Raw genomic sequence first — 455,481 nt, 5'->3', positions numbered from 1 at the left:
CGCTCCAGCCGTGAGAGCCAAAGGCGCTGGCGCGTTTGTTACGGAAGCGCAGGCCGGTCATCTCTTCTACCAGACCGGCAATTTTCGGCATCATCACGTTGTTCATGGTGGAGGTACCCACCAGCACGCCTTTAGAGCGGAAAACGTTGGTGAGGATTTCGTTTTTATCGCTGCGCGCCACGTTGAAGATTTTCACCGCCACGTTAGGATCAACTTCGTTGATGCCCTGGGCAATGGCGTCCGCCATCATGCGGGTGTTGTTGGACATGGTGTCGTAGAAAATCGTAATGCGGTCTTCCTGATAATCCGCCGCCCATTTCAGGTACAGCTCCACTATCTGGGTTGGGTTTTCACGCCACACCACGCCGTGGGAGGTGGCAATCATATCCACCGGCAGGTTAAAGCCGAGGATCTCGGTGATTTTAGGCGTCACCAGACGGCTGAACGGGGTCAGGATGTTGGCGTAGTAGCGCTGGCACTGTTCGAACAGTTCGGTCTGATCCACTTCGTCGTTGAACAGGCGCTCGTCGCAGTAGTGCTGGCCGAAGGCGTCGTTGCTGAACAGCACCGCGTCGCCGGTCATATAGGTCATCATGCTGTCCGGCCAGTGCAGCATCGGGGTTTCCACGAAGATCAGCTGTTTGCCGTTGCCGATATCCAGGGTGTCACCGGTTTTCACGGTGTGGAAATTCCACTCCGGATGGTGGTGGTGACCGTTGATCGAGTCGATGGCGTTGGTGGTGCAGTAGATCGGCGTGTTCGGAATGTAAGACATCAGCTCGGTCAGCGCGCCGGCGTGGTCCTCTTCCGCATGGTTGATGATGATGTAGTCGATGGCGTCGAGATCGATTTCGCTGCGCAGGTTCTGCACGAACTCGCGGCTGAATTTGTGATCGACGGTATCGATCAGCACGTTTTTACCTTCCCGGATGAGATAGCTGTTGTAGCTGCTGCCGCGCAGCGTTTTGTACTCCGTCCCGTGGAAGTCGCGTACTTCCCAGTCACGTTGACCAACCCAATGAATGTTATTTTTAACCAGAATAGACATAGCAACCTCAGCGTAATATCGCGTTTTTCAAATAAGATGGTTTGCTTATATCAAGTTGCGTGCCAACTTTTATTTTATTGATTTTACTGGATTATTATTTTTATGACTCTTAATGGGTAGTCATTATGACTATTCATATTGCAGTCAATATGACAACATGCATTGTCAAAATGACAGCGAGGCAGACATGAGCTTTTCCGTAGACGTGCTGGCGAAGATCGCCATTGAACTGCAAACCGGCATCGGCCATCAGGACCGCTTTCAGCGGCTGATCTCCACGCTGCGCCACGTGCTGGCGTGCGATGCCTCGGCACTGCTCCGCTACGAGGGGCGGCAGTTTATTCCGCTGGCTATCGACGGGCTGTCCAGGGACGTTCTCGGGCGGCGTTTTGCCCTTGAAGGTCATCCGCGGCTGGAGACCATCGCCCGGGCCGGGGACGTGGTGCGTTTCCCGGCGGACAGCGATTTGCCCGACCCGTACGACGGGCTTATTCCGGGCCAGGAGAGCCTGAAGGTGCATGCCTGCATCGGCCTGCCGCTGTTTGCCGGGCAAAACCTGATTGGGGCACTGACGCTCGACGGCATGTCGCCGGACCAGTTCGACACCTTCAGCGACGAAGAGCTGCGCCTGATTGCCGCGCTGGCCGCCGGGGCGCTGAACAACGCCCTGCTGATTGAACAGCTGGAGAGCCAGAACATTCTTCCCGGCAGCCCGGCGGCGTTTGAGCAGGTGGCGCACACGGAGATGATTGGCCTTTCGCCGGGCATGGCGCAGCTCAAAAAGGAGATTGAGATTGTCGCCGCCTCCGATTTGAACGTGCTGATCTTCGGTGAAACCGGCACCGGTAAAGAGCTGGTGGCGAAGTCCATTCACGAAGCCTCGCCGCGCGCGGTTAACCCGCTGGTGTACCTCAACTGCGCCGCGCTGCCGGAGAGCGTGGCGGAAAGCGAGCTGTTTGGTCACGTCAAAGGGGCGTTTACCGGGGCCATCAGCAACCGCAGCGGCAAGTTTGAAATGGCCGATAACGGTACGCTGTTTCTGGATGAGATTGGTGAGCTTTCCCTGTCGTTACAGGCCAAGCTCCTGCGCGTGTTGCAGTACGGCGATATCCAGCGCGTGGGGGATGACCGCAGCCACAGAGTGGACGTGCGCGTGCTGGCGGCGACGAACCGCGACCTGCGTGAAGAGGTACTTGCCGGGAACTTCCGCGCTGACCTGTTCCACCGCCTGAGCGTGTTCCCGCTTACCGTGCCGCCGTTGCGCGAACGCGGGGACGACGTGCTGCTGCTGGCGGGCTTTTTCTGCGAGCAGTGCCGTCTCAGGATGGGGCTTTCCCGCGTGGTGTTAAGCCCGGGGGCGAGAGCGCATCTGCTGAGCTACGGCTGGCCGGGCAACGTGCGCGAGCTGGAGCATGCGATTCACCGCGCGGTGGTGCTGGCGCGGGCGACGCGTTCGGGTGATGAGGTGGTGATCCACGCGCGTCATTTTGCGTTGCATGATGATGCCGTACAGACGGTGGTCCAGCGTGAGCCAGAGAGTGCGAATGAGAACCTGCGCGAGGCGACGGAAGCGTTCCAGCGCCAGATGATTACCCGCGCGCTGGAGCAGAACAACCGCAGCTGGGCGGCGTGCGCGCGGGCGCTGGAGATGGACGTCGCCAACCTGCACCGGCTGGCGAAGCGTCTGGGACTTAAATAATCCCGGCCTGGTAGAAATCCTGCAGGTTAATGGCGCCGCACAGCCTGCCGGCGTCATCCACCACCGGCGCGGCGGTGATTTTACGCTTCATCAGACTCTCTTTGGCCTCAATGGCGCGGCTCTCGGCGTTCAGCGTTAGCCCGCCCTGGGTCATCGCTTCCGAAACCCGCGCTTCCAGCCTGCCGCCGCCCACCAGCCAGCGGCGCAGGTCGCCGTCGGTAAAGACGCCCTTCACGAAGCCGTCGCTGTCGCAAACCGCCACCAGGCCCAGGCCGGTGCGGCTGAGCTCCAGCATCGCGTCCATGACGCTGGTGTCGAGTTTAACCTGCGGAATGGCATCGTCGGTGCGCATCAGGTGATGCACTTTATTGAGCAGCCTCGCGCCGAGTGCCCCCGCCGGATGCGAACGGGCAAAATCTTCTTCGTTAAAGCCGCGCGCCTGCATCACCGCCATCGCCAGCGCGTCGCCCATCATCAGGGTGTTAACGGTGCTGGAGGTCGGGGCGAGGTGCATCGGGCAGGCTTCGCGCTCAACGGAAATGTCCAGCGTCGCTTTGGCGGCCAGCGCCAGCGGCGAGCGGGACTTCCCGGTCATCGCCAGCAGAGCGACCGACTTTTCCTGCAGGCGCGGAATAATGAGATCCAGCTCTTTCGCCGAGCCGGAGTAGGAGATAAACAGCATCACGTCGCGGCTTTCAATCATCCCCAGATCGCCGTGCAGCGCTTCTGCCGGATGCACGAAGAAAGCAGGCGTTCCGGTGCTGGCTAGCGTCGCGGCGATCTTTTTGCCGATATGGCCGGATTTCCCGATCCCGGAGACAATCACCTTTCCTTCGCAGTGAATAATGGTGTTGGCCGCGCGAACAAACTCCTCGCCCAGGCGCTCCGGCAGGCGGCTGGCTTCCTGCAGCTCCAGCATCAGGGTCTGGCGGCCCGCGTTTAACAGAAAATCACTCATCTTTCTCTCCGGTTACGATCACGTCGATGCCTTTCTCTTCCAGCGCTTTTTTGAACGCCGGGTCGATACCCGCGTCGGTAATCAGCTTGTCGACGCTCTCCAGGCTACAGACAATGTTGGGGCTTTTGCGGCCAAACTTCGACGAGTCCGCCATCAGAATCACTTCCCGCGCGGCGTTGCACATCGCTTTGCTGACGCTGAACACCTCGTTGAAGGTGGTAACGCCCGCGTTCAGGTCGATGCCGTCGGTGCCCATAAACAGTTTATCGAAGCTGAAGTGGTCGAAGGCGTTCTCCGCCAGCTGGCCGTGAAACGATGCGGATTTTTTACGGAAGGTACCGCCGGGCATCAGGATGGTCTGTTCGCTGTCAAACTCCGACAGGGCGTTGACGATGTGCAGGCTGTTGGTCATCACCGTGATGTTATTAAAGCGGCTGAGCAGGGGGATCATCTGCAGGACGGTGCTGCCGGCGTCAAGGATAATGGAGTCGCCATCGTGGATAAATTTCACCGCCGCTTCGGCGATCAGCGCCTTCTGGTGGGTGTTGATCAGCGTTTTGTGATCGATAGGCGGGTCCGCTTCGTCCTTATTGAGCACCACGCCGCCGTAGGTTCGAATGACGGCGCCAGAGTTTTCGAGCAATACCAGATCCTTGCGTATTGTTGTGCCGGTGGTGTCAAAGTAGTGGGCCAGATCGTCTACCGAGCATTTTCCCTGCTTTTGCAGATGCTCAAGAATGGCCGCCTGCCGCTGACGAGGTTTCATAGGCGCTTCGTTCCTTAGGTTGCGAAATGATAATTTCGCAAGTCTATAGCTTTCACAACGAAATTATCCATGTTTCAGATTAAGCGCTAATGATAGTGCATTCTGACAGAGTGGATCATGGGGAAAGATCACATCAGGCCGCAATTCCTGCAGCGAAATGCCGTTAATCGCCTGGATTTTCACCGGTCGCGCGAAGACCGTCATGCCGCGCATGATGAGCGAATCGCAGACGTTATTATTTTCATCCAGCGCCACGGCGACGACGACCCGCGGTTTGAAGCGTCCGCCGGAACGCCCGACGCCCACGCGGCCTTTCTGACACAGGGCGTCGAACGCGCGGTTAAACTGGTGGATCTGCCAGCCGCCAAACGCCATCTGGCAGATCCAGGCGAGGGCGGCAACGGTGATGAGTGCGGTGACCATATCGGCTCCTTAACTACCGGGTGGCGGCTGCGCCTTACCCGGCCTACGGGGATTGTAGCCCCGGTAAGCGCAGCGCCACCGGGGAATGAACTCAGAACATTACCTGCCCGCCGGTGACGTTAATCGACTGCCCGGTGCAGTAAGACGCTTTCGGGCTGGCGTAAAACAGCAGCATGTTCAGCACGTCCTGATAGTCGCACCCGCGCTTGAGCGGCACTTTATCGATGTAGTACTGCTCCACCTCTTCCGCTTTGATGCCAAGCTTGGTGGCGTACTGCGGCAGCAGGGACTGGAACATCGGCGATTTCAGCAGGTTGCCCAGCATCAGCGAGTGAACGGTAATCCCGTATTCGGCCAGATCCAGCGCCAGAGACTGCGTCAGCCCCACGCCGCCAAACTTCGCCGCGCTGTAGCCGGAGTTGTGCTTGCTGCCCACTTTCCCTGATTTTGAGTTGATCTGAATGATGCGCCCCTGAATGCCGTCGCGGATCATCAGACGGGAAAACTCGCGGGCGCAGAGGAAATAGCCCACCAGGTTCACCTGCAGCGAGCGGTCAAAATCCCCCAGCGCGAAATCGCTGATAAAGGCCGCTTTCGCAATCCCCGCGCTGTAGACCAGCAGATCGGTACGCCCAAAAATCTCGTCCACGCCGCGGGCCAGCGCCATCACGCTCTGCTCGCTGGTGGCGTCGGCACCAAAGCCATACGCCATCCCTTCGCCAAACTCGGTGTTGATGGTATCCGCCACGCGGGCGGCTTTTTCACTCTGAATGTCCACTACCGCCACGCGGTAACCTTCTGCGGCAAGCCCACGGCAGAGGAACTCGCCTAAGGTTTGTCCCCCACCAATGACAACGGCAACCTGACTCATGTGTATCTCCTTAATTACGCAACAAATTTTAACGTGCAGCCTGGGGTGACAGCCTGCGGAACCGGGCCCGCCACGTGAACCGTACCGGGATACTCCGCCTGCGGCTGGCCGTCGAAACGCAGGGTGATGTGGCCCAGCTCGCGCAGGTTTTGCTCGGCCACGTCGCCGACGGCGGTCACCGCATAGCGCGCCTCGCCCAGTTCAAGCTGGCTTCCTGCCTTCAGCTCACCGTTAAGCTCGCCGTGGCAGTGAATAAAACAAAACTCTTCGATATCCGCCGGGGCGCCTTCCCGGAAAGTGATCAGCATCTGGTCGCTCAGCGCGTCGGCGGCGCTCTGGCCGATGCGGGTAATGGTGGTCTGGTAAATCACGGTCATGGCAGGAACCTCTTATTGATAAATAAAGCCGGAGACAAACCAGGCAATCAGCACCGTCGGTGCGCCTGTCAGGAAGCGGCTGACGAGGACGGACGGTACGCCCACGCGCACGGTGTCCTGCCGCGCTTCGGCCAGCGACAAACCAACCGGGATGAAGTCGCACGCCGCCTGCGCGTTAATGGCAAACAGGGCGGGCAGGGCGAGGTGCGGGGGAATGTTGCCCAGGCCGATCTGCACGCCAATCAGCACGCCGATGACCTGGGCAATCACCGCGCCCGGGCCGAGGAACGGCGACAGCAGCGGGAAGGAGCAGATCAGCGCCAGCGTCACCAGGCCGAGCGGGTGGCTGGCGAGCGGGGCGAGGCCGTGGGCAATCCAGTCACCCAGGCCGGACGCCATGATGATGCCGATGAGTGCCGAGACGAACGCCATAAACGGCAGGATGGTTTTCAGCACCGTGTCGATGGTGTCGCGCCCGGACTGGAACAGCACCGCCACGGCGGACCCCATGCCCATCCCGACCTTCGCCAGCAGGCCGTCGCTCTGCTCGGTGATCTTCTTGCTGGTGTCGTACTCGCGCGGTGCCGCTTTTTGCGGCGCGGCAGTGCCATTCACCAGAGTGATGTTGTCCTCCTTCACGCCCGAGACATAAATGTCTTCAAGGATGTACTGCGCCAGCGGGCCTGATTTTCCGGTGGAATGAATATTCACCGTCGGAATGCGACGCTTCGGATAGATGCCGCAGCGCAGCGTGCCGCCGCAGTCGATGACCGCCACGCCGATTTCTGCTTCCGGCGGCTCGCCCTCTTTGAAGCCGTCGACCGCTTCCCAGCCAGTCAGTTCGCGCAGCTTATCGACGATCGCCGGGCGCGTGCCCGCGGTGATGTAGACGATCTTTTTGCCTTCTGTGGCGTCGAACTCCAGCGGGCCGCCCCAGCCGCCCGTGCCTTTCTCAATGCGGATCCGGTTCATGCTGTGGCTCCTGAAAGATGGACTTTTTGTTCAAGCTGAATGCCCATTTTCTTCTCGAAAATGGCGGTGGTGAGGTCCGTCACCCAGCCGCGGAAGAAGTTGGTCACCAGACCAACCAGCAGATAGCTCACCGCCAGCGGGCCGAGCGGCAGGCTAAGGGTGGTGAGGCCGCTGGCGATCCCGAGATAGACAAACAGCTCGCCGGGGTTGATGTGCGGGAACAGGCCGTTCATGGAATGGCAGCTGTAGGAGGCGGCGGCGTAATAGCTCGGCTTGTACTTTTCCGGCATGAAGCGACCGAGGCTTAAGGTCATCGGGTTGCAGAACACGAAGGTGCCGATGAAGGGTAAAACCAGGTAGCGGGACAGCGGGTTCCCGGCGCAGCGCTGGGCGAAGCGTTCAATGCGCTGCTGGCCGATAAAGTTAATCAGCGCGTTCATGATCACCAGCAGGCTGATCAGCAGGGGCAGGATCCCGGTCACCATGCCGGTGAACACTTCTCCGCCTTTCTGAAACAGCCCGATGAACCACTCGGCGCCATGGGTGATGGTTTCTATCATTCTTCTCTCCTGTGGGGCTTTTTTGTTTTTGTCTGACTGCGGTTAATAATAATCACTTTGAAAGGTTTTAAAGTGTTAGTTAGATCTCACAATGAAAGAAAAATGGATTATTTTGAAAGTTAATTGATGGAGTGAATGGTTTTCGGTGGAAAAAAGGGCGGATTTGCGTTGGGGAGGTGCGTACCGCTTCCTTGAGGTGTTGCGGATGCTTTACCATACTGGGTTCTTATCGAACCCGTTAAATGGATGTCTCATGTTCAAGCGTCGTTATGCAGCGCTGTTGCCTGCGCTTATTCTGCTGTCTGCCTGTAGCAGCAAACCTAAGACCGAAGCCGTTCAGCAAACGGCGGGCGCGCCTTCCGGGGGATTCCTGCTGGAGCCGCAGCACAATATGATGCAGATGGGCGGCGACTTCGCGAATAACCCGGCGGCCGAGCAGTTCATCGATAAAATGGTGAGCAAACACGGCTTCGACAGACAGCAGCTGCACGAAATTTTGTCGCAGGCCAAGCGTCTGGACTACGTGCTGCGCCTGATGGACAGGCAGGCGCCGACGGCTCAGGTGCCGAGCGGGCCGAACGGAGCGTGGCTGCGCTATCGCAAACAGTTTATTACCCCGGACAACGTGCAAAACGGCGTGGCGTTCTGGAATCAGTATGAAGATGCGCTCAACCGCGCGTGGCAGGTGTACGGCGTACCGCCGGAAATCATCGTCGGGATTATCGGCGTGGAAACCCGCTGGGGCCGCGTGATGGGGAAAACCCGCATCCTTGACGCGCTGGCGACGCTCTCCTTTAACTACCCGCGCCGCGCGGAGTATTTCTCTTCCGAGCTGGAAACCTTCCTGCTGATGGCGCGCAACGAACAGGACGACCCGCTCGATCTTAAAGGGTCGTTTGCCGGCGCGATGGGCTACGGCCAGTTTATGCCGTCCTCCTATAAGCAGTATGCCGTCGACTTTAACGGGGATGGTCATATCAACCTGTGGGATCCGGTGGATGCCATCGGCAGCGTGGCGAACTACTTCAAAGCGCACGGCTGGACGCCGGGCGGTCAGGTTGCCGTTCAGGCAAATGGCGAGGCGTTTGGTCTGGAAAACGGCTTCAAAACCAAATACAGCGTTGCACAGCTGACGGCGGCGGGCTTAACGCCAACGCAGCCGCTGGGCAATGTTGACCAGGTGAGCCTGCTGCGCCTGGACGTGGGAACCGGCTATCAGTACTGGTACGGCATGCCGAACTTCTATGCGATTACCCGCTATAACCACAGCACCCACTACGCGATGGCGGTGTGGCAGCTGGGGCTGGCGGTATCGCAGGCCCGCGTGCCGGCAGCGTCGCCGTTTAGTCAGTAAGTCGCTCAGACGGGTAGGCCGGGTAAGGCAACGCCGCCACCCGGCATGGCTGCGCGCACGGTGCGGCCTGATGCCCTCACCCTTACCCTCTCCCACGGGAGAGGGAAGTTTTGCAGAAACATTTCGCCACACTCCCTTTTCAAACGCGCCATTTACATCTCAATCGCCTTTCATTATTGTTATGTTATAACATTAAATGTGGTGTCGAGATGTCAACGTCCCTTTTTTCTCTCTCTGCGCTGGTTCGGCTTTTGCTGGCGCTGGTACTTGTTGTTTTCATCGGGCTGGCCGTGCGCTGGGCGGTGGCATTGCCATGATTGTGATGAATGCGCTTACGGCGGGCTATGACCGCCAGCCGGTTACGCGTCCTCTTTCGGGCGTGATCGAACGGGGAAGCATGACCGCCATTATCGGCGCTAACGGCTGCGGGAAATCCACGCTGCTGAAAACGCTGGCGGGGTTTATTCCTCCCGTGAGCGGCGGCTTCCGCTGGCAGGGAAAGCGCCCGGTGATTGGCTGGCTGGCACAGCGTCACGCGCTGGAGGCGCAGTTTCCGCTGACCGTACAGGACGTCGTCAGCATGGGCTGCTGGCCGGGCATTTCGCTTTTTTCCGGGTTTCGCCGCGAAACGCGGTTGCGCATCAGGAGCGCGCTGGAGCGCGTCGGGCTGGAGTCCATGGCGTTATCCACCATCGATGAACTCTCCGGCGGCCAGTTTCAGCGCATGGTGTTTGCCCGCGTACTGGTGCAGCAGGCGCCGCTGGTGATGTTGGATGAACCTTTTACCGGCGTCGATGAAGCCACCTGCAACGTGCTGATGGACCTGATGCTGGAGATGTATATGCAGGGGCAAACGCTGCTTGCGGTACTGCACGACAGCGAGCGCGTGTCGCGCCACTTCCCGCAGACGCTACGGCTGGACGCCGACGTTCCCCAGTGGAAAACCGAGCGGGTGAGGGTGGCATGATCTGGCATCTCTTTTTCCAGCCGTTTATTGAGTACGGCTTTATGCGCCGCGCGCTGGTGGTTTGCCTGGCGCTTTCCGTCAGCACCACCGCGCTCGGCGTGTTTCTGCAGCTGCGTCGCATGAGCCTGATGGGCGACGCGCTTTCTCACGCCATTTTGCCGGGTGTCGCCGTGGGATACCTGCTCAGCGGCATGTCGCTGCTGGCAATGAGTATTGGCGGTTTTATCGCGGGAATTACCGTGGCGCTGATGGCCGGTCTGGTTAGTCGACGCACGCCGCTTAAAGAGGATGCCAGCTTTGCCGGGTTTTATCTTGGTTCACTGGCGCTGGGCGTTACGCTGGTGTCGCTACGCGGGTCGAATGTCGATCTGCTGCATCTGCTGTTTGGATCTATCCTCGCCGTGGACAACGACGCCGCGCTGTTCGTCACGGGCGTTTGCATGTTCACCCTTATCACGCTGGCGATTTTCTATCGCGGGCTGGTCACGGAAGCGTTTGATACCGCCTGGCTACAGGTGAACGCCCGCTGGCTGCCTGGCCTGCTGCACGGGCTGTTCCTGGCGCTACTGGTCCTTAACCTGGTGGCCGGTTTTCAGGTCCTCGGTACGCTGATGGCCGTCGGGCTGATGATGCTGCCGGCCGTGGCGGCCCGCTGCTGGGTGCGCACGCTGCCGGGGTTGCTCCTGATGGCGGGCATCAGCGGTATTTTCTGCGCGTGGCTGGGGCTGAGCCTCTCCTGGGCGATGAGTTTGCCTGCCGGGCCATCCATCGTGCTTACCGCCAGCGCGCTGTTCTTTATTTCCATTTTACTGGGAACGCGAAGCAGGCTCGCAGGCAGCCTGCGCGCGCTTTTTTAACGCAAGGGGAAACGATGAAACGTACAGGATTAGTCATGGCGCTCGCGCTGGGGATGATGTCACACGGCGTGATGGCCAAAACGCTGAATGTGGTCACCAGCTTTTCGATACTGGGGGATATCACGCAGGAGGTGGGCGGCGATCGCGTGAACGTGACGACGCTGGTGGGGCCGGACGGCGATCCGCATACCTTCGAGCCGTCACCGAAAGACAGCGCGGCGCTGAGCAAGGCTGATGTGGTGGTGGTGAACGGTCTGGGTCTGGAGGGCTGGCTCGATCGGCTGGTGAAGGCCTCCGGATTTAAAGGACAGCTAGTGGTGGCGTCGACCGGGGTGAAAACGCACACCCTGGAGGAAGAGGGCAAAACCGTGACCGATCCACACGCGTGGAACAGCGCGGCGAACGGGGCGCTGTATGCGCAAAATATTCTGAACGGGCTGGTGAAAGCCGATCCGCAAGATAAAGCGGCGCTCGAAGCTACCGGTAAGCCGTATATCGCGCAGCTGACGCAGCTGGATGGCTGGGCCAAAACGCGCTTTAGCCAGATCCCGCAGGCGAAGCGTAACGTGCTGACCAGCCATGACGCATTCGGCTATTTCAGCCGTGCCTACGGCGTAAGGTTTATGGCGCCGCAGGGCCTGTCGTCTGAGAGTGAGGCCAGCGCGGCGCAGGTTGCTGAGATCATCAATCAGATTAAAGCCGACGGCGTGAAAACCTGGTTTATGGAAAATCAGCTCGATCCGCGGCTGGTGAAACAAATTGCGTCGGCGACGGGCGCGCAGCCGGGGGGCGAACTTTATCCGGAAGCGCTGTCGGCAAAAGGCGGGGTGGCAGATACCTACGTTAAGGCGTTTCGCCACAACGTGAATACCCTCGCTGACAGCATGAAGTAGCATTCTTCCAGGCCGGTGTGCCCGCATCGGCTTTTTTCTGAAGCGCCCTCGTAAAACCTGAAGCGTATCCCCATATCTGATGAGAAAGTGCTATCTTGTGCAGCACGTTTTTCTGATGCCTGGAGCGAGAATGACTGACCATGAATTGATGCAGCTGAGCGAGATAGTTGGGCTGGCGCTTAAGCAACGTGGTGCGACGATAACCACCGCAGAGTCCTGTACCGGCGGCTGGGTGGCGAAAGCGATTACCGATATTGCCGGCAGTTCCGCCTGGTTTGAACGTGGCTTTGTGACCTACAGTAACGAAGCTAAAGCACAGATGATTGGCGTTCGGGAATCCACGCTTGAACAGCATGGCGCGGTCAGCGAACCGGTGGTGATCGAGATGGCCATTGGTGCGCTCAAAGAGGCACGGGCAGATTACGCGATTTCCATTAGCGGCATTGCAGGCCCGGACGGCGGCAGCGACGTGAAGCCTGTCGGCACCGTCTGGTTTGGGTTTGCCACCTCCAGAGGAGAGGGGATCACCCGCCGGGAGTGCTTTAGCGGCGATCGCGAAAGCGTGCGTCGTCAGGCCACCGTTTATGCGTTAAAAACGCTCTGGCAACAATTTCTACAAAACACTTGATACTGTATGACCATACAGTATAATTGCACCAACAGAACAGAAATCCACGGTGAAGCACAGTCGCTTCTCCCGGCATGACAGGAGTAATAATGGCTATCGACGAAAACAAACAGAAAGCGTTGGCGGCAGCACTGGGCCAGATCGAAAAGCAATTCGGTAAAGGCTCCATCATGCGCCTGGGTGAAGACCGTTCCATGGATGTGGAAACTATCTCCACCGGTTCGCTTTCTCTGGATATCGCGCTGGGCGCTGGCGGTCTGCCTATGGGCCGTATCGTAGAAATCTACGGGCCAGAGTCCTCCGGTAAAACGACGCTGACCCTGCAGGTTGTTGCTGCGGCACAGCGCGAAGGTAAAACCTGTGCGTTTATCGATGCCGAGCACGCGCTGGACCCTGTCTATGCCCGTAAACTGGGTGTTGATATCGACAACCTGCTGTGTTCCCAGCCGGACACCGGCGAGCAGGCGCTGGAAATTTGTGATGCGCTGGCGCGTTCAGGTGCCGTTGACGTTATCGTTGTCGACTCCGTTGCTGCGCTGACGCCAAAAGCGGAAATCGAAGGCGAAATCGGTGACTCTCACATGGGCCTCGCGGCACGTATGATGAGCCAGGCGATGCGTAAGCTGGCCGGTAACCTGAAGCAGTCCAACACGCTGCTGATCTTCATCAACCAGATCCGTATGAAAATTGGTGTGATGTTCGGTAACCCTGAAACCACCACCGGTGGTAACGCGCTGAAATTCTACGCGTCTGTCCGTCTGGATATCCGCCGTATCGGTGCGGTGAAAGAGGGCGAGAACGTCGTCGGCAGCGAAACCCGCGTGAAGGTTGTGAAGAACAAAATCGCTGCACCGTTCAAACAGGCTGAATTCCAGATCCTCTACGGCGAAGGGATTAACTTCTTCGGTGAGCTGGTTGACCTTGGCGTGAAAGAGAAGCTGATCGAAAAAGCGGGCGCCTGGTACAGCTACAACGGTGACAAAATTGGACAGGGTAAAGCGAATGCTATCTCCTGGCTGAAAGAGAACCCGGCTGCAGCGAAAGAGATTGAGAAGAAGGTGCGTGAGCTTCTGCTGAACAACCAGGACTCTAAACCTGATTTCGTGGTTGATGCCGCGGATGCTGAAGAAACTAACGAAGACTTTTAATTCTCTCGTTTAATGATGAAGGGCTGCTGATGCGGCCCTTTTTGCATTTCTGAACCAGCAGGTTGTTTATGAGTGAACCTACATCACGTCGACCGGCGTACTCACGCTTACTGGACCGTGCGGTACGCATTCTTGCCGTCCGCGACCACAGTGAACAGGAGTTGCGGCGAAAACTGTCGGCTCCGGTGATGAGTAAAAACGGGCCGGAAGAGATTGATGCCACAGCGGAAGATTATGACCGCGTGATTGCCTGGTGCTATGAGCATCACTATCTCGATGACTCGCGTTTCGCCTCGCGGTTTCTCGCCAGCCGCGGTCGCAAGGGATATGGCCCCGCGCGCATTCGGCAGGAGCTGAACCAGAAAGGGGTGGCCCGGGAGTCGATTGAAAAAGCGATGCGCGAGTGCGAGATTGACTGGTGCGAACTGGCAAAAGAGCAGGCCATTCGTAAGTACGGTGAACCGCTGCCGCGTGATTTTTCAGAAAAAGTTAAAATCCAGCGCTTTTTGCTCTACCGCGGCTTTCTGATGGAAGATATTCAGGATATCTGGCGTAATTTTGCCGATTGAACGCATGCGGGATTTTACTTCCCACCAAAGAAAACTTATCTTATTCCCACTTTTTCCAGTAGCTGGTCTGTCCAACGGTTTACCTAAACAGGCTGGCTACGACATTTCGTTAGCTTGATTTCAGGATAATTATGAGCAAGAGCACCGCTGAGATCCGTCAGGCGTTTCTCGATTTTTTCCATAGTAAGGGACACCAGGTTGTTGCCAGCAGCTCCCTGGTACCGAACAACGATCCGACTCTGCTGTTTACCAACGCCGGGATGAACCAGTTCAAGGACGTGTTCCTTGGTCTCGACAAGCGTAATTATTCCCGCGCCACAACCTCACAGCGTTGCGTGCGTGCGGGCGGTAAACACAACGACCTGGAAAACGTCGGTTACACCGCGCGTCACCACACGTTCTTCGAAATGCTGGGTAACTTCAGCTTCGGCGACTACTTCAAACACGATGCCATTCAATATGCGTGGGAACTGCTGACCGGTGAAAACTGGTTCAACCTGCCGAAAGAGCGTCTGTGGGTTACCGTCTATGAAACCGATGACGAAGCCTACGAAATCTGGGAAAAAGAAGTCGGGATCCCGCGCGAGCGTATTATTCGCATCGGTGATAACAAAGGCGCGCCATACGCGTCTGACAACTTCTGGCAGATGGGTGATACCGGTCCTTGCGGTCCGTGCACCGAGATCTTCTACGACCACGGCGACCACATCTGGGGCGGCCCTCCTGGCAGCCCGGAAGAAGACGGCGATCGCTACATTGAGATCTGGAACATCGTCTTCATGCAGTTCAACCGTCAGGCCGACGGTACGATGGAGCCGCTGCCGAAACCTTCCGTTGATACCGGTATGGGTCTGGAGCGTATTGCCGCGGTTCTGCAGCACGTTAACTCCAACTACGAGATTGACCTGTTCAGCACCCTGATCAAAGCCGTTGCGGAAGTGACCGGCGCGACCGATCTGAACAACAAATCTCTTCGCGTTATCGCGGACCATATTCGTTCCTGTGCGTTCCTGATTGCCGACGGCGTTATCCCGTCGAATGAGAACCGTGGCTACGTGCTGCGTCGCATCATTCGTCGTGCTATCCGTCACGGCAACATGCTGGGCGCGAAGGACACCTTCTTCTATAAACTCGTTGGGCCATTGGTTGGCGTAATGGGTGCCGCCGGTGATGAGCTGAAACGCCAGCAGGCACAGGTAGAGCAGGTTCTGAAAACCGAAGAAGAGCAGTTTGCTCGTACGCTGGAGCGCGGTCTGGCGCTGCTGGACGAAGAGCTGGCGAAGCTTAAAGGCGACACGCTGGATGGCGAAACTGCTTTCCGCCTGTACGACACCTACGGTTTCCCGGTTGACCTGACGGCGGACGTTTGCCGCGAGCGCAACATTAAAGTTGACGAAGCGGGCTTCGAAGCCGCGATGGAAGAGCAGCGTCGTCGCGCGCGCGAGTCCAGCGGTTTCGGTGCAGACTACAACGCGATGATCCGCGTTGATGGCGCGTCTGAATTCAAAGGTTATGAAGCGCTGGAGCTGACCGGCAAAGTGACTGCCCTGTTTGTAGACGGTAAAGCCGTTGACAGCATCAGCGCGGGTCAGGATGCGGTCGTCATTCTGGACAAAACGCCGTTCTATGCAGAATCCGGCGGCCAGGTAGGCGATAAGGGTGAACTGAAAGGCAATGGCTTTAGCTTCAGCGTCAGCGACACCCAGAAATACGGTCAGGCGATCGGTCATCAGGGCAAACTGATTTCCGGTTCTCTGAAAGTGGGCGAGGGCGTTCAGGCGAACGTGGATGAAGCTCGCCGCGCGCGCATTCGTCTGAACCACTCTGCAACCCACCTGATGCACGCTGCCCTGCGCGACGTGCTGGGTACCCACGTTGCACAGAAAGGTTCTCTGGTTAACGACAAAGTGCTGCGTTTCGACTTCTCGCATTTTGAAGCGATGAAACCGTCTGAAATCCGCGCGGTGGAAGATCTGGTGAACGCGCAGATCCGTCGTAACCTGCCAATCGAAACCCATATCATGGATCTCGAAGCGGCGAAGAAAAAAGGCGCAATGGCGCTGTTTGGTGAGAAATATGACGACCGCGTTCGCGTGTTGAGCATGGGCGACTTCTCTACCGAGCTGTGTGGCGGTACTCACGCCTCCCGCACCGGTGACATCGGCCTGTTCCGCATTGTTTCCGAGTCAGGTACGGCGGCCGGTGTGCGTCGTATCGAAGCGGTGACCGGTGAAGGCGCTATTGCCAGCCTGCATGCGCAGAGCGATCAGCTGCACGACATCGCGCAACTGCTGAAAGGCGATAGCCAGAACCTGGGCGAGAAAGTGCGCGTGGCGCTGGATCGCACGCGTCAGCTGGAAAAAGAGCTGCAGCAGCTGAAAGAGCAGGCTGCGGCGCAGGAGAGTGCAAACCTCTCCAGCAAGGCTGTAGACATTAAGGGCGTCAAACTGCTGGTCAGCGATCTGGCGGGCGTTGAGCCTAAGATGCTGCGTACTATGGTCGACGATCTCAAGAACCAGCTTGGTTCTACCGTTATCGTGTTGGCGACAGTGGCAGAAGGTAAGGTTTCTCTGATTGCGGGCGTCTCTAAGGATGTGACCGACCGCGTAAAAGCAGGGGAACTGATTGGTATGGTCGCTCAGCAGGTGGGCGGCAAGGGTGGCGGTCGTCCGGACATGGCGCAAGCCGGTGGTACGGATGCGGCGGCACTCCCTGCAGCATTGGCCAGCGTTGAAAGCTGGGTAAGCGCGAAACTGTAATAACTACAAAGCACAAGCAGACGCCATAGCGGTAACGTTATGGCGTCTTGTTCACTGTGCTATCGATAACGATAAAGTCAGGTTGAGTTTGTGTATATCGGCTAAACTTACGTTTAACAGAATGTGATGCCGTGACTGCTTACACTTTACGTGTTTGTCATCGCTTACTTTTTGGCGTTATATGATGGATAATGCCGGGATACAAGAGACCCGACTCTTTTAATCTTTCAAGGAGCAAAGAATGCTGATTCTGACTCGTCGAGTTGGTGAGACCCTCATGATTGGGGATGAGGTCACCGTGACAGTTTTAGGGGTAAAGGGTAACCAGGTACGTATTGGTGTTAACGCTCCTAAAGAAGTATCTGTCCACCGTGAAGAGATCTACCAGCGTATCCAGGCTGAAAAATCCCAGCAGTCCAGTTACTGATATTGTCGCGTCTCGCTGTCGGGCGAGACGCAACCTCTCCCGTCATTTTCCCTGCTTAAAGTTACCGTTTAATTTCAATCGCTCTCTTTTTAACCACTCCTTTGCCCTTTACTCGTCTCAACACCGCCATTTCTGCCCAGGTTTTCTGTGAAGATGACTGCAAAATCCGCTTATAAAACACCCTCTTTGCGGCTTTTACATGCGAATTGCGTGTGATTTGTGCAAACGATAAAAGCTTTTGGAAAATTGTTTGACTTATAAGTCCCAGAAAGTAATATATGCGCCACGCAGCGACGAGAAGCTCTTAACGAGTTACTCGAAGCACTCGAAAGAGGCGTTGTGTGGTGAGGTGGCCGAGAGGCTGAAGGCGCTCCCCTGCTAAGGGAGTATGCGGTCAAAAGCTGCATCCGGGGTTCGAATCCCCGCCTCACCGCCATTTTGCATCCGTAGCTCAGCTGGATAGAGTACTCGGCTACGAACCGAGCGGTCGGAGGTTCGAATCCTCCCGGATGCACCATCTATTACTTCATATTGCTTTAGAAGTGATATGAATATCGAGTAGTACAGTAGTAAATCCCGATGCATCCGTAGCTCAGCTGGATAGAGTACTCGGCTACGAACCGAGCGGTCGGAGGTTCGAATCCTCCCGGATGCACCATTTACTATTTCTGAAAGCAGTTCCCTGATGCATCCGTAGCTCAGCTGGATAGAGTACTCGGCTACGAACCGAGCGGTCGGAGGTTCGAATCCTCCCGGATGCACCATCTTTTACTTTGTGTTGCTTTTGTGTGATACCGAGTATTAGCAGTTACAGTAGTAAATCCCGATGCATCCGTAGCTCAGCTGGATAGAGTACTCGGCTACGAACCGAGCGGTCGGAGGTTCGAATCCTCCCGGATGCACCATCTCTTCTTGTCATTCCCTTCAATGTTTAGTTCTTAATCACTCTCGTTGTTATCACTTCGCAATCAGCGACAAAAACCCCCTTTTGCGATAAAGTAATGCTTTGTTAATCGTTTAGCGAGAGCACGATGTACGCACAGTATGACGGTTTGATCTTCGATATGGATGGCACCATCCTGGATACCGAACCCACGCATCGTCAAGCCTGGACTGACGTCCTGGGCCGCTACGGTATGCGTTTCGACCTTCAGGCGATGATTGCCCTTAACGGATCCCCAACCTGGCGTATTGCGCAGGCCGTGATTGAAATGAATCAGGCCGATCTCGACCCGCACCAGCTCGCGCGTGAAAAAACCGATGCGGTAAAAGCCATGCTTTTAGATACCGTGCGCCCGCTTCCGCTGATTGATGTCGTGAAAGAGTGGCACGGACGTCGCCCGATGTCGGTGGGAACGGGCAGCGAAAGCGCGATTGCAGAAGCTTTGCTCAACCATCTTGGCCTGCGCCACTATTTTTCTGCCGTGGTTGCCGCCGATCATGTTAAAAATCACAAGCCCGCACCGGACACCTTCCTGCTCTGCGCAGAGTTAATGGGCGTCCCGGCGGCAAAATGCGTTGTGTTTGAAGATGCCGATTTTGGTATTCAGGCCGCGCGTGATGCCGGCATGGCCGCGGTGGATGTGCGCTTACTGTGAGTGACGCGCTGTCACTTGCTTCATTATTCGCCAGCAGTTTTTTAAGCGCCACGCTGTTACCGGGAAATTCGGAAGTGGTGCTGGTGGCGATGCTGTTGTCCGGCGTGAGTCAGCCCTGGTTGCTGGTATTAATAGCAACAATGGGTAATAGCCTTGGAGGGCTGACTAACGTTATTCTTGGGCGTTTCTTTCCGCTGCGTGAGAAATCGCGCTGGCAGGAAAAGGCAGTCGGCTGGCTAAAACGCTATGGCGCTGCCACGCTGTTATTAAGCTGGATGCCTGTAATAGGCGATTTACTGTGTCTGCTGGCGGGATGGATGCGCATCTCCTGGGGACCGGTGCTCTTTTTTTTGTGCCTTGGCAAGGCGTTGCGCTATGTTCTCGTGGCATGGGCAACGCTGCAGGGTATGACGTGGTGGCACTAATTGGTGGAATGAATACGCGACCTTCAATCGTCAACCATTACAATTATGCTGAGTAACATTACTTTGACAGGCGGGAGGTCAATTTGATCCCGGACGTATCTCAGGCGCTGGCCTGGCTGGAAAACCACCCTCAGGCATTGAAGGGTATTCAGCGTGGTCTTGAGCGTGAAACGCTGCGCGTTAACGCGGACGGTAGCTTAGCGATAACGGGTCACCCGAAGGCGTTAGGCTCGGCGCTGACACATAAATGGATCACAACCGATTTCGCTGAAGCGCTGCTGGAGTTCATTACCCCGGTAGAGGGTGATATTGATCATATGCTGACGATCATGCGCGATATCCATCGCTACACCGCGCGTAATCTGGGCGACGAACGTATGTGGCCCCTCAGCATGCCGTGCTATATCGAGCAGGGCCAGGAAATTGAGCTGGCGCAGTACGGCACGTCAAATATTGGTCGGCTGAAAACGCTCTATCGTGAGGGGCTGAAAAACCGCTACGGTGCGTTGATGCAGACCATCTCTGGCGTGCATTACAATTTCTCGTTGCCGATGGCCTTCTGGCAGGCGAAATGCGGTGAAACCGATAAAGACGCCATCTCTGAAGGCTACTTCCGCCTGATCCGCAACTATTACCGTTTTGGCTGGGTGATCCCGTATCTGTTCGGCGCGTCGCCGGCCATTTGCTCATCATTCCTGCAGGGGAAACCGACCACGCTGCCGTTCGAGAAGACCGAGTGTGGGATGTACTATCTCCCGTACGCCACCTCTCTGCGCCTGAGCGATTTGGGTTATACCAATAAATCGCAAAGCAATCTCGGAATTACGTTTAACGAACTGCACGAATATGTGGCAGGATTGAAGCGGGCGATCAAAACTCCGTCGGAAGAGTACGAAAAAATTGGCCTCGAAAAAGACGGCAAGCGCCTGCAGATCAACAGCAACGTCCTGCAGATTGAAAACGAGCTGTATGCGCCAATTCGTCCGAAGCGCGTGACGCGCAGCGGTGAAACTCCGTCGGACGCGCTGCAGCGCGGCGGGATTGAATACATTGAAGTGCGCTCGCTGGATATCAACCCGTTCTCACCGATCGGCGTTGATGAACAGCAGATTCGCTTCCTGGATCTGTTTATGGTCTGGTGCGTGCTGGCGGATGCGCCTGAAATGAGTTCAGACGAGCTGCTCTGCACCCGTACAAACTGGAACCGCGTGATTCTGGAAGGGCGTAAACCGGGTCTGACGCTGGGTATCGGCTGCGAAACCGCACAGTTCCCGCTGACGAAAGTCGGTAAAGATCTGTTCCGTGACCTGAAGCGTGTTGCCCGGACGATGGACAGCATCGACGGCGGCGACGCGTATCAACAGATTTGCGACCAGCTGGTGGAATACTTTGATAACCCCGAACTGACGTTCTCAGCACGCATTTTGCGTTCTATGATCGATCAGGGCATTGGCGGTACCGGGCGATCGCTTGCGGCGGAATACCGTGAGATGCTGATGCATGAGCCATTAGAAGTCTTGAGTGAAGCGGATTTTGTAGCGGAACGCGATGCGTCCGTTGTGCGTCAGAAAGAGGTTGAAGCGGCGGATACCGAGTCGTTTGAGGCGTTTCTGGCGAGGCAGGCTTAAGCAGAAAAGAAAAAGGCCACATCGCTGTGGCCAAAATATACATCTCTGAATTCAGGGATGATGATAACAAATGCGCGTCTTTCATATACTGAGACGCGCATTCTGTAGAAGAGTTCAGTTTATTTTAAAAAAAATCACTACCGGAGGTGACGTATGCCGTTATTAGATAGCTTTACTGTCGACCATACCCGTATGGAAGCACCTGCAGTCCGCGTGGCGAAGACCATGCACACTCCGCACGGCGACACGATCACCGTATTCGATCTTCGCTTCTGCGTGCCAAACAAAGAAGTCATGCCAGAGAAAGGCATTCATACGCTGGAGCACCTGTTCGCTGGCTTCATGCGTGACCACCTGAACGGCAACGGCGTTGAGATCATCGATATCTCTCCGATGGGCTGCCGTACCGGTTTCTACATGAGCCTGATTGGCGTGCCTGATGAGAAGCGCGTCGCGGATGCGTGGAAAGCGGCGATGCAGGACGTGCTGAAGGTGAAAGAGCAGAACCAGATCCCTGAGCTGAACGTTTACCAGTGCGGGACTTACCAGATGCACTCTCTGGAAGAAGCGCAGGAAATCGCGCGCCATATCATCGAGCGTGATGTTCGCGTGAACAGCAACGAAGAGCTGGCCCTGCCAAAAGAAAAACTGCAGGAACTGCACATCTAGTGCACCTTTTCCCTCTCCCTCAGGGAGAGGGTAGGGTGAGGGTGGTTTAACCCCATGACCACAACCGCAACCTTCTCCTTTACCCATCGTCCCCTCGTTCCGTTTGCCCATGACTACGTTCATGGTGACAGCGAACCGTGGCATGAACATGACTGCGCGCAGCTGCTGCACACCCTGAGCGGCGTGGTACGGGTGGATACCGCGTCGGGCTGCTGGGTGGTTCCTCCCGGCCGCGGCGTCTGGCTGCCGGCGGGTACCTTCCACTCGCTGCGTATCACCGGCAACGTGGCGGCGCGAACGCTGTTTATCGATCCGCTGGCGCGGGCCGATCTCCCTGCTACCTGCCAGATCGTGCAGATCTCCCCGCTGCTGCGCGAGCTGATCCTTGCCGCCCTTGCTTTGCCTGAATCGTACTCACCCGGCAGCCGGGATGAACGTGTCTATGAGCTGATCCTCGATGAAATTCGCATGATGCCGGTACTGCCGTTTCATCTGCCGGAGCCAGAAAGTGAGGCATTACGTCATCTGTGTCTGCAAATCGGGCAAAACGCAGGAGAAAGCTGGAGCAGCGCGCAGGCCGCGAGCATGGTAGGGATGAGCGAGCGTACCCTGAACCGCCATTTTCAGCAGCAGACGGGATTAAGCTACGGTGAGTGGTTGAGAAGGGCGCGCCTGCTGGAGGCGCTACAGCGGCTGGCGCAGGGCCAGCCGGTGCTGCGCGTGGCGCTGGAACTGGGTTACGGTAGCCACAGCGCCTTTACGGCCATGTTTCGCCGGGTGATGGGCATTTCACCCAGCGAATACTTCAAAGACAGCTAACCGCATTAAAAAGCGCCTGAAGCGAGGCGCGCGAGACGTCGCCGTCAATGCCCACGCCCCAGCGGCTGCTGCCGTCCTGGAACAGGCAGCGAATGTATGCCACCGAGCGGCTGTCGCTGCGCTCGCCTAACGTATGCTCGTGATAGTCCTTAATCACAAACGGCGCGTTAACCCAGCGGCTCAGGCCGTGAGCGGCGGCGGACAGCAGGCCGTTGCCCTGACCTTCCAGCTGGCGCGTTCCCCCTTGCGTGGTGACGCTTGCCGTCAAACGCAGCTGGCCGTCCTGCTGGCCATCGCTGCGATAGGATTGCAGCGCAAACGGCGGCGTTGCCACCAGGCCGTAGCGGGTGCGGAACAGCTGCCACAGCGCGTTTTGCGTCATCTCTTTTCCGTGGCGGTCCGTTTCCTGCTGCACGTGCTGGCTAAAATCCTGCTGCAGGCCGCGCGGTAGCTTCAGACCGTGATTTTGCTCAATAAGCCACGCGCTGCCGCTTTTCCCTGACTGGCTGTTCACCCGGATCACCGCTTCGTAGGTGCAGCCGATATCCTGCGGGTCCACGGGCAGGTAAGGCATCTCCCAGCGATCGCCGGGCCTGCGGGCATCAAAGCCTTTTTTGATCGCGTCCTGGTGCGAGCCGGAGAAGGCGGTATAGGCCAGCCGACCGGCCCACGGATGGCGCGGGTGCACCGGCAGCTGGTTGCAGGTTTCCACCACTTCCACCACCCGGTTCATATCGCTAAAGTCCAGATTCGGGCTAACGCCCTGGCTATAGAGATTCATCGCCAGCGTCACCAGGCAGACGTTGCCCGTGCGCTCCCCGTTACCGAACAGACAGCCCTCCACGCGGTCAGCGCCCGCCATCACGGCAAGCTCGGCGCTGGCGACGCCGGTACCGCGGTCGTTATGCGGATGCACGCTGATGCAGACGTCGCGGCGGCGGCTGAAGTGGCGGCAGAAATATTCGATCTGATCGGCATACACGTTCGGCGTGCTGACTTCGACGGTCGCGGGTAAGTTGATCACCATCGGGCGCTCGTCGCACGGCTGCCAGATTTCCGCCACGGCTTCACAAATCTCCAGCGCAAACTCCGGCTCGGTAAAGCAAAAGGTCTCTGGAGAGTATTCATACTGCCAGCGGGTGTCGGGGTTTTCCTCGCACAGCCTGCGAATAAGCCGCGTGGCGCGGGTCGCCAGCTCAACGATTTGCGCTTTCTCCATGCCGAACACCAGGCGACGGAACAGCGGGGCGGTGGCGTTATACAGATGGACGGTCGCCTGCTTCGCGCCGCGTAACGATTCAAAGGTCCGGACGATCAGATCATCCCGCGCCTGGGTTAATACCTGAATCGTGACGTCATGCGGGATGCGGTTCTCTTCAATCAGCTGGCGAACAAAGTTGAAATCCGTCTGCGAGGCGGAGGGAAAGGCGACCTCGATCTCTTTAAACCCGCAGCTCAGCAGCAAGTCCCAGAACTGCAGCTTGCGCGCGCTGTCCATCGGCTCGGCAAGGGCCTGGTTGCCGTCGCGTAAGTCGGTGGAGAGCCAGCGCGGCGCGCGGATGATGCGTTGCTCCGGCCAGCGACGGTCGGGCAGGGAAAGGGTGGGATAGGGCTGGTACTTGTCGGCGGGTGTGTTCAGCATGATGCGCTCCTGTTGTCTTATCACTATCGTGAAGGGATTTCAGGCGCGCTGCTTTATCGGAACTGACAATCGCTGTCGCGTTCTGGACATCGGTGGCGATTGTTGCCCGGTGGCGGCTACGCCTTACCGGGCCTACGGGCATGTGCCCTTTTGTAGGCCGGGTAAGGGGTAGCCGCCACCCGGCTCCTGCGCACAGGACTAGTGCGCGCCACCGCCGCCGCTACCGGCGCCAAACGGGGGTTTAGCAAACCACACCAGGCCCAGCAGGACGATAAAGATCCCTGCCGATATCCAGAAAATCTCGTTGGCCGAGATAATCAGGCCCTGGTTGGTGATCTGCTGGGCGATCCAGCCGGACGCCTGCTGCTCCGTCATCCCCATTCCCTCCAGCTGGCTATACATCTGCTGCGCGTTGGGGTTGAACGGGTTCACCGCTTCGGTGAGTTGAGCATGGTGCATCGATTCCCGGTTGGTCCACAGCGTCGTGGTGATCGACGTCCCGATGGAGCCCGCCAGCGTTCGGGTAAAGTTCGACAGGCTCGATGCCGCCGCCATGCGCTCAGGCGGTAAGCCGGAAAGCGTGATGGTGGTTAATGGCATAAAGAAGCACGCCACGGCAAAGCCCTGAATAAACTGCGGCCACGCGGAGGCGCCAAAGTCCATTCCCGGTTCGAACGTGTACGCGCGCCAGTAGAAGCACACGGCGTACATGATGAAGCTGAACGTCACCAGCCGGCGCATGTCGAGCTTGTGGGCGAAGCGGCCAATAATCGGCGACAGCAGAACCGGAATCAATCCAACTGGCGCCGAGGCTAAACCTGCCCAGGTTGCGGTATAGCCGTATACCTCCTGCAACAGCTGCGGCAGCAGAACGATCGCGCCGAAGTAGAGCATGTAGGCGAGGCTAATACACAGACAGCCGATGGTGAAGTTTCGCGACTTAAACAGCGACAGGTCGACTATCGGGTTGTCGTCCGTCAGCTCCCAGACAATCAGGAAACTAATGGCGACGACGGCGACCACCGTCAGAACGATGATTTCCGAAGAGGCAAACCAGTCGAGCTCTTTACCCCGGTCGAGCATGATCTGCAGGCTACCAATGCCGACAACCAGCAGCGCCAGCCCGATACCGTCAATGCGCCGCTGTTCGGTACGCGTTTCGCGCCCGCGCAGTGACTGCAGCGTCATTAGTACTACCAGCGCACCGATGGGCACGTTGATGAAGAAGATCCAGCCCCAGTGGTAGTTATCGCTGATGTACCCGCCCAGAATCGGCCCGCAGATTGGCGCAACAATCACGGTCATCGACCACAGCGCCAGCGCGATAGAGCGTTTTGCCGGCGGGTAGTTGTTCAGCAGCAAGCTCTGCGACAGCGGAATCAACGGTCCGGCAACAATCCCCTGAATGACGCGGAAGAATATCAGCATCGTCAGGCTGCTGGACATGCCGCACGCCCAGGAGGCTAGAACGAACAATACCGTCGACCAGAGGAACAGCTTCACTTCACCGACGCGCTTCGCCAGCCAGCCGGTAATCGGAATGGAGATGGCGTTTGCCACCCCAAACGAGGTAATGACCCAGGTCCCCTGGCTCAGCGACGAGCCAAGGTTACCGGCGATGGTCGGGATCGCCACGTTTGCGATGGTGGAGTCCAGCACCTGCATGAATGTCGCCAGCGACAGCGCAATGGTCATAATGACCAGCTGCGCGCCTTCCAGCGGTTTTTGCGGCTTTTGCTGTTGCATAACGCTCACCTTCGGATTAACCGGCGTTTGCCTTCACGATGTCATCGATCAGCTTGTTGACCGGATCGAGGCTAATTTCACGGGCGTTACTTTCATAAGCCGGGCTGCTACGCACCTGGCTTGCCAGGATCTGGCCGTCGCGGTTGGCGGTGTCGACCGTCACCAGCGTAGAGAGGCCGATACGCAGCGGGTGATCCGCCAGCTGTTTGGCATCCAGTTCGATACGTACGGGCAGGCGCTGAACCACTTTGATCCAGTTACCGGTGGCGTTCTGCGCCGGCAGCAGGGAGAAGGCGCTGCCGGTTCCCATATCCAGACCGACCACTTTCCCGGTGTACTTAACGTCATCGCCGTAGATGTCGCTGACGACCGTCGCGGTCTGGCCGATACGCATGTGGGCAAGCTGCGTCTCTTTGAAGTTGGCATCTACCCACAGATTGTCCGCCGGCACGACCGCCATCAGCGGCGTGGTTGGGCTAATCTGTGCCCCAGGCTGGACGGAACGGCGCGAGACGTAGCCGGTCATCGGGCTGACGATTTTAGTACGCTGCAGGGCAAGCCATGCGTTGCGGACTTCGGTCGCCGCCTGCTGTACGGCTGGCTGGTTTTCCAGGCTGGTGCCCAGCACCATCGCCTGGTTGGCGTTGTACTGTTGAATAGCCACGTCCAGCTGCGCCTGCGCGCTGGCCACGGCGTCGCGCGCGTGCTGCAGCTCTTCACGGCCGATCAGGTTGGCGGTGCCGAGCGGCACGCGGCGGTTCAGGTCGCTCTGCGCCTGGGCGAGTGCAGTTTTCTGCACGTCGATGTTGGCCTGCAGCTGTTTACTGTTGATCATCAGCTGGCGGGTTTGACGGACGCTGGAGGCCAGCGCTGTCTGTGCTTTCTCAAACGCCTGCTGGGCGTCGGTTGGATCGAGGGTCACCAACACATCGCCTTTTTGCACAAAGTCGGTATTGTCAGCCCAGACTTTCGTCACGCTGCCCGACACCTGCGCCATAATTTGTACCTGGTTCCCTGCCACGTAAGCGTCATCAGTCTCTTCAGCATGACGCAAGACTAAAAACCAATAGATCCCATATGCCACGGCAATAATGATAAAGAGCAAGGTCAACAGAATAAGGGCGCTCTTACGTTTGCCCTTCTTGTTGGCCGGTTGCTGCGGGGTAGTGCTCTCCGCATTTGCGCTCATTGTTGTTCTCCACGATCTTCTTATTTTCACATCGGCTGAGCCGACCTGTTGTCAGAAAGGCCAGCAGTGTGACGTGCTGGCCTGTCGGTTTTCTTATAAATCTGGAATGGTGAGCGTGTCGTCGCGTTAGCGCAGCGCCTCAAGAACGGCGCCATCTTCATCCATCTGGTCCAGACGGGTGAGCAGCTTGCGAGTGATGTGCTCAAGCTGGTCGCGCTCGGCGGTGCTGAGGGCAGACCAGAGTTTGTGCAGGCAATTGTGCTGAGGTGGCAGCACCTCGCGCAGGAACTGGTGACCTTTATCGGTCAGTTGCAGATGCAGGCAGCGGCGATCGTTGTCGCTTTCGCGGCGCTCAATCCAGCCACGCTTTTCAAGCTCATCGGCAATACGGGTCGCGTTGGTACGGGAGGAGCCCAGCGCGCAGCTCAGCTCGGAAGGCTGAATGCTGTGGTTTTCCTGAGACTCCAGCGTAATCAACGCCATAAACAACGTCTCGTTAATCCCTTGAGCTTTCAGCATTTTATTACGGTTTTCCAGAAGCTTACCCTGCATGTGCATGCACAGGCGAGTCAGCAGGATTTCCTGGTACGGGAAGTCCTCATGGCGACTGGCGCGGAATTTAAGCATTTGTTCAATGGGCGTAAACGAACTATCCATTTGGGCATAACCTCATTAATTACAGCCGATATAGTAACGATAGTGACAAATAATGTAAATGAATTATTTGTGCGGTTATATCCGCCAAATTAATGTCACCATCAGAAAGCGCCGGGTAAGTCCGTGACCCGGTGAGCACAGAGAGTGTAGGGGGTGAACCCGCTGAAGAGAGGATGTGAGGACGGGGGTCTGAACTATTCATGCCGATTGTAAATATGTCACCCACATTAAAATTTCTGGGATAAATGATTACGTTTACATTAACAGACTGAAGGGCCTCTTTACACCCTAAGAGGCCCAACGCAATGTAAAACTTAGTGAATTGCATCCTGACGATGATAGCCGCGCCACCATACAAGCAGGTTGAGCGCGGCGACGATAGCCCCGATCCCGCACACGCCGGACCAGCCGGCATGCTGCCACGCCGAGGCGGAGATGAGCGAGCCCGCTGCGCCGCCGATAAAGTAGCTGGTCATGTATCCGGCCGTAAGGCGGTTACGCGCCTCTGGCTTCACGCGATAAATCACGGTCTGGTTGGTGATGTGAACGCCCTGCACGGTGAGATCGAGCACCAGAATACCGACGATCAACGCCAGCACCGAGACATGCCCGTACCAGATCGCCGCCCAGGAGAGCAGGAGTAAAACCAGCCCTGCGGAGGTGGTCAGGTGGGATTTGCCCTTGTCGGCCAGCCCGCCAGCGGGACGCGCACCCAGCGCGCCTGCGGCACCGGCCAGGCCGAACAGGCCAATCACCCCTTCGGAATAATTGAACGGCGGGGCGGCAAGCAGAAACGCCATCGACGTCCACAGAATGCTGAAGTTAGCGAAGGTGAAACAGCCCAGCAGGGCGCGGGTGCGCAGGAGTTTATCCTGCGTGAACAGGCTGAACACGGAGGCCAGCAGCTGCGGATAGTTCAGGTGGTTCTCCTGCTTCACCTTCGGCAGGCCGCGCCACAGTGCCAGGGCCATGATGACCATCAATACGCTCGCCACCCAGTAAACGGTGCGCCAGCCGCCAAGGCTTGCCAGCAGCCCGGCAACGGTACGCGCCAGCAAAATCCCCAGCAGCAGGCCGCTCATGATGGTACCCACCACCTTGCCGCGCTTTTCCGGGGAGGCGAGGGTCGCGGCGAGCGGCACCAGGATTTGCGCCACGACGGAGAACAGCCCCGTGAGCGCGGTACCGACGATCATCATCGTCAGCGACTGGCTGCTGGCGGTGATCAGCATTCCGCCGGCGGCCAGCAGGGTCATGGAGACGATCAGCATCCGGCGTTCAAACATATCGCCAAGCGGCACCAGGAACAGCAGCCCGGCGGCATAGCCAAGCTGCGCGGCCGTAACAATGAAGCCTGCGGAGCTGGCAGAGAGGTTGAACGCGCGGGCGATGGTGTCGAGAAGGGGTTGTGCGTAATAGTTGCTGGCGACCGCCAGACCCGTTGCCACGGACATTAAAAGGATGAGTGCGGGGCTAAGCCCCTGAGTTGTTTTGGTCATGGGTTTCAGGAATCATTAGTTGAGTGATTATTTTTCCGGAAACCATCATACCGAATGATTGTGAAGGGCGGGGAAGTGTTATGTGTGAGTTTGTGCGGTTAATCCCCTCACCCCAGCCCTCTCGGGGGTCAACGTTCCCTCTCCCTTTGGGGAGAGGGTTAGGGTGAGGGGTAAGGGTTGTGTTTTTTACTTCTGTGCCTCAAGCGCCTCTTTCACCCAGCCGTCAAACTGCTGCTGGTGGGCTTTGATCCAGCCATCCACGTGGCCTTTAATATCGGCCTCAGACGATTTGCCCGCATGCATCATCGCGTTCTGGGCGTTGATGTCAGCCAGCGGCAGCTTCATCACCGAGAACAGCTTTGCCGCCGCCGGGTTTTTCTCGGCCCAGGCTTTGTTGGCGACGATGTGCATCGTGTTCACCGGGAAGCCGTAGTTCATGCCGTTCGGCAGCTTGGTGTCGATATCTTTCTGCTCGCCCGGCAGGGAGGAGAACGGCACCTGCAGCCACACCACGTCTTTACCCGGCTTCAGCACGTCGCTTACCCAGTACGGCGTCCAGGTGTAATAGATTACCGGTTTGCCCTCTTTGAAGCGGGCAATGGTGTCGGCCATCATCGCCGAATAGTTGCCGTGGCTCACGTCGACCGTTTTTGCCAGATCGAACGCTTTGTTCTGGTGGTTAATCACCGCTTCACAGCCCCAGCCCGGCGAGCAGCCCATCATGTCGGCTTTGCCGTCACCGTTGGTATCGAACAGTTTGGCGATCTTCGGATCTTTCAGCTGCGCAATATTGGTGATGTGGTACTGGTCGGCGGTTTTCTTGTCGATCAGATACCCCTGCGCCGCGCCGGTCACGAAGGTGCCTTCCCGGTAGAATTTCTTGTCGCCACCGGCGGCGGCATACATGTCGTCGTGCAGCGGCTGCCAGTTCACCGCGGTAAAGGTGGCGTCACCGGAGGCAATCGAGGTGTAGCCCACGTTGTAATCCACCTCGCTCGGGGTGTTAACCGTGTAGCCGAGCTTCTCCAGCGCCCGGCTGACCAGCAGGGTCTGGAAGCTCTCTTCCGAAATGGTGCTCTGCACCGGCTGTACGGTAACGCCTTTGCCCGGCAGGTCCGCCGCAAACGTGCTGGTGGAGACAAGGGTGGCAAACGCTGTGGCAAAAAGTACGCTCTGTCGCATCGTTGTTCCTTATTTAATGAATGGGCGGGTGAGTAACCCGACGGGGCCGGTAGTAAACCAGCGACGGTTGCCGCGACTGCGTGAATCACGACCGACGGCCTGAGTCAGGCGGTCAAGAATAATGGCGAGGATCACGATGCCCACGCCCCCGACGGTGGCAAGCCCCATGTCGAGACGGCCAATGCCGCGCAGCACCATCTGCCCCAGACCGCCTACGGCGATCATCGAGGCAATGACGACCATCGACAGCGCCAGCATCAGCGTCTGGTTAACGCCTGCCATAATGGTCGGCATCGCCAGCGGGAGCTGAACCTTAAACAGCAGCTGGCGCGGGCTGGCGCCGAACGAGCGTGACGCTTCGATCAGATCCGCGGGCACCTGGTTAATCCCCAGAATGGTCAGACGGATAATCGGCGGCAGGGCGAAGATAATGGTCACCACCACCCCCGGCACGTTGCCGATGCCGAACAGCATCACGATAGGCACCAGATAGACGAACGCCGGCGTGGTCTGCATCGCATCCAGCAGCGGACGAATAATCTTCGCCGCCCGCGGGCTACGCGCCAACCAGATCCCCATAGGCAGGCCGATCGCCACGCAGAAGAGCAGGGCGGTCAGCACCAGCGCCAGGGTGATCATCGCCTGCGACCAGGCACCAATCGCACCAATGGCAATCAGCGAGACCAGCGTGGCGATCCCCATCCCCGCGCTGCCAAACTGCCAGGCGATCAGGGAAAACAGCACGATGGCCACCGGGGCCGGCATGCCCAGCATCAGCTGCTGGAAGCCGTTGAGGATGTAATCCACCGGCACGCGGATCCCCTGGAAGACCGGACGAAAGTGCGTAACCACCCAGTCGATCCCTTCCGTGACCCAGCTGTCCAGCGGGATCAGCGTCTTGTGGAACGGATCCATAATATTGAAGTGTTCTGGCGCAGGCGCGGGTGCGCTGTTCAGCCAGTCTGCCGCCCCGCCGCCGTCGGCAGGGGCCGGCGTGGAACCCCACGCATCGGCAGATTGCGCAGCGCTGTCCGCTGCTTCAGGTGTACCCCACGGGTTAGATTGATCGGTCATTGTTTGCCCCCTCGCGATCTAAAGCCTGCAGCAACATCCGTTTTGAGATGATGCCGACGTACTGTTGTTCCTCGCCCACGACCGGCACGGCGCACGGCGCCTGACCCACGTGAGAGAGCAACTCGCTGAGCGGCGTTTCGGCGTCCACGGCAAGCGGAGCGTCTATTAACGCCGCATCGATTCCCTGGTTTTCGCCAAGGGCGGTTTTCAGAGAGTCGATGGAGACAACGCCAACAAATTTATTGCCGCGTTCAACCAGATAACCGTATTCACGGTCTTCGTCCTGCAGCAGCTTCAGCGCGGAGCGCGGGCCGAAACCTGGCGTTTTTCGAATAATGCCGTTTGGCGCTCGGCGGGCAATATCCCTGGCGCTAAAGACCTGGCTAATATCCACGCCGCGGAAGAAGGTGCGCACATAATCATTGGCCGGATTATTGAGAATTTCATCCGGCGTGCCGACCTGCACCACTTCACCATTTTGCATAATGGCAATACGGTCGCCAATACGCATGGCTTCATCCAGATCGTGGGAAATAAATACAATGGTTCGCTGATGTTTCGCCTGTAATTTTACCAGCTCATCCTGCATCTCGGTGCGAATTAATGGATCGAGAGCCGAGAAGGCTTCATCCATTAATAATATGTCCGGATTAATGGCTAATGCGCGGGCTAATCCTACGCGCTGGCGCATGCCGCCGGAAAGTTCATCCGGGTACGCATGCGCATAATTCTCCAGCCCAACCTGACGCAGCGCATCAAGGGCTTTTTCCTGACGTTCCTGAGCGGGCGTGCCAGCTAATTCCATGCCAAAGGCGGTATTATCCAGTACCGTCATGTGCGGCATTAGCGCGAATGACTGGAACACCATCGCAATCTTCTTTCTGCGCACCTCGCGAAGCTCGGCGTCGGATATTCTGGCGATATCCACGCCGTCAATCAGCACCTGCCCGCGGGTGGGTTCAATCAGGCGATTGAGAAGGCGAACCATAGTGGATTTACCCGAGCCGGATAATCCCATGATGACAAAAATCTCGCCTTCTTCAATGGCCAGACTGGCGTCTTTAACGCCAAGCGATAGCCCGGTTTTTTCCAGAATTTGCTCTTTCGTAAGGCCTTTCTCAATATATTTGAATGCGCGCTGCGGATGCTCGCCAAATACTTTATAAAGATTTTTCACTTCTAATTTAATTGCCATGCAATAGAGAGTGTCCTGTTATTTGTTTATGTCGATATGATTACCATGGTAAATTGTTAACGGGCATAACCCTAACATACTCAGAATCTGAGACAACCCTGTGTTTGCTTATGGTATGAATTTTCAGGTAAGCGAAACGGCTGAATTTCCCATGAGTAAAGGGCTGAGCGTGGTTTGAATTTTTCTCAATTTTTTGCTGCTGCATCGGGGAATTTCGCCTGAATCGGATGATTCAGGCGAATATGACGCGGAAATGACAGTGTAGTTGCTTTGTAAATATTAGAGAGAAAATTGTTGGGTTTATATTAAATTAACGAACGTTAGCGTTCATCAAAAATCCCAGTCTTCATCCTCGGTTTCCACCGCTTTACCCATCACATACGATGAACCTGACCCGGAGAAGAAATCGTGGTTTTCGTCGGCGTTGGGCGACAGCGCGGACAGAATCGCCGGGTTCACCTCCGCCATCTCCGGCGGGAACAGCGCGTCGTAGCCGAGATTCATCAGCGCCTTGTTGGCGTTGTAGCAAAGGAAGGCTTTCACGTCCTCCTCCCAGCCGGTGCTGGCGTACAGTTCCTTGGTATAGCTCAGCTCGTTGTCGTAGAGATCCATCAGTAAATCGAGCGCAAATCCTTTGAGCTCCTCACGCTTCGCCTCGCTGATTTTCTCCAGCCCTTTCTGATACTTATAGCCGATGTAATACCCGTGTACCGCTTCATCCCGAATGATAAGGCGGATCAAATCGGCGGTGTTCGTAAGCTTGCCCCGGCTCGACCAGTACATGGGCAGCCAGAAGCCTGAATAGAAGAGGAAGGATTCCAGAAACACGCTGGCGATCTTCTTCTTCAGCGGCTCGTCGGCCCGGTAATATTCCAGCACCAGATCCGCCTTTCGCTGTAATGACTCGCTCTCTTCACTCCACGCGTAGGCGGCGTCCACGTCTTTGGTCTGGCAGAGCGTCGAAAAAATCGAGCTGTAGGAGCGGGCGTGCACCGCCTCCATAAAGCTGATGTTGGACATTACCGCCTCTTCGTGCGGCGTCAGCGCGTCACGCATGAGCGCGGGCGCCCCCACGGTATTTTGAACGGTGTCCAGCAGCGTCAGCCCGGTAAAGACGCGGATCGTCAGCTGCTGCTCGGCATGGCTGAGCGTTTGCCAGGCCGGGATATCGTTAGAGAGCGGGACCTTTTCCGGCAGCCAGAAGTTGCTGGTCAGCCGGTTCCACACTTCCAGATCTTTTTCGTCCTGGATCTTGTTCCAGTTAACGGCGCTCACGCGTGACAGTTTCATCCTTTCTCCTTACAGCGCGCAGGACACGCAGCCTTCAATTTCGGTGCCTTCCAGCGCAAGCTGGCGCAGGCGAATGTAGTAGAGCGTTTTAATGCCTTTCTTCCAGGCGTAGATCTGCGCCCTGTTGATATCCCGCGTGGTGGCGGTATCCGGGAAGAAGAGCGTCAGCGACAGCCCCTGATCCACATGTTTTGTCGCCTCGGCGTAGGTATCGATAATTTTTTCCGGGCCAATCTCATACGCGTCCTGATACAGCGCCAGGTTCTCGTTGGTCATAAACGGCGCAGGGTAGTAAACGCGTCCGGTTTTGCCTTCCTTGCGAATTTCAATTTTTGACACTATCGGGTGAATGCTCGACGTGGCGTGGTTGATGTAGGAGATGGACCCGGTCGGCGGCACGGCCTGCAGGTTCTGGTTATAGATGCCGTAGCGCATCACGTCATCACGCAGCTGCTGCCACATCTCCCGGGTGGGCAGAACGATCCCGGCGCGGGCAAACAGCTCACGCACTCGCGCCGTTTTCGGCTGCCAGTCGCCTTCAAGATATTGGCTGAAATACTCTCCGCTGGCGTAGCGGGAGTGCTCAAAGCCCGCGAAACGCTGGCTGCGCTCGCGCGCCAGCATCATCGAGGTGTGCAGCGCGTGCCAGGTTATGGTGTAAAAATAGAGGTTGGTGAAATCCAGCCCTTCCGGGCTGCCGTAGGCAATGCCTTCCCGCGCCAGATAGCCGTGCAGGTTCATCTGTCCAAGGCCGATGGCGTGCGACGCGGCGTTACCCGCCTCAATGGACGGCACGCTGCGGATGTGGCTCATGTCCGACACCGCCGTCAGGCCGCGAATGGCCGTCTCTACCGTGCGGCCAAAGTCGGGGGAATCCATGGTATGGGCGATATTCAGCGACCCGAGGTTGCAGGAGATATCCTTGCCGATATCCGCGTAGTCCAGGTTCTCGTCGTAGGTTGACGCGCTGTTGACCTGCAGAATCTCCGAGCACAGGTTGCTCATGTTGATGCGCCCGGCAATCGGGTTGGCGCGGTTCACCGTGTCCTCGTACATGATGTACGGATAGCCGGACTCAAACTGAATTTCGGCAAGCGTCTGGAAGAAATCGCGCGCGTTGATGGTCTTTTTGCGAATCCGATCGTCGGCCACCAGTTCGTCGTAGAGCTCGCTGATGGCCACGTCACCAAAGGCCTTGCCGTAAATTCGCTCGATGTCATACGGCGAGAAGAGCGCCATCTCGGCATTCTCTTTAGCAAGCTTAAAGGTGATATCCGGGATCACCACCCCCAGCGACAGGGTTTTGATACGGATTTTTTCATCGGCGTTTTCGCGTTTGGTATCCAGAAACCGCAGAATATCAGGATGGTGCGCATGCAGGTAAACCGCGCCCGCGCCCTGACGCGCGCCAAGCTGGTTGGCATAGGAGAACGCATCTTCCAGCATCTTCATCACCGGGATCACGCCGGAGGACTGGTTCTCGATGCGCTTGATCGGCGCGCCCGCTTCACGCAGGTTAGAGAGCAAGAACGCCACGCCGCCGCCGCGTTTCGAAAGCTGCAGCGCAGAGTTCACCGCGCGGCCAATCGACTCCATATTGTCTTCAATGCGCAGCAGGAAGCAGGAGACCAGCTCGCCGCGTTGGGCCTTGCCGCAGTTGAGGAAGGTTGGCGTGGCGGGCTGGAAGCGCCCGGAGAGGATCTCATCGGTGAGCTGTTCCGCCAGCGCTTCATCGCCCTGGGCCAGCGCCAGCGCCACCATCACGGTACGATCCTCAAAGCTTTCTAAGTAGCGTTTGCCGTCGAAGGTCTTCAGGGTGTAGCTGGTGTAGTACTTCCACGCGCCGAGGAAGGTCTGGAAACGAAAACCGCTGGCGTGGGCGCGTTCAAACAGTCTTACCACGAAGGGGCGATCGTAGCGGGCCAGAACGCGCTCCTCGTAGTAGCCCTCGTTAACCAGATAGTCGAGACGCTCATTCTGGCTCGCGAAGGTCACGCTGTTGGGCCGCACGTGGGCGGCGAAAAAGGCGTCCACCGCCTCACTGTCTTTATCAAACTGAATGCGCCCCTGACTGTCGTAGAGGTTAAGCATCGCGTTTAACGCGTGGTAATCCGGCGTCGCCTGAATTACCCGTTCTGCGGTTGTCGTTGCCAAAATTCGTTCACTCCTTTACGCACGTTTTCGACGTCCTGCTGCGTCCCCATCAGCTCAAAGCGATAGAGATACGGCACGCCGCATTTTTGAGAGATGACATCTCCGGCCCGGCCAAAGGCGTCGCCGAAATTGCGATTCCCCGCCGCGATCACGCCGCGAATCAGCTCGCGGTTATGGGGATCGTTCAGAAAGCGGATCACCTGGCGGGGGACAGCGCCCGCCGTACCGCCGCCGCCATAGCTCGGCACCACCAGAATGTACGGCTCCTCTACCCGGATGCGCTCCCGCTCGTTAAGCGGAATGCGCACCGCAGGCAGCCCGACGCGCTCAATAAAGCGGAGCGTGTTTTCCGAGCTGCTGGAGAAGTAGACCAGCGCACTCATGCACGCGTGGCCTGAGCGCTCAGGCGGTTGATCATGTCCGGGCGAAAGCCAGACCAGCTGGTCTCCCCGGCGACAACCACCGGAAGCTGACGGAACCCCTGCGCGCGCAGGGTATCGGCGGCCTCGGGCTGCTGGTCGATATTCACCATCTCAAAAGCCACCCCGCGGCTTTCCATCGCGCGTTTTGTGGCGTGGCACTGAACACAATCGTTACGAGTGTAAATAATAATGCTCATGATTCGTATTTCCATTTAAAATGAGAGAGCGGCGCGAATCATCGCGTCAGGTTGTGTGTGTCTTGCTAAAGGGAATACTAGATGTAGTTGTCTTAAGTTTCAACCATACAAGATATGGGAAATTTAGATTGATGTCGCACAAGTGATTAGCTCAGCGGGGCAGGGCAGGCTGTACGGGTTTTTCAGGCCATCAGGCAAAGAAAAGCCCCGGCAGCCGCTGGCTGTCGGGGCAGAGAAACGCGTCAGGTATCGTTATTTACGCAGGCTGAGCAGGGCGCCAACGAAGATACCGACCGCCGCGACCGTGCCCAGCGTACAGAGCGGTTTTTCGCGCACGAAGGTTGTGGCGCAGCTGACCGCATCGCAGGCCGCCTGCGTCGTACGCGTACGTCCATTCAGACGCGCGCGGGTTTCACGGAGCAGAGACTGAGCCTTACGCTTTGCGGCATCCGCTTCGTCCTTCGCGTCACTTCCCCAGGACTTCAGCACCTCTTCCAGCGTGTCCGCTAATTGGCTGACATCATTACGAATATCCTGAGCGTCGTCATTAATATCGTTTCGGTTCGGTCTGTTAAACATACGATCCTCCGTAAATTTGTGTTCCCGTTCAGTTTAGTTCAGAAATTTAATATCTGAAGCGCATCACGCGTTATCCGGCAGTTTATGGACTATTCTGAAAGCCCTGCTAATGCTGAATACTGTAAGGTTGCCGGGCAGGAAAAGATAACGAGGAAAAGATATGTATTTACGACCTGATGAGGTGGCGCGCGTTCTTGAAAAAGAGGGATTCACCATGGATGAGGTGACATCAAAAGCGTATGGATATCGCCGCGGCGAGAATTATGTTTACGTTAATCGTGAAGCCAGAATGGGACGTACCGCTCTCATTATTCACCCGACGCTGAAAGATAGAAGTCTGTCATTCGCTGAGCCTGCCTCGGATATTAAAACCTGCGATCATTATCAGCAATTTCCGCTCTATTTAGGCGGAGAGACGCATGAGCATTATGGTATTCCGCATGGCTTCAGCTCGCGCATGGCGCTGGAGCGGTTTTTGAAGGGACTGTTTGGCGACGTACAGTAAATTTGCGACTGGCGTTCGCCAGTCGCTTCACATCACGCTTTTGCCTGGCTGTACTGGCTGACCTTAAACAGGCGGCGACAGTAGTCGAGAAAATAGCCGTAAACCGCACCCATCAGCATTGAAATCACAATATTTGAACTGACCGCCGCGGCAATCTGGTGCCAGTCCGCGCCCACCGTCAGCAGAATGGCCACGTAAACCGGAGACTGGAACGTCACATACGCCAGCACGTCCGCCAGGTTTTTCACCCAGCCGGCGGGGCTGATACGCCGCGCGAAGCGCATGACCGCATCGCGGTATAAACCATAAGGCCAGGCAATAATAATATTGACCGGGATCGCCACCAGTCGAGAAGAAAGTGACTGCTCGAAGGTCATTCCGGAGAGGAAAATTTCAATCAGCATGTTCACGACGGAACAGTAGACAACCATCGCGAAAGTATCCGCTACCGCATGGCGCAGGCGAGATTGCGGTGAGAACATGTCTGAACTCCTTGAGAAGAACACAAAAGAAACGATTTTCCCGAAGCGGTTAGTGCTTTAGGTTGGTTTGCTTGACGTGTATAGCGTATATCTCTATGTTTGAACTAACAACTAGTGATTAATTTTTATTTAATCGCGTTTTGTCGACAAAATTCTCTAAATTTGGTTGTTTTTTGTTCGGTTCGTTATAATCTGTCTCGATCAATGATTTTCATATAAAAATCAATCGATTGTTGTTGGTTGTGCTGCGGTGGGACTTGGTTCACTTGCGGGTAGCGCAGAATGCTGAAATTTGGATTAAAGTTAACCCTTTATATTGTTGTGAGTATTGAATTCGGGCGTATGCCGCAGGCGTCATAAGATAATATTACCGGCGATATTTAATCTTATTAACAGTAGGGGCGTACGGCAACGCGGGTAGATATTTAAACAGAAATGAATTATTCTGTCGGCGATTTATCTATTTACCCTAAAGAAAAGGTTTTCAAATAATATGTCTTTGACGTTACAGAATCTTAATAATATCCGAACTCTGCGGGCCATGGCGCGCGAATTATCCCTGGACGTTCTTGAGGAAATGCTGGAAAAGGTCAGGGTCGTTGCCGAAGAGAAACGTAGTGAACTGGCGGAATTAGAGCAGCAGCGCGCTGAACAGCAGGAGAAAATTAACGCCCTGCTGGAGCTGATGAAAGCTGACGGTATTTCACCGAATGACCTGCTGGGCACTGAGCTGGCGCAGGCGGGCAAGCCAGCGAAAAAACGCAAGCCGCGTGAAGCCAAATATCGCTTTATTGACCAGAACGGTGAAGAGAAAACGTGGACCGGCCAGGGCCGCACGCCGAAGCCTATTGCCAGCGCGCTGGCAAACGGTAAATCACTGGATGATTTTCTGATCTAATGCGTGAACCGGGCGGAATATTCCGCCCGGCTGTCTGTTCAGCAGACGCCAAAATCACCGTCTTCGGTATACGGTGCCAGATCGGCAGCTTTCAGAGTATATTTCTCGCCTTGCTCATTGCTGGCCTGTACCGCCACAATGCTCTCACCATTCACTTCGAGCACCTTCAGCTTTGGGCCGCCTTTGCGCGGTTGTACATAATCACCGACAGAAAACATATTACCTCCTCTTCGTTTTAGCGATCTTCACCTTAGCCCACGTACGACGGCGGGTACAGCGTAATTCACCGTTTACTGCTTATGAGGTACGCCGGTTCCAGGGCATCACCTTGAGCAGCCGCGCCATGCCGCAAAAACCCGTCACACCCGCGAGCAGCAGCCCGGCCCCCACGAAACCGCTGAGCAGGAAAAAGCCGCTGGAGACGCTATAGCCCAGCACCACGCCGCAGAGAATGAGCAGCCCGGCGGCAATTTGTACCTGACGCATCAGCGGCAGCGGCTGGGATTTATCTTCGACGGTCTGTAGCCCGGCCTGCTTCCAGCCCTGAATGCCGCCTTCAACCACAAAAGCCTGAGCGGGCGCGGCAGCCTGTGCAAGGCGATCGGCATTCCCCGAGGTCCGGGCGCCGGACTGGCAGTGAAAAATTACCGTTTCACCTGCGTGCGTTTTAAGCCCCCCGGGCAGAGTATCCAGCGGCACGGACTGCGCGACGGGAATATGCTCGCGGGCGTACTCGTCGGCATCGCGGATATCAATCAGTCTGGCGCCTTCAGCGACGCGGGCGCTGGCCTGGCGCGGGGAGAGAAGAGGAAGTGACATGGCGGCTCCTTACGGGCAATAAAGGGTTTTCAGGGTACTGATAAGCTGATGCACCGCATCGTTTTTAATGAAATAAAGGATGCGCTGCGCGTCGCGGGTGCTGTCGATAAGGCCTTCCTCACGCATGCGCGCCAGGTGCTGCGACGTAGCGGACGCGCTAAGCCCCGTCGCACGCGCCAGTTCCCCCGCGCTGGTGCCGGGGGCACCGCACAGCGTGCAGAGGATCAGCAGCCGACGCGGGTTGCTCATTGCTTTTAAGAGTGTGGCGGCCTGCTCGGCGCTGGTCTGGAGTTGTTCAAGTTCAGTCATGGTAGTTTAGTGTTTTCTTAATTAAGCAAATGCTAAACTAACCTAACGCTTTAAACCAGCGTCAAAAGCGTAAAAGAGGGTAAACGCGAGGTTAGGGACTGGTACAGACGGGTAAACGGGCTATGCTTAGAGAGTTCTCCTGATTATTTTCAATGGATTAGCTTGCACGGAGTTTTTATATGGGATTTTGGCGCATTGTTTTTACGATCCTCATACCGCCGCTGGGCGTGCTGTTGGGCAAAGGGCTTGGCTGGGCGTTTATTATCAACATTCTTCTGACGCTGCTGGGCTACTTCCCCGGCCTCATTCACGCGTTTTGGGTACAGAGCAAAAGCTAAGCGCGCCACAGTAAATCGCTATAGATATCGGTCAGCACGCCCGCTGGGCCAAACTGCTGTTTGATCCACCGCGTGACCTGACCGGTCGCGGCATGCTGCGTGGCGAGCAGCATGCGCGAGTCCTGACGCGGGTTATTAATCCGCCGCGTCACCAGCAGCCCGTCTTCCACCGCCTCGCGCGTCATATATTCCGGTAAAAAACCTATCCCTTCCCCCAGAATCTGGCATTGGCATTTGGTGTTAAAGTCCGGCACCAGAATGGCCTCCTGCCCGTGCAGCAGCCAGCCGACCTTCTTATTAATCGTGTGTGCGGTATCTTCAACCATGATGTTGGGGTACAGGCGCAGCTGGCTCTCCGCTATCGGTTCCGGGACGAAGGCCAGCGGGTGTTCAGGCGAAATGGCGAACACCCAGCGGATGGCGCCGATCTCGGTGTAATCAATCCCGCCGCCGTCGAGCAGCGTGTCCGGTGCGCCAATCGCGATATTGGCCTGGTTGTTAATGATGGAGTCCCAGACGCCGTTATACACCTCGGTAGTAACGGTGATCTGGCAGGTAGGAAACTGCTTTTTCAGCACCTGCAGCAGCCGCGCGGTATGGCGCGGGGTGTATAAAAGCTGATTGATACAGATGCGCACCCTCGCCTCAATGCCCTGAGAAATGGTATCTATGCCGCGCTTGATGGCATGGAAATCATTCAGCAGGTCGGTCGCTTTGCGGTAAAAGTAAAACCCGGACTCGGTCAGCTCAATGCTGCGCGTGTTGCGGACAAACAGCACCACGTCCAGCCCGGTTTCCATCCGCTTGATGGTGTAACTGATGGCCGAGGTAGTGACCCCAAGCTCGGTCGCCGCCTTGCTGAAGCTGCCGAAGCGTGCGGCGGTGGTAAAGGCCAGCAGGTTCTCTTCGGTAAAGATGGAATTCATATCGCTGCTCCCGTAAGCCATCAGTTTTGAACATATTTTAACAGCACCGTTACAATGCGCTTGATGTCGATCACAGTTCTGATGTTTAACGCCAGGCCGCGCGACATAAGGCTTTGTCAGGCATAAGCAGAATGCAGCCTTGCGCGTTTAAAAGCCCTAAAACATAAGAAAAAGGTTGCACGGCCGCACGTTTTAGCTGAACTGTTGAATTTAACTCAACAATGAATTGACTGTCGATGAATCATTTTTAAGCGGATTCTTTTATGACCAGGCTGTTGCTATTCTCAGGTCAATAGAAATAAAAAACATCGGAGTCTGAATATGTCTGCAACTGAACTCGTTACTGAATTTCTGCTGGCGGCAGAAGAGGGCAATAGCGATGCGCTAAAAGCCTGTCTGGAGAAAGGCGTGGATATTAACGCCACCAACCGCCAGAAAAGAACGGCGGTTATTATTTCCAGCCTGAAAAAGCATTATTCCTGCGTGGCGCTGTTAATTGCCGCCGGTGCGGATATTGATAAACAGGACCAGACCTGCTTTAACCCCTTCCTGATTAGCTGCCTGACCAACGATATTACCCTGCTGCGCCTCGTGCTTCCGGCAAACCCGGATCTTGACCGCCTGACGCGCTTCGGCGGCGTGGGCATTACGCCTGCCAGTGAAAAAGGACACGTGGAGATCGTGCGCGAGCTACTTGAAAAAACCGACATTAACGTTAACCACACCAACTTTGTCGGCTGGACGCCGCTGCTGGAAGCCATCGTGTTAAACGACGGCGGTGCAAAACAGCAGGAGATTGTGAAGCTGCTGCTGGAGCACGGCGCGAACCCGCACATGACCGATAAATACGGCAAAACCCCGCTCGAACTGGCGCGGGAAAAAGGCTTCGATGCGATAGCCGACCTGCTGCTGGCGGCGGGCGCGTAAAGCAATCGGCCAGCCGGGTCCGGCTGGCCGTTAATTCAAAAAGCATTTTTACCGACGTGCATTTTGCACGACGGCGGTCCCCTTTTATCCGCATCCTGGAGAAAATAATGCCAACGAAAATCGTGATTAAAAAGAACACCTATTTTGACTCCGTCTCATTAATGTCCGTTTCCACCAAAGCCAATAAATTACCGGGCGTCGAGCAGGCCTTTGTGGCGATGGCGACGGAAATGAATAAAGGCGTCTTAAAAAACCTCGGGCTATTAACGCCGGAATTAAGCGAGGCTAAAAACGGCGATCTGATGATCGTGATTAAAGGCGACGCGGCCAATGATGAAACCCTGGCCGCTATTGAGGCGCTGTTCACCCGTAAAGAGAGCGCGGGCTCCCATGAAGCGCGCTACGCCACGATTGCCAGCGCCAAAAATCATCGCCCTGACGCAAACCTCGCGGTCATTTCGGTGAACGGTACCTTCGCCGCGCGCGAAGCGCGTCAGGCGCTGGAAAACGACCTTAACGTGATGCTCTTCTCCGACAACGTGTCGCTCGACGACGAGCTGGCGCTGAAGCAGCTGGCGCACCAGAAAGGGCTGCTGATGATGGGGCCGGACTGCGGCACCGCCATCATCAACGGCGCGGGGCTGTGCTTCGCCAACGCGGTGCGCCGCGGGCCGATTGGCATCGTCGGCGCATCGGGCACCGGCAGCCAGGAGCTGAGCGTGCGCATCCATGAGTTCGGCGGCGGCGTGTCGCAGCTGATTGGCACCGGCGGGCGCGATCTCAGCGAGAAAATTGGCGGCCTGATGATGCTCGACGCCATCGACATGCTCGAAGCCGACGAGGAGACCCAGGTCATTGCACTTATCTCCAAGCCGCCTGCGCCCGCCGTTGCTGAAAAAGTGCTGGCGCGCGCGCGCGCCTGCCGCAAGCCGGTGGTTGTCTGCTTCCTCGGCCGCAGCGAACCGCCAGCGGATGAAGACGGCCTGCAGTTCGCGCGCGGCACCAAAGAGGCTGCGCTGAAGGCCGTCCTGCTCACCGGCATCAAAAAAGAGTCCCTGGACCTGCACCCGCTCAACTGGCCATTGATTGAAGAGGTGCGAGCCCGCCTGACCCCGCAGCAGAAGTACATTCGCGGCCTGTTCTGCGGCGGCACGCTGTGCGACGAGGCGATGTTCGCGGCGCTGGAAAAATACGACGACGTCTGGAGCAACATTCAGCCCGATCCGGCGAAGCGCCTGAACGACATCAGCGTCAGTAAAGCCCATACCTTCCTCGACTTTGGCGACGATGACTTCACCAACGGCAAGCCGCACCCGATGATCGACCCGACCAACCGCATCAGCCGCCTGCTGCAGGAGGCCCGCGACCCGGAGGTCGGGGTGATTGTGCTGGACTTCGTGCTGGGCTTTGGCGCGCACGAGGACCCAGTAGGGGTGATGCTCGACGCCATCAAAGAGGCGCAGGCGATTGCGAAAGCCGATAACCGTCCGCTGGAGATCCTCGGCTACGTGCTCGGCACCGACCAGGATCCACAGCCGCTGGCGCAGCAGTGTCAGCTGCTCACCGACGCCGGCGTGATTTGGGCCAGCAGCAGCACCAACACCGGATTACTGGCCCGTGAATTTGTCTGCAAAGGGGAGAAAGCATAATGACGACCTTATTTAACCAGCCGCTGAACGTGATTAACGTGGGAATTGCGATGTTCAGCGACGATCTCAAAAAGCAGCACGTTCCCGCCACCCAGCTCGACTGGACGCCGCCGGGGCAGGGCAATATGCAGGTCGTTGGGGCGCTCGACCAGCTGGCCGAAAAACCGCTGGCGGAGAAGATCGCCGCCGCTAACCAAATCGCCCTTGAGCGCATTATTCAGTCCCATCCGGTGCTGGTGGGCTATGACCAGGCCATCAACGTTGTGCCGGGGATGACCCGCACCACCATTCTGCACGCCGGTCCGCCCGTCTCCTGGGAAAACATGTGCGGAGCAATGAAGGGTGCGGTCACCGGGGCGCTGGTGTTTGAAGGGCTGGCGACGGATCTGGAGGACGCGGCCAGGCTGGCGGCTTCAGGCGACATCACCTTCTCGCCGTGCCACGAGCATGACTGCGTGGGCTCGATGGCGGGCGTCACCTCCGCGTCGATGTTTATGCACATCGTTGAAAACAAAACCTACGGCAACCGCGCATTCACCAACCTCAGCGAGCAGATGGCGAAGATCCTGCGCATGGGCGCCAACGACCAGAGCGTTATCGACCGCCTGAACTGGATGCGCGACGTGCTCGGCCCGATGCTGCGCGACGCCATGAAGATTATCGGCGAAATCGACCTGCGCCTGATGCTGGCCCAGGCGCTGCACATGGGCGACGAGTGCCACAACCGCAACAACGCGGGCACCACGCTGCTTATTCAGGCGCTGACGCCGGGGCTGATCCAGGCGGGCTATCCGGTGGAACAGCAGCGCGAGGTATTTGAGTTTGTCGCCAGCAGCGACTATTTTTCCGGCCCGACGTGGATGGCGATGTGTAAGGCCGCGCTGGACGCCGCCCACGGCATTGAGTACAGCACCGTCGTCACCACCATGGCACGCAACGGCTACGAGTTTGGCCTGCGCGTCTCCGGCCTGCCGGGGCAGTGGTTCACCGGCCCGGCGCAGCAGGTGATTGGCCCGATGTTCGCGGGTTATAAGCCGGAAGATTCCGGGCTGGACATCGGCGACAGCGCGATTACCGAAACCTACGGCATCGGCGGCTTTGCGATGGCGACGGCCCCGGCAATCGTTGCGCTGGTGGGCGGGACGGTGGATGAAGCCATCGACTTCTCCCGCCAGATGCGCGAAATCACCCTCGGCGAAAACCCGAACGTCACCATTCCGCTGCTCTCGTTTATGGGCATCCCAACCGCCATCGACATCACCAAAGTCGCTGGCACCGGCATTCTGCCGGTCATCAATACCGCCATTGCCCATAAAGATGCGGGCATCGGCATGATTGGGGCGGGCATCGTTCACCCGCCGTTTAGCTGTTTTGAAAAGGCGCTGTTGACCTTCCGCGATCGCTACTTTTTATAAGGCAAGCATCCATGAAAAACATGAAACTGGAGTGGAAAAGAGGTGACTGGGCGGCCTATTTCGGGTTGATGACCAACAACCTGACCAATTTGCTGACCATGATGGGGTTGCTCATTTTTGTCGTCGGCATCCCGAAGGAGATTGTTTATGGACGCATCGCGCCGGCCTTCGGGCTGGCGGTGCTGGCCGCGAGTATTTGCTACGCGTGGTTCGGCATGCAGATGGCGCGCCAGACCGGGCGCACGGACGTCACCGCGCTGCCGTCCGGCCCCAGCGCGCCGTCAATTTTTACCGTAACCTTCCTGGTGCTGATGCCGGTGTATCAGCAAACGGGCGATGCGGAGTTCGCCATTCAGATTGGCCTGGTGTGGTGCTTTGTTGAGGCGATGATCCTGGCGGGCGGTTCGTTTTTAGGGGAAACCATCCGCAAGATGATCCCGCGCACCGTGCTGCTGTCGTGCCTGTCCGGCCTGGGCCTGCTGCTGCTGGCGATGAACCCGATGCTGCAGGCGTTCGAAGCGCCGACCGTGTCGTTCATCGTCCTGCTGCTGATCTTCATTAACTGGTTCGGTAAAAAGCCGATTTTCGCCAGAATTCCCACCGGTCTGCTGCTGCTGGTTGCGGGCACGGCCCTGGCGTGGATCTCCGGCCTGCAAAGCCCGGAAGCCATCAAAGCCTCGATGTCGTCGTTCGGCTTTAATCCGCCGCAGCTGCACGTGGACGGTTTCCTGCAGGGGCTGCCGCACGCGCTGCCGTATCTTGCCTCGGCGGTTCCGCTGGGCCTGGCAAACTACATCTTTGACCTGGAGAACATCGAAAGCGCCCACGCGGCGGGAGACGCCTACCCGACGCGCAAGGTGATGCTGGCGAACGGTCTGGCCTCCATGCTCGGCTGCCTGATGGGCAACCCGTTCCCGGTGACGGTCTACGTCGGCCACCCGGGCTGGAAAGCGATGGGCGCGAGCATCGGCTATACGCTGGCCTCCGGGGTGACCATGTTCATCGTGCCGCTGTTCGGGCTGGGGGCGTTTATGCTCGCCATCATTCCGATGACCGCCATCGTGCCGATTCTGGTGTTTATCGGCGTCGTCACCGCCAACCAGGTGGTGAGGGAAACGCCCAAAGTGGAGGTGCCCGTTATCTTCATCTGCCTGTTCCCGTGGATCGCCAACTGGGCGCTGACCATGATGAACAGCGTGATGGGCGCCGCAGGCACCAGCGCGGCGAAAATCGGCACCGACGTGCTGCACAGCAAGGGCATCTACTACGAAGGGCTGATGCATCTCGGTAACGGCGCGCCGCTCGCCAGCATGCTGTGGGGCTGTATTGCCATTTTTGCCATCATCAACAAGCCGCTGCGGGGCGCGATTGCCGCCGCCGTTGGGGCACTGCTGGCGCTGTTTGGCGTGATCCACGCCCCGGTGGTGGGCTTTGCCGAAGGCAGCTCGCTGATGTTCGTCACCGCGTATCTGATGATGGGCGGCATGTTTGTGGTGAAGCATGTTCTCGACAGCCGGGAAGTGGCGAGCGCTGCGTCACCGGTTTCTGAATCCTGATAATGCCTGATGCCCTCACCCTAACCCTCTCCCACAGGGAGAGGGAACGTGAATCCCCCCTCTCCCTGTGGGAGAGGGCCGGGGTGAGGGCACCAGAACGCACCTTCTAAAGGAAACAAAATGAAAGAGCTTATGGTCGTCGCCATTGGCGGCAACAGCATTATCAAAGACAACGCCAGCCAGTCGGTAGAGCATCAGGCGCAGGCGGTGAAAGCGGTGGCAGAGTCGGTGCTGGAGATGCTGGCATCTGACTATGACATTGTGCTCACGCACGGCAACGGTCCCCAGGTGGGGCTGGATCTGCGCCGCGCCGAAATCGCCCACGAGCGGGAAGGACTGCCGCTGACCCCGCTGGCAAACTGCGTGGCGGATACGCAGGGCGGGATCGGCTACCTGATCCAGCAGGCGCTGAACAACCGCCTTGCCGCGCGCGGGGAGCAAAAAGCGGTCACGGTCGTTACGCAGGTTGAGGTGGATAAAAACGATCCCGGCTTTACGCACCCGACGAAACCGATCGGCGCGTTCTTTACGCAGGCGCAGTGGGATGAACTACAAATCGCCCATCCGGACTGGTATTTCGTAGAAGACTCCGGTCGGGGCTATCGTCGCGTGGTAGCCTCACCCCAGCCGCTGCGGATTGTTGAATCGGAGGCCATCAAAACCCTGACGCAAAAAGGTTTTGTGGTGATCGGCGCGGGCGGCGGGGGGATCCCCGTTGTTCGCAGTGAGCAGGGGGATTATCAGAGCGTCGACGCGGTGATTGATAAAGATCTCTCCACCGCGCTGCTGGCGCGCGAGATCCGCGCCGACGTGCTGGTCATCACCACCGGGGTGGAGAAGGTGTGCGTCAACTTCGGCAAGCCGAACCAGCAGGCGCTGGATACCGTCAGCGTGGCGCAGATGACGCGCTACATGGAAGAGGGCCATTTCCCGGCGGGCAGCATGCTGCCCAAAATCGTCGCCTCGCTGGAGTTTTTACACCACGGCGGCAAGCGCGTGATTATCACCTCGCCGGACTGCCTGCCCGCGGCGCTGCGCGGGGAAACCGGTACCCATATTGTTAATGAAGGAAGATAAGATGAGTGAAAACAAAAGCCGCCGCGAATTCATCAGCCAGAGCGGCAAAATGGTCACCGCCTGCGCGCTGTTTGGCGCGACCGGATCCGTCGCGTATGCTGCTGACTCAGCAAAGCCAACCTGCGAGACCGGCAAACCGATGAACATCACCGCTAAGCATTACTATCTGGACAACGTGCTGCTCGAAGCCGGGTTTAACGTTGAGGACAGCGTGGCGACAAGCACCCGCACCGAGCTGAAAACGCTGGAAATCAAAGACGGGAAGATCGTCGCCCTGCGCGACAATAAAAGCCACGCGGACGCCATGCTGCCGCACTATGACGCGGGCGGCAAGCTGATGCTCCCGGCGATGCGCGATATGCACATCCACCTGGATAAAACCTTTTACGGCGGTCCGTGGCGCTCCCTGAACCGTCCGGCGGGCACCACCATTCAGGACATGATCCGCCTCGAGCAAAAGATGCTGCCGGAGCTGCAGCCGTATACTCAGGAGCGAGCGGAAAAGCTGATCGACCTGATCCAGTCGAAAGGCTCCACCATCGCCCGCAGCCACTGCAATATCGAGCCGACCTCCGGCCTGAAGAATCTTGAAAATCTGCAGGCGGTTTTATCGCGCCGCAAGCCGGGCTTTGACTGTGAAATCGTCGCTTTCCCGCAGCACGGGCTGCTGCTGTCAAACTCAGAAAAACTGATGCGCGAGGCGATGCAGGCCGGGGCGCACTACGTGGGCGGGCTGGACCCGACTAACGTTGACGGTGCGATGGAGAAATCCCTCGATCTGATGTTCCAGATAGCGCTGGACTACGGCAAAGGGGTGGACATTCACCTGCACGAAACCAGCCCGGCGGGCGTGGCGGCGGTGAATTACATGGTGGAAACCGTGGAGAAAACGCCGGCGCTGAAGGGCAAGCTGACCATCAGCCACGCCTTTGCGCTGGCAACGCTTAACGAGCAGCAGGTGGATGAGATAGCCACCCGCATGGCGGCGCAGCAGGTGACCATCGCCTCTACCGTGCCGATTGGCACGCTGCATATGCCGCTGAAGCAGCTGCGCGATAAGGGCGTGTTTGTGATGACCGGCACCGACAGCGTGATCGACCACTGGTCGCCGTACGGCCTGGGGGACATGCTGGAAAAAGCCAATCTTTATGCCCAGCTCTACATCCGCCCGAACGAGCAGACCCTTTCCCGCGCATTAGGTATCGCCACCGGCGACGTGCTGCCGCTGAACGACAAGGGCGAGCGCGTGTGGCCGAAAGCGCAGGACGACGCCAGCTTTGTGCTGGTGGACGCCTCCTGTTCCGGCGAAGCCGTGGCGCGCATCTCCCCGCGTACCGCGACGTTCCATAAAGGGAACCTCGTCTGGGGCTCGGTGGGCTAATGTGGTGCCGGGTGGCGCTGCGCTTACCCGGCCTACGGTTCGGAGATTTTGTAGGTCGGGTAAGGCGAAGCCGCCACCCGACAATGCAGTATACTGCTATGCACATTCTTAAAGAGGGATCTGCCATGGCACAAAACATCTACGACAACCCGGCGTTTTTCGAAGGCTACGCCCAGCTTCCGCGCTCGGTACAGGGGCTGGACGGCGCGCCGGAGTGGCCCGCGCTGAAAAGCATGCTGCCCGATCTCAACGGTAAATCGGTTGTGGATCTCGGTTGCGGCTACGGCTGGTTCTGCCGCGCCGCGCGTGAACTGGGCGCGTCTGAGGTGACCGGCGTGGATATCTCGGAAAAGATGCTCGCTCGCGCCGCTGAGCTGACGCATGATGCCCGGATCCACTACCAGCGTAGCGATCTCGAATCGCTGACGCTCAGCGAGAACAGCCTCGATCTGGTCTATAGCTCGCTGGCGCTGCACTACCTGCCGGCGCTGGATGCCCTGTTTGCGAAGGTTCAGCGCGCGCTCAAGCCCGGCGGCAGCCTGGTCTTTTCGATGGAGCACCCCATTTACACCAGCGCCACGCGTCAGGGCTGGCTGACCGACGATAACGGTGAGCGGTTCTGGGGCGTGAATCACTATCAGGATGAAGGCAAGCGCGTCAGCAACTGGCTGGCAGACGGGGTGATCAAGTATCATCGCACGCTGGGCACCACGCTTAACGCGCTCATCAGGGCCGGGTTAACCATAAGTGAAGTCAACGAGTGGGGACCAACGCAGGCGCAGATTGACGCCTGGCCCGCGCTGGCCGAAGAGGCGGAACGCCCGATGCTGGCGTTGATCGCCGCCCGTAAGGCCTAATACCCGACCTTATACACCCGCCCGCTCTGCACGCCCTCCACGCTGCGGCGATAGGCGTTCGCCACGGTTGCCGCAGGAACGCTTTCAAAGCCCGGGAAGAAGCCGTCGTAGGTTTCGACGGATTCGGTGAGCACCGTCGGGCTAATCAGGTTGATGCGGATCCCGCGCGGCAGTTCACAGGCTGCGGCGCGAACAAACCCTTCCAGCGCGGCATTCACCGTGGTGGCATTCACGCCCTGGGCAATCGGCTCGTGCGCCACGATGCCGCTAATCAGGGTGATTGAGCCACCTTCGTTCAGATAATGCTGGCCGGTCAGCGCCAGGCGCACCTGCCCGAGCAGCTTATCCTGCAGGCCCTGATTGAAGTCGCTGTCCTTCATGGTCGCAAGCGGGCCAAAGTAGAGGCCGCCGCTGGCGGAGACAATCGCATCCACCGGGCCGATGTTCTCAAACAGCGCCTGCACGCTTGCCTGCGACGTAATATCGACCTGATAGTCCCCCTGCGTGCGGCCGACGCGGATAACCTCGTGACGACGGCTTAATTCTTCTGTTACGGCACGACCGACCGTACCGCTGGCACCAATAATGACGATTTTCATAGCCGACTCCTTATGTTGTGAGTCTTCATTCTTTAGTAAATTAAAATGCAGATAAACTGGGCTAAAGTTAGAAGATTACTAACCAGGGGTTTGGAATATGGATAAGCTTCGCAGCATGGAGACCTTTATTGCCGTGGTGGAAAGCGGTAGCTTCACCGGCGCGGCGACGCGGCTGGAGATGTCGGCGGTGATGGTGGGGAAGTACGTTGCGCTGCTGGAGTCTCAGCTCGGCACCCGCCTGCTGGAGCGCAACACGCGTCGCCAGAGCCTGACCGACGCCGGGCGGGTCTATTACGACGAGGCGAAGCGGGTGCTGGAGCAGGTGGCGATTGCCGAAAGCGCGGTTGAACGCCTGCGCGCCGCACCGTCCGGCACCCTGCGGGTGACGGCACCCACCTCGTTTGGCGGCAGTGCCATCGCGCCGCTCACCGCCACTTTTTTACAACGCTACCCGGACGTGCGCGTTGAGCTGGATCTGACCAACCGGATGGTGGATCTGGTGGAGGAGGGTATCGATCTGGCCATTCGTATTGGCGACATTCACAACGACGATCTGGTGGCGAAATACCTCTGTCCTTACCGGATGGTGATCTGCGCCGCGCCGGACTACCTGGCGCGCTACGGTACGCCGCAAACCCCTGCCGATCTGGTGGATCATCTCTGCCTGTCCCACAGCGTGTGGACCGCACGCAACGAGTGGCGGCTGCCGGGCGTCGAAGGCGAGGTGCGCTGGAAGCGGGATGCGGTCCTAAGATGCAACGATGGCTACGGGCTGCGGATGGCCGCAAGAGCCGGGGCGGGGCTGCTGCTGCAGCCGGAAGTGCTGGTGGCGGAAGATCTGGAAAGCGGCAGGCTGGTGCGGGTGCTGGAGGAGTACATTCCGGCGCCAAGACCCGTGCACCTGCTGTGGCGTCAGGATTTACGACCGCTCCCTAAGCTTACGGAATTTATCGCCCATCTTCTGCTAAGATTGGGCACAATATAAAAAAAGAAGGTAAGCAAAGAATGTCTGTGAATAAACTCGCCAGCAGCGCGCAGGGCCTGCAATCATCTGCCATCCGTGAATTATTAAAACATAGCAAAATGGCCGGCGTCATTTCGCTGGGCGGGGGCATTCCTAACCCGGCCTTGTTCGATCGCGAAGGCCTGAAAATTGCCGCTGATGCCGTATTATCACAGCATTTTGGAGAGGCCTTTCAGTACGGTCTGACCGAAGGCGTGCCGGGGCTGCGTGAAGAGATTCAGCGCATCTGTGAAGGGCGCGGGATCCGCTGCAAGGCGGATGACGTGGTCGTGACCTCCGGTTCGCAGCAATCGCTCGACGTGCTGGCGCGCGCATTGATTAACCCGGGCGATACCGTTGTCGTTGAGCGTCCAACCTATCTTGCCGCGCTGCAGGTGTTTGGCCTGGCGCAGGCGAATTTTGAATCCGTTGGCACCGATGGCGACGGAATGAACGTCGACGAGCTCGAAACGCTGGTGGCCAAAAAAGCCATTAAAGCGGTGTATATCGTTCCAACCTTTGGTAACCCTGGCGGCGTGACGCTTTCTGAGGCGCGTCGTAAACAGCTGGTGGAACTCTCGAAGCGCCATGACTTCGTGATCGTCGAAGACGATCCGTACAGCGAAATTAACTATACCGATGAAGTCTTCCGCCCGTTAATTGCCCATGCCAAAGATATCGGCAACGAAGAGAACGTGGTGTATACCTCAACCTTCTCTAAAATTCTTGCGCCGGGTACGCGCGTGGGCTGGGTGCTGGTGCCGGAGTGGCTGAAGCGCGCGGTGGTGAACCTTAAGCAAACCACCGATCTGCACACCAGCACGCTGTCGCAGCTGATGACGTACGAATACCTCAAGACCGGCCGGCTGGCCGATCAGATCAAAACGATCCGCGCAGCCTATCGTCAGAAGTACCAGACGTTCGCCACGGAGCTGGAGGCCGAGCTGGGCGATGTAATGTCGTTCCACAAGCCGAAGGGCGGCATGTTCCTGTGGGCGAAGATGAAAAATGGTTGTAATACCACGCGCTGGCTGGAAAAGACGTTAAGTAACGGCGTAGTATTTGTGCCGGGCGAATTTTTCTACTGCAACGAGCCAGACCATTCGACGCTGCGCATGTCGTTTGTCACGCCAACGGATGAAGAGCTCAAAGAAGCGGTTCGTCGCCTGAAAAAATCGCTGTAAAAGACCTGCGCATAATGGCGTTCCGGCCGTTATGCGCAATACGCGTTCAGGGCGGTACGGGCCGCAATCGTTCATGGTGATCTCCATGTTTGAATTTCTGTTCGGTGTCGTTACGCACACGCCCGCCTGGGTGTGGGTGCTGTTTATCTTCCTTATCTCCCGCGGCATTAAAGCCCGCAGGCCCGCCACCGTTACGCTGGAGCGGCTTGCCATTATTCCGGGCATCTTTCTTCTCTGGGATATCTACGATCTGGTGGTCTATCGCACGCTGACTCCCGGTACTCTCGCATTGTGGACGGCGGGGATCCTTGCCGGCGCAGCGCTGGGGTATTTCCTGATCAAGCAGGCGGTTATCACCCGCGCGGAGGCGCCGCGCAGCCTTTACCGCCAGGCCGACTACACCGCGCTGCCGTTTATGATGCTGGCATTCGGGGTGAAGTATGTGCTGGGCGTGATGAGCGCGGTCTCTCCCCAGACGATGCAGCAGCCCGCCATGAGCGCGCTGGCGATCGTCTCCGGCGGCGTATTTGCCGGCGTCTTTATCGGGAAATTTGCGCGCTATGTTGGGGTGTATAACGCCCGAGCTCAGGCCTGAATTTACAGTAGCCCTTTTTGCGTGAAGGTAATGCGCGTCGCTTCGTTGAGATCCAGCGCTTTTAACGATTCCGGATTAACCCAGGCGATCTCCTGAAACTCTTCATTAAACGTGACTTCCCGGTTGGCGCTGATGCAGTCGAAGATCAGATAGATCATGTAAATCTCCTCTGTGGTGCCATCGGCGTAGGTTTTGACCCTGATGTCATCGCGAAAAGCCCATGGCGTGACCGAGGCGATCTCCAGCGCTTCGCCAAGCTCTTCGCGGATCTCACGGCGCAGCGCCTGTTCCATGGTTTCGCCCGGCTCCATTCCACCACCGGAGAGAGCCCACTGACCGGGGAACACGCCGCGATCGTCGGCCATTTTGCACAGCAGGTAGGCACCGTCGTTCTGGATGATGGGGCAGACAATGGTTCGTTGGCGCATGATTTCTTCCTGAAAAATGAATTTGGGCTACTTTAGCAGATTGGGGGTGAGGGTTATGTTAGAGGTGTTCGATTCTCGCTCCCTGGTTTTCTGCGTTTTGTTGCAGATTCAGCCAGAATTCAATGCTGGTATCGAATGCGTTTGCCAGTCTTATGGCCAAATCAACGGTGAGTTTGATTTTATTGTTTAACAGCGCGCTGGCAGTGGTGTGATCGGTGTTTATTCTCTCTGCCAGTTCTGAGATGCCGAGACTGAGTGGCTTAAGATAATCGTGCAGCAACACTTCGCCTGGTGTGGTTGGGATGCGTATTTTTTCCTTGTTATTCATAAGTAACGTCCTGTTTATAAATATAAAATAGGTGCGGTATGATGCCCTCACCCAACCCTCTCCCTGTAGGAGGGGGCTGAGGGATCCCCACAAAATAATGTCTGCACTGACGACCCCCTCTCCCTTTAGGGAGAGGGCTGGGGTGAGGGGGAACATACGGCTGTGGAGGTTATTCCGTTCACTTTATGTTCCTTGCTACTCTGTAACGGCATGACCTGTGAACGTGCCAGGGTGGCTCAATCGCCACCACCCTAGCGACCCGGGCTCCCGGCGGTAAATCGCCGCTTCGCGGTACCCTCAGCTTATTCCTTCAGGCTATCGGGTCGGGCATGAGCCTGCATCCCTGCAGGCCACGCCCTCTCGGCGCATCCCTGCGCCTCGCCCCGGCCTTACGGAAACGCCTCGGCGATTTACAGCCGGACCAGGGCATCGCTGTAAGCCATTAATTTTCCTGAAGCAACACTCATCGCTTCCGGTTAAAAAAAATTACTGGGATTCCTCACGAGAGAGGGAGAAAACCATGTCAACCCAGCAACGCGACGCCAGCCTCCGTTCTCAGCCAGCGTGGGGCGGTTAGCTGGTCGGCAAAATAGCCCGTCAGTTCACAGAGTAAATCCCTCATCACGCGGGAGGATTCGGGTGAAAGTACGCCTGCTATCAGCAGTTGTGTAACTTCCTCGCAGTAGCGACAGAGCTGATCGGATTCGGTGTTGAATATAGGCTCACGTTCGGGAAACACGTCGACGGTAAGACGTTCCTGTTAGTGCTCAGGGATTGGCTCCAGCAGCATCGGGCGGAGCAGGGCGAGAGTGGAGGCAAGACGACCGCAGAGCGCTATTTTTCTTGCAGGCTCGGTCTCTTCCACCAGAGCTTCGCAATAGCGTTGGCAGTTGTCGGCAAGTTCGGTGAAGTCGGTGTTGTGGTCGAAAGGGGTTGTGAAAAGTGCGTTACTGGTGGTCATCATTTTTCTTCAATCAGGTAGTTAACCCGACCGCGGAAATGCCAATTTCCGGGTGGCAGGTCTGAACGGAGTTGGCATTACCGGCTTGGAGTGTACCGGCGCGTCTTGCGACGCCCCCGTCCAGCCCACCATTGGAATGTAGCCAGACGTGCAGCGTAACAAGGACTTACGCCGTCTCCAATCATAACCGGGATGCCAATCCCGACGCCAGATTTTGCTGGCGTGGGAAGAACATATATCCGAAAAGTCGTTAGCAAAAGTGGAGATAAAGGGATTAGTTAGATTCTGCGAAGCTGCTTCAGAAAAAATGTAGAATGAGGAATGCGTTCAAGCCAAAAATGTTTCACCTGATGAGCCAACATTTGCCGCCGCAAATAATACTGACGATTTATAAAATTAGGAATTTATTAAGGTCTATTTAATCAACATTGCGGCCAAAGTGGCGTATGGTGTTTATGATTAAAAGAAGGATTATGAAGGTGTGTATGGATACCGTCGAGGAACTTGGTGGGACATATTTCTATAAAGGAATTCGCAATATATCGGCTGGTGAGCTGTTTTTCTGGGTTTTGTTAGATAAGATTGAAGAGCAGTTTGGTGGCATAGAGGATGCACTAACGATGAGTTGTATCATTTTAGGACTGCCAATATTAAAGACCAGAAATAAGCCCTACGGAACGACAGCAGGGACATCTATAGCATCAAAATATTTACGTCACTATCTTAATGTAGAGTTACCGGTAAGATTACCGACGTTAACTGAAGCAAGTATTACTACTTTAAAACCTAAGTATGTGACCAATTTGGGAGCCTTTATCGGGAGGGGACTGCCAGTGATTGGCTGGACATTAGTAGCCAGCGATTTGGCTCAAATATGCTATAAAACACTTAAAATGTATAATACGATTGCTCACAAAAAAGACCGTATATGGTAACTGAACAAGAAATTTTGACTTTTTTTCAGAATGAATTGCCCGTAATGGGTACATTTACCGGCAAGCTCATGCCCTTACAGTTGGATGATATATTACAAGAATATGCAGAGGATGATGATTTAGTCGTCTGTATGGATAAATACAGCGTGCGATTCAATGTCGATATAACGCTGATGAATTACAATGCCTATTACCCATGGTTTCACACATGGTTTTTTCGAAAATGGTTTACTGATAAACCCGTGGAACAAATTTCTAAGCCTTTAACGGTAAGGATGTTCGCCGAATCTGCGAAAGCGGGGAGGTGGCTATATGATTAATAAGGAGAGTAATGATGGCCGTACCCGTTCATTTATGGCTAAAAGATGATGCAGGAAATCTGATTAGGGGATCATCTGATGTGGCTTATCGAGAAGGAAGTATTGAATTACGAGGTTTGACACATAATTTGAGTATCCCGGTTGATGGGACAACAGGAAGACTTACTGGAACACGTCAGCACGCTCCCTTCCTGTTTGAAAAAGAAATTGATAGTGCATCCCCCTATCTTTATCGGGCTGTTGCAACAGGGCAAACTCTCAAATCTGCAGAGGTAAAGTGGTATCACATTAATGATGCTGGTCAGGAAGTTGAATACTTCAATATTTTACTGGAAGGCGTAAAAGTTGTTTCTATTACGCCAATTATGCACGATACGCGTAACTGTCCGGGAACAGGGCATATGGAAAGTATCCAACTGCGCTACGAGAAAATCACATGGCGTTATGTTGATGGAAATATTCAATACTCAGATGCCTGGAATGAGCGATCAACGGTTTGAAGTGCAGCAAATTGCCTCCGCTCTATAAATGGAGAGGAGGCATTCCCTGTTCTTCCTGCAAAGATCAACGCTCCCTCAGCGCCTCCTTCGCCCGGTTAAACGGCTTAATCATATAATCCAGCACCGTTTTTTCTCCGGTCTTAATGTCCACCGTCGCAATCATCCCGGGCACAATTGAGAAGTGCCTGCCGGCCTTATTCACCAGGTAGTCCTGGCTGGTGCGGATAAACACCCGATAATAGAACACCTCCGGCTTGGCTTCGTCCTGGATGGTGTCCGGGGATATCGTCTCCACCACCCCGTGCAGCCCGCCGTAAATGGCGTAATCGTAGGCGGTGATTTTGACCAGCGCCTCCTGGTTCGGGTGGATAAAGGCGATGTCGCGCGGCGACAGGCGGGTTTCAATCAGCAGGTGATCGTCCACCGGCACAATCTCCATTAGCTCGCCGTTGGGCGGGATCACGCCGCCGATGGTGGTGACCTTGATGTTTTTCACGATCCCGCGCACCGGGGATTTCACCGTCAGACGGGTGACGGAGTCCTGGCGGCCTTTGAGGATGGCGGAGACCATGTCGACTTCCGCGTTGGCCTTGGAGAGCGCCTCGCGCGCCTGAACGTAATACTGCGAGCGCACGTCGGTGAGCTTCAGCTCCAGGTCGCTTTTCTGCCGCTGCAGGCGCAGGACCTCCACGTGGCTGGCGGCCCCGGTTTTGACCAGCCGCTGGGTGATGGCCAGCTCCTTATTGGCGAGATCGAGCGCGGCGCGCAGCTCTCGCTGAGTATCCTCCAGCTGCGCGCGTCGCGAGTTGTAGAGCCGCGTTTCGTCGGCAATCAGATCCGGCCATTTTGCCAGCGAAGGGGGAAACTTCAGCGGCAGATCGTTCACCTCGGCGTACAGGCGAGCGCTGGAGGCCAGTGAAGCGCGGTAGCGCGCCGCGCTTTCGCCGACGTTCGACTCGGAACGCGTCGGATCGAGCCGCGCCAGGACCTGCCCGGCCTGCACCTGATCGCCCTCGTGGACGTTCAGCTCGGTGAGGATCCCGCCGTCCAGCGACTGTAACACCTGCTCGCGCGAGCTGGGGATCACCTTCCCGGAGCCGGTTGATACCTCATCCAGCACGCCAACCCACGCCCAGACGCCCAGCACCACGAACATCAGCAGCGAGAAGATCACGATCCGCCGCGCGCCGGTGTAGCCGCTTTCGGAGTCGAGGGCGTTATCCAGATCGTCCATTGCGGCAACGTCACGCTGACTGATTTTCATTTTTCCACTCCCGTCCGGTTGCTGCCTGCTGCTGCTGTTGCTGCATACGGCTGTTGTTCAGCGCCTGCGCTTTTGGCGCGTCCATTACCAGCATGCCTTCCTTGAGCACCACGACCCGCTCCACCAGCTCCAGCACCGGTACGCGGTGCGTGGCGACGATCAGGGTGCGATGGCCGAGCCAGTCGCCCAGCCGCTGGATGAACTCCCGCTCGGTGTGCTCGTCCAGCGAGGCGGTGGGTTCATCCATCAGCACGATATTCGGATCGCGCAGGAGCATGCGCGCCAGCAGAATCGACTGCCGCTGCCCGCCGGAGAGCCCCACGCCGTTTTCCATGATCGGGTAGTCCAGCCCCTTGGGTAGCTTCTGCACGAAGCCCGCCGCGCCGGTCATCTCCAGCGCCTCGAAAATCTCTTCGTCGGTGGCGCGCGGCATGCCGAGGGTGATGTTTTCGCGCAGGGTGCCGTAAAACAGCCGCGCGTTCTGGGTCATAAAGCCGACGTTGCGCCGGACGTCGGCGACGTCGAGATGCGGCAGGCTGAAGCCGTCGAGCCGCAGCTCGCCGGCCGCCAGATCCATCCCGCCCGCCATGGCCTGCAGCAGGGTCGATTTCCCGGCGCCGTTGCGCCCGAGGATCGCCACTTTTTCGCCGGGTTTGATCTCCAGACGGTTAATGCGCAGCGCCATGCGCGGATCCTCCGGGTGATAGCGGAACTGCGCCTGTTCAAAGAGATAGTGCCCGCGCAGCACGTCCTGGCGAATTGGCGTCTCCTCGCGCTGGTTCTCGGTGGGCAACTGCATGATGCTGTCCAGACCCTCTTTTGCCGCTTTGACCTGCTGCCAGCGGGCCAGTACGCCGCAGAGCGTCGCCATCGGGGCGATCATGCGGGAGGCCAGCATCGACGCGGCGACCACCGAACCGGTGGTCAGGGTGCCGTCAATCACCATCGGCGCGCCGACCACGATCACGGCGGCGTAAACCAGGCTCTGGATGGTCATTCCCCAGCTGATCAGGTTCTGCGTCAGCTCGCGGGTGCGCAGGCCGGATTCCGCGGTAATCTGGATATAGCTGTTCCACTGCTGCAAAAAGCGGTTTTCCGCCTGCATCAGCTTGATGTCCTCCAGCCCCTGAACGCTCTCCACCAGCACCGCGTTGCGCAGGGTTGATTCATGGGCTGACTGCTTCGCCAGCTCCGCCAGCTTTTTCTGCAGCAGCAGGCCTGGCAGAACCATGATCACCGCCGCGACCGGCGCGATCCACGCCAGCTGCGGAGCGATGATCGCCAGCACCACCACGAACAGTAAAAAGAAGGGCAGGTCGACAATTGTTGAGATGGTGGACGAGGTCACCATCTCGCGGATCTGCTCCAGCTCGCGCAGCTGGGAGATGAAGCTGCCGGTGGAGCGGGGAATAGCGCTGTTGCGCAGCCGCAGCGCGTGGCCGAATACGCGATCCGAAACGCGCATGTCCGAGCGCTTGCCTAGCAGATCCATAATGTGCCCGCGCGCCACGCGCAGCACGAAGCCAAACAGGGTAGCAATCAGCACGCCGATGGTCAGGACGTAAAGCGTCGGGTAGGACTGGGCGGGGATCACCCGGTCGTACACCTGCATGGAGAAGACGATCCCGGAGAGCGACAGCACGTTGATAAACAGCGCGGCGAGCATCACCCAGCTGTATGGGCGCAGGTCGCGCATCACCAGCCGGTAGAGCCAGTCCGGGCGGTATTTAGAGATGTAGGCGTCCACGCGGCTGTCCTTCAGCGCGGCGAGTGGACGCAGGGCAATGACGTGGCGGATGGCGGGCAGCATCGCCGTCATCGACAGGCGGTTGGTGTAGGTCTGGTCGTCAAAGAAGCTGACCTCGAGGGTATCGTCGCCGTCGAAATGTTCGATCACGCCGATCCTCCCGTCGTCCATCGCCACCACCACCGGCAGACGCCAGCTGTTGATCGCCTCCTGGCCGGCAGTAAGCAGCTGAAACGACAACCCCGCCTCGCGTGCCAGCTGGGTGAGGGCGGGTACCATCGGTTTGCCCTTCAGCCACGGCGCGCCCGCCAGCAGCGCGCCGGGAGAACAAGAGACGCGGTAGCGCGTGGCGACAAAGCCAAAGGCCTGCGCCCACTGGACCAGGGCCTCATCCGTCATGTTTTCACCTTGCGGGATATCACGCTGCTTCATGGCTGGATCTCCACGGTCTGGATGGTGCGGTTATCAAGGTCGAACGCGTGACGCAGTTGCCCGGTGTTATAAAGGCAGTTGAGCTGCAGCTGATGCAGTTGACCGAGAGTCTGCTGCTGGGTGAAGCGCGCCTGGTAGACCTCCTGCTCGGCGTTGAGCACGTCGAGCAGCGGGCGCGAGCCGAGATCGAGATACTGCTGCTGGTACAGCTCGCGGGTGCGGGCGCTGAGCGCCTCCTGGCGGCCCTGAATTTGCAGCGTACTTTGCAGGCTCATCACCTGGCTGCGGGCTTCCAGAAGTTTCTGGCGGACGTCAAGACGCGTGCGCTGAATGGTGGATTGCGCCGCTTCCACCGCGTGTCCGGCGGCGTTACGCCGGGCGGTGAGGCCGCCGCCCTGATAGAGCGGCATCTGCACTTTTACCCATGCGGAATACTGGGTGCGATCCCGCGTGTCGCTGCCCGCATAGCGATCGTTCATGTAGTGGCGCACCTCCGGCTCCAGCGAGACGGTTGGCGTCATCTGCGCGTCGGCGTAGTCGAGGTTAGCCTGGGCGACGTTGGCCTGCGCCCAGGCGGCGAGTACCGCGGGAACCAGACGGTCATCCGGCTCGGCGATGTCGCAGCTCCGGCCCAGCTTCTGCGGGAAATCATTGCTGATCGCGTTCAAGCTATTCCAGCCGAGAAAGCTCATCAGCGTGGCGCGGGCGCTGTCCAGGCTGGCCTGGTACTGCATCAGTTGGGCGCGCGCGCCTTCGATACGGGCATCGGTCTGCACCACGTCAGAGAGCGAGGTGGCCCCTTCGTCATTACGCTGGCGGGTCAGCGTGCCGATGGAGGAGAGGGCCTCAAGCTGCTCTTTGGCGGTATCGACCATCTGCTGCCACGTTTGCACCTGCACCATGGCGATGGCGGTATCGTGGGCGATGGTGTCAATGCTCACCAGCACGTTGGCCTGCTGCTGGGCCACGCCGGCGCTCTCGGCGCGCACCTGGCTTGCCACCTTGCCGAAGTCGTAGAGCATTTGCGAGAGAGAAAGCACCAGCGACGGCGTAAAGCCGTTCTGGTCGCCGTCGTGGGAGTAACCGTTGTCCACGCCGGCATTAATCTGCGGATAGTATTTTGATTTAGCGACGTCAACCTCTTCGCTCTGCTGGTACAGTTTTCCCACCGCTTCGCTGATGGCCGGGTGCCAGGTGACGGCGCGGTTGACGGCGTCGCCAAGCTGTAACGAGCCGGGAGCGGCTTTGCCGGCCACCGGGGCCACGCGGCCGTTGAGCGAGGGGAGTTCCTGCGTTTCGCGAAGCTGTCCGGTATTGATCGTTGCCGCCGGGTTCGCGCAGAGAGCGGGCACAGATATCAGGCAGCACGAGAGCCACCAGTAAGGCATCTTCATTCCCATGTCATGTCCCTAATAAAATAAGTACAGCTTTATTGTTATGCCCGGGCGCCGTGCGCCCGGGTCATCTGTTGCAGGTGCTATCAGGTAATGATGTGTTGCTGGTTTACAAGCTCGTCGTAGGTGGTTTGAACCCCATCAAGCGTAACGAGTGCAGTATTAGTGTAGGTGGCTCCTGCACCGTCACGGTCGATGGAGATCACAGTATTGCCATTACTATTAGTGACATGGAGATAATTTCCGAGCGTCGAGGCGCTACCGTTCCAGCCCACCAGCAGATCGCCGATGTCGATCTTGTCCCCCTGCGCCAGCGAGAAGCCGGTCCAGTGATCGCCCGTCGCGCTGCTGACGTTACCCCCCGTGGCGTTGCCTGCGGTGCTGTTCAGCACCTGGTAAATCAGCGTATCGCCGTAGGCCGTGCCGGTAATGGCGTCGTTATGCTCCGAGCTGATGAACTGCGGCGCCATATTGATGGTCAGCGTGGCGCTGTCCGTTTTCCCATTGGCATCGGTCAGGGTGTAGTTGAAGGTCTCCTTCGAGGTGATGGTTGAGAGCGACACCCCGGTATTGAGGGTGTAGGTGTAGTGGCCGTCCGCGCCAATCGCCAGCGTGCCGTAATGGCCGGTAACGTTCACCGTTGCGCTGCCGTTATACGGATCCAGCGTGGTGGTCACGCCGTTGTAGCCGGTAACGCTCAGACGGGTATCCACCGAGTGCAGCTGATCCATTGCCCCGGCGGAATCCGTGCCGTCGAAGATATTGCCGTTAACGAAGTGCCCGCTGGTGGCGTCGAACTGGCTGAGCGAGTAGGTGGTGCCGTTTACGCTTGGGGTAATGGTGATGTTACCCACGCTCAGCCCCGGTACGCTGCCGGTATAGCTCAGCGTATAGGTCCCGGCGTTGAGGTCCAGACCGGTCAGCGGAACGTCGATGCTGCCGCCGAGCAGCGAGCCGCCGCTGAAGGAGCCGGTACGGATCGCGCCGTTGGCATCGCTGATCGTCCAGTTCACCGTCAGCCCGCCCAGCGCCAGCAGCGAGGCAACGTTAAAGTGCAGCGACGCGTTATGCAGGGCGGTGTTCGGATCCACCACAAAGGTTCCGCTTCCGCTGCCCTGGGTTGATGAAAGCAGCGCGGTCGTCCAGCTGGCGCTGCCGACGGTGGTATCGGAGTAGGTTGACGTGTGGTGTACCGAGGTGACATTCATCACGGCACTGACATCGTTAACCGCATCCATCGCCCGCGCGGTTGGGGTGATGTTGAGCGTCGCCGTGTCTTTCGACCCGTCTGGCGCGGTAATGGTGTAGACAAACGTATCCGGGGTGCTGATATGGTCCGCGCCCACGCCGCTCTTCAGGGTATAGGTATACTGTCCGGACGAATCGATGGACAGCGTGCCGTATTCACCCTGAATGGTGGTAGTTCCATTGCTGTTGACCGTCACGCCGTTCACGTCCGAGACCACCGTACCCGCCGGAACAGGGTCATTTGTCAGCACGTCGCCCGTGGTTGTCTCGCTGATGCTCGCCACGCTGTAGACGTGATCCTGCAGAACGCTCAGCGTGTAGGCCGTCAGAGCGGTGATCCCCGCCGCGGTGTTCAGCAGGAACAGGTACTCCCCGGCAGGCAGGTTCAGCGTCAGCTGAGGCGAGGTGCCCCCCAGCAGCGGGGCGCGCAGCCAGCCCGACTCGACGCGAACCTGCTCGAAGGTCTGGGTCGCGTTGTTGAACTTATAGACGTACAGATCGAACACCGACGCCAGCGCCACGCCGCCAACGGAGGCCTGGATGGTCATGGTGCGCGTCGTACCTTCCTCCACGTTATAGATAATGGGGTTGGTCATGTCGTCCAGCAGGTTCAGCCCCAGCGTGTTGCCGAGATTAATGCCCACCAGAGTAAAGCCGCCCTGAGACGAGGTGCCGTTATTAATCTCGCTGACGGTGGTGTCAAAGGTCAGCGAGGCCGTGTCGTCAACGGCGACAATGCCGTTCGTTACGCTGCCCGCACCGAGCGACAGCACGAGGTTCGCCGACGCGCTCACGCCGTTATGGGTGATGGTGTAGGTGAAGCTCTCCGTGCGGCCAATCACCGCGGCGCTGGTGTCGGTGAGGTTGTAGGTGTAGCTGCCGTCGCGGTTAATGGTCAGCGTACCGTACTGCCCCTGTACGACCGTGCCGTCGGCGTTGACGCTGGTGGTTACCCCCAGCGCGTTGGTGACGGCGGAAACGGTGGTCCCGGCCGGCGCGTTGTCGCTGCCCGCGGTCGGGTCGGTATCGAGGATCACGTTGCCGTTCAGGCTGGTGTCGCCCGTGACGGTGCCCGCGCTTGTCTCTTTCACTGCCACGTCGAGGCTGGTGTAGGAGCCGGTGGCCAGCAGGTTGGTGTTATAGCTGAGCACGCGATAGTCGCCGTTCGCCAGCCCGGTCAGGTTGAGCGATACGCCGGTGGCCCCCAGCGTCAGCAGGTCGGCAAACTGCGGTTGTCCGGTATCGATAACCGTGGTCCAGGTGCCGTTGACGCTGTCGAAACGCTGCACCACCAGCTCAAGGGTGTTGAGCAGGGAGAGCACGGCGCCGGTGGCGTTGGCATTCACCACGATATCGGCACTGCCGCCGCTGCCAACCGTGAAGTCCACCTGCGCGGTGTCATTCCCCAGCAGCGTCAGAACATTGCCCACCGCCCCCACCAGCAGGAAGCCATAATCGCTGTACTGGCTGTTGGTGACGGTGGCGGTGGTGCTGAGATCCAACTCTTCAACGTTATTGCTGGCGGAGAGCGGCACCACCGGCGCGAGGACTGAACCAGGCAGAGAGGTATTGCCCGCGGCGTCGGTGGCGGTGATCTGCAGCGTCTGGCCTTCCGTCTGCTTGTTGAGGAAGGTGTAGCTGTAGGTCCCGTTGCTTCCTGCGGTGGTCGTCACCGTGGTGCCGTCGGCAAGACGGATGGAGACGGTGCTGCCGGCCTCCGCATTCCCGGTCAACACGCTGCCGTCGGCGTTAATGGTGCCGGTCGGTGCCGTTGGCGCGGTGAGATCGACGATCACGGTGGTCGCGCCGGAAACCGGGCTGGTACCCGAACCGTTGCTCGCGGTGGCGGTAAAGGCGTGAGCGCCTTCGCCTAACGCCGGGGTGGTGAAGCTCCAGTTGCCTGAACCGTCCGCGACCACGGTGCCCATCGACACGCCGTTGTTATACAGCGTGACGGTGGAACCCGCCAGGGCGGTCCCGCTCAGGGTTGGGGTGGTATCGTCGGTGGTTTTGCCGTTGGTCAGATTGCCGGTCACGGTGCCCACGTTATCGTTGATGGTGGCGATAACCGGCGCGTTCGGGATCGGCGTGACGGGCGCAATCACCGAGGCGCTGACGCCGGCGTTACCGGCCTTGTCGGTGGCGTAAACCAGCAGGGAGCCACCGTCGGTCTGCGCCGGGGTGATGGTCGCGTTAAAGTTCCCGCTTCCGTCCGCCGTTGCGGTACCGAGCACCGTTCCGGTACTGGTGGTGATGGTGACGGTACTGCCCGCTTCGGCGGTACCGGTGACGTGCGTCCCGTTGGTGATCACCGCCAGGCTGCCCGGTGCGCCAGGCGCGGTCAGATCCACGGTAATGGTGGTTGGGGCCGACGCCACGCTGGTGTTGCCCGCCGCATCCGTGGCGGTGGCGGTGAAGGTATGCGAGCCTTCCGCCAGCGCGGTGGTGGTTTGCGGCAGCGTCCAGTTGCCGTTGGCATCGGCGGTGACCGTGCCAACCAGGGTGCCACCGTCGTAGATGCGCACGGTGGCGTTGGCTTCGGCGGTACCGTTCAGCGTTGGGCGCGCGTCGTTGGTCGGGTTGCCGCCGGTTATCGGTCCGGTGATGCTGCCCACATCATCCACTACCGAGCTGATGGCCGGAGCCGCTGGTGCGGTAGCATCCACGTTAATCACATACCCGGTGGTAGGCGCGCTGGCGTTGCCGGCCGCATCCGTCGCGGTGAAGGTCAGACTGTGCTGCCCGTTAGCGAGCGGCGTGGTTGGCGTAAAGCTCCACGCTCCGCCGGTGGCGGTCACGCTGCCGATCTGCACGCCGTTATCGAAGATTTTCACCGTCGCGCCCGCTTCCGCCGAACCGGTGAGGGTAGGCTGCGCGTCGTTGGTTAACCCGCCGTTGGCAATCGGCGTGGCGGCATTACCGACGTCATCCACAATGCTGCTCAGTACCGGCTGCGCAGGCGGTGTGGTGTCGATAGTCAGGCTGAAGGTTGCTGACGGATCGCTGGCGTTGCCAGCCGCATCCGTCGCATAGGCCGTGAAGCTGTGCGTGCCCGTCGCCAGCGTGGTGTTAAGCAGAATGCTCCAGCTTCCGCTGGCATCCGCGGTGCCTGTTCCCACAAGCGTTGTGCCTTCAAAGATATTGACGGTGGCAAACGGCTCGCTGGTCCCGACGAGACGTGGAATTGTGTCGTCGGTGGTCTGCCCGGAGCTGAACGCTCCGGTAATGGTGCCCACATCGTCAATCGCCTGGCTGATAACCGGCGCGTTGGGAGGAGTGGTATCCACCACCAGCGTAAAGCCAGGCGAGGCCGGGCTCACGTTGCCGGCCGCATCGGTGGCCGTGGCGGTCCAGGTGTGGCTGCCGTTCGCCAGCGGCGTGGACGGCGTAAAGCTCCATGCGCCGCTGCCGTTCGCCGTGGCGGTGCCGACCTGCTGACCATTCTCGTAAATCGTAATGGTGGCATTGGCCGCCGCCGTGCCCGTCAGCGTTGGCGTGGTGTCGTCGGTACTCTGTCCGGAGGCGAGCGGGGCCTGAACGCTGCCGGCATTGTCCGCCGCGGTCGAGATAACCGGCGCTGACGGCGCAATAGTGTCCACCGTCAGGTTAAACGGTGCCGTGGTGGCGCCCGTGTTGCCTGCCGCGTCGGTGGCGTTGAAGGTGATGGCGTGAGGTCCCTCTGCGAGCGCGGTGTCCGGGGTAAAGGTCCAGTTCCCCTGAGCGTTGACCACCGCGGTGCCAATCTCGCTGCCATCAACAATGATATGCACCGTGGCGCCGATTTCGCCCGTGCCGTTGAAGGTTGGACGCGCGTCGTTGGTGCTGTTGCCCGTGCTGAGCGTACCGGTCACCGGGCCGACATCGTCAATTACGCTAACGATCCCCGGCGCGGAAGGGCCCGTGGTATCGACCGTGAAGACGAAGACCGGCGAGTTGGCGGAGACGTTACCGGCGGCATCGCTGGCGTTAATGCGAATGTTATAGCTGCCATCCCCCAGCGCTGGGTTAGGGATAAAGCTCCAGTTGCCGTTAACGTCTACCGGGGCGGTGCCAATTTCCACGCCGTTGTTCAGGATGTGGATGGTACTGCCCGCGGTACCTCTCCCGGTGAGGGTTGGCGTGTCGTCATTGGTGACCTGGCCTGTCGTGAGATTTCCGACAATCCCGCCCGCCGCGTTGTCGCTGACGGTATCCAGCACGGGGACCGCGGGGGCCGTGAGGTCGACCACCACGCCCCAGGTGTTGGAGACCTGGCTGACGTTACCCTGCGGATCGGTGGCGATGACGGTAAAGCTGTGCAGCCCTTCACCGAGGGCGGTGTCAGGGGTAAACGTCCATGCGCCGGTGCCATCCGCGGTGACCACGGCAATCTGCGTGCCGCCGTCGAAGATCGTCACGACGCTGTTCGCATCTGCCGTACCGGTAATCGTTGGCGTCGCGTCGTTAGTCGGATCGCCGCTGACCACGGTGGTGGCCGCGTTGCCGACGTTATCGGTGACGTTGGTAATCGCCGGTGTGGTGGAGATCGTATCCACCACGACGGTAAAGCCCGCCGAAGGTCCGCTCTGGTTTCCGGCCGGATCGGTTTCGCGGATGGTCAGAACGTTATTACCCTCCGTCAGCACGGGCGTCGTGTAACTCCAGGTGCCCGTGCTGCCGACCTGCGTGGTCCCCAGCAGCACGCCGTTGCTGTAGACGGTGATGGTATCGCCCACCGCGCCGGTGCCGGTCAGGGTTGGCTGGTTGTCGTTGGTGGCCTGGCCGTTGGTCAATGGGCCGGTGCCTGGACCGACGTCATCAACCACCGCGCCAATGGTTGGGGTACCGGGGGCGGTGAGGTCGATAGTCACCGTGGCGGCCGGAGAGAGGCCGCTGGTGATTAAGTTGACCGTGGTAGTCGCTTCAAAGTAGTGGTTTCCTGGGCTCAGCGGTACGAGCAGCTGATAGCTCCATGTGCCACCTGACCCTACCGGGATAACCGCCAGCGGGATCAGGCTGCCGTCCTGGTAGAGCGTGACGGTACTGCCCGCGGGGGCCGTTCCGCTGATGACCGGGGCGGTATCGTCCGAGGTTTTACCCAGCACGTTGCCCGTTACGGCTCCGACATCGTCAGTGATGGCGGTGATGATCGGAACCTCTGGCAGATTGGATACCGTACCGCTGACGGTAAAGTCGGCCTCCGGGCTTGTACGCCCTGAGGCATCGGTTGCGGTCACGGTCAGGACAGCGCCATCCTGCTGAGCCGGACTCAGCGCAATGGAGAAGTTGCCGCCGGTAGCCACCCCCGTACCGAGAACGTTGCCATTACTGTCGGTTACGGTGACGGTTGCGCCCGCTTCGGCAGTGCCGGTCAACGGTGTACCTTGAATGGCTATACCGGAAACGACAGGTGCATCCGGATCGTCGGTATTCACCGTCACGCTAAGCGGAGCAGAACTGAGGGAGGTATTACCCGCCGTATCAAACGCAGAGACGGTAAAGGTATGGGAGGTATCCGACAGCGTACTGCCTGCGGTCCAGCTCCATGTACCGTTCGGCTGCACCGTCACCGTTACGGGTGACGGGACGCCGTCCACGGAAACGATCACCGTACTGCCCGGTTCGCCAGTGCCGGTGAGGGTTGGCGTACCGTCGCGGGTGTAAAGGATGCTATTCGTGACCTGGCTGTCAGAGACCGCGTTAATCTGCGGTATTTCAGGTGCAACGCTATCGAGCGTGACGGTAAAGACCTGGCTGGTATCGCTGACGTTACCCGCGGCGTCTACTCCCGCAACGGTGATATTCAGCTGGCCGTCACTCTGGGACGGCAGATCAAGAGACCACGTACCGTTCGCCACAGCGACGCGCCCAACCTCGACGCCGTTGTTATAGACGATTACCGTCTCGCCGTTGACGCCGGTTCCGCCGACGGTCGGCGTGGTATCCGTGATAATACCGCCATTCGGCTCGCCGCCGACGGCACTAATGACGGGGATATCCGGTGCCTCGGTATCCACAGTAATGGTAATTCCAGCCGAAGGATCAGAAACGTTGCCCGCCTCATCTGTCGCAGTGGCGGTAAATTCGTGGCTTCCCTCATCAATGCTGCTGTCAGGACGCCAGCTCCAGTTGCCGTTGCTGTCTACGGTGACGCGACCCACTTCGGTGGCAGGCTGATTGTTCACGCTGTCATAAATAATGATCACGTCGTTCGCCGTACCGGTGCCGCTGAGTACTGGGCGCGGATCGTTAGTGGTTCCGCCATCGGCAACCGGACCGGTTATCTGGCTCACGCTGTCGGTCACGGTTGGGGCCGCAGGCGTGGCCGGTGGGTCGGTATCAATGGTGATGGTCACCGGCTGGGACGGGGCGCTTTCATTGCCCGCGCCATCCTTGTTGGTGACGGTGAGGGTGATGTCATAGGTGCCATTGTCCAGCGGCGTCGTTGGCGTCCAGCTCCAGTTGCCGTCGCTGCCTACCGGGACCTCGTCAACTTTAACGCCGCCGATATAAATCGTGACGGTATCGCCCGCCTCCCCGGTGCCGCTCAGCGTTGGGGTGGTATCGCGGGTAACTTCTCCCGGGTTCAGCGCGACCTCGGTTGTACCGCCATCCGGATTGACGGTGACGGCCGGAGTGTCCGGCGTGGCAGGCGCGACGGTATCCACCACCAGGTTAAACGGATCGGAGACGGTGGTGTTCCCGGCGGCATCTGTGGCATGAACGGTGATCGAATGCGGGCCGTTGGTGAGCGGGGTGGTTGGCGTAAAGCTCCAGCCTCCGCTGCCGTCGAGGGTTGCGGTGCCGAGCAGAGTATTGCCGTCATAGAGGGTGATGATGGTGTCCGCCGGCGCGCTGCCTTGCAGCAGGGGCTGGGTGTCGTCCGTGGTATCGCCACTGTTGAGCGGGCCCTGCACGTCGCCAGCGTCATCGGTCACGGTGGCGATGGTCGCGGCAGGCGGCGGCGTGATATCAACCGTAAAGGTAAAGCCGCCTGAAGGGGAACTGCTGTTACCTGCTGCATCGGTCGCGACGACGGTCACGGTATGTTGCCCATTGCCAATCGGCGTGGTGGGGGTGAAGGTCCACGCGCCGTTGCTGTCTGCCACCGCCGTACCAATGCCGGTACCGTCCAGACGAATGGTGACCGTCGCGCCCGGCTCTGCGGTGCCGTTAAGCGTCGGGGTCGGGTCGTTGGTGGTTTCACCGATGTCGAGCGCGCCGGTGCGGCCTTCAACATTATCCACCACCTGCGTAATGACCGGCGTGCCGGGGGCGACGCTGTCGACCGTAATGCTCCAGGTGTTAGAGGTTGCACTGGCGTTACCTGCGGCGTCGATGGCTTTCGCGCTCAGCACATGTCCGCCTTCATGCAGATTCACGCTCGGGGTAAAGCTCCACTGACCGGAAGAGGGGATAACCAGCGTGCCGATTTGATCGCTGCCGCTGTAGATATAGAGCGTTGTGCCTGCTTCACCGGTACCGCTGATGGTCGGCGTTGCATCGTTGGTGAGCCCGCCCTGTCCGACAGGACCCGTGGTGGCCGGGAAGTCATCGACCACCGAGAGAATCACCGGCGTTTGCGCCGGGGTAATGTCCGGCGCGAGCGCCGGCGTGGTTGGCCCGGTATTCCCTGCGGGGTCGGTCGCATCTGCCGTCAGGGCTTCGCCGTTGGCTTTTGGCGGATTCAGCGTCACGCTAAAGTTACCCTGGTCATCGGTGACTGCCTGACCTACGGTGACGCCGCCTTCGCGAATGGTTACGGTGCTTCCCGCTTCTGCGGTGCCGGTGACGGTGGTGCCATCCCCGGAAACGACCACGTTGTCCGGCGCAAGCGGCGCAGTGCTGTCCGGTGACGTGGCCGTCCCCGGCAGGCTGACATTACCGGAGCCATCGGTGGCGATGACGGTCAGCACTTCGCCGTTGGTCTGGGCGGGGCTGATCGGCGTACTGAAGGTGCCGTCGCCGTTGGCTGTGGTTTCACCGATAACCGAGCCATCGGCTCCTTTAATGGTGACCGTGCTGCCCGGTTCCGCCGTGCCGCTGATGCTTTGTCCATCATCAGCGACCTGAAGGTTGCCGGGCGCCTGAGGTGGCGTGGTGTCTGCGGCGGTGACGGTTGCCGCCGGGCTCTGGTTGCCTGCGGCGTCAGAGGCCACGACCGAAATGAGCTGACCGTTGGTTTGCGCAGGGGAGAGCGTGGCGACAAAATTACCATTGCCGTCGGTTGTCGTGCGGCCAACGATCTCCCCGTTATTGTTGGTAATCACGATGCTGCTGTTAGGCTCGGCGGTACCGGTAATCTGCGTGCCTGCCGGGTTAAGGGTAATGACGGGGGCGTCCGGCGGTGTGGTATCCACGATGAAGACGATCGGCTGCGACATGGCGCTCTGGTTTCCGGCGCCATCGGTGCTCTGGACGGTAATGGAGTGAGAACCTTCCGCAAGTGGGCTGGTTGGCGTAATGGTCCAGGTGCCGTCTGGCTTAACGATCGCCTCGCCTACGAGCTTGCCGTTATCATAAATGGAAATAGTGCTTCCGGGTTCTCCCCGGCCCGTCAGGCGCGGCTGAGTGGAGTCAGTCACCTGCCCCACGGCGAGGGCGCCTTTCAGCGAGCCGGTATCATCGTTAATTACGATGGCGCTGGGTGTGACCGGAGGAGTGAGATCCACGTTAAGGGTGAATGCGGGCGATGGGGGGCTGGTATTACCCGCCACATCCGTTGCCGTGACGGTGATCGAGTGGTTACCTTCACTGAGATTTACCGACGGGGTGAAGGTCCAGGTGCCGTTGCTGCCGGCCACTGCGGTGCCAATAGCGACAGAACCGTCATAAATGGTAATGGTGGATCCCGCCTCTGCGGTGCCGCTGATTTGTGGCCGCTGATCGTTGGTGTTGCCGCCGTTACTGATTGTTCCGGTCACCGGGCCGACATCGTCCGTTGCGCTGGTAATGACGGGAGCGCCTGGCGCGGCTGTATCGACAATAAAGTTAAAGGCACCCGACGCCGGGCTGGTATTGCCAGCCGCATCGGTGGCGGTTGTGGTAATCGTGTGGCTGCCGTTAGCGAGATCGGTAGTCGGGGTAAAGCTCCAGCTACCTTTCGCATCCACCTGCGCGGTGCCAATCTTTTGGCCGTTATCGTAAAGGGTGATGGTGCTGCCGGGTTCGCCGATACCGCTTAAGGTCGGGCGGGCGTCATCAGTACGCTGGCCGTTCTCCAGCGGGCCAGCTTTGTCGCCGACATCGTCATTGACTATCAGGATATCCGGAGCATCCGGCGCGGTGGTGTCCGGGGCGGTCACCGTCGTCCCCGGGCTGGTATTCCCCGATGGATCGGTAGCGGTGGCGGTAATCTGCTCGCCGTTGGTCAGCGGCGTTCCCAGATCGATGGTGAATTTACCGTCGCTGCCGGTTTTACCCGTGCCAATTACATTACCGTCGGCATCTTTCAGCGTGATGGTACTGCCCGGTTCCGCGGTACCGGAGACAGTTTTACCATCCGCAGAGAACTGAAGACCGGTTGGGGCATTCGGCGGTGTCGTATCCGGATCGGAAGGGTTTGTCGGCGTGCCGGGGTTCGTGCCGTTGCCATTATCGTCATCACCACCGCCGCCGCCACCGCCACCACTTGCCGCCGCCGCGATGCCGCCCGCGGCGACAATGCCGCCCAGTGCCCATGGCCAGATGGCGGCGCCACCGGCATCACTCCCGGACGAGGCAAGCAGCACGTCCGTGGAGGCGATAGATTCATACGTGGCGGCCCCGGTAGGATCTTCAATCCACCATAATGCGCCTTCGCTGTCCTGCAGAACCAGCTGGCTCGCCCCCTGAGCATCAGTGACGTAGAAGTTTTTAAGGGTAATCACCTCGCCGGAGTGGAGTGTGATCACCAGATCGTTACCGCTGCGGGCGAAATCGGCGACACTGGCCCGCTCGATATGAAGTTCAACGATAGAGGAATGGCTCAGCGTAACCTGGGTGCCTTCCGTGGTCGTTTCCACGCCAGTAAGTTTCGATATAACAGAGATTTGGCTCATTTAAATATTACTCCAGCAGAAGTGTCGTGAACGGCGAGCAAGACGAGCCATCTCTGCTGAAGGTAAAGGGCGCCCCCGGCGCAGTTGCTGTTATAACGCAGCACTGACCGTTAATTTTAGCGCGCACGATGCCCGCCAGGATTTAGAGTGGCAACATCAGAGCGAATCTAATTACGTATCAAAGAGAACAGTTTTTATTCGTGTTTTTTGCCTTATAAAACCCTGTAATTAATAGAGGAATTGTTTTTGAAGATATAAAAATGATATAGACAGAAAACGCTGGTTGTGCAACTTAAGCTTTCGTAAATAGAGAGGTAAACAATGGAGTGGGCATTAATGCATTGATGGTGTTTATAATTTTATTTTTTATATCATTGTTTTGTAATGCTTTTATTTTATGTTCTGGTGCTGGTAATTAATGCTGCTGTTGTGGTGTGATAATTGGTAGGGACCTCCTGGAATATAAATTAAAAGGCTATTGTTTATGCCTGCTTAATACGCATTTAAGTTAGGGTAACGTTTTTGATGTAAGATATATTATGTCACTTGTTAAATGAAAATATATTCTTATGCAGGATTGAAACTCTGCTAATGTGCGGAAAAATAACAACGCCGGATGGCAAGGATAAAATAACCTGTTTTATTTTCAATGCGATTACGACATAAGCATGTTTTTGGCCCCGCAAAAAATTCACCGAAGAACGAATAAAAATCATCAGTCGGGCGTTTACTGACGTCACTTCCTTTTACCCTGGAGCTTTATATGAACACGACCTCGCTTCGTTTGATCCCGGTGCTGATTTTTTCCCTGCTGTCTCCGCTGGCGCTGGCCATGGGCGATAATAGTACCGAGAGCAAAACGCCCGACTGTCCTTCCGGACAGGTGTATGACAGCGCAACCCAGAAATGCGTGCCGGACAAGAGCAGCAGCCTCAGCGACCAGGACAAAACCAACTATGCGTACCATCTCGCGAAGAAAGGAGAGTACCAGGCGGCGCTGAACCTGCTTGATTCGCTGAAAAATGGCAATACGGCTGAAGCGTGGAACTATCGCGGGTTCGCCACGCGCAAGCTTGGCCGCACGGACGAAGGCATTGGTTACTACCAGCGCGCGCTGGCTATCGCCCCGGATTATGCCAAAGCCCGGGAATATCTCGGTGAAGCGTGGATGGTGAAAGGACGGCCCGATCTCGCGAAAGAACAGCTGAAGGTGATTGCCGGTATTTGTGGCCAGTCCTGCGAGGAGTACCGTGACCTTCAGGCCGCCATCAACGGACATCCGGAATCCTGATTTTCTCGTGGAGGGAAAACACATCGCTACCCGTGAGGTTCGCCAACAGTTAGCCGAACACCTGCCGCGTCTCTGGCGCTATGGGCTGGTGCTGTCGCGAAACAGGGATATCGCCGAAGAGCTGGTTCAGTCCACCTGCGTGCGTGCGCTTGAAAGAAGCGGCCAGTATACGGCGGGCACGCGCATCGACAGGTGGCTGTTCGCGATCCTGCACTCCATCTGGATCTCTGAGCTTCGGGCACGGCACGTGCGTCAGGGGCAGGGGTTTGTGGCGAGCGGCGAGCTTCTGGCACCGGACACCCATGAACAGGATGAAACGCGTTTGCATTATCTGAAGGTGATGCAGCGCGTCGGCGCGCTTCCTGAAGCCCAGCGCAACGCGGTATTTTTGGTTTACGTCGAAGGCTTTACCTACCAGGAGGCGGCGGAGACCCTGGCGGTGCCCATTGGTACCGTGATGAGCCGACTGGCGACGGCGCGGGCAACGCTTGCCAGGTCCGTCGACGCACTGCCTCCGGTAAAGGAGAAACGCTCTTGAATTCGCACCGTTTTACACCGCCCTATAACGACGATGCTATCGTGGCATGGATAGATGGCGAGATGTGCCGCGCCGACGCGCAGCAGTTTGAAGAACAGTTGAAACGTGACGAACGCCTCGCCGGAAGAACCGACGAGCTGATGAAAAGCAGCCTGGATTACGCAGGGGCGTTTGCCTCCCTGCTGGATGACGCTCCCCTCGGGGCGATGCAGGCGCGTCTGGCGGCGCTTCCCGATCCGCAGGCCTCCGCGCCGGCTGGCGTGAGCAGGCGGTCGCTGATTGCGGCCTCGGTCAGCTTTTTGCTGGTCGGTTCCGGGCTGGGGTATCTGCTGCGGCCCGCCTCCGCACCTGACGATGAGAACGCCCATATTCGCGACCTTGAAGCGCAATACATGTCCCTTTACAGCGTCGAGACGCTGCTGGATATGGACAGCGCGGCGCCTGTCCTGCAGCGCGGGCTGGAACGGGCAGCGCAGGACATCGGCGTGAAGTTGAACATGTCGCAGCTGGTCCTGCAGGGGGCAGAGCTAAAAATGGTGCGCATGCTGCGCTATGAAACCACCTCGATCGCGCAAATCGCGTGGATCGGCGCCGACTACGGCCCGATGGCGCTCTGTATCTCTCCCGTTGATGAGAAGACGACGGCCTCTCTGCGCCAGGAGCAGCGGCACGGCATGAACCTGGCGTGGTGGCAGGATGCGGGCTATCAGTTTGTGCTGATTGGCCGCAACCCGCAGCCCCACCTGCGGGGAAACGCGGAGCAGCTGCAGCGCCTGATATCAGGATGAGGGTACGCCGTGAGCCTGAATCGCAATGGCGATGGCAATACGATCGTCAACAACCAGCGCAAACTTATCCATCCCGTAGGCCGCGCGTGATATCGCCGTGTTGGCATCAAGCGTGAGGGCCTGCGCCTGCGGGTCTTTCACGACGGCCTCCAGGATCACCGGGCGGGAAATGTTGCGCACGGTCAGCGTGCCGAACACCCTGAACCGCCCGGCGCCCACGTCGACCACGCGCGAGCTGATGAACTCGATAGTCGGGTAGCGCTCAGATTCAAAAAACATGTCGCTTTTCAGCTGCCAGGTGAGCAGCTTGTTTGAGGCCACCAGGGTTGCCACGGGGATGGTGACGTGGATGTGGTCGTCAACGTCGTTATCCGGATTGAGCGTTACGGCCCCCGTCACGCCGCTGAACGTCGCCCAGGAAAGGATGCCGCCGAAGGCATGCCACGATAGCCGAATGGCGGTGTTATCGGTGTCGATAAGGTAGCTTTTCGGGGCGGCCAGCGCCCACGGACAAACTAAAATCAGCAATATCACCAGGCGTCGTAGCATCTCAGGATCTCTTTAGGGGGGCAGGGAGTAAACGCGTCACCCCCGGGATCTATTCGGCTTTTCTGCGTCAGGATTCGACATCTTTTCAATCGCGATGGCGGAGCCGCATCGGGTGAGCCTGGTGAGAAGTGTAGACGGCATAAAGCAAAGCGGTGGGGAATAAAAAAGGCCGCGTGGGCGGCCTTTCGAAGGGATTACTCAGTGACTTTCTTTTCCAGCTCGCTGGCACCTTCTTTGGTTTTGTTCCAGCCCTTCTCAGCACCTTCTTTGGTGGCATCCCACCCTTTCTCGGTGCCTTGCTTGGTTTTATGCCAGGCTTTCTGGGAATCTTCGCTGACCTTGCTGCCAAAGCTTTCGCTTTTACCTTCCGCAGCGTGCTTCTGTTTCAGCTTCAGCTCTTCACCTTTGTTCTGCTCTTCATGCAGTTTTTGCTTCGCCTCGTTGGCGTTTGCGTTCGCCGCAGCGACGGTATCGTCAGTTGCATGTGTGGTCGCAGCAAATACTGGGGAAGCCAGCAGAACGGCAGATAATGCGATAATTGTTTTTTTCATAATGTCCTCATTTAACGTTATCGGTTATGAGCGTGATTCAGCATGGCACAGACGAAGCGGGGTGGCTTTAGGAAAAAACTGTAATGAGATCAATGTGCCCTGATGAGGAGAATTTCGCCTGAGGATTATCCAAAGGATAAAAAGCCTGTTTCGGCGAGGGCGGCAAGGGTCAGGAGAATGAAGATTATGACGGTTATGGGTTTGTACATATTGGGGTTCCTTCCGGGTTGGGCGGCTAATCCGTAGCGCTGGGTGGTGTGGATTATCTTCCACAGGAGAGAGGGAAGGGTGTTGATGTTTGTCAAAGGGATGGGGGGTAACAATATAAACTACTGGTCAATTGGCCGGTTTTTTTTTGCAAAGATCACGGTATACTGGCTTTGATTAGAGGGAGGAAGAATGGTATGGCGATAACGGAAGAAACGTTGCTTAGATCGGGTTTCACCAAAGAAGAGCTGCAAAAGCTTAAACGCTATGTTGATACACAAAGTACTACTTTGGATATTTTGCTTCCTGCACTTTCAAACCGTTTTAAAGGTACTTTCATTCTTTCAATCGTACTCACTGTTCTGTTCATCCTGGCGGTGTGCTTCGCTTCCCGCGAAAATATCATCTCATCAGGTGTTGCTGTATTATTTATCTTTGGCATCTTCTGTTGGATGACTCCCCTGAAATTAACGTATAAAGCCTGGCGTTTTACGAGGGATTATTATCAATAGACAGTAAGTCAAAAACAATTTTTGCGTTTATGCCGTATCCAATAATTTTCATAGTCAATTTTGGCCGACTCATTGAGTCCATTTTTCTGTAAAAATCTGACCGCATGAAATAAAATAGACGCCAGGAACCAGGTTTTCGAAGTAAACCGAATACGCTGTATGCATTTGCGGCAAGACTTACCGTTTTATATGCAGCCAGGCCAGTCTCACCGCGAAATCCCATAAACTCAGCAACCGACATCGCTGTGTCAGCAACAAATCCTTGCGAACCAGGTTTGTTCAGTAATTGATTATTAACTTCTCTGGATACGGTATTAGCCGCATCAATCACGAGTGTGGCACCTAACAATACACCGACAGGTGTCATTGAGCTTGCAAGGATCAATCCACCTGCGGCTTGTAACCCAGCAAAAACAACCTGTACAGCTGAGATAACATAGCCAACAACTTTATTGTTTTCCTTGATGAACTCTACCCTGGCATAAAGCTGAGCGGCTTTCGTTCTGAGCAGACGATCTTGTTCCAGAAGATTTTCGTTCTCTGCCCGAAGATTTTTTATATAGGAAATCCCTTCTTCGTCGGATTTCGCTTTGCGCGCAAGAGAAAATTGCTCAGTGACAAAAGACTTAATGTCTTCCATAAACTGAATTCTGGTGAGTCCGTCTTTGAGATGGTTAGCCGCTACTATATTTGCAGTATTGATGAGTTTACGAGCTTCCAGATTAATCATGGTCGCTGACCATGCGTTAGTCCGTTGTCCTGTAAGAAGTGAAATATCCATTTTACCCTCATGAACCAGTTATGACAGCACAGGCCAAAAGCATATAACAATGTTTACTTGTTTGCATATGTTCTTGCAATACGAGGGCAACGCAGAGGGTGTGTCATAATCTCATAAAGACTGCTTTGTTGCCTTTACTGGTAAGACTATGTCAGTCAGATATCGGAATAATCGACGATGGCCAGAAATTTCTCCGAATTTACAGGCCAATATAACGCATCGGTAGAATCCTCTTAGGACATTATTGTTCCTGCAAAAATATCTGGCCTGCCTGTACACAGCGCGGTATTCTGTAATGCTTTGTCTTTTTTGTGAACAGGAAAAAGTATGCTAAGTACGTTACCCGATTTACACAGAAGTTTTGCAGAGCAACTCAAGCTTAAGTTTCAGTCTGACTCGCGGATTCACTCTCTTCTCGCTGGCGGCTCGCTTGTTCATGGCGGCTTCGATAAATACTCCGACCTCGATTTTGTCGTTGTGGTCGATCCTCTCTACTATGACGACATCATGGCGCAGCGTATTGTGCTCGCCGGAACGCTGGGCCATCTGCTCCATGCTTTCACCGGAGAACATGTCGGAGAACCGCGTCTGCTTATCTGCCTGTATGGCCCCGAACTCCTTCACGTCGATCTGAAATTTGTCACCCTGGACATGCTCACTCAACGCGTTGAGGAGCCAGCAGTGCTGTTTACCCGTGATAGCCTGGCTCTGGAGTGCCAACTGGCAAAATTTAAGGCTCAGTGGCCTGACATGACGCCGGAGTGGTTTGAGTCGCGAGCATGGATTTGGCTTCATTATGCGGTGGTGAAGCTGGGAAGGGGAGAACTCTTCGAAGCGATTGGCATGCTGTCATTCTTCCGGGAGCAAGTGCTGGGACCTATGCTATTCCGTCGCGCAAATCTTCCGCAACGTGGGGTTCGCCGCATTGAATTCCATGGCATTGATCCTGATGGCCTGCTGACTTCCACGCTGGCAACGCACGATAGTGACTCCGTTAGCATGGCCATCAGAAAGGCCGTTGACGCTTATATCAATCTGCGGGCTGATGCGCTGCCGGAAAATATCGCAGACGATGCGGCACGCTGGGCGATTCTTGCCATGCTGAAAGCCAGAACGTGACACCTGAAAGGTATTGGTCCGGTTCGCCCCGAGTTCAGACGACGTTTGCTGAAAAATGGTCGTCTGAATTTCGGTTGTGACGGTTTTACGAAATGCTTAGATTCATTTTCAATCTATCGAGAGGATATGGATATGAACTTTGCAGACCTCCACAACCAGCATGAACCCCTTCTTATCGCCAACGTCTGGGATGCCGCCAGTGCTGTCGCAGCGCAAGAGGCAGGTTATCAGGCACTGGGAACGTCCAGCGCAGCAGTTGCGTCCACACTGGGATATGAAGACGGGCAGGGAATGCCGTTTGATGAGCTATTTTATATGGTCACCCGCATCCGGGCTGTCAGCAACCTGCCATTGAGCGTTGACATGGAAGCTGGGTATGGTGATGCAGCCGAAGCGATAACAGCCAATCTCAGGCGCCTTGCTCAGACAGGCGTAGCAGGCGTTAACCTTGAAGACAGCAGAGTCATAAACGGGGTGCGTCAGCTTGACGATGCCTCTGATTTTTCCTGTACCCTGAGAACAGCATGCGATGCGCTGAGAAGCGAAAATTACAGCCTGTTTCTGAACATCCGGACTGATACTTACCTGCTCGGGTATGAAGACGCGTTGCAGGAGACAATATTACGGGGACAGCGCTATAAAGCTGCTGGTGCTGACGGCCTTTTTGTTCCCTGTCTGACGTCAGAGAACGACATCAGCCTCATTGCAGAGGCAACGGGTCTGCCCCTTAATGTCATGTGTATGCCCGATCTTCCGTCGTTCGACAGGCTGAAACGGGCCGGGGTAAGCCGCATTTCAATGGGCAATTTTGTTCATTCAGCTATTCAGTCAACGCTGAATGATGTCATGCATGCGATCCGATCTCGTCAGACGTTTGAAGGACTTTTTGGTGATGAAAATAACCGATAAGAATTTGTGTGATATCTGGTATCAGGCATTACTTGAACGTGCTTCAGAATATACTGGCGTGTTTTTTGTTGGCGTCAAAACCACTGGCGTATTCTGTATTTCAGTATGCCGGGCACGAAAACCCAAACGTGAAAATGTCGAATTTTATAAAGATGCCAAATCTGCCCTTGCGGCCGGCTTTCGTCCCTGTAAGGTCTGCAGGCCCGCTGAAAATGCGCACAGCGCACCATTATTTGTTGAACAGGCGCTTGCGCTTGTCAGGCTCGATATTAAATCCCGCGTAACGGACGCGGAGCTTCGTCAGCACGGGATCGGTCCGGAGCGGATAAGACGCTGGTTCCTGCAACATCACGGCATCACTTTTCAGGCTTTCCAGAGAATGCAGCGGGTGAACGTTGCCCTGCAGGAGCTGAAAAGCGGACGAGCGGCGACTGACGTTGCGCTGGACAATGGCTATGAATCCCTGAGCGGGTTTGGTTATACCTACAAGCGGCTCACTGGCGCAGCGCCGACTCAGACAACCCAGGTGATTGTTATTCACCGGTTTACCACCACGCTTGGGCCTATGTTTGTCTGCGCAACAGAGCGGGGAGTCTGCCTGCTGGAGTTTACCGATCGCCGGATGTTAGAAACAGAATTTCGCGATATTCAGCGTTTATTTAACGCCAGAATTGTCACCGGAGAAAACAGCCATACCCGGCAGACGGTAAAAGAAATCAGCGAGTATTTTGCCGGAACCCGCCGACAGTTTGATCTCTCTGTAGATGCTCCAGGCAGTGATTTTCAACAATCCGTCTGGCACGAGCTGCGCGCCGTTCCCTATGGACAGACTTTACACTATCAGGCCATTTCGCTACGGCTTAATAAGCCAAATGCTGTGCGCGCCGTCGCTGCGGCTAATGGTGCAAACCGGATTGCGATTGTGATCCCCTGTCACAGGATAATTGGAAAAGATGGCGCGATGACGGGTTACGGAGGGGGGATTTCTCGAAAAGAATGGCTCATTGAGCATGAGAGAAATAATGTTTAATGGCGTGATGCTCACGTGTAGCGGGAAAATTTTACGGACTCAGTGGGACATGTTGAGGATACAAAAAGCCCGTGGGGCTTGCGCCGTGCTGGCTTTCAGGACTTCATCAGTCGCGGAGTCTGCATACTTCTCAGGAGCATTTATCCATCTCAGCGGAAAGCCTTTTCATTATGTTAAATAATGACTTCAGCTTACATTTTCCGACGCCGGTACGGCAGATATCGTTATGTACTTTTTCAGACCAGACTCCCGTTTAACACCTTTGGGATCGGAAAAAAAAGGAAGCCGCAGGCGAGGTGAATCTGATACTTTCAGTGTCCAGATATAATCCCCAAAAAACCTGAAGTCCACGCTATCGTCAGTGACCTGGAGATCCGCAAAACTCCCTGTCGAGTACTCATTTCCTAAACGAACAATTTCTTTAAGCCCGTCATGAACGTCAATAAGGGCAATCGTCAGAGATTCCTCGAAAATAATGTCATCCGTCAGAAACAGGAGGAAACGCTGCTCATTAACCTGAACCGCTGCTTCAAGCACTTGCCCCGGTACAATAATGTCGGTGCTTTTACCATTGAGCACAACGTCAGATTGAGCCTGGGATACATCGATAGCGTCACGAGTATTAACCAATTCTATTGAATTAACCTGCTGCATAATCAATTCCACAAACGTCCCATTTCCCACGCGGCAAGAGCGCCGCCGACGAAGCCACCGATAGTTGTGCCAACCGCGCCAGCAGTACCGCTTGCCCCGACTTCCTCCATTGAATGATAAGGCCGTCTGGCAATTTCTGGTATCCATTGATGCTTAAAGACGTGCAAAGTTGTTCATACTAGGGAACCTGGTTTGCATCCTTCCCCAACATTTCTTGTAGCGGCATCGTCTAAACCCAAAATTAGGATAACGTTAAGGCGTATGTTCTGGACGATACCAAAGGCTGGTATTAGGATTTAGTTCGTCAGCTTAAACAGGGAAAGGCGATGGATACGACCGAACAGTTAAACGGAACATACTTCTTTGATGGAATGAGCGTCGATAAAGAGGAGCTACTTTACTGGCTTATTCTGGATGAATTTAAAAAGCAGTTTAGTGATGTGATTGATTTGATAGCAATTGCCTCCATGTTAGTCAGCTTGCCGGTAATCCCTGTCAGCGGGAAACTGGGGGCTGGTGCTGCAACCAGGGGGACAAGCCCGCTTTCTCTTGGGCTTCGTACCCTTATTCGACAGCGTTTTAAGCAGGGCCGTAGAACCATTACCTGGGCAAAACTTTTGCGTGGCGAATGGGCATACACAACCAGTATAGGAGCATACATCGGGAGATGGCTCCCTTGGGTTGGTGCCGTACTGACGGCCTATAACCTTGCCATGATCACCCATAACGTTATCCACCGTTATCAGCTTATCGTTGGGCCAGGAGAAAGATAATGGCAGACAAAGCAGCACTCGTCAGGGAACTCATTAAAAAACACTTCTGGGAAATGTCTGACGATACTTCTGTAAGTACAGGTAAACAAAGTGTACTCCCGGAAGATATGACGGATTTTCTTGAGGAGTATTCAGAAAGTCTGGATGTAGATATGTCTGATTTTGTGTTTAGTCGATATTTTCCAAATGAGGGGATTCGCTTCCTGCCAAATGCGATATTGCCCCGCTATCTTAGAACCGATCATCATGCGCCCGAGCCGTTGACAGTAAGTATGCTTATTGAATCGGCAAATGCTGGTCGTTGGATTTTTTAACGGTAAGACAGGTAAGAGCGTGCCATTATCAGCCCTTTCGGGGGATAATAATTCTGCCATGTTATTGCTTGCGAGTGATGGCTACAGCGGCCGGAGCATGTACACGCTGCGCGAGATTTTCGGCGTGAAAAATGGAACATAATCCAGGCTGTAAGGGGGGATATCCGCTCGCATAAAGAGGTACAGCGCATTAGCATTCGCGACCGTTTAAATGATTTTATGCTGGCGCAAGGCGCTGAGCTGGCTGCCGCCCTTGTCCCGGAGCTGATGAATTATTCCGGGCAGCATTCCGCCATTCAGCGCTGCGCCATGCAGCATTCGATCGACTATCTGCGTGAGGCGCTACAGGTCTGGCTGGCCGCCGGTGGAAAAATTTATTATTCGGGGCCGGATAATGTCATTTTAACAGCCATCGGATTCAGTCCTGACGCGGCTTCGCGCGATGATAGTCGTGAAAAATTCACGCCTGCACTGAACCTGAATTACACCCGCCGCCGTGCAGAACTGGTCGCGCAGTAGTCCTTTCAAAAATTGCCGCAAATCACGCTATTTTTCCATAAAAAAGCCATGCATAAGGTGCATGGCTTTACATTCGTTTTACTGATACTGATACCCCCGCCAGCCCAGCACTGGCGAGCCCTGAAGTCGATCATGCACCGGCATTAAAAGCGCCCTCTTAAGCGGTCAGGCGTGGCGGGGAGAGCATTACGCGAAAACGGCGATAGGTTACATTCTTTGAGTAGGGTAAGCATTCCTTATGTTTTGGCTAAAATAAGAACCAATAGAACCAGCATTTGTTAATTCTATGTAAACATGTTCTGGTACATCATAGTATTGATAAACACCACCATGATGAAATTCAATCTCAAGTGTTTGAGATGGTTCGTCATATCCAACTGATGCTAAATTAGATGAATTAACAGCTGTTCTTTCCATTTATTAATCCTCTTTAATTGGCTTATTTAAACGCCATGCTTTGATAACTTTGGTGTAATTCTTATTGAGAACTCTAGGTTTTGACCATGATTTGCTGACGTCAGGATCTTGACTGTCAGGATAAAGCCCGTCTGGTGGTAACTTAAATTTACATCGTGAAGGCAGTTTTGCCGCCTCTCCAATAATTATTGCTTCGCCTGTCCTCAAAATGGGTAATGTGTCAATTAGAGAACTTAGACCATCAGACATTGCTGCTTTTACTTTAGACCGATCACTTGTATTGGTTAATCTTAAAGCAAACAATGTTCCACATTGAGACAAAATGGTATCGTCAACTTCGGATGGTCGCTGGCTAATAATCATTAGGCCAACTCCAAACTTTCTTCCTTCCTTAGCGACACGTTGCACAATATTTTTTGTTAGACCATCATCATTGTTAGAAAGGTATCTATGAGCCTCCTCTAGCACGAAAAGTACTGGGTTATGCTTCAATCCAGCATCTAAATTCCGACCCCAAATAGACGCTTCAAATACAATACTCATTATAGATCCTAAAAGCATGTCTAATTGACTCGAAGGCATGCCAGATAAATCTAAAATTGATATTGGCTTTTCATGGTTTAACCACTCACTTAGAAGATGATCAAGATCATTATCAATCTTTCCATTTTCGTCAGGAGTATATCCTTCAGGCGAAAGGAAAAAGGAATATTGACTGTCAAGCAATCTGGCTTTCATAAGATTTAATTGCTTAGTTAGAACATGACTTCCTTTTTTAAAGGGAGGGTTGCTTGCCGTTCCCGGTGGGATAAACTTTGGCGGTTCCAGAGTAGATGCGTCACCTTGAATATTGTCTTTAAAAGCAGGATGCACAAACTCCTTTTCCAAATAAGTTACAGTATCTTCGAAGGTAAATTTAAACCATAAATTTTTAAGGTTATAAGGAAGTGGGGTGAAAGAAGTAACCTTACTTTCGTTAATATATTCTATATTATTGGATTTGATTGATTCTTTTTTGTTTTCTGTGATGAATTCAATCATTGAGTTTTTACTAGCATCATTTATATTACCGCATAAAAAATCAATAAGTTTTTCTGTTGGTAGTGCCCAAAAAGGAATCTTTAACTTACATTCTTCGCCTATTGGGTCGACAGAAAATACTTTTGATATATCTTTTAGTGCTGCGGAATATTCTCCATGCATATCAACTAGTAGTATTCTTGCCGAGTTATTGTCTATACCATCTAACTGACAAATTGAGCGCAATAGACCAGATACACTGGTTGATTTTCCAGAGCCCGTTGAGCCAACTACAGCTGAGTGTCTTGTAACAAGTTTATCTATATCTAAATTAACATCTATACTTTCTGAACTGGCTAATTTTCCAACTGTAACCAAATTGCCACTTTTTGAACCATAAATTATTTTTAAATCTGAGTCCAGCACCATGTGGACATCATCACCGACCGACGGATACTGGCTAATACCTCTGTCAAAAAAACCACAAGAACTTTCCCCTATTAACTCGACAACAATAGTTCTGCTATCGGAGGAGACTATTTCGTCATTATCGATGATCGCATTTTCATTGCTGGATCCAACCACGCCATATAAGTCATTATAACCTTGAGGAATCCTAACAAAACTTCCAACTTGGCCTACCTTATGCGTCCTTCCTTCAAGTACTAATAACCCAGAATTTACTTTTTTTGAAAGCCTAATCGTGACTGATGAACTAGAGATTGAGATTATGACGCCAATTGACGTGGATGCCATAGCCATTTTAGTCATCATTTTTATCCTCAGACTTACTTTCAAACAGTATTGGTGAAGAAGAAACTTCTCCTCCGGCAATTGCTAAGAATCTAGCAAGCCCTTTAAAATCCCCTAATATAAATTCGTTGTTATCATTCAAATATTCTTTTCTAACATAGTTCCAATTTTTACTAGGTAGTTCCCCAGTTTTCCAGGGGGCACTTATTGTATTAATCACTGCGCCATCCCTACAATAGACACTAAGATTTGGCGTTCGTTTTGCTAAGTCTATAGCATAAGATTCTTCTTCAATATTTTTATATTGGAAAGCTATAACCGCGCTAGTAGGGTTTGCTGAAAGACACTCGCTTATTTTTGAAGATATATGAGCATCAGCAAATGAGAAGCCTGTTGTAATTAATAAAGTATCAGGTTCCATAATGAAATTTTTAAGCCTTTCAAACAAGGCTGAAAATGGAGCTGCTTGGGTTTGAGAATATTTTATATGAGAAGGGTACACCATATTAGAAACTTCACATTCCGGAACCCTAGTAACTTGTCCATTAGGCCGCATTGTCCAACCTATCGAACCATGTAGTTTCCACAGCCTTACCCATCTTGGTGGCAGGTCATTTGTTGAAATGCTAGCGGGATCAAAAAAGGAGAATCTGGAACCAGTGAATCCATCAAAGAAAGGCGTTTGAGAACGTTCTAAAGCGTCTTCACAAAGTAAATCATAATTAGTGGTAAATATTTCAACCCCATAGCTTCTATTAATGCCATTTATCCAGGATATCAATTCGCTATAAGGATTTTGAGTATCAGGAAGAGGTTTGCTTACTACTTCTTTAATTTTTGAGCAAATATCCAAATCTAGTTTTTTATATGTTTCAGCATCGCCTCCATGAACACTATGTTGCCCGATTATATCAGCAAGAGTCCTTACATCGGATAATATTTTTTCTAGGTTGTTTTGACCCTTAGGTCCCTCCAGGATTTCAAATATCTCTAACAATTCCTTTGTAAGAGAATCCTTAACATGCTTTGTTAAACCTTCAATGTTAGGTATTAAAGGTTCATATTTTTCGTCTTTTCCAATATTAATACTTACCGGTGCTCCTGCCCCGATAAGAATACCTATTTTTTTTCTTCCATTAGTTACTAGTTGTCGAAAATCAAACATGTATGTATCGGGATTATGAACAGAAGCACTCATTTTAATTCCATTAAATTGATTACTAGAAGGTGGAGACGTAGCTCCCCCACCACCTCATCAGTTCTACTCGCTGTTCAAGATAAGTAGAACGATTGTATGCTCTTCTGACTTCATTCTTGTCTGCGTGTGCTAAGGCAGCTTCAATGACATCGGGATTCAAATCCGCTTCATTCATTGCTGTGCTAGCTATAGAACAAAGACCATGAGCAACTAACTTACCACCATATCCAATTCGCTTTAAAGCTGCATTTGCTGTTTGGCTATTCATTGTTGCTTTGGATCATTTTTGCTAGGGAATAAATGTTCACGGTGAGAACTTATAGATTTGATCACTTCCAGAATCTCTAATGTCTGTGGAGATAGTGGCACGATGTGCTCACGCTTAACCTTCATGCGCTCGGCTGGAATTGTCCAGAGCTTTGAATCGACATCGATCTCTGCCCACCGAGCGTCTGAGGTATCAGAAGGGTGTACTGGAGTCGGGAGTTGCCACTCAATTAGACAGCGAGTCGGTACGGTCGAGTTTGACATCACCAAAGAACGCATCAGCTTCGGCAATTCTTCTGGCCGGAGCGTCGGCATGTTTTGCTTTTTAGGTTTCTCAAACGCCATTCCGACACCAGATGCCGCGTTTGCATCAATCAAGCCAGTGATGACGGCCTAGATCATGATTTCGTTAATACGCTGAATTAGTCGACGTATAGTCTCAAGCGCTCCACGAGCTTTGATTGGTTGAAGGGCTTCAACCATATTCGGGCTTTGATTTGCTGAACTGGAATCTCACCGGTGGCAGGGAATACATCTTTCTCCAGTGAACGCCAAATGTCTTTTGCGTAATCAGGGGTAACGCTTTTGCTTTTGAGCTGGAACCAGTTAGCGGTGACTGTCGAAAGAATACTGTCCTGAGCGATTTGTTGCTCTTCCTCTGCGGTTTCAGCTTGGATTTGCGGGTCGATTCCGTTGGCTAATAAGGCAAGGTAATCCGCTCTTAACCCTCGTGCGTCAGCAAGTGACAGGGCGGGGAAAGCACCTGGCCCCATCATTGTCCGCTGCTTTGTTGCCGGAAGTTGATAACGAAAACGCCAGAGTTTTCCTCGCTGGTTTTCACTATCAGGAAAAGCCCATCGCCATCATGTAGCGTCAAATAATTCTCTCACGCCTTAGCGCGCAGGACTTCTGTGTTGGTTAGGGGCGTGTTGTCGGTGCCACTGTGGCCGCTCCTTCATGAATTGGTATACGCTTTTAAGTATACAACCTGCCGTATACCTACACCTATACCACTAACCACCGGAGTTAGTCGGATGTTCTCGGACTACGACAGACACAAAAAAGCCCGCAAGGCTTGCGCCGTGCGGGCTTTCAGGACTTCATCAGTCGACTCTGGTGATCGCCGATGGAGAATTTTGGTGGGCTGGCGGAGTCTGAATTGGTTGTGTAATTCATTGAATTAATTTGAATAACTGCTAGTTCAACTTTTCTTAGGGGCCTATTTGGGTGCCTAAAAGTTTTTTCTCCTTTTGATGAGAAAGAAGACGAGATAGGGACTGTGGGTGGTGATATCTAGTTGAGTCGTCACACTGAAAAACAGATTTGACCTGGTAACCATTTCTTGCGCAGCAAACGCGCCGCGCATATACGGTTTGGGCTTACCTTTTATCAAACGCTTAGACTACTATTCGCCTGCGAAATTTTTTGTATAAAAGCCATCATCACCAATGCAGCATCGAAAAATGCTAATTAAAAATGCTCACGCCTGCATCCCCTTACCCCGTGCCAGGTTAATTCTTTCAACGCATTCCTTAAACGCTTTAAGTTGCTCCGTAGAGAGTTCAGATTCATCAATTTTGACCAGAAGAGCGTTGAGAGAGCGTTCAATATCATTTTTAATTAACCGTAAGCAGATAACCTTAACCCAACGTGGAGAGAGCTTACTGAGGCCAATTGCTCTTGTGATTTGTAATTTCATGCGATGCCTCTCAACCGCCAGTGTGCCGGTTTTCAACCTCGGTTATAACACGCAATGGACAGGACTTCTGTTATTCCTTCGCCTAAAATTTAGCATGAAGCGCTTAGCTTGGGTGCAACCAGGATTTCATTAAACATCAAAATTAGTTTTGCATCATGACGCGCAAGCGCCACGTCATAACCAGAGTTACTAGTTCACCTCAAGGTAGTTTTTCATATTCTGACACAGGATGGGATATCTCCTTTGTGCCATAGTGGATGTTATTAATCTCATGCAGTATGGATTCACGAAAAATATACGTTAAATTTTGTCCTGATTGACACGGGATGAAAGCTCCTGATAGCTCTCTTTTCTCTCGCTGTAACGATCTGCAAGATAACCAGTTTGTCCCTTAAGCAGCACCGTGATTTTAAACAGCTCCTCGGCTACATCGACGATACGGTCATACCATGACGAAGGTTTCATTCGGCCGTTTTCGTCGAACTCTTGCCATGCCTTAGCAATGGAGGACTGGTTGGGGATAGTGAACATCCGCATCCATCGGCCCAGAATGCGCATTTGGTTCACCGCATTAAAGGACTGCGAACCACCGCAGACCTGCATCACTGCAAGTGTCTTGCCCTGCGAAGGACGAACCGCTCCTTCACTTAAGGGTATCCAGTCTATTTGCGCCTTCATCACCGCGCTCATCGTCCCATGCCGCTCAGGGGAACTCCACACCATCCCGTCACACCATCTGACCAGGCCGCGTAGTTCGGTGACCTTAGGGTGCGTGTCTGGCGCATCATCAGGCAGGGGTAAACCAGAGGGGTTAAAGAATTCCACCTCCGCGCCCATTGCAGTCAGAAGACGACCGGCTTCCTCCGCGGCAAAGCGGCTGTAGGAGCGCTCTCTTACTGAGCCATACAGGATAAGAATCCGTGGTGGCGCTTGCAGGTTCAGGCGTTCAGCGATGTGTTGATCAAAGAATTCAATATTAAGGGCAGGAAATTGTTCCATTTTTCTCCTCCGGAGAGAGTAGATGATTTCAAATTTAACACATATGATTTATCATATATATATTCTAAAGGGAACGGAGTGAAAAATGCTACAACCTGTTCAGCTTTTCAAAATCCTGTCGGATGAAACTCGGCTCGCCATCGTCATGATTCTCCGGGAGTCAGGAGAACTGTGCGTTTGTGATATCTGCGCAGCCATTTCCGAATCACAACCCAAAGTCTCGCGACATATGGCTATCCTTCGTGAGGCCGGGCTGGTTCTGGACCATCGTGAAGGCAAATGGATCCACTATCGTCTGTCACCCCACATACCGGCATGGGCAGCTGAGACAATCACGACGTCCTGGCAGTGTATGCGGGAGGATTTGTGTAAATGGCTGGATAAATCAGCCTGCACCTCCTGCTGAGAAAAGAAAACAAATTCACATAATCATATATAACGGAGTCTGAGATGCTTTTGGCGGGGAGTATATTTTTACTGACGTTGATACTGGTGATCTGGCAACCCGGAGGCCTGAGTATTGGCTGGAGTGCGAGTATCGGGGCTGTGCTGGCGCTGGTAACTGGAGTCATCCATATCGCTGATATTCCCGTTGTCTGGAATATCGTCTGGAACGCGACAGCGGCATTTATTGCGGTCATCATCATCAGCCTGCTGCTCGATGAGTCCGGCTTCTTTGAATGGGCCGCACTGCACGTCTCCCGCTGGGGTAACGGACGTGGCCGCCTTTTGTTTAGCTGGATAGTCTTGCTTGGGGCTGCTGTTGCTACACTGTTTGCCAATGACGGAGCCGCACTGATCCTGACGCCGATCGTAATTGCGATGCTGCTCGCACTGGGATTCAGTCAGGGCACGACACTGGCCTTTGTCATGGCCGCAGGATTCATTGCAGATACGGCCAGCCTGCCGCTCATTGTTTCTAACCTGGTGAATATCGTCTCGGCGGACTTTTTCGGTCTGGGCTTTACGCAGTATGCCTCCGTGATGATCCCCGTAGATGTGGCCGCGATTACGGCCACGCTGGTCATGCTGCATCTCTTCTTCCGCAGGGATATTCCGGTGACGTATGACGTTTCGCTGCTGAAGACGCCTGCCAGTGTGATAAAGGATCCGGCAACGTTCAGGGCGGGCTGGATTGTCCTGTTTTTGCTGCTTGTCGGTTTCTTTGTTCTGGAACCTCTTGGGATCCCGATAAGTGCGATAGCCGCTACTGGCGCAGCAGTACTGTTCATAGTGGCGAAAAGAGGTCACGCCATCAACACAGGAAAAGTCCTGCGCGATGCACCATGGCAGATAGTTATTTTTTCACTGGGCATGTACCTGGTGGTCTATGGCCTGCGCAATGCAGGGCTCACGGAGTCTCTGTCTGACGTGCTAAACCTGCTGGCAGAAAAGGGGTTATGGGCAGCAACGTTCGGCACCGGCTTCCTGACCGCGTTCCTGTCGTCGGTAATGAATAACATGCCGACGGTGCTGATTGGTGCGCTGTCGATTGACGGAAGTACGGCGACAGGCGTCGTCAAAGAGGCAATGATTTATGCCAACGTGATTGGCTGCGATTTAGGCCCGAAAATCACTCCGATTGGCAGTCTGGCAACCCTGCTGTGGCTACATGTGCTCGCACAGAAAAACATGACCATCACCTGGGGATATTACTTCCGCACCGGCATAATCATGACCCTGCCCGTGCTTTTCGTCACTCTGGCTGTGCTGGCGTGGCGGCTCTCTGTCACCTTGTAGCGAGATATTGATATGAGCAATATTACCATCTATCACAACCCGGCCTGTGGCACCTCACGTAACACGCTGGAGATGATCCGCAACAGCGGCAACGAACCGACAATAATTTATTATCTCGATACTCCCCCGACCCGTGATGAGCTTATTAAACTTATTTCAGATATGGGGATTACAGTGCGCGCCTTGCTGCGTAAAAACGCTGAACCTTATGAACGCCTGGGTCTTGATGAAGAGAAATTTAGTGATGAGCAGTTGATTGATTTCATGCTTCAAGATCCAATCCTGATTAATCGGCCGGTAGTCGTTACGCCGCTCGGTACTCGTCTTTGCCGCCCTTCGGAAATAGTGCTGGATATTCTTCCGGAAGGTCAGAAAGGAGCGTTTACCAAAGAGGATGGCGAGAAGGTCATTGACGAAACGGGAAAGCGGGTTAGGTAATCTGTCCACTTCAAGATATCGGACGCCTGTTTAATCTACGAGGGCGTCCGCTTGCCGTTCACTAAAGACCTCCAGCCTACTAACCCCGTCTGCATTATGCTATGAGAGGAAAAACTGTGGTGTTGGCTGCATTACAACTGCGTAATGTCACCATTAATACCTTCTTTACCCAGTTTATAGCGCAACATAATCTCTTCATGAAACACCTTGTTGAAGCCGGTTACGAACCAGATGCTTCTCGACGATCCTCTAAGGATGGTTGTGGGCTATCCGTAAAAAGAGCCGGGTATGCCCGGCTCTTTTTTAGCTGATTTCGAAATCTTTTAATTCTCCACCTTCAGCAATCAGATTTGAGATCCGCTTCGGCATTCGCCCCTGACCTGACCATGTTTTTGACTCTCCAGTTTCGTCAGTATATCGATACTTCGCGGGGCGGGGGGAGCGCGTCCTTTTAGCCTTACCCGGAGAGCCAATAGCAGCTAAAAGTTCGGAGGGGTCGATACCCTCATCAAGCATCATCTGACGAAGTGTTTCCAGTTTATCGCGGCGCTGACTTTCATTTGCAAGACGTAATGTCTCTTCTTCTCGTCGTTCTATAAGAATAATTTTAAACTTTTCCAGAACATCTTCCAGTACATCTAATGACATTTCACGAGTCTGAGAACGTAAGGTACGGATATTGTTTAACTGTGTAAGAGCATCTGACATAAAGAGACCTTTTAAAGTTTTTTCGTTGTTCAGCAAATACCAATGTCGACGGTTGCTCATCAACCCGATTTTTCTTACTGAGCATTTTTATCCGATTGGTACATATTGTTATTAACGAGGTTTAGACTACTTATATAAATCTCTTATCGCAAGACAAAATTAAGAAGAATGTGCAAGAACTAAATTACAACTCCTACGAAATGTCCATGCATTTTTGAAGGTACTTAAAACTATGATGCCAGGAGTCATCCGGAGAGCCTTTTTATACCCTCATAACTTATTGCTTCAGTCACACCTGATGAGATTTAAAATGAGGAGAGACAGCGCCGCCACTTAGCAAGGTTTTCACAAATGGCAAGATGGCACGCAGGGGGGAGACACCTGCATTTTGTCAGAGGGTAGCGAATTACTCTCTCTTTATAGAGACGTTTCTAAAAAAGTGTAATGTAAAAAAAAGCCTGCTGTTAGCAGGCCATAAATGCTTTTAACTCATTTTTTGTTCGATTCTGATAAATAGGGTAAGCATGCAATTAAACGTGGAGCAGAGAGCATGACAAAAATTCTATAAATATTTCCTGGCCGCATCAAGTATCTCCTGTGACGTTAACTCCCTGTCAGTAGCCACGTAAAGAATACCATGATCGCCAGTTAAGGAAGGAAAACCTGCAGACATAATCCGAAGATGTGTTTCTTCACCGTTTGGATATTCCTGCCTGATAGAGGATATACCTTCCAGAACGGTCATGACTTTACAGGATTCAGCATTAAAGAAAACAAGGACTTTAATCATATTCTATTACCCTGTTCTCTCGTGGATATTAACTGGCAGATGCCATTAAGGTCAAAGCCATTACGCACTTCTTATTTAACATGTGGTTAGCTTGTGCTTTTAGACTTTTTATGCAGTAGTACTGCACTTCATCACATCGCTTAGCATACTCATAATTTTGAAAAATATGCTGATCAGATATTAAGAATAAACGACTTTCATCTGATTTAAGTTATGGATCTGTCTACTCAGGAATAATCCTTCATCGTTATCGCAGACCCACAATGATTTATTTATCGCAAAGTGTTACATTTGCAGCAACAGGACCCTTGTCTCCGCGGTGAATGGCGAATTCAACTTTCTGACCTTCAAATAAAGTTTTAAAGTTGTCGCCATTAAGTGCAGACAAATGGACAAAGATATCTTTGCTGCCATCAAGAGGAGAGATGAAGCCAAAACCTTTGACTTCGTTAAACCATTTAACCAGGCCCATAATTCTCGAGGTCATACTGACTCCGTTATACATGATTGTATTGATAGTAAACGTATAAGATTAAACGTATGGACTCAAAAGAGGGGATATCAACGATAGCGCCTGGTAATGAGAACTGCCCGGAAAATTTCTAACTTTCATTAGTACATCGAACTGATGGGATTCATTAAGACACAGGGAATCGATATAAGCAAATTATCTTTTAGCCGTCCAGAGGTCCTGTAGGGAAAATAAAAGTGGCTGAATGCCATTTTCAATGTATAGTCTTTAAGTGTTTTCAATAAGGAATTGACTTGTCCCATAAAATGACAGGAATTGTCAAAAGCTTTGATATTCTTAGTGGTAAAGGCCTCATCATCCCATCTGATGGACGAAAAGACGTTCTGCTTCACATTTCAGCCGTTAACTCTCGCTAATCAGAATTACTCATCCCTGGAAGCCGCATAGAGTCTTGCCGGATAAACGGTCTCAGGGGGCCTGTGGCTGCGAACATTTATCTTTCCTGATTTTCAGTATGTCAAAATAGATAGATTAAAACTTAACCACATGTGGTACGGTGAAGCTCATTCATTGAAAGGTTAATGGTTATGTCTGTTATCAATTACGCAATGAAATTCTTCAGCAGTGCGTCTACTGCCACTGCTGCCTGTCCTGTTTGTGGCTTAAAATCAGTACAACCGTTGTCAAAAATCCGGCTCAACCAAACCATGCTTTGCCCCGGATGTAAGGCTCTGTTTATCTCCCGACGCTAGCTCGACCAAAATCGCAGAACAGAGCTCATGTCCTATACTTATGTTAGATTCCGGCAGCTGTTAAATCCCTGATGCCTGACGCCCATCCTGAGAGAACGTTTCTGAACTGATTTCGCAACTGCTCCTGCGCGCTAACGTCGCATCAGAGCAATGCTATGAAAATGAACCCAAGAGCGTGGTTTAACCGCTCCCGTATTCTGATGAATGCTGCCGAAAACATAACATTTTCGGCGAACGATCCTGCCGGTGAAAGCTCGCCGCGGTCAGAACTCTTTTCGACCGTCCAGATGGAACGCTACGGCCAGAAGCTGGCGCGGACTCATAAAGTATCACCGGATAGGCATCCTTATTATCTTCTGAAACGGCTTGGCGACAATGAAGCCGTCATTACCCAAAACTGCTATGAGCTTAACGCGGGTAAAAAGACCAGTATCATGCCTGCCGCTGAATGGCTGCTGGACAATTATTATCTGATTGAGGAACAAATCCGCACTGTCCGCCAGCATCTGCCGAAAAGCTTTGGCAAAGGTCTTCCGTCGCTGGTATCGCCGTTGAATTGCCCACGAATTTATCATATTGCATCAGAGGCCATTGCTCACGGCGATGGCCGCTGGGATGCCGCAAGCCTGACCAGCTATCTCACTGCCTATCAACAGGTGACGCCGCTGACGCTGGGTGAAGTCTGGGCGTTACCGGGAATGCTGCGCCTTGCGCTGATTGAAAATCTTCGTCGTATCAGTATGGAAGTGATAAAAGCGCAGCAGGACAGAAACATTGCTGATACGTGGATAACAAGGATTGTCGAATGCGCAGAGAGTGCGCCTGGTGATTTAATCATGGTGGTTGCCGATATGGCGCGCTCCCGACCTCCGTTAACCAGTGCGTTTGTCGCAGAGCTGGTACGGCGCCTGCAGGGGCATGGCAACGCGCTGTCGTTACCTCTGACCTGGGTTGATCAGTGCCTTCGGGAACAGGGGATCACCACTGACGTTCTCATACATAGTTTCAATCAGCAGCTTGCCGCCAGCCAGCTGTCCGTCAGTAACAGCATCGCGGGCCTGCGTTTATTGAGTGAAACGGACTGGGCTGATTTCGCCGAAACGATAAGCGTTGTCGAACAGGCATTACGCAATGATCCTGCCGGCATCTATCCCCGGATGCACTTCAATACCCGGGATCATTACCGGCACATAGTTGAGGTTCTGGCCAGGGACAGCGGTCTCAGCGAGCCTGAGGTTGCTGAGAAGGTGCTGGCGCTTTCAGAGGAAAAAGCGCCCGATACACCGGAACATCATGTTGGTTATTATCTTGCGGGCGAAGGTCGACAGGCGCTGGATATTCATCTCCTGGCAGACGCCTCAAGGCTCATACGCTTGCGGCACAGTTTCAACAGAATAACCCTGCTGTCATGGCTTGGAAGCCTGGCGTTGCTGACAACCGCAGCGACCGCAGCAATATTGCACGAAACCGCCATGCAGGGCGCAGACTGGCTATTGATCGCGGTGATATTACCTCTGATTATCGCATTAACTCAGTTAATGAGCGATTTACTCAGTGATGCAACCACCCGTTTTCGCGTTCCTCGACCCTTGCCGGGGATGGATTTTTCAGCCGGTATTCCCGCTGACAGTGCCACCATGTTAGTTATTCCCTGCATGTTGACCAGCCACGAAAGTTTCAGCCAGCTCCTCACCAGTCTTGAAGTCTGCTGGTTGGGGAATGAAAACGAAAATCTCAGATTCGCGCTGCTCACTGATTTTGCTGATTCTGAAAATGAACCCTCGCCGGAAAGTCACGCACTGCTCAGACAGGCTATCGCCGATACGCAGGCGCTTAATCGCCGCTACCCCTCCGGCAGACCACGTTTTTATCTGTTACATCGCCAGCCTGAATGGAACCCCTCGGAAGGCGCGTGGATGGGCTATGAACGCAAGCGGGGAAAACTGGCGTTACTGAACAGCTGGTTGCGCCATCCCGGAACGCAATTCGTCAGCGTTGCAGAGATGCCTGCCCACCTTTTACCGGGTCACATAAAATACGTCATTACCCTGGACAGCGATACGGTGCTCCCGCGCGATACGGCACACAAACTCGTCGCGACGATGGCGCATCCGCTGAATACGCCTGAGTATGATCCGGTACGCCAGAGGGTTGTCAAAGGATTCGGTATTTTACAGCCCGGTCTTGCGGAGGAGATACCACGCAACGGTCAGGGGCGTTACGCAGCCCTGCGCAGCAGCGTACCGGGCAATAACCCTTATTCGATGATGTCTTCGGATATTTATCAGGATCTCTTTGGGGAAGGCTCGTTTGTGGGCAAAGGGATTTACGATGTTGATATTTTTATGCAGGCCACTACGAACATCTGCCCGGAAAATCTGGTACTCAGCCACGATCTGCTTGAAGGATGCTATGCACGTTCGGGTCTGCTGAGCGAGGTGTTACTGTACGAACAGTACCCTAATAATTATCTGTCGGATGTTGCACGACGTTCACGCTGGATCCGGGGTGACTGGCAACTGCTTAACTGGCTAAAACCACGCGTCAGAAAAGCCGATGGAACCCGGGTCAGGAATCCGCTGACCGCGCTTTCTTACTGGAAATTACTCGATAATCTACGTCGCAGTCTGGTCGCCCCCTCCTTACTGATATTGCTGTTCTTCACTCTGCTTTGGGTACCCAATCCGGTTTACTGGCTGGGCATACTGTTGCTGATATGGTTGTTGCCAGCCATCCTCTGCATTAGCCACGACCTTCTGCATAAACCTCTGCGTCGCCGCGTGAAGTCGCATCTGTTACTGGTGGGGGCGGGCGCGCTAAAGCGTCTGTCAGGTATCAGCCTTAATTTTGCGATACTGCCGCACGAAGCCGGATATTCGCTGAAAGCGATCGCCGTGACGCTATGGCGACTGGGGATAAGCAGGCGTCACCTCAGCCAGTGGGTCAGCCACAGCCAGGACAGCAGTCAGGCCAGACCCACTGTTGCACGTTTTTATCAGGCGATGTGGCTGAACGCTGCCGGTGGCGTGGCGCTGACAATACTGACCGGACAATTTGCCCCACAGCTGCTGGGGATTGCGTTACCGATCGGTTTGGTATGGTGTGTGGCACCGCTGCTGATGAGCTGGCTGAGTCGCCAGCCCGTGCGAAAGGTTTTTTCGCCTAATCAGGAACAAAAACAGCTGTTACGCCAGACAAGCCGTGAAATCTGGGCTTTTTTTGAAACATTTGCCACAGCAAAAGAGAACTGGCTTCCGCCTGATAATTATCAGGAAATACCACAACCGACGGTGGCACACCGAACTTCTCCTACCAATATTGGTCTTTCACTTATGGCTAACCTGACGGCATGGGACTTTGGCTACCTGCCTGGCGGAGAGGTGCTCCGGCGCGTGTCGCTCACGCTCGACACGATGGATAAAATGGAGCACTACCGGGGCCATCTCTACAACTGGTATGACACCCGTACGCTGGTCCCCCTCAGTCCACGCTATATCTCCAGCGTCGACAGCGGCAATATGGCCGGGCATTTATTGACCCTGCGTGCAGGCCTGTCCGCCATGCGTCATCAGCCTGTTTTAAGCAACCAACAGATACTGGCAGGACTGAACGATACGCTGGATATTCTGGAAAAACAGTGGGGTAAGAACCCACCTGACAGCCTGAGACTGCTGCGCAAGCATTGCCTGAACGCGGTGTCGCTCTCTCCGCAGGCGCTTTTCAGCGAACTGAAAAGCATGCGCACCCAGTGCAACCATCTGACCAGCGCATGTCATCAGGGATCTCCTCTTCAGATGCGCTGGGCTGGACATCTGGAGCATCAACTGGTTCAGCTTTGCCATGAGTGGTCTCTGTTGCTTGGCTGGTTGCCTGCATCCTGGAATGAACAGACGCTGCCGACGCTGAGCGAGCTTGCCCGTCCGACATTAACCGGTACAGGAACGCCTCCGGCGTCAGTGGCGGAGCAGGCCCGAATGCGACTCAATATTATCACCGAGCTGGAACAGCGGCTGGATGAGCATGCCCGGATGGATTTCGCCTTTCTGTACAGTGAAGCAACCAGTCTGCTCAGCGTCGGTTATAACTGTGACACCAATATGCCTGACAAGAGCCACTACGATCTCCTGCCGTCTGAAATCCGCCTGACCAGTTTTCTTGCCATTGCGACTAATCAGCTGCCTCTTAAAAGCTGGTACGCGCTGGGTCGATTGTTTACCACGATTGATAATGAAACTGCCCTGATGTCATGGAGCGGATCCATGTTTGAATATCTGATGCCGAATCTGGTGATGCCCACCTGGCCCGGCAGCCTGCTCGATGAAATGAGTCAGTCGGCGGTTATGCGCCAGATTCACTGGGGGAAAGAACGCGGGGTACCATGGGGTGTTTCAGAGTCTGGCTATCATGCTTTTGATGTTCAGCATAATTATCAGTATCAGGCATTTGGCGTACCGGGGCTCGGTCTACGCAGGGGACTTGCCGATGACATGGTTGTCGCTCCTTACGCCACGCTGCTGGCGCTGATGGTTTCCCCGCAGAAAGCTTGTGAGAACCTGTTCAGGCTGCAAAAAAATGGTGCATGCGGAGAATACGGTTTTTATGAAGCGCTGGACTATACCCCCTCACGTCTTGCAACCGGTCAGCTCTATGCGGTGGTACAGTCCTGGATGGCGCATCATCAGGGTATGGCATTTCAGGCGCTGGCTCATGTGCTGCTTGATGCCCCCATGACTGAACGCTTTATGTCCAGTACGGTATTCCGGTCAGCGAGTCTGCTGTTACAGGAGCGCGTGCCGGATGCGGTCGATCTGTACAGTCCGCGCCGTCATTTTGAATCTCATGAGGGCATGGTCAAACCCGTTCGCTATGAACCCCGTATTTTCTATAGCATGGATACCCCCGCCCCGGATATTCAACTCCTGTCCAACGGCCATTATCATCTGATGTTGACCGCGGGCGGCGGCGGTTACAGTCGCTGGAATGATATTGCACTAACGCGCTGGCGCAGTGATACCACCCGTGATAACTGGGGAGCATTCTGCTACATCCGCGATACCCAGACGGGAGATGTGTGGAGCAATACCTGGCAACCAACAGGCTACACCAGCGGACAAGACGAGGAAGTGTTGTTCACCGATGCGGGGGCAGAATTCAGACGCAGCTTAGGGGGACTCAGCGTCAAAACTCAGGTGGTGATCTCTCCGGAGGATGATGTTGAATTGCGACGGCTCACACTGATTCATCGTGGTCGCAAGCCTCGCTCTCTGGAGCTGACAACCTATGCTGAAGTGGTACTGGCACCTGATGCCAGCGATCTGGCACACCCGGCATTCAGCAATTTGTTTATTCAGACTGAGCTGGCTCCTGAGCGTGACGCTATTCTTTGCCACCGGCGCCCGCGCTCACCGGATGAACCGGGCCCTTGCCTGTTTCACATGATGGTGGTGCACGGCGATAACCGACATAACGTGTCGTTTGAAACGGACAGGGCAAGGTTTATTGGACGTGGCAGAAACCCTGCGAATGCACAGGCAATAGAGACGGGAGGGATGCTAGGCAACACGTCGGGCTCGGTGCTGGATCCGATACTGGCAATTCGCAACGCCATTATTCTGCAGCCGGGGCAGCCGGTTACGATTGATATCATTTATGGCATCAGTGAGACCCGTCAGCAGAGCCTGGCGTTGCTGGAGAAATATCGCGATTACCCTATCGCCGATCGCGTCTTTGAACTGGCCTGGTCTCACAGTCTGGTGGTATTGCGCCAGATGAACGCCAGTGAAGATGATGCCACGTTGTTCAATAGTCTCGCCAGCGCTGTGCTTTACCCTGTCCAGGAGCTGCGCGCCGAAGGCCAGGCGATCGGCCGCAATCGGCGTGGCCAGTCCGGACTGTGGGGCTGGGCAATTTCAGGGGATCTGCCGATAGTGCTGCTGAGTATAACCAGCGAGGAAAGTATCACCTCAGTGACCACACTGATTCAGGCACACCGTTACTGGAGACAGAAAGGGCTGGATGTTGATTTAGTTATCCTGAATAACAGCCCCGGCGGCTACCAGCAGGGATTACAAAATCAGATTATGGAGTTAATTTATGCCGGGTCTGAAGCCAGTCTGCTGGATAAAAAAGGCGGGCTTTTTGTCCGCAACGGTGAGCATCTCTCCGCTGAGGATAAGTTGCTTTTGATGAGCGTGGCCTGTCTTTATCTTGATGACCGCGCAGGGGGGATTAATGAGCAGCTTAACCAGCGTATTCATACCCTGAAATCGCCGGCAAGGGCATTCATTCCGCGTGCTGTGCGCGAGCGTAATCAACATACGGACTGGAGCCCTGATACCAGTCAGTTATGCCATTTCAATGGGTACGGTGGATTTTCTCAGGATGGGCGGGAGTATCAGATCGTCCTTCGGGAAAATGCGCTTACACCGGCTCCCTGGTCGAACATACTGGCAAATTCTCGTTTTGGCAGTGTGATCTCAGAGGCAGGGCAGGCCTATACCTGGTATAAGAATGCCCATGAATACCGGTTGACGCCGTGGGAGAACGATCCGGTGAGCGATCGCAGCGGCGAGGCATTTTACCTGCGCGATGAAGAGAGCGGGGAGTGCTGGTCGCCGACGGCTTTACCTGTTCGCGGACACGGTGATTACCTGACCCGCCATGGTTTTGGCTACAGCGTTTTTGCCCATCGTGAGAGTGGTATAGACAGCGAGTTGACGGTCCTGGTTGCTGAAGAAGATCCGGTTAAACTGGTGCTCCTGACGCTCAGTAACTCTTCGGGACGGACACGTCAACTTTCCGTCACAGGCTATGTAGAGTGGACGCTCGGAGAAACACTAACGCGCTCAGCCCCTCACATTGTGACACATGTGGCCAGAACGCCCGGCGGCTGCGGGATACTTGCGAATAACTTTTATGGTGATAATGGTGGCGGCCGAACTGCATTTTTTGCCGTCAGCGGTAATGACTGTTCTCTGACAGGGGACCGCCGGGAGTTTATTGGCCGTAATGGTTCCCTTCACGCCCCTTCGGCTATGAAACTGCAAAAGCTTTCTGGTAAGACGGGGGCCGGTCTGGATCCCTGCGGAGCGGTGCAATCGGCGGTTACATTAATTGACGGGGACCAGAGGACGTTTATTTTTATCCTCGGCGCAGAGGAGAATGATGTTTGTGCTCAGGAGACGCTGGCCCGCTACATGAACGAGGATACGGTCCGCCAGGAGCTGAACCGGATTCATAATCACTGGCACAATGTTCTCGATAAAATCGTAGTTAACACCCCCGACACGTCCGTAAATTTACTGGTTAATGGCTGGCTGTTGTATCAGACGGTCGCCTGCCGTCTTATGGCCCGGAGTGGCTACTATCAGTCTGGCGGTGCATTTGGTTTTCGCGATCAGCTGCAGGATACGCTGGCTCTGAGCCACGCTGCTCCGGACCGGATGCGTGAACAGATAATACTCTGTGCATCACGGCAGTTTATCGAGGGGGATGTGCAGCACTGGTGGCACCCGCCACACGGCAACGGTGTGCGTACCCGCTGTTCCGATGACTATCTTTGGCTGCCGCTTGCTGTTTGCCACTATGTTGAAACGACGGGGGATATGGATGCACTGGAAATACGCATTCCTTATCTGGAGGGACGCTCGCTTCAGCCTGGTGAAGAGTCTGTCTATGACACGCCGGTCATCAGCGGCACCGAAGAGACACTCTGGTTACACTGCGTCAAAGCTATTCACTATGGACTTCGCTTCGGGGAGCATGGCCTGCCGCTGATGGGGGCTGGTGACTGGAATGACGGGATGAACCGGGTGGGTATCGAAGGCAAAGGTGAAAGCGTCTGGCTGGGCTTCTTCCTGTACGACATTTTGCAGCGGTTTGCAGCGCTGGCGGAGCGCAGGCTGGATGAAAGCGTCGCCGCGATGTGCCGTTCACAGGCTCTGCGCCTGCAAAGTAATCTCGAAGCCCACGCCTGGGATGGGGAATGGTACCGGCGCGGGTATTTTGACGATGGTACTCCCCTGGGATCGAAAACCTCACAGGACTGCCGGATTGATGCGATTGCGCAGAGCTGGTCTGTATTGTCCGGCGCCGCGAGCCCGGGACGGTGCGCAAAGGCCATGCAGGCGCTGGATAAGCACCTTGTGGATAACGAAGGAGGGCTGATCAAACTGTTAACGCCTCCTTTCGACGGACACGGTCCAAATCCGGGCTACATACAGGGGTACCTGCCCGGCGTGCGGGAAAACGGAGGGCAGTATACGCATGGCGCCATCTGGGCAGTGATGGCCTTTGCCCGAATGGGGAATGCCGGACGAGCCTGGCAACTCTGGTCAATGCTCAACCCTATAAATCATACCCTGAATGCGGACTCTGTCGGGATTTATAAAGCTGAGCCTTATGTCATGAGTGCTGATGTCTACAGCGTCGCTCCCCATACCGGACGTGCAGGGTGGAGCTGGTATACCGGTTCCGCAGGCTGGGCCTGGCGTTTACTTACCGAGGAATTACTGGGGATAAAACGTTCCGGCACTGACTTTAGTGTTCATGCCAGGTTACCGGATGAGTGGTCGTCTTTTTCTATGGCATATCAATATGGTGAAAGCCATTATCAGATTAGTGTTTCACGCGGCGATGCAGAATATTGCGTGACGCTGGATGGTGTTCTCCTCCCTGATGACAGAATACCGCTGAAGGATGATGGACAAAACCATACGGTTGAGATCATTCAGAACTGACACTGATCCCGGAGGTGCATTAACGTCTGCCGTTAATGCGCTGATTATCCCTGAGAACATCAATCGCAGTCTGCATGGCGATTTTGTCATCCCGCCTTTTTTGTTTGTCCTGCATGACCTGAAGGTATTCCAGCAAGGTGCGGGTATTAATCGGTCGGCCCTGTTTACCCACAGCCAGCACGGCTTCGCCAAGAATAATTTTCACAGGCGGTAGTTGTGCCGGATACCAGTCAAGGGTGTCTTCTGATTTCATCTTAAATTTCTCACGGAAGGGTAGTGTATCATAAATAAGACGTTCAATTTTCAATATCTGATATCCTGATTCAGACACAACTTAACATAACTTATGCCAGTTATTTTTATATTAAAGCGTATAATAATTACTGTATTCCTCAGAGAATTATTTATGTCTTATACAAATGGGCTCAGGTATTTTAAAGAAAGACCGGTTCATGTTGCCTGCCCGGTATGTGCACACAGAGCCGATCAGAAAGCAGGTAAACTAAGAAAAGATGCGGTTCTTGAGTGCCCTGCCTGCGGACTGTTGTTCAGACCTTCAGAATGCTGGTGTATCGGCGGCTGATCACTTAACGTCAGTGATGTCGGAAAATGACAACATTCCTCCTGTACTGCTGTTGTCGAGGGTATGATAATGAAATCTAAAAAATCTGTTTTTATTGAAGGGCATATCATGTCGAACAGCTGTCACGGACAGCCTGGCCAACCTTTCTGTATTCACCGGGTCAGGTTTAGTAATGGTAAATATGCGATTATTCGGGTGGCATCCGGGATATGTTTCAAACCAGGCGAAATTATTCAACGAAACGATTGTGAGTGGTTTTATAAACTTACCAAAATTCGGCTTCTTTCTTTTGAGTACCTTGATGATGATGAATCAAGAAGACAATTCCTTGAGTATCAATGATAAAACCATGGATTTATAACAGAATAAATTTGCTGGCTTACAATTCACCCTTGGCTCTTTAAATTATTCACCAGTCATTGAAAAATATTTTTTCCTGAATTTAGATGAATTTAAATTATCTAAAACAAAATGTATCGCTAAAGACGAATTGCCTCATTGTTTTCCTTTTGCGTTATAACCTTCATTAGCATTAAGGAAATTTATGGCACAGACTTTTACTCATAATTTACTTCATCCTCGCCACTGGCTTACCTGGTCTGGTTTGGGTCTGCTGTGGCTTCTCGTTCAACTTCCTTACCCGGTTTTACATATTCTGGGCTCTGGCCTTGGAAAAATATCCAGACCCTTTCTGAAACGCCGGGAACGGATTGCGATTAGAAATATCGAACTGTGCTTTCCCGAGATGACACCGTTTGCCCGGAGCCAGATGGTCAATAAAAACTTTGTTTCTCTCGGGCTGGGACTGATGGAAACAGGAATGGCCTGGTTCTGGAGCGATGCGAGAGTCAAAAAATGGTTTGATGTCGAAGGGCTTGAAAACCTGACCGGTGCGACAAGAGGAGTAATGGTTGTCGGGATTCATTTTATGTCCCTTGAGTTGTGTGGAAGAGTAATGGGGTTATGCCATCCTATGATGGCAACGTATCGCCCACACAATGATCCATTAATGGAATGGGTACAGACAAAAGGGCGTATGCGTTCAAATAAAGCTATGATTAATCGACGTAATTTATCTGGTTTTGTTCATGCGCTAAAAGCTGGTGAAGCCGTTTGGTTTGCACCAGACCAGGATTATGGGTCTAAAGGAAGCGTTTTTGCACCTTTTTTCTCGGTAAAAAAAGCAGCAACGACGAACGGAACGTATGCCCTTTCAAAACTCGCTGGTGCACCCTTGATCACACTTAGCATGATTCGACGTAGCGATAAAAAAGGTTATCACATGTATATCAGCAATCCGTTATCAGGCTATCCAGGGGAAGACAAGGTCGCCGCAGCGGCTTATATGAACAAGATCATCGAGCGTGAAATTCTCCGTGCCCCTGAGCAATACCTGTGGATGCATCGCAGGTTCAAAACGCGTCCTGAAGGCGAAGTCTCTTTATACAAATGAACAACTCTACTTGTCACGAGCCAGAATCCATCTTTCTTGCCACTGCGTATTTGTAAAAAATGGGACAGGGGATTATTCGATCGGCTTCATGTTAACGATGGCGTAACTGACAACCAAGGTTAATCAATTGAACCTGTTCGGATTTGAAGGTCCGCTTCTCGCTTATAGCTGCCATTCAAAGCGATAATAATTTTTGTATATTTTCTCTTCCACATGATGTCAGTTATCGGGAATGGTTTGACTATCCAGCAGGCATAGCATCCTTTACAGCTCGACAAACCGAACGCTCCGATAGGGTATGCAGGCACACGGATGGCGTGTAAAGCAGAGTGAAAAAGATGATCGATTAAACCGATCGATTTTATAAAATTGATCTGCAAAATGAATTATCCGGCACGCTAGTGCCTGTGCTAAATTCCCAGCAATTCATTTAACGTATTGTTTATTAGTTTATTTCCTGTCTTCTGGTGGGCGCCCTTCTTTTGTCCTGCGGGCACGGCATGGGAATGCGACAGCAGGTGATGGAATGAAAAGATGTGCCCGATGTAACAAGAAAAGAAGCATTCTGGACCGTATTTTCGGGCTGGATAAAGAATTTTGCGATGGCTGTCTGATGGTGGTTAACCTGGAAATCAGAGAAAAACGAGTGGTGTCCACACCAGCACGAAAATCACCGGGACGCTCTTCCTGACAATGTTTCGTACCCGGCAGGTTATTGCCTCTGATGGGGTAACAACTCTGAAGCTTCCCTCTGTTTACATTCCCTTTGATCAATGAAAATCAACATCGATATCAGCGTCATCATTCCTGCCTTCAATGCAGTTGACAGCATCGGGGCTCTGGTCCATACACTGCTTGGCGAAACAACGCTCAGTACTGAAATCATTGTTGTGGATGACGGTTCAACCGACGAAACATGGACGCTACTCAGCGCCATTACAGATGAACGGCTTATTCTCATTCGTCAGGAAAATCAGGGCGTGTATGCTGCCCGTAATGCTGCATTGGCGATTCACCGTGGTGAATGGGTGGTGTTCCTGGATGCGGATGACCGGGTTGCGGCAGATTTTCTGCAGGAGCGGCTGCGCACAGCCCGCGAAGCACAGGCCGATGTCGTCCTTTTCAATGCCCGGCATACAGACAGCGCCGGACATCTGCGGCATACCGTTCACCGCAGACAGCCTTACGGTCAGACGCTGACGGGTCAGCAGTGGATACGCCATTGCGTCAGTCAGAGGGAATGGCCGCATTATCTGTGGCTGCAGATAATCCGTTCAGCGTATATTCGCGAGCATGACCTGCGATTCCAGGAAGGGAAAAGCCACAAGGACATTCTCTGGACGATACAGCTTGCCGCCGCAGATGGCCGATTTTATTTCTCTGACAGACAGGATTACCTGTGGGTGAATAACCCGGCGTCAATTACCCACCGCCCGGATTATTACGATATCCGCGCGTTCAGCTATTGCGACGTGATTGCAGATATTCTGGCACTCAGTACACAGACGCAGTACCGATCTGTCAGACGAGCGCTGGTCAGGCATGCGCTGGTGGAAAGCCGCCATTTTCTGGGTCTGTACCGGCGCAGGGTGAATGACCGGCTGGCGGTCCGGGCGCGTTTTCGTGCGCGGATAGCCTTTCGCCATCTGGTATCCGGCGTGAGCAACCTGAGCGATGTCTTTTTCCTCCTGAAGCTGGTCCGCAATATTTATCTGCCTGGTGTCCGCAATACTCCCGCAGCCGTTTCGCAGGTGCGGCGTTAATCCATGGATATCGCAACGCTTCTGGCGCGGTCGTGGCAAACTGCGACAACGGGTGATGACTCCATTCGCTCCGCCAGGGATATCGTCGAACACTGGTATGATAAAGGCGGTGACCTCACCCGACGGACCCGACGGTTTATGCTGCGGGAATGCCTGTGGATAGCCGCACATTACCGGGACACTGAAACGGTACTCACCCGACAGTTTCGCCTGCTGGCCGTGTTACTGTATCTGGGCGGTTATTTTCCGAAAGGAATGTCGACGGTATGCTCCCGGAGAAATGTTTCATTTTACTGAACGCCCCGGAATTAAGCCCCATCCTGACAGACGATACGGCCCCTGATGTTCTGGCGGCGTCCTGCCACACCCTCTTCTACCTCAGACGGATATCTCCGTTAAGGTGTTACCACCATACGCGCTGTCTGAGCGAACATCTTTTTCAACTAATGGAGATCTGATAAAAGCGCCAGTCTTTGTACTGGTACCTGAGGGGCTGATCGCTGACGGTGTTGGCGTCAACGATCAGGGCTAACGTCATTATTTCCCTCCGCTGAATCTGCCACCTGTGATGTCAGTAACGGTTTTATATCCCTTGCGGGTCATCAGCCCGGTAGCCTTCCGGTCTCGGAGCATATCAAGGCTGCCGATAAACGGAGACTGCTCTTTCACGCTGAAGCCGTGACGGTCAGTACGCACCAGGTCGTACTTTTCCACGATAAAATTCACAGCGTCACACAGTGAGATTCCCGCATCAATGTGTTTCTGGATCACACTGTCGTTGCCAAACGGTGTGTCGTTGAGGGTAAGGCCGTAGTGTTGCTCCAGCAGATACTCCAGTAATTTTTGCCAGATTTTGACTGATGACAGACGTGACGATGCCGCCCTTTGAGGGGGCAGGGATTGTATTTGCATGGTTTGCACTCTTTTGACGAAGGAAAAGCGTCCGGGGTTTATGCGGTTGTTGCAGACGCCGGATAAATTACGATATACAAATAGCCACAGGAACCGAGCGTATCGGCCTTACATATCAGCCCTTTTGCATGGAGCGTGATGCAGCGCTGAATGCGGGGCATGAGTTCGCTGCTGGTCAGCATGAGCTCCATCTGCTTCATCAGTAACGGAAATGCCTGGTCCAGATGGCGTAAATCTGCGTCATTAAATGTCCCGGTGGTGCTGGCGCGGTCAGCAAGGTAATGCAGGCGGTTACCCTCCTGTACCAGCCGGGCACCAAAACATGGCGTGACGTTGCGTCTGAGGCCCCACCAGGGTTCCGCGATGTTATGTTTGATTACACGGGTTGCTTTCTGCATGTAAGTACTCCTTAACGGTGAGTTAATTCAGGGTGACGCTGCGCAGGATCACATACGGACCGTTGCGGTCCTGTCGACGTTCAGCAAACACGGCCAGTACACCCCGGATATCCTGCACTTCCCTGCCGTAGTAATGGCAGATACTGCCGGACCACTTATATTTCCCGGTACAGAAGCGAAACAGCCGGGACTCAGAATGCTGGCGGTATATCGCCATTGCCTGACGTTTGCTGATGATTTTCATCGTTATTCTCTCCCTAAAGCCAGCCACGCTCGGCAAACGAGACGATGTCCATGCCTCCCACTACCAGGTGGTCCAGCAGACAGATATCCACGAGTTTAAGTGCCTGCTTCAGATGGTCAGTAAGCAATCTGTCGGCATGGCTGGGTTCGGCATAACCTGACGGATGATTGTGTGAAAGCACGATGGCAGCCGCGTTGTATTTCAGTGCTGCCTTTATCACTTCACGGGGATGTACCTGCGTATGGTTGATGGTGCCGGTGAAGAGCGTTTCATGGGCAATAAGACGATGCTGGTTATCGAGGAAGAGCACCATGATTACTTCACGCTCCAGTGTGGCGAGCTGCAGGCGAAGCCAGTCGCGAACTGCATGGCTGGAGGTAAATGCCTCGCCGGGCTCGCGTAACTGGCGTTCCAGCAGGGTCAGAGCGCGTCTGATGGTGCGCTGCGCGGTGGGAGATATTCCCCCGCTGTCAGGGGGACACGTGGTGATATTCATTTGCTTTTCCTGTCTGTTGACGCGTTGGGAGGAGATGTGTTGTACAGTTTTTCGGCAACGACGAACTCGTCGTGCAGGGATTCAAACCATCACCAGATATGGAAGAGAGGGGTACCCGTCAGGAAATGCAGGAAGGGTTCGTCGGTCACAAGGTCACCGTCCTCATCCCTGACCGTTGTATTCCTCAGCGTATCCCACAGGGCATTAAGGTGAGACAGTTTATACGGCATGGCGGGATGCTCAGTCGATAATGCGCATGATGGCGCTGCATTCTGCGTGGTTCAGCGCATAGTCACGCAGACGCCAGTAATGTTCCGTCATGGAGTCGCATTCCGTGCGGCAAGCGTGATGACTGTAAGCGATAAGACAGACTGCAATCCCTGCAGCTTCGGCGCTCATGTCTGAGGCGTTGCCGTTCATGGCGTTGAACAGCGACCAGAAGACATCGTTGTCCGTTTCCGGAACCATGAAGGCCCCGCCGTTGCTGAGAGTATAAAAATTCCAGACACCGCCGCTGTAGTCAGCGCAGAACCGATCCATCCAAGCAAAGACCTGCGGTTCAAGGGTTATCCACTGCGGGATGTTTCCAAAGTGCTGCGGCCAGAACTCCACACGCTGTTCGTCTGGTACGGGCGCGGCTGTCAGAGCATGTGCAGAACCGTTATCGTCAGCCTGCAGAGGTAGCTGATTTTTATCGTTAATATTAATCATGTCGGTCATGTTAATTTTTCCTTATGCATGGAGATGTTGAATGGAAGACTCGGGCCGGGGATTGATTTCGGTGGCGGGGCGCGGGTTATTACCCGCCCAACAGGCCCATCATGTTTTCGGCCATCACCCAGAGCGCACGGTTTAACTTAACGTCGCCATCAATCCCGTTTACTGCGCGGGTATGAGTACGTTTACCCTGCGCGGTACGGCCACTTAGCCCGCCTTTCAGCAGGTTTTCCTGAATGCGCTGGTAGGTAGTCCACAGGTCATCGCTCTCGTCCTGCCAGCGGCGAGGTGCAAGGATTTGCGATTCAGTCACTGGCTGGTACTCTTCCCCAAAACGGTAGGCCAGCGCCGCTTTAGCAAGTGCATGCTGTGCTGGTGGCGGGAGTTGCAGGGACTGCATAGCGTCACGTTTCTCTTCCATCCGGTCAAAGACGCTGAGCACCTCATAGGCACCCTCAATCACCTTCCCGACGACATCCCCCCTGTGTGGCACGCGGATCTCGCCAAACGACTGTCCGCAGACGAGCGAATTAGTGCAGACACTTCGGAATATCCCCGGCAGTAACTGAAAACTCGACGCGCCATCGTGCGAATTCAGAATGATGATTTCCGGCACCTGCTGACCGTTTATCTGACCGGCACGACGCAGGCGCAGCATATGCTTTGTATGTTCCCGTCGGCTCTGGTCGCGCACTCGTGACTGACAGGCAAAGAATGGCCGGAACCCTTCGCGTTTAAGGTTCTCCAGCAGGGTGATCGTGGGTATGTAGGTGTACTTTTCGCTTCTGGAGTCGTGCTTGTCTTCCCCGAAGACGCTGGGGACATGCTGCATCAGTTCTTCGTGGGTTAAGGGACGGTCACGGCGAATCTGGTTCACCCGACCAAAACGGCTGGCTAATCGCATAGTTGATTCCTCATCTGATTAATCTGAAGGCATAAAAGCAAAAGCCCCTGCTCCGTGAGGAGGCAGGGGCTGGATGTGTTGTTCTCAATGAACGGATAGGGCGGGCGGGACTACAGCGTATCCAGAATCTTAAGTATCTGCGCCATCAGGGCGGTGATAAGTGCAGTAACCAGCAACGTGACAGCTTCTCTGGCCGTATCAATGCTGCTGTCATCGTAGCCAGCCTGACGGAAGCGGATTTCAATATACTGCCGGGCCTGATGCCCGCCGCACCAGGTCAGCACCTGACCTAAGGCAGTGATTAGAATTTTTAAAAAGGGCATAGGAAAGCCTCAACGCCACCGTAAGGTGGCATGCAAAACGAAATCCATGGGAATGTGAGAGCACCCGTTTCAGACGAAACGGGTGCTGGGACGGTGTATGGAGTTGATGCTAATCCGCCGTGAGGGAGGTACAAGCTGACATATCAGCAAGCACCTTATGAACATTACTGGCTGAGGGTGTGAAACTGGCTACTTTTTTGTCGTTAACCCAGACTTCAAATGATGTTGCTTTTTTGACAGCATCAATGAATGATACCCAGGCATTATCCCCATTACGCCAGCCCAGGGAAGCAGGCACACCATACTGTTCGCCACCGGTGACGAGCGTAATAGCGGTACCGTCATCCTGTGAACTGAGGGTGCGTCCATCCGGCAGGGTGACCAGTACGCTGTGCTGGAGCACCTGGTTCTCATCGGGATTACTGGTACAACTGATGTTGAGTCCGGTATGCTGCGGGCTGGTGATGATGTATTCGGACATGCCCATGCCGAAGCCTGAATGCCAGATATTGGGAACGGCAAACGCTGTGGGTACAGCACTCAGTATCACAGCGGTGAGTGTAACAGCTAATAATATTTTCATGGTTTCTCCTTAATGATTACCGATGATTTAAATTCGTAATCACAGCATTTAAACCCGGTTTGTTACGCCTTTCTTATCGTGTGCGAAACATGGACATTATATCGACAGAATAAAAATCATTTAATGCCAGCTCTCCCCCCTGAGCAGCATAAACTCTTGCCACCGGGCGTAATAACTTATCGCCAATATCCTTAATTGTCTGACTGTTCTCTGGCGTATTACCGACTTCAGTGACAGGATGTCCCTTTGACTGATAGAGGTTATATTCTATTGTGCCTGTGACCTGTCTGGTTCTTGCCATATCCATTGCTGCTTTATTCACATTTGCAATAAATCCTTTATTACTCTCGTAGCCGGGCTCGCTCTCCGCCCTGTGGGTAATGTCATCAATCCTCTGTTTTAAACGGCTAGTTTCATCATCAGATAACATAGCGGTCAAGCGAACCTTACAGGTTAACGATTTAGCATTCGGATTGCTGTCAATAGTCAGGGGGGTATCCCAGTCTACCGTCACTGCCTTGCCAGTCAGGCCTGACTGACTGTATGGGCGAAATGTTCTGAAGTCGCGTTCATTTACAGCGCTACTGACTATAGCCTCATTAACTGATTTTAATACCTCCTCGTTTTCACACGAGAAATTATCCCCACACCCTGTCAGGGTGAAAACGATAATAATAAATATCGCTGATTTGTACGTTTTCATTTCAGGTTCCTTCGTATTGGTTAATAGATTTTTTAATGTGGTCGGGTGAGCAGACATTTTTCACCTTGTTTTTTAATGCAACGTCAGAGAAATAAACTTATTTATGAATAATTCCGCTGATGTAATTAAAATGAGGAAGCGCACGCATAAACCTCGGATCCTGCATGATGTGGTCGATATGTCTGTTCCGTACAAAACTGCTGACAGTCATCACCACATCGGTAATTGTTGAGAGGGTAAAAACCTGAATGCGATCCTTCGAGACAGCCACCAGATACCACTCTCCGTCGTGGCAAATGAGCCTGTAAGGTGCGACTGATGGCTGTTGGCGTTCCTGATGCAGGAAGTGGATAAGGCGATGACGGATGATGGCCTGAACGATGATCTGAAAACCGCCAAATAATGCAGGGGCCTGTTGCGGAGGATCATTCCAGATGATGCAGGGAGAGTCCTGACCACTATCAAGGAGTACTGAAAGCAGCTTAGGATCAAGAGCCGGAAAATAATGTGCAACGCTGGTTATTCGGGCAAAACGCAGAATATCATTGTTGGTGCGAAAAGGTCCTCGTGCATCACGGAGGCTGACGTTTCCGTCGATATATTCTGTGTCGATATAGCGCAGACGTTCACGCAGGTCTCGCTGTACAGTGCGTTCAGATACGCCAAATTCCTGCGCGAGTTGCCTGACACTGAGCGTTTCGCCCATAAAGAGGCGGCTGACCAGTATGGCGAGACGACTGGCTAACCGGTCATAACGGTGTTCCTGTTCAGGCATGGTAACTGCTCCCTGCAGAAAATAGCCGGACCCGCCATCGGTCGGCCAAAGTGGATTAACGGGAAATATGTTGCTGACGGAGCCAGGCCACGATCATGCATGCGGGTATGGTTACCCGGTAGGCCGGACCGGTAATGTCGGAAATCATCCATGCTGGACTGAGTGCAATGGCAACGGGACCTGCAATGACAGACATAGCCCTTGACGCCACGACCACAGTGCCCCAGGTAGCAATGCCACCCAGTGAGGTAATGATGCCTGCAGACATCACAGTAGCAAGCTCCAGTGCCGCCAGAGAGGAAGTCCGTATCGCTGCCTGTACCGCCATGATGATGAGCTGAGGCGTCGGGTTGGTCAGGTCAAGCTGCATTGTGCGGGAAAAAGCAGACAGCTCTTCCTGCGTCATCTGAGACAGGCTTTTCTCCAGAACCTTCATTAACAGGGCGAGCTCAATGGTTTCAGTAGCGCTTTTCGTGTTGTAGTTAACATCGAGTTTTTTGCAGACATCTTCGAGAATTTCCCGGTAAACCACGCCCTGCCCAAAACGGGCCATACTCATTAAGGTATTCGCGCCATAGCGCTGAAGCTCAGCGGCTATCAGTTGCCAGTAGCGGCGATGGTCCGGTGCCAGCAGACGGTATTCCGGAGAACTGGTCAGGCTTTCTGTCCAGCGGGTGTCGCCGTCGCGTGGGTCAGTGGTCAGGATGGAAATCAGCAATTGCAGCTCTTCATTGCTGCACTGGCCCAGCAAATGTAAATCTGCATCGTTACGGTAGACAGCCATTATCCGCCCTCAGTCAGTGTGATATGAAGTCACACTGTAAAAGGGACTGCTGCACGGATGTGTCACCGGGAATGGTTAATATATGCTCCATGCTAATGAATTCGGACAGCGTGTGTCTTGAAATATACAGTATTACCCCGACTATAATAATTTTGTTGTATCTGGGTATTGTCAGTATAATGAGGGGGGCTTTTGATTTCGGTTATTTTCCTGCTTTGTACTGGTTCATGGTAATTATATATTTATAAAATCTTAATGAGTCCCCCTTGAGTTTTATTGTGTGTTTTTTGGAGAGGTCTGGTAACCCATATCCTTTAGCCTGGTCGTTAACGTAGATTTACATTTCATTGCGATAGTCTATTTGTGATTTTATAAAGGAAATATAAATGCCAGATCTTGCAAAGTAAGATACCAGGCAAGTACCCATCTGGTTTAGGTGGTAAAGCACGTGACGATGTTGCCGTCCGAATTTGTTAAATCTGACTTCTTTATGTTAACAACAGGTCGGTTTTGTCCACTATTTTGCAGAAATAAGGCCGGTCTTAGCTATCTGCATCGGGAGACCCACTCCTGATCCCCGCTTAGCGTCAGAAATGAGGAGATATAACCAAAACCCCATCTTTATCAAGTGGTGGTGCTGTGAAATATGTATTGTAAAATAAAACGCAGGCTTCCTGATTATTCAAGTCAAGACCAAAATAGCGAGCCATATAATCCTCAAGTACGTTTTGGTAATATGCATGAATCAATCTTTCTTTTCGCCTGGCTCGCTCCGTTACGTCTTCGTGCAGCCCGGAAAATATCTCAAGTAAGTTATCTTTATCCCCATTTAACATGGCATGAAAAGCTGCGACTGCAAATAACTCATTTGCAGGGCCAGCTGACAGCCAGTGACTACTTTCAATATGATTAATAGATTCCCTTAAATCCCAGAGCTCCAGGCGCGATGATTCCTCCTTTAAAAGTTTCAATAAAGGTGGATAAGCATAAATATCTGTGCCAAACAGTCTGCGTGGTATACCAGGATCAGCAAATGTCACATTCTTTACAGGAGATAATGCTTCCTGTATTTCAAATGCTCCATATTTCTCTGTGAGTGCTTTCAATAGCGTTGATTCAACAGACAGGGATAAGCCTGCCGCTTTTATGCCGCTGAATGTTCCTCTTGTGTTACAAACAGGCACTGAGTCTTTCATCATTCTGTTAATCAGTGACGGAGCGATAATAATGTTACGTGTGATATTAGCTCCTCCTTTAGAATTAGGATAAATATGGCACAGTTCTAACTCCAGCCAGGGCGTTAAGCGTTTTATTGCCAGCCCCTTTGAGTCAGTCACCCTGCGGCCATTGATCGTGTTATATGCTTTCTGGTGAGCTGCTTTACGCTCGTATAACCTGATAAGTTCAGCGATGTCATCAGGGCAGTTGATACTCCCCAGCCCGAGGGGATTATTCTTCAGCATTGATTCTACGTTAATCCAGTAAGAATGTTTTACCAGACTGACAATGGCATCGTCATCTATAAGTCTTCTGTCTTTGTTACGATGCTCAATACAACAATACCGTTGATTGCGGGTACCAGACAGACTTATACCACAGGGCGGGTACTGGCACGTCAGACCCCACCTTTGGGCTCTTTTAGCTGCATTAGATAGCTTACCCTGATAATGTTTTGGGCATAAGCGCAATTTACGCTCACCTGGTAAATCACCTATTGAGAGATTACAATTATTTCTTTTACAAATAGCCATAATAAGACTCTTATTACATTCAATATTTTTGGATGATAAATAATCAATTGCTCACTAATCATGAGCATAATTGATAGTGTTTCTTAATATATCGTTAGTAATTAAGATGTATTTGTCTCAAATGAGACTGAAATACACTAGCAATTTAATGCATTAATCTAATGCATTGTTAATGCTCTTATTTATGGATGCTAGGCAATATCTGTCGATGATGCCTGATGACGTTTTAACAACCACTCATCCAGTTCCGATTCAAACCAGCCGACAGATTGCATGCCCAGTCTGCGTTGCTTTGGAAAGGTTGCGTCGTAGCGTGGTGACTTCGGATTGATCCAGTCGTAAATGGTTGAACGAGCTATGCCGAGTTTGTTCACAACGGCACGGATGCGTAGTACCTTGAGATTTTGTGCAGCCATGTATGTTTGTCTCTCTTTGTCTCAGTATGGATGCGATCTTACAAGGCAGGAAAAGGGGAGAGTATGTCCGTAGTGAAGGTATTGGAAAAAATCTTTTATTACAATGTGGTAGAGATTTATTTTGGGCGATTTTCACCGTTTTTTGTTGATGTCAGACCTGATTATTTGTGAAAGTTGTAAATACTGGACCAAAAGCTGCCTTGTATCTGGTTCGATGAGTTCAGGGCCGGGGTTTTGGCCCTGAGATATCTACCATGTCAGAGAAGACAATCTGTTTCCGCATGAAAGCTATCATTCAGAATCTGGGAGTTATGAATGGCTGATGTTAAAGAAAACCTTTTATTTGAAGAATTATTAAGCAGATACCGGAAGAAAAAAAAAGCACTATGCTTTCATCTAGGGATCAAACAGAAACATATTGCAAGAACAAGGGTGACAGAAGATGTTGAACTTATTGTGGTGATAAACACAGGGAGGCAAACCAGCTCTAAAGATTTAGCACAGGCACTGGCCTGCCAGCAGGGAGAGAAAAACTGGCGGCGCTACCTTAAAGTATTCAGTCGTTCTGCATGGGTAGAAAAAGGCATCAGGGGCAATCTGGCTGATGCTCAACAAACCTGGGCGCAAGGGAAGGCGATTCTGAAATCGGATCCCGATCATGCGGTGCAATTGATGCAGAATGCCATTGCTCTTCTGGAGTGTGGTCTGAACCGCTGTGCAACTGCAGCAGCTAAAAATCTCAAGGAGCAACATAAACTCAATTCTGCTTTTGGCGGGAAAAGGAAAGCGGCACGTTTTAACGGTATTAAAGAGGAGGTGATAAAATTACTGGGAGCGCGACCCGGGGGATGGAAAACGAAGACGGATGCTATAAGTGACCTCATTAAAGATTTACGTCCCTATATTGAGGATCATGGGTGGCCTTCTGTTAAGGATGAAGACGACTCGCTCGATGAGGCAGAAATCGAGGGGAGGTTGGGTGATTTGTTGCGGGAATGGTCTGTCCCCAGTGGAGATAAGTGTGTCAGTGCAGCGTTTGCAAAAGCAGTAAGAAAACGCTGAGGCAATCAGGGCACCAGTAAGCTATTTTGAATAACAGCTCACCTGTTATAGTTAGTTGTATTAGCTCAAACTTGATCTGGCACTGTTACTGCACAGGGCTTAACCTAAGCTGACAGGCCGCATTGTGCCAGAAGCTGACGTTTGCAATTCGCCATTGAACTCGATAAGCCAGTTTAAGAACAAAGCCTTCAATGTCGTTAGCGACAGGCTATGCCACTTTTCATTCGTCAGAAGTGACCACTTCGTCAACGACGGGGATAAACTGATTGAAGCTGCCGTACAAAATCACTTATTCTTTTCTATTAATAAGGTGCAGGGGATAAGTCATGACCGGTGAAATTCGCGGAAGGGGAAGACCACGAAAAACAGAAAGTACCTATGCAGATACTCGTAATGACCTGATCCGCAGCGGACTTGAACTGCTAACGCAGAATGGTTTTCTTTCGACGGGAGTCGATGCCATTGTCAAAAATGCCAGTGTTCCTAAAGGCTCATTTTATTATTATTTTAAGAGTAAAGAGGAATATGCTCAGACAGTTCTGAATGCCTATGACAGTTTCTTTCAACATAAACTCAAGAAACATCTTTATGAATCATCCTGCTCACCGATGGTACGTCTGGAAAATTTCATAGATGATGCCTGTGATGGGATTAATAAGTATAACTTCACTCGTGGCTGTCTGGTTGGCAATATGATGCAGGAGAGCCCGGGGCTTCCGCCATCCTTTATTAACCAACTACAGAGTATTCTTGAGCGCTGGCAAGCACTTGTTGCGGCCTGTTTGTCCGATGCGTTATCTTCAGGCGAAATATGTTCCGATATGAATGATACGCAACTGGCGGCCATTTTCTGGAGTGGCTGGGAAGGCGCAGTCATGCGCGCCAAACTTTATTGTTCAATCCAACCTGTGTACGATTTCTGGAACTATTTCAAAACTTCTGTACGCTATCAACCATCGCCGGAAGTGGCGGCTGAATAGTAAAAAGAGGGGCCTAAACCGGCCCCTTAATAAGTCAGCATCAATCTCAGGCAGGACCTTCTATCCATCTAATTAGCTACATTGAATCACTGCCCGGCCACGAATTTTGCCATTGAGAAGTTTTTCGGCCACATTGATGGCCTCACTGAGTGGATAAACGGTAGTCAGGCTATCCAGTCTGGACTCTGGTAAATAATTTACCGCCTGCTGCCAGATCGCCGCTCTTTTTTCTTTCGAAAACATAACACTGTCAATCCCTTTAAGCGTGACACCACGCAGGATAAACGGAGCCACGTTCCCCATCAGTTCCATGCCCTGTGCCATGCCGCAGGCTGCAACAATGCTGCCATATCGCACCCCGGCGCAGGCGTTGCAGAGCGTGTGGCTGCCGACTGTATCAATGGCGGCAGCCCAGCGTTCTTTCTGTAACGGTTTTCCTGGTGAGGAAAGCTCGGAGCGATTAATAATCTCTTCTACACCGACCGTTTTATAAAGCCAGGCGGCTTCTTCCGGGCGACCAGTAGACGCGGTGACGCGGTAACCCATTGATGCCAGGATCATGGCTGCAATACTTCCGACACCTCCGCTGGCACCGGTAACAAGTACCGGACCATCTTCAGGCTTAACACCATGATTTAACAGCGCGTCGACACACAGCATCGCGGTAAAACCAGCGGTTCCGATAGCCATTACGTGCTTGCTGTTTGCGCCAGTCGGGAGCAGGGTCAGCCAGTCTCCTTTTACCCGTGCTTTTTCGGACAATCCACCCCAATGTTTTTCCCCTACACCCCAGCCGGTAAGAAGAACCTTATCCCCGGCCTGATATTCCGGATGTGAACTGGCGGACACCGTACCGGCAAAATCAATGCCTGGCACCATTGGAAAGTGCCGGACGATGGGGCCACGGCCCGTAATGGCCAGGGCATCTTTGTAGTTGATGGATGAATAGTCAATAATGACCTCCACATCACCCTGCGGAAGCTCACTTTCAGCAATTTCAGCAAGTTGCGCACTGTAGCGATCATCTGTTTTGTTGATTAATAAAGATTTAAACACTTTCACCTCGTCTGTCTGGTCGTTTACCGTTCAGTTATTAAGTCGTTCATAAATAATATTGACCGATCGTCTAATAATCAACACAACTATCCCATTGTTTTGTCAGCATTCAAGAATTATTATTCTTTTCATTAGCTTAAAGCTGTTTTTTTTGATCTGTATCAAGCTGGGTTCGTGTTTATCTGGTGAAGAGAGGAAAAGTCAGCGGCCATGGACGATGCACAGTTAAGGCTTCAGGACTCGGCTAATGATGCAATAAAACAGACAGGCTTTGATGAGTTGACCTGCTATTCGCTAATAGCAGGCCTTTGAATCAGTTAGCTTCAGCTATGTGTCAGAAGCGGACATAACCAGTTAGGAATAAGTGACTAGTCGAAGCAACTCCGTAATTCATGTCCAAGAAAGCGGTGATTTAGTCCTTATTGACTGGAAAAGGTTTGGCAAAGCGAGTCCTGCTATCTACAGCTCCGTAGAATTGAAACCTCTTTAACTATATCATCCCGGACGAATCCGGTGAGATCGACGTTATTCCTGGACAATTAAAGTTAACATTCATTACGAATGACTTATCCATGTAAATACTAATATTTGTGACGAATCATAATAAGTGATGTTTTTTTACTCAGAATTAATTACGTCATTGGGTTGCTGTTATTTTTGTCATATTTCAACCTGTCTTCACGAAAGCGATCCGCATTTTCGACAATCCAGGTCCATAGCGGGATCATACGAATAAGCAGTTCCATACCAGTATCAGACAGCTCGTATTCGACTCGTGGCGGAACTTCACTGAAATCATGGCGGATAACAAGACCGTCCCGCTCAAGTTGTCGTAATGTGCGCGTCAGCATGCGCTGAGTCACTCCGTGCATACGTCTGCCAATCTCAGCATGACGTAGTCTTCCATAAACGCCAAGCGTGTTGACAACGCCTAATGACCAGCGACTTCCCGCATGGGCCAACACTTCCCGACGCAAACCATCATCATCATCCCGCAGACCTTTACATACCTCCTGCGAATACTGAAGAATTTCATCCCGCCCCATCCTGCTTCCCCCCGGTATCATGCGTGTACCTTCTTTTTTTGCCTTATATGACTTGTTAGAGTGATGTAGTACATTCTTTTACAGGCCAGATTATGAACAAAATGGATCTTAACACCACTTCTAAAAATATCCTCGTATTGGGTGCCGGTGAACTGGGCCTTCCCGTTTTGCGCAACCTTACCCGTCGGGCAAAAGATGTTGAGGGTGCAAAAATCAGCGTGCTTCTACGTGAGAATACCGTAATGTCTGGCGAACCAGCCAAACAGAATCTTATCGCTGAGATCAGAAATCTTGGGGTTGAGATAGTTACGGGTGATCTGGTGAAAAGCACCATTGAGGAGCTCGCAGTCGTATTTTCTCAGTATGACACGGTAGTCGGTTGTGCAGGTTACGCCGCGGGCATTAATACGCCCATGAAACTGGCACAGGCTGCTCTTCAGGCAGGTATCCCCAGATATTTCCCCTGGCAGTTTGGCGCAGATTTCGACGCCATTGGCCGGGGCAGTCCTCAGGACATTTTCGATGCACAGATTGATGTACGTGATTTACTTCGCAGCCAGCATCAGACTGAGTGGGTCATCATTTCGACAGGCATCTTCATGAGTTACCTCTTCGAACCTGACTTCGGGGTTGTTGATCTCCAAAACAATGTTGTACATGCTCTGGGCAGTCTGGATAACACGATGACGCTGACGACGCCGGATGATATCGGAATGCTCACTGCCGAGATTGTATTTTACACGCCCCGTATCCGCGATGAGATTGTGTATATTGCCGGTGATACACTCACTTATTCAGAAGTGGCCGACAGACTTCAGTTTGCTCTTGGCCGGCCTTTCAGCCGTTCAGAATGGACTGAACAATTTTTAATGGACAAACTGGCTCGTGACCCTCAGGACATGATGGGTAAATATCGTGCTGTTTTTGCTCAGGGGCGTGGAGTCGCATGGAACAAGAAAGGTACGTTTAACGAGCAACACAACATCCCGGTCACCGACGTGGCAAGCTGGATAAAAGCAAATCTTCTCCCAGGCAACAGAGAATAATATTGATTGAGCTATCGTAGACAGGTTTAGCCTTTCTTTCCCCATTTTACGGATTTCTGAGTTGGGTGAACCATCATCTTTACTCCGCGCCTTATGTTTCGCCAGACTGGTAAAAGAAGTCGAATTCGCTAACTCAGCTATGGGGAAGCTCAAAGTTGAAACAGAGTTTAATCTTGAGGGTTTTCTTTAGCCAACAGTGATAGTTAATGCAAGAGAAGACAGTGAGCATTACGCGAGAGGGTTTTGGAAAAAGTATTTTAATTAAAAAAATTAAAGCACCCTGTTTTTAATGCCGATTAAATTCATTTAACGGAGGAAATTATCTATGTCAATCACGATTCAAACCAACTCAAATTTAACAGCGCTCAGCAATCACCAGCCAAAAGAGAGTTCGCGTACAGCGCAGATCATGGCACAAATCCAGCAGCTAACCGAGAGGCTCGGCAAGATTTCTTCTGAAAAAGGGATGACAACAGAGCAGAAGAAAGAGATGGCTGAACTGATCCAAAAGCAAATTGAAAGCCTGGAAGCCGAACTGGAACAGTTACTAAGGAAGCAGACTGATAATAAGTCGGAGAAAAAAGGAAATGAACATATGGTACAGGCAGATGAAAATCAGACAAAAGATAATAACAACAATATGATTGACATCTATGTCTAATTTTTGGTTTTGCATGGCCCTTTAAGGGCCATTCTTCCTTTTCCTCATTTCAACACTTTCATTGGAAAAAACTTCCACTTCAGACAGGACACTTTCCCGGAAAATTTCTTACATCAGCAGATACTGTAAACAAGTTAGTTCTTCAGGGGATAAATATAAATGCGAGGCATACATTAACGATAAGGACGTCTGCACCAGTACAAACGTCCGCCATGAAATGGATCACTCATTCATTAAGTTAATGCTAAAAACGCTCAGAAAGCCGATCACCGAAAAGCATGATGGCAAGCCCGACGAGCATGACCAGCATTCCGCCCAGCTTGAGTAGCGAAACCGGTCGCCTTATGGCACCCAGCAGGCCAAAATGATCAATCATCTGAGATGAGAGTAACTGTCCGACAATCGCCAGCCCGAGCAGAGCTGAGAAACCGATTTTTGGTGCCAGCACCACATAGCTAAACAATGCACCGGCTCCGATCAGTCCGCCTGCCAGGCTCCACAGTGGCTGGGAAGGAATTGCCGCAAGCGAGGTGAATAATCCCCCGCGCAGCAGCGAGTAGATCCCCAGCGTAAATGCCCCGGCAGAGAAGGAAAACAACGCGGCGGTGACCGAATCGCCTCCCAGGCCTCGTGCAAGCTGACTGTTCAGGGTTGTCTGCAGGGTGATCCCGAGGCCCGCGGCAAAAGCGATTAGGTAATAAATCATGCTCATGCGTTTTATCCCTGTCAGTGCGCCTGTTCCAGAGGCAGGAAGGTTTCTGCAAACATGTCAGGTTTATACCCGGCGGCTGCAAACAGATGTTCACGCGATTCATCAATCGCTGCATGGAGGCGTGCTCTGTCGACGCCCACGACCATGCCGTTCTGTTTAACAATGCGCCCGCCAATCATGACGGTATCAATATTGCTGCGTTCTGTCGCATGTACCACCGTGCCAAAGGCATTCCCGTTAGGATAGAGGTTAATGTCGCCGGCATTGATCAGGATCAGGTCAGCCTGTTTACCTGGCGTCAGGCTGCCGACTTTATCCTGCAGCCCGGCACAGTAAGCGCCATCGACGGTTGCAGCCTTGAGAAGCTGCGCTGCCGGAAGCATTGTCAGCGAATACTCTGTGCCGCGGCAGTGCTGTCGCTTATGCATGCCCATCACACGCTGCAGGTAAAATGCCACGCGCATCTCCATGAACATGTCGGTGCTGTAGGACGTTTCATTATCGACGCTCAGACCCGGCGTGATACCGTGACGTTGTGCTGCCTCAATAGCAAACATGCCGTCTTCAATACCATAGTGCGCATCAGATCGCGGACAGACGTTCACCCGAACACCGGCTTCGCGCAGGATTTTCCATCCTTCGTCAGGGAGCGCAGTGCAATGATTAAAGATATTGTCCGGTCCCAGCAGCCCCTGTTGATGCAGTGACCGAAGTTCAGCCCCCATTTCCGCACCGAAGAATTCAGTGACGATAGGCAGCCCAAGCCGGCGGGCCTCGGCCCACAATTCGGGCTCGAGCTGAGCCATTACCGCAAGAGACACGAGACTTTCAGGGTTATTCCGGAAATACTTCTCCTGCAGCCGCTGCCAGTTACCCGGCCAGTGCGCTCTGTCCCAGTCACCTGACACCGGCGCACCTGAAGCGTGGATGGCGCGAATACCAGCGTCGAGCAATGCCTCCACTGCTGCGTCTGAATGTGCAGCAGTGCGGCTGTTATGGGAGTTATCAATGATTGTCGTGATACCTGCGTCGATAGCACCCAGCGCGGTCAGCAGGTTACCCACATAGATATCGGAGGGGCGATAGTATTTTGCAAACGAGAAGTGCGTGGCGTTGCTGTAGTCGTCCAGACAGGTGGCGTTCGGGTTGATGCGGCGCAGTTGCCCTTCCCATGAGTGTCGATGAGAATCTACCATCCCAGGCATAGCAATCATGTTCGTGGCATCGATGACATGGGCACCCTCTGCGTTCAGGTACTGACCCACGGCGGTAATGGTTGCGCCCGTGATAAGAATATCACCTCGCTCAAAGTTGCCGACATTCTCATCCATGCTCAGTATGGTCGCGCCACGGATCAGCGTCGCCGATGGGGTTACGGTCTGATTATTCATAATGTTTCTGGCGTAATTCGTCATTTAAACAGTCTCTTTCCTGGTCAATAGGAAAACGATACGTCACTCAATTAATACGAAAAAGATGCTTAACGTGTTTTCATAATTCAATATTTACGAATAATAGTAACTACAACAGACAGACCAGAGATGCTCAGGAGCAGTAAAATGGATCGTATTCAGGCAATGCAGATCTTTATGCGGGTGGCTGAGGGCGGCAGTTTTGTGCGGGCGGCGGAAACGCTGTTACTGCCGTCCTCAACGGTAACAAGTTCGATCAAGAGCCTCGAGAACTACCTGCAGGTACGCCTACTCAACCGTACGACCAGACGGGTAAGCCTAACGCCAGAAGGACTCCACTATCTTGCACAATGCCGGGAAATACTCTCATTAATCGAGCATACGGAATCCAGTCTGACGGATTCCGTCAAACGGCCGCAGGGACGGTTACGCGTCGATATGCCCGGTGGTATCGCCAATTTCATCGTCATGCCCAGGCTGAAAGACTTTTACCAACGTTATCCGGATATCTATCTGATGATTGGGGTGAGCGACCGTCAGGTCGATCTTGTTCAGGAGGGGGTTGACTGTGTGATAAGAACGGGTGAGCTGATTAATTCCACGCTTGTTGCTCGCCCGCTGGGACGGTTACGCTGGGTGACATGTGCCTCTCCGGACTATCTGAAGGAATACGGCATTCCCCGGTCTCCTGAAGACTTATCTCAGCATCGTGCAATTCACTATTTTTCTGGACAGCCCCGTCGTAACGACGAATTGCGTTTGATGAAGGGGTCCGAGACGATTTCCGTATCTGTCAGCGGACAAGGGGCCGTTAACGAAACAGGACTGTATATTAAAATGTGTCTTGAGGGGTTCGGGCTGGCTCAGCTTGCCGAGAATATTGTTTCTGAGCATCTGCAGCAAGGCACGCTGGTCGAAGTGATGTCCGACTGGCAACCACCGTCAGTTCCGGTCGCTTTGCTTTATCCTCATCAGCGCTTTCTTTCTCCTGCAGTACGCGCGTTTGCTGACTGGGTATCCGGGCTTTTCCCGAAGTGATGGCAGGAGGACAGGCACGCCGTATCTGAAAGAAGCATTTTGCTGAATGAGATTAGGTACGAACTGTCGGATAACGTTAACATGCGCCTGACCCCGAACGACTATAGCCCGGCCCTGAAAAACGCCGGGCTATATCATTGTTCAGGAAAAGGTTGCTATCAGATGATCGCTGAAGCGGCGGATTTCATTTTCCACATCCGGCGATTTGACCACGTCATTTGTGATAAAGGTTGGGAGTGATCTCATACCGAGGAACTGATTGGCCTTATGAAGATGCAGGTATAATCCGTCCACGCCGACACCCTCAAAAAACTGCTCCGGATCGTTAAAAGCTTCCAGTGGGGCATTCCAGGTCAGGGATAGCATGTATTTTTTGTTCTGAAGAAGACCACCCGAACCGTATTTTTTTGAGCCATCAGAACGCGTACGACCATCACTTTCATACAAAGAACCATGACCTTCGGTAAAGACTTCATCGATCCATTTTTTTACCGTCCATGGCTCACCCATCCACCATCCCGGCATCTGATATATCAGAATATCACTGTTAAGAATCTTAGAGATTTCGTTCTGTGGATCAAAATTACTGTCTGCCCTGGTAACGGATATCGTGTGTCCGAGATGGCTCAGCACCTCATTTGCGGTGTTGACATAAAGTTCGTTTAGCTCACCTCTGGCAAAGTTAAAACTTTTAGCGCCATTGATAATAAGGATGTTACTCATAGAAATACTGCCTTTTAATGATGTTAGATTCTTGATTTAAAGATTTTTCCAACTGAAGCCTGCTCTCAGAGTCAGCCTGCTGAAGTGGCAGGTTTCAGGTAGACGTTTCGACCTGCAGCCAGCCCGGTTAAGGCGCCGGCTACCGTAATTACAGCCGTCATCAGCAGGGGAATGGTCCAGCCACCGGACCAGTCATGGACCTTACCCAGCAAAAGGGGACCCATTGCAGCCATAAGATAGCCCACGCACTGCGCCATGCCTGACAGTGCTGCAGCATCGCTTGCATTTGTTGTACGTAACCCGACAAAGGTCAGACCCAGCATCATGCTGGCACCGCAGCCGAATCCCAGAATGGCAGCCCACAACATCGACAGGCCCGGTGCGTACAGTATTCCTATAAGAGATATTCCCGAAAGCAAACTGACAACAACAGCCGCCATTTTCTGGTCCTTCAGACGACGCAGCGTAGCCGCCAGCATGAGTCCAGGAATTGCGGTAGTGAACTGCAGCATCCCGTGTACGGCTCCGGCTTTTTCAGGTGAAATCCCATTATCCGTCAGAATGGCTGGCAGCCAGCCCACCGCAACATAAAACGGCATTGCATTCAGTCCCATAAACAGCGTGACCTGCCATGCCAGAGCTGATGTCCAGACGGATACCCCCGTGGTTTGAGTTGGACCTGAGAGCGTATGCTTATGGTGATTGCTCAGTTGTGGGAACCAAAAAGCCAGGGCAAGCACAGGCGCTATCACTAGCAGGGCAAGCGCACTGTCCCAGCCCCATTGCTGGGAAAGTGGAATGATAATGGCGGAGCCTACGGCACCTGCGGCTCCCATTGTGATGGAATATGCGCCCGTCAATGATGCGACGTTTCCGGCAAAGTCACGCTTGATAAGGCCAGGCAACAGGACATTCCCCAGCGCGATACCGGTGCCTATGAGCATCGTTCCGATGTATAGCGCCCACATACTGCCTGCTGAACGTAGCAGAATACCTGCAGAAATCACTATCAGCGCGCCGAACAGTGTACGTTCCAGACCAAATTTTCGGGCAATAATCGCACTCACCGGTGAAAACACTGCAAAGGCAAATAACGGTAATGAGTTAAGCCATCCTACGGACGTTACACTCAGTTGAAAGTGTTCCTGAATGATCTTTAACACCGGTGCTATTGAAGTAAAGGGAACTCGCAGGTTAACGGCGATAAAAAGAATTCCCGTCACAAGGGCGGCAGTGCGCCACTTGTTTGTGATACATGACATATTTCTGACTTTCTCTGAAAAAAGAGAGACTTTAAGATACAGACCGTTTACAAGATATAGATAATCAGACAACATATTTCTAAAATATGCCAAAACATAAAAAAGTAGTTTCGTCGCCCGATGAATTTGACGCTGACATCTTTCTGCAGCCAGCGGTTGCCCTTCACGCTGCACCGGCGCAAGAGTATTCCGGCATAATGCCGCATGCGCACCGGAAGGGTCAGCTTATCCTGTCCTTGCATGGTGCAGTGAGTTGTGAAGTTCAAAATGCTCTGTGGCTTGTCCCTCCCCGACATGCCGTCTGGATACCCGGAAATACGCCTCACCGGTGCCGTGTAACAAATAATGCCCGAACCTGTTTTCTGTTTATAGAACCCGGGGCGGCCGTCATGCCCGAAACATGTTGTACGATTGCCATGACGTCTCTTGTTCGGGAACTTATTCTTTATCTTGCCGAGCAGGAACCCACTTATTCCGCTGGCAGTAAGACGGCCAGGCTGGCTGCTGTGCTCCTTGAACAATTGCCGGACGCACCGGTTGAAGCACTCCACCTTGCAATATCCGACCATCCTAAAATCAGGCAAATGGCTGAAATGCTTTTTGCGGATCCGGGGGACAGGACGACTTTACAGCAGTGGGCTTCCCGCCTTGCAACCAGTGAACGGTCGTTGGCCAGAATGGTGCAGTCAGAGACGGGAATGAGCTTCGGACGCTGGCGGCAACAGTTACATTTGATGATTGCCCTGAATGAGTTGGCTGAAGGCAAATCGGTGCAGAACGTCGCTGGCGCTCTGGGCTATGACTCGGTGAGTGCCTTCATTACCATGTTCAGAAAAGCCTTAGGTAAATCGCCTACACAGTATTTTGCTTCGCTGAATTAAGTTTTACCGTCAGGCTTAAGTTTGACGGTTACGCAATAACTTCGACAAATGAGAAATGATCGTAACTTAATCCATAAGCAGTGAAATTAACCGGAATGTCCGCTCCTCGCTCAAAGCAGACTGTCAGATTTGATTGTGTGCTGCCAGTGAAAATCGTCAGGTCAAGTCTGAGCTAGCACACATAAGGAAACTCTACAGGATCATAGGGTTGCGCTGCAAGATCCGTGATGGCTTGTTCTATTTCTACGGGGTTCATTTGCTAACAACTCTCCATTGGCATGTGACCGTCCTGCTGCTATCGATGTGCAGTGAACTTATGTCATGTCCTAAGTTTTCTTGGAAATTTTTGACAATAAGTTTATCAGAATAGAACTTGGCGCTATAGCGGATTCTGCCCAGTCATCCCACTAAACGTATTCCTTTCATCCCGCCATCAATGATACTTCCACAATCTGCAGCCATTACAAAATCAGCCCACCATTGCATCATTGGGCGACGCTGTTCCAGGTAATCGCTGCGGTTATAAGCACGTCGAACCTCATTCTTATCCACATGAGCAAGTGCTGCCTCAATAACATCAGGCGGAAAGCCTTGTTCATTAAGTGCAGTACTGGCAATTGATCGCAGACCGTGCGATACGAGCACTCCACCAAAACCTGCACGTTTTAGTGATGCGTTAACGGTTTGGCTATTCATGGGCTGGTTGGGCTTGATACGGCTAGGGAATATAAATTCTCGATTTCCACTTAACGGCTTCATCATCTCCAGTATCGCAATTGCTTCATCTGACAATGGAACAGTATGGTCACGGTTCATCTTCATACGTGATGCAGGGATCTTCCATTCTCGCGCTTCCATGTCTACCTCTTCCCAACGGGCTTCGGCCGCTTCGGCAGGGCGGGTTATGGTAAGAAGCTGCCACATGAACAGGCATCGGGTTGAAAGACTAATGCTGGCCGTACGCATCGTCTGCATCAGTTGAGGTAGCTGATCCGGCCGAATACTGGGCATATTTTTCTTCTGTGGTTTCTCAAATGCCTTGCCAATGTTGACACTGGGCACAGCATCTATCAGGCCTGTGTTCTGGGCATATATCATGACCTCATTAATGCGTTGGCACAGGCGACGAACGGTTTCCAGTGCTCCTCTGGCCTGAACCGGTTGGACGGCCTGAACCAGTGTGTGAGCTTTAATATCTGTAACGCTAACGTCGCCAATTGCAGGAAAGATATCTCTTTCAAGAGAGCGCCAGATATCGTCGGCATAGTCCTTGGTTACGCTGGCTTTCTTCACATTCCACCAACGTTCAGCCACGAGTTGGAAAGTATTGGTTTTGGCTTCCAGCGAACTGCGCAATTGTTCTTGCTGATGTTCCTGCGGATCGATTTGTTTTACCAAGAGAGAGCGAGACTCTGCCCGGTAGTTTCTAGCATCGGCAAGGGTAACTGACGGGTAGGGGCCGATGCTCTTCTTCGCTCGTTTCTTAGTAACAGGGCGAATGTAGCGAAACTGCCAAATTTTACTCCCGCTGGGTTTGATGAGTAGCTCAAGGCCATCACCATCATAGAGAACGTAGTCCGCTTCTTTGGGTTTGGCTGATTCGATCTCTTTAACGGATAGAGGTTTGGTTTGTCTTGCCATTGCCGGGTTTCCATAGTTTTAGGCACCTCAAAAACAATAAAGCTTTATGAGGTGCCTAACAAGGTGCCTAAAAGGTTCGGATTTAATTAGTTGGCATCAGACTTCGCTGGACAAATTCAAGGCACAAAAAAACCCGCAGGGCTTGTGCCATGCGGGCTTTCAGGACTTCATCGGATGACTCTGGTAATCACCGATGGAGAATTTTGGTGGAGCTGGCGGGAGTTGAACCCGCGTCCGAAATTTCTACATCCTCGGTACTACATGCTTAGTTTGTCTTTACATTCGCACGCCAGCTGCGGACAGACACGCCACTAACGAACTAGCCTGATTAGTTTTAACGCTTCAACCCCAGGCAGGGTTTCCACGCGATCTCTTTTGGGTTTGACCTCTCTTTGATCCCCGTCTTAAGAGCGGAAGCTAGGGAGAGAGGGCTCAGAGCAGGTTATTAAGCTGCTAAAGCGTAGTTTTCGTCGTTTGCGACTATTTTTTTGCGGCTTTTAACGAGGCAAACCGCCCCTCGGCATGCACCTTGGGTTTCGCAAATCCCGTCGAATCCAGAATCAGCCCCAATAGTGTTGAACTGAGTATACCAGATTTCACTTCCTGGATACCAGCCCGGAACCTAACTTATTGAATAGTACAATAAGTGTGCAGAATCAACGTCCTGCGTTTTTCATAATGCGCGCTTTGTCCAGCTGCCACTCGCGCTCTTTCAGGTCAGTACGTTTGTCGTGCTGTTTTTTACCCTTCGCGACGCCAACTTTCACTTTGCACCAGGCGTTTTTCCAGTACAGCGACAGGGCGACCACGGTGAAACCTTCACGGTTAATGCGTCCGTAGAGGGATTCAAGCTCACGCTTGTTCAGCAGCAGCTTGCGGGTGCGCGTTGGGTCACACACGTAGTGTGAAGAGGCGACGGTCAGCGGCGTAAAGTTCGCGCCGAACAGGAAGGCTTCGCCATCTTTCAGGATCACGTAGCTATCGCCGATGTTGGCTTTCCCGGCGCGCAGCGATTTTACTTCCCAGCCCTGCAACGCAAGGCCAGCTTCGAATTCTTCTTCAATGAAATACTCGTGGCGAGCACGCTTGTTGAGCGCAATGGTCGCCGAGCCTGGTTTATGTGCTTTTTTCTTCGTCATAAGTGTCGTAAAGCCGTCGGTAATCTGATTTCAAAAAGTCACCTCATTGCGTCCTGTGAGGTCTAACGCGCTATCTTAGCACGAGATGAGGCTTAGCGTTTTTTTAACAGGTGATAAATGTTATTATTTGTCCGTTGTGTGACCATGGGAAAAGCTATGCCTCAGATTAGCCGTACTGCGCTTGTGCCTTACAGCGCGGAACAAATGTATCAGTTAGTGAACGATGTTCAGTCTTATCCAGAGTTTATTCCGGGGTGCACCGGGAGCCGCGTTCTGGAGTCTGGTCCGACGCAGATGACGGCGGCGGTGGATGTCTCCAAAGCTGGGATCAGCAAGACGTTCACCACCCGCAATACGCTGACCAGCAATCAGAGTATTTTGATGCATCTGGTGGATGGTCCGTTTAAAACCCTGATGGGGGGCTGGAAGTTTACGCCGCTGAGCGCTGACGCCTGTCGCATTGAGTTCCAGCTGGACTTTGAATTCACCAATAAGCTGATTGAGCTGGCGTTTGGCCGCATCTTTAAAGAGCTGGCCTCAAATATGGTTCAGGCGTTCACCACCCGCGCCAAAGAGGTTTACAGTGTCGCATAAGATAGCTGTAGAAGTGGTGTACGCGTTGCCGGAGAAGCAGTACCTGCAGCGCGTAACGCTGGAAGAGGGGGCAACCGTTGAGGCGGCTATCCGTGCTTCCGGCATCCTTGAGCTTCGCAGCGATATCGACCTGGCGAAAAATAAGGTCGGGATTTACAGCCGTCCGGTGAAGCTGGGTGATGTGCTGAAAGAGGGCGACCGGGTGGAGATTTATCGTCCGCTGATTGCTGACCCGAAAGAACTGCGTCGCCAGCGTGCGGAGAAATCTGGTAAGTAGCGGTTTCTTTCCCCGGTGGCGCTGCGCTTACCGGGGTTACGATTCGGCGCAAGAGTTCAGACACAAAAAAGGTGCTCAATGAGCACCTTTTTGCATTTCTGACGCCTGATTATTTGGTCAGGGCAGGCTTGTTGTCGATGTTGGTCAACACACCAGCGCTGCTGAAGGTCAGCGTCAGGGTCTGCTGGGTCGCATCTTCATGGCCCGGCTTCTGACGGAATACATAGAACCAGGTGTTAGTGCCGAACGGGTCGGACATCATCGGGGTTCCCAGTGCATAAGCGACCTGCTGTTGTGTCATCCCCACACGGATTTTGGACACATCGTTAGGGGTAAGGTAGTTCCCCTGGTTGATGTCAGGACGGTAAACCACTTTCTCCAGAGTGGAACAGCCTGCGGTCAACATCAGAAGAACCGCTGCGGCAGCGGTCAGCATTTTACAACGCATAGTGATTTGATTCCTTTTCGGGCCCGAGCAGAACGCGGCTCATATGTAATATGCCGATGATAATAGACCTTGCCCCACTTTGAAACCGGTCTGGCGGCGTTTTTGTTGTTCTGTATGACCCTGAGATCCCGAAAAAGTTTATGCCGCCAGCAGTTCTTTCGCGTTCGCGAGCGTATTACGCGTGACTTCGCTGCCGCCGAGCAGGCGTGCCAGCTCCTGCAGACGCGCGCGTTTATCCAGCGGCTTCATGTGCGTTTCGGTCATTTCACCGTCGGTTTCTTTACTGACGATAAAGTGATGATGGCCACAGCCCGCGACCTGCGGCAGGTGGGTTACACACATCACCTGCGTTGATTCGCCTAGCTGGCGCAGCAGTTTACCTACTACCGCTGCCGTTGGGCCGCTGATCCCCACATCCACTTCATCGAAAATCAGCGCCGGGGTTTCCATTTTACGCGCGGTAATCACCTGAATCGCCAGCGCAATGCGCGACAGTTCACCGCCGGAGGCGACTTTAGAAATCGCCTGCAGTGGCTGACCCGGGTTGGTGGTGACGCGGAATTCGATGCGATCTGCACCTTCTGCCGTCAGGTGGTTTTCTTCAAAGCGAACATCAATAGTGAATACGCCGTGCGGCATCGCCAGCGTATGCATGCTGTCGGTGATGTGCTGGCTTAACTCCAGGGCATAATGCTGACGGATTTCATGCAGCTTTTGCGCTGTCGCCAGCGCCTGTTCATGGTGCAGGTTCACCGCCAGAGAGAGGGTTTCCAGCGAGTCAGCCTGATCGTCAAGCTGCTGCTGTTCTTCCAGCAGAGACTGATAGTAGCCCGGCAGCTCTTCCGGTGTGACGTGGTGCTTGCGCGCCAGCGAGATCTGACGGGAGATGCGCTGTTCCAGCTCAAACAGACGGTTCGGGTCGAGATCGAGACGTTCGCAGTAGTGGCGCAGTTCGTCGCCGGCTTCGGAGATCTGAATGGCCGCTTCTTCCAGCATATCCAGAACGCCAGAGAGTTTGCTGTCCATACCGACCAGCTCGGTAATCAGCTGACGAACGTTATACAGCTGGCTCTGGAGGTTCACGTCTTCGCCATCCGCCAGCAGGTTGAGCGCATTCTGGCTGGTTGAGAGCAGGTGACCGCTGTTCGCCAGGCGTTTGTACTCTTCGTCGATTTGCTCAAACTCACCCGCCTGCGGGTTAAATTCGTTCAGCTCTTTAAGCTGGTATTCCAGCAGCTCCGCGCGTGCGGCGCGCTCCTGGCTCTGCTGCTGATGCTGGGCGAGCTCGCGGCAGCTCTGATGCCACTGGCGATAGTGCTCCGCCATAAGCTGAGTAAGCGCATACTCACCCGCATAGCCATCAAGCAGCGCTTTCTGCTGTTCTGGTTTGACGAGTTGCTGATGTGCATGCTGACCGTGGATCTGAATAAGCAGCTGACCGAGTTCGCGCAGTTGTGAGAGCGGGACCGCCGTGCCGTTGATGAAGCCACGTGAACGACCGTCGCTGCTGATCACGCGGCGAAGTAAACACTCACGTCCATCTTCGAGCTGGTTCTGTTCCAGCCAGCGCTGGGCCGCAGGGGTGTCTTTCAGGGAGAAGCGGGCGCACAGGTCGGCACGGTTTGCGCCCATGCGCACCATATCGCCCTCTGCACGGCCGCCAAGGCACAAGCCGAGGGCATCAATGGCAATGGATTTACCTGCACCGGTTTCCCCGGTGATCGCCGTCATGCCGCTGTGGAAATCGATCTCAAGCTCACGAACAATGGCAAAGTTGCTGATGGTCAGTTGTGCCAGCATAATTGTTTCCTGTATGAAAAACCATAACTGTGTTTTCATACAGTATAAACTGGTTTTATATACAGTAAAGTCCTGGATGCAAAATCAGAACAATTTTTTTGACCAGCCAAGCTTCGAGCTTAATGTGTTGAAATAGCTGTAATCTTTCGGGTGAATAAGGTTCAGATGGTAATCACACCGGCGAATCAGGACATCTTCACCTTCCTGGATCGGCAGCGCTATCTGGCTGTCGCAGCTGATCTCCAGGTCGTTACGGCGGTGTGAGAACCGCAGGCGTATCGTGCTGTCGCCGTTGATGACCAGCGGGCGGGCAGAGAGCGTGTGCGGGAACATCGGCACCAGGGTAATGGCGTCCAGAGAAGGCGTCAGGATCGGGCCGCCGGCCGAAAGCGAGTAGGCCGTTGAGCCGGTTGGAGTGGAGATAATCAGCCCGTCAGAACGCTGGGAGAAGGCAAAGATTTCGTCGATATAGACTTCGAACTCGATCATGTGCGCCACTTTACCGGGGTGCAGCACAACCTCGTTAATCGCGGTGCTGATGCGTTTCTGACAGTCCTGCTGGCATACCTGCGCTTCCAGTAAAAAGCGTTTTTCACTGATATAGTGACCTTCCAGCACGTCGGCCAGCTGCTGCTGCGCATTGTCCGGGTCGAGGTCGGTTAAAAAGCCGAGGTTGCCACGGTTGATGCCGATGACCTTGATGTCATAGCGCGCCAGCGTGCGTGCCGCGCCGAGCATGTTGCCGTCGCCGCCCACCACCACGGCGAGGTCGGCCTGTTGGCCTATTTCCGCCAGCGTGCCGGTTTTGACGCTCTTCAGCTGCAGCTCCTGCGCAATCTGCTGCTCGACCATCACTTCATAGCCTTTGCTACACAACCAGCGATACAACATTTCATGTGTCGTCAATGCGGTAGGGTGACGCGGATGCCCGACGATCCCAATACACCTGAAATGATTATTCATTTTCTGGAGGTCCTTGTGCCTGATGAATGATGACAATCTGTCTTGTTCCCTTGAATCCCGGAAACTGATCCCCATAATAAGCGAAGTTAGCGAGATGAATGCAGAAAAACGCGGAGAAATTCATGAGTAGTAAAGAACAGAAAACGCCTGAGGGGCAAGCCCCTGAAGAAATTATCACGGAACAGCATGATGAAGTTGAGGCTGTAGAGCCAGACGCATCTGCTGAGCAGGTGGACCCGCGCGATGAAAAAATTGCGAATCTGGAAGCTCAACTGGTAGAAGCACAGAATCGCGAACGCGACGGTGTTCTGCGCATCAAGGCGGAAATGGAAAACCTGCGTCGTCGTACCGAGCAGGACGTTGAGAAGGCGCATAAATTTGCGCTGGAGAAGTTCGTCAACGAACTGCTGCCGGTGATTGATAGCCTCGATCGCGCGCTGGAAGTGGCTGACAAAGCAAATCCGGACAACGCGGCAATGATCGAAGGTATCGAACTGACGCTGAAATCCATGCTCGACGTGGTACGTAAGTTTGGCGTAGAAGTGATTGCCGATACCAACGTTCCGCTGGATCCAAACGTTCACCAGGCGATTGCGATGGTGGAGTCAGAAGACGTGGAAGCCGGCAAAGTGTTGGGCGTGATGCAAAAAGGTTACACCCTGAACGGCCGTACCATTCGCGCTGCGATGGTGACCGTGGCGAAAGCGAAAGCGTAATTTGCCATTCGTAGTACCGGGTGGCGGCGTTCGCCTCACCCGGTCTACAGCCTTACTCGGCGATACTTTCGCGCAGCGGTTTCACGGGCAGGACTTTAACCTGCTTAATCATATTGTCCTGCACGTCCAGGATATCAATATCGTACTGCTCAATGCGCACCCGCGTGCCCGCCGCCGGGATCTCTTCCAGCGCTTCCAGAATCATCCCGTTAATCGTGCGAGCCTCATCTTCCGGCAAATGCCAGTTAAACGCTTTGTTGAGTTCGCGAATGTTCGCGCTACCGTCAATCAGCACCGAACCGTCGTTTTGCGGGGTGACCTCTTCCGCGAGGGAAGGAGACATTGAGGTAGTAAAGTCCCCGACAATCTCTTCCAGAATATCTTCGACCGTCACCAGCCCCTGAATATCGCCGTACTCGTTAACCACCAGGCCGACTTTCTTCTTGTTGCGCTGGAATTTCACCAGCTGCGTGCTGAGCGGGGTGCCTTCCGGCACGTAGTAAATCTCGTCAGCGGCGCGCAGCATCACCTCTTTGGTGAACTCTTTTTTCTCGGTCATCAGACGGTACGCTTCGCGCACGCGCAGCATGCTGATGGCGTCATCCAGCGAGTCGCGGTACAGCACAATGCGCCCGTGCGGGGAGTGCGTTAGCTGGCGGACGATGGCTTTCCAGTCGTCATTGATGTCGATACCCACGATTTCGTTACGCGGCACCATGATGTCGTTCACGCTTACCTTTTCCAGATCCAGCACCGACAGGAGCATGTCCTGATTACGTCGGGAGATCTGGGAGCGGGATTCGTTCACGATGGTACGAAGCTCGTCTTTGCTGAGCGCGCTGCTGATGGTGACGTCGGCTTTGATTCCCACCATCCGCATCAGCAGGCGCGTCACCATGTTCAGCAACCAGACCAGCGGCATCATCAGGATCTGCAGCGGCGCCAGCAGGAAGCTGCTCGGGTAGGCGACCTTCTCAGGGTAAAGCGCAGCGATGGTTTTCGGCAGCACTTCGGCAAACACCAGCACCACGAACGTCAGCACACCGGTGGCAATCGCGACCCCGGCATTGCCGTACAGGCGCATCCCGACGATGGTACCGAGGGCAGAGGCCAGTATGTTGACGAGGTTGTTGCCGATGAGCACCAGGCTTATCAGGCGATCCGGTTTGCGGAGCAGTTTTTCAACGCGACGTGCGGCACGGTTACCCTGTTTAGCACGATGACGTAACCGGTAGCGGTTTAAGGTCATCATGCCGGTTTCCGAGCCGGAGAAATAGGCGGAGATGACCACCATGACGATCAGCGTAACGATCAGCGTGGTGGTAGAGATGTGTTCCAGGGGGAACTCCTTTGTTTCTTAGCCAGCAAATTGCTGTATGAAGCGGCTGCCAAAATAGGCAAGGGTGAGAATGCCCGCACCCGCGACGTTGAACCAGACCACGCGGCGACCGCGCCAGCCTTCATGATAGTGGCCCCATAACAGGACAATATAGACAAACCACGCGATGATAGAGAGCACCGCTTTATCGATATTCTCGACGCTAAACAGGTTCTTCATGTAAAACAGGCCCGTGCAGAGCGTGAGCGTCAGCAGCACCACGCCTACCTGGGTGATGTGGAACATCTTACGCTCAATGACCATCAGCGGCGGCATCTCATGGTTAAACGCCAGCTTTTTGTTTTTCAGCTGGTAGTCAATCCAGGCGAGCTGCATGGCGTAAAGGGCGGCGATGATCAGCGTCGCGTAGGCAAAGAGCGACAGGCCGATATGCACCAGCATCCCCGGGGTGGCCTCCAGATGCGTAATAAACTCATTGGGCATAAAGGTGGCTAAGGCCAGATTGATCAGCGCGAAGGCGTACACAATCGGCAGCAGCAGCCAGCCGCGATTTTTAGAGGCCACGATTGTCATCACCGTGCAGATCATCAGGCTGACCAGCGAGCCGACGTTGAGGACGCTCAGGTTTTGCACGCTGCCGTCGCCGGGGATGATGCGTGATTCCAGCGCAAACGCGTGGCTAATCAGTGCGATCACCGCAGAAAGAATAGCCATGCGCCGCCAGCCGCTGTTTTTTTGCAGCAGTCCGGGAACGATCAGCGCGAGGCTGACAGAGTAGGCAACAAGGGCGATCAGTGCGAAAACAGGCATATAGGCATCGACAGTTGTCTTAATAAGAAAGAGAAGCAGTATAACGTTACGTGACGCCTGCTCCAACCGTTGCATAACAACAAAGGCGCCTTCATGTTATACTCCGGCAAAATTCTGTGTATGTGTCGCTCATGGCGGCCCAACGTTTCTACTCAGGCGAGAGACAATGTTTGATAATTTAACCGATCGTTTGTCGCGCACGCTGCGCAACATCAGCGGCCGCGGACGCCTTACTGAAGAGAACATCAAGGAAACGCTGCGCGAAGTGCGCATGGCGCTGCTGGAAGCAGACGTGGCGTTGCCGGTTGTTCGTGATTTTATCAACCGCGTAAAAGAGAAGGCGGTTGGTCATGAAGTTAACAAGAGCCTGACCCCGGGTCAGGAGTTCGTCAAAATCGTTCGTAACGAACTGGTTTCGGCGATGGGTGAAGAGAACCAGGTGCTTAACCTGGCGGCTCAGCCTCCGGCCGTGGTGCTGATGGCGGGCCTGCAGGGTGCGGGTAAAACGACCAGCGTCGGTAAGCTGGGTAAATTCCTGCGTGAAAAGCACAAGAAGAAAGTGCTGGTGGTGTCTGCGGACGTCTATCGCCCGGCGGCGATCAAGCAGCTGGAAACCCTGGCAGAACAGGTCGGCGTAGATTTCTTCCCGTCAGACGTGGCCCAGAAGCCTGTCGACATCGTTAACGCGGCGCTGAAAGAGGCGAAGCTGAAGTTCTACGACGTGCTGCTGGTGGATACCGCAGGTCGTCTGCACGTTGACGAAGCGATGATGGACGAGATCAAGCAGGTGCATGCTTCTATCAACCCGGTAGAGACCCTGTTCGTTGTCGACGCCATGACCGGTCAGGATGCGGCGAATACCGCGAAAGCGTTTAACGAAGCCCTGCCGTTAACCGGCGTGGTGCTGACCAAAGTGGACGGCGACGCCCGCGGCGGTGCGGCGCTCTCCATTCGTCACATCACCGGTAAGCCAATCAAGTTCCTCGGCGTCGGTGAGAAAACCGAAGCGCTGGAGCCGTTCCATCCGGATCGTATTGCTTCCCGTATCCTCGGCATGGGCGACGTGCTGTCGCTGATCGAAGATATCGAGAGCAAGGTGGACCGCGCGCAGGCCGAGAAGCTGGCCAGCAAGCTGAAAAAAGGTGACGGTTTCGATCTCACCGACTTCCTTGAGCAGCTGCGCCAGATGAAAAACATGGGCGGCATGGCAAGCCTGATGGGCAAACTGCCGGGCATGGGCCAGATCCCTGACAACGTGAAAGCGCAGATGGATGACAAGGTGCTGGTGCGCATGGAGGCGATCATCAACTCGATGACCCTTAAAGAGCGCGCTAACCCGGACATCATCAAAGGTTCCCGTAAACGCCGTATCGCAGCCGGTTGCGGCATGCAGGTGCAGGACGTTAACCGCCTACTGAAACAGTTCGACGACATGCAGCGCATGATGAAGAAAATGAAGAAAGGCGGCATGGCGAAGATGATGCGCGGCATGAAAGGCATGATGCCGCCAGGATTCCCAGGCAGATAAATCGTGTTTCATGCTCAGTATCAAGATGCTGATTGCATTTTCCCCAAAAATCAGTAAAATTTTCGGGCTTTTAATATGACACCCGGGCTCCGTTCCTCGATGGGGCCCGGTTGTTTTATTCACACAAGAGGATGTTATGGTTACTATTCGTTTAGCTCGTCACGGCGCTAAAAAGCGTCCGTTCTACCAGGTTGTTGTGACTGACAGCCGTAATGCACGCAACGGTCGCTTCATCGAGCGCGTTGGTTTCTTCAACCCACTGGCCGCTGGCGCAGAAGAAGAAACTCGTCTGGATCTGGATCGTATCGCTCACTGGGTTGGCCAGGGCGCTACTGTTTCCGATCGCGTTGCTACGCTGATCAAAGCAGCAAACAAAGCAGCTTAATCTGTCACGGTGGTCATGATGAGCAATAAAGCACCTGTTGAACCGATCGTATTGGGAAAAATGGGTTCTTGCTACGGTATCCGTGGTTGGCTCAGAGTGTTTTCCTCCACTGAAGACGCTGATAGCATTTTTAATTACCAGCCCTGGTTTATCCAGAAAGGCGGTAAGTGGGAAGAGGTCGAGCTGGAAAGCTGGCGTCACCACAATCAGGACATCATCATCAAGCTGAAAGGCGTTGACGATCGTGATGCCGCGAATGCGCTGACTAATTGTGAAATTGTCGTGGATTCGTCGCAGTTGCCACAGCTGGAAGAGGGTGACTACTACTGGAAAGACCTTATGGGTTGCCAGGTAGTGACCACTGAAGGCTACAGCCTGGGGAAAGTCATCGACATGATGGAAACCGGGTCAAATGACGTTCTCGTCATTAAGGCAAACCTGAAAGATGCATTTGGCATCAAGGAGCGGTTGGTTCCGTTCCTCGATGGACAGGTTATCAAGAAAGTCGATCTCGCTACTCAAACCATTGAAGTAGATTGGGATCCTGGTTTTTAAATTCTCCGGATAAACGGTAAAAGACGGCGCTATGTGGATTGGCATAATTAGCCTGTTTCCTGAAATGTTCCGCGCGATTACCGATTACGGGGTAACTGGCCGGGCAGTAAAGAATGGCCTGCTGAGCATCCAGAGCTGGAGTCCTCGTGACTTCACGCATGACCGGCACCGTACCGTGGACGATCGTCCTTACGGCGGCGGACCGGGGATGTTAATGATGGTGCAACCCTTACGGGACGCCATTCACACAGCAAAAGCCGCGGCAGGTGAAGGCGCAAAGGTGATTTATCTGTCACCTCAGGGACGCAAGCTTGATCAAGCTGGCGTGAGCGAACTGGCGACGAATCAAAAGCTGATTCTGGTCTGTGGTCGCTACGAAGGGATAGATGAGCGCGTAATTCAAACCGAGATTGACGAAGAATGGTCTATCGGCGATTACGTTCTCAGCGGTGGTGAGTTACCAGCAATGACGCTGATTGACTCCGTCGCCCGGTTCATTCCGGGTGTTCTGGGCCATGAAGCTTCGGCAACGGAAGATTCCTTTGCCGACGGGTTGCTGGACTGCCCACACTATACTCGTCCTGAAGTGTTAGAAGGGATGGAAGTACCGGCAGTATTACTGTCTGGAAACCATGCCGAGATACGTCGCTGGCGTTTGAAGCAGTCGCTGGGCCGAACCTGGCTTAGAAGACCTGAACTTCTGGAAAACCTGGCTCTGACTGAAGAGCAAGCAAAGTTGCTGGCCGAGTTCAAAACTGAACACGCGCAACAGCAGCATGAACATGATGGGAATGCGTAATACGCTCCCGAATATCAGTTTACCCAGGATAAGAGATTAAATTATGAGCAACATTATTAAGCAACTTGAACAAGAGCAGATGAAGCAGGACGTACCTTCCTTCCGTCCAGGTGACACCGTGGAAGTGAAAGTATGGGTTGTTGAAGGTTCCAAAAAACGTCTGCAGGCATTCGAGGGCGTGGTTATCGCTATTCGTAACCGCGGTCTGCACTCTGCATTCACTGTTCGTAAAATTTCCAACGGCGAAGGTGTTGAGCGTGTCTTCCAGACTCACTCTCCGGTAGTTGACAGCATTGCTGTTAAACGTCGTGGTGCTGTACGTAAAGCTAAACTGTACTACCTGCGTGAGCGTACTGGTAAGTCTGCTCGTATTAAAGAGCGTCTGAACTAAGATTCGCTTAAGCGACATCCTGTTAGAAAGGGCTGGCCGAAAGGCTGGCCCTTTTTTTATCCCATCGCACCTCTCGCGTTAACTCTTTCGTCATAAATCATTTACAATGCTTGCCTCTTGAGGGGAGGGGAAGTGGATAACGTACTGCATCAGCATAACCGGAAACGCGCAGCGGCCTTGACCGCGCTGTTTGCGATCCTGCTGATCGTAGTGGCGCCGCTTATCTCCGTCTCGCTGCAGAAAGATCCCATGAGCGCCATGCCGGGCATGCACCATGACATGAGCATGATGTCGATGGATGAGCATCAGGGTGATATGCCCCACACGATGCCCGTCGACCATGCGGAAGCGTGCGGCTACTGCGTGCTGTTAGCACATGTTCCTGGCGTGATGCTGGCGCTGATCGTCCTGCTCAGCGTAGTGCTGCAGAGGCTTCGCGTTAAGCCGTCGCGTCAGGCGGTCAGCCACTGGCACTTTTTCCCCTGGCTTTACCCTGATACCCGCGCGCCGCCGCGGCAGTCTGCTTTTTACCTTTAAAAAATATCGATAACTTTTTGCCTTAAAAAGGAAAAGTATGACTACCTGCACTCCGCGCGCGGCATGGGGAAACCTGCTGCGTCGCCTCCATTTCTATATTGGGCTGTTTGTCGGCCCGTTTATCTTCTTCGCCGCGCTGACCGGAACGCTGTATGTGGCGACCCCGCAGCTGGAGAATGCGCTCTACCGGCATGCGCTCCACGCGGACTCCGTGGGCGAGCCGCAGCCTCTGGCGGAGCAAATTGCCGTGGCGGAAAAAGCCGTTGGACAAGATTTGCGTTTGTACGCCGTTCGTCCGGGGCTGGTTGAAGGCGAAACCACCCGCGTGATGTTCACTGACCCGGCGCTTGGGCCATCGGAGAACCGGGCTATCTTTGTGGATCCGGTAAGCCTGTCGGTGCTGGGGGATATGACGGTGTACGGCACCAGCGGGATTTTACCGCTGCGTCAGACCATTGATTACCTGCATACGTCCCTGATGCTGGGCGACGTTGGTCGTCTCTATAGCGAACTGGCTGCCTCGTGGATGTGGGTTGCCGCGCTGGGGGGAGTTGCTCTGTGGTTTTATACCCGACCAAAACGGCGGATCAACAATCGCTTCCAGAACCGGCGTCGCGTGCACGTGGCGCTGGGCTGGACTCTGCTGGGCGGAATGCTGTTGTTCTCAGCAACCGGGCTGACCTGGTCGCAGTGGGCTGGCGGGAACGTTGACAGGCTGCGGGCTGAGATGAACTGGCTAACCCCGCAGGTGAACACGACGCTTTCCGGCCAACATGAGAGCGTGGATGAACATGCCGAACACCGTGGCCATCACGGTGGAATGATGATGCCGGAAATGGCGATGGATCTGACGCAGTTTGATGGGGTGTTAAGCGCTGCGCGTAAAGCGGGAATTGATGCCAGCAAGCTGGAGATGCGCCCGGCGACAACGGCGGATCGCGCCTGGACCGTGACGGAAATCGATCGTAGCTGGCCGACTCAGGTGGATGCGGTTGCGGTCGATCCCACGACGATGCAGGTCCTGGACAGAACCCGGTTCGAGGATTTCCCGCTAATGGCAAAACTGACCCGCTGGGGCGTGGATTTCCATATGGGGATCTTATTCGGGCTGGTGAATCAGCTTCTGCTCGTGGCCTTCGGCCTTGCCCTGTGCGTGCTCATTATCTGGGGCTACCGGATGTGGTGGATGCGTCGGCCAGCACAATCGGCAGTGAATCCGGTGCAGACGCTTTGCCAGAGCTGGCTGGCGCTGTCGGGATGGGGAAGAGGCGTGACGGCGATGGTTAGCCTGCTGCTGGGGCTGGCCTTGCCCGTTATGGGCGTGAGTCTGGCGCTGTTTGTGATGGTGGACTGGATGCGCTGGCGAGCGGCAACAGGAGTGTCGCTCGCCGAAACATCCGCTAAATAAGCCTATGGCGTGCTGATAACCACTGCGACGCGACGGTTTTCAGCGCGCCCTTGCGGGGTACCGTTGCTCGCAACCGGGTATTTTTGACCTAATCCCCGCGTGGTGAGATTGCTGCGCGGGATATTCGCTCCCTTCGCCCAGGCGTCGGCTACGGCATTGGCGCGTTTTAACGACAGCGCTTCGTTGTAGCTGGCTTCACCATAATTATCCGTGTGACCGTCCATTCGCGCGTGGTTCAGGCCGGTTTCCGCCAGGCGAGAGGCCATGGATTGAATCTGCGTTTCACTTTCCGGGCGCAGTCTGGCGTCATTTTTATCAAAGAGGATGGTGTCCGACATACCAAGCGACCAGTCACCGTTCAGTTCGTTAAAACCGTAAGACTTCATCGCCGCAATTTGCTCTGGAGTGAATTTGCCTTCAGGCGGAGACTGACAGCCTGCCAGAACCAGTGAGGCCAGTACTAACGGCGCGAAGTATCGTTTTAACATAGTGTATCCTTTCTAACTTATTGTTTTCGTACGCTGGTTTTTGACCTGGTACATATTGCGGTCGGCCCTCTCCAGTAATGCTTCCACGGAAGCATTTTCCCACGCCAGAGCAAAGCCAATGCTGAGTGACATTGATGCTTTTTGTCCGTTATGAAGATCAAACGGGCGGATAAACTGCTGCGACAGCGCAGCACAAATGTGTTGAACCTCAAGCTCAGAGTGTACGCCGTAGAGCACCATGGCAAATTCATCACCGCCAAGGCGATAGGACTGATGACGTTTGTCGCCAAACTCCATCATCCTGCTGGCCACTTCAATCAGTACGCAGTCACCTGCCGCGTGTCCCCAGGTGTCATTGATAAACTTAAAGTTATCACCGTCGAGGAAGAGCAGGGCCGAGTTTGTTTTGGCAGAAGGGTCGTTCATTAAGGCCGCAATGCTGTTACGAAATGCAGCGCGGTTGGCAAGACCGGTGAGCGGGTCGTGCATGGCGGTACGCAACAGCTGGGCGTTTTTCGCCTGGAGTTTCAGCTGCCACTCTTCCATCTCATCCAGAAGGCTGTTGAAGTCTTCACCAAACTGGTGAAATTCTTCGATACGGCCGTCTTTCACCCGGCGGGAGAAGTTGCGGTTAGTGCGTACGTCATGCACGACGTCGGTAATGTTTTGCAGAGCCGTTACCATGCCGCGATGTAAAGACTGGGTAATGGTGAGCGCGACGACGGTCGCAAAAAGAATGCAGCCGGTAAGCACGGCAAACGACATCCAGATGAAATGACTGATGAGACTGTCGCGTGCGGTAAGGCGGATTTCGCCGATCATCGTGCCGTTATGCATGATGGGCTGCGCAATAGGTACGGGGAAAAGCCAGCGGCTGACCAGCGCGCCCAGCGTGTCGTTGTTATCCTCCGGGTTCCAGGACCAGTAGGCAAACCGCTTCTTATGGGCGTTGATAACCTCAGCCACGGCAAACTGGCCCTGTTTGCCCAAGGCTGCAAGCGTTTCGTTGGCTGCCAGCGAATCGTTGAAAACCAGCGAGGCTTCCAGGCTGTGGCTCATTGTTGCGCCGGTTAATTCAAGATTCTTTTGCGCATATTGTTTTAACGTCACGACGGAGGCAAAACAGAGCAATAGCCATATTAACGTCATGGTTATGATGACGCTTATCATACTGTTTCGCCTCAACGTTCTTTTAAACGTCGGACGTGACGTTGAAATGAAATCTTTATCCATGCTGCTTATTCCGTGCAAGCATTAATACATCCGGATTGACTCTTACGCCACTGCGCGTCAATGCATCCAGGTTAACGGAGAACCGTACCTGGCCGCGATCGATTATCAGGCAAAAGGCACTGCCAATTGCACATTCCGGATTTTGCTCTGAGATTAATAGCAATGCTTTGCCCTGATATTGGCTTATTAATTCAAGTTGTTTTGCCGGTGATTCAGAACCGAAATATATCGCATCGCACGTCGCGGCCAGGGCTTCCCGATCGTTACGTACAATAACGGGAGTATAAGGTAACTCGCTATGTCCTTCGTCGCTGATGAGGGCGTGCGTATAGTGAGAAGTGGCATAGACGCAGAGTTTAGGCTGCCCGGAAAGCGACGGCCATCGCGTATAGCTCACAATGCCTGAGACAATCGAGCGTACCGATTTATCCGTTTCCGTGAGCGTGCCAGCCGTCGCTGGGCCCACCATAAGAAACAGCATTAGTACCAGAGTGAGTCGGAACAAAGAGATCAAGAATAAATTTCTCACCAGAATCCGCCACATCGCTCCGGAAATAGATGTCCTTAAGAGTTGTGGGCAGAATACCATTGTTTATCAGAGCCGTCATTATGTCAGAAATAGCATCAGGTCGACCTAAGCTAAATCCTACAGTTGCTTATTTTCCGGGGGATAAAAACAGACTTAATTTAGTCTGCTGGAACGCATACTTTCATCCATTCCTTCTTGCCATGACGCATGCAGTTTTGCTGCATTTTCAGCAGTATCGCAACTGGCAGGAAAAGATTTTCCCGCTAACCCCCAGGCGTGAATAAATCCTTCTTCGCAGACTTTTTTCTGACCATCGGCGTAGCCTCGAAGATATTCACTACGATCAACGTGTGGGTCGTTAAAACTATCGGACAGAGTCTGGTTATCTTTAACCGGCAGGCCGTTCATGGCGTCTTCTTTACCTGCGTCAAACCAGGATGGACTGGTCCAGTCGGGCTGGAAGGTATAAGGATTGATCTGGCAGCCCGATAAAAACAGCGACAACAGCGCGAGAGCAATTGGACGCATAGCCATTCTCCTTTTTTCTTCAGCATAGCCTGGCTAAAGAAAACGTGTGTGTAATTTAAAGTTTACGTTTTTATCGCCTGTTTTTTGCAATAAATTGGCTTCTGTAAACTAATGTGTACGTATTTTGGATTGAAATGTTTACTTTTTATGGTATCGTGGTGTCACCTCTTTGAGGAAAACAACTATCGCAAACGAGCTTTACAGGATCGCCATCATGCAAAAAGACGCGCTGAACAACGTACATATCACTGACGAACAGGTTTTAATCACTCCGGACCAGCTGAAAGCGGAATTTCCGCTGAGCGTCGCGCAGGAAGCTCAGATCGAGCATTCGCGCCAGACCATTTCTGACATTATCGCCGGCCGCGATCCGCGTCTGCTGGTGGTATGTGGACCTTGCTCGATTCACGATCCAGAAACCGCCATTGAGTATGCTCGTCGATTTAAAGCATTAGCGGAGGAGGTCAGCGATAGCCTCTATCTGGTGATGCGCGTCTATTTTGAGAAGCCACGTACGACCGTTGGCTGGAAAGGGTTGATTAACGATCCGCACATGGATGGCTCGTTTGATGTGGAAGCAGGGCTGAAGATTGCGCGTCGACTGCTGGTGGAACTAGTCAGCATGGGGCTGCCGCTGGCAACCGAAGCGCTGGACCCGAACAGTCCGCAATACCTGGGCGATCTGTTCAGCTGGTCCGCAATTGGCGCGCGTACCACGGAATCACAAACCCACCGCGAGATGGCGTCGGGCCTGTCGATGCCGGTTGGCTTTAAAAACGGTACCGATGGCAGCCTGGCGACGGCGATCAACGCCATGCGCGCTGCCGCCATGCCGCACCGCTTTGTCGGTATTAACCAGGCAGGCCAGGTGTGTCTCCTGCAAACGCAGGGCAACCCGGACGGTCATGTGATTCTGCGCGGCGGTAAAGCTCCCAACTACAGCCCGGCGGACGTAGCCCAGTGCGAAAAAGAGATGGAGCAGGCGGGACTGCGCCCGGCACTGATGGTAGATTGCAGTCATGGTAATTCGAATAAAGATTACCGTCGCCAGCCTGCGGTTGCGGAATCCGTGGTCGCCCAGATCAAAGATGGCAACCGTTCGATTATCGGTCTGATGATTGAGAGCAATATTCATGAAGGCAATCAATCATCTGAACAACCGCGCAGCGCAATGAAGCATGGCGTATCCGTGACGGATGCCTGCATCAGCTGGGAAACCACCGATGCCCTGCTGCGTGAGATCCATAAAGATTTAAACGGCCAGCTGGCGACGCGTCTGGCTTAAGAGGTTAGTTATGGTTGCTGAATTGACCGCGTTACGCGATCAAATTGATGAAGTAGATAAGGCGCTGCTGGACCTGCTGGCGCGCCGCATGGCACTGGTTGCCGAAGTCGGTGAGGTGAAAAGCAAATATGGCCTGCCGATTTACGTCCCGGAGCGCGAAGCTTCAATGCTGGCCTCCCGTCGTAAAGAGGCACAGGCGCTGGGGGTTTCGCCGGATTTGATTGAAGATGTCCTGCGTCGCGTAATGCGGGAATCCTATTCCAGCGAAAACGACAAGGGCTTCAAAACCCTTTGTCCGTCCCTACGTCCGGTGGTGATTGTCGGCGGGGCAGGGCAGATGGGGCGTCTGTTTGAAAAAATGCTGACGCTTTCTGGCTATCAGGTACGCATTCTGGAAAAAGAAGACTGGGCGCAGGCACCGGAACTGATGAAAGATGCAGGGATGGTTATCGTTAGCGTGCCGATCCACGTGACGGAGCAGATCATCGGGAAGCTTCCCCCTTTACCGAAAGATTGCATCCTGGTTGACCTGGCCTCCGTCAAAAATGGTCCGCTACAGGCGATGCTGGCGGCGCATACCGGTCCGGTGCTGGGTCTGCACCCTATGTTTGGCCCGGACAGCGGCAGCCTGGCAAAACAGGTGGTGGTTTACTGTGACGGCCGTCAGCCGGAAGCCTATCAGTGGTTCCTGGAACAGATTCAGGTCTGGGGCGCGCGGCTGCACCGCATCAGCGCGGTCGAGCACGATCAGAACATGGCCTTCATTCAGGCGCTGCGCCACTTCGCGACGTTTGCCTACGGTCTGCATCTGGCGGAAGAGAACGTGCAGCTTGAACAGCTGCTGGCGCTCTCTTCACCTATTTATCGTCTGGAGCTGGCGATGGTCGGGCGTCTGTTTGCGCAGGATCCGCAGCTGTACGCGGATATTATCATGTCGTCCGAAAACAACCTGGCGCTCATCAAGCGCTACTATCAGCGGTTTGGTGAAGCCATTACGCTGCTGGAGCACGGAGACAAGCAGGCGTTTATCGACAGCTTCCGCAAGGTCGAACACTGGTTTGGCGATTACGCGCAGCGTTTCCAGAGCGAGAGCCGCACGCTGTTGCGCCAGGCAAATGACAGTCGCCAGTAATGCGATGATGTATATACTGAAAGCCAGCATTGCTGGCTTTTTTCATTTTGGGGAACTGTCATGGCTGAACTGCAGCTGCTGTTAAATTACACCGGGCATCTGCCTGAATGCCCGACGTGGAGCGCAGAAGAGCGCGCACTCTACTGGGCCGATATCCTGGAAGGGGAAATCCACCGATACCATCTGCCGACGGCGGAACACACAGTGCTCTCTTTCCATGAGGAGGTAGGCTGTTTCGCGCTGCGCGAGCGCGGCGGGTTTATCGTCGCCATGCGCAGCGGCATCTGGCTTGCCGATAAGCATGGCCTCCTGCAGCGCAAGGTGTGTGATAACCCCTCTAACCCGCAGCTGGCGCGTTTTAACGATGGGGGAACCGACAGTCAGGGGCGCTTCTATGCCGGGACCTTCTGGGGGCCGGGGGATTACAACGGCGCGCTGCTGATGCGTATCAATAACGATCTGACGCCGAAAGTGATCCAGTGCGATATTCACGGGCACAATGGCTTAGCGTTTAGCCCGGAGAACCAGTGGATGTTTACCTCCGACACGCCAAACGGCGTGATTTACCGTACCCCGCTTGATGAGCAGGGTGAGCCGGGCAGGCGCGAGGTGTTTCGTCAGTTTAAAGAGGGCGAGGGGATACCGGACGGCGCGGCAATGGATGTGGAGGGCTGCTACTGGAGCGCGCTGTTTGACGGCTGGCGTATCGCGCGTTTTTCTCCAGAAGGGGAACAGCTGGAAGAGTATGAAATGCCGGTACGTTGCCCGACGATGGTCTGTTTTGGCGGCGATGATATGAAAACGCTGTTCATTACGACGACGCGGGAAAATATGGATGCGGAGGAGGTGGCGAAGTATCCGCTCTCCGGCGCCATCTTCACCCTGCCCGTGAGCGTGGCAGGGGTGAAGAAAAGCCGCTTTATCGAACGTTAGCTCGGGTCGACCGGCACGACGTTTTCGCTCGGATAGCAGCCCAGCACTTTCATGGAGCGGGTGATTTCGCCCAGCTCGCGCAGGGCTTTCTGCATGGAAGCAGACTCCAGGTTGGCCTGGATATCGAGATAAAACATCTCTTCCCATGGATTACCGTGGATCGGACGTGATTCCAGCCTGGTCATGATCAGGTTGTGGTTACGCAGCACCAGCAGGGCTTCAACCAGCGCGCCGGCCTGCTGCCCGGTCGCCATCAGCAGCGTGGTTTTGGCCGGTACCTGGTCTGAAACGTTGATGGCCTTGCGGGCCAGCACCACGAAGCGGGTAATATTTTGCGTCTGGTTTGCCAGGTTGCGCTCCAGCACCTGTAAACCATACAGCGCGCCGCCCGCTTCGCTGCCGAGCGCAGCAACGGTTGGGGAGTTAGCCTGCGCCACTTTTTCCATCGCCGCCGAGGTGCTTTCGGTGTACTCAATTTTCCAGTTCGGATAGCGGTTCAGGAACTGGCTGCACTGCTGGAACGGCTGTGGATGACTGTAAACCGTTTCGATCTTGCTCAGGTCCGTTGAGCCGGAGACCAGCACGCAGTGATCGATAGGGATTGTCAGCTCACCAACCAGCGAAAGAGTGGTGTGCTGCAGCAAATCGTAGACGTCGTTGATGGCGCCGGAGCTGGTGTTTTCAATCGGCACCACGGCGTAATCCGCCTGGCCGGTCTCGACCTGGTTGAAAATATCGGCGAATTTTGCACAGCCGCTCTCAATAAATTCTTCGAAATGGCGTGCGGCATACTGACGTGCGGCCAGGTGAGAATAAGAGCCCTTTGGCCCAAGGAAAGCGACACGTGCAGAGTGTGGATTGGTTTTGTTCAGATGCTGCTGGAGCAGCGCTTGCTGGGTCAGAACGGAGTCTTCAATGATGAGCTGGAACAACCGGGTGATGTAGTGGGCATCGAGGTGATGCGCTTTACCGAGCTGAATGAGACGTTCCAGCAGATCGCGCTCGCGGTCAATATCACGGACCGGGCGATGGGAGTCCAGCTTGGCTTTGCCCACTTCAACGGCAAGGGCTCGGCGTTCGGCCAGCAGCGCCAGCAGTTTCTCGTCCAGCGCGCTGATTTTTACTCGCAGATCCAGTAACGGGTTTTCCGGTGTCATAGTGTTGCCTGTCTCATTTTATCGTTATCAATAAAAAAGGCCCCCCGGTGTGGGAGGCCTTGTTGTTCGTCTTCGCATTCTTTATCACACGACGAAACGCCTCCCGTTCAGGGGAAGGTAAAAAAGAATGCGAAGAAGAACGGCGTAAGTTTCATAAAGTCATCCTGTGATTGATACCGTTAAAGTACCCGTACTGTTTTCACCCTGTCAATAAAAAACAAAAAACGCGCCCGAAGGCGCGTTGGCGGTACACTCAATTTAAAGGATTACTCTTCTTCAACTTCTTCCGCGAAGCTGGCGTCTTTCACCGATGTTGTGGCGCGACGGGCTTCACCTTTGTGTTGCACTTTATTGAGCTGCCGTTCCAGCTTGTTGATCAAATCGTTAATTGCGGTGTACATATCCTCATGTTTTGCGCTGGCGACCAGATGGCCGTTTGGAGTATTGATAGTTGCGTCAGCGATGAAACCCTGCGGCTCCTTGGACAGGATGATATGTGGATTAATCAAATGAGTTTGCCATTTATCCAGTTTGGCGAGACGGTCTGCGACGTGCTGGCGAATTGCCGGAGTAATTTCCATTTGTTTACTGGTAATGTTCATTGTCATAAATTTTACCTCTTGTCTTTCCGTCTTGGTGATTCCAGCATACCCGACCTAATGTCAAAATGTGTGATTTAGATCACGTTATTTTGTCGGTTTTTGTCAGGGAATCTTTTTTGTGAGGCAGGGCAGGAAGAGGTGAGATTTACCTTGTGGAAGGCAAAAATTGGGGCCATAGTTGACTGGATGTGTTGGGGCTAACGCGCTTTAGCGACGCTCGGAAACGAATAAAAAAACGGCAGCCTTCGGGCTGCCGTTTTACATTGAGGCAATATCAGGTGTTGCTGCTGTTGGCGGCGATGATTTTCGCCACTTTATCAGCCTGAGCAGTCATCTGCATCTGACGGTAGGCATTTTCCATCAGCTTCAGGCCGTCGCGCGTTGCCTGGGTGTCCGGATAGTCACGCAGCATACCCTCTACGCGGTTAACCACGGCAACCCATGCACCACGGCGGGTATAGTATTCCGCCACGGAGTATTCATATTTCGCCAGACGGTCTTTCAGGAACACCAGACGTTTGGTCGCGTCGGTCACGTACTGACTGTTCGGATAGCCGCGCACCAGTTTGGAGAAGTCATTGAAGGCATCACGCGCGTGCTGCGGATCACGGTCGGAACGATCCACGCCGAAGAAGCCCTGCAGAGCACTGTCGTCCAGCGCCATGTTGGTGAGGCCGCGCATGTACATCACATAGTCGATGTTAGGATGAGTCGGGTTCAGACGCATGAAACGATCGATGGTTGCCTGAGCCAGCGGCAGATCGGCATTTTTATAGTATGCGTAGATAAGATCTAACTGTACCTGCTGCGAATACGGACCAAATGGATAGCGATTATCCAACGCTTCCAGTTGCGTTATCGCCTGTTTCCAGTTACCGTCCTGCAACTTTTGTTGTGCAGTCGCATAGATTTCATTCGGCGGATTGTCAGGGACCTGTTCATTTGAACCGGAGCAGCCCACCAAAGCCAGGCTCAACGTGGCCGCTGCCACCAGATATTTCATGCGCGTCATGACGTTTTGACTTTCCTCAAATGTTTGTCCGGGAGAAACTCTGTTCCTGCTCCCGATTAAGACCAGCTACAATAGCACACTATATTAAACGGCAAAGCCGTAAAACCCAACGTTAAACGAAGAAGCAGTTTATGGCACAACGAGTAGAACTCACCGCAACAGTCTCCGAAAATCAGCTCGGTCAACGCTTAGATCAGGCTTTGGCCGAATTGTTCCCTGATTATTCGCGTTCACGCATAAAAGAATGGATCCTTGACCAGCGCGTGCTGGTAAACGGCAAGATCTGGGACAAACCAAAAGAGAAAGTGTTAGGCGGGGAAGCTGTCGCCATCAATGCTGAAATCGAAGAGGAAATCCGCTTCGAGCCGCAGGATATCCCGCTGGACATCGTCTATGAAGATGATGACATTCTGGTGATCAACAAGCCGCGCGACCTGGTTGTTCATCCGGGGGCGGGGAACCCTGACGGTACGGTACTTAACGCACTTCTCCATTATTACCCGCCTATCGCGGATGTCCCGCGCGCGGGCATCGTACACCGTCTGGATAAAGACACCACCGGTCTGATGGTGGTCGCGAAGACCGTTCCTGCTCAGACTCGTCTGGTGGAATCGCTGCAGCTGCGCGAAATTACCCGTGAGTATGAAGCGGTAGCCATTGGCCATATGACCTCTGGCGGTACGGTGGAAGAGCCAATCAGCCGTCACCCAACCAAACGTACCCATATGTCGGTGCATCCGATGGGTAAACCGGCGGTGACGCACTATCGCATTATGGAGCACTTCCGCATTCATACGCGTCTGCGCCTGCGTCTGGAAACCGGGCGTACTCACCAGATCCGTGTGCATATGGCTCACATTACCCATCCGCTGGTGGGGGATCAGGTCTACGGTGGTCGTCCACGTCCGCCTAAAGGCGCATCGGATGAGTTCATCAGCGTTTTGCGTAAATTCGATCGTCAGGCACTGCACGCGACTATGCTGCGCCTTTACCACCCGATCACCGGTATTCAGATGGAGTGGCACGCGCCTATCCCGCAGGATATGGTGGACCTTATTGAGGCGATGCGTGCTGATTTCGAAGAACATAAGGATCAAGTGGACTGGTTATGACCAAACTGATTGTCCCGGAGTGGCCATTGCCCGAAGGCGTGGCTGCCTGTAGTTCAACCCGTATTGGCGGCGTGAGCCAGGGTGCGTGGGAGTCTTTGAATCTCGGCGCACACTGTGGCGACAACCTGGAGCATGTTGAAGAGAACCGCAGGCGTCTGTTTGCTGCGGGGAACTTGCCGTCGAAGCCGGTCTGGCTGGAACAGGTTCACGGTAACACGGTGCTGAAGTTGACGGGGGAACCCTACGCTTCTAAACGCGCCGATGCCTCCTACAGTAATACTCCGGGAACGGTTTGTGCCGTAATGACCGCCGATTGTCTGCCGGTTCTGTTTTGTAACCGTTCAGGTACCGAGGTTGCAGCAGCCCATGCGGGCTGGCGTGGTCTATGTGAAGGCGTGCTGGAAGAGACGGTCGCCTGCTTTAACGACGAGCCCGCCAATATCATGGCCTGGCTTGGCCCGGCAATTGGTCCTCGTGCTTTTGAAGTGGGCCCAGAGGTTCGCGACGCCTTTATGGAAAAAGATCCGCAAGCCGTGGAAGCCTTCCTGCCTTCCGGGGATAAATATCTGGCCGATATCTACCAGCTCGCTCGCCAGCGTTTGAATAACGTGGGCGTAACGCAGATCTCCGGTGGCGATCGCTGTACCTTCACCGAAAAGGGTGATTTTTTCTCCTATCGCCGCGACAAGACGACGGGTCGTATGGCAAGTTTTATTTGGCTGATATAACCTAAAGAATCAAGACGATCCGGCACGTGCCGTTTTCTTTTCACATAATTCAGGTCATTAACCTTGAATAATTGAGGGATGACCTCATTTAATCTCCAGTAGCAAATTTGACCTGTTATGGGAGGAGTTATGCGTCTGGATCGTCTTACTAATAAATTCCAGCTTGCTCTCGCCGATGCCCAGTCCCTCGCACTGGGGCACGACAACCAATTTATCGAACCTCTTCATTTAATGAGCGCCTTGCTGAATCAGGAAGGGGGATCGGTACGTCCTTTATTAACGTCCGCTGGCATTAATGCTGGCCAGTTACGCACCGCTATCGATCAGGCGCTGAGCCGTTTACCGCAGGTCGAAGGGACCGGCGGTGACGTTCAGCCGTCGCAGGATCTGGTGCGGGTGCTGAACCTTTGCGACAAGCTGGCGCAAAAACGTGGGGACAACTTTATTTCGTCAGAGCTGTTTGTTCTGGCGGCGCTTGAATCACGCGGTACCTTGACCGACCTGCTGAAATCTGCTGGTGCAACCACCGCCAATGTGACTCAGGCGATTGAGAAAATGCGCGGAGGTGAAAGCGTGAATGATCAGGGAGCCGAAGACCAACGTCAGGCTTTGAAGAAATTTACGGTCGATCTGACCGAACGAGCTGAACAGGGCAAACTTGACCCGGTGATCGGCCGTGACGAAGAGATTCGTCGTACTATTCAGGTACTGCAACGTCGTACTAAGAACAACCCGGTACTGATTGGTGAGCCGGGTGTCGGTAAAACCGCCATTGTTGAAGGCCTGGCGCAGCGTATCGTGAACGGTGAAGTGCCGGAAGGTCTGAAAGGACGCCGCGTACTAGCGCTGGATATGGGCGCGCTGGTGGCCGGTGCGAAATACCGCGGGGAGTTCGAAGAGCGTCTGAAAGGCGTGCTTAACGACCTGGCGAAGCAGGAAGGCAACGTCATTCTGTTCATCGACGAACTGCACACCATGGTCGGTGCCGGTAAAGCGGACGGCGCGATGGACGCCGGGAACATGCTGAAACCTGCGCTGGCGCGAGGTGAGCTTCACTGCGTTGGTGCCACTACGCTGGACGAGTACCGTCAGTACATTGAGAAAGATGCTGCGCTGGAACGCCGTTTCCAGAAAGTGTTTGTTGCTGAGCCAAGCGTTGAAGACACCATCGCAATTTTGCGTGGCCTGAAAGAGCGCTATGAACTGCACCACCATGTGCAGATCACTGACCCGGCCATCGTTGCGGCCGCGACGCTTTCGCATCGTTATATCGCGGACCGTCAGCTGCCAGATAAAGCCATCGACCTGATTGATGAGGCGGCATCGAGCATTCGTATGCAGATTGACTCGAAGCCGGAAGAACTGGACAGGCTCGACCGACGTATTATTCAGCTCAAGCTGGAACAGCAGGCGCTGAAGAAAGAGTCTGATGAAGCCAGTAAGAAACGGCTGGATATGCTCAATGAAGAACTGGACGATAAAGAGCGCCAGTATTCTGAGTTAGAAGAAGAGTGGAAAGCCGAGAAAGCATCCCTTTCTGGCACTCAGACCATTAAGGCCGAACTTGAACAGGCAAAAATTGCCATTGAGCAGGCTCGACGCGTGGGCGATCTGGCGCGAATGTCAGAGCTGCAGTACGGCAAAATACCTGAGCTGGAAAAACAGCTTGAGATTGCGACGCAATCGGAAGGTAAAACGATGCGTCTGTTACGTAATAAAGTGACGGATGCCGAAATCGCTGAAGTGCTTGCCCGCTGGACCGGTATTCCCGTGGCGCGCATGCTGGAAGGCGAGCGTGAAAAACTGCTGCGCATGGAGCAGGATCTCCACAATCGCGTAATTGGTCAGAACGAAGCGGTTGAGGCCGTATCCAACGCCATTCGTCGTAGCCGCGCGGGGTTGTCCGATCCGAATCGCCCGATTGGTTCGTTCCTGTTCCTGGGGCCGACCGGTGTTGGTAAAACCGAGCTGTGCAAAGCGCTAGCTAACTTTATGTTCGACAGCGACGATGCGATGGTGCGTATCGACATGTCGGAGTTTATGGAGAAACACTCCGTCTCGCGTCTGGTCGGTGCGCCTCCGGGATACGTCGGTTATGAGGAAGGGGGTTATCTGACTGAAGCGGTGCGCCGTCGTCCTTATTCCGTCATCCTGCTGGATGAGGTGGAAAAAGCGCATCCGGATGTGTTCAACATTCTGCTTCAGGTTCTGGATGATGGCCGCCTGACCGACGGGCAGGGGAGAACGGTCGACTTCCGTAATACGGTTGTCATTATGACCTCGAACCTGGGTTCCGATTTGATTCAGGAACGTTTCGGCGAACTGGACTATAGCCATATGAAGGATCTGGTGCTCGGTGTGGTCAGCCAAAACTTCCGTCCGGAGTTCATCAACCGTATTGATGAAGTGGTGGTCTTCCATCCTCTGGGTGAGAAACACATTGCGTCGATTGCGCAGATCCAGCTGCAGCGTCTGTATAAACGTCTGGAAGAGCGTGGATATGAAATTCACATCTCCGACGATGCGCTGAAGCTGCTGAGCGAGAATGGTTACGACCCGGTGTACGGGGCGCGTCCATTAAAACGCGCTATCCAGCAGCAGATCGAAAACCCGCTGGCGCAGCAGATCCTCTCCGGAGAGTTGATTCCAGGCAAAGTTATCCGTCTGGAAGCCAACGACGATCGCATTGTGGCAGTGCAGTAAGTCACAAAACGCAAAAACGAGCCGCTTGCGGCTCGTTTTTGTTTAAAAACCAGGCGAAAATTGAGGTCTGGAGTAAGGTTTGCCTGGAAAGTGAGCAGTCAGTAAATAATTTTCACTTTACCCTTGCAGGTTCGGAATAACTCCCTATAATGCGCCTCCACTGACACGGAACAACGGCACACACGCCGCCGGGTCAGCAGAGAAAAGCGAAAATAAACGCTTGACTCTGAAGCGGGAAAGCGTAATATGCACACCCCGCGCCGCAGCGAAAAGCGAAGCGGCACTGCTCTTTAACAATTTATCAGACAATCTGTGTGGGCACTCAAAGTGACATGGATTCTTAATGTCTTCGGACAATAAATGAATACCAAGTCTCTGAGTGAACATACGTAATTCATTACGAAGTTTAATTCACGAGCATCAAACTTAAATTGAAGAGTTTGATCATGGCTCAGATTGAACGCTGGCGGCAGGCCTAACACATGCAAGTCGAGCGGTAGCACAGAGAGCTTGCTCTCGGGTGACGAGCGGCGGACGGGTGAGTAATGTCTGGGAAACTGCCTGATGGAGGGGGATAACTACTGGAAACGGTAGCTAATACCGCATAATGTCGCAAGACCAAAGAGGGGGACCTTCGGGCCTCTTGCCATCAGATGTGCCCAGATGGGATTAGCTAGTAGGTGGGGTAACGGCTCACCTAGGCGACGATCCCTAGCTGGTCTGAGAGGATGACCAGCCACACTGGAACTGAGACACGGTCCAGACTCCTACGGGAGGCAGCAGTGGGGAATATTGCACAATGGGCGCAAGCCTGATGCAGCCATGCCGCGTGTATGAAGAAGGCCTTCGGGTTGTAAAGTACTTTCAGCGGGGAGGAAGGCGATAAGGTTAATAACCTTGTCGATTGACGTTACCCGCAGAAGAAGCACCGGCTAACTCCGTGCCAGCAGCCGCGGTAATACGGAGGGTGCAAGCGTTAATCGGAATTACTGGGCGTAAAGCGCACGCAGGCGGTCTGTCAAGTCGGATGTGAAATCCCCGGGCTCAACCTGGGAACTGCATTCGAAACTGGCAGGCTAGAGTCTTGTAGAGGGGGGTAGAATTCCAGGTGTAGCGGTGAAATGCGTAGAGATCTGGAGGAATACCGGTGGCGAAGGCGGCCCCCTGGACAAAGACTGACGCTCAGGTGCGAAAGCGTGGGGAGCAAACAGGATTAGATACCCTGGTAGTCCACGCCGTAAACGATGTCGACTTGGAGGTTGTGCCCTTGAGGCGTGGCTTCCGGAGCTAACGCGTTAAGTCGACCGCCTGGGGAGTACGGCCGCAAGGTTAAAACTCAAATGAATTGACGGGGGCCCGCACAAGCGGTGGAGCATGTGGTTTAATTCGATGCAACGCGAAGAACCTTACCTACTCTTGACATCCAGAGAACTTAGCAGAGATGCTTTGGTGCCTTCGGGAACTCTGAGACAGGTGCTGCATGGCTGTCGTCAGCTCGTGTTGTGAAATGTTGGGTTAAGTCCCGCAACGAGCGCAACCCTTATCCTTTGTTGCCAGCGGTTCGGCCGGGAACTCAAAGGAGACTGCCAGTGATAAACTGGAGGAAGGTGGGGATGACGTCAAGTCATCATGGCCCTTACGAGTAGGGCTACACACGTGCTACAATGGCGCATACAAAGAGAAGCGACCTCGCGAGAGCAAGCGGACCTCATAAAGTGCGTCGTAGTCCGGATTGGAGTCTGCAACTCGACTCCATGAAGTCGGAATCGCTAGTAATCGTAGATCAGAATGCTACGGTGAATACGTTCCCGGGCCTTGTACACACCGCCCGTCACACCATGGGAGTGGGTTGCAAAAGAAGTAGGTAGCTTAACCTTCGGGAGGGCGCTTACCACTTTGTGATTCATGACTGGGGTGAAGTCGTAACAAGGTAACCGTAGGGGAACCTGCGGTTGGATCACCTCCTTACCTTAAAGAACCTGCCTTTGTAGTGCTCACACAGATTGTCTGATGAAAAGTAAATAGCAAGGCGTCTTGCGATTGAGACTTCAGTGTCCCCTTCGTCTAGAGGCCCAGGACACCGCCCTTTCACGGCGGTAACAGGGGTTCGAATCCCCTAGGGGACGCCACTTGCTGGTTCGTGAGTGAAAGTCACCTGCCTTAATATCTCAAAACTCATCTTCGGGTGACGTTTGAGATATTTGCTCTTTAAAAATCTGGATCAAGCTGAAAATTGAAACGACACACATGTTATGTGTGTTCGAGTCTCTCAAATTTTCGCAAGTCGACGGTGAATCGAAAGAAACATCTTCGGGTTGTGAGGTTAAGCGACTAAGCGTACACGGTGGATGCCCTGGCAGTCAGAGGCGATGAAGGACGTGCTAATCTGCGAAAAGCGCCGGCGAGGTGATATGAACCTTTGACCCGGCGATGTCCGAATGGGGAAACCCAGTGCAATTCGTTGCACTATCGTTAACTGAATACATAGGTTAACGAGGCGAACCGGGGGAACTGAAACATCTAAGTACCCCGAGGAAAAGAAATCAACCGAGATTCCCCCAGTAGCGGCGAGCGAACGGGGAGCAGCCCAGAGTCTGAATCAGCTTGTGTGTTAGTGGAACGGTCTGGAAAGTCCGGCGATACAGGGTGACAGCCCCGTACACGAAAGCACACAGGCTGTGAACTCGAAGAGTAGGGCGGGACACGTGGTATCCTGTCTGAATATGGGGGGACCATCCTCCAAGGCTAAATACTCCTGACTGACCGATAGTGAACCAGTACCGTGAGGGAAAGGCGAAAAGAACCCCGGCGAGGGGAGTGAAAAAGAACCTGAAACCGTGTACGTACAAGCAGTGGGAGCACCTTCGTGGTGTGACTGCGTACCTTTTGTATAATGGGTCAGCGACTTATATTCTGTAGCAAGGTTAACCGTATAGGGGAGCCGAAGGGAAACCGAGTCTTAACTGGGCGTTAAGTTGCAGGGTATAGACCCGAAACCCGGTGATCTAGCCATGGGCAGGTTGAAGGTTGGGTAACACTAACTGGAGGACCGAACCGACTAATGTTGAAAAATTAGCGGATGACTTGTGGCTGGGGGTGAAAGGCCAATCAAACCGGGAGATAGCTGGTTCTCCCCGAAAGCTATTTAGGTAGCGCCTCGTGAATTCATCTTCGGGGGTAGAGCACTGTTTCGGCTAGGGGGCCATCCCGGCTTACCAACCCGATGCAAACTACGAATACCGAAGAATGTTATCACGGGAGACACACGGCGGGTGCTAACGTCCGTCGTGAAGAGGGAAACAACCCAGACCGCCAGCTAAGGTCCCAAAGTCATGGTTAAGTGGGAAACGATGTGGGAAGGCACAGACAGCCAGGATGTTGGCTTAGAAGCAGCCATCATTTAAAGAAAGCGTAATAGCTCACTGGTCGAGTCGGCCTGCGCGGAAGATGTAACGGGGCTAAACCATGCACCGAAGCTGCGGCAGCGACGCTTATGCGTTGTTGGGTAGGGGAGCGTTCTGTAAGCCGTTGAAGGTGTGCTGTGAGGCATGCTGGAGGTATCAGAAGTGCGAATGCTGACATAAGTAACGATAAAGCGGGTGAAAAGCCCGCTCGCCGGAAGACCAAGGGTTCCTGTCCAACGTTAATCGGGGCAGGGTGAGTCGACCCCTAAGGCGAGGCCGAAAGGCGTAGTCGATGGGAAACAGGTTAATATTCCTGTACTTGGTGTTACTGCGAAGGGGGGACGGAGAAGGCTATGTTAGCCGGGCGACGGTTGTCCCGGTTTAAGCATGTAGGCGGAACGATTAGGTAAATCCGGTCGTTTATTAACGCTGAGGTGTGATGACGAGGCACTACGGTGCTGAAGTAACAAATGCCCTGCTTCCAGGAAAAGCCTCTAAGCATCAGGTAACATCAAATCGTACCCCAAACCGACACAGGTGGTCAGGTAGAGAATACCAAGGCGCTTGAGAGAACTCGGGTGAAGGAACTAGGCAAAATGGTGCCGTAACTTCGGGAGAAGGCACGCTGATATGTAGGTGAAGCCCCTGCGGGTGGAGCTGAAATCAGTCGAAGATACCAGCTGGCTGCAACTGTTTATTAAAAACACAGCACTGTGCAAACACGAAAGTGGACGTATACGGTGTGACGCCTGCCCGGTGCCGGAAGGTTAATTGATGGGGTTAGCGGCAACGCGAAGCTCTTGATCGAAGCCCCGGTAAACGGCGGCCGTAACTATAACGGTCCTAAGGTAGCGAAATTCCTTGTCGGGTAAGTTCCGACCTGCACGAATGGCGTAATGATGGCCAGGCTGTCTCCACCCGAGACTCAGTGAAATTGAACTCGCTGTGAAGATGCAGTGTACCCGCGGCAAGACGGAAAGACCCCGTGAACCTTTACTATAGCTTGACACTGAACACTGGTCCTTGATGTGTAGGATAGGTGGGAGGCTTTGAAGCGTGGACGCCAGTCTGCGTGGAGCCGCCCTTGAAATACCACCCTTTAATGGCTGGTGTTCTAACGTAGACCCGTAATCCGGGTTGCGGACAGTGTCTGGTGGGTAGTTTGACTGGGGCGGTCTCCTCCCAAAGAGTAACGGAGGAGCACGAAGGTTAGCTAATCCTGGTCGGACATCAGGAGGTTAGTGCAATGGCATAAGCTAGCTTGACTGCGAGAGTGACGGCTCGAGCAGGTGCGAAAGCAGGTCATAGTGATCCGGTGGTTCTGAATGGAAGGGCCATCGCTCAACGGATAAAAGGTACTCCGGGGATAACAGGCTGATACCGCCCAAGAGTTCATATCGACGGCGGTGTTTGGCACCTCGATGTCGGCTCATCACATCCTGGGGCTGAAGTAGGTCCCAAGGGTATGGCTGTTCGCCATTTAAAGTGGTACGCGAGCTGGGTTTAGAACGTCGTGAGACAGTTCGGTCCCTATCTGCCGTGGGCGCTGGAGAATTGAGGGGGGCTGCTCCTAGTACGAGAGGACCGGAGTGGACGCATCACTGGTGTTCGGGTTGTCATGCCAATGGCACTGCCCGGTAGCTAAATGCGGAAAAGATAAGTGCTGAAAGCATCTAAGCACGAAACTTGCCCCGAGATGAGTTCTCCCTGACCCTTTAAGGGTCCTGAAGGAACGTTGAAGACTACGACGTTGATAGGTCGGGTGTGTAAGCGCAGCGATGCGTTGAGCTAACCGATACTAATGAACCGTGAGGCTTAACCTTACAACGCCGAAGGTGTTTTGGCGAAGAGACACGATATTTTCAGCTGATACAGATTAACAGAATTTGCCTGGCGGCTTTAGCGCGGTGGTCCCACCTGACCCCATGCCGAACTCAGAAGTGAAACGCCGTAGCGCCGATGGTAGTGTGGGGTCTCCCCATGTGAGAGTAGGGAACTGCCAGGCATCAATTAGAAGAACCCCGTACCGAAAGGTGCGGGGTTTTTTGCTTTGTGCTTACCCAATCTGGCCTTTCTCTTAATCCCTTATCCTGCTAATGGAATATGTGATCTTTGTCTCAATGTTGTTTATAACAAAATTATAACATTTCATTTACGAGGTAATTGAGTCTACTGGCTCAATACGCCGCAGTTTATGGCAGGAGCATAATCACAATGACAGAAAGCATTACATCAAACGGGACGCTGGCTAACAGTGATACCCGAAGAAGGGTATGGGCAATCGTCAGCGCCTCTTCAGGGAATCTGGTTGAATGGTTCGACTTTTACGTCTACTCATTCTGTTCACTCTACTTCGCACATATCTTCTTCCCCTCAGGCAATACCACGACACAACTTCTTCAAACGGCAGGCGTATTTGCCGCAGGATTCTTGATGAGACCCATCGGCGGATGGTTATTCGGCCGCATTGCGGATCGTCGCGGGCGTAAGGCCTCTATGCTGATCTCGGTTTGTATGATGTGCTTTGGCTCTCTGGTGATCGCCTGCTTGCCGGGATATGAATCGATTGGCACCTGGGCACCCGCGTTACTGCTACTGGCCCGCTTATTCCAGGGATTATCGGTAGGTGGCGAATACGGTACCAGCGCGACTTACATGAGTGAGATTGCGCTGGAAGGGCGTAAAGGCTTTTACGCCTCGTTCCAGTACGTCACGCTTATTGGTGGTCAGTTGCTGGCCATTCTTGTGGTGGTGATCCTGCAGCAGATCCTGACGGATGAACAACTTCATGCCTGGGGATGGCGGATCCCTTTCGCGATGGGGGCCGTGCTGGCGATCGTCGCGCTTTGGCTACGCCGTCAGCTGGATGAAACCTCTCAGAAAGAGGTCAGGACGCTGAAGGAAGCGGGAACATTCAAGGGATTATGGCGTAACCGCAAAGCTTTCCTGATGGTGCTGGGCTTCACTGCAGGTGGTTCTCTCAGTTTCTATACTTTCACCACCTATATGCAAAAGTACCTGGTGAACACCACCGGAATGCACGCCAACGTCGCCAGCGTTGTCATGACCGTGGCGCTATTTGTCTTTATGCTCATACAGCCGATCGTCGGTGCGCTCTCGGACAAAATTGGCCGACGTACCTCGATGCTTATTTTTGGCGGATTGTCGGCGCTCTGTACCGTGCCTATTTTGACTGCGCTTCAGCATGTCTCCTCACCGTATGCAGCATTTGCGCTGGTCATGCTGGCGATGGTGATTGTCAGTTTCTATACCTCTATCAGCGGGATATTGAAGGCCGAAATGTTCCCGGCGCAGGTACGTGCTTTAGGCGTCGGGCTCTCTTATGCGGTAGCCAACGCGTTGTTTGGCGGATCGGCAGAGTACGTTGCGTTGTCTCTTAAATCGTGGGGAAGTGAAACGACATTCTTCTGGTACGTGACGGTAATGGGAGCCCTTGCTTTCATTGTCTCTCTGATGCTGCATCGCAAGGGTAAAGGTATTCGTCTTTAGTAATGCGCCATCTGCCACACGGCATAGCCGGTCGTAGCGCCAGCGACATCCCAGGCAAAATCTTTCCAGCTCCAGCCGCTCCCTGCGGGGCGGCTATCCCACAGCTCTTTTGATGCCCCAAGACCGACTGAGAACATCAACCCTATAGCCGCGCTACGGTCCCGGCTATACCCCTGATGCTGCGCATATTCATTACCGGCTGCGGACACCATCGCGGAGGCGAGGAAATGTTGTGCTTTATCCTGTCCGGACCAGCTGTCGTTGGCCATATGGCTACAGCCACTCAGAAAGAGGACGCTCAGTAATAAAGGAATGCGCATCAACGGGCTCCATAAAAAAGCCCTGCGGTTGGCAGGGCCTGGATATTACAGAATACGGCTGATAAGTCGGTCGATACGGATGCGACGTAAGCGGCGAATAAGCTTGCGGACTTTCACCGGATAATCGGCGATGCTCTGCAATTCGCGGTAATGATTCACCACGGTTGTATGCGTGCGAATCAGTTCCAGCTCACGCTCGCGCTGTGCGGCTAACTCATGCTGCGGGTCGTGGATCAGGATAGCGTTTTCCAGATCCAGTCGCCAGGCGCGTGGGTTCAGGTTGTTACCGGTCAGCAGCATCCACTCATCGTCGACCCACATGCCTTTCAGATGGTAACTGTTGTCTTCATCTTTCCAGAGACGCACAACCAGCTGGTCAGTGTTGACGTAATACTGTAATCGGCTCAGGAAACGGCGCAGGTTAATCTCATAGAGATAGGGCAGCGCACCGATGATTTTGAACGGCTGATCTTCAGGAATGAAAAAGTCGTTTGCCGTTTTATCACCGACGATGATCTCCACTTTTTTACCGTCGCGCAGTAGCTGAATGATATTACGCACCAGCACGGCCGGAAGGTTGAAGTACGGCGTACAGATGGTGAGCTTCTGCTCCGCGCACGGCATCAGATGGAAGATCGTTTTGTTCAGCTGGCTTGATTTGCCGAGCCCTACCAGCGGGGTAACGGATAACTCTTCGTTGTTCGCATCACCCTGGAAATGATAGACCGCATCGCGGAGCTCCTGGCGGAAGGCGCGAACATCGTTTTTGATCTCCGGGCTTTTCGGACGCTCGGGATCGTCAAGGCGATTGACGCCACGACCATGTACCAGATTTTTATCAACCCAGTTAAACATGATATCGGCCATCTGTGGATTACGAATCAGATGGTAACGGTCGTAGCGATATTTATCGAGCTGATGCAGGTAAACATCATTCAGACTGGCGCCGCTGTAAAGCACACTGTCATCAATGATAAAGCCCTTGAAATGAAGGACGCCGAGCGCTTCACGGGTATTAACAGGTACGCCATAAACAGGCACATCAACGCCAGGATTTTCCTGCGCCGTGCGGCAATACCAGTCAGCATTGGTGTTTGAAGCGGCTGCGCCGATACGGCCACGCTGAGCGCGATGCCAGTCTACCAGCACGCGAACATCCAGTTCCGGACGCTGACGTTTAGCTTCATAGAGTGCGTTCAGGATCGCGCGCCCGCCTTCATCTTGTTCAAGATACAGAGCCACAATGCAAATGCGTCGCGTGGCGCTGGCAATCTTTTCCAGAAGCGTCTCCCGAAAATGAGCGGGAGCGTAAAAGAACTCTACATCATCAACTGACTGAGAAATCTTCGGTAGTTGAGCAAGGTGTTGTTGATGTTTATTACGCTTAAATTTTGACAACATCACAGTGCGTTTCTTCTCTGTTCATTGAAGGGTTGTCTGTACCATGCAAACAACATAAGCGGACAATGATACCACCAGTCCCGTCCAAAGTGGGTAACATTTCCAGTAGCTTACTTGTGTTTGTCTGCCGATGTCAGACTAAGGGACAAGGCAACAATACCTTCGTCCAGCTGAATATCAACCTCAAATCCAAGTTTTCGCGCCAGGGTCACCATACCGCGATTGTTAGGCATAGTAATGCCATTGAGGCGTAACAATCCGTGATCTCGCGTATAACTGATGAGTTTTTCCAGCAGCCGTCTTCCCAGGCCCAGACCTTTAAGATCGGAGCGGACCAGTACGGCAAATTCCGCATCGACGTTATCCGGGTCAGAAATAGCACGCGTGACGCCGAGGATCTCATCCCCCTTATCGGAGCGACGAACGGCAACAAACGCCATTTCTCGATCGTAGTCGATCTGGGTCATATTAGCTAAATCATCGTGGGTAAATTCGTTGATTTCGCTAAAATAGCGATAATAGAGATCTTCTTTCGTAACTTGAGAGATAAAGGCCCGCAGCTGGGGTTCATCCTCCGGCAGAATAGGGCGGAACAAGGCGCGTTGCCCATTTTTCATCTCAACCCATTCCTCCAGCTGCAGAGGATATGGCCGGATCGCCAGACGGCTCTCTCTGTCACCTTCGAATGGCGCGATATCCAGCGTCACGTCCAGCGCCGTAAACTCGCTGCCGGAGGCGAGAAGCGGATGAATATCCAGCCGCTGGATCTCTGCACAATCCACAATCAGGTTAGACACCTGCACCAGAAACTGACTTAACCCGGCAATATCGAGCGGACGCAGCGCACTTCGGCCTCGGATCTTTTTGCTTTTAATCGCCTGAATGATCAGATAACGCGCCAGATTCATGTTCAGCGGCGGTAATGCCACCACGGCTTGTTCTTCAGGCCGCCATTCTACACCGCCTTCTCCCAGCATGATGAGGGGACCAAACACCGGATCGTGTTCGACCACAACCCGTAACTCCTGAGCCCCTGCGCGGTTAGCCATGCTTTGCACCAGCAGTCCGTGGATCCTTGCCTGCGGCCAGGCCATTTTGACACGGTCGAAGATGGCATCTGCGGCCTGCTGTACTTCCGTTGCCGTGCGCAGGTATAACATGACCCCCTGAACATCAGACTTATGCGGAATATCCGGGGAACGCAGCTTAAGGGCAACCGGGTAGCCAATTTGCTCAGCTATATGAACGGCCTCAGCGCTGTCGCTGGCGATCCAGGTCGGCAGGGTTTGCATTCCGTAGCTACCCAGAATGGGTTGAACTTCATGCGTATCAAGCGACGTCGCCCCCTCTTCGATAGCCTGCTGCAACAGCCGGTGAACGTCGACGGTGTTCGCCGTGAGATTACCGGGCAACGCCGGCGTTTCACGTAGCTGTTTCTGGTTGCGGCGATATTCCACCATATGCATAAACGCGGTGATGGTGCCTTCCGGTGTGCGGTAGGTTGGCAGCCCGGCTTCGCTGAACAAGCGTCGCGCTTCCTGAGAGGAAAACTCACCGCACCAGTTGGTCAGCAGGGTGACGTATTTGCCTCGCGGATGATTGCGCACGGCATCAATAAGCGCACGCGCGCTTTCACTCCCGGGAGCTACCGCGCTGGGGGAGTGGATAATCATCAGCGCATCGAAATCCTGGCTATCCAGCAAAATGGAGATAGCACGGATATAGCGCTCGCTGCTGGCATCATCACGCAAATCAAGCGGATTGCCGGGCGTAACGCTTGCCGGAAGCGCTTCTTTCAGACGCTGCAGCGTCTCTTCACTCAGCGTTGCCAGCTTGCCGAAGCGCCGCCACAGCTCGTCCAGCGCAAGTGCAGCAGGGGCGGCACCATTGCTGACAATCATTAACTTCTCGCCGCGCAGCGGGCGCATATGGCTTAACGTCTCAACGGCGGAAAAAAGCTCGTGCGTATCCTGTACGCGCAGCAGCCCCGCGCGCTGAATGGCAGCATCCCAGGCCGGATCCATACCGGAATGCGAATGCAACAGACGCTGTGCTGCAGGGCTGCGTCCGCTTTTGATCACCAGGATCGGCTTATTACGCGAAGCGCTTCGCGAAGCCGATACAAAACGACGGGCGTCGCTGAGGTGTTCAAGATAAAGCAGGATCGCACTGGTTTTGCCGTCACGCGCCAGAAAATCCAGCAGTTCATCAACGTCGATATCCAGACTGTCGCCGAGGGCAATGAAGTAGGAGAATCCCATTTCACGCTGCTGCGCCCAGTCGAGAATGGTGTTTGATACCGCGGCCGACTGCGAAATAAAAGCGAGCTTGCCTTTGCGGATTGGGACCGGGGAGAAACTGGCATTCAGCCCCTGCCAGGGGGCGAGCAGGCCCAGACTGTTTGGCCCCAGGATGCGCATTTGATAGCGGTTGGCGCATGCCAGCAGCTCGGCTTTCTGCTCGGGCGGAGAGGAGAGGATAATGCAGGTTTTACACCCTTTCTTCCCGAGTGACTCCAGCAGTTCCGGATTACGCTTTGCGTTGGTACAAAGTACGGCAAGATCCGGCACGAAAGGCAGGCTTTGTACATCAGGCCATGCAAGCACTCCCTGGACGGCCTTATAAGCCGGCGTGACGGGCATGACGGGGCCGTTAAATCCCCCGGCCAGCAGGTTACGCATCATCAGATAGCCAGCACGATCCGGTTTCATTGATGCGCCGATTACGGCTATGGATTTAGGACGAAGTAGCGCTTCTAACCCTCGCTGGCTCATGCAGGCCTCCTGTGAATGCAAGCGACCTGATGATTTTAAACGCTTTCTGGCTCTGTTGCTGTGACACTGCCCTTATGAACGGTTTTTCCTGCCAGATAGCGCTCGCGAAAACATGAGAAATGGTTGCCCAGAGCCGCAGCCGCAGCGGTATCTCCCGCCAGATCCAGAAGCGCAATGGCCACCTCGGCGGTGCAGTACTGCCCGTCAGCATGCGCTTCGCGCAGGCGGTAGGCGGAAACGCGGGAAAGGTCGACAGATATCACCGGCAGGGCGTCGAGGTAAGGGCTTTTGCGAAACATTTTGCGCGCTTCGGTCCAGGTGCCGTCCAGCATAATAAACAGCGGCGGTTTACCGGATGGCGGCGCCGAAAGCACCTGACGATCTGCGCCCGCATAAGAGGCCGGGAAAACGACCATTGGCTGATAGTCCGGGCTTGCCACCAGGTCGAGCAGGGCCTGAGGCGGTTCGGTACGGGACCACTGAAACGCAACGGTATCCGGCAGAATATCGGCGATAAGACGCCCCGTATTGCTGGGCTTCATCGGTTCGGTATCGAACATGACCAGACAAAAACGGCTCTCTGCCGAACTCGTGGCCAGCGTCTCGCACAGGCAAACCTTCAGCGGTAGCAGGCAGCGCTGACAGCGACGAATACGATTGCCGCGGGCAAGAAAGGGGCGAGTCGCGCGCGCAAGGCGCTCGGCACGTAATTTAAGGACAGCGTTATCAGTCATGGGCGAAATGCAGGAAAAACGCTATTTTCGCAGAGGCGGGAGCGGGGCACAAGATGTGCCCCTGGGATTGTTACAGTGATTCGTTTAACCAGCTATCGAACGGAGCTTTCGGAACCGCACCGTTGAGCATGTCGACCATTTCACCGTTTTTGAAGATCATAATGGTCGGAATACTGCGGATTTGAAAACGCGCGCTGAGCTCGCGCTCCGCCTCGGTATTGACCTTCACGAAGCGCATCTTACCGCTGCGCTCTTCGGCCACATCCTCAAAGATCGGCGCAAAGTTTCGGCACGGGCCGCACCATGGCGCCCAGAAATCGATCACGACAGGAAGATCGTCCTTGAGGAGTTTGTCCAGCGTAGCACCCGTCGCGTTAATGACATCGCCATCAAACAATTCATGGCCACAACGCCCGCATTTCGCACCATCTTCAATCCGATCGTCCGGAATGCGATTAAGAGCCTGACAGTTGGCACATACGGTATTCATAACTAACCTCTGATAGAGCCGTGGGACAGCGGCAGTATGCCGATAATGTTTCTAATATGTTACATATTATCAATGAGCCTGTTTGAAACAACAATGCGTTTTATTCAATGAGAACAATAGTCACAGGCTTTTGTACGAAATTATGGCTATGCGCTGGCACATCGGGTAATCTGCGCGCTTCGCGCAGCGCTGGTGGAGAAAAGCATGAACGACGAAATGAAAAACAAAAGCGGCAAGGTCAAAGTGATGTATGTCCGCAGTGATGATGACTCTGATAAACGCACCCAAAATCCGCGTACCGGAAAAGGTGGCGGGCGTCCGGCGTCTTCTCGTGCAGACGGTGGCCGTCGCCCCGCCCGCGATGACAGAAACAACCGCAGTGATGACCGCAAACGTGACGATCGCAAACGCGATGACCGTCCGCGTTCCGACCGCCCACGTAGTGACCGTCCGCGTGATGACTTCTCACGTGATAACGCTTCCCCGTGGCGCACCGTTTCTCGCGCCCCTGGCGATGAGACGGTGGAAAAAGCCGATCACGGCGGTATCAGCGGTAAAAGCTTTATCGACCCGGAAGTGCTGCGCCGTCAGCGCGCGGAAGAGACCCGCGTGTATGGCGAGAACGCCTGCCAGGCGCTGTTCCAGAGCCGTCCTGAGTGTATCGTCCGCGCCTGGTTTATCCAGAGCGTGACCCCACGCTTTAAAGAAGCGCTGCGCTGGATGGCGGCAAACCGTAAAGCCTACCACGTGGTTGATGATGCTGAGCTGACCAAAGCGTCTGGCACCGAGCACCACGGCGGCGTTTGCTTCCTGATCAAAAAACGTAACGGCACGACCGTGCAGCAGTGGGTCAGCCAGGCGGATGCCGATGACTGCGTGCTGGCTCTGGAAGATGTGGGCAATCCGCATAACCTGGGCGCAATGATGCGCAGCTGCGCGCACTTTGGCGTGAAAGGCGTGCTGTTGCAGGATGCCGCGCTGCTGGAATCCGGCGCCGCGATCCGTACTGCGGAAGGTGGAGCCGAGCACGTACAGCCAATCACCGGCGACAGCGTTCTGGATGCCCTGGAGCAGTTCCGTAAAGCGGGCTATTCCATCGTGACCACTTCGAGCCACGCCGGTACGCCGCTGTTTAAAGCGACACTGCCGCGTAAAATGGTTCTGGTGCTGGGTCAGGAGCGCGATGGTCTGTCTGACGCGGCGCTCTCCAGTGCAGATCTGAGCGTCTCTATCGACGGGACGGGCAATGTGGAAAGTCTGAACGTTTCCGTTGCGACCGGCGTGCTGCTGGCCGAATGGTGGCGTCAGAACAAAGCGTAAGCCTTTATGCTTTTTGTATGCCCGGTTCACCGGGCATACAAACTCACACTACTCGCTTTCTGCCGGTAACACAGGCATCCAGTCAATTGGCGTTTCGCCACGTTTTTCCAGCCATTCATTCGCCAGAACAAAATGATTACTGCCAAAGAAACCTCGATGCGCAGACAGCGGTGACGGGTGCGGTGCTTTCAGGACATGGTGACGCTGACGGTCGATGATCGCTCCTTTCTTCTGCGCATGCGATCCCCACAGTAAAAACACGACCCCTTCGCGATGCTCATTGATAAGGCTGATGACTTTATCGGTAAACGTCTCCCAGCCCAGGCTGGCGTGCGAGTGCGCCTGGCCCGCCCGTACGGTGAGCACCGTATTCAATAACAGCACGCCCTGGCGAGCCCAGCTTTCCAGATAGCCGTGAGTGGGGCGGGTAAACCCGGGCACGGTTCCCTCAAGCTCTTTATACATATTGAGCAGGGAAGGCGGGATAGCCACGCCCGGACGCACGGAAAAGGCCAGTCCATGTGCTTGCCCAGGGCCGTGATAGGGATCCTGACCCAGAATGACCACTTTCACATCGCTCAGCTCGGTGTAGCGGAATGCGTTGAACACATCTTTCTGCGGCGGATAAATTGTCTGTCCGGACTGACGTTCAGCGGCAACGGTGCTGAGCGTATTGATAAAATAAGGCTGCTGCTTTTCTTCTGCCAGCACGTCATGCCAGGTTAAAGGTGTCGTCATCTCGCTCTCCTGCGAATCTCAATCTGTGACTAGCTTAACCGTTAAATTCACGGGCGCAAAATTACAGGTGGAAAATGCGCGTAAGTCACTCAATTTATGTTGAAATTATGCAGGTTGAATTGAATTGGTAAGGTTGCGAAATTGATCTGGAGCAATAAATTCAGACCACACTCTTTGTGTGGTTGGGGTTTTTGTTGATTTAAATCAATAAATCGCGGTGGTGTGAATGATATATATACACACAAGAAACAATGGTTTTACCAATTGGCCGCGAGAGGCCGACATCAGTTAATGTAGCCTAAGGGAGGCAACACATGATTACAGGTATCCAGATTACTAAAGCTGCAAATGACGATCTGCTCAACTCTTTCTGGCTGCTGGACAGCGAGAAAAACGAAGCGCGCTGCGTCGTAGCGAAAGCGGGTTTTGCAGAAGATGAAATCGTGCCGGTAAGCAAACTGGGCGAGATCGAGTACCGTGAAATTCCAATGGAAGTGAAACCGGAAGTGCGCGTGGAAGGTGGTCAGCACCTGAACGTTAACGTACTGCGTCGTGAAACGCTGATGGATGCAGTTGAGCATCCAGAAAAATATCCACAGCTGACCATTCGCGTGTCCGGCTATGCAGTTCGCTTCAACTCTCTCACCCCGGAGCAGCAGCGCGACGTTATTGCGCGTACCTTTACTGAAAGCCTGTAACGGCTTCAGACAGGGGGGAATAAAAAAGCCGGGATTTTCCCGGCTTTTTTTTACTCTTCAGATTTCGTCTCTGGTGCGGCAGAGCTTGGCTTACGGCGCTTACCAATATTTTTGGTGTCGCGGTGGCGCTGCTTCACGCGCGGTTTCTCTTTTTCTTTCTCTTTTCTCTCAGCACGTTTCGCGAGCGCTTTCTTGGACGGTTTGCCCGTCATTTTTTCGCTCGGCGCACGCGTGGTCGGGCGGAGTTCGTCAATAACGCGCGCTTTCAGCGGCTCATCAACATAGCGGCCAATTTTCTGCAGCAGCAGGTAGTCATGCGCTTCGACCAGTGAAATCGCAATACCTTTGCGGCCCGCGCGGCCGGTACGGCCAATACGGTGCAGATAGGTATCTCCGCTGCGCGGCATATCGAAGTTAATGACGTGGCTGACGTCCGGGATGTCGATCCCACGCGCGGCTACGTCTGTTGCAACCAGTACGTTAACGCGGCCATCGGTCAGGCGCTTAATGCCTTCGGTACGCTTGATCTGCGCCATCTCGCCTTCAAGATAGCAGTTGTTTATTCCGGCGTTACGCAGCATTTCAGCCAGCTCGTGCACGCGCTCGCGCTTACGCACGAACACGATTGTACGCAGAGCATCTTCCTGCTTCAGCAGGTGCTTGAGCAATTCAACCTTGTGCTCAAGGTTGTCCGCGCGGTAATACCACTGGTGAATCTTCTTACGCTCGCGCGTGGACGGCGTGGCAGACACTTCTACCGGATCTTCCAGCAGACGCTCCGCGAAATCTTTAATCGCTTCCCCTTCGAGGGTGGCAGAGAAGAGCATCGTCTGGTTACGCCAGCGCGTTTCACCCGCAATATGCTCGATATCCTGCGCGAAGCCCATGTCCAGCATGCGGTCGGCTTCGTCAAGAATCAGGGTTTCGACCGCGCGGCAGTCGAAGTTCTCTTCTTTAATGTACTGCAGCAGACGGCCCGTCGTCGCAACGACGATGTCCTGGTTTTCGCTGAACACTTCGGCGTGGTTCATATACGCAACGCCGCCGGTGATGGTGGCGATATCAAGATGAGTATTCGCCGCAAGTTCACGCGCGTGATCGGCAACTTGCATTGCCAGTTCGCGCGTAGGCGTCAGGATTAAAATACGCGGCGGGCCAGATTTCTTGCGTGGGAAGTCGAGCAGATGCTGCAACACAGGCAGCAAATAGGCTGCTGTCTTCCCCGTGCCGGTTGGCGCAGAACCGAGCACATCGCGGCCCTCAAGCGCAGGCGGAATGGCCGCTGCCTGAATGGCGGTCGGGCGTGTAAAGCCTTTGCTCTCTAGTGCATTGAGCAGGCTTTCATCGAGTTCAAGTTCGGAAAAAGTCGTTACAGTCATGTTCTACCTCTGTGTGGGGCGCTGATTATAGACGTTACGGCTGTAATCTTCATCTGTTTGTATGGATATCGCTTTTCGGCCACTTCGCTTTCCCCTATGCTACTCCAGTTTCACTTAGAAGGTTGCCCTGACATGTCTCAACTCAAAGCGCAGCTGCGCCGCGATGGTTTTACGTTTAAACAATTTTTTGTCGCTCACGATCGCTGTGCCATGAAAGTCGGTACAGACGGTATTTTACTGGGAGCATGGGCGCCTGTCGCAGGCGTTAAGCGTATTCTTGATATCGGTACCGGTAGCGGGCTGGTGGCGTTGATGCTGGCACAGCGTACGGAAGAGCATGTCACCATTGATGCCGTTGAACTGGATGCGCAGGCCGCAGAGCAGGCGAGTGAAAATGTGGCCGAATCCCCATGGGCAGCCCGAATGAGAGTCGAATGCGCAGATATACTGGCCTGGGCGCCTGAACAAACCGCGCGTTACGATCTGATCGTCAGCAACCCTCCCTACTACGAACCCGGCGTTGAGTGCGGCTCGCCTGAGCGCGAACAGGCGCGTTATACCAGCTCCCTCGATCATAAAGCGCTGCTCACCAGTGCGGCAGAACTGATCTCCGAAGAGGGTTTTTTCTGCGTGGTTCTGCCGGAGAGTACGGGCAACACGTTCATCGGTATCGCGCAGGAGATCGGCTGGACGTTACGTCTGCGTACCGATATTTCAGATACGGACGGACGGCTGCCGCACCGCGTGCTGCTGGCGCTCTCGCCAAAAGAGGGTGAATGCTTTAATGACCGAATGGTTATCCGTGGGCCAGACCAGCGTTATTCCGAAGATTATACTGCCCTGACCCAGGCGTTTTATCTGTTTATGTAAACCTGCGGGGCGAGTATCGACGGGCCGGACTCAGCAAGCTGATCCGGGTAGTCGAGGGTATAATGCAACCCGCGGCTCTCTTTACGCATCATCGCGCAGCGAACAATCAGCTCGGCAACCTGCACCAGGTTGCGCAGCTCCAGCAGATTATTGGAGACCCGGAAGTTGGCGTAATATTCATCAATTTCCTGCTGCAGCATGGTGATGCGGCGCAATGCGCGTTCAAGACGTTTCGTGGTGCGCACAATCCCTACGTAATCCCACATAAACAGCCGTAGCTCATGCCAGTTGTGCTGGATCACGACCAGCTCGTCCGGGTTATCCACGCGGCTTTCATCCCAGGCCGGCAGGCGCTCTGTCTCACGGGCGTAAGGCATGCGTTTCGCGATGTCTTCCGCTGCAGACCATCCGTAGACCAGACATTCGAGCAGCGAGTTAGAGGCCATACGGTTCGCGCCGTGAAGCCCTGTATAGCTGACCTCGCCAATAGCATACAGACCATCAACATCGGTACGCCCATGGTCGTCAACCATTACGCCACCGCAGGTATAGTGGGCGGCTGGCACAATGGGCACCGGATCGCGGGTTAAATCAATGCCAAGATTGAGCAGCTTTTCGTAAATCATCGGGAAATGCTGGCGAATGAACGCTGCTGGCTTATGGCTGATATCGAGATACATGCAGTCCACGCCAAGGCGTTTCATTTCATGGTCGATGGCGCGAGCGACAATATCACGAGGGGCCAGTTCGCTCCGGGCGTCAAAGTCCGGCATAAAGCGGGAGCCATCAGGGCGTTTCAGATACGCGCCTTCACCGCGCAGGGCTTCCGTCAGCAGGAAGTTGCGCGCCTGAGGGTGGAACAAGGCGGTGGGGTGAAACTGATTAAATTCGAGATTCGCCACCCGGCAGCCGGCGCGCCAGGCCATCGCTATACCGTCTCCGGAGGCAATGTCCGGGTTAGTGGTGTACTGATACACCTTGGAGGCGCCGCCCGTAGCCAGCACAACAGCCTTCGCCTGACAGGTTTCCACCTTTTCTCTAACTCTGTTCCAGACCCATGCGCCTACCACGCGACGCGTGCCGGGCAGGCCAATCTTGTCGGAGACAATCAGGTCAACGGCATTACTTCGCTCAAGAACCCGAATATTAGGATGGCTCAGCGCTTTACTGACCAGCGTGGTTTCCACTTCTTTGCCAGTCGCATCCGCTGCGTGGAGGATGCGGCGGTGGCTGTGGCCGCCTTCGCGAGTCAGGTGGTAGCTCTCTTCACCGTTGGGTTGAACCTGCGTATCAAACAGTACGCCCTGGTCGATAAGCCACTGAACGCAATGACGGGCGTTGCTGGCGACAAACTCCGCGGCGTGCGGATCCACGATCCCGGCCCCGGCAATCAGCGTATCTTCAACGTGGGATGCGATACTGTCTGTCTCATCGAACACGGCAGCAATGCCGCCCTGAGCATAAAACGTGGAACCTTCACTTATCGGCCCTTTACTCAGAACGATAACGTTTTGATGCTCGGCCAGGCGCAGCGCCAGAGAGAGACCGGCAGCGCCGCTGCCGATGATCAGTACATCACAATGGAGTTCAGGTGTTGTGTTCATGATTGTTGTTTAATTTACTAAACAGAGTTTGGTCAGAATAGCACCCGGATGCGATTTATCGCACGTTTTTTTTAAAGGTTGTTGCAACGGCTAAACGCGTAAGCGGAGGTAAACGGAGGGTAAATGAGTGAAATTATTTTGCGAAGCAGATCGTTAGCGTCAGATTTTGTGGTGAAATAAAAACGGGGTTGCGTTACTCTTCTGGCGGGAAAAAGATGTTTCTTGTCAGAAAGTGGTGCGTATCGTGAACAGACTTATAATGAGAGAAAATGAACAGTCTGCGGCGCGATGAACAAAAACAAAGGCGTTAAGGAACTTATTGAAGATCAGACACTCTAACTCGGTGCTTGCTCAAAGTGCGGTATTTTAGAGTGGCGTTTCGATAACGCGTGGAATTTAGGTTTGGGGAGACATTACCTCGGATGAGCGAGCAGTTAACGGACCAGGTCCTGGTTGAACGGGTCCAGAAGGGAGATCAGAAAGCCTTTAACTTACTGGTGGTGCGCTACCAGCATAAGGTGGCGAGCCTGGTTTCCCGCTATGTACCGTCAGGCGACGTGCCTGATGTAGTGCAAGAGTCTTTTATTAAGGCCTATCGCGCGCTGGATTCTTTCCGGGGAGATAGTGCTTTTTATACCTGGCTGTACCGTATTGCGGTCAATACGGCAAAGAATTATCTGGTCGCTCAGGGCCGTCGTCCGCCGTCAACTGATGTGGACGCAATCGACGCCGAAAACTTCGAAAGTGGCGGCGCATTGAAAGAAATTTCGAACCCTGAGAACTTAATGTTGTCAGAAGAGCTGAGACAAATCGTTTTTCGCACGATCGAGTCGCTCCCGGAAGATTTACGCATGGCAATTACGTTACGGGAGCTGGATGGTCTGAGCTATGAAGAGATAGCCGCTATCATGGATTGTCCGGTCGGCACGGTACGTTCACGAATTTTCCGTGCGCGAGAAGCTATTGATAATAAAGTTCAACCGCTTATCAGGCGTTGACGATAGCGGGATACTGGAAAAGGTATTAGGCATGCAGAAAGAAAAACTTTCCGCTTTAATGGATGGTGAAACGCTGGACAGTGAGCTGCTCAACGAGCTGTCTCATTCTCCTGAAATGCAAGAAACGTGGGAGAGTTATCATCTCATCCGCGACACCCTCCGCGGTGATACCAGCGAGTTTCTCCATTTCGATATCTCAGCCCGCGTCATGGCGGCGATTGAGAACGAGCCTGTTCATCAGACCACTCCGCTGATTCCTGAAGCTCAACCCGCGCCTCACCAGTGGCAGAAAATGCCATTCTGGCAAAAGGTGCGTCCGTGGGCCAGCCAGCTTACCCAAATGGGTGTGGCTGCATGCGTATCGCTTGCAGTTATCGTTGGCGTCCAGCACTATAATACTCAGTCTGAAACTAATCAGCAGCCAGAAGCGCCAGTGTTTAACACACTGCCGATGATGGGCAAAGCCAGCCCGGTAAGTCTGGGTGTACCGGCTGATGCTTCCGCCAGCGGCGGTCAGCAACAGCAGGTTCAGGAGCAGCGCCGTCGCATTAATGCGATGTTGCAGGATTACGAGCTGCAGCGTCGTCTGCACTCTGAACAGCTTCAGTTTGAGCAGGCGCAAACACAGCAAGCTGCTGTGCAGGTGCCCGGAAACCAAACTTTAGGAACGCAATCGCAGTAATGAAGCAACTTTGGTTCGCCATGTCTCTGATGGCGGGTAGCCTGTTCTTCTCTGCCAACGCCTCGGCTGATGTTTCATCCGGGGCGTTGTTGCAGCAAATGAATCTGGCCAGCCAGTCACTCAATTATGAGTTGGCATTTATCAGCATCAATAAGCAGGGCGTCGAGTCGTTACGCTATCGTCATGCCCGTCTTGATAATCAGCCGCTTGCCCAGCTTTTACAGATGGATGGCCCGCGTCGGGAAGTTGTCCAGCGTGGTAACGAAATCAGCTATTTCGAGCCAGGCCTGGAGCCTTTCACGCTGAATGGCGATTATATCGTTGATTCTCTGCCGTCACTTATTTACACCGACTTTAAACGGCTTGCTCCTTACTACGATTTTATTTCGGTAGGGCGTACGCGCATTGCGGACAGGCTGTGCGAGGTGATCCGCGTGGTTGCCCGGGACGGAACGCGCTACAGCTATATTGTCTGGATTGACGCGGAAACCAAACTCCCCATGCGTGTAGACCTGCTTGACCGTGACGGTGAAACGCTGGAACAGTTCCGCGTTATCTCCTTCAGTGTGAATAATCAGGTTGGCAACAGCATGCAGAATCTGGCTAAAGCCAGCCTGCCGCCGCTGCTTTCTGTTCCAGCAGGGGATTCCGTTAATTTCAACTGGGTACCGTCCTGGATCCCGCAAGGGTTTAGCGAAGTGTCCAGCAGCCGTCGTCAGCTGCCAACGATTGAAACGCCGGTGGAATCGCGCCTCTATTCCGACGGGTTATTCAGTTTCTCGGTGAATATCAACCGCGCAACGGCAAACAGCGCCGAACAAATGCTGCGTACCGGACGCCGGACGGTCAGCACCACGGTGCGCGATAACGCAGAGATCACCATTGTGGGTGAGCTCCCTCCGCAAACGGCGAAGCGCATTTCCGACAGCATTAAATTCAAGGCCGCACAATGATCAAAGAGTGGGCTACGGTGGTATCGTGGCAGAACGGCGTTGCGCTGGTGAGCTGCGACGTAAAAGCTTCATGTAATAGCTGTGCCTCCAGAGCAGGCTGCGGCAGTCGCGTGCTGAACAAGCTCGGGCCGCAAACATCGCACACGATTTCTGTGCCAAGTGAACAGCCGCTGATGGCGGGGCAGAAGGTAGAACTGGGCATTGCCGAAGGTAGCCTTCTCAGTTCCGCCATGCTGGTTTATCTCTCTCCGCTGGTCGGGCTGTTTATCATGGGCGGCATATTCCAGATGCTGTTTGGCACTGATATGGCCGCTATGTGCGGTGCCGCATTAGGTGGCGTGGGTGGGTTCTGGCTTGCTAAAGGCCTTTCTCCGATGCTCGCTGCGCGCGAGGAGTGGCAGCCTGTCATTCTTAGCGTTGGTCTGGCGCCAGACCAGATTCGCGTTGAGACGCTCTCTTCTGAGGCCCGGTGATCCATCGGGCTTTATCATTTTTTACACCCTAAAACAGAAAACGTCCTTTCTTCACGCTATACCTGTCTCTAAGTGCATTTCCAGGTTGCGAGGATGTAGTGTAGAATGCTGCGTTTTCGCACTGAAAAACGTCAGGCTAAGAACAGCGGCCTCCAGGAATTCGTAAGGCATAATTATTTAACTATATGAAGAACATACGTAACTTTTCGATCATTGCTCACATTGACCACGGTAAGTCGACGCTGTCTGACCGTATTATCCAGATTTGCGGTGGCCTGTCTGATCGTGAAATGGAAGCCCAGGTTCTGGACTCCATGGACCTGGAACGCGAACGCGGTATTACCATTAAAGCGCAGAGCGTCACGCTTGATTACAAAGCGGCTGATGGCGAAACCTATCAGCTGAACTTTATCGACACCCCAGGCCACGTTGACTTCTCCTATGAGGTTTCACGCTCGCTGGCGGCCTGTGAAGGCGCGCTGCTGGTGGTGGATGCCGGGCAGGGCGTTGAAGCCCAGACTCTGGCAAACTGCTACACCGCGATGGAAATGGATCTCGAGGTTGTGCCGGTTCTGAACAAGATCGACCTGCCAGCCGCCGATCCCGAGCGCGTAGCGGAAGAGATTGAAGATATTGTCGGTATTGACGCGACCGATGCCGTGCGCTGCTCCGCGAAAACCGGTGTGGGCGTAACCGACGTGCTGGAACGCCTGGTACGTGATATTCCGGCTCCGGAAGGCGATCCAGATGCGCCACTGCAGGCGCTGATTATCGACTCCTGGTTCGATAACTACCTGGGCGTTGTCTCCCTGGTGCGTATTAAAAACGGCACCATGCGTAAAGGCGACAAAATCAAAGTAATGAGTACCGGACAGGTCTATAACGCCGACCGTCTCGGTATCTTCACGCCAAAACAGGTTGACCGTACCGAGCTGACGTGCGGCGAGGTAGGCTGGCTGGTCTGCGCAATTAAAGACATCCTCGGCGCGCCGGTGGGCGATACCCTGACCGGTGCGCGTAACCCGGCAGATAAAGCGCTGCCAGGCTTTAAAAAGGTCAAACCGCAGGTTTACGCGGGTCTGTTCCCGGTCAGCTCTGACGACTACGAAAACTTCCGTGATGCGCTCGGTAAACTGAGCCTGAACGATGCTTCCCTGTTCTACGAGCCAGAAAGCTCTACGGCGCTGGGCTTCGGCTTCCGCTGCGGCTTCCTCGGTCTGCTGCACATGGAGATCATTCAGGAGCGTCTGGAGCGTGAATACGATCTGGATCTGATCACCACCGCACCGACGGTAGTGTATGAAGTTGAAACCACTTCGAAAGAGGTTATCTACGTCGACAGCCCGTCCAAGCTGCCGCCGCTGAACAACATTCATGAACTGCGCGAGCCTATTGCCGAGTGTCATATGCTGCTGCCACAGGAGTTCCTGGGTAACGTCATTACGCTGTGTATTGAGAAGCGTGGCGTGCAGACCAACATGGTTTACCACGGTAACCAGGTGGCGCTGACCTATGAAATCCCGATGGCGGAAGTGGTACTCGACTTCTTCGACCGTCTGAAGTCCACCTCCCGTGGCTATGCGTCACTGGATTACAACTTCAAACGCTTCCAGGCCTCCAACATGGTGCGCGTGGACGTGCTGATCAACGGCGAGCGTGTGGATGCGCTGGCGCTGATCACCCACAACGACAATGCGCCATATCGCGGTCGTGAGCTGGTTGAGAAGATGAAAGATTTGATCCCGCGTCAGCAGTTCGATATCGCAATTCAGGCGGCCATCGGCAACCACATTATCGCGCGTTCTACCGTGAAACAGCTGCGTAAAAACGTTCTGGCGAAGTGCTATGGCGGTGACGTCAGCCGTAAGAAAAAGCTGCTGCAGAAGCAGAAAGAAGGTAAGAAGCGTATGAAGCAGGTCGGTAACGTCGAGCTGCCGCAGGAAGCATTCCTTGCCATTCTTCACGTTGGTAAAGACGGCAAATAACCTTAAGGAGTTGGCATGGCGAACATGTTTGCCCTGATCCTGGTCATTGCTACCCTGGTGACAGGTCTGCTGTGGTGTCTGGATAAGTTTATCTTCGCCCCAAAACGTCATGAACGTCAGGCTGCCGCGCAGGCAGCCACGGGCGATGGGATTGACGCGAAAACCCTGAAGAAAGTCGGCCCGAAACCGGGCTGGCTGGAAACAGGCGCCTCGGTATTTCCGGTGCTGGCCATTGTGCTGGTGGTACGTTCGTTTATTTACGAGCCGTTCCAGATCCCATCAGGGTCAATGATGCCAACGCTGCTGATTGGTGATTTTATTCTGGTAGAGAAGTTTGCCTACGGCATTAAAGATCCTATCTACCAGAAAACGCTGATCGAAACCGGTCATCCGAAACGCGGCGACATCGTGGTATTCAAATATCCGGAAGATCCGCGCCTGGACTATATCAAGCGCGCGGTCGGTCTGCCGGGTGATAAAGTGACTTACGATCCGGTTGCGAAAGAAGTCACCGTTCAGCCGGGCTGCAGCTCCGGTACCGCATGTGAAAATGCGCTGCCGATCACCTACTCAAACGTTGAGCCAAGTGATTTTGTGCAGACCTTTGCGCGTCGTAACGGTGGCGAAGCGACCAGTGGGTTCTTCCAGGTACCGAAAGGCGAAACCAAAGAGAACGGTATTCGTCTGGTTGAGCGCAAAGAGACGCTGGGCGATGTGACCCACCGCATCCTGACAGTGCCTATCGCGCAGGATCAGCTCGGTATGTACTACCAGCAGCCGGGTCAGCAGCTTGCCAGCTGGATCGTACCGCCAGGCCATTACTTCATGATGGGCGATAACCGCGACAACTCTGCCGATAGCCGCTACTGGGGCTTTGTGCCGGAAGCGAATCTGGTGGGTAAAGCGACCGCAATCTGGATGAGTTTTGAGAAGCAGGAAGGCGAATGGCCGACCGGTGTACGCCTGAATCGTATTGGCGGAATCCATTAATTCTCAATAAATGAACGCGTAGCCGCTTTAATTAGCGGTTACGCGAATTATTTCCACGATAAATCTCTTCGAACTAACGACATCCCCTGTCGTTGTGTATAGAATATTCCCCCGAAGTTTAAGGTTGGCCCTGCAAGGGTGCCACGGCACACGAAACCGCGTTGGTTTTCTCAGGTCGGTTTCGTGTGCTGCATTTTTGACGCATTCATTTATTGGTATCGCATGAACCCCATCGTAATTAATCGGCTTCAACGGAAGCTGGGCTACACTTTTCATCATCAGGAGTTGTTGCAACAGGCATTAACCCACCGCAGTGCCAGCAGCAAACATAATGAGCGACTCGAGTTTTTAGGCGACTCTATTTTAAGTTTCGTGATTGCGAATGCGCTTTATCATCGTTTCCCGCGCGTGGATGAAGGTGATATGAGCCGCATGCGCGCCACGCTGGTTCGGGGTAATACCCTTGCGGAAATCGCGCGCGAATTTGAACTGGGCGAATGTCTGCGTCTTGGGCCGGGTGAACTGAAAAGCGGCGGCTTCCGTCGTGAATCTATTCTTGCCGATACGGTCGAAGCATTAATTGGTGGTGTGTTCCTGGACAGCGATATCCAGACCGTAGAAAAGCTGATCCTCAACTGGTATCAGACCCGTCTGGACGAAATCAGCCCGGGCGATAAACAAAAAGATCCGAAAACGCGTCTGCAGGAATATTTGCAGGGTCGTCATCTGCCGCTGCCATCTTATCTGGTGGTGCAGGTGCGTGGCGAAGCGCACGATCAGGAATTTACCATCCATTGCCAGGTCAGTGGCCTGAGTGAACCGGTGGTAGGCACAGGTTCAAGCCGTCGTAAGGCTGAACAGGCTGCCGCCGAACAGGCGTTAAAAATGCTGGAGCTGGAATGAGCGAAGAAAAAACCTATTGCGGATTTATTGCCATCGTCGGACGTCCGAACGTCGGCAAATCCACCCTGTTGAATAATCTGCTTGGGCAGAAGATTTCTATCACCTCTCGTAAGGCGCAGACCACGCGTCACCGCATTGTCGGCATCCATACTGAAGGCGCGTATCAGGCGATCTACGTTGATACCCCGGGCCTGCACATGGAAGAGAAGCGCGCCATTAACCGTCTGATGAACAAGGCGGCGAGCAGCTCAATTGGCGACGTAGAGCTGGTGATTTTCGTTGTTGAAGGCACCCGCTGGACGCCGGACGACGAGATGGTGCTGAACAAGCTGCGTGACGGTAAAACGCCGGTTATCCTCGCGGTCAACAAAGTTGACAACGTGCAGGAAAAGGCCGACCTGCTGCCGCACCTGCAGTGGCTGGGTAGCCAGATGAACTTCCTCGACATCGTTCCGCTGTCTGCTGAGACCGGCCTGAACGTTGATACCATCGCGGGTATCGTGCGTAAGCATCTCCCGGAAGCGATTCATCACTTCCCGGAAGACTACATCACCGATCGTTCTCAGCGCTTTATGGCGTCTGAAATCATCCGTGAAAAGCTGATGCGTTTCCTGGGCGCTGAGCTGCCGTACTCTGTGACGGTGGAGATCGAGCGTTTCCAGACCAACGAGCGCGGTGGCTACGACATCAACGGCCTGATCCTCGTTGAGCGCGAAGGGCAGAAGAAGATGGTGATCGGCAATAAAGGTGCCAAGATCAAAACCATCGGTATTGAAGCCCGTAAAGACATGATGGAAATGTTCGAAGCACCCGTTCACCTGGAACTGTGGGTGAAAGTGAAATCTGGCTGGGCCGATGATGAGCGTGCTCTGCGCAGCCTCGGTTACGGCGAAGACCAGTAAACCAAGACGACGCGCATATGGATGGATGGCAGCGTGCCTTTGTCCTGCATAGTCGTCCCTGGAGCGAAACCAGCCTCATGCTGGACGTCTTCACGGAAGAGTCGGGCCGCGTGCGCCTTGTTGCGAAAGGCGCACGTTCCAAACGTTCTAATCTGAAAGGTGCCTTACAGCCTTTCACACCGCTGCTGGTTCGCTTTGGCGGGCGTGGGGAAGTCAAAACCCTGCGCAGTGCCGAAGCCGTCTCCCTGGCGCTCCCTCTTTCCGGTATCACGCTCTACAGCGGCATGTACGTCAATGAACTCATCTCACGGGTTCTTGAACATGAGACTCGCTTCTCTGAACTTTTCTTCGATTATCTGCACTGTATCCAGGCGCTGGCTGGCGCAGCCGGCACGCCCGAACCCGCCCTGCGCCGTTTTGAACTGGCGCTGCTGGGGCATCTTGGCTACGGCGTCGATTTTCTGCATTGTGCGGGAAGTGGAGACGAGGTAGAAGACGGGATGACCTACCGGTATCGGGAAGAAAAAGGTTTTATCGCCAGCGTCGTGATAGATAACAGCACGTTCACCGGGCGCCAGCTCCGGGCGCTGTATGAGCGCGAGTTTCCTGACCAGGACACCCTGCGCGCGGCAAAACGCTTTACCCGGATTGCCCTCAAGCCGTATCTTGGCGGCAAGCCCTTAAAGAGCCGCGAATTATTCAGGCAGTTTGTGCCGAAACGTTAGACCACAGAATCGAAAAGAAAACCGAGGATTGTCATGGCTGAATTACTGTTAGGCGTCAACATCGATCATATCGCCACGCTGCGTAATGCGCGCGGCACGGCGTATCCCGATCCGGTTCAGGCGGCGTTTATAGCCGAGCAGGCTGGCGCCGACGGCATTACCGTTCACCTGCGCGAAGACCGTCGCCATATCACCGACCGTGACGTACGCATTCTGCGTCAGACGCTGGACACCCGTATGAATCTGGAGATGGCGGTTACGGAAGAGATGCTGGCCATTGCCTGCGAGACCCGGCCGCATTTCTGCTGCCTGGTGCCGGAAAAGCGTCAGGAAGTGACGACCGAAGGCGGTCTGGATGTTGCCGGGCAGATCGACAAAATGCGCGATGCCTGCAAACGCCTGGCGGATGCCGGCATCCTGGTTTCTCTGTTTATTGACGCCGATTTCGCCCAGATTAAAGCGGCGGCCGACGTGGGCGCACCGTACATCGAAATCCACACCGGCTGCTATGCCGATGCCAAAAACGATGTCGAACAGGCCAAAGAGCTGGAGCGTATCGCCAAAGCGGCCACGTATGCCGCAAGCCTGGGCCTGAAGGTTAACGCCGGACACGGCCTGACCTACCACAACGTTAAAGCCATCGCCGCCCTGCCGGAAATGCACGAGCTGAACATCGGCCACGCCATTATTGGCCGCGCGGTGATGAGCGGCCTGAAAGAGGCGGTCTCAGAAATGAAACGCCTGATGCAGGAAGCGCGTCAGTAATGGCCATTCTGGGCTTAGGCACCGATATCGTTGAAATAGCCCGCATTGAAGCGGTGATCGCCCGTAGCGGCGATCGCCTCGCAAGACGCGTGCTAAGCGATAACGAATGGGCTATCTGGGAAGCGCATCAGCAGCCGGTGCGTTTCCTGGCGAAGCGCTTTGCGGTAAAAGAGGCTGCCGCCAAAGCCTTCGGGACCGGCATTCGTAATGGCCTGGCGTTTAACCAGTTTGAAGTGTTTAACGATGAGCTGGGTAAGCCACGCCTGCGTTTATGGGGCGAGGCGCAAAAGCTGGCGGAAAAGCTGGGCGTGAATCATATGCACGTGACGCTCGCCGATGAACGCCACTACGCCTGCGCGACGGTGATTATTGAAAGCTAGAGTTTGTTGGCGTGATGCATCAGGACAAACTTATCCCACAATTGCTCTTCGCTCTCGACGTGTGCCGGATCCTTCAGGATGGTATTCGGGATCGGGCACACTTTCTGACAGGTCGGCGTTTCATAGTGGCCGATGCATTCGGTGCAGCGGTCGCTGTTAATCTCATAAATGCTGTCGCCCATCGAAATGGCCTGGTTCGGGCATTCGGGTTCGCACATATCGCAATTGATGCATTTTTTGGTGATTAACAGCGCCATCAGGAAATTCTCAGAAACAACACAAACAGGGCGGGCATTATACGCTCATTACGCGCTCATGCTAAACCAGTTTCTTTACCAGCTCCTCGCTGTGACGAATGCGCTCGGGCGCACGCTCCAGATCCTGCTGCACCAGCGCCATAAACAGCAGGTCCGTCAGCATCATTTGCGCACTGGTGGATGAAATAGCCGCGCTGCGCGTGGCCTGCTCTTCGGCAATGGTATATAAACAGCGCGTTGCCCGCTGCTGCAGGGCATTCGGCGTAAAACCGGTGATCGCCAGAATTTTCCCGCCGACGCGCAGGGCTTCGTCGGTGGCCATGTTGATTTCACGGCGCTCGCCGGAGTAGGAGATCGCCAGCAGCAGATCGTCAGGATCCATCGCCTGCACGGTCGCCAGCAGGGCGTGCATATCCTGCTCGACGATGGCGTTAAGCCCAATTTTTGTCAGCTTCCAGCCAAAGTTACGCGCCACCAGACCGGACGCCCCGATGCCGGTCAGAATGATACGCCGCGCGCCGCGCAGCATCGCCACGCTTTCCAGCAGCTTCTCTTCCGTATTCACATCGAGCGTCGCATGCATGGCCGCCACGTTCTCTTTGATCAGCTTTTCGCCGACCAGCCGCATCGGGTCATCACCGCGGATCTGATTATGCACCGGCATAGACTGCGGATTGGGGTTGCTCACCAGCGCTTCGCTGATCGCCAGCTTGAGGGCGGGGAACCCTTTAAAGCCAATCTTCTGGGCAAATTTCACCACGCTGGACTGGCTCACGCCGGCTTCGCTCGCCAGCTGCTGCGAGCTGAGATGGCGCGCGCGATCGGGTTGAGAAAGCAAAAAATCCGCCAGCTTTTTGTCGCTTTGAGCAAAGCCTGCATAACGCTGGCGAATGCGAATTAAACAGTTCATACGGTCTCCTGGCGAAAATGTGATTGTCTGCGCAAATACGAATTTTGCTCGCCTGAATGAATTTTATATTCCATTATAGTGTGATTATTATGAATTAAAAATTCTTGAGGTACATAAAGATGAATCTTGGCTCACTTGTTTCAGAAACGCGTAACCCGCAAACCATGGATCTGGACGCACTCTCCACCCTGGAGCTGGTTAACCGCTTTAATCAACAGGATACGCTGGTCGCGCAGGCAGTGAAAGAGACATTACCCGAGGTGGCGAAAGCGGTCGATGCGGCGGCGCAAGCGCTCAAGGCCGGTGGTCGTATTATCTACATGGGGGCCGGAACCAGCGGGCGTCTTGGGGTTCTGGATGCGTCTGAATGCCCGCCAACCTTTGGGGTGCCGCACGGTCTGGTGGTCGGGTTGATTGCGGGCGGGCCCGGCGCGCTGCTGAAAGCCGTTGAAGGGGCGGAAGATAACAAACAGTTGGGTGAGGATGACCTGAAGGCGCTGAACTTGACGGCGAAGGATCTGGTGGTCGGGCTGGCGGCATCCGGGCGCACGCCGTACGTCATTGGCGGCCTGGAATACGCCAACCAGACCGGCTGCACGACGGTGGCCATCTCCTGTAATCCGGGCTCGCCGATTGCGCAGGTGGCGGCTATCGCTATTTCGCCGGTTGTCGGGCCGGAAGCGCTCACCGGCTCCACGCGCCTCAAATCCGGGACCGCGCAAAAGCTGGTGCTTAATATGATCTCCACCGGCGCGATGGTGAAGTTCGGCAAGGTGTATCAGAACCTGATGGTGGATATGCAGGCCACTAACGTCAAGCTGGTGGACAGAGCCTGCCGCATGGTGATGGAAGCGACAGGCGCAGGCCGCGAAGAGGCGGAAACCGTACTCAAACAAACCGATCACGATGTTAAACCGGCCATTCTGATGATCCTGAGCGGGCTGGATGCGGCTGCCGCAAGAGCCAAACTCGATGCGCATAATGGCTTCTTACGGGCGGCATTAGAAAACTAACAGAGGCGTGTATGGACAAAACAGCAGCGCTCGCCAGCGATATCCTGCAGGGGATCGGTGGGGAAAAAAATATTCAGCGTCTCGAAAACTGCATGACGCGCGTGCGCGTCGAGGTGCATAACGACGACCAGCTTGACGTGCCGCGTCTGAAGCAGCTTTCCGGCGTCAGCGGCTATGTGAAACAGGGCCAGCAGCACCAGCTGATCGTCGGGCCGGGGAAAGCAGCGCAGGTTGTTGATGCCATGCGCGCGCTGATGGTTGGCGGTGAGGCGACGGCCTCATTTAAAGATGCTGAACGCACCAAAGCGCAGGCGAAGGCCAAATACAAAGCCCCCATGAGCGATGCGCTGCGCCAGCTGGCAAACGTCTTTATCCCGCTGATCCCGGCGTTTATTGCCTCGGGCCTGATCACCGGGATCATCAATATCCTCAAGCGGCCGGATATTGTGGGCGATTTTGCCACTCAGTATCCGAACCTGTTGGGTATCCTGGGGATCTTCGGCAGCGCGGTGTTTGCCATCATGAATATTCTGGTCGGGGTGAATACCGCAAAGGTGTTTGGCGGATCGCTGGCCATGGGCGGGGTAATGGCAGGGATCTTGTCCAGCCCGCAGCTGGCGCAGATAACGCTGTTTGGTGAGGCGCTTCAGCCGGGCCGCGGCGGGGTGATTGCGGTGCTGCTGGTGGTCATTCTGATGTGCTGGATCGAGAAAAGGCTTCGCGCGGTTCTGCCCGGCTCGATTGAGCTTATCCTGAACCCGCTGCTGACCACGCTCATTACCGGTAGCGTCGCGGTTGTGGCACTCCAGCCCTTAGGCGGCTGGATCTCAGAAGCTATCGCCCACGGCGCGTCTCTGGCGATTGACCGCGGCGGCCTGTTAGTGGGGGCGGTGCTGTCGGGAACCTTCCTGCCGCTGGTGCTGACCGGCCTGCATCAGGGGCTGGTGCCGATCCACGTCGAGCTGGTGCAGGCGCACGGTTCTAACGCGCTGCTGCCTATCCTGTCGATGGCGGGGGTGGGGCAGGTCGGCGCGGCGATAGCCGTACTGATGAAAACCCGCAACGCGCGTCTGAAAAAAGTGATTAAAGGCGCGCTCCCGGTCGGGCTGCTCGGCATTGGCGAGCCGCTGATTTTCGGCGTCACGCTACCGCTGGGTAAACCGTTCCTCGCGGCGTGTCTGGGCGGCGCGGTGGGCGGGGCGCTGATCAGCTACTGGAAAGTTGCTACCGTGATTACTTTTGGTCTATCCGGTTTACCGCTGGCATTAACCATCGTGACCGGAAAAGTCATGCTCTATCTGTTAGGCTATTTAGTGGCGGTGATCGCCGGGTTCCTGTTTACCTGGCTATTAGGATTCAACGACCCAGAGGAGTAAGGTTTGGCAAATCACGCGCGTCGCATTGTCTTTTTTGACCTCGATGGAACGCTGCATCAGCAGGATATGTTTGGTACGTTTATGCGTTACCTGCTGCGGCGTCAGCCTTTGAATGCGCTGCTCGTGCTGCCGCTCTTACCGGCTATCGGTATCGCGCTGCTGGTGAAAGGCCGCGCGGCGCGATGGCCGATGAGCCTGCTGCTCTGGGGATGTACGTTTGGACACAGCGAAGCGCGGCTCAAACAGCTTGAACAGGATTTTGCACACTGGTTTCGCGGTCACGTCGCCGCCTTTCCGGTGGTGCAGGCGCGCCTCACTGCCTACCTCGACGCCAACGATGCCGACATCTGGCTGATTACCGGCTCGCCGCAGACGCTGGTGGAGCAGGTCTATTTTGATACCCCCTGGCTTCCGCGCGTGAATCTTATCGCCACGCAAATCGCCCGCGGCTACGGCGGCTGGGTGCTGACCCTGCGCTGTCTGGGGCATGAAAAAGTGGTGCAGCTGGAGAAACGCATCGGTACGCCGCTGCGCCTGTACAGCGGCTACAGCGACAGCAAGCAGGACAACCCGCTGCTCTATTTTTGCCAGCATCGCTGGCGCGTCACGCCATCAGGTGAACTTCAGCAACTCGAATAGTCTTCTCTAAAACGGGCGTGTATAATGCCGCCCGCTTTTCGACTGGAGTATCAACCGTTGTCCTACCCTGAATTCTCACATGAATACTGGATGCGCCATGCGCTAACGCTTGCTCAGCGCGCCTGGGACGAGGGCGAAGTGCCCGTGGGCGCAGTGCTGGTTCATAACAACCAGGTGATTGGCGAAGGGTGGAACCGTCCCATTGGCCGCCACGATCCTACCGCCCATGCTGAAATCATGGCGCTTCGCCAGGGCGGTCTTGTGCTGCAAAACTATCGCCTGCTTGAGACCACGCTGTATGTGACGCTGGAGCCGTGCGTGATGTGCTCCGGCGCGATGGTGCACGGCCGGATCGGGACCCTGGTCTTCGGGGCGCGGGATGAAAAAACCGGCGCGGCCGGTTCGCTGATGGACGTACTGGGTCATCCTGGGATGAACCACCAGGTGAAGACTATCGGTGGGGTGCTTGCACCAGAGTGTTCGGGGCTATTAAGCGATTTCTTTCGAATGCGCCGTCAGCAGAAAAAGCAGCAAAAGGCAGAATTGAAGCTGTCGGACGATTAAGTTCGTCCGGCGCCACGACCGGGTAGCTTTGTGCCAGCTGCTTTGCTTCTGTCGCCTCTTTCTCTTTCTCCAGCAGATACCCGACCAGGCTAATCTGATATTTACGGATATTTTCCACGTAGGCGTAGGCTTCATGCCCGCGCGCGTAGCCGTATGTCAGCTTGTTATACCATGGCTTCTGGCTCAGCAGCGGCAGGCGCTGCTTAACGTCTGACCAGCTGTCCGGGTTACCTTTGGTTTTCGCCGTCAACGCTCGCGCATCAAGCATATGCGCGTAGCCCATATTGTAGGCTGCCAGCGCAAACCAGATCCGCTCTTCTTCCGGCACCGTTTCCGGTACTTTGGCCATCATATCCTGCAGGTAGCGCGCGCCGCCGCTGATGCTCTGTTCGGCATCGGTACGGTCATTCACGCCCAGGCTCAGCGCGGTATTTTTGGTTAACATCATCAAACCACGTACGCCCGTGGGAGAGGTGGCCTGAGTATCCCAGTGGGATTCCTGATAGGAGATAGCCGCCAGCAGTTTCCAGTCAATCTCCTGGGCGTATTTTTCGAACAACGGCTGCAGGTCCGGCAGGACGCTGTCAACCGCGCGGAGGAAGCTGCGGGTGTCAACGTAGTCAAAGTCGTCACCGTGGCCGAGGTACTTCTCCTCCAGACGCGCCAGGGTACCGTCTTCATTGATGGTGTTGAAGAAATCGAGCATCGCGGCAGAGAGAGTTTGATCGTCGTCGAGCTGGGTAAACCAGGTCACGGGCTGCTCGTCGGTGACGTCCAGCGCCACGGCGATTTCAGGATGCACGCGCTGGAACAGGCTGATCGCGACCGAATCGGCGATGGTGTAGGGCACTTTCTGGTCTTTTACCTGCTCCAGCAGCTCGGTCGTGCCGAGCTTAGGATCCACCGTCCAGCTCAGGTCCGGGTATTTCTTCTCCTTGAGCTCGCGCAGATCGTCAATCACCACGTGGCCGGGGGCAATCGTCAGCTGCCGATCGTTAATTGACGCCAGCGAGCGCGGACGCAGGCTCCCGACGCGATAGACCAGCTGCTGCGAAACGGAGTAGTAGGTCGGGCCCGGCTGGTAGTTCTTGCTGCGCTCGCTGTTATACACCAGCCCGGCGGCCAGCATATCGGCATCGTCGTTATCGAGGTCATCAAACAGCTGGTTGATATTCTGGCGGACGGTAATTTTAAGCTTCACGCCAAGATAATCGGCGAACTGTTGCGCCAGTTCATAATCCAGACCAATGATTTTGCCGTTGATGTCGCTGTAAATCAGCGGGGAGTTGAGGGTACTGACGCGCAATTCCCCCCGCTCCTGAATGGCGGCGATACGGTTTTCGGCTTTGCCGAACCAGGGGATGGAAGGCCAGAGGGCCACTGCCAGCAGCAACGTTACAATGCCGATGAGCAGATAATTAATCTTTAATTTTTTCAATTAGTTAATTCTCTGCGACGCCGGTTGCCTCAGTCTGCTGTAGCCATGTTAACATTAAGGTTTGCCATTGAATGAGCGGCATTTTGCGTAAACTTGCGCCACTTGGCAACCAATTAGAGAGACAGGTCACATCTATTGTTAAACGTCTGTGCTGATTTTATTTCGACGCAAACGGTTTCGTCGGCGCTCAGGATTCTTTATAATGACGCCCGTTTTCCCCCCCTTGCGCACACTGTAAGCGCCCCGGCGCTTCGAAGACGAGAGACTTATGATGGAAATTCTGCGTGGTTCGCCTGCACTGTCTGCCTTCCGTATTAACAAACTGCTGGCACGTTTTCAGGCGGCCGACCTTCCGGTAAGCAATATTTACGCTGAGTATGTCCATTTTGCTGACCTGAATGCCCCCCTGAATGCAGAGGAGCGCGTACAGCTGGAACGCCTGCTCAAGTATGGCCCAAGCCTGAGCAGCCATACGCCAACCGGCAAACTGATCCTTGCGACGCCTCGTCCGGGCACCATCTCCCCCTGGTCTTCCAAAGCCACCGACATCGCCCACAACTGTGGTCTGAGCCAGATTAACCGTCTGGAACGCGGCGTAGCGTACTACGTGGAAGCGTCGACCCTGAGCGAAGCCCAGTGGCAGGCGGTTGCGGCCGAGCTGCACGATCGCATGATGGAGAGCGTATTTGCCTCTCTCGATGACGCGCAGAAGCTTTTCTCCCACCATCAGCCAGCGCCGGTACAGAGCGTGGACCTGCTGGGGCAGGGCCGTCAGGCGCTGATTGACGCCAACCTGCGTCTTGGTCTGGCGCTGGCAGAAGACGAAATCGACTACCTGCAGGACGCGTTTGTTAAGCTCAACCGTAACCCGAACGATATTGAACTCTACATGTTCGCGCAGGCGAACTCTGAGCACTGTCGCCATAAGATTTTCAATGCCGACTGGGTCATCGACGGCGAACAGCAGCCGAAGTCGCTGTTCAAAATGATTAAAAACACCATGGAGAAAACCCCAGACCACGTGCTGTCTGCCTACAAAGACAACGCCGCGGTGATGGAAGGTTCCGAGGTGGGCCGCTTCTTCGCCGATCGCGAAGCAGGCCGCTATGACTTCCATCAGGAGCCCGCGCATATCCTGATGAAGGTCGAAACCCATAACCACCCGACGGCCATCTCCCCGTGGCCGGGTGCGGCGACCGGATCCGGCGGTGAAATCCGTGACGAAGGTGCGACCGGTCGCGGGGCTAAACCAAAAGCAGGTCTGGTCGGTTTCTCCGTCTCCAACCTGCGTATTCCTGGCTTCGAGCAGCCGTGGGAAGAAGATTTCGGCAAGCCGGAACGCATCGTGACCGCGCTGGATATCATGACCGACGGCCCGCTGGGCGGCGCGGCGTTCAACAACGAATTTGGTCGTCCGGCACTGAACGGTTACTTCCGCACCTATGAAGAGAAAGTGGAGAGCCACAATGGCGAAGAGCTGCGCGGCTACCACAAACCGATCATGCTGGCGGGCGGGATCGGCAACATTCGCGCCGATCACGTGCAGAAAGGCGAGATCGTCGTTGGCGCGAAGCTGATCGTACTGGGTGGCCCGGCGATGAACATAGGCCTGGGCGGCGGAGCGGCCTCTTCTATGACCTCCGGTCAGTCTGATGCGGACCTCGACTTCGCCTCCGTGCAGCGCGATAACCCGGAAATGGAACGCCGCTGTCAGGAAGTGATCGACCGCTGCTGGCAACTGGGCGATGCGAACCCGATCCTCTTTATTCATGACGTTGGCGCGGGCGGTCTGTCTAACGCCATGCCGGAGCTGGTCAGCGACGGCGGTCGCGGTGGCCGTTTCAACCTGCGCGATATCCTGAGCGATGAGCCAGGCATGAGCCCGCTGGAAATCTGGTGTAACGAATCTCAGGAACGCTATGTTCTGGCGGTTGCCGCGGATCAGCTGCCGCTGTTTGACGAGCTGTGCCGCCGCGAGCGCGCGCCGTATGCCGTCATTGGTGAAGCGACCGAAGAGAAACACCTGTCCTTAAGCGACACCCATTTCGACAACCAGCCTATCGATCTGCCGCTGGACGTTCTGCTCGGTAAGACGCCGAAGATGACCCGCGACGTGCAGACCCGTAAAGTGGCAGGCAAAGCGCTGGATCGCCAGGGCATCACCGTGGCGGAAGCGGTTAATCGCGTGCTGCACCTGCCTGCTGTGGCAGAGAAAACCTTCCTGGTGACCATCGGCGACCGTACCGTGACCGGTATGGTATCGCGCGATCAGATGGTGGGCCCGTGGCAGATCCCGGTGGCGAACTGCGCCGTGACCACCGCGAGCCTCGACAGCTACTACGGTGAAGCGATGGCCCTGGGTGAACGTACGCCGGTCGCGCTGCTGGACTTCGCGGCCTCTGCCCGTCTGGCGGTCGGTGAAGCGCTGACCAACATCGCCGCGACGCAGATTGGCGATATCAAACGCATTAAGCTCTCCGCAAACTGGATGGCCGCTGCCGGCCACCCTGGCGAAGATGCTGGCCTGTATGAAGCCGTGAAAGCGGTGGGCGAGGAGCTGTGTCCTGCGCTGGGGCTGACCATTCCGGTGGGTAAAGACTCCATGTCGATGAAGACCCGCTGGCAGGAAGGCAGCGAGCAGCGCGAGATCACCTCTCCGCTGTCGCTGATCATCTCCGCGTTTGCGCGCGTGGAAGACGTGCGTCATACCGTTACGCCACAGCTCGTGACCGAAGACAACGCCCTGCTGCTGATTGACCTGGGCAAAGGGCATAACGCGCTGGGTGCCACGGCGCTGGCGCAGGTTTACCGTCAGCTGGGTGATAAGCCTGCCGACGTGCGCGACGTGGCGCAGTTAAAAGGCTTCTACGATGCGATTCAGGCGCTGGTTGCGCAGCGTAAGCTGCTGGCCTATCACGACCGTTCCGACGGTGGCCTGCTGGTAACCCTGGCAGAGATGGCCTTCACCGGCCACTGTGGTGTGGAAGCGAACATTGCAACGCTTGGCGAAGACCGTCTGGCGGCGCTGTTCAACGAAGAGCTGGGCGCGGTGATTCAGGTACGTGCGGCAGATCGCGATGCGGTTGAAGCCATCCTTGCGAAGCACGGTCTGGCAGACTGCGTGCATTATCTGGGTAAAGCCGTTCAGGGCGACCGCTTCGTTATCGAAGCAGACGGCCATGCGGTATTCAGCGAAAGCCGCACCACGCTGCGCATGTGGTGGGCGGAAACCACCTGGCAGATGCAGCGCCTGCGTGATAACCCGGAATGTGCCGATCAGGAGCATAACGCGAAGGCGAATGACCAGGATCCAGGTCTGAACGTGAAGCTCTCTTTCGACATCAACGAAGATATTGCCGCGCCGTACATTGCGACGGGCGCGCGTCCGAAAGTGGCCGTACTGCGCGAGCAGGGCGTCAACTCCCACGTTGAGATGGCGGCTGCCTTCCACCGCGCGGGCTTTGACGCTATCGACGTTCATATGAGCGACCTGCTGGCGGGCCGTACTGGTCTGGAAGATTTCCAGGCGCTGGTGGCGTGCGGCGGCTTCTCTTACGGCGACGTGCTGGGCGCGGGTGAAGGCTGGGCGAAGTCCATCCTGTTCAACAGCCGCGTGCGTGACGAGTTCGAAACCTTCTTCCACCGTCCGCAAACGCTGGCGCTGGGCGTGTGTAACGGCTGTCAGATGATGTCTAACCTGCGCGAGCTGATCCCGGGCAGCGAAGCCTGGCCGCGCTTTGTGCGTAACCAGTCTGACCGCTTCGAAGCGCGCTTCAGCCTGGTCGAAGTGACCCAAAGCCCGTCTCTGCTGCTGCAGGGGATGGTCGGTTCGCAGATGCCAATCGCCGTTTCCCACGGCGAAGGTCAGGTAGAAGTGCGTGATGCCGCGCATCTGGCTCAGCTTGAGAGCAAAGGCCTGGTGGCGCTGCGCTTCGTTGATAACTTCGGCAAGGTGACTGAAACCTACCCGGCTAACCCGAACGGTTCCGCCAATGGTATTACGGCGGTGACCAGCGAAAGCGGTCGTGCAACCATCATGATGCCGCACCCGGAGCGCGTGTTCCGCACCGTGAGCAACTCCTGGCATCCGGAAAACTGGGGCGAGGACAGCCCGTGGATGCGTATCTTCCGCAATGCGCGTAAGCAACTGGGTTAAGATGTAAAGCTGGTACCTTGCAGGCCCGGTAAGCGTAGCGCCACCGGGCTTTTTTATGCGTGTCGCAAAATTGCGACAAAGAAGGTAAGTTGCTGTCTCCAAAAGGAGACACTTAACTCATTGATTTTTAAATGGCAGTACGGGTTCACGTTAAGGTGTTGCTTAATAGCGACACTTAGCCTGGAAATCATTCAACCGTTAATTAACGGGGAAAATGAGTAAAAGCTATATATATCAAATCGTTAATTTTTTGTTTTGCATTATGGCACGGGTGTTGCATAATATTAACCAGTGGCTCATTCACCTTCTTATGTCAGCCCCTTCGGGTCGTGCTACATAAACTTCGAATGACGCACAAAAAGGTGCCTGCCGTCCAACTACTGATCATAGCGATGCTTTATCAGGCCAGGGCGAAACGTCGAGTTAGGCACCGCCTCATTCCATGACAAAGCCGGGTTTTTACCCGGCTTTGTTGTATCTGAAGGGCAGACTCAGTTACGCTCTGCGTAAACCCCCATTAAGAGAGTAATGCGTTGAAACGCTGGCCCGTTTTCCCCCGCTCCCTGCGACAGCTCGTCATGATGGCCTTCCTGCTGATCCTGCTGCCGTTACTGATCCTTGCCTGGCAGGCGTGGCAAAGTTTGAACGCGCTGAGTGCTCAGGCGGCATTGACCAACCGCACGACGCTTATAGATGCCAGACGCAGTGAGGCGATGACCAACGCCGCGCTGGAGATGGAGCGAAGCTATCGCCAGTATTGCGTGCTTGACGATCGGACGCTGGAAAAGGTTTATCAGAGCCAGCGTAAACGCTACAGCGAAATGCTGGACGCTCACGCGGGGGTACTGCCTGACGACAAACTGTATCAGGCGTTACGTCAGGATTTAAACGATCTTGCGCAGCTGCAGTGCCACAATAGCGGGCCGGATGCCGCCGCCGCCGCGCGCCTTGAGGCCTTTGCCAGCGCCAACACCGAGATGGTGCAGTCAACGCGCACGGTGATTTTCTCTCGCGGCCAGCAGCTTCAGCAGGAGATTGCCGAGCGCGGCCAGTTCTTCGGCTGGCAGGCGCTGGTGCTGTTCCTGGTGAGCCTTGGGCTGGTCGTGCTCTTTACCCGCATGATCATCGGCCCGGTGAAGGGTATTCAGCGGATGATCAACCGCCTGGGGGAAGGGAAATCACTCGGCGATACGGTCGCTTTTAAAGGACCGCGCGAGCTGCGCTCCGTCGGCCAGCGCATTATCTGGCTGTCCGAACGCCTGGCGTGGCTCGAATCTCAGCGCCATCAGTTCCTGCGCCATATCTCTCATGAGCTTAAAACGCCGCTGGCCAGCATGCGTGAAGGGACGGAGCTGCTGGCGGACGAAGTGGCAGGCCCGCTTACGTCAGAACAGAAAGAAATCGTCGAGATCCTGGATAACAGCAGCCGCAATCTGCAAAAGCTGATTGAGCAACTGCTGGATTACAACCGCAAGCTGGCTGACGGGGCGGTTGTACTGGAGGACGTCGAGATTGAACCGCTGGTGGATATGGTGATCTCCGCCCATAGCTTGCCGGCAAGAGCTAAAATGATGCATACCGGTGTTGAACTGAATGCGCCAGCGTGCCTGGCAGAACCCATGCTGCTGATGAGCGTTCTGGATAATCTTTACTCCAATGCGGTGCACTATGGTACTGAATCCGGTAACATTTATATCCGAAGCTATACGAATGGTTCACGGGTGTTTATTGACGTCGCAAACACCGGCACCCCGATCCCCGATGACGAAAAAGCGATGATCTTCGAACCCTTTTTTCAGGGCAGTCATCAGCGGAAAGGTGCGGTTAAAGGAAGCGGTCTTGGCTTAAGCATCGCCCGGGACTGTATTCGACGCATGCAGGGCGAGCTAAATATTGCCACGGACGAACGTTCAGACGTTTGCTTCCGTATCGAACTGCCCCTGAGCCGGAAAAACCAATAAAATGAATCTATATCTGGTGAGTATGTCACACGTCTTTTTCCGCGCCGTACGCGCGGTGTTTTCCCGCAACACGTTTCGCCTGGGTCTGCCGTGTTTATTTCTGGCAGGCTGCGTTTCCCACGTGCCGCAAAGTGCGATCGGCAGCAAACAGGAAGATAAATGGCCCGATAATCAGCTGGCAGATTTCCTCTCAACCCGCTGTGACGATATCTGGAACCTGTCAGGACATGACGTCGAAAGCAACCCGCTGTTCTGGCTGCGTGGAATAGACTGCGCTCAGCGTCTTGCGCCAGTAGACGCCCGCTCGAAAGCGGCGATGCTGGATGACGACACCTGGCAGGACGCTTTCAAGCGCGGCATTTTACTGGCAGATGCAAAAATTACCCCCGTTGAACGCCGCGCCAGCGTGACCCGACTGGACACGTTTGTGGTCAATCTTCCGGTACAGGTTCGCCCGGTATACCAGCTCTGGCGTGATGGGCAGACATTACAGCTACAGCTGTCCGAAGAGCGCTCTCGCTACAGCAAGCTGCAACAGTCCACCGACAGCGAGCTTGATACGCTGCGTCAGCAGCAACAGCATTTGCGTACGCAGCTGGATACCACGACGCGTAAGCTGGAAAACCTGACCGATATCGAAAGACAGCTCTCGTCGCGTAAATATCAGTCGGGGAGTTCATCCGCAGCACCGGACAGCGATACGCCGAAACAAGAGGATGTAAAGCATGACGAGCCGTAAACCTGCCCATCTGTTACTGGTGGATGACGATCCCGGGCTGTTAAAGCTGCTGGGGATGCGTCTGGTGAGTGAAGGCTACAGCGTCGTAACCGCTGAAAGCGGGCTGGAAGGGCTGAAGATCCTCAGCCGCGAGAAAATCGATCTGGTGATAAGCGACCTGCGGATGGACGAAATGGATGGCCTGCAGCTGTTCGCGGAGATCCAGAAGCAGCAGCCGGGTATGCCCGTGATTATCCTCACGGCGCACGGCTCAATTCCGGATGCGGTTGCGGCGACCCAGCAGGGAGTATTTAGCTTCCTGACCAAGCCGGTGGACAAAGACGCGCTTTATAAGGCAATCGACAGCGCGCTGGAACATGCCGCCCCGGCGGGGGATGAAGCGTGGCGGGAGTCTATCGTCACCCGCAGCCCCATTATGCTGCGTTTGCTCGAACAGGCCCGGATGGTGGCACAGTCTGACGTCAGCGTGCTCATCAACGGCCAGAGCGGAACCGGGAAAGAGATCCTGGCGCAGGCTATTCACAACGCTAGCCCGCGCAGCAAAAACGCCTTTATTGCCATCAACTGCGGCGCGCTGCCGGAACAGCTGCTCGAATCTGAACTGTTTGGACATGCCCGCGGCGCCTTCACCGGCGCGGTAAGCAGCCGGGAAGGGCTGTTCCAGGCCGCGGAAGGGGGCACGCTGTTCCTCGACGAGATTGGCGACATGCCTGCGCCGCTGCAGGTTAAACTGCTGCGCGTATTGCAGGAGCGAAAAGTCCGCCCGCTGGGCAGTAACCGCGACATCGATATTAACGTGCGTATTATTTCGGCAACGCACCGCGACCTGCCGAAAGTGATGGCCCGCAACGAGTTTCGCGAAGATCTCTACTACCGCCTGAACGTCGTGAACCTGAAGATCCCGGCGCTGGCCGAGCGTGCGGAAGACATTCCGCTGCTGGCGAACCATCTTTTGCGCCAGGCGGCCGATCGTCATAAACCGTTCGTGCGCGCGTTTTCCACTGATGCGATGAAACGACTGATGACGGCAAGCTGGCCGGGTAACGTGCGTCAGCTGGTCAACGTGATTGAGCAGTGCGTGGCGCTGACGTCCTCACCGGTGATCAGCGACGCGCTGGTGGAGCAGGCGCTGGAAGGGGAAAACACGGCGCTGCCGACGTTTGCCGAAGCGCGGAATCAATTCGAGCTTAACTATCTGCGCAAGCTATTGCAGATAACCAAAGGCAACGTGACCCACGCGGCGCGCATGGCCGGACGTAACCGCACCGAGTTCTACAAGCTGCTGTCGCGTCACGAGCTTGAAGCCAACGATTTTAAAGAGTAGTACCGCAAAATTCGATTGAATATGATACTGTGAGCAATCGATTACGAGGCAGCTTACAGGCAAGAGTTTAAGGACCCACCATGAAAAAGATTGATGCGATTATTAAACCTTTCAAACTGGATGACGTGCGCGAAGCGCTGGCGGAAGTCGGCATCACCGGGATGACCGTGACGGAAGTGAAAGGTTTTGGTCGTCAGAAAGGCCACACCGAGCTTTACCGTGGCGCAGAGTACATGGTGGACTTTCTGCCGAAAGTCAAAATTGAAATCGTGGTGAGCGACGATATCGTGGACACCTGTGTGGATACCATTATCCGCACGGCGCAGACGGGCAAAATCGGCGACGGTAAAATCTTCGTCTTTGACGTGGCGCGCGTGATCCGTATCCGTACCGGTGAAGAAGACGACGCCGCGATTTAACATTGCCAACGGTTTTGTAGGCCGGGTAAGGCGCAGCCGCCACCCGGCAAAAAAAAGCCCCTCGAACGAGGGGCTTTTTCATTACAGCACCTTATGCGGCCCAAAACATTCGTAATGAATGTTGTCTTTATTCACGCCCAGCTCGACCAGCTGCTTCGCGGCATACTGCATAAACGCCACCGGCCCACAGACGTAGAACTGCATATCCGGCGCGCTAAACGCGGCTTCATGCTGGCTTAAATTCATCAGCCCTTCGCTGTCAAAGCGAGCGGCTGCGCGGTCCGCCTTCGTCGGCAGGCGATACCAGGTGTGCGCAGTGAAACGCGGTAGGGACGCCCCGAGCGTTTTCACTTCATCAGCGAAGGCATGGACATCACCGTTCTCGGCGGCGTGGAACCAGTTTACCTGGGCGTCGTGGTTTGCTTTTGCCAGCGTATCGAGCATCGCCAGCATTGGCGTTTGACCGACACCCGCAGAGATCAGCGTCACTGGCGTATTGCCGTCAACGGTCATAAAGAAATCGCCCGCAGGCGCGGCCAGATGAACCACATCGCCTACGCTAGCTTCGTTGTGCAGCCAGGTGGATACCTGACCGCCGTCCTCGCGCTTCACCGCAATGCGATAGCCTTTGCCGTTTGGCTTGCGGGTGAGGGAATACTGGCGGATCTCCTGGTGCGGGAAACCTTCAGGCTTAAGCCATACGCCCAGATACTGCCCTGGCTGATAATCGGCCACCGGCTGACCGTCCACCGGTTCAAATTCGAAGCTGGTGATTAAAGAGCTGCGCGGCGTTTTCTCAACGATGCGGAACGCGCGGGTTCCTGCCCAGCCACCTTTCTTGCCGGCGTTTTCGCTGTAGATCTGTGCTTCACGGTTGATAAATACGTTTGCGAGCACGCCGTAGGCTTTGCCCCACGCGTCCAGAACCTCTTGACCCGGGCTAAACATTTCGTCCAGCGTTGCCAGCAGGTGAGCGCCCACAATGTTGTACTGCTCGGGTTTGATCTGGAAGCTGGTATGTTTCTGCGCAATTTTCTCCACCGCAGGCAGCAGCGCTGCCAGGTTCTCAATATTGCTGGCGTAGGCCGCGATAGCGTTGAACAGGGCTTCGCGCTGATCGCCGTTACGCTGGTTGCTCATGTTGAAAATCTCTTTGAGCTCCGGGTTGTGCATGAACATGCGATCGTAGAAATGGGCGGTGAGTTTAGGACCGGTTTCCACCAGCAGGGGAATAGTGGCTTTAACGGTAGCGATGGTTTGAGCGTCGAGCATAGCAGCTTCCTTACGATGTGATCTTAATGATGTATTTTAGATGCATCTTATAAAAATACCCCTGCTTTGTAAATGGATCTTTGCAAGATGAAAAATATGCATCACAAACCTGAAAAGAAATCCGCTGAAAAGGGCGAGGGCTTTATTCCTCAAACCCTTGCGTGGCGCGAAGGAAAACGTTTGCGTAAAATCGTTTGTCAAGACCTGTTATCACAGAACTAATCAGTTATACTGTTGCCCGTCGTCCAACAGGACTGCCTTTTCAGGCCAAAATTTTACTTGTTAGCTGAGTCAGGAGATGCGGATGTTAAAGCGTGAAATGAACATTGCCGATTATGATGCCGAACTGTGGCAGGCTATGGAGCAGGAAAAAGTACGTCAGGAAGAGCACATCGAACTGATCGCCTCCGAAAACTACACCAGCCCGCGCGTTATGCAGGCGCAGGGTTCTCAGCTGACTAACAAATATGCTGAAGGTTACCCGGGCAAGCGCTATTACGGCGGTTGCGAGTACGTTGATATCGTTGAGCAACTGGCTATCGACCGTGCGAAAGAACTCTTTGGCGCTGACTATGCGAACGTCCAGCCGCACTCTGGCTCTCAGGCTAACTTCGCGGTCTACACCGCGCTGCTGCAGCCGGGCGATACCGTTCTGGGTATGAACCTGGCGCAGGGCGGCCACCTGACTCACGGCTCCCCGGTTAACTTCTCCGGCAAACTGTACAACATCATCCCTTACGGTATTGATGAGTCCGGCAAAATTGACTACGAAGACATGGCTAAGCAGGCCAAAGAGCACAAGCCGAAGATGATCATCGGTGGTTTCTCTGCTTATTCCGGTATCGTTGACTGGGCAAAAATGCGTGAAATCGCAGACAGCATCGGCGCTTATCTGTTCGTCGACATGGCGCACGTTGCCGGTCTGATTGCCGCAGGCGTTTACCCGAACCCGGTTCCACACGCTCACGTTGTGACCACTACCACCCACAAAACCCTGGCGGGTCCACGCGGTGGCCTGATCCTGGCGAAAGGCGGTGATGAAGAGCTGTACAAAAAACTGAACTCCGCCGTGTTCCCAAGCGCGCAGGGCGGCCCGCTGATGCACGTTATCGCGGCAAAAGCGGTAGCACTGAAAGAAGCGATGGAGCCAGAGTTCAAAGTTTACCAGCAGCAGGTTGCCAAAAACGCCAAAGCGATGGTGGAAGTGTTCCTGAACCGCGGCTACAAAGTGGTGTCTGGCGGGACTGAAAACCACCTGTTCCTGCTGGATCTGGTTGATAAGAACCTGACCGGTAAAGAAGCTGACGCTGCCCTGGGCCGTGCCAACATCACCGTGAACAAAAACAGCGTGCCAAACGATCCGAAGAGCCCGTTTGTGACGTCCGGCATCCGTATCGGTTCTCCGGCCGTGACTCGCCGCGGCTTTAAAGAAGCGGAAGTGAAAGAGCTGGCTGGCTGGATGTGTGACGTTCTGGACAACATCAATGACGAAGCGGTTATCGAGCGCGTTAAAGGTAAAGTTCTGGATATCTGCGCACGCTTCCCGGTATACGCATAATTCCTCTGCTGTACAGAAATAAAAAAGGCCGCGCTTGCGGCCTTTTTTTATGGCTTAACGCCGGTCCAGGGAAATGGCGCCGGGGCCCACGATTGCCAGTAAAATAAAGGCACCCGCAATACTGATATTCTTGTAGAAGTTGATCATATTCGGTACGACCGCGTCGCCGGTCATATCCCAGTAGTGATGACCAATTACCGCCGTGCCCAGCGTGTAGAACACAAACAGTACCGCGATAGGGCGGGTGAAAAAGCCCAGCACGATCAGAATGGCGGCAGGCACTTCCATCACCACCGCGATAATGGCCGCCAGCATGGGCATCGGCGTGCCCAGCGACGTCATATATTGTACGGTGCCGCTAAACCCCGTCAGTTTTGGATAACCAAAGATAATAAACAGCACGACAAGCGCGATGCGACCAATCAACAGCAGCAGGTGACGCGACTGACCAAAATCGAGATAACGAAGTGAGTTCATGGCAGAAATACCTCTGCAAGTGGAGTAATTTAAACGTAATACACATTTCCATTCCCTGCCATAAGCCAGACGACTGCACAATATGTTAATTTTTCGTTAATTTATAGCAGGCTATCGACTTGCTTAATTTTTATATTCTCGCCAGACTATGGCCTCGATTTCGGGAGGGATTCATGGTCTTGCATTCCACGCGCTGGCTGGCGCTCAGTTATTTCACCTATTTCTTTAGCTACGGTATTTTTCTGCCTTTCTGGAGCGTCTGGCTCAAGGGTATCGGCCTGACTCCTGAGACCATTGGTGTCCTGCTGGGGGCCGGGCTGGTGGCGCGTTTCCTCGGCAGCCTGCTGATTGCCCCGCGCGTCAGCGATCCCTCCTTACTGATCAAGGCCGTGCGCATTCTTGCGCTGCTGACGCTGGTCTTTGTGGCCTGCTTCTGGGTCAGCCACCAGTTTGCCTGGCTGATGGTGGTGATGGTTGGCTTTAACCTGTTCTTCTCACCGCTGGTGCCGCTGACGGATGCGCTGGCGAACACCTGGCAAAAGCAGATCACCATGGACTACGGTCGCGTGCGCCTGTGGGGCTCTATTGCGTTTGTGATTGGCTCTGCTCTGGTGGGTAAACTGGTCAGCCTTTACGATTACCGCGCCATTCTTGCCCTGTTAAGCATCGGTATTGCCTCTATGCTTCTGGGCATGCTGCTGCGGCCGTCGATAATGCCGCAAGGGGAAAGCCGCCATCAGGAGAGTGCAGGCTGGCCCGCCTGGCGGAGCCTGGTTGCACAAAGCTGGCGTTTTCTGGCGTGTGTTTGTCTGCTTCAGGGGGCACACGCGGCGTACTATGGGTTCAGCGCCATCTACTGGCAGGGGGCGGGATATTCTGCTTCTGCCGTTGGCTACCTGTGGTCCCTGGGGGTAGTGGCCGAAGTCGTTATATTCGCTCTGAGCAAAAAGCTATTCCGTCGCTTTGGCGCGCGTGACCTGCTGCTTCTTTCCGCCGTGTGCGGCGTGGCGCGCTGGGGCATTATGGGCTGGACGACCGATCTGCCGTGGCTGATTTTGGCGCAAATTCTTCACTGCGGCACGTTTACCGTGTGTCATCTGGCGGCGATGCGCTATATCGCTGCGCGCGAAGGCGGGGACGTTATTCGTCTGCAGGCGGTGTATTCGGCGGTCGCAATGGGAGGCAGTATTGCGATCATGACGGTCTTTGCGGGGTTCCTCTATCAGCACCTGGGGCACGGCGTCTTCTGGGTGATGGCGCTGGTCGCTTTACCCGCAATCGTTGTGCGCCCTAAAGTGGCCGCTCGCGCATCGCTATGATTCCAGCATGGCGCGAATATGTTCTTGCTGCTGCGCGTTCAGTGTCTCAACGGCATGAATCAACGGCGGCGAGAACAGCGGCAGGGCAGTAGGGTAGGGGGTGATAACCAGCGCGGCTTCGCGCGGTGCCCCCTCTTTCTGGAAAGCCTGCAGCGTCAGGTAGCGAATGTTGAGCGGCAGCAGCGTCAGCTCGCGAAGCTGCTGTTCAATCAGATCCTCACTGGCTTTATCGTCCCCCGTCAGCAGAATCACCTGCTTTTCGTGCAGATCGGTCTCCTGCATCAGCCAGGCACCGAAAATTACCGCGACAAGGCTCATCTCCTCATCGGAAAAGCGCAGCCCAAATTCCGCTTCCAGCTCAAACAGCGCTTCCTTCGTGGTGCGTAACAGCCGGGGATAGAGACGATGGATCTCCTCCGGCAGGCTATTGTCGATGCCGATCTCAAACAGCGAGCGGTCCAGCGCCTGAGCAAGATGGATATAGAGCTGATCGGTCAGCCCTTGCTCATCGCTGAAGTTCATCCCGGTCTGCGAGCGAAAACGCGCCACCATGCGCACGATGGCCCGGCGCAAGCGTTGGTCCTGCTGGTGTTTATCGAGCACCGGATCGGGCGTGCGGAGCATCATAAACAGCAGCGCCAGAAAAAGCTGTTCATCCCCGTGAGCACCCTGCGGGACGCGCCGTTTCCAGTGGCGCACGATCTCCTGCGCCGTAAAATACTCCCCTCTCGACTGGGTCCAGCTGCGCTGAGTATGGGAAAACTGCGGGGTATTCCCCATCTGGTGTTGAATAAGACAGTATTGCAGATAGAGCTGTAAAAACTGGACGTCGCGGCATTCAAACTGGCGCTGGAGCTTACGCGAGCAGAAGCCGATCAGCGCCCGCAGGTTCGCATCGTCGTAAAGCGGCCGCGCGATACCGTGCTGTTTAAGCGCGGTTTTTAATGCGGGAGTAAACTGGAGTGAGACAAACTGCGGACAAAGCCGCAGCGCCCGGCGCAGCCAGTGCAGCAGGCATAAACGCTGATTCAGGGCGGTGCCTTCAATCCGGTAGCAGCCGTCGTGGTGCGTGACGATATCCAGCCGGTGATAGCGCTGGATTTCATCGCGCGTCTCGGCTATATCTTGCCGTGCCATCGCGTCGTCCACGCCGTTGGCAGCGATTATGCTCTGTGCGGTGACGGCAGCATCGGGCAGGTAAAGCATTAAAAGCACCTGGCAGCGGCGCTGCGAACTGGAAAGCACAGATGGAATTTCAAGCGTCGTCATCATCTGTCGGGTATCCAGTGTGAATGTTTGATAAGAATAGCTAAAGGATGGGCGCTGAAAAGCGCGCCGGCAGGCCTTTCATTCAGGATTGCTGGGGAACATCACAGAATTTTTGACGTGAGGAATTGATGCAAATAGTTAAACAAAGTGCGATGGCGTTATTTTTGGCGGCGATCGGCTTCACTGCCAGCGCACACCCTCACAGCTTTATTGACCTCAAAACCGAGCTGGTCACCGACGGCACGCAGCTGAGCGGCCTGAAAATGCGCTGGACGATGGATGAAATCACCTCGGCTGACCTGCTCTATGATGCGGGAAATGCGAAGCCCGGCGATGAAATCTGGAAAAAGCTGGCGGCGGAAGTGATGGCTAACGTGCTCGGGCAGCACTACTTCACGGAATTCTGGCATAACGGGCAAAAGGTCAAATTTCTGAACCGTCCCACGGAATACGGCATGACGCGTGACGGGCATCAGGCGGTGCTGACGTTTGTCCTTCCGCTGGCGCATCCCCAGCCGCTGGCAGGCCAGAAGTACACCTTTTCCACGTTTGATCCCACCTACTACGTTGATATGCGTTACGCAAAGGAGAGTGACGTGACGCTGCCGACCGCCCTGCAAAAAAGCTGCAAGCTCGCGGTGCATACGCCGAAGCCCAGCGAAGAGACGCTGAACTTTGCGGTCTCTCTCGACAAGGAAGATGCACCGCCTGAGGACATGGAGTTGGGTAAACAGTTCGCGCAGGAGGTAACGCTACAATGTCAGTGATCGCTTCGCCAGTTCGAAAACCGCGCCGCTGGCTGCACCTCTGGCCGCTGGCGCTCTTTTTGCTGTTCGCGGTTTGCGGCGCGCTGTGGCTGTGGCAGGCCTGGCCGCAGGTGATGATGAAAAGCATTATCTGGCAGCGTGAGGTTAACCAGCAGATGAGCGGGTTACTGAAAGCGGTGGCTGATAACCCGACGAAAGCGGGCGGTTCCCTGCTGGCGTTCAGTTTTATCTATGGCGTTCTGCACGCGCTGGGGCCGGGGCACGGCAAAATCGTCATCACGACCTGGCTCGCCACTCACCCGTCAAAGCTGAAATCGAGTATCGGCCTGACGCTGGCCTCTTCGCTGCTTCAGGGGGGCGTGGCGATTGCGCTGGTCGTTGTTGTGCTGTCACTTTTGCAGCTTCCGGCTCGCCAGCTGCACGTGAGCAGCTTCTGGCTGGAGAAGGGAAGTTACGCGCTGGTAGGCGTGCTGGGGCTGATCCTCTGCTGGCGGGCGCTTAAAAAGCTGCGCGTGCTGCTGCAAAAACCGACATTCAAAACCTTCACGCCGCACCACGTTCATGATGAAAACTGCGGCTGCGGGCATCAGCATCTGCCAACGCAGGCGCAATTACAGAGTGGCGACGACTGGCGCGCGCGGATGATGATCGTTCTCTCAATGGGGATGCGCCCGTGTTCGGGGGCAATCATGGTGCTGCTGTTTAGTAAAGTGATCGGCGTGTTTGGCTGGGGAATGCTGTCTGCGTTGGCCATGGCGGCGGGAACGTCATTGACGATTTCGTCTCTGGCTCTGCTGGTTCACAGTTTCCGTCAGCTGGCGGTCAAACTCAGCGGCAATAAAACGCCGGTGCTGTGGCGGCAGGTTGGCTGGACAACGCTCGCGCTGGCGGGCGGTGTGATTCTGCTGGTAGCGGCGGTGACAATGTGGATGAGTGCGGTGCCGGTGGGAAGGGGATTGCGGCCTTTCTAGCGTACTGAGGGATTTTGTAGGCCCGGTAAGCGTAGCGCCACCGGGCTTAACAAACTGGATTAACGCTTCAGCGCATCGCTCAGTTCATCACGCATGTTTGCCAGCATGGCTTTAACAACGCGTGGGTTACCCGCAACGATGTTGCCGGTAGACATGTAGTTATGGCCGCCGGTGAAATCACATACGATCGCACCTGCTTCACGCGCGATCAGCTCGCCCGCTGCAAAATCCCATGGCTTCAGTGACAGTTCGAAGTAACCGTCAACGCGGCCGGTTGCCACATAGGCCAGATCCAGCGCAGCAGAACCGGTGCGGCGGAAGTCGGCGCATTCGGTAAACAGTTTGCCCAGGATATTCATATACGTGGTCGCGTGCTGTTTCGCCTTGAACGGGAAACCGGTCGCCAGGATGGTGCCGTCCAGATCGCGTGCATTGCTGCAGCGCAGACGGTAGCCGTTCAGCTGTGCGCCCTGACCGCGGGTAGCGGTGAACAGTTCGTTACGCATTGGATCGTAAACAACGGCGACTTCAGTACGGCCTTTGATGCGTACTGCGATAGACACAGAGAAGTGTGGCAGGCGTTTGACGAAGTTGGTGGTGCCATCCAGTGGATCGATAACCCATTGAACATCCTGATCGGTACCTTCATGTTCACCGCTTTCTTCGGTGATGATGGTGTGCTGCGGGTAAGATTTGCGGATCGTTTCGATAATAATCGCTTCTGCGGCTTTATCGACGTTAGTCACGAAATCATTGCTGCCTTTCTGGCTGGTTTCTACGGAGTCTGGCGTTTCGTAGTGTTTGGCAATTACATTACCCGCCTTGCGCGCTGCGCGCACGGCGATGGTCAGCATCGGATGCATCGGTCTCTCTCACTGGATGTTAAAGAACAGGAAAATCGGCGCAGAGTATAGCAGCGGGATCGGATTATGTCTCCCGTTTATGATAATATGCCGGAATATTCTTCAGACACTGAATTCAGACATTAAAAATTATGCTGCAAAACATTCGAATCGTGCTGGTCGAAACATCGCATACCGGCAACATGGGCTCCGTGGCCCGCGCTATGAAAACCATGGGCTTAACGAATCTCTGGCTGGTCAACCCGCTGGTAAAACCCGATTCGCAGGCTATTGCTCTGGCGGCCGGCGCCAGCGACGTGATCGGCAATGCACAGATCGTAGACACCCTTGACGAAGCTCTGGCCGGTTGCAGCCTGGTGGTGGGAACCAGCGCGCGTTCGCGTACGCTGCCGTGGCCAATGCTCGATCCGCGTGAATGCGGCCTGAAAAGTGTCTCTGAGGCTGAACAGGCACCGGTTGCGCTGGTGTTTGGGCGCGAGCGCGTTGGCTTGACCAACGACGAGCTGCAGAAATGCCATTATCACGTGGCGATTGCGGCGAACCCGGAATACAGCTCGCTGAACCTGGCGATGGCGGTGCAGGTGATCGCCTATGAAGTGCGTATGGCTTGGCTGGCGACGCAGGAGAAAGAGGTAGAACCTAAAGAAGAGACGGCCTACCCGCTGGTAGACGATCTGGAGCGCTTTTATGGCCATCTGGAGCAGACGCTGCTCTCAACCGGCTTTATCCGCGAAGGTCACCCGGGACAGGTGATGAACAAGCTGCGCCGTATGTTCACCCGCGCGCGTCCGGAAAGCCAGGAGCTGAACATCCTGCGCGGGATCCTGGCGTCGATTGAACAGAAGAATAAAGAGTAGCGTTGTCTGTTCGCCGGGTGGCGCTGCGCTACCCGGCCTACAAAACCGTAGGTCGGGTAAGCGCAGCGCCACCCGACAAAAACGGCACAGAAGGTTAAATACCTGACTAAAACAGTCAAGTAAATAGTTGACCATTTTAGTCAGGAATGTCAGACTTGGCCCTGCTATGCAATACCCCATTTTACTATAAAAAACCCCGGGCAGGGGCGAGTTTGAGGTTAAGTAAGACATGAGACTGACATCTAAAGGGCGTTATGCCGTGACCGCGATGCTGGACGTTGCGCTCAACTCCGAAGCGGGCCCGGTTCCGTTGGCTGATATTTCTGAACGACAAGGGATCTCCCTCTCTTATCTGGAACAGCTGTTCTCCAGACTGCGTAAAAATGGACTGGTTTCCAGCGTTCGTGGCCCAGGCGGCGGCTATCTGCTGGGTAAAGACGCGGGCAGTATTGCAGTTGGCGAAGTGATTAGCGCAGTTGACGAATCCGTTGACGCGACCCGTTGCCAGGGTAAAGGCGGCTGTCAGGGCGGCGATAAATGCCTGACCCACGCGCTGTGGCGCGATCTGAGCGACCGTCTGACCGGCTTCCTGAACAACATCACCCTCGGTGAGCTGGTGAATAACCAGGAAGTTCTGGATGTATCAGGCCGTCAGCACAGCCAGGATTCCCAACGCAGCACCCGCGCGCAGGACGCTATCGACGTCAAACTGCGCGCGTAATAAAAAGATAAGTATTTCAGAATCAGGCCGGGGCGAGAACTCGCCCCGCGTACTCGGTCGTACATCCAGCCGGTTGCCTGATTCCTTGCATTGAAGCGATGTACGGAGTTTATAGAGCAATGAAATTACCGATTTATCTCGATTACTCCGCAACCACGCCGGTGGACCCGCGTGTTGCCGAGAAAATGATGCAGTGTCTGACCCTGGACGGAAACTTTGGTAACCCAGCTTCCCGTTCACACCGTTTTGGCTGGCATGCTGAAGAGGCGGTCGATATCGCCCGTAATCAGATTGCTGACCTGGTGGGTGCCGACCCGCGTGAGATTGTTTTCACCTCCGGTGCGACCGAATCCGACAACCTGGCGATCAAAGGTGCAGCCAACTTTTATCAGAAAAAAGGCAAGCACATCATCACCAGCAAAACCGAACACAAAGCCGTGCTGGACACCTGTCGTCAGCTGGAGCGCGAAGGGTACGAAGTGACCTATCTCGCGCCACAGAGCAACGGTATTATTGACCTCAAAGAGCTCGAAGCGGCCATGCGTGATGACACCATTCTGGTTTCCATCATGCACGTCAACAACGAAATCGGCGTGGTACAGGACATCGCGACCATCGGCGAAATGTGCCGCGCGCGCGGCATCATCTACCACGTGGATGCGACCCAGAGCGTGGGCAAACTGCCTATCGACCTGAGCCAGCTGAAAGTGGATCTGATGTCCTTCTCCGGCCACAAAATCTATGGACCGAAAGGCATCGGCGCGCTGTACGTTCGTCGTAAACCGCGTATCCGCATCGAAGCACAGATGCACGGTGGCGGTCACGAGCGCGGTATGCGTTCCGGTACGCTGCCTGTTCACCAGATCGTGGGCATGGGCGAAGCTTACCGCATTGCAAAAGAAGAGATGGAAACCGAGATGGCACGCCTGCGCACGCTGCGTAACCGTCTGTGGGACGGCGTGAAGGATATGGAAGAAGTGTATCTGAACGGCGATCTCGAGCAGGGCGCGCCGAACATCCTCAACGTCAGCTTCAACTATGTTGAAGGCGAATCGCTGATCATGGCCCTGAAAGACCTGGCGGTTTCTTCCGGTTCTGCCTGTACGTCTGCAAGCCTTGAGCCATCCTACGTGCTGCGCGCGCTGGGTATGACTGACGAGCTGGCACACAGCTCTATCCGTTTCTCTTTAGGTCGTTTCACTACCGAAGAAGAGATTGACTACACCATCAAGCTGGTTCGCAACTCCATCGGCCGTCTGCGCGACCTTTCTCCACTGTGGGAAATGTTTAAGCAGGGCGTGGATCTGAACAGCATTGAATGGTCACATCACTAATCGGTACATAAGGAGAATTCAATCATGGCATACAGCGAAAAAGTCATCGATCATTACGAAAACCCGCGCAACGTTGGCTCTTTTGACAACAGCGACGAATCTGTCGGTAGCGGCATGGTCGGTGCACCGGCGTGTGGCGACGTGATGAAGTTGCAGATTAAAGTCAACAATGAAGGTATCATTGAAGACGCGCGCTTCAAGACCTACGGCTGCGGTTCTGCTATTGCGTCCAGCTCCCTGGTTACCGAATGGGTGAAGGGCAAGTCTCTGGACGAAGCACAGGCAATCAAGAACACGGATATTGCTGAAGAACTCGAACTGCCACCGGTGAAAATTCACTGTTCCATTCTGGCAGAAGACGCGATCAAAGCCGCCATTGCGGATTACAAAAGCAAACGTGAAGCAAAATAATTGAGGTTTGAGTATGTCGATTACCCTTAGCGACAGCGCTGCCGCGCGAGTAAGCTCTTTTCTGGCGAACCGTGGTAAAGGCTTTGGCCTGCGACTGGGCGTACGTACCTCCGGCTGTTCTGGTATGGCTTACGTACTGGAGTTTGTTGATGAGCCGGCGTCTGACGACACCGTGTTTGAAGACAAAGGCGTGAAGGTGGTGGTCGATGGCAAAAGCCTGCAATTCCTCAACGGCACTCAGCTGGACTTCGTGAAAGAAGGCCTGAACGAAGGGTTCAAATTCACGAACCCGAACGTCAAAGACGAGTGTGGTTGCGGCGAAAGCTTCCACGTTTAACCGCGCGTCATCCGAAACCCCACCGTGGCTTTGTCACGCGTGGGGTTTGTTCTAACAGGCTACCCCTGAGATTGTTATGGATTACTTCACTCTCTTCGGACTACCCGCTCAATACCCGATTGATCTGCAGGCGCTGACGATCCGTTTTCAGGATTTACAGCGTCAGTACCATCCGGACAAATTTGCCAGTGGTACGCAGTCAGAGCAACTGGCTGCGGTATCGCACTCTGCGACCATCAATCAGGCCTGGCAGACGCTGCGCCATCCGCTGGCGCGTGCAGAATATCTGCTCTCGCTCCACGGTTTTGATCTGGCAAGCGAGCAGCACACCGTGCGCGACACGGCGTTTCTGATGGAACAGCTGGAGCTTCGCGAAGAGCTCGATGAGATTGAACAGGCCAGAGACGAAGCGCGTCTGGAAAGCTTTATCACGCGCGTGAAGGGCATGTTCGATACCCGCCATCAGCAGATGGTGGAGCAACTGAACAACGAGACCTGGGACGTGGCGGCAGATACTGTGCGCAAACTCCGTTTTCTCGATAAACTGCGAAGCAGTGCTGAACAACTCGAAGAAAAGCTGCTCGATTTTTAATTTCGGAAGCAATTATGGCCTTATTACAAATTAGTGAGCCTGGCTTAAGTGCCGCACCGCACCAGCGTCGTCTGGCGGTGGGTATCGATCTGGGCACCACCAATTCCCTCGTGGCGACCGTGCGTAGCGGCCAGGCGGAAACGCTGGCTGACGAGCAGGGCCGCCATCTGCTGCCTTCCGTGGTCCACTACCAGCAGCAGGGTCACGCGGTCGGCTATGACGCACGCGCCAACGCCGCGCGCGATCCGGCCAACACCATCAGCTCCGTGAAGCGCATGATGGGCCGCTCGCTGGCCGATATCCAGACCCGCTACCCGCATCTGCCGTATCAGCTGCAGGCCAGTGAAAACGGCCTGCCGATGATCGCGACGGCGGCTGGCCTGCTGAACCCGATCCGCGTGTCCGCTGACATCCTCAAAGCGCTGGCGGCGCGCGCGACGGCGACGCTTGGCGGCGATCTGGACGGCGTGGTCATTACCGTTCCGGCCTACTTTGACGACGCACAGCGCCAGGGCACCAAAGACGCCGCGCGTCTGGCGGGGCTGCACGTGCTGCGCCTGCTGAACGAACCGACGGCGGCGGCGATTGCCTATGGCCTCGACTCCGGTCAGGAAGGGGTGATTGCAGTCTACGATCTCGGCGGCGGTACCTTTGATATCTCGATCCTGCGCTTAAGCCGCGGGGTGTTTGAAGTGCTGGCGACCGGCGGGGATTCCGCCCTGGGCGGTGATGACTTCGACCATCTGCTGGCGGATTACATCCGCGAGCAGGCGGGCATCAGCGATCGCAGCGATGCACGCGTTCAGCGTGAACTGTTGGATGCGGCCATCGATGCCAAAATTGCGCTGAGCGATGCGCAGACCGTTACCGTAAATGTTGCGGGCTGGCAGGGGGAAATCACCCGCGACCAGTTCAACGACCTGATCGCTACTCTGGTAAAACGTACGCTGCTGGCCTGCCGTCGTGCACTGAAAGATGCCGGCGTTGAGGCCAGCGAGGTGCTGGAAGTGGTCATGGTCGGCGGCTCCACCCGCGTGCCGCTGGTGCGCGAACGCGTGGGAGAATTCTTTGGCCGCACGCCGCTGACCTCCATTGACCCGGACAAAGTGGTCGCCGTGGGTGCCGCTATCCAGGCCGATATCCTGGTCGGCAACAAGCCGGACAGCGAAATGCTGCTGCTGGACGTCATCCCGCTGTCGCTGGGGTTAGAAACCATGGGCGGCCTGGTAGAGAAAGTGATCCCGCGTAATACCACCATCCCGGTGGCGCGCGCGCAGGAGTTCACCACCTTTAAAGACGGCCAGACCGCGATGTCCATCCACGTGATGCAGGGCGAGCGCGAGCTGGTGCAGGACTGCCGCTCGCTGGCGCGCTTTGCGCTGCGCGGTATTCCGGCGCTGCCTGCGGGCGGGGCGCATATTCGCGTCACCTTCCAGGTGGATGCGGACGGCCTGCTGAGCGTCACGGCGATGGAAAAATCGACCGGCGTTGAATCGTCCATCCAGGTGAAGCCATCCTACGGCCTGACCGATGGCGAAATCGCCTCCATGATCCAGGACTCAATGAGCTACGCCGAGCAGGATGTTAAGGCGCGCATGCTGGCGGAACAGAAAGTGGAAGCCGCACGCGTGCTGGAAAGCCTGAACGGCGCGCTCGCTGCCGATGCCGCGCTGTTAAGCGCCGCTGAGCGCCAGGTGATTGACGACGCTGCCGCGCGCTTGAGCGCAGTAGCAGAAGGCAATGACGCTGACGCAATAGAAGAAGCCATTAAAAACGTTGATAAACAAACCCAGGACTTTGCTGCTCGCCGCATGGACAAATCTGTCCGCGTCGCGCTGAAAGGCCAGTCCGTGGACGAGGTTTAATATGCCAAAGATTGTAATTTTGCCTCATGCGGACCTCTGTCCGGATGGCGCTGTTCTGGAAGCGAAGACCGGTGAAACCATTCTCGATGTTGCCCTGCGCGCAGGTATCGAAGTGGAACACGCCTGTGAAAAATCCTGTGCCTGCACCACCTGCCACTGCATCGTGCGCGAAGGTTTCGACTCGCTCGCCGAGAGCACCGAAGACGAAGACGACATGCTGGATAAAGCATGGGGTCTGGAGCCAGACAGCCGCTTAAGCTGCCAGGCCGCGGTGACCGATGAAGATCTGGTCGTGGAATTCCCACGCTACACCATCAACCACGCACGCGAGCATTAATATGGGACTGAAGTGGACAGACAGCCGCGAAATCGGCGAAGCGCTCTACGACGCGAACCCGGATCTCGATCCGAAGACCGTACGATTCACCGACATGCACCAGTGGATCTGCGATTTAGAGGATTTCGACGACGATCCAAACGCATCCAATGAAAAAATTCTGGAGGCGATTCTGTTAGTCTGGTTAGATGAAGCAGAATAAATAACATAACGGGCTGCCTTCAGGCGGCCCGTTTGCTAGTTGCTAATAAGGAAAAATAAAATGACCGAAGCGATGAAGATTACGCTCTCGAATCAGCCTGCTGACGCGCGCTGGGGCGAGAAAGCCACCTACAGCATTAACAACGACGGCATTACCCTGCACCTGACGGGCAACGATGATTTGGGCCTGATCCAGCGCGCCGCGCGTAAAATTGACGGGCTGGGCATTAAACACGTCTCTCTGGAAGGCGAAGGCTGGGACACCGACCGCAGCTGGGCGTTCTGGGCAGGCTACAAAGGCCCGAAAGGCACCCGCAAAATCGAGTGGGCTAACCTTGATGAAGCCGGCCAGAAAGAGCTGGAAAGCCGCCTGAACATTATCGACTGGGTGCGCGATACCATCAACGCACCGGCGGAAGAGCTGGGGCCGGAACAGCTGGCGCAGCGCGCCGTTGACCTGCTGTGCGGCGTGGCGGGTGACAAAATGTCCTACCGCATCACCAAAGGTGAAGATCTGCGCGAGCAGAACTATATGGGTATCCACACCGTGGGCCGCGGTTCCGAGCGTCCTCCTGTATTGCTGGCGCTGGATTACAACCCAACCGGCGATAAAGCCGCGCCGGTATTTGCCTGCCTTGTCGGGAAAGGCATTACCTTCGACACCGGCGGCTACAGCCTCAAGCAGAGCGCGTTCATGGACTCCATGAAGTCCGACATGGGCGGCGCGGCGACCATTACCGGCGCGCTGGCGTTCGCTATCACCCGTGGCCTGAACAAGCGCGTGAAGCTCTACCTGTGCTGCGCCGACAACATGGTCAGCGGTAACGCCTTCAAGCTGGGCGACATCATCCGCTACCGCAACGGCAAAAACGTTGAGGTGATGAACACCGACGCGGAAGGCCGTCTGGTGCTGGCCGATGGCCTGATCGACGCCTCTGCGCAGAAGCCAGAGCTGATTATCGACATGGCGACCCTGACCGGCGCGGCGAAAACCGCCCTGGGCAACGACTACCATGCGCTGTTCAGCTTCGACGACAAGCTGGCCGCGCGTCTGCTGGCAAGCGCTGCCGCGGAGAACGAGCCGTTCTGGCGCCTGCCGCTGGCCGAATTCCACCGCAGCCAGCTGCCGTCTAACTTTGCCGAGCTGAACAACACCGCAAGCGCGGCGTACCCGGCTGGGGCAAGCACCGCAGCAGGCTTCCTGTCCCACTTCGTTGAGAACTACCACGAGGGCTGGCTGCACATTGACTGCTCCGCAACGTACCGTAAAGCGGCGGTTGAGCAGTGGTCCGCGGGCGCGACCGGTCTGGGCGTACGTACCGTGGCGAACCTGCTGACGGCTGAGTAATCGTTGCCCCCTCACCCCAGCCCTCTCCCCAAAGGGGAGAGGGTGTTCAAATTCCCTCTCCCCTTTGGGGAGAGGGTTAGGGTGAGGGGAGAAATGCATCATCTGGAATTGTTATGTCAGAAACCAAAAACGAATTAGAAGCCCTGCTGGAGCAGGCAGCGACCGAGCCCGCCCACCGTCCGGCATTTTTCCGCACGCTGCTGGAATCCACCGTTTGGGTGCCGGGTACCGCGGCGGAAGGCGAGCAGGTTGTCGAAGACAGCGCGTTGGATCTCCTGCACTGGGAGAAGGACGACGGCACCTCGGTGATCCCGTTCTTCACCTCGCTGGAAGCGCTGCAGAAAGCGGTAGAAGACGAACAGGCGTTCGTGGTGATGCCGGTGCGCACCCTGTTTGAAATGACGCTGGGCCAGACGCTTTTCCTCAACGCGAAGCTGCCGACCGGAAAAGAGTTCACGCCGCGTGAAATCAGCCATCTGATTGGCGAAGAGGGCAACCCGCTCAGCACTCAGGAGGTGCTGGAAGGGGGCGAAACGCTGCTGCTGTCTGAAGTGGCCGAGCCGCCTGCGCAGGTGATCGATTCCCTGACCACGCTTTTCAAAACGCTCAAGCCCGTCAGGCGCGCGTTCCTCTGCTCTATCAAAGAGCGCGCGGACGAACAGCCCGTGCTGCTGATCGGTATTGAAGCCGATGGCGATATCGAGGATATCATTCAGGCGGCGGGAAGCGTGGCCACCGACACGCTGCCGGGCGATGAGCCGATTGACATCTGTCAGGTGAAGAACGGTGAGAAGGGCATCAGCCACTTTATTACCGAGCACATTACCCCGTTTTACGAGCGCCGCTGGGGCGGCTTCCTGCGCGATCTCAAAACTAACCGCATCATCTGATTACGGCGGGGTGAATATCACCCCGTTGCTTCCAGCAGCAGTAAATCCATCAGCAGCACCAGATTCGACTCAAACGACGTCACCCCCGCGGCTTCGGCGGCGAAGTGTACCGCTTCGTCATAGAGGGCAAAGTGCACGTCCGCCATTCCCGCCAGCGTATTGGCCGAGGCGCGGGTAAACGCGACGATCGTCATGCCGACGTTTTTGGCAATCCGCGCTTTATCCAGCACCTGCTCCGTTTCGCCGCTGCGCGAGACGGCAATAAACACTTCATAGCGTGCGGCATTGCTGAGAAAAATGTTCCGGCTGTCGCCCGGCCCGGAGATAAACGCCGTTTTGCCCAGCACCTGCAGTTTCTTGGTCAGATACTCGGCAAAGAGATAGGAAAACCCGGCGCCGTAGAGAAAGAAGCTCTCTTTCTGGCGCAGCAGGTCGGCAAACTGCTGGCGTTTGTCGTGGGTGACCCACTGAAAGGTTTGCTGATAGTTGGCGATAAACTGATTAAAAAGCGCCGGCAGTTCAGGACGCGACTGCCCCTGAACGGCAATGTGCGGCGTGTCGGAGAGCAACTGTTTGCAGTGCCAGATAAACTCGCTAAAACCGCTGAACCCCAACTTCTGACACAGACGCATTATGGTGGCAGTGGAGACGAACGTCGCCTGAGCCAGCTCGCGAACCGTAATCTTGCCGACCAGCAGCGGATGTTCCGTCAGGTGGGCAAGGACGCGGTACTCCGCGCGGGTCAGGGATGCCCCGCGCGTTAACAGCGTGGCCAGGCGGTTATCCATTACTTCGCCGGTTCAACCGGCAGGTCGTCACGCGCGCCCCATTCGCTCCAGGCACCGTCGTAGAGCGTAACGTCATTTACGCCGAGCGTGGCGAGCGCCAGAATAACCACGCAGGCCGTTACGCCGGAGCCGCAGCTGGCAATAACCGGACGGCGTAAATCCACGCCCGCACGGTCAAAAATAGCGCGCAGCTCGTCGGTGGTTTTCAGTTCGCCCTCAAACACCAGATCGCCCCACGGCACGTTCAGCGCCCCCGGAATATGGCCGCGCTTGAGCCCCGGACGCGGTTCGTCCGCTTCTGCATTAAAGCGTGGCGTAGGGCGAGCATCGACGATTTGGGCCGTTTTTTCATGGCTCACGACCAGCACGTCGGTCAGGCGTTTCACCACGTGAGCGTCGAAGGTGGCATCGAATTCGCCTTCCGGCAGCGTCACGTCGCCCTGCTGGAGCGGCAGCTCGTCGCGCTTCCAGCCCGCGAGGCCGCCCGCCAGAATCGAGACCTTTTCCACGCCGAAGTTTTTCAGCATCCACCACGCGCGCGGGGCCGAGAAGAGGTTACCTTCGTCATAAACAACGAGGTGTTTGTCTTTGCTGACGCCCAGCTCGCGCATCGCCACGGAAAACGCTTCCGGGCGCGGCAGCATGTGCGGTAGGGGAGAGGTGTGATCGGAGAGGGCTTCAATATCAAAAAATACCGCGCCAGGCAGGTGTCCTGCGCGGTATTCACCGGGAACATCGCGATGCTCTTGCCCCGGCGGGGCCATACGTGCGTCAATAATCTGAACTTCCGGATCGTCACCGTGCTCAATCAGCCAGTCGGCGGCGACAAAATATGAGGTGGACATGGGTTGCCTCCATTCTTTTCCGTAAAAAAGGATTGTCGGTGTTTTTTCTGACACCGACAAGCAAACCACGTTCAACTCGCGAGCAAGCCCCTATTTTTTCACCGTTTCGCCGTCCTGCCAGGCTTTTTGCAGCGCAGGCCAGTAGTCGCGGTTGGCCTCGATCATCTCATCGAGAATTGCCTTCGCGTGTTCCATGGTCGGCACGGTGCGGTTAAGGGTGAATGCCTGGAGGGCTTTCTCATAGCTCCCTTCGATAGTCGCCTCTACCAGCAGCTGTTCAGAGGCGAGCTGCTGTTGCAAAAGGGTCTGATGGAACAGCGGCACCTGGCCGATGCGAATCGGTTCCGGACCTTCGGAGGTGATATAAGCGGGGACTTCCACCACGGCATCGTAAGGCAGGTTGGTAATCGCACCGCGGTTTTCCACCATCACCAGATGGCGGCTCCGCAGGTTAAAAGCCAGCGAGCAGGCGACGTCAACGATAAATTCACCGTGGACGCCCACGTGGAAGGCATCCGGCAGAACCCCGGAGCGCTTGTACTCTTCGGCGGCGGCGAACAGCTTTTTCTCGCGCCCGTCCATCACTTCATTGGCGCGGGTATAGTCCGGGTTCTGATGCTCCACGATCTGGTTCGGCATCAGGTAATACTGTAGGTACGGGTTTGGCAGATACTCCGGGAAGTTGTCCATAATCGGCTTAATGTTGCGCCAGGTCTTCACCCAGGACGGATCGGAATGCTGCGGATCGGTTTTGGCCGCATCTTCCGTCAGCAGGCCAAACTTCGCGATATGCTTACGCAGCTCCGGCAGCTTGTCCTCGCCGTCCACCAGCACGCGGGTAAACCAGCCGAAGTGGTTCAGACCGAAGTAGTCGACCTCCAGCTTGCGGCGATCGACCCCCAGAATCGCCCCCATGTTACGCATGGCAGCCACCGGCATATCGCAAATGTTCAGCACGCGCGCGTTCGGGCGCAGGCGCCGCACCCCTTCCGCGACGATCGCCGCCGGGTTGGAGTAGTTCACGATCCAGGCCTTCTCGTGCGCGTAGCGATCCACCAGATCGATAAGTTCCACCATCGGCAGGATGGTGCGAAGACCGTACGCCAGCCCGCCGGGCCCGCAGGTTTCCTGGCCTACCACGCCGTGGCGCAGCGGGATCTTCTCGTCCTGCTCGCGCATCTTATACTGGCCGACGCGCATCTGGGCGAAGACAAAATGGGCGCCGCTAAAGGCCACTTCCGGATCGCTGGTGACGGTGAATTTGATGCTCTGACTGTGGTCACGAATGACCTTCTCGACAACCGGCGCAATGGTGTTCTGACGCGCGTCGTCGATGTCGTAGAGGCGGATTTCGGCCAGCGGGAAATCCTGCAGGCGCACCATCAGGCTTTTCACAATACCCGGCGTGTAGGTGCTGCCGCCGCCGGCAATCGACAGAATGAATGGGGGTGTAAACATCTTTAGCTCCTTTCAGAGAAACGTCTCAACGGCTTCTCGCATTTTTTTGACGTGCAGCCCGTAGACCACCTGAACGTTGTTACCTTGTTTGATAATCCCTTTCGCGCCGGTCGCCTTCAGGCGTGGTTCGTCGATAATGGCGACGTCCTTCACCGTGACGCGCAGGCGGGTGTAGCAGTTATCCACCACTTCAATATTTTCCCTGCCGCCGAGCCCCGCCACGATGGATTCGCCCAGCCCGTCGTTGTTGCCTTTGGCCTGGTACTCCTGCTTGCTGTAGAGGCGCGTCTCCTTATCGTCATCCTCACGGCCGGGCGTCTTCATGTTGAAGCGCAGGATCAGGAAGCGGAACACCGCGAAGTAGAGGGCGAACATGATCAGCCCGACCACGATGTACATCGGCCAGTTGGACTTTTCCGTGCCGAGCGGCAGGTTGTAGAGGATGAAGTCGATAATCCCATTGGCGCCGATGGCGTGAACGCCCAGCAGCGAGAACAGCATCATGCCGATGCCGGTCAGCACCGCGTGCACCACGAACAGCAGCGGGGCGACGAACAGGAAGGAGAACTCAATGGGTTCGGTCACGCCGACCAGCAGAGAGGTGAGCGCTGCCGGGATCAGAATCGCCTTTGCCGCCGCTTTGCGCTCCGGCTTCGCGGTCATGTACATCGCCAGCGCCGCTGCAGGCAGGCCAAACATCTTGCTGATGCCGCGGGCGTCCCACACCACGGTGCTGCTGAGCTGCTTCACGTCCGGGCAGGCCATCTCGGCAAAATAGATATTGCGTGCGCCCTGATAGGTTGCGCCGCACACCTCCTGCGTGCCGCCCAGCTCGGTATAGAGGAACGGGGTATAGACCAGATGATGCAGGCCGGTAGGCACCAGAATGCGTTCCAGGAAACCGTAAATTGCGACGCCAAACGGCCCGGAGCCTTTGATGGCCAGCGCCAGGGCGCTGATGCCGTGCTGGGCAAACGGCCACAGTTCACTCATCACCACGCCGAGCAGCATGGAGACGGGGAGCATGACGATGGCGACAAAACAGTGGCCGGAGTAAATCGCCATCGCGCCGTTAAACTGTACGCCGGAGTATTTGTTGTACAGATAGCCGGAAAGCGCCCCGGTCAGTATCCCGGCAAAGACCCCCATTTCCAGCACCTGCACGCCCAGTACCATCGTCTGTCCGGCTGCTTTCATCTGCGCCGCTGGCGCCAGCGCGCCCTGCAGCTGTAGCGTTACGTTCATGGCGTTAATGAACACCACAAAGGTCACCAGGCCAATCAGCGCGGCATAGCCTTTATCGCGCGTCGCCAGGCCAATCGGGATGCCGACGGCAAACACCAGCGCCAGGTTGACCAGCACCGACACGGCAGATTTCGCGATAAGCTGACCAAGATGCTGGATCAGCGGATGGCCAAGAAACGGCAGATATTCCGCAAGATTACCGTTACCCAGCACGTTACCAAAGGCAATAAACAGACCGACGATCGGTAAGATCAGCACCGGTCCGTACAATGATTTTCCGAAATTTTGTAGGGCGTTCACGGCTCGTTTCATGGCTTTCTCTCTTATTGAACCGCGCACTCGGGGTGCGTCATGGTTATAAAACTAGCAGCCTTCAGACATGTTCATCCATCTATCTTATTGTTTTAAAAACAAATGACCTCAAAAGTAACATGTAACGTTTGGTGCTGTGATCGGTGTAGCATTGCCGGGTGACAGTAGGGGACCGTTCTGCGAGGCGCTTTCAGGATTCTAAAATTGGACTTTTTGAATTAATGAAACTTGCGGATAATACTTATCCGGACGACGACCAACAGGCCCCATAGGCCAGGGACAAAGGATGAAACCGTTTCGCCTAGCCGCGATTTCTCTCGCGCTGCTTACCACGTTTACGCTTGTCGGCTGTGATAACAGCGACGATACCACTCAGTCTGCGGCTCCCGCCGCCTCCACCCCATCGACACCGAAAGCCGCGGAAAAGCCCGACGCTGATAAGCTGGCAAAACTGGCGGCGCAGAGTCAGGGCAAAGCGTTAACCCTGCTGGACGCCTCAGAGGTGCAGTTGGACGGCGCTTCAACGCTGGTGCTGACATTCTCTGTTCCGCTCAATCCCGATCAGGATTTCGCGAAAACCGTGCATGTCGTGGACAAGAAAAGCGGCAAGGTTGATGGGGCGTGGGAACTTGCGCCTAACCTGAAAGAGCTTCGCCTGCGCCATCTGGAGCCTAACCGCAACCTGGTCGTCACCGTTGAACGTGACCTGCAGGCGCTGAACAAGGCGACGTTCGGCATTGATTATGAAAAAGCCCTGACCACCCGGGACGTTGAACCCACTGTAGGTTTTGCCAGCCGCGGCTCGCTGCTGCCGGGCAAGGTAGTGGAAGGTCTGCCGGTGATGGCGCTCAACGTCAACAACGTGGACGTGAATTTCTACCGCGTGAAGCCTGAATCGCTGGCCTCCTTTGTCAGCCAGTGGGAATACCGCAACTCGCTGACCAACTGGGAATCCGACAACCTGCTGAAGATGGCGGAGCTGGTTTACACCGGTCGTTTCGACCTCAATCCGGCGCGCAACACGCGTGAAAAATTGCTGCTGCCCCTGAAGGATATTAAACCGCTCCAGCAGTCTGGCGTTTATATCGCGGTCATGAACCAGGCCGGGCACTACAACTACAGTAACGCCGCGACGCTCTTTACCTTAAGCGATATTGGCCTGTCCGCTCACCGTTATCATAACCGTCTGGACATTTTCACCCAGAGCCTGGAGAACGGCGCGGCGCAATCCGGCGTTACCGTTACCCTGCTAAACGATAAAGGGCAGACGCTTGCCGAAGCGAAAAGCGACGGCGATGGCCACGCAAAGCTTGAGACCGACAAAGAAGCCGCGCTGATCCTGGCCAGCAAAGACGGCCAGACCACGCTGCTTGACCTCAAGCTGCCTGCGCTCGACCTGGCGGAGTTCGACATCGCAGGGAGCCCTGGCTACAGCAAGCAATTCTTTATGTTTGGCCCACGCGATCTCTACCGCCCGGGCGAAACGGTGATCCTTAACGGTCTGCTGCGCGACAGCGACGGTAAGCCACTTCCCGACCAGCCCGTGAAGCTTGACGTACTGCGTCCGGACGGACAGGTCGCGCGCACGATCGTCGTCAAGCCAGAGAACGGACTCTATCGTTTTAACTATTCGCTGGACAGCGGGGCGCAGACCGGCATGTGGCATATCCGCGCCAATACGGGCGATAACCTGCAGCGTCTGTGGGACTTCCACGTCGAAGATTTTATGCCTGAGCGTATGGCGCTTAACCTGAGCGGGCAAAAAACGCCGGTTTCACCTCAGGATAACGTCGACTTCAACGTGGTTGGGTATTACCTCTATGGCGCCCCGGCCAACGGAAATTCTCTGCAGGGCCAGCTTTTCCTGCGTCCGCTGCGTGATGCGGTGGCTGCGCTGCCGGGCTTCCAGTTTGGTGATATCGCCGAGGACAACCTGAGCCGCAGTCTGGATGAAGTTCAGCTTACGCTCGACGAACAGGGGCGTGGGCAGGTTTCTACCGAAAGCCAGTGGAAAGAGGTGCACTCTCCTCTCCAGCTGATCCTGCAGGCCAGCCTGCTGGAGTCGGGCGGTCGTCCGGTGACGCGCCGTGCCGAGCAGGCCATCTGGCCAGCGGCGGAGCTGCCGGGCATCCGTCCTCAGTTCGCCAGTAAAGCCGTTTACGACTACCGCACCGATACCACCGTTAACCAGCCGATTGTCGACGAGAACGGCAACGCCAGCTTCGATATCGTGTATGCCGATGCCAGCGGGGCGAAAAAAGCCGTTTCCGGGTTACAGGTTCGTCTGATCCGCGAGCGCCGGGACTATTACTGGAACTGGTCGGAAAGCGAAGGCTGGCAGTCGCAGTTTGATCAAAAAGATCTCATTGAAGGCGAACAGGAGCTGACCCTTAAGGCCGATGAAACCGGCAAAGTCACCTTCCCGGTTGAGTGGGGCTCTTATCGTCTGGAGGTTAAAGCGCCGGATGAGATGGTCAGCAGCGTGCGCTTCTGGGCGGGCTACAGCTGGCAGGATAATAGCGACGGCACCGGGGCTGCGCGCCCCGATCGCGTGACGCTGAAACTGGATAAGCCAGCGTATCAGCCTGGCGATACCATCAATCTGCACATTGCAGCGCCGGCAGCAGGCAAGGGCTATGCAATGATCGAATCCAGCGAAGGGCCGCTGTGGTGGAAAGAGATCGACGTCCTGGAAAACGGGCTTGATCTCGCCATCCCGGTCGACAAGGCCTGGAAACGTCACGATCTCTATCTCAGCACGCTGGTGGTTCGTCCTGGGGATAAATCCAAATCCGCCACGCCGAAACGCGCGGTCGGTTTGCTGCATCTGCCGATGGGCGACGAAAATCGCCGCCTGAATATTGCGCTGGATAACCCGCAAAAAATGCGTCCAAACCAGACGCTCTCTGTGAAGGTGAAAGCCAGCGTGAAAGAGGGCACTGTGCCGCAGAAGGTGAACGTGCTGGTTTCGGCGGTGGACAGCGGCGTGCTGAACATTACCGATTACGTCACGCCAGATCCGTGGCAGGCGTTCTTTGGTCAGAAGCGCTACGGCGCGGATATCTACGATATCTATGGCCAGGTCATTGAAGGCCAGGGCCGCATGGCCGCGCTGCGTTTTGGTGGCGATGGGGACGAGCTAAAGCGCGGCGGCAAACCGCCGGTGAACCACGTTACCATTATCGCCCAGCAGGCGCAGCCGGTTACGCTTGATGCCAACGGGGAAGGCACCGTTACGCTGCCGATTGGCGACTTCAACGGCGAGCTGCGTCTGATGGCGCAGGCCTGGACGGAGGATGATTTCGGCAGCAGCGAAAGTAAGGTTATTGTGGCCGCGCCGGTCATTACCGAGCTGAATACTCCGCGCTTCCTGGCAAGCGGGGATATCTCGCGCCTGACGCTGGATCTCACCAACCTGACCGACAGGCCGCAAACGCTGAACGTGGCACTGACCGCAACCGGCAAACTGTCTCTTGAAGGCGCACAGCCGCAGCCGGTGCAACTGCCGCCAGGTGCACGAACTACCCTGTTTATTCCGGTGCGCGCGCTGGACGGCTATGGAGATGGTGAAGTGACCGCGCAGGTGACCGGCCTGCAGCTTCCTGGCGAGACCTTCGCTCCGCAGCAGAAGAGCTGGAAAATCGGCGTGCGTCCGGCGTTCCCCGCACAGACGGTGAACACGGGGGCCATGCTGAACCCTGGTGAATCCTGGACCGCACCGGCGCAGCATAGCAACGGTTTCTCTCCTGCCACGCTGCAGGGGCAACTGCTGCTGAGCGGCAAGCCGCCGCTCAACCTGGCGCGCTATATTCGCGAACTGCAGGCGTATCCGTATGGCTGTCTGGAGCAGACCACCAGCGGCCTGTTCCCGTCTCTCTACACCAACGCGGCGCAGCTTGCCGCGCTTGGCATCAAGGGAGACACCGATGATAAGCGCCGTGCGGCCATTGATATTGGCATCTCGCGCCTGCTGCAAATGCAGCGTGAAGACGGTGGTTTTGCGCTGTGGGATAAAAACGGTCCGGAAGAGTACTGGCTTACGGCCTACGTGACCGACTTCCTGGTACGCGCGGGCGAGCAGGGCTACAGCGTGCCTACCGACGCGGTCAATAACGCGAACAGCCGTTTGCTGCGCTACCTGCAGGATCCGGGCATGATGTCCATTCGCTATAGCGACGATACGCAGGCCAGCAAGTTTGCCGTGCAGGCCTATGCCTCGTTGGTGCTGGCTCGTCAGCAAAAAGCACCGCTGGGCGCGCTGCGTGAAATCTGGGATCGTCACGGGCAGGCGGCTTCCGGGCTGCCGCTGATGCAGCTGGGTATGGCGCTTAAGCTGATGGGCGATGTCCCGCGCAGCCAGCAGGCGCTGGATCTGGCACTCAAAACGCCGCGTAACGACAGCAAAACCTGGATGGCCGATTACGGCAGCCAGCTTCGCGATAACGCGCTGATGCTTTCTCTTCTGGAAGAGTACAAGCTGCTGCCGGACGCGCAAAATACGCTGCTGAATGTGCTGTCCGAACAGGTCTTCAGCCAGCGCTGGCTGTCCACCCAGGAGAGTAACGCGCTGTTCCTGGCCGGACGTTCGCTGCAAACCCTTTCAGGTACGTGGCAGGCGAACACTACGCTTTCTGATACCGCGTCAGGCGGGGATAAGGCGCTGGTACAAAACGTCAACGGTGACCAGCTTGGCGCGCTGGAGGTGACTAACACCGGGACGACACCACTGTGGGTCCGCCTGGACAGCACCGGTTATCCAGAAAATGCGCCTCAGCCGAGCTCGAACGTGCTGCAGGTTGAACGTCATATTCTGGCAACCGACGGCAGCACGAAGTCGCTCTCTTCGCTGAAAAGCGGTGAACTGGTGCTGGTGTGGCTGGAAGTGAAAGCCAGCCAGAACGTGCCGGACGCGCTGGTGGTGGATCTCCTCCCTGCGGGTCTGGAGCTGGAAAATCAGAACCTGGCGAGCAGCAGCGCCAGCCTGCAGGACAGCGGCAGCGAAGTGCAGAACCTGCTCAGCCAGATGCAGCAGGCGGATATTCAGCATATGGAATTCCGCGATGACCGCTTTGTGGCTGCCGTGCCGGTAAATGAAGGTCAGCCGGTCACGCTGGTTTATCTGGCGCGCGCCGTGACGCCGGGAACTTACCAGGTACCGGTTCCGATGGTGGAGTCAATGTACGTGCCGCAGTGGCGGGCGACGGGTGCGGCCAGTGGCCCGCTGATTGTTGTTCCGTAATATGCGGATAGCACGATTGATACGCTCCCGCTGGCTGTGGCTGGCGGGAGCGCTTCTCATTTTATGGGGGCTGATCCTGGCCGCTGACCGCCTGTGGCCCTTGCCTCTGAAAGAGGTTAACCCCGCGCGGGTGGTGGTGGATGAGAAGGGAACGCCGCTCTGGCGTTTTGCCGACAACGACGGGATCTGGCGCTATCCGGTTACGATTGAAGAGGTCTCTCCCCGCTATCTTGAGGCGCTGATCCAGTACGAAGATCGCTGGTTCTGGGATCATCCTGGCGTAAACCCGCTCTCTGTCCTGCGTGCCGCCTGGCAGGATCTCAGTTCTGGCAAAGTCGTCTCTGGCGGCAGTACGCTCACCATGCAGGTAGCACGCCTGCTGGATCCACATCCGCGCACCATTGGCGGCAAAATTCGTCAGCTCTGGCGGGCGATGCAGCTGGAGTGGCATCTTTCCAAGCGCGACATTCTCACGCTCTATCTCAACCGCGCACCCTTTGGCGGTACGCTGCAGGGGGTTGGGGCGGCAAGCTGGACCTATCTTGGCAAACCGCCGTCGCAGCTCAGCTATTCCGACGCGGCGCTGCTGGCTGTGCTCCCGCAGGCACCGAGCCGTTTACGTCCGGACCGCTGGCCTGAGCGGGCCGAAGCGGCGCGCAATAAAGTGCTCGATCGCATGGCGACGCAGGGGGTCTGGTCTGCAAAGCAGGTCAAAGAATCCCGTGAAGAATCGGTATGGCTGGCGCCCCGACAGATGCCGCAGCTGGCTCCGCTCTTTGCACGCATGATGCTCAGCAAAAGTCGCGACGCTAAAATTGTCACCACGCTTGATGCCGGGCTGCAGCGGCAGTTGGAAGAGCTGGCAATGAACTGGAAATCCCGCCTGCCGGCACGCAGCTCGCTGGCGATGATCGTCGTGGATCATACCGATATGAAAGTACGCGGCTGGGTTGGATCGGTGGATATCAACGATGACACGCGTTTTAGCCACGTCGATATGGTCAATGCGATCCGATCGCCAGGATCGGTGCTGAAACCGTTTATCTACGGCATGGCGCTGGACGATGGTCTGATCCATCCCGCCTCGTTGCTGCAGGACGTTCCAAGAAAAACCGGTGATTATCGCCCCGGGAATTTTGACAGCGGGTTCCACGGACCGGTCAGCATGAGTGAAGCGCTGGTGCGCTCTCTCAACCTGCCGGCCGTCCAGGTGCTGGAAGCCTACGGGCCAAAACGTTTTGCCGGGATGCTGAGTAACGCTGGCCTGCCGCTGATCCTGCCTGCGGGGGCTCAGCCGAATCTGTCTCTGATCCTCGGCGGGGCCGGCGCGCGGCTGGCAGATATCGCTGCGGCCTACAGCGCCTTTGCCCGACACGGTAAAGCGGGAAGGTTGCGGCTACAGCCTGGCGATCCGCTGAGTGAACGACCGTTACTCTCGCAAGGCTCGGCGTGGATTATCCGCCGTATTCTGGCGAATGAGGCGCAGCCGCTACCGGATAACGCGCTGCCGCAGGTTGCGCCGCTGGCCTGGAAAACGGGCACCAGCTACGGTTACCGCGATGCCTGGGCCATTGGTCTGAATGCCCGCTACGTGATAGGCATCTGGACCGGGCGACCGGACGGCACACCCGTGGCCGGGCAGTTTGGTTTTGCCAGCGCGGTTCCGCTACTGAACCAGGTCAATAACCTGCTTCAGTCACGCTCAACGGTAGACGAAGCCCGTTTGCCGCGCGATCCGCGCCCGGCAAGCGTCGGGCGGGGCGCGATCTGCTGGCCTGGCGGTCAGTCGCTGCCGCAGGGCAGTGAAAACTGCCGACGCCGTCTGTCGACCTGGCTGCTTGAAGGGAGTGAACCGCCCACGCTGCTGTTGCCGGAGCAGGAAGGCATTCGCGGCATTCGTTTCCCCGTCTGGCTGGATAAAACGGGCAAACGTGTGGCAGCGGATTGCCCGGATGCAACAGAGAAGGTTCTTGACGTCTGGCCGCTGCCGCTGGAGCCGTGGCTGCCTGCCAATGAGCGTCGTGCGGCACGGGTTCCTCCTTCATCAGCAACCTGTCCTCCGCTCTCGCAGGACGCACCTGCGCCACTCATCCTGACCGGCGTGCGCGAAGGGGCCGTCATTAAACGTCTGCCGGGGGAATCCCGCGTTTCTCTGCCGCTTCAGGCGACAGGCAATAGCGGCGAGCGCTGGTGGTTTTTGAACGGAGAGCCTCTCGACGTGAAAGGAAGAGTTTACACATTACAGCTTGATAAATCGGGCGATTATCAGTTACTCGTTATGGATGAGACCGGGCAGGTTGCGACGGTGAATTTTACGCTGCAGTGACCTTAAAACTGCATTCGGCTGTGAGCTGTTGCTAAAACTCGTCTTATTTTAAAAAAATGTTACCTGAATCCATAGGCAATGGCGCTATTGCTCATTATAATCCGCGCCACACCATACTCAGGTATGCAAAACAACAGAACATTGACAGAGGTTATCATGGCTATTGAACGTACTTTTTCCATCATCAAACCAAACGCGGTGGCAAAAAACGTTATTGGCAGCATCTTCGCTCGCTTTGAATCAGCAGGGTTCAAAATTGTTGGCACCAAAATGCTGCACCTGACCGTTGAGCAGGCTCGTGGTTTCTACGCTGAGCACGAAGGTCGCCCATTCTTTGACGGCCTGGTTGAGTTCATGACCTCCGGTCCAATCGTTGTATCCGTGCTGGAAGGCGAAAACGCAGTACAGCGTCACCGCGATCTGCTGGGTGCAACCAACCCGGACAATGCGCTGGCAGGTACCCTGCGCGCTGACTATGCAGACAGCTTCACCGAGAACGGCACTCACGGTTCCGACTCCGTTGAATCTGCTGCGCGCGAAATCGCTTTCTTCTTCGCAGAAGGCGAAGTGTGTCCACGTACCCGTTAATTTAACGGTTTCGTTTACACATTATTTTCGTAAATGCCGCGTCCAGACGTGGCATCCCTGCGCCAGACTTTGTACAATGCAACGCCCCGGACGAGCAGACCGCTTTCCGGGGCGTTTCTATTCAACCCTCCATGGGCCATAACGTGTAACAACGAGGCCGGTAAATATTATGTCTGAATTAGTGAATACCTCCGAAGTCGCCATTCCTGCGGTTCCAAATAAAAATGGAAAAATCAACCTGCTGGATCTGAACCGTCAGCAGATGCGCGAGTTCTTTAAAGAGATGGGCGAAAAGCCGTTTCGTGCCGATCAGGTCATGAAGTGGATGTACCATTACTGCAGCGACAATTTTGATGACATGACTGACATCAACAAGGTCCTGCGCAATAAGCTCAAAGAAGTGGCTGAAATCCGCGCACCGGAAGTGGTGGAAGAGCAGCGCTCGGCCGATGGCACCATCAAATGGGCGATTGCGGTCGGCGATCAGCGCGTTGAAACCGTCTACATCCCGGAAGAAGACCGTGCCACGCTCTGCGTCTCTTCTCAGGTGGGCTGTGCGCTGGAGTGCAAATTCTGCTCAACCGCGCAGCAAGGCTTTAACCGTAACCTGCGCGTGTCAGAAATTATCGGCCAGGTCTGGCGTGCCGCGAAGATCGTGGGTGCGGCAAAAGTGACCGGTACTCGTCCCATCACTAACGTTGTAATGATGGGGATGGGTGAGCCGCTGCTGAACCTGACCAACGTGGTTCCGGCGATGGAAATCATGCTGGATGACTTCGGTTTTGGTCTGTCCAAGCGTCGCGTGACGCTGTCTACCTCAGGCGTTGTGCCTGCGCTGGACAAGCTCGGCGATATGATTGACGTTGCGCTGGCAATCTCCCTGCACGCGCCAAACGATGAAATTCGTGACGAAATTGTGCCGATCAACAAAAAGTACAATATCGAAACCTTCCTCGCTGCCGTGCGTCGCTATCTGGAAAAATCCAACGCTAACCAGGGCCGCGTAACCATTGAGTACGTGATGCTCGATCACGTCAACGACGGTACCGAGCATGCGCATCAGCTGGCTGAATTGCTGAAGGATACGCCATGCAAAATCAACCTGATTCCATGGAACCCGTTCCCGGGCGCGCCGTATGGCCGCAGCTCGAACAGCCGCATCGATCGCTTCTCCAAGGTGCTGATGGAGTACGGTTTCACCACCATCGTGCGTAAAACCCGTGGTGATGACATTGATGCCGCATGTGGACAGCTGGCAGGTGATGTGATTGACCGTACTAAGCGTACCCTGCGTAAACGCATGCAGGGCGAGACGATCGCGGTTAAAGCTGTTTGATTATTATGCACTCACGGCGCATTATCTGCGCCGTGAAGCATAATCTTACTGAATAACCAGTCAGAATCGTGATGACTGCTCAATAATTACGGTGCGTTTCATCCGACTTTCGGGCAGTATGTAACGACGTAACAACAGTTTAGCCGTACGGGCAGGGCTGTACTGTCATCTCCGGGCTGACAGTCTTATACTGTCTGTTCAAGGTTAACTGACCAGAAGTTTCGCGGTGCGGGTGGCATTGTGACTCACCGGCACCTGAACCCTTTTTTTCACGTACCAGTAGTTGTAGCGAATGAATACTGAAGCCACTCACGACCAACATGAAGCACTCTCCACTGGCGTTCGTCTTCGCAACGCCCGTGAACAACTCGGACTCAGCCAGCAAGCCGTTGCGGAACGCTTGTGCCTGAAGGTTTCCACGGTTCGCGATATTGAAGAAGATAAGGCACCTGCCGATCTGGCTTCAACTTTCCTGCGCGGTTATATCCGCTCTTACGCAAAACTGGTGCACATCCCCGAAAACGAATTACTGCCAATGATGGAGAAGCAGGCCCCGGTCCGTGCAGCAAAAGTTGCGCCGATGCAGACCTTCTCCCTGGGGAAACGTCGTAAAAAACGTGATGGCTGGCTGATGAGCTTTACCTGGCTGGTGCTGTTTGTGGTGATCGGTCTGACCGGCGCATGGTGGTGGCAAAACCACAAGGCGCAGCAGGAAGAGATCACCACCATGGCCGATCAATCCTCCGCCGAACTCAACCAGGCCGGAAGCGATAACGCCCAGAGCGTGCCGCTGAATACCGACGGCGCGGCCACCTCCAGCGAGCCACAGACGGCTGCGACAGAGGCGCCGGCGACCAATGCTGCGCAGGCTCCGGCAGCAACGGCTAACACTGCTCCACAGGCTCAGCCTCAGGATCAAAACGCGGTGGTTTCCCCTTCTCAGGCAAATGTTGATACTGCGGCGAACGCGCCTGCGGCCACGCAGCCTGCAGACAATACCGCAGCGTCTCTGCCTACCAGCCCGGCGGGCACTGCCACAGCAGCCGATCCAAACGCGCTGGTGATGAACTTTAGCGCCGACTGCTGGCTGGAAGTGACTGACGCGACGGGTAAAAAGCTGTTCAGCGGCCTGCAGCGTAAAGATGGCACGTTGAACCTAACCGGCCAGGCTCCTTATAAACTTAAAATCGGCGCTCCGGCAGCGGTACAGATCCAGTATCAAGGAAAACCTGTCGACCTGAGCCGCTTTATCAGAACTAACCAGGTTGCACGTCTTACCGTTAATGCCGAACAATCAGCAGCACAGTAACAGACGGGCAACGCGGGAGATTTTTCATGCATAACCAGGCTCCGATTCAACGTAGAAAATCGAAACGGATTTACGTTGGGAATGTGCCAATCGGCGATGGGGCACCTATCGCCGTTCAGTCGATGACCAACACGCGCACCACGGACGTGGATGCGACGGTCAATCAAATCAAAGCATTAGAGCGAGTAGGCGCGGATATCGTTCGCGTCTCCGTCCCGACCATGGACGCCGCCGAGGCGTTCAAGCTGATTAAACAGCAGGTCAGCGTTCCTTTGGTCGCGGATATCCACTTCGACTACCGCATCGCACTGAAAGTGGCCGAATACGGCGTCGACTGCCTGCGCATTAACCCGGGCAACATCGGGAACGAAGAGCGTATCCGCATGGTTGTGGACTGTGCGCGCGACAAAAATATTCCTATCCGCATCGGCGTCAACGCCGGTTCCCTGGAAAAAGATCTGCAGGAAAAATACGGTGAGCCGACGCCGCAGGCGCTGCTTGAATCCGCGATGCGCCACGTTGATCATCTCGATCGTCTCAACTTCGATCAGTTCAAAGTCAGCGTAAAAGCGTCCGACGTTTTCCTTGCGGTGGAGTCTTACCGTCTGCTGGCAAAACAGATCGACCAGCCTCTGCACCTGGGGATCACCGAAGCGGGCGGCCTGCGCAGCGGTTCTGTAAAATCCGCGATCGGTCTGGGGCTGCTGCTCTCCGAAGGGATCGGTGACACCCTGCGCGTCTCGCTGGCGGCCGATCCGGTCGAAGAGATCAAGGTCGGTTTCGATATCCTGAAATCACTGCGTATCCGCGCGCGTGGGATCAACTTCATTGCCTGCCCAACCTGCTCGCGTCAGGAGTTTGATGTGATCGGTACGGTGAACGCGCTGGAACAGCGCCTGGAAGACATTATCACCCCGATGGACGTCTCCATCATCGGCTGTGTGGTGAACGGTCCGGGTGAAGCTCTGGTGTCAACCCTGGGCGTGACCGGCGGTAACAAGAAAAGTGGTCTCTATGAAGATGGCGTCCGCAAAGATCGTCTGGATAATAGCGACATGATCGACCAGCTTGAAGCCCGCATCCGTGCCAAAGCCGCCATGATGGACGAGACACAGCGTATCAGCGTTCAGCAGGTTGAAAAATAACGTGATGGGAAGCCGCAAGCTTCCCATGTATGATTGAACCCATTCTTTGGGTTTTTTTTGTATATAGAAAGAGAATAAACGTGGCAAAAAACATTCAAGCCATCCGCGGCATGAACGATTATCTGCCTGGCGAAACCGCCATCTGGCAGCGCATTGAAGGCACGCTGAAGCAGGTGCTCGGCAGCTACGGTTACAGCGAAATCCGTTTGCCGATTGTAGAGCAGACCCCGTTATTCAAACGCGCGATCGGTGAAGTCACCGACGTGGTTGAAAAAGAGATGTACACCTTTGAGGACCGCAACGGCGACAGCCTGACCCTGCGTCCTGAAGGTACGGCGGGCTGCGTACGCGCCGGCATCGAACATGGTCTTCTGTACAATCAGGAGCAGCGCCTGTGGTATATCGGACCGATGTTCCGCCACGAACGTCCTCAGAAAGGGCGTTATCGCCAGTTCAATCAGCTGGGGGTGGAAGTGTTCGGCCTGCAGGGCCCGGACATCGACGCCGAACTGATTATGCTGACGGCTCGCTGGTGGCGCGCGCTCGGTATCGCCGATCACGTTTCCCTCGAGCTGAACTCTATCGGTTCTCTGGAAGCGCGCGCTAACTACCGCGATGCGCTGGTGGCGTTCCTGGAACAGCATAAAGAGAAGCTGGACGAAGACTGCAAACGTCGCATGTACAGTAACCCGCTGCGCGTTCTGGACTCTAAAAACGCAGACGTTCAGGCACTGTTGAACGATGCGCCAGCGCTGGGTGACTACCTGGACGACGAATCTCGCGAACACTTCGCGGGCCTGTGCAAGCTGCTTGAAGCGGCGGGCATTGCCTATACCGTGAACCAGCGCCTGGTACGCGGTCTGGACTACTACAACCGTACCGTGTTTGAGTGGGTGACCACCAGCCTCGGTTCTCAGGGCACCGTCTGTGCCGGTGGCCGTTATGACGGCCTGGTTGAACAGCTTGGCGGTCGTGCGGCTCCTGGTGTTGGCTTCGCGATGGGTCTTGAGCGACTTGTTTTGCTGGTTCAGGCAGTTAATCCGGAATTTAAAGCAGATTCCGTTGTCGATATATACCTGGTGGCCTCAGGCGCGGAAACGCAGTCTGCGGCGATGCAGCTTGCCGAACGCGTGCGCGACGCGCTGCCGGAGGTGAAGCTGATGACCAACCATGGCGGCGGCAACTTCAAAAAACAGTTTGCTCGTGCCGATAAGTGGGGCGCAAGTATTGCACTGGTGCTGGGTGAGTCCGAAGTGGCTAACGGCGAAGTGGTGGTCAAGGACCTGCGCTCTGGTGAGCAGACAACGGTAACGCAGGACGGCGTTGCGGCGCACTTGCGCACTCTATTGGGCTAAGGAGAAGGACTGCGTGGAAATTTACGAGAACGAACACGATCAGGTCGACGCGATTAAGCGCTTCTTTGTCGAAAACGGCAAAGCGCTGGCTGTTGGGGTTATTTTAGGTATTGGTGCGCTGTTGGGCTGGCGCTACTGGAACAGTCATCAGGCGGATTCCGCGCGCGGCGCGTCTCTGTCTTATGAAAATACCATTAGCGCAATTCATGCCGATCAGCCGCAAACGCTGACTGCGGCAGAGAAATTTGCGGCTGACAACAAAAACACCTACGGTGCACTGGCTGCACTGGAAGTGGCTCAACAGTACGTCGATAAAAACGAACTGGATAAAGCCGCCGCCCAGCTGTCTCAGGGCCTTGCTGCGGCCAGCGATGAAAACCTGAAAGCGGTGATCAATCTGCGCCTGGCACGTATTCAGGTTCAGCAGAAGAAAGCTGACGATGCGCTGAAAACGCTCGATACCATCAAAGGCGAAGGTTTTGCTGCCATCGTTGCCGATTTGCGCGGTGAAGCACTGCTGAGCAAAGGTGACAAAGCGGGCGCGCGTAAAGCGTGGCAAGCTGGCGTGGAGAGCAAAGCATCACCTGCGCTGAGCGAAATGATGCAGATGAAAATAAATAATTTGTCCGTCTGAGAGGGACCCGATGCAATTGCGTAAATTACTTCTGCCAGGACTGCTTTCTGTTACGTTATTGAGTGGTTGTTCACTGTTCAGTGGCGAAGAAGACGTTGTAAAAATGTCCCCACTGCCGACGGTTGAAAACCAGTTTACTCCCTCCACCGCATGGAGTACCTCCGTGGGTGATGGGATTGGTGATTTCTATTCCAACCTTCATCCGGCCTTTGCCGATAGCGTAATCTATGCGGCTGACCGCAAAGGTACCGTGAAAGCGGTGAACGCCGATGACGGAAAAGAAGTGTGGTCTGTTAACCTGGCGGAAAAAGACGGCTGGTTCTCCCGTAAACCTGCACTGCTCTCCGGTGGCCTGACCGTTGCCGGCGGACACGTCTACGTGGGTAGCGAAAAAGCACAGGTTTATGCGCTGAACAGCAGCGACGGTTCTATTGCCTGGCAAACGACCGTGGCGGGTGAATCCCTGTCTCGTCCGGTAGTGAGCGACGGCCTGGTGCTGATTCATACCAGCAACGGCCAGCTGCAGGCTCTGAACGAAGCGGACGGCCTGGTGAAATGGACCGTGAACCTGGATATGCCTGCGCTCTCTCTGCGCGGTGAATCCGCGCCGGCTACCGCATTTGGTGCCGCCATTGTGGGCGGTGACAACGGTCGCGTGAGTGCAGTGCTGATGCAGCAGGGCCAGATGATTTGGCAGCAGCGTATCTCCCAGGCCACTGGCTCAACGGAAATTGACCGTCTGAGCGACGTGGATACAACACCGGTTATCGTTAACGGTGTGGTTTACACGCTGGCCTATAACGGCAACCTGACCGCGCTGGATCTGCGCAGCGGCCAGATCATGTGGAAACGTGAGCTGGGTTCTGTGAATGATTTCATCGTTGATGGTAACCGCATCTATATGGTTGACCAGAATGACCGTCTGCTGGCGCTGAGCACCGAAGGCGGCGTGACGCTGTGGACGCAAAGCGATCTGCTGCACCGTCTGCTGACCGCACCGGCACTGTACAACGGCAGCCTGGTGGTTGGTGACAGCGAAGGGTATATGCACTGGATCGATCCGGATAACGGCCGCTTTGTTGCACAGCAAAAAGTCGACAGCTCCGGTTTCCTCACCGACCCGGTTGTGGCCGACGGCAAACTGCTGATTCAGGCAAAAGACGGCACGCTGTACGCGATCACGCGTTAATTACCCGGCGGTTGTAGTATACTAAACGGCTCCTGTTCACTCAGGAGCCGTTTTGACATTTTTAAAAACGCCGCAAAAGCGACGTTATTTTGAATTTTATGAGGCTTCAAACATGGTACCTGTGGTCGCGCTTGTCGGGCGCCCTAACGTTGGAAAATCCACTCTTTTTAACCGTTTAACACGCACCCGTGATGCGCTGGTTGCGGATTTCCCGGGGCTGACGCGTGACCGTAAGTACGGTCGTGCAGAAGTAGAAGGACGCGAGTTCATCTGTATTGATACCGGTGGTATTGACGGCACGGAAGATGGCGTTGAAACCCGCATGGCGGAACAGTCGCTGCTGGCGATTGAAGAAGCCGACGTGGTGTTGTTCATGGTGGATGCGCGCGCTGGCCTGATGCCTGCGGACTCCGCTATCGCTAAACACCTGCGTTCGCGTGAAAAACCGACCTTCCTGGTGGCGAACAAAACTGACGGTATCGATGCCGATCAGGCCGTTGCCGACTTCTGGTCTTTAGGTCTGGGTGAAATCTACCCGATTGCGGCATCGCACGGTCGCGGTGTGACCAGCCTGCTGGAAACCGTTCTGCTGCCGTGGGTTGACGAAGTTAACCCGCCGGAAGAAGTCGATGAAGATGCTGAATACTGGGCGCAGTTCGAAGAAGGTGAAGAGGGCGAAGAAGAGCCTGAAGACGACTTCAACCCGCAGGACTTGCCGATCAAGCTGGCCATCGTGGGTCGTCCAAACGTAGGTAAGTCTACACTTACTAACCGTATTCTGGGTGAAGAGCGCGTGGTCGTTTACGACATGCCGGGCACCACCCGCGACAGCATCTACATTCCAATGCAGCGCGATGAGCGTGAGTATGTTCTCATTGACACCGCCGGGGTGCGTAAGCGCGGGAAAATCACCGATGTGGTGGAAAAATTCTCCGTTATCAAAACTCTGCAGGCGATTGAAGATGCCAACGTGGTGCTGCTGGTCATTGATGCGCGTGAAGGCATTTCCGATCAGGACCTCTCTCTGCTCGGCTTTATCCTCAATAGTGGGCGCTCACTGGTTATCGTGGTCAACAAATGGGATGGCCTGAGCAACGAGGTGCGTGAGCAGGTGAAAGAGACCCTCGACTTCCGTCTGGGCTTCATCGACTTTGCTCGCGTGCACTTTATCTCTGCGCTGCACGGCAGCGGTGTGGGCAACCTGTTCGAATCCGTGCGTGAAGCATACGACAGCTCCACCCGTCGTCAGAGTACCGCCATGCTGACCCGTATCATGAATATGGCTGCGGAAGACCATCAGCCGCCGCTGGTGCGTGGCCGTCGCGTGAAGCTGAAATATGCCCACGCCGGTGGTTATAATCCGCCAATCGTGGTGATTCACGGCAACCAGGTGAAAGACCTGCCGGATTCCTACAAACGCTATCTGATGAACTACTTCCGCAAATCGCTGGACGTGATGGGCACGCCTATCCGCATCCAGTTCAAGGAAGGGGAAAACCCGTTCGCCAACAAGCGCAACACCCTGACGCCAAACCAGATGCGTAAGCGTAAGCGCTTGATTAAACACATTAAGAAAAGCAAATGACGATTCAGTAAAAATCACCTGCTTTTAGAAAACCCCAAAGCCCGCATTATGCCGGGCTTTTTGTTATCAGGAGCTATCATAACGAAGCATCAAACATGTACTCAATGGTGTACTCAGTGATTTGACACGATGCTTATGGGTACAAATGGAGGCCCGTGATGCTGAAGCTAACTGACATGCAGATGCAGCGGGCCTGACTGTCTGCAGGGCCGCTCTTTATCGGTAGGGGACGTTATAATCCTGTTGAGACATGTGGCAAAGACTACCTTTTGGCCACAACCCGCATCTCCACAAGGGCATTTTCCGGGATAAATGCCGATACGCCTATGGCAGACCATGCCGGGTAGGGCGCCTTGATATACATATCTTTGACCTGAGAAAAAACGTCAATATGTGTTTTAAGGTCAATATGAAACGTGGTCATCTCAAGAATATTGTCATAGCCTAAGCCTGCAGCATTCAGGTACACACCCAGCTTATAAAACGCATCGTGAAACTGTTCTTCAGGATCCTTGCTGATGGGTTTGTCCTTCCGGGCTGCCGTAACGCCCGAAAGATAGACGGTGCCATCGGCATCGATGACAGGAGAGAAGTGCCAGTCATCGTAATAATGCTGAAAGGCTTCTGGAACGATCGATTTTTTCATATTTTTTTCTCAAATGGATGAGCACGGGAAAAAGGCAACGGCCACATCTCATACCTGGGGAAGCACATGAGCCATGTCGTGCAGACCACGTCGGCCAGCCGCCCGTTACGTTACTTGATGGAAAGGCGGGCCGCAGCAGAAATTATTCCGGAGGCGCGCCGGATAAGCCGGATACTCAGTCCGGCACCAGCCGCGAGGCATACCGCCATTGTCAGCAGAGAGACAATAAAGGCATGCGTGATCGTTGCGCCGCTTTTATCGCCCCCCAGCATGCTGTAAAAAATGCCTCCGATGACGGCGACGCTCAGCGCAGTGCTGATTTGCAGCGTCGAGCTGATCACGCCGGCAATCATGCCTGAAAAAGCGGGCGCTACGCTGCCGGTCACCATCCTCACCAGCGTTGGCATCGCCAGCCCCTGACCCAGACCGGTGATAAAAAGGAGTGCGGCGAGCGGCAGCGTGGCCGGAGGAGTGCCCGTCAGCGTGCTGGCAATCAGCCCGGCAAGGCCCGCCAGACCCGCCGTCTCACATCCCATTCCGATTGCGCTCAGGTAATTTCCGGCAAACCGCCTGAAGTAGGGGGTCAGCAACGGCCCAACCAGGAAGCCGATGCCAAAGGGCAGAAAAATCAGGCCTGCGGTCAGGGCGTTTAAATGCAACGCATCCTGAAGATAAACAGAAAACAACAGAAAAAAGGTACCGATGGAATAAAACAGCAGTACGATCGCCAGACCCTGACACAGTCCCGGCGCGCGTAAGACGGTCGGATCGAGCAGCGGCGAACCACCGTTCTGGCTGAGGCGACGTTCATAACGCCATAGCCCCAGCACCAGCAGCGGGAACGCAAGAAATGATCCCCATGTCCACCAGGGCCATCCCGCTTCACGGCCTTCAATTAATGGCACAATCAGCGCGCTAAGGGTGACAGTGGCCAGCAGCATGCCGCCGGGATCCAGTCGCTGTGCCGACTGCGCCCGCGTCTCTTTCAGCAGCGGCAGACCGAAGAGAATGACCAGCAGCGCCACTGGCAGGTTAACGATAAAAATCGCACGCCAGCCCAAATGAAACAGATCCGCAGAAATCAGAATACCACCCAGTATCTGCCCGATAACGGAGGCCAGACCAAAGACGGCGCCATAGAGGCTCAGCGCCAGCGGTTTTTCCGCTTCCGGAAAAATCGCCTGTACGGAGGCCAGTGCCTGGGGTGCCATAATGGCTGCGGTGGCACCCTGTAACACGCGCCCGGCAATCAGCACCCACGGTGACCAGGCCACGCCGCACAACAGCGATGCTGCAGCAAAACCGATAAGTCCAAGAAAGAACATCTTCCCCCGGCCGTAAATATCACCCAGTCGACCGCCGGTGATTAACGTGACCGCGTAGACGGAAGCATAGGATGAAATGACAAGCTGTTGCGCGGAGGACGAGGCACCCAGCTCGCCCTGAATGGCAGGCAGCGCCACATTAACGATAAAAAAATCGAGCGGGGGCAAAAACGCGCCCACCAACAGGATGATAAACATCGCCCAGCGACGGGGCTCGGCGCGCGTGTGGTGTTGTGTCGACATAGAACACTCCAGATAACGGTTCAGTCCCGGGTAAGGAACGTATTCGGTCAGTTTGGGCAGAGGGTCATGCAGAGAATGTCAGCGCATGCCGCCAGCGGCCACAATCACCTCGCCGGTGATCCACCCCGCGTCCTCGGAGGCGAGAAAGGCAACGATCGGCGCAATATCCTGCACCTGCCCGATGCGGCCGAGTGGCGTCTGCTTTTCATTCCATGTCTGGAAGTCCGAGTTCATCGCGCCCGCACTGTGACTCCCTTCCGTTTCGATTAGGCCCGGGTTGACGGCGTTAACGCGAATGCCCCGGGGCCCGAGCTCGCGCGCGAGCACGCCAGTGATGGCGTCCATCGCGCCTTTGGTGCCGCTGTAGATGGCGCTCTCGGGGATAAAGACGCGGGTGACGAACGAACTGATGTTAATGATGCTGCTGCCTTTCGTCAGATGCGGCGCGGCGGCGCCAGCCACCAGCAGTGGGCCCAGGACATTGATGTCAAACTGCCTGCGGTAGCGCGCTTCGGTGCTTTCTTCTATCGGGGCGAACTCGTAGACACCGGCGTTGTTCACCACAATGTCCATGTGTCCGTAGTGGTCGATGGCAAAGGCGATCAGTTCCCTGACGTCCGCCTGGTGAGTGACATCCGCCGCAAACGCCACGGCATGCCCGCCAGCGGCCTCTATGTCGGCGACAACCTTACCGGCACGGGTGTTGCCGGAGGTGTAATTGACAATGACTTTTGCGCCGTCAGCCGCCAGCTGTCGGGCAATGGCGGCTCCGATACCGCTGGATCCACCGGTTACGATGGCAACTTTGTCGTGTAATTTTTTCATGGCACAGGCCTCCTGAAATCCCCGCCGGGGGCGGATTGGGTTGAGAACGCTATAGTGAAGACGACAAAGTTGTTTGGGAACTGACACTTTTGTATATTGGATGTTCATTTTTGTACGGCGAGGCGACAGCATGGAATGGGGCGACGTGCGGGTATTTCTGGCAGTGATGCGTAAGGGGTCTTTCGGGGAGGCGGCCCGCAGTCTCGGCGTGAGCCATCCGACGGTCGGACGCCGGATAAAGGCGCTGGAGGATGAGGCGCAGCAAGCCCTGTTTCGCCGGACAAAGGAGGGGCTGGTGCTCACCGACGCTGGCGACAGGGTGCTGAAGCTGGCAGAGGCCGTGGAAAACTCCGCGCTGGCGATGGAGCGTCGTCTGGCCGGGAATCACGACCGCCTTGAAGGGTTATTGCGGATCTCTTCCGCAGAGTGGTTTGCTAACTACGTTCTGGCGCCTGTTCTGAGCGAACTGACGCGACGTCATCCCGCGATTGTCCCGGAAATCATCGCGAGCTACCGCTTGCTCAATCTGTCGCGCCGCGATGCCGATATCGCGTTTCGTATTGTTCCTTTTACCGAACCGGATATTGTCCAGCGTCGTCTGATGCGCATTCCCTATGCGCTGTACGGCGTACCGGAAATCGCCGATGTCGCGCAGCGCGACCCGGCCGCCGTGGGGCTGATTCTGATGAACACTGCGCAGTCCCACTTTTCTGACGTCGCCTGGCTGCTCGACAGGTTTCCGCAGTCACGACGGGTGTTCACCAGCACCAGCCGCGCCGTCCAGGCGCAAATGTGTCAGCGGGGCATGGGCATTGCCGTGCTGCCACGCCCGCTTGGCGATGCCATCCCCGGATTGCAGCCCATCAGCATGCCGGAACCCCCACCGTCCAAAGATATCTGGGTGGGGTATCACTCCGACCTCCGGCACATGGACAGACTCCGGGTCATGCTGGATATCGCCGATACGATGTTTGCCGATCCGGCGACGGCCGCGACGTAAATCTATTTTTTGCGGATGCCTGCCATACTGCTGAACACGCCGTCGCGCAGCACAAAAGCATGGAGCAGCGCGGCTGCAAGATGAAGCATCACGGTCGCGAACAGCGCCAGCGCAACCCAGGTGTGAAGCGGTCGCAGTATCGCATACCAGTCATTATTCATGCCCATGATGGGGGGAAGGACGATCCCGTAACCCAGTGTGACGGGATACCCGGCAGCTGAGAGCATGGCCCAGCCCGTCAGCGGCTGTGCCAGCATCATCAGATAGAGCGCCCAGTGCGAAAGATGGGCCATCCCGCGCTGCCAGGCCGGTAGTGAGGCGGGTAAAGCGGGGGCCGGAGTGGTGAAGCGTACCCACACGCGAACGACGACCAGGAGCAGGATCATCACCCACAGTGGCTTGTGGATCGACACCAGCAGACTGTGCAGGGAGGAAACGGTTGATACCATCGCCACACCGATAAACAACATGATGAAGATCGCGGTGGCCATCAGCCAGTGCAGGACGCGCAGGACCGGATGAAAATAATCGACCTTATTCATAGATGTTCTCCTGACTGTTGCGCCTGTTCATGGGTGCGCAGATTGTAGGATTTAGCATAAGCCGATGAGCGCGCGTTAAGTATCGGATCATCAGATGCCGCGATGCCGTCGGGCAAAATTAACGGGTCGTAATTGATGTCATTGCAGGGCCCCTGCTGCTGAGGGACAGCATTGGTCAGGACTAACGTGCCGGCCGTCATCGTCTTCCGGTCGGCTGGCCAGGCTTTTGAGGCGTCGTTACCGTTATCCGTCGCCTGAGCCAGCGTGAACACCAGATCCCATTTCAGCGGGCCCTGCGCCAGACGACGCTGAAGATCCTGTTGCAGAAAATCCTTGTTCTGTTTATCGGGATCGGTAACAGGCGTAAACGCTGCATGCGGCACCATACTCCACCGTACCAGGTGTGCATTGCCGGCCTTATCAATCAGGCGAAACGCATTCAGACTGTTATAGCGATCGCTGGCCCAGCTGGAAGAGGGAACGGTTTGTTTGGCCCAGGCAAAAAACGGTTTTATCTCCGGATGCTTCATGACAAAGGCCCCCATTTTCTCCGGATTCGGTTTTCCGGTGGCGGTATCCGGTAGGGTGGCCTTCTGGAGCTCATAGAAACCTTCAACAGAGCTGACGGGGAAAAAGGGCATGGCGTTCATGCCGGTACGCCACTGCTCACCATTAGCCTGCTGAAAGGACAGCGCCATGCTCCGGACGGGAACGGCATAATCCGGCGCCTCCGGGTTACCGCCGGCAATCGCAAACCGGCCTGTTACGGCGGTTTCACCTTTGCTGAACAGTAAAGCTCGCGACAGCGTGCTGGCATTGCCGTTCGAGACAAAGGTGCCCAGCACGCACATGCCCTTCGCGTGATTTCGGCGATAGCCTTCATGAATTCCGCCCGACTGTTCCAACACGTTGACGAGCTTATCCGACGTCAGCCGTTCGGGCGTAAGCCAGCCGCCAGTCCACAGAAATAATAAACACAGTATCAGGGGGACCAGGCCTGGCAGTGCGAGGCGCACCAGCGTCTTTCTGTTTATCTGCGATATGATTTTCATTGTGTGAGCTCATTTTGTTTTCGAACCGTTAGCGACGCGGCGGACAGACAATAATAGACGGCACCAAACGCCGCATAGCCCGCAATAGTGTTTACCGATGGGGGTTCCGGTAGCCGGGACTGAACGAGGAAGAAGGCGCCCGCCAGTGCAGACTGCGCGCCGCTTAAAATCATGCTCCACTGCGCACCATAATGTTTCCAGCGCTGTACCGCCGCCCCCAGCTGCAGCAGACCGGACAGGATTGCCCAGCCACCAAATATACGGATCACCTCATACATGCTGTCTATGTTCACCATCACGGCCAGTGTGGTGAGGATACTGACGATAACATTGACGGTCTGCATCCGGCTGCGGCCGAATCCACCGCTTTTAAGGGCATCCACATAATTAGCCATTGCATCCCAGGCGGGGTAAAGAATGAGCAGTATCGACGTCCAGACAAGTGAAGACTGGCCCGCGGAAAACACGGCAACCACCCATAAAACGGAGAAGGCGGTGCGGATAAAATAATAGTGCTGGAGCCAGTGCTGCTGGTGCACATGGTAATGATTATCGGACATGTAAACCCTCTCAACCCGGCAGGCTGAACAAACGAAGCATCGGCGTGAGCTTCTCTGTCAGTAAACCTACTAGTAGGTAGGCAAAAGATCAACCTGTTTTCGTGCGAGGCTGTGAATTCGTAAAAGGATCGACCGGGGACGCAAGAGGAGGGGACGAGTTGAAATAAAAGCGGCCCGGCAGGTAAGCCGGGCTATCGTCAGGCGACGTTGACCACCTTGTTGATCAGCGGCGAGGCAATCTGATCAAACACCGCCGGATTATTGAACGCGCGTGCGGCCAGCATGGCGCCATGAATGCCCGCCATCAGCGTCCGGGCTTCGGCTTCCGCCGTTTCATTTAGCAGGAAAATGCCGCGGGCTTCGCCGGCCCTCAGTAAGGTGGCGAGCCAGTCAGAGAGATCGCTGAAATGGCCGGTGACTTCGGCGGCTATTTCAGCAGGCAAGGTGGGAAGCTCAACGGCAAGCATTACACAGATGCAAAATGGCGAAGTGCCATCTTTAATACACGCAGACCAGAAGTCGGCATATCCTTTCACTTTGGCCAGGGGATCGTCGATTTGCCGATCCATGGCCGCCATTCCCGCCAGGGCTTCTGCGCGGTACTCCTGCACAACCGCCTTCACTAAATCTTCCTTGCCGGGAAAATGGTGATGGATACTGGCTTTGCGGATACCGACACGCTCAGCAAGATCGGCATAGCTGAAGCTTTTATACCCTCCGGCTGTCAGTAGTTGCCGGGTGTTTGCCATAATTTCTCGCGCTTTCGGCGAACGTTCGCTCATTTCAGTCTCCAGTCTTTAACCCTGTGAAACAGGGGGGCAGTGTCTGATTGCATCCTGCCGGGATGGCCTACAGACAGGACGCTAGATGGTCAAATCACAGGCCCGGAGGACGACGATCCCGATAAGGGCGGCTGGCAGGATTGACATGCACCCATCCTACTACTAGGATGGGTGAAATTCAAAGTCTATTCCTGCATGGAGAGTGTGCATGGCGGTGATTCCGTTTCCTGACAGGGTTAAGCCGGCGGTACCAGAGGACAACAGCCAAACGCTTCCCGGCTTACGGGATGCGCATCAAGACTACAGCCGCACACCGTGCAGCAAAAACAACGATGCCGTTCGCCATTTTGCACTAAGGGTCGCCGGGAAGCTTTTAAGCGATCCGGAGCTGAATCAGGCGATGCCTTTTCTGGTGGACAAAATCGTCAGAGTGCTGATGACTGAATCCAGAGACAGCTGATGTCGGTTCGGGCGGACAGCGAAGAAAAAGAAGGTGGTTCTCGTTTGCCCTCGTCCTATTCCGTTCATCCGTACCTGTCAACGCTTAGTTAAGATTACTGGAGTGCACATGTCCGCCCTGTGCCTGGAGCCGACATTCAGAATTTACCAGCTACTCATTTATAAAATGATCTAGCTGGTATCATTCAAATTTAATTCTTCGTATTCGCGGGAGAGTTAGCTACCACGACCTTACCTGTTATCCCACCATTTTCAACAAGCCGATGTGCCTCTCGCAGACGAGGCGCGTCGAGTGGATGGAGCACGCAGTTCACTGTCGAGCGCAGCACACCATCATCCACCAGAGTGGCTATCTTCTCGAGAATATGATGTTGTTCAACCATGTCTGGCGTTTCAAAAAGCGGGCGGGTGAAAACCATCTCCCAGTGCAGAGAGACACTTTTGGCTTTGAATGGCACAGAATCCAGCGAATCGTGGTCGGTGATAACCGCGACTTTTCCTTGCGGAGCAATTAATTCCGAAAGCTCTATCCAGTGCTCCGCTGTGTTCGATAGCGCAGCTATGTACGTGACAGGCGGTATGGGTAACGAACTGATTTGCTCATTTAATGACAGGCGGTGATTAATCACGTGATGCGCACCGAGGGCCAGACACCAGTCACGACTTTGAGCCCTGGAGGCTGTGCCAATGACGGTCAGATCTGTCAGGCGACGCGCAAGTTGGATCAGCATTGAGCCCACTCCGCCCCCGGCACCTAAAATTAGCAAACTGCCTGTAGCCGACTTTTTGTCCTGCAGAACGCAGAGTCGCTCAAAAAGGAGCTGCCAGGCGGTCAGGGAGGTTAATGGCAGCGCTGCGGCGGCGGCGAAGTTCAGGCTTTTGGGCATATGTCCTGCGATGCGCTCGTCAACAAGATGAAACTGCGCGTTGCTGCCGCTGCGATGGAAAGAACCCGCGTAATACACTTTATCACCGGGACTGAACAACGTAACTTTTTCTCCCACTGAATCAACAATGCCAGAGGCATCCCAACCTAAGTAATTAACACTATCGGGTGCATCAACGAGGCCTGCCCGTATTTTGGTGTCTACAGGGTTAACCGAAACGGCGTGTATGGCGACACATAAATCATAGGGTCCGGGTACAGGGCGTTCTGTGGTTACGTCAGTCAGGCAATCCTCTTCACTCAGAACGGAGTTTTTTCGATAAGCAATGGCTTTCATGACCGGGCGTTCACGCATAACCCTCTCCGGAAGTTAACTGTGATTCATCGTTCAAAATGCCGAATGACCTTCCACCGCCGGGGCAATCGGCCTGGCCACGCTCGTCTTTAGAATTCAGTACATACAAAAACACCATATTCATCTTCCAACGTGATAAAGAGTTTTTACCTTAGTCGCTTTGGTATCAGGAAAAAACTGGTGTACATTTCCTGTCTTTACGGACTCTGATGTCCGCAATGAGAAATATTATGGACAGCCTCAATAGTTTTCTGGTTTTTGTGCGTGTCGCGGAAGCAGGTAGTTTTGTCGCTGCCGGACGTGCTATGGGTATTTCAGCTTCAGCCGTCGGCAAGAGCGTGGCGCGGCTGGAAGCGAAGTTAAACGTGCGTCTTTTCCACCGTACAACGCGCAGCATAACCCTTACGGCAGAAGGTGAGCGCTTACTGGAGCGAAGCCGACGGATTCTGGCCGAGATAGAGGCAGTGCAAGCAGAGTTGGTAGGTTCCACTAAAGAACCTCGTGGCCGTTTACGTATAAGTTTACCGGTAATGAGTACTCCCTTGCTTCCAGTGCTCGGTGATTTTATGCGGAAATACCCCAAAATTGAGCTGGATTTAGACTTTACCGACAGGCTTGTTGATGTTGTTGGTGAAGGGTTTGATGCAGTTATCAGAGCTGGCGAACCGGCAGACTCGCGCCTCCAGGCGAGGAAACTGGGATCTTTTCATTCAGTACTTGTGGCATCTTCCGAGTACCTTGCACAAAAAGGCACTCCCCTGTTACCAGCCGACCTTCTCAGTCACACCTGTCTGCATTATCGTTTTCCACACAGTGGCAAACTCGAACCATGGGAATTCAATAGTGATGACAGCATGTCCGAACTGACGCTGCCGGTTTCTATGATCTGCAATAATATCGAATCGCGGATAAGCTTCGCCCGGCAGGGGTTGGGGTTAGCTTATTTGCCAGAGTTTGCCATCAAAGAACATTTATCTGATGGCTCGCTAAGACCTGTTTTAACCGGCTACACAAAACGTACAGGCGTTTTTTATGTTCTCTGGCCTTCCGGAAAACACCTGACATTAAAAGTACGCGTTCTCATTGATTTTCTTCGGAAGAGAGTATTATTAGAAACATGATGCGCCCCCAGGTACCGTCGACATCAGTAGTGCGAGGGCTATAGCCAACAGCCTTTAATGTCCGCTTTTCGCTCTCAGCGGACTGACGGTGTCATCGGTCAACCAGACCTCTAAAAGTTATCGATGGTCCTTTTTTGTGTACCCAAAGGTGTACACATCCATGTGATAAGAATTTAAAAATGCATTAAAAACAATCTATTGTTGTTTTGATGGTTTTCACATTAAGAAAAGCAAATAAGCTCTGTCGCTCTCACGAAAGCCCGCGTTATCGCGGGCTTTTTTTTGCCCAATCATACCGCCGGTTTTCTCTGTGTGAAGTCAATCACTATTCACTTTTAACCATGTTTAAATCTAAGAAAGTAGACAATCGTCGAATTTTCATCTTAAAGTCCAGGGTCCGGTACTAGACAAAACTAGCGCCTGGTTATCAAATGGTTAACTAACTTTTCGCCGCATGTAAAAAATCGGCCAGATACGTAACTGGCCGGCGTACATGATGGTGTTTACAAGCACGACGACATACCTTTCGGGAGAATTATGCAATCCTCTGTTAATCAAAAAGAGAGCCGAACGTTCTTCGGCCATCCGTATCCGCTCGGTTCACTGTTCTTCACCGAGATGTGGGAGCGTTTCTCGTTTTACGGCATTCGTCCGTTACTGATTCTGTTTATGGCCGCCACCGTCTATGATGGCGGGATGGGGCTGGCGCGTGAAAACGCCTCAGCGATTGTCGGTATCTTTGCCGGTACCATGTACCTGGCCGCGCTGCCGGGTGGCTGGCTGGCCGATAACTGGCTCGGCCAGCAGAGAGCCGTCTGGTACGGATCAATCCTGATTGCGCTCGGTCACCTGTCGATTGCGCTCTCCGCGGTGATGGGGAACAACCTGTTCTTTATCGGCCTGATGTTCATCGTGCTCGGCTCCGGGCTGTTCAAGACCTGTATTTCGGTGATGGTCGGCACCCTGTACAAAAAAGGCGATGCGCGTCGCGACGGCGGTTTCTCGCTGTTCTACATGGGCATCAACATGGGGTCGTTCATCGCGCCGCTGATTTCCGGCTGGCTGATTAAAACTCACGGCTGGCACTGGGGCTTTGGTATTGGCGGTATCGGGATGCTGGTGGCGCTGATTATCTTCCGCGTGTTTGCCGTTCCGGCGATGAAACGCTATGACGGTGAAGTCGGCCTCGACTCCACCTGGAACAGCCCGATCGTTAAGCGTAACGGCGTGGGCGTTTGGCTGCTGGCGCTGGCGGCAGGCGTGGCAACAATCGTAACGCTGATTGCGCAGGGCGTGATTGTCATTAACCCGGTCGCGGTAGCCAGCGTGCTGGTCTACGTGATTGCGGCATCCGTTGCGCTCTACTTTATTTATCTGTTTGTTTTTGCAGGTCTGAACCGCAAAGAGCGCGCCAGGCTGCTGGTCTGCTTTATTCTGCTGATCTCCGCGGCCTTCTTCTGGTCTGCGTTTGAGCAGAAGCCAACCTCGTTCAACCTGTTTGCCAACGACTACACTAACCGCACGATCGGTGATTTCGAAATCCCTGCGGTGTGGTTCCAGTCAATCAACGCCCTGTTCATCATCCTGCTGGCACCGGTGTTCAGCTGGGCATGGCCGAAGCTTGCGAGCAAAAATATTCGTCCGAGCAGCATCACCAAGTTCGTTATCGGTATTCTGTGTGCCGCAGCGGGCTTTGGCCTGATGATGCTGGCGGCGCAGAACGTGCTGAGCAACGGTGGTGCGGGCGTGTCGCCATTCTGGCTGGTGGGCAGCATTCTGATGCTGACGCTGGGTGAGCTGTGCCTGAGCCCGATTGGTCTGGCGACCATGACGCTGCTGGCGCCGGAGAGAATGCGCGGCCAGATGATGGGGCTGTGGTTCTGTGCGAGTGCGCTGGGTAACCTGGCGGCGGGCCTGATTGGCGGCCACGTGAAGGCCGATCAGCTGGATATGCTGCCAGATCTCTTCGCGCGCTGCTCCATCGCGCTGCTGATTTGTGCCGCGGTACTGATCGTTCTCATTGTTCCGGTGCGCCGCATGCTGGAAAATGCGCAAACTAAGCCGGCTGCTAACGCCTCATAAACCTCGATTTTGCCGGGGCGGCGTTATGCCCCGGCAATTTACTCAACGAGGTAAGAATATGCTGTTAGGGTTTGTTGGTCTTGGCGCAGTCGTTGAAACAGCTTACCTGCCCGCAATACGAAAACTTTTTGATACCCCCCCTCACTGTTTAGGCTTTGATATCCAGCCCGTAAAACAGCCGGAGGGTATAACGCGCTGCTCCAAACTGTCTGAACTTCTCTCCCAGCCGCTTGATACCCTGTTTATCACCACCGCATCGCTGCACCATCTTGAGGTGCTGGAGCAGGCCATAGCCTCGCCCGTGCCGCGCATTGTGGTTGAAAAACCGATTGTCGCCACGCTTTCTCAAATCGAAAAGCTTAACGCGCTGCTGGCCATGCCCGGCGTGGCGCCCCGCGTGCTGGCGATCGACCACTGGATGGCGCGCATCGACACGGTGAAGCGGCAGCTGGTTGGCAATGTCTCTGACATCGTCAAAATCGACGGCTTTTTGCAGGAGCCGAGCGGATTTAACGCCGCAGGAGAACCCATCGCGCTTAACTTTGCCACTGGCGAGCCGGACGCGCGTACGCTTCGTCACCCTGATGGCGTGATTCTGGATATCGGTACGCACGTGCTGGCGATGCTGCGCGAAACGGTGCGCTATCTGGGCGGGAGTGATGAGATGACGTTGCAGGTGGTCACGGCTAAAGACCGCCTGGGCCACGCTATCGCAAAAGGCGACCTGACCACGGCGGAAGGTGAGGCGCATCTTCAGGGACACATCAGCGGCGTGTCGGTGGATATCTGGCTTAACAAATACGCGGGACCCGCGGGCGGGCAAAAAGGCTTACGGTTCTGGTTGCGCGACGGGCGGACCATCAGTTACGACCGGCACGGCGCAGAAGATGTGCTTGAGCTGATAAATAGCGACACGCGTCAACGCTGGAACATTCCCGGCACGATCTACGAGCACTGTCTTGCAGAGCATATTCTGGGCGCCAACAGCCTGTTTGAACGGGATCCGCACGAGGTGAGCCGCACGACGCGCCGCAGGATCGAGGAAGTGACACTGCTGCTGGCGTTACAGCAACAGCTGCGTGGCCCGCACTGACCGCGACGTGGTAAAATTATCGCAGACCTGAACCCTTTAAAGGAGTCACCATGACGATTACCTGCCCGGATTGCCAGGCACCGCTTGAGCCTCAGAATGGGGTAGCGCACTGCGAAAGCTGTAATAAGGATATTGCGCTCGAAGCCCGCTGCCCGGAGTGTCATCAGCCACTCCAGGTATTAAAAGCCTGCGGGGCGGTGGACTATTTCTGCCAGAACGGCCACGGTCTTATCTCTAAAAAACGCGTGGAGTTTGTTCGGGCCGATGGTTAATCACACACGCAGCCTTCGCCCTTCTTCCACAGCTCGACCAGCGACTCGGGCGCTTCCTGCTCCGGTACCAGCACGATGATATCGGTGTAGTGGGCCTGATTTTGCCCGGTCCAGATAATCTGGATGCGGAAATAGCGCTGGTCGCCGCTGCCGGGTGACGAGGCCTGCCCCGGCGGCTGGCCGCGCGGAAAGGCCTGTTCAAGGATGCTCACCAGGCGCTGGCGCTGGGCCTCATTGAGCGAGGACAGCGCGATGGTGCGCTGGCCGCTCAGCTTAGGAATAAAAGCGACGCCGCCTTCCCGGGCCAGCTCAACCACGGCGTCATCCGTCAGTTCCGGAACCTGCATTTACAGCACTCCCACCTGTTCCCAGGCTTGTTTTATGGCCGCCCCAACGCCGCTGCCGGAGCGTTTCTCTCCGTGCGCTATCGTCAGTTTTGCGAAGGCCTCAAAATCCGCATCCTGCGCCAGATTGCGATCGCAAACCGTGTCGTACCAGGCATAACCCGCTTTTTCCCAGGCGTAGCCGCCGATCGCCGTCGCGGCCAGATAAAACGCCCGGTTGGGGATGCCGGAGTTCAGGTGCACGCCGCCGTTATCCTCGCGCGTTTTAATGAAATCTTTCATGTGCGCGGGCTGCGGGTCTTTGCCGAGCAGCGGGTCGTCATAGGCGGTGCCCGGCTCAGACATCGAGCGCAGCCCTTTGCCGTTAATCCCTTTCGCCAGCAGCCCTTCGCCAATGAGCCAGTCTGCTTTATCGGCGGTTTGCTTCAGATGGTATTGTTTGACTAGCGAGCCAAACACGTCTGACAGCGACTCGTTCAGCGCGCCCGACTGTTCAAAATAGATTAGCCCGGCTTCGGTCTCGGTAACGCCGTGGCTCAACTCGTGCCCCACGACGTCAATGGCGATGGTAAAGCGGTTAAAGATTTCCCCGTCCCCGTCGCCAAAGACCATCTGCTGGCCGTTCCAGAAGGCGTTCTGATATTCCCGGCCATAATGCACGGTGCCGGTCAGAATCAGGCCCTTGTTGTCGAGTGAATCGCGCCGATACGCTTTCCAGAAGAATTCATGGGTGATACCCAGATAATCGTAGGCTTCATCCACCGCCACGTCGCCTTTCGAAGGCTGGCCTTCATAACGCACCTGCGTACCCGGTAGCTCCTGGGTCTGCTTCGCATCGTAGATATCACGCTCCAGCTGCCCGGCCTTGCTCACGTGCGGCGCGGCGGGTTTGCCGGGCATGTGGGCCATCAGCGTCTGGACATGGGTCAAGGTCTGGCGGGCACAGCGCTGCTGCGGCTCGGAACCGCTTTCGATAATGCGACGAAGGATATAGGGAGGAATGACACTGTAAAGATGGGACATGCTGCTCTCCTTAGTTCTGGCAAGGCCGAATAAAAGGGAATAGCAGCAGTATAGTTTCTAACCGGCGAAGAATTATCCGGTTTTTCGCTGACGCGGCTTTTTCGCCGGTTTAATTGATTTCACTTCGCTTTCTACCCAGCCGTCCGACAGGCGGGTTGTCAGCACATCGCCGGCGTTCACCTGTTTGGTCTGCTTGAGCACTTTGCCGTCCGTCGCCGTCGTCACGCTGTAGCCGCGCGCCAGCGTGGAGAGGGGGCTGACCGCTTCAAGATGGGTCACCGCATTGCCGAAACGCTCGCGGGTGGTGCTCAGACGCGCGCGGATAGTTTCCGCCAGACGATACTCCAGCTGCTGAATCCGCGTTTGCGCGCGATAAATTTTCGGCTGCGGGTTCTGCTGGTTCAGGCGCTGCGTAGCGCGCTGCTGGCGCGAGACCGCGCGCTTAAGCTGCGCATCCACCGCAAAACTCATGCGCTGGCGCAGACGTTCCAGCACGGTCTGCTGACGCGCCAGACGCAGCTGCGGGTGCTGCTGCTGAAGACGGTGATGGATCTGGGTAAAGCGGCGGGTACGGCTGGCGAGGAAGTAGTCCATCGCCATCTCCAGGCGCTGCTGGCCGTTCTGAAGCTGACGCAGCAGCTCCAGCTGGTTGCGGCTCACCACTTCCGCCGCTGCGGACGGCGTAGGCGCGCGTAGATCCGCGACAAAATCCGCAATCGTTACGTCCGTTTCGTGGCCGACGGCGCTCACAACAGGGATTTGGCTTGCGAAAATCGCCCGCGCCACGCGCTCGTCGTTAAAGCTCCACAGGTCTTCCAGCGAGCCGCCGCCGCGCCCAACGATTAATACGTCGCACTCCTGACGGGCGTTCGCCAGTTCAATGGCGCGCACAATCTGGCCTGGCGCGTCGTCACCCTGTACGGCGGTCGGGTAGATAATGACGGGCAGGGAAGGGTCGCGACGCTTGAGCACGTGCAAAATATCGTGCAGCGCGGCACCGGTTTTCGAAGTGATTACCCCAACGCAGTGGGCTGGTGAGGGCAGGGGCTTTTTATACTGCTGGTCGAACAACCCCTCTTGCGAAAGCGCAGCCTTAAGCTGTTCATACTTCTGCTGGAGTAAGCCTTCGCCCGCAGGTTGCATGCTCTCGACGATGATCTGGTAGTCGCCGCGCGGTTCATACAATGTGATATTGGCGCGCACCAGTACCTGCTGGCCATGCTGAGGACGAAACGTCACGCGGCGGTTGCTGTTGCGGAACATGGCGCAGCGCACCTGGGCGGTGTCGTCTTTTAAAGTAAAGTACCAGTGGCCGGAAGCGGGCTGCGTGAAGTTAGAGATCTCACCGCTGATCCAGACCTGCCCCATTTCCTGCTCAAGCAGCAAACGCACCGTCTGATTCAGGCGGCTGACGGTATAAATTGAGGGGGATTGAGAGGATAACATGTGAGCGGGATCAAATTCTAAATCAGCAAGTTATTCAGTCGATAGTAACCTGCTGAGAGGCAATCGCAAGCATTTTTTTCAAAAAAGTGTAGATGCAATCGGTTACGCTCTGTATAATGCCACGGCAATATTTAACCACCCAGGTCAGAGATATTGCCCATGCTACGTATCGCTAAAGAAGCACTGACGTTTGACGACGTCCTCCTCGTTCCCGCTCACTCCACCGTTCTGCCGAATACTGCCGATCTCAGCACGCAGTTGACGAAAACCATTCGCCTGAACATTCCTATGCTCTCCGCGGCAATGGACACCGTGACTGAAGCGCGCCTGGCTATTGCCCTGGCACAGGAAGGCGGCATTGGCTTTATCCACAAAAACATGTCTATCGAACGTCAGGCGGAAGAAGTTCGCCGTGTGAAGAAACATGAATCCGGCATCGTGTCTGATCCACAGACCGTTCTGCCAACCACCACCCTGCACGAAGTGAAGGCCCTGACCGAACGTAACGGCTTCGCCGGTTACCCGGTTGTGACCGAAGAGAACGAGCTGGTCGGTATCATCACCGGTCGTGACGTGCGTTTCGTGACTGACCTGAACCAGCCTGTCAGCGTGTACATGACGCCAAAAGAGCGTCTGGTTACCGTTCGCGAAGGCGAAACCCGCGACGTGGTGCTGGCAAAAATGCACGAAAAACGCGTTGAAAAAGCGCTGGTTGTCGACAGCAGCTTCCACCTGCGCGGCATGATCACCGTTAAAGATTTCCAGAAAGCAGAACGTAAACCTAACGCCTGTAAAGACGAGCATGGCCGCCTGCGCGTCGGTGCTGCGGTTGGCGCCGGTGCCGGTAACGAAGAGCGCGTTGACGCGCTGGTTGCCGCAGGTGTTGACGTCCTGCTGATTGACTCCTCTCACGGCCATTCCGAAGGCGTTCTGCAGCGTATTCGCGACACCCGTGCCAAATACCCTGACCTGCAGATCATCGGCGGTAACGTGGCCACTGGAGCAGGCGCTCGCGCGCTGGCAGACGCCGGCTGCAGCGCGGTGAAAGTGGGTATCGGTCCTGGCTCTATCTGTACCACGCGTATCGTGACCGGCGTGGGCGTTCCGCAGATCACCGCCGTGTCTGACGCGGTAGAAGCGCTGGAAGGTACCGGTATTCCGGTTATCGCTGACGGCGGTATCCGCTTCTCTGGCGACATCGCCAAAGCGATCGCCGCGGGCGCAGCTGCAGTAATGGTCGGCTCCATGCTGGCCGGTACCGAAGAATCCCCGGGTGAAATCGAACTCTACCAGGGCCGTTCTTACAAATCTTACCGCGGTATGGGCTCCCTGGGCGCGATGTCCAAAGGTTCCTCTGACCGTTACTTCCAGACCGATAACGCCGCAGACAAACTGGTGCCGGAAGGTATCGAAGGTCGCGTAGCGTATAAAGGCCGTCTGAAAGAGATCATTCACCAGCAGATGGGCGGCCTGCGCTCCTGTATGGGTCTGACCGGCTGTGGTACCATTGACCTGCTGCGTACTAAAGCGGAATTCGTACGCATCAGCGGTGCGGGTATCCAGGAGAGCCACGTTCACGACGTGACGATCACCAAAGAGTCCCCGAACTACCGTCTGGGCTCCTGATAAGTTTCCGCGCCCGGCTTCTGCCGGGCGCTCTGTTTTTGTTTCACTTGCCTCGGAATTAGCGTCAATGACGGAAAACATTCATAAACATCGCATTCTCATCCTGGACTTCGGTTCGCAGTACACTCAGCTGGTGGCGCGTCGCGTACGTGAACTGGGCGTTTACTGTGAGCTGTGGGCATGGGATGTCACGGAAGCACAGATTCGCGAATTCAATCCAAGCGGCATCATCCTGTCCGGCGGCCCGGAAAGCACTACCGAAGCGAACAGCCCGCGCGCGCCGCAGTACGTGTTCGAAGCTGGCGTGCCGGTATTCGGCGTCTGCTACGGTATGCAGACCATGGCAATGCAGCTGGGCGGCCACGTAGAAGGCTCTAACGAGCGCGAGTTTGGCTACGCACAGGTAGAAGTCGTCACCGACAGCGCGCTGGTGCGCGGTATCGAAGACTCCCTGACCGCAGACGGCAAACCGCTGCTGGACGTGTGGATGAGCCACGGCGACAAAGTCACCGCCATCCCGTCTGACTTCGTGACCGTTGCCAGCACCGAAAGCTGCCCGTTCGCGATCATGGCGAACGAAGAAAAACGCTTCTACGGCGTGCAGTTCCACCCGGAAGTGACCCACACCCGTCAGGGTATGCGCATGCTGGAGCGCTTCGTGCGTGACATCTGCCAGTGTGAAGCCCTGTGGACCCCGGCTAAAATCATCGACGACGCCGTTGAGCGTATCCGCCAGCAGGTTGGCGATGACAAAGTGATCCTCGGCCTCTCCGGCGGCGTGGACTCCTCCGTGACCGCGATGCTGCTGCACCGCGCCATCGGTAAAAATCTGACCTGCGTCTTCGTGGACAACGGTCTGCTGCGTCTGAACGAAGCCCAGCAGGTAATGGACATGTTCGGCGACCATTTCGGTCTGAACATCGTTCACGTGGAAGGCGAGCAGCGCTTCCTGGACGCCCTGAAAGGCGAGAACGATCCGGAAGCGAAACGTAAGATCATCGGTCGCGTGTTCGTGGAAGTGTTCGACGAAGAAGCGCTGAAGCTGGAAGACGTGAAGTGGCTGGCGCAGGGCACCATCTACCCGGACGTGATCGAATCCGCGGCCTCCGCCACCGGTAAAGCACACGTCATCAAATCTCACCACAACGTGGGCGGCCTGCCGAAAGAGATGAAGATGGGCCTGGTTGAACCGCTGCGCGAGCTGTTCAAAGACGAAGTGCGTAAGATCGGTCTGGAACTGGGTCTGCCGTACGACATGCTCTACCGTCACCCGTTCCCGGGCCCGGGTCTGGGCGTGCGCGTGCTGGGCGAAGTGAAGAAAGAGTACTGCGACCTGCTGCGTCGCGCGGACGCTATCTTCATCGAAGAGCTGCACAAAGCTGACCTGTACAACAAAGTGAGCCAGGCGTTCACCGTGTTCCTGCCTGTTCGCTCCGTTGGCGTGATGGGCGATGGCCGTAAGTACGACTGGGTTGTTTCCCTGCGTGCGGTGGAAACCATCGACTTCATGACCGCGCACTGGGCGCACCTGCCGTATGACTTCCTGGGCCGCGTGTCTAACCGCATCATCAACGAAGTGAACGGTATTTCCCGCGTGGTGTATGACATCAGCGGTAAGCCACCAGCTACGATTGAGTGGGAGTGATTTCCCAACCGGAAATGTCTGGTACTAACAGGTTCTAAATTATCTCTAAGCCCGCGGATTGCGGGCTTTTTTTTGGGCCATGGCAGGCAACACCATGCGTGGTTTAAACGTGGTAGTTTGAGAGGGATGATTTATCGGTAAAACTATGGATTACACCGGATCCCATGCTGCGCCAATTCAAGACGAAAGATAATCGTTACAAAGAAAATAACCATGTGGTTTATGGATGTTACCATTACCGCTGACCTGTCGCTTCTCGCTCTGGCGTTGTCAGGTTAGTGCCAGGAGGGGAAGTTGTTGTGACGAAATATGCTAAATTATGTAGGGCTGATTACGATTAGGGAAAAGTTAAAAACCTTAGCCACTTATGTATCAGCTTGACTGGCAAAAATTAGGGAGACGTAAGGTTTGACGAAGACTGAATATAGAGAAATGTTGCAAGGCACTTTAAAAAGCTACACACAAAGTGCAGTCGATATGATCTTTAAGATCAAGACTAACCTTCCAGAAAAAGCTAAGTCAGTCGAAGTCGGTATTCACCCTAATCAGGATGAGGACGGAATGTTTTCTGTCATGGTTCATCTTTGTGGCCCAGACCCGTATGTTCTCAACAAAGCTATAGCAGATTATCGATTACTTTTTGATGTAAAAGTAATCGAGGGCAAATTACATCCAAATGTACCCATATTAGATCCTGACGAAGCTTCATTTTCGATCAATGACTTGATTGTTGAAGTTAGTATTGATTGGGTCAAGATAATATGGAATTTGTCTGGAGGTCTGAAAATTCCAGGATATGTATTTGGAGACGAATGTTCTTCAACAGATCTTATACCATTGAGCAAATGAATTGTCCGCTCCTCGCTCAAAGCAGACCTACGATTCGGTTAGCTTCCGCTCTGTGTCAGACGTGGACGTTACTAACAGCGTAGTGTGTTAATCTATAGGGCGCAGGTCAGCTTATCTCTCATCAACTGTTTGAATTCTTGAGGAGCAGTAATATGGCAGTAGTTCCTAGACAAAATGCACCAAGTAAAAAAATGATCTGGCAGTACTGGATTGACAACGGAATTCAAAGAGGTTTGGATGATACGCGCTATGATAATGCGTGTGATTTTAATGTATGTGTATGCTGTGGCCGCGAATCCTCAAAATTGGAGAGGGCGCATATTATCCCTCACTCACTAGGCGGAAGTAATGATGTCTCAAATTATATTCTGCTATGCAGTAAATGCCATAGAGAAAGCCCAGATATTGCTAATGAAACTGCGCTTATTGAATGGATGAATGAGCAACCTACTGAAATGGAAAGCTTGTTAAGACTAATCCAGCAGGAAATGGATAAATATAATAAAGAAACTCAAATGACAATTAATGAAATTTTTATTAAAGAAATTTTCAGTGAGTTGTTCAAAAAAGCAGGAACACATGGTGGTAGATATTCTGATGCAACCAAGGTGTATATTATTAGGGAAGCTTTGAAAAAAATATTTATTCAGACTGTTTGATGAATTAAATTACTTACAGTTATCCAGGTTAACCAGTCCATTAAATGTTAAATTTTATTTTACATTAGATTTGAATTTTTCTTTTAAGGATATGTCCGCTCCTCGCTCATACCGGACCTAACCCGCCCCACAAGCCCACACCTTTTAGAGCATCGTAGTTCAGGTCTCTAAAATCACATGACTCACCTGGATAGGGCCCTTACAATTGCCTCCGAGCCGAACTTGCGACAACTGTTAGGTCACCAAAAAGCTAAACGGGGCCTTTCATGCTGAAACTCAGAACCATGCAGGTTTTTTCACCCTCATGATGGTTCCACCGCGCCGCTGCAAAGCCGACACTCATTAACCAACGGAGATTATCATCTTGAACAAGTTAATACTCGCATGCTCTGTGGCCGCGCTGCTGGCCGCGCTGCTGGCCGCGTCCGCCATGTCCGCCCAGGCCAGTACTCCCGCCAGGCTCAAGTCGCCAGCATCGGGCGTGCTCTGCGACCGATATGTATGCGCCAATGACAAGGGGATATCCCGCGAGTTGACAGAGACATATCTCGGTCAGAAGGCTGCTGCAAACGAGGTGTTCACGTCGAGCAATGTCGATCTGACCGAATTCACCTTTGCCAACGGCATTTTCTGCGATGTGAAGGAACGACTGTGCCGTGAAGATCGCTATTATGGCGCGAACGGACAGCGCTCCGGGGCTATATCTAAAAAGTACACAAAGCTGCTCTTTGGCGAATAATGGTGATGAAAAGAGACTACGTTATAGGAATATAAATTATATTTTGCAGTATATATTATAAATAATGATGTGGTTATCAAAATTAAATTTCTCGTTAAAGGTTGCATTGAGGAATATTACTCTGTTACTACCCTTTAGCTGAGCGTAACAGTGAAGCGGTCTGGTTACGTGAATTCCCATTCACTACCATGAGCGAATAAAGGAATGAAAAACCGCATAATTATTGTCGGCGGCGGCACGGGAGGGACGATTGTCGCCAACCTGCTGGCCAGAAAATTACGGCGTGAAATTGCTGCCGGTCAGGTGGAGTTGATGCTGATCTCCGAATCGCCGGTGCATTACTACAAACCGGCGTTTATGTATGTCGCGTTTAACCTCTTCCACCACCATGAACTGGCACGGCCTGAACGGCAATTACTGAGTCCGGAAATTCGATTTATTACCGATAAGATTGAATCCTTCGATTTTAAACAGCGTCGACTGTACGGTGCCAGTAAGCAATATTACGACTGGGACCTGCTGGTTATCGCAACCGGCTGCACGCCTTTCCCCCAAAAAATCCCTGGCCTTGCCGAAGCGGGCGATCATTTTTATCAATACGCGGCGGCAAGACAATTAGCGCATAAGCTCTCCACCATTAAAAAGGGGCGAATATTTATTACCGTCTCTTTCCCGGAAACGCCGAATGTTCCCCATCAGTGCGGCATCGCCCCCATTGAAACCACGCTGATGGTTGATGACTATCTGCGCCAGCGCGGCGTACGTAATCAGGTTGAGATTGTTTACACCTATCCGACCGTAGCGCAGTTGCTGCGAAACTGTCTGTTCCTGCAGCGTCCGGTTGGGGAGGCGCTGGGTGATATTTTTGCTGCCAAAGGAATACAGCATCAGCGCGGCTTTACCTTAAGCCATGTCGACCCTGACGGCAAAATTGCTTATTCCGCCGAGGGCGATTCACAGAACTTCGACATCCTGATGGCAACGCCTCCCATCAGGGCAGTAGAAGCAGTGCGTAATACGGGCCTCAGTGAGGTTCATAACGGTGAAGGCTGGCTGCCGACGGATCACCAAACGCTGGGCGTCTACGGCCTGGAAGGGGTGTATGTGATCGGCGATACCGTCGATCTGCCGATCAGTAAAGCGGGAGGGTCATGCCACAACCAGGCGCCCATCATTGCTGACAACATTGTGGCGGAGCTGTATGGCAGACCGCCCGGAAGCGGTAACCACTACGACGGGCGGGTTCAGGCGGTTGCGCAGATGGGGCTCTGGGCGGGCATGCCGCTGGTGTATGACTATCGCAACGATGTCACGCCCATGCCTGCCACTAAACTTGGCGGAATTCTGCGAAACGGCTTCAACCGCGGACTGTATTGGGGTGTCGTGAGGGGGATGTTCTGATGAGTGACCAGGAACAGTTATTAAAAAGCCTCGCCCCGCTGATGGCAGGCAATCGTCTGAATAATCTGGTTGATCTGCTCGCCGTAGTAGCAGACCTGCTGGAAATGACCGATAACGCGATGGTCGAAAAACTGGCTGGCGTTTTTGAAGATGTGGTCACCGTCGGCTGGGAAGGCGGAACCGCGCTACGCATGGCGTGGGGTGAGCAGGTTAACCGGGAAGGGGATATCTCGCTTCGGCAGGTGTTCGCCGCGCTCAACGATCCTGATACCCGCCGCGGCATCATGCTTCTATTGCGGGTGTTACAGATTACGGGGCAACGTCTGAATTCCCTTTCTTCCGTCAGTTATGCTGATTGCCCCGAAATAAGGAGTCGTTAATGTCTGGCTGATGCTCTTCAGGCGGTCGGGTATCGGCTATGCCTTACCCGGCCCACCAAACTGCACCGGGGCTATTTCTCCCCGCCACCCAGCCGATACGCCAGCGCCACCACCAGCGACTGCACCAGACACAGCGTTGCCGACTGAGACCGGAACGCATCCACCTGCGCCTCCTTCACCACAAAGCAGAGATCGCTAAACGTCGCCAGGGGGCTTATCTGGCTGTCCGTAATCACGATCTGCCGCGCGCCGACGCTGGCGGCGGTTTCGCTCACCATCACCGTCTCTTCCGCGTACGGCGAGAAGCTGATCGACACCACAATGTCGCGCGCCTTGATGCGGCTGATCTGCTCGCGCAGCATGCCGCCCATGCCGTCGAGCAGGATAGGGCGACACTCGAGGTGGCTCAGGGCGTAGGTGAGGTAGGCCGCGACGCTAAAGGAGCGGCGCAGTCCGGCGATGTAGATGGTGTCGGCGTCGGCCAGCAGCTGTACCGCGCGCTCCAGCATTTCCGGTTCGGCGCGGGCGGCCAGCTGCTGCAGCGCCTGGGCGTTTGAACGGGCAAACTCCTGCAGGATATCGAGCGGCGTTTCCGGCACGGCCTCGCTCTCCATCTCGCGGAACAGCCGGGCGCGGTCGCTGTAGCTGGCGGTCTCCTCCACCAGGTTCATGCGAAACAGCTGTTTCATTTCGTTGAAGCCGGTGAAGTCAAAGGCGTTGGCAAAGCGGATCAGCGTCGACGGCGGCACGTCGGCGCGCTCGGCAATGACGGCAACCGTATCAAAGGCAACGCTGTTGGTGTTATCCAGCACGTAGCGGGAGACCTGCTGCAGCCTCTTGCTCAGGCTATCGTAGCGATCGCGGATTTGCTGCTGCAGTTCGTTCAGGCTGGTTGCTGTCGTCATGTTATCCCCCAAATACAGTCATATGATTCTAAACGCAAAACCGCGTTTTTTAAATGTCGGCCATCCATCTGGCAGCAAAAATGAAACAGAAGCTTCAGTCATTTCCTCGCCCGAAAAGTCTTAATAGCGCACGCGGGGTCAGTGTTGCTGGCTGTTAACATAAAAATCCATCCTTGATCACAATAATCATCATTTATTTTATTTCAACTTAAAATGGAATATTTGTTTCATATATAGTGTTCTGTACAGAGTGTTCAGGTCACAGTTTCGTATCAACAGCGAGAGGTTAAGGATGGAGACGGTAGCGAATTTTATTCACGGCGAATGTGTCACCGGTTCAGGCCAGCGCGTTCAGGCGATCTTCAACCCGGCCACCGGCGAGCAGATCCGCCAGGTGGTGATGAGTACGGCGCGGGAAACCGGGCAGGCTATTGCCGCCGCGCAGCAGGCGTTTCCGGCGTGGGCGCGCCATGCTCCGCTGAAGCGCGCGCGCGTGATGTTCCGCTTTAAGGCGCTGCTGGAGGAGAACATGGAGCGCCTGGCCCGCATCATCAGCGAAGAGCACGGCAAGGTCTTCTCCGACGCGGTGGGCGAACTGACCCGCGGCCTGGAAGTGGTGGAATTTGCCTGCGGTATCCCGCATCTGCAAAAGGGTGAACACTCGGCGAACGTCGGCACCGGCGTTGACAGCCACTCGCTGATGCAGCCGCTCGGGGTCTGCGTCGGCATCACGCCGTTTAACTTCCCGGCGATGGTGCCGATGTGGATGTTCCCGATTGCGCTGGCGACCGGCAACACCTTCGTGCTGAAGCCGTCGGAAAAAGATCCTTCTTTGGCGCTCGCGCTGGCGCAGCTACTGAAAGAGGCCGGCCTGCCGGACGGCGTCTTCAACGTGGTGCAGGGCGATAAAGAGTCCGTTGACGTGCTCCTGACCGACCCGCGCGTGCAGGCGGTGAGCTTTGTCGGCTCCACGCCGATTGCGGAATACATTTACCGGACCGCGTCCGCCCACGGCAAGCGCTGTCAGGCGCTGGGCGGCGCGAAAAATCACTGCATTTTAATGCCGGATGCCGATATGGAGATGGCGACCAATGCCATCATGGGCGCGGCCTACGGCGCGGCGGGGGAACGCTGCATGGCGCTCTCGGTGGTGCTGGCGGTGGGGGATAAAACCGCCGATGACCTTTGCGCCCGGCTGGAGAAACAGATTGCCGCGCTGCGCGTTGGGCCGGGTCTGGACCAGACGCCGGAAAACGAAATGGGGCCGCTTATCTCCTCCGCGCACCGCAGCAAGGTGCTGGGCTATATCGACAGCGGGGAAGCGCAGGGGGCAAAGCTTCGCGTGGACGGCCGCGGCTTCAGCGTGAAGGGGCACGAGCAGGGCTACTTCGTCGGGCCAACGCTGTTCGATAACGTCACCCCGGAGATGACAATCTATAAAGAAGAAATTTTCGGCCCGGTGCTTTCTGTGGTGCGCGTAGCAGATTACGCCAGCGCGGTGGATCTGATTAACCACCATGAATATGGTAATGGCTCGGCCATTTTCACCCGCGACGGCGGCTGCGCGCGCCGCTTCTGCGAAGAGGTGCTGGCGGGCATGGTGGGCGTCAACGTGCCGATCCCGGTGCCGATGGCGTTCCACAGCTTCGGCGGCTGGAAGCGTTCCATCTTTGGCGCGCTCAACGTCCACGGCAACGACGGCGTGCGTTTCTACACCCGAATGAAAACCATCACCGCGCGCTGGCCGGAAATGCAGCAGGAGACAGGCGCTGCGTTCTCCATGCCGACGCTGGGCTGACAGGAGGTTTTATGCAAATCGAACGTATGACCATGGCCCAGGCGCTGGTCCGGTTCCTGAATCAACAGTACGTCAGCGTGGATGGCAACGAAACGCCCTTTGTCGAGGGCGTCGCCACCATCTTTGGTCACGGCAACGTGCTCGGTATCGGCCAGGCGCTCGAGCAGGACCCGGGACATCTGCGGGTGATGCAGGGCTGCAACGAGCAGGGCATTGCCCATATGGCGACGGGGTTCGCCAAACAGCACCGCCGTCAGCGTATTTTTGCCGTCACCTCCTCCGTCGGGCCGGGCGCCGCCAATATGGTGACCGCCGCGGCAACCGCCACGGCGAACCGCATTCCGCTGCTGCTGCTGCCGGGAGATATCTACGCCAGCCGCCAGCCGGACCCGGTGCTGCAGCAGATCGAGCAGTATCACGACCTCAGCATCAGCACCAACGACTGCTTCCGCCCGGTCTCCCGCTACTGGGACCGCATTAACCGTCCCGAGCAGCTGATGAGCGCCATGTTAAGCGCGATGCGAACGCTTACTGACCCCGCGAATACCGGTGCGGTGACCATCTGCCTGCCGCAGGACGTGCAGGGGGAGGCCTGGGACTATCCGCTGAGCTTCTTCGCGCGTCGCGTGCACCACATCGAGCGCCGTCCGCCCGATCCGCAGCGTCTGGCGCAGGCGCGGGCGCTGATCGCCCGCAAGCGTCGTCCGCTGGTGGTGTGCGGCGGCGGCGTGCGCTATTCCGGCGCGCATGAGGCGTTTCGCGAATTTGTCGAGACGCTGCAGCTGCCGTTTGCCGAAACCCAGGCCGGAAAGGGGGCGCTGGTAAGTGACCACCCACTTAATCTGGGCGGTATAGGCGTGACGGGCGGAATGGCCGCCAACCAGCTCGCGCCACAGGCGGATTTAGTGATCGGCATCGGCACGCGCCTGACCGACTTTACCACCGGCTCCAAGGCGCTCTTTTCCCACCCGGACGTTGAATTCCTGCTGCTGAACGTGGCCGAGTTTGATGCCCTGAAGCTGGACGCCACCGCGCTGGTTGCCGATGCTCAAACCGGGCTACAGGCCCTGACCCACGCGCTCAGGGATTACCGCAGCGGCTGGGGGGAGGCGATCGCCCAGGCGAAATCCGCCTGGCGCGACGAGTGCCGTCGCCTGTGGGATCGCCAGTGGCGTCCTGACGACGCGCCTGAAGTGGCGGGGCACCTGGACGCGCAGCTGGCGGAATACGGCGAGGCGCTCAACACCCGGCTGACCCAGACGCGGGTGCTGGGGCTGATTAACCAGCATGTGGAGGATAACGCTATCGTGGTGGGCGCGGCTGGTTCGCTGCCGGGTGATTTACAGCGCCTCTGGCAGGTCAAAACGCCGGACAGCTATCACCTGGAGTACGGCTACTCCTGCATGGGCTACGAGATTGCGGCGGCCATCGGCGCGAAGCTCGCCAGACCCGAACAGCCGGTGTACGCCATGGTGGGGGACGGCTCCTACATGATGCTGCACTCCGAGCTGCAAACCGCGGTGCAGGAGGGCATTAAGGTTACCGTTCTGCTGTTTGATAACGCCAGCTTCGGCTGCATTAACAACCTGCAGATGGGGCACGGCATGGGCAGTTTTGGCACGGAAAACCGCCGTCGCAACCCGGAAACCGGGCGGCTTGACGGGCCGCTGGTGAAGGTCGACTTTGCGCAAAACGCGGAAAGCTACGGCTGCCGCGCGTGGCGGGTAAACGACGAGCAAAGCCTGCTGGCGGCGCTGGAGGCGTCACGCGCGCATCCGGGCCCGACGCTGCTGGACATCAAGGTATTGCCGAAGACCATGACCCACGATTACGCCTCCTGGTGGCGAACCGGTGATGCGCAGGTGGCGGCGTCTTCTGCCGTGCGCGAAGCCGCGGAGCAAACCCAGGCGCAGGTGAAAAAAGCCCGCCAGTATTGAGTTTTCCCGCCGTAACGAAATTTTCATTTCATTTTTCTTCTTCCCCCTCACCCTAACCCTCTCCCACAGGGAGAGGGCCGGGGTGAGGGGAAGATGTCCTCTCTCCCATGTTGTGAGATTGATAACAAAATTTATCTCATTCATCTCAAAAGTGTTAACCCACACTCAAAAACATAATTTTCACTATTTATAAAAATGAAATAAATGTTTTATTTATAGGGTCGTTAGTTCACAGCATTCACCAACACCGGGAGCCGTTATGTTTAACATTGCTTTACTGGGCGCTGGCCGAATTGGCCAGGTACATGCAGCTAACATCGCCAGCCACGGCGCGACCACGCTCTGGTCCGTGGTTGACCCGAATCAGGAATTTGCCACCCGTCTCGCCGCGCAGTATCAGGCCCGCCAGCAGAGCCTGGATGAGGCGATGACCGACCCTAACGTTCACGCCGTGCTGATCGCCTCCGCGACCGATACCCACGCGGACCTCATTGAAATGGCCGCCCGCCACGGCAAGGCCATCTTCTGTGAAAAGCCGGTACACCTCGACCTCGCCCGCGTGCGCGACTGCCTGAAGGTGGTCAAAGAGTACGACGTGCCGCTTTTCATCGGCTTTAACCGCCGCTTTGACCCGCAGTTCCGCCGCGTGAAAACCGACGCACAAGCCGGGCGCATCGGAAAGCCGGAATCGCTGCTCATCATCTCCCGCGATCCGTCTCCGCCGCCTGCGGAGTACGTGCGCGTCTCCGGCGGCATGTTCCGCGATATGACCATCCACGACTTTGACATGGCGCGCTTCATCATGGGCGAAGAGCCGGTGTCGGTGTATGCCCAGGGCAGCAACCTGGTGGATCCGGCGATTGGCGAGGCGGGGGATATCGATACCGCGTTTATCGTTCTGAAATATGCCTCCGGCGCGATGGCGACCATCGTTAACAGCCGCCGCTCCTCGTATGGCTATGACCAGCGCCTGGAGCTGCACGGCTCCGAAGGGCTGCTGTGCGCGGGCAACATTCTGGAAAACCAGGTGCAGCACTACGGCAAACAGGGCTGCACCAGCGCGCTGCCGGAACACTTCTTCCTGCAGCGCTACAAATCCGCTTACGCCGCGGAATGGGAACACTTTGTTGCGGTCCTGCGCGGCGAAGCGGTGCCTGACTGCAGCGGCGATGATGGTGAACGTGCGCTGTACCTTGCGGATAAAGCGCTGGAGTCGCTGCGTAGCCAGCGCGAGATCGTCCTCTAAACACAACCACCCTACACAGAGAGACATAATAATGAAAAAACTGATCGTAGCCGCCCTCATCGCCATGACGTCCGGGGCCGCCCTCGCCGAAAACGAGCAAATTGTTTTCAGTACGCCAAACCTGGCCATGCCGTTTGAAGTTCACATGCAGCGCACGGCGGTGAAAGCCGCAAAAGAGATGGGCGTGAAGCTTCAGGTGCTGGATGGGCAGGGCAGCTCACCGAAGCAGGTGGCTGATCTGGAAAACGCCATTACCCGCGGGGCGCAGGGCTTTATCGTCTCCCCGAACGACGTGAACGCGGTCTCCAGCGCAGTGGATGAAATTCAGGATGCGAAGCTGCCGGTCGTCACTCTTGACCGCTCCGTCGACAGCCAGAAAAAAGTGCCGCACTTCGGCGCCAACAACTACAAGGGCGGCCAGGCGATTGGCGACTTCGTCAAAACCAAATTCCCCAACGGCGCGGAGATCATTCTGCTCACCGGCCAGCCGGGCTCCTCCTCCAATATTGAACGCACCAAAGGGATCCGCGACAGCCTGAAGGCGGGCGGGGATAAGTACAAGATCGTCGCCGATCAGACCGGGAACTGGATGCGTTCAGAAGGGATGCGCATCGTGGAAAGCGTTCTGCCTTCGCTGCCAAAACGCCCGCAGGTGATCCTCTCCGCCAACGACGACATGGCGCTGGGGGCGATTGAAGCGCTGCAGAGCCAGGGCGTGAAGCCGGGCGAGATCCTCGTGACCGGCTTTGATGCGGTACCGGAAGCGCTGGCCCGCGTGCGCGATGGCTGGCTGGCGGTGACGGCGGATCAGCGTCCGGGCTTTGCGGTGCAGACGGCAATGAGCCAGCTGGTGGCTAACGTGCGCGAGAAGAAAGCCATAACCGGGGCCGACTACCCGCCGACGCTGATCACCAAAGAGAACCTGCAGCAGGCCGAGCGTATCGGTGAGGCCGGTAACTAATATGTCCCGAGCCGCCTCTGGCGGCTCATCATGAGGAGGAGCAGACCGATGTCGCAACCCTTACTGAACGTGACCGACCTGGCAAAAAGCTTTTCCGGCGTCTGGGCGCTGAGCAGCGCTCAGCTGACAGTCGGCAGCGGAGAAATTCACGCCCTGCTGGGGGAAAACGGGGCGGGAAAATCCACGCTGCTGAAGGCGCTCGCGGGCGCGCAGCCGCAAACGCGCGGCGATATCTGGTTCAACGGCGAAGCGCTGCCGGTGGACGACTCCCCGGTGGAGCGGCAGAACAAGGGCATTATCACCATCTATCAGGAGTTCAACCTGCTGCCCAACATGACCGTCGCGGAAAACATGTTTCTCGGGCGCGAGCCGCGCAGGCGTAACCTGATCGTCGACGAAAAGGCGGTCAACCAGGAGGCGAAGGTCATTCTCGATTACCTGCAGCTGAACGTCGCGCCGACCACGCCGGTCGCCCGCCTGAGCGTCGCCCAGCAGCAGATGGTGGAGATCGCCCGGGCGCTGACCCTCAACGCCCGGCTAATCATCATGGACGAACCGTCTGCCGCGCTAAGCGACAGCGAGGTGGAAAGTCTGCACCGCGTGGTGCGCGAGCTTAAAAACCGCGGCGTGAGCATTATCTACGTCACCCACCGTCTACATGAAGTTTTCCAGCTCTGCGATCGCTTCACCGTTTTCCAGGACGGCCGCTTCACCGGCACCGGCGCGGTGGCTGAGACCAACGTCGAACAGCTGATCCGCCTGATGGTCGGGCGCGACGTGGCCTTTAACCGTCGTCCGGCCAGCGAAACGCATCATGAGGACAAACCCGTCCGCCTGGCGGTGAAGGGACTGAGCCGCGAAAAGCCGCCGCTCGATCCGCACGGTATCGCTCTGCATGACATCAGCTTCCACGTTCACGCCGGGGAAGTCTTAGGCATTGCCGGGCTGGTGGGCGCGGGGCGCACCGAGGTGGCGCGCTGCCTGTTTGGCGCAGACGCGTTTACCTCGGGAAGCTTTGAGCTGGACGGCGTGCCGTACCAGCCGCGCGACCCGCTTTATGCCCTCGACCAGGGCGTGGCTTTGGTGCCGGAAGATCGCAAAAAAGAGGGGGCAGTGCTGGGGCTGTCGATTCGCGACAACCTGTCGCTCTCCTGTCTCTCCTCGCTGCTGCAGTGGCGCTGGTTCGTCAATACCCGCAAAGAGGACGATCTGATTGAGTCCTACCGCAAAGCGCTGCAGATCAAAATGGTCAACAGCGAGCAGGAGGTGCGCAAGCTCTCCGGCGGCAACCAGCAAAAAGTGATCCTCGCTCGCTGCATGGCGCTCAATCCGCGGGTGCTGATCGTCGATGAGCCGACGCGCGGCATCGACGTGGGGACCAAATCGGAAGTGCACCAGGTGCTGTTTGACATGGCGAAAAAGGGCGTGGCGGTGATCGTGATCTCCTCCGATCTGCCTGAGGTGATGGCGGTGTCCGACCGGATCATCACCCTCAGCGAAGGCCGGGTAACCGGCGAGATCCACGGTGACGACGCTAACGAAGAACGGCTGATGACGATGATGGCCATCAACCACAACGCCCTGAACGCGGCATAACGGAGTTTCTCATGACGCAGATGATTTCTAAAACGCAGGCCCCGGTCAAACGCGCCGGACGCATCGATCCCATCGCCTTCTTCGAGCGATTCGGGGTGCTGATTTTCATGATCCTGCTGCTGATCTTCTTTCAGTCGCAGAACAGCAACTTTTTCTCTGAACGCAATATTTTCAACATTCTGACCGAAGTCTCTATCTATGGGATCATGGCCGTGGGGATGACCTTCGTCATCCTGACCGCCGGGATTGACCTCTCCGTCGGCTCCATTCTGGCGGTGTGCGCCATGACCGCGGCGTACGTGATTAAGGGCGACAACTTCACCACCGTCGACCCGAACGCCTGGGGCGGCATGAGCTGGCTAATCGGGCTGGGGATTTGTCTGGCGATGGGCACGGCGATTGGCTTCCTGCACGGCCTGGGCGTAACCCGCCTGCGCCTGCCGCCGTTTATCGTCACCCTCGGCGGGATGACCATCTGGCGCGGCCTGACGCTGGTGATTAACGACGGCGCGCCGATCGCCGGTTTCGACCCAGGCTACCGCTGGTGGGGACGCGGGGAGCTGCTCGGTATCTCCATTCCAATTTGGATCTTCGCCATTGTCGCCATCGGCGGCTATCTGGCGCTGCATAAAACCCGCTGGGGCCGCTTCGTCTACGCCATCGGCGGCAACCCGGAGGCGGCGCGCCTGGCGGGAGTGAACGTCAAGCGCGTGCTGGTCAGCGTCTACGTGCTGATTGGCTGTCTGGCGGGGCTGGCGGGCTTCATTCTGAGCGCGCGTCTGGGGAGCGCCGAGGCGGTCGCCGGGATCTCCTTTGAGCTGCGCGTCATCGCCTCGGTGGTGATTGGCGGCACCTCGCTGATGGGCGGCTACGGGCGCATCGGCGGCACCGTTATCGGCTCCATCATCATGGGTATTCTGATTAACGGCCTGGTGCTGATGAACGTCTCGGCCTACTACCAGCAGATTATCACCGGATTAATTATCGTTCTGGCGGTGGCGTTTGACACCTACGCCAAGAGCCGTCGCGGCGCACTGTGAGGATCACGATGAAAGAGGTTCGTATTGGATTGATTGGCACCGGGTATATCGGCAAGGCGCACGCTATCGCCTATGCCCAGGCCCCGACGGTGTTCAACCTGCGCGGCAGGCTGGTGCGCGAGATGGTGGCGGAAGTCACGCCGGAGCTGGCGGCAGAGCGCGCGCGGGCGTTTGGCTTCAACCGCTCCACCGGGGACTGGCGGGCGCTGGTGGCCGACCCGGCTATTGACGTGGTGGATATTTGTTCACCTAACCACCTGCATAAAGAGATGGCGCTGGAGGCGATCCGCCACGGCAAGCACGTCTACTCGGAGAAGCCGCTGGCGCTTAACGCCCACGATGCGCGCGAGATGGTCGACGCCGCGAAGCGGGCTGGGGTGAAAACGCTGGTGGGGTTCAACTACATGAAGAACCCGACCGCGCAGCTGGCGAAGGAGATTATCGCCCGCGGCGAGATTGGCGAGGTGATCCACTTCTACGGCACCCACAACGAAGACTACATGGCCGACCCGCTCTCGCCCATTCACTGGCACTGCTTCAGGGAGACCGCCGGGCTGGGGGCGCTGGGCGATCTCGCGGCGCATATCGTCAATATGGCCCAGTACCTGGTGGGGGATATCGAGCAGGTCTGCGGCGACCTGAAGATCGTGGTCCCGGAACGACCGGTGAAGGCCGGATCGTCGGAGATGATTGCCGTCGAAAACGAGGATCAGGCCCACGCGATGGTGCGCTTCGCGGGTGGGGCGCAGGGCGTGATTGAAACCTCCCGCGTCGCCTGCGGCCGCAAGATGGGACTGTCGTACGTCATTACCGGAACGAAAGGCGCCATCAGCTTCACCCAGGAGCGCATGGCGGAGCTGAAGCTCTATCTGCATGACGATCCGGTGAACCGTCAGGGGTTCCGCACGCTGCTCGTTGGCCCCGCGCACCCGGATTACGCCGCGTTCTGCATGGGCGCGGGCCACGGGATTGGCTTTAACGACCAAAAAACGGTGGAGGTGCGCGACCTGGTGGACGGGATTGCCGCCGACGCGCCGATGTGGCCGGACTTCGAAGAGGGCTGGAAGGTGTCGCGCGTGCTGGACGCGATTGCGCTCTCGCACCGGGAAGGCCGCTGGCTGAACGTGAACGACATTGTCTGATGAGGTATCAACGTGGAAAAGCAGTTTGATGTGATATGCATGGGCCGCGTGGCGGTAGACCTCTACAGCCAGCAGATTGGTGCCCGTCTTGAGGATGTCTCGAGCTTCGCCAAATACCTCGGCGGGTCGTCCGGCAACGTGGCGTACGGCACCGCGCGCCAGGGCCTGCGCTCGTCGATGCTGGCGCGCGTCGGCGATGAACATATGGGCCGCTTCCTGCGGGAAGAGCTCAACCAGGTGGGCTGCGATACCAGCCATCTGATTACCGATAAAGAACGCCTCACGGCGCTGGTGCTACTCGGCATTAAAGACCGGGACACCTTTCCTCTGATTTTTTATCGCGATAACTGCGCGGATATGGCCATTACGGCCAGCGATGTGGACGAACGCTACATCGCCTCCGCACGTTGTCTTGCCATCACCGGGACCCACCTTTCTCATCCGCAGACCCGCGAGGCGGTGCTGACGGCGCTGGGCTATGCCCGCCGTCATGGCGTGCGCACGGTGCTGGACATTGACTACCGTCCGGTGCTGTGGGGGCTGACCGCCTTAGGCGACGGCGAAACGCGCTTTATCGCCGCCGATAAGGTCACCCGCGAGCTGCAGGAGGTGCTGCACCTCTTCGACGTCATTGTCGGCACCGAAGAGGAGTTTCACATTGCGGGCGGCAGCACGGATACCCTGCAGGCGCTGGGGCAGGTGCGCGTCGTCAGTGAGGCAACGCTGGTCTGCAAACGCGGCGCGCTCGGCTGTTCGGTCTATACCGACGCCATTCCGCCCCGGCTGGACGACGGCCTGACGGTGACCGGCGTGCGCGTGGAGGTGCTGAACGTCCTCGGCGCGGGGGACGCGTTTATGTCCGGCCTGCTGCGCGGCTACCTGAACGACGAGGGCTGGGAGCAGGCGTGCCGCTACGCCAACGCCTGCGGCGCGCTGGTAGTCTCGCGCCACGGCTGCGCCCCGGCGATGCCGAGCAAAATCGAGCTGGATGACTATCTCTCCCGCGCCGCGGATGTGCCGCGCCCGGATCTCGATCCGCGTCTTAACCATCTCCACCGGGTGACCACGCGCCGCCGCGAGTGGCCGGAGCTGTGCGTGATGGCCTTCGACCACCGCAGCCAGCTTGAGGATATGGCGATGCAGTGCGGCGCGTCGCTTAAGCGCATTCCGGCTCTGAAGCAGCTGATCCTGCAGGCCAGCCGCGAGGCGGCGAGCCGCGCGGGGCTGGAGGGCAAAGCCGGCCTGCTGTGCGACGGCACCTTTGGTCAGGACGCGCTGAACGCGATCACCGGGGAAGGGTGGTGGATTGGCCGCCCCATCGAGCTGCCGGGCTCCCGGCCGCTGGAGATGGAGCACGGCAACATCGGCACCCAGCTTATCAGCTGGCCTCAGGAGCACGTGGTGAAGTGCCTGGTCTTTTTCCATCCGGAAGACGCCCACGGCCTGCGCCTGGAGCAGGAGCAGAAAATCGCCGAGGTGTACCACGCCTGCTGCCGGTCCGGACACGAGCTGCTGCTGGAGGTGATCCTGCCCGCCAGCATGCCGCGCAGCGACGAGCTTTACCTGCGCGCCATCTCCCGCTTCTACAACCTGGGCATTTACCCGGACTGGTGGAAGCTGCCGCCGCTCTCGGCCGACGGCTGGACGGCGCTGAGCGAGATTATCGAACGCCGGGACCCGCACTGCCGCGGGGTGGTGATCCTCGGCCTGGACGCGCCGGCAGAACAGCTGCGCGCCGACTTCAAAGCCGCAGCGGGGCAGACGGTAGTAAAAGGCTTCGCCGTAGGGCGCACGCTGTTTGGCGATGCTTCCCGCGCGTGGCTGAAGCACGATATTGACGATGCGCAGCTGGTGGCGCGCATCCGGGACAACTACCTGCAGCTCATCGCCTGGTGGCGCGAGCGCGGACACGCATAATGGAGACGACAATGAGTGTACAACTGGGCATTAACCCGCTGACGTGGACGAACGACGATCTGCCTTCTCTCGGCGCGGAGACGCCGCTGGAGACCTGTCTGAGCGAAGGGAAAGAGGCCGGTTTCGCCGGTTTCGAACTGGGCAATAAGTTCCCGCGCGAAGCGCGCCTGCTCGGCCCCATCCTGCAGCGCCACGACCTGCAGCTGGTTTCCGGCTGGTACTCCGGCCGCCTGCTGGAGCGCAGCGTGGAGGAGGAGATCGCCGCCGTGCAGTCCCACCTGACGCTGCTGCGCGAGCTGGGGGCGAAGGTGCTGGTATTTGCGGAAGTGAGCGGCTGTATTCACGGCGAGCAGCAAACCCCGGTGCACCTGCGCCCGCGCTTCCCGCAGGCCCGCTGGAAAGAGTACGGCGAGAAGCTCACCGAGTTTGCCCGCTACACCCAGCAGCAGGGAGTCCAGATTGCCTACCATCACCACATGGGCACGGTGATTGAGTCTGCCGACGACGTGGACAATCTGATGACCCACACCGGAGAGGAGGTTGGATTGCTGCTGGACACCGGCCATCTGACCTTTGCCGGAGCCGATCCGCTGGCGGTGGCGCAGCGGTGGGCGTCGCGCATCAACCACGTTCACTGCAAAGACGTGCGCGCCGACGTGCTGGCGGACGTGAAAAACCGCAAAACCAGCTTCCTCGACGCGGTGCTGAGCGGCGTGTTTACCGTGCCGGGCGACGGCTGCGTGGATTACCCGCCGATTATGCAGCTGCTGAAGGCGCAGGACTATCACGGCTGGCTGGTGGTGGAGGCCGAGCAGGATCCGGCGATTGCCCATCCGCTGACCTACGCCCGTCTGGGGTATAACAACCTGAGCCGCCTGGCGCGCGACGCCGGGCTTATCTGAGGAGGCGACATGTCACGTCTGTTATCACGCTGGCAACAGCCGAACGGTGAAGGGCGCACGCAGTCCGTCACGCCGGAAAGCGCCGGCTGGGGATATGTTGGCTTTGAGGCGTATGAGCTGCAGGAGGGGCAGCAGCTAACGCTGCCTGCCGTCAGCGAAGAGCGCTGCCTGGTGCTGGTCGCCGGACGCGCCTCCATCAGCACGCCTTCCGCGCAGTTTAACGACATCGGCGAGCGGATGAGCCCGTTCGAGCGCATCAAGCCGTGGGCGGTTTACGTCACCCCGCAGGAGACGGTGCAGGTGAAGGCGCTGACGAAGCTGGAGCTGGCGGTCTGCACCGCCCCCGGCAAAGGCACGTACCCTACGCGGCTGATTGCCCCGCAGGATATCGACGGTGAGGCGCGCGGCAAGGGCAACAACCAGCGCTACGTGCACAACATTCTGCCGGAAGACAAGCCCGCCGACAGCCTGCTGGTGGTGGAGGTGTGGACCAATGAGGGCTGCACCAGCTCGTACCCGAGCCATAAGCACGACACGGATAATCCGCCGCAGGAGACGTACCTGGAAGAGACCTACTACCATCGCCTCAACCCGGAGCAGGGGTTCTGCATGCAGCGCGTCTACACCGACGACAGAACGCTGGATGAGTGTATGGCGGTCTATAACCGCGATGTGGTCATGGTGCCGAAGGGCTACCATCCGGTGGCGACGATGGCCGGGTATGACAGCTATTACCTCAACGTGATGGCCGGGCCGGTGCGAAAATGGATGTTCACCTGGGAAGAGGACCACGCGTGGATTAATAGCGATTATCCCGCGCAGAGGGGCAACTGAGGCGGCCTTTCTTGTCGGGTGGCGCTGCGCTTACCCGACCTACGAAACCGTAGGCCCGCGCAAGCGCAGCGCCGCCGGGCAAATTGTCCTCAGTGCATCCGCCTCGCCTGCTCAATCGTCCGGGCGATGGCGTCCGGCTGGCTCACCATCGACACGTGGCTCGCCGACACCTCGGTGGTTTTCGCGTGGATCGTCTTCGCCATCGCGCGTTCAAGCGCCGGGTTAATCATCCGGTCATTCTGACTCACCACGTACCAGCTCGGTTTGTTGTGCCACGCGGCGTGAGTCACTTTTTCTGCGAAAGCGTCGCCCTTTATTGGCCCCTGCGTGGCCGCAATGATTTGTTGTTCACCCGGTTTCACGTCAGGCGCGAAATCCTTCCTGACGGCGTCCGTTGGCAGATATAAATAGCCGTCCGCCGTTTTGGCGATGCCCGCGCTGCCCGGCGGCGCGGGGAAGCTTCCCGCCAGATCTGCCGTCGACTGCCCGGAGTCCGGCGCAAATGCCGCCACGTAAACCAGCGATTTTACCCGCGCATCGTTGCCCGCTTCGCTAATCACGGTGCCGCCCCAGGAGTGGCCTACCAGCACCACATCCCCCTGGGCGCGGGCGATGGCTCGCCGCGTGGCGGCAACGTCATCTTTTAGCGACGTGAGCGGCAGCTGCACGGCAATGACCTCTGCGTGCTGTTTCTGCAGCAGGGTAATCACCTTATTCCAGCTGCTGCCGTCGGCAAACGCGCCGTGCACCAGCACCACGCTGGTTTTACTCTCCGCAAAGGCGCTGGCGGAAAGCGCCAGCAGGCCTGCCGTCAGTACAGTCAGTGCTTTCATTCTGGGGCTCCTTAAAAATGGTGAACCGCCGCGTGGGGCGGGACGGTGAATTCAATGGTTTTGTGGTCGAGCGGCTTGTGCGTCGGGTCGGCCAGAATAATCGTCACCTTGTGCTTGCCGGCGGGCAGCCCCACCAGGATCACCGGCTCTCCGCTGGCGTCAGCCCAGTGCCACGGCGCGTCATCCACCACCACGTGAATGTGCCCGATGCGCGGGGCGACCCTGAGCGCCTCGGGCCCGAATACCGGCTCGATGCGCAGGTTTTCGGTCCGATATTGAATGAACACCGCGCCTTTGCTCAGCGGGCCGGCAAGGGGCGGATCGACAATCAGTTTTGCCGGCGGCTGCGGGCGTTGCAGCGGGGCAACGGCAGCAGGGCCGTTCACGTCGGCGGCGCTCAGGTTGTCCAGAGGCGTGGCCCAGGCGCCGCTGGACGACGCCAGGGCCAATAATGGGAACAGTAAATAACGGCGGATCATCGGTTTCTCTCCTCATCGGTTCTGAATGGCGACAGGGAAAGAAAACCATTTTTATGTATCGGAGATATTTGCCGGAGGCGGCGTTTTGTACCCGTTTGTTAGCGTGGCCTGCTGGATACAGTGCGATACAGTTTGCCTGCCGCGACGGCGCACGATCGCTATCGCCAGCCCGGCAATCACCAGCGTCAGCCCCGTTGACACCCACATTGCGCCAGCGATACCCAGCGTTTTGTTGAGCCACGCATAGGCAAACGGTGAGGCTGCCGCCATCAGCTGGCCGGGGATAAGCAGCATGCCCGTTCGGCGGGCATAGCTTTCCGTGCTAAATAGCTCCAGCGGCAGGGTGGCTTTTACGATGGTAACCAGCCCGTTGATGGCCCCGTAGCCCAGCACAAACCCGGCTGCGCACCAGACAAACTGGGAACTGCTTAGCCCAACCAGAAAGCAGAGCGGCATGGCGAGCGCGGTGAAAAGCGTGAGTTTGACGGGGGTTAAGCGGGCACCCGCCAGCACTTCCAGCGAGCGAGCAGCCGTCTGGCCTATCCCCCACAGCATGCCGATGGCGACCGGCAGGCCGAAATGGATGATAAACTCCGGCAGATGGGTAGAGGTGCCGTTAGAGACAAAGGTGATAAGGGCAATGAAGGCGGCATAAAGCCAGCCGTTACGCCGCTCGCTGTTCAGCGGCGGCGCGGTGACCTTTGTCGTCACCGTCAGCTGCTGCGGGGGAAGCGTGCGTATCAGCACCGCGCTCAGCAGGCCAAAGAGGGCATAGACGCGTAGCGCATCCTGCCAGCTCATGATGTGAAGCAGACCATAGCCCAGCGGCCAGAAGATAGCGGAGGCCAGCCCGCCCGCCAGCGTGACGCGTGAGATTGTTCTTCGCGCCTGCTGTCCGTAGAGGTTCACCAGCGCGGCGAACAGCGCATCGTACAGCGACAGGCGCATCCCTACGCCGGTGACCAGCCAGGCGCAGTACCAGCCAGCAAGCGTCTGGGTATACGCCATCCCCGCGCAGCTGATGGCGATCAGCAACGTGCCGCTCATCACCACCTTCTGGCCGCCAAAGCGCGCCAGCAGACGGGCGACAAACGGGGAGACCGCCGCCATCACCAGCATCGCCAGCGTCAGGCCGAGGTAAATCTGCGGTGACGACCATCCCCGGTCGGCTGAAATGGCCAGCGCGAAGGTGCCGGGCATATAAAACGAGATCCCCCAGTTGATGAGTTGATTACATCCCGCCGTGAGGGCGAGTCGGCGAGGCAGGGCAGGTGTTTCCATTGTTTTCATTCCGTTATGCAGTTGTCCTGAGCATAACTCGCGGGGTATTGTGCTGGCAGGGCAGCAACCTTATGCGCGGTATAAGAGAAACTTTGAATGACGACGCTTAATCTGGGCTATCTCGCCACGTTCCGTCTGGCGATCCAGCGAGGCAGCTTTTCAGCGGCAGCGGATCTGCTGGGCATTTCCCAGCCCGCCGTGAGCCTGCAAATACGCCAGCTGGAGCAATTTCTGCAAACGCGGCTGGTGGAGCGTACCGGGCGGGGCATTAAGGCGACGGATGCCGGGCAGGCTTTACTGGCGCACGGGGAGCGTATTCAGCAGGCGGTGGATGAAGCCATCCGCTCCGTGAGCGCGTTCAGCCACGACGTGAGCGGCACCATTACGCTTGGCACGGGGGCAACGGCCTGCATTCATCTTCTGCCGCCGCTGCTGGAGCAGCTACGCCGAGAGTTTCCGCTCCTGAGCGTGGGGGTGACGACAGGCAACACCCTCGACATCGTCAGGGCCATCGAAGAAAACCGTCTCGATATGGGGCTGGTGACGCTGCCGGTGAGCGGCAGAGCGCTGGACGTCATGCCGGTGATGGACGAGGAGTTTGTCTTTATCGCGTCGCGGGAGCAACAGGATGCATTCAGGGAGCTCACCCCGGAGGCGCTGCACGCCCAGCCGCTGATTGCCTTTGAATCCGGCAGCGGTACCCGGGCGCTGATCGATGGCTGGTTTGCGTGCAATGGGTTAACGATCGCGCCGGTGATGCAGCTTGGCAGTATAGAGGCGATCAAACGCATGGTTCGCGCGGGGCTGGGCTACAGCATTGTTCCGCGCATGGCGGTCGAACAGGATGCCGATCGTGACGGGCTGTGCGTGATGTCGCTGACGCCCGTGCTGCAGCGGCAGCTGGCCGTGGTGATGCGGCAGGACAAAATCCTGAGCAAAGGCATAGCAGGCATTATTCGGATACTGCAAAACCCTCCGGCGGCCTAGCGGTCAGCGGTATCGACGGTCAGGCTGGATTGCTGTGACTGGGTTTTATCCTGATGGTGGTACCAGGCGCCAATCGAAGAGTAAACGAAGCGGCCAAAGAAAAACAGGAAGCTGATGAGCAGTATGATGCGGGTCATCCGGGTGTTAAATCGATGTCGTTTGCGCATACGCGTGACCTGACTCACTCTGTTTTTCCTGGGTAAGCCCATTTGGGCGATGAGGATATTAAGGCACAGCGGGAAGAGGGGGTCAATTCTGATGTGTGTAAATAACCGTCAATGTTTACATTAATTGATGTTATTGAATTTAATTAATGCATTTACCATATTGATAATATGAAGAAAATTATTTCAAAAAAAACGCCACAAAGCGTTATTTGCGTAAATTAGTTTGATTTAAGTCAACGGATTCCCGGCCCTGATATTTAAAATCCTTCCTCCACACTGTTCGCCCCGCACGTTGCCGGGCAGCGCGTACGTCAGGTTGGATGCCTGTCTTTATTTTCCCTCTGGAGCGATAGGGGTTTAACCGGGCATCTATGAACATTATTGCTTTCCTGATAAAAAATGAAAACCGCTGGTGGGCATTGCCGCTTATTTTGCCTGTGGTTTTACTTCCCATACTGAGCGTCGCGAATACGTTCACGCAGCTGGGCGACGGTATTGCGGCACTCTACTATTTGCCCCTCTCGTTTTTGCTTTCGCTGATGATGTTCTTTGGCCTGGAAGCCCTTCCTGGGATCGCGCTGTCGCTGTTTATCCGCTATTACCCGTCGGTCGGGATGTTTGAAACCGTCGCCGGTATGCTCCATTTTATCATCCCTTTGGTGCTCAGCTGGGGCGGTTACCGGGTGTTTGCGCCCCGACGGAATATGACGGCTTACGGCGACGTCCGGCTGATGGCGCAGCGCATCTTCTGGCAGGTCTTCTGCCCCGCGACGCTGTTTCTGGTGCTGTTTCAGTTTGCGGTCTATCTGGGCGTGTATGAGAGCCGCCAGAGCCTGGCGGGGTTAAACCCTCTCAATATTCGCACTCTCATTAACTACCAGGCGCTGCTGGTCAGCGGGCTGACGGGCGTGCCGTTGAGCTATCTGCTAATCCGCCTGATTCGCCATCCGCGTTATGTCAAAAGCCTTGTCTCGCAGATCCGTTGCCAGATAGACAAAAAGGTGACGATCGTGGAGTTTTTACTGTGGGCGATTGCGCTTGGCGGGCTGCTTTCGCTGCTGCTGCTGCCGATGAATGAAAACAGCTCCATTTTCACCACCAACTACACCCTGTCGCTGCTGATGCCGGTGATGCTCTGGGGCGCGATGCGTTTTGGCTATAAGCTGATATCGCTGATCTGGACGCCGGTGCTGCTGGTGTCTATTCACTATTTTTACCACTATATCCCGGTGAACCAGGGGTATGACATTCAGCTGGCGATCACCTCTTCCAGCTACCTGGTCTTCTCGTTTGTGGTGATTTATATGTCGATGCTGGCGACTCGCCAGCGCGCCGTGAATAAACGCTCCCGCAGGCTGGCGCTGCTCGACCCCGTCGTGCACATGCCTAACCTTCGGGCCTTGACGCGCGATCTGGCGAAGAACCCGTGGTCGGCGCTCTGCCTGCTGCGTATTCCGGAGCTGGAAATTCTGGGCCGAAATTACGGCGTGCTGCTGCGTATTCTGTATAAACAGCAGCTGGCGCAGTGGGTTAACGGCACGCTCCAGCCCAATGAGCAGGTGTACCACCTGACCGGGTATGACCTGGCGGTGCGACTCAACGCGGAATCACACCAGCAGCGGATTGAGGCCCTGGACGAGCATATCAAACAGTTCCGCTTCGTCTGGGACGGCATGCCGCTGCAGCCGCAGGTTGGTGTGAGTTACTGCTATGTACGGTCTCCGGTTAACCATCTTTATCTGGTCCTCGGGGAGCTCGGGGTGGTTGCCGATCTGTCACTCTCCTCCAACCATCCGGAAAATCTTCAGCAGCGTGGTGCGGTCCATTTGCAGCGCAGCCTGAAGGATAAAGTCGCCATGATGAGCCGCCTGCAAAAGGCGCTCGATAACAACGAATTCACCCTGCTGGCGCAGCCCGTTCGCGGCCTGCGTGGCGATCGCTATCACGAAGTCCTGTTGAGGATGCCGGATATCAACGGGGTATTGATCTCTCCCGATCTGTTCCTGCCCGTCGCGCAGGAGTTTGGCTTGTCCTCGCGGGTGGATTTGTGGGTCCTGGAGCACACCCTGCGCTTCCTGGCCGCGCATCGCGAAAGGCTGCCCGGCCAGCGTTTTGCCATTAACCTGGCCCCGTCAACCGTTTGTCGGGTGCAGTTCCCGCTTGAGGTCAGCCGCCTGCTGGCGAAATACGCCATTGAGCCGTGGCAGCTGATTTTTGAGGTGACCGAGTGCAGCACCTTCGGCAGCGGGGAGCAGGCGCTACACATCCTCCAGCAGCTGCAGAAAATGGGGGTACGCATTGCGATTGATGATTTCGGCACCGGGTACGCGAGCTATGCGCGGCTGAAAAGCGTGGATGCGGACATACTCAAGATCGACGGCAGCTTTATCCGCAATATCGTCAATAACAGCCTGGATTACCAGATAGTGGCTTCGATCTGCCATCTGGCGCGCATGAAGAAAATGCTGGTGGTGGCAGAGTATGTTGAGACCGAAGAGATACGTAGCGCGGTTCACGCGCTAGGCATCGATTACGTGCAGGGCTATCTGATTGGCAGGCCGGCACCGCTTGAGTCGCTGCTGGAAGCTGAGGCGTCCACCGCGGACGCCTGAGCCGTTACGCGGCGACGTCGGCGCTCTCTTCTTCGATTTTGAGCAGCCAGCCGGTGACCGCTTCCCAGTACTGCTGCTCTTTTTCCAGGTCCAGCAGGACCAGCGCGTTCTGGCTAAACCAGTCGTGCGGGAAGCTCAGCGTCCAGTGATGGTCGTCGGTTTTCAGCTTCAGCGTTGGCGGCGTGGTGGTGGCCTGACGCTGGTTGTTGAGCAGCACGCCCAGGCGCAGCAGCTGAATCATCGGCAGGAACTGCTTCTTCTTGAACAGCGTGAAGCGCGGCAGATCGTCGAGCTTGATGGCTTTACGGTGATAGCGCACCAGGGTTGCCATCATGGTTTGCTGCTCCTGGTTGAAGCCGGGCAGATCGCTGTTTTGCAGAATATAGGCCGAATGGCGGTGCATTCCGCTGTGGTTAATGTTCAGTCCCACTTCGTGGAGCATCGCGGCCCATTTCAGCAGGGCGGCAAGCTGCGGATGGGCCAGCTTAGGGTTCTGCTCCTGCCACTGATCGTACATCTGAACGGTCGTTTCCAGCACGCGCTTTGCCTGTTCACGGTCGATGTTGTACTGGTTTGCCAGGCTTTGCGCGGTGCGGCTGCGGATATCCTGATGGCGGAAGCGGCCTTCCATCTCATACAGTACACCTTCACGCAGCGCGCCGTCAGAAAGACGCAGCTCTTTAATGGCCAGCGCATCAAACACGCCGCAGAGGATAGCCAGACCCGGCACGAAGACCGCTTTGCGCTCGTCGGAAAGGCCCGGCAGGCTTAGGGCGTCGAAGCTTTTATGTTTCAGCACTTCTTCGGTAAGCAGCGTCAGGCGCTCGGGCGTGATAAACCCGTCTTTTTCGCCCATCGCCAGCAGCACTTCATGCGCCGCTTTGATGGTGCCTGACGCGCCCAGCGCGACGTTCCAGCCCTGAATACGGTACTGCCAGGCCAGGTTTTCCAGCTTCTGGACAGCGGCCATACGCGCGCGCTGGAAATTTTCACGGGTGATGGTGCCGCCCGGGAAATACATCTGCGCGAAGCTGACGCAGCCCATACGGCGGCTTTCCACCAGGCGCGGCTCAAAGTCTTCGCCGATCACCAGCTCCGTAGAGCCGCCGCCGATGTCGATAACCAGCTTGCGCCCTTTTTCCGGCTGGGTGTGTTCAACGCCCATGAAAATCAGACGCGCCTCTTCGTTGCCGGAGATGATCTCAATCGGGTAGGGGATCACTTTTTCGGCCCGCTTGAGGAACTCTGGCGCGTTCAGCGCCTGGCGCAGGGTGTGGGTGCCCACGATGCATACGCTGGAGGGCGAGAAGCCCTGCAGGCGTTCGGCAAACAGCGACAGGCAGTTTAACCCACGCTCCATTGCCTCTTCGCTAAGCATGCTGCGCTCGTCAAGGCCATCCGCCAGGTGCACGCGTTGCTTCAGACGACCGATGATCTGCAGCGCGCCATCCACCTCACGGGCGATGACCATGTGGAAACTGTTAGAGCCAAGATCGACCGCGGCGAATTCCTGCGGGCGTGGGGTCTTATCATTTATCGGCATAGGTTAATCGGGTTGCTCGAGTGATTTGATATAGTCGTAAATCGCCAGTTGCGACCGCACTTTACGACGGTTGCCGCGCGGTACGTAGCGGTTACTGAGTTCTTTGTCGATATAGCGTGCTTTCACGGTATCGCTGAACAGAATCTCGATGATGTCGAGGATCTGCTGCTTCAGACGCGGATCCAGCAGCGGCGTCGCGACTTCAATTCGGTAGTCAATATTGCGCGTCATCCAGTCTGCAGAAGAGAGATAGACCTGTTTATCACCCGCATTATCAAAAATATAGACCCGATCGTGTTCCAGGTAACGGTCAACAATGCTGATCACGCGAATATTGTCGCTGATGCCTTCCAGTTCCGGGATCAGGGAGCACATGCCGCGGATCAGCAGGTTAACCGGCACGCCGGAGCTGGACGCCGCGTACAGCCTGTCCACCAGCCCTTTGTCGACCAGGTTGTTGAGCTTCAGCGTGATGCCGGACGACAGCCCTTTCTGGGCATTGGCGATCTCTTTATCGATCATATCGTACAGCAGGCGGCGCGAGTTCTGCGGCGACACCAGCAGATAATCGAAGCTCACCGGCCGGTACGGGTTCTCAATAAAGTTAAATACGCGACGCACCTCGTTCGTGATGCGGGCATCCGCGGTCAGCAGCGAGTAGTCGGTATAAATTCGCGCGGTTTTCTCGTTAAAGTTCCCGGTACCGATGTGGGCATAACGCACGACATCGTCGCCCTCTTTACGGGAGATCAGGAACAGTTTGGCATGAATTTTCAGCCCCGGCGCGGAGAAGATAACGTGAACGCCCGCTTCCGTCAGACGGCGCGCCCAGTGAATATTCGCCTCTTCGTCGAAGCGTGCCTGCAGCTCAACCACCACGGTGACTTTTTTGGCGTTGTGCGCCGCATGGATCATCGCATCGATGATGCGGGAATCTTTTGCCACGCGGTAGATGTTGATTTTGATCGCCAGGACGCTCGGGTCGAAAGAGGCCTGACGCAGCAGTTCCAGCACGTGCTCGAACGTGTGGTACGGATAGTAGAGCAGGACATCGCGTTCGCGAATGGCGTCGAACCCGTTGCGGAATTTATCAAACCACAGATGGCGCAGGCGCGGCAGCGGCTTGTTGACCAGATTGGCTTTGCCGACGTTCGGGAAGCCAATAAAGTCTTTAAAGTTGTGGTAGCGGCCACCCGGCACGATGGAGTCATAGCGCGAAATGGTCAGCTTCTCGCGCAGCATTTCCACCATGGCGTCCGGCATATCGCGCTGATAAACAAAGCGCACCGGCTCGGCCGTCAGGCGCTGTTTGAGGCTGGAGGACATCAGCTCCATCAGGCTGGCTTCCATCTCGTGCACCAGGTCATATTCGGCGTCACGGGTCATCTTCATCGAGTAGGCGTTTAACGCATCGTAATCGAAGAAGCCTTTAAAAATGTCGTCCAGGCAGTAGCGCAGGATGTTATCCAGCAGGATCATTGGCTTGCGTCGGCGCGGGGTTTCCGGCGGCAGGTTCACAAAGCGTGGCACCTTGTCGGACGGGATCTCCAGCAGCGCGTAACGGATAGACTCACCGCGAATGATCTCCACCGCCAGGTAGGTGTAGTCATCTTTCAGGAACTGCACCAGATCGGTTTCGCGGTTGATCAGAATCGGGGTAATGTGCTGGCGCAGATAGTGTTTGAAGTAGTGGCGCAGCCAGTTTTGCTGGTTAACGGAAAGCTGGCGTTCGTTAATCAGGAAGATTTGATTACGCGCCATTTCCAGCAGGAGTTCGTTATACAGGCCGTCAAATTCCTGATCGGCTTTCAGCACGCGAGACTGGATTTTGCCCAGCAGATGACGCGAGTGAGAGTTTAAGCCCTGTTCTTCGCTAATGATGATGCGCCTTTTCAGCTCGGCAAAGCGAACCTTATAGAACTCATCCAGGTTGTTGGAATAAATGCCCAAAAAACGCATGCGCTCGATCAGCGGGTTACTTTTGTCAGCCGCTTCCTGGAGTACACGTTCGTTGAATGCTAACCAGCTTAGCTCTTTCTCGATATATAACTTTTCCTGACCCATTACAGCTCACACTCCAGTTCAATCACAGGACGTGGTAAATCCGTCTCGTCCTTATTATGGCGAGCATTTCCACGATATGTCCAACAGTGCCAGAAAAGTATGACAGTTATTTTTTTTGTTGGGGATTTTAGAAGGTTGGAGAAGGGAATATCGGGTAATGCAATGCACAGGTCGGGTAAGCGCGGCAGCGCTACCCGACATATCCAACTACTCTTCCGCCGCATAACCCTGCGGGGGTAACTTAACGCCATCCAGCCAGGCTGCGCCGTCGCGCATTGCCAGACGCCCGTCAACAAACCAACTGACCACCAGGGGGTAAATGGCATGCTCCTGGCTCTGCACGCGTTCGGTCACCTCTTCTTCGCTGTCGCCGTCAAAGACCGGGACTTTCGCCTGCAGGATCACCGGACCGCCATCCAGCTCGTCGGTAACGAAATGCACGGAGGTGCCATGCTCTTCATCGCCGTTTTCCAGAACCTGACGATGGGTATGCAGGCCGGGATATTTCGGCAGAAGCGAAGGGTGAATATTCAGCAGACGGCCTGCGTAATGCGCGACAAAAGCCGGGCTCAGAATACGCATATACCCTGCCAGCACCACGACGTCAGGGGCGTAGGCATCAATCTCCTGAACCAGCTCGCGGTCAAAGGCTTCGCGACCGGCAAACTGGCTGGCTTCCAGCGCGTGCGCGGGAATATTCGCTTCCCGCGCGCGCTCAAGGCCGAACGCATCGGCCTTGTTGCTGAATACTGCCCGAATGGTGCCGTTGATTTTCTTCTGTTTGCAGGCGTCAATTATCGCCTGCAAATTGCTTCCGTTGCCGGAAATGAGCACCACGATGTTTTTCATTCAATGACCACACGCTGTTCGGAATCGGAAGCTTTAATCGTACCGATTTTCCACGCGTTTTCACCTTTCTCTGTCAGCAGCTTAACCGCTTTATCCGCTTCGCTTGCCGGCAGGGCGATAACCATACCTACGCCGCAGTTAAAGGTGCGATACATTTCGTGAGAGCTCACGTTGCCTGCGGTCTGCAGCCAGTTGAAGACGGCTGGCCACTGCCATGACGATTCGTCGATCACCGCCTGCGTGTTATCCGGCAGCACGCGCGGAATGTTTTCCCAGAAGCCGCCGCCGGTCAGGTGAGCGATAGCGTGAACGTCGACGTTCTCGATAAGCTCAAGCACGTTTTTCACGTAGATGCGTGTCGGCGCCAGCAGATGGTCGGCCAGCGGTTTACCTTCAAGCTCGGTGGTCAGTGGGTCGCAGCCGCTCACCTCAAGGATTTTACGCACCAGAGAGTAGCCGTTAGAGTGCGGGCCGCTGGAGGCCAGGGCGATCAGCACGTCGCCATCGGCCACTTTGCTGCCGTCGATAATTTCTGATTTTTCTACCACGCCGACGCAGAAGCCTGCGACGTCATAATCTTCACCGTGGTACATGCCCGGCATTTCCGCGGTTTCGCCGCCGACCAGCGCACAGCCTGACTGCAGGCAGCCTTCGGCGATGCCGTTAATCACGCTGGCTGCGGTATCCACGTCCAGTTTGCCGGTCGCGTAATAGTCGAGGAAGAACAGCGGCTCTGCACCCTGAACCACCAGGTCGTTTACGCACATCGCGACCAGATCGATACCGATCGTGTCGTGACGTTTTAAATCCATCGCCAGGCGCAGCTTTGTGCCTACACCGTCAGTACCCGAGACCAGAACAGGTTCACGATATTTTTGCGGCAGCGCGCACAGTGCGCCGAATCCACCCAGACCACCCATCACTTCCGGGCGGCGGGTTTTTTTCACCACACCTTTGATTCGGTCAACCAGCGCATTACCTGCGTCAATATCAACACCGGCATCTTTGTAGCTGAGAGAAGTTTTGTTGGTCACGGCTCAAGTCCCCACGCGATTGCATAGCTAGTAAGAAAAATCGGCGCAATTCTAACAGTCCAGGCAAACGTTTGCGAGCCTATTCTCGGCGAGAGGATTTTTTTTTCAGTTGCGTCCCGGACGGCGCGCAAACTTGATTCCGTTCACGAAAATGAAACCGGTTTCGGCGATCTGCTTGCAAGCGGTTTGCGGAATGAACATCATAAACTGAAACCGGTTTCAGTTTCATTCAGGAGGGATGAAGGCATGAACATCGCCGCATTTGATATTGGTGGCACTGCATTAAAAATGGGTATCGCGACGGGGCAGGGAGCGCTGCTGCAGAGGGATAAGGCCGCCATTAAGAACAGCGACGGCGAGGCCATCCTTTCGCAGATGCTGAACTGGGTGGCGGCGCATCCCGGGCTTGCGGGGATCGCCGTCAGCGCGCCGGGGTATGTGAATCCGCATACCGGGTTTATCGAGATGGGCGGGGCGATTCGCCGCTTCGATCAATTCGCGATGAAAGCCTGGCTTGAGGCGCAGACGGGATTACCGGTCACTGTCGAGAATGACGCTAACTGCGTGCTGCTGGCGGAGCGCTGGCAGGGCAAGGCGACGGATATCGACAACTTTCTGGTGCTGACTATCGGCACCGGGATCGGCGGGGCGATTTTCTGCAACGGCAAGCTGGTTCACGGGGCGCGTTTTCGCGCCGGGGAATTCGGCTACATGCTCACGGAAAGGGCGGACTCAAGACGCGTTGCCCGCCACTCCATGAATGAAAACTGCACGTTACGCACCCTGCGCAAGCGTTACGCCGATTGTCACGGGCTGGCGCTGGATGACGTGACCGGAGAAGCCATTTTTGACGGTTATGACGCAGGCGACGCCGCGTGCCGTCGCCTGGTGGATGATTTTCTTAACGGCATTGCGATAGGTCTTTATAACCTGGCGAATGTTTTCGATCCGCAGACCATTTTCATTGGCGGCGGAATTGCGGAGCGGCCCGGTTTTATGGATTTGCTCCGCACCCATCTCGCGTGGTTTGGCATCGCGGATATCGCCGATGTTGTCAGCCACGGCAACCGCGCCGGGTTAATTGGCGCGGTTTACCACTTCAGACAGCAGTATCCGTCAGCAATCCGCAACATCGAATGAGGGAAAGAGTATGTCAGGATTTAAAGCAGGTTTTCTATGGGGCGGCGCGGTTGCCGCGCATCAGCTGGAAGGCGGCTGGAAAGAGGGCGGCAAAGGGGTGAGCGTCGCCGACGTCATGACCGCCGGCGCGCACGGCGTACCGCGTGAAATCACCAACGGCGTGCTGCCCGGGAAAAACTACCCGAACCACGAAGCCATCGATTTCTACCATCGCTATAAGGAAGACATCAGGCTCTTTGCCGAGATGGGGTTCAAATGCTTCCGTACCTCTATTGCCTGGACGCGTATTTTCCCCAAAGGGGACGAGCGGGAGCCTAACGAGGCGGGTCTGAAGTTCTATGACGATCTGTTCGACGAATGCCTGAAATACGGCATCGAGCCGGTTATCACGCTCTCTCACTTCGAAATGCCTTTCCATCTGGTCACGGAGTACGGCGGATGGCGCAACCGCAAGCTGATCGACTTCTTTGTTCGCTTCGCACACGTCGTTTTCCAGCGCTACCAGCATAAAGTGAAGTACTGGATGACCTTCAACGAGATCAACAACCAGGCCAACTTCCACGAAGACTTTGCGCCGTTTACCAATTCCGGGCTGAAGTATGAGCCGGGCGAAGACCGCGAGCCGGTGATGTTCCAGGCCGCGCACTATGAGCTGGTGGCGAGCGCCCTGGCGGTGAAGGCGGGGCGCGAGATTAATCCGTCGCTGCAGATCGGCTGCATGATTGCCATGTGTCCTATCTATCCGCTGACCTGCGCGCCTGACGATATGATGATGGCGATGAACGCCATGCACCGCCGCTACTGGTTCACCGACGTGCACGTGCGCGGCAGGTACCCGCAGCACCTGCTCAACTACTTTGAGCGTCGTGGATTTGCGCTGGATATTACCGAAGAAGATAAAGCGGCGCTGACGCAGGGCTGCGTGGACTACATCGGATTCAGCTATTACATGTCTTTCGCCACCAAAGCGACGGCGGATAATCCGCAGCTGGACTACGACGAGAGCAAGAGCCTGGTCTCTAACCCGTACGTGCAGAAATCCGACTGGGGCTGGCAGATTGACCCGGTAGGGCTGCGCTACTCCCTGAACTGGTTCTGGGATCACTACCAGCTGCCGCTGTTCATCGTTGAGAACGGCTTTGGCGCTATCGACGTGCAGGAGAGCGACGGCACCGTGAACGATCAGTACCGTATTGATTACCTGGCCGCACACATCCGCGAGATGAAAAAAGCGGTGGTGGAAGATGGCGTGGATCTGATGGGCTACACCCCGTGGGGCTGCATCGACCTGGTGTCTGCCGGAACGGGCGAAATGAAAAAGCGCTACGGCTTTATCTTTGTCGATAAAGACAATGAAGGTAACGGCACGCTGAACCGCAGCAAGAAAAAGTCGTTCGACTGGTATAAGCAGGTGATTGCGAGCAACGGCGAGCAGCTATAATTGCCCGGTGGCGCTGCGCTTACCGGGCCTACGGGACGTGTAGGCCGGGTAAGCGTTAGCGCCACCCGGCAGAACCCCGCACCCAAGCCGGAGTTTCGCCTCCGGTTTTTTTGTCTCTAAATCACTTTGCTTGATATACGTCAAGCAAGATGGGTATGGCCTAATCCGAAAAAAGCGGTATAATCCCGCGATTTTTTTGCGGATGCCACCTCAGAGGAGAAAGAGAATGAAGATTGTGGAAGTGAAACACCCACTCGTTAAACACAAGTTGGGCCTGATGCGTGAGCATGACATCAGCACGAAGCGTTTTCGCGAACTGGCCTCTGAAGTCGGCAGCCTGCTGACCTACGAAGCGACCTCCGATCTGGAAACAGAAAAAGTCACCATCGAAGGCTGGAACGGCCCGGTGCAGGTTGAGCAGATCAAAGGGAAGAAAATTACCGTTGTGCCAATCCTGCGTGCCGGTCTCGGCATGATGGAAGGCGTGCTTGAGCACGTGCCAAGCGCGCGTATCAGCGTGGTGGGGATCTACCGTAACGAAGAAACCCTTGAGCCGGTTCCTTACTTCCAGAAGCTGGTGTCTAACATCGACGAGCGTATGGCGCTGGTGGTTGACCCGATGCTGGCGACCGGCGGTTCAATGATTGCTACCATCGACCTGCTGAAAAAAGCGGGCTGCAGCAGCATTAAGGTGCTGGTGCTGGTTGCGGCACCGGAAGGGATCGCGGCGCTGGAAAAAGCGCACCCGGACGTTGAGCTGTATACCGCATCTATCGACCAGGGGCTGAACGAGCACGGGTACATCATCCCGGGGCTGGGCGATGCTGGCGATAAGATCTTTGGTACGAAATAATCGAATAACGATAAATAAGCCGACTTTGATAGTCGGCTTTTTTTTGAATAAAACACACATAACTAACCATCTCAGAGGAAAACACTATGACGCGCCGTGCTATCGGGGTGAGTGAAAGACCGCCGCTTTTACAGACTATCCCGCTTAGTTTGCAGCACCTGTTCGCCATGTTTGGCGCAACCGTGCTGGTGCCAATCCTGTTTCACATTAACCCGGCTACCGTGCTGCTGTTTAACGGTATCGGTACGCTGCTGTACCTCTTTATCTGTAAAGGCAAGATTCCGGCGTATCTGGGGTCGAGCTTCGCGTTTATCTCGCCGGTTTTGCTGCTGCTGCCGTTGGGTTATGAAGTGGCGCTGGGCGGGTTTATCATGTGTGGCGTCCTGTTCTGCGTGGTCTCCTTCATTGTGAAGAAAGCCGGTACCGGCTGGCTGGACGTCATGTTCCCGCCTGCCGCGATGGGTGCCATCGTTGCGGTTATCGGTCTGGAGCTGGCGGGCGTGGCGGCGAATATGGCCGGTCTGCTGCCTGCTGACGGTCAGTCACCGGATACCAAAACCATTATCATCTCGCTGGTGACGCTGGGCGTAACGGTGTTTGGCTCCGTGCTATTCCGCGGCTTCATGGCGATTATCCCGATCCTGATCGGCGTGCTGGCGGGCTATGCGCTCTCCTTCGCAATGGGCGTGGTGGATACCACCCCAATCGCTCAGGCACACTGGTTCGCGCTGCCAACCTTCTACACCCCGCGCTTCGAATGGTTTGCTATCTTCACCATTCTCCCCGCGGCGCTGGTGGTGATTGCGGAGCACGTCGGCCACCTGGTGGTGACGGCGAACATCGTTAAGCGCGATTTAATCCGCGACCCGGGCCTGCACCGCTCCATGTTTGCTAACGGCTTCTCGACCATTATCTCCGGGTTCTTTGGCTCCACGCCAAACACCACCTACGGTGAGAACATCGGTGTGATGGCGATTACCCGCGTCTACAGTACCTGGGTTATCGGCGGCGCGGCGATCATTGCCATTCTGCTCTCCTGCGTGGGTAAGCTAGCGGCCGCTATCCAGATCATTCCGGTGCCGGTAATGGGCGGCGTCTCTTTGCTGCTGTACGGCGTGATCGGCGCGTCCGGTATTCGCGTGCTGATTGAATCCAAAGTGGATTACAGCAAAGCGCAAAACCTGATCCTGACCTCCGTTATCCTGATCATCGGCGTGAGCGGTGCGAAGGTACACATCGGCGCGGCCGAGCTGAAAGGCATGGCGCTGGCGACCATCGTGGGCGTGGGCCTGAGCCTTATCTTCAAGCTGATCTCTGTGATCCGCCCAGAAGAAGAGATACTGGACGCTGACGACAGCGAAAAAGCGTCACACTGATCGTATTAGCCGGGCGAAGGATCGCCCGGTTCTCTCCTTGCAGGTTCCGTGTTAAACTCCGTTCCGATTTTATGTAAGATCTGGTTGAGGTACTTCTGAACGGACCGGCACAGCTCTCTCTGCCACTCTATCTCCCTGACGACGAAACTTTCGCGAGTTTCTGGCCGGGTGATAACCCCTCTTTACTGGCTGCACTGCAAAACGTGCTGCGCCAGGATCACAGCGGATACATCTATATCTGGTCACGCGAAGGCGCGGGGCGCAGCCACCTGTTGCATGCCGCCTGTGCGGAGCTTTCCGCGCGGGGTGATGCGGTAGGCTATGTGCCGCTGGATAAACGTACCTGGTTTGTGCCTGACGTGCTGGAGGGAATGGAACATCTCTCACTGGTCTGCATCGATAATATCGAATGCGTGGCGGGGGATGAGCCGTGGGAAATGGCGATCTTTAACCTCTATAACCGCATTCTGGAATCGGGCAAAACCCGGCTGCTGATCACCGGCGATCGCCCGCCGCGTCAGCTTAACCTTGGTCTACCGGACCTAGCGTCTCGTCTGGACTGGGGACAAATCTATAAGCTCCAGCCACTGTCGGATGAAGATAAGCTTCAGGCGCTACAGCTTCGCGCAAAGCAGCGTGGGTTTGAGCTGCCGGAGGACGTGGGCCGCTTCCTGCTCAAGCGTCTGGACCGGGAAATGCGCACGCTGTTTGACACGCTCGATCAGCTCGATCGCGCTTCCATTACCGCCCAGCGCAAGCTGACCATTCCATTTGTGAAAGATATTCTCAAGCTTTGAGGTTGTTCGCCCGGTGGCGCTGCGCTTACCGGGCCTACGAAAACCCGCCACGATGTGTAGGCCGGGTAAGGCGCAGCCGCCACCCGGCAAAACATTCAGGCACTATCCCCCAATAAATGCTCCACCAACAGCGGAATCGGCCTCCCCGACGCCACGCTTCGTCCGCTTTCACGCCACAGCGCCGTTCCGCTGATATCCAGATGGGCCCACGGAATGGTCGGCGGGCAGAAGTGATGCAGCAGCCACGCCGCCGAGGCGCTGATCGCCGCATTGTTGGTCGGCGTGTTGCACAGATCGGCGATGGCGCTGTCGGTCTGCTTTTTCAGCCGCGCGTCCAGCGGCAGGGACCACACTTCGTCGCCGCTCCGTTTACCCGCCTTCGTCAGCGCCGCACGCAGCGGTTCATCCTGGGTCATCAGCCCGCTCAGCTCATACCCCAGCGCTTTCACCACCGCACCCGTTAGCGTCGCCATATCAATAATATAGCGCGCCTGCGGATGCCGCTGGCTGGCCCAGGCAATCGCGTCCGCCAGCACCAGCCGGCCTTCGGCATCGGTATTATTGATTTCTACCGTAGTGCCGTTGCAGGCCCTCGCCACCGTGCCGGGCTGCATGGCGTCCGGACCTATGGCGTTTTCCGCCAGCGCCAGCACGCCCATAATGCGAACGGGAAGGCCAAGCTCTGCGACGGTCAGCATCAATCCCACCACGTTAGCCGCGCCGCACATGTCGTATTTCATGGTGTACATGCCTGCCCCTTCCTTTAGCCACAGGCCCCCGGTATCAAAGGTAATGCCTTTTCCTACGTAGCAGCGCAACGGGCCGTCAGAAACACCGTCATAGTGAATCGCCAGCAGCCTCGGGGGGCAGGAGGCGCCTTTACCGACGGCATGAAGGAGCCCCAGGCCTTGCTCAACAATGTCTGTTTCGTTGAGCACCTCGCACCGCAGGGCGGGGAAGGGGGCACACCGTTTTTGCGCCTCTTCGACCACAAACTGCGGCGTGCAGCGGTCGGAGGGGGTATCCGCCAGACGACGCGCGCAGATCATACCCCTGGCGATAGCCTGCTGCTGGCGGAAGATAGCTTCCAGCTTGTCCCGCTGTTCCGGCAGGCAGAGCGCGGTAATCTGCTCAAGACGAACGTCGCTGGCGGTTTTCTTCAGCTGCAAATCACTCAGCCTGTGCGCCTGGTTAAAGAGAAAACGCAGCACCTGTACCAGCACAACGTCGTCGATGTTCGTGACGTCCAGTACCGCATGAGGGCTGACGGGAGAGGCCAGCAGCGGGCGCAGCGCCGCGAGCAGCCCTTCGGTCAGGCTGTCCTGCCAGAGCGCATCGGGCAGCAGGGTTATTCGGGCATACGGGGTGCAGCCGAAGCGGGCGTCGGCGATGCCGTCAGACGCGCGCATTTCCGCGACTAGCGCTGTGTCCGGCAAATGGGTACAGGAGGCGCGGGCGATGACATGGCTCTGCGGTTCTGCCTCTGAAAGTGCGGTAATGAACTGATACGTAATCATCATTGTTCCTCAATCGGCGCGCGGATCCGCGCGGCGTAGGCCTGCATCCATTCGTCATCCACGGCGTGATAGTGCGTTTTCTCCTGCCGGCGCTCGGTGCGAAATACGGTAAGCGGCTGGCGGGCGGTGGCGACCACAAACGAGAAGGTTTTGATGTTCGTTGCCGCGCCGAACTCGCCTTTGTTATTCATGCACACCACGGAGAGATCGCCCACGCGGCCAAAGCGCGACATCAGCCTGTCTTCCAGCTCGAAAACCACTGAATCCGCCGCCTGCTGCGGCGTCATGCCCTGCGCCATGCGGCGAACGATTTCGTAGCTGGTACAGCCCTTCATCAAATCTTCCCCCACGCCCGTGGCGGTGGCGGCGCCAGTTTCGCTGTCGCAGTAAAAGCCGGAACCGATAATTGGCGAATCGCCGAGTCGGCCGCGTTTTTTCATAAACAGGCCGCTGGTGGAGGTGGCGACGCTCATCGACCCCTGTTTATCAAGGCCGATAATGCCGACGGTGTCGTGGCCGTCGTACGGGCTTAAGCCTTTATCCAGCGTCTCCCGACAGCGCTTGCGGTAATGCTGCATGGCGCGGTCGGTGAGCATGGTTTTGTCGGCAAAGCCCTGGCTCAGCGCCCATTCGCGCGCCCCCTGACCGACCAGCAGGCTGTTATAGCGCTGGCGGCTAAGCGCCTGCGCCACGCGTACCGGGTTGGCAATATCCACCAGATTGCCCACGGCACCAAACGCCAGCGTGTCGCCGTCCATGTAGGCAGCGTCCAGCTCAACCTCGCCATTTTCGGTGGGCAATCCGCCGTAGCCGACGGATTTATAAAATGGAAAGTCCTCGACGGCGGCAACGGCATCAACCACTGCCGCAGAGACCGGTTTTCCCGCAGCCAGCGCAGACGCCGACTCCGTGACGCCTTCAAGCGCCATTCGCCAGGTGGCGATAATTCCCCACATGCTTTACTCCTGTTTTGCAAGTGTCGTGTCGGTTTGCGTCGCGGTAGCCACTTCCGCCGCGCGGTACTGCTTGTCCACAATGCGCATAAAAGGCAGATACAGCATGGCGCCAATCAGCAGGTTGATAAGCTGCATCACGCTACCGCTGAGATGCCCGGTGACGATGAAACCGCTGATCACCGGCGGCAGCGTCCAGGGAATAAAGACCCCGGTGGTCACGGCGACCGCGCCAATTTTCATGGCGGCATACTGCACAGTGACCAGCACCAGCGGGACAAGGTTGAAGGGGATAAGCATGATCGGGTTCATGATCACGGGCAGGCCAAACAGAATCGGTTCGTTGATGTTAAACACCGACGCCCCTGCGCCCAGTCGCGCGACTTCCCGCATGTTTTTACTGCGGGCGAAAATCAGCATCGCAATGACCAGCGACAGCGTAGCGCCCGCGCCACCCATCCAGATCATGTCAAAAAACTGTTCCGTAATAATGTGCGGCGGCGTGGCGCCTGCCTGAATGGCCGCGATGTTATCGGTCTGGTTTTCCATCCACAGGGGACGAATAATGCCGTTGATCATCGAGCCGGAGTTAATGCCCACTGACCACAGGATGGTGATGCTGAATACCGTCATCAGCGCGCCAAAGTAAGAGGTGCCGTAGTGGCGCACCGGTGTGGCGACCACCTCATAAATAAACTGATGAATCGTGTTGTAGTGGGTATTTTCAAAGACGATGCGGATAATCAGCACGAGAATCATGACCAGCAGGGCCGGGATCAGCGCCGCAAAAGACTCCTGCACCGCTGGCGGCACGCCGTCCGGCATTTTGATGACCAGATTTTTGCGCTTGAGCCAGCAGAACAGTTCTGTCCACAGCAGCGAGCCAATCATCGCCACGAACAGCCCTTTACTGCCGATCCACTCCACCGGGATCACGGTGATCCCGCCGTTCTCCGCCACTTTGATAAAAGGCGTCAGGATCAGAAAGGCGACCAGCGCCAGAATGCCGCAGGAGATGCGGTCTTCGCCGTAATGTTCGGCCAGGCGGAAAGCCACCAGGAAGCTGATAAACAGCGACATGGTCGAGAACACCGCGTTGAACGGAATTTCGATGATGGCGCTCCAGCTGGCACCAAAGGCCTGAGACATAAACTGCTGATAGGTTTGATTCGGGAACGAGGAGATCACCAGCAGAATAGAACCGACGATGATAAAAGGCATGAACGACACGTAGGCGCCGCGAATGGCCCCGAGATGCCGCTGCTGTGCCGTTTTGGCCGCCAGCGGCATCAGCTTTGCTTCAAGAAATCCCAGAACATTGTTCATTGTGAACTCCGTACAAGATTGAGTGGTGCGGTTTATGTTATGTCTGTGGATTATCAGTGAAGCGTGGCGAGCGAAAGGTGAAATCGGTCACAAAGCAACCGCCTGTGCTATATAAATCTCATATGATTAGTTAACGGAATTGTAGCGATGGAAATTAAACTGCATGCCAATGCCACCACCACGCCACGCATTCGTCGCTATCTCCAGCAGTCCGATAAAAGCGACAGGGAGCTGGCGACCGAGCTCGGTATCTCCGTCACGACCGTCAGGCGCTGGCGCAACCGCGAGCAAATTACGGATAACCAGACAACGCCAAAAGTGATACACAAGGCACTGAGACAGGAACAGGTTGCGCTGGTGAATGCTTTACGTGAAGTCACGGGCGCGCCGCTGGACGAACTGCTGCTGATGGTCAATGAAGGACTCGGGATCGCCGTCTCCCGCGCGACCCTGAACCGTTACCTTAAGCCGGCTTCGATAAAGCAAAAGGGCGCGACGCTGCAGGGGAAAAAGGCGCTGAAGGCGGGTATCGTGCCGCAAAAACTTCTGCTGCATCATCTGCCTCTGTCGCTGCATATGGACGATGGCGGGGAACAGCATCTGCTCTGGGCGTGTGAACCCGTGAGCGGATGGTGCTACGCCCGGCTGTATGCGGGCATTTCTCCGCCGCTGCTGACCCGCTGGGTGAACGACGCGCTGGAAGCCTGTCCGGCTGATATTCAATCTGTTGAGACTTTCGGGTTAGAGGTGAACCAACCGGAATGCAGCGCCGCCGTGAAAGTACGCCCGCAGCAATACCGCGCCGTTCAGGTTGCTCTGCCGCTATGCGACATCATTCCACGCCTGAACAGCGTGCCGGCAGGCGAACTGTTAATTAAGCTTTGCGAATTTTACAACCGAGGAAAAGCGCAGAAAAAGTTGGGAGAGAGTACGCCGCAGGCCTTTCTCGAAGCGCTGCGGCGTAACGATTAGAGGATCTCGAGCACGTCTTCCGGCGGGCGGCCAATGCGTGCCTGGCCGTTTGCCACCACAATCGGTCGCTCAATCAGCTTTGGATTTTCAACCATCGCCTGTACCAGCTCCGTCTCGGTGAGACGGCTGTCGTCCAGATTAAGCGACTTATACAGGTCTTCTTTCTTGCGCATCAGCTCTCTTGCACTGCCCATCCCCAGCATGTGCAGCAGTTGGCGAACGGTCTGCGCGTCGGGTGGAGTCTCAAGATACAGCACCACCTCCGGCTCAACGCCGTTAGACTTCAGCAGGCTCAGGGTGTCGCGGCTCTTGGAGCAGCGAGGGTTGTGATAGATTTTTACGGCGTCTGTCATGACGTGAATTCTCCTTTATTACATCTTCTCGTAAGGCTTAAAGCGCTGCTGCAGGCCGCGCAGCTGGTCGATTCGCGCGTCATAACGGGCCTGCTGGAGGCTGCCGAGTTTAACCTGCGCGCTGGCGCTGCTGAGCGTGGAAATCGCCTGATCGAGGCGCCCCACCAGGGCAAAGCCTTCGGCACGCGCTGCCAGCTCCTGATCGCGGTTGCCCAACTGAGCTTCCGCCTGTGCGAGCAGGTCCCAGCCGTTTTGATCGTCTTTATTATTAAAGGTGTAGCGGTTCAGAATGGTCGCCGCTTCCCCCGGCTGGCCGCCCTGTAAGTAAGCATTCGCCAGGTTAAGCTGCAGCACCGGGTTGGTACGGACGTCTTTCGCCCCTTTCAGGCGGTTAATCGCATCGGCAGGCTTCTTCTGTCCCAGATCGATATCCGTCGACAGATCGAGATACCACGGGTTATTCGGGTCTGCAGCCAGAAGCGGCTGCAGCGCCTTACGCGCCTCGTCGTATTTGCTGGCTTCCATCGCCTGTAGCGCCTGACCATACTGCGCGGCGTTTTTCTCACGCACGTTGCCTTTCGCCAGGGCATCCAGCAGGTCGCTGGTGAGCTGGTTACGCCCGGAATTGTACATCCCCAGCGTTCTCACTTTCGCCATGTAGAAATCCTGCGAAGACTGGACCACGACGGGACGCATCTGGTTGGCACGGTTGCGCGCATCCGACAGGCGGCTTTCCGGAAGCGGGTGCGTGAGCAGAATTTCCGGCGGGCGGGAAGAATAACGCGCCTGATCGAGCAGTTTTTCCAGGAAGCTCGGCATGGCCTGCGGGTCGAAGCCCGAACGCTGCAGCACCTGAATGCCGATGCGGTCCGCTTCCTGCTCGTTTTGCTGGGTAAAGCTGATCATCCCCTGACGCGTACCGGCCAGCGTACCGGTTAAGGCGGCCATCCCGGCCTGCGGGCTGGCCATCGCCAGCAGAATAGAGCCCAGGGCACCCACCCAGGTGAGCGGGGCGTTACGCTTCTGGTCTTCCATCGCACGCGCCAGGTGGCGCTGCGTGACGTGCGAAATTTCGTGCGCCATCACCGAGGCCAGCTGGCTTTCGTTGTCTGAGTAACGGAATAACGCCGAATGCAACACCACGTTACCGCCAAAGAAGGCGAAGGCGTTGATTTCGTCATTATTAATTAAATAGAAATGGAAGGGCGTTTTTACCGAGTCGGCGTGCGCCACCAGACGCATCCCCAGCCCGTTTATGTACTGTACCAGCAAAGGGTCGTTAATCAGCGGGGCACTGCCGCGCAGCTGGCGAACATAGTAATCGCCCATTTGCATCTCTTGCCCAATAGAGAGCGTGCTTCCTGCCGTGGTGCCCATGTCCGGCAATGAATCGGACGAGTCAGCAAAAGCGGGTAACACCTGACCGACCGTCACTGCGGCAATCAGTGTTGCAACCAGTGTTTTTCTCAACTGCCTGAACATAACCACTGTCCTGTATGTTGGATGTGCTAATTTGACCGATGAACCGGCTTATCGTTCATCTCTGCTGCCCTGCGAGTGTAGCCGTGTTACCGCTTGAAGAAAATCCCATTCATCAGGCTTTTGCGGATTGTGTCAGCGATACAAAAAGCGAAAGTCTTTTTTGTGACAGTTAGATACAATTCATCGTCTCACTCCCGCCATTCGATTCAGGGAAGGGTTGTATGCTCGAAATGTTAATGCAGTGGTACCGGCGTCGGTTCAGCGACCCGGAAGCCATTGCTTTGTTAGTAATTCTGGTTGCCGGGTTCGGTATTCTGTTCTTCTTCAGCGGTCTGCTCGCCCCTCTGCTGGTGGCGATTGTGCTGGCGTACCTGCTGGAGTGGCCAACGGCGCGCCTGGAACATATTGGCTGTTCCCGCCGCTGGGCAACCAGCATCGTGCTGGTGCTGTTTGTCGGCATTCTGCTGTTGATGGCCTTCGTGGTGATGCCGGTGGCCTGGCAGCAGGGGATCTACCTTATTCGCGATATGCCCGGCATGCTGAATAAACTGTCTGATTTTGCCGCCACGCTGCCGCGCCGTTATCCCGCGTTAATGGACGCCGGCATCATCGACGCGATGGCCGAAAATATGCGCGCCCGCATCATGACGATGGGCGATTCGGTGGTGAAATACTCTCTGGCGTCGTTGGTGGGGCTGCTTACCCTGGCCGTCTACCTCGTGCTCGTTCCGCTGATGGTCTTCTTCCTGGTAAAAGATAAGGATCAGATGCTCAACGCCGTGCGGCGCGTTTTACCGCGCAACCGCGGGCTGGCGGGGCAGGTCTGGGAAGAGATGAACCAGCAGATCACCAACTACATTCGCGGCAAGGTGCTGGAGATGATTGTCGTGGGGGTAGCCACCTGGATTGGCTTCCTGATATTCGGCCTGAACTACTCGCTGCTGCTGGCGGTGCTGGTGGGGCTGTCGGTCCTGATTCCGTACATCGGCGCGTTTGTGGTGACCATTCCGGTTGTGGGGGTCGCACTGTTCCAGTTCGGGCTTGGGACGGAGTTCTGGAGCTGCTTCGCGGTGTACCTGATTATTCAGGGGCTGGACGGTAACCTGCTGGTACCGGTGCTGTTCTCAGAGGCGGTGAACCTGCATCCGCTGGTGATTATCTTATCCGTGGTAATTTTCGGCGGGCTGTGGGGGTTCTGGGGCGTGTTCTTTGCCATTCCGCTGGCGACGCTGATTAAAGCCGTGGTCCACGCGTGGCCGGATGTGCCGGCGGTGGAAGATAAGTAGTTTTTGTGCGGCCTGATGCCCTCACCCCGGCCCTCTCCCACGGGAGAGGGGGAAAACACTAAAAACGGCAACCTGGGTTGCCGTTTTGCTGTTTATCAGGCACTTGCTTTCAACCAGTTCAACACCACGTCGTGGTGGTTGCTGGTTTTGAAGTCGTCAAACACGTGTTCAATTTTACCGTCAGCGTCAATCAGGAAGCTGATGCGGTGAATGCCGTCGTAGGTTTTACCCATAAACGTCTTCTCGCCCCAGATGCCGAACTGTTCGCACACCTGATGATCTTCATCAGAAAGCAGCGTGAAGTTCAGCAGCTCTTTTTCAGCAAATCGTGACAGCTTTTCCGGTTTATCCGTGCTGATACCCAGCACTTCCACGCCGACTTTTTTCAACTCGTCCATGTTGTCGCGTAAGCCGCAGGCCTGTACGGTGCAGCCGGGGGTCATGGCTTTCGGGTAGAAATAGACCAGAACACGCTGTCCCTGGAAGTCGGTCAAATTTACTTGCTCGCCGTCTTGATCCGGTAAGCTAAATTTCGGTGCGATGTCACCGGCTTTCAGTGGATTCATTACTCAACTCCATCCTGTTCGTGCTGCGAATAATTGACGACGCTTATACTGCCCTGCGCGTTTAATTCTGTACAGAGGGCTTTGAACGCTTGCTCGATATTTGACGCATCCTGTGAGGCAGGGCTGTGCGCGGTAATCTGGATAAAGAGCGTGGGAACTGTGTTCTCGTCGCCCGGATGAGTGCGGGAAACGAGCTCGGCAATGTTCATCTGATGGCTGTCAAACAGCGCGGTAAAGCGCTCAATCAGATGGGGGGAATCAGGGACTTCAACCTGCACCCAGACGGTAGCGGGCATGGCCGGACGCGGGCGCGCGGTGGTCCGTTTCATCACGATCAGCAAATCCAGCTCCGCGCCCTTCAGCGGCAGGGTCGATTCGATAAGCGTTATGGCATTCCATGTTCCGGAAAGCAGCATAATAAACGTGAACTCTTCGCCCAGCATTGCCAGACGGCTGTCTTCGATATTACAGCCGCAGCTGCTCACGTGACGGGTGATGGTGTTCACGATACCCGGCCTGTCGGCACCCAGCGCAGTGATAACCAGGTAATGTTGTGATGAGGTTGTCAAACCTGTTCTTCCTTTGCATGGTTAAGTCTTCCTAAGGAAAGCATAAAAAAAACATGCATACAACCGCCTGAGGGCCTCAGGTCGCTTGCTTTTATTACAGTTCCAAACGTACCATTGAGGCTCTTGTTCGCACAGAGGATGGCTCATGTTCACGGGAAGTATTGTCGCGCTTGTTACACCGATGGATGAAAAAGGTAATGTCTGCCGGTCAAGCATGAAGAAGCTGATTGATTACCATGTCGCCAATGGAACCTCGGCGATCGTTTCGGTAGGGACTACCGGTGAATCTGCAACGCTGAGCCACGAAGAGCACGGCGATGTGGTTATGCTGACCCTCGAACTGGCTGACGGACGTATTCCGGTCATCGCGGGGACAGGGGCTAATGCGACCGCAGAAGCTATCAGTCTGACCCAACGTTTTAACGACAGCGGCATCGTAGGCTGTCTGACGGTAACCCCTTACTACAACCGTCCTACCCAGGAAGGTTTGTTCCAGCACTTCAAAGCCATCGCTGAACATACTGACTTGCCACAAATTCTGTATAATGTGCCGTCCCGTACCGGCTGCGATATGCTGCCGGAAACCGTTGGTCGTCTCTCGGAAGTAAAAAATATTATCGGTATTAAAGAGGCGACAGGGAACTTAAGCCGCGTTCATCAGATCAAAGAGCTGGTTTCAGATGACTTTATCCTGTTGAGTGGTGATGATGCGACCGCGCTGGACTTTATGCAGCTCGGTGGTCATGGCGTGATCTCCGTAACGGCAAACGTTGCGGCGCGCTATATGGCTGAAATGTGCAAAATGGCCGCAGCCGGTCACTTTGATGAAGCGCGCGTCATTAACCAGCGTCTGATGCCGCTGCACAATAAATTATTTGTCGAACCCAATCCGATCCCAGTGAAATGGGCGTGTAAGGAGTTGGGGCTTGTAGCAACCGATACGCTGCGTCTGCCAATGACACCGATTACCGACCACGGTCGTGACATCGTCAAGGCAGCGCTGAAGCATGCCGGTTTGCTGTAAAGTTTAGGGAGATTTGATGGCTTATTCAGTACAGAAGTCGCGCCTGGCGAAGGTTGCGAGTGTTTCGCTTGTTATGCTGCTCGCTGCCTGTAGTTCAGACTCGCGCTACAAGCGCCAGGTGAGCGGTGATGAATCCTATCTGGATGCGACCCCGCTTGCTGAACTTCACGCACCGGCTGGTATGATCCTGCCGATTCAGAACGGCGATTATAATATTCCCGTGACCAACGGCAGTGGCCTGGTGGGTAAAGCGCTTGATATTCGTCCACCAGCACAGCCTCTGGCGCTGGTGAGCGGGGCGCGTACCCAGTTCACCGGTGATACGGCGTCTCTGTTGGTTGAGAGCGCGCGCGGTAGCACCCTGTGGCCGCAGGTTGTCAGCGTTATTCAATCGAAGAACTACACCATCGATAAACGCGATGACGCCAGCCAGACCTTAACCACAGACTGGATTGAATGGAACCGTCTGGATGAAGATCAGCAGTATCGCGGTCGCTATCAAGTCTCCGTAAAACCACAGGGTTATCAGCAGGCGGTTAACGTTAAGCTGTTGAACCTGGAGCAGGCGGGTAAACCGGTTGCGGATGCCGCGTCCCTGCAGCGTTACAGCACCGAAATGCTGAACGTGATTGCCGCGGGTCTGGATAAGACCGCCACCGATGCCGCCAACGCCGCGCAGAGCCGCAGCGGTGCGACCTTCGATGTGCAAAGCGGTGCGGATGATACCGGCCTGCCAATGCTGGTGGTTCGTGCACCGTTTAATCAGACCTGGCAGCGTCTGCCAGCGACGCTGGAAAAAGTGGGCATGAAAGTGACCGACAGCACGCGTTCAACCGGCAGTATGACGGCAACGTACAAGCCGCTCTCCGACAGCGCGTGGCAGGAGCTGGGTGCGAAAGATCCTCAGCTTGCCTCCGGTGACTACAAGATTCAGGTAGGCGACCTTGATAACCGCAGCAGTCTGCAGTTTATCGATCCAAAAGGTCACACGCTGACCCAGTCGCAGAACGATGCGCTGGTCGCTGTCTTCCAGGCGGCATTCAGCAAATAAATACGAGGGCTGGTTAATCCAGCCCTTTTTATTTTAGTGCTACGCAAACGTGTGCGTGGCATAATATCCCTAGTTTTGAACACAAATCATCACACCAGGAGTAATGAAGATGCAGAAGCAAGCTGAGTTGTATCGTGGCAAAGCGAAGACCGTATACAGCACGGAAAACCCGGATCTGTTGGTGCTCGAGTTCCGCAATGATACGTCAGCAGGGGATGGCGCACGCATTGAGCAGTTCGATCGTAAAGGTATGGTAAACAACAAGTTCAACCACTTCATTATGACCAAACTGGCCGAAGCGGGTATCCCGACTCAGATGGAAGCGTTGCTGTCCGATACGGAATGTCTGGTGAAAAAACTGGATATGGTTCCGGTTGAGTGCGTTATTCGTAACCGTGCAGCGGGCTCCCTGGTGAAGCGTCTGGGCATTGAAGAAGGTATCGAACTGAACCCACCGCTGTTCGACCTGTTCCTGAAAAACGATGCTATGCACGATCCTATGGTCAATGATTCCTACTGCGAAACCTTCGGCTGGGTGAATAAAGAGAACCTGGCGCGCATGAAAGAGCTGACCTACAAAGCCAACGACGTACTGAAAAAATTGTTTGATGACGCGGGCCTGATCCTCGTCGACTTCAAGCTGGAGTTTGGTCTGTTCAAAGGTGAAGTGGTGCTGGGCGATGAGTTTTCACCGGACGGTAGCCGCCTGTGGGATAAAGAAACCCTGGATAAAATGGACAAAGACCGCTTCCGTCAGAGCCTGGGTGGCCTGATTGAAGCGTACGAAGCGGTTGCTCACCGTTTAGGCGTTAAGCTCGACTAACTCCCTCACTTGCCAAAGGATGTTCGCATCCTTTGGCGTCTTACCTTTGTTTCCTATGGTAATCTTGCCGTTAACCGCCTACGATCATAGCTATTATTAATGGAATAGTTCGAGGTGGTTATGCGCTGGCAAGGGCGTCGTGAAAGTGACAATGTAGAAGACAGGCGCAGTGATGGCGGCGGCGGCCCTTCAATGGGCGGTCCCGGCTTCCGGTTACCGAGCGGCAAAGGCGGGATAATCCTGCTGATTGTGGTGCTGGTTGCAGGATATTACGGCGTCGATCTCACCGGTTTAATGACCGGTCAGCCGCTGCAACAGCAGCAGCAATCTCAGCACTCCATCAGCCCGAATGAAGATGAAGCGGCTAAATTTACCTCCGTTATTCTCGCCACAACAGAAGACACCTGGAGTCAGCTGTTCGAGAAGATGGGGCGTACCTACCAGCAGCCGAAGCTGGTGATGTATCGCGGTGCAACCCGTACCGGATGCGGTACCGGGCAGTCTGTGATGGGGCCGTTCTACTGCCCGGCAGACGGCACCGTCTATATCGATCTCTCTTTTTACGATGACATGAAACGCAAGCTTGGCGCTGACGGCGATTTTGCCCAGGGCTACGTGATCGCGCATGAAGTCGGCCACCACGTGCAGAAGCTGTTGGGGATTGAGCCAAAAGTGCGCCAGCTTCAGCAAAATGCCTCTCAGGCCGAAGTGAACCGCCTTTCCGTTAAAATGGAACTGCAGGCGGACTGCTTCGCGGGCGTCTGGGGCCACAGCATGCAGCAGCAGGGCGTTCTGGAATCCGGCGACCTTGAAGAGGCGTTAAATGCCGCTCAGGCTATCGGTGACGATCGCCTTCAGCAGCAGAGCCAGGGGCGCGTCGTGCCGGACAGCTTCACGCACGGTACTTCACAGCAGCGCTATAGCTGGTTTAAACGCGGTTTCGACAGCGGCGATCCGGCGCAGTGTAATACCTTCGGCAAAGCGATGTAATGCTGCCGTTTGAACAGCTGATAAGCGAGCTTGAGCGCACCGGCCATCGCCGGCTGGTGGTGCTCAGCGGTGATGCACAGTGGACGTTAACCCAAGCTCTCGCCCTGCGTGACGCCCTACCCGGAGACTGGGTTTGGCTGGACGAACACCCTTCACAGGCCATCAGTGGCCTGCTGGGACGCGAGTTCCGCCATGCCGTCTTTAACGCCAGCGCCGGGTTTGATGTCGCCGCGTTTGCCGCCCTGAGCGGAACGCTCAGCGCCGGAAGCCTGCTGGTGCTGCGGGTTCCACCGCTCGACGCGTGGGCCGAGCGTCCTGACGGTGATTCCCTGCGCTGGAGCGACAGCGCCGACGCGATAGCCACGCCGCATTTTGTCCGCCATTTCTGCCGGACCCTTGCCGCCGATCCCGACGCGATTGTCTGGCTTCAGGGTAGCGATTTATCCCTTCCACCTTTACCCGATGCGCCCGACTGGCGGCCCGCCAGCGGCGCGCCGCAGCGCGAGCAGGCTGAGATCCTGGATGTGCTTCAGGGGATGAGGAGGGGCATCGTGGCCGTTACCGCCGCGCGCGGGCGCGGAAAGTCAGCGCTGGCGGGAATGTTGCTGAATCGCATTACGGGCAGCGCCGTGGTCACCGCGCCCGCGAAGGGGGCAACGGATATCATTGCCCGATTTGCCGGAGAGCATTTTCATTTTATGGCCCCGGACGCGCTGCTTGCCTCTTCATGCCAGGCCGACTGGCTGATTGTCGATGAAGCCGCCGCGATCCCCGGCCCGCTGCTGGAAAAGCTGGTGAGCCGTTTCCCGCGCGTGCTGCTGACCACAACGGTGCAGGGCTATGAAGGGACGGGCCGGGGATTTTTGCTTAAATTCTGCGGTCGGTTTGCCGGGCTGCAGCGCTACAGCCTGTCAGCGCCGGTACGCTGGGCTACGGGCTGCCCGCTTGAGCGGGTTGTCGCCTGCGCGCTGCTGTTTGACGATACGCTAGTTGACCGCCGCCCGGAAGGGGAGGTGCGTTTAACTTACCTGACCCCGGAGGCCTGGGAAAGCCGTCCGGCGCTGGCAGCGAGCGTATACGAACTTCTCTGCGCCGCGCATTATCGCACCTCGCCGCTCGATTTACGCCGCATGATGGACGCGCCCGGGCAGCAGTTCGCTGTCGCCGAAGCCAACCCGGTCATCGCCGGGGCGCTCTGGCTGGTGGAGGAGGGCGGGTTATCCCCTGAGCTTAGCCGCGCCGTATGGGCGGGCTTCCGCCGTCCTCGCGGGAACCTGGTGGCGCAGTCTCTGGCGGCGCACGGCGGCTCCTCGCTGGCGGCCACGCTCCGAGGCCGACGGGTGACCCGCATTGCCGTGCACCCTCACCGTCAGCGGGAAGGGATTGGTCAGGCGCTTATCCGCAGCGCCAGCGGGGAAGATTATCTGTCGGTAAGCTTTGGTTACACCGATGAGCTTTGGCGCTTCTGGCAGCAGTGCGGGTTTGTGCTGGTGCGGATGGGAAGCCATCGTGAAGCCAGCAGTGGCTGCTACACCGCGATGGCGCTGCTGGCGCACAGCGAGGCCGGGCGTCAGCTGTGTGAGCAGGCGCAGCAGCGTCTGAAGCGCGATGCGCGGGTGTTATCGGCCTGGAACGGTGAAAAGATCCCGGTGGAAGATGAATGGGACGCTACCCTTAATCATGACGACTGGCTGGAGCTGGCCGGGTTCGCCTTCGCCCACCGGGCGTTTTCCACCTCCGTTGCGTCGTTAACGCGGCTGGTGCAGAGCGTTGATATGCCGCTTGCAGCCCTGCGCGGAAAAGTTGAGGCGAAAAAGGATGATGCCCGGCTAAGCGCTGAGCTGGCCCTGCCTGGGCGAAAAGCGCTGCTGATGCGAATGCGAGCGGAAACCGCACAAGCTCTTGAAAGGCTTAATGAAGCTCGCTGTCAGCAGTTGAAAGACGCTATTTTGCAATGGCAATTTTTTCAATGACTTCTTCAGTAAAGTGGCATGGTCATTCCCGTCGCGAGGCGTAGAATCCAGGTCATCTATTAAGGAGACCATCATGAAACACGACCATTTTGTTGTTCAAAGCCCTGACAAACCGGCTAAACAGTTACTGCTTCTGTTTCATGGCGTTGGCGATAATGCCGTCAACATGGGTCAGATTGGCAGCTGGTTTGCGCCTGTTTTTCCGGAGGCATTGATTGTCAGCATCGGTGGCGTCGAGCCATGTGGTCCGAACGGACGGCAGTGGTTCTCCGTTCAGGGCGTGACGGAAGAGAACCGTCAGGCGCGCATTGATGCCATCATGCCCACGTTTATCGACATTGTCCGCTACTGGCAGCAGCAGAGCGGCGTAGGTGCCGACGCAACCGCGCTGATTGGCTTCTCGCAGGGGTCAATCATGTCGCTGGAAAGCGTAAAAGCGCAGCCGGGTCTGGCTTCGCGGGTGATCGCATTTAACGGCCGTTTTGCGACGCTACCGACCAGCGCGACCACGCAGACGACCATCCACCTGATCCACGGTGGTGAAGACCGGGTAATTGAGCTCTCGCATGCGGTTGCGGCGCAGGAAGCGCTGATTCGCGAAGGTGGGGATGTGACGCTGGATATCGTTGACGAACTGGGCCACGCGATTGACGACCGTAGCATGCAGTTTGCGCTCGATCGTTTGCGCTATACCGTACCGAAGCACTACTTTGATGAAGCGCTCAGCGGCGGCAAGCCGGATAACGATGATATTGTAGAGTTTATGTGAGGTTTCCCCCTCTCCCAGGGAGAGGGGAAACAGATCGATTACTTCTTCTGATCCTTCTTCGGCCAGTCGTCGTCATCGTCCCACTTGTCGTTAAAATCACGGTGCGGGGGAAGATCCGGTTTGTTGGCAAGAAATTTTTTATGGTCAACGCGCTTCAGATCTTTAATCACGTTAAGCAATACGCCGACCAGAAAAACTAACACCAGAATCCACCAGTACTTTGAAAGCCAGTCCATTCGCTATTCCTCTCAGAGCGTTCGTCAGGCGACGAGTTGCTCCATAATACGTTGATACATACGGGCCAGCAGTTGCAAATCTGCCGCATTGACACACTCATTTATTTTATGAATGGTTGCGTTCACTGGACCCAGTTCGACAACCTGGGCACCCATGCGGGCGATAAAGCGTCCGTCTGAGGTGCCACCCGTTGTCAGCAGCTGTGGCTTAATTTCATTATAGTGCTCGATGGCGTTCACCACCGCATCCACCAGTTTGCCGCGCTGCGTCAGGAACGGCTGGCCGGAAAGCCACCAGTCCACGGTGTAGCGCAGGTTATATTTTTCCAGCAGGGCGATAACGCGCGCCTTGATCGTCTCATCGGTCAGTTCAGTGCTGAAGCGGAAGTTGAACTGGACGAAATAATCTCCCGGGATAACGTTATTGCTGCCGGTCCCGGCCTTGACGTTCGCAATCTGCATGCTGGTCGGCGGGAAGAACTCGTTGCCTTTATCCCACTCAATCTCTACCAGCTCGCTCAGCATCGGTGCCGCGCGATGGACCGGGTTATCGGCCAGATGCGGGTAAGCAACGTGCCCCTGAACGCCGTGAATGGTCAGGTTACAGGTCAGCGAGCCGCGACGCCCGTTTTTGACGACATCACCCACCACTTCGGTACTGGACGGCTCGCCGACCAGGCAGTAGTCGAGACGCTCGTTGCGGGCCATCAGCGCCTCAACGACCTTCACGGTGCCGTTATGGGCGCTGGCTTCTTCGTCGGAGGTGATTAAAAACGCGAGACGGTTTTTGTGGTTCGGGTGCTGAGCAACAAAGCGCTCTGCAGCCACCACCATCGCCGCCAGAGAGCCTTTCATGTCTGCCGCACCGCGACCAAACAGCATGCCATCGCGGATGGTCGGTTCAAACGGCGGGTTAATCCAGCGGTCTGCGTCACCGGCGGGAACGACGTCAGTGTGTCCGGCAAAGGCCAGCGTTTCACCCTGGCCGCGCCACGCCCAGAAGTTCTGGGTATCGCCAAAATCCATGCGTTCCACGGTAAAACCGATGGCGCGCAGGCGCTCAATCATTAATGCCTGACAACCTGCGTCGTCCGGGCTAAGGGAAGGACGGCGAATAAGCTGCTGAGTCAGCTCAATGACCGGGCATGACATAGACTACACCTCAACGAAAAAAGTCTGAATAAAGGGTTTCACTGAAACCCAGCAGCATAGGCTGCCCTGGCGCGCAGAGCAATGGGCGTTTGATGATTGCCGGCATTTCGAGCATCAGTTTTGCCGCGCTGTCGGCATCTTTGATGTTGGCGCGCAGCGCTTCGTCCAGTTTACGCCAGGTGGTGCCGCGCGTGTTCAGCAGTGCTTCCCACCCCAGTTCGCTGATGGCGTTATGCAGAAATTCTGCATCAAGCCCATCCGCTCGGTAATCGTGGAAACGGTACTCTACGCTGTTGGCTTCCAGCCAGCGGCGGGCTTTTTTGATGGTGTCGCAATTTTTAATGCCGTACATCACAACCATGGTGAATCCTTTTGACCTAATGATGATTAAATGTTCAGTAAATTCGAAGATATATCCTTAAGTAGAATATAACACATTCAGGAATCGTCTGGATTTACACTTCTTCTTAATTCAACTCACAACTGTACGCTGAATATTCTTTCATCCTTTAAGCATAGATGTCCATAAACTTTAAAATGCTAATAAACTCAGCCAATAAAATAAAATTCAGCTCTCCGCTGTATTATTTCAAAATATTGCTGGCCGTCACAAAAAATTGAGGGCTATCCGTTCATATTTATCATAAATCCCCGTAGGACGTGGGGTACAATCACAGCAATTGGTTAAATAGTCTTCACAATGACGGTCCGTTTTTGTAGAATGCGCATAATAATAAGAGAGGGTATTATGATTGAACGTGAACTGGGGAACTGGAAAGATTTTATCGAAGGCATGCTTCGTAAATGACATTCAGTAAGAATTGCAAGAGCACTAAAATAAGTAAAATAACCATAGTGTGAATTAATCACACAATAAAAAGGCGGCCGATAGAGCCGCCTTTTTTTATTTCAATCACTTACTCCGGGCGTTCCTTTAGCGGGAAGCGGCGACGCACCAGCACAAAGAACAGCGGAACGAAATAAATGGCCAGAATGGTGGCTGAAATCATGCCGCCCATGACCCCGGTACCCACAGCATGCTGGCTGCTGGAGCCTGCGCCGGTGCTGGTTGCCATCGGCAGTACGCCGAAAACAAACGCCAGCGACGTCATCAGGATCGGGCGTAAGCGCTGACGGCAGGCGTGCAGCGTGGCGGCCATCAGCTCGTGGCCTTTGGCATTCATCTCGTTGGCAAACTCAACGATCAGAATGGCGTTTTTCGCCGACAGCCCAATTACGGTGAGCAGCCCGACCTGGAAGTAGACATCGTTCTCCAGGCCGCGCATCCAGGTCGCGAGCAGTGCACCGATGACGCCAAGGGGCACGACCAGCATGACCGAGAACGGGACTGACCAGCTTTCATACAGTGCGGCAAGGCAGAGGAAGACCACCAGCAGCGAGAGGGCGTAAAGCGCGGGTGCCTGCGCTCCGGAGAGACGCTCCTGGTAAGACATGGCCGTCCACTCCAGGCCAAAACCGGCGGGCAGCTGCTGCACCAGTTTTTCCATGGTGTCCATGGCGGTACCGGTACTGACGCCCGGGGCGGCTTCCCCAACGATTTCAACCGCGGAATAGCCGTTATAGCGCTCCAGACGCGGCGAACCGCTCTCCCAGTGCGAGTTGGCAAAGGCGGAGAAAGGCACCATGCCGCCGACATTATTCCTGACAAACCAGCGGTTAATATCATCCGGCAGCATGCGGAACGGCGCGGCGGACTGGACGTACACTTTTTTCACGCGACCGCGATCCATAAAGTCATTCACATAGCTCGAGCCCCACGCGGTTTGCAGGGTGTCATTGATATCGTTGATCGACACGCCCAGCGCCTGGGCCTTACGCTGATCGATATCCACCTGCAGCTGCGGGCTGTCGTCAAGGCCGTTATGGCGAACGCGTGTCAGGCCTGAATCGTTGCCCGCCAGCGCCAACAGCTTGTCGCGCGCCGCCATCAGCGCCGTATGGCCCGCACCGGCGTGATCCTGCAGCTCCATATCAAAGCCGGCAGAACTGCCCAGACCGCTTATTGCCGGCGGACTGCTGGCAAAGACGCGCGCTTCTTTGATATGCGCAAAGGCTTTCGTCGCGCGCTCAATGATGGCAAACGATGTTCCCGTTTTCGTGTCGCGCTCGTCCCAGTCCTTCAGGCGGACGAACATGCGGGCGACGTTCTGCCCGTTGCCGCCCGGGCCGGAGCCGACGGTGGAGAAGACGGAAACAACGTTATCTTTCTCTTTGGTGAAGAAGTACTGCTCCACCTTCTGCACCACTTTCAGCGTCTGCTGTTGCGTTGCGCCGCTCGGGAGCTGCACCGAGGTGGTGAACATTCCCCGGTCCTCCATCGGCAGGAACGAGGTGGGCAGATGCATAAACAGCCAGACCATGCCGCCCAGCAGCACAACGTAAACCATCATCCAGCGCAGGCTGCGGTGCAGCACGCCGCCGACGGCAGATTCATACCGCGCGGCATTGCGGTTAAACATCCGGTTAAACCAGCCGAAGAACCCTCTCTGGCCGTGATGTTCCCCTTTGTGCAGCGGTTTCAGGATGGTGGCGCAGAGTGCGGGAGTGAGGATCAGCGCCACCAGCACGGAGAGCACCATCGCCGAGACGATCGTGATGGAGAACTGACGGTAAATCGCCCCGGTTGTGCCGCCAAAGAAGGCCATCGGGATAAAGACGGCCGACAGCACCATCGCAATACCGACTAACGCCCCCTGAATTTGCCCCATGGATTTGCGCGTCGCCTGGCGCGGGGAAAGGCCCTCTTCGCTCATGATGCGCTCGACGTTTTCGACCACCACGATAGCATCATCCACCAGAAGGCCAATCGCCAGCACCATCGCAAACATCGTCAGGGTATTTATGCTGTACCCGAACGCGTACAGCACCGCAAAGGTCCCCAGCAGCACCACGGGGACGGCAATGGTTGGGATCAGCGTTGCGCGGAAGTTTTGCAGGAACAGGTACATGACCAGGAACACCAGCGCAATGGCTTCCAGCAGGGTCTTTACCACATCCTCAATCGACGCTTTAACAAAGGAGGTGGTTTCATAGGCGACTTTGTACTCCAGCCCGTGCGGGAAGTACTGCGACAGCTCGTCCAGACGGTCCAGCACCAGTTTCGCCGTAGCCATTTCGTTCGCGCCGGAGGCCAGCTTAACCCCCAGACCGGAGGCCTGATTGCCGTTAAAGCGGCTCAGGTAGTCGTATTTCTCCGCACCCATTTCCACCGTGGCGACATCGCCCAGGCGCACTTCCGACCCGTCCTGATTCACGCGCAGGGTAATGTTGCGGAACTGATCCGGCGTCTGCAGCAGCGATTGCGAATTGATGGTGGCATTCAGGGCCTGCTTATCAACGGACGGCGTTCCCCCCAGCTGCCCTACGGCAATCTGGGCGTTCTGGGCCTTGATGGCATCCGTTACGTCGGTCGCCGTCATCTGGACGCTGTTGAGCTTGTTGGGATCGAGCCAGATGCGCATTGAGTACTGTGAGCCGTAAGCGTCGATATCCCCCACGCCGTTAATACGGCTGATGGGATCCTGAATATTACTGGCGACGTAGTCCGCAATGTCCTGTTTATCCATCGAGCCATCTGTCGAGACAAACGCGATGGTCAAAATATTGGTATCACCGGTTTTACGCACGGTTACACCCTGGTTCTGCACCGCCTGGGGCAGCTTGCGCATGGCCGACTGCAGCTGGTTTTGTACCTGCTGCACCGCTTCGTCCGGGTCGGTGCCCGCCTTGAAGCTCAGGGTCACCGTCGCCTGGCCCGTGGCGCTACTCTGCGAGGACATGTACATCAGGTTATCCAGACCCGTCATGTTCTGCTCGATAACCTGCGTCACGGTGTTTTCCAGCGTTTGTGCGGAAGCACCGGGGTAGTTTGCGGTGACGCGCACGTTCGGCGGTGCCAGATCGGGGTATTGCTCAACGGGAAGTGAAGTAATCGCCAGGACGCCTGTCAGGCACAACAGGATGGCAAGCACCCAGGCAAAAATGGGGCGATCGATAAAAAAATTCGCCATGAAAAAGTGACCTCGTTTTGCTGCACGTCATTATTGTTTATTGCCCGCATAACTTTAGCGGTAAGGCCCAGGTCAAACGTGGAGAAATAAAGGAGATAATGTAAATTATCATGCGCTTTTCCCTGCGCTTCCTCCTTTACCGTTATTTACCCGCCGGTGCCTCAGGTACGGGGAACGTGACGCTGACCAGCGTGCCGCCGTTTTGCGGCTGCGAAAAATGCAGCGCTCCCCCAAGCCGCTGCGCGCGTTCACGCATAATGTTCAGGCCGTAATGCCCCGGCGGCTCGCTGGCCTCGCCAATCCCGATGCCGTTGTCACGAATGCTGACGCTGTTCGTACCGTCCGCTGCCGTCACGCAGCTCACCGCGATTTCGCTGGCCTGCGCGTGCTTAATGGCGTTCAGCACGGCCTCGCGTACGATCTGTAAAAGATGCACTTGCTTTTGCGCGTCGAGCGCCAGCGAGGAGAGGCGGCAGTCGAGATGCAGCTTAGCCTGCGTCTGGCTCTGCAGGGCATCGAGGGACTCCTGCAGCGCCGCGGGTAAATTCGCGTGGTTCAGCGTGAGCCGGAAGGTGGTGAGCAATTCGCGCAGCTGCTGCCAGGCGTTGTTAAGCTCGCGGGAGAAGTCAGTGATGATGGTCTGCGCCGGGGCGTTTTCCTCCGGCACGACGCGCTTAAGCAGGGCAAGCTGAATGCGCAGATACGACAGCACCTGCGCCAGCGAATCATGCAGCTCGCGAGCGATGGTGGCGCGCTCTTCCATTAGCAGCAACTGCTGGTAATGCTTCTGTGCCTGGTTAAAGTACAGCCCGCGCCCGAGCATGGTTGCCACGCTTCGCATCAGCGGGAGGGGAACGCTGTCCGTCTCGCTTTGCCAGCGCAGCTCGCCGTAAAGGGTGTCCTGCATCAATACCGGCAGATTTTGCAGCGGGAGGCCGCGTGACTCCGTCCCTTCACACACCCGCCAGTCGTCGCTGGTGCGCAGCTCCAGATAACTCATCTGCGTATAGTCATGGACAATTTGCAGGATATGCCGGAAGCAGTGGCTGTCTATCTGGCCGGTATTCAGCGCCTGAGAGCACTTGAACAGCATGTCGAGCTGCTGGTGGGCGTCATGCAAATGCCGCGTCTTTTCCGCAACCGAGGCTTCAAGCGAGCGGTAGAGCGTGGCTAACTCGGCGGACATGTGGTTAAAGGCGCGCGAGAGCTGGCCCAGCTCGTTCGGCAGGGCGGTATCCGGCGCAGGGGTCGCAAACTCACCTCGCTCAATTCGCTCGCTGGCCGCCACCAGATTGTTCAGCGGCAATACCACCTGGCGACGGATGCGCCGCAGGGTAAACAGCGTCAGCAGCAGGATCCCAAGCGCGCCCGCCAGCGAGAGCAGGGTGACCGTCTGAATTTTATGTTCGGTGTAGTGCTGCAGGGCAAGCACGAAGGCATCAATGCGGCCGACAAAATCGCCAATGTGGCTTTGATACCACGCGCTGTCGCCGTGGGCGATGCGCGTGTCCATCTCCAGCCAGGCCACGTGCAGCTGCTGATAGCGTGCTTTCACGTTGTCCGGAACGTACCAGCGGTTCAGCTTCTGCAGGGCAGGCGCGCTCAGCGTCTGTTGCCAGTTCTCGCGATGCGCGGCAAGGGAAGGGCTGTTGCGCTGCATCTCGTAGCCCAGGCGATAGCTCTGCATGCGCAGTGAGCCCGCGATATTAATGGCTTCGGCGTCACGCTGGCTGCTGGCAAGCGTCAGCAGCGAGACGGTGCTGGTCAGCACGGATAAAACAATGATCGAAAAGAAAGCCCAGGCAAGGCTTCCGGAAACGGGTCGTTTAACGGTCACAGAACGGCTCTCTGAATAAAATTGATCTGCCACAGGTTCACTGGAAATAATTGGGCATCCTGGGCATTTGAACATTGCCCGATCGCGCCGTGATGCGTAAATACCATATTCATACAAAGAATAAGGTTATTGAACCAAAAACAGGTGTGGATATGAATCGTTTTATTATGGCTGACAGCCAGCAATGCATTGGGTGTCGCGCCTGTGAAGTGGCCTGCGTGATGGCGCACAACGGTGAGCAGCACGTCCTGAGCGAGCGCCATTTTCATCCCCGTATTACGGTCCTGCGAGCCGGCGAGAAACGAAGCCCCGTCACCTGCCATCACTGCGAAAACGCGCCCTGCGCGCAAAGCTGCCCGAACGGCGCCATCAGCAAATGCGATGACAGCGTACAGGTGAACCAACAAAAATGCATCGGCTGTAAGGCCTGCGCGGTGGCCTGCCCGTTTGGCACGATGGAAATTATCGTCACCCCGCTCGGCAGCAGCGGCGTGAAGGCCTCGGCGAACAAATGCGATCTCTGCCAGACGCGACCAAACGGCCCGGCCTGTATCGAAAACTGCCCGGCAGACGTCCTCTCCCTGGCGACGCCCGCCGTCCTGGACAATCTGGCAAAATCGCGCCGACAGCGCGCTGCCAGCCTGGAGGCGCGGCCCTGGCATGCGGAGGCCGTCAGAGAGGACGTCCCGCGCACTAAGCTGCAGCAGATGCAAACAACCCCGCCACGCGGCGAGCCCGACAAGCTGGCTGGCGCAGAGCGCGTGGGCCATTTTAACGAAATCTACCTGCCGTTCCGGGCCGAGCAGGCAGCCCGCGAGGCGTCGCGCTGCCTGACGTGCGGCGAGCACAGCATTTGCGAATGGACCTGCCCGCTGCACAACCACATCCCGCAGTGGATTGAGCGCCTCAGCGCGGGGGACATTGCCGGCGCGGTCGAGCTTTCTCATCAGACTAACTGTTTACCTGAAATTACCGGCCGCGTCTGTCCGCAGGACCGTTTATGCGAAGGGGCCTGCACAATCCGTGACGAGTCGGGCTCCGTGACCATCGGTAACATCGAGCGCTATATCGCCGAACGGGCGCTGGCGATGGGCTGGCGGCCGGATTTGTCCGCCGTCACGCCGTCAGGTAAGCGTGTCGCGATTGTCGGCGCGGGGCCTGCCGGGCTGGCGTGCGCCGACGTGCTGGCGCGCAGCGGCGTGAGCGTGACGGTTTATGACCGGCATCCGGAAATCGGCGGGTTGCTGACCTTTGGCATCCCTGCGTTCAAGCTGGACAAATCGCTGCTCGCGCGGCGCAGAGAGATATTCACCGCGATGGGGATCCGCTTTGAGCTGAACTGCGAGGTGGGGCAGGACGTGTCGATGTCACGGTTAAAGAACGAGTACGACGCCCTGTTTATTGGCGTGGGCACCTATCGCTCGATGAAGGCGGGTATCCCGCACGAAGACGCGCCAGGGGTCTATGACGCGCTGCCTTTCCTGGTGGGCAATACGCGGCATGTTATGGGGCTGGAGGAGTCGGCCAGCGAACCGTTCATCGACACCCGTGGCTTAAACGTGGTGGTGCTGGGCGGGGGCGATACCGCGATGGACTGCGTCCGCACCGCGTTACGCCACGGCGCGGCGAACGTCACCTGCGCCTATCGTCGGGATGAGGCCAATATGCCGGGGTCGAAGAAAGAGGTGAAGAACGCCAGAGAAGAGGGCGCGGCGTTTGAATTTAACGTCCAGCCGGTCGAGCTGACGCTGGATCCTGACGGAAAGGTCAACGGTATCCGGATGCTGCGTACCGCGCTCGGTGAGCCGGATGCGCAGGGGCGGCGGCGTCCCGTTCCGGTGGCGGGGAGCGAGTTTGTGATGGCCGCTGATGCGGTCATTATGGCGTTTGGTTTTAACCCGCACGCGATGTCGTGGCTGCAGGCGCAGGGCGTTGAAACGGACGAGCGCGGGCGGATTATTGCCTCGGTTGAGAGCCGCTACCGTTACCAGACGACCAACCCGCAAATTTTCGCCGGGGGTGATGCGGTACGCGGTGCGGATCTGGTGGTGACCGCCATGGCGGAAGGGCGTCACGCGGCGCAGGGGATACTCGACTGGCTGGGAGTCAGTGCGCCATAACACCATTAAACAGGCGGGCGACAAAGCGGGATTCACGGCGTAGTATAGGGCGACTCATTATGTTGTGGAGCCCGTATGACCCTGAAAATTGACGTTATCAAAGACAAAATTCTCTCTGAAAACTACTTTGTCCTGCGTAACATCACCTACGATCTTACGCGTAATAACGGTGAAGTGATCCGCCACAAACGCGAGGTCTACGACCGCGGCAACGGGGCAACCATTTTGCTCTATAACCGTGAAAAGCAGAGCGTGGTGCTGATCCGTCAGTTCAGGGTGGCGACATGGGTTAACGGCAACCCTGACGGACGTCTGATTGAAACCTGCGCGGGCCTGCTCGATGACGATGAGCCGGAAGTTTGCATCCGCAAGGAGGCCATAGAAGAAACCGGCTTCGAAGTGGGCGAGGTCAAAAAGGTCTTCGAGCTGTTTATGTCGCCCGGCGGCGTGACGGAAATCGTTCACTTCTTCATTGCGGAATACAGCGACGCGCAGCGCACCCACCGGGGCGGTGGCGTAGAGGATGAAGATATTGAAGTGCTGGAGCTCCCCTTTTCGCGGGCGCTGGAGATGATGCGTTCAGGCGAAATCAGGGATGGTAAAGCAGTGATACTACTGCAGTATTTACAGACAACCGGGTTGATGAATAGCGCTTTTGAACGGATATAGTGTGTTTTTCAGATAAATCTATCCGATAAATCCGATTGAGCCATCGCGGCGGGAACACGAAGATACTGCCCAGTTAAGCGTTTTCGTTCCGGGATTGTGTCATTCATGCGCTACAGCGTCTTTTTATTTTCCCTGTTTTGCGTGCTCCTCGCGCCGCAGGTGCGGGCTGCGCCCGCGCAGCAAGCCTTCTCTGACTGGCAGGTGACCTGCAATAACCAGAACTTTTGCCTTGCGCGCAACACGGGCGAGCACCGCGGTCTGGTCATGACGCTCACCCGTAGCGCCGGGGCGAAAACGGATGCCACGCTGCGTATCGATCTCGGCGGACTTGAAACGCCCTCCGTCAAAGAGCCAGAAATTTCCTCCCGGCTGCTGCTGGATAACGCCCCCCTGAAGCTGGACAGGCAGCACTGGCAGCTCGCGCCCTGGCATCTGAAAACGGACGATGCGGCCACCATTACCGCCTTTCTGAAAAACATCCAGGAAGGGAAAGCCCTGACCCTGCGCGACGGCAAGCAGGTCATTTCCCTGAGCGGTTTGAAAGCGGCGCTGCTGTTCATTGATGCCCAGCAAAAGCGCGTCGGCAGCGAAACCGCATGGATTAAAAAGGGTGACGATCCGCCGTTAAGCGTGCCGCCCGCACCCGCCCTGAAAAAAGTGGCTGTCGTGAACCCCACCCCAACACCGCTTTCCCACGCTGAACTGAACGACCTGCTGGATTATGGTACCGGGCGGATGAACAGCAGCCAGTGCTCGCTGGATCCTAACCGCCGGGAAGTGCGCGTTACCGCGTTAACCGATGATAAAGCGCTGCTGATCGTCAGTTGCGAGGCGGGGGCCTATAACACGGTCGATCTGGCGTGGCTGGTATCACGTAAGAAACCCTTCTCCGCCCGTAGCGTCAGGCTGCGGCTGCCGTTTACGCCGTCAAGCGACAGCAGCGAAATGGAGTTAATGAACGCCAGCTTCGATGAGAAAACGCGCGAACTGACCACGCTGGCACTGGGGCGCGGTGTGGGGGATTGCGGGATCCAGACGCGCTGGCGCTTTGACGGCCAGCGTTTTCGCCTGGTGCGTTATGCCGAAGAGCCCAGCTGTGATAGCTGGAACGGGCCAGATGCCTGGCCGACGCTGTGGATCACGCGCTAGCTTTTAGCCGCCTTACCCGGCCAGCAACACATCCGAAACGTAGGCCGGGTAAGCGACAGCGCCACCCGGCAAAGCAGACCGCACTCTGGTCACTGTTTACGGAAAAAGTCGTTATACAGCATGTACAGATGCGCAGCGCTCCAGGAGAAGTTGGGGGCGCCTTGCTGCGCGCCGGTCAGCGGATTGTAGTTTTCCTGGATCGGGCCGTCGGACGTTAACCCCTTTGCGTGCTTGAAGAAGTTTTCAGCCAGCGTTTGTGCCTGTTCCCGATAGCCATAGCGTTCCATCCCTTTCAGGCCAAACCAGAACTGGTCGACCCAGACCCGCCCGCGCCAGTAGATATCCGGGCCAAATGCCGGGTTGGTTAGTGCGGCAGTTCCGAGCGGCACATACGTGTTAAACTCTTTCGGATCCAGCATCACCTTCACCACGGCATCAGCATGCTCCTGCGTTGCCGCGCCGTTAAACAGCGGCGACCAGCCCTCCGGGCCTTTACCGCGCTCGACGATCGGTTTGCCCGCACAACCGTTGGCCAGCGGTTTATCCTCAATGCGGATGTCATAGTAAAAACCGCTTTTCGCGTCGAACATGCAGGTATTGATGTAGATCGCGAGCTTATCCGCCAGTTTGCGGTAGCGGCTGGCCTCCTGCTCTTTACCCAGCAGGCTCGCCATCTGCGCCAGATAGTGGTTGTCGCTGTACATATAGCTCGCCTGGTCGACGGACTCCTGCAGCAGCGAATAGCCCAGTAGCCTGCCCTCTTTGTCGCGGTTTTCGGCAAACTTCACCGTCCAGTCGCTGCGCTTGCCGCCGTTTTCGACGTATTTATCCAGCTGGGCTTTATCGATAAAGCCGAAGACGGCGGCGTCATCGCGCCCCGATTCCCACGAGGCCGCAACCTGCGCCGGGATCTCCAGGCTGTCGTAATGGCCTTTATCGACCACGCGGGCATAGTTGTTCAGGCCGGAAAGCGACTCTTCTTTATCGCCTTTTTTCACCGTAAAGAGCATTTCGCCGCTGGCGGTATTATGGGCTTTATCACGCGTCGCGCCGTACTCCGGCACGCCGTTGCCGTTATGGTCGCGGTTGCGCAGCCACCAGTCGTGATAGGCCACCAGTTTAGGGTACATTTCCGCCAGCCAGGCCTTGTCCCGGGTGGTGTTGTACACCTCCATCACCGACCACGCGGCCAGGCTCGGCTTGGTATTGCGCTCGTTCCAGTTGCCGCCGTCGCCGCCGCGTTCCGGACTCAGGTTCCAGGCGATGAGATCCGGCACAAAGCCGGCATCCTGCGGACGCACCGGATCGTCAGGTTTGATTTGCCAGGAGAAGACCGCGCGAATGTTCTCTTTGGCGATATCCGGGTTGAAATGCGACATGGCAAACGCCTGTTTCCAGGTATCCCACGGCCAGGTCTGGTTGCCGGAGAACCAGCGTCCGGTGACGGATGGCGTCACCGTGTTATAGCGCACCGCTCCGCCAGGCGAACGCCAGTTGCCGTTCAGCGTTTCGATGGCTTTCACCGCCACGCGGGTTTGCTCGGGCGTCGCGTTTGGGTTGGTTAACCCTTTCTGCAAATAGCCTTCCCAGCGCCGCTGCGAGGCCGTCATATAGAAGGCCGGGCGCGCCAGAATATCGCGGATCTGCATCTGCTCGCGCTTCGCCTCATCGACGTTGAGCAGATGGGAGTAGGTGGTGTACAGCGTGGTGCTGCCGGTAATATGCGCCCGGCTGGTAAAGCGATGCCCGTCGACGGTGGTCTCGACGGGGATGGATTTATGCACCTGATATTCGGAGCTGCCGGAGGTCAGCAGATCCCATGTGGAACGCACCTTGCCAAAGGTCACCTTCAGGCCGTCACGCGCGGGGACCAGCCTGCGCTGATAGTCCGGATACGCGCCGTCGACAGTTTTATCCGACAGCGGTTTGCCCGCTTTGGCCTCCAGCTTCTCCAGCAGTTCGCCGTCCCACACCAGGTCGAGCGGTGCCTTGCTGGTGATGCGGGTTTCCAGCAGCGAGGTGCGCGCGGTGGCAAAGCGCAGCGTCATCGCGATCTGCACGTCTTTGGCGCTCAGCGTCTGCACCAGCGCGCCGGGAATGCTGTAGGCCTCGAGGGTAAAATCGACTTTTTTGCCGTTCTGATACACGCTCAGGCGATCGAAATTCGTCGCCATAAAGTTGATGTACTCTTCGGTGAGCAGCGCTACGCCGGGAAATCCTCCCTGAGTCTGCGGCCCATCCGGCAGCAAATGCCCATGCCAGGCACCCAAATCGAAAAAGGGGTTAAATCGCTGGTGGTCGTCATCGTCAAAATCGTGCATATACGCCGGTGCACCGGCGCGGTTGATGACGTTTTTAAAATCATCTGGGGCGGCGGCGTGGGCCGAAAAACTGAGCGCCAGCGCGCAGGCCAGCGGTGTAAGGCTGAGTTTCATGGGGAAGATCCTTTTACCAGTAAAAGTATTGCATCAGGAAGACCCGGTCGCTCGGGTCGCCGGAGGCATTTTTCATATAGAACCGGCTGTCGGCTGCGGTAGCAAAGCGCCCATCGCCGTACTCGTACCAGATACCGAACTGCATAAACGAGGTCGTTTCATCGGCGGCATTGTCCGGGCGGTGCTTTGCATAGCTGTAAGCGGTGGAGAGATAAACGCCTTTTAACGCTTCAACCATGGCGCTGACCATATAGCCGGTCTCAGTGCCGGAGACGTCCTTGCCGCTGGCCCGCCCGGTGTGATGCCAGGCGCGCGCCGCCAGATTGGGCGACAGAATGCCGGTTAAAAAGAGCTGACCGGTGCCGTCGGTGACCTCAAGCCCGTTCATCCAGGTGACGTCTTTGACGAGGTCATACTGGATATAGCCGTTGGCCATCGCCGGATAGGTATACTTATCGTCATAGCGATCGTATTTACCAAAGTGCAGCCAGGCTTTGCTCTCGTCATGGTGCCCCGCAGGCGTGGCGGTGACGCTATAGCGCAGGTTTCCCGAGCGGTTTTGTACCTTTAGCGCATACATAATGTCGCGGGTGTTGGGGATCACGTAGCCCAGGTCGGGCGTGAAATCCCCCCACCACTGCAGGTCATCGAGGGAGGAGTCCTGACGCAGGCTCAGCATGATTTCGGTATTGCCGTCAGTTTTGTAGCCGCCGTAAAAGCGGTTAAGCCCACCTTCGAATCCGCCCCAGCTGTGGTCGGGCACCCAGGCGTTGCCCTGATGGTCCGCCTGTACGGTCCAGCCCTCGCCGTAAATCAGGCCGAACCAGTGCCCGTGCTTCATTTCCAGACCACCCTCAATATAGGTGCCGTCACTGTATTTATGTTTATCCTGACCTTCTAAATCCATATATCCGCCGACCCCCAGTTCGCCATAAAAACGAAATGACGGAGAGGTGATTTCAGGCGTTTTGGTATCGTCGTGCTCGGCTGGCCGCGCCTCTTCTGCGGCAAATGACGGGCAGCAGAAGGAGAGGGCGGCCAGCGCCCAGAACGTTTTAGTTTTAATTGTCATACACTCATCCCAAAGAAAAAATATCCCTGCCTGCCGTATTACTGACTATTCGAGGCCGGTGATGCTTCAATATGTTGTTGTTCTTTTGATAATCCTCTGACGTATTTGCTGTATTTCCACCAGGCAAATCCGAGGAATAAAACAATGCCGCCGACGTTATAGAAAATAATCGTCAGAATATTGCCCCCGGTAGGGAAGGTTGAGGCCACAAAGCCGATGGCGAATATCACAATCAGCATCGACACCACCACCATGCCCGTGGTGCGTGAGCCCATTTTGAAATCGCGCGGGAGATGATCGAGCCTGCGACGCAGGTTCAGGTAAGCCAGCATGATGAACAGCGGCGGTAACATCGACGCGGCCGCGGTCATATTGATCACGGTATTCATCAGCTCCTGCGCGGTATTGGACCCCATGGTTGGGATAATCATTAACGGAATGACGATCAGATACTGGATCCACGCCGCCCGCGCCGGTACGCCGTTCTCGTTCAGCGCCACGGTTTTTGGCCCAAAAATGCCGCTCGGGATTTCAGAGAAGAAGATTTTGACCGGCGTTGCGGTCCACATCAGCAGCGAGCCGAACATCGCGGTAAAGGAGACCAGGCCGACAAAGCGGTTCATCAGCACTTCCGGCAGGCCAAACCACACCGCCAGGCCGTGGAATACCTGCACCGAGCCGCCGGTAAATTTCAGCTCTTTACTGCTGATGAAGACGTTAATCAGCACCGAGGAGATGGAGTAGAGCACGCCGATGAAAATCCCCGCCAGAATGATCACCTTCACGAAGGATTTTGAACCGCCCTTGACGTCGTTAACGTACACGGCAACGGACTCTGCGCCCCCGGCGGCCATGAATATCCAGGTGGTGATGCCGAGGAAGGCCCAGTTGAAGTTGGGGATCATCGCGTCAACGGTAATCGGGTCGGCTGGCTGCACGCCGCCCACCAGCGCCGCACCGGCCAGCAGAATATAGGAGAGGGTCAGCAGCAGCATGAGCGTAGAGGTCACTGAGGTGATCGGCCCCAGCATTTTTGCCCCGTTGGTGGACACCCAGGTCGAGAAGGCGAACAGCACCATGCTCAGTACCGTGGTGGCGAACGGCGTAAGAATGTACTCATAGCCCAAAAAGGCGTAAGAGGCGTAGGCGATGACGCGCGGCAATAACGAGGTGAAGAAGAACAGGTTCACGAACCAGTAGGTGTAGGCGGTAATAAACGCCCAGCGCCCGCCCAGCGAACTTTTCACCCAGGCGTACACGCCCGCTTCGGAGTTTTTATTCAGGGAGACAAACTCCGCGATGATTAAGCAGAAAGGAATAAAGTAGAACAGGGTGGCTAAAAAGAACATCGGCGCCGAGGCAAGCCCCAGCTCGATATTGTTGTTGATAACGTTGTTAAAACTGAATACGGCGGCAAACGTCAGCGACAGCAGGCCGAATTTGCCGATGGTATTACGCTTGGTAGTTTCAGACATAACATATCTCCGGGTACGAGGAGGGCGGTGCTTCATTGGCACCGCTGGATTTTTTATTTGTTATGGAAATAGCCGTCTTCGATGGTCACATAGAGGACGACTTTTTTTGCCGGCGTTTCGCTGATAAAGCGATACGCCTCGTGGTTTTCACAAATCACGATTTGCCCCTCGCGCACCTGTTCGGTTTGACCCACGCCTTTCAGGTATTCGCGGTCGGTTTCATCGCGGTAGCACTCCACAAGCTGAAGGGTGTCCTTTGCGGCGTACTCAATTTTCTGTGCGCCCTGCAGGTAGTAATGCACCTCGAAATAGCGGCGATGGCCAACGAACAGCGCGTCGGTGCTGGCATCGCAGGCCACGCGGTAGGCCAGCGAATCGCCAATTGAGTGGGCAACGCCGGGCTGGATGTGGTCGCTATTGTTGATGGCCTCTGCGCAGCGCTGCCATTTACGGCCCGTGCGATAACGCTGCTGGAACTGCTCCAGGCTGTCGAGAACGATCATTTGTCTGCCTCGCTGTGTGAATTCATGGAAAAGAAACCGGTGCCGAACCGATGGCGCGCCAGCGTCTGCGCGGCGGTTTGTCCGCCTTCCAGCGGAAGCAGGGTGAAGCCGTAGCGGAACGGCCTGAACCAGACGCGCCAGGTGTCCAGCACTTCGCTTCCCCAGGAGTTGGAGCCCAAACCCAGGAGCTGATGGTCAAGGTTGAGGGTGATGTCATCGCAGCGACGCAGTTCGTTGCAGTGCTGCGCGGCGTGAATGTCCTCTGCCGTGTAGTGCCAGGCGCTGAAGTGAACAGGTTGCTCAGGCACCACCAGCAGGCCGCTGCCGCGACGGTTGGCGAGCGTAGCCCAGCGCACCTGCTGGCGGTTGCCGTTGTTCTGCGGGAACGGGTAGTTTTCAAACATCTCATCCACCGTGGTGTGCCACAGATCGATAGTGCTGGCCTGCTGGCTGTCCGGGTAGTTCTCACCGGGCCCGCGTCCGTAGTAGCTCACCTGGTCGAATTCGCCGTTGATGCCGAGGGTAAAGCCGATGCAAGGAATAATGTGCGGGTAATCGCCGTAGCGTTCACCGCTCAGCTCAACGTTAATTTGCCCGTCGGCGGCAATGCGCCAGCGATAGGTGCAGCGCATGCCAAAATCAAACACCGGCGGGGCGATCAGCGTGCGGGTGGTAATGATGACCGCATCGTCGTGCTGCTCGACCTCAAAACCGCGCAGGTGCTCCTGCATAATCTGCAGGTGGTTGGGTTGCCACAGCCCCTCATACTCCTGCTTGTGGTTATCAATCATCGGTTTGAAAAAGTTTATTTTCGGTTCACGGGTGAGGTTTTCCTCACCGTTAACCTGCCAGGACCAGAGTTTCCCCGTCACTTTTGAGAAGCGTGCGCGGAAGTTATGTCCGGTCACGCTGCAGCTCAGGCGGTCCTCTTCCAGCAGCAGCGGCGTCGCGTTGGCGTTAATAAACGGCGTGGCGTGATCCGTGCGCGCTTTTAGCGGGAATTGATACACCGCGATCTCGTGCCCGGCTTCGCTGTAGCGCGTGCGGCTGTTTTTGCTGATGCGCACGGTCAGGAACATTTCGCGCTCGTCGGGGGCGGGCAGGTCCAGAGGCATGCTGCGCGCGCTGTTGGGCCCGAGGCCAGTGATATGCAGCGGCTGGCTGTAAAGCGTTTCCCCTTCCGCACGCACCTCCACGAGCAGGGTGTAATCATCCAGCGTGGTAAACCAGAAGCGGTTTTCAACGTGCAGCTCGCCGTTCTGCCAGCGCAGCTTGACCGGGGCAATCACCTGCTTATATTCACGCAGCCCGGGGCCTGGCGTTTGGTCTGAGTAGATCAGCCCGTCGAGACAGAAGTTGTAATTATTCGGGTAGTCACCAAAGTCGCCGCCGTAGGCGTAGTACGTATTGCCGCTGGCATCTGCCGCCTGAATACCGTGGTCGCACCACTCCCAGACGTAGTGGCCCTGAATGCAGTCGTGGCGATCGAAGACGTTTTGATACTCCGTCAACCCGCCCGGGCCGTTGCCCATCGCATGGGCGTATTCGCAGATAATTCGCGGTTTTGCGTGGGGATATTCACCGAACAGATTCATCAGCGGCACGCGGGTGTACATGGTCGAGATGATATCAACCACCTCGGCGTCGCGATCTTCTTCGTAGTGCAGCAGGCGCGTGTCATCCAGCGCCTTTGCCGCCCGGGCCATGGCGCGGATATTACAGCCGTAGCCGGACTCGTTTCCAAGCGACCAGATGATGATTGAAGGATGGTTTTTCTGGGCGTGGATATGGCGCACGATGCGCTCAACGTAAACGGGCTCCCACGCCGGATCGTCCGTGATGCGGCTCAGATCGCCGACGTTGGCAAAGCCGTGAGATTCCACGTCCGTTTCCGCCATCACGAACAGGCCGTAGATGTCGCACAGCTCGTAGAAGCGCGGATCGTTAGGGTAGTGGGCGGTGCGTACCGAGTTGATGTTGTGCTGCTTCATCAGGATCAGGTCGCGCTCGACGCGATCCATCCCTACGGCGCGGCCCTTCTGGTGATCGTTATCGTGGCGGTTCACGCCGTGCAGCTTCAGGTAGCGGTTGTTCACGTAGAACACGCCGTCGCACACCTTGATGTCGCGGAATCCGACGCGCTGCGGGATCACTTCCAGCACCTGTCCGTGCGCGTCTTTTAACGTCATCACAAGATGGTAAAGGTACGGTGATTCCGCAGACCACTGCTGAGGCCGTTTGACCTCAATGCTGAAGGCCGTTTCCGCGCTGCGGGCCACGGTCAGGCTGCCGGTCGTGCCCTGGTGGAGCACTACCTCGCCATCGTACAGGGCATACTCCAGCGTCACGGCTGATGCCTGCGGGGCCAGGTTTTCCAGCTCCAGCTGACAGAAGAGGGTGGCGTCCTGATACGCCTCGTCGAAGGTGGTTCTGACGGTGAAATCGCGCACGTGAGCAGGATTTTTTCCGACCAGGTAGACGTCGCGGAAAATGCCGGCCGTCCACCACATGTCCTGGTCTTCAATGTAGGTGGAGTCCGCCCACTGCATCACCCGCACGCACAGCAGGTTTTGCCCGCTATGCACCGCGTGGCTGATGTCAAACTCGGCGGTCAACCTGCTGCCTTTGCTAAAGCCAATGTACTGACCATTCACGTAGACTTCGAAATAGGTTTCGACGCCGTCAAACTTGATGAGGGTCTGCTTACCCTGCCAGCCGTCCGATAGCGTGAAGTGGCGCTGATATGCCCCGGTGGGGTTATCCGCGGGCACCCGGGGGACATCCACCGGGAAGGGGAAGCCTTCGTCGGTGTATTGCAGCTGGCCGTGGCCTTCCATCTGCCACATGGCCGGCACGGTGATGTCGTCCCAGCCGGTTATGTACTCTGAGGTGAAGCTTTCCGGGACATAGAGCGGATGCGTGAAAAAACGAAAATTCCACTGGCCGCTGAGTGATAAAAAGCGGCTGCTGGCTTCGCGGGCAAAGGTGCGAGCCTGCGCGACGGTATCATATGAGAAGAAGTACGCACGCGGCGGGAGCCGGTTCTCGTGCGTGAGTTGAATATTTTCCCAGCGATTCATGCTATCTCCCTGTAGGGGTAAAACATCATTGCTGAGAAGTTTAGTAAAATATTTACTAAATAAAATCAGTAAAACCGATTTGCTTTAACTCGATCACGAAATAAAAAAATGCCGGGCATGCCCGGCTGGGTGTTGAGCGTGGGGGATTAACGGGTCGTGCCGCGCAGCTTCAGCACGCTCGGGACAAAGACCTGCAGCGGCAGCGCTCGGCCGTCGCGGGATTTTTCCAGCAGCAGGTTAACCCCCTGGCTGCCCATCATTTCCGAGTGGATGCGCACGGTAGAGAGCGGTGGAAAGGTGAAGCGGGCGGTCGGGATATCGTTCACGCTGATGAGCGAAATGTCCTCGGGGATCGCCAGCCCTTTTTCATGAATAGCGCGCAATACGCCGATGGCTATCGAATCAGAGGCGACAAACAGCGCGTCAGGCCAGCTTGCCTGCGCCAGCATGGTTTTTGCCAGTTCATACCCGGACGAACTGGAAAAGCCGCCGCGCCAGATGTCCTGTTCTGACACCACCCCTTTCAGGCGGCCATACTCCACGAAAGCGGCTTCGCGGATATCGGCTTTTCCGGGCTCATCTTCCCCGCCAATAAAGCCAATACGCTTAACGTTTTGATGAATAAAGAAATCAACGATCTGCTTGCTGATGCGCGAGAGGTCAATGTCGACGGAATCGTACCCGCTGCCGGGCTCGTGAAAATCGATAAAGCAGACGTTGTCCGTTAAGGCCATCGCGGTACGGCGAATCGCCGAGGAGGGCTTGCCAACGATCAGTACGCCGGTGAGTTTTTTAATCTCAGGCAGGGTGGCGTTGGCGTAGCAGTTGCTCAGCTCGACGCCCAGTTTTTCACACTGCGTCTCAATCCCGTGGCGGATGGCAAGGTAGTAAGGGTCGTTAATCTCCAGCTCTTGCTGGTAGCTGTAGAGTGCCAGAATGTGTTGCTGACCCACCGCAGCAGACTGCATTTTGCGCGACGTGCTGCTCTTATATTCCAGCTTTTCTGCAATCTCCAGAATGCGGTGTTTGGTCTCTTCTTTTACGTTCAACGTTGGGTCATCGTTTAAAACCCGGGATACCGTCGCCAGCGAAACGCCAGCCTCCGTCGCGATGTCTTTGAGCGTTGCCATGTTTGTCCTTATTCCCCCACGTGGTAACCCATTGTAAAGGATGAATCAGGACATGCATCCGTTTTTAGTAAATATCCTGCCCATTGATTCCGGCAAATACCGTGCTAGTATTTAGTAAAATTTTACCAAGGAGAGAGCATGGAAACGGTAGCTTACGATGACTTTGCAAAGCTGGAGATCCGCGTGGGGACGATCGTGGACGTTAAGCGCCACGCTAACGCAGACAAACTCTATATCGCGCAGATTGATGTGGGCGGCAGAACGCTGCAAACCGTCACCAGCCTGGTGCCGTATTACCGGGAAGAGGAGTTGATGGGAAAAACGGTGGTGGTGCTGTGCAATCTGGCGAAAGCGAAGATGCGCGGCGAAACGTCTGAATGCATGTTGCTCTGCGCGGAAACCGATGACGCCAGCGAAAGCGTGTTGTTAACGCCGGAGCGGGCGATGGCGGCGGGCGTGCGGGTGGTATAAAAAAGGGTGGCAATGCCACCCGATTGTGTAGGCCCGGTAAGCGCAGCGCCACCGGGCACGCAGGCCGCACTAGATCACGCTCAACGCCTTCTCTACCACGTTCTCAACGGTAAAGCCGAAGTACGGGAACAGCTTGTCGGCAGGGGCGGACTCGCCGTAGCCCCGCATGCCAACAATCGCCCCCTTAAGCCCGACGTATTTGTACCAGTAGTCGGCAATACCGGCTTCCACCGCCACGCGCGCCGCGACGTTAGAGGGCAGAACCGATTCCCGGTACGCCTCGTCCTGAGCGTCAAAGATATCCGTCGACGGCAGGGACACCACGCGCACCGCGTGGCCTTCGGCGGTCAGTTTTTCCGCCGCTTTCACCGTGATTTCCACCTCCGAACCGGTTGCAATCAGGATCACGTCCGGCTTGCCGCCGCTGTCTTTCAGGATGTAGCCGCCGCGGGCGATATTTTTCACCTGCTCCGGGGTGCGCTCAATCTGCGCCAGGTTCTGGCGTGACAGAATTAATGCCGTTGGGCCATTGTGGCGCTCTACCGCCAGCTTCCAGCCGACCGCCGCTTCGACCTGATCGCACGGACGCCAGGTGCTGAAGTTTGGCGTCAGGCGCAGGCTCGCCAGCTGTTCAACCGCCTGGTGCGTCGGGCCATCTTCCCCCAGCCCGATGGAGTCATGGGTGTAGACCATAATCTGGCGCGCCTTCATCAATGCCGCCATGCGCGCCGCGTTACGGGCGTACTCGACAAACATCAGGAAGGTGGCGGTGTAGGGCACGAAGCCGCCGTGATGGGCGATGCCGTTGGCAATGGCGGTCATCCCGAACTCACGCACGCCGTAGTGGATATAGTTCCCGGCAATGTCCTCCTTCAGCGATTTCGAGCCGGACCAGATGGTCAGGTTACTCGGTGCCAGATCCGCCGAGCCGCCCAGCAGTTCAGGCAGGATAGGGCCGATGGCATTCAGCGTATTTTGCGAGGCCTTACGGGTGGCAATTTTCGCCGGGTTGGACTGCAGGTTTTCAATCAGCGCCTGGGTTTTATCGTCCCAGTCTTCCGGCAGGCCGCCGCTCATGCGGCGGGAAAACTCGGCGGCCAGCTCCGGGTGCGCTTTTTTGTAAGCGGCAAACTTCTCGTTCCAGGCCTGCTGCGCTTTTTCACCCGTTTCTCGGGCATCCCATGCCCTGTAGATCTCTTTCGGGATCTCAAACGGCGGATGTTTCCAGCCCAGCTTTTGCCGGGTCAGCGCGACTTCCTCTTCACCCAGCGCCGCGCCGTGCGCCTCTTCTTTGCCCGCCTTGTTCGGCGAGCCGAAGCCGATAGTCGTGCGGCAGATAATCAGCGACGGTTTGTCCTTCACGCTTTGCGCTTCCTGAATCGCCTTTTTCACCGCCTCAGGGTCGTGACCGTCGATCTCATGCACCACGTGCCAGTGGTAGGCCTCGAAGCGTTTCGCCGTGTCGTCGGTAAACCAGCCCTCGGTTTCCCCGTCGATGGAGATGCCGTTGTGATCGTAAAACCCGATCAGCTTGCCCAGCCCCAGCGTGCCCGCCAGCGAGCAGACCTCGTGGGAAATCCCCTCCATCAGGCAGCCGTCGCCCATAAACACGTAGGTGTAGTGGTCGACAATCTCGTGGTCCGGCTGGTTAAACTGTGCCGCCAGCGTGCGCTCGGCAATCGCCAGCCCGACCGCGTTGGCCAGCCCCTGGCCGAGCGGCCCGGTTGTGGTTTCCACGCCTGGCGTATAGCCAATTTCCGGGTGTCCCGGTGTTTTGGAATGCAGCTGGCGGAAGTTTTTCAGCTCCTCAAGCGGCAGGTCGTAGCCGGAGAGATGCAGCAGGCTATAGAGCAGCATTGAGGCGTGGCCGTTGGAGAGAATAAAACGGTCGCGATCGTACCAGGCGGGGTCGTTGGGGTTGTGCTTCAGGAAGTCGTTCCACAACACTTCGGCAATATCAGCCATGCCCATCGGTGCGCCGGGGTGACCGGAATTGGCTTTCTGCACGGCATCCATGCTGAGGGCGCGAATGGCATTGGCTAGCTCTTTACGGGACATAGTTCACTCCGTGGCAAGGTTAAAGTTTGGCGGCGAGAAGATCTTCAAGTTTGCGCTGGTCGACGGCGAACAGGCGGATACCTTCCGCCAGTTTTTCCACGGCCATGGCGTCCTGGTTATGCTCCCAGCGGAATTCGGCTTCGGTCATGGCTTTTGGTTTTGGCAGGACGGTAGAGGTGGGCACCAGCTTGCGGATCACCGTCTCTTCTTTGTCCTGCAGCTCTTTAAGCAGATTAGGGGAGATAGTCAGGCGGTCGCAGCCCGCGAGGGCGAGGATCTGCTCGGTACGGCGGAAGCTCGCCCCCATCACGATGGTTTCATAGCGGTGCTGCTTGTAATAGTCGTAGATATTACGGACCGACTTCACGCCCGGATCCTCATCCACCACGTACGGGTCCATCGGCTGTTTCGCCTGGTACCAGTCGTAGATGCGGCCGACAAACGGCGAGACGAGGAACACGCCCGCTTCAGCGCAGGCGCGTGCCTGGGCAAACGAGAACAGCAGCGTCAGGTTGCAGTGGATCCCCTCTTTTTCCAGCACTTCCGCCGCGCGGATGCCTTCCCAGGTGGAGGCGAGTTTGATCAGAATGCGTGATTTATCGATTCCCTGCTCCTGGTAGAGTTCAACCAGGCGACGGGCTTTGTTGATGCTCTTTTCTTTATCGAACGAGAGGCGGGCGTCGACTTCGGTTGAAACGCGCCCCGGGATGCTTTTCAGAATTTCCGCACCGAAATTAACCGCCAGCTTGTCGCTGGCTTCCGCGACCTGCTGCTCCTGCGTTTTCCCGCGCTGTTTACCGTAGGCAATGGCGTCATCAATCAGATGACTAAAGTGCGCAAGCCCGGCTGCCTTGAGCAGGAGCGACGGGTTGGTGGTCGCATCTTCCGGCTGATAGTGGCGAATCGACTCGATATCGCCGCTGTCTGCGACCACGGTGGTGAATTGTTTGATGCCGTCTAGCTGGTTCATAAATAATTACTCCTTGGAAATAAAAGAGTTAGATGAGTGCGTTAGTTCACACTTCTGAGAAAATCATGATGGACTTAACAAAAAAGCATAGCAGACGGGGGCGGCATTGCTTTTGAGACGGGTAACATGGCTGTTATAAATTGATAACAATTTTTGATGTGTGATGGTGAGAGTTTGGCAGCCTTCAAAGTTTATGTGCTGTCCTGCGGCGATACTATCTGACCGATACGTAAAAGGAATAACAAGATGGACGATCAGTTAAAACAGAGTGCCCTCGATTTTCACGAGTTCCCCGTCCCGGGCAAAATCCAGGTTTCCCCAACCAAGCCGCTTGCGACCCAGCGCGATCTGGCGCTGGCCTATTCACCGGGCGTAGCCGCCCCGTGTCTGGAAATCGAAAAAGACCCGCTGGCAGCCTACAAATACACCGCGCGCGGCAACCTCGTCGCCGTTATCTCGAACGGCACGGCGGTGCTGGGTCTCGGTAACATCGGCGCCCTGGCCGGGAAGCCGGTGATGGAAGGGAAGGGCGTTCTGTTCAAGAAATTCGCCGGTATCGACGTGTTCGATATCGAGGTGGACGAACTCGATCCCGATAAATTCATCAACGTGGTGGCCGCGCTGGAGCCGACCTTCGGCGGGATCAACCTGGAAGACATCAAAGCGCCGGAATGTTTCTATATCGAGCAGAAGCTGCGCGAGCGTATGAACATTCCCGTGTTCCATGATGACCAGCACGGCACCGCGATTATCAGCACCGCCGCCATTCTGAACGGCCTGCGCGTGGTTGAGAAAAATCTCTCTGACGTGCGCATGGTGGTTTCTGGCGCAGGCGCTGCGGCCATCGCCTGTATGAACCTGCTGGTGGCGCTGGGGATGCAGAAACACAACATCGTGGTCTGCGACTCCAAAGGCGTTATCTATAAAGACCGCGAGCCCAACATGGCGGAAACCAAAGCGGCGTATGCTGTGGAAGACGACGGCAAGCGCACGCTCGAGGACGTCATTGACGGCGCGGATATCTTCCTCGGCTGCTCCGGCCCGAAAGTGCTGACCCAGGAGATGGTGAAGAAGATGGCGCGCGCGCCAATGATCCTGGCCCTGGCGAACCCGGAACCGGAAATTCTGCCGCCGCTGGCGAAAGCGGTGCGTGAAGACGCCATTATCTGTACCGGCCGTTCTGACTACCCGAACCAGGTGAACAACGTGCTCTGCTTCCCGTTCATCTTCCGCGGGGCGCTGGACGTTGGCGCAACGGCGATCAACGAAGAGATGAAGCTTGCCGCCGTTCACGCCATCGCGGAGCTGGCCCACGCCGAGCAGAGCGAAGTGGTTGCCTCAGCCTACGGCGATCAGGATCTGAGCTTTGGCCCGGACTACATCATTCCAAAACCGTTCGACCCGCGTCTGATTGTGAAAATTGCGCCAGCGGTGGCCAAAGCGGCGATGGATTCCGGCGTGGCGACGCGTCCGATTCAGGATTTCGACGCTTACGTTGATAAGCTCACCGAGTTTGTCTATAAAACCAACCTGTTCATGAAGCCGATCTTCTCGCAGGCGCGCGCCGACGCGAAGCGCGTGGTGCTGGCGGAAGGGGAAGAGGCGCGCGTGCTGCACGCCACCCAGGAGCTGATCACCTTAGGTCTGGCGAAGCCGATCCTGATTGGTCGTCCGAGCGTGATTGAGATGCGCATTCAGAAGCTGGGCCTGCAGATTAAGCCGGGCGTCGACTTCGAGATCGTCAACAACGAATCCGATCCGCGCTTCAAAGAGTACTGGAGCGAATACTACGCGATCATGAAGCGCCGCGGGATCACCCAGGAGCAGGCGCAGAAAGCCGTCATCAGCAACACGACGGTGATCGGCGCGATCATGGTCCATCGCGGCGAAGCGGACGCGCTGATCTGCGGCACCATCGGCGATTACCACGAGCACTTCAGCGTGGTGCAGGAGATCTTCGGCTATCGCGACGGCGTTCATACCGCCGGGGCGATGAACGCCCTGCTGCTGCCGAGCGGCAACACCTTTATCGCTGACACCTACGTTAACGACGATCCGAGCCCGGACGAGCTGGCGGAGATCACCGTGATGGCCGCAGAGACCGTGCGCCGCTTTGGTATCGAGCCGAAGGTAGCGCTGCTGTCGCACTCAAACTTTGGTTCGTCTAAATCCGCGGCGGCCTGCAAAATGCGTCAGACGCTGGAGCTGGTGCGCGAGCGTGCGCCGGAGCTGATGATTGACGGGGAGATGCACGGCGATGCGGCGCTGGTGGAGAGCATCCGCAACGAGCGTATGCCGGACAGCCCGCTGAAAGGATCGGCGAATATACTGATTATGCCGAACGTGGAAGCGGCGCGTATCAGCTATAACCTGCTGCGCGTCTCCAGCTCTGAAGGGGTGACCGTAGGACCGGTGCTGATGGGGGTGGCGAAACCGGTGCACGTGTTAACGCCGATTGCCTCTGTGCGCCGCATCGTGAATATGGTGGCGCTGGCGGTGGTTGAGGCGCAGACGCAGCCTCTGTAAGCGCGTGGTGTCGGGTGGCGCGTTCGCTTACCCGACCTACGGGTTGACCAGGCCGGATAAGCGCAGCGCCATCCGGCAGTTACACCCAGTCCCGAACCTGAATAAACTCACTCAAGGCAGCCTCCGGGCTGCCTTCTTTTGGCTCGTAGCAGTACTCCCAGCGCACCAGCGGCGGCATCGACATCAGAATTGACTCCGTGCGCCCGCCGGTCTGCAGGCCGAACAGCGTCCCGCGATCCCACACCAGGTTGAACTCCACGTAGCGCCCGCGACGATAGAGCTGGAACTCGCGTTCGTGCACGCCGTAGTCAGTATTTTTACGGCGTTCGACGATGGGCAGATAGGCGTCGGTATAGCCTTCGCCCACCGCACGCATAAAGCTGAATGCGGTATCAAAATCGGGGGTGTTGAGATCGTCAAAGAACAGCCCGCCGATGCCGCGCTGCTCGTCGCGGTGCTTCAGGTAAAAGTAGTCATCGCACCACTTTTTGAATTTCGGGTAGACGTCTTCGCCAAACGGCAGACAAAGGTCCCGCGCGGTGGTGTGCCAGTGCACGGCATCCTCTTCGAAGCCGTAGTAGGGCGTCATGTCGAAACCGCCGCCAAACCACCAGACCGGATCGGCCCCCGGTTTTTCCGCAATGAAAAAGCGGACGTTGGCGTGGCTGGTCGGCACAAACGGGTTGTGCGGATGCACCACCAGCGAGACGCCCATCGCTTCGAAGCTGCGACCCGCGAGTTCAGGACGATGTGCGGTCGCCGACGCGGGCATAGCGTCTCCGTGAACGTGGGAAAAATTCACGCCCGCCTGTTCAAAAATACCGCCGTTACGCAGCACCCGGCTGCGTCCACCGCCTCCGGCTTCGCGCTGCCAGCTATCTTCCTGAAATTCACCGCCGTCTGCGGCGGCCAGTTTCTGGCAAATCTCATCCTGCAGCTGCAGCAGGAACGTTTTAACCAGTTGAGCATTGGGTTTCATCAACGTTTCCTGGAGTGCGCTTTTTGGTTATCGAACCAGTTGAAGTAGCTGATAATGCCGGAGGCGATAGCGTTGGCGATCTTCTGACGAAACGCCGTGGTGCCGAGGAGCCGCTCTTCTTCCGGGTTGGTAATGAAGGAGGTTTCCACCAGTACGGACGGGATTGACGGTGATTTCAGCACCACAAACGCCGCCTGCTCGGTGCCTTTACTGTGCAGACGATGCACCGGCTTAATCTTCTTCAGAATGTGCGAGCCGAGCGTCAGGCTGTTTTTGATCGTATCGGTCTGCACGAGGTCGAACAGCACTTGCTGTAGCAGGTGGTCTTTGTCGGTGGCTTTCTTCCCGGCGACTTCATCCGCCCGGTTTTCACGGTCGGAGAGGTATTTTGCCATGGCGCTACTGGCGCCACGGTTGGAAAGCGCAAACACCGAGGCACCTGCCGCAGAAGGGTTGGTAAAGCCGTCGGCGTGAATCGACATAAACAGATCCGCACCGTGCTGGTGGGCAATCTCAACGCGGTCATACAGCGGAATAAAGGTGTCGCCAGAGCGTGTCAGACGGGCGTCAATGCCGTTGCTGCGTAAAATTGCGCGCACATTTTTTGCAATCGCCAGCACGACGTGTTTTTCTTTCGAACCGTTTTTGCCGATGGCGCCGGTATCAATGCCGCCGTGGCCCGGGTCAAGCATCACCAGACGCTTCGCGCCCGGCTTTTTGGTTTTCGGTTTGCTGTGTCCGTTACTGGTTTTGAGCGTGCTCTCGTCTTTCGCCTGAGCCTGCTTTGCGATACCCGTTAACGTTAAGGCCGCCAGCCCCGCTTTGAGAACCTGACGACGCGATGTGAGTGCTTTTAATGGTTTGAATGTGCTCATGCGGCCTGAATACTAAAAAATGGGGTCCTGGTGTTATATCGTATCGTGTTTCCCGTTACGACAGTCCATATTGAGAATTGTTTTACTTTTCATTTCAATACGTGACAAAGTGACATTATGCCAAATTTTGGCGAGATTTTCCCCGGTTATTGGCTAAAGGCGTGGTTCACGCCATAATCACTGTTTTTAAACCCGAAAAGGCGGTTAATACCATGGAGATACGCGTTTTTCGCCAGGAAGATTTCGAAGAGGTGATCACCCTTTGGGAGCGCTGCGATCTGCTGCGTCCGTGGAACGATCCGGAAATGGATATCGAACGTAAGGTGAATCACGACGTCAGCCTGTTTCTGGTCGCGGAGGTCAATGGCGTGGTCGTGGGGACGGTGATGGGCGGTTACGACGGCCATCGCGGCTCGGCCTATTATCTGGGCGTTCATCCGGAATACCGTGCCCGTGGCATCGCCAACGCGCTGCTTAATCGTCTCGAGAAGAAGCTTATCGCCCGCGGCTGCCCGAAAATTCAGATCATGGTGCGGGACGATAACGACGTGGTGCTGGGCATGTATGAACGTCTGGGCTATGAACATTCTGACGTGCTGAATTTAGGAAAGCGTCTGATCGAAGATGAAGAGTACTGAGATCCATCCGGCAGATTATGACGCGCAGGGCCGCGTCAGGTTGCCCTTTTTATTCTGGTGCGTTCTGCTGCTGCAGGCCCGCACCTGGGTGTTGTTTGTGATGGCCGCCGCGTCGCGCGGGCAGGGCGACACGCTGCTGAATCTTTTTTACCCCGATCACGATGCCTTCTGGCTCGGCCTATTGCCGGGCGTGCCGGCAGTGGTGGCTTTTTTATGCAGCGGCCGACGGCAGACGATCCCGCGACTGTGGCGTGCGCTTCGCTGGCTGCTGATCCTTGCCCAGATTGCGCTGCTCTTCTGGCAGCCGGTACTCTGGTGGTACGGTGAACCGCTGACGGGCATCGGCGTTGCGCTGGTGGTTGCCGATATTGTGGCGCTACTGTGTCTGCTGACCAATCCGCGTCTTCGCGCCTGTTTTGCGCATCAGGATGATTAATCCGGCACTTTTTGCTGATGTCGCACTCCAACAAGCGTTGATTTAACAAGAAAGGACGTTTCAATGAAATCGCTGCGTTTACTTTTATGCGCTCTCCCGCTGGCATTGACCGGCTGTTCAACGCTCTCATCCATTAACTGGTCCTCTGCCTATCCGTGGAACTGGTTTGGCTCATCAACGGAAGTGACCGAGCAGGGCGTGGGGAAAATTACCGCCGCGACGGCGCTGGATCAGAATGCCATTCAGGATGCACTCAGCGGCGATTACCGCCTGCGCAGCGGCATGAAAACGGAGAATGGCAATATCGTTCGCTATTACGAAGCGCTGAAGGGCGACAAGCTGGCGCTGGTAATTAACGGTGACAAAGGCACGGTAAACCGCGTTGCGGTGCTGGACGAGGCCATTCCGACCGCCAGCGGCGTGAAGGTAGGAACGCCGTTTAGCGATCTCTATAAGCAGGCCTTTGGAAACTGCACCAGCGCCCCTTCTGACGCCGGCGTGGCGGTGGAGTGTAAGGCAGAAGGCAGCCAGCACATCAGCTACGTCTTTACCGGCACCTGGAGCGGTCCGGAAGGCTTGATGCCGTCTGACGACACCCTGAAGAACTGGAAGGTGAGCAAAATTATCTGGCAGCAGTAATTTGCGCCTGAACAAACCGCCTCGCTGAAATCCGGGTATAATACCCGCCATCAATGCCACGCTGACGTGGCATCTTTATTTCAGGAGGAGCGATGTCTCAGGTTCAGAGTGGCATTTTGCCAGAACATTGTCGCGCGGCGATTTGGATTGAAGCCAATGTAAAAGGGGACGTGGATGCCCTGCGTGCGGCCAGTAAAGCGTTTGTTGATAAGCTGGCGACCTTCCAGGCTAAGTTCCCGGAAGCCCACCTCGGCGCCGTTGTCGCCTTTGGCAATAACGTCTGGCGTCAGCTGAGCGGTGGCGAAGGGGCGGAAGAGCTCAAAGACTTCATCCCCTACGGCAAAGGCCTGGCGCCAGCGACGCAGTACGACGTGCTGATCCACATTCTCTCCCTGCGTCACGACGTGAACTTTTCCGTTGCCCAGGCGGCGGTGGCGGCCTTTGGCGACAGCATTGAGGTGCAGGAAGAGGTGCACGGTTTCCGCTGGGTGGAAGAGCGCGACCTGAGCGGCTTTGTCGACGGAACCGAAAACCCGGCGGGCGAAGAGACGCGTCGTGAAGTTGCGGTGATCAAAGACGGCGTGGACGCGGGCGGCAGCTACGTGTTCGTGCAGCGCTGGGAGCACAACCTCAAGCAGCTTAACCGCATGAGCGTGCATGACCAGGAGATGATGATTGGCCGTACCAAAGACGCCAACGAAGAGATCGACGGCGATGACCGTCCGGTCACCTCTCACCTGACCCGCGTTGACCTCAAAGAAGACGGCAAAGGGCTGAAGATTGTCCGCCAGAGCCTGCCGTACGGCACGGCAAGCGGCACGCACGGCCTCTACTTCTGCGCCTACTGCGCGCGCCTGCATAACATTGAGCAGCAGCTGCTGAGCATGTTCGGCGATACCGACGGCAAGCGTGACGCCATGCTGCGCTTCACCAAACCGGTGACCGGCGGCTACTACTTCGCGCCGTCCGTTGAGCGTCTGCTGGCGCTGTAACCCCCTCACCCTGGCCCTCTCCCCACGGGGGAGAGGGGATTAATGCCTTATTCCCTTTTCTGCTTCTAAATCACCAAACGGTATATAAAACCGTTACTCCTTTGGTCCTCGTTATAAATATTATGACTATAAGATAGTCATCACATTTATAAGGGTGCGCAATGGCCGTTACTGTACTGAAAAAAGGAACTCTGGCGCTGGCAGGTTTACTGCTGGTGGCACAGGCGCAGGCGACTGAGCTGCTGAACAGTTCATATGACGTCTCCCGCGAGCTGTTTGCCGCCCTTAACCCACCGTTTGAACAGCAGTGGGCGAAAGATAATAACGGCGATAAGCTGACCATCAAGCAGTCTCACGCCGGTTCATCCAAGCAGGCGCTTGCCATTCTTCAGGGGCTAAAAGCGGACGTCGTGACCTACAACCAGGTTACTGACGTGCAGATCCTGCACGACAAAGGCAAGCTGATCCCGGCGGACTGGCAGAGCCGTCTGCCGAACAACAGCTCGCCGTTCTATTCCACCATGGGCTTCCTGGTGCGCAAGGGCAACCCGAAGAATATCCACGACTGGAGCGATCTGGTGCGTTCCGATGTGAAGCTGATTTTCCCGAACCCAAAAACCTCCGGCAACGCGCGTTACACCTATTTAGCGGCCTGGGGCGCGGCGGATAAGGCTGACGGTAACGATAAGGCCAAAACCGAGCAGTTCATGACCCAGTTCCTGAAAAACGTCGAAGTGTTTGATACCGGGGGCCGCGGGGCCACCACGACCTTCGCAGAGCGCGGTCTGGGTGATGTGCTGATTAGCTTTGAATCGGAAGTGAACAACATCCGCAACCAGTATGAAGCGCAGGGCTTTGAGGTGGTTATCCCGAAAACCAACATCCTGGCCGAGTTCCCGGTAGCGTGGGTGGATAAAAACGTGCAGGCAAACGGCACCGAGAAAGCGGCAAAAGCCTATCTCAACTACCTGTACAGCCCGCAGGCGCAGAGCATCATTACCGATTACTACTACCGCGTGAATAACCCGGACGTGATGAACAAGCTGAAAGATAAGTTCCCGCAGACCGCGCTGTTCCGCGTGGAAGACCATTTCGGCTCCTGGCCTGATGTGATGAAAACGCATTTTGCCAGCGGCGGTGAGCTAGACAAATTGCTGGCGGCGGGGCGTAAGTAATGTTTGCAGTATCGACTAAACGCGTGCTGCCGGGCTTTACCCTAAGCCTCGGGACCAGCCTGCTGTTCGTCTGCCTGATCCTATTGCTGCCGCTCAGCGCGCTGGTGATGCAGCTCGCGCAGATGAGCTGGGCGCAGTACTGGGACGTGATCACCAACCCGCAGGTGGTGGCGGCCTATAAGGTGACGCTGCTGTCGGCGTTTGTCGCCTCCATTTTTAACGGCGTATTTGGCCTGCTGATGGCGTGGATCTTAACCCGCTATCGCTTCCCTGGCCGTACGCTACTTGACGCATTGATGGACCTGCCGTTTGCGCTGCCGACGGCGGTTGCGGGCTTAACCCTTGCGTCGCTCTTCTCCGTGAACGGGCTGTACGGCGAGTGGCTGGCGAAGTTTGACATCAAGGTGACCTATACCTGGCTCGGTATCGCGGTGGCGATGGCCTTTACCAGCATCCCGTTTGTGGTGCGTACCGTGCAGCCGGTGCTGGAAGAGCTGGGTCCCGAATACGAAGAAGCGGCAGAAACGCTGGGCGCCACGCGCTGGCAGAGTTTCCGCAAGGTGGTGCTGCCTGAGCTTTCTCCTGCGCTGATGGCGGGCGTCGCGCTGTCGTTTACCCGCAGCCTCGGTGAGTTTGGTGCGGTGATTTTTATCGCCGGGAACATCGCCTGGAAAACGGAAGTCACCTCGCTGATGATCTTCATCCGTCTGCAGGAGTTTGATTATCCGGCGGCGAGCGCGATTGCTTCGGTGATCCTCGCGGCCTCGCTGCTGCTGCTGTACTCGATTAACACTCTGCAAAGTCGCTTTGGTCGACGTGTGGTAGGTCACTGATGGCGGAAGTTACGCAATTGAAGCGATACGATGCGCCCCGCATCAACTGGGGTAAATGGTTTCTGATTGGGGCGGGCGTGCTGGTTTCCGCCCTTATTCTCGTCGTGCCGACGATTTATATCTTCGTTCAGGCGTTCAGCAAGGGGCTGATGCCCGCGCTGGAAAACCTGGCGAACCCGGATATGCTGCACGCCATCTGGCTGACCGTGCTGATTGCCTTGATCACCGTGCCGGTGAACCTGGTGTTCGGTACCCTGCTGGCGTGGCTGGTGACGCGCTTTAACTTCCCGGGACGTCAGCTGCTGCTGACGATGCTGGATATTCCTTTTGCCGTGTCGCCGGTGGTGGCGGGCCTGGTCTACCTGCTGTTTTACGGCTCCAACGGCCCGCTGGGCGGCTGGCTGGATGAGCATAACCTGCAGATCATGTTTGCCTGGCCGGGCATGGTGCTGGTCACCATCTTCGTGACCTGTCCGTTTGTGTTGCGTGAGCTGGTGCCGGTGATGTTAAGCCAGGGAAGCAACGAAGACGAAGCGGCGGTGCTGCTGGGCGCGTCAGGCTGGCAGATGTTCCGTCGCGTGACGCTGCCGAATATCCGCTGGGCGCTGCTTTACGGTGTGGTGCTGACCAACGCCCGCGCGATTGGCGAGTTCGGTGCCGTTTCCGTCGTCTCCGGCTCTATTCGCGGTGAAACCCTGTCGCTACCGCTACAGATTGAGCTGCTGCAGCAGGACTACAACACCATCGGCTCGTTTACTGCCGCAGCGCTGCTGACGCTGATGGCCATTTTGACCCTGTTTTTGAAGAGTGTGGTGCAATGGCGTTTAGAAAATCAGGAAAAACGCCAGCATCAGGAGGGAAATCATGAGCATTGAGATTGCCAATATTAAGAAGTCTTTTGGTCGCACCCAGGTGCTGAATGATATCTCGCTGGATATCCCCTCCGGACAAATGGTGGCGCTGCTGGGGCCGTCTGGCTCGGGTAAAACCACGCTGCTGCGTATTATCGCCGGGCTTGAGCATCAGACCAGCGGGCACATCCGCTTTCACGGCACCGACGTGAGCCGCCTGCATGCCCGGGACCGTAAGGTAGGCTTTGTGTTCCAGCATTACGCGCTGTTCCGCCACATGACCGTGTTCGACAACATCGCGTTTGGCCTGACCGTGCTGCCGCGTCGCGAGCGCCCGAATGCGGCGGCCATTAAAGCGAAAGTGACCAAACTGCTGGAGATGGTACAGCTCGCCCATCTGGCGGACCGTTTTCCGGCGCAGCTTTCCGGCGGGCAGAAGCAGCGCGTGGCGCTGGCGCGTGCGTTAGCCGTTGAACCGCAAATTCTGCTGCTGGATGAACCCTTCGGCGCGCTGGATGCGCAGGTGCGTAAAGAGCTGCGTCGCTGGCTGCGTCAGCTCCATGAAGAGCTGAAGTTCACCAGCGTCTTCGTGACCCACGATCAGGAAGAAGCGATGGAAGTCGCGGATCGCGTGGTGGTCATGAGCCAGGGCAACATTGAGCAGGTTGACGAGCCAGAGCAGCTCTGGCGTGAACCGGCAACCCGTTTCGTGCTGGAGTTTATGGGCGAGGTGAACCGTCTGCAGGGCACCATTCGCGGCGGACAGTTCCACGTGGGGGCGCACCGCTGGCCGCTGGGCTATACCTCCGCGCACCAGGGGCCGGTCGATCTGTTCCTGCGCCCGTGGGAAGTGGACGTGAGCCGCCGTACCAGCCTGGATTCACCGCTGCCGGTGCAGGTGCTGGAAGCTAGCCCTAAAGGGCACTACACGCAATTGGTGGTACAGCCTCTTGGCTGGTACACCGAGCCGCTGACCGTGGTTATGCGCGATGAGGTCCCGCCGCACCGGGGAGAGCGCCTGTTTGTCGGGCTGCAGCATGCCCGTATTTATCACGGGAAGGAACGTATCGAGACGCGCGAGGATATTGCTCTGGCGGAGTCAGCCTGATAGGTTATTAGGATGTTTATCGCCCGGTGGCGCTGCGCTGACCGGGCCTACAGCTAAAACTGCGTCTTGTAGGCCGGGTAAGCGAAGCGCCACCCGGCTTTTTTATTGAGTAAAAATCGTGAATACACTCGAACACACCATCGGCAACACGCCTCTGGTCAAGCTTCAGCGCATGGGGCCCGATAACGGCAGCGAAATCTGGGTCAAACTTGAAGGCAATAACCCGGCGGGGTCGGTGAAAGACCGTGCGGCGCTGTCGATGATTGTCCAGGCCGAAAAGCGCGGTGAAATTAAGCCAGGCGACGTGCTGATTGAGGCCACCAGCGGCAACACCGGTATCGCGCTAGCGATGATTGCGGCGCTGAAAGGCTACCGCATGAAGCTGCTGATGCCGGACAACATGAGCCAGGAGCGTCGCGCCGCGATGCGTGCCTACGGGGCCGAACTGATTCTTGTGACCAAAGAGCAGGGAATGGAAGGCGCGCGCGACCTGGCGTTAGAAATGGCCGAGCGCGGCGAAGGTAAGCTTCTCGACCAGTTCAACAACCCGGACAACCCCTACGCGCACTACACCACCACCGGGCCAGAGATCTGGCAGCAGACCGACGGGCGGATCACCCATTTTGTCTCCAGCATGGGCACCACCGGCACCATTACCGGGGTATCGCGTTTTCTGCGCGAGCAGGAGAAAGCCGTTACCATCGTTGGCCTGCAGCCGGAAGAGGGGAGCAGCATTCCGGGCATTCGCCGCTGGCCTGCGGAATATATGCCCGGCATCTTTAATGCGCAGCTTGTGGACCAGGTGCTGGATATTCATCAGCGCGAGGCGGAGAATACCATGCGTGAACTGGCCGTGCGTGAAGGCATCTTCTGCGGGGTTAGCTCGGGTGGCGCGGTAGCGGGCGCGTTGCGCGTTGCGCAGGCAAGCCCCGGCGCCGTCGTGGTCGCAATTATTTGCGACCGCGGCGATCGCTATCTGTCTACCGGCGTCTTTGGTGAAGAGAGTTATTCGCAGGGGGCGGGGATTTAAGCGTCATGGAGATGATTTTATTCCGGGATAAAACCCGGGCGCAGCAAACCGATATTGTCGCGGTGCAGTCGCAGGTGGTTTACGGCAGCGTGGGGAACAGTATAGCGGTACCGAACATTCGTACCCACAGGCTGAACGTCACCGCCGTGCCGACGGTGCTGTTTAGCAACACGCCGCACTATGACACCTTCTACGGCGGCGTGATCCCCGATGAGTGGTTCAGCGGCTACCTGAAGGCGCTGGAAGAGCGCGAGATCCTGCGCGAGCTTAAGGCGGTCACCACCGGCTATATGGGCAGCGCCAGCCAGATCGCCCTGCTGGCGCAGTGGCTGAAGGCGGTAAAAGTGCAGCATCCTGACCTGCTGGTGCTGGTCGACCCGGTTATCGGCGATATCGACAGCGGGATGTACGTGAAGCCCGATATTCCGCAAGCGTATCGGGAGCATCTGCTGCCGCTGGCGCAGGGAATTACGCCAAACGTCTATGAACTGGAAGTGCTAAGCGGCAAACCGTGCCGCACGCCGGAAAGCGCCATCGCGGCGGCACAGGGATTGCTCTCCGACACCCTGAAATGGGTGGCGATCACCAGCGCGCCGGTTGCCGACGATCCGCAAAACATCCACGTGGTGCTGGTGACGAATGAGGGCGTTACCGTCAGCGCGCATCCGCGCGTAGAAACCGATCTGAAAGGGACGGGCGATCTGTTCTGTTCAGAGCTGGTAAGCGGAATAGTTGAGGGGAAAACCGTTGCCGATGCCATTCGCATGGCGGGCGATCGGGTGACTGACGTGATGCTGTATACGCAGTCGAAAGGTTACGACGAGCTTATCCTCCCCGCATAAACAAAAATGGCGCCCGAAGGCGCCATTTTTCTGTGCGGCAAGAATTACTTCTTGATGCGGATAACCGGGGTTTCACCCACGGTGACGCTGCCAGACAGTTTGATCAGTTCTTTGATTTCGTCCATGTTGGAGATAACAACCGGCGTCAGGGTAGACTTGGCTTTTTCTTCCAGCAGTGGCAGATCGAATTCAATGACCGGGTCGCCAACTTTAACACGCTGGCCTTCTTCCGCGATACGTTTGAAGCCTTCGCCTTTCAGTTCAACGGTGTCGATACCGAAGTGAACGAACAGTTCGATACCGCTATCAGATTCGATAGAGAACGCATGGTTGGTTTCAAAAATTTTACCGATGGTGCCGTCAACTGGTGCAACCATTTTGTTGCCAGTTGGTTTGATCGCAATGCCATCACCAACGATTTTCTCAGCAAACACTACATCCGGCACGTCTTCGATGTTGACGATCTCGCCGGAGAGCGGAGCAACAATCTCAATAGTTCCGGTGTCTTTCTTATCATCAGAAACCAGAGATTTCAGTTTATCGAACAAACCCATGATCTTCTCCTAAGCAGTAATTTGGGCCGCATCTCGTGGATTAGCAGATTGTTTTTTCTTCAATGAACTTGTTAACCAGCGTCATTAACTCGTCCGTTGTCGGTTGAGCAAGAGCCTGCTCTGCTAACACCTTCGCATCTTCGAAGTTCGTGTTACGGATAATCTTCTTAATGCGCGGGATGGAAATGGCGCTCATAGAGAATTCGTCCAGACCCATACCCAGCAACAGAAGTGTAGCACGTTCGTCGCCTGCAAGCTCACCACACATGCCAGTCCATTTACCTTCTGCATGAGAAGCATCAATAACTTGCTTGATCAAGTTCAGTACGGACGGTGACATTGGCTGGTAGAGATGTGAAATCATATCATTACCACGGTCAACTGCCAGGGTGTACTGCGTTAAATCATTGGTGCCGATACTAAAGAAATCAACTTCTTTGGCTAAATGACGCGCAATGGTCGCGGCCGCTGGTGTTTCCACCATCACGCCGATCTCGATTGACTCGTCAAACGCTTTACCTTCGTCGCGCAGTTCCTGTTTGTAGATTTCGATCTCTTTCTTCAGTGCACGCACTTCTTCAACAGAGATGATCATCGGGAACATGATGCGCAGTTTACCGAAAGCGGAGGCACGCAGAATCGCGCGAACCTGGTCACGCAGGATCTCTTTACGATCCATCGCGATACGGATTGCACGCCAGCCCAGGAACGGGTTCTCTTCTTTCGGGAAGTTCATGTACGGCAGCTCTTTGTCGCCACCGATATCCATGGTACGGACGATAACGGCCTGAGAGCCACAGGCTTCAGCCACCGCTTTGTACGCCGCGAACTGCTCTTCTTCAGTTGGCAGGGCGTCACGATCCATGAACAGGAATTCAGTACGATAGAGACCCACGCCTTCCGCACCGTTACGCTCGGCGCCATCAACGTCGCGGACGGTACCGATATTCGCGCACACTTCTACCTGATGGCCGTCAAGGGTGATGGCTGGCAGGTCTTTCAGCTTAGCGAGTTCCGCTTTTTCAGTCGCAACCTGCTCCTGAACCGCGCGCAGTTTATCGATCTCTTCGTTGGTTGGGTTGACGTAAACCAGATTGTTTACGGCATCCAGAATCAGATAGTCGCCATTTTTCACCTGAGAGGTGACGCTACCGGTACCCACGATGGCAGGCAGTTCCAGAGAACGCGCCATGATAGAGGTGTGGGAGGTACGGCCGCCCGCGTCAGTGATGAAACCGAGGACCTTTTTCAGGTTCAGCTGTGCGGTTTCAGACGGGGTGAGGTCAGCGGCAACCAGGATAACTTCATCCTGAATCGCGCTCAGGTCGATAATGGCCAGCCCCAGGATGTTGCGCAGCAGGCGCTTACCGATGTCACGTACGTCAGCCGCACGCTCTTTCAGGTATTCATCATCCAGTTCTTCCAGGGCAGTTGCCTGACCTTCGATAACTTCATGTGCAGCCGCGTCGGCCGTCATGCCTTTATCTTTAATCAGGGCTATGATTTCCTGCTCCAGCTCCTCATCTTCGAGCAGCATGATGTGCCCTTCGAAGATGGCTTCTTTTTCTTCACCGAAAGTTTCGCCAGCTTTAGTCTTGATTGCTTCCAGTTGCGCAGATGCCTTGGCACGACCGCTCAGAAAACGTTCAACTTCCTGATCAACCTTGTCGGCAGAAATTTTTTTCCGGTCGATGACGATCTCGTCTTCTTTCAGCAGCAGTGCTTTGCCGAAAGCGATACCCGGGGATGCTAAAATGCCTGAAATCATAACCCTACCTTACTTGTGACTGATATTTAAAAGAACCCGTAAACTTACTCGAGCTCAGCCATCAGTTTTACCAGATGCTCAACTGCTTTCTGCTCGTCTTCACCTTCCGCAGAGATGGTGACTACGGTGCCCTGAGTCAGGCCCAGAGTCTGCAGTTTAAACAGGCTTTTTGCGCTGGCGCTTTTGCCGTTGGAAGTCACAGTGATTTCAGAAGTGAAGCCTTTCGCTTCTTTAACAAACTGAGCAGCAGGGCGGGTGTGCAGACCGTTCGGAGCGGTAATGGTAACTTCTTGCTGGAACATTGTATTTCCCCAACTTATAGGTTTAGTGTTGTGGAACTAAAGTCTAGCCTGGCGACTGAACTTTAGCCTGTATTGTTAGCGCTGACGTTTCGATCGTCATTAAACATTATGCAGCGAAAGCAAGACTTGAACCAAATCATAAAATCGATTCAGCAAGGCTATTTCGTTCACTGATTAATTTCACGCATCAAAATAATTGCTGGTTTAAATACCAGACCCAACGGGGTGAAGCAATGCCAGGAGGGGCAAAAGTTTGAAGCAGGCCACAAAAAAGCACCTGAAAAGGTGCTTTTTTACGCGTTATTAACATGCTGGCACTACTGTTGCAGCTCTTTTTCGGTAAACAGATCGGCAAACAGTGCGGTGCTCAAGTAACGCTCACCCGAGGAGGGAAGGATAACCACAATATTCTTATTGGTAAAGGCCTCATCTTCCTGAAGTTTGAGCGCTGCCGCAACGGCCGCACCGGAAGAGATACCCGCCAGAATGCCTTCTTCATCCATCAGGCGACGCGCTGTAGAGATGGCTTCTTCATTAGTGATGGTAACCACTTTATCGATAAGCTTCAGATCCAGGTTGCCCGGAATGAAGCCCGCGCCGATACCCTGAATTTTGTGCGGGCCTGGTTTGAGCTCTTCGCCCGCCAGCGCCTGGGTGATAACCGGTGAGTCAGTCGGCTCAACGGCAACGGTGATCAGGTCTTTTTTACCCTTTGTGCCTTTAATATAGCGCGACACGCCGGTCAGCGTACCGCCGGTACCCACGCCGGAGATAAAGACATCAACCTGGCCGTCGGTGTCTTCCCAGATTTCCGGGCCGGTGGTCTTCTCGTGAATTTCCGGGTTAGCCGGGTTGCTGAACTGCTGCAGCAGCAGATATTTCGCCGGATCGCTGGCCACAATCTCTTCGGCTTTCTGAATGGCACCTTTCATGCCCTTCGCGCCTTCGGTCAGCACCAGGTTCGCGCCCAGCGCTTTAAGCAGTTTGCGACGCTCGATGCTCATGGTTTCTGGCATGGTCAGCGTCAGCTTGTAGCCGCGTGCGGCAGCCACATAGGCCAGCGCAATACCGGTGTTGCCGCTGGTCGGTTCCACCAGCTCAACGCCAGGCTTCAGTACGCCACGTTTTTCAGCATCCCAAATCATGTTTGCACCGATACGGCATTTTACGCTGAAGCTCGGGTTGCGTGATTCGACCTTCGCCAGAATGCGTCCATTACCGATACGGTTCAGTCGAACCAGGGGCGTATGACCGATAGTCAGCGAGTTGTCTTCATAAATCTTACTCATGGCCTGTCCTTAACTGTATGAAATTGGGATACCGACCCAGCATACCTGTTGAGCAGGTAGGGGGAAGTAAGGAATTCGCATATCTATATACTGCAAGGAAATAATGGGGATCAGTATGGAATAAGGAAGAGCATAAGCCCTCCCTCATTTACACAGTTTTGCATTATTTCCATAACGCGTGTTTAGCACGATAGCAGTCCACCCACATCGCCGTCGCACCGCATACCGCCACGGGCATGATGAACAGATTGAGGAAGGGAATCATCGTGAACAGGCTGGTCAGCGCGCCGAACTGCATATTGGCGACCTTTTGGGTGCGCAGGGCAGTGCGCATCTCTTTAAACGGCACCTTGTGGTTATCGAACGGATAGTCGCAGTACTGGATAGCAAGCATCCAGGCGCTGAACAGGAACCACAGCACCGGTGCCACCGTCTGGCCAATGCCTGGCACAAAGTAAAGAATAAGCAGCACAATCGCCCGGGGCAGGTACCAGGCAAACTTCTGCCATTCGCGCTTCATGATGCGCGGGAGATCTTTCATTATCCCCAGTACGCCCGTATCCGGTGGCGTCGCGCCGGTAAGCCGTGCTTCCAGCTGTTCCGCCAGCAGGCCGTTAAACGGGGCGGCTATCCAGTTCGCAATCGTTGAGAAGAAGTACCCGAATACCAGCAGAACGGAGATCACCGCTACCGGCCAGAGCAGGTAGTTAAGCCACTGCAGCCAGTCTGGCACGTGGCTCATCAGCGACGGGATCCAGCTCTCCAGCTTGGTGAACAGCCACCAGAACGCGCCGCCCATCAGGATAATATTGATCAGAAGCGGCAGAATGACGAAGCGTCGAATACCCGGCAGGGAGACCAGTTTCCAGCCCTGAGAAAAATACCAGACACCGCTGCGCGGGGGAGAAGAAGATGTTGAAACCATAACCAGGCTGTACTCCTTTTTACACAACCAGTGGAATTGCTCGCCTATATTATCCACTTACAGACCAATGACCAGTTCGGAAATGTTCGAAAAACCAGCAAAAAGCACGATTTCCTTCATCTTTATGCTGTGAATGCTCTGCACACACTTGCACTTGACGTAAACGGCAAATACTCTTAGTGAGTAAATGTTTGCCGTGGTGGCAAGGTGTTAGAACAACAGAGAATATAATGATGCAGGATTTGCGTCTGATATTAATCATTGTTGGCGCGATCGCCATAATCGCTTTACTGGTACATGGTTTCTGGACCAGCCGTAAAGAGCGTTCCTCTATGTTTCGCGATCGCCCACTGAAGCGCATGAAGTCCAGTCGTGACGACGATGACAGTGAAGATGACATCGATGGCAGCGACGACGACGGCGTGGGTGAAGTTCGTGTTCATCGGGTCAATACTGCGCCCGGCGCGGCCCATGGGGAGCATGAAGCCCCCCGTCCTGCGCAGCACCAGTATCAACCGCCGTATGCTTCTGCACAGCCGCGCCAGCACGCGCCGCAGCCTGTAGAAGAGCCGGTGCGCCAGCCGCCGCAACAGCCTGTCCATCAGCAGCCTGCTGCGCCACAGCCGGTTCAACAGCAACCTGCGCCACAGCCGGTGCAACAACAGCCTGCACAGCCTGTACAACAACCGCAGCAGCCTGTTCATGTGCAGCCAGCGCCGCAGCCAGCTCCGGCCCCGCACGTTGAGCCTGAGCCCGTTGTCGAGCCTGAACCGGTTGTTGAAAAACCGCAGCGTAAAGAAGCGGTGATCATCATGAACGTGGCCGCGCATCACGGCAGCCATCTTAACGGTGACGTACTGCTGAACAGTATTCAACAGGCAGGCTTCAAGTTTGGCGATATGAATATTTTCCATCGCCACCTGAGCCCTGACGGAAGCGGCCCGGCGCTGTTCAGCCTGGCCAATATGGTTAACCCAGGCACCTTCGATCCGGAAATGACCGGTGATTTCGTGACGCCGGGTGTCACTATCTTCATGCAGGTGCCGTCCTACGGCGACGAACTGCAGAACTTTAAGCTGATGCTACAGTCCGCTCAGCACATCGCTGACGAAGTGGGCGGTGTGGTGCTCGACGATCAGCGTCGAATGATGACCCCGCAGAAGCTGCGCGAGTATCAGGACCGCATCCGCGAAGTTAAGGAAGCCAACGCGTAATCGTCGCGTTTACTTCAACTCCTCCTCAACCCCCGCATGTCGGGGGTTTTTTCTCATTGATGGTGTGATATGGACTCAATCGAACAACAACTCACTGAACTGCGAACCACGCTTCGCCATCATGAATATCTCTATCATGTTATGGACGCGCCGGAAGTGCCGGATGCGGAGTATGACCGCCTGATGCGCGAACTGCGTGAATTAGAGGCGCAGCACCCGGAGCTTATCACGCCGGATTCTCCCACCCAGCGCGTCGGCGCTGAGCCGCTGGGCGCCTTCAGCCAGGTGCGTCATGAAGTACCGATGCTGTCGCTGGATAACGTCTTCGATGAAGAGAGCTTTCTCGCGTTTAACAAGCGCGTGCAGGATCGCCTGAAAAGCAGCGACGCTCTCATCTGGTGCTGCGAGCTGAAACTGGACGGCCTGGCGGTCAGTCTTCTGTACGAAAACGGCGTGCTGGTGCGTGCCGCGACGCGAGGCGATGGCACAACGGGTGAAGATATTACGACCAACGTGCGTACCATTCGCGCGATCCCACTGAAGCTGCAGGGTGACAACATTCCTGCGCGTCTGGAAGTGCGCGGCGAGGTGTTCTTGCCCCAGGCGGGCTTCGAGAAAATCAACGACGAGGCGCGCCGCACTGGCGGGAAAGTGTTTGCTAACCCGCGTAATGCGGCAGCAGGCTCTCTGCGCCAGCTTGACCCGCGTATCACCGCGAAGCGACCGCTTACTTTCTTCTGCTACGGCGTGGGTATTCTGGAGGGCGGCGAGCTGCCGGATACGCATCTCGGACGTCTGCTGCAGTTTAAAGCGTGGGGCCTGCCGGTGAGCAACCGCGTTCAGCTCTGTGACTCCCCGGAGGCGGTCCTGGCGTTCTATCACAAGGTGGAAGAGGACCGTCCGATGCTCGGCTTTGATATCGATGGCGTTGTCATCAAGGTGAATTCGCTGGCCCTGCAGGAGCAACTGGGCTTTGTGGCGCGCGCGCCGCGCTGGGCGGTTGCGTTTAAATTCCCGGCCCAGGAGCAGATGACCTTTGTTCGCGACGTGGAGTTCCAGGTGGGACGGACGGGCGCCATTACCCCAGTCGCCCGTCTGGAGCCAGTGCAGGTTGCGGGCGTGCTGGTGAGTAACGCCACGCTTCATAATGCCGATGAAATTGAACGCCTGGGCCTGCGTATCGGTGACAAAGTGGTGATTCGCCGCGCGGGCGATGTTATCCCCCAGGTGGTTAACGTCGTTGAGTCAGAACGTCCTGACGATACGCGCGAGGTCGTCTTCCCGACCCACTGCCCGGTGTGCGGCTCTGACGTTGAGCGCGTTGAGGGGGAAGCGGTAGCACGCTGTACGGGCGGCTTAATCTGTGGTGCTCAGCGTAAAGAGTCGCTGAAGCACTTCGTCTCCCGTCGGGCGATGGACGTTGACGGTATGGGCGACAAGATTATCGATCAGCTGGTGGAGAAGGAGTATGTCCACACCCCAGCGGATCTCTTCAGGCTGACGGCAGGTAAACTGACCGGTCTGGATCGCATGGGGCCAAAGTCAGCCCAGAACGTGGTCAATGCGCTGGAAGCCGCAAAAGAGACCACCTTTGCCCGCTTCCTCTATGCGCTGGGGATCCGTGAAGTGGGTGAAGCCACAGCGGCAGGGCTGGCGGCGTACTTCGGCACGCTGGAGGCGCTGGAAAAAGCGAGCATCGACGAGCTGCAGAAAGTGCCGGATGTCGGCATCGTCGTCGCCACGCACGTCTTTAACTTCTTTGCAGAAGAGAGCAACCGCGAAGTTATCGGCAAACTGCTGGAAGAGGGCATCAAATGGCCCGCGCCGGTAGTGGTTAACGCCGAAGAGATCGACAGCCCATTCGCCGGTAAAACGGTTGTGCTGACCGGCAGCCTGAGCCAGCTTTCACGCGACGATGCGAAAGCGCGTCTGGTGGCGCTGGGGGCAAAAGTGGCGGGCAGCGTGTCGAAGAAAACCGACCTGGTGATTGCCGGGGAAGCCGCCGGTTCGAAGCTGGCGAAAGCCCAGGAGCTCGGCATTGCGGTTATCGACGAAGCGGAAATGATGCGTCTGTTAGGAGAGTAAGGTGGAGAAAGAGCAACTCGTTGAGATCGCCAATACGGAGATGCCGTTCGGTAAATACAAGGGTCGCAGGCTGATCGATTTGCCGGAAGAGTATCTGCTGTGGTTTGCCCGTAAGGATGAATTCCCGGCCGGGCGGCTGGGCGAGCTGATGGCTATCACGTTACTGATCAAAACCGAGGGGCTGACCCAACTGGTACAGCCCCTGAAACGTTCTTAAGCCTTCGCGGCGCGGGTCTCTTCCTGCGCCAGTTTTTCCGTCTGGCGCTTGTAGCGACGCGCCAGCACTGCGCAGACCATCAGCTGGATCTGATGGAAAATCATCAGCGGCAGCACCATCATCCCAATTACTGATGTCGGGAACAGAATGTTGGCCATCGGGATACCGTTCGCCAGGCTCTTCTTCGAACCGCAGAAGACAATCGTAATTTCATCCGCTTTGTTGAAGCCGCACTTGCGTGCCACAAAGACGTTTACGGCAATCACAATCGCCAGCAGGACGATGCTGACCACCACGATAAACAGCAGTGAACCTGCCCCCACCTTGTGCCAGATCCCGTTCACGACCGCTTCGCTGAAGGCGGAGTAAACCACCAGCAGAATAGAGGTCTGGTCGGTTTTTGAAATCCATTTTTTATGCTTCGCCACAAACGCGCCGGTCCACGGCCGGGAGAGGTGCCCCAGGACAAACGGCAGCAGCAGCTGCAGGCAGATTTTGCCAACCTGCTCGAGGTTACCTTCCGCACCGTGCATGTTCATCAGCAGGCCTACCAGCAGCGGTGAGACGAAAATCCCTAACAGGCTGGACGCTGACGCTGAACAAACCGCCGCCGCGACGTTACCCCCCGCCAGCGAGGTAAACGCAATGGCGGACTGAACGGTCGCGGGCAGAATGCACAGATAGAGGAAACCCGTATAAAGCGCCGGATCGACGTTTACCGGTGCCCACCAGGCAAACAGCACGCCGAGTACCGGGAAAAGAATGAAGGTGCTGCACATCACCCACAGGTGCAGTCGCCAGTGACCACCGCCTGCAATGATCGCTTCACGGGAAAGTTTGGCACCGTGCATAAAGAACAGCAACGCGATGGCCGCCGTGGTGAGTCCTTCAAAGAACGGGACAAAACCGCCGCGTGCGGGGAAGAAGGAGGCCAGTAAAACGGTGACCACCAGGGTAAGCGTGAACGGATCAAGGATACGAAACAGTTTCATAATGACTCCTGAAATCAGATATCGCTATTGTGCTTTTTTCCATTTGAGAAATAAAATTGATTTATTGCATCCATTCATGAATTAAACAGATGAATTACTCCTTACGCCAGCTTCGCATTTTCGTCACCGTCGCCCATGCCCGCAGCTTTAGCCGGGCAGGGGATATCATCGGTCTGAGCCAGTCAGCTGTCAGCCACAGCGTGAAAGAGCTGGAGAATCAGACGGGCGTGAAATTGCTGGACAGAACGACGCGGGAAGTTGTGCTTACCGAGGCAGGGCAACAGCTGGCTCAGCGTCTGGAACGGCTGCTGGACGAACTGAACAGTACGCTCAGAGACGTGGGAAGGCTTGGGCAGCAGCTTTCGGGCACCGTGCGGGTGGCGGCCAGCCAGACCATTTCCGCGCAGCTTATCCCGCAGTGCATTGCCGAGGGTAACCACCGCTATCCGGATATCGATTTTGTGCTGCACGACAGGCCACAGCAGTGGGTACTGGAAAGCATCCGTCAGGGGGATGTGGATTTTGGTATTGTGATCGACCCCGGGCAGGTGAACGATCTGGAGTGCGAGAGCGTATTGTCTGAGCCCTTTTTGCTGCTCTGCCGGGATGACGATCCGCTGGCCATGCAGCCTCACGTTCACTGGCAGTCGTTGAAAGGCGCGAACCTGGTTTTACAGGATTATGCCTCGGGCAGTCGTCCGCTGATTGATTCCGCGCTGGTGAATCAGGGCGTAAAGGCAACAATCGTGCAGGAGATTGGTCATCCGGCGACGCTATTTCCGATGGTGGAAGCCGGCATTGGCATCAGCGTCTTGCCCGCCCTGGCACTTCCCCTGCCTCAGGGAAGCCGGCTGGCCGTCAAGCGACTGACGCCCGTAGTTGAGCGAAAACTGATGCTGGTGCGGCGAAAAAATCGTTCACTCTCGGGTGCGGCGCAGGCTATCTGGGAAGTGGTGCGTATCCAGGCACAACGATTAAACGAAGCCCGCATACGCGACCCACTGTTTAACGCATCAGACGATCAGATGTAGATATCAATCTGATTATTGTCTGACGGGCTGTTCACACCTTCCACTTTGCCCAGCTTTTGAGCCTGCTTCTTCTGGGCCTCTTCGGCCTGCTGGCGCTGCAGTGCGGCGAGCTGCGCCTGCAGCACTTTGATCTGGGTCTGAATAAGTTCCTGCTGCTTCTTCTTCTCATCGGTGCTGACGGGACTGTTTGCCAGTTCTTTTAACTGCTGAGTCAGCTTTTTGATCTTGTCGAGAATGCGGGTGATTTGCGCAGAGATATCGTTACTGCTCGAAGTTCCACTCGCGCCGCTGGTTTGAATAGGTTGGGTTGAAGCCTGAATGGTCGTCATACTTTTTCCTCGCGTTATAAAACAGAGGTATCGGCACCAACAGGATTAGCTTGAGCAAAACTGTCATATCTGGCAGGGAGTTGCATTGATACACAATCAGTATTGATGGTGCGGTGAAAGTGTATTGGAGGTCACCTGCAGGCTCCGGATATAAGACAAAGGTCATGCGATCCCTATCGCGATCTTAATCTTCAAGGAGCCTCTATGACCCTCTCGAATAACCCGTGGTACTGCGCCGACATCATCCGCACCGCTAAACCGAACTTCACGCCTCGCGTGGCGTTTATTCTCGGGTCCGGCCTTGGCGCGCTCGCCGACCAGATTGTTGACGCCGTTTCCCTGAGCTATGAAAAGCTGCCGGGCTTCCCGGTGAGCACCGTCCACGGTCATGCCGGTGAGCTGGTGCTGGGGCATCTTGCCGGGGTGCCTGTCGTCTGCATGAAGGGCCGCGGGCATTTCTACGAGGGCCGCGGAATGACCGTCATGACCGATGCGATCCGCACCTTTAAGCTGCTGGGGTGTGAACTGCTGTTTAGCACCAATGCTGCGGGTTCATTGCGTCCCAACGTTCAGCCAGGCAGTCTGGTTGCCCTGAGCGACCATATCAACACCATGCCGGGCACGCCGATGGTGGGGATGAACGACGAACGCTTTGGTGACCGTTTCTTCTCGCTGGCCAATGCCTACGACGCGGATTACCGTGCCATTCTGCAAACCGTGGCGACGAAAGCGGGATTCCCGCTGCATGAAGGGGTATTTGTCTCTTATCCGGGCCCTAACTTCGAGACCGAGGCAGAAATCCGCATGATGCAAATTATCGGCGGTGATGTGGTGGGGATGTCCGTAGTGCCGGAGGTAATTTCCGCGCGTCACTGCGGCCTGAAGGTTGTGGCCGTTTCTGCGATTACCAATCTCGCTGAGGGGCTGGGCGATGTCAAACTCTCGCATGAACAAACCCTCGCTGCTGCTGAGCTTTCCCGCCAGAACTTCATCAATCTTATCTGCGGTTTTCTTCGCCATATTGCCTGAGTAAAACAATAAAGTGGCCCGCGAGGGCCACGCTGCTATAAGGAATGGGTTATGAACATCACGACTCGCTTAAAGATAATGTCCTTTATGCAATATTTTATCTGGGGGAGTTGGCTGGTTACCCTCGGCGCCTACATGATAAACACCCTCCATTTTACCGGCTCCGACGTGGGCATGGTGTACAGCTCCAAGGGGCTTGCCGCAATCGTTATGCCTTCGCTGGTGGGGATTATTGCCGACAAGTGGCTACGGGCCGACCGGGCCTATGTGATTTGCCATCTCGTCTGTGCCGTCGCGCTCTGCTATGCCGCACAGGTCAATGAGCCCGGGCTGATGTTCTGGATCATGCTGGTGAATGCGATGGCCTTCATGCCCACGATTGCGCTGTCGAATACGATTTCCTACTCTTGTCTTGAACAGGCGGGGCTGGATACGGTGAGCCATTTTCCGCGAGTGCGGGTGTATGGCACCGTGGGTTTTATTGCGGCTATGTGGGCTATAAGCCTGATGGGGGCGGAGTTGAGCAACGTACAGCTCTATGCTGCGGCTGCCGCATCGCTGCTGCTGGCGCTCTATTCCCTGACGCTACCGGCTATTCCGGTGGTGAGAACAAAAACGTCTCAGTCGCTGGCAAATAAGCTTGGGCTGAACGCGTTTATCCTGTTTAAACAACCCCGCATGGCCGTGTTCTTTTTATTCGCGATGCTGCTGGGCGCCGTGTTGCAGATTACCAACACGTTCGGCAGCCCCTTCTTGCATGATTTTGCGCGTAATCCGGCGTATGCAGAGAGCTTTATTGTCAAATACCCGTCCATCCTGCTCTCCGTTTCGCAAATGTCAGAAGTGTTCTTCATTCTGACCATTCCGTACTTTCTTGGACGGTTTGGTATTAAAACCGTCATGCTGATGAGCATGGTGGCCTGGATGCTGCGGTTTGGACTGTTCGCGTTTGGCGATCCGTCCGCAACGGGCTTTGCGCTGCTCATGCTCTCAATGATTGTCTACGGCTGCGCGTTCGACTTCTTCAATATTTCCGGCTCGGTGTTTGTTGAACAGGAGGTGAGCGCCGATATCCGCGCCAGCGCGCAAGGGTTGTTTATGACGACCGTTAACGGTATCGGGGCGTATTTCGGATCGGTACTGAGCGGCGTGGCGGTCGACTATTTTTCGGTGGACGGGGTGAAGGACTGGCAGACGATCTGGCTGGTGTTTGCGGCCTATGCGCTGGCGCTCGCGGTGGTGTTTTATTTCAGCTTTAACTACCGGCACGCCAGTAAAAACAGCGAGATGCGCACAGTTGCGCACTAAATTTTTCCTCTTGACGATGAAAGGCTTTAAGGTAGGCGCTTAAGTGTTATCCCCAGGATATGTTTTGATGGAACGCATCTATCGGACCGATCTCAAGCTGCTGCGCTATTTTCTGGCCGTGGCGGAGGAACTGCATTTTGGACGGGCTGCGGCCCGTCTCAATATGTCTCAGCCGCCGTTAAGCCTGCATATTAAAGAGCTGGAAAGCCAGCTGGGCACGTTGCTGTTTATTCGCCACTCGCGAAGCGTCGCGTTGACGCATGCCGGTAAGGTGCTGATGGAAGAGTCACGCCGGCTGCTTGCCAGCGCAAACCAGGCTCTGGCTCGCGTCGAGCAAATCGGCCGGGGGGAAGCAGGGCGCATTGAGCTGGGCATTGTCGGCACGGCCATGTGGAGCGAGGTGCGCACGGTGATGCGCGCTTTCCTGAAAGAGCATCCGAACGTTGATGTCGTTTTTCGTGAAAAATCGCCGGTCATGCAGATGGCGCTGCTTGAGCGTCGGGAGCTGGACGTTGGCATCTGGCGAATGGCAACCGAACCTACCGTTGGGTTTACCAGCGTGCGGTTGCGTGAGGCGGCTTTTCTGGTGGCGCTGCCGGAGGATCACCGCCTGGCGCGCGAATCAACTATTGCGCTTTCAGCGTTGCAGGACGAGTATTTTGTCACGATGCCGTCGGCCCATTCTGACTGGGCATTTTTACATCGCGTCTGCCAGCAGGCCGGGTTTTCGCCGATGATTGTGCGCGAAGCCGTTGAACCGCAAACGGTGCTGGCGATGATCAGCATGGGGATGGGAATTACGCTCGCCGCAGACAGCTACGCGCAAATGCAGTGGCCCGGCGTGGTGTTCCGCCCGCTGAAAGAGCGTATACCGGCTGATTTGTATGTGGTGTATGACGAGAAGCAGGCGACACCTGCGGTGAAGACGTTGATTGCAACGTTGACGATGTAAATTGCAGATAGCAAAAAAGCGCCTTTAGGGCGCTTTTTTACATTGGTGGGTCGTGCAGGATGACTCGCTTCGCTCGCCCTTCGGGCCGTCGCCGTAAACGGCTCCGGTGCCTCACTGCGTTCGGCTCGAACCTGCTGCAGGTTCGAATCATCCAGATCGCAGATAGCAAAAAAGCGCCTTTAGGGCGCTTTTTTACATTGGTGGGTCGTGCAGGATTCGAACCTGCGACCAATTGATTAAAAGTCAACTGCTCTACCAACTGAGCTAACGACCCGAAATGGTGGGCGATGACGGGCTCGAACCGCCGACCCCCTCCGTGTAAAGGAGATGCTCTACCAACTGAGCTAATCGCCCATTTCGGAACTGCTGCGATAAGGTGAGAATGGTGGGCGATGACGGGCTCGAACCGCCGACCCCCTCCGTGTAAAGGAGATGCTCTACCAACTGAGCTAATCGCCCAATCTCAATTCTTATCTACACTGCGAGTCTACCGAAGTAGATGGTGGGTGATGACGGGCTCGAACCGCCGACCCCCTCCGTGTAAAGGAGATGCTCTACCAACTGAGCTAATCACCCCCGCTGTGTGGAGTCGCATTATAGGGAGAGTTGAAAATGAGTCAACGCATTTTCTAAAGTTTTTATTCGTTCGTCGTAAAATTAAACAAAACGATCGCGAAACGGGCTGTGGCGCATGATTTCTAAACAAAAATCGCAAACCTGGTCACGATAAAGGGATCAACATTGAGGATTCCCCCCACAGTGATAGAATATTGCCCATCGTTTTTCCCCCAGGATTTGCCGATTGCCGGCATCTTTATAACGTAAGGCCATTTCATGAAAATCAAAACTCGCTTCGCGCCGAGCCCGACAGGCTATCTGCACGTCGGTGGTGCACGTACCGCTCTCTATTCCTGGCTGTTTGCACGCCACAACAAAGGTGAGTTCGTGCTGCGTATTGAAGACACCGATCTTGAGCGCTCCACGCCGGAAGCAATTGAAGCCATTATGGATGGGATGAACTGGCTGAATCTGGAATGGGACGAAGGTCCGTATTTCCAGACCAAACGCTTTGACCGCTATAACGCCGTCATTGATGAGATGCTGGTCGCGGGCACGGCATATAAATGCTACTGCTCCAAAGAGCGTCTGGATGCGCTGCGTGAAGAGCAGATGGCGAACGGTGAAAAGCCGCGTTATGACGGCCGCTGCCGCCACGACCACAGCGAGCATGCTGCTGATGAGCCTTGCGTGGTGCGTTTTGCTAACCCGCAAGAGGGATCTGTGATCTTTGACGACCAGATCCGTGGCCCGATCGAGTTCAGCAACCAGGAGCTGGATGACCTGATCATCCGCCGCACCGATGGTTCCCCAACGTATAACTTCTGCGTCGTGGTTGACGACTGGGATATGGAAATTACCCACGTTGTCCGTGGTGAAGACCATATCAACAATACCCCGCGCCAGATCAACATCCTGAAGGCGCTGAATGCGCCTGTTCCGGTCTACGCGCACGTTTCGATGATCAACGGCGACGACGGCAAGAAACTGTCTAAACGTCACGGTGCGGTAAGCGTTATGCAATACCGCGATGACGGCTATCTGCCGGAAGCGCTGCTGAACTACCTGGTGCGTCTGGGCTGGGCCCACGGCGACCAGGAGATCTTCAGCCGCGAAGAGATGATCGAACTGTTCTCTCTGAGCTCAGTGAGCAAATCAGCGAGCGCGTTTAATACTGACAAGCTCCTGTGGCTGAACCACCATTACATCAATACCATGCAGCCAGAATATGTGGCGACGTACCTGCAGTGGCACATCGAACAGGCAAATATTGATACCCGCACCGGTCCTGAGCTGGCGGATCTGGTGAAACTGCTCGGCGAGCGCTGCAAAACGCTGAAAGAGATTGCTGAAAGCTGCCGCTACTTCTATGAAGAGTTTGACGAGTTCGACGCGGACGCCGCGAAGAAACACCTGCGTCCGGTTGCGCGTCAGCCGCTGGAAGTGGTGCGTGACAAACTGGTTGCCATTACGGAGTGGACCGCTGAGAATGTCCATCACGCCATTCAGGCGACGGCGGACGAGCTGGAAGTCGGCATGGGTAAAGTCGGTATGCCGCTGCGCGTTGCGGTGACCGGTGCGGGGCAGTCCCCGGCGCTGGATGTGACGGTTCATGCCATCGGCAAGTCACGCAGCGTGGCGCGCATTAACAAGGCGCTGGACTTTATTGCTGAACGCGAAAATCAGCAGTAATTAAGTCCTCGATAGGAAGAACGGCAGGGTTACCTGCCGTTTTTTTATGGGTATCATTCAGCAATATCCAGACGCGTAAGAAAACCGCGTATCCCTTCGCGTTTCAAAAAGGCTTCCAGACGCTTCTGCTCTGGCTGAGTCATACTTTCCAGGGTCTCAAGAATGCCCGGACGCAGGTTTGAAGATGGTTCGCTGTAGGAAGAGGTGACTTCAGCGAGATGGTAAACCGCCTGACGGTTTCGGATCGCCGGGAGGCTCATAATATGTTCCTTCACGCGCGCATCAACATGGATGAGCCGCGCCCGACCGCCCTTCACGCCGTTGAGTCCTTCGGTTTTCCATCCCTGCTGGCGTATCCAGCGATTAACCGTTTGCCTGGCAACGCCCAAACTTTCCGCCAGCTCTTCCGTGGTCATTTTGCTACGTAATCTTCTCATATCAGTTCTGATCGCGAATCCCTAAACGTTGCAATAATCCGGTAATCCCTTCCCGCAGCAACAGCGATGTCATCTGCTTCTGCTCTTCCGGCGTCATTTCATTGGCCAGCGTCAGGAGTAGGGTGTGAAGCGAACCGTCATGGCTGGTGCCTGCCGGCAGTTCGGACGTCTCCGTTGCACGACGTGCGCTGCGGATAAAGTCACGCACTTTTTCGTTCACATGCACCAGGCGCGCTTTCCCGCCCTGGACTCCTGGTTTTGGCGATGTAATCCAACCCTCTTTGCGTACCCATTTATTGATGGTCTGGCGGCTATAGCCAGTGAGCAGGGCTAACTCTTCTGGCGTCATTCGTTCCTTGATCATGCAATTTCCTGAATATTCGTGGGGTTAATTAACGGCTCATTTTATAGCACCGTTTTAGCTGAAAACGTGACAGGCTTAACTCATGACTGCGAGAAGGCTCGCAAAGTGATTCATTTGCATGATTTTTCGGCGATTGAACTGCGGCCATTGATTTTGCCGTTGACACTCCGCAGCGGAATTCATATTATGCCGCCCGTCAACATGACAGCTTTACGATGGGGCTATAGCTCAGCTGGGAGAGCGCTTGCATGGCATGCAAGAGGTCAGCGGTTCGATCCCGCTTAGCTCCACCAAACTCTGAACCCAACAGAGTGCGGTCAGTAAAGTAACATGTGGGGCTATAGCTCAGCTGGGAGAGCGCTTGCATGGCATGCAAGAGGTCAGCGGTTCGATCCCGCTTAGCTCCACCAAAATTGTAAACCCTCGTCGAAAGACGAGGGTTTTTTTATCTGTTTGTAACACCCGTCCCCACTTTTTGTTATCAAAAAGAAGATATTCCTGTACCTCACCTCAATCGATATCAATAAAGCAGTCTATAAATAGACTTGAACTTGATTCGCGCAATTAATAAACCTATTATCCATCCGGTCAATGATTCCCCCGGAAAATAACGCCCCTGATTAATGAATAGAAAAACTTACAATAATGTAAAGATATTTATGATTGCCCTGGCACTTTGCCTGATTGCGGTACCCATCTCCCGTTATCTCTCTCCCCGCGCAATTGTAAATGGTCACGACGTTTATTTAGCATGGTTACCGCTAAGCGTTATGCTGGCGGTAATTCTGCTATTTGGACGCAGGGCCATTCTTCCCATTTTGTTAGGTTTTAGTGTCACTAATTTATTTTATGTTAATTTAGCACCGCTACAATATACAGTATTACTGTTTTGTCAGACCTTTGCATTGTTCGCGGCGTGCGGCCTTCTGCGCCTCATGCTGGGCAAGCGTTGGCGTTACTGCATCCCCAACAAGCACATCGGTTTACGTATATTCTGGCTCGGTTTTATCGTACCAATAGGTATTAAGCTGTCGATGTATATGGCGGGCTATTTGTTTGATTTTCCGGTGACTATTTCCACATTTTTCGGCGAAGGAACGGTAATTTATAACGTTGTGGATATACAAAGCCTGATATGCGCGGCGCTGATTTTTACCATGATGTTCTATTACCCATTAAGAATGATAATTAATCCTCGTTACGCGATGAACTTCTGGCGGCGAAGCGTGAAGCCCGTGTTTTTCCACAAGAATTCATTATATATTTTTGTCTGGCTGATGCTTTTAAGTTTCATTCTCGTCATTTTATGCGGTCCATTTGAATCACCCGTCATTGCGGGCTATTTGATGCCGCTGATTTTTATTCTTTTTACCTTAGCGATAAGTCGCCTGACCTATGCGCTTATCTCTCTGCTGTGGGCCGCATCTGCACTCCTGCTGTTGTCCTACAACTACAACTTTCTTAACGGGGTGGAATCGGGCCATTCGCTCTCCTTTATCCTCTCCGTACTTATCTCTTTCGCCATCTGTTTGCTTTACATGTCGCGAATTTACCAGCGCAGCGAGTGGCTGAAGCGGGGATGGCAGAACAGGGCGCTCACCGATCCGCTGACCGGTTTGCCCAATATTCGCGCGCTGGAGGATCATCTTGAGATTCACCCGGATGCAAAAGTAAGTATTCTGCGTATGGATAATCTGGAGTTTTTGAGCCGCCACTACGGGATCCTCATGCGGGTCCATTGCAAACGAACGATTGCCGCGTCGCTTCAGCCGCTTCTGCAAAAAGATGAAGCGCTCTTCCAGCTTCCGGGAAGCGAGCTGGTGCTGGTATTACTGGGGCCGGGAATCGCTGAACGTCTCCAGCATATGGTCGATCGGCTGAACAGCCGCAAGATTTTCTGGAACAATACCGGGCTGGATATCGAGTTTGGCGCGTCCTGGGGAATGGTTGAAAACGGTGAAAAGCTGCACCACACGCTGGGGCAACTGAGCTGGCTGGCTGAGCAATCCTGCGGCGAGCACAACGTTCTTGCGCTCACGAATAGCATCGAAGCGGCATCAGGACAAACGACTGAGCGCGTGCTGATGCTGGCGCGGATTAAGCATGCCCTGGAGGCCGGTCAGTTCCATTTATACGCACAGCCCATCCAGAAGGCCGACGGCAGCGGTTACTACGAAATCCTGACGCGTATGGAAAGCGAGGGAGAGATGATTACCCCCGATCGCTTTATTCCGCTGATTGCCCAGTTCAACCTGAGCCACCGGTTCGATATGTACGTCATGGAAAAATTACTGGCGTGGCTGCGCGATCATCCTGCGACGCAGGCCGGTGCCCGCTTCTCCGTCAATCTGATGCCGCTAACGCTGATGCAAAAAGAGGTCGCTGGCGAGATTTGCGCGCTCTTTGAGCAGTACGGTATCGCGCCTCAGGCCGTCGTTCTTGAAATCACCGAGGAGCAGGCCTTCTCTAATTCAGGAAGCAGTATCAGCAATCTCCAGCAACTGCGGGATTACGGTTTCCGGATTGCCATTGATGATTTTGGTACGGGCTACGCGAACTATGAGCGCCTCAGACGCCTGCAGGCGGACATCATTAAAATTGACGGCTGCTTTGTGAAAGACATTTGTACCGATGACATGGATGCGATGATCGTGCAATCAATGTGTAATCTGGCGAAGACAAAATCGCTGTGCGTAGTTGCTGAATATGTAGAAACACCGGCGCAGCGCGAGATGCTGCTCCGCTTTGGTGTGGACTACCTGCAGGGGTATCTGATAGGCAAACCCAAACCGCTGGAAGAATTACGGGCATAAAAAAACCGGGAGCCAGGCTCCCGGTTTTTTTTAACGGTAAACGTTACAGAACCAGTGCCGCGATAGAAGCAGACAGGACGCTCACCAGGGTAGAACCGTAAACCAGTTTCAGGCCAAAGCGAGAAACCACGTTACCCTGTTCTTCGTTCAGACCTTTAATCGCACCGGCGATGATACCGATGGACGAGAAGTTCGCGAAGGAGACCAGGAACACGGACAGAATGCCTTCCGCGCGCGGAGAAAGCGTGCTGGCGATTTTCTGCAGATCCATCATCGCAACGAATTCGTTAGAAACCAGTTTGGTCGCCATGATACTGCCCACCTGCAGCGCTTCGTGAGCCGGAACACCCATCACCCATGCAACAGGGTAGAAGATGTAGCCCAGAATTCCCTGGAAGGAGATACCCAGCACCGCAGCGAACAGGGCGTTCAGCGCAGAAATCAGCGCAATGAAGCCGATCAGCATAGCGGCAACGATAACCGCCACTTTGAAACCGGCCAGGATGTATTCACCCAGCATTTCGAAGAAGCTCTGGCCTTCATGCAGGTTGGACATCTGGATGTTTTCTTCGCTGGCGTCAACGCGGTACGGGTTGATCAGTGACAGAACGATAAAGGTGCTGAACATGTTCAGAACCAGCGCAGCAACAACATACTTCGGCTCCAGCATGGTCATATACGCGCCCACGATAGACATGGAAACGGTAGACATTGCGGTTGCTGCCATGGTGTACATGCGGTTGCGGGACATTTTGCCGAGAATATCTTTATACGCGATGAAGTTCTCAGACTGACCGAGGATCAGGGAACTTACGGCGTTGAATGATTCCAGCTTACCCATGCCGTTCACTTTGGATAACAGGAAACCAATTCCACGAATAACGAACGGCAGAACGCGGATGTGCTGCAGAATACCGATAAGCGCGGAGATAAAGACGATTGGGCACAGAACCTTCAGGAAGAAGAACGCCAGACCTTCGTCGTTCATTTTACCGAAGACAAAGTTCGTCCCTTCGTTGGCGAATCCGAGCAGTTTTTCGAACATTTCGGAGAAGCCTTTCACGAAGCCGAGGCCGACGTTGGAGTTCAGGAAGAACCACGCAAGTAAAACTTCAATGACCAGCAGCTGGACAACATAACGAATACGAATTTTTTTGCGGTCTGTGCTGACCAGCAATGCAAGTGCAGTAACGACAACAAGTGCCAGGACAAAATGAAGGACGCGGTCCATATTTGCTCCAAATATGAGGCAGGTTTAATTTTCGTGCACATTCTATGTAACAAGCGAAAAGAAAACGAGATCAAGGACACACTATAGTTACATCCTGTGACGAGTCTCAAAAATAGTGATCCACAATACATTTTTGTTATGTTAGGTAAATGAGTGAAAAGTTAAGTTTGTGTGCTAGTCTTCACAAAAGAGCGCGCGATTTCGCTTTCTGTTAAATCGCCCCCGCTTACCCGCCCGTCTATCGTTCAAAGCTATCAGAGAAATCACTGTAAACTTCGCAAATGATCTTGATAATCATTCTCATTTTGATAGCATTAAACATAGCAAAGGCTATATTTCAGAGGCAGAAATGACAAACAGTCGCGTAGAGGGTAGCAGTAGCAGAGCAGCGCGCAAGTTGCGGTTCGCATTAATGGGACCTGCGTTCATCGCTGCCATTGGCTATATCGATCCAGGTAACTTTGCGACCAACATTCAGGCCGGGGCCAGCTTCGGCTATAAGCTGCTGTGGGTGGTTGTCTGGGCTAACCTGATGGCAATGCTGATTCAGATGCTCTCCGCAAAGCTGGGGATTGCCACCGGTAAAAACCTGGCGGAGCAAATTCGCGACCATTATCCGCGTCCGGCCGTCTGGCTCTACTGGGTTCAGGCGGAAATCATCGCCATGGCAACGGACCTCGCTGAATTTATCGGCGCGGCGATCGGCTTTAAGCTGATTCTGGGCGTGTCGCTGTTGCAGGGGGCGGTACTGACCGGGATTGCCACGTTCCTGATCCTGATGCTGCAGCGTCGCGGTCAAAAACCGCTGGAGAAGGTCATCGGCGGTCTGCTGCTGTTTGTCGCGGCGGCCTACATCGTCGAGCTGATTTTCTCCCAACCGAATCTGGCGCAGCTCGGTAAAGGGATGGTGATCCCAAGCCTGCCAACCTCGGAAGCGGTGTTCCTGGCCGCCGGGGTGTTGGGGGCGACCATCATGCCGCATGTGATTTACCTGCACTCCTCCCTGACCCAGCATCTCCACGGTGGGACGCGTAAAGAACGTTATTCCGCAACCAAGTGGGATGTGGCTATCGCCATGACCATCGCGGGGTTTGTGAATCTGGCGATGATGGCTACCGCAGCCGCCGCTTTCCACTTTAACGGCCATACCGGCATCGCCGATCTTGACCAGGCTTATCTCACGCTGGAGCCGCTGCTGAGCCATGCAGCCGCCACGATATTTGGTTTGAGCCTGGTGGCCGCCGGTCTGTCTTCGACGGTGGTGGGCACGCTGGCAGGCCAGGTGGTGATGCAGGGATTTGTCCGGTTCCATATTCCGCTGTGGGTGCGTCGCTCCGTCACCATGCTGCCGTCATTTATCGTGATTCTGATGGGGCTCGATCCCACACGAATTCTGGTTATGAGCCAGGTATTGCTGAGCTTTGGTATCGCGCTGGCGCTGGTGCCGCTGCTGATCTTTACCAGCAACAAAACCCTGATGGGCGAGCTGGTCAACTCAACGCTGGTAAAACGGGCCGGATGGGCCATTGTGGTGGTGGTGGTGGCATTGAACCTGTGGCTGTTGATTGGAACCGCGCTGGGGCTTTAACAAAAAAAGGCGCCGCGTGGCGCCTTTTTGATTAGTGATGATGGCCGTGACCATGGCCTTTGCCGTGACCCCAGCCGCCGCGGCGGTCGTCACGATCGTTCCAGCCTTCACGGTAACCGCGCTCATACGCTTTGTCTTTATACCAGCCACGGTGTCTGCCGTTATCATGTTTCCACCAGCGATCGCCGCGCCACTCATAGTGACGATGCCAGTAGTCACGGTCGCGCCAGTAGCCACCGTCCCAGTATCTGCCGTAGTCGTCACGATCGCCAATTTGTAATTTTACTGATGGCAACAGGGTGATTTCGCCCGCAGTGGCGATCAGCGGGGCTGATGAAGCCAGTAATACCGCTGCAAGAATCAGTGACCTGAACATACTCTTTCTCCTTCACGATCGGGGCCTTTGATGGGCCTGTTAACGCAATATTACGAGTTGGTAAAGGCTCGTTTCATCGCCTCAACTCCGAATTCCTGAGTAAGAGCACTTTTTGCTAAAAGTGATTTTATTTTGAGCCGCTCAGGATGGCTTCAATACGGGCCAGCTCTTCGGCGGAGAAATGGCGGTTTTCCAGCATACACGCGGCATCGTCAATCTGGGCGACTTTGCTCGCGCCAATCAGTACAGACGTCACCGATTCGTGGCGTAATATCCAGGCCAGCGCCATCTGCGACAGCTTCTGGCCTCTGCCTTCCGCCAGCGCGTTGAGTTGTCTTACCTTCTCCAGCTTCTCTTCGGTAATCTGCTCCGGGTTGAGGAACTTACTGCCGCTTGCCGCGCGGGAGTCTGCGGGAATGCCGTCCAGATAGCGGTTGGTCAGTTGTCCCCCGGCCAGCGGCGAGAAGGGAATACAGCCAACCCCTTTTTCCTGCAATACGTCCAGCAATCCCGCTTCCGGTGCACGCTCAAACATGGAGTATTTCGGCTGGTGGATCAGGCAGGGGGTTCCGAGGTCATTAAGGATATCAATCGCCTGGCGGGCCAGATCGGCCGGGTAGTTGGATAACCCGACATACAGGGCTTTTCCCTGACGCACCGCGTGGTCAAGCGCTTTCATGGTTTCCAGCAGCGGCGTTTGTGGGTCGGGACGGTGGTGATAAAAGATATCTACATACTCCAGCCCCATGCGCTTCAGGCTTTGATCCAGGCTTGCCAGCAGGTATTTGCGTGACCCCCAGTCGCCATACGGGCCATCCCACATGGTATACCCCGCTTTGGTTGAAACGATCAGCTCGTCGCGCCAGGGCAGAAAATCCTCCTGCAAAATCCGTCCGAAATTACGTTCGGCGGATCCCGGTGGCGGGCCATAGTTGTTGGCAAGGTCGAAATGCGTAATACCCAGATCGAACGCGCGCTGTAAAAGTTGACGGCTGTTTTCGATAAGCGTGGTATCGCCAAAATTATGCCACAGCCCAAGCGAGATGGCGGGCAATCTGAGTCCGCTTTGCCCGCAGCGGCGATACTCCATTGTCTGATAACGACTTTTGTTCGGCTGATAACCCATTCTTATGACCTCTGGCGCTGAAGAGAAAAATCAGTGTATGCGTTTACATTAACGTGAAAAAAAGCAGCATAGCGCAGCATTTTTTGTAAAGCATTCTTTCCATGCCCTTCTTAGCGCCAATTCTGGACAGCCATCACGCTTCTTTAATACTCAAGGTGAGGTCAACATTAGAAGGATACCTGTTCATGCGTACCCCATACTGCGTCGCCGATTACCTGCTGGACCGTCTTACAGATTGTGGAGCCGATCATCTGTTTGGCGTGCCGGGCGACTATAACCTGCAGTTTCTCGACCACGTGATAGACAGCCCAGATATCTGTTGGGTGGGCTGTGCCAACGAGTTAAACGCCTCTTATGCCGCTGACGGATATGCCCGATGTAAGGGCTTCGCCGCGCTGCTGACGACATTTGGCGTAGGAGAGTTAAGCGCCATGAACGGCATTGCGGGCAGCTATGCCGAGCACGTGCCGGTACTGCATATTGTGGGGGCGCCAGGCATGGCGTCACAGCAGCGAGGGGAACTGCTGCACCATACGTTGGGTGACGGTGAGTTTCGTCACTTTTACCATATGAGCGAACCGATCACTGCCGCACAGGCGATCCTGACCGAACAAAACGCCTGCTATGAGATTGATCGGGTGTTAACTACCATGCTCCGGGAACGTCGCCCCGGCTATCTGATGCTGCCTGCCGATGTGGCAAAAAAAGCCGCCACGCCTCCTGTAAACGCTCTCACTCTCAGGCATGCGCATGCCGATAGCGCTTGCCTGAAGGCGTTCCGGGATGCCGCCGAGAGCAAGCTGGCCATGAGCAAGCGTACTGCGCTGCTGGCCGATTTCCTTGTCCTGCGCCATGGACTGAAACATGCACTACAGAAATGGGTCAAAGAAGTGCCGATGGCGCACGCCACCATGCTGATGGGCAAAGGCATATTTGACGAGCGTCACGCGGGTTTTTACGGGACGTACAGCGGTTCTGCAAGCGCCGGCGCGGTAAAAGAGGCGATTGAAGGGGCGGATACGGTGCTGTGCATCGGCACGCGATTTACCGATACCCTGACCGCTGGCTTCACTCACCAGTTGACCCCGTCGCAAACGATAGAAGTTCAGCCTCATGCCGCCCGCGTCGGGGATATCTGGTTTACCGGTATTCCTATGCTTCAGGCGATTGAGACGCTGGTGGAACTGTGCAAGCAGCACGTGCACGGTACGCCTGCGCCGTCGTCTCAAAGTGCAATGGCCTACCCGCAGCCGGACGGCTCGCTGACGCAGGAGAATTTCTGGAGAACGCTGCAAACGTTTATTCGCCCGGGAGACATTATTCTTGCGGATCAGGGCACTTCGGCCTTCGGCGCGATCGATCTTCGACTTCCGGCAGACGTGAACTTTATCGTCCAGCCGCTGTGGGGGTCGATTGGCTACACGCTGGCAGCGGCATTCGGCGCGCAAACGGCCTGCCCGAACCGGCGCGTGATTGTGCTGACGGGGGACGGCGCGGCGCAGCTCACCATCCAGGAGCTCGGCTCGATGCTGCGGGATAAACAGCGCCCCATCATTCTGGTTCTTAACAACGAAGGGTATACGGTGGAAAGGGCAATCCACGGACCAGAGCAGCGATATAACGACATTGCGCTGTGGAACTGGACGCAAATTCCGCAGGCGCTTAGCCTCGATCCTCAGGCCCAGTGCTGGCGGGTCAGCGAGGCGGAGCAGCTGGCGGACGTCCTTGAAAAAGTAGCGCACCACGAGCGGCTCTCGCTGATTGAGGTGATGCTGCCGAAAGCAGACATCCCGCCGCTGCTGGGTGCGCTTACTAAAGCGCTGGAAGCGCGCAACAGCGCCTGATCACCTGTCGTTTCGCCAGGCCATCATCATCGGTTTGCCCGCCAGCAGGAGCCAGGCGGGCAACATCACGATGCAAAGTAGCGGGATGAGGGTGGTATCCGGTACCACTACGGCGGCCATAAACAGGCTCAGCCAGGCATCGCGCGTGACCACCAGCACCAGCCCCAGAATTGAGCAGGAAACGGTAATCGCTGCCGGAACGGCATCGACGTGTTCGTGCAGCATCAGCCCCAGCGCTACGCCGACAAAGACCGCCGGGAAGATGCGTCCGCCGCGGAAACCGCAGGCCGCAGCCACCACCAGCGCGGCCAGTTTTATCACGGCAAACAGCAGATAATCCGATACGCTAAACACCTGGCTGAAGGCCAGCTGCTGCATCTCGTCCAGACCTTTAAACAGCGTCACCGTCCCGCCGATTGCCCCTAAAACCCCGAGAATCAAACCGCCGATACCCAGAATCAATACCGGGTGCTTGAGTTTATGCATCAGCCGGTGCAGGCGTGGAAGGCACCATACCGCCACCATGCCCAGCGCGATGGCAATCGCGACAACGACGGCACCGCTGAAAATATCGGCCATCTGCATCTGGCCGTAGTGGGGCAGGGAGAGGGAAAAATGGGGATGGAAAAACAGGCTGGTCGTCAGCGCCCCGGCGGCTGCGGCCATCAGCGGAGCAAACAGTTTATCCCAGAGCGGAACATCGTTATTGCTGCTGAGCGTCTGGGAAAAGATCAGTGCCGCGGCAACGGGCGTGCCGAAAAGCGCCCCGATGGTGCCTGCTGAGGCGAGGATGGTCCAGTCCAGCGTGCCAACGCGGGGCAAAATGCGTGAACCGAGGAAAACTGCCAGGCCAATATTCACCGCCATAATCGGATGCTCAGGCCCCAGGCTAACGCCGCCTGCCAGGCCGATAATCAACGCAACAATCAGCCCCGGCAGCGCGGAAGGAGTTACCGGGGCACCAATCAGCGGTTCCTGCGCCGGATCGGGGCCGGCATGCCCGGGACTAAAACGGATGACCAGGCCCACCGCAATGCCGGTCAACGTCAGCATCAGGATGATCCAGGCAGAGGAATCAGCGGTGACGCCCAGTTTTACCGGAAGCGCTGTCCATAACATCGTTTGCAGCACCGACGCGACTTTCATCACGACAATGAGCACCAGGCTTGAGGCCACGCCAATGATTAACGCCGGAATGGCCAGCAACAGCATGGTTCTGGCTCGCGGGTGGAGCATGATGATTTCCTTGTACAAAACGCAATGACGTTACTTTGCACAATCAGCTTTATGGCAATAGTGCAAAAGGTGCTGAAACGGTAAAGTTATTCTGTGACGAAGATCGATAATCCATGGGCATTCACCTTCCGGTCGTTGTTGTTATCACGCCTTGAACTTACAGTGTCCCAAAAGATTTATTCTGACTTTAGCGGAGCAGTAGAAGAATGACAAAGTATGCTTTGGTAGGCGATGTGGGCGGCACGAACGCGCGCCTCGCATTATGCGATGTAAGTAGCGGTGAAATTTCCCGGGCGAAAACCTACTCAGGACTGGATTATCCAAGCCTTGAGGTCGTTGTCCGCGTCTACCTGGAAGAGCAGCAGGTGAGCGTTGAAGACGGCTGCATCGCGATCGCCTGCCCGATAACCGGCGACTGGGTCGCAATGACCAACCATACCTGGGCATTCTCCATCGCCGAGATGAAAAAAAACCTCGGTTTTGCGCATCTTGAAATCATCAATGACTTCACCGCGGTGTCCATGGCGATCCCGATGCTGAAGCCAGAGCATCTGATCCAGTTTGGCGGCGCCGAACCGGTCGAAGGCAAGCCGATTGCGGTTTACGGGGCCGGTACAGGTCTGGGCGTTTCGCATCTGGTGCATGTGGCTCAGCGCTGGGTGAGCCTGCCGGGTGAAGGCGGCCACGTGGACTTTGCGCCAAACAGCGAAGAAGAGGGCATTATCCTCGAAGAATTACGCGCTGAGATCGGCCACGTCTCCGCCGAGCGCGTGCTTTCCGGTCCGGGGCTGGTGAACCTGTACCGTGCGATTGTGAAATCGGACGGTCGGCTGCCGGAAAACCTGCAGCCGAGAGACGTCACCGAACGCGCGCTGGCGGACAGCTGCATTGATTGCCGCCGCGCGCTGTCGCTGTTCTGCGTGATCATGGGACGTTTCGGCGGCAACCTGGCGCTGACGCTGGGTACCTTCGGGGGGGTCTATATCGCAGGTGGCATTGTGCCGCGCTTCCTCGACTTCTTTAAAGCATCAGGCTTCCGCGGCGGGTTTGAAGATAAAGGCCGTTTCAGAAGCTATGTGCAGGACATTCCGGTTTATCTGATCGTGCATGATAATCCCGGCCTGCTTGGCTCGGGTGCCCACCTGCGTCAGGTTCTCGGTCAAATCCTCTGACACAGAGCCCTCTCCGGCAGGAGGGGGCGCTTTCTTTACAGGTGCATCAACTGGCGGAACTCTTTCACCTTGCTGCGGCTCACCGGCACCTGAAAATCAAGATCTTTCAGGCGCAAAATATAGGTGTTGTTAAACCACGGTTCGATCTCGCGGATTTTGTTTAAATTCACGCAGAACGATCGGTGACAGCGGAAAAAGTGTGCCGCCGGCAGCTTGCTGCAAAATTCGGTGATGTTCATCGCCATCACGTAAGATTCCCGCCGCGTATAGACAAACGTCATCTTTTCATGGGCTTCGGCATAGTAGATGTCATTGACCGGCGTCACGATGATGCGCTCATCTTTGACCAGGTTTATGGTGTCGTTTTCCCGTACCGCTGGGCTGGCGTTCGCGGGCGCAGCCTGCTGCTGCCATGCGGCCTCCAGCTTTTGCAGCATGCTGACAATCCGCGACTCCTGATAAGGCTTCAGAATATAGTCAAATGCCTCCAGCTCAAAAGCCTCCACGGCGTGCTCTTTCCACGCGGTGACGAAAACGATAAACGGCTTATGGGCAAACTGATTGATGTTTTGCGCCAGCAATACGCCATCCAGCGACGGGATATTAATATCCAGGAAAATGGCGTCGACCCGGTTATGCTGCAGAAACTTCAGCACGTCCAGACCATCATCAAAGGTGCCCACAATCTCCATCTGGCTGTGGGTTTTGATAAGCCAGGTTAGCTCCTGTTGAGCCAGGAATTCATCTTCTACGATGATGACTTTCATGGGTTACTCCACATGGGGTAACAGCGATGTCGTCGAATGAACGAGAGAGCGTTCATTCGGGACGTAAAAAGCAATTTCGGTGCCCGGTTCAAGACGGTGAATATGCAGTCCGTCGCCGTAAAGCAGTTTGACCCGGTGGTGCACGTTCAGCAGGCCGATTTTATTCCCGGGCATCTCGTTAGACTCCACGCGCTCAATGACTTTTGGATCAATCCCGTGGCCGGTATCGCGCACGGCAATACGCACGCGGTTGCCGCTTTCGGTGATGCTGATGGTGACGACGCCTTTACCTTTACAGGGCTGTATACCGTGTACGATTGCGTTTTCGACCAGCGGCTGGATAAGCAGGCTCGGGATCACGCAGTTGACCTCTTCGTCAATATCGTAAATGACCGTGAGTTTGTCACCAAAGCGCGCCTGCTCAATCGCGATGTAGTCTTTGATTTGATACAGCTCTTTTTTGATGTCGATCTGCTCGTCATCTTTCAGCTCAATGTTGTAGCGCAGATAGCGCGACAGGTTGAAAATCAGCTGGCGCGCGGTGTCCGGATTAAGACGTATGGAAGAGGAGATAGCGTTCAGGGCGTTAAACAGGAAATGAGGATTGATTTTGCTCTGCAGCGCGCGCAGCTCTGCCTTATTTGCCATCTCACGCAGTTGCTCTGCCCGCGAAACTTCAAGCTGGGTAGAGATAATCTGCGACAGGCCAATGGCCATCTCCTGCAGTGAGGAGGTGATCTGATGCGCGTGACAATAATAAATTTTCAGCGTGCCCGTCACGACGCCTTTCTCCCACAGCGGGATCACCAGCATGGAGTGGATTTCCGGCGTTCTGTGTGCTTCATCATTGTTTTTAATAATGATTTTCCCGTAGTTAATCGCCTGTCGGGTGGTCGGGCTTATGGTGTCGTCATTGTCGCGATAGTTATGTTCCCCCACGCCGACGTAGGCCAGAACGTGGTCGATATTGGTAATGGCGACGGCATCAGCATGGATGTCGTGGCGAATAATCTCGCAGACCTGACGCAGCGATTCCGCGTTAACGTGGCGGAAAAGCGGCAGCGTTTTGTTGGCGATATCCAGCGCCAGCTTAGCCTGACGTGCGGCGCTGGCCTCTTTTTCCCCTTCGACGCTCTGCACCAGCAGCACAATAAAACCGATGCAGACGCTGCCGAGGATCATCGGAATACCGATTTTCGAGACGATATCCAGCCCCAGTGCGGTGGTGGGGGCCCAGACGACCACCAGGATCATGGTCAGCGTTTCGCACACCATGCCCGCGACGATCCCGGCGCGCCAGCGCTGTTTTTTCGGGATTTTGCGGCTGATCCAGCCGGACAACACCCCGGCGATAATGCTGGTGATAAAGCATGGCACCGCCGTTACGCCACCGATATCAATCAGGTAGCGATGGGTCCCGGCAATCAGACCGGTGATAACGCCCACCCACGGACCAAACAAAATCCCGCCGGACATGACGGCGATAATGCGCACGTTCACCAGCGACCCCTCTACCGGCACGCCGGACCAGGTGCTGAACAGGGCGAACAGCGAAAAGATGGCGGTAACGGCCAGCAGCTCTTTTGGCGAGTGTGCAGATTTGTGCAGCAGCTCGCGAAAAAGGCGAATGCGGATAAGGAAAAACAGGCAAATCAGCATTAATGCCGCACGGTCAAAAACCGCCAGCAGCATAGTGAATATTTCGTGCACGAGTAGACCTGGGAAAACGGGAAAGAACCATGATAAAAAACCTGGTGCGGATTGACCAGCTATCCGTCAGGTTTATCAAATGGGGAAAAACCATAATTTACAAAGGGGATTATCTTCCGGGGATTGACGCGTCCCGGTTTTTTATTGTCGGCGCGGCATCTGGTAACTGGTTTGATATCATCATGTTAAATAACCGCTACCAGACAGGCGTTCTTCAAACAAAGGCTTCCGCTTTTAGACGCAGTCGGGTTCCGGTTTTACTGCGAGCGCTTTTTTTTCATTTCCCTCTCGACAGCATGATTTTTTTCAGGTTATTTTCTAAACACGCCACATCAGTGGCAGCGTCGCTCGGACGGTCCGGGCGCTAACGTTAATCTGAGGAATCTATGGCTGAATTCAGTCCTGAACGCCGTTTTACGCGTATCGATCGTCTCCCCCCTTACGTTTTCAACATCACCGCTGAGCTGAAGATGGCTGCGCGTCGGCGCGGCGAAGATATTATCGATTTTAGTATGGGTAACCCTGACGGCCCAACGCCACCGCACATTGTTGAGAAACTTTGCACGGTTGCCCAGCGCCCGGATACCCATGGCTACTCAACGTCTCGCGGTATTCCCAGGTTACGTCGCGCGATCTCGCGCTGGTATCAGGATCGCTATCAGGTTGATATCGATCCTGAAAGTGAAGCCATTGTTACCATCGGCTCGAAAGAGGGGCTGGCACACCTGATGCTGGCCACCCTGGATCATGGCGATACGGTTCTGGTCCCTAATCCCAGCTACCCAATTCATATCTACGGCGCGGTCATTGCCGGGGCGCAGGTCCGTTCCGTGCCGCTGGTGGAAGGTGTCGATTTCTTTAACGAGCTGGAACGCGCGATTCGCGAAAGTTATCCGAAACCCAAGATGATGATCCTCGGTTTCCCGTCGAACCCAACGGCCCAGTGCGTGGAGCTCGATTTCTTCGAGAAAGTGGTCGCGCTGGCGAAGCGTTATGACGTGCTGGTGGTCCACGATCTGGCCTATGCTGACATCGTCTATGACGGCTGGAAAGCTCCGTCGATTATGCAGGTCCCGGGCGCGCGTGACGTGGCGGTAGAGTTCTTTACCCTGTCGAAAAGCTACAACATGGCGGGCTGGCGTATTGGCTTTATGGTGGGTAACAAAACGCTGGTGAATGCACTGGCGCGTATTAAGAGTTACCACGACTACGGCACCTTCACGCCGCTCCAGGTTGCCGCTATCGCTGCTCTGGAGGGCGATCAGCAATGCGTTCACGAGATTGCTGCCCAGTATAAGCGCCGCCGCGACGTGCTGGTAAAAGGGTTACATGAAGCGGGCTGGATGGTAGAAATGCCGAAAGCGTCCATGTACGTCTGGGCTAAAATTCCTGAGCCGTACGCGGCGATGGGGTCCCTGGAGTTTGCAAAAAAACTGCTCCAGGACGCAAAGGTGTGTGTGTCACCGGGCATTGGCTTTGGTGATTACGGCGACACCCATGTGCGGTTTGCCCTGATTGAAAACAGCGACCGTATTCGTCAGGCGGTGAGGGGCATCAAGAGCATGTTCCGGGCCGACGGGCTACTCTCCTCAAAGAGCGTCGCTGAAACCCCCGCGTCGTCATGACATAAAAAAACAGGAGCCGATGGCTCCTGTTTTTTTGACAGCATGTTCTTCACTAGATCATCAGGGCAAAGGTTCCGGCCCAGACTAAAACAATCACCGAAATGCCCATAAAGAAATATTTCACGTTTCATCGCTCCGCGTATCTTGTGGTACGCATTTAAAAACAGAGTCCACCTGAGTATAGAGAACTGAAATCCGGTCAAAACGGAAATGAGAATTTTCCCGTTACGCCGCCGACTCCAGCTCAGAATTCTGTGCTTTCCTGATGCCAGACGGCGCTAATGTACGCCTAAAAATAGGGGGTGACAAGAGGGATTTTTTTAAATAATTTCCGTCACTTACGAGTGTCGTGGAACGGCGACAGTTTGATTTCGTAACGCAATAAATTCACTTTGAGCGACGCACAGAAAGACGGTTTTGCAGCAGGATGGCAGGTGATTGAAAAGGTTAGTTTCTTAGCGAAACTAACCTTCATAAAGCGCTTAAATGTAGAGCGAGGCTTCGCCGAGCGGGCGCGTTTTGAAACGACGATGCATCCAGAGATACTGCTCCGGCGCACGCATGATTTCAGTCTCGATGACCTTGTTGATAAACGCTGCGGCTTCGCACTCGTTTTCCGGATAGTTAGCCATTTCAGGAGAAATGTGCAGACGATAGCCTGATTTATCCGCTTTTCTCACCATCGTCACGGTCAACATGGAAGCGCCCGACAGACGTGAAATAACAAAGGTGCCGTTGGTCGTCGCAACGTCTTTAACCGCGAAGAACGGTGCAAAGCTGCTGCCCTTACGTCCATAATCCTGATCGGGTGCAAACCAGACGGCCTCACCTTTCTTCAGGGCGCCGACCATACCGCGCAGGTTATTACGGCTGATCATCGCCTTATTGGAACGCATGCGGCCACGGGTCTGAACCCACTCCATCAGCGCACTGTTGTGAGGGCGGTAGGTGGCCATCATTGGCTGACACAGACCCATCACGCGGCCACCGAGTTCCAGCGACATAAAGTGAACGCCGACGACCATCACGCCACGATTTTGCATCTGCGCGCGTTTAAGGTTATCCAGGCCTTCCACATCAAACCACTTGCGGACGCGCTCATCCGGCCAGAACCAGGCCATGCCGGTTTCAAGCAGCGCCATGCCGATAGACTTGAAGTTTTCAGCGATGAGCTTCTCGCGCTCCTCGGCATTGTATTGTGGAAAGCAAAGCTCAATATTTTTACGCGCGATAGATTCGCGACGCTTCAGGAAAAAGCGGGATGTGCTGCCGAGTCTTGAACCCAGTAAGCGGATCACCGGATAAGGAAGCTGTACCAGCAACCACAGTAAGCCAAGGCCAAACCATGTAAACCAGTAACGCGGATGCAAAAATGCGCGTTTGAAATTGGATTGAGACAAAATAGATAAACCTATGTAGAGCCGGTGAAAGTAACGCTTAATGCGATACCACGTGCCTATTAGACCGTAGTACAAGGTCATGGTTGCAGGCTTTACCGATCTTTACGGCGTTACCTGGCCATAGCTGACATTGGGTGGGCGGCATAATGTAGCACCGTTATACGATATGTGCTATTACTCGTTTTTGATTAAAAAAGCGGCAGTCTGGGAGGTGTTTGATTTTACTACTTTTAAACCCGACAACTTGGTCGAAGGCAACCATGGTTGTTCAATGTGGGGCGATGCATGCTTTTGGTCCGACTGAAGCGTGTTACAGCACCGCGGATACGTTTCCACGTGCTGTAACCCACTTGTCAATCACCGATTAATTGAACTTATAATTAACAATAATCTGGCTCTGATAACCATAAACTGGGACCATAGTTCCCGTTCCTTCGACAATGGCTTTCATGCTGAGTACTTGGTTTGGTGCCAGGTTATAAGTGGAAAGATCAACTGAACCTGAATTTGAGTTGCCAATATTGACGCACATTGTATTGGCACTTGTGCACAAGGAAACCTTAAGCCCCTGCTGAGTGCGACTGAAAGCCCAGTTATAATAAACGACACCAATTTTTCCGGTGGATGGCGTTCCAGAAATTACCGGAAAGTTTTTTTGATACCATTGATTCTTAAGTGTGATATCAGGAGCATTCGTTGTGCTTGAATAAGCCCCTTCCGTTGCATAAGCAGGTGACGTCAGAACTAATAATCCAGATAAAGCAAGAAGCATCGTTTTCCGTTTCATAGAAACCTCATCATTGAGTAATACATAATTTAATACTCTGCATTTTAGTTATGTCAGAGATGATTATTGAGTTGCCATAGGTGATTATAAGAAAACTCAGTAATAACCTACTGTCAGGTCATGGTTAATTTTATTTAAGTTCAATTAATCGTTTGTGGTATATTTTTGGAAATATTTGTCATTAAAATGACGGTGCGATATGTCAGGTGTTTAACCTATCGGTCATTGTTTAATGAACTTTAGGAAGATTATGGTAGTTGACTTGTTAAACAATGCTGATGCGTGGGCGTTTGATTTGTTTCTTTAAAAAAAATTTTTATCGGTTAAAGAATTTTTCTATCTGGCCGTTATAACCATAGACAGTGAAATTACTTCATTCGGGACTGACTTCTGCAGTAGTCCTATAACAGATAAAAATTAACAATGATGAGATGTTTATTCTGCGTGGTTGAGAAAAAAAACTTGGGTGGAAAATGAACACTTCTGCTGCTGAGTTGGTTCGACTGGAGTCCGTCTCCCATTCGTATGGGGCGGGGGACTCCCATCATAAGGCACTACGTAATGTTTCATTGTCAATCCCGTCAGGACAAACCTGCGCTATCGTCGGATCCTCGGGCTCTGGGAAAAGTACGCTTCTCAATCTGATCGGTTTACTTGATACCCCAACAACGGGACATCTTTTCCTGAACGGAAAGAATATGTCTCTGTGCAGCGCTGAAGCGCTGGCAATTGCCCGTAATCATACTATCGGTTTTATCTTTCAGAGTTTCAATCTGCTACCGGGATTAAGTGTCCTGGACAATGTTGCCCTGCCGTTATTATATCGTGGGGTAAAGCGTCATCATGCTCAGGAAATAGCCCGTTATTACGTAGGGTGCGTGGGGTTAGGTGACAGAATAAAACACCTTCCGGCTGATTTGTCGGGTGGTCAGCGCCAGCGTGTCGCTATTGCGCGCGCGCTGGTTGCCCAACCAGCGCTACTTCTTGCTGATGAACCGACGGGAAATCTCGATAGCCAGAATGTCGCCAGTATTATTGAACTGCTTATGACTCTAAATGATGATTTTGGCACCACGTTAATCGTGGTGACTCACGATACGTCGATAGCAAGAAAAATGTCTCGCTGCATCAATGTTTGCGATGGAAAAATTAACGAGGTATTGAATGACTGAATCACGTTATTCCGTGCCGCAGCCATCTTCTCATTCGGTACGCTATGGAATGCCATTTTCTCAGCAAATACTTGAGTCACTCGAAAATCTGCATTTGCTGGGACGGCGTGCAATATTAGCGCTATTGGGCATTGCTGTTGGCTGCGCTGCCGTAGTCGCATTACTGAATATTGGCCGTAATGCCGAAAATGAAGCGATGCGCATATTTCAGGGGATGGGGAGCGAAATTATGGTGGCGAATATACAACGCCTGATGAATGGAAAAATGAATCCACTCCTCCCGTCACCCAATCTTGATATAAGTGCATTGCATAAAACGATACCCGAAATAAACGCGGCATCGGTTCTCATCCCTGCCAGCGTTCAGGTGCGCATGAATGGCCGGACGGACAGCGCGACGGTGGTAGGGAGTAGTGCTGAACTTCCCTCTGTGCTGGGATTAACGTTAGCGCAGGGCCGGTTTTTAAGTGATTTTGATGGATATAGCACCTATGTCGTTTTAGGTGCAAATGTTGCTGAGCAATTGACACAAATTAACGGTCACGCTATTCAACCCGGTACGGTGATCCAGTTAGGGGATTATCTGTATCAGATTGTCGGGATCCTTGCCTCCACGGGACCCAATCCGATTATCCCCCTCTCAATTGATGACGTTATCCTCATGTCGGACAGAGGGATGCGGCGAGTGATCGGGTTACCACAGATTGGCAATGTAGTTATACGAAGCCAAAACAGTGACGGACAGGAACACATTTCTTCCAGACTGCAAGCCTGGTTAGCTGAACAAATGCCAGGTTTTGACATTCACGTACAGCTCCCACGCCAGTTAATTGAGGGGATGGAACAACAATCACGTCTGTTTTCATGGCTCCTGACGGGATTGGGAGGAATCTCTCTGCTGGTGGGCGGTGTAGGAGTGATGAATGTTATGGTTATGAACGTTTCAGAAAGGCGCAGAGAGATCGGTGTGCGTATGGCCCTTGGCGCGCGTCCGCGAGATATTGCGACACTTTTTCTCCTTGAGGCGCTGGTTCTCGCATCTGTCGGCGCGTTGCTTGGGGCTGTGGTGGGGATGTTTTCAGCCTGGCTCTTTGTCTACTTTGCGGGCTGGTCTGATTTTGTCTTTTCACTGACCGCGTTGCAGTTGGGAACCGGTAGTGCAATCGCGATTGGGCTGTTCTTTGGGCTCTCTCCCGCCCTTTCGGCGGCCCGTCTTGAACCTGTGGATGCGTTGCGTGATGTGTAGAAGCGTTTTTCAAATCCTCGCTTTCCTTATTATTATGGTTCCGCTCGAAGGGTTGTCGGCGGCCTGGCAGAGCTCCTCTCCGGAGGATAACAGTACTATCAGTTTAACCCTGAGCGATGCGGTATATCTGGGCCTTCGGGATAATCGCAATATCCGTAGCGCTTACCTAAATCGTATTGCTCAAAAATTCGATCTGTATGTGGCAGAGGATCGCTTCACACCCAAACTCGTCATTTCAGGCAATTATCTTGTGCAACAAAATCAGGATAATCGCTCCGGACAGACCACGCTCACGCCAACAACCACGCTTTTAACTCCTTATGGAACGCGGATGAGTCTTGGATGGACGTATCAAAATACCGATGCAAAATCCGGGAATGGTACACAAAGCGATGGGGCAAACTTTACGGTCATTCAGCCTTTGCTGCGCGGGGCGGGTAAGGATATCGCGACTGCTCCGGTACATCTGGCTCAACTCACAGAGCAAGTGAATCGTTTGAATTTAAAAACGTCAATTTCCCGGACTATTACCCAGATTATCAGAGCCTATCGCGATCTCTTACTGGCACAGGAGCAGTTAAAAATCGCTCAGAATTCATTAGTAAGGGCGAAAAAACTGATCGAGATTAACCGAACGATGATTGCTGCTGGACGCATGGCTGAATTTGACATCGTGCAGACAGAAGCGGATGAGGCCTCTCAGGAGCTTGCTCAGGAAGAAGCCTTAAACAGGCTCGATATTGCCCGTCTCGCATTATTACAACTGTTGGCTGTAGATCTCCATTCCCCGGTAGTTGCAACGGAGTCATTAAATGCACATCGGGTGGTTATCCGGGCCGATGAGGCATTTCAGCAGGCTAAAAATTCCCAGCCGGAGTATCTGGCCCAGCTTATCCAGGGCGATCAGGCAACCATTAATCTTGCTGTTGCCCGCAATCAGCGCCTTTGGGACGTCTCACTCGTTGGAGGCGCCGCGCAGCAAAACAACCGTATAAATGGTGGCGCAAATGCACATACCTGGGATAACTATGTAGGGATTGCCGTCGAAGTTCCCATCGGTGAGTTGAATACGCGTCAGGCTGAAGTACAGGCCCAGGTGAATGTAAAAAATCAGCAGCTGCAGGTGGAGGAATTTAGGCAGAAACTTGAAAGGGATGTTACCAACGCCGTACGGGATATTGACACACGATGGCGACAATTTGAGATATCCCAGCGTGCCAGGGATCTGTCACGTCGAAAGCTTGAGATTGAGCGAGAAAAATTGACGCTTGGCCGCTCCAGTAATTTCCAGGTTCTGAGTTATGAAAATGATTTGCGGAATGCAGAAAACACGAGACTCAATGCCCTTATTGCATATCTGAACGCGCAGGCAGACCTCGATCAAATTCTGGGAACAACACTGCAAAGCTGGGATATCACACTTAATGACTAGTTTGTTGACTTCAGCAAAAATATTGTTGCGGGTGCGATGGGGGATTGCATTAATTTCCACGCTGTGCCTTGCAGGGGCACTTGTTTACTGGTGGAGCGTCAAAGCACCCACTCAGGAAATAGCAACGCCCTTAGAACGCTGGATCCCCGTTTCTCCACAGCGACTGGAGAAGCAGTTGGGATTAACAGGCCGTATTCGGCCAGTACATGAAGAGACTTTGTCTTCCCCATTTGAAGGGGAAGTAAAAGCGTTGTATGTGACTGAGGGGCAACGCGTTGAAAAGGGGCAAAAACTGATAACCCTTGATAATGGGCTGGTTGAAATACAGTTGCGGCAGGCTCAGACAGAGCTGCTCAAAGCGCAAAAAGAAGCGGACAACTATCACAACTGGCATCGTAGCCCTGACGTCGCCCGGGCACGGCGAGGAGTACAATCTGCGCAGTTTACGCTCACTAACAGCAAAAAAAATCTTCGCGATACAAGATTGCTTTTTGAACGAGGGATTGTTGCCCGAATGGAGGTCGAGGCTCTTGAGCAGCTTGTTGCTGCGCAGCAGCAGGCGCTGGATTCTGCTCTGGATGATTTGTACGCTGTTGAGGCGCAGGGAGGAAGCAACTATCTAAAAATTGCAGAAATGGCGCTGGCTAATGCCAGAACTCGTTACGATATCCTGCTTGCGCAGTCAAAAAAACAGACGCTTTACGCCCCATTTTCTGGCGTTGTTGCGCGTCCGCAAAGTTCTGACGTCGGGCGGACCGCCGCACTCCACGTGGGAACACCAGTCAGCCAGGGAACAGAGTTACTGACTGTGGTTGGCCTTGATACGCTCCAGGTTGTTTCACGTGTGGAGGAGATTGATTTACACCAGTTAAGGGAAGGAATGCCTGCACGTATTACTGGCGATGGTTTTAGCAGCAAAACGCTTTCGGGGCGCGTCAAAGCCATAGGTATGCAGGATAATGCGAGCGATTCACAGGGCGCCTACTATGACGTGATTGTCTCCATTGATTCCCCCGTGGCCGACCTTCAACCGGATATACGGTTGGGGATGAGCGCTCGCCTCGACGTGATTACCTATCGTAACGATCGCGCTACCACCGTCCCTGTTGCGTCTTTACAGACCGATGATAAAACTGGCGAGAGGTTTGTTGTTTACCGCCAGTCACCTGCCGCTCCGCATCAAAAAATCACGGTATCGATTGAGGAAACCGTTGTGCAAGGGGCTGTCGTGAAGGGCATTTCTGCAGGAGAAGTGCGCATTGCGCAGTAAGAAATACGGCACTGAAGGGGTATAATGGTGTCCCCTGCAGGAATCGAACCTGCAACTAGCCCTTAGGAGGGGCTCGTTATATCCATTTAACTAAGGGGACGAGGCGGCACGAGTATAGCCTTATTTACACTTTGCGTTAAGCGCATTGCCGCCTGACTGCTCAAAGAGTCACCATTCAGGTCGATTTTTTTGTCGATTTATCATCATTTTCCCGTGCCTTTTGTTCCGCTTTGCGTTTGTTAGACATGTCGTTACGGATTTGAGCATGGCTTAACAGCGCGAAGATAAACGTTCCGCCGCAGATGTTTCCTGCAAGCGTCGGCAGGGCAAAGGGCCAGAAAAAATCGCTCCAGTGAAGCGTACCGTTAAAGACCAGATAGAGGATCTCCACGGTTCCGACCACAATATGAGTGGTGTCGGCGAGCGCAATCAGCCAGGTCATTAATATGATCACCACTATTTTGGCGCTGCCGGCTGAAGGAAACATCCAGACCATGGTGGCGATAATCCAGCCGGAGATGATGGCATTTGAGAACATTTCTAGCGGCGTGTTTTTCATCACGTCCATGCCAATTTTCACAAACGCGTCCCGGGTGGGTTCATCAAAAATCGGCATGTATTCAAACGCCCAGGCCGCGATGCCCGTGCCGATGATATTACCCAGCAAGACCACGCTCCATAGACGCATCAGTAAACCGAAATTGCCGAGGGTAGGGTTTTGCATCACCGGCAAAACGGCCGTCACCGTGTTTTCGGTAAACAGCTGCTGGCGGGCCATGATGACAATCACAAAGCCGAAGGTGTAGCCGAGGTTCTCCAGTAAAAAACCACCGGGCACCCCTTCCAGCTGAACATGAAATATCCCTTTTGCGAGCAGAGATGCGCCCATTGACAGACCTGCCGCGATAGCCGACCAGAAGAGGGCCATGGCATCGCGCTCCATCTCTTTTTCACCATCTTGGCGTATATGCTCGTGGATGGCCATCGCGCGGGAAGGGAGGCGGTCTTCATCAATTTCTATCTTCTCGCCGCGCGCTTTCTCCTCGCTTTCAATCTCAAGCTCCTCATTGCTCTCGCCAATTTTTTCTTCGCTCACTTCTTTCATATCTGCTCCCGGAGGTTGATCTTTCTGTTAAGCGTAGCGGCTTTTATCGGGATGCCTGTGGGGATGGTCTTAAATTGGCGGCAATGACAACAAAGGTGATACATCTCTTTCAAAGACATTATAAAATTGCGAGCGAAACGAATTCCAAAAGCCAGGCTATGCTGAGATCAGAGTCACGGTGGTTACTGCCCGTAATTGTGCTCATAGACATCGGTAAACGTGCTGTTACAATCACTTGCACGTTTACAGACGGAGCGTCACGGCTCCGTTACGGATGGCAATCAACGATAGCCATACTGAACAGGGAGATATTTATGAAACTTCGGCTGTCGGCGCTTGCGCTGGGCGCGACGATGCTTGTGGGCTGCGCCAGCTCCGGGGAGCAAACGGGACGCTCCGATCCTCTCGAAGGATTTAACCGCTCAATGTATAGCTTCAACTACAACGTGCTGGACCCGTATGTGGTTCGCCCGGTGGCTGTAGCATGGCGTGATTATGTTCCCCAACCTGCGCGTAACGGATTAAGTAACTTTACCAGCAACCTCGAAGAGCCTGCGGTCATGGTGAACTACTTCCTGCAGGGTGACCCGTATCAGGGGATGGTGCACTTTACCCGCTTCTTCCTGAACTCCATCTTGGGGATGGGTGGCTTTATCGATGTCGCCGGCATGGCTAACCCGAAACTGCAGCGTGAACAGCCGCACCGTTTCGGCAGCACGCTGGGCCATTATGGCGTCGGATATGGCCCTTACGTGCAGTTACCGTTCTACGGCAGCTTTACTATCCGTGATGATGGCGGCGATATGGTGGATACGCTGTATCCGGTCCTGTCGTGGCTGACCTGGCCGCTGTCGATTGGTAAATGGACGGTAGAAGGGATTGAAACCCGCGCGCAATTGCTCGACTCTGATGGCCTGCTGCGTCAGTCTTCAGATCCGTACATTATGGTGCGTGAAGCGTACTTCCAGAATCATGACTTTATCGCCAACGGCGGTAAGCTGAAGCCGGAAGACAACCCGAACGCGAAGGCTATCGAAAACGAACTAAAAGATATTGATTCGGAGTAAATAAAAAAGGTGAGCAATGCTCACCTTTTTTGATTTCAGCGCAATTAGAACGCGTAGTTGAAGTTCATACCATACAGCCAGGCTTTACCTTCGGAAGAGAACTCATACGGACCTTCCTTGAAGTTAACTTTTTGACCGTGCATGTAAGAGATACCGGCATCAACCGAGGCATCTTTGTTGAAGGCATAGGTCGCACCTGCGCTCAGCCAGAAGCGGTCCTGATCCGGAATAGAGATGGAACGCTTGTCGGCAGGTACCGGGCTGTCATCGAAGGCAATACCGGTACGGAACGTCCAGTTGTCATCCATGTAGTAGGTGGTCCCCAGCGCGATGCGGTAAGCGTCGCGGAAGCTTTCATCTTTATAGAAGAGCGTGTCGCCCTTGCTGTTGGTCGCTTTCAGCTCCTGGAACTGACTCCAGCTGGTGTAGGTCAGGCTATAGTGAATTGCCCACTGCGGTGCCACTTTGTTATAACCAGACAGTTCCCACATTTCCGGCAGGTGCAGGCTCAGAGAACCGCCGGTGGTACTGCCGTTGGTGCCCATCGGCAGGCCGAAGTTGCCGAGGATCTGGTTATAGGCAGAAGGCAGGCTGCTCTTATAGTCGCCATCAAAGTCGATTTTTACTTCGGAACGGTAGGTAAAGCCGTAACGGTTGTTCTTATCGAGTTCGTACAGGATACCGGCGTTCCAGCCAAAGCCCCACTCGTCACCCTTCAGATAGGCAATCTGGGTGTCTGCCGGAATGCCCGCCACTTGCTGCGCCAGTGGTGGTGGCAGCGCGCCCGATCCCGCCACGATTTTGCCCAGGTCGCCCGCGTAGCGTTCGATTTTCGCTTTGGCATACACGGCGTCAAAGCCAACGCCAAAGCTCCAGTGATTGTCCAGACGGTAAGCACCGCTCAGGTTCAGGTTCAGGGTTTCCAGGTCGGTTTTACCGCCAAACGCCCCAGCGGCATAGTTATCACCAAACTCGGTCGCTAAACCGTAGTTAGAGGTGACGGAGGCACCCCAGCCAAACTGGTCGTTGATAGGTGCGACGAAGTGCAGGTTTGGCACCCATGCCGTTGGCGCGATGTTATCCGCATTCAGGCTGGCGCCCGTCGGAGAACGACCTGAAATATCAACGCCTGGATCGACAAAAATAGCACCAGCAGAGAAGGTCGGACGATCGAACATCATGATCAGCGCAGGGTTACGACTCGCGTTACCTGCGTCATCCGCGATCGCACCTTCCCCGGAATACGCACGGCCAAGGCCAGAGGAAGAAAATTCGTTTAACTGAAAGCCCGCTGACCAGGCGGAAGTAGAGACGATTGCCACTGCGACTGCCAGCGCAGTTTTGTTGAACAGGGTTTTCTGGCTCATGACCATAACCTCATTGAGTTATTTTTATTCAATAATTGTTACATACCGTAACAGGAGCGCGAAGTGTAGGGTCTGAGGTATGACATACAAATCAGACCAGTGGCGTGAGTATAGGTCTGACCAGCTAGAATGTTGCAAGTTTGTTTATTAATATTTTCAAACATGTTTCTTGAAACGAGATCTGGTTGGCAAAATTGTGACCATCGCGACTCACCCAAAAGGGTGGTTTTTGTTTTAGATCATTTTTTAGTGTGATATTGGTCACTTATCCGCTTTTACGCCATTAACGGCTGGAGAGAGCCAGCGCCGGGGCGTAAAATATCAGCATCGTGTTTATCTCGCGCGCTGCGCGAATACAGAGGAAATTGAGCTATGAGTAAATGCAGTGCTGATGAAACCCCGGTTTGCTGCTGTATGGATGTTGGGACCATTATGGACAACACCGATTGCACCGCCTCTTACAGCCGCGTATTCACCAACCGTGCCGAAGCGGAAGAGACCCTGGCTGCGCTGAGCAAGCGCGCGCGCGATGTTGAATCCGATCCGTGCGAAATCAAGTCTACCTTCACCGAAGTGGACGGTGGCGTGAAGCTGGACATCGATTTTGTCTTTGCCTGCGAAGCCGAAACGCTGATTTTCCAGTTAGGCCTGCGTTAATCCTTTTTGCCCGGCGGCGCTTCGCTTGCACGGGCCTACGATTTTGTAGGCCGGGTAAGGCAACGCCGCCACCCGGCAACATACCGCACAAATGCCTCTGCCATGCACGGGCATTTTTCTTTTTCTTCTCTGTGTTTTAGCTCGCACTTTTTCGTTTCCCCGATTGGCTGAATGTAAAAAAATGGTTAAGACTATTATCAGGTCAGACCACTTTATGTTTGAGTTAATTTTTTACAGGGGAGTGTTATGAGTCAGGCATTACCGCTTATTACCCGTCAGGGCGATCGCATTGCCATCGTCAGCGGATTGCGCACGCCATTTGCGCGTCAGGCAACGGCGTTTCACGGCATACCGGCTGTCGACCTGGGGAAAATGATAGTGGGAGAGATGCTGGCTCGCAGCGAAATTTCGCCTGAAGTCATCGAACAGCTGGTTTTCGGCCAGGTTGTGCAGATGCCGGAGGCGCCTAATATTGCGCGGGAAATTGTTCTCGGTACCGGGATGAACGTTCATACCGATGCCTACAGCGTTAGCCGCGCCTGTGCGACCAGTTTCCAGGCCGTTGCTAACGTTGCTGAAAGCCTGATGGCGGGCACTATTCGTGCCGGGATTGCAGGTGGGGCGGATTCCTCTTCGGTGCTGCCGATTGGCGTCAGTAAAAAGCTGGCGCGCATCCTGGTGGATGCCAACAAAGCCCGCACGACGGGGCAGAAACTCAAACTCTTCTCGCGTTTACGCCTGCGCGACCTGATGCCTGTGCCACCTGCCGTCGCGGAATACTCTACCGGCCTGCGCATGGGAGATACCGCTGAGCAGATGGCCAAAACGTACGGCATCACCCGCGAACAGCAGGATGCCCTGGCGCATCGTTCACATCAGCTTGCGGCAAAAGCCTGGTCGGAAGGCAAGCTGACCGACGAGGTCATGACCGCCTATATTCCCCCTTACCGCGAACCACTCGCGGAAGATAACAACATTCGCGGCACCTCGACGCTGGCGGATTACGCAAAACTGCGCCCAGCGTTTGACCGCAAGCACGGTACGGTAACGGCGGCTAACAGTACGCCACTGACGGATGGGGCCGCCGCCGTGATCCTGATGACCGAATCCCGCGCGAAAGAGCTGGGCATCACCCCTCTGGGCTATTTACGCAGCTATGCCTTCACCGCCATTGATGTCTGGCAGGACATGCTGTTAGGGCCTGCCTGGTCCACGCCGCTGGCGCTGGATCGCGCGGGGCTGACGCTGGCTGATTTAACCCTGATTGATATGCATGAAGCGTTCGCCGCGCAAACCCTGGCCAACGTACAGCTGCTGGCAAGCGAGCGTTTTGCGCGCGACGTGCTTGGCCGCGCGCATGCCACGGGCGAAGTGGATCAGAGTAAATTCAACGTGCTGGGGGGCTCCATCGCCTACGGTCATCCGTTTGCGGCGACGGGGGCGAGAATGATCACGCAAACATTACACGAGCTACGCCGTCGTGGCGGCGGTTTTGGTCTCGTCACCGCCTGCGCGGCGGGTGGGCTGGGTGCAGCAATGGTTCTGGAGGCTGAATAATGGACATGACATCTGCATTTAACCTAACGGTTCGCCTCGATAACGTCGCCGTGATAACCATTGATGTCCCTGATGAAAAGATGAATACCCTGAAGGCCGAGTTTGGTGTTCAGGTGCGCGCGATGCTAAAGCAGATCCGCGAAAACAAGGCTATTCGCGGCCTGGTGTTTATCTCTGCCAAGCCGGACAACTTTATTGCCGGGGCCGATATCAACATGATCGCCCGGGCGCAAAGCGCGCTGGAGGCGGAAGAGCTGGCGCGTCAGGGCCAGCAGGTGATGGCGGAGATTAATGGTCTGCCGATCCCGGTCATCGCAGCTATCCACGGTGCCTGTCTGGGCGGTGGGCTGGAGCTGGCGCTGGCCTGTCATAGCCGCATCTGTACTGACGATGCGAAAACCGTTTTAGGCCTGCCTGAAGTGCAGCTCGGCCTGCTGCCTGGCTCCGGCGGAACGCAACGTCTGCCGCGCCTGGTGGGCGTCAGCACGGCGCTGGAGATGATCTTAACCGGTAAACAGCTGCGTGCCCGCCAGGCGCTAAAGGCCGGTCTGGTCGATGACGTCGTGCCGCATTCCATTTTGCTGGAGGCTGCCGTTGAGCTTGCGCTGAAGGGACGTCAGGCAAAACGTCCTTTGCCGGTCCGCGAGCGCGTGCTGGCCGGTCCGCTGGGGAGAACGCTGCTGTTCAACATGGTGGGCAAAAAGACCGAACAAAAAACCAAAGGCAACTACCCGGCGGCAAAGCGGATCCTGGAGGTTATTGAAACCGGGCTGTCCCAGGGAAGCAGCAGCGGCTATGCCGCTGAGGCCAAAGCCTTTGGCGAACTGGCGATGACGCCGCAGTCACAGGCGCTGCGCAGCATCTTCTTCGCCAGTACAGACGTGAAAAAAGATCCCGGTAGCGAGGCGCAGCCCGCTCCGCTGCGTGCCATTGGCGTGCTGGGTGGTGGGCTTATGGGCGGGGGCATCTCATTTGTTACCGCCAGCAAAGGTAAATTGCCTGTACGTATCAAAGACATTAATCCTAAGGGGATCAACCACGCGCTGCAGTACAGCTGGCAGAACCTTGATCAAAAGGTAAAACGCCGCCATATCAGAGCAAGCGAGCGGGATAAGACCCTGGCGCTGATCTCCGGCACGACGGACTACAGCGGCTTTGCCCATCGCGATCTGGTGATTGAGGCCGTGTTTGAAGACCTGGCGCTTAAGCAGCAGATGGTCGCTGACGTTGAGCAACATTGCGCCCCGCATACCATTTTTGCCTCAAACACGTCGTCATTACCGATTGGCGATATCGCGGCGAAAGCCGCGCGTCCGGAGCAGGTGATAGGCCTGCACTTCTTTAGCCCGGTCGAAAAAATGCCGCTGGTGGAGGTGATCCCACATGCCACGACCAGCCCGCAAACCATCGCCACCGTAGTGAAGCTGGCTAAAATGCAGGGCAAGACGCCGATCGTGGTGGCGGACAAAGCCGGCTTTTACGTCAACCGCATTCTGGCCCCCTACATAAATGAAGCCATGCGGCTGCTGACGGAAGGCGAGAAAATTGAGCACGTCGACGAGGCGCTGGTAAAGTTTGGTTTCCCCGTTGGCCCAATCCAACTTTTGGATGAGGTGGGAATAGACACCGGCACTAAAATTATACCAGTGCTGGAAGCTGCCTATGGCGATCGTTTTAGCCCACCTGCAAACATTGTTTCTGCAATTTTGAAGGACGATCGCAAAGGCAGAAAAAATGAACGCGGTTTCTATCTTTACGGCGCGAAAGGGCGTAAAAGCAGAAAACAGGTCGACCCTTCGGTTTATGGGCTTATTTCGACCACCGGTCAGGGAAAACTGTCCGCCGTTCAGTGTGCTGAACGCTGCGTGATGATGATGCTCAATGAAGCGGCGCGCTGCTTTGGTGAGCAGGTGATCAAGAGCGCGCGCGATGGTGACATCGGCGCGGTATTTGGTATTGGTTTCCCGCCGTTCCTTGGCGGCCCGTTCCGTTACATGGATACGCTCGGCGCGGATGAAGTAGTTGCGATCCTGCAACGTCTGGCTTCGCAATATGGTCCACGGTTTACACCGTGTGACGAATTATTGCAGATGGCGGAACGGGGCCAGACATTTTGGTCCGCAAGGGAAACTGTCCTCGTAAGCTGAGGTCAAAGAAGGGTAAATCCTGAAGTGAATGAACCTGTTCTGGCGATTTTGTAAACAGAGATTGACTATACTTACGCCATTGAGGTAAAAAACAGCGTTTCATTCACCGAATGGATCAGGCACAATGCCCGGCCATCGGGTTTTCTACCTCTCAGCATTTATCGCGGGTAGTTAACGCCGGTGATTCTGGTTAACAAAAGCGGTGCAATATGCAAGTTTTTATCATGCGTCACGGCGACGCGGCACTCGATGCCGCCAGTGACTCAGTACGTCCTTTGACCGTCTGTGGCTGCGACGAATCTCGTCTGATGGCGACCTGGCTTAACGGTCAAAAAGTGGACATCGAACGCGTTCTGGTGAGTCCGTTCCTGCGTGCAGAACAGACGCTGGATGTGGTGGGGGAGTGTATGAACCTGCCGGCCAGTGTGGATGTTCTCCCTGAACTCACCCCCTGTGGCGATGTAGGCCTTGTCAGCGCTTATCTTCAGGCGCTGTGCAATGAAGGTGTCGCTTCCGCGCTGGTCATTTCCCACCTGCCACTGGTTGGCTATCTGGTATCTGAGCTGTGCCCGGGCGAAACACCGCCTATGTTCACGACATCCGCCATTGCTAATGTCTCTCTGGACGAAACGGGCAAAGGTGTCTTCAACTGGCAGATGAGCCCGTGCAACCTGAAGATGGCAAAAGCCATCTGACGTGACGTGCGTTAGGGCGGGGGAGCACAATTTGCCCCCGCCGTCCTGTCAGGGTAATTCTGGCGGCTGCCACTCTTCCACTTCTATCAACACCAGTAATGCGGCATCTCCGCCGTACTCTTTGGGTGCCTGATGGAAAGCCATCACGTGTGGATGCTGAGCCAGCCACAGCGGTGTCTGTTGCTTCAGAATGTGTTTACCGTGGCCATGCATCACGCAGGCGCAAAAAACATGCTCGCGGCGACATGCCGCAATCAATGCCCCCAGCTCCTGTTTGGCCTGCATCTGCGTTAACCCGTGCAGATCGAGAAACAGCTCAGGCGAATAATCCCCGCGGCGTAATTTTTTCAGCTCAAAATGGCTGACGTCTTCGCGTACATACTTCACAGCCCCTTGCGTATTGAGCAGCGGCTGAAATTCATCTGAAAAATAGTGGCTGTTATCCGCCTGCTCCTGCAGCAGCCGTTTGACCGGTACTTCGCTGATTTTTTTACGCTGCGGGCGGTGGACGATGGTGTCCTGAGCGATTTTACGCGTCCCGATCATCAGCTGTCGGAAGAGCGCCTGATCCTCCTCAGTGAGCGATGTTTTCTTTTTCATTCGTCATTCTCATCTCGTATTTCCGATAGTGTACCCGACTAAACGCATTTTTTAACCTCAAGCGCGACGCGTCATTGCTGATTTATCGCCGTCTTCATGGCAAACTAGCCGCCGAAAATTATGCGAGCATGCCCTGGAGGAAAGAGTGGATAAAATATTTGTCGATGAAGCAGTAAACGAGCTGCATACCATACAGGACATGTTGCGCTGGTCGGTTAGCCGCTTCAGCGCCGCCAATATCTGGTACGGTCACGGTACCGATAACCCGTGGGATGAGGCCGTACAGCTGGTGCTGCCATCCCTCTACCTGCCGCTGGATATTCCGGAAGATATGCGCACCGCGCGCCTGACCTCCAGCGAAAAGCACCGTATCGTTGAGCGCGTAATCCGCCGCGTGAACGAGCGCATCCCGGTCGCCTACCTGACCAACAAAGCCTGGTTCTGCGGCCACGAGTTCTATGTTGATGAACGCGTGCTGGTGCCGCGCTCGCCGATTGGTGAGCTGATTAACAATCATTTTGAAGGCCTGATCGGCCATCAGCCGCAGCACATTCTGGATATGTGTACCGGCAGCGGCTGCATTGCCATTGCCTGCGCTTACGCCTTCCCGGAAGCGGAAGTGGACGCCGTAGATATCTCCACCGACGCGCTGGCCGTGACCGAGCACAACATTGAAGAGCACGGTCTGATCCATCACGTTACGCCAATCCGTTCTGACCTGTTCCGCGACCTGCCGACGCTGCAGTACGATCTGATCGTCACCAACCCGCCGTACGTTGATGCGGAAGACATGTCCGATCTGCCGAACGAATATCGTCACGAGCCGGAGCTGGGCCTGGCGTCAGGCTCTGACGGCCTGAAGCTGACCCGCCGCATCCTGGCCTGCGCGCCGGATTATCTGACCGACGACGGCGTTCTGATTTGTGAAGTGGGCAACAGCATGGTACATCTGATAGAGCAGTACCCGGATGTGCCGTTCACCTGGCTTGAGTTCGACAACGGCGGTGACGGCGTCTTTATGCTGACCAAAGCGCAGCTGCTCGACGCGCGCGAACACTTCAGCATCTATAAAGATTAATCCAGCGGGCTTCGGCCCGTTTCACAACGCTCAAACACAAACAACTACATCGGAGCCGTGATGGCAGGAAACAGTATTGGACAGGTATTCCGGGTGACCACGTTTGGTGAGTCGCACGGGCTGGCACTGGGCTGTATCGTTGATGGCGTACCGCCGGGCATTGAACTGACCGAAGCAGATTTACAGCACGACCTTGACCGTCGTCGTCCGGGTACCTCTCGCTACACCACGCAGCGTCGCGAGCCGGACCAGGTCAAAATTCTCTCCGGCGTTTTCGAGGGCCGCACCACAGGCACCAGCATTGGTTTGCTTATCGAAAACACCGATCAGCGCTCTCAGGACTACGGCGCCATCAAAGACGTCTTCCGTCCGGGCCACGCTGATTATACCTACGAACAAAAGTACGGCTTCCGCGACTATCGCGGCGGCGGACGTTCATCGGCGCGTGAAACCGCGATGCGCGTGGCGGCAGGGGCGATTGCCAAAAAATACCTGCAGCAGAAATTTGGCATCGTTATCCGCGGCTGTCTGACCCAGATGGGCGACATTCCGCTGGCGATCAAAGACTGGGAGCAGGTTGAACAAAACCCGTTCTTCTGCGCCGATGCGGACAAGCTTGAAGCGCTGGATGAGCTGATGCGCGGCCTGAAAAAAGAGGGCGACTCCATTGGCGCGAAAGTGACCGTGGTGGCCGACGGCGTCCCGGCTGGCTGGGGCGAGCCGGTATTTGACCGTCTCGACGCCGACATCGCCCACGCGCTGATGAGCATCAACGCGGTAAAGGGCGTAGAGATTGGCGACGGTTTTGACGTGGTATCCCTGCGCGGCAGCCAGAACCGCGACGAAATCACGAAAGCGGGTTTCCAGAGTAACCACGCGGGCGGCATTCTGGGCGGTATCAGCAGCGGGCAGCAGATTGTTGCCAACATCGCGCTGAAGCCAACCTCCAGCATTACCGTGCCGGGCCACACGATTAACCGCGATGGCGAAGAAGTTGAGATGATCACCAAAGGACGTCACGATCCGTGCGTGGGGATCCGCGCGGTGCCGATCGCAGAAGCGATGCTGGCGATCGTGCTGATGGATCACTTCCTGCGCCAGCGCGCGCAGAATGCGGATGTGACGACCACCATTCCACGCTGGTAAACATGAAAAAAACCGCAATTGCTCTGCTGACGCTGCTCGCCAGTGGAGCCAGTCTGGCCGCGACGCCATGGCAAAAAATCACCCACCCGGTGGCGGGGAGCGCGCAGTCCATTGGCGCCTTTTCCAACGGCTGTATCGTCGGCGCTCAGGAGCTGCCTCTGCAGTCTGATACCTACCAGGTGATGCGTACCGATCAGCGACGCTATTTCGGCCACCCGGATCTGGTGCTGTTCATCCAGCGTCTGGGAAACCAGGTGCATAACCTGGGGCTGGGCACGATGCTGATTGGCGATATGGGGATGCCTGCCGGCGGACGCTTCAACGGCGGTCACGCCAGCCACCAGACCGGACTGGACGTGGATATCTTCCTGCAACTGCCGAAAGCGCGCTGGACCTCAGCCCAACTGCTGAAGCCGCAGGCGCTGGATCTGGTGGCGAGCGACGGTAAGCGCGTTGTGCCATCACTCTGGACGCGGGATGTGTCCAGCATGATCAAGCTCGCCGCAGAAGATAACGACGTCACGCGGATTTTCGTCAACCCGGCCATCAAGCAGCAGCTCTGCCTGGATGCCGGAACCGATCGCGACTGGCTGCGCAAAGTGCGCCCGTGGTTCCAGCATCGTGCACATATGCACGTTCGTCTGCGCTGCCCGGCGAACAGCCTGGAGTGTGAAGATCAGCCGTTACCTCCGCCAGGCGATGGTTGCGGTGCGGAACTGCAAAGCTGGTTTGAACCGGCAAAACCTGGAACCTCTAAGCCTGAGAAGAAGACACCGCCTCCGCTGCCGCCTTCCTGCCAGGCGCTACTGGATGAGCATGTACTTTAATGGATAATTTCGTCGATCTGTTTATGGTGTCACCGCTGCTGCTGGTGGTGCTGTTCTTTGTGGCTATGCTGGCCGGTTTTATCGATGCGCTCGCGGGCGGCGGCGGATTATTAACCGTACCCGCGCTGCTGGCGGCGGGCATGAGCCCGGCTCAGGCGCTTGCCACCAACAAGCTGCAGGCCTGCGGCGGCTCGCTCTCCGCATCGCTCTATTTTATCCGCCGCAAGGTGGTGAGCCTGGCCGATCAGAAGCTCAATATCCTGATGACCTTTATCGGCTCAACGTCGGGCGCGCTGCTGGTTCAGCACGTGCAGTCCGATATTTTGCGCCAGATCCTGCCGATTCTGATTATCTGCATCGGCCTTTACTTCTTGCTGATGCCAAAACTCGGTGAAGAGGACCGTCAGCGTCGTCTGCACGGTTTGCCGTTTGCCCTGATTGCCGGTGGCTGCGTCGGTTTTTACGACGGTTTCTTCGGCCCGGGAGCAGGCTCGTTTTACGCGCTGGCGTTTGTGACGCTGGCCGGGTTTAACCTCGCCAAATCCACCGCCCATGCCAAAGTGCTCAACGCGACATCAAACGTCGGCGGCCTGCTGCTGTTTATCATTGGCGGCAAGGTCATCTGGGCAACCGGCTTTGTGATGATGGCAGGGCAGTTTCTCGGGGCGCGCGCAGGCTCGCGTCTGGTATTAAGTAAAGGACAAAAGCTGATTCGGCCGATGATCGTTATCGTCTCGGCGGTAATGAGCGCCAAACTGCTTTATGACAGCCATGGACAGGAGATCCTCACCTGGTTGGGGATGAACTAATGAACAGTTCGCATAAATACGAACAGCTGATTGAGATTTTTGACGGCTGTTTTGCTGATGATTTTAATACCCGTCTGATTAAAGGCGACGACGAACCGATCTATCTTCCTGCTGATGCAGAGGTTCCGTATAACCGCATCGTCTTTGCGCACGGTTTTTACGCCAGCGGTCTTCACGAGATTTCTCACTGGTGCATCGCGGGTAAAGCGCGTCGCGAGCTGGTGGACTTCGGTTACTGGTACTGCCCGGACGGACGTGACGCCGCCACGCAGGGACAGTTTGAAGATGTGGAAGTGAAACCGCAGGCGCTGGAGTGGCTGTTCTGCGTCGCGGCGGGCTTCCCGTTCAACGTGAGCTGCGACAACCTTGAAGGCGACTTCGAGCCGGACCGTATCGTTTTCCAGCGCCGCGTTCACGCGCAGGTGATGGAATATCTTGAGAAAGGCATCCCGGAACGTCCGGCGCGCCTGATCGAGGCTTTACAGAATTATTACCACACGCCGAAGATGACGGCGGAATGCTTCCCATGGCCGGAAGATCTTTAACAGAGGAAAGAAGATGATCGCAGAATTTGAATCACGCATTCTGGCGTTAATTGATGACATGGTGGAACACGCCAGTGATGATGAGCTGTTCGCCAGCGGTTATCTGCGTGGTCACCTGACGCTTGCCGTAGCCGAGCTGGAAGCAGGGGACGATCACTCTGCCGAGGCCGTTCACGATGAAGTGACCCGCAGCCTTGAAAAAGCCATTCTGGCCGGGGAACTCTCTCCGCGCGACCAGTCACTGGTGCTGGGCATGTGGGACACTTTGTTCCAGCAGGCGAAACGCTAAGCTGCCGCCTTCTCTTCCCTCTCCCCTTTGGGGAGAGGGCCAGGGTGAGGGGATTTGACCGCACCCTACTTAACCTTCTTCCCCTTCAGCAGCTTCCGCACCCATAATCGATTCGGATTCAGTCCCGCAAGCGTAACCCTGTCCAGCGGAATCGGCTCGTCGCTCATTTGCGCGGCTAATACTTCAGCCAGCAGCGGCGCAGAGCACAGCCCGCGTGAACCCAGCCCGCCCAGCATAAACAGCTCCGGATACGCCGGTGCGGCCGCCGCCGTCTCCTTGTGTTCAGCCAGATCCTGATAGGCCTCAAGCGTAGCTTCGTAGTCCGGCACGTTTCCCGCCATCGGCAGGTGATCGCGGGTGGCACAGCGCACGCCGCAGCGCGCTTCCCCCTCGCTGACGTCCACCTCTTTCGCCCACGCCGCATCCGGGAAACAGTCAATCAGGCGCTGACGGTTTTGCGTCTGATCCGCCTCGCTATAGCGCATTTCCGTTTCGCCACGATGATAGCTGGCCCCGATACAGTGATGGCCGTTAGACGGATTTTGCGGCGTCAGGTAGCCGTCATAGCACAGCACCTGGCGCAGTTGGCCGAGCGCAGGTGCGGTCGGGATATGGCTCACCTGGCCGCCGACTGGATAAACCGGCAACGCTTCTGTCTGGATAAACTCGCTGATATGGTGCCCGTTGGCCAGAACAACGCTGGCATGGTGCGCCTCTTTGCCATTGGCAAATCGCAGACTCCAGCGTTCCGTCCGGCGCAGCGATTCCACCCTGTGGGCATAATGCGTCGTCAGCCCGCGCAACTGCGCGAGGGCAATGACCGCCGCGGTCAGCTCGGCCGGGCACAGCCAGCCGCCGAGAGGATACTGAATGCCTCCACAGCCGGTTTCCACGCCAGCGGTGTCTGCCACCACTTGCGTACTTACCGCGCGGGCAATCTCGTCAGGCAGACCCAGTGAAAGCATCTGCGTGATTTTTTGCTGGCTCTTTTCATCCCAGCCGAGCTGCGTGACGCCGCACCAGTCATGGTCGAACGCTACCGGCAGGGCGTCATACAGGCGACGGGCGAAGGTAAACGCCGCCGGGAAAAACTGGAACAGCGCCGGGTCGTGCGCGCTTAAAAGCGGATAGAGCGCCCCCTGGCGGTTGCCGGACGCGCCGCTTGCTGGCGCGTCGTCAGCGCAGTAGAGCGTGACCTGCCAGCCACGGTGGAGAAGCGCGAGGGACAGCAGGGCGCTGGCGATCCCCCCGCCGACTATCGCCACCTCACGCGATGCGCTGGCACCGCGTGCAAACCAAGGGGCGCTGGCGGGGATGTCCAGCGTGCGCTCCATCCTGCCGACCAGCATGTCGCGCTTGCGGCCAAAGCCTTTGGTTTTCTGCATGGTAAAGCCCGCCTCCTGCAGCCCGCGGCGGACAAAGCCTGCCGAGGTAAAGGTGGCGAGCGTTGCGCCCGGGCGAGCCAGTCGCGCCATCGCGCTAAACAGGTGCTGGCTCCACATGTCCGGGTTTTTGGCGGGCGCAAAGCCGTCCAGGAACCATGCGTCCACCTTCTGATTCATTGAGTCGTCGAGCGTATCGGTCAGGTCGTTAATGTCGCCCAGCCAGAGGTCCAGCGTGACGCGTCCGCCGTCCAGAATCAGGCGATGACAGCCGCCGATGTGGGGCGGCCACTGCGCCTGGAGCTGCTCTGCCCACGCTGCTAGCTCTGGCCAGCGCTGATGGGCAAGCCGCAGGTCATGCGTGGTGAGCGGGAATTTTTCGAAACTGATGAAATGTAATCTTTGTAGCGTAGCCTCAGGGTGTGCAGCGTGAAACCGATCGAACGCCTGCCAGAGGGTTAAAAAATTCAGCCCGGTACCAAATCCGCTCTCCGCGACCACAAACAGGCTGCGCGGGTGCGCCGGGAAGCGGGCGCTGAGCTGGTTTCCGTCGAGGAAAACATAGCGGGTTTCTTCAAGTCCGTTATCATTAGAAAAATAGACGTCATCAAAATCTCGGGAAACAGGTGTACCCTCAGCGTTGAATTCGAGGTTGGCGGGTTGTATAGCGTTTTGTTTCACGTAAGTTACTCGTCTGACAGGCAGTGGCACGATCTTAACGATGTGAGTCCATCGGTGCAAATTTCCGCAGAAAATGTCTGATCGGACTTGTTCGGCGTACAAGTGTACGCTATTGTGCGACTCGAAACTTACTATAGTGCGACTTACAGAGGTATTGAATGAAACGTGCAGTGATTACTGGCCTGGGCATTGTTTCCAGCATCGGTAATAACCAGCAGGAAGTCCTGGCATCTCTGCGTGAAGGACGCTCCGGGATCACTTTCTCTGAAGAGTTTAAAGATTCAGGTATGCGTAGCCACGTATGGGGTAACGTCAAACTGGACACCACCGGTTTGATTGACCGCAAAGTGGTTCGTTTCATGAACGATGCCTCTATTTATGCTTATCTCTCCATGCAGGAAGCGATCAAAGATTCCGGCCTGAGCGAAGAGGTTTATCAGAACAACCCGCGCGTGGGTCTGATCGCCGGTTCCGGCGGCTCATCAAAAGCGCAGGTATTCGGCGCTGACGCAATGCGTAGCCCGCGTGGTCTGAAAGCGGTAGGTCCGTACGTGGTCACCAAAGCCATGGGTTCTGCGGTTTCCGCATGCCTGGCGACCCCATTCAAAATCCACGGAGTGAACTACTCCATCAGCTCCGCGTGTGCAACTTCCGCACACTGCATCGGTAATGCTGTTGAGCAGATCCAGCTGGGTAAACAGGACATCGTATTTGCTGGCGGCGGCGAAGAGCTGGGCTGGGAAATGGCCTGTGAATTCGACGCAATGGGCGCACTGTCCACCAAATACAACGAGACGCCAGATAAAGCGTCCCGTACCTATGACGCGCACCGTGACGGTTTCGTTATCGCGGGCGGCGGCGGCATGGTTGTGGTTGAAGAGCTGGAGCACGCGCTGGCACGCGGCGCGCACATCTACGCTGAAATCGTGGGCTACGGTGCCACATCTGACGGCGCCGACATGGTGGCTCCATCCGGTGAAGGCGCGGTGCGCTGCATGAAGATGGCGATGCACGGCGTTGATACCCCAATCGACTACCTGAACTCTCACGGCACCTCTACGCCAGTAGGCGACGTGAAAGAGCTGGGTGCGATCCGTGAAGTGTTTGGCGACAATAGCCCGGCGATCTCCGCGACCAAAGCCATGACCGGTCACTCTCTGGGTGCGGCTGGCGTGCAGGAAGCGATCTACTCTCTGCTGATGCTGGAAAACGGCTTTATCGCGCCAAGCATCAACATCGATGAGATGGATGAGCAGGCTGCTGGCCTGAACATCGTCACCAAACCAATGGACGCGACGCTGACCACCGTCATGTCCAACAGCTTCGGTTTCGGCGGCACCAACGCCACGCTGGTGATGCGCAAGCTGAAAGCATAAGTTTTATGTTTGATTCAGAAAGGGAGCCATAAGGCTCCCTTTTTTATGCATTGACAACCGGCTGATCTCACAGGCAAACTTCACCCCTCAACATTATCCTCACGATAATGCGTAAGCGTTTAACGTCAACCAACGCGCCTTAATCCTGATAACCAGGTAGAGGGGGCGTGGCATTTTTCCCGCCTTACTCTTCATTTCGGAGTAAAGCATGACTGCAGTAACTCAAACAGAAACAACGCCTTCAGCGAACGTCTCGCTGTTCCGTATCGCCTTTGCGGTATTCCTGACCTATATGACCGTTGGCCTGCCGCTGCCGGTGATCCCGCTGTTTGTTCATCAGGAACTCGGCTATGGCAACACCATGGTCGGCATCGCCGTAGGCATCCAGTTTTTAGCGACGGTGCTAACCCGGGGATACGCCGGACGGCTGGCGGATCAGCACGGTGCTAAACGTTCAGCGCTACAGGGGATGTTTGCCTGCGGACTGGCGGGCGGCGCATGGCTGCTGGCGGCTCTCCTGCCGGTAGACGCCGCGTATAAATTTGCCCTGCTGGTGCTGGGCCGCTTAATCCTGGGCTTTGGTGAAAGCCAGCTGCTGACCGGCACCCTGACCTGGGGAATGGGCCTGGTGGGCCCGGCACGTTCCGGCAAAGTGATGTCCTGGAACGGCATGGCCATCTATGGCGCGCTGGCCGCGGGCGCCCCGCTTGGGCTGCTCATCAATAGCCAGTTCGGATTTGCGGCGCTGGCAGCCACCACCATGGTGCTGCCGCTGCTGGCGTGGGCGTTTAACGGCTCGGTGCGTAAAGTGCCCGCGCACAAGGGCGAACGTCCTTCCCTGTGGAGCGTGGTCGGCCAAATCTGGCAGCCGGGTCTTGGCCTGGCGCTGCAGGGCGTGGGGTTTGCGGTGATTGGCACGTTCGTCTCGCTCTATTTTATGAGCCGTGGCTGGGCGATGGCCGGTTTTACGCTCACCGCTTTTGGCGGCGCGTTTGTGCTGATGCGCGTGCTCTTCGGCTGGATGCCGGATCGCTTTGGCGGCGTGAGGGTGGCGGTGGCGTCGCTGGTGATTGAGACAATCGGTCTGCTGCTGCTGTGGAAAGCACCCGTGGCATCCGTTGCGCTGCTTGGAGCGGCGCTGACCGGCTGCGGCTGTTCACTGATTTTCCCGGCGCTCGGCGTTGAAGTGGTGAAGCGCGTGGCCCCGCAGGTGCGCGGTACGGCGCTGGGCGGCTATGCGGCGTTTCAGGATATCTCATACGGGGTCACCGGGCCGCTGGCCGGTCTGTTAGCCACCTCGTTTGGTTATCCGTCGGTCTTCCTGGCTGGTGCGGTTTCAGCGGTTGTTGGGATCGTGGTGACGCTGGTGGCGTTTCGTAGGACTTAAGCCGCTGTTGCCGGGTGGCGGCTGCGCCTTACCCGGCCTACGGTTTGAGCCGTTGTAGGCCCGGTAAGCGCAGCGCCACCGGGCAAAACATCAGGCAACCAGCCAGAAAATCGCCAGCGCAATCAGTAACGCAATAAACAGCAATCCCGGACGCGCAGAGAGGGTTCTGAACGTCTCCACGACGGGCGCAAACAGCGGGTTGTAGATTGGCTGAATGTTTCTCACCTCCGGCACGCCGCCTTCACGCTCGGCGCGGCGAATGAAGATCTGATTGAGCACATCCTGCACCTGTGCGGTAGTCAGTACCGTTTGCGGTGTGGCCTGCCAGTTTTGCTGGACGTAATCCCGAATCATCTCGAACTCGCGCGGCTCAAGCGGCTGTTTCAGTGCGGCCTGAACAGTATGCAGGGTAGGCGCATTCTGGGTGCTGAGCGTCTGGCGTGCCTGGAGCCAGGTCACCAGATGGGTAAACTGTTTGGCCGGGATCAGCTCGCCTGCCTTCACGCCTGACAGTTCCAGCATGGATTGCCAGATAAGCTTCGTCGGTTCGCCGGTGGCCGCGGCCAGCTTTGTCACCATCTGCTTGAGCGTGTTGTGCTCGGCGGGCAGCAGCGAACGCTCGGTCGACGGGCGCACCTGAGGCTGCGGAATAGACAGCTCATTGTTCTGCAACAGCGTCAGCACGGTTTTAAGCTGGTCTGGCGTCAACTGGCCCAGGGCGGTTTGACCATACTGCTGGCGAATAAAATCACTCACCGCCTGGCGGTTATTCCCCTGGCCAAGCAGCTCCGTCAGCTGCGCGACAATCTGGCGCGTGGTGTGGTTCTGCTGTGCGGTATTGATACGCTGGTTCAGGTTTTGCTCGGCAGCAGGGAAGTGGCGCGACTGCAGCGGCGCGTCGTTTCTCATGCCCAAATCATGCTTTACCCCAGCCCAGACTTCTGCGTTTTGCTGTGAAGTCAGCGCAATCAGGCGCGTGATCAGTCGCTCCAGCACGGTGCGCTGTTGCGTGGATAGCGGTTGTTCGCCGGCAACGTTTGGCGTAACAGGGCCTTCACCCGGAGGGCGCGGCGGCGTGCCTGAAATGGGCTGCATCGTCAAAAATCCTTAAAGTCAAAACTCAGCGTAAACCTGGCAGACGTATATGCCTGGCGGCCAGATTATGGCACACTTGGCAGGTTTTCTTCCTCTCAAACAGGTACTCAGACGTGAAAATCCTCGTTGATGAAAATATGCCTTATGCCCGCGAGCTGTTTAGCCGCCTGGGTAACGTTAAGGCTGTCCCTGGTCGCCCGATCCCGGTCAACGAACTGGATGACGCAGACGCGCTGATGGTGCGCTCGGTGACCAAAGTAAATGAGGCATTGCTCGCCGGTAAAGCGATTAAGTTCGTCGGGACCGCAACGGCAGGGACCGATCATGTGGATGATAAATGGCTTACGCAGGCCGGGATCGGTTTTTCCGCCGCGCCGGGCTGTAACGCCATTGCCGTCGTGGAATACGTTTTCTCCTCGCTGCTGATGTTGGCCGAGCGAGACGGTTTTGTGCTGAAAGACCGCACCGTGGGGATTGTTGGCGTGGGTAACGTGGGTGGACGCCTGCAAAAGCGCCTGGAAGCGCTAGGGATCCGCACGCTGCTGTGCGATCCGCCGCGCAAGGACAACGGTGATGACGGAGATTTTCGCTCGCTGGACGAGCTGGTTGAACAGTGTGACGTGCTGACTTTCCACACCCCGCTGTTTAAAGAGGGGCCGTATAAGTCACTGCATCTCGCTGACGACGCGCTGATCCGCCGCCTGAAGCCTGGCACTATTCTGATAAATGCCTGCCGTGGTCCGGTGGTGGACAACGCCGCGCTGCTGGCGTGTCTGAATGAAGGACAAGACCTCAGCGTGGTGCTGGACGTCTGGGAGCCGGAGCCGGATCTCAGTGTTGAGCTGCTTAATAAGGTGGACGTGGGCACCGCGCACATCGCCGGTTACACCCTTGAGGGGAAAGCCCGCGGCACGACGCAGGTCTTCGAAGCCTACAGCACCTTTATTGGCCATCCGCAGCAGGTGGCGCTGGATACCTTACTTCCCGCGCCTGAGTTTGGCCGCATTACCCTGCACGGCCCGCTCGATCAGGCAACGCTGAAAAGGCTGGTGCATTTGGTGTATGATGTGCGCCGCGATGATGCGCTGCTGCGTAAAGCGGCGGGGATCCCGGGTGAGTTTGATAAGCTGCGCAAGAACTACGTTGAGCGCCGCGAGTGGTCCTCCCTTTATGTAATATGCGACGACGCCCCGGCGGCGACGCTGCTGCATAAGTTAGGGTTTAACGCCGTTCATCACCCGGCGCATTAATGTCTTCTTAATGCTCCCTGTCGGATACTCCGACAGGGACGCTTTTTTATTTCTGGAGTAAACCACCATGTCTGAAGGCTGGAACATTGCCATTTTAGGTGCCACGGGTGCCGTGGGCGAAGCCCTGCTCGAAACCCTTGCTGAGCGTCAGTTCCCGGTGGGTGATATCTATGCGCTGGCGCGTACGGATAGCGCGGGTGAGCATCTGCGTTTTAACAGTAAATCCGTGATGGTCCAGGATGCGGCAGCGTTCGACTGGACTCAGGCGCAGCTGGCGTTTTTCGCCGCGGGCGCTGAAGCCACTGCTGCGTACATTGAAGAGGCGACCAACGCAGGCTGCCTGGTGATCGACCTGAGCGGCCTGTTCTCAATGGAGCCCGATGTGCCGCTGGTGGTGCCGGACGTGAACCCGTTTGTGCTGGCTGACTACCGCAACCGTAACGTCATTGCGGTACCGAACAGCCTGACCAGCCAGCTGCTGACCGCCCTGAAGCCGCTGATCGACGACGGCGGCCTGTCGCGCATTACCGTCACCAGCCTGCTGTCCGCGTCCGCGAACGGCAAAAAGGCCGTTGACGCGCTGGCCGGGCAGAGCGCGAAGCTGCTGAACGGCATCCCGATTGACGAAGACGATTTCTTTGGTCGCCAGCTGGCGTTCAACATGCTGCCATTGCTGCCGGATCGCGAGGGTTCCGTACGCGAAGAGCGCCGTATCGTCGATGAAGTTCGTAAAATTCTGCAGGATGACGGACTGATGATCTCCGCGAGCGTCGTACAGTCCCCGGTCTTCTACGGCCACGCGCAGATGGTTGGTTTTGAAGCGCTGCGTCCGCTGGCAGCAGAAGAGGCGCGCGACGCGTTCGGCCGCGGTGAAGACATCGTGCTTTCTGAAGAGAGCGAGTTCCCTACCCAGGTGGGCGATGCCTCAGGGAGCGCACATCTCTCCGTAGGCTGCGTGCGCAACGATTACGGTATGCCGGAGCAGGTTCAGTTCTGGTCTGTTGCCGATAACGTTCGCTTTGGCGGCGCGCTGATGGCGGTGAAGATCGCTGAAAAACTGGTGCAGGAGTATCTGTACTGATGTCAGCAGTGGAGCAAAAGCCAGTTCATAAAATTGCCCTCGGCATTGAGTACGACGGCAGTAAATATTATGGCTGGCAGCGTCAGAATGAGGTGCGCAGCGTCCAGGAAAAGCTGGAAAAAGCGCTCTCTCAGGTGGCAAACGAGCCGATTAACGTCCTGTGTGCAGGACGTACGGACGCGGGTGTTCACGGCACGGGGCAGGTGGTTCACTTTGAAACCACCGCCGAACGTAAGGATGCCGCCTGGACGCTGGGTGTAAATGCGAATTTGCCTGGTGACATTGCGGTGCGTTGGGTAAAAGCTGTGCCGGATGATTTTCACGCGCGCTTCAGCGCCACGGCACGCCGCTACCGTTATGTCATCTACAACCAGCGCCTGCGTCCGGCGGTATTAAGCCAGGGCGTGACGCATTTTTATGAACCGCTTGATGCTGAACGGATGCATCGTGCGGCGCAGTGCCTGATTGGTGAAAATGACTTTACCTCGTTTCGTGCGGTCCAGTGTCAGTCCCGTACGCCGTGGCGTAACGTCATGCACATAAACGTTAGCCGTTATGGCGCGTATGTGGTGGTGGATATCAAAGCCAATGCCTTTGTACATCATATGGTTCGGAATATTGTGGGCAGCCTGATGGAAGTGGGTGCCGGACACCAGCCGGAGAGCTGGATTGCAGACCTGCTGGCAGCGAAGGACAGAACGCTTGCGGCAGCCACGGCGAAAGCGGAAGGATTGTATCTGGTCTCGGTAGACTATCCGGATCGGTTTGACCTGCCAAAACCGCCAATGGGCCCGCTGTTTTTAGCGGACTAAACAAAGATGCAATTAGGGCTTAGACAATATGGACGTAATTCGTTTTTTGATTGATTTCATCCTGCATATTGATGTTCACCTGGCGGAGCTGGTCGCGCAGTATGGCGTCTGGGTTTACGCCATTCTGTTCCTCATTCTGTTTTGTGAAACCGGTCTGGTCGTTACCCCGTTCCTGCCGGGAGATTCCCTGCTGTTCGTCGCCGGGGCGTTATCGGCGCTACCCACCAATGACCTGAACGTGCACCTTATGGTTGTGCTGATGGTGATTGCCGCCATTATTGGCGATGCGGTCAACTATACGATTGGACGCGTGTTCGGTGAGCGGCTTTTCAGTAATCCTGATTCGAAAATTTTCCGTCGCAGCTATTTAGATAAAACCCACGCGTTTTACGAGCGCCATGGCGGAAAAACCATTATCCTTGCGCGTTTTGTGCCTATTGTGCGCACATTTGCACCGTTTGTGGCGGGAATGGGGCATATGTCCTATCGTCATTTTGCGGCATACAACGTGGTTGGCGCGCTGCTGTGGGTATTGCTGTTTACCTATGCAGGCTACCTGTTCGGCGATCTCCCGGTGGTTCAGGAAAACCTTAAGTTACTGATTGTAGCGATTATTGTGCTTTCCGTGCTGCCAGGCGTTGTCGAAATTATTCGTCACAAGCGTGCGGCGGCAAAACAAGCGAAGTAAATGCACACTGGCGGTTCGACCACTTTTTTATCCAAAGTTTCGGGCTGTTATGTTTTAATGTGCAACATTCATGGTCTGTTGGAGGCAAAAATGGCATTATTCGCCTCTTATAGCAAAACTGGCATACGACCAGGTTCAGGCAGAAAGGTTATCAATGAGCTGGATTGAACGAATTAAAAGCAACATTACCCCAACGCGCAAAGCGAGCATTCCTGAAGGGGTATGGACGAAGTGTGATAGCTGCGGCCAGGTTCTGTATCGCGCAGAGCTGGAACGCAACCTTGAGGTGTGTCCGAAGTGTGACCACCATATGCGTATGTCGGCGCGCAACCGCCTGCATAGCCTGCTGGACGAAGGTTCTCTGGTAGAACTGGGCAGCGAGCTTGAGCCAAAAGACGTGCTGAAGTTCCGCGACTCCAAAAAATACAAAGATCGTCTGGCCTCTGCACAGAAAGAGACCGGCGAGAAAGACGCGCTGATCGTCATGAAAGGCACCCTGCACGAGATGCCGGTTGTTGCCGCTGCGTTTGAGTTCGCCTTTATGGGCGGCTCAATGGGCTCCGTGGTCGGTGCGCGCTTCGTGCGTGCCGTTGAGCAGGCGCTGGAAGACAACTGCCCGCTGATCTGCTTCTCTGCCTCCGGCGGGGCGCGCATGCAGGAAGCGCTGATGTCTCTGATGCAGATGGCGAAAACCTCTGCTGCGCTGGCGAAAATGCAGGAGCGCGGTCTGCCGTATATCTCCGTGCTGACCGACCCAACCATGGGCGGTGTCTCCGCAAGCTTCGCGATGCTGGGCGATCTGAACATCGCTGAGCCAAAAGCGCTGATCGGCTTTGCGGGCCCTCGTGTTATCGAGCAGACCGTTCGTGAAAAACTGCCGCCTGGCTTCCAGCGCAGTGAGTTCCTCATTGAGAAAGGCGCCATCGACATGATTGTCCGCCGTCCGGAAATGCGCCTGAAGCTGGCGAGCATCCTGGCGAAGCTGATGAATCTGCCAGCGCCGAACCCGGATGAGCCGCGCGAAGGCGTGGTGGTACCGGATCAGGAACCCGAGGCCTGATAACTGAAAAGGGCAGGGCCGGTTGGCGCTGCCCTTTTGCTTTCTAATCTGTTAATGACAACCGGGCATTATGGAAAATAAAAGCATTCCCCAAGCCACGTCGCCCCTGGCCGCGTGGCTTTCTTATCTGGAAAACCTGCACAGTAAAACCATCGATATGGGGCTTGAACGCGTCAGCCAGGTCGCCGCGCGTCTTGATGTGCTCAAACCGGCACCTTTCGTGTTTACCGTCGCGGGCACCAACGGCAAAGGTACCACCTGCCGTACCCTGGAATCCGTGCTGATGGCTGCGGGTTACAGGGTAGGCGTTTACAGCTCTCCACACCTGGTACGCTACACCGAGCGGGTGCGCGTGCAGAACGGCGAACTGCCGGAATCGGCGCATACGGCGTCGTTCGCGGAAATTGAAGCCGCGCGCGGTGAGACCTCATTAACCTATTTTGAATACGGTACTCTGTCGGCGCTGTGGCTGTTCAGGCAGGCGCAGCTGGACGTGGTGATCCTTGAGGTCGGCCTCGGCGGTCGTCTTGATGCGACCAATATGGTGGATGCGGACGTGGCGGTGGTCACCAGCATCGCGCTGGACCATACCGACTGGCTGGGTCCGGACCGGGAAAGCATTGGCCGCGAGAAGGCCGGTATTTTCCGGGCCAATAAGCCTGCCGTGGTCGGCGAGCCGGATATGCCACACACCATCGCTGAGGTGGCACACGAGAAGGGCGCGCATCTGCTGCGCCGCGGCGTTGACTGGCAGTATGAAGTACGTGATAACGCCTGGCGCTTTAGCGATGCACAGGGCGCGCTGGACAACCTGCCGCTGCCGCAGGTGCCACAGCCTAACGCGGCGACTGCCCTGGCGGCACTTCGTGCGAGCGGCCTTGCGATCAGCGAGCAGGCGATCCGCGACGGCATACAGAACGCGATTCTGCCCGGGCGCTTCCAGATTGTCAGCGAGTCACCGCGTTTGATACTGGACGTGGCGCACAACCCCCATGCGGCGGCGTATCTCGCGGAACGTCTCAAATCGTTACCAAAAACCGGGCGAGTGCTGGCGGTTATCGGTATGCTTCATGATAAAGATATCGGCGGGACGCTGGCCTGCATGGAGAGTGTGGTCGATAGCTGGTATTGTGCTCCTCTGGAGGGGCCGCGCGGCGCGACGGCTGAGCAGCTGATGGAACATCTCGGCAAAGGCGCAATCTACAGTAGCGTGGCGCAGGCCTGGCATGCCGCGATGGCGGATGCTAAACCAGAAGATACCGTGCTGGTGTGTGGTTCATTCCACACGGTGGCACATGTCATGGAAGTGATGGACGCGGGGAGAACCGGTGGCGAGTAAGTTTCAGAACCGTTTAACAGGAACCATTGTGCTGGTCGCGCTCGGGGTGATTATTCTCCCGGGTCTGCTCGACGGGCAGAAAAAGCATTATCAGGATGAGTTTGCCGCTATTCCGCTGGTCCCTAAACCGGGCGACCGCGATGAGCCGGATATGCTGCCGGCGGCGACGCAGGCGCTTCCTGCTCAGCCACCGGAAGGTGCGGCGGAAGAGGTGCGTGCGGGCGATGCTGCAGCGCCGTCGCTCGATCCGTCTCGCCTGGCGGCAGCGAGCAACAGCGACATCGATCCTGTGCCGGTAGAGCAGCCTAAGCCTGTTGAAAAACCGAAGCCGGTCGACAAACCGCAGCCGAAACCGCAGCGTGATAAAACGGCAGAACAGCTTGCCGCGGCGTCAGAGACGCCTCCGCCAGCGAAACCGGCTCAGCAAGAGGCCGCTGCCCCAACGGGTAAAGCCTACGTTGTACAGCTGGGCGCGTTGAAAAATGCCGATAAAGTCAATGAGGTGGTGGGTAAACTGCGCAGTGCGGGATATCGTGTTTACACTTCACCAACCACGCCGGTGCAGGGTAAAATTACCCGTATTCTCGTGGGGCCAGAAGCGTCTAAGGACAAGCTGAAAGGTTCGCTCGGCGAGCTGAAGCAGATCTCCGGCCTGAGCGGCGTAGTGATGAGCTACAGCGCGAACTGATAAAATCTTGCCCCTCACCCTAACCCTCTCCCCAGAGGGGCGAGGGGATAGTTTGCTCCCTCTCCCTTGAGGGAGAGGGCTGGGGTGAGGGGGAACGGCAGACGTCCAAAGAGACGTAATAAGCCACGGCGTTGAACATTTTTTCAGCGCCTTTTTTATTTACGCGGGGGAAGGAAATCCCTACGCAAACGTTTTCTTTTTCTGTTAGAATTCGCCCCGAACTGGATGACAGGGCGTTAAATCGTGGGACACATATGGTCTGGATTGATTACGCCATCATTGCGGTGATTGGTTTTTCCTGTCTGGTTAGCCTGATCCGTGGCTTTGTTCGTGAAGCGTTATCGCTGGTGACATGGGGTTGTGCTTTCTTTGTCGCCAGTCATTACTACACTTACCTGTCTGTCTGGTTCACGGGCTTTGAAGATGAACTGGTCCGAAATGGAATCGCCATCGCGGTGCTGTTTATCGCGACGCTGATTGTCGGCGCTATCGTGAATTACGTGATAGGTCAGCTGGTCGAGAAAACCGGTCTGTCAGGAACGGACAGGGTGCTCGGGATCTGTTTCGGGGCATTACGAGGCGTGCTGATTGTGGCCGCGATCCTGTTCTTCCTGGATACCTTCACCGGGTTCTCCAAAAGCGAAGACTGGCAAAAATCGCAGCTCATTCCAGAGTTCAGCTTCATCATCAGATGGTTCTTTGACTATCTGCAAAGCTCGTCGAGTTTTTTGCCCAGGGCATAAACCCTGAGATGTGGCTTAACGAGGAAAAGACGAATGTGCGGTATTGTCGGTATCGCCGGTTTCATGCCGGTAAACCAGTCGATTTATGACGCGTTATCGGTGCTTCAGCACCGTGGGCAGGATGCTGCGGGTATCATCACCATTGATGCAAACAACTGCTTCCGTTTACGCAAGGCGAATGGCCTGGTAAACGATGTGTTTGAAGCCCGCCATATGCAGCGTCTGCAAGGTAATATGGGTATCGGTCACGTTCGTTATCCTACTGCTGGCAGTTCCAGCGCTTCTGAGGCACAGCCTTTCTACGTCAACTCACCGTACGGCATCACGCTTGCTCATAACGGCAACCTGACCAACGCGCACGAGCTGCGTAAAAAGCTGTTCGAAGAGAAACGTCGCCACATTAACACCACCTCTGATTCTGAAATCCTGCTCAACGTGTTTGCCAGCGAGCTGGATAACTTCCGTCACTACCCGCTGGAAGCCGACAACGTCTTTGCTGCTGTCGCAGCGACAAACCGCCAGATCCGCGGAGCGTACGCCTGCGTCGCGATGATCATCGGTCATGGCATGGTGGCCTTCCGCGATCCAAACGGCATTCGTCCGCTGGTGCTCGGCAAGCGCGACCTCGGCGATGGTCGTACCGAATATATGGTTGCCTCTGAAAGCGTGGCGCTGGATACCCTGGGCTTTGAGTTCCTGCGTGACGTTGCGCCGGGCGAAGCGGTCTATATCACCGAGAAGGGCCAGCTGTTTACCCGCCAGTGTGCCGATAACCCGGTCAGCAACCCGTGCCTGTTTGAATACGTTTACTTTGCCCGCCCGGATTCCTTCATCGACAAGATTTCCGTCTACAGCGCGCGCGTGAACATGGGCACCAAGCTGGGCGAGAAGATTGCCCGCGAGTGGGACGATCTTGACATCGACGTCGTCATTCCTATCCCGGAAACCTCCTGCGATATCGCGCTGGAAATCGCCCGCATTCTGGATAAGCCATACCGTCAGGGCTTCGTGAAGAACCGCTACGTTGGCCGTACCTTTATCATGCCGGGCCAGCAGCTGCGTCGTAAGTCCGTGCGCCGCAAACTGAACGCCAACCGCGCCGAGTTCCGCGACAAGAACGTTCTGCTGGTGGATGATTCCATCGTTCGCGGCACCACCTCTGAGCAAATCATTGAGATGGCGCGCGAAGCGGGTGCGAAGAAAGTCTACCTGGCCTCTGCGGCCCCGGAGATTCGCTTCCCGAACGTGTACGGTATTGATATGCCAACCGCCAACGAGCTGATCGCACACGGCCGTGAAGTGGACGAAATTCGCCAGATCATCGGTGCCGACGGCCTGATTTTCCAGGATCTGAACGATCTCATCGACGCGGTGCGCGCCGAGAACCCGGATATTCAGCAGTTCGAATGCTCTGTGTTTAACGGTATTTACGTGACCAAAGACGTTGACCAGCAGTATCTCGACTATCTGGATTCGCTGCGCAACGACGATGCCAAAGCCGTTCAGCTGCAAAACGATCTCGAAAGTTTAGAGATGCACAACGAAGGTTGATGCTCCGGCAGGTGAGGGCGTATGCCCTCACTTGCAACTCCCCGCAAAATCCTGCACAGTCTGCCCTGAATCAGTAAGGGCAAAAATCATGAAACGACTCATTGTTGGGCTCAGCGGCGCCAGTGGCGCCATTTACGGCGTACGTCTGTTACAGGTTTTGCGTAACGTGGCTGAAGTCGAAACCCATCTGGTGATGAGCCAGGCGGCGCGGCAGACCCTCTCGCTGGAAACCGATCTCTCCCTGCGCGATGTTCAGGCCCTGGCGGATGTCGTGCACGATGCCCGTGATATCGCTGCCAGCATCTCCTCAGGCTCGTTTAAAACAGCCGGTATGGTTATCCTGCCCTGTTCAATTAAAACGCTCTCCGGCATTGTGAACAGCTATACCGATACCCTGGTAACCCGCGCGGCGGATGTGGTGCTGAAGGAGCGTCGTCCTCTGGTGCTCTGCGTGCGGGAAACGCCGCTGCATCTGGGGCACCTGCGCTTAATGACTCAGGCCGCCGAGCTCGGCGCGGTCATCATGCCGCCGGTACCGGCGTTCTATCATCGCCCAACTTCGCTGGATGACGTGATTAATCAGACCGTTAACCGCGTGCTGGATCAGTTCGGCATCGACCTGCCGGAAGATCTCTTCACCCGCTGGCAGGGGGCCTGATTCTGTGCACAAACAGAGTGCATGAAAAGAGACGTTGCCCTGTTTTAGGGCAATTATGCAACGGCGATCATATCCTCGACATTTAATTCGTTTTTTCCCTTTTTCTCTCTCCGGTTCGTTCGGCAGACCTGCTATCTTTCACCATTAAGGCAATATCGCAACGTTTTATTAACATATTTAACGTCGAAGTTTCGACCAGACGGCAATGTGGCATAAGACCTGCAAGATGAAGCCTGCAACACAACACACAACACAATACATAATAAAATCACGGTACTTGAGGGTAAATGTATGAAGAAGACGGTTCTGGCTCTGTCTTTGCTCGTGGGGTTAAGTGCGGCAGCAGGTAGCTACGCAGCGCTTCCACAGACGGTTCGTATCGGTACAGACGCAACCTACGCGCCATTCTCTTCCAAGGATGCGAAAGGCGATTTCGTGGGGTTTGATATCGATCTGGGTAATGAAATGTGCAAACGCATTGCGGTGAAATGCACATGGGTGGGCAGCGACTTCGACGCGTTAATCCCGTCGCTGAAAGCCAAGAAAATCGACGCCATTATCTCTTCTCTCTCCATCACCGAAAAACGTCAGCAGGAGATTGCCTTCTCTGACAAGCTCTACGCCGCAGACTCTCGCCTGATTGCCCCTAAAGGTTCCCCGATTAAGCCAACCATCGACTCGCTGAAAGGCAAGCATGTTGGCGTGCTGCAGGGATCGACCCAGGAAGGTTATGCCAATGCAAACTGGCGTGAGAAGGGCGTAGACGTGGTGGCTTACCAGAACCAGGATCTGATTTACTCTGACCTGGCGGCGGGCCGTCTGGATGCGGCATTCCAGGATGAAGTCGCCGCGAGCGAAGGCTTCCTGAAGCAGCCGGCGGGTAAAGACTACGCGTTTGCAGGCCCGTCCGTGAAAGACAAAAAGTACTTTGGCGACGGCACCGGTATTGGCCTGCGTAAGGATGATACCGAGCTGAAGGCCGCCTTCGACAAAGCCTTTGCAGAGCTGCGTAAGGACGGTACTTACGACAAACTGGCGAAGAAATACTTCGACTTCAACGTATACGGTGACTAAGTCCAGGCGACAACGCACCGAAAAGGTGCGTTGTGGGACCGGTTGACCCAATACGGTGCGTTTATTGCACCGTATTGGATCGCTGTGTGCATACTTACGCATTTTTAATGCAAAAATTCCCGACTTAAGGGCATTAGTCTTTGCCTGAAAGAGGGGATTGATGGCACATTAGCACCACCCCGTCGTCGTAAAAATCCCGTATGAAGACAGTTTGTTGAGGACAAATATGAAAAAACTCGTGTTGTCATTATCTCTGGTACTGGCCTTTTCCAGCGCCACCGCGGCATTCGCAGCCATTCCACAGAAAATCCGGATTGGTACCGACCCAACCTATGCGCCGTTCGAATCGAAGAATTCAAAGGGTGAACTGGTCGGTTTTGACATCGATCTGGCCAATGAGCTGTGCAAACGCATCAAAGCACAGTGTACCTACGTTGAGAACCCGCTGGATGCGCTAATCCCATCCCTGAAAGCGAAAAAAATCGACGTGATCATGTCCTCACTCTCCATCACCGAAAAACGCCAGCAGGAGATTGCCTTCACGGACAAACTCTATGCGGCCGATTCGCGTCTGGTGGTGGCGAAGGCTTCTGACATTCAGCCAACGCTGGAGTCGCTGAAAGGCAAACGCGTCGGCGTGCTGCAGGGCACCACGCAGGAAACCTACGGCAACGAACACTGGGCACCGAAGGGGATTGAGATTGTCTCCTATCAGGGCCAGGAAAATATTTACGCTGACCTGACGGCAGGCCGTATTGACGCGGCATTCCAGGATGAAGTCGCGGCGAGCGAAGGCTTCCTGAAAACGCCGGTGGGTAAAGATTACAAGTTTGGCGGTCCGTCCATTAAGGACGTGAAGCTGTTTGGTGTGGGCACCGGTATGGGCCTGCGTAAAGAAGACAACGAGCTGCGTGAGGCGCTGAACAAAGCGTTTGCTGAAATGCGCGCGGACGGCACCTACGACAAGCTGGCGAAAAAGTACTTCGATTTTAACGTTTACGGCGGCTAATCGCCCCGTCAAATAACGTGCGGCCCCTCCCGCTGCGGGAGGGGAAAAGACACGGTTCCACCACTCACGATACGACAGGGCTCGCGGTATGCTGTACGGATTTTCTGGCGTTATTTTACAGGGCGCGCTTGTCACCCTTGAGCTGGCTATCAGCTCCGTGGTGCTGGCGGTGCTGATTGGTCTGGCAGGCGCAGGGGCGAAGCTTTCAGCTAACAAACCGCTGGCGCTGATCTTTGAAGGCTACACCACGCTCATTCGCGGCGTTCCCGATCTGGTGCTGATGCTGCTTATCTTTTACGGTCTGCAGATTGCGCTTAACAGCGTGACGGATGCGATGGGCATGGGACAAATTGATATCGACCCAATGGTGGCCGGTATTATTACCCTCGGTTTTATCTACGGTGCCTACTTCACCGAGACCTTCCGCGGTGCTTACATGGCCGTGCCGAAAGGCCACATTGAGGCGGCGACCGCATTTGGTTTTACCTCTTCACAAACGTTTCGTCGGATTATGTTCCCGGCCATGATGCGCTATGCGCTGCCGGGCATCGGCAACAACTGGCAGGTTATCCTCAAAGCCACAGCGCTGGTCTCGCTGCTCGGCCTGGAAGATGTGGTGAAAGCCACTCAGCTGGCAGGCAAAAGCACCTGGGAGCCGTTCTACTTTGCGGTGGTTTGTGGCGTTATCTACCTGGTCTTTACGACCGCCTCCAATGGTGTGCTGCTTCTGCTCGAGCGTCGCTACTCCGTGGGTGTGAAGAGGGCTGACCTGTGATTGAGATTATTCAGGAATACTGGAAATCGCTGCTGTGGACAGATGGCTATCGCTTTACCGGCGTGGCGATTACGCTCTGGCTGCTGATCTCCTCCGTGGTGATGGGCGGCATTCTGGCGGTGTTTCTTGCCATTGGCCGCGTGTCGAACAATAAATTTATTCAGTTCCCTATCTGGCTGTTTACCTACGTCTTTCGCGGTACGCCGCTGTACGTGCAGCTGCTGGTGTTCTATTCGGGAATGTACACGCTGGAGATCGTAAAAGGCACCGAGATGCTGAACGCGTTCTTCCGCAGCGGCCTGAACTGTACGGTGCTGGCGTTGACGCTCAATACCTGCGCCTATACCACCGAGATTTTTGCGGGGGCAATTCGTTCTGTGCCTTACGGCGAGATTGAAGCGGCGCGCGCGTACGGCTTCTCCTCAGTGAAGCTTTACCGTTGCATCATTCTGCCCTCAGCGCTGCGTATCGCGTTACCGGCGTACAGCAACGAAGTGATTTTGATGCTGCACTCCACCGCGCTGGCCTTCACCGCGACGGTGCCGGACCTGCTCAAAATTGCGCGCGATATCAACTCCGCGACCTATCAGCCGTTTACCGCGTTTGGCATTGCGGCAGTACTCTATTTAATTATCTCGTATGTTTTGATTAGCCTGTTCCGTAAGGCTGAAAAACGCTGGTTGCAGCATATAAAACCTTCTTCGACGCACTGAGAAAGATGATGGCTGAGAACAAATTAAACGTTATTGATTTGCACAAACGCTACGGCGAACATGAAGTGCTGAAAGGGGTGTCGCTGCAGGCGAATGCGGGCGACGTGATCAGTATCATCGGCTCATCCGGCTCGGGGAAAAGTACCTTCCTGCGCTGCATTAACTTCCTTGAAAAGCCGAGCGAAGGCTCGATTGTGGTGAGCGGGCAGAATATTACGCTGGTGCGTGACAAAGACGGCCAGCTGAAGGTGGCAGATAAGCATCAGCTGCGCCTGCTGCGTACGCGTCTGACGATGGTGTTCCAGCACTTCAACCTCTGGAGCCATATGACGGTGCTGGAGAACGTGATGGAAGCACCGGTTCAGGTGCTGGGCCTGAGCAAGCAGGAAGCCCGCGAGCGCGCGGTGAAATACCTGGCAAAAGTGGGTATCGACGAGCGCCAGCAGATGAAATACCCGGTGCATCTCTCCGGCGGTCAGCAGCAGCGTGTCTCCATCGCCCGCGCGCTGGCGATGGAACCCGAGGTGCTGCTGTTCGACGAGCCGACCTCAGCCCTGGACCCGGAACTCGTCGGCGAAGTGCTGCGCATCATGCAGAAGCTGGCCGAAGAGGGCAAAACGATGGTGGTGGTGACGCACGAGATGGGCTTCGCCCGTAACGTCTCGAACCACGTTATCTTCCTGCATCAGGGTAAAATTGAAGAGCAGGGGCATCCGGACGAGGTGCTGGCGAACCCGCAAAGCCCGCGTTTGCAGCAGTTCCTGAAGGGGTCGTTGAAGTAGGTTTGGCCTTTCTCCCTCTCCCTGTGGGAGAGGGTCGGGGTGAGGGCATCAGACCGCACCACACTCCAGCCGATAAACCCAGTCGTCGTACCGCACGCCGTCAATCTCATACGCCTTTTCCAGCACCTGCGTGCGAGCAAACCCCGCTTTCTCCAGCACCCGCACCGACCCGACATTGTCCGCCAGCACGTAGGCGTTAATCGCCTTCACGCCGGTCTGGTTAAAGGCGTAATCACACACCGCGCGCAGCGCCTCGCTGGCGATACCTTTTCCCTGCGCGGCAGGCACAACCGTATAGCCGATGTCGGCCTCTTCACGATTCTCAGCGCTGATTTGCAGGCCGATATCGCCAAGCGGCGTGTCATCATTCTGAAAGCGGATCACAAACACATGTGCAGCCGTGAGCCGTGCGGCAAACACGCGTCGCGTCTCTTTTTCGGGGGCGATGGCGGCCATATAGCGCATGATGGCGGGGTCTTCGCGCAGCGAGCGAAAGAAGGCCCAGTCAGTGGGTTCGAAAGGGGTGAGGTGCAGACGGGGTGTGGTGATGGTTGCCATTGTTACGCCATTTCATCGGAACATGGCGTACGACTGTAGCATATTCACCGCACCACATCCTCCAGCGCTTCTTCTAAATCATACCAGCGAAACGCAAACCCGGCCGCTTCCAGCCGTTTGGGTAGCGCGCGCTGTCCGCCTAATACCAGCACAGAGGCTTCCCCCATCATCAGGCGAATGACCGTGGCAGGTACGCGCAAAATCGCCGGGCGGTGCAGGACATGCCCCAGCGCGTGGGCAAACTGTTCGTTACGCACCGGATACGGCGCAACCATGTTAAACGGCCCGCGCAGGTCGTTATCCAGCAGCCAGAGAATACCGTTGACCATATCGTCGATGTGGATCCACGCCAGATACTGACGGCCATTGCCGATGGGGCCGCCGAGTCCAAGTCGGAATGGTGGAAGCATCTTCCCCAGGATTCCGCCTTTCGGCGCAAGCACGACGCCGGTCCGCAGCAGGCAGACGCGGGTACGATCGCTCTGCGCCGCGCAGGCAAGACGCTCCCACTGGGCGCAGAGCTTATGGGTAAACTCGTTATGGGGCGGCTCTTCCTCGGTCACCACCACCTCTCCGAGATCGCCATAATAGCCCACCGCTGAACCCGAAATCAGCACCGAAGGCGGCGTGTGGCTATTGCGGATTAGCTCGACCAGCTTTTCGGTAATGTTCCACCGGCTGCTGCATAACAGCTGTTTTTGCTCCTCCGTCCAGCGCTTATCGGCGATGGGTTCACCCGCGAGGTTAATGACGGCGTCGAAGCCGTCCAGATTTTGCTGCTCGGCCAGATTTTTCCAGATGTCGATACCCGCCCCCAGCACCTGGCGTGCTTTCTCAGGGCTGCGCGTGGCCACGGTAACGTCGTGATGCAAGGCCTGCAGGTGCGCAATAAGGTGACGACCAATGAGGCCAGTACCGCCGGTCAGCAAAATCTTCATACAACCTCCAGGTTTACGCCTGGCGTTTCCAGCTTAACGTCATAGAGACTGAGTCGGCGTAACGCAGGGCGTGAAGTTTATCGATCTCAACTTCAGCATAAGTGACCCAGTGATGTTCGCGTGCGATATCGAGCACATCCTGAGTTAATTTTTCCAGCAGAGAGAAGCGGTTATTTTCCACGTACTGGATGATGTTTTTGGTGATGGTGCGGTAGTTCAGCGCGTCATTGATGTCTTCGCTTGCCCGCGCTTTGTCTGCCGGGTAGTGAATCACTACGTTAATGACAATATCCTGACGGTTGGCGATCTCTTCCTCTTTGATGCCGATAAAGGTACGCAAGCGTAAATTTTTTATACGAATAACAGCGTCTGGCTGTGACATTGCAGGTCTTCTCCGTGTCAGTATTTTCCGCTCATCATACATGAGAGGCTTGCGGGCACCCAGCCTCATACCGTGTTAAATCAGCTGGATTTTTTGCATCGCGCGTTCGGTGGCCGGGCGGGTCCGAATGCGCTCAAACCAGTTGTTCACGGCCGGGTAAGCGGCTAAGTCAATTCGGTGTTTTTCATGCGTATTCACCCACGGCCAGCAGGCGATATCGGCAATGCTGTAATGATCGCCCCCGAGCCACGGCGTTTTCTTCAGCCGACGGTTCAGCACGTCATAGAGCCGTTGAGTCTCAACCTGATAGCGCTCTATCGCATAAGGAATGGGCTGCGGGGCGTAAGCGGTAAAATGGTGATTTTGCCCCAGCATGGGCCCCAGTCCGCTTGCCTGCCAGAAGAGCCACTGCAGGGTATGGTGACGTTCGCGCAACTCTCCGCTCAGCAGTTTGCCGGTTTTCTCCGCCAGGTAAAGCAAAATCTCACCGGATTCAAACAGGCTCAGCGGCCTGCCTCCGTCGGCCGGCTGGTTATCAATAATGGCCGGGATTTTATTGTTCGGCGAGATAGCCAGAAAGAGAGGACTGAACTGATCGCCTTTGCTGATATCCACGCGAATGATCCTGTAATCCAGCTCGGCTTCCTCAAGAAAGAGGGTGATCTTATGGCCGTTTGGGGTAGGGGCATAATAAAGGTCGATCATTCTCAACTCCTGTCCATGCGAATAGTGATGCCATGACAAATGAGTATAGGTGGTTGTTGTAAATCGTGAGTTTTCATCAAGTGACAGCGAGGCAAAGAGATTATATGTTGAGTAAAAACCGATCAGCCGATGAGGATGTTATGAACCAGCCCGTAATTACGTTGTGGTCCGATGCGAATTTCTTTTCTCCCTATGTAATGAGCGTATACGTTGCGCTGGCCGAAAAAGGGCTCACTTTTACGCTGAAGACCGTCGATCTCGACGGCGGTGAACACCTCAAACCGCAGTGGCAGGGTTACGATCTGACCCGACGCGTGCCAGTGCTGGAAATTGATGGTTTTGCCCTGAGCGAATCCTCGGCGATCGATGAGTATCTGGAAGATCGGTTCGCGCCGCCCGAGTGGGAGCGGATCTACCCGCACGACCTGCAAAAACGCGCCCGGGCGCGGCAGATCCAGGCGTGGTTGCGCAGCGATCTGGTGCCGATTCGCGTGGAACGCTCAACGGATGTCGTTTTTGCCGGAGTGAAAAAGCCATCCCTGAGCGCAGAGGGCACTGAAAGCGCGCAGAAGCTGATTGAAACCGCCACCGCGCTGCTCTCCCAAGGCAACCCGAACCTGTTCGGCGAGTGGTGCATTGCCGACGCCGATCTGGCGTTGATGCTAAACCGCCTGATCCTCAATGGTGACGAGGTGCCGCAACTGCTGGTCGATTATGCCGCGTTTCAGTGGCAGCGAGCCTCCGTGCAGCGCTATGTGGCACTCTCCGCTAAGCGCGCGGGCTGATAAGCCCTGACGCTTCAGGTATGATGTGGGCAGTCTGATTTCCCGAGGAGTGACTGATGAAACTGATGTTTGCGTCGGATATCCATGGATCGCTGCCCGCTACCGAGCGCGTGCTCTCTCTGTTTGCACAAAGCGGCGCGCAGTGGCTGATTATTCTGGGCGATGTGCTTAATCACGGCCCGCGCAATGCGCTGCCGGAAGGCTATGCCCCTGCGCAGGTGGCTGAAAAACTGAATGCGTATGCCTCGCGCATCATCGCCGTTCGCGGCAACTGCGACAGCGAAGTGGACCAGATGCTGCTGCATTTTCCTATTACCGCGCCGTGGCAGCAGGTGCTGCTGGAACAAAGCCGCCTGTTCCTGACCCACGGGCATCTTTTTAGCCCGGATAATCTCCCTGCGCTCGCGGCTGGCGATGTCCTGGTTTACGGTCATACTCATATTCCGGTTGCTGAAAAACGCGGTGATATTTATCACTTTAACCCGGGTTCGGTCAGCATCCCGAAAGGCGGATATCCTGCGAGCTATGGCATGCTGGATGGAAATACCCTGAGCGTTATCGCACTTAATGATCAGCAAGTTATTGCGCAGGTAGCGATTAATCCGTAAGTTACACCTCAATTACAAACGCGCCGAAAGAGCGCTTAGACGAGAAGGTTTCCCGATGGTGGAGCAGAGTCATTTGGCAAGTACAGAGTGGGTTGACATTGTCAACGAAGAGAATGAAGTGATCGCGCAGGCCAGCCGCGAACAAATGCGTGCGGAGCGCCTGCGTCACCGTGCGACATATATCGTTGTTCATGACGGTATGGGCAAAATTCTGGTTCAGCGCCGCACGGACACCAAAGATTTTCTCCCTGGTATGCTGGATGCCACAGCAGGTGGCGTTGTCCAGGCGGATGAAGTGCTGCTGGATTCTGCGCGTCGTGAAGCGGAAGAAGAGTTAGGTATTGCCGGTGTGCCGTTTGCCGAGCACGGTCAGTTCTATTTCGAGGATGAGCATTGCCGCGTCTGGGGCGGGCTGTTTAGCTGCGTCTCTCACGGTCCGTTCGCCCTGCAGGAAGAAGAAGTCAGCGAAGTGAACTGGATGACGCCGGAAGAGATTACCGCGCGCTGCGACGAGTTCACGCCGGATTCGTTAAAAGCGCTGGCGCTGTGGATGACCCGTAACGCCAAAAACGAATCCGCTAAACCGGAAAAAGAGGAAGAGGCCGAGTAAGCTTCAGCAACTCTCTCTCAGACACAGACTGGACGCGATGGGCTTTTGATCGCGCCAGTCCCCGTCATTCAGGCGCTCCAGTAACGCTTTCCCGGCTTCAATCCCAATCTTACGATGCGGTACCGCCATCGTCGTCAGCGGCGGCTGACAGACGCGGCTGACGTCGCTATCGCCAAAACCCACAACTGCCAGATCGTCCGGCACCTTGATTCGCCTGCGCTGGCACTCGTACAGTACGCCGCAGGCCAGCTCGTCAGAGACGCACACCAGCGCATCCAGCTCGGGCCAGGCCAGCAGGAATTCAGGCAGCTGCGCTGCACCGGTCGAGAAACTCGGCGACATCGCCGCGTTAATGACCCGGTTCGGCGACATATGGTGGCGAAGCATAGCCTTGTACCAGCCCTGCAGATGCTGCTGGAAAATCCACTGCTCCTGGTTGGCGCACAGCAGGCCAATATTTTGGTAGCCGCGCTTAATCACCATTTCCGTCAGCTCATACATGGCCGCCACGTTATCAATTCCGATGTTCATATCAATCGGATCGGCACGCATGGCACCCATTTCCATCACCGGAATGGAGGCATTTTTGAGCCAGTGACGAACGGTATCGGTATGTTCAACGCTGAGCAGGATAGCGGCGGCAATATTCGACGCAAGCAGCGTCTCCAGCAACTTCTCTTCCTGCTCAAGACGGTGCTGGGATTCAGCCAGCATGATCTGATACCCGGCAGGCTGCAGCACCTGCTGTAGCCCGGCGAACATCTCCGAGCAGCCGGCCTCGGAGAGATTAGGCACTACCATGGCTATCGTCCATGACGACGCCGAGGCCAGCGCGCTGGCGGCAAGATTAGGCATGTAGCCCAGCTCCTGCACCGCTGCTTCAATTTTTTCTCGTAGTTTATCGGAAACCTGTTCGGGCGTGCGGAGTGCACGGGACACGGTCATCGTGCCCACACCGGCAAGCTGTGCGACATCGGCGAGTGTCACTTTACCAGTACTGCGCCGTTTTCGGGTTAGAGACATACACCTTCCTGCTGACCAGACGCGTTCTTATTTTCCTTCGCTTCACGTGACAGGCAGTATACGCCTTAAATCCCTTTTTTTGCTGTGTTTTAGCACCGTGATTGCAATTTGATAGCGCTATCACATTTCTGCATGTTAACGATTGGTAGCGCTATCTTTGTGATCGCGATCGCAGTCATTCGGCGATGCGTTGAATAAAGTTTGCTCATCTTTAGCGTGTAGCGGGAGTGAAAAGTGCTCAAAAAATGGATATATGATACAACCATCACGCTGCAGGATAGCGTCGAAAACTGGCCGCAGGCGCTGGAGCTGTGCGCGAAGCCGCTGCTGGATTTGCAGGTGATTGAGCCTGAATACGTCACGGCCATCATCCAGCAGCACCACGCGTTAGGACCCTATTATGTGCTGGCACCAGGGCTGGCGATGCCGCATGCGCGGCCGGAGGAAGGAGCTAAAGGACTGGGGTTGTCATTATTAAAACTAAAACAGGGCGTCTCATTTGGTGCCGGCGAGTTTGACCCTGTCGATGTGATTATTATGCTCGCGGCACCCGACAAAAATAGCCATATCGAAATGATCTCATCGCTGGCCGAATTATTTTCCAGCGATGCAGATATGGCTCAACTGCATCAGGCGAATACTCTGGAGGAGATAAAAACGATTATTAACCGCTTCTGATTTATTTTTTAATCCGGTTTTTCACGACATTACGCGTCAGCGTGGTGGGGCGTACTCTACTCAAAATAAGGGGACAAACAATGAAAATCATGGCTATTTGCGGTTCTGGCCTGGGCAGTAGTTTTATGGTCGAAATGAACATTAAAAAGGTTCTCAAAAAGCTGGACATTGAGGCCGACGTTGAACACTCCGATCTCTCCTCGGCAACGCCGGGCGCGGCCGATCTGTTCGTGATGGCAAAAGACATTGCGGCCAGCGCCAGCGTGCCGGAAAGCCAGCTGGTGGTGATCAACAACATCATTGATATCAACGAACTTGAAGCGCAGTTGCGCGGCTGGTTCGAAAGACAATAACCCTGATAAGGCGAGGTGGATATGTTTATCCTTGAAACGCTGAATTTCGTTGTTGATATATTAAAAGTCCCTTCGGTACTGGTGGGGTTAATTGCTTTAATTGGCCTGGTTGCACAGAAAAAAGCATTTTCCGACGTGGTGAAAGGGACCATTAAAACCATACTGGGCTTTATTGTACTCGGCGGTGGCGCCACGGTGCTGGTTGGGTCATTAAATCCTTTAGGCGGCATGTTTGAACACGCCTTTAATATCCAGGGCATTATTCCTAATAACGAGGCGATTGTTTCCATTGCGCTGGAAAAATACGGTGCTTCAACCGCGCTCATTATGGCCTTTGGGATGGTGGCGAATATTATCGTCGCACGCTTTACCCGCCTGAAGTACATCTTCCTGACCGGGCATCACACCTTCTACATGGCGTGCATGATTGGCGTGATCCTGACGGTGGCGGGCTTTGAGGGGGTAGGGCTGGTGTTTACCGGATCGCTGATCCTCGGCCTGATCATGGCTTTCTTCCCGGCGATTGCGCAGCGCTACATGAAGCGCATTACCGGCAACGATGAGATTGCCTTCGGCCACTTCGGCACCCTGGGCTACGTGCTCTCCGGCTGGATTGGCAGCAAGGTGGGTAAAGGCTCACGCTCAACCGAAGAGATGAACCTGCCGAAGAACCTGAGTTTCCTGCGTGACAGTTCCATCTCTATTTCCCTGACCATGATGATTATCTACCTGATCATGGCGGTGAGCGCCGGACGCGAGTACGTCGAGGCCACCTTCAGCGGCGGTCAGAACTACCTCGTCTACGCCATCATCATGGCGATTACCTTCGCGGCGGGCGTGTTCATCATCCTGCAGGGCGTGCGCCTGATTCTGGCGGAAATCGTCCCGGCCTTTACCGGCTTCTCGGAAAAGCTGGTGCCCAATGCGCGTCCAGCCCTGGACTGCCCGGTGGTCTATCCGTATGCGCCAAACGCGGTGCTGATCGGCTTCCTGTTCAGCTTCCTCGGAGGAATTGTGGGGTTGTTCATCTGCGGGCAGTTCAGCTGGGTGCTGATCCTGCCGGGCGTGGTGCCGCACTTCTTCACCGGCGCAACGGCGGGCGTGTTTGGTAACGCCACCGGCGGACGTCGCGGGGCAATGATTGGCGCCTTTGCCAACGGCCTGCTGATCACCTTCCTGCCGGTCCTGCTGCTGCCGGTGCTGGGCGCAATTGGCTTTGCCAACACCACCTTCTCGGACGCTGACTTCGGCGCGGTCGGGATTGTGCTCGGCAACCTGGCGCGCTTCCTGTCGCCGCTTGCCATTACCGGACTGGTCGTTGCGTTGTTCGCGCTGCTGGTGGCGTACAACGTCTTCGCGAAAAACAAACCTGCGGGCGGTAACGCGCAGGAAAACACCGGAGCCAAATCATGAATGAGAAAGAGATAACCGAACTTGCGCGTCAAATTCGTCTTGAGACCCTGAAAACGCTGACGCAGCTGGGGTTTGGCCACTACGGCGGCAGCATGTCGGTGGTTGAAACCCTGGCCGTGCTGTACGGCGCGGTGATGAAAATCGACCCGGCGGACCCGGACTGGCCAGAGCGGGACTATTTTGTTCTGTCGAAAGGCCATGCAGGCCCGGCGCTCTACAGCACGCTGGCGATTAAGGGTTACTTCCCGGTGGAGGAGCTGAGCACGCTCAACCACAACGGTACGCGGCTGCCAAGCCACCCGGACCGCCTGAAAACGCGCGGCGTGGATGCCACCACCGGTTCGCTGGGGCAGGGGATTTCCATCGCCGGCGGCATGGCGCTGTCGCACAAGCTGGCGGGGCGACCGAGTCGGGTGTTTTGCATCGTCGGTGACGGCGAGCTGAACGAGGGACAGTGCTGGGAAGCCTTCCAGTTTATCGCCCACCATCGCCTGAACAACCTGACGGTGTTCGTCGACTGGAACAAACAGCAGCTGGATGGCGAGCTGGATGAGATCATCAGCGCATTCGACCTGGAGGGGAAATTCCGCGCCTTTGGCTTTGACGTCGCGACGGTGAAGGGTGACGACATTCCGGGTCTGCTGACAGTAACGTCGCGGGTCCCGACTGCCGATGCACGTCCGTTAGTCGTCATCCTCGACAGCATCAAAGGGCAGGGGGTGCCGTACCTGGAGCAGCTCAGCAACTCGCATCACCTGCGGTTAACCCCGGAGAGCAAAGCGGCCCTCAACGAGACGATTCGCCAACTGGAGGCTTCACATGATTAAGGTTGCACCGGCAGGGCAGAAAGACGCCGTCGAGATGCGCAAGGTATACGCGGGCTTTGTGGCAAAACAGATTGAGGCTGGCAGTGAGATTATCGCTCTGGAAGCCGACCTGATGAGCTCGATGGCGATGGACGGCGTGGCGCGCGATTATCCGCAGCACGTGATTAACTGCGGCATTATGGAAGCCAATGTCATCGGCACGGCGGCGGGGCTGTCGCTTACCGGACGTAAGCCGTTTGTTCACACCTTCACCGCGTTTGCCAGCCGCCGCTGCTTCGACCAGCTGTTTATGTCCCTGGACTACCAGCGCAACAACGTGAAGGTAATTGCCTCGGATGCGGGGGTAACGGCCTGTCACAATGGCGGGACCCATATGTCATTTGAGGATATGGGCATCGTGCGAGGCCTGGCACACTCGATGGTGCTGGAAGTCACCGACGCGGTGATGTTTGAGGACGTGCTGCGCCAGCTTATCGACCTCGAAGGGTTCTACTGGGTGCGCACCATCCGTAAGCAGGCGCCGAGCGTCTATGCGCCGGGCTCAACCTTCACCATCGGCAAAGGCAACGTGCTGCGTGAGGGGAGTGATATTACGCTGATCGCCAACGGCATCATGGTGGCGGAAGCGCTGGAGGCGGCGCGACAGCTGGAGCAGGAGGGCGTCAGCGCGGCGGTCATCGACATGTTTACCCTGAAGCCTATCGACAGGATGCTGGTGAAAAACTACGCCGAGAAAACCGGACGGATTGTGACCTGTGAAAACCACAGCATTCACAACGGGCTGGGGTCAGCGGTGGCGGAAGTGCTGGTGGAAACCTGCCCGGTGCCGATGCGGCGAGTGGGGGTGAAGGAGCGTTACGGTCAGGTGGGGACGCAGGAGTTCCTGCAGAAGGAGTATGGCCTGACGGCACATGACATTGTGTCGGCGGCGAGAGAGCTGCTGTAATAAAAAAGGCGACTCTGTAGTCGCCTTTCTTGCCGGATGGCGCTTCGCTTATCCGGCCTACAAAACCGTAGGCCCGGTAAGCGCTAGCGCCACCGGGCTTTTTATCTTACTGCTGCTGCTGCGAAGACTGGATCGCGGTCAGCGCGATGGTGTAGACGATATCGTCAACCAGCGCACCACGGGACAGGTCGTTCACAGGTTTGCGCATACCCTGCAGCATAGGCCCGATGGAGATCAGGTCTGCAGAACGCTGTACCGCTTTGTAGGTGGTGTTACCGGTGTTCAGATCCGGGAAGATGAACACGGTAGCGCGACCTGCAACCGGAGAGTTCGGCGCTTTGGATTTCGCAACGTCAGCCATAACGGCGGCATCGTACTGCAGCGGGCCGTCGATCATCAGGTCAGGACGTTTTTCCTGTGCCAGACGGGTCGCTTCACGCACTTTCTCTACGTCGCTACCTGCACCAGAGGTGCCGGTGGAGTAGGAGAGCATCGCCACGCGCGGTTCGATACCGAAGGCAATCGCGGAGTCCGCGGACTGGATTGCGATTTCAGCCAGCTGCTCTGCAGTTGGATCCGGGTTGATCGCGCAGTCGCCGTAAACGTAAACCTGTTCAGGCAGCAGCATGAAGAATACGGAAGAGACCAGAGAGCTGCCCGGTGCCGTTTTGATCAGCTGCAGCGGTGGACGGATGGTGTTTGCGGTGGTGTGAACCGCACCGGAAACCAGACCGTCAACTTCGTCCTGCTCCAGCATCAGCGTACCCAGCACCACGTTGTCTTCCAGCTGTTCGCGCGCAACGGCTTCGGTCATGCCCTTGCTCTTACGCAGCTCAACCAGACGGGCAACGTAGCTTTCGCGAACCACTTCAGGGTCGACGATTTCGATGCCAGCGCCCAGCTCAACGCCCTGAGACGCCGCAACGCGGTTGATCTCATCAGGGTTACCCAGCAGCACACAGGTCGCGATGCCGCGCTCTGCACAGATAGCAGCCGCTTTAACGGTACGTGGTTCATCGCCTTCTGGCAGAACAACGCGTTTGCCTGCTTTACGCGCCAGCTCGGTCAGCTGATAACGGAATGCAGGAGGAGACAGACGGCGGCTGCGCTCGGAGGTTGCGGTCAGGGATTCGATCCAGTCTGCGTTAATGTAGCCCGCAACGTATTCCTGAACTTTCTCAATACGCTCATGGTCATCAACCGGCACTTCCAGGTTGAAGCTCTGCAGGCTCAGAGAGGTCTGCCAGGTATTGGTGTTCACCATGAAGACCGGCAGGCCGGTCGCGAACGCGCGTTCGCACAGTTTGCTTACGCGTGGGTCCATTTCGTAAGCGCCGGTTAGCAGGATGGCACCGATTTCCACGCCGTTCATCGCGGCCAGGCAGGCTGCAACCAGCACGTCTGGACGGTCTGCGGAGGTCACCAGCAGGGAACCTGCGCGGAAGTGTTCCAGCATGTGCGGAATGCTGCGCGCACAGAAGGTCACGGACTTCACGCGGCGGGTGTTGATGTCGCCTTCGTTAACGATGGTGGCGTTCAGGTGACGCGCCATGTCGATTGCACGGGTGGCGATCAGATCGAAGCTCCATGGCACCGCGCCCAGAACTGGCAGCGGGCTGGATTCCTGCAGCTTAGCCGGGTCAACTTTGACCACTTTCGCTTTGGAAGAGTCGTCGAAAATTTCGGACAGGTCAGGGCGAGTACGGCCCTGCTCATCAACTGGCGCGTTCAGCTTGTTCACGATCACGCCGGTGATGCTGGTATTTTTCGCGCCGCCGAAGCTGCTGCGCGTCAGTTCGATACGCTCGTTTAGCTGCTCTGGGGTATCGGTGCCCTGAGACATCACGAAAACGATCTCTGCGTTCAGGGTTTTCGCGATTTCGAAGTTCAGAGACTGGGCAAACTGGTGTTTGCGCGTCGGGACCAGGCCTTCAACCAGCACCACTTCAGCGTCTTGCGCGTTAGCATGGTAGTTGGCGATGATCTCTTCCATCAGCACGTCTTTCTGGTTGCTGGACAGCAGAGATTCAACGTGGCTCATCTTCAGCGGTTCGGCCGCTGGCAGATTGGAGTTCTTGCGAACGATGGTGGTAGTCTGGTCTGGCGCATCGCCACCGGCACGTGGCTGGGCGATTGGCTTAAAGACGCTCAGACGAACGCCTTTGCGTTCCATAGCACGGATAACGCCAAGGCTGACGCTGGTCAGGCCGACGCTGGTTCCGGTAGGGATCAGCATAATAGTACGGGACACGGTTTATCCTCTTTCGTTACCGCCTAAATGTGGCGGGTTACAAAACAGCACCGCCAGCATTGCTGGCGGTGTGGAATCAGGCAGTCAGGCGGTGCGCGTCTTGCGCAATGACCAGTTCTTCGTTAGTTGGGATAACGAGAGCAGGGCGGGTGCCTTCTTTGTTGATGAAGCCAGACTTGCCGAAGCGGGCAGCCAGGTTACGCTCGTGATCAACGTCGAAGCCCAGAACGCCCAGTTTGCCCAGGGACAGTTCACGAACCATTGCCGCGTTCTCACCGATACCACCGGTGAAGATAACCGCGTCCAGACGACCATCCATCAGCGCAGTGTAAGAGCCGATGTACTTCGCCAGACGGTGGCAGTAAACGTCCATTGCACGTTTAGCGTCTTCTTTCTCTGCGTAGTTGTCTTCAACATAACGGCAGTCGCTGGTGACTTCGGTCAGACCCAGCAGGCCAGACTCTTTGGTCAGCATTTTGTTGATCTGGTCAACGCTCATGCCCAGGGTGTCGTGCAGGTGGAAGATGATCGCCGGGTCGATGTCACCGGAACGGGTACCCATCACCAGACCTTCCAGCGGGGTCAGACCCATGGAGGTATCAACACATTTACCGTTGCGGATAGCAGAAACAGAACCACCGTTGCCCAGGTGGCAGGTGATGATGTTCAGTTCTTCAACCGGCTTGTTCAGAACTTTTGCGGCTTCCTGAGTCACATAGAAGTGGCTGGTGCCGTGCGCGCCGTAACGACGTACGCCGTGCTCTTTGTACAGGCTGTATGGCAGGGCATAGAGGTAAGACTCTTCAGGCATGGTCTGATGGAACGCGGTGTCGAATACGGCCACGTTTTTGTCTTTCAGATTCGGGAAGGATTTCAGCGCTTCAGCGATACCGATCAGGTGCGCCGGGTTGTGCAGCGGTGCAAAAGAGGCGGAGTCTTTGATGCCCTGGATAACAGATTCGTCGATCACGACGGAGCTGGTGTATTTTTCGCCGCCGTGGACGATACGGTGACCAATCGCAGTCAGCTGAGCAGACAGTTCTGGTTTTTGTGCCAGAATAGTGTTAACGATAAAGTTCAGCGCTTCACTGTGAGCGGCGCCTGCACCTAAAGCCGCTTCTTGTTTGCTGCCGTCCATCTTCCACTTGATACGTGCTTCAGGCAGATGGAAACATTCGGCCAAACCAGAGAGGTATTCGTCACCGTTGAGCGCATCGATGATGGCGAATTTCAGTGAGGAGCTACCGCAGTTCAGAACCAGTACTAACTTACTCGACATGGAAGTACCTATTATTGATACGTGGCTAAAAAAACGTCAGTGAGTCTTACAGCGTAACGCATGATGACTCAGACATTTATGATTAACATCATGCCAAACGAACATTGTGGCATGATGGAAGAAATAACTATGATTTTATGCCATTTTGCACAATTTTCAGCCAATGGCATAATATGCGATAATTTGACGAGTTAATGATTCTCGTCTAAGGCCCTATCAGGCTGGCACAGGATACCCGATACGGGGTAGAGATGACAAAATATTTTGAACGTTGTCATAGCTTGTTGTGGTTTTGCACGAAAATTTTAATTTTTATATGTGAAGTTGAGGTACAGCCATGTCGACACCAGAGATCCCGTCCGTAAATTTCTTCAGTCTGTTTCGTCGGGGACAGCATTACGCGAAGACGTGGCCGATGGAAAAGCGCCTTGCGCCCATGTTCATTGAGAATCGCACCATCCGCGCCACGCGCTATGCGATTCGCTTTATGCCGCCCGTCGCCGTCTTTACGCTGTGCTGGCAGATAGCGCTGGGTGGGCAGCTTGGTCCTGCCGTCGCGACGGCACTCTTCGCGTTAAGCCTGCCAATGCAGGGCCTGTGGTGGTTAGGTAAACGCTCCGTCACGCCACTCCCACCTTCTATTTTACACTGGTTTTATGAAGTTCGCGGAAAACTGGAGGAGGCCGGACAGGCGCTCGCCCCGGTCGAAGGCAAGCCCGACTACCAGGCGCTGGCGGACACGTTAAAGCGTGCTTTTAAGCAACTGGATAAAACATTCCTCGATGACTTGTGATTGATCATCGAAACGACGACGAAAAGAAGGCACAGTAACAATCAGTTACCGTGTCTTTTTTTTAAGTGCAATGCGCTACAGGAGTCGAAAGATGGAAATGACCCATGCTCAACGTCTGATTTTGTCTAACCAGTACAAGATGATGACTATGCTTGATCCCGATAACGCTGCGCGCTACAGCCGCCTGCAGACCATCGTCGAACGCGGCTTTGGTTTGCAAATGCGCGAACTGGACCGCGAGTTTGGCGAGCTGAAAGAAGAAACCTGCCGCATCGTGATCGACATCATGGAGATGTATCACGCCCTGCACGTCTCCTGGACGAATCTCAAAGATCAGCAGTCCATTGACGAGCGCCGCGTGACTTTCTTAGGCTTTGATGCGGCAACGGAAGCGCGTTATCTGAGCTATGTTCGCTTTATGGTGAATACCGAAGGGCGTTACACCCACTTTGACGCGGGTACCCACGGTTTCAACGCGCAGACCCCAATGTGGGATAAATACCAGCGTATGCTGAGCGCGTGGCACGCCTGCCCGCGTCAGTACCATTTAAGCAGCAACGAAATTCAACAAATCATTAATGCCTGACGGAGGTGCATGTGCAGTGTAGAGGTTTTCTGTTTGATCTGGACGGTACGCTGGTGGATTCGCTGCCGGTTGTGGAGCGTTCATGGTGCCACTGGGCTGACAGACATGGCATCGACCATCAGGAGGTGCTGAATTTTATCCATGGCAAACAGGCCATTACCTCGCTACGGCACTTCCTGGCCGGACGCTCTGAGGACGAAATTCAGGCGGAGTTCAAATACCTGGAACACATTGAAGCCACAGACACGGAAGGCATCACCGCCTTACCGGGCGCGCGTGAACTGCTTGAGCATCTGAACGAAGCGCAGATCCCGTGGGCTATCGTCACTTCAGGCTCCATTCCCGTCGCCCACGCCCGCCATAAGGCGGCAGGCCTACCGAAGCCGGAAGTGTTTATCACTGCGGAGCGCGTTAAGCGCGGCAAGCCTGAACCCGATGCCTTTTTGCTGGGTGCTGAACTGCTGGGGCTCGCCCCCGCAGAGTGTGTGGTAGTAGAAGATGCGGCGGCCGGCGTACTGGCCGGGCTGAACGCCGGAAGCCACGTTATTGCGGTGAATGTTCCGGCGGGGTCTCCCCGGCTGGAGGAGGCAGACTTCGTGCTGGATTCTCTGACGGCCCTGGCTGTTTCGAAAGCCTCTGACGGCGTTGTAACCGTCTCGCTAAAAATGTAAACCCATGATATAGCCCCACGCTGATGGGGCTTTTTTATGGCAAAATTTCTCATCTCCCACTGACAAGGACATGTTGTGAACGGTGAACTGATTTGGGTCCTGAGCCTGCTTTTAATCGCCATCATTCTTTTTGCAACGGGCAAGGTGCGCATGGACGCCGTCGCCTTGTTTGTCATCGTCGCGTTTGTGCTGAGCGGTACGCTCACGCTGCCGGAAGCCTTCTCCGGGTTCAGCGATCCCAACGTTATCCTCATTGCCGCCCTGTTTATCATCGGCGATGGCCTCGTGCGCACCGGTGTGGCGACCATCATGGGGTCGTGGCTGGTGAAGGTGGCGGGCAACAGCGAAACGAAAATGTTGATCTATTTGATGCTGACGGTCGCCGGGCTGGGGGCGTTTATGAGCTCAACGGGCGTGGTTGCTATCTTTATCCCGGTGGTGCTGAGCGTCTCCATGCGGATGCAGAGCTCGCCGTCGCGCCTGATGATGCCCCTGAGTTTTGCCGGTTTGATCAGCGGCATGATGACCCTGGTGGCAACGCCGCCGAACCTGGTCGTCAACAGCGAGCTTATTCGGGAAGGCTTCCAGGGCTTCAGTTTTTTCAGCGTCACCCCGCTTGGGCTGGTCATTCTGGTGCTGGGCGTGCTTTACATGCTGCTGACCCGTTTTGCCCTCAAAGGCGAAAAACAGGACAAAAGCAAAGAGGGCTGGAAACGACGCACCTTCCGCGATCTGATAAAAGAGTACCGCCTCACCGGGCGCGCGCGCCGTCTGGCCATTCGCCCCGGCTCGCCGATGGTGGGGCAACGGCTTGACGACCTGAAGCTGCGCGAGCGCTATGGCGCGAATGTGATTGGTGTCGAGCGCTGGCGTCGTTTTCGCCGGGTCATCGTCAACGTCAACGGGGTATCGGAATTCCGCGCGCGGGATGTCCTGCTGATTGATATGTCTACCGCGGATGTAGATCTGCGCGAGTTTTGCAGTGAACAGATGCTGGAACCGATGGTGCTGCGCGGAGAGTATTTCTCAGACCAGGCGCTGGATGTCGGCATGGCCGAAGTGTCGCTGATCCCCGAATCGGAACTGTTGGGCAAAACCGTGCGGGAAATGGGGTTCCGGACGCGCTATGGCCTGAATGTCGTGGGGCTGAAGCGCGATGGCGTGGCGGTGGAAGGGGCGGTGGTGGACGAGCCGATCCTGCTGGGCGATATCTTTCTCGTCGTCGGCAACTGGAAGCTGATTAGCCAGCTCGGGCAAAAGGGCCGCGACTTTGTGGTGCTCAACATGCCTGTTGAAGAGAGCGACGCCTCCCCGGCGCACAGCCAGGCGCCCCATGCCATTTTTTGTCTGGTATTGATGGTGGCGCTGATGCTGACCGACGAGATCCCAAATCCGGTTGCGGCCATTATTGCCTGCCTGTTAATGGGGAAATTTCGCTGCATTGATGCCGAGAGCGCCTATAAAGCGATTCACTGGCCAAGCATCATTTTGATTGTAGGGATGATGCCGTTTGCACTTGCCCTGCAAAAAACCGGCGGTGTGGATTTAGTCGTTAAAGGACTTATGGACGTTGGCGGAGGATACGGCCCGTATATGATGATGATGTGCCTGTTCGTCATGTGCGCCACCATTGGGCTGTTCATTTCCAATACCGCCACGGCGGTGCTGATGGCACCCATCGCGCTGGCGATGGCGAAATCCATGGGCGTATCGCCGTATCCCTTTGCGATGATGGTGGCGATGGCTGCATCAGCAGCGTTTATGACGCCGGTCTCTTCACCGGTCAATACCCTTGTGCTGGGGCCGGGGAACTACCGGTTCAGCGATTTTGTGAAGCTGGGTGTGCCGTTCACCGTGCTGGTGATGCTGGTATGCGTGGTGTTGATACCGGTGTTATTCCCGTTTTAGCGTGAGCGCAGAAACGTAGGCCGGGTAAGGCGAAGCCGCCACCCGGCGAAAAATTACAACGGAGAATCCTGGCTAATCTCATCCAGCGATAAATGGAAGCTCGGTACAAATACCTGCATAAAGTAATCCATCTCTTCGCTGCGGCGGGATTCCAGCGTTTTTTCCAGACGCGTTTTCGCCAGTAAAAACTCGTTATTCCCCGCGGACAGCTCTTCGAGACACTTCAGGTAGGCACACAGCGCGTCGGCTTGTTTGACCAGCGACTTTTCGTCTTCCGTATACTGATGCTCATCGATGAGCGGTTCAAAGATGTCGCGCAGCTCTTCTGGCACCATGTCAATCAGCTTCTGCTGGGCAATCTTTTCGATGGCCTTATATTCCTGCGCAATCTGCGAGTTGAAATATTTCACCGGCGTAGGCAGATCGCCGGTCAGCACTTCCGAGGCATCATGGTACATCGCCAGCAGAGCGATGCGTTCGGCGTTGACCTGACCGTTGAATTTGCGGTTTTTGATGGCGGCCAGCGCGTGCGCGACCATAGCAACCTGCAGGCTGTGCTCTGAAACATTTTCCGTGCGGACGTTGCGCATCAGCGGCCAGCGGTTGATGAGCTTCAGACGGGAGAGGTGGGCAAAGAAATGGCTCTGACTCATAGGTTACCTTTTGTCTTTACTGCGACAGGCATTCATTGTGCGGGGAGGGGAGGCAAGATGCAAATCTGCAGGTGTTGTAGGCCGGGTAAGCGTAGCGCCACCCGGCAGAAAGCCAGCGTTACTGATGATAACCGGACAGGAATCGCCCGAAGCGGTTGATGGCCATTTCGAGGTCATCTTCGCGCGGCAGCGTCACGATACGGACGTGATCTGGCCATGGCCAGTTAAACGCCGTGCCCTGAACCAGCAGCACTTTTTCCTGCAACAGGAAATCGAGCACCATTTTCTGGTCGTCGTGAATGTTGAAGCGCTTCGCGTCGATTTTCGGGAACATATACAGCGCCCCGTTCGGCTTCACGCAGGAGACACCCGGGATATCGTTGATCAGCTCCCACGCGCGGTTACGCTGTTCGTACAGGCGACCGCCGGGAACGATGAACTCGCTAATGCTCTGATAGCCGCCAAGCGCCGTCTGGATCGCGTGCTGCGCCGGAACGTTGGCGCATAAACGCATGGAGGCCAGCATCTCCAGCCCTTCAATATAGCCTTTGGCGTGTTTTTTCGGACCGTTTAAGACCATCCAGCCCTGACGGAAACCGGCCACGCGGTAGGTTTTAGACAGGCCGTTAAAGGTGACGGTCAGCAGATCCGGGGCCAGCGCGGCAATAGAGTGGTGCTGTGCTGCGTCGTACAGGATCTTGTCGTAAATCTCGTCAGCGAAGATGATCAGGTTATGCTGGCGAGCGAGCTCGACGATCTCCATGAGCAGCTCTTTTGAGTAGACCGCGCCCGTCGGGTTGTTCGGGTTAATGATCACAATGCCGCGCGTGCGAGGCGTGATTTTCGCGCGAATGTCATCGAGGTCCGGGAACCAGTCAGAGGACTCATCGCACAGATAGTGTACGGCTTTACCGCTGGACAGCGATACGGCTGCCGTCCACAGCGGGTAGTCCGGCGCGGGTACCAGCATTTCGTCTCCGCTGTTCAGCAGCGCCTGCATTGCCTGCACAATCAGTTCGGAAACGCCGTTACCGATATAAATATCTTCAACGGTAACATCACGCATACCGCGTGCCTGGTAGTGCTGCATGATGGCTTTACGTGCGGAGTAAAGTCCTTTTGAATCGCAATAGCCCTGTGCGGTAGGAAGGTTGCGGATCACATCAACCAGAATTTCATCCGGCGCTTCAAAACCAAATGGCGCGGGGTTACCAATGTTGAGTTTCAGAACCTTATTGCCTTCTTCTTCAAGGCGTTTAGCCTCTTTCAGAACCGGGCCACGGATGTCATAACAGACGTTATCAAGCTTGCTGGATTTTTCGATAGGGGACATGAACCTTTAACCTTTTCGCTATTATTGCCGCTCCCTGCCGTGGAAGTCAGCACGGAATAATGTACTCCCCCCTCGCTTCGTTTTGAAGGGCGTGCAGTAGAAGATTTTGTGCTGGTAGCGAAATTTTGATAAATCTTTTTCTCTGAGCGTAAACTTCTTTACTGCCTTAAAGTTGTACACATAGAGAGGAACTAGGTTAATTGTGCTATGTGGTCGTAGAAATGCTGTATATTGTGCTGGTGAAAAATAAGTGATGAGGAGACAGAGGTGGCAATCACTCTGGGTGACTTTTCGTAAAACCTGAATGCTTGATACATCTTACGTTAATAGCATACTGTGGCTAAAAGTTACTCATGTGAAATTAATGTTAAGTGCCATTAATGAATGGTCTTAATCTAAATTAAAATTTATTTATTATTAACCTAAAAAATGCAACTTTAGTTAATTCTAATAAAATTAGTTTAGAAGCTTAACATTCTTCTTTAATCCTCAATATTGCAATAAGACTTATAAATAAAGTGGATTTGGGTTAAGATGTCTTTCAGGAAAGCAGAGGTCAGATGCCAGCTTTTTGTATATCAGACACTGACTTTCCGAATTAATTGATTGTTATTGTTGGAGTTATCTCTGGCTGGAATGTGTCGAACATCTCCTGCTACGTTGACAGCGCTGCGATAAAGATGGCAGAAAAGGTGTTATACCTTTAATGTAATTTACATAAACCTGCGAACATCTAAATATCCTGAACGTTAAAAGAGAATAAAAATAACGTCATGAAACGTGCTTTCTGACTGTTGATATAAAGCAGCACAATAACTATCTGTCAGGCAGTCTGCCGGGCCGGGATGCGAGGGAAAACCTTCAGAGGGAATTGCTTAACTGTTATACACACAGCTTCAACCCGGGCAGCTCCGCACGAGCAACCTGAAAGTGAAAAGATATGATAAATGCAAATCGTCCGATAATGAATCTCGACCTCGATCTGCTGAGAACGTTTGTTGCGGTCGCCGATCTCAACACTTTTGCAGCTGCTGCTGCCGCCGTTTGCCGAACCCAGTCCGCCGTTAGCCAGCAAATGCAGCGGCTGGAGCAACTGGTTGGTAAAGAGCTTTTTGCCCGTCACGGGCGTAATAAGCTCTTAACGGAACACGGTATTCAGCTTCTGGGTTATGCCAGGAAAATTCTTCGCTTTAATGATGAAGCATGTATGTCATTAATGTTTAGCAACCTTCAAGGGGTGCTAACGTTAGGCGCATCTGATGAGTCAGCGGATACTATATTGCCGTTTCTTCTCAACCGCATTAGTTCGGTTTATCCGAAGCTTGCGCTGGATGTCAGCGTAAAGCGTAATGCCTTTATGGTTGAGATGTTAAATGAGAATAAAGTCGACCTGGTGGTCACCACGCATCGTCCCGGGCAGTTTGATTGCCTGACGCTGCGTACATCGCCTACGCACTGGTATTGCGCAGCCGAATATGTGCTGCAAAAAGGGGAGCCGGTTCCTCTGGTGTTACTGGATGACCCGAGCCCGTTCCGCGATATGGTGCTGACGGCGTTGAATGAGGCCAACATTCCGTGGCGTCTGGCGTACGTGGCTTCCACGTTGCCAGCGGTTCGTGCCGCGGTGAAAGCCGGGCTTGGCGTAACGGCCCGTCCGGTAGAGATGATGAGCCCGGATCTGCGCGTCCTGGGTAAATCCGATGGGCTTCCAGCGCTGCCAGATACGGAATACCTGCTCTGCCATAACTCAGCCAGTCATAACGAGTTGGCAAAAGTGGTGTTCGAGGCGATGGAAAATTACCACAACCCATGGCAGTTCGAGCGTGTTACCTCCGAAGGGGGGGATGATTCCCTGATTGTAGAAGGTGACTTTGAGTGATCGCTAGCTCAAAATTGTGGTAACAAAATGTAAGTGTAAAAAAAAGCCACTCGTGTGATTTTCGCATGCAGTGGCTTTTTTTTAGCAACAATACCCACTTGCGACGAGTGGGTTTTTAAGATTATATATATTAATCAAATGGTTGAACTGTTTTGATTAAAACTTATCCGTTTCCCGTTCTCACGTCATCCGTATCCTACCTTTGTTAAAAAAACAGGAAAGATGTTGCCGTTTTCCAGGTTGAATTAACAAAAGCGTGTCTCAGATCAAGAAAATACTCCTATTTGGGGGGAGGAATCGTTGGCAAATCCTGTCAAAATAGGAGGGTTATTTTTTTTACTTCCGAAACGGACACGATTCAACAACATACATTTGACGGAAAGTCATGTACCCACCAGGGTTAAAGGGCACCAAATGTTAATGAGAATCGCTCGATGTAATTTAATGTGAAGAAACCTTTGTTAAAGTTGACAATAGGTTATAGAAAGGAGTAAAAAACCCCATCATTTTGCTGTCTACGTCTCATTTCTGACAGTTAGTGTAAGGTTATTTGTTCCTCCCCATGAATCGATGTGATGCCCATCTGCCAGCAAGAGCAGTGTCGTTGGTATCACTTTTGATGAGTAAGCAATGAGTATGTCAACATCCACAGAAGTCATCGCTCATCACTGGGCATTCGCAATCTTTCTTATTGTAGCCATTGGCCTGTGCTGCCTGATGTTAGTCGGCGGCTGGTTCCTGGGCGGTCGCGCCCGCGCAAGGCACAAAAACACACCTTTCGAATCAGGTATTGATTCAGTAGGTACCGCTCGCTTACGCCTGTCTGCCAAGTTCTACCTGGTAGCCATGTTCTTCGTCATCTTCGACGTGGAAGCGCTTTACCTCTTCGCGTGGTCTACCTCCATTCGCGAAAGTGGTTGGGTGGGCTTTGTCGAGGCCGCAATTTTCATTTTAGTGTTACTGGCCGGTCTGGTTTATCTGGTGCGTATTGGCGCGCTGGACTGGACACCTGTGCGTTCACGCCGTGAACACATCAACCCGGAAAACAGTATCTCTAATCGTCAGCAGTAACAGCGAGGCAATAAGATGGATTATACGCTCACCCGCATAGATCCTAACGGTGAGAATGACCGTTACCCCCTGCAAAAACAGGAGATCGTAACCGACCCCCTGGAGCAAGAAGTCAATAAAAGCGTGTACATGGGCAAACTCGAGCATGCCATGCACGATATGGTCAACTGGGGTCGTAAGAACTCCATCTGGCCGTACAACTTTGGCCTTTCTTGCTGCTACGTTGAAATGGTGACGTCATTCACTGCGGTGCATGACGTTGCGCGTTTTGGGGCAGAGGTATTGCGTGCTTCCCCACGTCAGGCTGACCTGATGGTGGTAGCCGGTACCTGCTTTACCAAGATGGCGCCTGTTATTCAGCGTCTTTATGACCAGATGCTGGAGCCAAAATGGGTTATCTCCATGGGCGCATGTGCAAACTCTGGCGGTATGTACGACATTTATTCCGTCGTGCAGGGCGTAGATAAGTTTATTCCAGTGGATGTGTACATCCCGGGTTGTCCGCCACGTCCGGAAGCTTACATGCAGGCGCTGATGCTGCTGCAGGAGTCCATCGGTAAAGAACGTCGCCCACTGTCGTGGGTTGTTGGCGATCAGGGTGTGTATCGCGCGAACATGCAATCTGAGCGCGAGCGTAAACGTGGTGAACGTATTGCCGTCACCAATCTGCGTACGCCTGACGAAATTTAATTTGCGCCTGTAGGCCTGGAGAACACCTTCGCATATCACTACTCAAATAGCGCGAAGCCAGGCTCAACAGTCACCACGGACCATTTGCAATGGTGAACAATATGACCGACTTAACCGCGCAAGAAGCCGCCTGGCAGACAAGGGATCATCTGGATGACCCCGTCATTGGCGAACTGCGCAACCGTTTTGGGCCGGATGCCTTTACTGTTCAGGCTACCCGCACCGGGGTACCCGTTGTTTGGGTGAAGCGTGAACAATTGCTGGAAGTTGTCGATTTCCTCAAGAAATTGTCAAAACCGTACGTCATGCTGTTTGACTTACACGGCATGGATGAACGTCTGCGTACCCACCGCCAGGGTCTCCCTGCTGCGGATTTCTCCGTTTTCTACCACCTGATCTCAATAGACCGTAATACGGATATCATGCTCAAGGTGGCATTGTCTGAAAACGACATGCATCTGCCGACGATCACCAAACTTTTCCCGAACGCCAACTGGTATGAGCGTGAAACCTGGGAAATGTTCGGCATGACCTTCGACGGCCACCCGCATCTGACGCGCATCATGATGCCGCAGACCTGGACCGGCCACCCGCTGCGTAAAGACTACCCGGCACGTGCGACCGAATTCGATGCGTTTGAGCTGACCAAAGCCAAGCAGGATCTGGAGATGGAAGCGCTGACCTTCAAACCGGAAGACTGGGGCATGAAGCGCGGTACCGATAACGAGGACTTCATGTTCCTCAACCTCGGTCCAAACCACCCGTCCGCGCACGGTGCATTCCGTATTATTCTTCAGCTTGATGGCGAAGAGATTGTCGACTGCGTACCGGACATCGGCTACCACCACCGTGGTGCCGAGAAGATGGGCGAGCGTCAATCCTGGCACAGCTACATTCCGTATACCGACCGTATCGAGTATCTCGGCGGCTGCGTAAACGAAATGCCATACGTGCTGGCCGTTGAGAAACTGGCGGGTATCGTTACGCCGGATCGCGTTAACGTGATTCGCGTCATGCTGTCAGAACTGTTCCGTATCAACAGCCACCTGCTGTACATCTCTACGTTCATTCAGGACGTCGGCGCGATGACGCCGGTCTTCTTCGCCTTTACCGACCGTCAGAAAATCTACGATCTGGTCGAAGCGATTACCGGTTTCCGTATGCACCCTGCCTGGTTCCGTATCGGCGGTGTGGCACACGATCTGCCGCGCGGCTGGGACCGTCTGCTGCGTGAATTCCTCGACTGGATGCCAAAACGTCTGGCGTCTTATGAGAAAGCCGCACTGCGTAACACCATCCTGAAAGGCCGTTCCCAGGGCGTTGCTGCCTACGGCGCGAAAGAAGCGCTGGAGTGGGGGACCACCGGTGCAGGTCTGCGCGCAACCGGTATTGATTTCGACGTGCGTAAAGCGCGTCCTTACTCTGGCTACGAGAACTTCGACTTTGAAGTCCCGGTTGGCGGCGGTGTTTCCGACTGCTACACCCGCGTGATGCTGAAAGTGGAAGAGCTGCGCCAGAGTCTGCGCATCCTTGAGCAGTGCCTCAACAACATGCCGGAAGGCCCGTTCAAAGCGGATCACCCGCTGACCACGCCGCCGCCGAAAGAGCGCACGCTGCAACATATCGAAACCCTGATCACCCACTTCCTGCAGGTTTCCTGGGGCCCGGTCATGCCGGCGCAAGAATCCTTCCAGATGATTGAAGCGACCAAGGGTATTAACAGTTACTACCTGACCAGCGACGGCAGCACCATGAGCTACCGCACACGCGTGCGTACGCCGAGCTTTGCGCACCTGCAGCAGATCCCGTCCGCCATCCGCGGCAGTCTGGTCTCCGACCTGATTGTGTATCTGGGTAGTATCGATTTTGTTATGTCAGATGTGGACCGCTAATTATGCACGAGAATCAACAACCACAAACCGAGGCTTTTGAGCTGAGTGAAGCAGAACGTGCCGCCATTGAGCACGAGATGCACCACTACGAAGACCCGCGTGCGGCGTCCATTGAAGCGCTGAAAATCGTACAGAAACAGCGTGGTTGGGTGCCGGACGGGGCGATCTATGAGATCGCAAAAGTGCTGGGTATTCCGGCAAGTGACGTAGAAGGCGTAGCCACGTTCTACAGCCAGATCTTCCGTCAGCCGGTTGGCCGCCATGTGATCCGCTACTGTGACAGCGTTGTCTGCCACATTACCGGCTATCAGGGCATTCAGGCTGCGATTGAAAAGAAGCTTAATATCAAGCCGGGCCAGACCACGTTCGACGGCCGCTTTACGCTGCTGCCGACCTGCTGCCTGGGTAACTGCGACAAGGGGCCGACCATGATGATTGATGAGGATACTCACAGCCATCTGACGCCGGAAGCGATTCCTGACCTGCTGGAGCAGTACAAATGAAAACTGTAATTCGTACTGCTGAGACGCATCCGCTGACCTGGCGTCTGCGTGATGACAAACAGCCGGTATGGCTCGACGAATATCAGAGCAAAAACGGCTATGCCGGTGCGCGTAAAGCCCTTGGCGGCATGGCGCCCGACGACATCGTAAATGCGGTGAAAGATTCTGGCCTGAAAGGGCGCGGCGGCGCGGGCTTCTCCACAGGTCTGAAGTGGAGCCTGATGCCGAAAGACGAATCCATGAACATCCGTTACCTGCTGTGTAACGCTGATGAAATGGAGCCGGGCACCTATAAAGACCGCCTGCTGATGGAACAGCTGCCGCACCTGCTGGTGGAAGGCATGCTGATCTCCGCGTTTGCGCTGAAAGCCTACCGTGGCTACATCTTCCTGCGCGGTGAGTACATCGAAGCGGCAGAAAACCTGCGTCGCGCGATCGCGGAAGCCACCGAAGCGGGCCTGCTGGGTAAAAACATCCTGGGCACCGGCTTTGACTTCGAGCTGTTCGTGCACACCGGTGCCGGGCGTTATATCTGCGGTGAAGAAACCGCGCTGATTAACTCCCTGGAAGGCCGTCGTGCGAACCCGCGTTCCAAGCCACCGTTCCCGGCAAGCTCCGGCGTATGGGGTAAACCGACCTGCGTAAACAACGTCGAAACCCTGTGTAACGTTCCGGCTATCCTCGCCAACGGCGTGGAGTGGTATCAGGGCATCTCCTCAAGTAAAGATGCCGGTACCAAGCTGATGGGCTTCTCCGGTCGCGTTAAAAATCCTGGCGTCTGGGAACTGCCGTTCGGTACCACCGCACGCGAAATTCTTGAAGACTACGCCGGCGGCATGCGCGATGGCCTGAAATTCAAAGCCTGGCAGCCGGGTGGGGCAGGGACAGACTTCCTGACCGAAGCTCACCTTGACCTGCCAATGGAATTCGAAAGCATTGGTAAAGCAGGCAGCCGTCTGGGTACGGCGCTAGCGATGGCCGTCGACCACGAGATCGGCATGGTATCGCTGGTGCGTAACCTGGAAGAGTTCTTCGCCCGCGAGTCCTGCGGCTGGTGTACACCGTGCCGTGATGGTCTGCCGTGGAGCGTGAAGATCCTGCGTGCTATCGAACGTGGCGAAGGCCAGCTTGGGGATATCGAGACGCTTGAGCAGCTGTGTCGATTCTTAGGCCCGGGTAAAACCTTCTGTGCCCACGCACCGGGTGCCGTCGAACCTCTGCAGAGCGCGATTAAATATTTCCGCGACGAGTTCGAAGCAGGCATCAAGCAGCCGTTCAGCAATACCCATGCGATTAATGGGATTCAGCCGAACCTGCTTAAAGCGCGCTGGTAACGACAAGAATTTTGATTAACGCTCGGTTTCGACTGAGCCAACTGGAAGCATGCTAATGGCTACGATTCATGTAGACGGCAAAGAATATGAGGTCAACGGGGCGGACAACCTGCTGGAAGCTTGTCTGTCGCTCGGCCTTGATATTCCGTATTTTTGCTGGCATCCGGCGCTGGGCAGCGTCGGTGCTTGCCGCCAGTGTGCGGTGAAGCAATATCAAAACGCGGAAGACACGCGTGGTCGCCTGGTGATGTCCTGTATGACGCCAGCCACCGAAGGCACCTTTATTTCGATTGATGACGAAGAAGCGAAACAGTTCCGCGAAAGCGTTGTGGAATGGTTGATGACCAACCACCCGCACGACTGTCCGGTCTGCGAAGAGGGCGGTAACTGCCACCTTCAGGATATGACCGTGATGACCGGTCACAGCTTCCGTCGCTATCGCTTTACCAAGCGTACCCACCGTAACCAGGACCTGGGGCCGTTCATCTCTCACGAAATGAACCGCTGCATCGCCTGCTACCGCTGCGTGCGTTACTACAAAGATTACGCGGACGGCCAGGATCTGGGCGTCTATGGCGCACACGATAACGTCTACTTCGGTCGTCCGGAAGACGGGGTGCTTGAGAGCGAATTCTCCGGTAACCTGGTGGAAATCTGCCCAACCGGCGTATTCACCGATAAAACCCACTCCGAGCGCTACAACCGTAAGTGGGACATGCAGTTTGCGCCAAGCATCTGCCAGCAGTGTTCCCTCGGCTGTAACACCAGCCCGGGCGAGCGCTACGGCGAACTGCGTCGTATCGAAAACCGCTACAACGGCACCGTTAACCACTACTTCCTGTGCGACCGCGGTCGTTTCGGCTATGGCTATGTGAACCTGAAAGACCGTCCGCGTCAGCCGGTTCAGCGCCGTGGCGACGACTTTATTACCCTGAACGCTGAACAGGCGATGCAGGGCGCGGCAGACATTCTGCGCCAGTCGAAGAAAGTGATCGGTATCGGCTCCCCGCGCGCCAGCATCGAAAGCAACTTCGCGCTGCGCGAGCTGGTTGGCGCGGAAAACTTCTACACCGGTATCGCCCAGGGCGAGCAGGAACGTCTGCAGCTGGTGCTGAAAGTGCTGCGTGAAGGCGGTGTCCACACCCCTGCGCTGCGCGAAATTGAATCTTATGATGCGGTTCTGGTGCTGGGTGAAGACCTGACGCAGACCGGCGCACGCGCGGCTCTGGCGGTTCGTCAGGCGGTGAAGGGTAAAGCACGTGAAATGGCGGCCGCGCAGAAAGTGGCTGACTGGCAAATTGCGGCAATCCTGAACATCGGCCAGCGCGCTAAGCATCCTCTGTTTGTGACTAACGTCGACAACACCCGTCTGGACGATATCGCGGCCTGGACCTACTGTGCACCGGTTGAAGATCAGGCGCGCCTCGGATTTGCGATTGCCCACGCGCTGGACAACAGCGCGCCGGCAGTTGAACTGGATCGCGACCTGCAGAACAAGGTCGACGTGATTGTTCAGGCCCTGGCGGGTGCGAAGAAACCTCTGATTATTTCAGGCACTAACGCCGGAAGCGCGGAGATCATTCAGGCCGCAGCAAACGTTGCCAAAGCCCTGAAAGGCCGCGGTGCCGACGTCGGCGTGACCATGATTGCCCGTGCGGTAAACAGCATTGGTCTGGGCATGATTGGCGGCGGCTCGCTGGAAGCTGCGCTAAGCGAACTGGAATCCGGTTCTGCTGACGCCGTTGTGGTGCTGGAAAACGACCTGCATCGCCATGCTTCTGCCGCGCGCGTAGACGCCGCACTCTCCAAAGCGCCGCTGGTGATGGTTATCGATCATCAGCGCACCGCGATTATGGATAAAGCGCACCTGGTGCTCTCTGCGGCAAGCTTCGCAGAAAGCGACGGTACCGTAATCAACAACGAAGGCCGCGCGCAGCGTTTCTTCCAGGTTTACGACCCGGCGTACTACGACAGCAACACCGTGATGCTGGAAAGCTGGCGCTGGCTGCACTCCCTGCACAGCACCGTGCAGAGCCGTGAAGTGGACTGGACGCAGCTCGACCACGTTATCGACGCGGTAGTCGAGAAACTGCCTCAGCTGGCAGGCATTAAAGATGCCGCGCCTGAAGCAAGCTTCCGCATTCGCGGCCAGAAACTGGCGCGTGAACCGCACCGCTACAGCGGCCGTACCGCAATGCGCGCCAATATCAGCGTGCACGAACCGCGCCAGCCGCAGGATAAAGACACCATGTTCGCCTTCTCAATGGAAGGGAACAACCAGCCGTCTGCCCCGCGTTCACAGATCCCATTTGCGTGGGCTCCGGGCTGGAACTCCCCGCAGGCATGGAACAAGTTCCAGGCTGAAGTGGGTGGTTCACTGCGCCACGGCGATCCGGGCGTACGTCTGATTGAAGCCTCCGAAACCGGTCTGGACTTCTTCACGACCGTTCCGGCGAGCTTCCAGGCGCAGGAAGGTAACTGGCGCATTGCGCCGTACTACCATCTGTTCGGTAGCGACGAGCTGTCCCAGCGTTCACCGGTCTTCCAGACCCGCATGCCGCAGCCGTACATCAAGCTCAACCCGGCGGATGCCGCGAAGCTTGGCGTTAACGCTGGCGCACACATTGCCTTTAGCTATGACGGCCAGACAATCAGCCTGCCGCTGATTATCTCCGAAGGTCTGACAGCAGGGCAGGTGGGTCTGCCGATGGGTATGCCTGGCATCGCGCCGGTACTGGCGGGTGCGCGTCTTGATAACCTGCAGGAGGCAAAAGCATGAGTTGGTTAACGCCGGATCTTATCGACATCCTGCTGAGCATTCTGAAAGCGGTTGTGATTCTGCTGGTGGTGGTCACCTGCGGCGCGTTCATGAGCTTTGGTGAACGTCGTCTGCTCGGTCTGTTCCAGAACCGTTACGGACCGAACCGCGTGGGCTGGGGTGGTTCACTCCAGCTGGTCGCGGACATGATCAAGATGTTCTTTAAAGAGGACTGGATCCCGCGCTTCTCTGACCGCGTGATCTTTACTCTGGCGCCGATGATCGCCTTCACCTCGCTGCTGCTGGCGTTTGCGATCGTTCCCGTCAGCCCGACCTGGGTTGTGGCTGACCTGAACATCGGCATTCTGTTCTTCCTGATGATGGCTGGCCTCGCGGTTTACGCGGTGCTGTTCGCAGGCTGGTCCAGTAACAACAAATACTCGCTGCTGGGTGCGATGCGTGCTTCCGCGCAGACGCTGAGCTACGAAGTGTTCCTGGGTCTGTCCCTGATGGGCGTGGTGGCGCAGGCCGGTTCATTCAACATGACCGACATCGTCAACAACCAGGCCGACATCTGGAACGTTATCCCGCAGTTCTTTGGGTTTATTACCTTTGCTATCGCGGGCGTGGCCGTGTGTCACCGTCACCCGTTTGACCAGCCAGAAGCCGAACAGGAACTGGCCGACGGTTACCACATCGAATATTCCGGTATGAAATTCGGTCTCTTCTTCGTGGGCGAGTACATCGGTATCGTCACCATTTCCGCGTTGATGGTAACGCTGTTCTTTGGTGGCTGGCATGGCCCGTTCTTACCGCCGTTCATCTGGTTCGCGCTGAAAACCGCGTTCTTCATGATGATGTTCATTTTGATTCGCGCAGCGTTACCGCGTCCACGTTATGACCAGGTAATGTCCTTCGGCTGGAAAGTGTGCCTGCCGCTGACGCTCGTCAACTTGTTGGTAACGGCGGCTGTCATTCTCTGGCAGCAGTCATAAGGGGCTATAGACCATGACCTTAAAAGAATTACTGGTAGGCTTCGGTACCCAGGTACGCAGTATCTGGATGATCGGCCTGCACGCGTTTGCCAAACGCGAAACCCGGATGTACCCGGAAGAGCCGGTATATCTGCCGCCGCGCTACCGTGGCCGTATCGTGCTGACGCGCGACCCGGACGGTTCCGAGCGCTGCGTTGCCTGTAACCTGTGTGCGGTAGCGTGCCCGGTAGGCTGTATCTCTCTGCAGAAAGCAGAGACGGTAGACGGCCGCTGGTACCCTGAGTTCTTCCGCATCAACTTCTCACGCTGCATCTTCTGCGGTCTGTGTGAAGAAGCGTGCCCAACCACGGCGATTCAGCTGACTCCAGACTTCGAGCTGGGTGAGTACAAGCGTCAGGACCTGGTGTACGAGAAAGAGGATCTGCTGATTTCCGGTCCGGGCAAATACCCGGAATATAACTTCTACCGGATGGCGGGTATGGCAATCGACGGCAAAGATAAGGGCGAAGCAGAGAACGAAGCTAAGCCTATCGACGTCAAGAGCCTGTTACCGTAAGGAGAGGGCAATGGAATTCGCTTTTTATATCTGTGGCCTTATCGCCATCCTGGCTACGCTGCGAGTGATTACGCACACCAATCCGGTGCATGCGCTGCTGTACTTAATCATCTCGCTGCTGGCCATTTCCGGGGTGTTCTTTGCGCTGGGCGCGCACTTCGCCGGTGCGCTGGAAATCATCGTCTACGCCGGGGCCATTATGGTGCTGTTCGTGTTCGTGGTGATGATGCTGAACCTGGGCGGCTCTGAAATTGAGCAGGAACGTCAGTGGTTAAAACCGCAGGTGTGGATTGGCCCGGCAATCTTGTCGGCCATCATGCTGGTGGTGATCGTTTACGCCATCCTGGGCGTAAACGATCAGGGCATCGACGGAACGCCAATCAGTGCTAAAGAGGTCGGTATCACGCTCTTTGGCCCATACGTTCTGGCGGTTGAACTGGCCTCAATGCTGCTGCTGGCAGGTCTGGTTGTTGCTTTCCACGTTGGCCGCGAAGAGCGCGCTGGCGAGGTGCTGAGCAACCGCACTGACGACCGCGCGAAAAGAAAAACGGAGGAGCGCGCATGATCCCCTTAACACATGGACTGATCCTCGCTGCGATTTTATTCGTTCTGGGTTTGACCGGTCTGGTTATCCGCCGCAATCTGCTGTTTATGCTGATCGGCCTGGAAATCATGATTAACGCCTCCGCGTTGGCCTTCGTGGTCGCCGGAAGCTACTGGGGCCAGACCGATGGTCAGGTGATGTACATTCTCGCCATCAGCCTTGCGGCTGCCGAAGCGAGTATTGGCCTGGCGCTGTTACTGCAGCTCCATCGTCGCCGCCAGAACCTGAACATCGATTCAGTAAGTGAGTTGCGTGGATGAACATGCTTGCCTTAACCATTATTTTTCCGCTGATTGGCTTCGTGCTGCTGGCGTTTTCTCGCGGCCGCTGGTCTGAGAATCTGTCTGCGACCGTGGGCATTGGCTCAATCGGTCTGGCTGCGCTGGTGACGGCGTATGTGGGTATCGACTTCTTTAACAACGGACGTCAGCCATTCAGCGTTCCGCTGTGGACCTGGATGTCGGTCGGTGATTTCAACATCGGCTTCAACCTGGTGCTGGATGGTCTTTCGCTGACCATGCTCTCCGTGGTCACTGGCGTCGGCTTCCTGATCCACATGTTCGCTTCCTGGTACATGCGCGGTGAAGAGGGTTACTCCCGCTTCTTCGCCTACACCAACCTGTTTATCGCCAGCATGGTGGTTCTGGTCCTGGCCGATAACCTGCTGCTGATGTATCTGGGCTGGGAAGGCGTGGGTCTGTGTTCTTACCTGCTGATCGGTTTCTACTTTACCGATCCGAAGAATGGCGCGGCGGCCATGAAAGCGTTCGTCGTAACCCGCGTGGGTGACGTCTTCCTCGCCTTCGCGCTGTTCATTCTTTACAACGAACTGGGCACGCTGAACTTCCGCGAAATGGTGGAACTGGCGCCAGCGCACTTCGCCGCAGGCAACAACATGCTGTGGTGGGCAACGCTGATGCTGCTGGGTGGTGCCGTGGGTAAATCCGCGCAGCTGCCGTTGCAGACATGGCTGGCCGACGCGATGGCGGGTCCAACCCCTGTCTCCGCGCTGATCCACGCTGCAACCATGGTAACCGCAGGCGTCTACCTGATTGCGCGTACCCATGGCCTGTTCCTGATGACTCCGGAAATTCTGCACCTGGTGGGTATCGTCGGTGCGGTCACGCTGGTGCTGGCAGGCTTTGCCGCGCTGGTGCAGACCGACATCAAACGCGTTCTCGCGTATTCCACCATGAGCCAGATTGGTTACATGTTCCTCGCGCTGGGCGTTCAGGCGTGGGACGCAGCCATTTTCCACCTGATGACGCACGCGTTCTTTAAAGCGCTGCTGTTCCTCTCATCCGGTTCCGTGATCCTGGCCTGCCATCACGAGCAGAACATCTTCAAGATGGGCGGACTGCGTAAGTCCATTCCGCTGGTTTATATCTGCTTCCTGGTCGGCGGCGCGGCGCTGGCGGCACTGCCGCTGATTACCGCGGGCTTCTTCAGTAAGGACGAAATCCTTGCGGGTGCCATGGCGAATGGTCATATCAATCTGATGGTTGCGGGTCTGGTCGGTGCGTTCATGACCTCCCTGTATACCTTCCGTATGATTTTCATCGTATTCCACGGTAAAGAACAAATTCACGCTCACGCAGGGAAGGGGATTACCCACCACCTGCCGCTGATTGTGCTGCTGGTACTGTCCACCTTCGTTGGCGCGATGATTGTGCCACCGCTGCAGGGCGTACTGCCAGACACCACCGAGCTTGAGCACGGTCGCGTTCTGACGCTTGAAATCACCTCCGGCGTGGTCGCTATCGCGGGCATCCTGATCGCTGCATGGCTGTGGCTGGGCAAACGTACGCTGGTCACTGCCGTGGCCAACAGTGCGCCAGGCCGTCTGCTGGGCACCTGGTGGTATAACGCGTGGGGCTTCGACTGGCTGTACGACATGATCTTCGTTAAGCCGTTCCTGGGCATTGCGTGGCTGCTGAAGCGCGACCCACTGAACAGCCTGATGAATATCCCGGCGATCCTCTCCCGCTTTGCAGGTAAAGGCCTGCTGTACAGCGAGAACGGTTATCTGCGCTGGTATGTGGCGTCCATGAGCATCGGTGCGGTTGTCGTGCTGGCGCTGCTGATGGTGTTGCGTTGATCGTTAAGTGAATTTT

General features: G+C 55.5%; 420 protein-coding genes, 13 tRNA genes, 3 rRNA genes, 2 other RNA genes, 4 pseudogenes and 1 other annotated feature (1 of these 443 only partly in view). Of the genes and pseudogenes, 259 read left to right on the top strand and 183 right to left on the bottom strand.

What is annotated here, in order from left to right:
* Window positions 1-1,048, bottom strand: the 5' portion of a protein-coding gene (gene norV / locus ACWHWP_RS18390) for an anaerobic nitric oxide reductase flavorubredoxin (protein WP_447856119.1). The gene continues 398 nt to the left of window position 1, outside the view; only the first 1,048 of its 1,446 coding nucleotides appear in the window; the start codon lies at window positions 1,046-1,048; the stop codon falls past the left edge of the window.
* A gap of 187 nt (window positions 1,049-1,235) precedes the next feature.
* Between norV and norR the strand changes: the two genes are divergently transcribed.
* Entirely contained in the window at window positions 1,236-2,747 is a 1,512-nt protein-coding gene (gene norR / locus ACWHWP_RS18385) for a nitric oxide reductase transcriptional regulator NorR (protein ID WP_252000831.1), read from the top strand.
* Here the strand turns inward: norR and gutQ are convergent.
* The 7 genes from gutQ to srlA all read right to left on the bottom strand — a co-directional run bounded on the left by gutQ (window position 2,740) and on the right by srlA (window position 7,674).
* Window positions 2,740-3,705 carry an arabinose-5-phosphate isomerase GutQ gene (gene gutQ, locus ACWHWP_RS18380; protein ID WP_047348066.1) on the bottom strand — a complete coding sequence of 322 codons (966 nt, stop codon included), beginning with the start codon at window positions 3,703-3,705 and terminating at the stop codon, window positions 2,740-2,742. The genes norR and gutQ overlap by 8 nt on opposite strands.
* Window positions 3,698-4,471 carry a glucitol operon DNA-binding transcriptional repressor SrlR gene (gene srlR / locus ACWHWP_RS18375; RefSeq protein ID WP_028016820.1) on the bottom strand — a complete coding sequence of 258 codons (774 nt, stop codon included), beginning with the start codon at window positions 4,469-4,471 and terminating at the stop codon, window positions 3,698-3,700. Before srlR ends, gutQ begins: the two co-directional genes overlap by 8 nt.
* A 63-nt stretch (window positions 4,472-4,534) precedes the next feature.
* Window positions 4,535-4,894 carry a transcriptional regulator GutM gene (gutM, locus tag ACWHWP_RS18370; RefSeq protein WP_045286053.1) on the bottom strand — a complete coding sequence of 120 codons (360 nt, stop codon included), beginning with the start codon at window positions 4,892-4,894 and terminating at the stop codon, window positions 4,535-4,537.
* A 91-nt stretch (window positions 4,895-4,985) separates the two neighbouring features.
* Complete coding sequence (gene srlD, locus ACWHWP_RS18365; RefSeq protein WP_047348067.1) at window positions 4,986-5,765, bottom strand: sorbitol-6-phosphate dehydrogenase; 780 nt, start codon at window positions 5,763-5,765, stop codon at window positions 4,986-4,988.
* A gap of 14 nt (window positions 5,766-5,779) precedes the next feature.
* Window positions 5,780-6,142 carry a PTS glucitol/sorbitol transporter subunit IIA gene (gene srlB, locus ACWHWP_RS18360; RefSeq protein ID WP_008499554.1) on the bottom strand — a complete coding sequence of 121 codons (363 nt, stop codon included), beginning with the start codon at window positions 6,140-6,142 and terminating at the stop codon, window positions 5,780-5,782.
* Between the two features lie 12 nt (window positions 6,143-6,154).
* Window positions 6,155-7,114, bottom strand: a complete 960-nt coding sequence (gene srlE / locus ACWHWP_RS18355) for a PTS glucitol/sorbitol transporter subunit IIB (RefSeq protein ID WP_047348068.1) — start codon at window positions 7,112-7,114, stop codon at window positions 6,155-6,157.
* Complete coding sequence (srlA, locus tag ACWHWP_RS18350) at window positions 7,111-7,674, bottom strand: PTS glucitol/sorbitol transporter subunit IIC (protein ID WP_063956836.1); 564 nt, start codon at window positions 7,672-7,674, stop codon at window positions 7,111-7,113. Before srlA ends, srlE begins: the two co-directional genes overlap by 4 nt.
* A gap of 253 nt (window positions 7,675-7,927) precedes the next feature.
* Between srlA and mltB the strand changes: the two genes are divergently transcribed.
* The 19 genes from mltB (at window position 7,928) to ACWHWP_RS18255 (ending at window position 22,415) form a co-directional block, all read left to right on the top strand.
* A complete protein-coding gene (gene mltB / locus ACWHWP_RS18345) occupies window positions 7,928-9,028 on the top strand; it encodes a lytic murein transglycosylase B (protein WP_205626274.1) in 1,101 nt (366 codons plus the stop codon).
* A 313-nt stretch (window positions 9,029-9,341) separates the two neighbouring features.
* Window positions 9,342-9,995: a metal ABC transporter ATP-binding protein gene (locus ACWHWP_RS18340; RefSeq protein WP_447856118.1), complete on the top strand. Its 654-nt coding sequence runs from the start codon at window positions 9,342-9,344 to the stop codon at window positions 9,993-9,995.
* A complete protein-coding gene (locus tag ACWHWP_RS18335) occupies window positions 9,992-10,852 on the top strand; it encodes a metal ABC transporter permease (RefSeq protein WP_059312443.1) in 861 nt (286 codons plus the stop codon). The genes ACWHWP_RS18340 and ACWHWP_RS18335 overlap by 4 nt, the downstream gene beginning before the upstream one ends.
* Window positions 10,853-10,866: 14 nt before the next feature.
* Window positions 10,867-11,745, top strand: coding sequence for a metal ABC transporter substrate-binding protein (locus ACWHWP_RS18330; RefSeq protein WP_063432270.1), 879 nt, complete (start codon window positions 10,867-10,869; stop codon window positions 11,743-11,745).
* Window positions 11,746-11,875: 130 nt separating this feature from the next.
* Window positions 11,876-12,373: a nicotinamide-nucleotide amidase gene (pncC, locus tag ACWHWP_RS18325; RefSeq protein ID WP_047348073.1), complete on the top strand. Its 498-nt coding sequence runs from the start codon at window positions 11,876-11,878 to the stop codon at window positions 12,371-12,373.
* A gap of 89 nt (window positions 12,374-12,462) precedes the next feature.
* Window positions 12,463-13,521, top strand: a complete 1,059-nt coding sequence (gene recA, locus ACWHWP_RS18320; protein ID WP_059312445.1) for a recombinase RecA — start codon at window positions 12,463-12,465, stop codon at window positions 13,519-13,521.
* Window positions 13,522-13,589: 68 nt separating this feature from the next.
* Complete coding sequence (recX, locus tag ACWHWP_RS18315; protein ID WP_063432274.1) at window positions 13,590-14,090, top strand: recombination regulator RecX; 501 nt, start codon at window positions 13,590-13,592, stop codon at window positions 14,088-14,090.
* 131 nt (window positions 14,091-14,221) lie between these two features.
* Window positions 14,222-16,849, top strand: coding sequence for an alanine--tRNA ligase (gene alaS / locus ACWHWP_RS18310; protein WP_447856117.1), 2,628 nt, complete (start codon window positions 14,222-14,224; stop codon window positions 16,847-16,849).
* Between the two features lie 241 nt (window positions 16,850-17,090).
* Complete coding sequence (gene csrA / locus ACWHWP_RS18305; protein WP_000906486.1) at window positions 17,091-17,276, top strand: carbon storage regulator CsrA; 186 nt, start codon at window positions 17,091-17,093, stop codon at window positions 17,274-17,276.
* A 343-nt stretch (window positions 17,277-17,619) separates the two neighbouring features.
* A tRNA-Ser gene (locus tag ACWHWP_RS18300) sits at window positions 17,620-17,712 on the top strand.
* A 4-nt stretch (window positions 17,713-17,716) separates the two neighbouring features.
* Window positions 17,717-17,793, top strand: a tRNA-Arg gene (locus tag ACWHWP_RS18295).
* A 64-nt stretch (window positions 17,794-17,857) separates the two neighbouring features.
* Window positions 17,858-17,934 (top strand) — tRNA-Arg (locus ACWHWP_RS18290).
* Between the two features lie 29 nt (window positions 17,935-17,963).
* A tRNA-Arg gene (locus tag ACWHWP_RS18285) sits at window positions 17,964-18,040 on the top strand.
* Window positions 18,041-18,104: 64 nt separating this feature from the next.
* Window positions 18,105-18,181 (top strand) — tRNA-Arg (locus ACWHWP_RS18280).
* A gap of 126 nt (window positions 18,182-18,307) precedes the next feature.
* Window positions 18,308-18,874, top strand: coding sequence for a fructose-1-phosphate/6-phosphogluconate phosphatase (yqaB, locus tag ACWHWP_RS18275; protein WP_059312448.1), 567 nt, complete (start codon window positions 18,308-18,310; stop codon window positions 18,872-18,874).
* Window positions 18,871-19,299, top strand: coding sequence for a YqaA family protein (locus tag ACWHWP_RS18270; protein ID WP_008499541.1), 429 nt, complete (start codon window positions 18,871-18,873; stop codon window positions 19,297-19,299). Before yqaB ends, ACWHWP_RS18270 begins: the two co-directional genes overlap by 4 nt.
* 83 nt (window positions 19,300-19,382) lie before the next feature.
* Window positions 19,383-20,927, top strand: coding sequence for a glutamate--cysteine ligase (gshA, locus tag ACWHWP_RS18265; protein ID WP_447856116.1), 1,545 nt, complete (start codon window positions 19,383-19,385; stop codon window positions 20,925-20,927).
* A gap of 153 nt (window positions 20,928-21,080) precedes the next feature.
* A complete protein-coding gene (gene luxS, locus ACWHWP_RS18260; RefSeq protein ID WP_024907693.1) occupies window positions 21,081-21,596 on the top strand; it encodes an S-ribosylhomocysteine lyase in 516 nt (171 codons plus the stop codon).
* Window positions 21,597-21,650: 54 nt separating this feature from the next.
* Window positions 21,651-22,415, top strand: coding sequence for an AraC family transcriptional regulator (locus ACWHWP_RS18255; protein ID WP_447856115.1), 765 nt, complete (start codon window positions 21,651-21,653; stop codon window positions 22,413-22,415).
* On the opposite strand, the gene leuA is transcribed toward ACWHWP_RS18255, so the two are convergent.
* The 13 genes from leuA to ACWHWP_RS18190 all read right to left on the bottom strand — a co-directional run bounded on the left by leuA (window position 22,402) and on the right by ACWHWP_RS18190 (window position 37,241).
* Complete coding sequence (leuA, locus tag ACWHWP_RS18250) at window positions 22,402-24,057, bottom strand: 2-isopropylmalate synthase (protein WP_447856114.1); 1,656 nt, start codon at window positions 24,055-24,057, stop codon at window positions 22,402-22,404. The two genes, ACWHWP_RS18255 and leuA, sit on opposite strands and share 14 nt — an antisense overlap.
* Window positions 24,058-24,255: 198 nt before the next feature.
* Window positions 24,256-25,803 carry a multidrug efflux MFS transporter permease subunit EmrB gene (gene emrB, locus ACWHWP_RS18245; RefSeq protein ID WP_047348081.1) on the bottom strand — a complete coding sequence of 516 codons (1,548 nt, stop codon included), beginning with the start codon at window positions 25,801-25,803 and terminating at the stop codon, window positions 24,256-24,258.
* Window positions 25,804-25,819: 16 nt separating this feature from the next.
* Window positions 25,820-26,992, bottom strand: a complete 1,173-nt coding sequence (gene emrA, locus ACWHWP_RS18240) for a multidrug efflux MFS transporter periplasmic adaptor subunit EmrA (protein WP_059312452.1) — start codon at window positions 26,990-26,992, stop codon at window positions 25,820-25,822.
* Window positions 26,993-27,118: 126 nt separating this feature from the next.
* Window positions 27,119-27,649: a transcriptional repressor MprA gene (gene mprA / locus ACWHWP_RS18235; protein WP_023308933.1), complete on the bottom strand. Its 531-nt coding sequence runs from the start codon at window positions 27,647-27,649 to the stop codon at window positions 27,119-27,121.
* A 314-nt stretch (window positions 27,650-27,963) separates the two neighbouring features.
* Window positions 27,964-29,148, bottom strand: coding sequence for an MFS transporter (locus tag ACWHWP_RS18230; protein WP_047348082.1), 1,185 nt, complete (start codon window positions 29,146-29,148; stop codon window positions 27,964-27,966).
* Between the two features lie 186 nt (window positions 29,149-29,334).
* Window positions 29,335-30,330 carry a glycine betaine/L-proline ABC transporter substrate-binding protein ProX gene (gene proX, locus ACWHWP_RS18225; RefSeq protein ID WP_059312453.1) on the bottom strand — a complete coding sequence of 332 codons (996 nt, stop codon included), beginning with the start codon at window positions 30,328-30,330 and terminating at the stop codon, window positions 29,335-29,337.
* A 9-nt stretch (window positions 30,331-30,339) separates the two neighbouring features.
* Window positions 30,340-31,404, bottom strand: coding sequence for a glycine betaine/L-proline ABC transporter permease ProW (proW, locus tag ACWHWP_RS18220; RefSeq protein ID WP_059312454.1), 1,065 nt, complete (start codon window positions 31,402-31,404; stop codon window positions 30,340-30,342).
* Complete coding sequence (gene proV, locus ACWHWP_RS18215; protein WP_063428872.1) at window positions 31,388-32,599, bottom strand: glycine betaine/L-proline ABC transporter ATP-binding protein ProV; 1,212 nt, start codon at window positions 32,597-32,599, stop codon at window positions 31,388-31,390. Before proV ends, proW begins: the two co-directional genes overlap by 17 nt.
* Before the next feature lie 330 nt (window positions 32,600-32,929).
* Window positions 32,930-33,889, bottom strand: coding sequence for a class 1b ribonucleoside-diphosphate reductase subunit beta (nrdF, locus tag ACWHWP_RS18210; protein WP_447856113.1), 960 nt, complete (start codon window positions 33,887-33,889; stop codon window positions 32,930-32,932).
* 9 nt (window positions 33,890-33,898) lie between these two features.
* Window positions 33,899-36,043: a class 1b ribonucleoside-diphosphate reductase subunit alpha gene (gene nrdE / locus ACWHWP_RS18205; protein ID WP_447856112.1), complete on the bottom strand. Its 2,145-nt coding sequence runs from the start codon at window positions 36,041-36,043 to the stop codon at window positions 33,899-33,901.
* Window positions 36,016-36,426: a class Ib ribonucleoside-diphosphate reductase assembly flavoprotein NrdI gene (gene nrdI / locus ACWHWP_RS18200; RefSeq protein WP_059312458.1), complete on the bottom strand. Its 411-nt coding sequence runs from the start codon at window positions 36,424-36,426 to the stop codon at window positions 36,016-36,018. Before nrdI ends, nrdE begins: the two co-directional genes overlap by 28 nt.
* Complete coding sequence (nrdH, locus tag ACWHWP_RS18195) at window positions 36,423-36,662, bottom strand: glutaredoxin-like protein NrdH (protein ID WP_063428881.1); 240 nt, start codon at window positions 36,660-36,662, stop codon at window positions 36,423-36,425. Before nrdH ends, nrdI begins: the two co-directional genes overlap by 4 nt.
* A gap of 252 nt (window positions 36,663-36,914) precedes the next feature.
* Window positions 36,915-37,241, bottom strand: coding sequence for a DUF883 domain-containing protein (locus ACWHWP_RS18190; protein ID WP_008502569.1), 327 nt, complete (start codon window positions 37,239-37,241; stop codon window positions 36,915-36,917).
* Between the two features lie 160 nt (window positions 37,242-37,401).
* Here ACWHWP_RS18190 and ACWHWP_RS18185 point away from each other — a divergent pair, with 160 nt between their 5' ends.
* Complete coding sequence (locus tag ACWHWP_RS18185; RefSeq protein WP_006811693.1) at window positions 37,402-37,746, top strand: DUF2002 family protein; 345 nt, start codon at window positions 37,402-37,404, stop codon at window positions 37,744-37,746.
* Between the two features lie 32 nt (window positions 37,747-37,778).
* On the opposite strand, the gene alaE is transcribed toward ACWHWP_RS18185, so the two are convergent.
* Window positions 37,779-38,228: an L-alanine exporter AlaE gene (gene alaE / locus ACWHWP_RS18180; protein ID WP_023617655.1), complete on the bottom strand. Its 450-nt coding sequence runs from the start codon at window positions 38,226-38,228 to the stop codon at window positions 37,779-37,781.
* 493 nt (window positions 38,229-38,721) lie between these two features.
* On the opposite strand from alaE, the gene stpA reads away from it, so the two are divergent.
* A complete protein-coding gene (gene stpA, locus ACWHWP_RS18175) occupies window positions 38,722-39,126 on the top strand; it encodes a DNA-binding protein StpA (RefSeq protein ID WP_047348091.1) in 405 nt (134 codons plus the stop codon).
* 38 nt (window positions 39,127-39,164) lie between these two features.
* Here stpA and ACWHWP_RS18170 read toward each other — a convergent pair whose 3' ends face one another.
* The 3 genes from ACWHWP_RS18170 to ACWHWP_RS18160 form a co-directional block, all read right to left on the bottom strand.
* Window positions 39,165-39,344, bottom strand: a complete 180-nt coding sequence (locus tag ACWHWP_RS18170) for a hypothetical protein (protein ID WP_059312461.1) — start codon at window positions 39,342-39,344, stop codon at window positions 39,165-39,167.
* Window positions 39,345-39,423: 79 nt separating this feature from the next.
* On the bottom strand, window positions 39,424-39,945 hold the full coding sequence (locus tag ACWHWP_RS18165) for a rhodanese family protein (RefSeq protein ID WP_059312462.1): 522 nt from the start codon (window positions 39,943-39,945) through the stop codon (window positions 39,424-39,426).
* A 9-nt stretch (window positions 39,946-39,954) separates the two neighbouring features.
* Window positions 39,955-40,254 carry an ArsR/SmtB family transcription factor gene (locus tag ACWHWP_RS18160; RefSeq protein WP_059312463.1) on the bottom strand — a complete coding sequence of 100 codons (300 nt, stop codon included), beginning with the start codon at window positions 40,252-40,254 and terminating at the stop codon, window positions 39,955-39,957.
* A gap of 179 nt (window positions 40,255-40,433) precedes the next feature.
* Here ACWHWP_RS18160 and ACWHWP_RS18155 point away from each other — a divergent pair, with 179 nt between their 5' ends.
* Window positions 40,434-40,592 carry a YqaE/Pmp3 family membrane protein gene (locus ACWHWP_RS18155; RefSeq protein WP_059312464.1) on the top strand — a complete coding sequence of 53 codons (159 nt, stop codon included), beginning with the start codon at window positions 40,434-40,436 and terminating at the stop codon, window positions 40,590-40,592.
* On the opposite strand, the gene ACWHWP_RS18150 is transcribed toward ACWHWP_RS18155, so the two are convergent.
* Window positions 40,589-41,518 carry a LysR substrate-binding domain-containing protein gene (locus ACWHWP_RS18150; protein ID WP_059312525.1) on the bottom strand — a complete coding sequence of 310 codons (930 nt, stop codon included), beginning with the start codon at window positions 41,516-41,518 and terminating at the stop codon, window positions 40,589-40,591. The two genes, ACWHWP_RS18155 and ACWHWP_RS18150, sit on opposite strands and share 4 nt — an antisense overlap.
* Window positions 41,519-41,839: 321 nt before the next feature.
* Here ACWHWP_RS18150 and ACWHWP_RS18145 point away from each other — a divergent pair, with 321 nt between their 5' ends.
* The 7 genes from ACWHWP_RS18145 to ACWHWP_RS18115 all read left to right on the top strand — a co-directional run bounded on the left by ACWHWP_RS18145 (window position 41,840) and on the right by ACWHWP_RS18115 (window position 50,380).
* Window positions 41,840-42,445 carry an ankyrin repeat domain-containing protein gene (locus ACWHWP_RS18145; RefSeq protein WP_447856111.1) on the top strand — a complete coding sequence of 202 codons (606 nt, stop codon included), beginning with the start codon at window positions 41,840-41,842 and terminating at the stop codon, window positions 42,443-42,445.
* Between the two features lie 107 nt (window positions 42,446-42,552).
* On the top strand, window positions 42,553-44,094 hold the full coding sequence (fdrA, locus tag ACWHWP_RS18140; RefSeq protein WP_447856110.1) for an acyl-CoA synthetase FdrA: 1,542 nt from the start codon (window positions 42,553-42,555) through the stop codon (window positions 44,092-44,094).
* The gene (locus ACWHWP_RS18135) at window positions 44,094-45,509 is read left to right on the top strand and encodes a YlbE family protein (RefSeq protein WP_063428889.1); all 1,416 of its coding nucleotides are present in this window, start codon (window positions 44,094-44,096) and stop codon (window positions 45,507-45,509) included. The genes fdrA and ACWHWP_RS18135 overlap by 1 nt, the downstream gene beginning before the upstream one ends.
* An 11-nt stretch (window positions 45,510-45,520) precedes the next feature.
* Entirely contained in the window at window positions 45,521-47,065 is a 1,545-nt protein-coding gene (locus tag ACWHWP_RS18130) for a hypothetical protein (protein ID WP_047348098.1), read from the top strand.
* A 120-nt stretch (window positions 47,066-47,185) separates the two neighbouring features.
* Window positions 47,186-48,142, top strand: a complete 957-nt coding sequence (locus ACWHWP_RS18125; RefSeq protein ID WP_447856109.1) for a carbamate kinase family protein — start codon at window positions 47,186-47,188, stop codon at window positions 48,140-48,142.
* A 1-nt stretch (window position 48,143) separates the two neighbouring features.
* Window positions 48,144-49,523 (top strand): amidohydrolase family protein, encoded by a 1,380-nt coding sequence (locus ACWHWP_RS18120; protein ID WP_447856108.1) that lies wholly within the window; start codon window positions 48,144-48,146, stop codon window positions 49,521-49,523.
* 125 nt (window positions 49,524-49,648) lie between these two features.
* Entirely contained in the window at window positions 49,649-50,380 is a 732-nt protein-coding gene (locus tag ACWHWP_RS18115) for a class I SAM-dependent methyltransferase (protein ID WP_447856107.1), read from the top strand.
* Here the strand turns inward: ACWHWP_RS18115 and ACWHWP_RS18110 are convergent.
* Window positions 50,377-50,979 carry a short chain dehydrogenase gene (locus ACWHWP_RS18110; RefSeq protein WP_063956804.1) on the bottom strand — a complete coding sequence of 201 codons (603 nt, stop codon included), beginning with the start codon at window positions 50,977-50,979 and terminating at the stop codon, window positions 50,377-50,379. The two genes, ACWHWP_RS18115 and ACWHWP_RS18110, sit on opposite strands and share 4 nt — an antisense overlap.
* A gap of 97 nt (window positions 50,980-51,076) precedes the next feature.
* On the opposite strand from ACWHWP_RS18110, the gene ACWHWP_RS18105 reads away from it, so the two are divergent.
* The 3 genes from ACWHWP_RS18105 to ACWHWP_RS18095 all read left to right on the top strand — a co-directional run bounded on the left by ACWHWP_RS18105 (window position 51,077) and on the right by ACWHWP_RS18095 (window position 53,761).
* Complete coding sequence (locus tag ACWHWP_RS18105; RefSeq protein ID WP_447856106.1) at window positions 51,077-51,964, top strand: LysR substrate-binding domain-containing protein; 888 nt, start codon at window positions 51,077-51,079, stop codon at window positions 51,962-51,964.
* 20 nt (window positions 51,965-51,984) lie between these two features.
* Window positions 51,985-53,166, top strand: a complete 1,182-nt coding sequence (locus tag ACWHWP_RS18100; protein WP_063428903.1) for an aminotransferase-like domain-containing protein — start codon at window positions 51,985-51,987, stop codon at window positions 53,164-53,166.
* A gap of 85 nt (window positions 53,167-53,251) precedes the next feature.
* The gene (locus tag ACWHWP_RS18095) at window positions 53,252-53,761 is read left to right on the top strand and encodes a DUF6622 family protein (RefSeq protein ID WP_447856105.1); all 510 of its coding nucleotides are present in this window, start codon (window positions 53,252-53,254) and stop codon (window positions 53,759-53,761) included.
* A gap of 2 nt (window positions 53,762-53,763) precedes the next feature.
* On the opposite strand, the gene nudI is transcribed toward ACWHWP_RS18095, so the two are convergent.
* The 3 genes and pseudogenes from nudI to ACWHWP_RS18080 form a co-directional block, all read right to left on the bottom strand.
* Entirely contained in the window at window positions 53,764-54,189 is a 426-nt protein-coding gene (gene nudI / locus ACWHWP_RS18090; protein ID WP_429057655.1) for a nucleoside triphosphatase NudI, read from the bottom strand.
* A 58-nt stretch (window positions 54,190-54,247) separates the two neighbouring features.
* Window positions 54,248-54,517 carry a HigA family addiction module antitoxin gene (locus tag ACWHWP_RS18085; protein ID WP_447856104.1) on the bottom strand — a complete coding sequence of 90 codons (270 nt, stop codon included), beginning with the start codon at window positions 54,515-54,517 and terminating at the stop codon, window positions 54,248-54,250.
* 523 nt (window positions 54,518-55,040) lie between these two features.
* Window positions 55,041-55,481, bottom strand: a pseudogene (locus ACWHWP_RS18080) (hypothetical protein).
* Window positions 55,482-55,963: 482 nt separating this feature from the next.
* Between ACWHWP_RS18080 and ACWHWP_RS18075 the strand changes: the two are divergent.
* From ACWHWP_RS18075 to ACWHWP_RS18065, 3 genes are read left to right on the top strand one after another with little or no spacing between them, the layout of a single operon-like run.
* Complete coding sequence (locus tag ACWHWP_RS18075) at window positions 55,964-56,413, top strand: STM2901 family protein (protein WP_447856103.1); 450 nt, start codon at window positions 55,964-55,966, stop codon at window positions 56,411-56,413.
* The gene (locus ACWHWP_RS18070; protein WP_447856102.1) at window positions 56,407-56,733 is read left to right on the top strand and encodes a DUF1493 family protein; all 327 of its coding nucleotides are present in this window, start codon (window positions 56,407-56,409) and stop codon (window positions 56,731-56,733) included. The genes ACWHWP_RS18075 and ACWHWP_RS18070 overlap by 7 nt, the downstream gene beginning before the upstream one ends.
* A gap of 14 nt (window positions 56,734-56,747) precedes the next feature.
* Complete coding sequence (locus ACWHWP_RS18065) at window positions 56,748-57,233, top strand: Hcp family type VI secretion system effector (protein ID WP_049008703.1); 486 nt, start codon at window positions 56,748-56,750, stop codon at window positions 57,231-57,233.
* 64 nt (window positions 57,234-57,297) lie between these two features.
* On the opposite strand, the gene ACWHWP_RS18060 is transcribed toward ACWHWP_RS18065, so the two are convergent.
* The 4 genes from ACWHWP_RS18060 to ACWHWP_RS18045 all read right to left on the bottom strand — a co-directional run bounded on the left by ACWHWP_RS18060 (window position 57,298) and on the right by ACWHWP_RS18045 (window position 73,337).
* Window positions 57,298-58,467, bottom strand: coding sequence for an HlyD family efflux transporter periplasmic adaptor subunit (locus ACWHWP_RS18060; protein WP_123138623.1), 1,170 nt, complete (start codon window positions 58,465-58,467; stop codon window positions 57,298-57,300).
* A gap of 10 nt (window positions 58,468-58,477) precedes the next feature.
* Window positions 58,478-60,676 carry a type I secretion system permease/ATPase gene (locus ACWHWP_RS18055; RefSeq protein WP_447856101.1) on the bottom strand — a complete coding sequence of 733 codons (2,199 nt, stop codon included), beginning with the start codon at window positions 60,674-60,676 and terminating at the stop codon, window positions 58,478-58,480.
* On the bottom strand, window positions 60,673-62,076 hold the full coding sequence (locus ACWHWP_RS18050) for a TolC family outer membrane protein (protein WP_047348109.1): 1,404 nt from the start codon (window positions 62,074-62,076) through the stop codon (window positions 60,673-60,675). The genes ACWHWP_RS18055 and ACWHWP_RS18050 overlap by 4 nt, the downstream gene beginning before the upstream one ends.
* 80 nt (window positions 62,077-62,156) lie before the next feature.
* A complete protein-coding gene (locus ACWHWP_RS18045) occupies window positions 62,157-73,337 on the bottom strand; it encodes a BapA/Bap/LapF family large adhesin (RefSeq protein ID WP_447856100.1) in 11,181 nt (3,726 codons plus the stop codon).
* Window positions 73,338-74,100: 763 nt separating this feature from the next.
* Between ACWHWP_RS18045 and ACWHWP_RS18040 the strand changes: the two genes are divergently transcribed.
* Genes ACWHWP_RS18040 through ACWHWP_RS18030 form a run of 3 tightly spaced genes read left to right on the top strand, consistent with a single transcriptional unit; the run spans window position 74,101 to window position 75,954 of the window.
* Entirely contained in the window at window positions 74,101-74,628 is a 528-nt protein-coding gene (locus ACWHWP_RS18040) for a tetratricopeptide repeat protein (RefSeq protein WP_059312481.1), read from the top strand.
* 7 nt (window positions 74,629-74,635) lie between these two features.
* Window positions 74,636-75,166 (top strand): RNA polymerase sigma factor, encoded by a 531-nt coding sequence (locus ACWHWP_RS18035; protein ID WP_447856099.1) that lies wholly within the window; start codon window positions 74,636-74,638, stop codon window positions 75,164-75,166.
* A complete protein-coding gene (locus ACWHWP_RS18030; protein ID WP_447856098.1) occupies window positions 75,163-75,954 on the top strand; it encodes an anti-sigma factor family protein in 792 nt (263 codons plus the stop codon). Before ACWHWP_RS18035 ends, ACWHWP_RS18030 begins: the two co-directional genes overlap by 4 nt.
* Here ACWHWP_RS18030 and ACWHWP_RS18025 read toward each other — a convergent pair.
* Both ACWHWP_RS18025 and ACWHWP_RS18020 read right to left on the bottom strand, forming a co-directional pair.
* Window positions 75,946-76,503 (bottom strand): YceI family protein, encoded by a 558-nt coding sequence (locus tag ACWHWP_RS18025; RefSeq protein WP_059312484.1) that lies wholly within the window; start codon window positions 76,501-76,503, stop codon window positions 75,946-75,948. The two genes, ACWHWP_RS18030 and ACWHWP_RS18025, sit on opposite strands and share 9 nt — an antisense overlap.
* A 194-nt stretch (window positions 76,504-76,697) precedes the next feature.
* Window positions 76,698-77,054: a hypothetical protein gene (locus ACWHWP_RS18020; protein ID WP_047348115.1), complete on the bottom strand. Its 357-nt coding sequence runs from the start codon at window positions 77,052-77,054 to the stop codon at window positions 76,698-76,700.
* Window positions 77,055-77,458: 404 nt separating this feature from the next.
* On the opposite strand from ACWHWP_RS18020, the gene ACWHWP_RS18015 reads away from it, so the two are divergent.
* Window positions 77,459-77,773 (top strand): hypothetical protein, encoded by a 315-nt coding sequence (locus ACWHWP_RS18015; protein ID WP_059312485.1) that lies wholly within the window; start codon window positions 77,459-77,461, stop codon window positions 77,771-77,773.
* On the opposite strand, the gene ACWHWP_RS18010 is transcribed toward ACWHWP_RS18015, so the two are convergent.
* On the bottom strand, window positions 77,751-78,554 hold the full coding sequence (locus ACWHWP_RS18010) for a DUF4225 domain-containing protein (protein ID WP_059312486.1): 804 nt from the start codon (window positions 78,552-78,554) through the stop codon (window positions 77,751-77,753). The genes ACWHWP_RS18015 and ACWHWP_RS18010 overlap by 23 nt on opposite strands.
* A gap of 327 nt (window positions 78,555-78,881) precedes the next feature.
* Between ACWHWP_RS18010 and ACWHWP_RS18005 the strand changes: the two genes are divergently transcribed.
* The 3 genes from ACWHWP_RS18005 to ACWHWP_RS17995 all read left to right on the top strand — a co-directional run bounded on the left by ACWHWP_RS18005 (window position 78,882) and on the right by ACWHWP_RS17995 (window position 81,612).
* A complete protein-coding gene (locus ACWHWP_RS18005) occupies window positions 78,882-79,673 on the top strand; it encodes a nucleotidyltransferase domain-containing protein (RefSeq protein ID WP_059312487.1) in 792 nt (263 codons plus the stop codon).
* A 132-nt stretch (window positions 79,674-79,805) separates the two neighbouring features.
* Window positions 79,806-80,582 (top strand): isocitrate lyase/PEP mutase family protein, encoded by a 777-nt coding sequence (locus ACWHWP_RS18000; protein ID WP_059312488.1) that lies wholly within the window; start codon window positions 79,806-79,808, stop codon window positions 80,580-80,582.
* On the top strand, window positions 80,566-81,612 hold the full coding sequence (locus ACWHWP_RS17995) for a bifunctional transcriptional activator/DNA repair enzyme AdaA (RefSeq protein WP_447856705.1): 1,047 nt from the start codon (window positions 80,566-80,568) through the stop codon (window positions 81,610-81,612). Before ACWHWP_RS18000 ends, ACWHWP_RS17995 begins: the two co-directional genes overlap by 17 nt.
* A gap of 186 nt (window positions 81,613-81,798) precedes the next feature.
* On the opposite strand, the gene ACWHWP_RS17990 is transcribed toward ACWHWP_RS17995, so the two are convergent.
* Complete coding sequence (locus tag ACWHWP_RS17990; protein WP_447856097.1) at window positions 81,799-82,266, bottom strand: hypothetical protein; 468 nt, start codon at window positions 82,264-82,266, stop codon at window positions 81,799-81,801.
* A gap of 326 nt (window positions 82,267-82,592) precedes the next feature.
* On the opposite strand from ACWHWP_RS17990, the gene ACWHWP_RS17985 reads away from it, so the two are divergent.
* From ACWHWP_RS17985 to ACWHWP_RS17975, 3 genes and pseudogenes are all read left to right on the top strand, one after another.
* The gene (locus ACWHWP_RS17985; protein ID WP_447856096.1) at window positions 82,593-83,039 is read left to right on the top strand and encodes an STM2901 family protein; all 447 of its coding nucleotides are present in this window, start codon (window positions 82,593-82,595) and stop codon (window positions 83,037-83,039) included.
* Complete coding sequence (locus tag ACWHWP_RS17980) at window positions 83,039-83,353, top strand: DUF1493 family protein (RefSeq protein WP_447856095.1); 315 nt, start codon at window positions 83,039-83,041, stop codon at window positions 83,351-83,353. The genes ACWHWP_RS17985 and ACWHWP_RS17980 overlap by 1 nt, the downstream gene beginning before the upstream one ends.
* A pseudogene (locus tag ACWHWP_RS17975) lies at window positions 83,331-83,872 on the top strand (phage polarity suppression protein). The gene ACWHWP_RS17980 and the pseudogene ACWHWP_RS17975 overlap by 23 nt, the downstream one beginning before the upstream one ends.
* 207 nt (window positions 83,873-84,079) lie before the next feature.
* Here ACWHWP_RS17975 and ACWHWP_RS17970 read toward each other — a convergent pair.
* From ACWHWP_RS17970 to arsH, 6 genes and pseudogenes are all read right to left on the bottom strand, one after another.
* A complete protein-coding gene (locus ACWHWP_RS17970) occupies window positions 84,080-84,289 on the bottom strand; it encodes a KTSC domain-containing protein (protein ID WP_447856094.1) in 210 nt (69 codons plus the stop codon).
* 3 nt (window positions 84,290-84,292) lie between these two features.
* Window positions 84,293-86,083 (bottom strand): ATP-binding protein, encoded by a 1,791-nt coding sequence (locus ACWHWP_RS17965; RefSeq protein WP_447856093.1) that lies wholly within the window; start codon window positions 86,081-86,083, stop codon window positions 84,293-84,295.
* Complete coding sequence (locus tag ACWHWP_RS17960; RefSeq protein ID WP_447856092.1) at window positions 86,073-87,260, bottom strand: SIR2 family protein; 1,188 nt, start codon at window positions 87,258-87,260, stop codon at window positions 86,073-86,075. The genes ACWHWP_RS17965 and ACWHWP_RS17960 overlap by 11 nt, the downstream gene beginning before the upstream one ends.
* Before the next feature lie 22 nt (window positions 87,261-87,282).
* Window positions 87,283-88,404 (bottom strand): annotated as a pseudogene (locus tag ACWHWP_RS17955) (integrase domain-containing protein).
* A 603-nt stretch (window positions 88,405-89,007) separates the two neighbouring features.
* The gene (locus ACWHWP_RS17950) at window positions 89,008-89,226 is read right to left on the bottom strand and encodes a hypothetical protein (RefSeq protein WP_010434242.1); all 219 of its coding nucleotides are present in this window, start codon (window positions 89,224-89,226) and stop codon (window positions 89,008-89,010) included.
* Between the two features lie 300 nt (window positions 89,227-89,526).
* On the bottom strand, window positions 89,527-90,225 hold the full coding sequence (gene arsH / locus ACWHWP_RS17945; RefSeq protein ID WP_032938044.1) for an arsenical resistance protein ArsH: 699 nt from the start codon (window positions 90,223-90,225) through the stop codon (window positions 89,527-89,529).
* Between the two features lie 85 nt (window positions 90,226-90,310).
* On the opposite strand from arsH, the gene ACWHWP_RS17940 reads away from it, so the two are divergent.
* The 3 genes from ACWHWP_RS17940 to arsC (ACWHWP_RS17930) are packed head-to-tail and all read left to right on the top strand — an operon-like array spanning window position 90,311 to window position 92,403.
* Window positions 90,311-90,631 carry a metalloregulator ArsR/SmtB family transcription factor gene (locus tag ACWHWP_RS17940; RefSeq protein WP_049102029.1) on the top strand — a complete coding sequence of 107 codons (321 nt, stop codon included), beginning with the start codon at window positions 90,311-90,313 and terminating at the stop codon, window positions 90,629-90,631.
* Window positions 90,632-90,675: 44 nt separating this feature from the next.
* Window positions 90,676-91,965 (top strand): arsenic transporter, encoded by a 1,290-nt coding sequence (locus ACWHWP_RS17935; protein WP_024274589.1) that lies wholly within the window; start codon window positions 90,676-90,678, stop codon window positions 91,963-91,965.
* Window positions 91,966-91,977: 12 nt separating this feature from the next.
* The gene (gene arsC / locus ACWHWP_RS17930) at window positions 91,978-92,403 is read left to right on the top strand and encodes a glutaredoxin-dependent arsenate reductase (protein ID WP_024274588.1); all 426 of its coding nucleotides are present in this window, start codon (window positions 91,978-91,980) and stop codon (window positions 92,401-92,403) included.
* A gap of 303 nt (window positions 92,404-92,706) precedes the next feature.
* Here arsC (ACWHWP_RS17930) and ACWHWP_RS17925 read toward each other — a convergent pair whose 3' ends face one another.
* From ACWHWP_RS17925 to ACWHWP_RS17915, 3 genes are all read right to left on the bottom strand, one after another.
* A complete protein-coding gene (locus tag ACWHWP_RS17925) occupies window positions 92,707-93,111 on the bottom strand; it encodes an H-NS family histone-like protein (protein ID WP_024274587.1) in 405 nt (134 codons plus the stop codon).
* Between the two features lie 562 nt (window positions 93,112-93,673).
* Window positions 93,674-93,901, bottom strand: coding sequence for a hypothetical protein (locus ACWHWP_RS17920; RefSeq protein WP_048260112.1), 228 nt, complete (start codon window positions 93,899-93,901; stop codon window positions 93,674-93,676).
* 268 nt (window positions 93,902-94,169) lie between these two features.
* On the bottom strand, window positions 94,170-94,388 hold the full coding sequence (locus ACWHWP_RS17915; protein ID WP_032938040.1) for a cold shock domain-containing protein: 219 nt from the start codon (window positions 94,386-94,388) through the stop codon (window positions 94,170-94,172).
* A 278-nt stretch (window positions 94,389-94,666) separates the two neighbouring features.
* Here ACWHWP_RS17915 and cspF point away from each other — a divergent pair.
* From cspF to ACWHWP_RS17900, 3 genes and pseudogenes are all read left to right on the top strand, one after another.
* A pseudogene (cspF, locus tag ACWHWP_RS17910) lies at window positions 94,667-94,879 on the top strand (cold shock-like protein CspF).
* 75 nt (window positions 94,880-94,954) lie between these two features.
* Window positions 94,955-95,125 carry a YnfU family zinc-binding protein gene (locus ACWHWP_RS17905; RefSeq protein ID WP_305955329.1) on the top strand — a complete coding sequence of 57 codons (171 nt, stop codon included), beginning with the start codon at window positions 94,955-94,957 and terminating at the stop codon, window positions 95,123-95,125.
* Window positions 95,126-95,280: 155 nt separating this feature from the next.
* Window positions 95,281-103,863 (top strand): GH36-type glycosyl hydrolase domain-containing protein, encoded by an 8,583-nt coding sequence (locus ACWHWP_RS17900; protein ID WP_447856091.1) that lies wholly within the window; start codon window positions 95,281-95,283, stop codon window positions 103,861-103,863.
* Window positions 103,864-103,882: 19 nt separating this feature from the next.
* Here ACWHWP_RS17900 and ACWHWP_RS17895 read toward each other — a convergent pair whose 3' ends face one another.
* Window positions 103,883-104,116: a hypothetical protein gene (locus tag ACWHWP_RS17895; RefSeq protein ID WP_004132711.1), complete on the bottom strand. Its 234-nt coding sequence runs from the start codon at window positions 104,114-104,116 to the stop codon at window positions 103,883-103,885.
* Window positions 104,117-104,209: 93 nt separating this feature from the next.
* Here ACWHWP_RS17895 and ACWHWP_RS17890 point away from each other — a divergent pair, with 93 nt between their 5' ends.
* From ACWHWP_RS17890 to ACWHWP_RS17870, 5 genes are all read left to right on the top strand, one after another.
* Window positions 104,210-104,446: a YnfU family zinc-binding protein gene (locus ACWHWP_RS17890; protein WP_350308983.1), complete on the top strand. Its 237-nt coding sequence runs from the start codon at window positions 104,210-104,212 to the stop codon at window positions 104,444-104,446.
* A 69-nt stretch (window positions 104,447-104,515) separates the two neighbouring features.
* Entirely contained in the window at window positions 104,516-104,788 is a 273-nt protein-coding gene (locus tag ACWHWP_RS17885; protein ID WP_016247220.1) for a hypothetical protein, read from the top strand.
* A gap of 202 nt (window positions 104,789-104,990) precedes the next feature.
* A complete protein-coding gene (gene lpxP / locus ACWHWP_RS17880) occupies window positions 104,991-105,899 on the top strand; it encodes a kdo(2)-lipid IV(A) palmitoleoyltransferase (RefSeq protein WP_032938037.1) in 909 nt (302 codons plus the stop codon).
* Between the two features lie 773 nt (window positions 105,900-106,672).
* Complete coding sequence (locus tag ACWHWP_RS17875; RefSeq protein WP_047058004.1) at window positions 106,673-107,662, top strand: glycosyltransferase; 990 nt, start codon at window positions 106,673-106,675, stop codon at window positions 107,660-107,662.
* 3 nt (window positions 107,663-107,665) lie between these two features.
* On the top strand, window positions 107,666-107,959 hold the full coding sequence (locus ACWHWP_RS17870) for a hypothetical protein (protein ID WP_227010061.1): 294 nt from the start codon (window positions 107,666-107,668) through the stop codon (window positions 107,957-107,959).
* Between the two features lie 240 nt (window positions 107,960-108,199).
* Here ACWHWP_RS17870 and ACWHWP_RS17865 read toward each other — a convergent pair whose 3' ends face one another.
* From ACWHWP_RS17865 to ACWHWP_RS17800, 14 genes are all read right to left on the bottom strand, one after another.
* Window positions 108,200-108,574 carry a TA system toxin CbtA family protein gene (locus ACWHWP_RS17865; RefSeq protein ID WP_032938032.1) on the bottom strand — a complete coding sequence of 125 codons (375 nt, stop codon included), beginning with the start codon at window positions 108,572-108,574 and terminating at the stop codon, window positions 108,200-108,202.
* 38 nt (window positions 108,575-108,612) lie between these two features.
* Complete coding sequence (locus tag ACWHWP_RS17860) at window positions 108,613-108,972, bottom strand: type IV toxin-antitoxin system YeeU family antitoxin (protein WP_032938030.1); 360 nt, start codon at window positions 108,970-108,972, stop codon at window positions 108,613-108,615.
* A gap of 22 nt (window positions 108,973-108,994) precedes the next feature.
* Window positions 108,995-109,216, bottom strand: coding sequence for a DUF987 domain-containing protein (locus tag ACWHWP_RS17855; RefSeq protein WP_032938028.1), 222 nt, complete (start codon window positions 109,214-109,216; stop codon window positions 108,995-108,997).
* Window positions 109,217-109,229: 13 nt separating this feature from the next.
* Complete coding sequence (radC, locus tag ACWHWP_RS17850) at window positions 109,230-109,712, bottom strand: RadC family protein (RefSeq protein WP_032938026.1); 483 nt, start codon at window positions 109,710-109,712, stop codon at window positions 109,230-109,232.
* Window positions 109,713-109,801: 89 nt separating this feature from the next.
* Window positions 109,802-109,942, bottom strand: coding sequence for a hypothetical protein (locus ACWHWP_RS17845; protein ID WP_227010060.1), 141 nt, complete (start codon window positions 109,940-109,942; stop codon window positions 109,802-109,804).
* Between the two features lie 10 nt (window positions 109,943-109,952).
* Window positions 109,953-110,432: an antirestriction protein gene (locus tag ACWHWP_RS17840; protein WP_075206252.1), complete on the bottom strand. Its 480-nt coding sequence runs from the start codon at window positions 110,430-110,432 to the stop codon at window positions 109,953-109,955.
* 79 nt (window positions 110,433-110,511) lie between these two features.
* Window positions 110,512-111,333 (bottom strand): DUF932 domain-containing protein, encoded by an 822-nt coding sequence (locus ACWHWP_RS17835; protein ID WP_039077576.1) that lies wholly within the window; start codon window positions 111,331-111,333, stop codon window positions 110,512-110,514.
* A gap of 110 nt (window positions 111,334-111,443) precedes the next feature.
* Complete coding sequence (locus ACWHWP_RS17830) at window positions 111,444-111,656, bottom strand: hypothetical protein (protein ID WP_032938024.1); 213 nt, start codon at window positions 111,654-111,656, stop codon at window positions 111,444-111,446.
* Window positions 111,657-111,765: 109 nt separating this feature from the next.
* Window positions 111,766-112,239 (bottom strand): hypothetical protein, encoded by a 474-nt coding sequence (locus ACWHWP_RS17825; RefSeq protein WP_032938022.1) that lies wholly within the window; start codon window positions 112,237-112,239, stop codon window positions 111,766-111,768.
* A gap of 73 nt (window positions 112,240-112,312) precedes the next feature.
* Window positions 112,313-112,942 (bottom strand): hypothetical protein, encoded by a 630-nt coding sequence (locus tag ACWHWP_RS17820; protein ID WP_032938019.1) that lies wholly within the window; start codon window positions 112,940-112,942, stop codon window positions 112,313-112,315.
* A 97-nt stretch (window positions 112,943-113,039) separates the two neighbouring features.
* Window positions 113,040-113,717: a helix-turn-helix transcriptional regulator gene (locus tag ACWHWP_RS17815; RefSeq protein WP_032938016.1), complete on the bottom strand. Its 678-nt coding sequence runs from the start codon at window positions 113,715-113,717 to the stop codon at window positions 113,040-113,042.
* Between the two features lie 55 nt (window positions 113,718-113,772).
* Window positions 113,773-114,501 (bottom strand): DUF3944 domain-containing protein, encoded by a 729-nt coding sequence (locus ACWHWP_RS17810; protein ID WP_049102039.1) that lies wholly within the window; start codon window positions 114,499-114,501, stop codon window positions 113,773-113,775.
* 587 nt (window positions 114,502-115,088) lie between these two features.
* The gene (locus tag ACWHWP_RS17805; RefSeq protein ID WP_233619447.1) at window positions 115,089-116,252 is read right to left on the bottom strand and encodes a hypothetical protein; all 1,164 of its coding nucleotides are present in this window, start codon (window positions 116,250-116,252) and stop codon (window positions 115,089-115,091) included.
* A 191-nt stretch (window positions 116,253-116,443) separates the two neighbouring features.
* Window positions 116,444-116,668: a helix-turn-helix transcriptional regulator gene (locus ACWHWP_RS17800; RefSeq protein WP_032938002.1), complete on the bottom strand. Its 225-nt coding sequence runs from the start codon at window positions 116,666-116,668 to the stop codon at window positions 116,444-116,446.
* Between the two features lie 315 nt (window positions 116,669-116,983).
* On the opposite strand from ACWHWP_RS17800, the gene ACWHWP_RS17795 reads away from it, so the two are divergent.
* Together ACWHWP_RS17795 and acuR are read left to right on the top strand one after the other, a co-directional pair.
* The gene (locus tag ACWHWP_RS17795; protein ID WP_032938000.1) at window positions 116,984-117,730 is read left to right on the top strand and encodes a hypothetical protein; all 747 of its coding nucleotides are present in this window, start codon (window positions 116,984-116,986) and stop codon (window positions 117,728-117,730) included.
* A 326-nt stretch (window positions 117,731-118,056) separates the two neighbouring features.
* Window positions 118,057-118,710, top strand: coding sequence for an acrylate utilization transcriptional regulator AcuR (acuR, locus tag ACWHWP_RS17790; protein ID WP_032937998.1), 654 nt, complete (start codon window positions 118,057-118,059; stop codon window positions 118,708-118,710).
* 72 nt (window positions 118,711-118,782) lie between these two features.
* On the opposite strand, the gene acuI is transcribed toward acuR, so the two are convergent.
* The gene (gene acuI / locus ACWHWP_RS17785; RefSeq protein ID WP_032938122.1) at window positions 118,783-119,766 is read right to left on the bottom strand and encodes an acrylyl-CoA reductase (NADPH); all 984 of its coding nucleotides are present in this window, start codon (window positions 119,764-119,766) and stop codon (window positions 118,783-118,785) included.
* A 632-nt stretch (window positions 119,767-120,398) separates the two neighbouring features.
* Window positions 120,399-120,833, bottom strand: a complete 435-nt coding sequence (locus ACWHWP_RS17780; protein ID WP_200005245.1) for a winged helix-turn-helix transcriptional regulator — start codon at window positions 120,831-120,833, stop codon at window positions 120,399-120,401.
* Between the two features lie 71 nt (window positions 120,834-120,904).
* On the opposite strand from ACWHWP_RS17780, the gene ACWHWP_RS17775 reads away from it, so the two are divergent.
* Together ACWHWP_RS17775 and ACWHWP_RS17770 are read left to right on the top strand one after the other, a co-directional pair.
* Window positions 120,905-121,858, top strand: coding sequence for an aromatic alcohol reductase (locus ACWHWP_RS17775; RefSeq protein WP_032937994.1), 954 nt, complete (start codon window positions 120,905-120,907; stop codon window positions 121,856-121,858).
* Window positions 121,859-122,183: 325 nt separating this feature from the next.
* A complete protein-coding gene (locus ACWHWP_RS17770) occupies window positions 122,184-122,519 on the top strand; it encodes a FlxA-like family protein (RefSeq protein ID WP_032937991.1) in 336 nt (111 codons plus the stop codon).
* A gap of 244 nt (window positions 122,520-122,763) precedes the next feature.
* Here ACWHWP_RS17770 and ACWHWP_RS17765 read toward each other — a convergent pair whose 3' ends face one another.
* Complete coding sequence (locus ACWHWP_RS17765; RefSeq protein ID WP_032937984.1) at window positions 122,764-123,231, bottom strand: DMT family transporter; 468 nt, start codon at window positions 123,229-123,231, stop codon at window positions 122,764-122,766.
* Between the two features lie 14 nt (window positions 123,232-123,245).
* The gene (locus ACWHWP_RS17760; protein ID WP_032937983.1) at window positions 123,246-124,646 is read right to left on the bottom strand and encodes an amidohydrolase family protein; all 1,401 of its coding nucleotides are present in this window, start codon (window positions 124,644-124,646) and stop codon (window positions 123,246-123,248) included.
* Between the two features lie 144 nt (window positions 124,647-124,790).
* Here ACWHWP_RS17760 and ACWHWP_RS17755 point away from each other — a divergent pair, with 144 nt between their 5' ends.
* The gene (locus ACWHWP_RS17755; RefSeq protein WP_032937982.1) at window positions 124,791-125,681 is read left to right on the top strand and encodes a LysR family transcriptional regulator; all 891 of its coding nucleotides are present in this window, start codon (window positions 124,791-124,793) and stop codon (window positions 125,679-125,681) included.
* Window positions 125,682-125,822: 141 nt separating this feature from the next.
* Here ACWHWP_RS17755 and ACWHWP_RS17750 read toward each other — a convergent pair whose 3' ends face one another.
* Both ACWHWP_RS17750 and ACWHWP_RS17745 read right to left on the bottom strand, forming a co-directional pair.
* The gene (locus ACWHWP_RS17750; protein ID WP_032937979.1) at window positions 125,823-126,404 is read right to left on the bottom strand and encodes an NAD(P)H-dependent oxidoreductase; all 582 of its coding nucleotides are present in this window, start codon (window positions 126,402-126,404) and stop codon (window positions 125,823-125,825) included.
* Between the two features lie 71 nt (window positions 126,405-126,475).
* The gene (locus tag ACWHWP_RS17745) at window positions 126,476-127,666 is read right to left on the bottom strand and encodes an MFS transporter (protein ID WP_032937978.1); all 1,191 of its coding nucleotides are present in this window, start codon (window positions 127,664-127,666) and stop codon (window positions 126,476-126,478) included.
* 86 nt (window positions 127,667-127,752) lie between these two features.
* Between ACWHWP_RS17745 and ACWHWP_RS17740 the strand changes: the two genes are divergently transcribed.
* Entirely contained in the window at window positions 127,753-128,547 is a 795-nt protein-coding gene (locus ACWHWP_RS17740) for an AraC family transcriptional regulator (protein WP_032937977.1), read from the top strand.
* Window positions 128,548-128,946: 399 nt separating this feature from the next.
* On the opposite strand, the gene ACWHWP_RS17735 is transcribed toward ACWHWP_RS17740, so the two are convergent.
* From ACWHWP_RS17735 to smpB, 3 genes are all read right to left on the bottom strand, one after another.
* Complete coding sequence (locus ACWHWP_RS17735; protein WP_039077571.1) at window positions 128,947-130,188, bottom strand: integrase; 1,242 nt, start codon at window positions 130,186-130,188, stop codon at window positions 128,947-128,949.
* A 204-nt stretch (window positions 130,189-130,392) separates the two neighbouring features.
* Window positions 130,393-130,756, bottom strand: a transfer-messenger RNA (tmRNA) gene (ssrA, locus tag ACWHWP_RS17730).
* A gap of 88 nt (window positions 130,757-130,844) precedes the next feature.
* Window positions 130,845-131,327, bottom strand: a complete 483-nt coding sequence (gene smpB / locus ACWHWP_RS17725) for an SsrA-binding protein SmpB (RefSeq protein WP_008502505.1) — start codon at window positions 131,325-131,327, stop codon at window positions 130,845-130,847.
* A 156-nt stretch (window positions 131,328-131,483) separates the two neighbouring features.
* Here smpB and ACWHWP_RS17720 point away from each other — a divergent pair, with 156 nt between their 5' ends.
* Both ACWHWP_RS17720 and ACWHWP_RS17715 read left to right on the top strand, forming a co-directional pair.
* The gene (locus ACWHWP_RS17720; protein ID WP_024908332.1) at window positions 131,484-131,921 is read left to right on the top strand and encodes a type II toxin-antitoxin system RatA family toxin; all 438 of its coding nucleotides are present in this window, start codon (window positions 131,484-131,486) and stop codon (window positions 131,919-131,921) included.
* A complete protein-coding gene (locus ACWHWP_RS17715; protein WP_025759268.1) occupies window positions 131,911-132,198 on the top strand; it encodes an RnfH family protein in 288 nt (95 codons plus the stop codon). Before ACWHWP_RS17720 ends, ACWHWP_RS17715 begins: the two co-directional genes overlap by 11 nt.
* Window positions 132,199-132,307: 109 nt before the next feature.
* Here ACWHWP_RS17715 and bamE read toward each other — a convergent pair whose 3' ends face one another.
* The 3 genes from bamE to nadK all read right to left on the bottom strand — a co-directional run bounded on the left by bamE (window position 132,308) and on the right by nadK (window position 135,409).
* Window positions 132,308-132,646: an outer membrane protein assembly factor BamE gene (bamE, locus tag ACWHWP_RS17710; protein WP_008502502.1), complete on the bottom strand. Its 339-nt coding sequence runs from the start codon at window positions 132,644-132,646 to the stop codon at window positions 132,308-132,310.
* 138 nt (window positions 132,647-132,784) lie between these two features.
* Window positions 132,785-134,446: a DNA repair protein RecN gene (gene recN / locus ACWHWP_RS17705; RefSeq protein WP_047348138.1), complete on the bottom strand. Its 1,662-nt coding sequence runs from the start codon at window positions 134,444-134,446 to the stop codon at window positions 132,785-132,787.
* 84 nt (window positions 134,447-134,530) lie between these two features.
* Entirely contained in the window at window positions 134,531-135,409 is an 879-nt protein-coding gene (gene nadK / locus ACWHWP_RS17700) for an NAD(+) kinase (RefSeq protein ID WP_008502500.1), read from the bottom strand.
* A gap of 122 nt (window positions 135,410-135,531) precedes the next feature.
* Here nadK and grpE point away from each other — a divergent pair, with 122 nt between their 5' ends.
* A complete protein-coding gene (gene grpE, locus ACWHWP_RS17695; RefSeq protein WP_063428938.1) occupies window positions 135,532-136,125 on the top strand; it encodes a nucleotide exchange factor GrpE in 594 nt (197 codons plus the stop codon).
* A 52-nt stretch (window positions 136,126-136,177) separates the two neighbouring features.
* On the opposite strand, the gene ACWHWP_RS17690 is transcribed toward grpE, so the two are convergent.
* A complete protein-coding gene (locus ACWHWP_RS17690) occupies window positions 136,178-137,464 on the bottom strand; it encodes an HlyC/CorC family transporter (protein WP_047348141.1) in 1,287 nt (428 codons plus the stop codon).
* Window positions 137,465-137,482: 18 nt separating this feature from the next.
* On the bottom strand, window positions 137,483-138,274 hold the full coding sequence (locus tag ACWHWP_RS17685; protein WP_047348200.1) for a cytochrome C assembly family protein: 792 nt from the start codon (window positions 138,272-138,274) through the stop codon (window positions 137,483-137,485).
* Window positions 138,275-138,440: 166 nt separating this feature from the next.
* Here ACWHWP_RS17685 and ffh point away from each other — a divergent pair, with 166 nt between their 5' ends.
* The 7 genes from ffh to ACWHWP_RS17650 all read left to right on the top strand — a co-directional run bounded on the left by ffh (window position 138,441) and on the right by ACWHWP_RS17650 (window position 143,877).
* The gene (gene ffh, locus ACWHWP_RS17680; protein WP_014884878.1) at window positions 138,441-139,802 is read left to right on the top strand and encodes a signal recognition particle protein; all 1,362 of its coding nucleotides are present in this window, start codon (window positions 138,441-138,443) and stop codon (window positions 139,800-139,802) included.
* A 136-nt stretch (window positions 139,803-139,938) separates the two neighbouring features.
* Complete coding sequence (gene rpsP, locus ACWHWP_RS17675; protein ID WP_003863133.1) at window positions 139,939-140,187, top strand: 30S ribosomal protein S16; 249 nt, start codon at window positions 139,939-139,941, stop codon at window positions 140,185-140,187.
* 15 nt (window positions 140,188-140,202) lie between these two features.
* Entirely contained in the window at window positions 140,203-140,742 is a 540-nt protein-coding gene (rimM, locus tag ACWHWP_RS17670; RefSeq protein ID WP_047348142.1) for a ribosome maturation factor RimM, read from the top strand.
* Between the two features lie 31 nt (window positions 140,743-140,773).
* Window positions 140,774-141,541 carry a tRNA (guanosine(37)-N1)-methyltransferase TrmD gene (gene trmD / locus ACWHWP_RS17665; protein WP_008502493.1) on the top strand — a complete coding sequence of 256 codons (768 nt, stop codon included), beginning with the start codon at window positions 140,774-140,776 and terminating at the stop codon, window positions 141,539-141,541.
* Window positions 141,542-141,584: 43 nt separating this feature from the next.
* Complete coding sequence (gene rplS, locus ACWHWP_RS17660) at window positions 141,585-141,932, top strand: 50S ribosomal protein L19 (RefSeq protein ID WP_002914145.1); 348 nt, start codon at window positions 141,585-141,587, stop codon at window positions 141,930-141,932.
* A 132-nt stretch (window positions 141,933-142,064) separates the two neighbouring features.
* Window positions 142,065-142,469 carry a DUF2946 domain-containing protein gene (locus tag ACWHWP_RS17655; protein WP_447856090.1) on the top strand — a complete coding sequence of 135 codons (405 nt, stop codon included), beginning with the start codon at window positions 142,065-142,067 and terminating at the stop codon, window positions 142,467-142,469.
* Between the two features lie 37 nt (window positions 142,470-142,506).
* A complete protein-coding gene (locus ACWHWP_RS17650; RefSeq protein WP_447856089.1) occupies window positions 142,507-143,877 on the top strand; it encodes a PepSY-associated TM helix domain-containing protein in 1,371 nt (456 codons plus the stop codon).
* Window positions 143,878-143,879: 2 nt separating this feature from the next.
* Here the strand turns inward: ACWHWP_RS17650 and ACWHWP_RS17645 are convergent, their stop codons facing one another.
* The 4 genes from ACWHWP_RS17645 to ACWHWP_RS17630 all read right to left on the bottom strand — a co-directional run bounded on the left by ACWHWP_RS17645 (window position 143,880) and on the right by ACWHWP_RS17630 (window position 146,655).
* A complete protein-coding gene (locus tag ACWHWP_RS17645; RefSeq protein WP_447856088.1) occupies window positions 143,880-144,365 on the bottom strand; it encodes an OmpA family protein in 486 nt (161 codons plus the stop codon).
* Between the two features lie 12 nt (window positions 144,366-144,377).
* Complete coding sequence (gene dgcN / locus ACWHWP_RS17640; protein ID WP_059312516.1) at window positions 144,378-145,598, bottom strand: diguanylate cyclase DgcN; 1,221 nt, start codon at window positions 145,596-145,598, stop codon at window positions 144,378-144,380.
* Window positions 145,591-146,127 carry a YfiR family protein gene (locus ACWHWP_RS17635; protein ID WP_173829304.1) on the bottom strand — a complete coding sequence of 179 codons (537 nt, stop codon included), beginning with the start codon at window positions 146,125-146,127 and terminating at the stop codon, window positions 145,591-145,593. Before ACWHWP_RS17635 ends, dgcN begins: the two co-directional genes overlap by 8 nt.
* A 153-nt stretch (window positions 146,128-146,280) precedes the next feature.
* Window positions 146,281-146,655 carry a DUF2799 domain-containing protein gene (locus ACWHWP_RS17630; protein WP_059312518.1) on the bottom strand — a complete coding sequence of 125 codons (375 nt, stop codon included), beginning with the start codon at window positions 146,653-146,655 and terminating at the stop codon, window positions 146,281-146,283.
* Between the two features lie 214 nt (window positions 146,656-146,869).
* Between ACWHWP_RS17630 and aroF the strand changes: the two genes are divergently transcribed.
* From aroF to ACWHWP_RS17615, 3 genes are read left to right on the top strand one after another with little or no spacing between them, the layout of a single operon-like run.
* The gene (gene aroF / locus ACWHWP_RS17625) at window positions 146,870-147,940 is read left to right on the top strand and encodes a 3-deoxy-7-phosphoheptulonate synthase AroF (protein ID WP_014832942.1); all 1,071 of its coding nucleotides are present in this window, start codon (window positions 146,870-146,872) and stop codon (window positions 147,938-147,940) included.
* 10 nt (window positions 147,941-147,950) lie between these two features.
* The gene (gene tyrA / locus ACWHWP_RS17620) at window positions 147,951-149,072 is read left to right on the top strand and encodes a bifunctional chorismate mutase/prephenate dehydrogenase (protein ID WP_025759253.1); all 1,122 of its coding nucleotides are present in this window, start codon (window positions 147,951-147,953) and stop codon (window positions 149,070-149,072) included.
* A 60-nt stretch (window positions 149,073-149,132) separates the two neighbouring features.
* Window positions 149,133-150,005 carry an SMP-30/gluconolactonase/LRE family protein gene (locus ACWHWP_RS17615; protein ID WP_447856087.1) on the top strand — a complete coding sequence of 291 codons (873 nt, stop codon included), beginning with the start codon at window positions 149,133-149,135 and terminating at the stop codon, window positions 150,003-150,005.
* Here ACWHWP_RS17615 and pheA read toward each other — a convergent pair.
* From pheA to bamD, 4 genes are all read right to left on the bottom strand, one after another.
* The gene (gene pheA, locus ACWHWP_RS17610; RefSeq protein WP_059312521.1) at window positions 150,002-151,162 is read right to left on the bottom strand and encodes a bifunctional chorismate mutase/prephenate dehydratase; all 1,161 of its coding nucleotides are present in this window, start codon (window positions 151,160-151,162) and stop codon (window positions 150,002-150,004) included. The two genes, ACWHWP_RS17615 and pheA, sit on opposite strands and share 4 nt — an antisense overlap.
* Window positions 151,163-151,192: 30 nt before the next feature.
* Window positions 151,193-151,318, bottom strand: a sequence feature (Phe leader region).
* On the bottom strand, window positions 151,270-151,317 hold the full coding sequence (pheL, locus tag ACWHWP_RS17605) for a pheA operon leader peptide PheL (protein ID WP_100249759.1): 48 nt from the start codon (window positions 151,315-151,317) through the stop codon (window positions 151,270-151,272). (Overlaps the previous feature by 48 nt.)
* Before the next feature lie 110 nt (window positions 151,319-151,428).
* Window positions 151,429-151,770 (bottom strand): ribosome-associated translation inhibitor RaiA, encoded by a 342-nt coding sequence (gene raiA / locus ACWHWP_RS17600; protein WP_008502470.1) that lies wholly within the window; start codon window positions 151,768-151,770, stop codon window positions 151,429-151,431.
* A gap of 268 nt (window positions 151,771-152,038) precedes the next feature.
* On the bottom strand, window positions 152,039-152,776 hold the full coding sequence (gene bamD / locus ACWHWP_RS17595) for an outer membrane protein assembly factor BamD (RefSeq protein ID WP_013098339.1): 738 nt from the start codon (window positions 152,774-152,776) through the stop codon (window positions 152,039-152,041).
* A 131-nt stretch (window positions 152,777-152,907) separates the two neighbouring features.
* On the opposite strand from bamD, the gene rluD reads away from it, so the two are divergent.
* The 8 genes from rluD (at window position 152,908) to ACWHWP_RS17555 (ending at window position 164,233) form a co-directional block, all read left to right on the top strand.
* Window positions 152,908-153,888 carry a 23S rRNA pseudouridine(1911/1915/1917) synthase RluD gene (gene rluD, locus ACWHWP_RS17590; RefSeq protein WP_059312522.1) on the top strand — a complete coding sequence of 327 codons (981 nt, stop codon included), beginning with the start codon at window positions 152,908-152,910 and terminating at the stop codon, window positions 153,886-153,888.
* A complete protein-coding gene (yfiH, locus tag ACWHWP_RS17585; protein ID WP_447856086.1) occupies window positions 153,885-154,616 on the top strand; it encodes a purine nucleoside phosphorylase YfiH in 732 nt (243 codons plus the stop codon). Before rluD ends, yfiH begins: the two co-directional genes overlap by 4 nt.
* A 129-nt stretch (window positions 154,617-154,745) precedes the next feature.
* Entirely contained in the window at window positions 154,746-157,319 is a 2,574-nt protein-coding gene (gene clpB, locus ACWHWP_RS17580) for an ATP-dependent chaperone ClpB (protein ID WP_059312524.1), read from the top strand.
* 428 nt (window positions 157,320-157,747) lie between these two features.
* A 16S ribosomal RNA gene (locus ACWHWP_RS17575) occupies window positions 157,748-159,287 on the top strand.
* A gap of 85 nt (window positions 159,288-159,372) precedes the next feature.
* Window positions 159,373-159,448 (top strand) — tRNA-Glu (locus ACWHWP_RS17570).
* A gap of 192 nt (window positions 159,449-159,640) precedes the next feature.
* Window positions 159,641-162,546: ribosomal RNA gene (locus ACWHWP_RS17565) — 23S ribosomal RNA — on the top strand.
* 66 nt (window positions 162,547-162,612) lie between these two features.
* A 5S ribosomal RNA gene (gene rrf, locus ACWHWP_RS17560) occupies window positions 162,613-162,728 on the top strand.
* Together the 16S, 23S and 5S rRNA genes with 1 tRNA gene alongside form the textbook arrangement of a ribosomal RNA operon.
* Before the next feature lie 209 nt (window positions 162,729-162,937).
* A complete protein-coding gene (locus ACWHWP_RS17555) occupies window positions 162,938-164,233 on the top strand; it encodes an MFS transporter (RefSeq protein ID WP_059312558.1) in 1,296 nt (431 codons plus the stop codon).
* Here ACWHWP_RS17555 and ACWHWP_RS17550 read toward each other — a convergent pair.
* From ACWHWP_RS17550 to trxC, 5 genes are all read right to left on the bottom strand, one after another.
* On the bottom strand, window positions 164,230-164,553 hold the full coding sequence (locus ACWHWP_RS17550; protein WP_059312559.1) for a YfiM family lipoprotein: 324 nt from the start codon (window positions 164,551-164,553) through the stop codon (window positions 164,230-164,232). The genes ACWHWP_RS17555 and ACWHWP_RS17550 overlap by 4 nt on opposite strands.
* 45 nt (window positions 164,554-164,598) lie before the next feature.
* Window positions 164,599-165,954 (bottom strand): CDP-diacylglycerol--serine O-phosphatidyltransferase, encoded by a 1,356-nt coding sequence (pssA, locus tag ACWHWP_RS17545; RefSeq protein ID WP_059312560.1) that lies wholly within the window; start codon window positions 165,952-165,954, stop codon window positions 164,599-164,601.
* A gap of 110 nt (window positions 165,955-166,064) precedes the next feature.
* The gene (locus ACWHWP_RS17540) at window positions 166,065-168,728 is read right to left on the bottom strand and encodes a bifunctional acetate--CoA ligase family protein/GNAT family N-acetyltransferase (protein WP_063428236.1); all 2,664 of its coding nucleotides are present in this window, start codon (window positions 168,726-168,728) and stop codon (window positions 166,065-166,067) included.
* A gap of 35 nt (window positions 168,729-168,763) precedes the next feature.
* Window positions 168,764-169,462, bottom strand: a complete 699-nt coding sequence (tapT, locus tag ACWHWP_RS17535) for a tRNA-uridine aminocarboxypropyltransferase (protein ID WP_447856085.1) — start codon at window positions 169,460-169,462, stop codon at window positions 168,764-168,766.
* Between the two features lie 70 nt (window positions 169,463-169,532).
* Entirely contained in the window at window positions 169,533-169,952 is a 420-nt protein-coding gene (gene trxC / locus ACWHWP_RS17530) for a thioredoxin TrxC (RefSeq protein ID WP_047346793.1), read from the bottom strand.
* A 204-nt stretch (window positions 169,953-170,156) separates the two neighbouring features.
* On the opposite strand from trxC, the gene ACWHWP_RS17525 reads away from it, so the two are divergent.
* On the top strand, window positions 170,157-171,272 hold the full coding sequence (locus ACWHWP_RS17525) for a tRNA/rRNA methyltransferase (protein ID WP_447856084.1): 1,116 nt from the start codon (window positions 170,157-170,159) through the stop codon (window positions 171,270-171,272).
* A 48-nt stretch (window positions 171,273-171,320) separates the two neighbouring features.
* Here ACWHWP_RS17525 and ung read toward each other — a convergent pair whose 3' ends face one another.
* Complete coding sequence (gene ung, locus ACWHWP_RS17520; RefSeq protein ID WP_047346791.1) at window positions 171,321-172,010, bottom strand: uracil-DNA glycosylase; 690 nt, start codon at window positions 172,008-172,010, stop codon at window positions 171,321-171,323.
* Between the two features lie 314 nt (window positions 172,011-172,324).
* Here ung and grcA point away from each other — a divergent pair, with 314 nt between their 5' ends.
* Entirely contained in the window at window positions 172,325-172,708 is a 384-nt protein-coding gene (gene grcA / locus ACWHWP_RS17515) for an autonomous glycyl radical cofactor GrcA (RefSeq protein WP_008502190.1), read from the top strand.
* A 50-nt stretch (window positions 172,709-172,758) separates the two neighbouring features.
* On the opposite strand, the gene srmB is transcribed toward grcA, so the two are convergent.
* A complete protein-coding gene (gene srmB, locus ACWHWP_RS17510; protein WP_047346790.1) occupies window positions 172,759-174,087 on the bottom strand; it encodes an ATP-dependent RNA helicase SrmB in 1,329 nt (442 codons plus the stop codon).
* Window positions 174,088-174,219: 132 nt separating this feature from the next.
* Here srmB and trmN point away from each other — a divergent pair, with 132 nt between their 5' ends.
* Entirely contained in the window at window positions 174,220-174,957 is a 738-nt protein-coding gene (gene trmN, locus ACWHWP_RS17505; RefSeq protein WP_447856083.1) for a tRNA(1)(Val) (adenine(37)-N(6))-methyltransferase TrmN, read from the top strand.
* Here trmN and nadB read toward each other — a convergent pair.
* Window positions 174,942-176,561 carry an L-aspartate oxidase gene (gene nadB, locus ACWHWP_RS17500; RefSeq protein WP_447856082.1) on the bottom strand — a complete coding sequence of 540 codons (1,620 nt, stop codon included), beginning with the start codon at window positions 176,559-176,561 and terminating at the stop codon, window positions 174,942-174,944. The genes trmN and nadB overlap by 16 nt on opposite strands.
* Window positions 176,562-176,924: 363 nt before the next feature.
* Between nadB and rseD the strand changes: the two genes are divergently transcribed.
* The 12 genes from rseD (at window position 176,925) to acpS (ending at window position 186,317) form a co-directional block, all read left to right on the top strand.
* Window positions 176,925-176,987, top strand: coding sequence for a rpoE leader peptide RseD (rseD, locus tag ACWHWP_RS17495; protein WP_229255512.1), 63 nt, complete (start codon window positions 176,925-176,927; stop codon window positions 176,985-176,987).
* A complete protein-coding gene (gene rpoE / locus ACWHWP_RS17490) occupies window positions 176,984-177,559 on the top strand; it encodes an RNA polymerase sigma factor RpoE (protein ID WP_059312568.1) in 576 nt (191 codons plus the stop codon). Before rseD ends, rpoE begins: the two co-directional genes overlap by 4 nt.
* 31 nt (window positions 177,560-177,590) lie before the next feature.
* Entirely contained in the window at window positions 177,591-178,241 is a 651-nt protein-coding gene (rseA, locus tag ACWHWP_RS17485; protein ID WP_059312569.1) for an anti-sigma-E factor RseA, read from the top strand.
* Window positions 178,241-179,194, top strand: a complete 954-nt coding sequence (gene rseB / locus ACWHWP_RS17480; protein ID WP_429053843.1) for a sigma-E factor regulatory protein RseB — start codon at window positions 178,241-178,243, stop codon at window positions 179,192-179,194. Before rseA ends, rseB begins: the two co-directional genes overlap by 1 nt.
* Window positions 179,191-179,667, top strand: coding sequence for a SoxR-reducing system protein RseC (gene rseC, locus ACWHWP_RS17475; protein ID WP_447856081.1), 477 nt, complete (start codon window positions 179,191-179,193; stop codon window positions 179,665-179,667). The genes rseB and rseC overlap by 4 nt, the downstream gene beginning before the upstream one ends.
* A gap of 185 nt (window positions 179,668-179,852) precedes the next feature.
* A complete protein-coding gene (gene lepA / locus ACWHWP_RS17470; RefSeq protein ID WP_023308849.1) occupies window positions 179,853-181,652 on the top strand; it encodes a translation elongation factor 4 in 1,800 nt (599 codons plus the stop codon).
* A gap of 15 nt (window positions 181,653-181,667) precedes the next feature.
* Window positions 181,668-182,642, top strand: coding sequence for a signal peptidase I (gene lepB / locus ACWHWP_RS17465; protein WP_047346783.1), 975 nt, complete (start codon window positions 181,668-181,670; stop codon window positions 182,640-182,642).
* 222 nt (window positions 182,643-182,864) lie between these two features.
* Window positions 182,865-183,545 carry a ribonuclease III gene (rnc, locus tag ACWHWP_RS17460; RefSeq protein ID WP_003860711.1) on the top strand — a complete coding sequence of 227 codons (681 nt, stop codon included), beginning with the start codon at window positions 182,865-182,867 and terminating at the stop codon, window positions 183,543-183,545.
* Complete coding sequence (gene era, locus ACWHWP_RS17455; RefSeq protein WP_006176722.1) at window positions 183,542-184,447, top strand: GTPase Era; 906 nt, start codon at window positions 183,542-183,544, stop codon at window positions 184,445-184,447. The genes rnc and era overlap by 4 nt, the downstream gene beginning before the upstream one ends.
* A 17-nt stretch (window positions 184,448-184,464) precedes the next feature.
* Window positions 184,465-185,172 (top strand): DNA repair protein RecO, encoded by a 708-nt coding sequence (gene recO / locus ACWHWP_RS17450; protein WP_447856080.1) that lies wholly within the window; start codon window positions 184,465-184,467, stop codon window positions 185,170-185,172.
* A gap of 33 nt (window positions 185,173-185,205) precedes the next feature.
* Window positions 185,206-185,937, top strand: a complete 732-nt coding sequence (gene pdxJ / locus ACWHWP_RS17445; protein WP_059312348.1) for a pyridoxine 5'-phosphate synthase — start codon at window positions 185,206-185,208, stop codon at window positions 185,935-185,937.
* Window positions 185,937-186,317, top strand: coding sequence for a holo-ACP synthase (acpS, locus tag ACWHWP_RS17440; RefSeq protein WP_047346780.1), 381 nt, complete (start codon window positions 185,937-185,939; stop codon window positions 186,315-186,317). The genes pdxJ and acpS overlap by 1 nt, the downstream gene beginning before the upstream one ends.
* Here the strand turns inward: acpS and ACWHWP_RS17435 are convergent.
* Both ACWHWP_RS17435 and ACWHWP_RS17430 read right to left on the bottom strand, forming a co-directional pair.
* Window positions 186,314-186,574, bottom strand: a complete 261-nt coding sequence (locus tag ACWHWP_RS17435) for a YfhL family 4Fe-4S dicluster ferredoxin (protein WP_447856079.1) — start codon at window positions 186,572-186,574, stop codon at window positions 186,314-186,316. The two genes, acpS and ACWHWP_RS17435, sit on opposite strands and share 4 nt — an antisense overlap.
* 61 nt (window positions 186,575-186,635) lie before the next feature.
* Window positions 186,636-187,484: a MurR/RpiR family transcriptional regulator gene (locus ACWHWP_RS17430; RefSeq protein WP_023333056.1), complete on the bottom strand. Its 849-nt coding sequence runs from the start codon at window positions 187,482-187,484 to the stop codon at window positions 186,636-186,638.
* 119 nt (window positions 187,485-187,603) lie between these two features.
* Here ACWHWP_RS17430 and murQ point away from each other — a divergent pair, with 119 nt between their 5' ends.
* Genes murQ through tadA form a run of 4 tightly spaced genes read left to right on the top strand, consistent with a single transcriptional unit; the run spans window position 187,604 to window position 191,076 of the window.
* Entirely contained in the window at window positions 187,604-188,497 is an 894-nt protein-coding gene (gene murQ, locus ACWHWP_RS17425; RefSeq protein WP_059312346.1) for an N-acetylmuramic acid 6-phosphate etherase, read from the top strand.
* An 11-nt stretch (window positions 188,498-188,508) separates the two neighbouring features.
* Window positions 188,509-189,873, top strand: coding sequence for a PTS transporter subunit EIIC (locus ACWHWP_RS17420; RefSeq protein ID WP_447856078.1), 1,365 nt, complete (start codon window positions 188,509-188,511; stop codon window positions 189,871-189,873).
* Window positions 189,874-189,876: 3 nt separating this feature from the next.
* The gene (yfhb, locus tag ACWHWP_RS17415) at window positions 189,877-190,512 is read left to right on the top strand and encodes a phosphatidylglycerophosphatase C (protein ID WP_059312344.1); all 636 of its coding nucleotides are present in this window, start codon (window positions 189,877-189,879) and stop codon (window positions 190,510-190,512) included.
* A 24-nt stretch (window positions 190,513-190,536) separates the two neighbouring features.
* Window positions 190,537-191,076, top strand: a complete 540-nt coding sequence (gene tadA / locus ACWHWP_RS17410) for a tRNA adenosine(34) deaminase TadA (RefSeq protein WP_059312343.1) — start codon at window positions 190,537-190,539, stop codon at window positions 191,074-191,076.
* Here tadA and mltF read toward each other — a convergent pair.
* Window positions 190,964-192,514: a membrane-bound lytic murein transglycosylase MltF gene (gene mltF / locus ACWHWP_RS17405; protein WP_047346775.1), complete on the bottom strand. Its 1,551-nt coding sequence runs from the start codon at window positions 192,512-192,514 to the stop codon at window positions 190,964-190,966. The genes tadA and mltF overlap by 113 nt on opposite strands.
* A gap of 268 nt (window positions 192,515-192,782) precedes the next feature.
* Here mltF and purL point away from each other — a divergent pair, with 268 nt between their 5' ends.
* The 5 genes from purL (at window position 192,783) to glnB (ending at window position 201,113) form a co-directional block, all read left to right on the top strand.
* A complete protein-coding gene (gene purL, locus ACWHWP_RS17400; protein ID WP_063957710.1) occupies window positions 192,783-196,670 on the top strand; it encodes a phosphoribosylformylglycinamidine synthase in 3,888 nt (1,295 codons plus the stop codon).
* A 533-nt stretch (window positions 196,671-197,203) separates the two neighbouring features.
* Window positions 197,204-198,631, top strand: a complete 1,428-nt coding sequence (gene qseE / locus ACWHWP_RS17395) for a two component system sensor histidine kinase QseE/GlrK (protein WP_123138615.1) — start codon at window positions 197,204-197,206, stop codon at window positions 198,629-198,631.
* Window position 198,632: 1 nt separating this feature from the next.
* On the top strand, window positions 198,633-199,370 hold the full coding sequence (qseG, locus tag ACWHWP_RS17390) for a two-component system QseEF-associated lipoprotein QseG (RefSeq protein WP_447856077.1): 738 nt from the start codon (window positions 198,633-198,635) through the stop codon (window positions 199,368-199,370).
* Window positions 199,357-200,694, top strand: coding sequence for a two-component system response regulator GlrR (gene glrR, locus ACWHWP_RS17385; protein ID WP_047346771.1), 1,338 nt, complete (start codon window positions 199,357-199,359; stop codon window positions 200,692-200,694). The genes qseG and glrR overlap by 14 nt, the downstream gene beginning before the upstream one ends.
* Window positions 200,695-200,774: 80 nt before the next feature.
* Window positions 200,775-201,113 carry a nitrogen regulatory protein P-II gene (gene glnB / locus ACWHWP_RS17380; protein ID WP_003860685.1) on the top strand — a complete coding sequence of 113 codons (339 nt, stop codon included), beginning with the start codon at window positions 200,775-200,777 and terminating at the stop codon, window positions 201,111-201,113.
* Window positions 201,114-201,194: 81 nt separating this feature from the next.
* Here the strand turns inward: glnB and hmpA are convergent, their stop codons facing one another.
* Window positions 201,195-202,385 (bottom strand): NO-inducible flavohemoprotein, encoded by a 1,191-nt coding sequence (gene hmpA / locus ACWHWP_RS17375; protein WP_447856076.1) that lies wholly within the window; start codon window positions 202,383-202,385, stop codon window positions 201,195-201,197.
* Between the two features lie 304 nt (window positions 202,386-202,689).
* Between hmpA and glyA the strand changes: the two genes are divergently transcribed.
* Window positions 202,690-203,943 (top strand): serine hydroxymethyltransferase, encoded by a 1,254-nt coding sequence (glyA, locus tag ACWHWP_RS17370; RefSeq protein ID WP_008502165.1) that lies wholly within the window; start codon window positions 202,690-202,692, stop codon window positions 203,941-203,943.
* A 54-nt stretch (window positions 203,944-203,997) separates the two neighbouring features.
* Here glyA and ACWHWP_RS17365 read toward each other — a convergent pair whose 3' ends face one another.
* Window positions 203,998-204,420 carry a DoxX family protein gene (locus tag ACWHWP_RS17365; protein WP_059312339.1) on the bottom strand — a complete coding sequence of 141 codons (423 nt, stop codon included), beginning with the start codon at window positions 204,418-204,420 and terminating at the stop codon, window positions 203,998-204,000.
* A gap of 173 nt (window positions 204,421-204,593) precedes the next feature.
* Between ACWHWP_RS17365 and ACWHWP_RS17360 the strand changes: the two genes are divergently transcribed.
* Complete coding sequence (locus tag ACWHWP_RS17360) at window positions 204,594-205,739, top strand: 3-phenylpropionate MFS transporter (protein WP_047346769.1); 1,146 nt, start codon at window positions 204,594-204,596, stop codon at window positions 205,737-205,739.
* Here the strand turns inward: ACWHWP_RS17360 and csiE are convergent.
* The gene (csiE, locus tag ACWHWP_RS17355) at window positions 205,734-207,011 is read right to left on the bottom strand and encodes a stationary phase inducible protein CsiE (protein ID WP_059312337.1); all 1,278 of its coding nucleotides are present in this window, start codon (window positions 207,009-207,011) and stop codon (window positions 205,734-205,736) included. The genes ACWHWP_RS17360 and csiE overlap by 6 nt on opposite strands.
* 125 nt (window positions 207,012-207,136) lie before the next feature.
* On the opposite strand from csiE, the gene ACWHWP_RS17350 reads away from it, so the two are divergent.
* Window positions 207,137-207,775, top strand: a complete 639-nt coding sequence (locus ACWHWP_RS17350; RefSeq protein ID WP_059312336.1) for a DUF1007 family protein — start codon at window positions 207,137-207,139, stop codon at window positions 207,773-207,775.
* Window positions 207,766-208,746, top strand: a complete 981-nt coding sequence (locus ACWHWP_RS17345; protein ID WP_063957716.1) for a nickel/cobalt transporter — start codon at window positions 207,766-207,768, stop codon at window positions 208,744-208,746. Before ACWHWP_RS17350 ends, ACWHWP_RS17345 begins: the two co-directional genes overlap by 10 nt.
* Window positions 208,747-208,805: 59 nt before the next feature.
* Here ACWHWP_RS17345 and suhB read toward each other — a convergent pair whose 3' ends face one another.
* Complete coding sequence (suhB, locus tag ACWHWP_RS17340; protein ID WP_003860668.1) at window positions 208,806-209,609, bottom strand: inositol-1-monophosphatase; 804 nt, start codon at window positions 209,607-209,609, stop codon at window positions 208,806-208,808.
* Between the two features lie 131 nt (window positions 209,610-209,740).
* Here suhB and trmJ point away from each other — a divergent pair, with 131 nt between their 5' ends.
* From trmJ to sseB, 11 genes are all read left to right on the top strand, one after another.
* Entirely contained in the window at window positions 209,741-210,466 is a 726-nt protein-coding gene (gene trmJ / locus ACWHWP_RS17335; RefSeq protein WP_024908640.1) for a tRNA (cytosine(32)/uridine(32)-2'-O)-methyltransferase TrmJ, read from the top strand.
* Window positions 210,467-210,695: 229 nt separating this feature from the next.
* Window positions 210,696-211,187: a Fe-S cluster assembly transcriptional regulator IscR gene (iscR, locus tag ACWHWP_RS17330; RefSeq protein ID WP_024908641.1), complete on the top strand. Its 492-nt coding sequence runs from the start codon at window positions 210,696-210,698 to the stop codon at window positions 211,185-211,187.
* A 119-nt stretch (window positions 211,188-211,306) separates the two neighbouring features.
* Entirely contained in the window at window positions 211,307-212,521 is a 1,215-nt protein-coding gene (iscS, locus tag ACWHWP_RS17325; protein ID WP_008502157.1) for a cysteine desulfurase, read from the top strand.
* Window positions 212,522-212,545: 24 nt separating this feature from the next.
* Window positions 212,546-212,932 (top strand): Fe-S cluster assembly scaffold IscU, encoded by a 387-nt coding sequence (iscU, locus tag ACWHWP_RS17320; RefSeq protein WP_003860661.1) that lies wholly within the window; start codon window positions 212,546-212,548, stop codon window positions 212,930-212,932.
* A gap of 13 nt (window positions 212,933-212,945) precedes the next feature.
* Window positions 212,946-213,269 (top strand): iron-sulfur cluster assembly protein IscA, encoded by a 324-nt coding sequence (iscA, locus tag ACWHWP_RS17315; protein ID WP_003860659.1) that lies wholly within the window; start codon window positions 212,946-212,948, stop codon window positions 213,267-213,269.
* 76 nt (window positions 213,270-213,345) lie between these two features.
* Window positions 213,346-213,861 carry a co-chaperone HscB gene (gene hscB / locus ACWHWP_RS17310; RefSeq protein ID WP_063427833.1) on the top strand — a complete coding sequence of 172 codons (516 nt, stop codon included), beginning with the start codon at window positions 213,346-213,348 and terminating at the stop codon, window positions 213,859-213,861.
* Window positions 213,862-213,875: 14 nt separating this feature from the next.
* Complete coding sequence (hscA, locus tag ACWHWP_RS17305) at window positions 213,876-215,726, top strand: Fe-S protein assembly chaperone HscA (protein WP_447856075.1); 1,851 nt, start codon at window positions 213,876-213,878, stop codon at window positions 215,724-215,726.
* 1 nt (window position 215,727) lies between these two features.
* Window positions 215,728-216,063, top strand: coding sequence for an ISC system 2Fe-2S type ferredoxin (gene fdx / locus ACWHWP_RS17300; protein WP_003860652.1), 336 nt, complete (start codon window positions 215,728-215,730; stop codon window positions 216,061-216,063).
* 1 nt (window position 216,064) lies between these two features.
* Window positions 216,065-216,265: a Fe-S cluster assembly protein IscX gene (gene iscX / locus ACWHWP_RS17295; protein WP_003860650.1), complete on the top strand. Its 201-nt coding sequence runs from the start codon at window positions 216,065-216,067 to the stop codon at window positions 216,263-216,265.
* A gap of 60 nt (window positions 216,266-216,325) precedes the next feature.
* Window positions 216,326-217,612 (top strand): aminopeptidase PepB, encoded by a 1,287-nt coding sequence (pepB, locus tag ACWHWP_RS17290; protein WP_047346762.1) that lies wholly within the window; start codon window positions 216,326-216,328, stop codon window positions 217,610-217,612.
* A gap of 113 nt (window positions 217,613-217,725) precedes the next feature.
* On the top strand, window positions 217,726-218,502 hold the full coding sequence (gene sseB, locus ACWHWP_RS17285; RefSeq protein WP_059312121.1) for an enhanced serine sensitivity protein SseB: 777 nt from the start codon (window positions 217,726-217,728) through the stop codon (window positions 218,500-218,502).
* Window positions 218,503-218,519: 17 nt separating this feature from the next.
* Here the strand turns inward: sseB and ACWHWP_RS17280 are convergent, their stop codons facing one another.
* From ACWHWP_RS17280 to ACWHWP_RS17265, 4 genes are all read right to left on the bottom strand, one after another.
* Window positions 218,520-219,290 (bottom strand): MurR/RpiR family transcriptional regulator, encoded by a 771-nt coding sequence (locus ACWHWP_RS17280; RefSeq protein WP_063427837.1) that lies wholly within the window; start codon window positions 219,288-219,290, stop codon window positions 218,520-218,522.
* Window positions 219,290-220,135, bottom strand: coding sequence for a 3-mercaptopyruvate sulfurtransferase (gene sseA, locus ACWHWP_RS17275; RefSeq protein WP_447856074.1), 846 nt, complete (start codon window positions 220,133-220,135; stop codon window positions 219,290-219,292). Before sseA ends, ACWHWP_RS17280 begins: the two co-directional genes overlap by 1 nt.
* A 90-nt stretch (window positions 220,136-220,225) precedes the next feature.
* Window positions 220,226-221,593 carry a 6-phospho-alpha-glucosidase gene (locus ACWHWP_RS17270; protein ID WP_447856073.1) on the bottom strand — a complete coding sequence of 456 codons (1,368 nt, stop codon included), beginning with the start codon at window positions 221,591-221,593 and terminating at the stop codon, window positions 220,226-220,228.
* A 12-nt stretch (window positions 221,594-221,605) separates the two neighbouring features.
* On the bottom strand, window positions 221,606-223,150 hold the full coding sequence (locus ACWHWP_RS17265; protein WP_059312117.1) for a PTS transporter subunit EIIC: 1,545 nt from the start codon (window positions 223,148-223,150) through the stop codon (window positions 221,606-221,608).
* Window positions 223,151-223,436: 286 nt separating this feature from the next.
* Here ACWHWP_RS17265 and ACWHWP_RS17260 point away from each other — a divergent pair, with 286 nt between their 5' ends.
* The 10 genes from ACWHWP_RS17260 (at window position 223,437) to der (ending at window position 239,856) form a co-directional block, all read left to right on the top strand.
* Window positions 223,437-228,389 (top strand): alpha-2-macroglobulin family protein, encoded by a 4,953-nt coding sequence (locus ACWHWP_RS17260; protein ID WP_447856072.1) that lies wholly within the window; start codon window positions 223,437-223,439, stop codon window positions 228,387-228,389.
* 1 nt (window position 228,390) lies between these two features.
* A complete protein-coding gene (gene pbpC / locus ACWHWP_RS17255; protein ID WP_447856071.1) occupies window positions 228,391-230,715 on the top strand; it encodes a peptidoglycan glycosyltransferase PbpC in 2,325 nt (774 codons plus the stop codon).
* A 156-nt stretch (window positions 230,716-230,871) separates the two neighbouring features.
* Window positions 230,872-231,303: a nucleoside-diphosphate kinase gene (ndk, locus tag ACWHWP_RS17250; RefSeq protein WP_003860625.1), complete on the top strand. Its 432-nt coding sequence runs from the start codon at window positions 230,872-230,874 to the stop codon at window positions 231,301-231,303.
* Between the two features lie 169 nt (window positions 231,304-231,472).
* On the top strand, window positions 231,473-232,639 hold the full coding sequence (locus ACWHWP_RS17245; protein WP_014171168.1) for a bifunctional tRNA (adenosine(37)-C2)-methyltransferase TrmG/ribosomal RNA large subunit methyltransferase RlmN: 1,167 nt from the start codon (window positions 231,473-231,475) through the stop codon (window positions 232,637-232,639).
* 292 nt (window positions 232,640-232,931) lie between these two features.
* Entirely contained in the window at window positions 232,932-233,948 is a 1,017-nt protein-coding gene (gene rodZ, locus ACWHWP_RS17240) for a cytoskeleton protein RodZ (RefSeq protein ID WP_059312114.1), read from the top strand.
* 26 nt (window positions 233,949-233,974) lie between these two features.
* Window positions 233,975-235,093 carry a flavodoxin-dependent (E)-4-hydroxy-3-methylbut-2-enyl-diphosphate synthase gene (gene ispG, locus ACWHWP_RS17235; protein WP_447856070.1) on the top strand — a complete coding sequence of 373 codons (1,119 nt, stop codon included), beginning with the start codon at window positions 233,975-233,977 and terminating at the stop codon, window positions 235,091-235,093.
* Between the two features lie 80 nt (window positions 235,094-235,173).
* Window positions 235,174-236,448 carry a histidine--tRNA ligase gene (hisS, locus tag ACWHWP_RS17230; protein WP_059312113.1) on the top strand — a complete coding sequence of 425 codons (1,275 nt, stop codon included), beginning with the start codon at window positions 235,174-235,176 and terminating at the stop codon, window positions 236,446-236,448.
* Window positions 236,449-236,461: 13 nt separating this feature from the next.
* Window positions 236,462-237,082, top strand: coding sequence for a YfgM family protein (locus ACWHWP_RS17225; RefSeq protein ID WP_429053928.1), 621 nt, complete (start codon window positions 236,462-236,464; stop codon window positions 237,080-237,082).
* Between the two features lie 10 nt (window positions 237,083-237,092).
* Window positions 237,093-238,271 (top strand): outer membrane protein assembly factor BamB, encoded by a 1,179-nt coding sequence (bamB, locus tag ACWHWP_RS17220; RefSeq protein WP_047346750.1) that lies wholly within the window; start codon window positions 237,093-237,095, stop codon window positions 238,269-238,271.
* Between the two features lie 112 nt (window positions 238,272-238,383).
* The gene (gene der / locus ACWHWP_RS17215; protein WP_047346809.1) at window positions 238,384-239,856 is read left to right on the top strand and encodes a ribosome biogenesis GTPase Der; all 1,473 of its coding nucleotides are present in this window, start codon (window positions 238,384-238,386) and stop codon (window positions 239,854-239,856) included.
* A 262-nt stretch (window positions 239,857-240,118) separates the two neighbouring features.
* Here der and ACWHWP_RS17210 read toward each other — a convergent pair whose 3' ends face one another.
* The 3 genes from ACWHWP_RS17210 to ACWHWP_RS17200 all read right to left on the bottom strand — a co-directional run bounded on the left by ACWHWP_RS17210 (window position 240,119) and on the right by ACWHWP_RS17200 (window position 242,895).
* Complete coding sequence (locus ACWHWP_RS17210; RefSeq protein WP_063427852.1) at window positions 240,119-240,502, bottom strand: Rid family hydrolase; 384 nt, start codon at window positions 240,500-240,502, stop codon at window positions 240,119-240,121.
* A 110-nt stretch (window positions 240,503-240,612) separates the two neighbouring features.
* On the bottom strand, window positions 240,613-242,070 hold the full coding sequence (locus ACWHWP_RS17205; protein WP_063427855.1) for an MFS transporter: 1,458 nt from the start codon (window positions 242,068-242,070) through the stop codon (window positions 240,613-240,615).
* A gap of 78 nt (window positions 242,071-242,148) precedes the next feature.
* The gene (locus ACWHWP_RS17200) at window positions 242,149-242,895 is read right to left on the bottom strand and encodes an SDR family NAD(P)-dependent oxidoreductase (protein ID WP_447856069.1); all 747 of its coding nucleotides are present in this window, start codon (window positions 242,893-242,895) and stop codon (window positions 242,149-242,151) included.
* Between the two features lie 130 nt (window positions 242,896-243,025).
* Between ACWHWP_RS17200 and ACWHWP_RS17195 the strand changes: the two genes are divergently transcribed.
* Window positions 243,026-243,895, top strand: coding sequence for a LysR family transcriptional regulator (locus tag ACWHWP_RS17195; RefSeq protein ID WP_063427860.1), 870 nt, complete (start codon window positions 243,026-243,028; stop codon window positions 243,893-243,895).
* A gap of 2 nt (window positions 243,896-243,897) precedes the next feature.
* Here the strand turns inward: ACWHWP_RS17195 and ACWHWP_RS17190 are convergent, their stop codons facing one another.
* The 4 genes from ACWHWP_RS17190 to ACWHWP_RS17175 form a co-directional block, all read right to left on the bottom strand.
* Window positions 243,898-244,437: a cytochrome b gene (locus tag ACWHWP_RS17190; RefSeq protein WP_447856068.1), complete on the bottom strand. Its 540-nt coding sequence runs from the start codon at window positions 244,435-244,437 to the stop codon at window positions 243,898-243,900.
* A complete protein-coding gene (locus ACWHWP_RS17185; protein ID WP_447856067.1) occupies window positions 244,434-245,489 on the bottom strand; it encodes a catalase family peroxidase in 1,056 nt (351 codons plus the stop codon). The genes ACWHWP_RS17190 and ACWHWP_RS17185 overlap by 4 nt, the downstream gene beginning before the upstream one ends.
* Entirely contained in the window at window positions 245,486-246,049 is a 564-nt protein-coding gene (locus ACWHWP_RS17180) for a DUF308 domain-containing protein (protein ID WP_063427868.1), read from the bottom strand. Before ACWHWP_RS17180 ends, ACWHWP_RS17185 begins: the two co-directional genes overlap by 4 nt.
* Before the next feature lie 197 nt (window positions 246,050-246,246).
* On the bottom strand, window positions 246,247-246,831 hold the full coding sequence (locus ACWHWP_RS17175; protein ID WP_063427870.1) for a TetR/AcrR family transcriptional regulator: 585 nt from the start codon (window positions 246,829-246,831) through the stop codon (window positions 246,247-246,249).
* 208 nt (window positions 246,832-247,039) lie between these two features.
* Here ACWHWP_RS17175 and ACWHWP_RS17170 point away from each other — a divergent pair, with 208 nt between their 5' ends.
* Window positions 247,040-247,291 (top strand): hypothetical protein, encoded by a 252-nt coding sequence (locus tag ACWHWP_RS17170; protein WP_063427872.1) that lies wholly within the window; start codon window positions 247,040-247,042, stop codon window positions 247,289-247,291.
* A 190-nt stretch (window positions 247,292-247,481) separates the two neighbouring features.
* Here the strand turns inward: ACWHWP_RS17170 and ACWHWP_RS17165 are convergent, their stop codons facing one another.
* On the bottom strand, window positions 247,482-248,513 hold the full coding sequence (locus ACWHWP_RS17165; protein ID WP_447856700.1) for a zinc-binding alcohol dehydrogenase family protein: 1,032 nt from the start codon (window positions 248,511-248,513) through the stop codon (window positions 247,482-247,484).
* 248 nt (window positions 248,514-248,761) lie between these two features.
* On the opposite strand from ACWHWP_RS17165, the gene ACWHWP_RS17160 reads away from it, so the two are divergent.
* The 4 genes from ACWHWP_RS17160 (at window position 248,762) to ACWHWP_RS17145 (ending at window position 253,099) form a co-directional block, all read left to right on the top strand.
* Window positions 248,762-249,652: a LysR family transcriptional regulator gene (locus ACWHWP_RS17160; RefSeq protein ID WP_252000742.1), complete on the top strand. Its 891-nt coding sequence runs from the start codon at window positions 248,762-248,764 to the stop codon at window positions 249,650-249,652.
* A 537-nt stretch (window positions 249,653-250,189) separates the two neighbouring features.
* Window positions 250,190-251,734, top strand: coding sequence for a peptide MFS transporter (locus tag ACWHWP_RS17155; protein WP_134347639.1), 1,545 nt, complete (start codon window positions 250,190-250,192; stop codon window positions 251,732-251,734).
* A gap of 58 nt (window positions 251,735-251,792) precedes the next feature.
* Entirely contained in the window at window positions 251,793-252,827 is a 1,035-nt protein-coding gene (locus ACWHWP_RS17150) for a Gfo/Idh/MocA family oxidoreductase (protein ID WP_447856066.1), read from the top strand.
* A 50-nt stretch (window positions 252,828-252,877) separates the two neighbouring features.
* Window positions 252,878-253,099 carry a zinc ribbon domain-containing protein gene (locus ACWHWP_RS17145; protein ID WP_447856065.1) on the top strand — a complete coding sequence of 74 codons (222 nt, stop codon included), beginning with the start codon at window positions 252,878-252,880 and terminating at the stop codon, window positions 253,097-253,099.
* On the opposite strand, the gene ACWHWP_RS17140 is transcribed toward ACWHWP_RS17145, so the two are convergent.
* The 3 genes from ACWHWP_RS17140 to xseA all read right to left on the bottom strand — a co-directional run bounded on the left by ACWHWP_RS17140 (window position 253,096) and on the right by xseA (window position 255,912).
* A complete protein-coding gene (locus ACWHWP_RS17140; RefSeq protein WP_025757698.1) occupies window positions 253,096-253,446 on the bottom strand; it encodes a protealysin inhibitor emfourin in 351 nt (116 codons plus the stop codon). The genes ACWHWP_RS17145 and ACWHWP_RS17140 overlap by 4 nt on opposite strands.
* A complete protein-coding gene (locus tag ACWHWP_RS17135) occupies window positions 253,447-254,466 on the bottom strand; it encodes a M4 family metallopeptidase (RefSeq protein WP_059312107.1) in 1,020 nt (339 codons plus the stop codon).
* A gap of 72 nt (window positions 254,467-254,538) precedes the next feature.
* On the bottom strand, window positions 254,539-255,912 hold the full coding sequence (xseA, locus tag ACWHWP_RS17130; RefSeq protein WP_063427883.1) for an exodeoxyribonuclease VII large subunit: 1,374 nt from the start codon (window positions 255,910-255,912) through the stop codon (window positions 254,539-254,541).
* Between the two features lie 159 nt (window positions 255,913-256,071).
* Between xseA and guaB the strand changes: the two genes are divergently transcribed.
* The 7 genes from guaB to ACWHWP_RS17095 all read left to right on the top strand — a co-directional run bounded on the left by guaB (window position 256,072) and on the right by ACWHWP_RS17095 (window position 263,211).
* Window positions 256,072-257,538 (top strand): IMP dehydrogenase, encoded by a 1,467-nt coding sequence (gene guaB / locus ACWHWP_RS17125; protein ID WP_023333022.1) that lies wholly within the window; start codon window positions 256,072-256,074, stop codon window positions 257,536-257,538.
* A gap of 67 nt (window positions 257,539-257,605) precedes the next feature.
* On the top strand, window positions 257,606-259,183 hold the full coding sequence (guaA, locus tag ACWHWP_RS17120) for a glutamine-hydrolyzing GMP synthase (RefSeq protein ID WP_023300703.1): 1,578 nt from the start codon (window positions 257,606-257,608) through the stop codon (window positions 259,181-259,183).
* Between the two features lie 408 nt (window positions 259,184-259,591).
* Complete coding sequence (locus ACWHWP_RS17115; protein WP_447856064.1) at window positions 259,592-260,032, top strand: DUF6389 family protein; 441 nt, start codon at window positions 259,592-259,594, stop codon at window positions 260,030-260,032.
* A gap of 152 nt (window positions 260,033-260,184) precedes the next feature.
* A complete protein-coding gene (locus ACWHWP_RS17110) occupies window positions 260,185-260,691 on the top strand; it encodes an HNH endonuclease (RefSeq protein WP_447856063.1) in 507 nt (168 codons plus the stop codon).
* Window positions 260,692-261,055: 364 nt separating this feature from the next.
* Window positions 261,056-261,430, top strand: coding sequence for a YcgJ family protein (locus tag ACWHWP_RS17105; RefSeq protein ID WP_447856062.1), 375 nt, complete (start codon window positions 261,056-261,058; stop codon window positions 261,428-261,430).
* A 204-nt stretch (window positions 261,431-261,634) separates the two neighbouring features.
* The gene (locus tag ACWHWP_RS17100) at window positions 261,635-262,831 is read left to right on the top strand and encodes an NAD(P)/FAD-dependent oxidoreductase (protein WP_447856061.1); all 1,197 of its coding nucleotides are present in this window, start codon (window positions 261,635-261,637) and stop codon (window positions 262,829-262,831) included.
* Window positions 262,831-263,211: a DUF1641 domain-containing protein gene (locus tag ACWHWP_RS17095; protein WP_447856060.1), complete on the top strand. Its 381-nt coding sequence runs from the start codon at window positions 262,831-262,833 to the stop codon at window positions 263,209-263,211. Before ACWHWP_RS17100 ends, ACWHWP_RS17095 begins: the two co-directional genes overlap by 1 nt.
* A gap of 71 nt (window positions 263,212-263,282) precedes the next feature.
* On the opposite strand, the gene ACWHWP_RS17090 is transcribed toward ACWHWP_RS17095, so the two are convergent.
* On the bottom strand, window positions 263,283-264,116 hold the full coding sequence (locus ACWHWP_RS17090) for a MurR/RpiR family transcriptional regulator (RefSeq protein ID WP_023338648.1): 834 nt from the start codon (window positions 264,114-264,116) through the stop codon (window positions 263,283-263,285).
* Window positions 264,117-264,408: 292 nt separating this feature from the next.
* Here ACWHWP_RS17090 and ACWHWP_RS17085 point away from each other — a divergent pair, with 292 nt between their 5' ends.
* From ACWHWP_RS17085 to iolB, 10 genes are all read left to right on the top strand, one after another.
* Entirely contained in the window at window positions 264,409-265,914 is a 1,506-nt protein-coding gene (locus ACWHWP_RS17085) for a CoA-acylating methylmalonate-semialdehyde dehydrogenase (protein WP_447856059.1), read from the top strand.
* 11 nt (window positions 265,915-265,925) lie between these two features.
* Entirely contained in the window at window positions 265,926-267,851 is a 1,926-nt protein-coding gene (gene iolD, locus ACWHWP_RS17080; RefSeq protein ID WP_447856058.1) for a 3D-(3,5/4)-trihydroxycyclohexane-1,2-dione acylhydrolase (decyclizing), read from the top strand.
* A gap of 259 nt (window positions 267,852-268,110) precedes the next feature.
* Window positions 268,111-269,097, top strand: coding sequence for an inositol 2-dehydrogenase (gene iolG / locus ACWHWP_RS17075; protein ID WP_042715811.1), 987 nt, complete (start codon window positions 268,111-268,113; stop codon window positions 269,095-269,097).
* 31 nt (window positions 269,098-269,128) lie between these two features.
* Window positions 269,129-270,058: a sugar ABC transporter substrate-binding protein gene (locus tag ACWHWP_RS17070; RefSeq protein ID WP_021241824.1), complete on the top strand. Its 930-nt coding sequence runs from the start codon at window positions 269,129-269,131 to the stop codon at window positions 270,056-270,058.
* 48 nt (window positions 270,059-270,106) lie between these two features.
* Window positions 270,107-271,654: a sugar ABC transporter ATP-binding protein gene (locus ACWHWP_RS17065; protein WP_447856057.1), complete on the top strand. Its 1,548-nt coding sequence runs from the start codon at window positions 270,107-270,109 to the stop codon at window positions 271,652-271,654.
* Window positions 271,655-271,665: 11 nt separating this feature from the next.
* Window positions 271,666-272,694: an ABC transporter permease gene (locus tag ACWHWP_RS17060; protein WP_059312098.1), complete on the top strand. Its 1,029-nt coding sequence runs from the start codon at window positions 271,666-271,668 to the stop codon at window positions 272,692-272,694.
* An 8-nt stretch (window positions 272,695-272,702) separates the two neighbouring features.
* On the top strand, window positions 272,703-273,836 hold the full coding sequence (locus ACWHWP_RS17055) for a Gfo/Idh/MocA family protein (protein WP_447856056.1): 1,134 nt from the start codon (window positions 272,703-272,705) through the stop codon (window positions 273,834-273,836).
* A gap of 12 nt (window positions 273,837-273,848) precedes the next feature.
* A complete protein-coding gene (locus ACWHWP_RS17050) occupies window positions 273,849-275,753 on the top strand; it encodes a bifunctional 5-dehydro-2-deoxygluconokinase/5-dehydro-2-deoxyphosphogluconate aldolase (RefSeq protein ID WP_447856055.1) in 1,905 nt (634 codons plus the stop codon).
* 11 nt (window positions 275,754-275,764) lie between these two features.
* Window positions 275,765-276,655: a myo-inosose-2 dehydratase gene (gene iolE / locus ACWHWP_RS17045; RefSeq protein ID WP_047360346.1), complete on the top strand. Its 891-nt coding sequence runs from the start codon at window positions 275,765-275,767 to the stop codon at window positions 276,653-276,655.
* 9 nt (window positions 276,656-276,664) lie between these two features.
* Entirely contained in the window at window positions 276,665-277,489 is an 825-nt protein-coding gene (gene iolB, locus ACWHWP_RS17040; RefSeq protein ID WP_447856054.1) for a 5-deoxy-glucuronate isomerase, read from the top strand.
* A gap of 89 nt (window positions 277,490-277,578) precedes the next feature.
* On the opposite strand, the gene ACWHWP_RS17035 is transcribed toward iolB, so the two are convergent.
* Genes ACWHWP_RS17035 through ACWHWP_RS17025 form a run of 3 tightly spaced genes read right to left on the bottom strand, consistent with a single transcriptional unit; the run spans window position 277,579 to window position 280,082 of the window.
* Window positions 277,579-278,322, bottom strand: coding sequence for an alpha/beta fold hydrolase (locus ACWHWP_RS17035; RefSeq protein WP_059312593.1), 744 nt, complete (start codon window positions 278,320-278,322; stop codon window positions 277,579-277,581).
* A gap of 11 nt (window positions 278,323-278,333) precedes the next feature.
* Entirely contained in the window at window positions 278,334-278,801 is a 468-nt protein-coding gene (locus ACWHWP_RS17030; RefSeq protein ID WP_059312592.1) for a DUF6130 family protein, read from the bottom strand.
* A gap of 51 nt (window positions 278,802-278,852) precedes the next feature.
* Window positions 278,853-280,082: an MFS transporter gene (locus ACWHWP_RS17025; protein WP_447856053.1), complete on the bottom strand. Its 1,230-nt coding sequence runs from the start codon at window positions 280,080-280,082 to the stop codon at window positions 278,853-278,855.
* Window positions 280,083-280,178: 96 nt separating this feature from the next.
* Between ACWHWP_RS17025 and ACWHWP_RS17020 the strand changes: the two genes are divergently transcribed.
* Window positions 280,179-281,069 carry a LysR family transcriptional regulator gene (locus ACWHWP_RS17020; RefSeq protein WP_447856052.1) on the top strand — a complete coding sequence of 297 codons (891 nt, stop codon included), beginning with the start codon at window positions 280,179-280,181 and terminating at the stop codon, window positions 281,067-281,069.
* Here ACWHWP_RS17020 and ACWHWP_RS17015 read toward each other — a convergent pair.
* Window positions 281,066-281,254, bottom strand: coding sequence for a YfgG family protein (locus ACWHWP_RS17015; RefSeq protein WP_021241815.1), 189 nt, complete (start codon window positions 281,252-281,254; stop codon window positions 281,066-281,068). The two genes, ACWHWP_RS17020 and ACWHWP_RS17015, sit on opposite strands and share 4 nt — an antisense overlap.
* 353 nt (window positions 281,255-281,607) lie before the next feature.
* Between ACWHWP_RS17015 and ACWHWP_RS17010 the strand changes: the two genes are divergently transcribed.
* Complete coding sequence (locus tag ACWHWP_RS17010; RefSeq protein WP_063957743.1) at window positions 281,608-283,848, top strand: EAL domain-containing protein; 2,241 nt, start codon at window positions 281,608-281,610, stop codon at window positions 283,846-283,848.
* A gap of 4 nt (window positions 283,849-283,852) precedes the next feature.
* Here ACWHWP_RS17010 and ppx read toward each other — a convergent pair whose 3' ends face one another.
* The 4 genes from ppx to purM all read right to left on the bottom strand — a co-directional run bounded on the left by ppx (window position 283,853) and on the right by purM (window position 289,338).
* Complete coding sequence (gene ppx / locus ACWHWP_RS17005) at window positions 283,853-285,391, bottom strand: exopolyphosphatase (protein WP_059311978.1); 1,539 nt, start codon at window positions 285,389-285,391, stop codon at window positions 283,853-283,855.
* A gap of 3 nt (window positions 285,392-285,394) precedes the next feature.
* A complete protein-coding gene (ppk1, locus tag ACWHWP_RS17000) occupies window positions 285,395-287,455 on the bottom strand; it encodes a polyphosphate kinase 1 (RefSeq protein ID WP_059311977.1) in 2,061 nt (686 codons plus the stop codon).
* A gap of 207 nt (window positions 287,456-287,662) precedes the next feature.
* Window positions 287,663-288,304 (bottom strand): phosphoribosylglycinamide formyltransferase, encoded by a 642-nt coding sequence (gene purN / locus ACWHWP_RS16995; RefSeq protein WP_059311976.1) that lies wholly within the window; start codon window positions 288,302-288,304, stop codon window positions 287,663-287,665.
* On the bottom strand, window positions 288,301-289,338 hold the full coding sequence (gene purM, locus ACWHWP_RS16990) for a phosphoribosylformylglycinamidine cyclo-ligase (protein WP_032675306.1): 1,038 nt from the start codon (window positions 289,336-289,338) through the stop codon (window positions 288,301-288,303). Before purM ends, purN begins: the two co-directional genes overlap by 4 nt.
* 246 nt (window positions 289,339-289,584) lie before the next feature.
* Here purM and bglK point away from each other — a divergent pair, with 246 nt between their 5' ends.
* From bglK to ACWHWP_RS16965, 5 genes are all read left to right on the top strand, one after another.
* Window positions 289,585-290,478 (top strand): beta-glucoside kinase BglK, encoded by an 894-nt coding sequence (bglK, locus tag ACWHWP_RS16985; RefSeq protein WP_447856051.1) that lies wholly within the window; start codon window positions 289,585-289,587, stop codon window positions 290,476-290,478.
* Window positions 290,479-290,488: 10 nt separating this feature from the next.
* Window positions 290,489-291,919 carry a 6-phospho-beta-glucosidase gene (locus ACWHWP_RS16980; protein WP_063427921.1) on the top strand — a complete coding sequence of 477 codons (1,431 nt, stop codon included), beginning with the start codon at window positions 290,489-290,491 and terminating at the stop codon, window positions 291,917-291,919.
* Window positions 291,920-292,145: 226 nt separating this feature from the next.
* The gene (upp, locus tag ACWHWP_RS16975; RefSeq protein ID WP_008501641.1) at window positions 292,146-292,772 is read left to right on the top strand and encodes a uracil phosphoribosyltransferase; all 627 of its coding nucleotides are present in this window, start codon (window positions 292,146-292,148) and stop codon (window positions 292,770-292,772) included.
* An 86-nt stretch (window positions 292,773-292,858) separates the two neighbouring features.
* Complete coding sequence (gene uraA, locus ACWHWP_RS16970; protein ID WP_047346718.1) at window positions 292,859-294,148, top strand: uracil permease; 1,290 nt, start codon at window positions 292,859-292,861, stop codon at window positions 294,146-294,148.
* 95 nt (window positions 294,149-294,243) lie between these two features.
* Complete coding sequence (locus ACWHWP_RS16965) at window positions 294,244-294,945, top strand: DnaA inactivator Hda (RefSeq protein ID WP_216821201.1); 702 nt, start codon at window positions 294,244-294,246, stop codon at window positions 294,943-294,945.
* A 95-nt stretch (window positions 294,946-295,040) separates the two neighbouring features.
* Here ACWHWP_RS16965 and ACWHWP_RS16960 read toward each other — a convergent pair whose 3' ends face one another.
* The 3 genes from ACWHWP_RS16960 to celB are packed head-to-tail and all read right to left on the bottom strand — an operon-like array spanning window position 295,041 to window position 298,741.
* Complete coding sequence (locus tag ACWHWP_RS16960) at window positions 295,041-296,462, bottom strand: leucyl aminopeptidase family protein (RefSeq protein ID WP_447856698.1); 1,422 nt, start codon at window positions 296,460-296,462, stop codon at window positions 295,041-295,043.
* Entirely contained in the window at window positions 296,462-297,418 is a 957-nt protein-coding gene (locus ACWHWP_RS16955) for a N(4)-(beta-N-acetylglucosaminyl)-L-asparaginase (protein WP_047346716.1), read from the bottom strand. Before ACWHWP_RS16955 ends, ACWHWP_RS16960 begins: the two co-directional genes overlap by 1 nt.
* Before the next feature lie 3 nt (window positions 297,419-297,421).
* Window positions 297,422-298,741: a PTS cellobiose transporter subunit IIC gene (celB, locus tag ACWHWP_RS16950; protein WP_059311972.1), complete on the bottom strand. Its 1,320-nt coding sequence runs from the start codon at window positions 298,739-298,741 to the stop codon at window positions 297,422-297,424.
* A gap of 147 nt (window positions 298,742-298,888) precedes the next feature.
* On the opposite strand from celB, the gene ACWHWP_RS16945 reads away from it, so the two are divergent.
* The gene (locus ACWHWP_RS16945; RefSeq protein ID WP_447856050.1) at window positions 298,889-299,713 is read left to right on the top strand and encodes an XRE family transcriptional regulator; all 825 of its coding nucleotides are present in this window, start codon (window positions 298,889-298,891) and stop codon (window positions 299,711-299,713) included.
* Here ACWHWP_RS16945 and arsC (ACWHWP_RS16940) read toward each other — a convergent pair.
* Both arsC (ACWHWP_RS16940) and bepA read right to left on the bottom strand, forming a co-directional pair.
* Complete coding sequence (gene arsC, locus ACWHWP_RS16940) at window positions 299,710-300,066, bottom strand: arsenate reductase (glutaredoxin) (RefSeq protein WP_447856049.1); 357 nt, start codon at window positions 300,064-300,066, stop codon at window positions 299,710-299,712. The two genes, ACWHWP_RS16945 and arsC (ACWHWP_RS16940), sit on opposite strands and share 4 nt — an antisense overlap.
* 18 nt (window positions 300,067-300,084) lie before the next feature.
* Complete coding sequence (gene bepA, locus ACWHWP_RS16935; protein WP_045284557.1) at window positions 300,085-301,548, bottom strand: beta-barrel assembly-enhancing protease; 1,464 nt, start codon at window positions 301,546-301,548, stop codon at window positions 300,085-300,087.
* A gap of 221 nt (window positions 301,549-301,769) precedes the next feature.
* Between bepA and ACWHWP_RS16930 the strand changes: the two genes are divergently transcribed.
* Window positions 301,770-302,834, top strand: coding sequence for an AI-2E family transporter (locus tag ACWHWP_RS16930; RefSeq protein ID WP_059311970.1), 1,065 nt, complete (start codon window positions 301,770-301,772; stop codon window positions 302,832-302,834).
* 95 nt (window positions 302,835-302,929) lie between these two features.
* On the opposite strand, the gene bcp is transcribed toward ACWHWP_RS16930, so the two are convergent.
* Together bcp and ACWHWP_RS16920 are read right to left on the bottom strand one after the other, a co-directional pair.
* Window positions 302,930-303,400: a thioredoxin-dependent thiol peroxidase gene (gene bcp / locus ACWHWP_RS16925; RefSeq protein WP_047346711.1), complete on the bottom strand. Its 471-nt coding sequence runs from the start codon at window positions 303,398-303,400 to the stop codon at window positions 302,930-302,932.
* Window positions 303,400-303,969 (bottom strand): glycine cleavage system transcriptional repressor, encoded by a 570-nt coding sequence (locus ACWHWP_RS16920; protein ID WP_063427931.1) that lies wholly within the window; start codon window positions 303,967-303,969, stop codon window positions 303,400-303,402. The genes bcp and ACWHWP_RS16920 overlap by 1 nt, the downstream gene beginning before the upstream one ends.
* Window positions 303,970-304,114: 145 nt before the next feature.
* Between ACWHWP_RS16920 and dapA the strand changes: the two genes are divergently transcribed.
* From dapA to ypfH, 6 genes are all read left to right on the top strand, one after another.
* Window positions 304,115-304,993 (top strand): 4-hydroxy-tetrahydrodipicolinate synthase, encoded by an 879-nt coding sequence (gene dapA / locus ACWHWP_RS16915; protein ID WP_447856048.1) that lies wholly within the window; start codon window positions 304,115-304,117, stop codon window positions 304,991-304,993.
* 16 nt (window positions 304,994-305,009) lie between these two features.
* Window positions 305,010-306,044 carry an outer membrane protein assembly factor BamC gene (gene bamC, locus ACWHWP_RS16910; RefSeq protein ID WP_059311968.1) on the top strand — a complete coding sequence of 345 codons (1,035 nt, stop codon included), beginning with the start codon at window positions 305,010-305,012 and terminating at the stop codon, window positions 306,042-306,044.
* Between the two features lie 109 nt (window positions 306,045-306,153).
* Window positions 306,154-306,867, top strand: a complete 714-nt coding sequence (gene purC / locus ACWHWP_RS16905) for a phosphoribosylaminoimidazolesuccinocarboxamide synthase (RefSeq protein WP_008501631.1) — start codon at window positions 306,154-306,156, stop codon at window positions 306,865-306,867.
* Between the two features lie 120 nt (window positions 306,868-306,987).
* A complete protein-coding gene (gene ypfJ / locus ACWHWP_RS16900; RefSeq protein WP_063427933.1) occupies window positions 306,988-307,857 on the top strand; it encodes a KPN_02809 family neutral zinc metallopeptidase in 870 nt (289 codons plus the stop codon).
* The gene (locus ACWHWP_RS16895) at window positions 307,857-309,830 is read left to right on the top strand and encodes a tRNA(Met) cytidine acetyltransferase TmcA (protein WP_447856047.1); all 1,974 of its coding nucleotides are present in this window, start codon (window positions 307,857-307,859) and stop codon (window positions 309,828-309,830) included. Before ypfJ ends, ACWHWP_RS16895 begins: the two co-directional genes overlap by 1 nt.
* Before the next feature lie 73 nt (window positions 309,831-309,903).
* Entirely contained in the window at window positions 309,904-310,599 is a 696-nt protein-coding gene (ypfH, locus tag ACWHWP_RS16890; RefSeq protein ID WP_039263710.1) for an esterase, read from the top strand.
* A gap of 38 nt (window positions 310,600-310,637) precedes the next feature.
* Here ypfH and ACWHWP_RS16885 read toward each other — a convergent pair whose 3' ends face one another.
* From ACWHWP_RS16885 to ACWHWP_RS16875, 3 genes are read right to left on the bottom strand one after another with little or no spacing between them, the layout of a single operon-like run.
* Window positions 310,638-310,835 carry a YpfN family protein gene (locus tag ACWHWP_RS16885; RefSeq protein ID WP_014171111.1) on the bottom strand — a complete coding sequence of 66 codons (198 nt, stop codon included), beginning with the start codon at window positions 310,833-310,835 and terminating at the stop codon, window positions 310,638-310,640.
* Window positions 310,836-310,859: 24 nt separating this feature from the next.
* Window positions 310,860-311,987, bottom strand: coding sequence for a succinyl-diaminopimelate desuccinylase (gene dapE, locus ACWHWP_RS16880; RefSeq protein ID WP_063957750.1), 1,128 nt, complete (start codon window positions 311,985-311,987; stop codon window positions 310,860-310,862).
* Between the two features lie 10 nt (window positions 311,988-311,997).
* Window positions 311,998-312,348 carry an ArsC family reductase gene (locus ACWHWP_RS16875; protein WP_429054039.1) on the bottom strand — a complete coding sequence of 117 codons (351 nt, stop codon included), beginning with the start codon at window positions 312,346-312,348 and terminating at the stop codon, window positions 311,998-312,000.
* Window positions 312,349-312,735: 387 nt separating this feature from the next.
* On the opposite strand from ACWHWP_RS16875, the gene ypfM reads away from it, so the two are divergent.
* Entirely contained in the window at window positions 312,736-312,795 is a 60-nt protein-coding gene (gene ypfM / locus ACWHWP_RS16870) for a protein YpfM (RefSeq protein ID WP_015572204.1), read from the top strand.
* A 109-nt stretch (window positions 312,796-312,904) separates the two neighbouring features.
* Here the strand turns inward: ypfM and acrD are convergent, their stop codons facing one another.
* Both acrD and narQ read right to left on the bottom strand, forming a co-directional pair.
* A complete protein-coding gene (acrD, locus tag ACWHWP_RS16865; RefSeq protein WP_059311964.1) occupies window positions 312,905-316,018 on the bottom strand; it encodes a multidrug efflux RND transporter permease AcrD in 3,114 nt (1,037 codons plus the stop codon).
* A 142-nt stretch (window positions 316,019-316,160) separates the two neighbouring features.
* Window positions 316,161-317,855, bottom strand: coding sequence for a nitrate/nitrite two-component system sensor histidine kinase NarQ (gene narQ / locus ACWHWP_RS16860; protein WP_447856046.1), 1,695 nt, complete (start codon window positions 317,853-317,855; stop codon window positions 316,161-316,163).
* Between the two features lie 152 nt (window positions 317,856-318,007).
* Between narQ and aegA the strand changes: the two genes are divergently transcribed.
* The 3 genes from aegA (at window position 318,008) to ACWHWP_RS16845 (ending at window position 321,793) form a co-directional block, all read left to right on the top strand.
* The gene (aegA, locus tag ACWHWP_RS16855; RefSeq protein ID WP_447856045.1) at window positions 318,008-319,975 is read left to right on the top strand and encodes a formate-dependent uric acid utilization protein AegA; all 1,968 of its coding nucleotides are present in this window, start codon (window positions 318,008-318,010) and stop codon (window positions 319,973-319,975) included.
* Between the two features lie 75 nt (window positions 319,976-320,050).
* Entirely contained in the window at window positions 320,051-320,644 is a 594-nt protein-coding gene (gene nudK / locus ACWHWP_RS16850; protein ID WP_447856044.1) for a GDP-mannose pyrophosphatase NudK, read from the top strand.
* A gap of 105 nt (window positions 320,645-320,749) precedes the next feature.
* The gene (locus tag ACWHWP_RS16845) at window positions 320,750-321,793 is read left to right on the top strand and encodes a DUF1176 domain-containing protein (protein WP_447856043.1); all 1,044 of its coding nucleotides are present in this window, start codon (window positions 320,750-320,752) and stop codon (window positions 321,791-321,793) included.
* Between the two features lie 89 nt (window positions 321,794-321,882).
* Here ACWHWP_RS16845 and ygjK read toward each other — a convergent pair whose 3' ends face one another.
* From ygjK to ebgR, 6 genes are all read right to left on the bottom strand, one after another.
* Window positions 321,883-324,228, bottom strand: a complete 2,346-nt coding sequence (ygjK, locus tag ACWHWP_RS16840; RefSeq protein ID WP_447856042.1) for an alpha-glucosidase — start codon at window positions 324,226-324,228, stop codon at window positions 321,883-321,885.
* Between the two features lie 13 nt (window positions 324,229-324,241).
* Window positions 324,242-325,300, bottom strand: coding sequence for a protein YgjJ (gene ygjJ, locus ACWHWP_RS16835; protein ID WP_063957755.1), 1,059 nt, complete (start codon window positions 325,298-325,300; stop codon window positions 324,242-324,244).
* Between the two features lie 38 nt (window positions 325,301-325,338).
* On the bottom strand, window positions 325,339-326,775 hold the full coding sequence (locus ACWHWP_RS16830) for an amino acid permease (RefSeq protein ID WP_047346697.1): 1,437 nt from the start codon (window positions 326,773-326,775) through the stop codon (window positions 325,339-325,341).
* Window positions 326,776-326,828: 53 nt separating this feature from the next.
* On the bottom strand, window positions 326,829-327,278 hold the full coding sequence (locus ACWHWP_RS16825; RefSeq protein ID WP_059311958.1) for a beta-galactosidase subunit beta: 450 nt from the start codon (window positions 327,276-327,278) through the stop codon (window positions 326,829-326,831).
* Window positions 327,275-330,358 (bottom strand): beta-galactosidase subunit alpha, encoded by a 3,084-nt coding sequence (ebgA, locus tag ACWHWP_RS16820; protein ID WP_447856041.1) that lies wholly within the window; start codon window positions 330,356-330,358, stop codon window positions 327,275-327,277. Before ebgA ends, ACWHWP_RS16825 begins: the two co-directional genes overlap by 4 nt.
* A 146-nt stretch (window positions 330,359-330,504) precedes the next feature.
* Window positions 330,505-331,488 (bottom strand): transcriptional regulator EbgR, encoded by a 984-nt coding sequence (gene ebgR / locus ACWHWP_RS16815; RefSeq protein ID WP_047346694.1) that lies wholly within the window; start codon window positions 331,486-331,488, stop codon window positions 330,505-330,507.
* Window positions 331,489-331,626: 138 nt separating this feature from the next.
* On the opposite strand from ebgR, the gene ACWHWP_RS16810 reads away from it, so the two are divergent.
* Window positions 331,627-331,959, top strand: coding sequence for a tRNA-binding protein (locus ACWHWP_RS16810; protein WP_047346693.1), 333 nt, complete (start codon window positions 331,627-331,629; stop codon window positions 331,957-331,959).
* A 69-nt stretch (window positions 331,960-332,028) separates the two neighbouring features.
* Here ACWHWP_RS16810 and tkt read toward each other — a convergent pair whose 3' ends face one another.
* Both tkt and tal read right to left on the bottom strand, forming a co-directional pair.
* Complete coding sequence (tkt, locus tag ACWHWP_RS16805) at window positions 332,029-334,017, bottom strand: transketolase (protein ID WP_447856040.1); 1,989 nt, start codon at window positions 334,015-334,017, stop codon at window positions 332,029-332,031.
* A 19-nt stretch (window positions 334,018-334,036) separates the two neighbouring features.
* On the bottom strand, window positions 334,037-334,987 hold the full coding sequence (tal, locus tag ACWHWP_RS16800) for a transaldolase (protein ID WP_045909457.1): 951 nt from the start codon (window positions 334,985-334,987) through the stop codon (window positions 334,037-334,039).
* Between the two features lie 246 nt (window positions 334,988-335,233).
* On the opposite strand from tal, the gene maeB reads away from it, so the two are divergent.
* Entirely contained in the window at window positions 335,234-337,513 is a 2,280-nt protein-coding gene (maeB, locus tag ACWHWP_RS16795; protein WP_047346690.1) for an NADP-dependent oxaloacetate-decarboxylating malate dehydrogenase, read from the top strand.
* A 79-nt stretch (window positions 337,514-337,592) separates the two neighbouring features.
* Here maeB and hemF read toward each other — a convergent pair whose 3' ends face one another.
* Together hemF and amiA are read right to left on the bottom strand one after the other, a co-directional pair.
* Complete coding sequence (gene hemF / locus ACWHWP_RS16790; protein ID WP_063957760.1) at window positions 337,593-338,492, bottom strand: oxygen-dependent coproporphyrinogen oxidase; 900 nt, start codon at window positions 338,490-338,492, stop codon at window positions 337,593-337,595.
* On the bottom strand, window positions 338,492-339,367 hold the full coding sequence (gene amiA / locus ACWHWP_RS16785) for an N-acetylmuramoyl-L-alanine amidase AmiA (RefSeq protein WP_023308739.1): 876 nt from the start codon (window positions 339,365-339,367) through the stop codon (window positions 338,492-338,494). The genes hemF and amiA overlap by 1 nt, the downstream gene beginning before the upstream one ends.
* A 212-nt stretch (window positions 339,368-339,579) precedes the next feature.
* On the opposite strand from amiA, the gene ACWHWP_RS16780 reads away from it, so the two are divergent.
* The 10 genes from ACWHWP_RS16780 to pdxK all read left to right on the top strand — a co-directional run bounded on the left by ACWHWP_RS16780 (window position 339,580) and on the right by pdxK (window position 347,911).
* Window positions 339,580-340,005 carry a GNAT family acetyltransferase gene (locus ACWHWP_RS16780; RefSeq protein WP_059311953.1) on the top strand — a complete coding sequence of 142 codons (426 nt, stop codon included), beginning with the start codon at window positions 339,580-339,582 and terminating at the stop codon, window positions 340,003-340,005.
* Window positions 339,992-340,441 carry a DUF2919 domain-containing protein gene (locus ACWHWP_RS16775; protein ID WP_063957761.1) on the top strand — a complete coding sequence of 150 codons (450 nt, stop codon included), beginning with the start codon at window positions 339,992-339,994 and terminating at the stop codon, window positions 340,439-340,441. The genes ACWHWP_RS16780 and ACWHWP_RS16775 overlap by 14 nt, the downstream gene beginning before the upstream one ends.
* 63 nt (window positions 340,442-340,504) lie before the next feature.
* Window positions 340,505-341,080, top strand: a complete 576-nt coding sequence (locus ACWHWP_RS16770) for an RpoE-regulated lipoprotein (RefSeq protein ID WP_063957762.1) — start codon at window positions 340,505-340,507, stop codon at window positions 341,078-341,080.
* A 92-nt stretch (window positions 341,081-341,172) separates the two neighbouring features.
* A complete protein-coding gene (locus ACWHWP_RS16765) occupies window positions 341,173-342,072 on the top strand; it encodes a Dyp-type peroxidase (protein ID WP_063427952.1) in 900 nt (299 codons plus the stop codon).
* Window positions 342,073-342,233: 161 nt separating this feature from the next.
* Window positions 342,234-343,247: a sulfate ABC transporter substrate-binding protein gene (locus tag ACWHWP_RS16760; protein WP_063957763.1), complete on the top strand. Its 1,014-nt coding sequence runs from the start codon at window positions 342,234-342,236 to the stop codon at window positions 343,245-343,247.
* On the top strand, window positions 343,247-344,080 hold the full coding sequence (gene cysT / locus ACWHWP_RS16755; RefSeq protein WP_008501609.1) for a sulfate/thiosulfate ABC transporter permease CysT: 834 nt from the start codon (window positions 343,247-343,249) through the stop codon (window positions 344,078-344,080). The genes ACWHWP_RS16760 and cysT overlap by 1 nt, the downstream gene beginning before the upstream one ends.
* Window positions 344,080-344,955, top strand: coding sequence for a sulfate/thiosulfate ABC transporter permease CysW (gene cysW, locus ACWHWP_RS16750; protein ID WP_447856039.1), 876 nt, complete (start codon window positions 344,080-344,082; stop codon window positions 344,953-344,955). The genes cysT and cysW overlap by 1 nt, the downstream gene beginning before the upstream one ends.
* Window positions 344,945-346,039: a sulfate/thiosulfate ABC transporter ATP-binding protein CysA gene (gene cysA / locus ACWHWP_RS16745; protein ID WP_059312900.1), complete on the top strand. Its 1,095-nt coding sequence runs from the start codon at window positions 344,945-344,947 to the stop codon at window positions 346,037-346,039. The genes cysW and cysA overlap by 11 nt, the downstream gene beginning before the upstream one ends.
* Before the next feature lie 118 nt (window positions 346,040-346,157).
* A complete protein-coding gene (cysM, locus tag ACWHWP_RS16740; RefSeq protein ID WP_059312899.1) occupies window positions 346,158-347,069 on the top strand; it encodes a cysteine synthase CysM in 912 nt (303 codons plus the stop codon).
* A gap of 5 nt (window positions 347,070-347,074) precedes the next feature.
* Window positions 347,075-347,911: a pyridoxine/pyridoxal/pyridoxamine kinase gene (pdxK, locus tag ACWHWP_RS16735; RefSeq protein ID WP_059312898.1), complete on the top strand. Its 837-nt coding sequence runs from the start codon at window positions 347,075-347,077 to the stop codon at window positions 347,909-347,911.
* Between the two features lie 44 nt (window positions 347,912-347,955).
* Here the strand turns inward: pdxK and crr are convergent, their stop codons facing one another.
* From crr to cysZ, 5 genes are all read right to left on the bottom strand, one after another.
* The gene (gene crr, locus ACWHWP_RS16730; protein WP_000522253.1) at window positions 347,956-348,465 is read right to left on the bottom strand and encodes a PTS glucose transporter subunit IIA; all 510 of its coding nucleotides are present in this window, start codon (window positions 348,463-348,465) and stop codon (window positions 347,956-347,958) included.
* A 40-nt stretch (window positions 348,466-348,505) separates the two neighbouring features.
* Complete coding sequence (gene ptsI, locus ACWHWP_RS16725) at window positions 348,506-350,233, bottom strand: phosphoenolpyruvate-protein phosphotransferase PtsI (RefSeq protein ID WP_023332954.1); 1,728 nt, start codon at window positions 350,231-350,233, stop codon at window positions 348,506-348,508.
* A 44-nt stretch (window positions 350,234-350,277) separates the two neighbouring features.
* Window positions 350,278-350,535, bottom strand: coding sequence for a phosphocarrier protein Hpr (ptsH, locus tag ACWHWP_RS16720; RefSeq protein WP_000487600.1), 258 nt, complete (start codon window positions 350,533-350,535; stop codon window positions 350,278-350,280).
* Between the two features lie 317 nt (window positions 350,536-350,852).
* The gene (cysK, locus tag ACWHWP_RS16715) at window positions 350,853-351,824 is read right to left on the bottom strand and encodes a cysteine synthase A (protein ID WP_014884739.1); all 972 of its coding nucleotides are present in this window, start codon (window positions 351,822-351,824) and stop codon (window positions 350,853-350,855) included.
* A 163-nt stretch (window positions 351,825-351,987) separates the two neighbouring features.
* The gene (cysZ, locus tag ACWHWP_RS16710) at window positions 351,988-352,749 is read right to left on the bottom strand and encodes a sulfate transporter CysZ (protein WP_059312897.1); all 762 of its coding nucleotides are present in this window, start codon (window positions 352,747-352,749) and stop codon (window positions 351,988-351,990) included.
* Window positions 352,750-352,979: 230 nt separating this feature from the next.
* On the opposite strand from cysZ, the gene zipA reads away from it, so the two are divergent.
* The 3 genes from zipA (at window position 352,980) to ACWHWP_RS16695 (ending at window position 356,265) form a co-directional block, all read left to right on the top strand.
* Window positions 352,980-353,963 (top strand): cell division protein ZipA, encoded by a 984-nt coding sequence (gene zipA / locus ACWHWP_RS16705; protein WP_264438501.1) that lies wholly within the window; start codon window positions 352,980-352,982, stop codon window positions 353,961-353,963.
* 69 nt (window positions 353,964-354,032) lie between these two features.
* On the top strand, window positions 354,033-356,048 hold the full coding sequence (gene ligA / locus ACWHWP_RS16700; protein WP_447856038.1) for an NAD-dependent DNA ligase LigA: 2,016 nt from the start codon (window positions 354,033-354,035) through the stop codon (window positions 356,046-356,048).
* A 1-nt stretch (window position 356,049) separates the two neighbouring features.
* On the top strand, window positions 356,050-356,265 hold the full coding sequence (locus tag ACWHWP_RS16695) for a DUF3820 family protein (RefSeq protein ID WP_059312894.1): 216 nt from the start codon (window positions 356,050-356,052) through the stop codon (window positions 356,263-356,265).
* Here ACWHWP_RS16695 and ACWHWP_RS16690 read toward each other — a convergent pair.
* The gene (locus tag ACWHWP_RS16690; protein WP_059312893.1) at window positions 356,262-357,257 is read right to left on the bottom strand and encodes a bile acid:sodium symporter family protein; all 996 of its coding nucleotides are present in this window, start codon (window positions 357,255-357,257) and stop codon (window positions 356,262-356,264) included. The genes ACWHWP_RS16695 and ACWHWP_RS16690 overlap by 4 nt on opposite strands.
* A gap of 89 nt (window positions 357,258-357,346) precedes the next feature.
* Here ACWHWP_RS16690 and ACWHWP_RS16685 point away from each other — a divergent pair, with 89 nt between their 5' ends.
* Window positions 357,347-358,288, top strand: a complete 942-nt coding sequence (locus ACWHWP_RS16685; RefSeq protein ID WP_447856037.1) for a LysR substrate-binding domain-containing protein — start codon at window positions 357,347-357,349, stop codon at window positions 358,286-358,288.
* On the opposite strand, the gene ACWHWP_RS16680 is transcribed toward ACWHWP_RS16685, so the two are convergent.
* Window positions 358,279-358,617, bottom strand: coding sequence for a FlxA-like family protein (locus ACWHWP_RS16680; RefSeq protein ID WP_059312891.1), 339 nt, complete (start codon window positions 358,615-358,617; stop codon window positions 358,279-358,281). The genes ACWHWP_RS16685 and ACWHWP_RS16680 overlap by 10 nt on opposite strands.
* Window positions 358,618-358,821: 204 nt before the next feature.
* Here ACWHWP_RS16680 and xapA point away from each other — a divergent pair, with 204 nt between their 5' ends.
* The 3 genes from xapA to ACWHWP_RS16665 all read left to right on the top strand — a co-directional run bounded on the left by xapA (window position 358,822) and on the right by ACWHWP_RS16665 (window position 361,906).
* Window positions 358,822-359,646, top strand: coding sequence for a xanthosine phosphorylase (gene xapA, locus ACWHWP_RS16675; RefSeq protein ID WP_447856036.1), 825 nt, complete (start codon window positions 358,822-358,824; stop codon window positions 359,644-359,646).
* 51 nt (window positions 359,647-359,697) lie between these two features.
* Window positions 359,698-360,954: a nucleoside permease gene (locus ACWHWP_RS16670; RefSeq protein ID WP_447856035.1), complete on the top strand. Its 1,257-nt coding sequence runs from the start codon at window positions 359,698-359,700 to the stop codon at window positions 360,952-360,954.
* A gap of 67 nt (window positions 360,955-361,021) precedes the next feature.
* Complete coding sequence (locus tag ACWHWP_RS16665) at window positions 361,022-361,906, top strand: LysR family transcriptional regulator (RefSeq protein WP_447856034.1); 885 nt, start codon at window positions 361,022-361,024, stop codon at window positions 361,904-361,906.
* Between the two features lie 43 nt (window positions 361,907-361,949).
* Here the strand turns inward: ACWHWP_RS16665 and ACWHWP_RS16660 are convergent.
* From ACWHWP_RS16660 to ACWHWP_RS16640, 5 genes are all read right to left on the bottom strand, one after another.
* A non-coding RNA gene (locus ACWHWP_RS16660) (RtT sRNA) lies at window positions 361,950-362,078 on the bottom strand.
* A 26-nt stretch (window positions 362,079-362,104) separates the two neighbouring features.
* A tRNA-Lys gene (locus tag ACWHWP_RS16655) sits at window positions 362,105-362,180 on the bottom strand.
* 4 nt (window positions 362,181-362,184) lie between these two features.
* A tRNA-Val gene (locus ACWHWP_RS16650) sits at window positions 362,185-362,260 on the bottom strand.
* Window positions 362,261-362,289: 29 nt separating this feature from the next.
* Window positions 362,290-362,365 (bottom strand) — tRNA-Val (locus tag ACWHWP_RS16645).
* A 41-nt stretch (window positions 362,366-362,406) separates the two neighbouring features.
* Window positions 362,407-362,482 (bottom strand) — tRNA-Val (locus tag ACWHWP_RS16640).
* A gap of 258 nt (window positions 362,483-362,740) precedes the next feature.
* Here ACWHWP_RS16640 and gltX point away from each other — a divergent pair.
* Complete coding sequence (gene gltX, locus ACWHWP_RS16635) at window positions 362,741-364,156, top strand: glutamate--tRNA ligase (protein ID WP_059312887.1); 1,416 nt, start codon at window positions 362,741-362,743, stop codon at window positions 364,154-364,156.
* Window positions 364,157-364,209: 53 nt separating this feature from the next.
* Here gltX and ACWHWP_RS16630 read toward each other — a convergent pair whose 3' ends face one another.
* Window positions 364,210-364,593 carry a YfeC-like transcriptional regulator gene (locus tag ACWHWP_RS16630; RefSeq protein ID WP_059312886.1) on the bottom strand — a complete coding sequence of 128 codons (384 nt, stop codon included), beginning with the start codon at window positions 364,591-364,593 and terminating at the stop codon, window positions 364,210-364,212.
* Between the two features lies 1 nt (window position 364,594).
* Window positions 364,595-364,957, bottom strand: a complete 363-nt coding sequence (locus tag ACWHWP_RS16625; protein WP_059312885.1) for a YfeC-like transcriptional regulator — start codon at window positions 364,955-364,957, stop codon at window positions 364,595-364,597.
* 217 nt (window positions 364,958-365,174) lie between these two features.
* On the opposite strand from ACWHWP_RS16625, the gene ACWHWP_RS16620 reads away from it, so the two are divergent.
* The 3 genes from ACWHWP_RS16620 to ACWHWP_RS16610 all read left to right on the top strand — a co-directional run bounded on the left by ACWHWP_RS16620 (window position 365,175) and on the right by ACWHWP_RS16610 (window position 367,770).
* Window positions 365,175-365,250 (top strand) — tRNA-Ala (locus tag ACWHWP_RS16620).
* 41 nt (window positions 365,251-365,291) lie between these two features.
* Window positions 365,292-365,367 (top strand) — tRNA-Ala (locus ACWHWP_RS16615).
* A gap of 213 nt (window positions 365,368-365,580) precedes the next feature.
* Window positions 365,581-367,770: a sensor domain-containing phosphodiesterase gene (locus tag ACWHWP_RS16610; protein WP_059312884.1), complete on the top strand. Its 2,190-nt coding sequence runs from the start codon at window positions 365,581-365,583 to the stop codon at window positions 367,768-367,770.
* A 43-nt stretch (window positions 367,771-367,813) separates the two neighbouring features.
* Here ACWHWP_RS16610 and ACWHWP_RS16605 read toward each other — a convergent pair whose 3' ends face one another.
* Entirely contained in the window at window positions 367,814-369,001 is a 1,188-nt protein-coding gene (locus tag ACWHWP_RS16605) for a NupC/NupG family nucleoside CNT transporter (RefSeq protein ID WP_014884725.1), read from the bottom strand.
* A 349-nt stretch (window positions 369,002-369,350) separates the two neighbouring features.
* Between ACWHWP_RS16605 and ACWHWP_RS16600 the strand changes: the two genes are divergently transcribed.
* On the top strand, window positions 369,351-370,589 hold the full coding sequence (locus tag ACWHWP_RS16600) for an Nramp family divalent metal transporter (protein WP_059312883.1): 1,239 nt from the start codon (window positions 369,351-369,353) through the stop codon (window positions 370,587-370,589).
* Window positions 370,590-370,620: 31 nt separating this feature from the next.
* On the opposite strand, the gene ACWHWP_RS16595 is transcribed toward ACWHWP_RS16600, so the two are convergent.
* Both ACWHWP_RS16595 and mgrA read right to left on the bottom strand, forming a co-directional pair.
* A complete protein-coding gene (locus tag ACWHWP_RS16595) occupies window positions 370,621-370,965 on the bottom strand; it encodes a DUF2502 domain-containing protein (protein WP_047346668.1) in 345 nt (114 codons plus the stop codon).
* 127 nt (window positions 370,966-371,092) lie between these two features.
* A complete protein-coding gene (mgrA, locus tag ACWHWP_RS16590) occupies window positions 371,093-372,091 on the bottom strand; it encodes an L-glyceraldehyde 3-phosphate reductase (protein ID WP_447856033.1) in 999 nt (332 codons plus the stop codon).
* Window positions 372,092-372,276: 185 nt separating this feature from the next.
* On the opposite strand from mgrA, the gene ipdC reads away from it, so the two are divergent.
* Window positions 372,277-373,935 carry an indolepyruvate decarboxylase gene (gene ipdC, locus ACWHWP_RS16585; RefSeq protein ID WP_447856032.1) on the top strand — a complete coding sequence of 553 codons (1,659 nt, stop codon included), beginning with the start codon at window positions 372,277-372,279 and terminating at the stop codon, window positions 373,933-373,935.
* Here the strand turns inward: ipdC and ACWHWP_RS16580 are convergent, their stop codons facing one another.
* Entirely contained in the window at window positions 373,936-375,171 is a 1,236-nt protein-coding gene (locus ACWHWP_RS16580) for an ion channel protein (protein WP_447856031.1), read from the bottom strand.
* 206 nt (window positions 375,172-375,377) lie between these two features.
* Between ACWHWP_RS16580 and glk the strand changes: the two genes are divergently transcribed.
* Window positions 375,378-376,343, top strand: a complete 966-nt coding sequence (gene glk / locus ACWHWP_RS16575; protein ID WP_447856030.1) for a glucokinase — start codon at window positions 375,378-375,380, stop codon at window positions 376,341-376,343.
* A 35-nt stretch (window positions 376,344-376,378) separates the two neighbouring features.
* On the opposite strand, the gene ACWHWP_RS16570 is transcribed toward glk, so the two are convergent.
* Both ACWHWP_RS16570 and ACWHWP_RS16565 read right to left on the bottom strand, forming a co-directional pair.
* Window positions 376,379-377,110, bottom strand: coding sequence for a LytR/AlgR family response regulator transcription factor (locus ACWHWP_RS16570; RefSeq protein WP_047346663.1), 732 nt, complete (start codon window positions 377,108-377,110; stop codon window positions 376,379-376,381).
* A 3-nt stretch (window positions 377,111-377,113) separates the two neighbouring features.
* Complete coding sequence (locus tag ACWHWP_RS16565; RefSeq protein ID WP_059312878.1) at window positions 377,114-378,820, bottom strand: sensor histidine kinase; 1,707 nt, start codon at window positions 378,818-378,820, stop codon at window positions 377,114-377,116.
* Window positions 378,821-378,849: 29 nt separating this feature from the next.
* Here ACWHWP_RS16565 and ACWHWP_RS16560 point away from each other — a divergent pair, with 29 nt between their 5' ends.
* Together ACWHWP_RS16560 and alaC are read left to right on the top strand one after the other, a co-directional pair.
* Complete coding sequence (locus tag ACWHWP_RS16560; RefSeq protein ID WP_059312877.1) at window positions 378,850-379,188, top strand: hypothetical protein; 339 nt, start codon at window positions 378,850-378,852, stop codon at window positions 379,186-379,188.
* Between the two features lie 18 nt (window positions 379,189-379,206).
* Window positions 379,207-380,445, top strand: coding sequence for an alanine transaminase (gene alaC / locus ACWHWP_RS16555; RefSeq protein ID WP_047346661.1), 1,239 nt, complete (start codon window positions 379,207-379,209; stop codon window positions 380,443-380,445).
* A gap of 52 nt (window positions 380,446-380,497) precedes the next feature.
* Here alaC and ypdK read toward each other — a convergent pair whose 3' ends face one another.
* The 3 genes from ypdK to ACWHWP_RS16540 all read right to left on the bottom strand — a co-directional run bounded on the left by ypdK (window position 380,498) and on the right by ACWHWP_RS16540 (window position 382,632).
* Window positions 380,498-380,569, bottom strand: a complete 72-nt coding sequence (gene ypdK, locus ACWHWP_RS16550; RefSeq protein ID WP_099458937.1) for a membrane protein YpdK — start codon at window positions 380,567-380,569, stop codon at window positions 380,498-380,500.
* Between the two features lie 358 nt (window positions 380,570-380,927).
* Window positions 380,928-381,848, bottom strand: a complete 921-nt coding sequence (gene lpxP / locus ACWHWP_RS16545) for a kdo(2)-lipid IV(A) palmitoleoyltransferase (protein ID WP_173829315.1) — start codon at window positions 381,846-381,848, stop codon at window positions 380,928-380,930.
* Between the two features lie 361 nt (window positions 381,849-382,209).
* The gene (locus ACWHWP_RS16540; RefSeq protein ID WP_074164566.1) at window positions 382,210-382,632 is read right to left on the bottom strand and encodes a flagellar protein FlhE; all 423 of its coding nucleotides are present in this window, start codon (window positions 382,630-382,632) and stop codon (window positions 382,210-382,212) included.
* Window positions 382,633-383,105: 473 nt separating this feature from the next.
* Between ACWHWP_RS16540 and ACWHWP_RS16535 the strand changes: the two genes are divergently transcribed.
* Genes ACWHWP_RS16535 through ACWHWP_RS16520 form a run of 4 tightly spaced genes read left to right on the top strand, consistent with a single transcriptional unit; the run spans window position 383,106 to window position 387,752 of the window.
* A complete protein-coding gene (locus ACWHWP_RS16535; RefSeq protein WP_063427993.1) occupies window positions 383,106-383,804 on the top strand; it encodes an ABC transporter ATP-binding protein in 699 nt (232 codons plus the stop codon).
* Entirely contained in the window at window positions 383,797-385,050 is a 1,254-nt protein-coding gene (locus ACWHWP_RS16530; RefSeq protein ID WP_059312874.1) for an ABC transporter permease, read from the top strand. The genes ACWHWP_RS16535 and ACWHWP_RS16530 overlap by 8 nt, the downstream gene beginning before the upstream one ends.
* 34 nt (window positions 385,051-385,084) lie before the next feature.
* Window positions 385,085-386,482: a TolC family protein gene (locus ACWHWP_RS16525; RefSeq protein WP_235836452.1), complete on the top strand. Its 1,398-nt coding sequence runs from the start codon at window positions 385,085-385,087 to the stop codon at window positions 386,480-386,482.
* Window positions 386,475-387,752: an HlyD family secretion protein gene (locus ACWHWP_RS16520; protein ID WP_447856029.1), complete on the top strand. Its 1,278-nt coding sequence runs from the start codon at window positions 386,475-386,477 to the stop codon at window positions 387,750-387,752. The genes ACWHWP_RS16525 and ACWHWP_RS16520 overlap by 8 nt, the downstream gene beginning before the upstream one ends.
* Before the next feature lie 25 nt (window positions 387,753-387,777).
* Here ACWHWP_RS16520 and ACWHWP_RS16515 read toward each other — a convergent pair.
* Window positions 387,778-387,852: transfer RNA gene (locus ACWHWP_RS16515), tRNA-Arg, on the bottom strand.
* A 75-nt stretch (window positions 387,853-387,927) separates the two neighbouring features.
* Window positions 387,928-388,857, bottom strand: a complete 930-nt coding sequence (locus tag ACWHWP_RS16510) for a formate/nitrite transporter family protein (protein WP_047346659.1) — start codon at window positions 388,855-388,857, stop codon at window positions 387,928-387,930.
* 314 nt (window positions 388,858-389,171) lie between these two features.
* Between ACWHWP_RS16510 and mlaA the strand changes: the two genes are divergently transcribed.
* Complete coding sequence (gene mlaA / locus ACWHWP_RS16505) at window positions 389,172-389,924, top strand: phospholipid-binding lipoprotein MlaA (protein ID WP_047346658.1); 753 nt, start codon at window positions 389,172-389,174, stop codon at window positions 389,922-389,924.
* 44 nt (window positions 389,925-389,968) lie between these two features.
* Here mlaA and fadL read toward each other — a convergent pair whose 3' ends face one another.
* Window positions 389,969-391,291 (bottom strand): long-chain fatty acid transporter FadL, encoded by a 1,323-nt coding sequence (gene fadL, locus ACWHWP_RS16500; protein WP_165602467.1) that lies wholly within the window; start codon window positions 391,289-391,291, stop codon window positions 389,969-389,971.
* 372 nt (window positions 391,292-391,663) lie between these two features.
* Between fadL and ACWHWP_RS16495 the strand changes: the two genes are divergently transcribed.
* The 4 genes from ACWHWP_RS16495 to sixA all read left to right on the top strand — a co-directional run bounded on the left by ACWHWP_RS16495 (window position 391,664) and on the right by sixA (window position 396,347).
* The gene (locus tag ACWHWP_RS16495) at window positions 391,664-391,948 is read left to right on the top strand and encodes a YfcZ/YiiS family protein (RefSeq protein ID WP_028013973.1); all 285 of its coding nucleotides are present in this window, start codon (window positions 391,664-391,666) and stop codon (window positions 391,946-391,948) included.
* Window positions 391,949-392,194: 246 nt separating this feature from the next.
* Window positions 392,195-393,505 carry an acetyl-CoA C-acyltransferase FadI gene (gene fadI, locus ACWHWP_RS16490; protein WP_447856028.1) on the top strand — a complete coding sequence of 437 codons (1,311 nt, stop codon included), beginning with the start codon at window positions 392,195-392,197 and terminating at the stop codon, window positions 393,503-393,505.
* The gene (gene fadJ, locus ACWHWP_RS16485; protein WP_447856027.1) at window positions 393,505-395,652 is read left to right on the top strand and encodes a fatty acid oxidation complex subunit alpha FadJ; all 2,148 of its coding nucleotides are present in this window, start codon (window positions 393,505-393,507) and stop codon (window positions 395,650-395,652) included. The genes fadI and fadJ overlap by 1 nt, the downstream gene beginning before the upstream one ends.
* Window positions 395,653-395,861: 209 nt before the next feature.
* Window positions 395,862-396,347 carry a phosphohistidine phosphatase SixA gene (sixA, locus tag ACWHWP_RS16480; RefSeq protein WP_047346653.1) on the top strand — a complete coding sequence of 162 codons (486 nt, stop codon included), beginning with the start codon at window positions 395,862-395,864 and terminating at the stop codon, window positions 396,345-396,347.
* A gap of 48 nt (window positions 396,348-396,395) precedes the next feature.
* Here sixA and smrB read toward each other — a convergent pair whose 3' ends face one another.
* A complete protein-coding gene (smrB, locus tag ACWHWP_RS16475) occupies window positions 396,396-396,947 on the bottom strand; it encodes an endonuclease SmrB (protein ID WP_447856026.1) in 552 nt (183 codons plus the stop codon).
* 145 nt (window positions 396,948-397,092) lie between these two features.
* Between smrB and prmB the strand changes: the two genes are divergently transcribed.
* Genes prmB through ACWHWP_RS16445 form a run of 6 tightly spaced genes read left to right on the top strand, consistent with a single transcriptional unit; the run spans window position 397,093 to window position 401,641 of the window.
* The gene (prmB, locus tag ACWHWP_RS16470; RefSeq protein WP_008502612.1) at window positions 397,093-398,025 is read left to right on the top strand and encodes a 50S ribosomal protein L3 N(5)-glutamine methyltransferase; all 933 of its coding nucleotides are present in this window, start codon (window positions 397,093-397,095) and stop codon (window positions 398,023-398,025) included.
* Window positions 398,026-398,085: 60 nt separating this feature from the next.
* Complete coding sequence (gene aroC / locus ACWHWP_RS16465; RefSeq protein WP_059312867.1) at window positions 398,086-399,171, top strand: chorismate synthase; 1,086 nt, start codon at window positions 398,086-398,088, stop codon at window positions 399,169-399,171.
* A 2-nt stretch (window positions 399,172-399,173) separates the two neighbouring features.
* Window positions 399,174-399,998, top strand: a complete 825-nt coding sequence (gene mepA, locus ACWHWP_RS16460) for a penicillin-insensitive murein endopeptidase (RefSeq protein WP_447856025.1) — start codon at window positions 399,174-399,176, stop codon at window positions 399,996-399,998.
* Window positions 399,998-400,807: a sulfite exporter TauE/SafE family protein gene (locus ACWHWP_RS16455; RefSeq protein ID WP_447856024.1), complete on the top strand. Its 810-nt coding sequence runs from the start codon at window positions 399,998-400,000 to the stop codon at window positions 400,805-400,807. Before mepA ends, ACWHWP_RS16455 begins: the two co-directional genes overlap by 1 nt.
* Window positions 400,807-401,352, top strand: coding sequence for an elongation factor P hydroxylase (locus ACWHWP_RS16450; protein WP_447856023.1), 546 nt, complete (start codon window positions 400,807-400,809; stop codon window positions 401,350-401,352). Before ACWHWP_RS16455 ends, ACWHWP_RS16450 begins: the two co-directional genes overlap by 1 nt.
* Window positions 401,353-401,365: 13 nt before the next feature.
* Window positions 401,366-401,641, top strand: a complete 276-nt coding sequence (locus tag ACWHWP_RS16445) for a YfcL family protein (RefSeq protein ID WP_059312865.1) — start codon at window positions 401,366-401,368, stop codon at window positions 401,639-401,641.
* 65 nt (window positions 401,642-401,706) lie between these two features.
* Here ACWHWP_RS16445 and mnmC read toward each other — a convergent pair whose 3' ends face one another.
* A complete protein-coding gene (gene mnmC / locus ACWHWP_RS16440; RefSeq protein ID WP_447856022.1) occupies window positions 401,707-403,704 on the bottom strand; it encodes a bifunctional tRNA (5-methylaminomethyl-2-thiouridine)(34)-methyltransferase MnmD/FAD-dependent 5-carboxymethylaminomethyl-2-thiouridine(34) oxidoreductase MnmC in 1,998 nt (665 codons plus the stop codon).
* 158 nt (window positions 403,705-403,862) lie between these two features.
* Here mnmC and fabB point away from each other — a divergent pair, with 158 nt between their 5' ends.
* Both fabB and ACWHWP_RS16430 read left to right on the top strand, forming a co-directional pair.
* Window positions 403,863-405,080, top strand: coding sequence for a beta-ketoacyl-ACP synthase I (gene fabB / locus ACWHWP_RS16435; RefSeq protein ID WP_023312571.1), 1,218 nt, complete (start codon window positions 403,863-403,865; stop codon window positions 405,078-405,080).
* A 208-nt stretch (window positions 405,081-405,288) separates the two neighbouring features.
* Window positions 405,289-406,467, top strand: coding sequence for an arabinose transporter (locus ACWHWP_RS16430; RefSeq protein ID WP_447856021.1), 1,179 nt, complete (start codon window positions 405,289-405,291; stop codon window positions 406,465-406,467).
* A gap of 90 nt (window positions 406,468-406,557) precedes the next feature.
* On the opposite strand, the gene flk is transcribed toward ACWHWP_RS16430, so the two are convergent.
* Entirely contained in the window at window positions 406,558-407,562 is a 1,005-nt protein-coding gene (flk, locus tag ACWHWP_RS16425) for a flagella biosynthesis regulator Flk (RefSeq protein WP_047346646.1), read from the bottom strand.
* A 113-nt stretch (window positions 407,563-407,675) separates the two neighbouring features.
* Here flk and pdxB point away from each other — a divergent pair, with 113 nt between their 5' ends.
* From pdxB to hisP, 15 genes are all read left to right on the top strand, one after another.
* Window positions 407,676-408,812, top strand: coding sequence for a 4-phosphoerythronate dehydrogenase PdxB (pdxB, locus tag ACWHWP_RS16420; protein WP_447856020.1), 1,137 nt, complete (start codon window positions 407,676-407,678; stop codon window positions 408,810-408,812).
* Window positions 408,813-408,879: 67 nt separating this feature from the next.
* On the top strand, window positions 408,880-409,893 hold the full coding sequence (locus ACWHWP_RS16415; RefSeq protein ID WP_063957835.1) for an aspartate-semialdehyde dehydrogenase: 1,014 nt from the start codon (window positions 408,880-408,882) through the stop codon (window positions 409,891-409,893).
* Window positions 409,893-410,705, top strand: coding sequence for a tRNA pseudouridine(38-40) synthase TruA (gene truA, locus ACWHWP_RS16410; protein ID WP_063431685.1), 813 nt, complete (start codon window positions 409,893-409,895; stop codon window positions 410,703-410,705). Before ACWHWP_RS16415 ends, truA begins: the two co-directional genes overlap by 1 nt.
* Before the next feature lie 28 nt (window positions 410,706-410,733).
* Window positions 410,734-411,393 carry a DedA family protein gene (locus ACWHWP_RS16405; protein ID WP_059312859.1) on the top strand — a complete coding sequence of 220 codons (660 nt, stop codon included), beginning with the start codon at window positions 410,734-410,736 and terminating at the stop codon, window positions 411,391-411,393.
* 154 nt (window positions 411,394-411,547) lie between these two features.
* Window positions 411,548-412,453, top strand: coding sequence for an acetyl-CoA carboxylase, carboxyltransferase subunit beta (gene accD / locus ACWHWP_RS16400; protein WP_023336427.1), 906 nt, complete (start codon window positions 411,548-411,550; stop codon window positions 412,451-412,453).
* Between the two features lie 70 nt (window positions 412,454-412,523).
* Entirely contained in the window at window positions 412,524-413,792 is a 1,269-nt protein-coding gene (gene folC, locus ACWHWP_RS16395; RefSeq protein WP_447856019.1) for a bifunctional tetrahydrofolate synthase/dihydrofolate synthase, read from the top strand.
* The gene (gene dedD, locus ACWHWP_RS16390) at window positions 413,782-414,480 is read left to right on the top strand and encodes a cell division protein DedD (RefSeq protein ID WP_059312857.1); all 699 of its coding nucleotides are present in this window, start codon (window positions 413,782-413,784) and stop codon (window positions 414,478-414,480) included. The genes folC and dedD overlap by 11 nt, the downstream gene beginning before the upstream one ends.
* A gap of 254 nt (window positions 414,481-414,734) precedes the next feature.
* Complete coding sequence (cvpA, locus tag ACWHWP_RS16385; protein ID WP_000262116.1) at window positions 414,735-415,223, top strand: colicin V production protein; 489 nt, start codon at window positions 414,735-414,737, stop codon at window positions 415,221-415,223.
* Between the two features lie 33 nt (window positions 415,224-415,256).
* Window positions 415,257-416,774 (top strand): amidophosphoribosyltransferase, encoded by a 1,518-nt coding sequence (gene purF / locus ACWHWP_RS16380; protein WP_047346639.1) that lies wholly within the window; start codon window positions 415,257-415,259, stop codon window positions 416,772-416,774.
* An 88-nt stretch (window positions 416,775-416,862) separates the two neighbouring features.
* Window positions 416,863-417,432 carry a UbiX family flavin prenyltransferase gene (locus ACWHWP_RS16375; protein ID WP_447856018.1) on the top strand — a complete coding sequence of 190 codons (570 nt, stop codon included), beginning with the start codon at window positions 416,863-416,865 and terminating at the stop codon, window positions 417,430-417,432.
* Window positions 417,433-417,723: 291 nt separating this feature from the next.
* Window positions 417,724-418,506: a lysine/arginine/ornithine ABC transporter substrate-binding protein ArgT gene (gene argT, locus ACWHWP_RS16370; RefSeq protein WP_063429138.1), complete on the top strand. Its 783-nt coding sequence runs from the start codon at window positions 417,724-417,726 to the stop codon at window positions 418,504-418,506.
* A 226-nt stretch (window positions 418,507-418,732) separates the two neighbouring features.
* Window positions 418,733-419,515 (top strand): histidine ABC transporter substrate-binding protein HisJ, encoded by a 783-nt coding sequence (gene hisJ / locus ACWHWP_RS16365; RefSeq protein ID WP_023336423.1) that lies wholly within the window; start codon window positions 418,733-418,735, stop codon window positions 419,513-419,515.
* 88 nt (window positions 419,516-419,603) lie between these two features.
* The gene (locus ACWHWP_RS16360) at window positions 419,604-420,290 is read left to right on the top strand and encodes a histidine ABC transporter permease HisQ (protein ID WP_023336422.1); all 687 of its coding nucleotides are present in this window, start codon (window positions 419,604-419,606) and stop codon (window positions 420,288-420,290) included.
* A complete protein-coding gene (locus ACWHWP_RS16355) occupies window positions 420,287-421,003 on the top strand; it encodes an ABC transporter permease (RefSeq protein ID WP_008502590.1) in 717 nt (238 codons plus the stop codon). The genes ACWHWP_RS16360 and ACWHWP_RS16355 overlap by 4 nt, the downstream gene beginning before the upstream one ends.
* Before the next feature lie 8 nt (window positions 421,004-421,011).
* A complete protein-coding gene (gene hisP / locus ACWHWP_RS16350) occupies window positions 421,012-421,785 on the top strand; it encodes a histidine ABC transporter ATP-binding protein HisP (RefSeq protein WP_059312855.1) in 774 nt (257 codons plus the stop codon).
* Between the two features lie 48 nt (window positions 421,786-421,833).
* On the opposite strand, the gene ACWHWP_RS16345 is transcribed toward hisP, so the two are convergent.
* From ACWHWP_RS16345 to yfcG, 4 genes are all read right to left on the bottom strand, one after another.
* Entirely contained in the window at window positions 421,834-422,343 is a 510-nt protein-coding gene (locus tag ACWHWP_RS16345; protein WP_059312854.1) for a GNAT family N-acetyltransferase, read from the bottom strand.
* 44 nt (window positions 422,344-422,387) lie between these two features.
* Window positions 422,388-423,281: a TIGR01777 family oxidoreductase gene (locus ACWHWP_RS16340; RefSeq protein WP_447856017.1), complete on the bottom strand. Its 894-nt coding sequence runs from the start codon at window positions 423,279-423,281 to the stop codon at window positions 422,388-422,390.
* Between the two features lie 13 nt (window positions 423,282-423,294).
* A complete protein-coding gene (gene folX / locus ACWHWP_RS16335; protein ID WP_047346633.1) occupies window positions 423,295-423,663 on the bottom strand; it encodes a dihydroneopterin triphosphate 2'-epimerase in 369 nt (122 codons plus the stop codon).
* Window positions 423,664-423,738: 75 nt separating this feature from the next.
* Window positions 423,739-424,368: a GSH-dependent disulfide bond oxidoreductase gene (yfcG, locus tag ACWHWP_RS16330; protein ID WP_447856016.1), complete on the bottom strand. Its 630-nt coding sequence runs from the start codon at window positions 424,366-424,368 to the stop codon at window positions 423,739-423,741.
* A 140-nt stretch (window positions 424,369-424,508) separates the two neighbouring features.
* On the opposite strand from yfcG, the gene yfcF reads away from it, so the two are divergent.
* Genes yfcF through yfcD form a run of 3 tightly spaced genes read left to right on the top strand, consistent with a single transcriptional unit; the run spans window position 424,509 to window position 426,371 of the window.
* The gene (gene yfcF / locus ACWHWP_RS16325) at window positions 424,509-425,153 is read left to right on the top strand and encodes a glutathione transferase (protein WP_447856015.1); all 645 of its coding nucleotides are present in this window, start codon (window positions 424,509-424,511) and stop codon (window positions 425,151-425,153) included.
* A 56-nt stretch (window positions 425,154-425,209) separates the two neighbouring features.
* On the top strand, window positions 425,210-425,761 hold the full coding sequence (gene yfcE, locus ACWHWP_RS16320; RefSeq protein ID WP_047346630.1) for a phosphodiesterase: 552 nt from the start codon (window positions 425,210-425,212) through the stop codon (window positions 425,759-425,761).
* A gap of 55 nt (window positions 425,762-425,816) precedes the next feature.
* Window positions 425,817-426,371, top strand: a complete 555-nt coding sequence (gene yfcD / locus ACWHWP_RS16315) for an NUDIX hydrolase YfcD (protein WP_047346629.1) — start codon at window positions 425,817-425,819, stop codon at window positions 426,369-426,371.
* A gap of 3 nt (window positions 426,372-426,374) precedes the next feature.
* Here the strand turns inward: yfcD and ACWHWP_RS16310 are convergent, their stop codons facing one another.
* Complete coding sequence (locus ACWHWP_RS16310; RefSeq protein ID WP_047346628.1) at window positions 426,375-427,394, bottom strand: LacI family DNA-binding transcriptional regulator; 1,020 nt, start codon at window positions 427,392-427,394, stop codon at window positions 426,375-426,377.
* 234 nt (window positions 427,395-427,628) lie between these two features.
* Between ACWHWP_RS16310 and ACWHWP_RS16305 the strand changes: the two genes are divergently transcribed.
* The 5 genes from ACWHWP_RS16305 (at window position 427,629) to ACWHWP_RS16285 (ending at window position 431,611) form a co-directional block, all read left to right on the top strand.
* A complete protein-coding gene (locus ACWHWP_RS16305) occupies window positions 427,629-428,072 on the top strand; it encodes a PTS sugar transporter subunit IIA (protein WP_059312850.1) in 444 nt (147 codons plus the stop codon).
* An 80-nt stretch (window positions 428,073-428,152) separates the two neighbouring features.
* Complete coding sequence (locus ACWHWP_RS16300) at window positions 428,153-428,425, top strand: PTS sugar transporter subunit IIB (protein ID WP_047346626.1); 273 nt, start codon at window positions 428,153-428,155, stop codon at window positions 428,423-428,425.
* A 21-nt stretch (window positions 428,426-428,446) separates the two neighbouring features.
* Window positions 428,447-429,838, top strand: a complete 1,392-nt coding sequence (locus tag ACWHWP_RS16295) for a PTS ascorbate transporter subunit IIC (RefSeq protein ID WP_063429128.1) — start codon at window positions 428,447-428,449, stop codon at window positions 429,836-429,838.
* Window positions 429,835-430,665, top strand: coding sequence for a transketolase (locus tag ACWHWP_RS16290; RefSeq protein WP_447856014.1), 831 nt, complete (start codon window positions 429,835-429,837; stop codon window positions 430,663-430,665). Before ACWHWP_RS16295 ends, ACWHWP_RS16290 begins: the two co-directional genes overlap by 4 nt.
* The gene (locus tag ACWHWP_RS16285) at window positions 430,658-431,611 is read left to right on the top strand and encodes a transketolase family protein (RefSeq protein ID WP_063957846.1); all 954 of its coding nucleotides are present in this window, start codon (window positions 430,658-430,660) and stop codon (window positions 431,609-431,611) included. The genes ACWHWP_RS16290 and ACWHWP_RS16285 overlap by 8 nt, the downstream gene beginning before the upstream one ends.
* A 106-nt stretch (window positions 431,612-431,717) precedes the next feature.
* Here ACWHWP_RS16285 and pta read toward each other — a convergent pair whose 3' ends face one another.
* Entirely contained in the window at window positions 431,718-433,862 is a 2,145-nt protein-coding gene (gene pta, locus ACWHWP_RS16280; RefSeq protein ID WP_059312847.1) for a phosphate acetyltransferase, read from the bottom strand.
* A 76-nt stretch (window positions 433,863-433,938) separates the two neighbouring features.
* Entirely contained in the window at window positions 433,939-435,141 is a 1,203-nt protein-coding gene (gene ackA, locus ACWHWP_RS16275) for an acetate kinase (protein ID WP_033146081.1), read from the bottom strand.
* Between the two features lie 337 nt (window positions 435,142-435,478).
* Between ackA and yfbV the strand changes: the two genes are divergently transcribed.
* The 4 genes from yfbV (at window position 435,479) to ACWHWP_RS16255 (ending at window position 439,099) form a co-directional block, all read left to right on the top strand.
* Window positions 435,479-435,934: a terminus macrodomain insulation protein YfbV gene (yfbV, locus tag ACWHWP_RS16270; protein ID WP_059312846.1), complete on the top strand. Its 456-nt coding sequence runs from the start codon at window positions 435,479-435,481 to the stop codon at window positions 435,932-435,934.
* A 91-nt stretch (window positions 435,935-436,025) separates the two neighbouring features.
* Window positions 436,026-436,520, top strand: coding sequence for a YfbU family protein (locus tag ACWHWP_RS16265; protein ID WP_008502874.1), 495 nt, complete (start codon window positions 436,026-436,028; stop codon window positions 436,518-436,520).
* An 11-nt stretch (window positions 436,521-436,531) separates the two neighbouring features.
* Complete coding sequence (locus ACWHWP_RS16260) at window positions 436,532-437,191, top strand: sugar phosphatase (RefSeq protein WP_059312845.1); 660 nt, start codon at window positions 436,532-436,534, stop codon at window positions 437,189-437,191.
* Between the two features lie 75 nt (window positions 437,192-437,266).
* Window positions 437,267-439,099, top strand: a complete 1,833-nt coding sequence (locus ACWHWP_RS16255) for an SLC13 family permease (RefSeq protein ID WP_059312844.1) — start codon at window positions 437,267-437,269, stop codon at window positions 439,097-439,099.
* 53 nt (window positions 439,100-439,152) lie between these two features.
* On the opposite strand, the gene yfbR is transcribed toward ACWHWP_RS16255, so the two are convergent.
* On the bottom strand, window positions 439,153-439,752 hold the full coding sequence (yfbR, locus tag ACWHWP_RS16250; protein WP_028016242.1) for a 5'-deoxynucleotidase: 600 nt from the start codon (window positions 439,750-439,752) through the stop codon (window positions 439,153-439,155).
* 118 nt (window positions 439,753-439,870) lie between these two features.
* Window positions 439,871-441,085 carry an alanine transaminase AlaA gene (gene alaA / locus ACWHWP_RS16245; RefSeq protein WP_059312843.1) on the bottom strand — a complete coding sequence of 405 codons (1,215 nt, stop codon included), beginning with the start codon at window positions 441,083-441,085 and terminating at the stop codon, window positions 439,871-439,873.
* Between the two features lie 940 nt (window positions 441,086-442,025).
* On the opposite strand from alaA, the gene lrhA reads away from it, so the two are divergent.
* The 12 genes from lrhA to nuoL all read left to right on the top strand — a co-directional run bounded on the left by lrhA (window position 442,026) and on the right by nuoL (window position 455,465).
* Window positions 442,026-442,964, top strand: a complete 939-nt coding sequence (gene lrhA / locus ACWHWP_RS16240; RefSeq protein WP_047346617.1) for a transcriptional regulator LrhA — start codon at window positions 442,026-442,028, stop codon at window positions 442,962-442,964.
* A 630-nt stretch (window positions 442,965-443,594) separates the two neighbouring features.
* Window positions 443,595-444,035 carry an NADH-quinone oxidoreductase subunit NuoA gene (gene nuoA / locus ACWHWP_RS16235; protein ID WP_003861475.1) on the top strand — a complete coding sequence of 147 codons (441 nt, stop codon included), beginning with the start codon at window positions 443,595-443,597 and terminating at the stop codon, window positions 444,033-444,035.
* 15 nt (window positions 444,036-444,050) lie between these two features.
* Window positions 444,051-444,725, top strand: coding sequence for an NADH-quinone oxidoreductase subunit NuoB (gene nuoB / locus ACWHWP_RS16230; RefSeq protein ID WP_003861482.1), 675 nt, complete (start codon window positions 444,051-444,053; stop codon window positions 444,723-444,725).
* 89 nt (window positions 444,726-444,814) lie between these two features.
* Entirely contained in the window at window positions 444,815-446,617 is a 1,803-nt protein-coding gene (gene nuoC / locus ACWHWP_RS16225; protein ID WP_447856013.1) for an NADH-quinone oxidoreductase subunit C/D, read from the top strand.
* Between the two features lie 2 nt (window positions 446,618-446,619).
* Complete coding sequence (gene nuoE / locus ACWHWP_RS16220) at window positions 446,620-447,120, top strand: NADH-quinone oxidoreductase subunit NuoE (protein WP_006176513.1); 501 nt, start codon at window positions 446,620-446,622, stop codon at window positions 447,118-447,120.
* Window positions 447,117-448,454 carry an NADH-quinone oxidoreductase subunit NuoF gene (nuoF, locus tag ACWHWP_RS16215; protein WP_447856012.1) on the top strand — a complete coding sequence of 446 codons (1,338 nt, stop codon included), beginning with the start codon at window positions 447,117-447,119 and terminating at the stop codon, window positions 448,452-448,454. The genes nuoE and nuoF overlap by 4 nt, the downstream gene beginning before the upstream one ends.
* A gap of 55 nt (window positions 448,455-448,509) precedes the next feature.
* Complete coding sequence (gene nuoG, locus ACWHWP_RS16210) at window positions 448,510-451,233, top strand: NADH-quinone oxidoreductase subunit NuoG (protein ID WP_447856011.1); 2,724 nt, start codon at window positions 448,510-448,512, stop codon at window positions 451,231-451,233.
* Window positions 451,230-452,207, top strand: coding sequence for an NADH-quinone oxidoreductase subunit NuoH (nuoH, locus tag ACWHWP_RS16205; RefSeq protein ID WP_447856010.1), 978 nt, complete (start codon window positions 451,230-451,232; stop codon window positions 452,205-452,207). Before nuoG ends, nuoH begins: the two co-directional genes overlap by 4 nt.
* Before the next feature lie 13 nt (window positions 452,208-452,220).
* Complete coding sequence (nuoI, locus tag ACWHWP_RS16200; protein WP_003861491.1) at window positions 452,221-452,763, top strand: NADH-quinone oxidoreductase subunit NuoI; 543 nt, start codon at window positions 452,221-452,223, stop codon at window positions 452,761-452,763.
* Between the two features lie 10 nt (window positions 452,764-452,773).
* A complete protein-coding gene (nuoJ, locus tag ACWHWP_RS16195; RefSeq protein WP_047346614.1) occupies window positions 452,774-453,328 on the top strand; it encodes an NADH-quinone oxidoreductase subunit J in 555 nt (184 codons plus the stop codon).
* Window positions 453,325-453,627 (top strand): NADH-quinone oxidoreductase subunit NuoK, encoded by a 303-nt coding sequence (nuoK, locus tag ACWHWP_RS16190; RefSeq protein ID WP_003861496.1) that lies wholly within the window; start codon window positions 453,325-453,327, stop codon window positions 453,625-453,627. The genes nuoJ and nuoK overlap by 4 nt, the downstream gene beginning before the upstream one ends.
* On the top strand, window positions 453,624-455,465 hold the full coding sequence (nuoL, locus tag ACWHWP_RS16185) for an NADH-quinone oxidoreductase subunit L (RefSeq protein ID WP_447856009.1): 1,842 nt from the start codon (window positions 453,624-453,626) through the stop codon (window positions 455,463-455,465). The genes nuoK and nuoL overlap by 4 nt, the downstream gene beginning before the upstream one ends.
* Window positions 455,466-455,481: the final 16 nt, after the last annotated feature.

The organism is Enterobacter sp. WI-ESBL-E8 (assembly GCF_053364895.1).
Note: the sequence above shows the minus strand (reverse complement) of the source record. Positions and strands in the feature narration are given on the sequence as shown.

Bases quoted from the DNA above. Each gene is read 5' to 3' on its own strand.
- ACWHWP_RS17055 (WP_447856056.1), top strand. From the start codon at position 272,703: ATGAAAGAGGTTCGTATTGGATTGATTGGCACCGGGTATATCGGCAAG.
- cysZ (WP_059312897.1), bottom strand. From the start codon at position 352,749: ATGGTTTCAACATCTTCTTCTCCCCCGCGCAGCGGTGTCTGGTATTTT.
- ACWHWP_RS17900 (WP_447856091.1), top strand. From the start codon at position 95,281: ATGAAAATGAACCCAAGAGCGTGGTTTAACCGCTCCCGTATTCTGATG.
- bepA (WP_045284557.1), bottom strand. From the start codon at position 301,548: ATGTTCAGGCAGTTGAGAAAAACACTGGTTGCAACACTGATTGCCGCA.
- proX (WP_059312453.1), bottom strand. From the start codon at position 30,330: ATGCGACAGAGCGTACTTTTTGCCACAGCGTTTGCCACCCTTGTCTCC.
- folC (WP_447856019.1), top strand. From the start codon at position 412,524: ATGGAAAATAAAAGCATTCCCCAAGCCACGTCGCCCCTGGCCGCGTGG.
- suhB (WP_003860668.1), bottom strand. From the start codon at position 209,609: ATGCATCCGATGCTGACCATCGCCGTGCGCGCAGCGCGCAAGGCGGGT.
- ACWHWP_RS17795 (WP_032938000.1), top strand. From the start codon at position 116,984: ATGGCTGATGTTAAAGAAAACCTTTTATTTGAAGAATTATTAAGCAGA.
- glk (WP_447856030.1), top strand. From the start codon at position 375,378: ATGACAAAGTATGCTTTGGTAGGCGATGTGGGCGGCACGAACGCGCGC.
- ACWHWP_RS18165 (WP_059312462.1), bottom strand. From the start codon at position 39,945: ATGTCACTTCCTCTTCTCTCCCCGCGCCAGGCCAGCGCCCGCGTCGCT.
- bcp (WP_047346711.1), bottom strand. From the start codon at position 303,400: ATGAATCCACTGAAAGCCGGTGACATCGCACCGAAATTTAGCTTACCG.
- radC (WP_032938026.1), bottom strand. From the start codon at position 109,712: ATGAATATCACCACGTGTCCCCCTGACAGCGGGGGAATATCTCCCACC.
- ACWHWP_RS16445 (WP_059312865.1), top strand. From the start codon at position 401,366: ATGATCGCAGAATTTGAATCACGCATTCTGGCGTTAATTGATGACATG.
- iscR (WP_024908641.1), top strand. From the start codon at position 210,696: ATGAGACTGACATCTAAAGGGCGTTATGCCGTGACCGCGATGCTGGAC.
- ACWHWP_RS17940 (WP_049102029.1), top strand. From the start codon at position 90,311: ATGCTACAACCTGTTCAGCTTTTCAAAATCCTGTCGGATGAAACTCGG.
- ACWHWP_RS16310 (WP_047346628.1), bottom strand. From the start codon at position 427,394: ATGTCTCTAACCCGAAAACGGCGCAGTACTGGTAAAGTGACACTCGCC.
- trxC (WP_047346793.1), bottom strand. From the start codon at position 169,952: ATGAATACCGTATGTGCCAACTGTCAGGCTCTTAATCGCATTCCGGAC.
- ACWHWP_RS16375 (WP_447856018.1), top strand. From the start codon at position 416,863: ATGAAACGACTCATTGTTGGGCTCAGCGGCGCCAGTGGCGCCATTTAC.
- fadL (WP_165602467.1), bottom strand. From the start codon at position 391,291: ATGAGCCAGAAAACCCTGTTCAACAAAACTGCGCTGGCAGTCGCAGTG.
- iscA (WP_003860659.1), top strand. From the start codon at position 212,946: ATGTCGATTACCCTTAGCGACAGCGCTGCCGCGCGAGTAAGCTCTTTT.
- yfbR (WP_028016242.1), bottom strand. From the start codon at position 439,752: ATGAGTCAGAGCCATTTCTTTGCCCACCTCTCCCGTCTGAAGCTCATC.
- iscU (WP_003860661.1), top strand. From the start codon at position 212,546: ATGGCATACAGCGAAAAAGTCATCGATCATTACGAAAACCCGCGCAAC.
- xseA (WP_063427883.1), bottom strand. From the start codon at position 255,912: ATGTTATCCTCTCAATCCCCCTCAATTTATACCGTCAGCCGCCTGAAT.
- recA (WP_059312445.1), top strand. From the start codon at position 12,463: ATGGCTATCGACGAAAACAAACAGAAAGCGTTGGCGGCAGCACTGGGC.
- tal (WP_045909457.1), bottom strand. From the start codon at position 334,987: ATGAACCAGCTAGACGGCATCAAACAATTCACCACCGTGGTCGCAGAC.
- ACWHWP_RS18075 (WP_447856103.1), top strand. From the start codon at position 55,964: ATGGATACCGTCGAGGAACTTGGTGGGACATATTTCTATAAAGGAATT.
- ACWHWP_RS17750 (WP_032937979.1), bottom strand. From the start codon at position 126,404: ATGAGTAACATCCTTATTATCAATGGCGCTAAAAGTTTTAACTTTGCC.
- ACWHWP_RS18070 (WP_447856102.1), top strand. From the start codon at position 56,407: ATGGTAACTGAACAAGAAATTTTGACTTTTTTTCAGAATGAATTGCCC.
- aroF (WP_014832942.1), top strand. From the start codon at position 146,870: ATGCAAAAAGACGCGCTGAACAACGTACATATCACTGACGAACAGGTT.
- sseA (WP_447856074.1), bottom strand. From the start codon at position 220,135: ATGTCCACCTCATATTTTGTCGCCGCCGACTGGCTGATTGAGCACGGT.
- ACWHWP_RS17920 (WP_048260112.1), bottom strand. From the start codon at position 93,901: ATGATTAAAGTCCTTGTTTTCTTTAATGCTGAATCCTGTAAAGTCATG.
- mlaA (WP_047346658.1), top strand. From the start codon at position 389,172: ATGAAACTTCGGCTGTCGGCGCTTGCGCTGGGCGCGACGATGCTTGTG.
- emrA (WP_059312452.1), bottom strand. From the start codon at position 26,992: ATGAGCGCAAATGCGGAGAGCACTACCCCGCAGCAACCGGCCAACAAG.
- ACWHWP_RS17025 (WP_447856053.1), bottom strand. From the start codon at position 280,082: ATGGAAACACCTGCCCTGCCTCGCCGACTCGCCCTCACGGCGGGATGT.
- ACWHWP_RS17070 (WP_021241824.1), top strand. From the start codon at position 269,129: ATGAAAAAACTGATCGTAGCCGCCCTCATCGCCATGACGTCCGGGGCC.
- rseC (WP_447856081.1), top strand. From the start codon at position 179,191: ATGATCAAAGAGTGGGCTACGGTGGTATCGTGGCAGAACGGCGTTGCG.
- ACWHWP_RS17765 (WP_032937984.1), bottom strand. From the start codon at position 123,231: ATGAGCATGATTTATTACCTAATCGCTTTTGCCGCGGGCCTCGGGATC.
- cysW (WP_447856039.1), top strand. From the start codon at position 344,080: ATGGCGGAAGTTACGCAATTGAAGCGATACGATGCGCCCCGCATCAAC.
- grpE (WP_063428938.1), top strand. From the start codon at position 135,532: ATGAGTAGTAAAGAACAGAAAACGCCTGAGGGGCAAGCCCCTGAAGAA.
- ACWHWP_RS18005 (WP_059312487.1), top strand. From the start codon at position 78,882: ATGCTAAGTACGTTACCCGATTTACACAGAAGTTTTGCAGAGCAACTC.
- leuA (WP_447856114.1), bottom strand. From the start codon at position 24,057: ATGCTGAACACACCCGCCGACAAGTACCAGCCCTATCCCACCCTTTCC.
- ACWHWP_RS17925 (WP_024274587.1), bottom strand. From the start codon at position 93,111: ATGTCAGATGCTCTTACACAGTTAAACAATATCCGTACCTTACGTTCT.
- ACWHWP_RS16630 (WP_059312886.1), bottom strand. From the start codon at position 364,593: ATGAGAAGATTACGTAGCAAAATGACCACGGAAGAGCTGGCGGAAAGT.
- ACWHWP_RS17805 (WP_233619447.1), bottom strand. From the start codon at position 116,252: ATGGCTATTTGTAAAAGAAATAATTGTAATCTCTCAATAGGTGATTTA.
- nuoG (WP_447856011.1), top strand. From the start codon at position 448,510: ATGGCTACGATTCATGTAGACGGCAAAGAATATGAGGTCAACGGGGCG.
- rimM (WP_047348142.1), top strand. From the start codon at position 140,203: ATGATGAGCAATAAAGCACCTGTTGAACCGATCGTATTGGGAAAAATG.
- smrB (WP_447856026.1), bottom strand. From the start codon at position 396,947: ATGAAAAAGAAAACATCGCTCACTGAGGAGGATCAGGCGCTCTTCCGA.
- ACWHWP_RS17170 (WP_063427872.1), top strand. From the start codon at position 247,040: ATGGCGGTGATTCCGTTTCCTGACAGGGTTAAGCCGGCGGTACCAGAG.
- emrB (WP_047348081.1), bottom strand. From the start codon at position 25,803: ATGCAACAGCAAAAGCCGCAAAAACCGCTGGAAGGCGCGCAGCTGGTC.
- ACWHWP_RS16770 (WP_063957762.1), top strand. From the start codon at position 340,505: ATGAAATCGCTGCGTTTACTTTTATGCGCTCTCCCGCTGGCATTGACC.
- hscA (WP_447856075.1), top strand. From the start codon at position 213,876: ATGGCCTTATTACAAATTAGTGAGCCTGGCTTAAGTGCCGCACCGCAC.
- ACWHWP_RS16885 (WP_014171111.1), bottom strand. From the start codon at position 310,835: ATGGACTGGCTTTCAAAGTACTGGTGGATTCTGGTGTTAGTTTTTCTG.
- ACWHWP_RS18255 (WP_447856115.1), top strand. From the start codon at position 21,651: ATGACCACAACCGCAACCTTCTCCTTTACCCATCGTCCCCTCGTTCCG.
- nuoK (WP_003861496.1), top strand. From the start codon at position 453,325: ATGATCCCCTTAACACATGGACTGATCCTCGCTGCGATTTTATTCGTT.
- nuoA (WP_003861475.1), top strand. From the start codon at position 443,595: ATGAGTATGTCAACATCCACAGAAGTCATCGCTCATCACTGGGCATTC.
- uraA (WP_047346718.1), top strand. From the start codon at position 292,859: ATGACGCGCCGTGCTATCGGGGTGAGTGAAAGACCGCCGCTTTTACAG.
- zipA (WP_264438501.1), top strand. From the start codon at position 352,980: ATGATGCAGGATTTGCGTCTGATATTAATCATTGTTGGCGCGATCGCC.
- glnB (WP_003860685.1), top strand. From the start codon at position 200,775: ATGAAAAAGATTGATGCGATTATTAAACCTTTCAAACTGGATGACGTG.
- ACWHWP_RS18065 (WP_049008703.1), top strand. From the start codon at position 56,748: ATGGCCGTACCCGTTCATTTATGGCTAAAAGATGATGCAGGAAATCTG.
- ACWHWP_RS16760 (WP_063957763.1), top strand. From the start codon at position 342,234: ATGGCCGTTACTGTACTGAAAAAAGGAACTCTGGCGCTGGCAGGTTTA.
- rseA (WP_059312569.1), top strand. From the start codon at position 177,591: ATGCAGAAAGAAAAACTTTCCGCTTTAATGGATGGTGAAACGCTGGAC.
- bamB (WP_047346750.1), top strand. From the start codon at position 237,093: ATGCAATTGCGTAAATTACTTCTGCCAGGACTGCTTTCTGTTACGTTA.
- ACWHWP_RS16290 (WP_447856014.1), top strand. From the start codon at position 429,835: ATGAATGAGAAAGAGATAACCGAACTTGCGCGTCAAATTCGTCTTGAG.
- csiE (WP_059312337.1), bottom strand. From the start codon at position 207,011: ATGATGACGACGCTTGAAATTCCATCTGTGCTTTCCAGTTCGCAGCGC.
- smpB (WP_008502505.1), bottom strand. From the start codon at position 131,327: ATGACGAAGAAAAAAGCACATAAACCAGGCTCGGCGACCATTGCGCTC.
- ACWHWP_RS16980 (WP_063427921.1), top strand. From the start codon at position 290,489: ATGTCAGGATTTAAAGCAGGTTTTCTATGGGGCGGCGCGGTTGCCGCG.
- ACWHWP_RS16955 (WP_047346716.1), bottom strand. From the start codon at position 297,418: ATGTGGGGAATTATCGCCACCTGGCGAATGGCGCTTGAAGGCGTCACG.
- ebgR (WP_047346694.1), bottom strand. From the start codon at position 331,488: ATGGCAACGCTCAAAGACATCGCGACGGAGGCTGGCGTTTCGCTGGCG.
- ACWHWP_RS16625 (WP_059312885.1), bottom strand. From the start codon at position 364,957: ATGATCAAGGAACGAATGACGCCAGAAGAGTTAGCCCTGCTCACTGGC.
- ACWHWP_RS17155 (WP_134347639.1), top strand. From the start codon at position 250,190: ATGCAATCCTCTGTTAATCAAAAAGAGAGCCGAACGTTCTTCGGCCAT.
- ygjK (WP_447856042.1), bottom strand. From the start codon at position 324,228: ATGAAACTCAGCCTTACACCGCTGGCCTGCGCGCTGGCGCTCAGTTTT.
- celB (WP_059311972.1), bottom strand. From the start codon at position 298,741: ATGAACAATGTTCTGGGATTTCTTGAAGCAAAGCTGATGCCGCTGGCG.
- alaC (WP_047346661.1), top strand. From the start codon at position 379,207: ATGGCTGAATTCAGTCCTGAACGCCGTTTTACGCGTATCGATCGTCTC.
- ACWHWP_RS17780 (WP_200005245.1), bottom strand. From the start codon at position 120,833: ATGATACCGGGGGGAAGCAGGATGGGGCGGGATGAAATTCTTCAGTAT.
- ACWHWP_RS18100 (WP_063428903.1), top strand. From the start codon at position 51,985: ATGTCTGTGAATAAACTCGCCAGCAGCGCGCAGGGCCTGCAATCATCT.
- ACWHWP_RS17895 (WP_004132711.1), bottom strand. From the start codon at position 104,116: ATGAAATCAGAAGACACCCTTGACTGGTATCCGGCACAACTACCGCCT.
- ACWHWP_RS17555 (WP_059312558.1), top strand. From the start codon at position 162,938: ATGACAGAAAGCATTACATCAAACGGGACGCTGGCTAACAGTGATACC.
- ACWHWP_RS17835 (WP_039077576.1), bottom strand. From the start codon at position 111,333: ATGCGATTAGCCAGCCGTTTTGGTCGGGTGAACCAGATTCGCCGTGAC.
- hmpA (WP_447856076.1), bottom strand. From the start codon at position 202,385: ATGCTCGACGCTCAAACCATCGCTACCGTTAAAGCCACTATTCCCCTG.
- ACWHWP_RS17260 (WP_447856072.1), top strand. From the start codon at position 223,437: ATGAAACCGTTTCGCCTAGCCGCGATTTCTCTCGCGCTGCTTACCACG.
- ACWHWP_RS16300 (WP_047346626.1), top strand. From the start codon at position 428,153: ATGAAAATCATGGCTATTTGCGGTTCTGGCCTGGGCAGTAGTTTTATG.
- gutM (WP_045286053.1), bottom strand. From the start codon at position 4,894: ATGGTCACCGCACTCATCACCGTTGCCGCCCTCGCCTGGATCTGCCAG.
- bamE (WP_008502502.1), bottom strand. From the start codon at position 132,646: ATGCGTTGTAAAATGCTGACCGCTGCCGCAGCGGTTCTTCTGATGTTG.
- yqaB (WP_059312448.1), top strand. From the start codon at position 18,308: ATGTACGCACAGTATGACGGTTTGATCTTCGATATGGATGGCACCATC.
- ACWHWP_RS16680 (WP_059312891.1), bottom strand. From the start codon at position 358,617: ATGACGACCATTCAGGCTTCAACCCAACCTATTCAAACCAGCGGCGCG.
- nrdH (WP_063428881.1), bottom strand. From the start codon at position 36,662: ATGAGCATTATTATTTACACTCGTAACGATTGTGTTCAGTGCCACGCC.
- iscX (WP_003860650.1), top strand. From the start codon at position 216,065: ATGGGACTGAAGTGGACAGACAGCCGCGAAATCGGCGAAGCGCTCTAC.
- ACWHWP_RS17175 (WP_063427870.1), bottom strand. From the start codon at position 246,831: ATGAGCGAACGTTCGCCGAAAGCGCGAGAAATTATGGCAAACACCCGG.
- rpoE (WP_059312568.1), top strand. From the start codon at position 176,984: ATGAGCGAGCAGTTAACGGACCAGGTCCTGGTTGAACGGGTCCAGAAG.
- ACWHWP_RS16535 (WP_063427993.1), top strand. From the start codon at position 383,106: ATGAACACTTCTGCTGCTGAGTTGGTTCGACTGGAGTCCGTCTCCCAT.
- ackA (WP_033146081.1), bottom strand. From the start codon at position 435,141: ATGTCGAGTAAGTTAGTACTGGTTCTGAACTGCGGTAGCTCCTCACTG.
- lepB (WP_047346783.1), top strand. From the start codon at position 181,668: ATGGCGAACATGTTTGCCCTGATCCTGGTCATTGCTACCCTGGTGACA.
- srlB (WP_008499554.1), bottom strand. From the start codon at position 6,142: ATGACCGTGATTTACCAGACCACCATTACCCGCATCGGCCAGAGCGCC.
- ACWHWP_RS16495 (WP_028013973.1), top strand. From the start codon at position 391,664: ATGAGTAAATGCAGTGCTGATGAAACCCCGGTTTGCTGCTGTATGGAT.
- ACWHWP_RS16560 (WP_059312877.1), top strand. From the start codon at position 378,850: ATGATAAAAAACCTGGTGCGGATTGACCAGCTATCCGTCAGGTTTATC.
- ACWHWP_RS17950 (WP_010434242.1), bottom strand. From the start codon at position 89,226: ATGAAATTACAAATCACAAGAGCAATTGGCCTCAGTAAGCTCTCTCCA.
- ACWHWP_RS17195 (WP_063427860.1), top strand. From the start codon at position 243,026: ATGGAATGGGGCGACGTGCGGGTATTTCTGGCAGTGATGCGTAAGGGG.
- proW (WP_059312454.1), bottom strand. From the start codon at position 31,404: ATGACCGATCAATCTAACCCGTGGGGTACACCTGAAGCAGCGGACAGC.
- ACWHWP_RS18040 (WP_059312481.1), top strand. From the start codon at position 74,101: ATGAACACGACCTCGCTTCGTTTGATCCCGGTGCTGATTTTTTCCCTG.
- ACWHWP_RS17980 (WP_447856095.1), top strand. From the start codon at position 83,039: ATGGCAGACAAAGCAGCACTCGTCAGGGAACTCATTAAAAAACACTTC.
- ACWHWP_RS17550 (WP_059312559.1), bottom strand. From the start codon at position 164,553: ATGCGCATTCCTTTATTACTGAGCGTCCTCTTTCTGAGTGGCTGTAGC.
- nuoE (WP_006176513.1), top strand. From the start codon at position 446,620: ATGCACGAGAATCAACAACCACAAACCGAGGCTTTTGAGCTGAGTGAA.
- murQ (WP_059312346.1), top strand. From the start codon at position 187,604: ATGAATCTTGGCTCACTTGTTTCAGAAACGCGTAACCCGCAAACCATG.
- ACWHWP_RS17090 (WP_023338648.1), bottom strand. From the start codon at position 264,116: ATGACGACAGCAACCAGCCTGAACGAACTGCAGCAGCAAATCCGCGAT.
- rnc (WP_003860711.1), top strand. From the start codon at position 182,865: ATGAACCCCATCGTAATTAATCGGCTTCAACGGAAGCTGGGCTACACT.
- dgcN (WP_059312516.1), bottom strand. From the start codon at position 145,598: ATGGATAAAGATTTCATTTCAACGTCACGTCCGACGTTTAAAAGAACG.
- ACWHWP_RS18055 (WP_447856101.1), bottom strand. From the start codon at position 60,676: ATGAAGCAGCGTGATATCCCGCAAGGTGAAAACATGACGGATGAGGCC.
- ygjJ (WP_063957755.1), bottom strand. From the start codon at position 325,300: ATGACAATTAAAACTAAAACGTTCTGGGCGCTGGCCGCCCTCTCCTTC.
- ACWHWP_RS18025 (WP_059312484.1), bottom strand. From the start codon at position 76,503: ATGCTACGACGCCTGGTGATATTGCTGATTTTAGTTTGTCCGTGGGCG.
- acrD (WP_059311964.1), bottom strand. From the start codon at position 316,018: ATGGCGAATTTTTTTATCGATCGCCCCATTTTTGCCTGGGTGCTTGCC.
- tapT (WP_447856085.1), bottom strand. From the start codon at position 169,462: ATGACTGATAACGCTGTCCTTAAATTACGTGCCGAGCGCCTTGCGCGC.
- ACWHWP_RS17775 (WP_032937994.1), top strand. From the start codon at position 120,905: ATGAACAAAATGGATCTTAACACCACTTCTAAAAATATCCTCGTATTG.
- arsC (WP_024274588.1), top strand. From the start codon at position 91,978: ATGAGCAATATTACCATCTATCACAACCCGGCCTGTGGCACCTCACGT.
- ACWHWP_RS17135 (WP_059312107.1), bottom strand. From the start codon at position 254,466: ATGTCCCATCTTTACAGTGTCATTCCTCCCTATATCCTTCGTCGCATT.
- ACWHWP_RS17100 (WP_447856061.1), top strand. From the start codon at position 261,635: ATGAAAAACCGCATAATTATTGTCGGCGGCGGCACGGGAGGGACGATT.
- crr (WP_000522253.1), bottom strand. From the start codon at position 348,465: ATGGGTTTGTTCGATAAACTGAAATCTCTGGTTTCTGATGATAAGAAA.
- ACWHWP_RS17350 (WP_059312336.1), top strand. From the start codon at position 207,137: ATGCAAATAGTTAAACAAAGTGCGATGGCGTTATTTTTGGCGGCGATC.
- ACWHWP_RS16895 (WP_447856047.1), top strand. From the start codon at position 307,857: ATGCTGCCGTTTGAACAGCTGATAAGCGAGCTTGAGCGCACCGGCCAT.
- tadA (WP_059312343.1), top strand. From the start codon at position 190,537: ATGCCGCCCGCTTTTCGACTGGAGTATCAACCGTTGTCCTACCCTGAA.
- ACWHWP_RS17280 (WP_063427837.1), bottom strand. From the start codon at position 219,290: ATGGATAACCGCCTGGCCACGCTGTTAACGCGCGGGGCATCCCTGACC.
- ACWHWP_RS17720 (WP_024908332.1), top strand. From the start codon at position 131,484: ATGCCTCAGATTAGCCGTACTGCGCTTGTGCCTTACAGCGCGGAACAA.
- ACWHWP_RS17870 (WP_227010061.1), top strand. From the start codon at position 107,666: ATGGATATCGCAACGCTTCTGGCGCGGTCGTGGCAAACTGCGACAACG.
- ACWHWP_RS17365 (WP_059312339.1), bottom strand. From the start codon at position 204,420: ATGAACTCACTTCGTTATCTCGATTTTGGTCAGTCGCGTCACCTGCTG.
- ACWHWP_RS18340 (WP_447856118.1), top strand. From the start codon at position 9,342: ATGATTGTGATGAATGCGCTTACGGCGGGCTATGACCGCCAGCCGGTT.
- ACWHWP_RS18145 (WP_447856111.1), top strand. From the start codon at position 41,840: ATGTCTGCAACTGAACTCGTTACTGAATTTCTGCTGGCGGCAGAAGAG.
- ACWHWP_RS17420 (WP_447856078.1), top strand. From the start codon at position 188,509: ATGGACAAAACAGCAGCGCTCGCCAGCGATATCCTGCAGGGGATCGGT.
- tkt (WP_447856040.1), bottom strand. From the start codon at position 334,017: ATGTCCCGTAAAGAGCTAGCCAATGCCATTCGCGCCCTCAGCATGGAT.
- hisP (WP_059312855.1), top strand. From the start codon at position 421,012: ATGGCTGAGAACAAATTAAACGTTATTGATTTGCACAAACGCTACGGC.
- iolB (WP_447856054.1), top strand. From the start codon at position 276,665: ATGTCACGTCTGTTATCACGCTGGCAACAGCCGAACGGTGAAGGGCGC.
- alaE (WP_023617655.1), bottom strand. From the start codon at position 38,228: ATGTTCTCACCGCAATCTCGCCTGCGCCATGCGGTAGCGGATACTTTC.
- ACWHWP_RS17150 (WP_447856066.1), top strand. From the start codon at position 251,793: ATGCTGTTAGGGTTTGTTGGTCTTGGCGCAGTCGTTGAAACAGCTTAC.
- dapE (WP_063957750.1), bottom strand. From the start codon at position 311,987: ATGTCATGCCCGGTCATTGAGCTGACTCAGCAGCTTATTCGCCGTCCT.
- ACWHWP_RS17265 (WP_059312117.1), bottom strand. From the start codon at position 223,150: ATGAAACGAGCCGTGAACGCCCTACAAAATTTCGGAAAATCATTGTAC.
- ACWHWP_RS16510 (WP_047346659.1), bottom strand. From the start codon at position 388,857: ATGAAAGAAGTGAGCGAAGAAAAAATTGGCGAGAGCAATGAGGAGCTT.
- ACWHWP_RS17755 (WP_032937982.1), top strand. From the start codon at position 124,791: ATGGATCGTATTCAGGCAATGCAGATCTTTATGCGGGTGGCTGAGGGC.
- ACWHWP_RS16780 (WP_059311953.1), top strand. From the start codon at position 339,580: ATGGAGATACGCGTTTTTCGCCAGGAAGATTTCGAAGAGGTGATCACC.
- bamC (WP_059311968.1), top strand. From the start codon at position 305,010: ATGGCTTATTCAGTACAGAAGTCGCGCCTGGCGAAGGTTGCGAGTGTT.
- ACWHWP_RS17245 (WP_014171168.1), top strand. From the start codon at position 231,473: ATGTCTGAATTAGTGAATACCTCCGAAGTCGCCATTCCTGCGGTTCCA.
- ACWHWP_RS17685 (WP_047348200.1), bottom strand. From the start codon at position 138,274: ATGCCTGTTTTCGCACTGATCGCCCTTGTTGCCTACTCTGTCAGCCTC.
- ACWHWP_RS16295 (WP_063429128.1), top strand. From the start codon at position 428,447: ATGTTTATCCTTGAAACGCTGAATTTCGTTGTTGATATATTAAAAGTC.
- ACWHWP_RS18110 (WP_063956804.1), bottom strand. From the start codon at position 50,979: ATGAAAATCGTCATTATTGGTGCCAGCGGTACGGTCGGTCGTGCCGTA.
- ACWHWP_RS16845 (WP_447856043.1), top strand. From the start codon at position 320,750: ATGCGCTACAGCGTCTTTTTATTTTCCCTGTTTTGCGTGCTCCTCGCG.
- iolG (WP_042715811.1), top strand. From the start codon at position 268,111: ATGTTTAACATTGCTTTACTGGGCGCTGGCCGAATTGGCCAGGTACAT.
- ACWHWP_RS17845 (WP_227010060.1), bottom strand. From the start codon at position 109,942: ATGCCGTATAAACTGTCTCACCTTAATGCCCTGTGGGATACGCTGAGG.
- srmB (WP_047346790.1), bottom strand. From the start codon at position 174,087: ATGACTGTAACGACTTTTTCCGAACTTGAACTCGATGAAAGCCTGCTC.
- srlA (WP_063956836.1), bottom strand. From the start codon at position 7,674: ATGATAGAAACCATCACCCATGGCGCCGAGTGGTTCATCGGGCTGTTT.
- maeB (WP_047346690.1), top strand. From the start codon at position 335,234: ATGGACGATCAGTTAAAACAGAGTGCCCTCGATTTTCACGAGTTCCCC.
- ACWHWP_RS16285 (WP_063957846.1), top strand. From the start codon at position 430,658: ATGATTAAGGTTGCACCGGCAGGGCAGAAAGACGCCGTCGAGATGCGC.
- trmN (WP_447856083.1), top strand. From the start codon at position 174,220: ATGTCTCAACTCAAAGCGCAGCTGCGCCGCGATGGTTTTACGTTTAAA.
- ACWHWP_RS16360 (WP_023336422.1), top strand. From the start codon at position 419,604: ATGCTGTACGGATTTTCTGGCGTTATTTTACAGGGCGCGCTTGTCACC.
- iolD (WP_447856058.1), top strand. From the start codon at position 265,926: ATGCAAATCGAACGTATGACCATGGCCCAGGCGCTGGTCCGGTTCCTG.
- ACWHWP_RS17145 (WP_447856065.1), top strand. From the start codon at position 252,878: ATGACGATTACCTGCCCGGATTGCCAGGCACCGCTTGAGCCTCAGAAT.
- acuR (WP_032937998.1), top strand. From the start codon at position 118,057: ATGACCGGTGAAATTCGCGGAAGGGGAAGACCACGAAAAACAGAAAGT.
- guaA (WP_023300703.1), top strand. From the start codon at position 257,606: ATGACGGAAAACATTCATAAACATCGCATTCTCATCCTGGACTTCGGT.
- stpA (WP_047348091.1), top strand. From the start codon at position 38,722: ATGTCTTTGACGTTACAGAATCTTAATAATATCCGAACTCTGCGGGCC.
- nuoL (WP_447856009.1), top strand. From the start codon at position 453,624: ATGAACATGCTTGCCTTAACCATTATTTTTCCGCTGATTGGCTTCGTG.
- ACWHWP_RS16600 (WP_059312883.1), top strand. From the start codon at position 369,351: ATGACAAACAGTCGCGTAGAGGGTAGCAGTAGCAGAGCAGCGCGCAAG.
- yfiH (WP_447856086.1), top strand. From the start codon at position 153,885: ATGACCAAACTGATTGTCCCGGAGTGGCCATTGCCCGAAGGCGTGGCT.
- alaA (WP_059312843.1), bottom strand. From the start codon at position 441,085: ATGTCCCCTATCGAAAAATCCAGCAAGCTTGATAACGTCTGTTATGAC.
- ACWHWP_RS18045 (WP_447856100.1), bottom strand. From the start codon at position 73,337: ATGAGCCAAATCTCTGTTATATCGAAACTTACTGGCGTGGAAACGACC.
- ACWHWP_RS16345 (WP_059312854.1), bottom strand. From the start codon at position 422,343: ATGGCAACCATCACCACACCCCGTCTGCACCTCACCCCTTTCGAACCC.
- ACWHWP_RS16605 (WP_014884725.1), bottom strand. From the start codon at position 369,001: ATGGACCGCGTCCTTCATTTTGTCCTGGCACTTGTTGTCGTTACTGCA.
- ACWHWP_RS16775 (WP_063957761.1), top strand. From the start codon at position 339,992: ATGAAGAGTACTGAGATCCATCCGGCAGATTATGACGCGCAGGGCCGC.
- pdxK (WP_059312898.1), top strand. From the start codon at position 347,075: ATGGAGATGATTTTATTCCGGGATAAAACCCGGGCGCAGCAAACCGAT.
- ACWHWP_RS17820 (WP_032938019.1), bottom strand. From the start codon at position 112,942: ATGAAAACGTACAAATCAGCGATATTTATTATTATCGTTTTCACCCTG.
- ACWHWP_RS18135 (WP_063428889.1), top strand. From the start codon at position 44,094: ATGACGACCTTATTTAACCAGCCGCTGAACGTGATTAACGTGGGAATT.
- fadI (WP_447856028.1), top strand. From the start codon at position 392,195: ATGAGTCAGGCATTACCGCTTATTACCCGTCAGGGCGATCGCATTGCC.
- ptsH (WP_000487600.1), bottom strand. From the start codon at position 350,535: ATGTTCCAGCAAGAAGTTACCATTACCGCTCCGAACGGTCTGCACACC.
- ACWHWP_RS17745 (WP_032937978.1), bottom strand. From the start codon at position 127,666: ATGTCATGTATCACAAACAAGTGGCGCACTGCCGCCCTTGTGACGGGA.
- ACWHWP_RS16405 (WP_059312859.1), top strand. From the start codon at position 410,734: ATGGACGTAATTCGTTTTTTGATTGATTTCATCCTGCATATTGATGTT.
- purL (WP_063957710.1), top strand. From the start codon at position 192,783: ATGATGGAAATTCTGCGTGGTTCGCCTGCACTGTCTGCCTTCCGTATT.
- der (WP_047346809.1), top strand. From the start codon at position 238,384: ATGGTACCTGTGGTCGCGCTTGTCGGGCGCCCTAACGTTGGAAAATCC.
- ACWHWP_RS18130 (WP_047348098.1), top strand. From the start codon at position 45,521: ATGAAAAACATGAAACTGGAGTGGAAAAGAGGTGACTGGGCGGCCTAT.
- ACWHWP_RS16960 (WP_447856698.1), bottom strand. From the start codon at position 296,462: ATGATTACGTATCAGTTCATTACCGCACTTTCAGAGGCAGAACCGCAG.
- pncC (WP_047348073.1), top strand. From the start codon at position 11,876: ATGACTGACCATGAATTGATGCAGCTGAGCGAGATAGTTGGGCTGGCG.
- argT (WP_063429138.1), top strand. From the start codon at position 417,724: ATGAAGAAGACGGTTCTGGCTCTGTCTTTGCTCGTGGGGTTAAGTGCG.
- ACWHWP_RS17995 (WP_447856705.1), top strand. From the start codon at position 80,566: ATGAAAATAACCGATAAGAATTTGTGTGATATCTGGTATCAGGCATTA.
- yfcD (WP_047346629.1), top strand. From the start codon at position 425,817: ATGGTGGAGCAGAGTCATTTGGCAAGTACAGAGTGGGTTGACATTGTC.
- ACWHWP_RS17985 (WP_447856096.1), top strand. From the start codon at position 82,593: ATGGATACGACCGAACAGTTAAACGGAACATACTTCTTTGATGGAATG.
- ACWHWP_RS16825 (WP_059311958.1), bottom strand. From the start codon at position 327,278: ATGATCGTTCTCGACAGCCTGGAGCAGTTCCAGCAGCGTTATCGCACG.
- nuoB (WP_003861482.1), top strand. From the start codon at position 444,051: ATGGATTATACGCTCACCCGCATAGATCCTAACGGTGAGAATGACCGT.
- cysA (WP_059312900.1), top strand. From the start codon at position 344,945: ATGAGCATTGAGATTGCCAATATTAAGAAGTCTTTTGGTCGCACCCAG.
- bamD (WP_013098339.1), bottom strand. From the start codon at position 152,776: ATGACGCGCATGAAATATCTGGTGGCAGCGGCCACGTTGAGCCTGGCT.
- ACWHWP_RS18115 (WP_447856107.1), top strand. From the start codon at position 49,649: ATGGCACAAAACATCTACGACAACCCGGCGTTTTTCGAAGGCTACGCC.
- gutQ (WP_047348066.1), bottom strand. From the start codon at position 3,705: ATGAGTGATTTTCTGTTAAACGCGGGCCGCCAGACCCTGATGCTGGAG.
- nadK (WP_008502500.1), bottom strand. From the start codon at position 135,409: ATGAATAATCATTTCAGGTGTATTGGGATCGTCGGGCATCCGCGTCAC.
- ACWHWP_RS17435 (WP_447856079.1), bottom strand. From the start codon at position 186,574: ATGGCGCTGTTAATCACCAAAAAATGCATCAATTGCGATATGTGCGAA.
- fadJ (WP_447856027.1), top strand. From the start codon at position 393,505: ATGGACATGACATCTGCATTTAACCTAACGGTTCGCCTCGATAACGTC.
- xapA (WP_447856036.1), top strand. From the start codon at position 358,822: ATGACCCTCTCGAATAACCCGTGGTACTGCGCCGACATCATCCGCACC.
- ACWHWP_RS17165 (WP_447856700.1), bottom strand. From the start codon at position 248,513: ATGAAAGCCATTGCTTATCGAAAAAACTCCGTTCTGAGTGAAGAGGAT.
- ung (WP_047346791.1), bottom strand. From the start codon at position 172,010: ATGACGACACCTTTAACCTGGCATGACGTGCTGGCAGAAGAAAAGCAG.
- srlR (WP_028016820.1), bottom strand. From the start codon at position 4,471: ATGAAACCTCGTCAGCGGCAGGCGGCCATTCTTGAGCATCTGCAAAAG.
- arsH (WP_032938044.1), bottom strand. From the start codon at position 90,225: ATGGAACAATTTCCTGCCCTTAATATTGAATTCTTTGATCAACACATC.
- luxS (WP_024907693.1), top strand. From the start codon at position 21,081: ATGCCGTTATTAGATAGCTTTACTGTCGACCATACCCGTATGGAAGCA.
- ACWHWP_RS17760 (WP_032937983.1), bottom strand. From the start codon at position 124,646: ATGACGAATTACGCCAGAAACATTATGAATAATCAGACCGTAACCCCA.
- nrdF (WP_447856113.1), bottom strand. From the start codon at position 33,889: ATGAAACTGTCACGCGTGAGCGCCGTTAACTGGAACAAGATCCAGGAC.
- fdrA (WP_447856110.1), top strand. From the start codon at position 42,553: ATGCCAACGAAAATCGTGATTAAAAAGAACACCTATTTTGACTCCGTC.
- mgrA (WP_447856033.1), bottom strand. From the start codon at position 372,091: ATGGGTTATCAGCCGAACAAAAGTCGTTATCAGACAATGGAGTATCGC.
- ligA (WP_447856038.1), top strand. From the start codon at position 354,033: ATGGACTCAATCGAACAACAACTCACTGAACTGCGAACCACGCTTCGC.
- ACWHWP_RS17270 (WP_447856073.1), bottom strand. From the start codon at position 221,593: ATGTTTACACCCCCATTCATTCTGTCGATTGCCGGCGGCGGCAGCACC.
- ACWHWP_RS18185 (WP_006811693.1), top strand. From the start codon at position 37,402: ATGTATTTACGACCTGATGAGGTGGCGCGCGTTCTTGAAAAAGAGGGA.
- trmJ (WP_024908640.1), top strand. From the start codon at position 209,741: ATGCTGCAAAACATTCGAATCGTGCTGGTCGAAACATCGCATACCGGC.
- yfcG (WP_447856016.1), bottom strand. From the start codon at position 424,368: ATGATCGACCTTTATTATGCCCCTACCCCAAACGGCCATAAGATCACC.
- ACWHWP_RS16455 (WP_447856024.1), top strand. From the start codon at position 399,998: ATGGATAATTTCGTCGATCTGTTTATGGTGTCACCGCTGCTGCTGGTG.
- nuoC (WP_447856013.1), top strand. From the start codon at position 444,815: ATGGTGAACAATATGACCGACTTAACCGCGCAAGAAGCCGCCTGGCAG.
- ACWHWP_RS17065 (WP_447856057.1), top strand. From the start codon at position 270,107: ATGTCGCAACCCTTACTGAACGTGACCGACCTGGCAAAAAGCTTTTCC.
- ACWHWP_RS17360 (WP_047346769.1), top strand. From the start codon at position 204,594: ATGGTCTTGCATTCCACGCGCTGGCTGGCGCTCAGTTATTTCACCTAT.
- raiA (WP_008502470.1), bottom strand. From the start codon at position 151,770: ATGACAATGAACATTACCAGTAAACAAATGGAAATTACTCCGGCAATT.
- ACWHWP_RS17085 (WP_447856059.1), top strand. From the start codon at position 264,409: ATGGAGACGGTAGCGAATTTTATTCACGGCGAATGTGTCACCGGTTCA.
- ACWHWP_RS17020 (WP_447856052.1), top strand. From the start codon at position 280,179: ATGACGACGCTTAATCTGGGCTATCTCGCCACGTTCCGTCTGGCGATC.
- ppx (WP_059311978.1), bottom strand. From the start codon at position 285,391: ATGCCGATAAATGATAAGACCCCACGCCCGCAGGAATTCGCCGCGGTC.
- rpsP (WP_003863133.1), top strand. From the start codon at position 139,939: ATGGTTACTATTCGTTTAGCTCGTCACGGCGCTAAAAAGCGTCCGTTC.
- cysT (WP_008501609.1), top strand. From the start codon at position 343,247: ATGTTTGCAGTATCGACTAAACGCGTGCTGCCGGGCTTTACCCTAAGC.
- nuoI (WP_003861491.1), top strand. From the start codon at position 452,221: ATGACCTTAAAAGAATTACTGGTAGGCTTCGGTACCCAGGTACGCAGT.
- ACWHWP_RS17185 (WP_447856067.1), bottom strand. From the start codon at position 245,489: ATGAAAATCATATCGCAGATAAACAGAAAGACGCTGGTGCGCCTCGCA.
- ACWHWP_RS17810 (WP_049102039.1), bottom strand. From the start codon at position 114,501: ATGGCTGTCTACCGTAACGATGCAGATTTACATTTGCTGGGCCAGTGC.
- nadB (WP_447856082.1), bottom strand. From the start codon at position 176,561: ATGAACACAACACCTGAACTCCATTGTGATGTACTGATCATCGGCAGC.
- flk (WP_047346646.1), bottom strand. From the start codon at position 407,562: ATGCAGCCCATTTCAGGCACGCCGCCGCGCCCTCCGGGTGAAGGCCCT.
- arsC (WP_447856049.1), bottom strand. From the start codon at position 300,066: ATGACAGACGCCGTAAAAATCTATCACAACCCTCGCTGCTCCAAGAGC.
- norR (WP_252000831.1), top strand. From the start codon at position 1,236: ATGAGCTTTTCCGTAGACGTGCTGGCGAAGATCGCCATTGAACTGCAA.
- ACWHWP_RS17830 (WP_032938024.1), bottom strand. From the start codon at position 111,656: ATGCCCTTTTTAAAAATTCTAATCACTGCCTTAGGTCAGGTGCTGACC.
- ACWHWP_RS16265 (WP_008502874.1), top strand. From the start codon at position 436,026: ATGGAAATGACCCATGCTCAACGTCTGATTTTGTCTAACCAGTACAAG.
- ACWHWP_RS17210 (WP_063427852.1), bottom strand. From the start codon at position 240,502: ATGAAAAAATCGATCGTTCCAGAAGCCTTTCAGCATTATTACGATGAC.
- ACWHWP_RS16430 (WP_447856021.1), top strand. From the start codon at position 405,289: ATGACTGCAGTAACTCAAACAGAAACAACGCCTTCAGCGAACGTCTCG.
- glyA (WP_008502165.1), top strand. From the start codon at position 202,690: ATGTTAAAGCGTGAAATGAACATTGCCGATTATGATGCCGAACTGTGG.
- ACWHWP_RS16540 (WP_074164566.1), bottom strand. From the start codon at position 382,632: ATGAAACGGAAAACGATGCTTCTTGCTTTATCTGGATTATTAGTTCTG.
- ACWHWP_RS18010 (WP_059312486.1), bottom strand. From the start codon at position 78,554: ATGGATATTTCACTTCTTACAGGACAACGGACTAACGCATGGTCAGCG.
- ispG (WP_447856070.1), top strand. From the start codon at position 233,975: ATGCATAACCAGGCTCCGATTCAACGTAGAAAATCGAAACGGATTTAC.
- era (WP_006176722.1), top strand. From the start codon at position 183,542: ATGAGCGAAGAAAAAACCTATTGCGGATTTATTGCCATCGTCGGACGT.
- cvpA (WP_000262116.1), top strand. From the start codon at position 414,735: ATGGTCTGGATTGATTACGCCATCATTGCGGTGATTGGTTTTTCCTGT.
- ACWHWP_RS17735 (WP_039077571.1), bottom strand. From the start codon at position 130,188: ATGGCAAGACAAACCAAACCTCTATCCGTTAAAGAGATCGAATCAGCC.
- ACWHWP_RS17645 (WP_447856088.1), bottom strand. From the start codon at position 144,365: ATGTTAAAACGATACTTCGCGCCGTTAGTACTGGCCTCACTGGTTCTG.
- ACWHWP_RS17905 (WP_305955329.1), top strand. From the start codon at position 94,955: ATGGTTATGTCTGTTATCAATTACGCAATGAAATTCTTCAGCAGTGCG.
- ACWHWP_RS18000 (WP_059312488.1), top strand. From the start codon at position 79,806: ATGAACTTTGCAGACCTCCACAACCAGCATGAACCCCTTCTTATCGCC.
- guaB (WP_023333022.1), top strand. From the start codon at position 256,072: ATGCTACGTATCGCTAAAGAAGCACTGACGTTTGACGACGTCCTCCTC.
- pdxJ (WP_059312348.1), top strand. From the start codon at position 185,206: ATGGCTGAATTACTGTTAGGCGTCAACATCGATCATATCGCCACGCTG.
- ACWHWP_RS17160 (WP_252000742.1), top strand. From the start codon at position 248,762: ATGGACAGCCTCAATAGTTTTCTGGTTTTTGTGCGTGTCGCGGAAGCA.
- ACWHWP_RS18020 (WP_047348115.1), bottom strand. From the start codon at position 77,054: ATGAAAAAAACAATTATCGCATTATCTGCCGTTCTGCTGGCTTCCCCA.
- ACWHWP_RS16530 (WP_059312874.1), top strand. From the start codon at position 383,797: ATGACTGAATCACGTTATTCCGTGCCGCAGCCATCTTCTCATTCGGTA.
- yfbV (WP_059312846.1), top strand. From the start codon at position 435,479: ATGTCGACACCAGAGATCCCGTCCGTAAATTTCTTCAGTCTGTTTCGT.
- truA (WP_063431685.1), top strand. From the start codon at position 409,893: ATGTCAGCAGTGGAGCAAAAGCCAGTTCATAAAATTGCCCTCGGCATT.
- gltX (WP_059312887.1), top strand. From the start codon at position 362,741: ATGAAAATCAAAACTCGCTTCGCGCCGAGCCCGACAGGCTATCTGCAC.
- accD (WP_023336427.1), top strand. From the start codon at position 411,548: ATGAGCTGGATTGAACGAATTAAAAGCAACATTACCCCAACGCGCAAA.
- ACWHWP_RS16685 (WP_447856037.1), top strand. From the start codon at position 357,347: ATGAATTACTCCTTACGCCAGCTTCGCATTTTCGTCACCGTCGCCCAT.
- ipdC (WP_447856032.1), top strand. From the start codon at position 372,277: ATGCGTACCCCATACTGCGTCGCCGATTACCTGCTGGACCGTCTTACA.
- nudI (WP_429057655.1), bottom strand. From the start codon at position 54,189: ATGCGCCAACGAACCATTGTCTGCCCCATCATCCAGAACGACGGTGCC.
- aegA (WP_447856045.1), top strand. From the start codon at position 318,008: ATGAATCGTTTTATTATGGCTGACAGCCAGCAATGCATTGGGTGTCGC.
- ebgA (WP_447856041.1), bottom strand. From the start codon at position 330,358: ATGAATCGCTGGGAAAATATTCAACTCACGCACGAGAACCGGCTCCCG.
- purC (WP_008501631.1), top strand. From the start codon at position 306,154: ATGCAGAAGCAAGCTGAGTTGTATCGTGGCAAAGCGAAGACCGTATAC.
- ACWHWP_RS18125 (WP_447856109.1), top strand. From the start codon at position 47,186: ATGAAAGAGCTTATGGTCGTCGCCATTGGCGGCAACAGCATTATCAAA.
- upp (WP_008501641.1), top strand. From the start codon at position 292,146: ATGAAGATTGTGGAAGTGAAACACCCACTCGTTAAACACAAGTTGGGC.
- ACWHWP_RS18330 (WP_063432270.1), top strand. From the start codon at position 10,867: ATGAAACGTACAGGATTAGTCATGGCGCTCGCGCTGGGGATGATGTCA.
- iolE (WP_047360346.1), top strand. From the start codon at position 275,765: ATGAGTGTACAACTGGGCATTAACCCGCTGACGTGGACGAACGACGAT.
- ACWHWP_RS18015 (WP_059312485.1), top strand. From the start codon at position 77,459: ATGGCGATAACGGAAGAAACGTTGCTTAGATCGGGTTTCACCAAAGAA.
- ACWHWP_RS18170 (WP_059312461.1), bottom strand. From the start codon at position 39,344: ATGTTTTCTGTCGGTGATTATGTACAACCGCGCAAAGGCGGCCCAAAG.
- ACWHWP_RS16690 (WP_059312893.1), bottom strand. From the start codon at position 357,257: ATGAAACTGTTTCGTATCCTTGATCCGTTCACGCTTACCCTGGTGGTC.
- fabB (WP_023312571.1), top strand. From the start codon at position 403,863: ATGAAACGTGCAGTGATTACTGGCCTGGGCATTGTTTCCAGCATCGGT.
- ACWHWP_RS17345 (WP_063957716.1), top strand. From the start codon at position 207,766: ATGTCAGTGATCGCTTCGCCAGTTCGAAAACCGCGCCGCTGGCTGCAC.
- pssA (WP_059312560.1), bottom strand. From the start codon at position 165,954: ATGTTGTCAAAATTTAAGCGTAATAAACATCAACAACACCTTGCTCAA.
- aroC (WP_059312867.1), top strand. From the start codon at position 398,086: ATGGCAGGAAACAGTATTGGACAGGTATTCCGGGTGACCACGTTTGGT.
- ACWHWP_RS17200 (WP_447856069.1), bottom strand. From the start codon at position 242,895: ATGAAAAAATTACACGACAAAGTTGCCATCGTAACCGGTGGATCCAGC.
- nuoJ (WP_047346614.1), top strand. From the start codon at position 452,774: ATGGAATTCGCTTTTTATATCTGTGGCCTTATCGCCATCCTGGCTACG.
- ACWHWP_RS18335 (WP_059312443.1), top strand. From the start codon at position 9,992: ATGATCTGGCATCTCTTTTTCCAGCCGTTTATTGAGTACGGCTTTATG.
- ACWHWP_RS18230 (WP_047348082.1), bottom strand. From the start codon at position 29,148: ATGACCAAAACAACTCAGGGGCTTAGCCCCGCACTCATCCTTTTAATG.
- proV (WP_063428872.1), bottom strand. From the start codon at position 32,599: ATGGCAATTAAATTAGAAGTGAAAAATCTTTATAAAGTATTTGGCGAG.
- ACWHWP_RS16520 (WP_447856029.1), top strand. From the start codon at position 386,475: ATGACTAGTTTGTTGACTTCAGCAAAAATATTGTTGCGGGTGCGATGG.
- ACWHWP_RS17205 (WP_063427855.1), bottom strand. From the start codon at position 242,070: ATGTCGACACAACACCACACGCGCGCCGAGCCCCGTCGCTGGGCGATG.
- pbpC (WP_447856071.1), top strand. From the start codon at position 228,391: ATGCGGATAGCACGATTGATACGCTCCCGCTGGCTGTGGCTGGCGGGA.
- dapA (WP_447856048.1), top strand. From the start codon at position 304,115: ATGTTCACGGGAAGTATTGTCGCGCTTGTTACACCGATGGATGAAAAA.
- ptsI (WP_023332954.1), bottom strand. From the start codon at position 350,233: ATGATTTCAGGCATTTTAGCATCCCCGGGTATCGCTTTCGGCAAAGCA.
- nudK (WP_447856044.1), top strand. From the start codon at position 320,051: ATGACCCTGAAAATTGACGTTATCAAAGACAAAATTCTCTCTGAAAAC.
- ACWHWP_RS16570 (WP_047346663.1), bottom strand. From the start codon at position 377,110: ATGAAAGTCATCATCGTAGAAGATGAATTCCTGGCTCAACAGGAGCTA.
- sixA (WP_047346653.1), top strand. From the start codon at position 395,862: ATGCAAGTTTTTATCATGCGTCACGGCGACGCGGCACTCGATGCCGCC.
- ACWHWP_RS16610 (WP_059312884.1), top strand. From the start codon at position 365,581: ATGAATAGAAAAACTTACAATAATGTAAAGATATTTATGATTGCCCTG.
- ACWHWP_RS16415 (WP_063957835.1), top strand. From the start codon at position 408,880: ATGTCTGAAGGCTGGAACATTGCCATTTTAGGTGCCACGGGTGCCGTG.
- ACWHWP_RS17030 (WP_059312592.1), bottom strand. From the start codon at position 278,801: ATGATCCGCCGTTATTTACTGTTCCCATTATTGGCCCTGGCGTCGTCC.
- tyrA (WP_025759253.1), top strand. From the start codon at position 147,951: ATGGTTGCTGAATTGACCGCGTTACGCGATCAAATTGATGAAGTAGAT.
- sseB (WP_059312121.1), top strand. From the start codon at position 217,726: ATGTCAGAAACCAAAAACGAATTAGAAGCCCTGCTGGAGCAGGCAGCG.
- iscS (WP_008502157.1), top strand. From the start codon at position 211,307: ATGAAATTACCGATTTATCTCGATTACTCCGCAACCACGCCGGTGGAC.
- hisJ (WP_023336423.1), top strand. From the start codon at position 418,733: ATGAAAAAACTCGTGTTGTCATTATCTCTGGTACTGGCCTTTTCCAGC.
- ACWHWP_RS18120 (WP_447856108.1), top strand. From the start codon at position 48,144: ATGAGTGAAAACAAAAGCCGCCGCGAATTCATCAGCCAGAGCGGCAAA.
- qseG (WP_447856077.1), top strand. From the start codon at position 198,633: ATGAATCTATATCTGGTGAGTATGTCACACGTCTTTTTCCGCGCCGTA.
- ACWHWP_RS17770 (WP_032937991.1), top strand. From the start codon at position 122,184: ATGTCAATCACGATTCAAACCAACTCAAATTTAACAGCGCTCAGCAAT.
- ACWHWP_RS16340 (WP_447856017.1), bottom strand. From the start codon at position 423,281: ATGAAGATTTTGCTGACCGGCGGTACTGGCCTCATTGGTCGTCACCTT.
- ACWHWP_RS17525 (WP_447856084.1), top strand. From the start codon at position 170,157: ATGAACGACGAAATGAAAAACAAAAGCGGCAAGGTCAAAGTGATGTAT.
- ACWHWP_RS16670 (WP_447856035.1), top strand. From the start codon at position 359,698: ATGAACATCACGACTCGCTTAAAGATAATGTCCTTTATGCAATATTTT.
- ACWHWP_RS16765 (WP_063427952.1), top strand. From the start codon at position 341,173: ATGTCTCAGGTTCAGAGTGGCATTTTGCCAGAACATTGTCGCGCGGCG.
- fdx (WP_003860652.1), top strand. From the start codon at position 215,728: ATGCCAAAGATTGTAATTTTGCCTCATGCGGACCTCTGTCCGGATGGC.
- clpB (WP_059312524.1), top strand. From the start codon at position 154,746: ATGCGTCTGGATCGTCTTACTAATAAATTCCAGCTTGCTCTCGCCGAT.
- ACWHWP_RS16580 (WP_447856031.1), bottom strand. From the start codon at position 375,171: ATGCTCCACCCGCGAGCCAGAACCATGCTGTTGCTGGCCATTCCGGCG.
- rodZ (WP_059312114.1), top strand. From the start codon at position 232,932: ATGAATACTGAAGCCACTCACGACCAACATGAAGCACTCTCCACTGGC.
- ACWHWP_RS17615 (WP_447856087.1), top strand. From the start codon at position 149,133: ATGGCTGAACTGCAGCTGCTGTTAAATTACACCGGGCATCTGCCTGAA.
- ACWHWP_RS17815 (WP_032938016.1), bottom strand. From the start codon at position 113,717: ATGCCTGAACAGGAACACCGTTATGACCGGTTAGCCAGTCGTCTCGCC.
- srlE (WP_047348068.1), bottom strand. From the start codon at position 7,114: ATGAACCGGATCCGCATTGAGAAAGGCACGGGCGGCTGGGGCGGCCCG.
- ACWHWP_RS18095 (WP_447856105.1), top strand. From the start codon at position 53,252: ATGTTTGAATTTCTGTTCGGTGTCGTTACGCACACGCCCGCCTGGGTG.
- ACWHWP_RS18160 (WP_059312463.1), bottom strand. From the start codon at position 40,254: ATGACTGAACTTGAACAACTCCAGACCAGCGCCGAGCAGGCCGCCACA.
- ffh (WP_014884878.1), top strand. From the start codon at position 138,441: ATGTTTGATAATTTAACCGATCGTTTGTCGCGCACGCTGCGCAACATC.
- ACWHWP_RS17630 (WP_059312518.1), bottom strand. From the start codon at position 146,655: ATGCGTCCAATTGCTCTCGCGCTGTTGTCGCTGTTTTTATCGGGCTGC.
- ACWHWP_RS18060 (WP_123138623.1), bottom strand. From the start codon at position 58,467: ATGGACGATCTGGATAACGCCCTCGACTCCGAAAGCGGCTACACCGGC.
- ppk1 (WP_059311977.1), bottom strand. From the start codon at position 287,455: ATGGGTCAGGAAAAGTTATATATCGAGAAAGAGCTAAGCTGGTTAGCA.
- nrdI (WP_059312458.1), bottom strand. From the start codon at position 36,426: ATGAGTGCGCTGGTCTACTTCTCCAGCAGCTCGGAAAACACGCTCCGC.
- ACWHWP_RS16595 (WP_047346668.1), bottom strand. From the start codon at position 370,965: ATGTTCAGGTCACTGATTCTTGCAGCGGTATTACTGGCTTCATCAGCC.
- ACWHWP_RS16665 (WP_447856034.1), top strand. From the start codon at position 361,022: ATGGAACGCATCTATCGGACCGATCTCAAGCTGCTGCGCTATTTTCTG.
- ACWHWP_RS17865 (WP_032938032.1), bottom strand. From the start codon at position 108,574: ATGCAAATACAATCCCTGCCCCCTCAAAGGGCGGCATCGTCACGTCTG.
- lrhA (WP_047346617.1), top strand. From the start codon at position 442,026: ATGATAAATGCAAATCGTCCGATAATGAATCTCGACCTCGATCTGCTG.
- nuoF (WP_447856012.1), top strand. From the start codon at position 447,117: ATGAAAACTGTAATTCGTACTGCTGAGACGCATCCGCTGACCTGGCGT.
- ACWHWP_RS18085 (WP_447856104.1), bottom strand. From the start codon at position 54,517: ATGAATAACAAGGAAAAAATACGCATCCCAACCACACCAGGCGAAGTG.
- ACWHWP_RS18155 (WP_059312464.1), top strand. From the start codon at position 40,434: ATGGGATTTTGGCGCATTGTTTTTACGATCCTCATACCGCCGCTGGGC.
- ACWHWP_RS16810 (WP_047346693.1), top strand. From the start codon at position 331,627: ATGGAAACGGTAGCTTACGATGACTTTGCAAAGCTGGAGATCCGCGTG.
- mprA (WP_023308933.1), bottom strand. From the start codon at position 27,649: ATGGATAGTTCGTTTACGCCCATTGAACAAATGCTTAAATTCCGCGCC.
- acpS (WP_047346780.1), top strand. From the start codon at position 185,937: ATGGCCATTCTGGGCTTAGGCACCGATATCGTTGAAATAGCCCGCATT.
- ACWHWP_RS16830 (WP_047346697.1), bottom strand. From the start codon at position 326,775: ATGTCTGAAACTACCAAGCGTAATACCATCGGCAAATTCGGCCTGCTG.
- ACWHWP_RS17110 (WP_447856063.1), top strand. From the start codon at position 260,185: ATGGCAGTAGTTCCTAGACAAAATGCACCAAGTAAAAAAATGATCTGG.
- ACWHWP_RS17890 (WP_350308983.1), top strand. From the start codon at position 104,210: ATGCCAGTTATTTTTATATTAAAGCGTATAATAATTACTGTATTCCTC.
- folX (WP_047346633.1), bottom strand. From the start codon at position 423,663: ATGTCACAGCCAGACGCTGTTATTCGTATAAAAAATTTACGCTTGCGT.
- yfcE (WP_047346630.1), top strand. From the start codon at position 425,210: ATGAAACTGATGTTTGCGTCGGATATCCATGGATCGCTGCCCGCTACC.
- srlD (WP_047348067.1), bottom strand. From the start codon at position 5,765: ATGAGTCAGGTTGCCGTTGTCATTGGTGGGGGACAAACCTTAGGCGAG.
- rluD (WP_059312522.1), top strand. From the start codon at position 152,908: ATGGCACAACGAGTAGAACTCACCGCAACAGTCTCCGAAAATCAGCTC.
- ACWHWP_RS17875 (WP_047058004.1), top strand. From the start codon at position 106,673: ATGAAAATCAACATCGATATCAGCGTCATCATTCCTGCCTTCAATGCA.
- ACWHWP_RS16450 (WP_447856023.1), top strand. From the start codon at position 400,807: ATGAACAGTTCGCATAAATACGAACAGCTGATTGAGATTTTTGACGGC.
- recX (WP_063432274.1), top strand. From the start codon at position 13,590: ATGAGTGAACCTACATCACGTCGACCGGCGTACTCACGCTTACTGGAC.
- lpxP (WP_032938037.1), top strand. From the start codon at position 104,991: ATGGCACAGACTTTTACTCATAATTTACTTCATCCTCGCCACTGGCTT.
- ACWHWP_RS18190 (WP_008502569.1), bottom strand. From the start codon at position 37,241: ATGTTTAACAGACCGAACCGAAACGATATTAATGACGACGCTCAGGAT.
- nuoH (WP_447856010.1), top strand. From the start codon at position 451,230: ATGAGTTGGTTAACGCCGGATCTTATCGACATCCTGCTGAGCATTCTG.
- cysK (WP_014884739.1), bottom strand. From the start codon at position 351,824: ATGAGTAAGATTTATGAAGACAACTCGCTGACTATCGGTCATACGCCC.
- csrA (WP_000906486.1), top strand. From the start codon at position 17,091: ATGCTGATTCTGACTCGTCGAGTTGGTGAGACCCTCATGATTGGGGAT.
- mepA (WP_447856025.1), top strand. From the start codon at position 399,174: ATGAAAAAAACCGCAATTGCTCTGCTGACGCTGCTCGCCAGTGGAGCC.
- ACWHWP_RS16930 (WP_059311970.1), top strand. From the start codon at position 301,770: ATGCTCGAAATGTTAATGCAGTGGTACCGGCGTCGGTTCAGCGACCCG.
- pepB (WP_047346762.1), top strand. From the start codon at position 216,326: ATGACCGAAGCGATGAAGATTACGCTCTCGAATCAGCCTGCTGACGCG.
- ACWHWP_RS17860 (WP_032938030.1), bottom strand. From the start codon at position 108,972: ATGCAGAAAGCAACCCGTGTAATCAAACATAACATCGCGGAACCCTGG.
- ACWHWP_RS17180 (WP_063427868.1), bottom strand. From the start codon at position 246,049: ATGTCCGATAATCATTACCATGTGCACCAGCAGCACTGGCTCCAGCAC.
- lepA (WP_023308849.1), top strand. From the start codon at position 179,853: ATGAAGAACATACGTAACTTTTCGATCATTGCTCACATTGACCACGGT.
- ACWHWP_RS17970 (WP_447856094.1), bottom strand. From the start codon at position 84,289: ATGGAAAGAACAGCTGTTAATTCATCTAATTTAGCATCAGTTGGATAT.
- amiA (WP_023308739.1), bottom strand. From the start codon at position 339,367: ATGAGCACATTCAAACCATTAAAAGCACTCACATCGCGTCGTCAGGTT.
- recO (WP_447856080.1), top strand. From the start codon at position 184,465: ATGGATGGATGGCAGCGTGCCTTTGTCCTGCATAGTCGTCCCTGGAGC.
- ACWHWP_RS17060 (WP_059312098.1), top strand. From the start codon at position 271,666: ATGACGCAGATGATTTCTAAAACGCAGGCCCCGGTCAAACGCGCCGGA.
- ACWHWP_RS17965 (WP_447856093.1), bottom strand. From the start codon at position 86,083: ATGATGACTAAAATGGCTATGGCATCCACGTCAATTGGCGTCATAATC.
- purF (WP_047346639.1), top strand. From the start codon at position 415,257: ATGTGCGGTATTGTCGGTATCGCCGGTTTCATGCCGGTAAACCAGTCG.
- mltB (WP_205626274.1), top strand. From the start codon at position 7,928: ATGTTCAAGCGTCGTTATGCAGCGCTGTTGCCTGCGCTTATTCTGCTG.
- grcA (WP_008502190.1), top strand. From the start codon at position 172,325: ATGATTACAGGTATCCAGATTACTAAAGCTGCAAATGACGATCTGCTC.
- ACWHWP_RS17010 (WP_063957743.1), top strand. From the start codon at position 281,608: ATGAACATTATTGCTTTCCTGATAAAAAATGAAAACCGCTGGTGGGCA.
- rplS (WP_002914145.1), top strand. From the start codon at position 141,585: ATGAGCAACATTATTAAGCAACTTGAACAAGAGCAGATGAAGCAGGAC.
- ACWHWP_RS16525 (WP_235836452.1), top strand. From the start codon at position 385,085: ATGGTTCCGCTCGAAGGGTTGTCGGCGGCCTGGCAGAGCTCCTCTCCG.
- ACWHWP_RS17935 (WP_024274589.1), top strand. From the start codon at position 90,676: ATGCTTTTGGCGGGGAGTATATTTTTACTGACGTTGATACTGGTGATC.
- ACWHWP_RS17540 (WP_063428236.1), bottom strand. From the start codon at position 168,728: ATGAGCCAGCGAGGGTTAGAAGCGCTACTTCGTCCTAAATCCATAGCC.
- ACWHWP_RS17430 (WP_023333056.1), bottom strand. From the start codon at position 187,484: ATGAACTGTTTAATTCGCATTCGCCAGCGTTATGCAGGCTTTGCTCAA.
- bglK (WP_447856051.1), top strand. From the start codon at position 289,585: ATGAACATCGCCGCATTTGATATTGGTGGCACTGCATTAAAAATGGGT.
- ACWHWP_RS17960 (WP_447856092.1), bottom strand. From the start codon at position 87,260: ATGAGTGCTTCTGTTCATAATCCCGATACATACATGTTTGATTTTCGA.
- ACWHWP_RS17825 (WP_032938022.1), bottom strand. From the start codon at position 112,239: ATGAAAATATTATTAGCTGTTACACTCACCGCTGTGATACTGAGTGCT.
- ACWHWP_RS17800 (WP_032938002.1), bottom strand. From the start codon at position 116,668: ATGGCTGCACAAAATCTCAAGGTACTACGCATCCGTGCCGTTGTGAAC.
- ACWHWP_RS18050 (WP_047348109.1), bottom strand. From the start codon at position 62,076: ATGGGAATGAAGATGCCTTACTGGTGGCTCTCGTGCTGCCTGATATCT.
- ACWHWP_RS17740 (WP_032937977.1), top strand. From the start codon at position 127,753: ATGCCAAAACATAAAAAAGTAGTTTCGTCGCCCGATGAATTTGACGCT.
- rseB (WP_429053843.1), top strand. From the start codon at position 178,241: ATGAAGCAACTTTGGTTCGCCATGTCTCTGATGGCGGGTAGCCTGTTC.
- yfcF (WP_447856015.1), top strand. From the start codon at position 424,509: ATGAACCAGCCCGTAATTACGTTGTGGTCCGATGCGAATTTCTTTTCT.
- alaS (WP_447856117.1), top strand. From the start codon at position 14,222: ATGAGCAAGAGCACCGCTGAGATCCGTCAGGCGTTTCTCGATTTTTTC.
- ACWHWP_RS17915 (WP_032938040.1), bottom strand. From the start codon at position 94,388: ATGACCTCGAGAATTATGGGCCTGGTTAAATGGTTTAACGAAGTCAAA.
- ACWHWP_RS17840 (WP_075206252.1), bottom strand. From the start codon at position 110,432: ATGACCGACATGATTAATATTAACGATAAAAATCAGCTACCTCTGCAG.
- purN (WP_059311976.1), bottom strand. From the start codon at position 288,304: ATGAAAAACATCGTGGTGCTCATTTCCGGCAACGGAAGCAATTTGCAG.
- hemF (WP_063957760.1), bottom strand. From the start codon at position 338,492: ATGAAACCCAATGCTCAACTGGTTAAAACGTTCCTGCTGCAGCTGCAG.
- ACWHWP_RS17650 (WP_447856089.1), top strand. From the start codon at position 142,507: ATGACTACCTGCACTCCGCGCGCGGCATGGGGAAACCTGCTGCGTCGC.
- ACWHWP_RS17855 (WP_032938028.1), bottom strand. From the start codon at position 109,216: ATGAAAATCATCAGCAAACGTCAGGCAATGGCGATATACCGCCAGCAT.
- ACWHWP_RS18150 (WP_059312525.1), bottom strand. From the start codon at position 41,518: ATGAATTCCATCTTTACCGAAGAGAACCTGCTGGCCTTTACCACCGCC.
- recN (WP_047348138.1), bottom strand. From the start codon at position 134,446: ATGCTGGCACAACTGACCATCAGCAACTTTGCCATTGTTCGTGAGCTT.
- ACWHWP_RS16875 (WP_429054039.1), bottom strand. From the start codon at position 312,348: ATGGTTGTGATGTACGGCATTAAAAATTGCGACACCATCAAAAAAGCC.
- glrR (WP_047346771.1), top strand. From the start codon at position 199,357: ATGACGAGCCGTAAACCTGCCCATCTGTTACTGGTGGATGACGATCCC.
- ACWHWP_RS17990 (WP_447856097.1), bottom strand. From the start codon at position 82,266: ATGCAGCAGGTTAATTCAATAGAATTGGTTAATACTCGTGACGCTATC.
- ypfJ (WP_063427933.1), top strand. From the start codon at position 306,988: ATGCGCTGGCAAGGGCGTCGTGAAAGTGACAATGTAGAAGACAGGCGC.
- ypfH (WP_039263710.1), top strand. From the start codon at position 309,904: ATGAAACACGACCATTTTGTTGTTCAAAGCCCTGACAAACCGGCTAAA.
- ACWHWP_RS17035 (WP_059312593.1), bottom strand. From the start codon at position 278,322: ATGAAAGCACTGACTGTACTGACGGCAGGCCTGCTGGCGCTTTCCGCC.
- ACWHWP_RS17095 (WP_447856060.1), top strand. From the start codon at position 262,831: ATGAGTGACCAGGAACAGTTATTAAAAAGCCTCGCCCCGCTGATGGCA.
- trmD (WP_008502493.1), top strand. From the start codon at position 140,774: ATGTGGATTGGCATAATTAGCCTGTTTCCTGAAATGTTCCGCGCGATT.
- ACWHWP_RS16945 (WP_447856050.1), top strand. From the start codon at position 298,889: ATGGAAATTAAACTGCATGCCAATGCCACCACCACGCCACGCATTCGT.
- ACWHWP_RS17140 (WP_025757698.1), bottom strand. From the start codon at position 253,446: ATGCAGGTTCCGGAACTGACGGATGACGCCGTGGTTGAGCTGGCCCGG.
- ACWHWP_RS18105 (WP_447856106.1), top strand. From the start codon at position 51,077: ATGGATAAGCTTCGCAGCATGGAGACCTTTATTGCCGTGGTGGAAAGC.
- pheA (WP_059312521.1), bottom strand. From the start codon at position 151,162: ATGACACCGGAAAACCCGTTACTGGATCTGCGAGTAAAAATCAGCGCG.
- ACWHWP_RS17190 (WP_447856068.1), bottom strand. From the start codon at position 244,437: ATGAATAAGGTCGATTATTTTCATCCGGTCCTGCGCGTCCTGCACTGG.
- ACWHWP_RS17885 (WP_016247220.1), top strand. From the start codon at position 104,516: ATGAAATCTAAAAAATCTGTTTTTATTGAAGGGCATATCATGTCGAAC.
- ndk (WP_003860625.1), top strand. From the start codon at position 230,872: ATGGCTATTGAACGTACTTTTTCCATCATCAAACCAAACGCGGTGGCA.
- hscB (WP_063427833.1), top strand. From the start codon at position 213,346: ATGGATTACTTCACTCTCTTCGGACTACCCGCTCAATACCCGATTGAT.